Below are 461,373 nucleotides of genomic sequence, written 5' to 3'. Positions count from 1 at the left end.
GGATCGTGCCGTCCTCACCGTTCGGTCCGTGGAGAAGCGGGAAAACGACGTCAATCGGCGCCTTTTCATCAGCCGACGCTTCAGGAAACATTTCCCGGTTCAATGCGGAAAGAGCGAAACTTTCACCATTTTGTTCCAGCTGCAGCATTTTCACGTTGGAAACCGGTTCAGTCAGAAGCGGACCTCTTTGCCATTCTCCTTTTTCCGTGATGTAAATCGGATGTATATCAAACTTATCAGTATTAAGCGCTTTTGTTACAGCCAGTGCTGTCTGAAGCGATACATTGTGTTCAGCTGACTTTCCGCCGTACACCAATCCTAGACTTGTTTTCAATGGATATTCCCCCCACAACAATTCATCTTTACTATCTTATCATTTTCCTCAGAAAATGATCTAATTATTTTTGGGCATTCTGAATATGAAAGCATTTGTATGTAATTCCTTTTTATTTTATATTAAAATGGCATGGAAAAGGAGATGTGTCATATGAAAAAAATCAGTACAACAGAACAATTTAATGAACTTATTCAATCCGACAAGGAAATCATCGTGAAGTTTTTCGCTGACTGGTGCCCTGACTGCACGCGCATGAATATGTTCATCGGCGATATTTTGGAAGAATATAATCAAAATGATTGGTATGAGCTGAACAGAGATGAGCTCCCTGAGCTTGCCGATAAATATCAGGTGATGGGCATTCCGAGCCTTCTGATCTTTAAAAACGGAGAAAAGAAAGCGCATCTTCACAGCGCAAACGCTAAAACTCCCGAAGAAGTCACTGAGTTTTTATCACAGCATATTTAATTCGTTCCCCGATCTTTGTTTATGACTTCAGGCTCTACATGGACATGGACATGAGTAACATCATGTTCATGTTTTATTGCATATTCGACCTCATCGGCTACTTCATGGCCTTCCTTCACAGACAGTCCCGGATCTACCGTAATGACCATTTCCACATGAACCGTGCTCCCCAAATACCTTGCTTTCACATCCTTCAGCCTGCTGACTTCTTTTATTTCTTTCACCGTATGTTTGTACGGCTCCAAATCTTTCAGGTCAAACCCGTCCGTCAATGAGTGGGTAGCATCTTTGAAGATGTCCCATGCCGTCTTGCAGATGATGATCCCGATCAGAAAAGCAATGACCGGATCAATCCACGGCAGATGAAACCGGGCCGTTATGACTCCTATGAACGCCCCAATACTGACATAAGCGTCAGAACGGCTGTCTTTCGCCGCCGCATGAAGTGCCGAACTTTTGATCCGATCCGCCAGACGGCTGTTGTATACATACATGCCGTACATCACAATCGCGCTTCCGAGCGCCGTCCAAGCCGCAATGAAGCTCGGCTCGGCCTCCGTACCGCTCACAACCGCCTTCGCTCCTCCGATCAGCACTTCAATGCCGACCGCCATCATAATAAAAGACGCAATTAATGAAGAAATTGTTTCAGCCCGATAATGTCCATAGGCATGATCACTGTCCGCGGGGCGCTGGGAAATCCGGAGACCGATCAGCACAGCCAGTGATGCGACAATATCCGTGGCATTATTTAACCCGTCCGCTCTGAGCGCTTCGGAATGATAAACAAGACCGATCACCAGTTTAACGGCGGCAAGGATGAGGTACGCAGCGATATTGAGAAGCGCGCCTTTTTCGCCCCGTTTTAAGTTTGCCGTTTGATCGTTCATGTAAGACGCCTCCATTCTCATTCATAGTATGGATGGAAAAGCAGAAAAATAGCAGTTTTGATCTGCCGGAAATGCATAAATTCGACAGCATTATTCCCCGGGAAACTTTTTGTCGAAAAATTGGCTGTATTTTTCCTTTACATATGAATATTCACATTGTATACTTTCATTGAATGATAATGATTATCAATATCATTTAATGGGAGGGTAATCATGAGATCTTCTCCTCAACTCAGATCATCCGTTGAAGGACGAAAAAAACATCTGATCCACTTGCTGATCAATAACGGTATATACAAAAAGTCGGAACGGCATTTATACGAATTATCGCTTGGAGAGTTAGAAAGCGAATATCAAATATGTAAGGAAGGTGCGGACTCATGCCGAAACGTAAAATAAAAACTTACGAACAGCTGATAAAAGAAAACAAGGCCGCCATCATGAATAATCAAAAGCTGATGAATGTGATCTATGACAGAATTGACCGTAAGCATCAAAAACGGCTTCAGCACAACAGCCATACATAAAAAGAGCCTTTTTCAGGCTCTTTTTTTATTGTTCAAATGCTTCCGCCGCTAATTTACCGATGACCGCATCGTCCATCGGCGGGTTGTGAAGTCCCGCCCGGGCATCCCGGTAATACCGCTGAAGCGGATTGTTTCGTTCCAGGCTTTTCGCACCGGTGATTCTCATCGCTTTATCAACAATAGAAAGGGCGGCATTTGTCACAATGTGTTTTGCCGCGCCGAGCTCGCTTTTTATAAACGGACGGCGTTTTGGGTCATCATACATTTGCGCCGCCGTGAAGAGAAACTGTCTCGCTTTTAACAATTCCAGCTCCATCTCCCCCACTCGCTGCTGAACGGCCGGCACGTCTTTAATCGGACCGTTCAGGCTGTTCGGCGAATATTCGGATGCAAACCGGACGGCATAGTCCCTTGCCGCTTGAGCGATGCCCAAATAAGCAGCGGGAATGTGGAGCAGCCAGCCGTTCACTTTTGCCCCTCTCGGCCCGCTGAAAAGCTCCACAAGCCGCTCGTCACTGACCGTGACATGATCTAAAAGAAGATCATGGCTTCCGGTCGCCTTCATGGCGATCATATCCCATGTTTCTTCGACCGAAACGCCAGCCTGGTCTTTATGGATGAGAAAAACGCCGGTCGTTTGCTTTTCTTCAATCCATGCCGTCACCAGCATATAATCCAAAGTCAGTGAAAGGGTTGTAAAGGTTTTTCGGCCGTTCAGCACCCATTGACCGTCTTTTTTGACCGCGGAAGTGCCGGGTCTTCCCCCTCTCGTCGGGCTGCCGGTCTGCTTTTCCGTCGCTGCCCTGTTCAAGACGGCTCCCTTTTTTACTTCTTCTGCGATAAATGAAAAGACATCTTCATTCCAGCTGTTTTCTTCTCCGAGCTCTCCCATGACGGATAAATGCCAGCCGATTCCGAGAGCTACGGCGGCGTCGCCCCTCGCCAGCCGCTCCTGAAACAGCACCATATCGTAAACCGAGATGCCTGCTCCGCCGAAAGCCTCAGGTACCGTTAGCGCCGTATATCCCGCGTCCCGCAATCTTTGAATTTTCTCTGCGGGAAAACGGCCCTCTTCATCTTCAAGCGCGGCTGTTTTTTGAAATTCATCTGCGAGAAGGCCGATTTTTTCCACCCATTCTCTCTGCCGTTCATTCTGTATCCATAAAGACACTGGAATCCCCCCATTATAATTCCGATAAAGTTAATAAGTATTATAGAGATTCAAGTCTCGTTCCGCAACTGTGAGGCTGTACAAAAAAACACGCTATTCCGTAGAATAGCGTGTTCAGACTGCTTCCGGGCCGCGGTCCTGCTTGAGCCCGAGATAGATCAGCATATATGTGAGATAACCCATCGTCATCACAAGCCCGCCAAAGAAAAAGCTTGAGAAAATCGGCTCTTCAAAAGCGGTGACTGCCGCAAGCACGATCCAGCTTGCATACAGGTAGATGATGAAATAACGGAATCCCGTCTTCATTTTATATAAGAGAAACAGACCCGCTGTAGAAAACAATCCCAGCGCAAGTCTGAAATAAACAAGATGTTCGAATTGGAACATGAATGACACAAAGGAAAAACCAAGCAATAACACAATCGGTAATGCGGTAATAAAATTTCTCAAGTGAGCACCTCCGTCATTACCTTTATTATAAATCAAAATAGCATAAATTATTGATTTATCGTGATCTTTTTCACAAAAATGTCATTCCTTTACTTCACACCCGAACATCGCGTTTGCAAAAACTCCACCAAGCGACGGCTAAGAAGAAGACGATATGGATAATGATAATGCCCACGGAAAATAACGGCGTCATTCCCGCAAACAGCGGTTTCGCCCCGCTCATGTATTGCGTCAGGTCAGTATTCGCGAACAGCAGGAAGCTTCCCCATTTGTTTTGGAAGAGAGACATAATCGTCACGAGTGATTTTGCGCCGTACAGCACGATAAATGATAAGATGACGGCCGTGGCGCTGTTTCGGAATAAGGAAGAGCACAGCAATCCGAAGCATGCCATCGCAAATGCCTCGACCCAGTTCGTGCCGATTACTTTCAGCGTGTTCACGAGGAGCGTCCCTGATTCAGATGTCACCGACATACCGAAGAAAGCGATGCCGAAAATCAGTGACAGAATATAGTACGCCGCATACAGATACAGGCTGACCAAAAGTACGGTAATGAGTTTAGATATAAAAATGCGCTCCCGCTTTACCGGGCGGATTAACAAAAACTTGATCGTTTTCTTATCAAATTCAGCGGAAATGATCGTTGCCGCGATCACGATCGTTAATGCCTCAAGCAGAATATTCAGCCCGGGTGCGTACGCCATGTAGCCGATGAAATTCTCATCCGTCCCGGAGCTGATGACAAGCCGTTTAATGACAAGCGCCATAATAAACTGGAGAACGGCCATCAGAATAAGCGCCACTAATGAGACTTTTCGATTAAAGAGCTTCATATGCTCATTTGCTGTCAATTTAAACATTCGTCTCCCCCTCCTCTTGAAGCGCCGTCGTCACTTTCATGAATTCATCCTCAAGCGATTCAGCATACGGCATGATGGAATACACGAGAAAGTCTTGTCCGACGAGCGCCCGGTTTAATGCCGGGATGTCCTTCTTCGACACGGTGACGGTAATGCCCCCGCCGTTTTTCTCCGGAGCAAATTGCTGTTCGGACAGCCATTCGAATGCTTTGTCAGCCGGCTGGATGTCGATGACGGCTTTTTCCTCTTTTTCCGCAGCGCCGCGCAGGACGACCTCTGTTTTGATTTCACCTTTTTGAATGATGATGACACGGTCGCAAAGATCCTCCACTTCACGCAATAAATGCGTCGCAAAGAGGATGCTCGTCCCTTCAAGCTCCGCGAGCTCTTTTAAATGATCGCGGAAATCCTTCATTCCGCCGGGATCAAGTCCGTTTGTCGGTTCATCCAAAATGAGCAGCTTCGGACGGTGAAGAATGGCTTGTGCGATGCCGAGGCGCTGACGCATACCGAGGGAATACGTTTTAACTTTGTCGTGAACGGCATTTGCAAGGCCGACCCGCTCGATTACTTCCTGAAGCCTGTCCTCCTTGATGTTCTTGTGCATGTTGGCAAAGTGCTTCAGATTTTCCCACCCCGTCAGATATGGGTAGAATTCAGGGTTTTCCACGATCGCTCCGACAGATTCAAGCGCTTTTTCGAAATCAGCATCGTGCTGAAAACCGTTAATTGTAATCGTACCGCTGTTTTTCTTTAAAAGGCCGACGATGATTCTGATAAGTGTGGTTTTCCCCGATCCATTCGGACCGAGCAAACCGATGATCTCGCCCTGCCTGACATCCAAGCTGATGTTTTTTAAAATGTGCTTTTTGCCTATTGTTTTGTCAAGGCCTTCGATATGTAAAATCGGCTCAGTCATACAGCCTTCCTCCTTTTTCAAAAAAAATAAACAGTGCCCGTACATAAGGCACTGTCTGCATTATAACATTTGTCATATATTCGTGAAGAGCGGAGCTGATGTTACGTCTTATCCGGCTCCGGTCCGGATTTATCCATCTCTTCGTTATTGACGACATCCAGAATATCCAGCAGGAACACAAAAATCGGAATCCCGATAATCAAGCCCCAAATGCCGAAGAAATGTTCCGAGAAAATCAAAACTGTAAAGGTAAAAAAGATCGGAAGTTCCGTTTTCGCTGACATCAGTTTCGGATTAAGGAAGTAAGTCTCAATCGCATGAATGACGAAAATGACCAGTACGATGTAGATGACATACGCAGCGCCGCCGGTCGTATACGCGATGATACTGAGCGGAATGAGCGAAATCACCACACCCGCAACGGGAATGAGCCCGAGGAAAAAGACCATGATTGACAGGCCGAACAGCTGCGGAAAATGCAGAATCGCCAATGCGATCAAGGTGAGGATACAGTTCACCAGCGCGATGATAAATTGAGCTTCAAGCACTTTGCCGAACGTTCTCGCAAACTTGCTGCCGAAATAAGCAAGTTCGTAGTAAAAAACAGACAGCTTGCTGTGCTGAAATTTTTTCATAAACTCCGTGAGCCGCTTTTTCTCGAACAGGAAAAACATGCTGAGAATCAGTGACATCACGACCTGCAAACCGAAAGTGCTGATATCGGCCAAGTATGTATACAGTACATTAAATCCTTCTTTTACATAGGAACCGATATTAATATCGCCGAACACGCTCGATATTTCTTCATAAAACGGGATGACATCGGGATGATACGCGATGTGCTTAATCTGCTTAATCAGCTGTTCAATCTGCTTGGCAACAATCGGGTAAAAGACAAAGCCGCCCACAGTCGCTCCGACAGCCAGCGCAATATATAAAACGGTAATGACCACCCTCTGGCTGATCCGGAAAAAATGGTTCAACACGTGCCTGATGACAGTCTCCAGCCGATCCATCAGAAAAGTAAAAATAAACGTAAGCAAAATCAAATTAATCATACTTCGGAATACAACTAACACCCCAGTCAAAACAAGAAAAACGGAAAAACGTCTGACACCCGGATGCTGAAAAAATTTAAAAATAGCCGCCATTTATACACTCCTGCTAGGACAAAAAGCCCTTAGATTTCATCTTTCACTCTCTAATTGTAAATTATATAACAAAATGACGCTAAGGTCTTTGTCCACCTCTTAATAAATTTAAACAAATTTATCTTTTTTACTCATAGCGGCCGAAAAAAAGAACGGCATGCCCGATGCATGCCGTTCCTCCCCTTTTAAACCGCCGTTTTCATTTCTTTTACGGCCTGTGTGCTTTTCACTTCGTCAAATTCATTTTCGCTCTTGGCTACGATAATGGTGGCGATTCCGTTTCCGATCAGATTGACGATCGCCCTTCCTTCACTCATAAAGCGGTCAACACCGAGGAGCAGCGCAAGCCCTTCCAGCGGGATAACCTGAAGCGCTGACAAGGTGGAGGCGAGCACGATAAATCCGCTTCCGGTTACGCCCGCCGCGCCTTTTGATGTCAGCATCAACACGAGAATGATCGTAATCTGCTGACCGATCGTAAGGTCAACGCCGAACACCTGCGCCAGAAAAACCGTCGCCATGGATAGATAAATTGAGGTGCCGTCCAGATTAAAGGAATATCCCGTCGGAATGACAAGGCCGACAACCGATTTGGAACAGCCGTAGCGCTCCATTTTATCCATCATCCGCGGCAGAACCGACTCAGAAGAGCTTGTGCCGAGAACGATGAGCAGTTCATCTTTTATAAACCGGAGATAGTTCCACAAGCTGAAACCGAATATTCGGCAAATGATATTCAAAGCGACAAATACAAACAGGAACATCGTAATGTATACAGACAGCATCAGACTCGCCAGCGGCTTGATGGAATCCAGTCCGAAGTGGCCGATTGTATAGGCCATGGCCCCGAATGCGCCGATCGGCGCCGCACGCATGATGTAGCCGATGATTTTGAAAAAGACGTGTGACAGTTTATCGAAGAAATCAATAATGCTTTTGCCTCTTTCACCCAGCGCCGCCAGGCCGACCCCAAATAAAACAGAAAAGAATAAGACCTGAAGAATATCGCCTTTTGCAAAAGCGTCAACCATGTTTGACGGAACGATGTGAGTGATAAATTCAATCCAGTCAATTCCCTGTCCCCCGTTTTGCGTGTACTGAGAGACATCTCCTTTTTCAAGCTTGCTGTAATCAAGCCCCTCACCCGGCTTCATGATATTGACGACCAGAAGTCCGATAATAAGGGCGATAGTGGTTACGACCTCAAAATAAATAAATGCTTTTCCCCCGACTTTGCCGACTTTTTTCATGTCTCCCATCTTGGCGATGCCAAGCACGATCGTCAGGAATATGATCGGGGCGATAATCATTTTTACCGCATTGATAAATGTATCGCCGAGCGGTTTCATTTGTTTCCCGGCCTCAGGCCATACGAGCCCGACGATGACGCCGATGATGACCGCCGTGATGACTTGCACCGTGAGATTTTTGAAAATTTTCATCCCTACTCCCCCTTGCCTCTCGCTGCGTCTATGTACAAATGATAGCGTTTTCATGAAGAGAGGGGAAGCTTATGATCATAACGGACATTTTGGTCTTTTTGGTCTTGGCTAACGGACAAATTTGTAGCGGTTAACCGGCCGGCCCACTCCCCCGTATTGAATGTCCAGCTTTATCTGGCCGCCCTTTTCAAGGAAATCGAGATAACGCCGCGCCGTCACCCTGGCGATTCCGAGCGCTTTGGCGGCTTCTTCAGCTGAAAGCGGCTCCGTCTGCTGTTTCATATAGGTCAAAATTTCATTCATCGTAAAATGATTTAACCCCTTCGGAAGATCCCGGGGCTGATTTTGCGGAATTTTAAGCAGCGCGTCAAGCTGATCTTGCGACATGGTGTCATGCTCTTCAATTTTGCGTTTATATTGTTTAAAGTTTTCGAGCGCCTGTCTCATCCGCTCCAGCTTGAACGGCTTCAAAATGTAATCGGCCGCACCGTTTTGCAGCATAAGCTGGATCGTCTCTTTGTCTTTTGCAGCCGAGACGATGATGACGTCCACTTCGAGCTTTTGTTTTCTGATTTCCTGGAGCGTTTTAATGCCGTCTTTTTTCGGCATGTACACGTCTAATATCACGAGGTCGGGGTGCAGTTCTTTTATGAGCCTGATTCCCTCGTCTCCGTTAGCGGCCGTGGCGATGACGCTGAATCCCGAAACACCGGTGATAAATTCTTTATTCACCTCCTGCACCATCGGATCATCTTCAATAAGCAGCACCTTGATGTCCATTTAATGATTCCTCCCCCTTCATCGGAAATAAAATTGAAAATGCCGTTCCCTGTCCCTGCTGTGAGTCGACTTCAATGACGCCCATCCCTTTGTCGACGATTTGTTTGACGAGGTACAATCCGTATCCCGTGCCCCCCGTTTTATTGACGGTAAACCCTTTTTCATAAAGGCGCGGGATGTGCTGATCGGAAATCCCGCTTCCGTTGTCTTCTATTAATATAGCAAGCACTTCATCATTTTGCTCGATACTGATGTCAATGTGTTTGTCCTCCGTGTCCGCTGTTTCAAATGCGCCGAATGCATTTTCTATTAAATTGCCGAGCAGGACGACGATGTCATGCTGATCGACATGCTCCGGAAATTCCGAGAAGCTGCTGTTTTCATCAATTTCCACAGAAATGCCGAGCTCTTTTCCTCTTTTGATCTTGCTTAACAAAAGCCCCGCCGCAGCGTCATTCTGAATGGCCTGATGAAGAAATTCAGTGACGCTTTCTTGTTCTGATGATGCCTTGAAAGCGAGCTGGAGCGCTTTTTCTGATTTTCCGAGCTGAATCAGTCCCGCGATGGTGTGGAGCTTGTTCATATGCTCGTGGTTTTGGACTCTGAGCGCATCGACAAAGTTTTTTACGCCTGTCAGTTCTTCAGCCATTTTCGCCGCTTCCGTCCTGTCCTGGAAAATGGCGACGGCTCCGATGACCTTCTTTTTCATGACAATCGGAATTCTGCTGCTCATGATCACCTTTCCGCTGACTTGAATTTCTTCATTATATACAGCTTGGTTCCGCTCGACGATTTCAGGGAGCCTGGAATCTTTTAATACGTCCCAGATCAATCTGCCATCGGTATCTTGACTGACATTGAATATCTGCTTCGCTTTTTCATTAAAAATGGTGATGTGATGCTGATTATCAATCGCGATGACACCCTCATTCATTGAATGAAACGTAGCGGTCCGTTCCTCATACATTCTCACGATCTCATGGGGCTCCAGCCAAAACATCTGTTTTTTGATGTGGCGGGCCAGCAAAAAAGAGCCGGCCAGTCCGAAGCCGAGCGCCAACAGAACGATAAACAGAATTTCATGCTTCAGCTGAAGAAGAATTTCACCAAAGCCCGGCAGCGTTTTACCGGCAAGGACGACACCGATCTGATTCAGATCCCGGTCTTTTACGGGATAAAAAGCGCGGACGGCGGTGCCGATCTCTCCCTTTGCTTCAGAAAAATAAATGTGCTCGGCGAACGCCGCTGCTTCGTCCTCGCCCCTTGAACGCTTTCCGATCATTGTGCTGACGGGATGTGAATAGCGGATATGATCCATATCCATGACGACGATGTAGTCCGCTTCATTGATGATCCTTATTTCTTCGACCGCATGGCGCACGTCTTCTCTCTGTTTTTTCTGCTCAAGAGCGCGTTTGACATCCGTCATCTCAGATACCGTCCGCGCGGTATTCATCAGCCGTTTTTTCAGCTCGCGCTCTTCTGTGTGCTGAATATTGCCGATCAGCACGATGCCTACGATCAAAAAGGTAAAAAGCACGACGATATAAGAAAGTATGGTGATTTTCCAGCGGATGGTGAGCTTTTTTTTCGTCATTGGCCTCTTCCTTTCCGTCTCTTTACGAAACCGGCCCGCCCGATTATGCTTGTTATAGAAAATGGCGGAGGGGGTTTTCGATGAAAAGCTTGCTGACTTGTCTCAGCCTGATGGTACTCGGTATTGGAACCGCTTTATTCATCGGCTTTCATGATCGTTTCTCAACGGAAGATCCGTATTATGATGACGAACAGGAAGGCCTGAAAGATCAAATTGTTTTCAAATTCAGCCATGTCGTTGCTGAAAACACGCCTAAAGGGCGGGCTGCGAATAAGTTTGCCGACCTGGTCTATCAAAAGTCCGGCGGCACCATTAAAGTAGAGGTGTTTCCAAACGGGAGCCTCTATTCAGATAATGAAGAAATAAACGCCCTCCAAAATGGGGACGTGCAATTCATCGCTCCCTCCACCTCAAAGCTCGGATCACTCTCTCCCGAATGGGGTGTTTTGGACCTGCCATTCGCGTTTACAAGCTATAAGGCCGTGCAGGAAGGCTTAAACGGAAAAATCGGCACCCGCCTGTTTGCATCTTTAGAAAAGCATCATTTGAAAGGACTGGCATACTGGACAAACGGGTTTAAGCAGCTCACGTCAAATAAAGGGCCGATCTTCACACCGGACGACTTAAAGGGACAGGCTCTCAGAATCATGCCGAGCAGTGTGATAGAGGATCAGTACCGCCTGCTTGGCGCGCAGCCGCGGCAGGATTCCTTTAATTCCACGTTTCAGCTCTTGGAAAGCAATCTCGTAGACGGAGAGGAAAATACGATTTCAAATATCTATTCTAAAAAATTTTATAATGTTCAAGATTATTTGACAATCAGCAATCACGGATACCTCGGTTATGCCGTGATGACCGACGAGCATTTCTGGAATTCACAGACTGAAAAAACGAGAACCATCTTAACGGAAGCGATGAAAGAAACGACGGAATGGAACGAAGCCTCCGCTGAGAAAATGAATAAAGACCAGCTCGAAGAAATCAAGAAGAATTCATCCATCAACATTCACGTGCTGACGAAAGCGGAAAGGAAAAAGTGGATGAAACGTCTCGACCCAGTTTACGGGCAATATGAGCAGGTGATCGGCCGCGGACTTGTGGAAGATCTGTTATCCTTGCGGCGCGATCCTTAGCAATACCAATACTCTCATCTCCGTTTCATCCCTTGTCCTGACGGGGAAGTAAATAGGGACAAATAAAAAAAGGAGATGGAGACATGTTTACACATACGAAAAGATTGCAGCATCCGGCTAAACCGGACCGTCCTGACCCGCTGTTCGCAAAAAAGATGCAGGAAATCTTAGGCGGACAATACGGGGAAATATCCGTCGCCATGCAATATTTGTTCCAAGGCTGGAATACACGCGGCAATGAAAAATATAAAGATCTCCTGATGGATACCGCAACGGAAGAACTCGGCCATGTTGAAATGATCGCGACGATGATTGCGAGACTGTTAGAAGATGCCCCGCTGGCAGAGCAGGAAAAAGCGGCTGATGATCCGGTCATCGGGTCCATTTTAGGCGGCATGAATCCGCACCATGCCATTGTCTCAGGGCTCGGCGCAATGCCGGAGAGCAGCACGGGCGTTCCGTGGAGCGCAGGCTATATCGTCGCAAGCGGAAACCTTTTGGCAGACTTCCGCGCCAATCTGAACGCCGAATCACAGGGAAGGCTTCAAGTCGCACGCCTGTATGAAATGACCGATGATAAAGGTGTGAAAGATATGCTCAGCTTCCTGCTGGCGCGTGATACGATGCACCAAAACCAATGGCTTGCGGCCATTAAAGAATTAGAAGCACAGGAAGGTCCGATCGTTCCTTCCACATTCCCGAAGGCGCTGGAAAAACAGTCATTCTCCCATAAGCTTATTCATTTCTCAGACGGCGGAGAAAGCGCTGAACAGAATTGGCTGCAGGAAAAAGCGCCGGACGGCGAACCGTTCGAATACGAAAAAGAACCGAAAGCGCACGGCGAAATAGCTAAGCTGGATCCTGTCCCGCCTTATGTCCACAACACGCTTCCCGGACGAAAATAAAAAAAGCCCTCTAAAAGGGCTTTTTTTATGTGCGCACAACTGTCCAATCCGGCTCCGGCCGGTAATCAGGGTGCTGGATTATATCGCCTGCTTCGTCTTCCTCACAGAGCGTAACGGTAATAGATTGATAAGTATCCTTTTGCTCTGCTGATGCAAATATAGAGTCGTGGTGTTGTTCCATAAACATATCGTAGCTGCGGCGGTTTTCCCAGACCCCGATAATCACGGCTGTGAGACCGCCGTTTTCATCCGTCTGCCAGCCGCCGGTCTGCTTAATAAAACCTTCTATTTGAGACAGCTGTCTCCAGACGGACTGGGCTTTTGAAAATGCCTCGGCTTGTGAATCCGCTACTCTGCAAATTACCTTTTTAATCAACATGCGGCCATACCTTCTGAAAAGGACGCACAACCTTCATTCATAACTGGCTGCGTAAAATCAGCGTACAGGCCCTGTGCCCCGTGAGTTTGAATATCCAGCATACCATTCCCCTTTTTCCTTTTATTGTAACTCAGAACAGCGAAAAAACACAAAAAAAGATCCGGATGTAATCCGGATCTCTTTTCGACGCTGTGATGTCTGCCTTTATGCTTTCATTAGCTGCTGCGTCTGTTTCCGCCTTTTTGGCCGATTTCCTTATAAAATTCTTTGTCATGATTTTTGCTTGTGGCTTCTCCGCCTTTTTCACCAATTTCCTGATAGAATTCTTTGTCGTGGTTTTTGCTTGTGGCTTCTCCGCCTTTTTCACCGATTTCCTGATAGAATTCTTTGTCGTGATTTTTGCTTGTGGCTTCTCCGCCTTTTTCACCGATTTCCTGATAGAATTCTTTGTCGTGATTTTTGCTTGTGGCTTCTCCGCCTTTTTGACCAATTTCCTGATAGAATTCTTTGTCATGGTTATTGCTTGTAGCTTGTCCGCCTTTTTTACCTGCTTCTTCTCTGCTCATTTTGTTTTCTTGTGCCATTTTTGAATTCCTCCTTTAATTGGTGTTGGTTGTTGGTTTCCCGATTTCAGAACTCATAAACAAAGAAAACACATTGAATGTGTTTTCGGGTGGTTTTTTATCATTCTGTATCTTTCAGGCGTTTTAGAATCCGGCGCTTTTTATAAAGCATGATGCCTGTTTCCGCGATGCTTTCTAAAGCTGAACGGTTGGCGGATGCGCCGAAGACGATGCCTGCGGCCGGAACCATTTGCAGCAGTTTTTTCGCGGCGAACGTGTCGCGGTAGCTGTAAACGACTTCCCGCCAGCCTTGGATTTGCGAGGCAATGCGCTGATAGGTTTGGTCGTTTTGATCATATTGCTGTAAATCCCGCAGGATTGCTTTTTTTCCGATGACGTCACTGGATGCCAGCTGGAGCAATTTGATGATAAACACGCGTTCTTTTTTGTCTTTCGGATCAAAGCCGTAGGCAATCGCGATGTCCTGCAGCGTCTTTAAGGACAGACCGAGCATCGCCGGAATATCTGCCGCAAGCGTAAATACACCGCCGACTCCCGTTGCGGCTCCCTGCACCGTGGCGGTCTTTACGCTTGTGCGCGCCATGGCTTCTGCGATTTCATCCATGACGGCAAGCGGCGCATTCCGGATATCGGGAAGCGTTTGACATGTGCCGTGCGGCAGCCGTTTCTGAAACTTTTTGATGATGCGCTTTTCTGATGTGAGATACTGTCCGCCTGACTGAATAAACGTTCCCGTTTCATCGAGAATGCGTCCGATTTTCCTCTGAATAAATTGAGGTGTCAGCTTGTCCAAAATCTGAAACGGCAGGCGGGTGAGCGTTTTCCAGAACATCACCCTCTGCTGCGCCTTTTCCCATTTTTGAATGTCTTTCAATTGTCTTTCCAGGTCTGTCCGTTCTTCTGTCACCCGTCCTGCACGTCCCTTCCGAATGTCTTTGTACATAGTATACCTTTCGGCCGGCTTTTGTTTACATTGATTTTGCAGAACTCGGCATCATGCCGGTTCACACCGTTTTCTTTTTCGCAGGACGGGGAACATTTTTTATAAAGGAGGAATCATCATGCCTTGGTCTATGAAAGATTATCCGCAATCATTAAAGAATCTTGAGGAACCTGTAAGGAAAAAAGCGATCGAAATTGCGAATGCGATGTTGGATGAGGGGTATGAAGAAGGACGGGCCATCCCCATTGCGACAAGTCAGGCGAAAGAGTGGAAAGAAAACGCATCAAAGGAAGACATCGATCAGCTGATGAAACACGATGATGAAACGAAGCGAGGAAATTAAACCGTTATACATGGAAAAACCCCGCTCTGAAAAGAACGGGGGTTTTTCTGATTATAAACCGTAATAATAAGATAGAGTGGTGACGGACACGTAGCCTGTCGCTCCTGCATACGTCACTTTCAGCCATTTATTAGAGTTGGTGTAGTGGCCTTGTACATATTCTCCGGTTACCCAAGTGCCTGTAATTGTTTTACCGCTTGAGAATGTTGTAATCGTTGAACAGCTGACCTTTGAGCATGAGCGCATGTTAGCACCGTAAATACCGACTGTTCCCCCGCTTGCTAAAATGGAAACGTCCGGTTCAGCTTTAGGTGTAAAAGTTGCGGCTGAGGCAGAGCCGCCAAAAGCGAATAAAGAAACAGCAAAAATCATGGCTAAAGAAAAGATCGACAAACGACGTACCAAGAAAATTCCCCCTCTTTTATCATATAGCTGGAAAGCTTTCCTGATATTATTATACTTTTTTGCCAGGAAGACTGAAATAAGTCTAATGCTCCAACTTCATTTCTGCGCAAATGATAAATTCTTTCTTTGTTTTGATAAATAACAGCGGTTTATTGGTCCTGGATCACTGATATACCGTGGATTCAAACGTTTATTCAGAGAAGCAGCGGTTTTGCCGGAGGTCATTTGAATGGTACAGAAAGGTTTTATCTTCCAAAGGAAAGATTCATTATTATTCTATTTACCCGGCAGACGGAGGCAATGTGCCGGCTTTTTCTCAATTCAGTGCCGGCGCTCGGAAGGTTCTGAGGTTTTATGGGCAAGTGTACTCTTTCACCTTTTTAAAGAACGCTCAAAGGATCCGCGCATGGGGAAACATCGCTTGAAAACAGCGTTGTTTCTATTCCGAAACGATGTCTTTTGCTTTTTCGGACCTTTCTCGGGCGGGATACATATCATAGATAAAACGGGGAAAAAATGTACTGGTTATTGAACATAAAGAGCTTGACAACTCATAATAGCGGATTTATGATGTAGATAAAATAATTTGCGTCTAGGAAACTTTTTGTTATTTAGCTAAAAATCTATCGGAATTTAGGTGAGACATAATGAGCAAAGACATCTCAGCACAATCACTGCAATCAAAAGCCGTTCAGGATGCACTTGACGGCAAAAGCAAGGGATTCAAGCGGCTTCTGCCTTTTTTAGGTCCCGCATTTATCGCGGCGATTGCCTACATTGATCCGGGAAACTTCGCTACGAATATCTCAGCTGGTTCGAAATACGGGTATATGCTGTTGTGGGTCATCCTCTTTTCAAACTTGATGGCTTTTTTAATTCAAGTCCTTTCCGCGAAGCTCGGCATCGCCACGGGTAAAAACCTTCCGGAAATCGCCAGAGACCGGTATCCGAAATGGGTATCCGCCGGGTTGTGGATACAGGGTGAGCTGGTGATTATGGCGACTGATCTGGCAGAGTTTATCGGGGCGGCCCTCGGGCTCAATCTGCTGTTCGGCATACCGATGATTGAAGCGGCAATTATCGCGGCGATCGGATCATTCGCGATTTTAGAGCTGCAGCGCCGGGGTTATCGGGCGCTGGAAGCGGGCATTGCCGGACTTCTGTTTGTCGTGGTGATCGCCTTCGCCCTGCAAACCTTCTTTGCCAAGCCTGACGCCGCTTCCGTTCTCGAAGGGCTGTTTATCCCGAAAATCGATGGAATGGACAGTGTGCTTCTGGCAACCGGGATCCTCGGTGCAACCGTGATGCCGCACGCCATTTACTTACATTCCGCCCTGACGCAGCGCCGTGTCGTCGGAAAAACGGATAATGAGCGGAAAAAGATTTTTAAATTCGAGACGATTGACATTCTTATCGCGATGGTAATCGCAGGGGCGATTAACGCAAGCATGCTGATTGTCGCGGCCGCTCTTTTCTTCAAGAACGGACTGTATGTGGAGGATTTAGACGTGGCTTATCAGCAATTCGGCCACTTTATCGGGCCGGCTTCAGCCGTTCTCTTCGGGATCGGGCTGCTGGCCGCAGGGCTTTCAAGCTCTTCTGTCGGCACATTGTCAGGCGATATTATCATGCAGGGCTTCATCCGTTACCGTATCCCGCTTTATTTGCGGCGTTTCATTACCATCATTCCTCCGATGATCATCATTATCTCAGGAATCAACGCCACAGAAGCGCTCGTATGGAGCCAGGTTGTTCTTTCATTCGGCATCGCCTTTGCGCTCGTGCCGCTGATTATGTTTACAAGCAACAAACGCCTGATGGGCGTCTTGACGAACCGAAAATGGGTGACGGCTCTCGCCTGGCTGATTGCGGTTTTGGTGATCGCGCTTAATCTGTTTGTGATTTACGATTCATTCCGTTAGAAAAACCGGCCCATCTCGGCCGGTTTTTCTTTTGGCGCCGGCTCTCGTTCGTATCTTTTTCCGGGCGTTTTTGGTATGATAGAAGAAAAATCGGAGTTTTGCTTATGTCAGTATTTATCCTTTTTTATCTGTGGATTGTGCCGATTGTCATCGGCATCTTCTGTTCTCTTATTGCTTATCGGACAACGGGTAAGAAACGTCTGATTCCAGGCTTTGTGATGATCGCATTGAGCATCGTTTCTTTAATCACGGGGCTTTGGATCGGCGGAGTGAACTATCATGTGTTCATCGGGGGAATGTTTTTATTCGGTACGTTATTGGCCGGTTCCGCCTTCCCGTTTTTCTTCGCTCTTTCACGCAAACAAAAATAAACAGGCTGTCGGGATCTTCTCGGCAGCCTGTTTTGTTTTTCCTTGAAATTATCTTATACAGAAGTCCTTATGAGGCGTGTATTGATTGATGGATAAGTTTCTTCATTGTGATTGAACCGGAGATGTAACCCCTGTCATGATAGTCACCCAAATGAAAAACGTTCTCTGCCCCTTATAACAAACATAAATAACAATGAAAATTTTCAAAAGATGAAATACCCTATGATCCCTAGCAAAAGAGAAACTGCCAGAGCATTCGGCAATTTTTGCCGCGTTGTTTAATCTTATTCAAAATGACAGCATACATATAGTTAGCAGCTTGAAGTGAGAGGAGACAAAAGAGTATGAATGGTTCCCCTATTAAAATTAACAACTTATCAGGAAACGGAGTTGTCAATGTCGGCGGCGCGTTAACCATCACCCCTATCACAGCTTCAAAAACAATGTTTGGATCCGGAGGCTTAAATACTGGAATCGTCATCCAAAACAACTCTGTAAGCCAGGCGGAAATGATTGGCCAACAATTTTCAGATCAGAAAGTTGTGAAATCGTTTTAGTGCGGCTGTGAAAGATATTATGAAAAAAACGCCTTATTTGGCGTCTTCAGTTCAAAGAGGTATTGGTGCACCACATACTGATTTAAGAAATTCGATATAGCGTGCAAAGCATCTTCTTGCCTTTTTGTAAGATTACGCATGATTGCTGATTCCTTCTATAATTAGAGGGGGAATCAGCGAGAATATTGTTCATCCTGAAAGTTTTTGTCTGTCTACTTTTAAAATTAAAAAGGGAATGTTCGTTCTTGTATTATTTACTCGAGGAGTATACACATCACGTTTCTATTAAATAAAACAAAGCCCTCCCAATCGGTAAGGGCTTTGTTTATTTCAATAATTCTTCCAGTGCTTTTGTTTCTGGCCCGTACATTCGCATCTGCTGTTTATTCGTGATAGACAGGAACCTTTTTACCAAAAGAGGACACCCTATATAGAGTGTCCCGTTTTATCAATTTTGCTTGTGGAGTTGTTATGTTTTAAATGCAGGAATGTAACTGCTGAATTTCTACCAGAACCCAAAAGGAAGGGGTCTACTCTGAAAGTCAATGTATCGGTTCCTGAAATCTTGCCTTTTTTACCCGGAAGCTTTGAATGAGGGAGAATTATGAACTTCACTATATACCTGCCTTCTTTGTCTTCGGATAATTCAACGCCTGCTTTAATGGTAACAGAGAGTGTGTCATCCTTATAAAATTCACGGGCACTGTCCAATATATTTTTACAGAAAAGCTCATGCATAAAAACACCAAATAGCTCCTGAGAAACTTTTGGGTTCTGGCTGTCGTCTTGTTTAGCAGAAACTGTGATAGAGCTTAACGAAAAACACAAGATAACCAATACAATTATTTTTTTCACAGTAATCATCTCCCTTCACTTTAACATTTGCATTCCTTTATTTTTTATTACACCTTGAATATCTATTAACTTTGAAAAGTCTTCTCTCTTCATAAAAGAGAGCCATCGCTCGCCAGGCGCGGATTCTATGCCATTTCCACAGATTTCAATGTGATAGACTTGAGGTTCCCGTCCTCTAAGCTTCCAAGCGGGTTCGAACTGCTGAGCACTTCCTTACCATGGAAGAGGTCAGTAAAACTGATAAGAACTAATGGATCCATAAGACAGCCTAAACCGCCGATTGAACATATACATAATTTGATTGAAATGTTATTTGAAAAGAACAGCGGTATTCAATTCGTTGCTGAACAAGATGGTAAGCTCATTGGCTTTGCAACATTATATTTTAGTTTTAGCACAACGAAAGCAAATAAAATAACAGTAATGAATGATTTATTCGTGGCAGAAAACGCAAGGGGTACAGGGGTTGCCCAAGAACTGTTTAAAAGATGCGAATCATTCACAAAAGAAAACGGGTATGCACATATGTCGTGGATAACTGCAGCTGATAATTACCGTGCACAAAGGTTCTATAAAAAGATGGGCGGTTCTCTTGGAGATTGGTTGAACTATACCATATAATCCGACATGACATTATTGAAAAAACAGAACAAAAAGCAGGGCTTTTACTACGGCTCAACTGGGTAAATAAGAGGGCCTCTATGCAAGCCGCCCAACAAATAAAAAAATAAACAGGCATGCTGCCTGTTTATTTTTTATAAACGCCGGCTTTTAGAACAGCCGTTTTAAGCTTTTCTTGAGAGACGGCATTTCGATTTTTTGGTTTTCAAAGAAGTTTTTCAGCATGTATTTGCTGAACCCCTTCGCTTGGCCGTAAGTGATTTTTCCCGGAAGCGGCGGCTCGTCGCCGATGACGGCGTCGATGACGACCGGCTCATTTGAGTTGAGCGCTTCATGGAAAGCGGGAGCCAATTCTTCGTGTTTCGTCACTTTGATCCCTTTTGCCCCGCAGCTTTCTGCAAAAGCGGCGTAATCCACATTTTGCAGCTGGGTGACGAAGTCAATGTTGCCTTTGACTCGCTGTTCATATTCGATCATGCCTAAACTTTCGTTGTTTAAAATAACAACCGTAATCGGCAGTTTATATTTAACAGCCGTCGGCAGATCCTGCATCACCATTGAAAATCCGCCGTCTCCGCAAATGGCGATGGATTGCCTTCCGGGTTCGGCAAGGCTTGCGGCAATGGCTCCCGGAAGCCCGCATCCCATCGTGGCGAGCCAGCTTGATACGATAAAGTCCTGCTTCTTCATTTTAAAATGCCGGGCCATCCACACCGTGACCGTTCCGACATCCACTGACAGGACGGCATCCTCTGCGGCTGCATCCTGAAGCCGGGCGATGACCTGCTGCGGCCTGAGCGGATGAGTCGCTTCGGTTTCATCCTTTTCAATTTCTTTCCACCAATGCTTCATGTGCTCGGTGCAGGCGTCCAAAAATCTTCTGTCATCTTTATATTCAATGTATTCCGTCAGCTCTTTCAGCCCAAGAGCCGCATCACTGACGATTCCCGCATTGACTGGATAGCGCTTGCCGATTTTCGCCGGATCCGAATCAAGCTGGATGGCGGGCGTATCGTCCGGGAGATAATCCCTGTACGGAAACGATGTGCCGAGCATGATCAGCAGATCGCATTCCTCCATTGCTTCGTAGGCGGGCTTTGTGCCGATCTGCCCGAGATTCCCAAGAAAGTGCGGGTGGCTGTCAGGCACGACGCCTTTTGCCGGAAGAGTAATGACAATCGGAGCCGCCGCTTTATCGGCGAATGCGAGCAGCTCCTCTTTTGCCGATTTTAACCCTTGTCCTGCGAGAATGACCGGCTTTTTTGCGTTGTTAATATATTGCGCGCATGTCACGAGATGCTCTTTTTTCGGCTCTATATCGGCTTTAAGGTATATCGGCGACGTGTAAACCGGTTCCCGTTTGATTTTTTGCGCGAATAAATCATCAGATACGGTTAAGACGGCAACGCCTTTTTTGCTGTAAGCGGTACGGATCGCCTGATTCAGAAGGTCGGGCAGCGCTTCTGCCGTATGTACTTGCTGGTTGAATACCGCCACGTCCTCAAACATTTGCTCTAATTTGATTTCCTGAAAGCTGTCACGGCCGATTTCATCGGAAGCAACCTGTCCCGCAATCGCCAGCACCGGAACGCCGTCCGCTTTGGCGTCGTATAAACCGTTCAGCAGATGAACGGCCCCCGGCCCAGCGATTGAAAGGCAGACACCGATCTGTCCGGTCAGTTTTGCCTCAGCCGCGGCGGCCAGGGCTGCGACTTCCTCGTGCCTGGTTTGGATGAATGTCAGATTGTTTCGTTCTTGTCTCAGTTCTTCGATAAATTCATTAATGCTGTCTCCGGGAATGCCGTATATATGACCGACTCCCCATTGTTCAAGCAGCTCTGTCATTACATGTCCTGCTGTTTTACTTGGCATACTGCATCCTCCTTTTACCTGTATTCATGCCCTTTTTACAACGGGTTGAAACACGGGGACGTGCGCCTGTATTATTCTCAGCGTTTGGCAAAAAAAAGACCGCGGCACTAAGGCCTGCGGTCTTTGAGGTTACTTTTTAAAATGATACGGCAGGGTGGCGACGATGATGTCTTTCTTCCAAAACAGCCGGACGCGGAGTAAAAAGGCCGATTGGTTATGAAGAATGGTCTGCCAGCGTTTTTTCGTAATGAATTGCGGAAACAGCACCATTACGGAGAACTGTTCTTTTCTCGCTTTCTGTTCGACCGTTTCCAAAAATTTATCAAACGGGTGAACCAGACTTCGGTATGAGGAATGCAGGGTTACGAGACGGACGCCGTTATCAAGCTCTTCCCAGCGCTTTTCCACCTTCTTTTCGTTTTCTCTGTCAAAGGAAACATGAACCGCAATGACCTGATCCGATAATGATTTCGCATACTGAATTGATTTTTGGACGACGGTGGTAACCCCGGCGACAGGCACGATGACGACGGTTCCCTTAATTTCTTCAGGCTGCTGATCCACGACCCGCAGCTGTTCGCTGACTGCGGTGTAGTGATTTTTAATTACGAAAAACAGCATGACGACAGCAGGCATGAATAACAGCACGGGCCAGACAAGATTGAACTTTGTCGCAAATAAAATGCACAGCACCATAAATGAAATGGCGGCGCCGCAAGAATTGATCAGCATTTTAACCGCCCAGCCCTTCGGCTTCTGCCGGATCCACTTGATGCACATTCCCGTCTGCGACAGCGTAAACGGGATGAACACGCCGACGGCATAGAGCGGGATTAGATGTTCCGTGCGGCCGCCGAATAATAGAATAAGCAGGATGGATGCGATACCGAGAAAGATAATTCCGTTTGAAAAGCCTAATCGGTCGCCGCGAACCGTAAACATTCTCGGCATATACTGATCGCGCGCTAAATTAAACGCCAGCTGCGGAAAAGCGGAAAAGCCCGTATTCGCCGCAAGCACGAGAATCAGTGATGTAACGCCTTGAATGAAATAATACACCGTATTGCGGCCGAAAGTTTCCGCAGCAATTTGCGAAATGACGGTCTCATTAGGCTTCGGGCCTGTGCCGTATCCGTACGCCAGCACCGTAATCCCCGTAAATAAGATCGCCAGCAGAATCCCCATCATGGCCAGAGTGCGGGCCGCGTTTTTCGCCGGAGGATTTTTAAAAGCCGGGATCGCGTTTGAAATGGCTTCAACACCAGTCAGCGCCGAACAGCCCGAAGAAAAGGCCTTCAGCAGCAAAAACAGCGTGATGCCTGCTACGGGTGTGCCGATCGGCGTGTGTTCGGCCGGATGAACCTGACCCGTCATAAGCTTAAACAGCCCGACGACGATCAAAAGGACAAGCGCCGCCACAAACAGATAGACGGGATACGCCAGTATGGACGCCGACTCTGACAGTCCTCTCAAATTTAAAATCATAATCAGAATCACAAGCAAGACAGCAATGAACAGATGATGCGGGTGCAGAGCCGGAAATGCCGATGTAATGGCGTCGGTTCCGGCAGAAATGCTTACCGCCACCGTCAGAATATAATCAACAAGCAATGAGCCGCCCGCAATCAGGCCCGGCTTCTCACCAAGGTTTTCTTTTGAAACCATATAAGCTCCTCCGCCTTGCGGATAAGCGTAAATAATCTGTCTGTAGGACAGAATCAAAGCAAGCAGCAAAATGAGAACGCCGCAAGCGATCGGAATGGAATACCAATAAGCGGCCGCGCTTACCGTGGCCAAAATGATCAGAATCTGTTCCGTTCCGTAAGCAACTGATGACAGCGCATCTGAAGAAAGCATTGCGAGCGCCTTGAGTTTCGTCAGTTTCTGCTCTCCGGCCGCCTGTGATTTCAGTGGTTTCCCAATCAAAAATCTTTTGATTGAATGGTACATTTGTTGTCTTCCCCTTTTTTTCATTTTCCGTTTGATTTACAGACCCTTACTGCTATGATGTCTCCGAATGCTGATTGCATGCCATATTTCAGCACGGCAAAAAAACACAGAGGCAAACGGATGCCCCTGCGCCATAATCGTGCACAGGTTTCATTCATCTCCTCTCATGAACGCTTACGAGGTTAGCTGTCGGATTCGGGCTTATGAGAGTTGGCCCTACCTGAAAAAGGATTCACCCCAAGCGGCATTATGCGCCGCAAATTGGTTCCCCCGCTCTGGATACAGATTAAGCGATATAGATTATAAAAGAGATCATACTCCCGTCCCGTCCGGTTGTAAAGGGGCTTTTATGCTGTTTCAAAAATAAAAAAATCTCCGCCAAAAATGGAAATAAAAATACAGAAAAAGAGGCCTGTTAACAGCCTCTTTTCCCTTTATTATTCTTCGCTTTTTTCATTGTCCGTTTTTCTTTTTTTCCTTCTTGCCGTCAGCCATATCAGACCGGCCGCAATGAGAATAAGCGCTGCGAAAACAGCGATATACGTGACGTTCGGTACGGCGGACCGGCTTTTCGTATCAGCCGATGGACTGCTGTCATCGGATTTGATTTGCTGATGGTTCGAAAACAGCTGCTTGCTGCCCGTTTCGTTGATGACGGTTGCGGCTTCTGTTGTGCTGTCTAAAAAGCTGATCAGCTCTTTTGTGACAGCCACGCCGCTTCCTGATAACGGAGCAAAAACAGCTATGCCGGAGCCGGAGTCCCAAGGTGATTCCTGTGTAAATGCGACTTGTTTCGTCGTCTCATTCAGCATCTGAAACGAAGAAACATCGTAAGCGCCGCTTCGGTCTGACGGCACGAGAAGCTTAGATGCGTTTGACTTCAAAAGCGGAATTTGCGGCAAACCTCCGATAAACACAACATTCCGGCCTTTGGCGTCCGCTTCCTTCATATCTGATGCCGTCTTTACGGTAAATGCCTGACGGGCGCCGTTTCCGAATGAATCCGCCACCAGAGAAAGCTCTTTAAGTGTCTGCATGTTTACGTTATCCGGGATGACGATCACTGTTTTCTTCTTCACGTCACCTGCAAACGGGAGCGGCCATTGCCCGAAATCCGGTTTTTGCGCCGCGCCGCTCACCGGGTAAGTCAGCGTGCTGCTTTTATCAATATAGACCCATTTGTTTTCGTCACGGTCGATACACGGATTGTTATTTTTCAAACCTGATGTGACAAATTGCAGATCAATATACCTGCTGCTTCGCAAAAGCTTCGGATCAATCGGGATTGTGACGTGATAAAACCCGTCTTTATCCTTATTGCCGAGATCATCAAGATGCACCGCATTCGGCTGTCCGTTGACCATGACGTTAAGCTCTGCTCTCTCATTGTCATCATCTTTAGAATCCGTCTTCGTCCGGACCGCTTCCGACGTCTTTAATGTAAGCGAAAGCTTGACCTGCCCGTCTTTATCAACAGCGGCCGCCGCAGGGTAAAAGAAGTGCTCTGACGCCGTTTTGTTTGATCCGACCGTTACATTTCCCGCGCCAAAATCGTCTAGTGTCAGTTTATTGCGTGTCTTTTCCGCAGCGGGCTGAAGACGGCCGATCATCAGTGAGTCTCCGCTCAGCTGTCCTGAATAAGCGCTGTCTGTAATGACGCGGATTTTATCTGCCAGCGTTTTGTCTGATTGTGCCGTGACAAACAGGACGGGCTGACGTTTGTCCCCGGCGGTCAGCACCCGTTCCGCGAGAAGGAGTTTGTTTCCTTCCGCTTTGATATTTCCCCGTTCGATAAGCTGTTTGATTTTGCCGTTCCAATGATGTCCGGCACCGATGACAATTGACGGATTGCTGATTTTGCCTGCATCGGATTCTTTTACGTATGATACTTTCAGCCTGCTGTCCGCCGTTTTCAGAAATCCTTCTGTTTTGACTGCGGCTTCCGCTTCAGCCGAGGTCGGTTTGTCAGGAAGGATAATATCGGTTTCTTCACCCGTATTGCCTGATTGGGCAAACGGATACGGGAAATGGCTGAGATCCGCTCCCTTAGACTTGCTTGCTTCTGAAAGCATAAGGCGGCTGTCCGGATATATCTTTATCCAGTTTCCTGACGTATCCTGCCTGACGCACACGCCCTCTTTTAATACACCGTAAAATTGCAATGATACATTATGATAGCCTGGGGCGGATTGGCTTTTGCTGAGATTGAGCTTTACCGTTTTCCGCTTGGAGCTGCCGTCAAGCTTTATGGATTTGACGGGTTCATTGTCAATGGCAATGGTTAAAGAAGACGGGGCAATTAATAAATTTGACGCCTCGTAATCAATCAGAAGCGACTGATTGGCATCCGAAGCCCCCGCAGGAATTTGATAGGTCAGTTCTGAGCTGTCTTTCGCCCCGTACAGTGTAATCAGATCGCCCGTCAGCGCCTGCTGCTCTTTTGCGCCGGCGCTTTTTCCGAGGGCGGAACCGTCCGTTTTCAATTCCTGAGCCGCGGCCGTCTGCCCGTTATACATCAATAGCAAAAGGCCTGTTATCAATATGATCGCTTTTTTCAAAAAGGTCACCCGCTTTTATTTTGATTGTATCGCTCCGTCTTGTACCACTTGACTTCCTGCTTGAACAAACGGTGCTTAATCTCTGTGAATAATGACCAGATGACGAGCACGATCCAAGCCTGGGAGTAGGTAAAGTACATGAGAAAAACGATAAAGAAGTTTTGTTTGTTCATTTCTGTTTTTTCAATGCTTAAGGTAATCATGACCTCGGTCATAAACAGGAAAAAGGCCAGTATCCACAAAATCATCGCCAAAAACCCGACTGCCAAATGCAGGTCGTAAAAAAGATTGATGATAAAAATCGTGTTTGACATGATCACACCGAAGAAAAACAGAAAATACGTAAAAAAGAAGTAAAACAAATCGAAGATAATCCGCTTGCGTTTCAGCTTGAAAAATTGGGATAAAAACTTGAGAACCACGTATTGGTTGCCGCGCGCCCACCTTGTCCGCTGGCGCCACCAGACCTTCCATGTTTCAGGCTCCTGCTCCCATGTCACAGCCGCCGGGAAAAAGCGGATGTGATAGCCGAGATTATACACGCGGATGGTCAGCTCGGTATCCTCCGCCAGCGCCTTATCATCCCAGCCGCCGAGCTTTTCAATAATGCTCCTCCTGATCGCGAAGTTCGTTCCCGGGATGGTGGCGATTTTGAACCATTTCCATCTGCCGCCCTGCGCCATCCACTGAAAGCAGATGGTTTCAATATTGATAAACTTCGTCAGGAGCGTTTTGGCCGCGTTGATGACACGGAATTTCCCGACAACCGCTCCGGCTTTCTCATCATTCATCAGACCGAGAACCAGGTAATACACAGCCATTTTTTCCGGTGTGTTGTCCGCATCATACACGCAGATCACATCTCCGTTCGATTCGGCGAAACCGGAGTTCAGCGCTGAAGATTTTCCTTTTCCGGCGTGCGGGGGCTTTGTAATGACCATTTTAATGAAGTCATACTGACGGGAAAATTCTTCGACGATGTCTCCCGTCCGGTCGGAGGAATTATCATTCACGACGATGACCTCAAGCCTGTCTTTCGGATAATACAGATTCACCATCGCCTTCAGCGTCTGCCTGATGACGACCTCCTCATTATGCGCGGGAATGAGCACGCTGACCTTCGGGAGCTCCCCCATCTTTGCGCGCCACTTGGGAATGTTCCGTTCGAAGGTCATATAATGCCTGAATCCGCCCTGCATCAGAAACATGTGATAGAGAAGCATCACCCATATTAAACTTAATGAGATAAAAAACAGGATGTTACTCAAGGCTTCTTCTCTCCTTAAAGATTCGTTTTTTTAATGTTACGCGCAAATAAAGGACGTAGCAGACGAACATGATGATAAACAATAGCACCACGCCGGAGAGAATCCAAAGCGCCTTTTCCAGAGGCGTCTGCTGATGGTGATTAAAAAAGGACGTTATCGGATGGATCTTGTTTTCCACTTGAATGGTTCCGTCACCGTCCGTTTTGATCCTGACGCTCGCCGACGTCACCGTTTGCTTCGTCTTCTTCAGATCGAGCCACTCGCCGCCGGGAATCCGCTCCATTTGATTGACGAGCTCGGGAAGGTATTTCATGCCGAGATACGGATGGTAGAAACCTCCTGCCACACCGCCGCCGAAATCAATCATCCGGGAGATGCGATTCTCCATATCCCCGAGCGGATTCTCCTTTGAGTTATCGGCAAAGCCGATTGTTTCAGGGTAAAGCGTCATCCCGTCCAGCATAGCCGGCTTTGTGACAAACGGAGGGGCGCCCGAGGTTTTCCACGTCGTGCCGCTGAGCTGGACTTGGCCGAAAATGCTGGAGAAATAAGAAGACGCGATTTTGTAGCCTTCTTCAGACATCGTATAATGCGGCGCTTCGAATGACAGCGGGTAAAGGCCGAGCTCTGTCAGATCGTCAATCGCCTGCTCCAGCTTCGTTCCCGTATAGATTTTTTCTTTTTCACGGAAAGGCTTCACATACGCCCGGTACGCTTTTTCATTCGGAAAATCCTGTTCCTTTTCAAGCTTGACCGGAGTATCGTCCGCATTTTCCGACGTAATCGGCTGATCCGCTTTGGTGTCCCAGAATTCAAAGCCTTCTCCCGTTTCACTGTACCGGTATGCGTGCGTATAGCCGTGGATAATGATGCTGCCGCCCATTTGCTGAAGTTTCTTCAGAACGCTTACCATTTTCGGCTTGTCCGCCAGATATACTTTTTCTCCGTTTTCCGGATTGAGATAGACCGGAATCACCGCCAGAATAAACGGAATGTGCCTTTTATGCAGGTAAGCGCCCGCTTGATAAAGCAATGTCTCATCCGACATCGGGCTGATGTCTTCAAGCCGCAAATAAAGGAGGGTGCTGCCCTCTGATTCTCCGAACGCCTTACGCAGTTCTTTCGCCGTCAGAAACGAATCATTTAACAGGCTGGTCAAACCGAAATAGCAGTCAGAGCGCGCCGTTTTCCACATAAAAGGACGGGTGCTGCCGTCACCGGATCGGTATGTATAAAGGGGCTCCCCTTTTACTCCCGATATGCCGAGCACGGACATTCCTTTTTCAAGCGGCATGTCTGTTTTTTCTTTCCCGCCGTATATGCGGTAGACCGTTTCTTTTTCTGTCAGGGACAAACCCGTAAATTGGCGGAACTGCCCGGCGTTATAGCCGATGCTGATGAGCTGCTGCGGCATGCTGCTGATCAGAGATACAAAATGATTGCTGAGCTTTTTCTTCGTCACGCCGTAATAGATGACGCGCCGATTCTTTTTGAGGTCCGCGGCTGTGATATCTCCGTCGCTTTTAACGGTGACGGCGGATGAGAAATGGCCCGCGATCAAATCAAGCATTTTGACTTCAGCGGTTTCTTCTCCGTCCGTGCTTGTATAAATAATGAGAATGCCGTCCTTTTTTTCTTTTGCTTCCGCCGTACGGGGAACATAAACCGCCGAAACCATGAAGAGCGATACCAATAAGAGACGTATCCATTTAGAGTTCATTCATCATCATCTCGTTTTCCAGTTCATTTAAAAATTGATCGGCCGTTTTTAAATCCTTTCGGTACGCCAAATAGCATACACGGAAAGTGATTGAGACGTATTTACCGTTTTGCAGCCTGTACGTATCCAATTCCTTTTTCAGCTTCGCCAGAACGGCCGGCATGTTTTCTTCAGGCGTATGGGTCAGCACGATGCCGAACCGTTCGGCAGACGGCCTGAATTTTTTGTCTGTCTCCCGTACGCTTGAACGGATTTGGCGGCTGATAAATGCAAGCAGGCGGTCGGTCTCTTTTTCTCCGTAGAGAGATTTGAATTCCTTGAAATAATGCATGTGCAGCAGCAAAAAGACGAAGGAATTGCCGTAGCGTTCCGCCCGCTTGATTTCCTCAGAGAGTTCCAGCTTCATCCGGAGATGATTGTCAAAGCCCGTCACCCTGTCGACGGCCACAAAACTCGTGATCTCTTCCCGCAGCTGCTTAACTGAGCGCTCCAGCCCCTTGGCCAAATCGTGTATTCTTCCCGACATGTAGGAAAAGAGCAGCAGCGCGATTCCCCACACGACCAGCATCTGCAGACCTTCGGCACCGGCAGGCGCCATAAAACTCCCGGTCTGAAACCACAGGAGCAGGCTGCCGAGAACAAATAAGACGAGTAAAGTGATGACGAGCGCGTAGATCGCCCCAAACCATAAGCCGGCTCCCGCGACAAGCAATGTTATACAGGTCATGAGAAGCCCTGAGGATTGCTGTGACACATAGTAAATAAAAAATGACAGCAGCACTGTCATCATAGCTGTGTAGCTGCATAGTTTTTGTGATTCATTGAATGATATTTTCATTAAACAATTTCCTTTCAGCCAGAAGCGGCAGCAGGTTATCGAAAGAATGTGTATCGCCCCCGCTCATATAGCCGCCGTAATCAGGTTTCAGCGTGTCCAGCGTTTCAAATGAAGTCATTCTTTCATAAAGCGACTTGATGACAGCCGAATCAGCTTTTTGCTCTGTTAAAAAAAGAACGGCCAGAGCGTAAACGGACGGTGATTCGTATTGAACAGCCGGCTCCTTCGTGTCTGCGCTGTACCGTCCGTACAGCTGTCCGCGCGACTTAAATTCATTTATGATCCATTTTGACAGCGCGGCGGCTTTGTCATCGCCCCGTTTCAGATTCACGGCGGCGTACAGCTGGTCGATGACATTGACTTCACTGTCATATTTGTATTCCTTTGTTTCGGTATTGAACGATTTCGGCAGAAAGCCATTTTTCAGGGGTGCATGATTGAGAACGTCAAGGTTCCGGTTTTCCGTTTTCTCATCGATTATCCCCTGTTCTCTCAGCATCTGTAAGGCGCCTGGGCCGACATAGGACAACGTCACGGTCTTTGATGCGGCATGTGAAGCAGCATCATAATAATCCGTAAAATACCGGTCATTCGTATTGTATTTTTCCAGCGCCTTCCCGATTTGCACCGCTGTTTTCCCGTACTCACTGTTTCCCCACAGAGATGCTGCCTCATTCAGACAATTCATGATTCTGAAATCGTCAATTAAGGCATTGGTCCCGCTCGCTTTATTCCGGTCAATCTTCCACGACACGAGCCCGTTTTTCATAAGAAACGAATCGGTGAGAAGCTGATACTGGGCTTGAAACTGCCGTTCATCTTTCCTGCTCAGCAAGAATTCCATCCATAGTCCGAGAGACTCAGATAAATATTCCGGCTCACCGGATATGTTCGTCTGGATCATTCCGCGTCCGTTCATCAGTTTATGATAAATAAAATGCTCTGCGGGCTGAAGGGGTCCGGACGGTTCAACAGCCGTCTGTTTTTCAGTGCCGGCCTCCGTGCATCCTGCCGTCAGCACGATCGAAATCAAAAGGATCATCAGACTAAAACCGAATCGCTTCACAGTCCATCCTCCTAGTTCACAAATCCTTTTTTGTACCTATATTTTTTTCACAAAGTATTTTTACTATATAAGAAACGATCAAAGAATACTAGCATTTTTTCACATTGGTAAATTTTTAAAAACAGGAGCGCCGCCTGCTCCCCTTTTCCCTCTTTGTATGGATTGCATTCCTAATACAGTAAAAAACACAAAAAAAGGCAGCATTTCTTTACAAATGCTGCCTTTCTCTCATTTATTTATCCAAGCCGAGTTTTTTCAGCTGTTCTGCCAGCGCGTTGTTCATCGGCTCATCATTGTTTTGTTTTTTCATATAAGAGTTGATGTCCCGCTTGGACGCGCGTCCGGATTTATCTTTCGCTTTGCGCTTTTCAAAGACGGACAATTTCTCCCGGTGGCCGCATACACATGCGAAGGTTTGGCCTTCACCCTGGCCGCGAAGCTCCATTTTCTTATGGCAGTTCGGACAGCGGGCGTTTGTTTTTCTCGCCACCGTTTTCCGGCTGCCGCACTCCCGATCCTGACACACGAGCATCGTGCCGCGTTTGCCGTTGACTTTAAGCATCATTTTGCCGCAATCAGGGCAGGCGGTGCCTGAAATGTTGTCATGTCTGAAGGTTTGGCTGCTGTTTTTGATTTCCTTCACCGTTTTGCCCGCATATGATTTCATGTCTTTAATAAACACGGCGGATTTCAGTTTCCCAGCGGCGATGGCGGAGAGCTTTTGCTCCCACTCGGCGGTTAACGCCGGCGATTTTAAATCTTCCGGGACGAGCTGTAAGAGCTGCTTCCCTTTTGACGTGATAAAAATGTCTTTTTCCTTTTTCTCGATCAAGAAGCTGTTGAACAGTTTTTCAATGATATCAGCGCGGGTGGCGACCGTTCCGAGTCCCCCGGTTTCACCAAGCGTTTTCACAAGGTTCTTCTCTTCTCCCTGCATAAAGGCGCTTGGGTTCTCCATCGCGGATAACAGCGTGCCTTCATTAAAGCGCGCCGGCGGTTTCGTCTGTCCGCTCGTTTCTTTCAATGATGAGACAGAAAGGCGCTGCCCCTGCTGAAGAGCCGGCAGCGTCTGGTCTTTGTCTTCCTCATGATCGTCATCATCCTCGTACATATCATACACGGCTTTCCAGCCCGGCGATTGAACGGTTTTCCCTTTTGCGGTAAATGTTTCGCCGCCGATATCGGCTGTGACCTTTGTTTCTTCGTATTCAAACGCCGGCATTAACACGGCGAGAAAACGTTTGGCGATCAGATCGTACAGCTTGCGTTCTTTGTCGCTGAGGCTTGAAAGAATCAGCGGCTCCTCTGTCGGAATGATGGCATGGTGATCAGATACCTTGGCATCATTGACGAATCCTTTATGCGCTTTGACGCCGCGTTTCAGTATTTGATTGACGTATTGTGCGTACGGCTTGACTTCCATGCCGTTTAACCGGTCTTTTAAGGTCGGCACGATGTCTGCGGAAAGGAATCTGGAGTCCGTCCGCGGGTACGTGACAAGCTTATGCTGTTCATACAGCTTTTGAAGCACCGACAGCGTCTCTTTTGCGGAAAAACCGAAGCGCTTATGAGCGTCCCGCTGCAATTCCGTCAAGTCGTAAAGACCGGGGGCGAAGCTTTTCTTCGCTGTTTTTTTCAATTCTGAAATGACTGCCGGCTTTCCTTGCAGGTCTTTTGCCAAACGGCCGGTCACCGTCTGGTCGAACGTTCTTGTCTGCTTTGTTTTTTTATCCTGCCATGTCAGCGTCATCTGATCAGCCGCCGCACGGAGACCGTAATAAGGAACCGGTGTGAACGCCTGAATATCCGCTTCGCGCTTGGCGATCATCGCCAATGTCGGAGTCTGGACGCGTCCGCATGACAGCTGCGCGTTAAATTTTGTCGTCAGCGCGCGGGTCGCGTTTATGCCGACGATCCAATCCGCTTCCGCTCTGGCGACGGCGGAATGATACAGGTTTTCGTATTCTTTGCCGCTGCGGAGCTTTTGGAATCCTTCTTTAATCGCTTTATCTGTCACAGAGGAAATCCACAGCCGTTTAATCGGTTTGCGGACGTTTGCCTTCTCGATAATCCAGCGGGCCACAAGCTCCCCTTCCCGTCCTGCGTCTGTAGCGATTACAATCTCGCTGACGTCTTTTCGGACAAGCTGGGCTTTGACCGCATTGAACTGTTTGCCTGTTTTTTTAATGACGACGAGCTTCAAAGGTTCCGGAATAATCGGCAGGTCCTCAAGCCGCCATGATTGATACTCTTTGCCGTATCCTTCAGGGTCAGCGAGCGTTACCAGATGTCCGAGCGCCCACGTGACGATGTAGCGGTCGCCTTCAAGGTATCCGTTTCCTTTTTTATGACACTTCAGAACGCGGGCCAAGTCCCGGCCGACTGAAGGTTTTTCAGCTAATACAACTGTTTTTGACATGCTTTTTCACTTCTCTTTCTTTCACACTCATCCTGTTATTATAACAGACTTCCTCACGCTCTCTCTAATCGAGGACGTTCTTTGTGTCAATTTCTGAGAAAATGACGTGGGTCACGGTTTGGGCATACGGAGAGGTGCGGTTAATGAAGTGTTCGATCGTTTCCAGGCTGTCCGCGTTAATCTTCAGCATATAACACGCCGCGCCGGCGACCCGAAAACAAAATTCAATGTTGGGAATGGATTGAATGTAGGTTTTGAATTGATCGTATTTTCCGTTTTTCACCGTCGCTTCAACAATACAGGAAACGGGAAGCCCGATCTTTTTTTGATCAATGTCCAATGTATAGCGCTTAATGACGCCGAAGGATTCAAGCTGCCTGACACGCTCTGTGACGGACGGGGCTGACAATTTGATTTTTCTGCCAAGCTCCCGCATAGACAGGCGGCTGTCCCGCTGCAGCTCTTTAATGATGCTCAGATCAACATTATCTAGTTTCATGACTGTAAGTCCTTCCTTACCCTTTTGGCTATATTATCAAGAGAAATCCGTAAAATGACAAGAACAATAGGCTGAAATCATGAAGGTTTTTCAGGAACAGTCGCGAAATGGTCATATTAGGACTGCCCATTGCTTATAGTATAGAAGATCAGATGTCCGACAGGAGGGAGTTGTATGTTACACACGCCGATCGGCAGGCTTCGCACGATGGGGTTTATTGAAGGGATGTCGCTTTTGGTGCTGCTGTTTATCGCGATGCCGCTGAAGTATTGGGCTCATCATCCGCTCGCCGTCACCATTGCCGGATCCATTCACGGCGGGTTGTTTATTATTTATTTGGCAGTGCTGGCGTATGCGGCGTTCACTGTCAAGTGGCATGTGAAATGGTCAGCCGCGGGTTTTATCGCGGCCTTTATCCCATTCGGCAATTTTATTTATGACCGCGGCCTGAGAAATTATAAATAAAAAAGAAAGCTCCTCTTTTATAGAGGAGCTTTCTTTTGCATGCCCTACAGCCAGTTCGTCACCCAGGCGATATAATACGCGCCGGGAATGAAAACGAGCTGGGCGAGAAGCGTGCCCGCGACCCTTGACGTCACCATCGTCAATGATGTCCATTTTAAGGAGACATAGCTTCGCTTGCCCTTCGCGACATCATCTGCCAGTACGGATACTTTCGGGTCAACAAACACAGCCAGAAGCATGGTCGCAACCCCGTTGATTAATCCTGATGCCATCACGGCCGTCGTGCTGTGCTCAGGCGCCAGAAGACCGGCGTACAGAGCGGACAGTACGCCGATCGTGTAAATAGACGTAATGACCATATTAATGACAAACAAGCGCTTCGGGATCATTCGAAATTGAAGCCCTTTTAAATAGGAAACTGACGGCAATCTGATATAAGAACGCGCATGCTTCAGCCCGTTCAGTGAAAATCCTTTTTTAAATACCTGCATGACGGAGCCGCCTCCGTCCGCCAAATGTATAATCGCCCGGGTAAATAACGCGACGAATGTCGGCAGGAGGCAGATGCCGAGCATCGTTCCGACCGTGGAGCCGAATATTAAAAACCGAAACTGAGCGCTCACAACAGACAGGGCATTTGATCCGGCGGCGTCAATCAGATGTCCGGTAAACGGCTGCTGGACCATGTTTGACATCCGGGACACAATGACCATAACATTAAATAATGACAGCGCGGACGCGATAAATCCGACTCTCGCGCCGGAAAGCCGTGTCGCATATGCAAGTGTTTCAATCGAATGTATCAACAGCAGAAAACAGAAGATAAACAGTACTTGTGAAGTAATAACGTGCAATGTATGATTCCTCCAAATCTTTTCATACTGATTAGACTCTGAAGACTGCGGCGAGGTTTCGGCCGGCCAAATAAAAAAACCGCCCGGATGTCCGGTGCGGTTTTGTCTTATTCTTTTCTTACGCAAATAAATAATATATGGTTTCCCGCCTTAGCCCGCGGGTGATCCGTAAATTACAGTTCCGACAGAATCATTCTTCGAAAGTAAACACCATGGAAGTTCTTGAACACAAGACAACGAAAGCCCTACCTCTCAATCGTCACTGCGGCTCCGAAGCCGCGCCGGTGTGAATTGTAAAACAAAAAGTCTTTTTTCCATCTCTTCGTTAGGGGCGAATATCAGAAGGAAAAGAATAAGCTCAGCTTTTTTTCAAGCTGTCCGTTGAAGCCTGAAGCTTCTTTATCAAAACAGAAAAAAGAAGTTTACTTTCTTTTTTATTTGCATGTTGTCACTTAGCAGTTAAGTATAACAGATTGCCCCTGAATGATCAAATGATTTATTAAAGTTCCAGCTCGGCCGGCGTTTTTTCGCCCGCATTCATGAGCTTGATCTGCTTCGGTTCAATTTCAAGAATCACAAGATTCGGATCGTCTTTACCGTCGAACCAGCGTTCCAGTTTCGGATCCCACAGCTTTTCTTTTAAATCGGCTGAGTTGTTCACCTTTGCGGTTCCGGCTACTTCCACATAAGCGTCACCGAATCCTTCACAGTCATATCCCAACAGAATATGAACATTCGGATTGTTTTCAATTTCTTCCGCTTTATGAGTGTCTTTGCTTGTCGGCGTGTAAATCGTTAAGCCGTCATGGAAAAATGTCATATAGCGGGAATGCGGATTGCCTTGCTCTACAGTCGCAAGCGAACCGACTTTATGATGATCCAGCACTTCGAGCACTTTTTGTTTGATTTCATTCTGATTCATGAAGAATCACTCCTTTTTAACGTCTCCGCTGTTACTTTTCCACATCGGGGAGACATTTAAACCAAGAAATGTGCTCTTCTGCCGATCTTCGCTCCATTCACGCTTCAGCATGCTGTAGTTCACCGCGTCATGATATACGCCCTGCACGAAAATGCCTTCTCTCGTCAGTCCCTCTTTTTGAAATCCGAGCCGTTCCGCCACCGCCCTGCTTTTCGTGTTTTTTTCAGCGGCGCTGATCATGATTCGGTTCAGCCCGAGATCCTGAAATGCATGGGTGATGACCGCCCGGCAGCTCGCGGTGATGATGCCGAACCCTTCATGCTCTTGATCCAGCCAGTAGCCGATGTCCGCTTTTTGATTGGCTGCATCGACATTATGGATGCTGATCATGCCGCAAAACCGGTCCTTCACAAAAATGCCGGCGTCAAAACCATTCTCTTCGGCGTATTTATAGCGCCATTCCGGAATGATCACATCGCGGTACGTATTAATATCAGCCAGTTCTTCCGCCCAGCTGAGCCATTCGCTGAGATGGTTTTGATTTCGTTTTATAACAGAATACAATTCGTCCGTATCTTCTTTGGCAAGCAATCTGATCGTCAGATGTTCCCGGATTTGACAGGAAAACACGATCACACCTTCTTTCCTTTATTAGCCATTATACAGGTAAATTCATTTTTTTCCATACAAAAAAGATGAGGCGCGCAGCCTCATCCTTAAATGCGCGGGTCGGTGAAAATGTCGTGATCATCCGTGCTGGTCGAGGACATTTCCGTAACGACCGCCCCTTCTTCTCCCGCTTGAAACCAATGTTTCGTATCCGGGGGAATGGTGTACTGTCCGCCCGGTTCAAGCACAATCTCATGCCAGACAGTGTAGTATTCCTTATCTTCTTCCGGCGGGAGGACGCTTGGGTGTTCTGTCTTTTCGCCTTCCACGTAGAGATACACCTTCCCCCAGCGGCAGCGGAATGTCTCTTCTTTTCCCTTTTCGCCGCTGACCGGCGGATGGCGGTGTTCGGGACACGTCTGGCGCGGAAAGAGCACCAATTCTTTCGAACAGTAACGGTCTGTATTCACGTAAATAAACAGCTGAAGCCCTGTTTCCTGAAGCTTGCCTAAGCCGTAATCCATGATTTGAATGTCTTCGACTTCATCATCGGTCAGAACGATTCCCGCTTTTTGATAGTATGCATTCACATCATGCTTCGATATCGTCATGCTTCAGCCCCCTTATGTGGTCACAAATCCGCCGCCGTTGACATGCAGCGTCTGCCCGGTCATATAGGATGATTCATCTGAAGCCAGGAGCACATAACAGCCGACATGCTCAACAGGCTGGCCGGCCCGTCCCATCGGCGTATCCTGGCCGAAAGAAGCGACTGTTTCTCCTGAGAATGTCGCCGGAATCAGCGGTGTCCAGATCGGCCCCGGCGCTACGGCGTTGACGCGGATACCGTCTTTGACGAGCGCTTGCGCCATTGATCTCGTAAAACCGTTAATCGCGCCTTTCGTTGCCGTATAGTCGATCAGCTGCGGATTTCCTCTGTACGGATTAATGGATGTCGTATTGATGATCGCGCTGCCCGGCTTCATGTAATCAATCGCTTTTTTAGTCAAATAAAATTGTGAGTAAAAGTTGGTTTTAAAGGTTCTGTGAAGCTGCTCGCTTGTGATGTCTTTAATGCTTTCTTTAGGATGCTGTTCCGCGGCGTTATTCACGAGAATATCGAGACGTCCGAATTCTTCAACCGTTTTTTCAACCGCTTCGTTACAAAAGTCTTCCTCACCGACATCGCCGGAGATTAACAGACATTTTACGCCTTCTTCTTCCACACGTTTTTTTGTATCTTCCGCATCTCCGTGTTCATCAAAATAGACGATTGCGACATTTGCGCCTTCCTTTGCGTAAGCAACCGCTACGGCGCGGCCGATACCGCTGTCACCGCCTGTGATAAGCGCGGTTTTCCCTTTTAATTTATCAGCGCCTTTATATTCTTTGTATTCGTAAACAGGCGCCGGATTCATTTCGCTCTCAATGCCCGGCTGGCGGTTTTGTGATTCCGCCGGGAATTCCTTCGGATAGTTGTTTTCCATGTCAAGTTCCTCCTTCTTGTTCAATGTCTTATTTCATGTCTACCTCGGCTGTCTGCCGGATAAACATAATTGAAACAGTTCAAAACGTTTTCGGAGAAAAATGTTTCACATGGAACGCACGAAAAAAACCCGGCGGGCAGCCGGGTTTTTGTTTTCAATTATGAACGGACCGCTTGTTTGCGGAGCACGTCTTTTTTCACTTTTCCAAGGTTGTTTTTCGGAAGCTCGCTGACGAACTCAATTTCCGGAATTTTAAAGGCAGCAAGACGTTCTTGAAGGAATCGTGTCACTTCTTCTTCTGTCAGACCTTCTCTTCCGTTTGTCACGATGAACGCTTTTGGTTTTTCACCGTAAAGCGGATCAGGGATACCGACAACAGCTGTTTCGAGAATTCCCGGCACTTGCTGAATGACCTCTTCAATTTGGTCAGGATAAATATTATCGCCGCCGTAGATGATGACATCTTTATAACGTCCGGTGATAAAGATAAATCCGTCTTCATCAATATATCCGGAATCGCCGGTATGGAACCAGCCGTCTTTCAGCACTTTTCGTGTCGCTTCTTCGTTATCTTCGTAGCCTTTGAATAAAAACGGACTTGTCACAACGACTTCTCCGATTGAGCCTTGCGGAAGGACTTCACCTGTTTCCGGATCTACAACGCGGACGTCCACTTCTTCCATCGGTTTACCCGCAGAAGCGGCTTTATCCATTCCCATTTGCGGATTCCAAGAGCTGATGCCCCATGCTTCAGTGCTTCCGTATCCGTGCATGAGCGGAATACCGATGTCCTGATACTGCTGGATCAGGCTGCTTGGCACCTTTGTGCCTCCCGTCATCATATAAACGATAGAAGACATGTCAGTCTGATGCGTTTCCCATGCTTTCAGCAGGTACGTGTAATAGACAGGCAGCGCCATCACGGTTTGAATTTTCTCTTTTTCGATGAGCTTCAAGTTTTCAACAGGGTCCTGATTGTCTGTCATAACGAATGTCGTTCCGCTCATCGTTCCGACCATCTGGCAAATAATCGCGCTCGTATGGTAATTCGGGTGGCATGCCAGGAAACGGACATGCTGCATTCTCCCCGTATATGCCAATGTCGCATTTACGTAGTTGTATATGCCGCCGTGAGTGACCATGCAGCGTTTCGGATTGCCGGTTGTACCCGAGGTAAACATCAGCAATGCCGTATCGTTTTCAGACACTGTTTCGACGTCCGGTGTATCGCCGGAGCCTGTCAATAAAGCGTCAAACTCAGGTGTTGTTTCTACAGCGGTTCCTGTCACGATCTTCAGTTTAAGGGAAGATTCAAGCGCAGGAAGCACCTCTTCCATAATCTCTTTAAATTCAGTGCCGTAAAAAACAGCTTTCGGCTCACAAGCTGCCAAAATGCCTTTCATTTCATACGGTGTTAATTGCCAGCTGACCGGCACAACCACCGCGCCGATTTCAAGTGCAGCAAACATGACGATAGATGCCGCGTGGCCGTTTTTGCAAAGCATCGCCACTCTGTCGCCTTTTTTTATTCCTTTATCAAGAAGCGCTTGTGCAAGCTGGTTGATTCGTTTTCGATATTCCGCGTAGGTCAGGGTATGCGCACCGCTTTTTACAGCTTCGATCTCTTCGCTATTTGAAATGTCATGCAGAATCAGATGCTGTAATGTCTCCATATTTTCATCTCCCATAATGATAAATCACAAAAAACTCTGTCAGATTTTCTTCTCACGCAACCCATTTTAAACCAAAAAATATAACTTGTAAAACAATTTTGTTTTAGAACTATTCCATCGGTGAATGATACAATAGTCCCATGTTTTTAGTTTCCTCCCTTCACTTTACCCTCATACATACGAAAAAAAACACACGCCTTATGAGGCGTGCGCTTCCTGTTCAGCGCTGTCCTTTCTCCTGAATAAAATGATAAAACAGCCTGTTTAAACGTTTGTATAAATCGGCTTCACCCTCTGTCTGAAAGGCTTTTATACTGGCTTCGGATTCAATAATGGCCGAGCTGACCGCACTTAATATTTCCGAGCCTTCAGCGGGCATATCAGCCGGCGCCATCATCACCAAAGCGCGGCCGACGGTCAGGGAATTTCCGTCCATGCCTTTGACACTGCATGGAGCTGTCAAATCATAAATTTTGAAAAAAGGCGTGACAATTTCTTCATTTTTGAGATGATACAGCGCCATCGCCGTTCCCGGAATGCCGAGCCCTCCCTGTTCTTCACGCTCTGTGAGGAGCTGTGCGGTTTTTTTGGCATGACGGACAAATCCTTCTTGCTCAAGCACGCCAAAGAGATGGTTCAAAAACAACTCATACGCCATGTTTGAATCAATGGATTTGATCGAAAAGTTCCGCAGCACGCTTTGGATAACCGCCGCGTAATGCGCCATACGTCCGGCCGCTTCCAGCATATCAGGCGTCTCAGGCTGCTTCTCTTCTCTTTTGCTGTTTCTTTTTTTGTCAAGAATCAGCGGAATCTTTCTTTTGATGTACTGCTTGACCTGATCGGCGTCTTCTTCATTTAAAAGCGGACTGACCATGACGTAATCAATGTTTTCATACGGGATCGGCACGGTGGATACGATCATATCGTACGCCGAGGTATCACGGTTCTTCAGTTCGATGAGGGAAGACATATCAAAGGAACGGATTTCCGGGAGCTCTTTTTTCAGTCTGGACGCGAGCATTTTGGACGATCCGATGCCGCTTGAACAGACGATCAGCGCTTTGATCTTCGCCTCTTCCCGTTTGATTTCCAGAGCGGAGCCGAAGTGAAGAACGATGAAAGCGATCTCATCATCAGGAAAACGAAGCCCCGGAAAGAATTTTTCCATTCCTTCTTCTACGGCCATATACAGCAGGAAGTAGTCGCGTTTAATTTGCTCAGTCATCGGGTTGTACATGTCGATACTTTCTTTCACCCGATTGATCGCAGGCTCCAGATGGGCAATTAAACCGTCATATAAAGAGCCGTTTTCCGTCAGATCAATTTTTATTTTTTCAGAAATGAAGCCGATCAGCTGCTTCGTTTGCAAGGCCGTTTCAACTTCAATGTTTTCCGGTTTGAATTCGGTTTTGTATTTGCGGTTGGCGCTCCGCAAATGAATGGTGATATAGCCGATCTCCGCCTCAGGAATCGAAACGCCGAACGCTTTTTCAAGCTCTTTTGCCATTTCGAGCGCGGAGCCATATTCCTTCGTCTGCTGCAGCGCTTTTAGTTCTGAAGCTTCCATCGTGATGGTTTCTCCGAGTCTGATCCGGTCCATCGCAAAGGTTAAATGAACCGCCAGCGCCATGTAAGAGCTGTCAGATAAAGCGATCGCGATTTTTTCCTTGAGCTGAATCAAGAGCCGGTCCATTTTCAAAAGTTCCGCTTTATTTACGACGCCGAACATTTTTTCAGCAGCGTCGGGTTTCCCTTTAATATTGAATTCAACCGCTTCCAAAAAGGTTTGAATATCAAGGCGGTTGACCATGAGATTGCCGACGATTTTCCGCTTCGCATTTTCCGGACCAGTCAGCTGAATGCCGAAGCCTCTTTTTCGGATCAGCGTCAAGCCGAAGGGGGCAATCCAAGTCTCCAGCTCATCGAGATCATAACTGATCGTCGCGTTTGTCACTTGGAGCTCGTTCGCCAGACTGTAGAGCTTGATCGGCTCTTGAGACTCTAATAGCGAACATAGGATTAAGAGTTTCCGCTCCTCAGCGCTGTATTCATGCTGTTCATAGGACAGCTCTGACAGGAGCTTCTGTTTATCTTCCGGTTTTCCCACCGCTTTCAGTCCTTTGCCGGGCTGTTTATCAAGTGCCAAGCCGAATGATTTCATCATCGGTTTGATTGTTTTTAACTCGCGGTGAACGGTTCTTGTGCTGACTTGTAAAGCTTCTGCCAGTTCATGCACTGTCTCGTATCGGTTCTGCAGTAAAAGATGTTTCATTAATTTTTGTTCTCTCGCTGTCATATACATGAAACGCGCCTCCAGATTTTCTAGTTGTGAGAGGTATGGCACATGGGGGGTGCTGCCGGGGAAAGTAGTGTAAATTCTAATATAAAACGCTTTCAAAGAATATACAACCATTTTCAAATGGCAATTTGGCACTGGTCCGTGTGACAGTATTGAATAAGAAAAATGTGTCAGATAATATGCCGTGACGTTTGTTTCTCTTGATCCGCACGGCTATACTTCAAAGTGACCTTACTTGTTTTTTGACATTGCACACCACATAAACAAACGCCCGGAGGATAGCCTTCCGGGCGTTTGTTTTGTTTATGGAATATCATAACCTTGGACAGCCGTATAGATCCGAAACCACTGATCATGGCTGAGCTTGTACGCTGAGGCACGCACCGCGGCGGAAATGCGGTTCTGTTTTCCGCTGCCGACAATCGGCATGATGTCTGCCGGGTGGGTGAACAGCCAAGCGTACATGACCTCGTCGATGGAAGCGGCGCTGATTTCTTCCTGTACCGAAATAAGCGCGGTACGGATTCGGATGTCCTTTTCCGATTGTCCGGTAAAGACGCTCCCGCCCGCAAGCGGTGACCACGCCATCGGCGGAATTCGTTTTTCCTGACAGAAATCCAGCGTGCCGTCATGGAAATGTTCCAGCTCATAAGCCGAGATTTCAATTTGATTCGTGATGAGCGGATCATCCAAATAGGATTCGAGCATTCTGTACTGGTGCGCTTTAAAGTTCGATACTCCGAAGTATCTGACCTTGCCTGAGCTTTTCAGCGCATGAAACGCTTCAGCCACAGCCTCCGGGTCCATAAGCGGGTCCGGCCTGTGAATGAGCAGTACATCCAGATAATCCGTATTCAGATTCAAGAGCGACTGCTCCGCCGACGCTAAGATGTGAGACTTCGACGTATTATAATGATGCGACTTGTTTCCGGGCCGTTCCGGCGACTCAATGACAATCCCGCATTTTGTGACGATTTCGATTCGCTCCCTTATTGAAGGCGAAAGGGACAAAGCGCCGCCGAACAGCTTTTCGCACGTATAACTGCCGTATATATCCGCATGGTCGAAGGTGGTGATGCCTTGGCTGATACACCATTCAATCAGATTCAGCAGCTCCCCGTCTGAATAATTCCATTCGTTCAGACGCCAAAGCCCGTGTATCACTCTTGAAAATTCCAGATCTTCAGCCAATTGAATACGCTGCATGTGAAATCCCCCTTTTTCTTAGTGAGCCTCTCATATCTCTGTTTCAGGAATTGCCCATGCTGTTTCTTTCTGCTTCGACGGCCGATTTTCCTTTCGGCCCGGAAAAATCGTCATTTACCGGTTCTGAAACTGCTGTTTCGCTTTTTCAACGACGTAATGGCTTCCGCCGCGTTTTTTAACGTCTTGAATCATCATGGCGATCAAGAGGTCTTTCTTTTTATAGTCGTAGCCGACGAACCAGCCGTTTTCTTTGCCGTCTTTATCTTCTTTAGACGTTTTCAGCTCGGCTGTACCGGTTTTTCCGGCTACGTTAATGCCGCTTACGACCGGCTGATATGCAGAGCCGCGCGGATCTTCAACGACGCCTCTCAGCCCTTTTGTGATTTCTTCGGCGTTGGCTTTGGATACCACTTGCTTATGCCAGATTTGCGGTGTTTTTTCTCCGTCTTTGATTAATGTCGGTTTGACGAGATTTCCGTCTGTTACAAATGCGGTATAATCAGCCGCTAAATGCAGCGGAGACATCAGCATCTGCCCCTGGCCGTAGCCCGTATCTCCGAGAAGAATCTCGGAATCAAGCTTGCCGTTAGCGATTGACGATTTTTCAATCGGAAATTGGTATGGAATGTCTTCATCAAAACCAAATGATTTTAATCCTTTTGTAAACGCGTCAGCTCCGGCATCTATAGCATTTTGCGCAAAATAGATGTTGTCCGAGGTAATCAGCGCGTTTTCGAGATCTACTTCATTCAGGCGCTCTGATACGCGTGTGACATGGTAGCCGCCCCAGCTTGAATCTTTCTGCCACTCTTTTCCGGTGATTTTTTTCTTTTCTGACGCTTTCAATGTTCCGTTTGTCAGACCGACTGCCGCGGCGATCGGTTTAATCGTTGATCCCGGCGCATAGAGTTTGTTGAATTTCGCTGAAAACGGATTGTTTTTATCTTCATTCAGCTTTTTCCATTCTTTGCCGCTCCAGCCGAAAATAAAGCCGTTCGGGTCATAAGACGGAGCGCTGACAAGCGCGAGGGTCTCTCCCGTTTGCGGTTCGAGGGCGACTGCCGCTCCGCTGTCGTCTTTCATGGAATCATACAGCTTTGTCTGCGTTTTCATGTCAATCGTTACATGAATATCCTGCCCGTTTTCGGCTTTCTTTTCAGCGATGACCTCACCCGTTTGCGGAACGTAAATTTTCCAGCCGGTCGTGCCGCGCAGCTTGTCTTCATATACGTTCTCAAGGCCGGCGATGCCGATTTTCGAGGTGTCGCTGTATTGGCCATCTTTTGCTTTTTTCAGATCCTCCGCTGTGATCGTTTTAATATACCCGGTCAGGTGGGCCGCTTTTTCGCCGTACGGATAGTAGCGGGAGCTGACTGTCGTTTTCGTCACGCCGTCTAATGAAAGCAGGCTTTTGACCTTGCTTTCGTCATCCGGTCTGATTTTTTGAACCGGGACATAGGAGTCATCTTTTACCCAGCCCTGATTCAGCTTGCTTTTTATATCGTCTTCAGAAAGGTCCAGTTTTTCAGACAGTTTTTTGATTACGCTGTCTTTATCCTTGCCGAGTTTTCCCGGGATAATGCCGATTTCCGGCACCTCCGTATTCACGGCGAGGCCCTTGCCGTCTTTGTCGTAGATTTGCCCGCGCTTCGGTTCTTCATTTGCGATCTGCACGGTTTTGTCGTCGGAAAGCTGTTTGAAAATAAAAGAAGGATTCCAGTCGATGTTCCATGCTTCTCCATCGTCTGTTTTTTCTTTTTTCAGGACGGCCGTGTTTTCAAAGGCGACCTTCCCTGCTTTTGTATCCATGCTGACTTTATAATCGATGTGCTGAAGGTCATCTTTTTTCTTATCATCTTCGTCCTGTTTTTCGGCAGTGACTTTCAGATTTTTGACCCCTGCTTGTTCATAGATGGTTTCATATCGTTTTACAAAATCCTTTTTGGACAATTTTTTCTTTTCATCCTGTGTGAGGCTTTGGTACATCTTATCGTAATGACCGCCGTTCCAGTCTTTCACGAAATCTTTCATTCTGTCTTCGGCCGACTCCGTTTTCGAGCAGCCGATCAAACCTAGGATTCCTGCGAGTAAAAGTAATAGGTATAATCCTTTTTTCACTGTTTATTCCCCTGCCTTCCAATTGTTATTTTCTCCTAAATCAAATCAGGCTGGCAAGGATTTTTTTATGATAGAATTTAAAATTTTTTTATTTTTCCAGCCATTACGGTCCATATTCTTATACAATGTATCTATTAAAAAAGGGGGAATTTCAGATGATCAGAGAAGCAGCCATGCTGCATGTAAAAGAAGGCTTTGAAGGGGAATTCGAAGAGGCATTCCGCCGGGCGGAGCCGATTATAGCGGGCATGAAAGGTTATCTGTCCCATTCCTTGTCCAAATGCATGGAGGAAACGCATAAATATTTGCTGCTTGTGGAATGGGAGACATTGGAGGATCATACAAAAGGCTTTCGCGGATCGCCGGAATATCAGGAATGGAAAGCCTTACTTCACCGTTTTTATTCACCATTTCCCGTTGTGGAACATTTTCAGGATCTATCAAACTCAGATCGCGTGAAGCGTAAAACCGATTAAGGAGATCGACCATACAAAAACGGCGGTATAGATATTGAATTTCCCGGAACCGTCGTTTTCCTTCCGCTTTTCTTCCAGTCCCTGAATGAACATGACCGCACCGAGAAACACGAGCATAACCGGCTGTATGACAGAGGTATGTTCTGCATACGTAAATGCGGCAGCCGCAAGTATAATAATCAGCATCGCGAGTGACAGTTTTAAGGCGCGCAGCAAAGCAATCCATCCTTTCGTTTATTATTTTTTGTACACAATTCTATTTCTGTCTTTATCCCCCATTATTCTAGCGTACTTTTTGCACGGATAGAACGAAAGTCGGACAATTTTAAGTTTGTTTTAAGGAGAACGAAAAGCGCGCTCCCGATGAAAAGGAGCGCGCGGTTATGAGCGGGCGAGGCTTCCGTATCCAAGCCCCCGCAGGACGCATGCCATGACTTCGTACCCTCTGCTGTTGGGATGTACGCGGTCATGAGAGAGATATTCGTTCAGCTTTCCTTTGAAAGCGCTGTGGACATCGGCAATTTTGACGTGCGGCGCTGATGCGAGTGTGCTGAGGTGCGCATTATAAGAAGATATCCATTTTTCTGCAATGGAGATGTCCGGGAAAGGGTTGTATAAATTGAAGACGCGGATCTCATAAGGAGAGGGGTGCGTTTCTTTTAAGGCAGCGATCTTGGCAATCATCTTTTCAAAGTTCTCATGGCAGTGACGGGACACGCCGGCGAACACCGAAGCGTCTTTCGTTTGCTGATACGCCCGAACCGAATCGATCAAATCGTTGCCGCAGCCTGTAATCGTAATCATATCAGCAGCCTGAATCCGCCTCTGAATGTACGGCAAGGACATAAGCCCGAGAATTTCTCCCGTCTCAAGGCCTGACTTGGCAAAGATGGATACGTCGGTCCTTGTCTGTAAATCTTCTGCCATCATACACCCGAACCGCTGAACAAAGCCGGCGGAAAACGGCCCGGATCCCCTTCCCGTCGTCAAAGAATCCCCAAGCGCCGTATAAACAAGTCCCATTTTCTTTCCTCCACTCATTACTGTCGATATTGTAATGTACGCGAGTGAAGGGAAATTGGCTCGGTCAATACCCTAATTTCTCAGAAATATGCTGTGCCGCGGTTTTGACCTTTTCCGTTAAATACGGCAGCCGATCCTCTGAAAACCTGGCTTCAAAGCCGGCGATGCTGATCCCCGCGGCCACCTTTCCTTCGTGGTTGAAAATAGGCGCCCCGATCGCCGCCGTGTAATCCTCTAATTCTGAATAGCTGATCGTATACCCTGATTGTAATGACGTTTCAATAGATTGAAGCAATTCAGCCGGATTCGTTATCGTGCCTGAGGCAATTGCGGCAAGCTCTGTCTTCTGAAGGTATGTGTCAATCTCCTCTCTCGGCAGAAACGATAAAATGCTTCTGGCGCACGCCCCCGCGTACAGCGGCGAGCGGCGGCCGATTGCGGTATACAGCCGGACGGTTTGGGTGCCTTCAATTTTTTCAACGTAAATGGCTTCATCGCCGTCCCTCATAATCAGCTGAACGGCCTCATCGACTTCACCGCACAGCTCTTCCATCATCGGCTTGGCTATTTTCCTGATGTCCAGACGCTCAGAGACAAGCTGACCGAATTGCAAAAAGATCAGACCCAGCTGATAACGGCCGTCCGCTGCCCGGGTGAGAAATCCCATTTCCTCCAGTGAACTTGCCATCCGGTGAACCGAGGTCTTCGGCATCTCCGATCGAGAAACAAGCTCATTTAAGCTCAGGCTCGGTTCAGTCAGAAACAAATGAAGCAGCTCCATTGATTTGATGACGGTTTTGTTTTTGTTTTCCATGGTCTTTAGCCCCTTTGTCAGATCAGCCATTCCATTTTGAGCCTGGCTTTCAGCTCCTTCAGCTGCTGTTCCCTCTCCAAAAGCAGCATTTCCGCTTCCTCCAGCGAAACAGCCCGGAACGTGATATGTTCGCCCGGCATCGTTTGGGCGGCAAGAGGAAGATCGGCGGATATGATATGCGCCATTCGCGGGTAGCCTCCCGTCGTCTGCCTGTCAGCCAGCAGAATAATCGGATTGCCGTCCGGCGGCACTTGCACCGTCCCGAATGTCACGGCCTCAGATACCATTTCAAGCGGCTCCTGTAATTCAAGCGGAGCGCCCTTCAGCCGGTAGCCCATTCGGTCGGACTGAGGCGTGACCGTATACGGCTCCTTGTAAAAACGTGATTTTGCTTCTTCTGTAAAAGCATGAAATTGCGCCCCTTCAAGTACACGAATGACCGGATTTTTTTTCAGCGGCAGAAAACCTCTGCTGCTGACAGACCAATCAGGCGCTGAGAAACCATGTTGTCCGAGAGAATCGCTCAAACTATGTGCGATGATTTCCGAGCATTGCGTCATACTGCCGAGCGGAAGCTCATCATCCTTTTGCAGGGCTCTTCCGTAAAAGCCGCCGATCCCCGCTCTGACATACGTGCTTTTGCTTTCCATGACGGCGGGCACGTCAAATCCCCCCGCGACGGCGAGATAAGCGCGGCTCCCCATCTTGCACGGCCCAAATGAAACAACGCTGTCTTCCTTTACAAAAACCGGTTTCCACAGAGGGGCCGGTTCTCCATTAATATGAAAGGCGAAATCAGCCCCCGTGACGGCGATGACTGCCGGTTCTGAAAGCTCAAAGGAAGGACCGGGCCCCATTAGCGTAATTTCCAGCCCCGCTTCTGTTTCTTTATTTCCGGCAAGAAGATTGGCAATACGCAGAGAGATCGTATCCATTGCGCCGCTTCCCAGCACACCGTATTTCTGATAACCCGTTCGCCCCGTATCCTGAATCGTCGTCAGAAGACCGGGCTTTACCACTTTCATGCTCATTCGGCTCCCTCCTTGATGCGGCTGTATTCTTCTGCAGTGATTCGGACGAATTTCACCGTATCGCCCGCTCTCAACAGGCTCGGCGGATGTTCTTCCGGCCTGAAAAGCCGAAGCGGGGTGCTGCCGATCAGCTGCCAGCCGCCGGGAGTGGATATCGGATACACACCGGTCTGCATTCCGGCGATTCCTACTGAACCGGCAGGGATTGACGGCCTTGGCGACGACTTTCTCGGCGCTCTGATCCGCTCAGACATTCCTCCTAAAAACGGAAATCCCGGCGCAAATCCGAGCATATAGACGAGATATTCGCCTTCGGTATGAATGCGGATGACGTCTTCCGGTGTCAGATCGTTCATCTTAGCGACCTCTTCTAAATCAGGACCGAAATCACCGCCGTAGCAAACAGGGATTTCCATTACCCGGCGCTCTTTTTGCCTGTCGGTCTTTATATGGCTGAGGCGTTCTGTCACTTCTTTCTTGACCAATGCAAAAGGCGAGACGCCTTTTTTTATATTTGAGACGGCATACACATCATAAAAGATCGTTAAGCTTGTGAATGCCGGGATACATTCAATGAAACCCGGAAATGGCCGTTCTTCAATACAGGCGGCTGCCGCATGAACCCGGCTGTTAACCTCTTCGCTGATGTGCCCGCCAAAGCGGATGATAACGGCGGAATCACCGTGCGGCTGTATATCAAGCGCTGTATTGCCGCTATACTGCATCATTGTCATCACCTCGTTGTTTTCTTTCTCACTTACAGAACAGCAAGCGATTCATTCCGGATATCGGTGATCAGCATGTGCCCCGGTGAATGCGTCATCACGATATCAGGCTTTGCTTCCATGATCACCGCCTGCGGTGTAACGCCGCACGCCCAGAATACGGGAACTTCGCCTTCCCGCACCGTCACGGCATCACCGAAGTCCGGCTGATTCAAATCGCTGATGCCGATGCTTTTCGGATTTCCGATCCGGACGGGGGCGCCGTGCACGGCGGGAAAACGTGACGTGACCTGCGCCGCGCGGATTGCAAGCCTTTCCGGAATCGGCCTCATGCTGACGACCATCTTTCCTGAAAACCGCCCGGCCGGAACACAGTCAATGTTTGTTTTATACATGGGAACATTCACGCCCTCATCAATGTGCCTGATTGGAATTTGCTGATTGATAAGGGCTTGCTCAAATGAAAAACTGCAGCCGATCAAAAACCCGACAAAATCATCCTTCCAATACGGCGTGATATCCGTTACCTCTTCAGTAAGCACGCCATGCCGATAAATTCTGTACTTCGGAAAGTCCGTCCGGATATCAGCTCCCGGCGCCGCGATAGCCGGAATGGGTGAGCCCGCATCCGTCACGTCAAGCACCGGACATGGCTTTTGATTCCGCTGGCAGAATAAGAGAAAATCAAAGGCAAGATCCTTTTGCAAAACGACGAGATTGGCTTGTGCATAAGAAGCGGCCCATCCTGCCGTCGGCCCGGTCATCTGCCCCTTCCTGATAAGCTGTCTGACTTCTTCGGGAGTCATGTCACTCATATGTTTTTTCATGTCATCAGCTCCATAGCTGCGGCAATTGCGAGAATAATGTATAGATGCCCATAATCGCCATGACAACGACGACTGTCGCCCCCGCAATAGTGAGCCAGACAGGATGTTTGTAATCGCCGACGATTTTTTTCTTATAAGCGCCCAACAGAATCATCGCTAATGCAAGCGGCAGAATTAAACCGTTAAGCGAACCGACCGCGACCAGAATTTTGGCAGGCTGGCCGATCGTGACAAAAATGAGCGTGGATACGATGATAAAACCGATAATGACGCCGTGTGAATGCTTTTCGATTTTTGCCGAGAACGATTTGAAGAATGACACCGATGTATATGCCGCGCCGATGACGGACGTGATAGCGGCAGACCACATGATGACGCCGAAAATTTTATAGCCGACATTTCCCGCTGCAAGCCGGAATACAGAAGCCGCGGGGTTATCGGGATCAATGCGCAGACCCTTTGAGACGACGCCGAGCACGGCGAGAAACAGGGCAATCCGCATAATAGATGTAATTAAGACGCCTGTGATGGAGCTTTTCGTGACCTGAGGAATGACTTCCTTCCCTTGGATGCCTGAATCAAGCAAACGGTGGCCGCCGGCAAATGTAATGTATCCGCCGACCGTGCCGCCGACAAGGGTCACGATCGCCAGCACACTGATATGATCAGGCATAAAGGTTTTCGCAACGGCGTGTCCGACCGGCGGGGCCGTCGTTACGGCAACATACACCGTTAATACGATCATGACGATTCCGGCGATTTGCATAAAACGGTCCATGACTTTTCCCGCTTCCTTTATGACAAAAATCAGAACCGCGACCGCAGCGCTGATTAAAGCGCCGATTTCCGGTTTGATCCCGAATAATACTTGAAGGCCGAGACCCGCGCCGCCAATGTTTCCGATATTAAACGCAAGTCCGCCGAGCACGACCAGAAAAGCAATGGCATAACCGGCGCCCGGGAGCACCATATTTGCAATCTCTTGGCCGCGCTTTCCGGAAACTGCGATAATCCGCCACACATTGGTCTGTGCGAAAATGTCCAAAATAATGGAGATTAAAATGATAAAGCCGAAGCTTGCCGCCAATGTATTGGTGAACGTGGCCGTTTGCGTCAGAAAGCCGGGCCCGATTGAAGATGTCGCCATCAGAAATGTCGCGCCTAAAAGCAGCGACCATCTTCCGGGAGCCTTTCCGGCTGTTTTTTTCTTTTGCTCCATGCTGTCTTCCTCCCTCTGCTGCTCAGTCTTTTGCAAGCGCGCTGATTTGAATGTCAGCCGCTTTTAGTTCTTTTCTGATCGTTTTTGCGAATGTGAGCGCATGGGCGCCGTCTCCGTGAATACAGACGGTGTCCGCTTTCAGGTTTACAGCTTGTCCCTCCGCAGATGTCACCGTATTGTCTTTCACCATTTGGATCACTTGCCCGACCGCTTTTTTATCATCCTGGATCAGCGCATCCGGCTGTGAACGCGGCGTCAGCGTGCCGTCTTTCTGATAGGTGCGGTCCGCAAACACTTCACTTGCCGTCTGCAGTCCGATTCGGTCTCCCGCTTTAATCAGCTCGCTTCCGGAAAGCCCGAATAGAATAAGTCCGGGATCAAAATGAAAAACCGCTTGGGCGATCGCATCTGACAGACCGCGGTTGACGGCAGCCATATTATATAAAGCGCCGTGCGGCTTCACATGCTGCATCGCGACACCTTCTGCTTTTAAAAATCCTGACAGCGCGCCGATTTGGTACAGTGTCAGATCATACGCTTCCTCGGGCGTGATCGCGATCTGCCTCCGCCCGAATCCCTGAAGATCGAACAGCCCGGGATGAGCGCCGATTTTCACGCCTTTCTCCGCCGCAAGCGCAACTGTTTTGCGCATCACGCTGGGATCACCCGCATGAAAGCCGCAGGCGATGTTTGCAGATGTCACATAATCCAAAATCTCTTCATCAAGCCCGATCTTATAAGCACCGAAACTTTCTCCTAAATCACAATTGATGTCAATCTGAAACATAAGATCCCTCCTGTATTGTAAACGTTTTATTTTATTATCATTCCGATATTCGGAACGACTATTCCGAATTATTGGACTTCTTTTCATTATATCAATTCTGACAGGTTTGAACATGCTTTTGTCAGAAAACCTACCACGGACCTAGTCAGAAATGTGACAAAATAAAAAAGAGAGCCTCATACAGAGGCTCTCTTTTTTCTATTACAGCACCCAGTGGCGGATCGCTTTGGCGACCCCGTTTTCCGTGTTGACATCAGTCACCCAGTCAGCCGTTTCTTTCACGATGTCCTGCGCATTTCCCATAGCGACGCCGACGCCCGCCTTTTCAATCATGGCAATGTCATTCAGACTGTCGCCCATGGCCATCACATTTTCCATCGTGAAGCCGAGTTTTTCCGAAACTTTCGCAAGCGCTGCCGCTTTATTAATGCCGAGCGCATTGACTTCGATATTGATCGGGCTGGAGTTTGTGATTTCGAGCTCCTTGTTTTCCTTCAGCTCTTTCAGCACCTCATTCCGCACATCGTCATCCTCGATTTCGAATCCGAACTTGAGCCACTGGTGATCCGTAATCGTTTCCGGGAATTCCCCTCTCCATACTCTATCAACGGTAGAGGCCCAGAAATTCGTGTTGTGCTTATTTCTCAGATCCCATAATTTTTGAATATGATCGGTATGAAGAAGCTTGCGCTCAACCAGCTCAAAGTTGGAATCCCAGATTTCGCTGCCGTTTGCCGTAATTAAAAAGGATGAAAGCTCGAGAGACTCAGCCAGCTCGCGGCAGGTCATCAGCGTCCGTCCGGTGCTGATGACGACGTGAATTCCTTTCGCCTCCGCTTCCTTGATCGCCCGCCGGTTTTCCTCCGGGATGAGCTGCTCGTCATTGAGCAGGGTTCCGTCCATATCAATCGCGATCAGTTTAATATCTGCGTCTTCTCTTTGTATCGGCATATATGTACCTCACTTTTTATAATGTAGTCGTTTCTATTTTAATACATATGACCCACAGGAACAAAAAACCGCTCCCTGACGTTTGGCGGGGAGAACATTGAGGAAAAGAACTATTGAGGTGATGAAGGATGAAAGAAAGAAAACAGAAGAACAAACCGAATGAAAATCCTGAACATCATGATTTAACCGATCCGATTCCGCTGGAAGAACTGAAAGAAAACGCCAATGATGAAAAACACAAACACGACCAAAGGGACAATTCACAAAGTGAAAGAGATTATGATACAAAATGACGGGCTTGTCCGAAAGCCGCCGCTGAAGGCGGCTTTTTTTACGATGGCTGGATAAATATGCTGATCTCAGCTTCCGCGACAGGCTTCCCGGCAACGGAAGCTTTCGCCCGGCCGAACACAAACCCGCGCCTGATTCGCGTGACTTCAAACAAAAGATCCAGACGGTCTCCCGGCAAAGCGGCACCTAATCTTTCCGCTTTCTTCACCGCAGACAGCAGGCCGAAGCTGTTTTCACCTGTAATCCCCGCGCAGGCGGCCGTTTGGGCCATTGCTTCAACGACGAGCGAAAACGGCATCTCTCTTTGTGATTCTGACATAAACCAGTCATTTTCACTGATGTATTTGTAAGCAGCCGCCCATTTTCCGGCTTCGCTGTTCTTCGTGCCGTCAATCAAAAGAAACGGATAACGATGGGGCAAAAGCTCCTCATTCATTACGCAGCCTCCCTTCCCTCACATTATAACAGAAGAAAAAAAACCCGCGTCCCCCGACGCGGATTTCTTATTGATTCAGCTTTTTAAGTACGATGCCGTGCAGCGGTTCATACGGCTGAATACCGCAAATGTCTTGAAGAACGACGCTCGTGCCTTTTGCCGCGATAAGCTTTTGCAGCTCAACCGCTTCCGGATCATCCTTATAGTCAAAGCGCAGGGCGGCGGCGATGCCTTCCGCCAGCGCGTTCGGTTCTTTTATTTTTTTGGCCGGTCCTACTAATCTATCATTCGCTCCGAGTTTTCTGAGCGGTGATCTGGCGACCCTCGTCACATCATCCGTGATGTATTCATTTTCAAAACGGCTGATGATTTTCTTCATATACTGCTCGTGTTCGGCTTGCTTAAAGCCGTACGCCTTTACCAGGTACTCGCCCGTTTCTGAAAGGGCATCGTACACGACACGCCGGATTTCGGGATGGTCGATGGCTTCTTTGACGGTTTTTAATCCGCGCTGATAGCCGACGTACGCCGTAACGGCATGGCCCGTATTGACGGTAAACAGCTTCCGTTCAATAAACGGAGTAAGATCATCCGTAAACAATGCGCCTTTCAGTGCCGGCTGACCGCCGGCAAAGCCGGTTCTGTCTATGACCCATTCAAAAAACGGCTCTACGGATACTTTCAGCGGGTCCTCATGGTGCTGAATCGGCACGATCCGATCCACCGCGGAATCCGGGAAGCCGACCGTCTGATTCACTAGTTCCCGCTCCGCTTCCGTCAAATGTCCGAAAACCTCTTTTTTCAAAAAACTGCTGCCGCCGATCATATTTTCACAGGCGATGATATTCAGAGGCTCAGAGGACGTTCTGCGCTTCAGCCCTTCCGCAATTGACGGGGCGATGAATTTGAGAACATTCGGCCCTACTGCCGTCGTAATGATCGCCGCGTCATTGATCAGCCTGTACAGCTCTTGTTCTTGCTTCGCGCTGTTGATGGCTGAAACGGGGCCGATGGTTTCTGTCTGCCGGCCGCCGTCGGCAAGCTCCACGGTATATTCCTTCTTTTCATTAAGAAGGCCGACCATCGTTTCATTCACATCAGCGAAAACAACCTCATAGCCGGAATGATGGAGCAGGGCGCCGATAAAGCCCCGCCCGATGTTTCCCGCTCCGAAATGAAGGGCAATCATGTCAGTTCACCTCGCTGAAAATAGCGGCCAGTTCTTCTTCCGTTTTCGCACTGATCAGCCGTTCGATGTTTTCTTCCTCTGAGCAGATGATGGCGATGTTTGACAAAATGTCTAAGTGCTCATTGTTTTTTCCGGCGATACCGAAAACGACCTTTGCCGTATTGCCTTCACCGTATTCAACACCATTCGGAATCTGGATGATGGAAATGCCTGAATGAAGCACTTCTTCCTTCGCGTCTTCCGTGCCGTGCGGGATCGCAATGAAATTCCCCATAAAAGTGGATGATGTTTCTTCACGTTCGAACATTTTTTCCACGTAGCCGTTTTTCACGTAGCCGTTATCAATTAATGTCTGTCCCGCCAGACGGATGGCATCCTCTTTTGAGTTCACTGTTTGATTCAGTTTGATGTTCGCTTTAGCCAATACTTCCATGATGAAAATCCCTCTTTCTGTTTGATTAGTTTTTAAGCTTTTCAATCAGTTCATCGTATTTCGGACTGTTTAAGAAATTATCAACCGAAATGTGCACCGCCTGCGGCCGCTTCGCTTTCGCGCGGTCAGTCAGATCCTTATGCGTAATGACGATATCCGCGTCATTCGGAAGATTATTGATCGACGTATTTGTCACATCAATATCCAGCTCTGCTTTTTTCACTTTGTTTCTTAAAATGGAAGCGCCCATTGCGCTCGATCCCATACCCGCATCACACGCGAAGATAATGCGGCTGACTTGGTCAGCGGAAATATCAGCTGCGCCGCTTTCCGGCTCTTCCTCTTTGTCTGCCAACGCAGCGGCCGCTTCGCTTTTTCTGCCTTTCATTTCCTGCATTTTTTCCGCGGCGGCTGTCAGATCTTCTTCACCCGCTTTAGATGATTTCAGAATAAGCGCCGATACGATAAACGATACGGCGGCTGCAACGATGACGCCCGCCAGCACACCGAGATAGCTTCCTTTCGGCGTCAGCGCTAAAATGGCGATGATGCTGCCCGGCGATGATGCCGCGACAAGTCCCGCGTTAAAAATCGAGAATGTGAGCAGTCCGCTCGCTCCTCCCGCGATCGCCGCGAGGATCAGCATCGGTTTCATTAAAATGTAAGGGAAATAGATTTCATGAATCCCCCCGAAGAAATGAATGATCGCCGCTCCCGGTGCCGTCGATTTTGAAGAGCCTTTTCCAAAGAACATGTATGCCAGTAAAATACCGAGTCCAGGCCCGGGGTTCGCTTCCACTAAGAACAGAATGGATTTACCCGCTTTTGCGGCCTGCTCGATTCCGATCGGACTTAAAATGCCGTGGTTGATCGCGTTATTGAGGAACAGGACTTTCGCCGGTTCAACGAAAACGCTCGCAATCGGCAGCAAATTCGCATGGACAATGACTTCCACACCCGCCGCCAGCAATTTGTTAAGAGACAGGACGACCGGGCCGATCGCATAAAACGCGATAATTGTCAGCACAGCGCCGATAATTCCCGCCGTGAAGTTGTTGATCAGCATTTCAAAACCCTGTCTGACTTTATCTTTAAATAAACGGTCTACTTGTTTAATGAGATAACCGCCCAAAGGCCCCATAATCATTGCGCCTAAGAACATCGGAATGTCTGCTCCGACAATGACTCCGATGGCGGCCGTCGCTCCGACGACTCCCCCGCGGTGATCGTAAATCATTTTTCCGCCCGTATATGCGATTAAAAGCGGCAGAAGATACGTAATCATCGGGCTTACCAATGTATTCAGCTGCGGATTCGGAAACCATCCCTTAGGAATAAACAGCGCGGTGATAATTCCCCACGCGATAAATGCGCCGATATTCGGCATGATCATACCGCTTAAATAACTGCCGAACCGCTGTATCTTCACTTTCATGCCAGCTTGCTGTTCTTGCTGCATGTCAATTCCCTCCCTGTTTGCTCGCCTTAAGATGAAAATAAATAAGACACGGGGTTTCTTTCTCCCCTGTGTCTTCATCATAAAACGCTTACAATCCTCATTCAATGAAAAGTAAAGAGGAGTTTGGCACATAGAGTGTGACAAATCCTTAACTAAAAAAAGACACCTCATAACAAGGTGTCTTACCGCTTTCTGTATATAATATGTCCTTTTGTAACGACGAGTTTCGCAATGAGCCGCTCACTGACAATGAACACCGGATATGCGCATACGAGCGCGAAAATCGCGGCCGGCACATACCGTGCCGCCGGAAACATCGGCATGACAGCGATTCGGGCCATCTGCACAAGATAAATCAAAAGGACCGTTATCGCAATGGCAACAGCCATAATCGGAGCTGATACTTTATATTCACGCAATTTCACATGGCAGTGCCCGCATTCAAACTGGCACGGGATTATGGATGATCTGACCATGTCGCCTGTAATCGGCTTGCCGCAGTTCGGGCAGGTCGTTTCTTTCATGTTTATTCCTCCATTCAACTCTTCTATTATAACAGAGTCTGTCTCCGCGTTTTACATTTGTGATTGTTCAACATATTTTCACATATTTTATCATCAGGCTCTTGTACACATTTGTGAAAACATCTACTCTTAGAAGGAGGTTCATCACTCATTCGCATAAAAAGGAGGATGCAGAATTGCTTCCGATTAACAGACAGCAAACATTGCTTGAATGGCTGAAAGAGGAGGGCCCGCTGAAAATCTCTGACATAAGCGAGAGATTCGGCGTTTCCGAGATGACCGTGTACAGAGACGTCAATCAGCTGGCGGAGGCAAACCGGATTATCCGAACACCCGGCGGCATTACGCTCCCGCCCGCTTCAGAACAAAGCGCCAATCAATGCGGCTATTGCCTGCGTCCGATTCAGCATTCATATTCTGTTCAGCTCATTACCGTTTCACAAGCCGTTGAGCAGATGTGCTGCATTCATTGCGCGATTTTGCGGTATGAGGATAAAAAGGAAGAAGTGTCCCACGTCATTTGTAAGGATTTCCTTCTCCAAACGACGCTGACGGCCGCTTCTGCTTACTTTTTAGTCCATGCCGACATTGACCTTCATTGCTGCCGGCCTCAGGCGATTCCTTTTTCAACGCTTGATTACGCGGAACGGTTTCAAAAAGGCTTCGGCGGGGTCATTTGCACTTTTGACGAGGCGGCGGACATCATCTTACACGACAGGCAGAAAGGATGCACCTGCAGCAAGACATAACAACAACCAACCGGAAGGCGGTGTCACCAGCCATGAGACAGAACAAACGCTGGCTCATCTTTTTGCTGTTCCTTGTTTTGATTCCGAAAACAAGCTTCGCCCACGCCTACATCACAAACTCTAATCCGGGTGAGAACAGCGAATTAAAACAAGCGCCGAAGCAGATTGAAATTGAGTTTAATGAACAGATTGAAGAAGGCTTCCACTCCATTAAGGTCTATAATTCATCCGGCGAACGGGTCGATGCGGGCAAAACGGTGATTCAAAAAAATGATTCCCGCATCATGACCGCGGCTTTGAAAAAAAATCTGCCGCATGATATTTACAGAGCGGAATGGAACGCGGTGTCAGCTGACGGACACCCGGTATCCGGCGTCATTCCTTTCAGTATCGGGAAAGCCGGCGGAGGCCTTCAGGAGAAAACATCATCGCAAGCGGCGCTTCACCCCGAAGCGGCCATCGACCGCGGTATTTTGTACACCGCTCTCTCCCTGTTTATCGGCACGGCCTTTTTCCATCTGTTTTGGTTCAGAAAAAATGAAGGTTCATCAAAAAACAGCCGAACCGTAAAGCTGCTCGTTATCTCTTTATGTTTAATGGGACTCGCGCTTGTCTGCCAGCTCCCGATCCAGACGAAAGAAAACGCGGGCGGCGCTTGGAGCGCCGCGTTTCAGCCGGACTATGTAAAAGAAACGCTTCTGAAAACGGCCGGCGGGTATGTCTGGATAATACAGATCAGCTTATTTATCCTGCTTGCTGTGTCCATGATCCCGCTGTTGAAGAAGAAAGCATTTCGGTCATTTGCGTACTGGACGGCGCCGCTATTGTTCTTTTTCGCCTCGCTTTTGGCAAAAGCATTTGCCGGGCATGCGGCGGTCATTGACGAAAAAGCGGTCGGCATCACGATGGACTTTCTCCATTTATCAGCCGCGTCTGTATGGACGGGCGGTATAGCCGCCCTTGTGCTGCTTCTTTCATCAGAGTGGAGAAATACCGATAAAACCATCGCCTGGGAAACGGTCAGACGGTTCTCCCCTTGGGCATTCGCCTCTGTCGGCGTGCTTTTATTTTCAGGTGTGCTGAATGGATTTTTCATTATCCGTTCGTTTGATTCACTCTTTCACACCGCTTACGGCAAGACGCTTCTTTTGAAAATCGGACTGTTTGTGATCATGCTTGCTCTCGGCGCCATTCACGTATGGATGACAAAATTCCGCAGAAACAAAAGCATCAGTGGCACAATAAAGGCCGAATGGGTAATAGGGATTGCGGTATTATTTACAACCGCCGTCTTCACAAGCCTGCCCAGCCCGCCGCCGCCTGCGCCATTGCCTTTTAACGGATCAGACATGATCGGAAACGGGGAAACCCTGTCCTTGCACATAACGCCTAACCAGCCGGGTAAAAATGAATTTCAAGTCATTGTCACCGATCACAACGGCAGCCTTGTGAAAGATATTCAGCAATTTACCGTGACGGTTTATCAGACGGGCTTCAGCGGCAAACAGCATGAAAGCACCTTTGATTTGAAGAAAACGAAGGAAGGCACATTCGAAGCCGCCAATATGTCCATCACTGAAAAGGGAAACTGGAAGATCAAAGTTCACGGACTGACAAACGATTTTAATGAAATCAATCAAATATTCTCAACGACAAACTAAGGAGTGTATCTCATGTTGAAAAAAAAGGCTTTAGTATTCATGTCTGCCATAACCCTGTCACTCATCGGTTTTACGGCAACAGCAAGCGCCCACGTCTCAGTCAAACCCGCGGAATCCGCGGCGGGTTCATGGGAAACGTACACGATGAAAGTGCCTGTGGAAAAAAATGAGCCGACAACGAAAGTCGTGCTGAAAATGCCCGCGGGCGTTGAATTTCAGCAGTACCAGCCGATTCCGGGCTGGAAAACGTCCGTATCAAAGCATGATGACAAAGCGGTCTCCGTCACTTGGGAAGCGAAGAACGGCGGCATTCAGCCCGGCCAATTCCAGCAGTTCACATTTGTTGCGAAAAACCCTGAAAAGACCGGGGATGCCGCTTGGGACGCCTACCAATATTACAAAGACGGCAGCATTGTAGAATGGACGGGTGATGAAAAAGCTGACACGCCTCACTCGATTACGAAAATCACAAAAGCGGCGAACGTGACGGATGCGCACGGAGCTGAACAGTCAAAAGAAGAAAGCAAATCCGGCGTATCAGCGCTTGATATCGCAGCCATCGTTCTGTCAGCTGCGGCGATTATCCTTTCCATCGCGGCGCTTGTTAAGAAAAAACGCGCATAAAGCAAAAAGCGATCCGGCTCATAAGAGCTGCGATCGCTTTTTTTCTTATCCGCGGCCTGCCTGGAATGACGGATATTGTGTCATTCCGCCGTCAGCAAACAGCGTAATGCCGGTCACGTAGCTTGATTCCTTTGAAGCAAGCCAGACGGCGACAGCTGCGATTTCTTCCGGCTCACCGATATACCCCATCGGAATCATGCTTTCCACATCTTTTTTCTGAACGGGATCCGCAAACTTTTCCGCATTGATCGGCGTATTGATGGCGCCCGGCCCGATATTGTTAACACGGATGCGCTTCGGCGCGTACTCAAGCGCCAATGTTTCCGTCATCAATTTAATACCGCCTTTACTTGCCGCATAGTGGACAAACAGCGGCCACGGAATCATTTCATGTACGCTCGACATGTTAATGACGTTGCCTTGAATATTATTCTCTACGTAATATTTAATGGCTTCGCGGCATCCCAGAAAAGCGCCGGTCAGGTTGGTGTTGATGACTTTGTTCCAGTCTTTCAGCGGCATTTTATGCGACTCGACCGGATTTTCCATGCCGGCGTTGTTGATCATGATATCTAATGTGCCGAATTCCTTGACCGCGGTCTGCACAATGTTTTTGACATCCTCTTCTTTTGTAACGTCACCTTGAATAATGACCGCTTCGCCGCCCGCTTTTTGAACTTCTTCTTTTACGGTTTGAGCCTCTTTTTCATTACTGTAGTAGTTAATTACGACTTTCGCCTGCTCCTGCCCGAAGCGGATCGCCATCGCTCTTCCTAATCCAGATGATGCTCCCGTAATGGCAACGACTTTTCCTTTTAAATCCGTGTACATGTTCAAACCTCCTGCATTTGTTATGAATTTGATTTCGCAACGCCTAAGAATACGGCGGCCACGATGATCAGGATAATCCCGATTGCAATGGCGACCAGCTGACGCTTCGTTTTGCTCTCACGGAGAATGAAGATTCCGCCGAGCGTGCTGATGACGATTCCCATTTGAGACAGAGAAAAGCTTGTCGCGACTCCGACGCGCGGCTGTGAGATGAACAGAAACATATTCCCGAGCGCCCAGATGATTCCCGGCAGAATGTTCCTGAGGGCGTACTTATTAAACGGTTTGTGCTTGTATGTCAGCAGCAGTCCGCCGATTACCATCCCGATCGCCTGCGGCAGAAGCGCTGACCAGCCGGATACTCCGAACAGCCGGGCCACGACGACATATACCAAATAACCGAGCGTGGAAATAAGCAGGATGACAATGCCTTTTTTTAAGTTTCCCGGTTCTCCGTCCGCCCGCCCCTTTTTATCTTCTAAAGATGTGAGCACAATACCGACGATGATAAAAATAAGGGCGAGAATACCCAGTGTAATCGCGATAGGAGTTGACCATTCCTTGAATACGATCACGCCGAATAAAGAAGTCGAGACGAGCTGCATTCCCGTCGAAATCGGCATGGTTTTCGAAACGCCCATCAGCTGTATGCTTTTCAGCTGATTGCTTTGACCGAGCGACCAAAACAGCCCCGATACGATGCCGACAATAAAGATCCGCACAGACAGCACCGGGTGGACAAACAGATATAACACAAACGAAACGATGAGCGCCCCGATTGTCGTTCCCAGTGTCTGACTGTAAGGCCCGCCGCCTAATTTGACGTTAAATAACACGATGCTCCCCCAGAACAAAGCCGGGAGAAGAGCAAGTAATATATCCATGATGGCGACCTTCTTTCAATCGTATTTGCTGTTATTTTGTCTGGAATCGAACCGATTATTCCCATGAGATCAAAAAAGCCTGCCGGCGATTTCACCGGCAGACTGCTCAATAAAAAAAGCCCCCGCTTAGAAGCAGGGGCTCTCTTTCAGCTATTAAAGTCCGATCGACATGTATTTGGTTTCGAGATACGGCTCAATGCCTTCCGTACCGCCTTCTCGGCCGATGCCGCTTTCTTTCATTCCGCCGAACGGCGCTTGAACCGCGGACGGACCGCCGTCATTCCAGCCGATGATGCCGTATTCAAGCTGTTCAGAAATATAGATGCCACGGCGGTAGTTTTCTGTGAAGAAATAAGCCGCGAGCCCGAACGGCGTATCGTTCGCAAGCTTGATCGCTTCATCGATATCTGAGAATGTAATGATCGGCGCAACCGGGCCGAATGTTTCTTCATGCATGATGTTCATGGATGTGTCTACATTTGACAGCACGGTTGGCGTAACGAAATAGCAGCCTTTTTCAACGTTTTGGTCATACGTTCCGCCCGTCAGCACTTTAGCGCCTTTTTCCACGGCATCATTAATTTGGCCGACGATTTTATCGAAGCCTTTTTTGTTGATGACGGGGCCGACGTTTACGCCTTTTTCAAGACCGTTTCCGACTTTGAGTTTCGCAGCTTCTTCACTCAGTTTTTTCGCAAACTCGTCTTTCACGGATTCGTGAACGATCAAGCGGTTCGCACAGACGCAGGTTTGGCCGGCATTTCTGAATTTAGAGGCCATTGTTTGGGCTACCGCCAGATCAAGATCAGCGTCTTCATCCACGATCAGCGGCGCATGTCCGCCAAGCTCCATCGACATATGTTTGACGGTGTCGGCACTGTTTTTCATCAGGATTTTTCCGACAGGCGTTGAACCGGTGAAAGTAATTTTGCGGATTTTCGGACTGCCGGTAAAGACGTTTCCGATTTCGGCTCCGTCACCGATCACCACTTGCAGCACGTCCTCCGGAATTCCCGCTTCATACGCGAGACGCGCAAGGGCATAAGCGGAAAGCGGCGTATCTTCCGCCGGTTTGATGATGAACGTACAGCCTGCCGCCAAAGCGGGCGCGGCTTTTCTTGTGATCATCGCATTCGGGAAATTCCACGGCGTGATCGCCGCTACCGGGCCGACCGCCTGACGGGTGACGACAATCCGTTTGCCCGTTGTCGGCGCAGGTACGGTTCTGCCGTAAATCCGTTTTGCTTCTTCGGCAAACCATTCAATATAGCCGGCGCCGTATAAAACTTCTCCGACCGCTTCTTCATACGGTTTACCGTTTTCCTTTGTAATTAATTCCGCAAGTTCTTCTTTATTTTCAACAATCAGCTCATACCATTTTTTCAAAAGTGAAGCACGTTCTCCTGCTGATGTTTTGGACCATGATTGAAACGCTTTGTGTGAACGTTCAATCGCTTTTTCAACATCTTCGGCCGTCTGCTGAGGGATGCTTTCGATCGCCTCTCCCGTTGCCGGGTTGTAAACTGTTAATTGTTCTGGCATATTGAACATTCCTTTCTCTGCTATAGTAAAGCCATTGAATGCTTGTTGATTTATCTCACACTCTCATGATAGCAGACCCATCCGCCGGCATTCCAATAATTGAACTCACAAAGCGGCTTCGATAATGGAAAGACCTTCTTTGAGCTGTTCATCCGTCACGACAAGCGGCGTCAGAAATCTGATAATGTTGCCGTTAATGCCCGCCGTCAATAGCAGCAGCCCATTCTCGTTCGCCGTTTTTGCGACAGCCGCGGCTTTTGCTTTGTCCGGTTCCCGCGTGTCCGGATCTTTGACAATTTCGATGGCCGCCATCGCGCCGAGTCTCCGCACTTCTCCGATACAGACATGGTCTTTTTTCCATTCGAGCGCCTGATGCTCAATGATGCGGCCGATCTCCTCGGAGCGCTGATTAAGCCCTTCTTCTTCAATAATTTCCAAGACGGCAAGCGCAGCCGCACAGCCGAGGGGGCTTCCCGCATATGTGCCGCCAAGTTCCCCCGGCGCGGCGGCATCAAGCATTTCCGCCCGGCCGATGACACCGCTCAGCGGCAATCCGGCCGCGAGTGATTTCGATACGGTGATTAAATCAGGAACGGCTCCGAAATGCTCGATCGCAAAATACGTTCCCGTTCTGGCAAACCCGGTCTGAATCTCATCCGCCACAAAAACGATGCCGTGTTTTTTACAAAAAGCGGCGACGTGCTGCACGAAACGTTTTGAAGGAATGATAAAGCCGCCTTCTCCCTGAACCGGCTCCATGACGACACAAGCCACGGTTTCCGGCGCAACTGCAGCGATAAAGAAATCATCAAAAGCCCTGATGATAAAGTCGTCATACTGCTCATTGCTCATGCCGGCCGGCTTTTGATAATAGTAAGGAAACGGCGCCTGATACACCTCTGAGGCAAACGGGCCGAATCCGAATTTATAAGGCTTTACCTTGCTCGTCATGCTCATCGTCATGTTCGTGCGGCCGTGAAACCCTCTTGTGAATGACACGACAGCCTGGCGCTTCGTATATTTTCTGGCGATTTTCACGGCGTTTTCCACCGCTTCTGCTCCAGAGTTGAGAAAAATCGCTTTTTTTGCATGATCTCCCGGCGCAATGGCGCAGAGTTTTTCGGCCAGCTCAATATAAGACGGATACATCATGACGTTAAATCCCGGGTGAATGAGAGCCTCGGCCTGCTTCTTCACGGCCTCCACCACCTTCGGATGAGAATGGCCAACATTCAGCGTTCCGATCGCTCCGGCAAAATCAATGAATCGTCTGCCGTCCAAATCGTATAAAAGCGCCCCTTCGCCTTTTACCGCCATACTGCGGTTTCCGTTGCCGACCCCGTTGGAAACAAATTGATCCCGTTTTTGCTGCCACTGGGCAGTTGTCACTTCCGATGATACTGTTTGACTCATAGATTTCATCCCCCTGCATTGTTTTCTTATCATTCTGACTTCTTTTTGGTATGATGAAAAGTACCAAAATCAATTTATCCATGGTATCAGAAAGGGGTCAGGGTCTGTATGCTGACAATTTCCATTGATCATTCAGAAACGGCGGATTATATCTATCAGCAGATCTACCAGCACGTAAAAGCGGCCGTTTTGAAGCGCAGCCTGATGCCTCACACAAAGGTGCCGTCTAAACGGGAGCTTGCCGAGACGCTGAAGGTCAGCGTGAATTCAGTGAATTCGGCTTATCAGCAGCTGCTTTCGGAAGGTTATTTATATGCAGTTGAAAGAAAAGGCTTTTTCGTTGAGGAAATTGATACGTTTTATCACGAAGAAGCGCCTTCGCTCTTATTGCCTGACGATTTGAGAGAACGGGAACCGGACAAAAGCGGCTGGATTTCGTTTTCACATATGAGCGTGGATACGGCACATTTCCCCCTGAAAAGCTGGTTTCGCTGTGAGCAGAAAGCAGCCGCCCGTTCATTTCATACGCTTGGTGAACTCGTCCATCCGCAAGGCTTATATGAAGTCCGTGAAACAATCTCAAGGCTTATTTCTCTGACAAGGGGCGTCACATGCCGGCCGGAGCAAATCGTGCTCGGGGCGGGCACGCAAATGCTGATGCAGCTGCTGACGGAACTGCTGCCAAAAGACGTGCTGTACGCCATGGAGAACCCGGGATATATGAGGATGTACCGTCTGCTGCAAAGCCTCGGGAAAAAGACGGCGACGGTCAGCCTTGATGAAAAAGGCATGTCCATGGCCGAAATCGAAAAGCAGCGGCCCTGTGTATTGATCACCACGCCGTCCCATCAATTTCCCTCAGGAGTGATCATGCCCGCTTCCCGGCGGATTCAGCTTTTAAACTGGGCCGCCGAACAGAACGGCCGCTTTATTATTGAAGATGACTATGACAGTGAATTTAAATATGACGCCGACACGATACCGGCGCTTCAAAGCCTTGACCGGTTTCAAAATGTCATCTACATGGGGACCTTTTCAAAATCCCTTTTCCCCGGCCTGCGCATCAGCTACATGGTTCTTCCGCCCGGACTTTTGCGGACATTCAAAGAAAGAACGTATGACCTGCATACGTGCAGCACGCTTGGCCAGCTGGCGCTTAAAGAATTTATCGATTCAGGTGAATATCAGAAACATATTAAAAAGATGAAGCAGCATTATAAGAACATGCGTGAGCGTCTCATTTCGGCTCTGGAAGAAACATTCGGAGACAGAATCAATGTAAAGGGCGCCAATGCGGGGCTTCATTTTGTCATTGAGTTTGACTGCGCCCGTTCAGAAAAAGAGATATTGGCACGGGCGGATGCAGAACAGCTCGACCTGTTTGCGATGAGCCGGTTCCGCCTGAAAGCGGGAGGCGAATCAAACAAACCTCAGCTCATCCTGGGATTCGCCCGTCTGAAGGAGAGAGAGATTCAAGAAGGCGTTACAAGGCTGTACCGGGCGGTTTTCGGCTCATAAAAAAAACCCCGCAATTCGGGGATTTTTTTACCAGCGGTCCGGCTCTGTCTGTAAAATTGCCTCCAGCAGGCCGGGAAACGCCTCTTGTAAATCATCTTTGCGCAGGGAATAATAACGGTGCTTTCCGTCTATGCGCACTTGGGCGACCCCCGCCTCCCGCAGCACCTTGAAGTGATGGGACAGCGTTGATTTGGCGACCCGGACATCGGCACATGTGCTGCACGTTTTTTCTGTTGTTTCCGCCAACTGTTTGACCAGCTCTAAGCGGAGCGGATCACTCAGAGCATGAAGAACCTTTGTCAGCTGTAAGCGGGCGGTTTCAGGATGGTTTGGAATGTTCATGAGTCAAATGTAACACATATAAGCGGCGGGTGACAATTTAGGCGGTAAGGGTTTTTTCTTTACCTTGCGCAGCGATACATGTTACAGTTAGTTCGATAATATTCGAACTATAACAAATAAACCCAATCAGGAGGAATAACAATGATCGTCTTACAGGCCTACATGAAAGTAAAAGCGGATAAACGCGAGGAATTTTTAGGAGAAGCGCAATCACTTGTTCAGCATTCACGCGCGGAAGAAGGAAATGTGCAATACGATCTTTTCGAAAAGATCGGTGAGGAAAATACTTTCGTCATGCTTGAACAATGGAAAGATGAAGAAGCGATGAAATCCCACAACGCCACTGACCATTTCCAAGGATTCGTGGCAAAAGCTAAAGACCTGCTGAGTGCGCCGCTTGACGTCGTCCGCACAGAGCTATCAGAGTAACGAAAGGATGAATGACATGAACGAAGTCCTTCAAATATTAACAGACCACCGTTCCATCCGGAGCTACACCGACGAGCCCGTATCAGATGAACAGCTGGATCTTATCATCCAAGCGGCTCAGGCAGCGCCGACCTCCATTAACGGCCAGCAATTTACGGTTATTGCGGTGAAGGATAAAGAACGAAAGAAAAAAATATCCGAATTGGCTGGCGGCCAGCCGTGGATTGACCAAGCGCCGGTTTTCTTATTGTTCTGCGCAGATTTTAACCGCGCCAAAATTGCGCTTGAAGAATATAATGATACACCGCTTGAGGTGACGAACGGTTTAGAGTCCGTTCTTGTCGGAGCCGTAGATGTCGGGATTGCGCTCGGTACGGCAACAGCTGCGGCTGAATCAATGGGACTCGGCACTGTGCCGATCGGCGCCGTGCGCGGCAAGCCGGATGAACTGATTGAATTGCTGAAACTCCCGAAATACGTTTTCCCGGTTTCCGGTCTCGTCATCGGCCATCCGGCAGACCGCTCCGCGAAAAAACCGCGTCTGCCGCAAGCAGCCGTTCTTCATCATGAAACGTATCAAGAGGAAGGTTTAAGAACACATATTGAAGCCTATGACAAGCAGATGTCCGAATACATGAAAAACCGCACCGACGGACAGGAAACAAGAAACTGGTCACAAGGCATCACCTCCTACTATAAACAGCTTTATTATCCTCACATTCGTGAAATGCTTGAAAAACAAGGGTTTAAGACGGATAAATAAGCGCATCAGCCTGCCGGAGACACTACGGCAGGCTTTTTTTTCGCAAACAAAAGCGTTGACACTGTGTAAAAATTTTTGTTAATATTTTCATCATATACTCATTGGTTTTCTGTGAACCGATGGGTTTTCTATTGTGACGAAAGAAGGAATATGGGCTTATGAATGATAAGAAAACGGATATTCTGCTGGCGGCAAGAAAGCTTTTTTCTGAGAAAAGTTTTTCGTCGGTTTCGATGCAGGCGATTGCCGAGGAGTGCAAAGTCTCCAAAGCATCTTTATATAAGCTGTTTGAATCAAAGGAAGATCTGCTCCTGGAGCTGCTTGATTTTAACCAGAAACAGATGGTAGCGGCCGCCTCATTATTAAATGAAGAAACAAGCCTGTCTCCTAAGGAACGGTTTGCCAAAAAACTGATGGCTGAGCTTGAGGGTTTCAGGCGCAATCAGCAGTTTTTTAACATGCTGATGTACGGAAGCCCTTCCTCTATTAATGAACGGGTAAAACGGCATATTCACAGGGCCCGCTCCATCTTTATCTGCTGGCATCGCGATTCATTGATTCAGACGTACGGCGAAGAGATCATTCCTTATGTATGGGAGCTGGTGATTGTCCTTCAGGGGCTTTTGAGAGAATGCATCACGCTGATTAAGCTGGAAAAAGAACCGCTCGCCCTGGAGCCGCTCACGGAGTTTATCATCCGCCACCTCAATCTCATCGTTGAAAACAGGAAAACCGAAACCGCTTTGCCTCAGGAGATGATTGACCTTTATATCGCCTCCGCTTCCTCATTTGAGCCGAAAGGCAAAACCGTATTACTGGCTGAAAGCCTGAAAGAGCTGAAAGAAGCCGTCTCAGCTCTTCCGGAGGAAAAATACGATGCCGCAGGGCTCGCCTCCGCGGCATCCATGCTGGAGAAAGAATCAGCGGACAAACAGCCGCGGGATTTCCTATTAAAAGCGCTCATCGGTTATTTGGAACAGGCCGGACCGCTGCACCAGCCGCTTGCAGCCGTTAAAACATTGCTCAAACTATAAAGAAAGAAGGAATCAGCTTGAATAAGAGTATTGAAACTGCACCATACAACCGCTCTGTCATTGTCGGGATTCTTTTGGCGGGAGCGTTCGTCGCCATTTTGAACCAGACACTGCTTATCACGGCGCTGCCGCATATTATGAATGACTTCAATATAGACGCCAACAAAGCGCAATGGCTGACAACGTCGTTTATGCTGACAAACGGGATTTTGATTCCGATTTCCGCATTTTTAATAGAGAAATTCACCAGCCGCACCCTCTTGATTTCCGCCATGAGTATTTTCACGGCGGGCACCATTGTCGGCGCATTCGCCCCGAACTTTCCGGTATTATTAACGGCCCGGATTATCCAGGCAGCCGGTGCCGGAATTATGCTGCCGCTCATGCAGACGGTATTTCTCACGATTTTCCCGATGGAAAAACGCGGCCGCGCGATGGGAATGGTCGGCTTGGTTATTTCGTTCGCGCCGGCGATCGGCCCGACACTTTCCGGATGGGCGGTCGAAGCATTCTCTTGGCGGTCTTTGTTTTATATTATCTTTCCGATCGCAGTCATCGATTTGCTTTTAGCAATTATTCTGATGAAAAACGTCACGACATTACGAAAAACACAGATTGATATTTTATCCGTGATCTTATCGACACTCGGATTCGGCGGTCTGCTTTACGGTTTCTCAAGCGCCGGCTCATCAGGATGGACCAGTACTGAAGTGCTGACCTCGCTGCTTGTCGGAGCGGTCGCGCTGATTTTCTTTATCGCAAGACAGATAAAGCTCAAAAAACCGATGCTGGAATTCCGCGTGTTTTCCTTCGGGATTTTCAGCCTGACCACCCTGCTCGGCACGCTTGTTTTCGCGCTGCTGATCGGTACGGAAACCATTCTTCCGCTTTACACGCAAAAGGTCCGGGGCGTATCCGCGTTTGATACCGGATTAATGCTTTTGCCGGGCGCGATTGTGATGGGGATGATGTCTCCGTTTATCGGCCGGATTTTTGATAAAATCGGCGGAAAGGGCCTTGCGATGACCGGATTCTTTATTATCCTGCTCACGTCCCTGCCGTTTATGAATCTGACGGACTCGACTTCTCTCATTTGGATTGTCGTCGTTTACACCGCGCGGCTTTTAGGAACAGCCATGATTATGATGCCGGTGACGACAGCGGGAATCAACGCCCTGCCGCGCCACTTAATCCCGCACGGAACAGCCATGAACAATACCGTCCGCCAAGTCGGCGGTTCTATCGGTACGGCGCTGCTTGTTTCCGTTATGAGCAGCCAGGCCGCACACGCAAATGCGTCATCTCCGGCAAACGCCGCCCTGCACGGCATGAATGCGGCATTTGTCGTAGCCGCCTGCATCGCGCTGGCCGGATTCCTGTTATCTTTTACTTTGAAGAAAAAACCGCGTCAGCCCGAGCAGCAGCAGGCCGTCACACGCTAAACGAAAAAGAACCCGATCACTTGTGTGACCGGGTTCTTTTTTACTTCTCAATTCCGTCTTTTACTTCTTTCACCATTTGCGCCATGGATTCCAGGCCGCCTCCTGATAAGTACCATGTAGCTGAGTCAAGGTATACAACATGGTTGTTTTTCACGGCTTTCACCGATTTCACATAATCATTTTCAACCACTTGTTTTGTTGAAGATTTTGAGCCGATCGCTGTTCCGCGGTCAACGACAAACAAGTAATCAGGGTTTGTTTTGGCGATATATTCATAGGAAATGCTTTGTCCGTGCAGTGATGCTTCGATGTTTTTGTCAGCCGGTTTGACGCCGAACACATCATGAATGAAGCCGTATCTTGATTTAGAACCGAACGCGCTGATTTTCCCGTCGTTCGCCATCACCACTAAACCGTTTTTATCCGTGCTGCTTGTCTTTTTCTTCAGATCAGCAATGGAATTGTCAATTTTCGCAAGCTTATCTTTCACTTCATTTTCTTTGTTGAAAATTTTGCCGATCACTTCGGTGTTGTGCTTGAATCTGTCAACGTAGTTTGTATAGTCATCATCAAGATAAATCGTCGGCGCGATTTTTGAGAACTCTTTATAAGAATCAGATTGTCTGTGGGCGATAATGATTAAATCCGGATCAATATCCGCGACCTTTTCGAAATCCGGTTCTTTTAAACCGCCTGTATTGGCGTATTTATCACTTTTATATGAAGATAAGTATTTTGGAATGTTTTGTTTCGGCAGTCCCGCCACATGATCCTGTAAACCGAGTTCATCCATCGTATCCAGCATTCCGAAGTTGAATACGACGACTTTCTTCGGATTCTTCGGCACTTTGACTCCATCTTTGTTCAGGTCATCCTTAATCGTGATTGTTTCTTTTGATTTGCCTGATGTTTTGTCCCCGTTTCCGCATGCAGAAACAACAAAAATCGTAACGAGCGCAATGAACAGCAATGCGAATTTTTTCATGACTTTCACCTCATCTGGTTTTTAAGAAAAATACACACCGATCCGCTGACTGTCAATCTCTTGAATCGGGATGGTCATATCATAAATCTCTTCAAGCACGGAGGTTTCAATAATCTCCTCCGCCGGCCCTTCTTTGACGATCCGGCCGTTTTTCAAAGCAACGATATGGTCAGAGTATACTGATGCGAAGTTGATATCGTGAATCACTACGACGACCGTTTTTCCGAAGTCTTCCACAAGCCGCTTCAACAGCTTCATCATTTCAACGGAATGCTTCATATCTAAATTGTTCAGCGGCTCATCGAGAAAAATATAGTCCGTATCCTGAGCGATGATCATCGCGATAAACGCCCTCTGGCACTGTCCTCCGCTGAGCTGATCGAGATATTTATCCTTTAAGTCATCAAGCTTCATATAACTGAGTGCCTGGTTGATATGCACCCAATCCTCATCCGTCAGTTTCCCTTGAGAATAAGGAAATCTGCCGAAGCTGACCAGGTCTTTAATCGTCAGCCTGATATTGATTTGATTTGTCTGTTTCAGGATGCTTATTTTTTTCGCCAGATCATTGCTTTTGCAAGATCCGATCTCTTGTCCGTCAACCGTGATTTCTCCGGAATCCGTCTTAATCAGCCGGCTCATGATAGACAGCAGCGTGCTTTTTCCCGCGCCGTTCGGACCGATAAACGAGGTGAGCCTGCCCTTTTGAATGGAAAGAGACGTTTTCTCAAGGACGACTTTCCCGCTGTATTGTTTGCTTACATTTTTGACCTCTACCATGATTTATTCTCCTTTAACAGCAAATAGATGAAATAAATCCCGCCGGCAAAATTAATGATGACGCTCAGCGTTGTGGAAAACGTGAACACTTTCTCCACGACGAACTGGCCTCCGACAAGCGCGATAATGCTGATCAGAACAGAACCCGCAATTAAATACGTGTGCCTGTAGGTTTTTAAAAACTCTCTCGCCAGATTGACGACAAGCAGCCCTAAAAACATGATCGGCCCCACAAGAGCCGTAGAGACGGACACAAGTATAGCGACGACAATGAGCATCTGTTTCACAAGCTTATCGTAATCAATCCCAAGGTTGACGGCGTGTTCCCTGCCGAGCGACAGCACGTCAAAGAACCGCGTGAACCGCCAGACATAAATGCCTGTCAGAAGAAAGACAGCTCCGGCAAATCCTAAAAGATCGGTGTTGATATTGTTAAAGCTGGCAAACATTTTGTCCTGAACAACCTGGAACTCATTCGGATCAATCAGCATCTGCATAAACGATGACAGACTGTTGAACAGCGTGCCGAACACGACGCCGACAAGCAGAAGGAAAAACACGTTCCGCCCCTCGCCTTTAAACATGAGCTGATACAAAACGAGTGACAAGAGCACCATCAGCCCGACGGAGATGACGAAATTAAGGTTTTTGTTCATCATGACGATATTCATTGAACCGAACAGGAACACGATGACGGTCTGAATGAGCATATACAGGGAATCGAGGCCTAAAATGCCCGGTGTCAGTATGCGGTTATTTGTAATCGTCTGGAAGATGACCGTTGAAAATGCGATCGCTCCTCCGGTGAGCATCATGGCAAGCACTTTGAAGCATCGTCTCGGCAGGGAGTATTCCCAATTGCCCAATCCGTAGAACAGAAAGAATCCGATACATATAATGGCGAGCGCCGCCAGCAGCGTAATTTTTTTATTATGACTCATATGCTTTTCTCCTTAACAGCATATACAGGAAGATGCCGCTGCCGATCACACCGACCATCAGGCCGATGGAAATTTCGTACGGGAATATGATCACCCGTCCCAAAATGTCGCAAAACAGCACAAAAACAGCACCTAACAGAGCTGTGTGAGGCAGGCTGCTCCTCAGGTTGTCCCCTTTGTAGATCGACACCATATTCGGAATGATCAAACCGAGAAACGGCAGCATCCCGACGGTCAAAATCACAAGTGAAGCGATAAGCGACACGATGATCAGACCGATATTGACGACGCGTTTGTATTTCAGGCCGAGATTGACGGAAAAGCTCTCTCCCATTCCAGCCACCGTAAACTTATCCGCATACACATAAGCGATGATCACCAGCGGGATACTCAAGTATAAAAGCTCGTAGCGGCCTTTGACGACCAATGAGAAATCCCCCTGCAGCCAAGACGACAGGTTTTGGATCAGATCGTATTTATATGCGATAAACGTGGCGATTGAGCTGACGATATTCCCAAGCATTAAACCGACGAGAGGAATAAAAATCGCATCATTGAACTTGATTCTCTCGAGGATTTTCATGAAAAGGAAATTTCCCGCCAACGCGAAAATAAAAGCGATGGACATTTTCACAAGCGGACTCGCTGACGTAAAAAGCATTAATGAAATCAAAATTCCGAGCCTTGCCCAGTCCATCGTTCCCGCAGTCGTCGGCGATACAAATTTATTCCGGCTGATCTGCTGCATAATTAATCCGCAGATGCTCAGGCTCATGCCGGCAATAATAATGCTCGCCAGACGCGGCAGCCGGCTTTCAAATAATGTACTTGCCTGTTCTTTATTTAAATGAAAAATATCCAGCGGCGACAAATCTTCTACCCCGATAAAAATAGAAGTACACGCCAATACCGCCAGTAGCAAAAGTAAGTAACGTAGCTTCATGCTGCCTCCCTGCACCCATCACAAACGGTATGACTCATTGCCAAACAACTCCCATATATCCCCCACTCGTAATGATTATCATTATCAACGACAACTATAATCTTATCATCTTTCCAAGCGCAGTCAATACGGTTTTGCTTCAAAAGCGGTCATCCGCGGGCCGTACACTAAATTGTCTTACAATCAGTCTATCAATAATTTGCAGCATTTTCTATAACCTTCATTTGGAGGCTTATCATTTTTTGCACATGATTACACGCTTTGAGGGAGCAAATCTGACATACAGCGACTGAATTCCTCTCCACAAATACAAATGTACTCCATACAAAGAAAAAATCCTTGATTTACATGTTTGAAAGAGAGATAATAAAAATTAAATTTGTGAGAAAATTTAAACATTAGGGGATGTAAATCATGAAAGTTGTAAAATTCGGAGGCAGCTCCCTAGCGTCAGGAGCCCAGCTTGAGAAAGTGTTTCAAATCGTGACGGCCGATCCCGCGCGGAAAGCCGTCGTCGTATCGGCGCCCGGAAAACGCTTCTCGAACGATACAAAGGTGACGGATCTGTTAATCCGCTGTGCGGAGCATTATTTGCAAAAAGGAGCAGCGCCCGAGCTTGCCGAAGCGGTCATTGAGCGGTACGCCGCCATCGCGCGCGAGCTGGATCTGGATTTCTCTATTATAGAAAGAATCCGCCGTGACTTATTCGCTCTCTTAAACAGCTGCAAAACCAATCCTGACCGGTATATGGATGCGGTGAAAGCGAGCGGCGAAGACAATAACGCGAAGCTGATCGCAGCCTACTTCCGCAGACAGGGCGTGAAAGCGGAATACGTAAACCCGAAAGAAGCGGGGCTGTTTGTGACGAATGAGCCCGGCAGCGCGCAGGTGCTCCCAGAGTCTTATGATCATTTATACCGTCTGAGAAACCGCGAAGGATTGATCATTTTTCCGGGATTTTTCGGATATACGAAGGAGCATGAGATTGTGACGTTTTCCCGGAGCGGTTCAGATATTACCGGCTCCATTCTGGCCAGCGGCTTAAAAGCCGACCTGTATGAGAACTTTACCGATGTGGACGCCGTCTATTCCGTCAATCCGTCAATCGTGCGGCACCCGAAAGAAATTAACGAACTGACGTATCGGGAAATGCGTGAGCTCTCCTATGCCGGGTTTTCCGTTTTTCATGATGAAGCGCTTATTCCCGCATTTCGGGCCGGCATCCCCGTTCAGATTAAAAACACAAACAATCCTGATGCGAAAGGAACGCGCGTCGTCAGCAGCCGTGACAATACGAACGGGCCGGTCATCGGCATCGCAAGCGACACGGGCTTTTGCAGCATTTACATAAGCAAATATTTAATGAACCGGGAAATCGGTTTCGGCCGCAAAGCCCTTCATATTTTGGAGGAAGAAGGATTGACGTATGAACACGTTCCATCCGGCATTGACGATATCACGATCATCCTTCGGCACAATCAGATGGACTCGGAACTGGAACAGAAGCTCGTCACCCGTTTGAAGCAGGAACTTCAAGCAGATGAAGTCACTGTCAGGCACAATCTGGCGCTGATTATGGTCGTCGGAGAAGCGATGCGACATAATGTCGGCACAACCGCCAGAGCATCTAAGGCACTGTCCGGGGCCGGCGTCAACATCGAGATGATCAATCAGGGGTCATCGGAAGTCAGTATGATGTTCGGGGTGAAAGAAGAACAGGAAAAACACGCGGTGCGGGCACTGTATGACGAATTTTTCGCCGGGGTCTTACTCTCATAGGAAACAGCCTCTTTTTTCTCTTGTCCACTATTATCCCTTACAGAACAGCTTCTTTTACATATTGTATGGTATAGACAATATGGAGGTGAAGCAAATGTCAGGATATATGATGTCTGGAGGAAGCGGAATCAGCTCTTTCGCATTGATCGTTGTTTTGTTTATCCTGTTAGTAATTGTAGGTACTGCCTTCGTTGGCGGTTTCTAAACATCACTCCGTCTATATGAGGACGCTGCGGGTTTTGACCTGCGGCGTTTTCTTTTTGTTTTCCGCCGCTGCCCAAATCCGGACACACAAAAAAGACTGCCGCGATCATTCTCAGGCAGTCTTTTCCTTTGTTCAGTTATTTTCTTCTCACGTCATTCCTCTTTCAGCCACATGGAATTCAGCCTGATCTGTCTGGCTTACACCTGCAGCTGTAAAAATCGCGGCGGCTGCTAAACAAATAACAAACCATTTAGATTTCAATTTCATACAAACCCTCACTCCTTTGTATTTGTTTCCTTGCCTCTTCGACTTTCAGAAAATAGTCAGAAGAAATTTTAAAGCAATTTTGTTCATAGTAATATTTAGCTGCTTCTAGTGCTAAATCCTCTATATCGGCGTATAAATTTTTATCTTCGAGGTAACGGAAACATGCGCTGATTTTTTCCTCATCCGGTTTCGCCTGATACAGAGCCTGCAGCCATTCGAATTTTACCGTGTAAACGGGATCGTCTGTTTCTTTAGCATATTCATATCCCCGCTTGTGATATTCCGATGCTTTATCTTTTTTTCCGAGTTTAAAGTAAATGAGTGTGATTAGAAAATATGCTTGAGGGAGAGAATTGACGATTCTTTGTGATTCAAATGTATCAACTGCCCGTTCAAAGTACGGTATGGCTTCATCGATGCGGTTCTGATTGTAGTAGCACAGTCCGAGGTTATACAGCGCCCTCCCGACAAGCTGCGCTTTTTGTTCTTTTTCGGCCATTTGCAGAGCGTGCTGAAAATGTTTGGCCGCCTGCTCAAAACGTCTTTCATCCATTAAATTGACGCCGAATACAAAATGGCATTGAATGATCCGGACGTTGTATGTGTCCTGCTCTACGTAAATTTCATAAGCGTTTTTTATATGTATCAAAGAAAAATACGTTTGTTTCATATGATAATAAGCTTCGGCCACTTTAAAATAAAACTCCGCCCGCTCCACGTGGTCCGATACGAAGGCCAGTTTTTTCTCAGCCTGTTTATAATACGTAATCGCTGATATAAATTCTCTTTTATCAAATTCAAACATGCCTTTGAAAAAGTTGACGTAATAATCGAGAAGCCCTTTGAGCCCGGCCTGGCTGTTATCTATGTTATCGAGAATTTCCGACAGGGTCGGCTGGTCTTCTATTTTCAATTTCTCCAGCGGCTCCAAATAGTCCAGCATCAGCTGATGGCGAAATTCCATGAGGGAATAATAAAGTACTAAGTTTGAATCAGGCTCCATACGGTCAAGCTCTTGTTTGATCTCGGCCTTCAAGATCTCTGCATCCGGCACGCTGAATGTTCTTATGTATCGGTACCACTCGTTAATCTTCTGCCCGACTGCTGAAGAAGGAATTAACCCGCTCTTCATTCCTTCACCCTCCCCATCCAAGACCTGTTTACCAGTTATTTTATCACGTTTCCGTGTCTTTCCATCCCGAAAAACACGCAAACTTTGTTTCGGCAGAGCGCAATTTTTCGAAGGGAAGATAAAACAGCCGGCAGCCAAACAGGACTGCCGGTTTCAAAATTATTCATTTTTCGTATTCAGCGGAAGACGGATTGTAAAGGTTGTGCCTTGTCCCTTTTCGCTGTTAATGTCTATCGTCCCTTTGTGCAGTTCGACGAGCTGCTTCACGATGGACAGGCCGAGACCGTATTCACCGTATGCCGTATTCGTTCGTGACACGTCCGCCTTATAAAACCGCTCCCATATATGCTCAATTTCTTCTTTGGAAATACCGATTCCGGTGTCTTCAATTTCAATAATCGTTTCCTTATAGCCTTCATACCCGCGCAGCGTAATGTCTCCGTTTTGCGTAAATTGAATGCTGTTTTTCGTAATGTTGACGAGAATCTGGATCAGCCTGTCATAATCGGCGAACACTTTGACGCCGTCCTCCACTTGAATCCGGAGCCGATTTTGTTTTTCCTCCGCCTGCTGATTGAGATGCTCTTTAATAATTTCAAACACTTCGATGAGCGGCAGACTCAGCTTGTCCAGCTTGATTTGCTGAGATCTGATTTTTTCATAATCCAAGTTTTCCTTCACGAGCCTGAGCATCCGCTTCGTCTCTTCACTGATCAGAGAGAAGCATTTCTCTTTATCTTTTTCGGGAATGGTGTTGCTGTTGAGTCCCTCCACAAGTCCGTTAATGGTCGTCAATGGCGTTCTCAGCTCATGAGAAACATCGGCGATAAATTGGCGCCTCCGCTTTTCAAGGCGGTCAATCTGTTCTCTCGATTGCTTCAGATTATGGGCCATCGTATTGAAATCGGACGCCAGCATGCCGATTTCATCGCCGCCGCTGTTGTTAAGCGATATATCGTAATCACCGGACGCCACTTTTCCGGTCGCATCCCGCAATGTCTGAATCCGTTTGACGTGTAATTTAGATAGAAGCCAGCTTAACAGTATCGTGATGATAAGGGTGCTGATGATCGCATAAAACATATAACGGTTGACCTGGCTGATCATCTGCTCAACCCCTCTGACGGGAGACACGAGCAGCACCGCGCCTTTAAATTGATCGTTGATAAAAAGCGGCTTTGCGACAAGCGAGACTTCCAAGCCTTCCGTATTAAAACGGTTCATCTCCGCTCTGATCTGAACGGTTTTGCCTTGCTTCAGCATGTGCCACTCTTTATTTTTGAGCTTCTCACGCGGCGGCATATCATCAGGAAAAAAGTAAGGCCGCTGATGTTCATCAAAAATAATAAACCTGGTCTCGCGCGTTTTTAACATGTCCTGATAGGGATACAAGCGGCGCAGATCAAGATTGCGGCCGTTCAGCTCACTTGTGATCTGCTGGGCATAGGATGACAGCTCATCCACTTTGTTTTGATACGCAAAATCTTTCACAAAATGCGAAAACAGGGAAATGATGATGAAAAAGGCCAAAATCAAGATGCTGACATGGCTCAGCAGCAGCTGATATAAGTACTTAATCCTCATCAAATTTGTATCCTACCCCCCACACAGTGTACAAAAACGGTTTTTCATCACTGGACAGTTTTTTACGCAGGCGTTTAATATGAACATCAACAGTACGTTCATCACCGTAAAATTGATAGCCCCACACCTGCTCAAGCAGCTGTTCCCTTGAAAAGACCTGGCGCGGGTTCTGTACGAGATAAAAGAGCAGATCAAATTCCTTCGGCGTCAGATTCTCGACGGATTTTCCGTGAAGAAACACTTCCCGCGTCTTTTTATTGATCGAAAAGCATGCCGTTTCGATCAAGTCGTCGCTTTTTACGGCCTGCCCCGTCGCCCGGTATCTTCTGATCACCGCTTTAATCCGCGCCACAAGCGTCAGCGGGCTGAACGGCTTGGTGACATAGTCGTCGGCTCCCATTTCAAACCCGATTACCTGATCGGACTCAGTGTCCTTTGCGGTCAGCATAATAATCGGCACACTGCTCGTCTCTCTTATTTTCCGGCAGATCGTCACTCCGTCCATGGATGGAAGCATAATGTCCAGAATGACCAAATCCCAGTCCTCTTCCGTAAACCGCTGATAGCCTTCCACTCCGTCATGGACAAATTCGGCTTCAAACCCTTCTTTAAAAAAGAACATTTCCGTCATGGTGCATACGCTTATATTGTCTTCTATCATTAATATCTTCATTGTATCCTCCGCTTATCTTGAAGCTTTTTCTTATAATAGCACCATTTTACCCGGATGTTTTCCCGTATCACAATTGTTAGTTTTTATTTCATCACCCGGAAATAGTTTGTTCATATTTTTTTCATACATTTCTCCTACTATATACATATCGGATGACCGGCGCTAAAGAAGGCCGGTTTCACAAGATCTGACACCCACACGGAGGAACAGACATGAATTTTATAAAAAGAGCCTTTTGGAGCATGAAGGCAAAAAAGGGAAAAACATTGTTGCAGCTGATTGTGTTTTCGGTGATTTGTATTTTTGTCCTGTCCGGCCTTACGATCCAGTCAGCGGCAAAGAAATCAAGCGAATTGGCAAGGCAGCAGCTCGGCGGGAGCGTCACACTCCAGGTTGACCGCCAAAAGCAAATGGCGCAGCAGCAAAAAGACGGTGAAAAGAGGACGTTTGAATCAACGCCGATTTCCGTCTCGGATGCCAAGAAGCTTACATCTTTACAGCACGTGAAAAATTACAACTTTCTCACGACAGCGTCAGCAAACGCAGAAAGCTTTGACGCGATAGAAAGCTCAGACGCATCAGCCGATAACAATTCCGGCGGAAGCCGTTTTCAAGGCGGCGGAAGACAGATGATGTCAGCGGACATTTCGATCGAAGGCGTGCTCTCTACGGCATTGCTTGACGATTTCACGGACGGCAGCTCAAAAATCACTGACGGCCGCGCCATCACAAAAACAGATGCGGACGCAAAAGTCGCAGTGATCAATAAAACGCTGGCAGATCAAAACAAGCTGAAGGTCGGCGGCTCCATTACCGTTTCCTCAGCATCAGATGATTCGGTGAAAACGGAGCTTAAAATTGTGGGAATCTATAAAACAACAACTTCCGGAGATGACCAGGCACAGCATTTTTCATTCTTAAATCCTGATAATAAAATCTATACGCCTTACACCGCCGCATCGGCATTAAAAGGATCTGACAATAAAAACAAAATCAGCTCAGCCATTTATTACATGGATGATGCCAAATATATTGACTCATTCGTTGCGGCTGCGAAAAAAACATCCATAGATTATAAAACCTATACCCTGACGACGAATGATCAGGTGTATCAGCAAATGGCCGGTCCGATTGAAAATGTCGCGTCGTTTTCTAAAAACGTGGTGTATCTTGTATCCATCGCGGGCGCGGTCATTCTCGGATTAATCGTGATGATGTCGATCAGGGAACGCAAGTATGAAATGGGTGTCTTAATGGCGATCGGCGAAAAACGCTGGAAGCTCATCGGACAATTCTTAACGGAAATACTGGCGGTCGCCGTCATCGCCATCGGTATCGCATCTGTCACAGGCAGCCTTGTAGCGAATCAGCTCGGAAACCAGCTTCTTTCTCAGCAGGTCAGTTCAGCCGATGATTCACAGCAGCAAGCAAGCGGCTGGGGCGGCAGAGAAATACCGCGTGGAGGCGGTATGTTCGGCCGGCATTCATCAAGCACGGACGTCATCAGCACGATGCAGGTAAACGTCTCGCTGAATGACCTTCTGATTCTTGGCGGTATCGGCATCGCGATTGCCGTCATCGCCACATTACTGCCGTCTGTATCAGTCATGCGGCTTCATCCTAAAACCATCCTGACCAAGCAGGAATAAGAGGAGGCAGCGTAATGAGCCTATTAACCTTTCAACAGACCGGCTATTGGTACCAAGACAAATCACAGCCGCTGTTTCAGGATATAACGATCAGCTTTGAAAAAGGGAAGTTTTATACAATTGCCGGCGCCTCCGGAACGGGGAAAACAACGTTTCTGTCTCTGGCGGGCGGTCTTGACACACCTAAAGAGGGAAGCATCCTTTATAACGGAGAAGATATCTCCAAAATCGGGCTGACCAAATTCAGAAATCAATATGTCTCTATCGTCTTTCAATCTTATAATCTGATTCCGTATATGACGGCGCTCCAGAATATCACAACGGCGATGGAGATTACCGGATCTAAAGAGAAAAACAAAGATGCGTTCGCGCTCAGCATGCTGGAAAGAGTGGGTATTACGGAACAGCAGGCCCGGCAGCGGGTGCTGACATTAAGCGGCGGACAGCAGCAGCGGGTTTCGATTGCGCGGGCTTTCTGCTGTGACACGGATTTAATTTGCGCGGACGAACCGACGGGAAACCTCGACGAGGATACGTCAAAGGAAATCGTCCGGCTCTTTCAGGATCTGGCGCATAAAGACAGCAAATGCGTCATCATGGTCACGCATGATGAACAAATTTCCAAAGTTTCGGATGTCAACATCCGCTTATCAAGAGGAAGTTTCACCGTAAAAGAAAACGGCACAGCCGTTTCCTGATACCGCGCCCCTGCCAGCGCAGACAGGGGCGCACCCTATATCCCCCCTATTCAATAGAAGTGAACGTAAAAAAGCGAGGGCTGCATCCCCTCGCTTTTTTTATTTATATCAGCTGTAAATAACGTTCAATATTCGGCTGTCCGGCTGCTTCGATCAATTCTGCCGCTCTTTTCTCTTCTCCCGGCAAAGCGAGCCTGAGTTTGTCTTCAATGTCTTTCTCAGAAAGACCGTTTCCCGGCGCACCCTTCGGACAGTCGATACGCGCTTCATACATATGATTGCCGGCAGCCGTAACCCGTACAATTGTAAAACGGCCCTTCGGAACGGCGTTGTCAGCCGGCTGAATTTGATCATCATAGCCGCGGTGAATCCGCGCGAACCCCTTTTGAAGGAATTCCGGAATCGGCTCGGATGTAAAATGTTCAGCTGAAAAACCTTTACCGTGCAAAGCTAAGGAAATCACATATTCCACGCTGAACCGTCCCGCTTCGCCGGTTTTCGGACGCCGTTCTGTCAATGCGGCGTCCCCGCCAGGCGGATAAATTACGTCGACCCGTTCCGTTTGGCCGAAGATGAGACCGTGCTCGGCCTTCAGCTTGAGAATGGCATCCGCCGCATGATGGGCAGCCGAGCAAAACGGATAAACCTTAAACCAAAGTCCCGGGCTCGTGATCCGCCAAGGTTTTCCCCATCCGTTTAAAAGCAAGGTTTCTGCCCGTTCAAGATCACCGTACAGCCCGAAAAAGCCTTTCTCCCCGTCAAGCGCATGTGCTGACCCGCCGAAACCAGCCTGCGCAAGCTTTACGGCGAACAATCCGGCTTGAGCGGCCAGCCCGGCATGGAGCGGCTTCATTTCCGTTCCGAAGTGCACCCGCATGCCACCGGAACGGGCGGCCGCAAACCCGATCGCTTTCTGCAATTGATGCTGATTCAGGTTCTCCGCAAACCCGACGGCGCACGCGGCCGCAATCGCGCCTAACGTCCCCGTATTGTGCCACCCTTTTTCGTAATGAGATCTTCCCGCTGACTCACCGAGCCGCGCCATCACTTCGATTCCTGTCACGTAAGCACCGAGAAAACGGCTCTTGTCTATACGGCCTGATGATGCGGCTGCAATCAGAGCCGGAAGGATGACGGCGCTTGGGTGCCCTCTTACATCAGAATGGACATCGTCAAAATCAAGCGCATGGGCGATGAATCCGTTTATCAGCGCGGATTGGGACGGCGTTGTTTTTTGATTTCTGCCGATAAGCGGAGCTATCGGCGCTCCGCCTTCTTCGTCGGCCAGCTTTATCAGCTTCTCAATGCCTTTATCCCGTCTTCCCGCAAAGGCTGCCGCTGTAAAATCAAGCAGCCCTTTGCGCGCTTCTTTCATCGCTTCGGCGGATGTTTCCGGTACAGACGACATGACGGCCTGAGCAAGCCCGGCCGTCAGATTTTCCGTATTCATTCCGTCTGCTCCAATACATTGACGGCAAGCCGGGCGAAAAACTCAGCCGCTGCCGGGAGCGCTTTTTCGTCGAGTGTGAAGGCGGGATGGTGCCATTCTTCTGTTCCGTTTGTTCCCATCCAAACGAAGAAGCCGGGGATTTTTTCTTGATATAAGGCGAAGTCCTCACCGCCGGGAGACTGTTCTGCCCGAACGGTTTGAAGCCCGAGGCTTTCAGCCGTTTGTTCCGCCGCCTGTATGAAACGGGCGTCGTTCATGACTGACGGGAGGTAAGGAAACCAGCGGAATTCAACTTCTGCCCCGAATCCGGCCGCGATTCCTTCAGCAACCCGCTTCATATGTTTCGGAACAGCTTCCCGCGCTTCTTTTTGAAACGTCCGGACGGTCCCTTCCATTTCAACATGATCCGGGATGACATTCCAAGAACTGCCGCCTTGAACTCTGGTGATGCTGACGACGGCATTATGGAGCGAGCTGATATTTCTGCTGACAACCGATTGCAGGCCGCCGATGATCTGCCCTGCTGCCTGAATCGGATCGATACTGTTGTCGGGGATTCCGGCGTGCCCGCCTTTTCCTTTAATGGTCATTTCAAAGCGGTCGACACTCGCCATCAGCGGGCCTTCTTTCAGACCGACCGTGCCGACGGGGAGGTCGGGTTTATTATGCATGCCGAATATCGCCGATACACCGTCAAGCGCGCCGGCTTCAATGACCTGTCTCGCTCCGGCGGCGATTTCTTCGGCAGGCTGAAAAATAAACCGGACCGTTCCTTTCAGCTCATGCTTTCTCTCATTTAATAAGAAAGCCGTGCCGAGAATAGATGCCGTATGAAAATCATGACCGCAGGCATGCATCACGCCGCTGTTTCGCGAAGCAAACGGAAGGTTTGTTTTCTCTTCGATCGGCAATGCGTCGATGTCCGCTCTGACAGCGATGACGGGGCCGCTTTTGTCTCCTTTGATTTCAGCGATCACTCCGGTTTGAAGTTTCGGAACATCAAGAACCGTGATACCTTCTTCCTCCAGCCAGCGGCAGATTTTACCCGTCGTTTCGTATTCCTCGCCTGACAGCTCAGGGTGTTCATGAAGGTCGCGGCGGATATTGATTAAACGTTTGTTTAATGATTCATACGTTTCATTTGCCATTTCTTCTCCATCCCTTCTTAGACAAGTTCGGCAGGCTCTCCCACTTGCTTAATGAATTTTTTCGTCCGTTCGTTCTGCGGATTGTCAAACAGCTCTTCCGGCGTTCCCTGCTCGATGATGCGTCCGTCCGCCATAAATATGACCTGGTCGGCAACTTCCCGTGCAAAAGCCATTTCATGAGTGACGATGACCATGGTTGTCTGTTTTTCGGCAATTGATTTGATGACTTGGAGCACCCCGGCTACAAGCTCCGGATCAAGGGCCGAAGTCGGTTCATCCAGTAAAATCGCGTGGGGATCAACGGCCAGGGCGCGCGCAATCCCGATCCGCTGCTGCTGTCCGCCTGACATCGTAATCGGGTAGCTGTCTGCTTTGTGCTCTAAACCGACTTGCCGCAGCAGATCCATACCGATTCGTTCCGCTTCTTTTTTCGGTTTCTTTTGCGCTGTGATCAGTGCCTCTGTCACGTTTTGCAGGGCGGTTTTGTTTTTAAACAGATTGTAATTCTGAAAAACCATCGCCGTCTGCTGGCGAAGCTTGTGTACGTCTTTGCGCGAATAGGACGCTGCATTCAGCTTTGCATCACCGATTTCAATCATGCCGTCATCCGGGCGCTCCAGCAGATTCAGACAGCGGAGGAGCGTTGATTTTCCCGAGCCTGACGGGCCGATGATGGCCGTGACTTCGCCGCTTTTGATCTCAAGATCGATTCCGTCAAGAACGGTAAGGTCTTTAAATACTTTTCGAATGTGTCTGACTTGTATCATCCCGAGCCTCCTCCTATGTGCGATAAGGTTTGCTGATCGCCCGTTCGAGCAGATCCTGCAGCACGCTGTAAATAATCGTAAGAATCCAATACATGATTGCGACGGCTAAATATGTCTCAAAATATTTGAGATTGCCTGATGCATACATTTTCCCTTGGGCGAACATCTCCATCACTCCTAATGTAAAGGCGAGCGATGTTTCTTTTAACAGCCCGATAAACGTATTTCCCGTTGCGGGAAGCGCGTTTCTGACGGCCTGCGGAAAAATGATCCGCCTGTACGCCTGGGATTTTGTCATTCCGACAGAAAGACAGGCTTCAAGCTGTCCTTCATCGACTGAGTTGAGCGCGGCGCGAAAAATTTCAGCCAGGTAGGCGGCATTTTTCAGGCTTAACCCGATAATCGCCGCAGTTAACGCCGTCATCTTGCTCATTCCGGGGAACAGCTGCGGCAGGCCGTAATAAATTAAGAAAAGCTGAACGAGCGTCGGCACGCCCCGAAAAAATGAAATATACACCTTTGACAGCTGGTGAAGCACAGGAATACGATTTTTCGTGATAAGCGCTAATATAAGGCCGCCGATCACGGCAAATACCATGGCCGCGACGGCCATTACTAATGTGATCGGCAAGGCTTCGATTAACGCGGGAAAAGCTGAAAACATAAATCCCCAATCAATGCTGTTCATTCTCGATTTTCACCGCCGTTTCTTAATGCTTTGCTTCCGTTGTAATGTCTTCTTTAAAGTATTTTTCTGACAGCTTTTTCAGCGTGCCGTCTTTCCGCAGTTCTTCAATGGCTTTGTTTACTTTTTTGCGGATTTTATCGTGTGCCGCATCCTTCGCAAACGGGAAAGCGACTTTTTCATAGACAATCGGGTCTCCTGCCAATTTCAGGGGCAGACCGGTCTTTTTAATTTGGGCGATCAGGACGCTACGGCTGTTTACGTAAGCGTCAACGCGTCCGTAAGCCACGTCTTTCAGCGTACCTTCTTGTGTTTCATACGTTTTAATGTTGATTTTTTTATCCGGGTCCTTGCTCTCAAGGTTTTTCCCGTGGTTTGAGCCCAGAACGGCCGCCACTGTTTTTCCTTTTAGGTCATTGACTGATTTGATGTCTTTGTTATCGTTTTTGACGACAATTTGAGTGCCCGCATAGGAATACGGTTCTGTAAAGTTATACGTTTTCTTGCGTTCGTCTGTGACAGCGACCTGGTTTGAGATGGTGTCGAGTTTGCCGGTCTGGAGCTCGCCCATCAGTCCGCTGAATTCAAGCAGTTTCCAGTCCAGCTTCATGTTGATTTTTTTCGCTACGGCTTCCATGACATCCACGTCAAAGCCGGTCAGCTTGCCGTTTTCTTTATATGCGAACGGATAGCTTTGTCCCGTGGCGCCGACATGCAGCACGTTATCGCCGCCTTCGCTTTCTTTTCCGTTACCGCATGCTGATAAGACCGCCAAAAGCGCGGCAAACAGCAGCAACCATGTTTTCTTTTTCATTAAACTCCCGCCTTTTTCTAAGAATATGTTAATTCTGCAATTGTTTTTTTAAATAGATGGTGATGTGTCCTTTTCCTAAATCCTTTTCGCCTGCACGGACGTAGCCTTTCCGCTCGTACATGCCGATCAGCCACGGATGCTTGTCCGCTGTACCCAATGATACGAAGGGGGCTTTTAAAGTATCGCGGAGCACCGTGTTCTCCAGCCACTCCAGCATTTCTGAGCCCGTCCCTTTTTTTCCGGTGTCAGGGTCGACGGCGAACCACCAAATATGAGGGACACCGTACGGCCCTGGATTCGGCCCCCATGGCATCCGCAGAGAAATCGTCGCCAGAATCCGTCCGTCTTCCTCCAGGACGTAACAGGCGTTTTTTTGGATGTTATTCAAAACGAGCTCTTTATCCGCCGTTGCCGCGGCAAAGTTTATGCCGAGCTTCCGGATCGGTTCATACGCCCGCAGTGTCAGTGAAAGCAGTTCATCAGCGTCTCTTTCCGTTGCGAGCCGGTATTGTCTTGACATGACGAGCCCTCCTTAGCCGGCATAACGATTTGCCGGTTTTTCCAGTCCGAAATGTTCTCTCAGCGTCGTTCCTTCATATTCTTTTCTGAACACGCCCCGTTCTTGTAAAATCGGAATCACTTTATCTACAAAAAGAGTGAGACCTTCAGGCAAAAGCGGCGGCATGATGTTGAAGCCGTCACAGGCTTGTTTGTCGACCCATTCTTCCATCTTATCGGCAAGCTGTTCAGGCGTTCCGACAAAGATATGATGACCTCTTGAACCCGCCACATATTTGTACAGCTCGCGGATGGTCATGTTATCGCGTTTGGCCATCTCTTGAACGAGCTTGAAGCGGCTTTTAACAGCATTTGACGCTTCCGCATCCAATTCAGGCAGCGGGCTGTCAAGCGGGTAAGCGGAAAGGTCGATGCCGCCCAGATAGTTTTGCAGAATGTTCAGGCCGACAGACGGGATGATGAGGGCTTGGAGCTCCTCATATTTTGCCTGCGCTTCTTCCTCAGTATCAGCAATCACGGGAAAAATGCCCGGCATGATCGCGATTTTTTCAGGATCACGGCCGAAAGAAGCAGCTTGTTCTTTAATAGATTGATAGAATTCCTGTGCAGATTCCAAATGGTTTTGCGCGGTAAAAATGACCTCCGCCGTTTTGGCGGCCAGCGCTTTTCCGTCTCCTGATGACCCCGCCTGAATGATGACGGGGCGGCCCTGCGGAGTGCGGGCGGCATTTAACGGCCCTCTTACGGAAAAATATGTTCCTTTATGATTCAATTCATGCATTTTGTCTTTATCAAAAAACGTCCCTGATTCTTTGTCGCGGATAAAGGCGTCTTCCTCCCACGAATCCCATAATCCTTTGACGACTTCAACGAATTCTTCCGCGCGCTGATATCTGAGATGGTGCTCAAGATGCTTTTCGCCGCTGAAATTAAGCGCGGTTGATTCAATTGATGATGTGACGACATTCCAGCCCGCGCGGCCGTTGGAAAGATGATCAAGCGATGCAATTTGTCTCGCGATGTGGAACGGTTCACTGTATGTAGTGGAAGCGGTCGCCGTCAGACCGATGCGGGATGTGACCTGAGCGAGCGCCGACAGCAGCGTAAACGGCTCAAAACGCGTTAACACATTCGGATGTGATTTGCTGTCTATTGATAAACTGTCCGCTAAAAACAGCATGTCCAATTTACCCCGCTCCGCTGTTTTGGCCAGTTCTTTGAAATAATCTAAATTCATGCTCGCGTCCGCCGGGGCCTCAGGATGTCTCCAAGAGGCGACATGATGGCCGGTACCCGCGAGAAACACACCGAGTTTGATTTCTTTTTTCTTTGTCATGACGTATCTCCTTCTATTCTGAAATACCGTTCGGAAAACATTAACACCACTAAACCTATATTTCCTAGTGAATTTATAAGAATAAATCAAAATGTACAATTGTCAGGCAAGTTTGTCAATGCATTCAGACAAAAATCATGATTTTTAAAAAAACCCGGCGCACCGGCCGGGTTATTTCTTCGAAACTGTATAGACGCTCCCTTTGACTTTTTTCTTGATCACGGCAATGATAAGCAGCAAAACGGGGAACAGCACTTGAAACGGAAGATGAATATAGATCGGCACAATTTTTAAGCCTTCATTCATGTGTTCCGAAAAATTGCTTGCGATGCTGATGGAGAGAATCAGCACTCCCAATCCGACCGGCAAGACCAGCTGGGACGGATTTTTCTCTTTAAACAGCGTGGAGACCCCCACGACAACCGAATATGTAAAAAGGCTGACTTTGAAAAAACCGCCGATGACGAGCACGAGCATAAAAAAGACATCCAGCCGGTCTAAAAACTCTTCCACTTTAATCGTCTGTATGGTGCTCAGCAGCGGGAATTGAGAGCGGAGCATTAAGTTGACGTCCAGCACACAAATATTAATCGCCACCGACATCGCCAAAAACAGACCGCTGATGATAATCGCCAGAAATCCTGTTTTCTTCACTTTTTTCCGATCTTTTAAGTAAGGGAAAATCATAACAAACACGATTAATTCACCGAACGGAATGAACATGGTCTGTTTAAACACGGAATAAATGACTGTCCCCATACCTTCCGCTAAGACAGGCTGGAGAAATCTGAGGTTTATCGTGCCGGAGCTGATAAGGAGGATCAGCCCGATGGCTGTCAGGAAATACATAATGCCAAACAGCAGCTCGCCGGCTCTCGCTATGACTTCAATTCCCTTTCTGACCGCAAATATCGCAGCAATCATCAGCATGGCATTCACAATGACAAGCGGTGTGTCCTGATAGGCGAAGGTGACAAGCATTTCGCCAAAATCCCTCAATACGCGGGCGGCGATATAAGCAAAATAGAGAATATAGAGAAGAGAGATCACCCAGCTCAAATGCCTGCCGATCAGTTCGTTCATGTAATCTCTCGGAGAAGACTCAGGAAAATATTGATACAGCGCCTGATAAACGTAGAAAAGTCCGAGACCGACAACGCACCCGAGAAGCACGGACAGCCATGCGTCCCGTCCGGCCATCGTGCCCGGCGGGATCAATAACGAACTGCCCAATTCAAACAAAATGATCATAATAAACAGCTGACGCGTGCCGATTTTCGCATTTTCCATATGCTTCGCTCCTTTCTCCTCAAATCAATCATGCTCAAGCTTGTCTGAGAGAGGATTATTCCGCAAGCCCGTTCTTCTGATGATAACTTCCGCTTTTACATCCACGGGGAGATTAGGAAAAATTTCTTCATCCCACTTCCCTTTTAACTTTTTCCATTTGTGCGGATGCTGTCGATAAATCAGGTCTCCGAAGCCGATGAAATCATTCTTATGAGCCTTAATATCTTCAATAGATTTGGTGATATCTTTGTCAAGCTGCGCGCTGAGCGCCTTTTGCATGTTCATCAGCACTTTCGGATCAGACAGATGAAAAGGGTATCTGACAGCGTCCACCATCCCTTCGACCTCAGCATGAACGTGAATATGCGGTTTTCCGTCCGGAAAAGTGGCCGTCACCTTTGTATTCTGGCGGGTGACCTGCAGACTGATTGCATGCTTAACGTTCTTCCAATCCGCATTGATGAACGTATGCTTGATTTTGTTCAGCAGCCATACCGCGCCCACACTGTCATCATCCTCGATCCAGTAATCCAGCCTTCCGTCCTTTTTGAACACAGCCAGTCCGTCAGCTGACAGCAGCGCTTTCGGTTCAGTCGTCTGCGTATTTTCCATCGTAGGACCGACTTTATTATCTCCGTGCATTTTATAACCCGGTATAAACGGCGACCCGGTCGGAGAGGCGAGATCAATCAGAACGTCCTGAAGGCTTGTTTTAATGACTCTGCCGTATTGTTCCTGCGTGAAGCTGAGCGTCTTGTTCACTTTATTGGAAGGGATTTTATCAATCGGCGTCAGCACTTTAATAATGTCTTCAGCCTTGCAATTATGCGCAATGACCGCGGTTGCGGTCGTCCTGAATTCGGTGTCACGGTCAAGATTGTCCAGAATAAAATTGAGCCCTTCCTCTTTCGCCAGCTTTTCACTGAACACCACAAGATTCGTATGCGCAAAATAGAGCCTTCTGGACACCTTCATCGAGCCTTTTCTCAAAGCTTCCGTCATATTGTCTCCGGACACGGAATAGACGGAAACCGGAGGCCGGTCTCCCGCTCCGCCGCCCTGCAGACCGCCGGCCACGTTTCCCGGGTTGATAATTTGAAAGTGAAGGACGTATTTTCCCGATTCGGTCCGGTCAATACCGATGGCGGAGATCACCGCCAAATCGGTCAGTTCTCTTTTATCCCAGCACCCAGATACAAACATGAGGGAAACCATCGTACAAAGGATGAGTATCCATTTACGTCTTTTCATTACCGTCGCCCTCTTCTATATCTTTATTAACCATTCCTCTGGATGTCTCCGGTTTCGGTCTTTGATGCTCTCCTTGGCGCCTGTTGTTTTTCTGCACGAGCAGTCCCGGCCTTTTTTCATCCGCCCACAGCGGAGCGCGGAGAAGGGAATCCTTCAGCCCGCCCGGGGACAAGGGAGCGAGCGGGGACATATACGGAAAACCGAATGAACGCAGGCCGCACAGATGAACAAACATCATGATAATGCCCAGAATCAGCCCGTAAAATCCCATCACCGCCGCCGACAAAATAAAGACAAACCGGATCAGGCGCGCAGATATCGCCATGTCAAAAGCCGGGGTCGCAAAGCTGGCAATCGCCGTCAGCGCGACGACGATAACCATGGCCGGGGAGACGATGCCGGCCTGTACGGCGGCCTGGCCGATGACTAGCGCTCCGACTATGGAAACGGCGGAACCGACAACTCTCGGAAGACGGACGCCCGCCTCCCTGAGAATCTCGAAAGCCACTTCCATCGTCAGCGCTTCAATGACGGCCGGGAACGGAACCGTCTCCCGCTGGGCGGCGATGACAATCAGCAGCTGCGTCGGAATCATTTCCTGATGAAAGGTCGTCGCCGCCACATAAATCCCCGGCGCCACCAGTGAAATGAAGAAGATCAAAACCCGAAGCATCCTGATGCTTGTGGCGATATCAAATCGTGAATAATAATCCTCAACTGATTGAAAAAATTGAATAAATAAGGCCGGCGCGAGGAGAACAAACGGCGTCCCATCCACGATAATCGCAAATCTTCCTTCCAGCAGATTTCCCGCCACAACGTCCGGCCGTTCCGTATGATACACAGTGGGAAACACGGAAAACGGCGCGTCTTCAATGAGCTGCTCAATGTAGCCGGATTCCAGAATGCTGTCGATATCAATGTGCTTCAGCCGCTTGCGGACTTCCTTAATCAGCTTTTTTTCACAAATTCCGTTGATATACATCAGCGCGACGTCCGTATTCGTCTCGTGTCCGATCTCCATTTTTTCAACCCATACATCAGGCGTTTTTACATACCTGCGGATCATGGAAATATTGGTTTGCAGAGATTCAGTGAATCCCTGCCGCGGGCCGCGGAAGGACACCTGAGTGCTCGGTTCTTGAATGGACCGGTGCTCCCCTCCTTCCGTACTGGCGATCAGCGCCTTGTCAGCCCCGTCGACAAAAATGAGCGTGCTGCCCGCCACCACCCCGGCAAAAAGGCTTTTCCATTTCTCTTCCTCTTTTACTCCGCCGATCGCAAGCGTTTTTTCGTATATCAGGCAGACCGCTTGTTCCGGCTGAACGGACGGAATATCGATTAAATCTTCCAGAAGAGATTGGCTGACAAGCTGTTCGTCTACCAAACCGGCGATATACACAATCGCAGCCGGAAGCTCTTCCTTCCCGATTTTCAGCCGGCGGATGACAACATCGGCACTGTTGCCGAACCTCGCAGACAGCTTCTTCATATTTTTCTCTAAGCTGAGGGAGATCGGCTCCTCCCGCTCTTTATCTGATTTGTTTTCCGCTTCTTTTCTGTCTTCATTGTCACGGTCGTTTTGATCGGCTTTTTTTTGTTTCTTCTGCTTAAAAAATGGCGGCATATCGCAAAAAACCTTTCCTTGTTTTTTTCATATTCTTCCTGTACGGCAAAAGATTATGCACGGCGGAAAGTCTGTATAAGTTTTGCAATATCGAAAAGGATAAAAAGGGAGAGTGATACCGCATGAAAATATTGGGAGTTTCAATTTTTTTGCTGACTTCCTGTCTGATGATTTCTGTAGGGATGGATATGCTGCAAGGTTTCAGTCTCTATGGAGCGGTTCAAAACAACCTGTCCGCTTTTAAATTGATGACCTTCTCAGAATGGCTGATGCTGTTTTTCTTCGCCCTCTTTTTAATCAAAGAAATGTTGGCTTTATATAAAATAGGTAAAAAAGATACCTGACAAGCGCCCCGCACTTCGTCACTGCTATTAAAAGCTGTATCACCTGCCCCGGCTGTATTGTGTCAAAAAAGAACACATCCCTCCTTTTTTCGGAGTTCATGTGTTCTTTTTATTGTTCAGACAGTAATGATGATCAGATGACGATATTTCCGATTTCCGTATCTGTAGTGTGTTTTACAATGACGCCTTTGATAATGCGGTTGCCGATGATTTTCGTGCTTGCGGAGGAACTGGTTTGGATGGCCGAAGCAGAAGCGGCGGAAAGGTTGTTGATGGTATTCCCCAAAACGAGGGAATTGGAGGTTCCGTTCAGATAGATGCCGATCGGGCTGCCCGCCGTTCGGTTGATCGTGATGGTATTGTCTATGACTTCATGCGTTCCGGAGTTCAGATACACGGTAACGATAAGCGGTGATGATTCAAAGCGGTTGCCGATGACAGAGGTTCCTGAGGATGTCGAACAGAAAACGGGATAGTTTTTGTAGCTTTTGAAGAGATTTCCTTTGATGACAGCCTTGGCGTCGTTTGTCACAGATACGGCATAGGACTCTGCGGCGCCCTTAAACGCATTAGGGATGAGCGTATTTCCTTCAATGAGGGCATTTCCGCCTGTGACCCATATGCCCCGGCTGAACGATTTCAGCATATTCTGTTTTACGGTGATGTTGCCGGCTGATATGCTGATTCCGTCTGTTACCTGATTCAAGGTGTTATTCATAAAGACGGTGTTTTCAGAAAGCGTGGCCCGCATTCCCGCGCTTCGTCTCGTTTCGGAATGCCCGTTTTCAATGACATTGCCGTCAACGGTCACATCTTCCGCCTTATAGACGGAAATGCCCGCATTTTCAAATTGATTGATTTTGTTGTGAGTAACGAGGACGCTTTTCCCCCTTACATCTATCCCGGTGGAAAAACCAGTAATCAAATTGTTGGAAATGACGGCATTGCTGCTGTCCTGCCCTTGTGACACACCTTGTCCGGCGATTCCGGTTCTTGAGCCGCCGTTTGACCAAAAGAGGACGTTCCCTGAAATGACAGTATGCGCGCCGTACCCGTAGCTGATTGTATTGTCGGAATGATTTCCTTCAATTAACACGTTATATCCGTTAAAGTTGGTGACTGAGCTTGCAGTGTTTCCGTAAAAGAAGTTGTTGCGGATCGTAATATGAAGAGCCTCTTCATAATCAACATCGCCTTCTCCGTAGGATTCAATATCGATTCCGAATTTCGGGGCTGTTCCATTCCCTTTCCCGGCGTCTTCAATCACGCATTCTTCCACCGTGACGGTGCTGCAGCCGGTAATTGAAATATTGTTGCGTCTTGACTGTCTGATATCGCAGCGGCGGATGGTTACATGTTCTGATGTTTCGTAATCACTGTTTGTCTTTAACCCGAGCGGACTGACAATAATGCCGTCTCCCGTAAAATCCGATATCTCCACATCTTCGATCAGTACATTGCTGCTGCCTTCAATACAGATTCCGAATCCCCATTCATGGGTCGACCGCAAAGGAACATTGATATACTTGTGTTCATCCCGTTCCCCGATGATCCGGCCCCCGGTGATGGTGACATTTTCCCGCCTGCCTATATAGAAAGCCGAGTAGCCCCAAGACCTGTTCGGCGTCACTTTAATCGTGCATTCCGGATCCATGACAATAGAGAGATGGCTCGGCACATTAATTCCGGCGTTCCTAAACGGCTGGCTGCTGTCACCGCCAAGCGTGCCGTTGATTTTATACGTTCCGGACGGAAAAAACACCGTATGACAGCCCTCGCTGACGGCTTTGGCCAAACATTGGTTGATCGCGCTTGTCACGTCGGTTTTCCCGTCTGCCGCCACGCCGCAATCCGTTATATCCAATATACGATTCGGCAAGTGATGATCTCCTCCTTTCTCTCTTATTGCCATCTTATTCCGCCATATCCCGCTCCGCCTGTACATACTTTAAATTTTATTAAAAAAGTTTATAAAGATAGTTTAGTTAGATAATATACCAATAATAATCCATTAGAATTAGGAACATTCGTCTATATTGTTCGTTATAATATCTTTTCATTCTGGAATTTTTTGAATTCAGTATAAATTATATTGACACAAGTATTATATAAGAATATGATTTTTGTAATACACTTTTTTAAGAAAGGGTTGGCTCAGGTGGCATCTATTGAAAAGGAAGCTATAACAGAAACTGTGCCGCAACGAGGCTTTTTCGGTCATCCCCGCGGCTTGTTCACACTGTTTTTCACCGAATTTTGGGAGCGTTTCTCCTACTATGGTATGAGAGCTATATTGCTTTACTATTTATACACGGAAGTCGCTCATGGCGGTCTCGGCTTTGATAAAAGCACCGCAGTTGCCATCATGTCCATATACGGATCTCTCGTATACATGTCGAGCGTCATCGGCGGATGGCTGGCCGACCGGGTATTCGGTACGGCAAACACCGTATTCTACGGCGGAATTTTAATTATGTTCGGCCACATCGCTCTTGCCTTTCCTGGCAGCACGGCGGCGTTTTTTCTCAGCATGGCTCTGATCATTATCGGAACCGGCCTGCTTAAACCAAACGTATCCAGCGTAGTCGGAGATCTATATACGAAGGAAGACGAGCGCCGCGACTCTGGTTTCAGTATCTTTTACATGGGGATCAACCTCGGCGGATTAGTTGCGCCGCTAATTGTCGGAACACTCGGACAGAAGTACAACTACCACTTAGGCTTCGGATGCGCCGCGGCCGGTATGTTCCTCGGACTGATTGTTTTCGCTCTTACGAGAAAGAAATACCTCGGCAAAGCAGGCTCTAATGTACCGAATCCGATTTCTAAATCATCAGTAATCGGAACGGGAATCGGAGTGGTCATCGCAGCCGCCGTTATTTTCGTTCTCATCCAAACCGGCTGGCTGACGATCCAGCGTGTGATTGACGTCGTCAGTGTCCTCGGCATTGTCATTCCGGTTATCTACTTTATCGTGATGTTCACAAGCAAAAAAGCGACAAGAACGGAAAAATCACGGCTTGCGGCTTATATTCCGCTGTTTATTGCGGCGGCCATGTTCTGGGCTATTCAGGAACAGGGCGCGACGATTCTTGCTTTATATGCGGATCAGCGCACGAGGCTTTCTTTTGCGGGCATGCATCTTGAGTCTTCATGGTTCCAGTCTCTGAACCCATTATTCATCGTCATTTTCGCGCCGGTGTTCGCTTGGTTCTGGATGAAGCTCGGCAAACGCCAGCCTTCAACACCGATTAAATTCGCGATCGGCATTATCCTTGCCGGATTGTCATTTTTAGTCATGGTGCTTCCGGTTATGGGCGGAAGCGGCGAGCTTGTGAGCCCGCTTTGGCTTGTGCTCAGCTTCCTTTTGGTTGTGCTTGGTGAGCTTTGCCTTTCACCGGTCGGTTTATCTGTCACAACGAAGCTTGCGCCTGCCGCTTTCTCAGCGCAGACAATGAGTATGTGGTTCTTAACAAACGCCTGCGGCCAAGCCCTGAACGCAAAAGTAGTCGGTTTGTTTGATAAGATTTCTGAAGCGGCCTACTTCGGCTCAATCGGTCTTATTTCCATCATTCTCGGTATTATTTTGGTTCTTCTTTCTCCCGTTATTAAACGGGCGATGAAAGGCGTACAATAATAGAAAAGCCTGCGGAAGCGTCCGCAGGCTTTTTTTGTGTGTTTATTGTTTTAACTCCTCAAGCGTTTCGCTCCATCTCTTCAGGACACTTTCCGGCTCGTGAAGCTGAATGGCCGGTCCGGACGTCAGATCCGCGTATTTCGCCCGATCTTCCTTGACGGAAATCACGCGGCAGCTGAACCGTTCCCGCTCGTATTTCGCCTCTTTCAGCGGCGGAAGCGCCTCACATTCCAATGTAACGTAATAGGCGGCTCCTCCGTGCCAGGCGATGAAAAGGGCTTGTCCCGAATGCAGCAGGTTTTTTACAGTCGTTGTGTTTTTCCATAAGGCGATCCGGAGATTTGTGCTGGTTACGGCCAGAATCTCACCGGCGCTGATCATGGCTGCGTGCGGACGGCCTTGTTTTGTCACGGATTGCAGTACAAATGCATCGTGCTGCTTTTTCTCAAGCTCCGTCCCGTCTAAAAGCGTGTACAGAGCTTCCGGCAAATGCTCCGTCAGCATTACGCTTTTCTTTCCGGAACAGCGGGAACTTGAGTGGCCGTCTCCGTTTCTTTCGGATCAATTTTAAATGCCGGGTTGAATGTTTCCGGATTCGTGATGCTTTCCGGTTCACAGGATCTCCATGTGAAAAAGCAGGTCTGGCATTGGTATATTTCCCAAGCGCCTTTGACCGGCGATTGGCTGACGGTTTCTCCTTTTTTCGATTCACAGCGCGGGCATGTTTTCATTGCAAACTCATCCTTTCTTATTGATTCATTAAGTCCATCAGTTTTTGTTCCCACTCTTTTGTTGTCAGCGGAGAATCAAGCGGCTGCGAATAATGGCCTCTTGTTTCCGGCGCGGCAGGCGTTGTGGCGTCAAGAATCATTTTGTGTGTCATCCCTGCCGGATCAGACCCCGGGTCAAGCGGAAGAACGGACAGGTCAGGAATAATGACTGCGTCGTGTTTCGGATGCATTTTCGTTGAGAGCGCCCACATGACTTGCGGCAGATTAAACGGATCGACATCCTCATCCACGACAATGACCATTTTGCAGTAGCCGAGTCCGTGCGGCGTTGTCAGGGCGCGCATGCCGACCGCCTTAGCAAATCCGCCGTATCGTGTTTTCGTTGAAATGATGGCGATCAGACCGTGCGTATACATGGCATTGACAGCGACGATTTCGTTCGGATATGCTTCCTTCAGCTGCTGGTAAAGAGGCACACATGTATTAATGCCGATCATATAGTCGCACTCTGTCCACGGCATGCCTAAGTACAAATGTTCAAAAATCGGATTGTTTCTATGATATACACGTTTGATTTTGATCACCGGCATGCTGCGGCCGCCTGAATAATGGCCCGTGAACTCACCGAAAGGGCCTTCGTATTCCCGTTCTCCCGCGAGAATCTCTCCTTCCAGAACGACTTCGGCGCCCCACGGGATGTCTAAGTCGGACAGCTTGGATTTGACGATTCTGTAAGGCTCCCCTTGAATCGCGCCGGCCATTTCATACTCGGATTGATCGTATAACAGCGGAGTTGACGCGGCCGTCGTAATTACCGGCTCACAACCGAGTGCGATCGTAACGGGAAGATTCACACCGCGTTCTTCAGCCTGGCGAAGATGAATTGCAATATCATGCTGAGGCACGGGCTGGATGCCGAGGCGGTCTTTTCCTTTCACCTGCATTCTGTAAATGCCGACATTCTGCTTGCCGAAATTGTCCGGGTCTTCAAGATCGCGGGAAATGACGCATGCTTTATCCAAATAATAGCCGCCGTCCCCCTGGTTGATTCTGAATAACGGAAGGATGTCAAATAGATTGATGTCTTCCGTTATTTCATTTTCATGAAACGGCGCAGTTTCTTCCCGTTTGACCGATACCGGAAATGAATCGTACCTTTTGGCGAACTCAAAGAATTGTTCTTTTACAGGCGTATCTTTCGGCATGCCCAGCATCATCGCGTGATTCGGCCAGGAACCGATCACATTCAGGGCGACCTGCGCATGATGTTGTCCGTAAATGTTGTTAAACAAAAGCGCGGGGGTTTTATCCCCGAGGTTGCTGGCTGCACGCGCGGCGGCGCCCAGATCCGGCTCCGGTTTTACCTCTTCGTTGACTGTTAACAGCTGCCCTTCTTTTTCAAGAGCGGCGAGAAATTCCCTAAAATCCTGATAGGCCATTATCAGATTCCTCCTTTTTGTTTTTCAATTCCGTACCACCGTTTCGCTTCCGGGAGACGGATGCCGAACTGGTCGAGCGTCCGGAACACAATGTGGCCGATCAATTCGTCCATGTCAGCCGGTTTGTTGTAAAAAGCCGGCATCGGCGGAAGAATGACGGAACCCATTTTTGTAAGCGCTAGCATATTCTCTAAATGGATTTGGCTGAGCGGCGTTTCTCTGGTCAGAAGCACAAGCTTTTTCCGCTCTTTCAGGATGACGTCAGCCGCTCTTGTCAGCAGATTGTCAGCCATTCCGGTGCGGATGCTTGCAAGTGATTTCATGCTGCACGGAGCGATGATCATCCCGTCCGTTTCAAACGAGCCGCTTGAAATCGCAGCTGCCTGGTCTTTGTGAGAATACGTATAGGACGCCAGTTTCTCGACATCTTTTAACGTATAATCGGTTTCATGTGTGATGGTGACATTTGCCCAAGGAGAAACGACAAGATGGGTTTCGATCTCCGCGGCCTTTAAATATTCTAAAAGCCTGATCCCGAATATGGCTCCCGTAGCCCCGGTCATTCCGATGACGAGTTTCATATTGACCCCTCCTTTACGCTTGAAATATGGTGTCAAAACCATCATACTCCTGATATATCCATATGAAAAATATTCGTTAAATCTATATATCATACCCTTTAGGTATAAAAGAAAGGAGCGCATTCTCATGGATATCCGGCAATTGCGTTATTTCGTCACCATTGCCCAAGAGCAGAAAATCACGACGGCCGCCAAAAAGCTTCATATGGCGCAGCCGCCGTTAAGCAGACAGCTGAAACAGCTCGAAGAAGAATTGGGCGTCATTCTGTTTGACCGCAATAAAAAGAAACAAATGACCCTTACATATGAAGGAAATGTATTTTTGAAAAGAGCGAAAGAGATTCTTCATAAGTTTGAGGACGCCATTATCGAGGTACAAGAGCTGAAGGAAGAAGCAGCCGGCCCTCTTGCCGTGGGGTCAACCATTTACTGCGCCGCACTCATGCTAGAGAAAGTGTCGCAGATGAAAGAGCGGTATCCTCATCTCACCTTTAACATTTGGGAAGACGAACCCGTCTCACTGCTGGAGCTCCTGGAATCCCGACAGATTGACGCCGCCGTCACCACCACCTTGATTAAGAGCGACGGCATTGAATCGAAGGAGCTTGAAGACATTCCGTGTGTATTGGTGCTGTCTGAGCATACAAAACGCCTGTGCGGAGAAACGATTAAGCTGAAGGACATCGCTTCTTTGCCTCTGATCCTTTTGCGCACCGTCAATGGAAGGGGTGTGTATGACCAAGTCCTCCATGTTTGTGAACAGTACGGTCTCGACCTTCAGGTTGTCTGTGAATGCCATGACTCCGCGACGCTTTTGAGCCTCGTCTCATCTGGGTTCGGCGCCACGATTCTGCCTTTGACGATGATTCCCGTCCATATGCGATCGCATGTCAAAACGGTCGCCATTGAGGACAACCCGTTTGTCATGACACCGGCCGTCATCTGGAGAAAAGACAGCTACCTGCCGAAGCCGGTCAGACAGTTTTTGCAATTATTTTGATCCCCGGAAACACGGAGATTTCTCACTCATGAAAACCAATTACTTGACTCATACTAAAAAAAAGTTATCCTTTACAATTGGGAGCTATTTTTTCTCAATAAAACTAATCAGAAAAGTGGGGAATAAAGAAAATGAAAAAAGCATTATTGGCTTTATTCATGATGGTCAGCATCGCGGTGCTCGCAGCCTGCGGAAACTCACAGGACAGCGGATCCAAGTCAAAAGACGGCGATCTTTGGGCTTCTGTCAAGAAAAAAGGCGTACTGACCGTCGGTACAGAAGGAACGTATGAACCATTTACCTTCCATGATAAAAAGTCTGACAAACTGACCGGATATGATGTTGAAGTCATTCAAGAAGTCGCGAAACGCCTCGGTCTGAAAGCTGACTTCAAAGAAACGCAATGGGACAGCATGTTTGCCGGATTAAATGCTAAACGGTTTGACGTCGTCGCCAACCAAGTCGGCAAAACAGGCCGTGAGAACCAATATGATTTTTCTGATAAATACACAACGTCAAATGCCGTTGTCGTGACGAAAAAAGACAGCACGATTGCGAAAGAAGCTGATGTCAAAGGAAAGACAGCGGCTCAATCATTAACAAGCAATTACAATAAATTAGCGAAAGATGCCGGCGCGAAAATTGAAGGCGTTGAAGGCTTAGCGCAATCCCTTCAGCTCATTCAGCAGGGCCGCGCTGATCTGACTTACAACGATAAGCTTGCCGTACTGAACTACTTAAAAACGTCCGGCAATAAAAACGTGAAAATCGCGTTTGAAGCTGGGCAGCCGCAACAAACTTATTTCGCATTCCGAAAAGGAAGCGGCGAACTTGTGACTCACGTCAACAAAGCGTTAAAAGAAATGAAAGAGGACGGGACTCTTTCTAAAATAGCTAAAAAATGGTTCGGCGAAGATGTTTCTAAGTAACATGCCTGAGCCCGTGATTGCGGCAGCCATTCCATGGGATCTGGTGCAGCAGTCATTCTGGCCGATTCTTTCCGGGGGAATCTATTACTCGATTCCCCTTACCATTCTTTCCTTTATTTTCGGAATGATCATCGCGCTGATTACGGCGCTCGCCAGAATGTCAAATATGAAACCATTGAGATGGGTGTTCAGCGTATATGTATCAGCGGTGCGCGGCACTCCTCTTCTCGTTCAATTGTTCATCATTTTTTATCTGTTCCCGACCTTTAATATTACACTGGACCCTTTCCCAAGCGCTGTCATCGCATTTTCACTAAACGTAGGCGCCTATGCTTCTGAAATCATCCGGGCATCTATTTCATCCGTGCCGAAAGGGCAATGGGAAGCCGGTTATACGATCGGCATGACCTATCGCAAGACATTGTTCCGCGTGATCCTGCCGCAGGCGTTTCGCGTGTCCATTCCGCCATTATCAAATACATTTATCAGCCTGATCAAGGATACATCTCTCGCGTCCCAGATTCTCGTCGCAGAGCTGTTCAGGAAAGCGCAGGAAATCGGCGCGCAAAACCTTGATCAGATCTTGGTCATCTATATTGAAGCCGCCTTTATTTATTGGATCATCTGCTTCTTGCTGTCAATCGTACAGCTTGTGATCGAACGGCGTCTCGACCGTTATGTGGCCAAATAAGGAGGTTTCGATATGCTTTCTGTTAAAGGATTAAATAAATCATTCGGCCAGAATGAAATTTTAAAAAAGATAGATATGGAGATAGAAAAAGGGAAAGTCATCGCCGTTCTGGGACCGTCCGGTTCAGGAAAAACGACGCTACTGCGCTGTCTGAACGCGCTTGAGATCCCCAATCGCGGCGAGCTGGCATTCTCCGATTTTTCAATAGATTTCTCCAAAAAAGTGAAGCAGGCTGATATCCTTCGCCTCCGCCGCAAATCAGGCATGGTCTTTCAGGCGTACCATCTGTTTCCTCACCGCACGGCGCTTGAGAACGTCATGGAAGGACCCGTTCAAGTGCAAAAGCGCGACAAAGAGCAAGTCAGAAAAGAAGCGATTGAGCTTCTTGAAAAAGTCGGACTGAAAGACAAAATGAATTTATATCCGTTCCAGCTTTCCGGCGGTCAGCAGCAGCGTGTCGGCATCGCCCGCGCGCTTGCGATTCAGCCTGAGCTGATGCTGTTTGACGAACCGACGTCAGCGCTTGACCCCGAGCTGGTCGGCGAGGTGCTCAAAGTCATTAAGGATTTGGCGAATGAAGGCTGGACGATGGTTGTCGTCACGCATGAAATCAAATTCGCGCAGGAAGTGGCCGATGAAGTCATCTTCATTGACGGCGGCGTCATTGTGGAACAAGGACCGCCGGCCCAAATTTTTTCCGCGCCAAAAGAAGAACGCACGCAGCGGTTTTTGAACCGTATACTGAATCCTTTGTAGGAGCCGATGAAGAAGCGAAACACTGATTTCGCTTCTTCTTTTTTTTGGCAGTTATGCTACAATGACAATTAATGAAATTTTATGAAAGAAGGGACCTCTTTGAAGCGGGAATTCGTGATGCGCTGGACGTTTTATTTTGCCGGTCTGTTGATTTTGTCTTTCGGGGTATCTTTAACCATTAAAGGAAAAGCTCTCGGCATCAGCCCTTGGGACGCCTTTCATTATGGGCTTTTTCAGCATTTCGGGCTTTCCGTCGGTCAATGGTCCATCGTGGTCGGCGCGGTCATCGTCGCTTTAACCTGCCTGTTCACGAGAACGCTCCCGAAAATCGGCGCCATCTTGAATATGCTGATGATGGGAATGTTTATTGATTTTTTTTCATTTCTGCTTCCTGAAGCGCACGCTTTTTCCTTAGCGGCCGTGTTTTTTTCTTTCGGATTGCTGCTGATCGGCTGCGGCGTCGGTATTTACGTATCGGCCGGGCTCGGCGCGGGCCCCCGGGACTCTCTGATGCTGCTGATTTCTGAAAAAACGGGCTGGAACGTGCAATGGGTGCGGAACGGCATTGAACTGACGATTCTTGCCGCAGCCTGGACGATGGGCGGACCGATCGGAGCCGGAACCATTATTACGGCTGTTTTGACCGGGCTGATTCTGCGTTTTTCTTTGCCGCAATCCTCTAAACTGTTAACATATGCGATCTACGGGCGGGCAGCGTCCATTCATTAAGAACAAAGCCGAAACGGTTTTGTTTTTTTTATTGCCGGACAGCTTGCGTCTGATATGATAGGATGGTTTTGACAATATTTGCAGACGGAGGATCTGGACATGAAGATTTACGGAGTATATATGGACCGCCCGCTTTCTCCAAAGGAAGAGGATCGGATGATGGCGGCTGTGTCCGCTGAAAAACGGGAAAAATGCCGGCGCTTTTATCATAAGGAGGATGCTCACCGCACCTTGCTGGGCGACATGCTCATCCGCACCATTGCGGGGAGGGCTTACGGACTTAATCCGGCTGCGATTGTATTCAGCGTCCAGGAGTACGGAAAGCCGTATATCCCCGCGCTTCCGGACATGCACTTTAATATTTCCCATTCCGGGCGCTGGATCGTCTGTGCCGTTGATTCAAAACCGATCGGCATCGATATTGAAAAAATGAAACCCGGCACGATTGATATAGCGAAACGTTTTTTCTCGCCTTCAGAGTACAGTGATCTGCAAGCGAAACATCCCGATCGGCAGACCGATTATTTTTATCATCTGTGGTCAATGAAAGAAAGCTTTATCAAACAGGCCGGAAAAGGGCTTTCCCTGCCGCTTGATTCATTCAGCGTCCGGCTTGAAGAGGACGGCCGTGTGTCCATTGAACTCCCGGACGGACATGAACCTTGTTTCATCCGCACATATGATGCGGACGAAGAATATAAGCTGGCGGTTTGTGCGGCTCATCCCGATTTTTGTGACGGGATTGAGATGAAAACGTATGAAGAGCTGCAGTAAATGTTCGCCATAGAAAAAGGAGGGTGTCCCCCTCCTTTTTTGTCAGCCGGATATTTCCGCCTGTTTCTGCAGCTGCTTTGCTTCTTGATAAATTTCTTCAAACAAATCCGCGATGTGTTCTTCTTCAACGCATGAAAACGCGATTCGCAAATCCGTTTCATTAATGGATATCGTACCGATTCCTCTCTTTTCGAGCAATGACACTCTCAATTCGCCGGCGTTTATGTCTTTCAGCCGGACACACATGAAATAGCCTGAGTTAAACGGATAAGGCGTCCATACGTCTTTATAGTGTTTATTTTCTGCCAATACGGCTTTCACTTTGTCAGCCCGTTTTTTCATGATGTTATATTTCAGTGATTTTTCTTTCTCGTATTCCGGTGACTGCATCGCCCGCAGCATGAACGTTTGGGACGGGTGCGGAGCGCTGGAAATCGTTCCCCTGATAATTCCCTTTGTTTTTTCCTCAAGCACGCGCAGCGCTTTTTGGCTGTTGGTGCTGTACGTAATAAAACCGACGCGGAAGCCCCATGCGTAATTTTCCTTTGTGGCTCCGTCTATCTTCACGCAAAGCACCCTTTCATGCACTTGGGCGAGTTTGCTGAAGATGGATTCCTGAATGGCCGTTTCATCGTAAAACAAATTGTAATACGCATCGTCTACGAGTACGACAATCTCTTTACCGGCCTCCGCTGCCTCCAGAATCACGCTGACGATTTCTGACGCTTCCTCTTCCCCCGGCGTATAGCCTGTCGGATTATTCGGGAAATTCAGCACGACAATCGCCTTTTCTTCCTGCTTTTTCAGCAGCTCGGACAGACCAGCCGCATTAAAACGCCCATCCTGCTGAAAAAGCGGATACGTCTCAATAGATGCCTTGCGCCGGACACCGAAAATGAAGTTGTAATTTCCCCAATATTTATCAGGCAGAAGCAGCGTATCCCCTTCATTGACGAACAAGTCGGCGGCAATGCTCAGCCCGTGTGTCAAAGCGTTTGTCACGATCGGCGTGCTGATGTCTTTGCCGGCTAATGAAGGATTTTCGAGACGCATTTTTTTCAGCCATTCCTGTCTGAGCGGCTCTTTTCCCTGTGGAGGAGCATAATCGTAGATATCATCGGGGTTATAGGCGGACAATGTCTCTTGTATATGGGAAAAGTGCATGGACTCCCCTTGGGAAGTGGCGATTCCGATTGTGGCATTATACTTTCCGGCCTTGGCTTTCGCTTCCGCCGATTGCGTCAGCACCCCTTTCGGATAAAACAAATCTTTGCCCAAATCAGAAAGCATATGAAGCACGTGCGGGTTTTCTTCAGATAATGTTCTGTTCAGCTCTCTAGCTGCATCATTCATGTACGACAATCCCTTCAAAGTGATATTCCATTAAATCATAACATAAAATTTTTGATAAATGAGAAAACTCCAAGGCCGATTTTGTTACAAAAAACAGACAGCGAATGCTGTCTGTCATATTTTATAACAATTGGCCTGCAGTGCTCCTGTTAATAATCTCATAAATTCGTTCTGCCACTTTTTCAGTTTCACTTAATATGAACATGTGGCCGTCCGAAAACTCATGGAATATGGGATTTGCGGCCCATTTTTTCCATCCGTCCGCATCTCTGATACATTTATGATCCTTCTGCCCGTTAAAAATATGGACTGGTGATTGAATGATGTGAGAATCAGACGGGCGGAAGCTTTCAAGCGCGCGGTAGTCGGATCTGAAAGAAGGCAGGAAAAATGACATGACCTCTTTATTTTCCACCAACTCCTGCGGCATTCCGCCAAGCTCGATAATATGGGCGAGAAATTTTTCATCATCAAGATGAGAAACTTTTTTCCTTTCCGCATGCGGCGGCTGGATGGCTGAGATGATCACGGCCTGCGGGTAAATGCCTTCCCGCTCCAGCTTTTGCGCCAGCCTGAAAGCGACCATGCCCCCCATACTGTGGCCGAACAGCACAAACGGGCGGTCAGGACTGAGATTCAACTCCTGTTTGTACAAGCTGACGAGCTGCTCAAAATCTTCAACGGCGGACATTTGATTTGTTCCGTGTCCCGGCGGTTCCGCGGCTAGCATCTCACACTCACCCTGAAGATAGGTGTGGAGCGGGCGGAATGATGCGGAATAGCCTCCTGCGAACGGAAAACAGATGAGCTGTGTTTTTTCTGTCGTATCGAACGATTTAAAGAGCTGGACCATTAGCGGCTTCCTCCTTTTCTATCGTGAAGTTGTCAGCTTCAGATGTTCATTCCTTAGGAATTCGAGCAAATGTGCCGCATTCCTTTCAAGACATTCTCCCTGAAGCATTTCTGCGTGAGTGCCGCAGCCTTTTTTCACACGGTATTCACCTGTCGTGGCTTCCTCCCACGAAGCGAGCCACGGCGGCATCGCAAAGTCCGGTTCTGATGTTAAAAGATCTATATCCGCGTTGACCGTGCCGGTGCTGACGGTGTGCACAAAATAAGAATAAAATGCGTTTGTTTTTTTGGCGAGCCCTTCTTTGACGGCTTCGTTATTCAGCGCTTCATTGTCCCGGTTCACCTTCATCAGCGCCTGGACATCACTTTCTACGGTGCGGCCTTCCAAGTCGCTGACGCCTTGTTTTTTATAGGAATCCACCATGATCAGCCGCTCCACTTCACGGCCTTCGGCTTCAAGCCTTTTGGCGGTTTCAAAGGCGAGCGTGCAGCCTGCCGAGTATCCGAACAGCTTGATGGGCCCTTCCGGCTGAAGCTGATTGATCAGCTCAGCGTAGCGGTCGATACGGTTGTCTTCCTCGATAAAATCGAACGCACAGATTCTGCAGCCGGACAGCTGTTTTGCGAGCGGCTGGTACATCAGCCCGTAACCGAGAACCGGCGGGAACGCAAACAGTGTGTCAGACTGATTTTTATTCATGATTGTGAGATCTTTCATTCCTTTTTCTTCACCGTGAAGCAGAAAATCGGCAATGCGCGCGATTGTCGGCGCTTCGAATAACAGCTTCACCGGGATGTCCGTACCGAGATCTTTTTTAATGCGTGACGCCGCCGTCATCGCTTTTAAAGAATGGCCTCCGAGCGCGAAGAAGTCATCATGAATCCCGATTGATTCTGTTCCGAGCACCTCGGCCCAAATGCGGGCGATGCGTTCTTCCGTTTCGTTGCGCGGCGGCGTCTGGTCTTTGCCTGTCCGCTGCTTCGGCTCTGCTTTCGGCAGCAGACGTTTGTTCACCTTGCCGTTTGGCGTGAGCGGGAGTTTCTCAAGGATCGTGAATGATTGCGGCACCATGTATGCCGGAAGCTGTCTGCTTAAAAAGACTTCAAGCCCGTTCGTGTCAATTTCAGCGCTGCATACGAGGTATGCATCAATGTAAGCGTCTCCCGATTCATTGCGGCTGACAGCTGCAACAGCTTCTTTGACACCTTGATACGCTTGGATCTGCTTTTCAATTTCTTCAAGTTCAATACGATGTCCGCGGATTTTGACTTGATCGTCAATACGGCCGGCAAATTCAATCGTGCCGTCCGGGAGCCAGCGCGCCAAGTCGCCTGTGCGGTATAGGCGCTCACCGGACTTGAATGGATTCGGGATGAATTTTTGCTTCGTCAAATCTTCCCGGTTGAGATAGCCGTTTGACACACCCATTCCGGTCAGCGTCAATTCACCGACCGCTCCGAATGGCTGCAGCCGCCCTGTTTCCGTGAGAATGTAAGCACCCGTTTCATTCAGCGGCCTGCCGATCGGGACAGCCGACATGGATTCAGGAATGTCATGAATGGTATGAGCCGTTGCGAACACGGTCACTTCAGTCGGCCCGTACACGTGAATGAGTCTGCCCGGCCCCATGATGCGGAGCGCTTTTCTGACATGCGCCGCGGAAGCGCGTTCTCCGCCGAATAGGATATGCCGGAGCCCTTTCATCCACTCGCCGCCCGCGTCTGTCAGCACATTAAACAGCGCGGTTGTGACAAACATGACGGTGATGCCTTCTGAGACGATCAGCTCAGTCAGCTTTTCAGTATTCAAAATGGTGTCCTTATCCGCAATGACGAGCCTTGCTCCGTTTAAAAGCGAACCGTAAAAATCGAAGGTGAAACCGTCAAAGGCATAGTTGGAAAGAGAGAGCACCGTATCCGTTTCGGATATGCTGATATAGTTTGTGTGTTTGGCGATTCTTTGAATATTGGCATGTGTGGTCACATTGCCCTTCGGTTTGCCCGTTGTTCCTGACGTGTACATGATATATGCCGGCATATCGGCGCCGCCGGATGCTTCCGGTTCATCAGAAGGGGCATCAAGCCCGTCTTCTCCGTCAATGCACATCAGGCTTCCCGCATACGGCAGCTTCTCAGCTTCCGCATACAGCGCTTGATGCGTCACGATGCATCCGGCTTTGCTGGCTTCAAGCATGTAGGCGATCCGGTCTTCCGGGTACTCCGGATCGATCGGCAGGTATGCCGCGCCCGCTTTTAAAATGCCGAGAATTCCTGCGGCCATCTCACAAGAACGCTTTACAAACAAAGCGGCTACTGATCCTTTTCCGATTCCTTGTTTTTGTAAACGGTGCGCAAGCCGGTTTGATTCTTCATGAAGTTCCCGGTAAGTCAGCGTTGTATCTCCGGCTGTTACTGCCGGCGCGTCAGGATTTGCTTCAGCCGCCTGACGGAACCAATCCGTCAGCTTTTTGGCCTCGACAGACAGACGGGACGGATTAAGGTCTGTGACAAGGCGTTTCTCTTCGGCCTCATCTATGATATTCACCGTATGAAGGGGCGCTTCCGGATGCTGTACGATATAGCTGACGGCTGTCAGCAATTGCGATTTCAGCCTGCTGATAAACGCTTCGTCAAAAACACTTTCGTTGTAAGCCAGCTTGATCAGCATTTGTTCACCCGGCGACGCCATGACATTCAGATCGTAGTTTGATTTTTCAAAGACATGGACATCTTCCATTTCAAACCCGTTCTGCCGTGCTTCTTTGCTGTCAGCGTCTTGAAGCGGATAGTTTTCAAAGACGATGATATGATCAATCAGTTTCTGCTGGGAAGTCTGGCTTTGTATGTCATAAAGCGGGACATATTGATGCGGCTCTGACTCCAGCGACTGCTCCTGAAGATGTCTGAGCAAATCTTTGAAATTCATGCCGTCAGTGAGGCGGACCCGCTTCGGCACAACGTTGATAAACAGTCCGACCATATGTTCAACGCCTTTAATATCCGCGGGACGTCCGGACACGACTGTACCGAACATGACATCATCCGAGCGCTGATAGCGGCCCAGTATCAGGCTCCAGACGGCTTGAAGCGCCGTACTGAGAGTCGTATGCTGTGATTTGGCGAGCTCCGTGAACGCTTTTGTTTCCGCTTCGGGCAGGGAGAAAAGCAGTTCCTTCGGCTGATAAGCGGCTTTCTGTTTGTTTCTTTGCTCGGCGAACGTCGTCTGACCCTCGAAATCCGCCAAATAGCCGCCCCAGTAGCTGAGCGATGCCTGCTTGTCCTGTTTTTCTAGCCATTTAATATACTCTTTATAAGGCTTGACCGGTTTTAAACTGTAAGGCTTGTTTTCTCTTAAAGCATTATAAACTTGAAATAAGTCTTGAACGACCACGCCGAAGCACCAGCCGTCAAGCAGAATATGATGATAGCTCCATACCCATTCATAGCGCTTATCCGCTTTTTTGAAGACGGCTGCACGCATCGGAATGTCACGGGTCAGCTGGAATCCTTTCACCTTATCTTTCTCTTTATACTCATTGATGGCGGTCATCTGTTCGCTTTCAGAAAGATGTGTCAGATCGATTTCGTCAATGTGAAAAGTTCTTTTTTTCAGGACGACCTGCACCGGGCGTTTGACTTTTTCATGGATGAACACGGTACGAAAAATATCGTACCGGTCCACAATGACGTTCATGCTTTCTTCCAGCATCCTGACGGAAAAATCACCTTTTACTTTCATTGTCATTTGTTCGATGTAAAAGCTTTGGCCGGGATTCAGGAGAGTATGAAACAGCATTCCCTCCTGCATCGGCGACAAATAATACATATCCTGAACTTGATCCTTGCTGAATTGGCTCATCTGCTCCGCTCCCCCCTTCTGTTATCTGTTTTTATCACGTTAAATTCTCCTCAAGCATGTCAAAGATGTCTCCCATTTCATCCATCTCAAGATCCTTCGCGCTGAAATCGCTCGGCGTAAATTCTTTCTCCTCTTTGGCCGTGCAATGGCGGATGATCATTAAGAGATTGTCTTTAAACCGTTCTATCTGTGATTCAACGGTGCTTCTTTCATATTCCTCCTGATTGTATGAGCAGGAAATGACGAAGCGGCCGCCGGTAATCATACCGCTGAAGCTCAATGCGTATAACGCTTCTGACTCTTCGCTGACCTGACGCCCCATATCATATGGAGACGGCTCAAACCATTCGGTTTTCACCTCATTATCAAACTGCCCTAAGTAGTTAAAACTGATTTCCGGCGTGAAACTTTTTTCTGTTTCATCTGGTGACAGATATCGAAGAATTCCGTAGCCGACACCTTTATCAGGAACGCGCCTCACCGTCTCTTTTACCGTTTTAATGACAGAGGAGACGCCTTCCTCCTTGCTGACCTGCAGAATCAGAGGATATTGAGCCGTAAACCAGCCGACCGTACGTGAAATGTTGACATTCGGTATGATTTCTTCCCGGCCGTGTCCTTCTAAGTTGATGCCGACTTTACCGTTTTCCGTCCATTCACCGATCGTTAAGCCGAGTGCGCTGAGCAGAATGTCGTTGATTTCCGTTCCGTACGGATGATGAACATCCGTGAGCAGCTGTGCCGTTTCTTCCTCAGTCAGTTCACATTTCACGGCCGCCGTATGTTTGACGAGCCGTTTTTTCGTATCACGGTCTTTCGGCAGCCGCGGCAGCTGTTCCGCATCTGCCTGCGCCCAATAATCCGCCTGCTTCTTCAGCTCTTCTGACTGCGCAAACGTGTTCAGCGCCTCCGCCCAATCTTTGAAGGAGTGGGTTTTCTGCGGGAAGACGATGCTTTTTTGCTGCTGTGCCTGTTTATAACCTGAAGCAAAATCCTCAAGCAGTATTCTCCACGACACTCCGTCCACGACGAGATGGTGAATCGCGATTAAAAGATGATCGCCTTGTTCTGTCCGGTATTGCTCCGCTTTTAGCAGCGGGCCGTTCTGCAGATCAAGACTGCCCTGAAGATGATCGGCAAGCCGCTGGATCTGGCTTTTCAGCATATCCTCGTCAGTTCCAAACAGGTCAACGATTTCAAAGCTTGTCTTGCATTCACTGACAGGCAGGTATGTCTGAATGACGCCTTCCCTTTCTTCACGGTAGACCATGCGGAGTGCATCGTGATGTTCGATCAATGCTTGCAGCGTTTTTTCCACCAGTACCGGATCAAAGCCGTCTTTCGCATGAAGCATGACGGACTGGTTCCAGTGGTGTTTGTCCGTAAAGTTTTTCTCAAAGAACCAGCGCTGGATCGGCGTTAAGTCCGCTTCGCCTTCGACAGGGCCCTGATCGGCCTGCTTGCCTTCCGTCCGCTCCACATAAGAGACGAGCTCTTCGATGGTCGGATGCTGGAAGAGATCCTTCATCTCCAGCTTGTAGCCGTGCTGGTTCAGGCGGCTCGCCATTTGAATGCCTTTGATCGAGTCGCCGCCGAGCGTGAAGAAATTATCGCTTACGCCGATCTGATCAAGTCCGAGCACTTCCTGCCAAATGTCAGAAAGCAGCGTCTCCATTTCCGTTTCCGGCGCTTTGTATGCGGCGCTTCCCGCTTCAATGTCCGGATTTGGCAGGGCTTTTTTGTCAATCTTTCCGTTTGCGGTGACCGGAAGCTCGTCCATCTCCACCCAGAACGCCGGCACCATGTAGTCAGGAAGGATATCTTTCAACGCCGCTTTGAGCGCTTCGGTGTCCGCCTGCTGAGGCGCGACATAGGCGCAAAGCGCGGTATTGCCCGCTTTGTCTTCCACCGCTGTCACCGCTGCGTCATGAACACCCGCAAGCTGGGCGAGGCGGACTTCAATTTCTGAAAGCTCGATCCGGTAGCCGCGCACTTTGACCTGCTGGTCGATGCGGCCGATGTATTCGATGCCGCACTGCGCGTTCCATTTGACGAGGTCGCCGGTCCGGTACATGCGCTCGCCGGGCACAAACGGATCGGCGGTAAACCGCTTCGCCGTTTCTTCTTCACGGTTCAGGTATCCGCGCGCAAGCCCGCGGCCTGCCACGCACAATTCACCGGCAATGCCTTCCGGCTGCACCTGATCGCTGTCGCCGAGAATATAAGCTCTCGTATTGGCAATCGCCCGTCCGATTGAAAGCGAATCTTCCTCCGGATTGATCACGCCGCTTGTTGCGACGACGGTGTTTTCCGTCGGGCCGTAGTTGTTGACGATCGTGTACGGCTGTTTCACCGCCCGCTTCAGCTTGTCGCCTCCGACGAGAAGCATGCGGAGAGAGCTGTTGTCCAGCTCCATAAACTGTTCGGCCAGCTGCGTCGGGAGGAAGGTGATCGTCACGCCGTGCTCTTCGAAATAGTGATTTAAGCGGGTGATATCCAGCCGGATCGCTTCGTCAATGACGTGAAGCTCCGCGCCGATGGTCCACGTCGGGAACATCTCCCAGATGGAGGCGTCAAAACCGAAGCCCGCATATTTGGCGCTCTTATCGTCCGCCGTCATGGCGAATGCGTCGTGGTGCCAGAAGCACAGGTTCACCAGCGCATGGTGTTCGACCATGACACCCTTCGGCTGTCCGGTCGTTCCCGACGTGTAAATCATATACGCGAGGTGATCCGCCGTTGTTTCCGTCTGCGGGTTCGCTTCATCATTTTCATCAAGCGGCAGGCTCAGAATCGAGCGGCTGCCGTCAAGCAGAATCGTTTCTCCGGTGTAGCCGTCCGGCACATCGAGCGCTTCCTGCGTGAGAAGCAGCTTGGCGCCGCTGTCCCGCAGAATATAGCTGATACGTTCTTCCGGGTAGTCCGGGTCAATCGGCACAAATGCCGCGCCCGCTTTCAGGACGCCGAGTACGCCCGCGGCCATTTCCAAGGACGGTTTCGTCAAAATACCGATCCGTTCGTCAGCCTGGGCACCGCAGTCCATGAGGATGCGCGCGATGCGGTTCGCCCTTGCGTTCAGCTCGCCGTACGTACATTTCACGCCGTTGTACGCCACGGCCGGACGGTCTGTGTGGCGGGCAGCTGTTTCTTCAAAGAGACGGTGAACCGTTTTGTCCCGCGGCACGGAAAGTGTTTTTCCTTTCCATGCGTTAAGGAGGGCTTGTTGTTCAGCATCGCTGATCAGTGAAATCTCAGGCAGCTTTCTGTCAGGGCTTTCTGCCGCTTGCTTCAGAATTCGCAGGAAGCCGGCGCTCCACTTTTCAATTGTTTCTTGTTTAAACAGATCAGCCGCATATTCAAACTGAAGACCGAGGCCTTCTTGATCCGTAAAGCCGCCAAGCGTCAGATCGAATTTCGCCGTGCCTTGGTTCGACTCATATGGGGTGATCCGCAGGTTCTCCAGTTCCAGCGTTTCTTTATCCGGATCTTCTGTCGTCACCATAACCTGGAACAGCGGGTTTCGGCTCATATCTCTCGGCAGGTCAAGCTTTCCGATCAGATCTTCAAACGGATATTCCTGATGCGCCAGCGCGTCGAGGTTGGTTTGTTTCACCCGTTCGAGCAGTTCGGCGAAGGTCTGCTCTTTGCGCGTTTCATTGCGAAGCGCAAGCGTATTGACAAACATTCCCGGCATTTGCTGAACTTCGGCGCTCGTTCTTCCGGCGGTCACCGAGCCGATAATGATATCGCGCTGCCCCGTGATTTTGCTCAAAAAGACATGGAACGCGGCGTGAAGCACCATGTGAAGAGTCGCTCCCGATGCATCCATTAATTCACGCACCGCTTTTTCTGTTTCAATCCCCGCTCTGAAGCGGACGGATTGTCCTTTAAAGCTTTGAACCGCAGGACGAGGAAAATCGGTCGGCAGATTCAGTTCAGGAAGCTCGCCGGAAAACGCAGAGAGCCAATAACGCTCATGCTCTTTCATCCGTTCGGCCTGCTCGGGTTCATTCTGCCAGACGGCGAAATCTTTATAATGCAGGTTCGGTGCCGGAAGACTTCCGCCTTTGTAAAGATGGGCGAGCTCTTTGACCAGCATGCTTCTGGACACGCCGTCGGCAATAATATGATGCATATCCAAAAGCAGCAGGTGTTTCTTTTCATTCAATCTGACAAGAGCGGCTCGAATGAGCGGAGCTGCACTCAGATCAAAAGGCTTTATGAAGGCCCGAATGATAAGATCGGCTTTCTCTTCATCAGCTGCTTCAAGGATGTGCAGCTCGATGTCTGCCTGTTCTGCGATCCTCTGCATCGGCCGGCCTTTTTGATCGATAAAAGACGTCCGCAAAGATTCGTGGCGATTGATCATCTGATTGAGCGCTTCCTGAAGCCTTGAAATATTGACTTCTCCTTCCATCAGAAGAACGGACGGCATATTGTAGCTGATTGTGTCCCGGTCAAGCTGATTCAGGACGTACATTCGTTTTTGGGCGGATGATAACGGGTACGTGTCAGCGCCGCCGGCCGGCCGGATCATTCGATATCCCTCAGATACCGCCGATTTTTCGATATATGCGGCAAGCTGGCGGATAGTCGGCTGTTCGAACAGCGCTTTTAACGGAACCGTTTTGTCCAGTTCAGCCTGGATATTGGCGAGAAGCATCATGCCTTTTAAAGAGTGTCCGCCGTAATCGAAGAAATTATCGTCGATGCCGAGAGAATCCGCACCGAGTGTCTTTTGCCAAATGCGGCACAGCTTCTCTTCCAGCTCCGTTTCCGGCAAGGCTGAAGCCGCTTGCGCCGTTTGGCTTGCGCCCGGTTTCGGAAGGGCGTTTTTATCCGTTTTTCCGTTGGCTGTGAGCGGAATACGGTCAACCTGCACGAAATAGGCCGGAAGCATATGAGACGGGAGCGTTTCGGAAAGCCGTTTGCGAAGCTCGGAGCCTTTCAGGCCGCTGTCGGACTTATAGTACGCGCACAGTTCCGGCAGCCCGCCTTCGCTGACCGCGAGAACGACCGCTTCCTGAATGCCGTTTACGCTTAACAGTACGGTTTCAACCTCTTTTAATTCAATGCGGTAGCCCCGGATTTTCACCTGGTCATCCGCACGGCCGATAAATTCAATCGTCCCGTCAGAAAGCCTGCGGACGACATCTCCCGTTTTGTACATCAGGCTGCCCGGTGAAAAAGGATTGGGGAGAAACTTCTCCGCCGTCAGCTGCGGACGGTGGAGATATCCTCTGGCAAGCCCCTTTCCGGTGATATAAAGCTCACCGCTTGCGCCCGAAGGAACAAGCTGCATTGATCCGTCCAGCACAAGCGCACCGGTATTTGCGATCGGGCGGCCGATGACGGGGCGCTGCTCATATTGATCAAGCCGCTCCATATTGATCCGCCCGGCAATGGCACCGATCGTCGTTTCCGTCGGCCCGTAGTGATTGATGAAATCCGTGTGGGCGTATACGTCATGAAACTTGCGGACATCGGACGTAATGATTTTTTCACCGCCGAGCACCACTAAACGAAGCGGGCTGAAACGGCGTTCTTCAGCAAAACGGGCTGTATTGACGATCATATGGAACAATGACGGCGTCAGCTTCATATACGTAATGCCGTTTTTCTCTATATACTCACCAAGCTGATCAGGTGCGGTGTACGTCTCTTTCGGCACAATGTGCAGCTCGCCTCCCGCCTGAAGAATCGGGAACAGGGCCGTGTATCCGAGATCAAATGCGTAAGAAGACAGCAGCACGGATTTGTCAGCCTCAGTCAGACCGGCTTCACGGCTGAACCATGTGACATAATTGACCAGATTGCGATGCTCCAGCTGGACGCCTTTCGGTTTGCCCGTTGTTCCCGAGGTATAAATGATATAAGCAAGCTGACCGGCGCCGGGCTCCGTTTCGAGCCGATCGGCGCTTTCATTCCGCCATTCTCCGTCTTCCATTACGACCGTTTTTCCGTTATAAACGGCAGCCGCGGTCATATTTCTCTCATTGACGACGAGAAGCTTCGTCCCGCTGTCTTCCAGAGAGTAGCGGATTCTCTCTTCAGGCGTCTCCGGATCAATCGGGAGAAACGCAGCCCCGGCTTTCATGACACCGAGAATCGCGGTAATTAAGTCAGCCGAACGATCCATCATAATGGCAACGATGTCCTCGCTGCCCGCTCCGCAGGCCTGAAGGCGGCGCGCAAACCGGTTCGACTGTTCATCAAGCTCCCGATATGTCAGACTTGTTCCTCCCGCAACCGCCGTGAGATCAGGCGTTTTTTGCGCTTGCCGTTCAAACAGCGAAACAAAAGTGCCTTCAGGCAGGTCCGCTTCCGTACGTTTTTCATCAGAAAGGAGCGCTTCCCGCTCAGAAGCAGACAGCAGGCTTGCATCAGCCAGCTGAATATCCGGATTTTCGGCGCAGGCTTTAATCAGATTGACAAAATGACTGCTCCAGCGGCGGATTGTTTCGTCCGCAAATAAGGCTTTCGCATAATCAAAGCTCAATCCGACCTCTTCTCCGCGTTCAGCCGCTTCTAAAGAAAGATCAAATTTAGCGACATGATGATGCATGGAATATGAAGAAATCTGCAAATCACCGAGCCGCAGAGACGGGATCTCCATGTTCTGCATATTAAATAACACGCTGAACAGAGGACTCCGGCTTGTGTCCCTCGTTAACGGCAGTTTTTCAATTAATTCTTCAAGCGGATAGCTTTGATGCTCAAAAGCTTGAAGACTCGCCGTTTTCACCTCGTCCAGAAATTGCTTGAACGTTTTTTTGCCGGCAGGATGCGACCGAAGCGCAACCGTGTTGACAAACATGCCCGGCACCTCTTGGAGATCAGGATGCTGTCTTCCGGCTGCCGGAGATCCGACTATGATATCTTCCTGCCCTGAATATTTAGAGAGCAGCACTTGAAAAGCGGCTAACAAGAACATGTACATCGTCGTATCCGTATCAGCCAGCAATGTTTTAATCTGCGCCGTCACCTGCTTATCAAGTCCGAAAATGACGCGTTCCCCTTCAAAACTGCGCTCGGCAGGACGCGGGAAATCAAGCGGCAGGTCCAGCACCGGCAGATCGCCTTTGAACGTATCGAGCCAGTAAGCTTCGTGCTGATCCAGATTTGCTTTTTCACGCTGCCAGACTGAAAAATCTTTATAATGAATCTTTGGCGGCGCAAGCTCCGTGCCTTGATAAAGCTTCGCCAGATCACCGATGAAAATGCCCATTGAGCTGCCGTCCGTAATAATGTGGTGCATGTCAATCAGCAGAAGATAGCGGTCTTCTTCAAGCCGGATCAGCTTCGAACGGACGAGCGGCGCACGGTTGAGCGCAAACGGTCTGATAAAGGCTTTTGTCAGCTCTTCCGCATCTTCTTCCCGTCCCTCTGCGGTTTCCAGCTCAAATGACACATTTTTATGAATGGTCTGCACGACTTCTCCATCCGCCATGTCAAACGATGTACGCAGTGTCTCATGCCGGTTGATTAATGCCTGCATGGCCTCCTCAAGACGGTTTTTGTCTACCGATCCCTCCAGCAAAAGTACAGCAGGGACGTTGTAGCTCGTGCTGGCCTGCCCAAGCTGATTGAGGATATACATCCTGCGTTGTGCTGAGGAAACAGGATAATGCTTCTGATAAGGCGCTTGTCGGATCGGTTCAAACTGCTGCTCCTCCTCGCTCTCATGCTGCAAATAATGCGCAAGCTCCTGGATTGTCGGCTTTTCAAATAACACTTTGATCGGCACTTCTTTTTGAAAATGCTCCTGGATTTTAGCGGTCATCATCATGGCTTTTAAAGAATGTCCGCCAATCGTGAAGAAATTGTCAGTCACACCCGCTTTTACACCGAGAATGCCTTCCCAAATGTCCGCGAGTTTCTGCTCCGCTTCCGTTTTCGGCGCTTCGTATTCTTTTTGTACGGCGTCAGTCTGCGGCTCAGGCAGCGCCTTTTTATCAATTTTTCCGTTCGCCGTCAGCGGAAACTGATTCATCTGGATGAAGTGCGCGGGAATCATGTATTCAGGAAGTGATTCCGAAAGCGTTTTGCGCAGGTCTTCCGGCGAAAGGGCTTGGTCTGCTGTAAAGTAAGCGCAGATTTCATTTTCGTCCGCTTTGTTTTTCCGGATCACAGCGGCAGATTCCGTCACATTCTCCGCCTGGCTGATTTTCGCCTCGATTTCGCCGAGTTCGATTCTGAAACCGCGGACTTTTACTTGATTGTCAATTCTGCCGAGAAACTCGATCGTGCCGTCCGGAAGCCACTTCGCCAAGTCGCCCGTCCGGTATATCATTTCATCCGGTCTGAACGGATCACAGACAAATTGTTTCTCCGTTAATTCAGGCAGATTCACATAGCCTCTTGCCACTCCGCTTCCGCCGACGCACAGCTCACCGGGTGCGCCGATCGGCTGAAGATTGCGGTTTTCGTCCATAATGTATGCAGTGGAATTTCCGATCGGCTTCCCGATCGGGACAGAACCTTCATAGTCCTGATCAATGAGAAAACTGGTCGAAAACGTCGTATTTTCCGTCGGGCCGTAGCCGTTCCAAAGCGAGAGCTCCGGTGACGCCTTTCTTACTTTGCTGACGATATGCGGTACAAGCGCGTCACCACCGATGATGAGGTGCCGGAGCGTGTTAAACATACCCGCATCCTTTTGAGCAAGCTGGTTAAACAGCGGAGATGTCAGCCACATTGTCGTGATCCGCTGCTCTTTAAGAAATTGGGCGAATTGTCCGGCGTCAAGCAGCGTCTCTTTTTTAACCGGGTGCAGCGCAGCTCCGTTCAGCAATGCACCGAAAACTTCAAAGGTTCCGGCATCAAAGCTGACGGCTCCCGTTTGCGCCATCCGGTCTTCTTCATGAACCGGCACGTAATTCGAATGTTTGACGAGCCTGATGATATTTCTGTGTTCAATCATGACGCCTTTCGGTTTGCCGGTCGATCCGGATGTATACATGATATACGCCAGATCGTTTCCGCCTGAAGGGAGATTCAGGTCTGTTCCGCTTACCTTTTCATCCGCGCTTTCGTCCAGCATGATGACCGGAACTTGCAATGTGCCCGCTTGTTCTTGATAAGCCTGAACCGTCAGCACGAGCTGAATCGAGCTGTCTTCCGCCATGAAGCGGAGACGGTCCTCCGGAAAAGCCGGATCAATCGGCACATATGCGCCTCCTGCTTTTAAGACGGCAAGCATTCCGATAACGGTTTCCGCAGACCGGTCGTTCATAATAGCTGCGGTCCGGCCTTTTTCCAGTCCGTTCCCGACAAGATGTCTCGCCAGACGGTTGGCCGCTTCGTTTACTTCGCGGTAAGTCCATTCGTGTCCATCTTCTTTTATCGCGATGCTTGCAGGCGTCCGGTTTGCCTGTGCTTCAAACAAATGGTGAACGGCCTCCTCTTTTGGAAGCGCCGTTTTTGTATCATTGAATATTTCAACAATCTGCCGTTCTTCCTCGCCTGAAACAAGGCCGAGATCCCGCACGGGGGCATCAGGCGTTCCGACCGCCGCTTTCATCATGCGCGTCAGGTGATGCGCCGTTCGTTCGATGGCATCATGAGCGAAAGCCGCCCCGTTGTATTTGATTTTGACAGTCCACGTTTTTCCCGGATAAACGATGAGATTGAAATCAAAGCTCGTCTGCTCAAAAGCATGTTCAACTTTTATGGAAAAGCCGAGTCTTTCCTCCATGCCCCCGTTTTCGAGCTCTTTGTCCAGCGGATAATTTTCAAACGCGACCAAATGATTCAAGAGGCTGCCGTCCAGAGCGGAACGCTTTTGAATGTCATAGAGCGGCACATAATCATAGCGCTCAGCTTCCACGGCGTTTTTCTGAACTGCCGTCATCACGTCAGAAAAGGATGCTTCTTTGTCAATCTTGATTCTGACGGGAATCGTATTGATGAACAGCCCGGCCATTGTTTCAATGCCGTTGATTTCTGAAGGACGGCCTGATACGACCGTGCCGAATACTACATCGTCTGTATAGTTGTATTTGCTGAGCACCGCGCCCCAAACAGCCTGAAACAAGTTAGGCCCCGTGACTTGATGCCGGTTGGCGGTCTGCTGAATTTGCGCGACCAGCTCTTCATCCCAGACAAAAGAATATTCTTCATTTTGGTAGTCTTTCTTTTCTGATGCCAGACGGCCCGGGAGCAGGCTCGGCTGTTCGAAATCCGCCAAGCGGCTGCTCCAATATTGTTCCGCTTCATCATAATCCCGTCCTCCGAGCCATTTGATATAGTCAGAGTAAGGCTTGCCCTGGCTTCCCCCGGCGGGCCGGCCGGCACGAAGCGCTTCATAGTTTTGAAACAGGCTTTTCATCAAAACGCCCATACTCCAGCCGTCCATGACGATATGATGATTGCTCCAGACGAGATACAGCTCCTTCTCACTGAGTCTGAATACCGCCGCTTTAAAGAGAATATCCTTCGCCAGATGAAAGCCCTGCTGCTGCACATCGCGTTTATAGCGCTCTATATATTCGGTTTGCCGTTCTTCATCTAATTGACTGATATCTTCATAGTGCACCTTCGTCTTCCGCTCCGCCAATACGACTTGGCGGGGTTTTTGAAGCTGCTGGTGCACGAATACCGTACGCAGGATGTCATATGTCCGGATCAGCTCATTGACGCTTTTTTCAAAAAGCTCAAGCTGAAAGCATCCGTGAATCCTAAGCTCTAATTGTGTGAAGTAGGAGGAAGAATGCGGATCAAGCAGCGCATGATACAGCATTCCCTCCTGCATCGGTGTGAGTGCATACACCTTTTGAATCGATTTTTTGCTCATAAGTCACCTCTGCCTTTTCTGTTAAAGAATTTCCATTAATTTATCAAGTTCATCAAGCGTCAGATCATCATCACCAAGATCACTAGGCGTAAGTTCAGGGCCGTCTTGAGCCAGGCAGTGATCTATGATTTTCAGAAGGTGTCCTTTAAAGCTGTCACTGAACGATTGAATGGTTTTTTCATGAAATTCGAGAGAATGATAGGCAAACGTCATCGTCATCTGCCCATTTTCTATAAATCCGACAATATCAAGCGCATTCGGCTTCTCCGTGTCAGGACTCAGCGATTGTCCTGACGGCATATCGGACCTTGTAAATAAGCCGGAATCCGACATCTCATTAAACTGTCCTAAGTAGTTAAAGCTGATATCCGGATCAATCTCAAACGACAAATTCTCTTTATGCTCAGGCGCCGTTACATAGCGAAGAATACCGTAACCGACTCCCTTGTTCGGGATATGCCTGATGTCTTCTTTCATTTGTTTCAGCTGATATGAAAGATCGTCGGCGTGTTTCATCTCAAGGATCATCGGATACATGCTCGTAAACCACCCGACCGTCCGGGTGATATTCAGGCCGTCAAGAATGTCCTCGCGCCCGTGGCCTTCCAAGTGAACGCCGATCGTGTCTTCACCCGTCCACTCTTTCAGCGCCAGTCCGAGCGCCGTGAGCAGGATGTCGTTCATTTCCGTGTGGTAGGCTTCATGTACATTTGTCGTCAGCTGTTCAGTTTGTTCAGCCGTCAAAGAGAAGCTGACCGTTCTTGTATATTTCATGCGCTGATCAGAAGACTGCCTGTCTTTCGGTAGCTGAGTGCATACCTCTTTTTCCTCAAGCTCTTTCCAGTAATCCGCTTCTTTCAGAAACGCCTTCGTATTTGCGTATTCTTTGATTCTCTCAGCAAATTCCGCAAATGAATGTGTTTTCGGAGGCAGCGCCGGTTCATTGCCTTGCTTCAGCTGCGTATAAACGGAAGTGAAGTCCTCCAGTAAAATCCGCCAAGATACACCGTCTACGACTAAGTGATGAATCGCAAGGAGAAGGTGGTCTCCGTCTTCCGCCCGGAAGAGCCCGGCCTTCAGCAGATGTCCTGTTTCCAGTGAAATACTGCTTTGAAGACGATCCGCTTCCCGTTCGATACGGTCTTCATGATCTTCAGCAGGTCCGTTCAGTTCAAAGACGTTCAGTTCAACAGAAGCATCCTCAAGCCCTCTGTAATACGGTTTTTGCTCGCGATAAATCATCCGGAGCGCATCATGATGCGCCGTCAGTACATGTAATGTTTTTTCTGTTACAGCCGGATCAAAGCCGTCTTTCGCATGAAGCATGACGGATTGGTTCCAGTGGTGTTTGTCCGTAAAGTTCTTCTCAAAGAACCAGCGCTGGATCGGCGTTAAGACCGCTTCGCCTTCGACAGGGCCCTGGTCTGCCTGCTTGCCTTCCGTCCGCTCCACATAAGAGACGAGCTCTTCGATGGTCGGGTGCTGGAAGAGATCCTTCATCTCCAGCTTGTAGCCGTGCTGGTTCAGGCGGCTCGCCATTTGGATGCCTTTGATCGAGTCGCCGCCGAGCGTGAAGAAATTATCGCTTACGCCGATTTGGTCAAGGCCGAGCACTTCCTGCCAAATGTCAGAAAGCAGCGTCTCCATTTCCGTTTCCGGCGCTTTGTACGCGGAGCTTCCCGCTTCAATGTCCGGATTTGGCAGGGCTTTTTTGTCAATCTTGCCGTTTGCGGTGGCCGGAAGCTCGTCCATCTCCACCCAGAACACCGGCACCATGTAGTCAGGAAGGGTAGCTTTCAACGCCGCTTTGAGCGCTTCGATGTCCGCCTGCTGAGGCGCGACATAGGCGCAAAGCACGGTATTGCCCGCTTTGTCTTCCACCGCTGTCACCGCTGCGTCATGAACACCCGCAAGCTGGGCGAGGCGGACTTCAATTTCTGAAAGCTCGATCCGGTAGCCGCGCACTTTGACCTGCTGGTCGATGCGGCCGATGTATTCGATGCCGCACTGGGCGTTCCATTTGACAAGGTCTCCGGTCCGGTACATGCGCTCGCCGGGCACAAACGGATCGGCGGTAAACCGCTTCGCCGTTTCCTCATCACGGTTCAGGTATCCGCGCGCAAGCCCGCGGCCTGCCACGCACAATTCACCGGCAATGCCTTCCGGCTGCACCTGATCGCCGTCGCCGAGAATATAAGCTCTCGTATTGGCAATCGCCCGTCCGATTGAAAGCGAATCTTCCTCCGGATTGATCACGCCGCTTGTCGCGACGACGGTGTTTTCCGTCGGGCCGTAGTTGTTGACGATCGTGTACGGCTGTTTCACCGCCCGCTTCAGCTTGTCGCCTCCGACGAGAAGCATGCGGAGAGAGCTATTTTCCAGCTCCATAAACTGTTCGGCCAGCTGCGTCGGCAGGAAGGTGATCGTCACACCGTGCTCTTCGAAATAGTGATTTAAGCGGGTGATATCCAGCCGGATCGCTTCGTCAATGACGTGAAGCTCCGCGCCGATGGTCCATGTCGGGAACATCTCCCAAATGGAGGCGTCAAAACCGAAGCCCGCGTATTTGGCGCTTTTATCGTCCGCCGTCATGGCGAATGCGTCGTGGTGCCAGAAGCACAGGTTCACCAGCGCATGGTGTTCGACCATGACACCCTTCGGCTGTCCGGTCGTTCCCGACGTGTAAATCATATACGCGAGGTGATCCGCCGTTGTTTCCGTCTGCGGGTTCGCTTCATCATTTTCATCAAGCGGCAGGCTCAGAATCGAGCGGCTGCCGTCAAGCAGAATCGTTTCTCCGGTGTAGCCGTCCGGCACATCGAGCGCTTCCTGCGTGAGAAGCAGCTTGGCGCCGCTGTCCTGCAGAATGTAGCTGATACGTTCTTCCGGGTAGTCCGGGTCAATCGGCACAAATGCCGCGCCCGCTTTCAAGACGCCGAGTACGCCTGCGGCCATTTCCAAGGACGGTTTCGTCAAAATGCCGATCCGTTCGTCAGCCTGGGCACCGCAGTCCATGAGGATGCGCGCGATGCGGTTCGCCCTTGCGTTCAGCTCGCCGTACGTCCATTTCACGCCGTTGTATGCCACGGCCGGACGGTCTGTGTAACGGGCAGCCGTTTCTTCAAAGAGACGGTGAACTGTTTTGTCCCGCGGCACGGAAAGTGTTTTGCCTTTCCATGCGTTAAGGAGGGCTTGTTTTTGTGTTTCATTCACCAATGAAAGCTCGGAAAGCTTCGCAGCCGGATTTTCCGCTGCGGCTTCTAACAGATGGAGCCAATAATGCTTCCATGTCTCTGCCGTTTCCGGTTTAAACAGCGCGGTGTTATATTCAAGCACAAACGTCAGGCCTCCGTCTGTGTCATCGGCCGTCATTGTCAGATCAAACTTGGCTGTTTTTCTGTCAAACGGATGATGCTTCAGCTCAATTCCTTCCATGACCAGATCTTCCGCATTTGCGTTTTGCATGGAGAATACCGCATCAAACAGCGGATTTCTGCTCGTATCACGCTGAACCTCAATCTTTTGCAGAAGGTCTTCAAGCGGATAATCCTGCGCATCAAATGCACGCAAAGCGGTTTGTTTCACTTCTTCAAGATAGTCCGCGAAAGTTTTGTCCGCCTCCGGGTACGTCCGAAGCGCGAGTGTATTCACAAATACGCCGATGACGTTTGCGAGATCCGCATGTGACCGTCCCGCAACCGGTGAGCCGACAATGATGTCATGCTGTCCGCTCAGTTTTGAGAGAAAAGCGCTGTATGATGCCAGCAGCACCATGTACATGGTAGAATCCGTTTGTTTCGCAAGACTTCGAAGAGCCGACGTCTGCTCCTCCGTCAGGGAAAAGACCAGCTTGTCTCCTTCAAAGGTTTGCACGGCAGGACGGCTGTAATCAGCCGGAAGCGTCAATACCGGAAGCTCGCCGTCAAGCTCCCGAAGCCAATGCTCCTCCTGCTTGCGATACTGCTCTGATTCAATAAATGTCTGCTGCCATACCGCATAGTCTTTATAATGAATCCGCAGCGGCTCAAGCGTTTCGCCGCCATACAAGCGGGACAGTTCATCTATCAGCACGCCTACGGAAGCGCCGTCCGAAATGATATGGTGCATGTCAAACAGCAGCAGGTGATCATGTTCAGCCAGCTTAACCAGCCCCGTTCTGACGAGAGGTAGCTGATCCAGGCGGAACGGCCGGATAAAGCTCTGAATGATTTGTTCAGCGTCTTCCTCAGAGGCTTCGTGATATTCCATGTCAATATCAGCTTCGGGCCATATACGCTGAACCGTTTCTCCATCCTTTATGTCAAACGTCGTTCTGAAGGCTTCATGGCGTTCCGTCAGCTGTTTCATGACGGATTTCAGCTTTTCTGCATCAAGCTTTCCTTTTAAGCGCAGCACAGATGGCATGTTATAGCTTGTTTCAGCGCCTTCCAGCTGCTGAAGCACGAACATCCGCTTCTGCGGTGAAGAAACCGGATACGTTTCCCGCACGGCGGCAGGCATGATGCTCTCAGCCGCCTTCCGTTCAGATCCGGCAATCAGCTGCGCCAGGCCCGCAGCAGTCGGAGAAGTGAACAGATCCTTTAATGTAAGCCGGACGCCGAATGTCTGCTGAATGAGAGCAAGCAGTTTCATTCCCGCTAACGAATGGCCTCCGATCTCAAAGAACTGATCATGGATGCCGACCCGCTCCATTTGCAGCACCTCAGCCCAAATATCCGTCAGTTTTTGTTCTGTTTCATTGCGCGGCGCCGTATATGACACGGCATTCGCTGCAGTTACATCAGGCATCGGCAGCGCCCGCCTGTCAATTTTTCCGTTTCCTGTAAGAGGCAGTTCATCCATTTGAATAAAGACGGCCGGAATCATATAAGCCGGGAGATCCTTCGCCGTATGCTCCCTCAGTTCCCGGGAAGATATTTCCCTAAGGCCGACAAAGTACGCGCAAAGAAGTTTGTCACCCGCGCCCTGATCCACAGCGAGCACGATGCATTCCTGAACTTGGTCATGGCTTTGAAGCTGATGCTCAATTTCGCCAAGCTCAATGCGCTGTCCCCGGATTTTCACCTGATGGTCGATACGTCCGATAAACTCGATATCGCCATTCGGCAGCCATCTGGCCAAGTCGCCCGTTTTATACATCCGTTCACCGTCCTTAAACGGATGTTTAACAAATTTTTCTTCCGTCAGTTCAGGACGGTTGTAGTAGCCTTCTACGAGGCCTTCCCCGCTGACGCACAGCTCTCCCGGGATGCCTGCCGGCTGTATTCGTCCGGCCTTGTTCAAGATGAAGATTTCCGTATTGCTGACCGGTTTTCCGATCGGAACGGAGATCGCATCCTCTTCAATGACATCCACCGGATGGTATGTCGCAAATACGGTGCTTTCCGACGGACCGTACATATGGAGCAGTCTTCCTTTTCCGACTGCCGCAAGCGCCTTTTTGACATGCTCAACAGACGCTCTTTCGCCCCCGAACATGATTTTCCGAAGCGTCGTCAGACAGGACGGCTCCATATCAACAAGCAGGTGGAACAGGGCCGTCGTAATCATCAGAATGCTTACATTCTCCCGTTTGATCACCCGGGACAAGCGGGACATGTCCAGCACCGTATCTTTCGGAACGATCACAAGCTTTGCACCGTTTAACAGCGAACCGAACATATCAAACATAAAGGCGTCAAAGACGTAGTTTGACAGTCCGAGCACCGTGTCTTCTTCAGAAACGGTCAAATAGTTCGTGTTTTTTACCGTCCGTAAAATGTTGGCATGTGTGACGATGTTTCCTTTCGGCGTTCCCGTCGTGCCTGATGTATAAGTGAGATTCGCAATTGTTTTTGAATCAAACGGCAACGCGAGATTGTGAGAGTCCTTTTCATAGCTCTTTTCATCATCAGCAAGCACGATGACGCCTTGAAAACCGGCTTTTTCCGCAATCGGCTTGAGGCTTCGCTGAGTCAGGAGCACACTCGCCCCGCTGTCGCGGAAGAAATGCTGAATCCGCTGAACCGGATGCTCAGGATCAATCGGCACATAGGCGGACCCCGCTTTTAACACAGCCATAATGGAAACAATCATATCCAATGACCGTTCACACAAAACAGCCGCGGTTTTTCCGCCGCCCCCGGCCGAAAGAATATGCCGTGCAAGCCTGTTGGCCCGTTCATTCAGCTGTTGATACGACAGCGTTTCCCCTTCGAACTGAAGAGCCGTCCGGTTCGGATTTTTTTGAGCCTGTTCTTCAAAGATCTGCACAATCGTTTGATCTTTCGGGTACGCCGTGCGTTCCGGATTGAACCGCTGTAATTGGTTCAAAGCCTCCCGTTCAGAAAGCAGATCATATTCGCTGATTTTCGCTTCCGGCTGAGCTGCCGCGCTCTCCAGCAGGCGGACATAATGCGTAAGCATGCGGTCAGCAGTCGACCTCTTAAACAGCTTCGTGCAATAGTCCAAATCAAGCGCAATGCCTTCTGCAGTTTCCCTGGCCTGCATTGTCAGATCGAACTTGGCGATATTGAAGTTTGTTTCATGAAGAGACAGTGTCAGATTACCGATCTCCGGAATTCCGTCCGAAATATTTTGCAGGCTGAACATCGTATCAAATATCGGATGCCTGCTCATATCCCGAGGCACATTCAGTTCCTCGGTCAGCCACTCAAACGGATAGTCCTGATGAGAAAACGCGTCCAGCACCTGCTTGCGCACATGGCCTAATAAGCCTGTAAACGTCTGATCCTGCTTCACGGAGCTCCGCAGCGCAAGGGTGTTGACAAACATCCCGATCAACCCCTCGGTATCAGAATGGTGTCTTCCCGCTGACGGTGTTCCTACGATGATGTCTTCCTGTCCTGAATATTTAGAAAGCAGCGTATAATATGCCGATAACAGCACCATGTAAAGGGTGGCTCCGTTTTTCTCGGCAAGCTTTTGCAGCCGTTCCCGCAGCGTTTTCGGCAGCCTGACTGACACGCGGTCACCTTCAAAGCTTTGCACCTGCGGCCGCGGATAATCAGGGAGCAGCTGAAGCACCGGCAGTTCGCCGCTGAAGACTTCCTTCCAGTATGCCCGCTCCTTCTTGTAGCCTTCTTCCGCCCGCTCCGCCTGCCAGGCGGCGTAATCTTTATATTGAATACGCATTTCAGGCAGCTGTTTTCCGTCATAGATGTCTGCAAGTTCCTTCAGCATGATGGAAATAGACACCCCGTCTGAAATAAGGTGGTGCATATCAAACAGCATCATATGACGATTGTGACCGAGCGTATGCAGGCCGATTCTGAACAGCGGCGCCTCCGCCAGCTCAAAACGGCGCACAAAGTCCTTCATTACCTGCTCATTTGTTCTTCCGCCCGCTTCAATCATTTCAATATGAAACGGAACTTGCTCATGAATCACCTGTCTCGGCGTGCCGTCTTCTGATTGAAACGATGTTCTGAGCGCTTCATGCCTGCTGATTAAGGCAGAAAATGCATGTTCAAGTTTTTCACGGTCTAAAGCGCCTTCGATCATGGCTGCCGCCGGCATGTTATACCCGACTCCCGCATCTTCAAATTGGCTCACGATATAAATCCGCTGCTGAGCGAGAGAAAGCGGATAGCTCGCTTGCTTCTCAGCCGGCTCAATCGTACTGAAAGCCGGTCCTTCGTTTCGGCTTGCCGCATAATCGGCAAGCGCCGCAATTGTCGGATGCTCGAACAAGTACTGCAGCGGAATTTCAACGCCCGTTTGCTTATGAATTTTCGTCAGAAGCGTCATTGCCTTTAATGAATGCCCGCCTGACTCGAAGAAATGATCATAAATACCCGCCTTGTCCATTCCGAGTACTTCCTGCCAGATGACGGCGATCGTTTCCTCCGTTTCATTTCTCGGTGCGGCATACTCGGACGAACTGACAGCCTGCACATCAAGCGCGAACAGCTTTTTGCGGTCCGCCTTCCCGCTCGGCGTGAGCGGAATTTTATCCGTTTTTGTAAAGTAAGCAGGCACCATGTAATCAGGAAGGTGTTTGGACACATACTCCCTGTACTCGGCAGGGTGAAACTCGGTTCCTTTCTCCTGAACGATATAGGCGCAAACATCCAAGCTGCCCTGCTGATCCGGCCGTGCCAGCACGACGGCCTCCGCCGCGCCCGGAGCTTTTCTGAGCACCGTTTCAATTTCTCCCAGCTCAATGCGGTAACCGCGGACTTTCACCTGATCATCTTCACGGCCGATATATTCGATTGTGCCGTCCGGCAGCCAGCGTGCCATATCACCCGTACGGTACATGCGGCCGCTCCCATTGAACGGGTCTTGCAAAAACTTCTCTGCTGTCAAATCCGGAAGATTTAAATAGCCGCGGCCTACACCGTCTCCCGCGATATACAGCTCGCCGGCCGTACCGTCGGGCTGAAGCTGTTTGTGTTTATCCAATATATACAGCCGGGCATTTCCGAGCGGTTTTCCGATCGGAACGTATGCCGCCTGCTGCATCATTCCGTTATCTGCTGACACCGGGTGCACGGACGCATCTACGCACGTCTCCGTCGGCCCGTAGACATTTGTCAGCCGCGGCGCTCTGCCCGATTGATGAAAGAGTTGCAACAGCTGTTCAGCAACAGCTGCGGACAGGCCTTCTCCGCCGATGAGCATGTGGCGCAGTTCAATTCCGCTGACGTCTCCCGCCGCAACCATCATCTGCAGATGCGCAGGCGTTCCGTCGGTGGCTTCAATCCGGTTTTGACGATAATAGTCCAGCAGTGCCGAGCCGTTCGTTACAGTTGTTTTCGGCACGATATAAAGCGTCTGACCCAGAAGAAGTGAGGCAAAAATCTGTTTGACGGACGCATCAAAATGAAACGGAGCCAAAAGCGCCATTCTTAACGTCTGTTCACCGCATTGATAAATCTCCTGCTGCAGTGATTGAACCAGATGATGAACTTGTCGGTGTTCAATCATCACGCCTTTCGGCCGCCCCGTTGTGCCGGACGTATAGATAATGTAAGCCAGCCGGTCTGATTGAGTGCCGACACCTTCAGCAGCCGCCTCATACTGAACGGCCTCGTCAAAATCAATCCATTCAGCATCAGTTTCATGCGCCTGTATCCCGGCCTCTGTCAGAACGGCCTTCGCTTTGCTGTCCTCCAAAATGTACTGAATCCGATCCGCCGGAAAATCAGGATCGATCGGCACATATGCGCCGCCCGCTTTCAAAATTCCCAATATTGCCGCAATGACGCGTTCAGAACGGCCTAGCAGCACCGCGACAGGAGAATCGGCTGATATCCCGGCTTTAAGAAGGCGTCCGGCGATACGGTTTGACTGATCATGTAATGTGCTATAGGACAATGTTCGGCCTTCATATACAACCGCGGGTTTGTCAGACAGTGACTTCGCTTTCTCTTCAAACAGCGCCGGAATCGTCATCTCCTTGCGATAAGCCACCTGATTGCCGGAGGCCCGTTTCAGAAGCATCTCTTTCTCAGAATCCGAAAGAAGAGCGAGCTCATCAATTACGCGATCAGGAGATGAAATCGCATCTTCAATCAGCGTGATCAGACGTTCAGAAACAGACTCAATTTCCTCCGCCTTGAATATGTCACTGCGATAGTCAAAATCAATCGTCAATTTCCCGGTGTCCCATCGTTCCTTCACATGAATCGAAATATCATTTGTTCCGCTTCCGCTGAAGATAGGGTCTGTCAGGAAGGACAGATTCTCTTTTTTCTGCCACTGCATCACTTGATACTCCAGAGCCACCGTAAACAATCTGCTCAGCGAACTTTTCGAAGCGCGCAAATCATTGACAAGCAGGTTATACGGATACTTTTGGTGGCGGAGAATTTTCATCAGATCCTTCATCCGGCCTTTGACGAATTCCAAGAACGACTGTCCTCCGTCAACGCTTGTCCGCACAGGCACCGTAGATACGAACATCCCGAGCATCTGTTTTTCCTTCGCATTCGTCCGGTTTCCCATAAACGTACCTGTGACGACGTCATCCCGGCCTGTCACTTTGTAGAGATAAGCGATCAGTGCTGACTGGAACAGAGAAAGAACGCTGACCTTATGCTCCCCGCAGAATGATTGAATCCGGCCGTACAGGTCATGAGGAATTTCTTGAGAAAACCGTTTCGCATCAAGACCCGCATCTGCCTGGCTCCGTTTTAAAGACACAAGCTCCGGTACGGTCTCAAACTGTCCGTTCCAAAAATCCCGATCCTTTTTAAACCGCTTCGACTGCACATATTCCTGCTCTGTCAGCACATGCTCGATAAAGGAAGGAATCTCCGCCTCGTTCTCACTTGCTCCGCTCGAAAGCTCCAAATAAATATCGGTAATCGCATTACCCAGAATCGTCATGGAAATCCCGTCTGAAATAATGTGATGCACATTAACATAGAACCAGACCTCTTTTTCGCTGATGGTGTGCACGGAAAAACGAAACAAATCCTGATCATATAACGCCAGAGGCTTGCTTGCTTCTTCACGCCCCCATTTTGACAGCTCGTCCGCAGAGCAGCCGGCTTGCCTGATGTCTGTATGTCTGACAGACAGCGGACGGTATTCGCTCACATATTGAACGGGCTCCCCCTCATCATCAAGCCGAAGACGGATTCTCATCGACTCATGCCGCCGGACGAATTCCTGTATCGCTTTCTCAACGAAATGGGCTTGTACGCCGTCTTCAGAAATGAGCTTTCCGAAGCCGGCAAGGTTTGAAATACTAGTGTTCGGATAGAATTTCTCTGTATACCAGATACGTTTTTGTGCATTTGTTAAAGGATAAAAAGTTATTTCCATATGTATACGCCTCCCTTTTTTAAGATAAAGTTGTCAATTCTCCCTTAGAAACAGCCTCCCTCGATGTCCCTAACTCATTCTCAAGCCAAAAGAACCACTTACCTCCAAAACATCCCGATTCAAAACACCGCCGAAATCCTTCATCCATTACCTGTAAAGACCGAAATTCCGGCATCAAATTATGGGAAATCCAGACAAAAAGCCAAGATTGTAAGCACGAAAGGTTTACCTATTTCTTCATGAATTTCTATATATCTACTTACGTTCACTTTATATGAAAATATTGTTTTTATCACCGAAAAATGGGTGAAAAGTTTCATGCGGCACACCGAAAAAAATTCCGACAAATTCAGAGGGATTTTTGCGGTATCCCGCAATTTATTTTCAAAAAATATTATTTACGAAAAATTAAAAATCTTTAAACTATACTATAAAATCTGTCGAATGTCCCATTATGGCAGAATGAAAAAAGTTTACATATGTAAGCCGATACAGGAAAAAAAGCGCAAGAACCGAAACAGGAGGTTCAACCGTTCGCAATATGATTTCATTAACCCGCAAAAAAAAGCACTCTATTTTACATAGAGCGCTTCAAAAAGATTCCTTTATTGCAGTTTTATCAATGTTGATTAATTCCATATATTCTTTTCCCCACTTATACATGGCATCCAGAATCGGCATCAGGCTCTCTCCTTGCGCCGTTAAAGAGTACTCCACTTTCGGAGGGACGACAGGGTAAACTTCCCTGTGAACGATCAGATCCTGCTCCAGCTCCCTGAGCTGATTCACAAGAATTTTGTGCGTAATATCAGGAATTAAAGCTTTCAGCTCATTAAACCGCTTCGTCCCTTCTTTCCCCAAGTGCCACATAATCAGCATTTTCCACTTCCCGCCTATCACGGCAAGCGTCAATTCCTTTTCGCAATTAAACGTCTTCTTATCCATTCGGCTCACGGACAACTCTCCTTCCTCTGACTTTTCGTATGTTCATCATCTATTAATACACGCTTACTTTTTCACAGAGCTGTCATCAGTTTATACTACCACGCAGTTTTGCTGAGACAAAACGCATTGCCTGCGGGGACAGTATCCTCAGGGTAACTATTAGACTTCAAAGTGCGTACTTCTCAACATGGGGGACGCTCTATAGAATGTAAATACATTAAGAAGAGGAGTGGATATAAAGTGGAATTACAGCTCGCATTAGACTTAGTGAATATCCCTGAAGCAATTGAACTTGTGAAAGAGGTCGAACAATATATAGATGTTGTTGAAATCGGCACTCCGGTTGTCATTAATGAAGGACTGAAAGCCGTACAGGAAATGAAAAAGTCCTTTCCACATCTGAAAGTGCTTGCCGATCTTAAAATCATGGATGCGGGCGGTTACGAGATTATGAAAGCGGCAGAAGCGGGAGCCGACATCATCACCGTTTTAGGGGCAACAGATGACTCAACGATCAAAGGGGCGGTTGCTGAAGCAAAAAAGCAGCAAAAAAAAATCCTCGTCGATATGATTAACGTAAAAGACCTTGAAACACGGGCAAAAGAAATTGACCAACTCGGTGTTGATTATATTTGCGTTCACACAGGTTATGATCTTCAAGCAGAAGGAAAAAATTCATTCGAGGAACTGACGGCGATTAAAAAAGCGGTCAAGAACACAAAAACCGCAATTGCCGGAGGCATTAAACTTGATACGCTTCCTGAAGCCATCAAACAAAACCCGGATTTAATCATTGTTGGCGGAGGCATTACGGGCGCTGACAATAAAGCGGATGCTGCTTCAAAAATGAAACAGCTGATCACACAAGGATCATGAAAACGACTGAATACTTACATGACATCCTGAATGAATTATCCCGTACCTCATCATTAATAGCCGACAGTGAAGCTGACAAGCTTGCGGAGCAGATTTTATCGGCAGATCAGATCTTCACATCCGGAGCCGGCCGTTCCGGTTTTATAGCTAAAGCGTTCGCCATGAGGATGATGCATATCGGACTGAACGCTTACATTGTCGGTGAGACGCTTACCCCTCCCCTCCAAGAAGGCGGTCTCGTCATCATCGGCTCCGGCTCAGGAGAAACAAAAAGTCTCCTTCACACAGCCGAAAAAGCCAAAAGCCTTCACGGCATCATCGCTGCATTAACGATTAACCCTGACTCGAGTCTCGGCAAACTTGCGGATCTCACGATAACGATCCCCGGCTCTCCTAAGGAAGAGACGGACGGAGACAGAAAGACGATTCAGCCGATGGGTTCTTTATTCGAACAAACTCTCCTGCTGTTTTACGATGCGGTTATCCTAAAAATTATGGAGAAAAAAGAACTGAATTCGGCAGACATGTTTACAAAACATGCGAATCTGGAATGACATGCTGACGGCCTTCTTATAAGATGGCCGTCTTTTTATCGTCCGTTGCGCACCATTACAAAACGTCACGGGGCGGAAACTCGCCGACGAATTATCCTGCCGGTGAGCTTATCGCTATAATAAGTCAATTAACCATACACCGCAATTATTCATTTCTGAATAGAGAAACGGCAAAAAACACTTTCTGATCGGTTTTTTATTGGATAAAGCGGATTTGTACGGACGGTTTTACAGATATTCAGCCGAATTGCGGCTGAAAAATATATTTTAACAGCTTTACAGCGGGACGATTCTGCTTTATTCTTGGACGAGCTTCACAGCAATTTAAAACTGGAGGTGATTGATACTATTGAAAACATTAAAAGCACTGCTGCTTGTTCTTATCATCATTGCCGGAGCAGTCGCGGCCCTGATCAAGGGTGATATTTTCTCAGATAACGAGCAGACCGTTCAGAAGAGTGATTACGACAAGTTAATCCTATTTCCGTCCGATCGATATCCGGAAACAGCAAAGCATATTAAGGACGCGATAAAAGAAGGACATTCCAGCATATGCACCATTGACAGAGACGGAGTACATAAGCGGCGTGAGCAATCTCTTAAACATGTGCCTGTAAAAACAGGATACGATAGGGATGAATGGCCGATGGCGGTTTGTAAACAGGGCGGAAATAACGCCTCCGTAGAATATATTTCTCCGGCAGACAACCGCGGAGCCGGCTCTTGGGTCGGACACCAGCTTACCAATGATCCAGACGGAACGAGAGTATTATTTAAAATCAAGTAAAAAACAGGAGGAACAGCGCATTGATTAAATCATGGAAACCGCAAGAACTGACCATTTCTTATCATCAATTTACAATTTTCCAAAAAGATTCAGAACCGCCTGTTATCGATTGGACCGATGAAGCCATTGAAAAAGGATATGCGGAGGCTGACGATGCTGTTTCATTTGAAGCAGGGAGAAATGCGAAGGCATTTATCGTCCTGAGGCTGAACACAAATGAGCCGGTGCCATCCTATGAGAAAAAAGCGACTGTTCCCTTCGAGGCTGTAAAAGATGGGATTGAAATTGAAAGCGTGATGTCAAAACGGCTTTTCTTCGATCTTCCGAAAGGCCGATACAGCCTTACCTGTTATTCAGTGCCTGCCGAAATATCCGATCTTCATGCAGATACGTATATTATCGATGCGGCCGCAATGTAAAAGAAATCCCTGAGAGAATCATATTTCTCTCAGGGAACTTTTATAAACTCTTACCGTTTGTTTCAATTACATTCTGATACCAATAAAAACTTTTCTTCCTGATCCGTTTCAGATCCTTTTCGTCTTCTTCATCACGATTGATATATACAAAGCCGTAGCGCTTTTGATAGCCGTTCAGCCAGCTTAACAGATCCGTAAATGACCAGCTGCAGTATCCTATGAGATTAACTCCGTCACTGATGGCCTCTCTGCACTGTTCAAGATGGGAGCGTAAATAGTCGATTCTGTAGTCATCCTGAATTGAGCCGTCTTCTTCTATTTTATCGAATTCCCCCAGCCCGTTTTCTGTAACAAAAACCGGAAGCTGATACCGGCTCGTTATACGCCGGAGGCCGATGCGCAGGCCTGTCGGGTCAATCGTCCAATCCCAATTGCTCGTCACAAGATTAGGATTCTTTTTCGTTTTAAACAGTCCCGGTATACCTGTATCCTGGTTTGTGCCTTTCTGCCCCGTCGTGTTCATTTTCCCCTCCGATACACCATCAAGAGGATTTCTTTCATACGTAATCGTCTGATAATAATTAACACCGATGAAATCCGGCTTGCCTTTTGCCAGCAGCTCCATATCGCCGGCTTCAATGGCAGGCGCCCAGCCCTTTTCCTTTAAATAGCTGAAAGGAATTTGCGGATAAGCCCCCCAGCAGTACATATCAAGCCACCAATGATTCATAAATTCCTCTGCGTTTTCAAATGCAGTTATGTCTTCAGGGTGACTTGTCAGCGGATAAGCCGGTGAATATGCGAAGCTCGGGCCGATCATGCCGTCAGGAACATGTTTTCTGAAGGATTCAATCGCTTTGGCATTAGCTAAAAATGCAATATGATTCGCTTCATAAAATCGTTTTCTGTCCTTTACACCGGGTGGATGTGAAGCTGTAATGAATCCGTTATGAAAATTATAATTCTGCTCATTTAACGTAACCCAGTACTTCACCTTTCCGGCGAATCTTTTGTACAACACAACGCAGTAATCATTAAAATCATCAATTATTTTCCTTGATTCAAAGCCGCCGTACTCATCCATCAGCGCCTGAGGCAAGTCCCAATGATAGAGAGTCAGCACCGGCTCAATATTGTTAGAAATCAATTCATCGATCAGGTTTTCATAAAATGCGATCCCTGCTTCGTTGATTTCCCCTCTGCCTTTCGGAAAAATTCTCGGCCAGCTGACAGAAAAGCGATAAGCTTTCAAACCCATCTCTGCCATCAAGGCGATATCTTCTTTATAACGTTCATAATAGCCGACTGCTGTATCACCGTTTGAGCCTTTAAATGTTTTACCCGGTATTTTTGTGAAGAAGTCCCATACTGAAGGGCCTTTACCGTCTGTATTCCAGGCTCCTTCAACCTGATAGGCAGCTGAAGCTGACCCCCATAGAAATGTATCAGGGAAAAGACCCGGTTTTTCATGTATCATGTGTTTTCATCCTCCTGATGCGTATGATATTGATATCATACGTTATGAAACGCGTTTCAAAGCAATCCTGATAAAAACAAAAAAGCATCCGACTTGCCGGATGCTTAAGAATGATGATGCCGTTTTTCCAGTTTATGAGGGGGAGGCTTCGGAATAAAGCCGTTTTGTTTCATCATGTGAAAGTGCCTGTCCATATGCTGTTTAATATGCTCTGCTTTTTCTTTCGGCAGAACGCCGTACTCAACATATTTGGAAATGACATGTTTGCGTTTTTCGAGTATTTCTTTTTCAAGTGATTCAATTTCTTTTTTCTGCTGTTCCGTGAGTGACATTGTTGAAGGCATTTTCGTTTCGGCGGCGTGTGCCGGCATTGTGAAAACCATTGCCGTAATGAAAAACGCAGCCAATGATAACGCAGCTTTTTTCATGACTCTTTCCTCCTTTATTGTTTGTTATATGTTGTGCCTTCATCCAGTTTTTATGCAAAAAAAAGAGCGAAATTATTCGCTCTTTTCAATCGATTCATCCGGCAGCGCGTATGTGACATACGTTCCTGCTACAAAATCGTGGATTGACCGTTTGTCTTCTCTCATTCCGACCATGAAGGCGCTCACGATCACACCGATTCCAAACGTCACGCCATATATTAAAGCGCCCACAAGCACTCTTAAAATCATAGTGAGAAAACCTACCTGAGTGCCGTCTTTTTTGACAATGCGGATACCGCAAATCTTTTTGCCGATAACGTAACCGTTCCAGTAAACTGGGAGCAAAAGAGAATAAAGAGTCAAAATGATGCTGATCATTGTGCTATCATTCGGATCTTTTCCTGTTGCCAGCATAAAAATAATCGCCAGAGGCACTGAAGTAATTAAATAGTCGAGTACTAAGGCTCCCAATCTGATCCAAAATCCTGCCGGTCTGTAAATATTCATTGTGTTTCCCCTCGCTATGGCTTCAAAATCACTTTAATATTGCCATCTTCTTTTTTGTCAAATATATCATATGCAGCAGGGGCTTCCGCAAGACTCATTTTATGCGTAATGATATCCGTCGGATCAATTTCATTTTGTTCGACCATTTGATACAGCATCGGCATCAGATGGATAACAGGTGCCTGCCCCATTTTTAAAGAGACGTTGCGGGTGAAAAAATCACCGAGCGGAAAACCGTCCGCTTCAGAAATATATGCGCCTGTAAGCTGAACTGTTCCGAACTTCTTAACGGCTTCTGACGCTGTAAGAATCGGGCTGATGGTTCCGAACTGATTCGGTTTTTGCTCTGCTTTTTCTTTTGAAAGCGGCGTACCGTCCATTCCGACACAATCAATCACAACATCCGCTCCCCCTGACGTTTGTTCATGCAGCAGTTTTCCGATCTCATCATGTTCTGAAAAATTGAAGGTCTCTGCTCCGTTTGTGCGTCGCGCATGTTCAAGACGGTGCGGGACTTGATCGACTGCGATGACCCGTTTTGCTCCTTTTTTCCAAGCGAATTTTTGCGCCATTAAACCGATCGGCCCAGACCCCAGAATAACGACTGTATCTCCTTTTTTCACTCCGCTGTGCTGGACGCTCCAAAAGGCGGTCGGCATGACATCTGAGAGAAGCAGCACCTGCTCATCTTCAAGCCCGCTGTCTGCCGGAACCAGAAAAGAAGAGAAATCAGCATAAGGAACACGCAAATATTCAGCCTGCCCGCCGGGATAATTACCGTTAAACTCTGAGAAACCGAATAAGCCTCCGGCATCTGTATGAGGGTTTGGGTTTGATTCATCACACTGGCTTTCCATCTGGTGCTTGCAATAATGACATTCACCGCAGCCGATGTTAAAAGGGATTACGACGCGGTCGCCTTTTTTCAGCCTTTTGACTTGACTGCCCGTTTCTTCAACGATTCCCATCGGCTCATGTCCGACGATATAACCCGGATCGGCGGGGATTCCGTTTTTATATAAATGAAGATCTGAACCGCAAATCCCGGTTGCGGTGATTCGAACGATGACATCTCTCTCATCTTGAATGGAGGGTGCCGGGACTTCTTTCACTTCCATATGTTCTTTCCCTTGGTATGTCAGTGCTTTCACATTGGTCAGCTCCTTTTTCATCACTCCTTCCCTTCTCACCTGCTTCTAAACTTGGCCGGTATGTTATTCAGCCCGCTGAATGTCCCATTGAAAAGGATCTTCAAGCTGCGACCAGTCAGAATCAAACTCAGACGGTGTCAGCAGACACTGATCTAATTCCTTTGTGATGGCTGCTTGATCTAAATCAGTTCCGATAAACACCAGATTCGTATGGCGGTCTCCGAATTGAGCGTCCCAATCTTCCAGAATTTCCGGTTCCTGCTGTTTGATCTGCTCCTGCTCAAGTTTCGGCATAGCCGCCACCCAATAAGAAACAGGCTCAACCGAGACTGCCGGACCCGCCTGGGACATCAGCAGCGCAAGGCTGTTGCGGGTTGCGCACCATACAATTCCTTTTGCGCGCACAATGTTGTCAGGCATTGATTGATGCAGCCAGCTGTCAAAACGAGCGGTATGAAACGGCAGACGCCGCGAGTACACAAACGAAGTGATTCCGTACTCTTCCGTTTCCGGAGTGTGCGCCTCATGACCTGCCGTCAGCTCCTTTATCCATCCTGCAGATGAACTTGCCTCCTCAAACTCAAATAAACCGGTATTTAATATGCATTCGGCAGACACCTCTCCGCGGACGGATCGGATCAGCTTGGCCCGGGGCTGTAATGCACGAAGAACTGTTTCAAGCTGTTCAAGCTCTTTTTCGCCCACCATGTCGCACTTATTTAAAATGAGAACATCACAAAACTCTATTTGATCAATTAATAGATCGGCAATCTCCCGTTCATCCTCTTCTCCCGCCGCTTCCTTACGGTCAAGGAGGCTGTCACCGGACTGGAAATCATGCCAGAAGCGGTTTGCATCCACCACGGTCACCATTGTGTCCAGCTTGCAGAATGCTGTCAGATCAATGCCCATTTCTTCATCTATATAAGAAAATGTCTGGGCTACGGGAATCGGTTCGCTGATCCCTGTTGATTCAATCACGATGTAATCAAACCTGCCGTCTTTGGCGAGTTTCTCAACTTCGACTAATAAATCCTCACGCAGCGTACAGCAGATACAGCCGTTGGATAATTCCACAAGTTTCTCATCTGTCCGTGATAAACCGCCTCCCTGCTTCACCAAGCCGGCGTCTATGTTTACCTCGCTCATGTCATTGACGATGACAGCAATTTTTAAACCGTTGCGGTTTTGTAAAATATGATTCAAAACAGTCGTCTTTCCAGCACCAAGATACCCGCTTAATACTGTAACCGGAATTTTTTTCATGAACATATCCTCCTGATAAAATAGAATGATTACGATTTACAATACATGCCCGTCTCTTTTCAATCATTATGTACATTACTACAAATCGTAATCGTTACTATTTATTCTGATGTATTCTCCGTTTAAAATCAAGTGAAAGTTATACATCATGAAAAAGACACGCTGTCACACGTGTCTTTCGCTCAAACTTAAACATCCGCTGGGCTGCTTTTAGTGCCATAGCTGCTTCTCCAACAATAACCTGCTGCCAGAACAAGCACAAACGCAAGCAATGCGATACATGAGAGATAAAGCCGCTCGCATAAGATCCCGTCATCTGCTTTAATGACCCTAAAATATTCGGAAGAAAAAAACCGCCTATGCCGCCCCGACGATTCCCGTCACCATTCCGATTTCTTTTCTAAAGTGCTGCGGGACAAGCTGAAATACCGCTCCGTTACCCATACCGAGCGCCATCATTCCGCTAAACAGCAGATTGTAAAATGCCCGGTTTTAAGATGTGCGCCGTACGAATCAGCCCAATATAATTTTTCATAAAATTTTTAGATTTTTTCGTATTTTTTGTTACATTTTATAACATGCATCTTAAATATCTGTTTTTGCTGTGCTACGCTAAAAAAAAACATAGATAAGGAGCGGATCATCTGATGGGAAAAAAACAGCTAGTCCTTGTTGGAAATGGAATGGCCGGGGTAAGAGCGATTGAAGAAATACTGCGTGTTTCAAAAGACGAATTCGAGATTACGATATTCGGGGCCGAACCTCATCCCAACTATAACCGAATCCTTCTGTCAAAAGTGCTGCAAGGCGATACAGATATTAAAGATATTACGTTAAATGATTGGGACTGGTACAAAGAAAATAACATTCAGCTGCATACCGGTGAAACAGTCATCAAAGTGAACCCGGAAAACAAAACAGTCATCACAGATGCAGACAGAATCCAGCCTTACGATGAACTCATCCTGGCAACAGGCTCCGTACCTTTTATCCTTCCGATTCCGGGCGCGGATAAACAAGGTGTCACTGCTTTCCGGGACATTAAAGATACAGACACGATGCTCGCCGCGTCAAAACAATATAAAAAAGCAGCCGTCATCGGCGGAGGACTGCTGGGTTTGGAAGCCGCGCGGGGACTGCTGAATCTCGGCATGGACGTGTCCGTCATCCACCTCGCCCCATTCCTGATGGAACGCCAGCTTGATGCAGCGGCAGGACGCCTGCTGCAAAACGAATTAGAAAAACAAGGCATGACCTTTTTACTTGAAAAGCAAACCGAAGAAATCCTCGGTACTGACCGTGTTGAAGGCGTACGCTTTAAAGACGGCACAATCATTGAAGCTGATTTAGTCGTCATGGCCGTCGGCATCCGCCCGAATACACAGCTTGGCACAGAAAGCGGCATTCCGGTTAACCGCGGCATCATTGTCAACGATTATATGCAGACTGAAATCCCGCACATTTACGCGGTCGGCGAATGTGCCGAGCACCGCGGAATCGCATACGGGCTTGTGGCGCCGCTCTATGAACAGGCGAAAGTGCTCGCAAAGCATATTTGCGGCATCGAAACAAAACCGTATGAAGGTTCCGTTCTCTCCACTCAATTAAAGGTATCAGGTGTCGAGGTGTTCTCTGCCGGTGACTTTAACGAATCAGAGGACAAAAAAGCGATTAAAGTGTTCGATGAACAGGACGGCATCTATAAAAAAATCGTCCTGAGAGGCAATCAAATTGTCGGTGCTGTTTTATTCGGCGACAGCAGCGAGGGCGGCCGCCTGTTTTCAATGATTCAAAAAGAAGCCGATATCTCCGAAACCTCCAAAATATCAATTTTACAGCCTCTTGATCAGGAAGCAGGCGCAAGCATGACTGCGGCGATGAGCGACGATGAGATCATCTGCGGCTGCAACGGCGTATCAAAGGGCGCGATTATTCAAGCCATTCAGGAAAAAGGCTGCACATCCACGGACGAAATCAAAGCATGCACCGGGGCATCCCGCTCATGCGGAGGCTGTAAACCGCTCGTTGAAGACATTCTTCAATATGCACTGGGATCAGAATTTGACGCGTCCGCGCAAAAAGAAGCGATTTGCGGCTGCACCTCATTGTCGAGAGATGAAGTCGTAGAAGAAATCAAAGCCAAAGGGCTGTCACATACGAGAGAAATCATGAACGTGCTCGGCTGGAAAACGCCGGAAGGCTGCTCCAAATGCCGGCCTGCCCTCAATTACTACTTAGGCATGATCAATCCGGCTACGTACGAGGATGACAGAACTTCCCGATTTGTGAACGAACGGATGCACGCCAATATTCAAAAAGACGGAACATACTCCGTCGTTCCCCGGATGTATGGGGGTGTGACTAATTCCACAGATTTGCGCAAGATCGCCGATGTCGTCGACAAATATGAAATCCCGCTCGTGAAAATGACCGGCGGCCAGCGAATTGATCTCATCGGCGTGAAAAAAGAAGACCTTCCGAAAGTATGGGCCGAGCTTGATATGCCATCAGGCTACGCGTACGGAAAAACGCTCCGCACGGTAAAAACGTGCGTAGGCGAACAATTCTGCCGCTTCGGCACGCAAGACTCCATGGCACTGGGCATTGCGCTGGAGAAAAAATTCGAAGGGCTCAATACGCCTCATAAAGTCAAAATGGCCGTGTCTGCCTGCCCGCGGAACTGTGCGGAGTCCGGCATTAAAGACCTTGGCGTTGTAGGCATCGACGGCGGCTGGGAGCTTTATGTCGGCGGGAACGGCGGAACTCATTTGCGGGCCGGTGATTTGCTGATGAAAGTGAAAACAAATGAAGAAGTCTTAGAATATGCGGGTGCTTACCTTCAGTACTACAGGGAAACGGCAAACTATCTGGAGCGTACATCCGCATGGCTGGAGCGCGTCGGTTTATCTCATGTCCAATCCGTGTTAAACGATCCGGAAAAACGGCAGGCGCTCAATGACAGAATGAATGAGACACTCGCTGTCCATAAAGATCCGTGGCAATACTTCCTTAATGATAAAAAAGCTTCTAAAGATTTATTCGAAAATGTCGTCACGACTTCATAAAGACAGAACAAACAGTGAGGGGGAACGGACATGGTTAATAAAGATATGACAAAGGTTTGCATAGGCAGATTAAACGAATTACCTGAGAAGTTAGGAAAAACCGTATATATAGAAGATAAAGAGCTTGCCGTATTTAAGCTTTCCGACGGAAGCGTACGAGCCGTCGAAAACCGCTGTCCTCATAAAGGCGGCGTCCTGGCTGAAGGCATCGTCAGCGGAGAATACGTTTTCTGCCCGATGCATGACTGGAAAATCTCCTTAGAAGACGGAAAAGTCCAAGAGCCGGATCATGGCTGTATCAAAACATACGATACATTGATCGAAGGAGAGAATGTATACCTCCTGTATTGATCGAAGAACCGGATCACTTTTTCAAGTGGTCCTTCATTTTTTAAATTATGAAGGGATGAAGCCATCATGAAAAACGGAATCGTATATTTTGTCGGTGCCGGACCTGGAGACCCGGGGCTGATCACCGTAAAGGGAAAACAGGCTCTGGAGAAAGCGGAGATCATTTTGTATGACCGGCTCGCAAACCCAAAGTTTCTTGAATATGCCTCACCGGACTGCCGGTTCATTTATTGCGGGAAGCTGCCCGACCGCCATTTTATGAAACAGTCGGAAATCAATGCCCTGCTGATTGAAAAAGCGGCGGAGGGCTTCACCGTAGTCCGCTTGAAAGGCGGAGATCCAAGTGTGTTCGGCAGAGTCGGCGAAGAAGCAGAGGCGCTTCATCAGCACGGCATCCGCTACGAAATGGTGCCCGGCATCACCTCGGGAATCGCAGCGCCGCTGTATGCGGGAGTCCCTGTCACCCATCGTGATTGCGCTTCGTCCTTCGCCATGATTACCGCTCATGATAAATCATTACAAGGCAGGCCGAATCTTGACTGGGGAGGGCTTGCCCGAAGCGTTCAAACGCTTGTGTTTTACATGGGCGTTAAAAATCTGTCATTTATATGCCGGAAGCTTATGGAGTACGGAAAATCCCCTTCCGTCCCCGTACTCGTCATTCAATGGGGAACATGGGGGCGGCAGCGGAGCATAAAAGGAACGCTTCATGATATCCATGAAAAAGTGCAAAGCTGTAAAATCACCAACCCTGCCATTATCGTCATCGGAGATATTATAAATTTTCAAACACATAGCTGGTTTGAAAGCAAACCGTTCATCGGCCGGCATATCATGGTGGTCACCCAAGGCGATGATGAACATACATTGGCAGACAAGCTGCGTGAGTATGGCGCCGATGTTATCGAATGGCCGAAGCGGATCATTAAAAAAATGCCCGTCAACGAAACCATCCTAAAACAGATCGGCACCTTTGAACATATCTTTTTCACATCACGCCTTGCCGTCTGTGAATTCTTTGACACATTGGCTTTCAATCAAATCGACATCCGCCGGGTGACCGCAAACCTGAATGCAGCGACTGAAGCGGCACAGAAGGAACTTGAAAAACGGGGCTTCCTCCTATCAGAATATCAAAGTGATTCTCCGCATTCACTCATTGTAGGAAGCCGTCAAGCGGCAGAAAACATGCCAGACTCAGAATCATGCCCGTTTTATATCACCCATGAACATATCGCAGATGAGCGGTTCACTTCCATGATCGCACGCACGATCAGTGAGTCCCCTCTGCAAATGATTATCTGTCCGGACAAAGAAGCCGCTCAGCATTTGATCAGCGCGGGAAAAGAGATCGGCATATCACCGAATCCGTCGGCAAACCGCCCTCCTGTCGTCTGCATGGGCGAAGACGTGCCCGCCGGTTACGGATTTACCGCCGTGAAAAATCAGGAACAATTATTTGCGTTTATACGAAATGAAATGAAAGAAATGCTCCTTCACAGCTGATGCGCTTTATCTGACCCCCGGCCCAACAGCGGAGGTCAGTCCCTTTTTATTGTGTCACCAATTTTTTATGATGAGTTGAATACATCGCCATACGATCTGCCTGCGGGTCCAAATATGCTTTGGCGCTGTTCACGGCGGTCGGTCCCTCCGTGAAACCGCCGGCTATCAATCTGAGCTTGCTTTCATAATACGCAGCGTCACCGGCAACAAATACACCCGGAAGGTTTGTCCGCATATGTCTGTCAGCTTTAATTCTGCCTTCTTCAATCTCAAGCCCCCAATCCTTCATCGCACCGAGATCAATTTTAAACCCGTGGTTGATAATGAGCTCATCAAGCTTGATGTCTTCAGAAAGGCCGGACTCAGTTTGGCAAACGGTGATGCTTTCGATCCGTTCTCCTGTGCCGTTGATATTCTTCAAACGATACGGCGCAAGCACCCGCACGGAAGACCGCTTCATTTTCGCCACGCTGCTTTCCAAGCCGCCGAACTCCTCACGGCGGTGCAAAACGGTAACAGACGCCGCAATCGGTTCCAGCTCATTCGCCCAGTCAACTGCGGTATCTCCCCCTCCGGAAATCACGACATGCTTACCTTGAAACGCATCCAGCTTCTCCACTTTATAATGAAGATTCTTCCCTGAATACCGGCTCGCATCCGCACTGTTAAGTTCATTGACCTCCAGCGTCCCCATGCCGACAGCCAAGATCACGGTGCGTGTATAGTGCTTTTCCCCTTCGGCACTTTCCAGCACAATAGTTCCGTCCTCCAGCCGTTCAAATCCGGTCACCCGCTGATTCAACACGATATCCGGCTCAAATGTCGCCGCCTGCTCCTTCAGCTGCTTAATCAGCTGTTCCCCGGCAATCCCTGGTATTCCGCCGATGTCACGGATGATTTTTTCAGGAAAAAACATAGACACTTTCCCTCCGAGCCGCGGCAAAAACTCGATCACCTTCGTTTTCAGCTCCCGCATCCCGCAATAAAAAGCCGTAAATAGGCCGACCGGGCCTCCGCCTATAATCGTGACGTCATACACCTCATGATTTTCCGCCATCATTCTGCCTCCTGTTTATATCTATACTTCAAAAGTTTTAATTGAGAATCAATATCAATAAAAAGTATAACATACATCGGGGAGCGGTGTTTATTCATTTCTCATCACGGAAAAGGAGAGATTCACAAGCGCGGTTCAGTAGAGTTGACAGGCGGGAGGGATTAAAGCTGAAACCAGTACGGCGACTGGTTTCTTTTCTATTTCTTTTTCATCAGCATGATATCGAGATACAGCTGACACCTTGTTCTGAAGTCGTTTAAATCAATTGAAGTCATGTCAAGAATCTGTTTGATACGGTAGTTCAATGTGTTTTGATGAATAAAAAGCTGTTCTGCGGCTGGTTTTGTTTTGCAGTTATTGAGGAGATAGATTTCTAATGTTTTCAGCAGTTCGGTACTGCTTTCTCTGTCTTTGGCTTTTAATAAAGCTAAATCATAGTTTACATATTCCAATGAGGCGTTTTTTTCTTCGATGCTTTCAAGATAACGGTAAATCCCGAGCTTACTGTATTCATACGGGATATTTTCCTGGTTCCCGGTAATTTCGGCTGCCTTTATAACTTCAAGGGCTTCTATATAACTTTTGCCGAGCTTCAGGATACTGCTGTATTCATTGCCGATTCCGATATAAATTGGAGTGGGGATCTTCTGAAAATGAAAATGAGTCAGCAGTTTGTGGATGAATTCAGATGCTGCCGAAGTGCCGGAGCTTTTTTGCGAGAAGCTTGCGACGACGATGACAATATTGGAATCGATGGTTAAGACGTGACTGACTTTATCTCGCAAATTCAAGTACGATTTGATATTTTCCTTCACATCTTCGACTGCCTCCCCATCTCCATTTGCAGCATGGAGGACGACTACCGAAAAGACCGACGGCAGCACGGCGTTCATCTTTTCCGCCTCCCGCCTGAACTCCTTTTCAGAGGAGAATTGCTGAAAAATCGCCCGCTTCACAAGGTCTTCCGCTCTCTCTTCCTTTTCCTGTTTCAGCCGGTTCGTTTTATGGATGATTTTCCCGACATGAAATGATGTTTCATATAAAAAGTTGAGCTCTTCGTCCGTCAAGTTGCGGTCGAGCTCCTGAATCCAGATGTAACCCATCACTTCCCCTTTATGTTTAGCGCTTACAACCACTCTCTGATTCAGGCCGATACTGTCTATTTTTTCAACACGGAACGGTTCAGGAACGGTTTTCAGTTTTTCGATCACCCCGTCCTTCAGAAACCTTTCAAAAATCTGCACGGGGCATTTTTTTGAGAAGATCGTCTGCTGGTTGGCGGAGTCGAAGTGATTAATATAATAAGAATTATAGGCAAGCAAAAAGAAATCCGCGCTTTCCAGAATGACGGGCTTCTGCAATTCATAACTGATGAAATCAATCAATTTATCAATGTCCGTAAATGAAAAAACTCTCTCTAAAAGCTCTTCCATACCTATTTCTCCTATGCTCTTTTTATCTTTATCATACTCTGCGGAGTGACTTTTTGTATAGAAAAAAATTCATATATTCCCAAAACGGCATTATCCGGAGGCCTGTATCATGAAAAGAGGAAAAAGGGCGGTCCCTTCTTCCTCTCGTTCTTTGCTTTTATTGAGAAAGTGTATCACGGTACTCATGAAACTGATCTGTGACATCTTTTGACGGAGCCTGTGTCAATAAGCTGACGACAAATACAGCGGCAAGGCTTACAGCAAAGCCCGGAATGATTTCGTACAAAAAGCCTGAAAGACCGGCATTCGCCCAAATGATTACGGTAATCGCTCCCGCAATCATGCCGGCGAGTGCCCCCCCATTTCGTCATCCGTTTCCAAAATAAACTAAGCAGTACGACCGGACCGAATGAAGCGCCGAATCCCGCCCATGCATAGCTGACAAGGCCAAGTATCGTGTTGTTTTTCTCCCATGCGAGCACCAAGGCGATGATGGACACCGCAAGTACTGCCATTCTCCCCAGAAATACGAGTTCCTTATCAGAAGCCGAACGCCTGAACATGGATTTATACAAGTCTTCCACTAAAGAACTGGACGTAACGAGCAGCTGAGACGAAATCGTACTCATAATGGCAGCTAAAATCGCAGAAATGAGAAATCCCGTAATAATCGGGTGGAACAGAATATTGCCGAGCTGAATAAAAATGGTTTCCGGATCAGCCAGCTTCAATCCGCGCTGATGGTAATACGCGATTCCCGCGAGCCCCGTAAACAGAGCGCCGATTGCAGATAAAATCATCCATCCCATTCCGATCCGTCTGGCGCGTTTGATCTCTTTCACAGATGTGATCGCCATAAAGCGCACAATAATATGCGGCTGACCGAAATAGCCGAGCCCCCACGCAAATAAAGAAATAATGCCAAGAACGGTCGTTCCTTTGAACATATTAAACAGTTCCGGGTTGACCGAACGGATATCGGCAACTGTTGCTCCCGGGCCGCCCGTATGAAAAATTGTTACAATCGGCACGAGAATAAGCGCCGCAAACATAATGATCCCTTGGACAAAGTCCGTCCAGCTTACCGCCAAAAAGCCTCCGAACAAGGTGTAGGCGACAACGACGCCTGTCACGACCCACAGCCCCGTGTGGTAATTCAATCCTAAAATGCTTTTGAATAAGACGCCTCCGGACACCATGCCGGATGATACGTAAAATGTGAAAAAAACGAGAATGACAAGACCCGAAAACAGCCTGAGAAGCTTCGTGTGATCACCGAAACGATTTTCAAGGAAACCCGGAATGGTGATGGAATTTCCCGCTTTTTCGGTATACGTTCTCAGTCTCGGTGCCACGAAAAGCCAGTTCGCCCATGCTCCGAGTACAAGTCCGATGACAATCCAAGCGCCGCTTAACCCTGTTGAAAACATGGCGCCCGGAAGCCCCATTAAGAGCCATCCGCTCATATCCGCCGCTCCCGCGCTGAGCGCTGTGACGGCAGGGCCTAAAGAACGCCCCCCGAGCATATAATCCGTCAGATTTGACGTCCGTCTGTAGGCGTAATAGCCGATAAACAGCATTCCCGCCATATAAATACAAATGGAAATAATCAACTGAATGTTTGCTATGGCATTTCCTCCTCCGTTTTATATATTTATGGTGAAATGGACACCCCCCGCGAGGAGGTGCCCATTCAGTCCCGCTTAAAACATTTCACTGATTGTTTTCGCCTGCATGTGAAGGGCCAAGTAATCCGGGCCGCCCGCTTTTGAATCCGTTCCGGACATTTTGAAGCCTCCGAACGGATGGTAGCCGACAATCGCTCCCGTACAATTGCGGTTGAAGTACAGGTTGCCGACATGGAACTCCTGTTTCGCCCGTTCAATATGTTTGCGGTTATTTGTAATGACCGCTCCTGTCAAACCGTATTCGGTATTGTTGGCCACTTCCAGCGCTTCATCAAAGTTTGACACTTTAGAAAACGCAACGACCGGACCGAAAATCTCTTCCTGCATGAGTCTGGCTTTCGGATCAAGGTCAGCGAAGATCGTCGGCTTGATGAAGTAGCCTTTTGAATCATCTCCGGTGCCGCCGCTTACTAAACGGCCTTCTTCTTTTCCGATTTCAATGTAGCTCATGATCTTGTCGTAAGAACCTTGGTCAATGACAGGGCCCATATACACGTCAGCGCTGTCAGGGCTTGCCGTCACTTTTGATTCAGTGATTTCGATGACGCGCTCAAGAACGGCATCGTATACTTTTTCATGCACAACCGCGCGGGATCCGGCAGAACACTTTTGTCCCGCAAAGCCGAATGCTGATGTGAAAATGGATTGCGCCGCCAATTCAATGTCCGCATCTTCGTCAACAACAACCGTATCTTTACCGCCCATTTCAGCAATGACGCGTTTCAGATGCTGCTGCCCCGGCTGCACTTTTGCCGCGCGTTCGAAAATTCTCGTACCGACTTCACGTGATCCCGTAAATGTAATGATGCTTGTTTTCGGGTGATCGACGAGATAGTCTCCCACTTCCGCTCCGCTTCCCGGCACAAAGTTGACAACGCCCTTCGGAAGGCCTGATTCTTCAAGCACTTCTACGAATTTTGCCGCGATGACCGGTGTCGCGCTTGCCGGTTTAAGAACGACCGTGTTGCCCGTTACGATCGGTGCTACTGTCGTTCCCGCCATAATTGCAAAGAGGAAGTTCCATGGCGGAATGACGACCGTTACGCCTGTCGGTGTGTAGACATATTGGTTCTTTTCGCCTTCGCGGCTGTTGACCGGCTTGCCTTTTGCCAATTCAACCATCTGGCGCGCGTAGTATTCCATAAAGTCGATGGCTTCCGCCGTATCCGCATCAGCTTCGTTCCAAGGCTTTCCCGCCTCCTTGACGAGCAGGGCGGAGAATTCGTGCTTTCTGCGGCGGACTTTGGCAGCCGCGCGGAACAGAACAGCCGCTCTTTCCTCAGGGGATGTGTATCTCCATTCCTCAAACGCTTTAGCGGCTGCTTCGATTGCCTGCTCGGCATGCTCCTGAGATGCCTTTGACACTTTTCCGACGACTTCTTCTTTGTCTGCAGGGTTAATGGATACGATTTTTGCTTCCGTCTCTATTTTTTCACCGTTGATGACGAGCGGATAATCTTTTCCCAGATACTCGTTTACGGTTGCAAGCGCTTTCTTGAATTCTTCAACGTTTGATTGATCTTGGAAATTCGTGAATGGTTCGTGTTTATAAGGTGTAGTCATTGTCATCTCTCCCTTTTTTTACTTCTTTGTCATTCCTTTAAAGGCGAATGCGATGTTTGAGGGGCGTTCAGCGAGCCGTCTCATGAAATAGCCGTACCAGTCATCGCCGTAAGGCAGGTAGACTCTCATGTTGTATCCTTCTTCCACAAGGCTGAGCTGGGTTTGCGAGCGCATGCCGTACAGCATCTGAAACTCAAAGCGGTCGTTCGGAATGCCGTGCTCTTTGACAAGCTGCTTTGTAAAATCGATCATCTTGTCGTCATGCGTGGCAATTGCCGTATAATGTCCTTTTAAAAGCTGTTTGCGGATGAGTCTTTTATAATTTTCATCTACGTCGCTTTTTTCAGGATAGGCCACCTTTTCCGATTCTTTATAGGCTCCTTTGACAAGGCGCAGAAACGGATTCAGCGGGCCAAGGTCATCAAGATCCTTCTCCGTTCTGTACAGATAAGCCTGTACCACGGTGCTTACGTATTCATACCGGCTTCGGAAGTCTTTAAAGATATCCAGCGTTTTCTGGCATCTCGTTTCATCCTCCATGTCAATCGTCACCATGACTTTATGTTTTTCCGCTGTCTGGAGGATTTTCGTCATATTTTCATAGACGAGATCGAGATCTATATCAAGACCTAAAGACGTCATTTTTAATGACACTTGGGAATTCAGCTGTTCATCAGCGATTAAAGCGATGGTCTGCATGCACTCCTCGGTGCGTTCTTTTGCAACATCACCGCTGTTGACAAATTCCCCTAAATGATCGACAGTAACAGACAGCCCCTGGCTGTTCAAATGTCGGATTGTCGGGATAGAACTGCGGAAATCCATTCCTCCGATGATTTTGCCGGCTGCCACGCGGCTTCCCCAGTTTCTCGCCATCTTATTGAGAAAGCTGCTCTTGGATAAAAATAAGAAAAAATCTCTTGTAATCACTTCCAACCTTAACACCCCGCAATCTAAGAAGTATTTGTATGAGTCTATTGTAAATGGACAAAACATCCTCTCACAATATTCTAAAAATACAAAGATTCTGATAAATTTTTGTGGTTTTACCACAATCAGCTTCTTAGAGAGCAGGCATTTTATGCCGAAAAAAGGCGGACGGAAATGACAGAAATCGTCAATTTCCGTCTTTTTGCTCCCATGCCTCTTCAACGGTCTGAATCAATAGCTGATTCAGTTCTTCCGTTAAATCGGATTTCGGAGTTTTTATCGTTTTGGCATATTGCCCGATGCGTTCTATTTCCTCTTCTATAAACGCGTGAATGATCGTATTTTTGGGTTCCGGAGCCAGTTCCTGACCGCTTTTTTTCCTTGTAAGCAGTGAATTGATTTCAGAAATGAGCGCTTCATCCGTCAATAGGGCATCCGCCAGTACGGGAAAAGACATCGAGGGCACGGAGCCGAACGTTTCAATCCATCTGCAGGCGAGGAGAGGCCGCAGGACATAAAAGTACTTTTTAATCTTCACTTCACCGCCCCGCAATTCCGTTTTTTCATTCCGTTTTGCCATATTGAGATAATGATGGATGCCGGCTTCGGGCGAGAAGGCGCGGGTTTTCAGTTTTCGGAGCTTTTCAGCCGCTGAGAAAGCTTCGTAATAGATCATCTCAGTAGAGAGCCATTCCAAAAGAGGCGGATTTGATTTTTTAAAGAGCCGCAGCGCTTTTCTCAGTTCCCAGCCGCTGATGTCAAGCATGTCATGGATCGGCTCTTCTATGACATCCCTATGCGGTTCAATGGAAAAGTACCATTCTTTTTTCGGCACATAGAGAAACCGTACATCGTAGTCGCTGTCGCTTGACGGAAATCCCCATGCGCGGCTTCCCGATTCTACGGCGTAAAGCACCTTAACGTCGTGCTGTGCCTCAATTCGTTTTAATTCTTCGATGATCCTTTGTTTCATTTGTATCCGTCCTTTTCCGTCATCATTCCTGAAAAAAGCCCAAATGTAAAACTTGGGCTTTCGCTGTTATCAGCCTTTCAGATGCGCTTTCAGAAAGGCCAGCTTTTCCGTATGGAAAGAAGGTATGTATTCATGACCGAAATACCGGTAAACCTTCAATTCTTTTTCCGTTTCCAGATGGTTATAAGCGGCAAATACCGTCGACGGCGGAGTCACGCGGTCAATCAGTCCGATGGACATGAGAACCGGAGCCTTTACGCGGTCTGCCAGATTCATGATATCAAAATAGGCCAGTGTATTCATCGCGGCCTTCTCTGTTTCCGGGCTGCCGTTTTTTCTGAAAAAGGAGTTGATCTCAAGATACGGCTCATCAAGAGCGACATCAATCGCCCGCTCAAAATTGCTTAAGTAAGGATAATCGGCTGCAACCGCTCTCGGAATGTCAGATAGTGCCGCCGCGGCGATTGACAGCCCGCCTCCCTGACTCCCGCCGATAACGGCGATTCTCGTTTCATCGACTTCGTCAAAGCCGCTGATGACTTCCAAAGCCCGTACGGCGTCCAAGTACACTCCGCGGTAATAATATGTATCTTTATCTAAAATTCCTTTCGTCATCCAGCCGGGAACGTGTCCGTGCGGTGAGACGCTTGTATCTGTGCTGCTGTGCTGGCCGCGGACAAGCATGCCAAACGCAGCATATCCGTGCAGCGCCCAATTTACGATATCATGGATGTCCCCGTCATAGCTCGCGTTGTAGCCGTGATATTTCACGATGGCCGGATGCGGTCCTTTTCGGTCGGGAACGGCGTACCATCCCTCAATTTCCGCCTTGCCGAAGCTCCGGTATTTCAGCCGGAATACTTTAACGCCGTCAGCCGGATAGCTTTCAGGCGTCAATTCAGGCTTTGCCTTTTCCTTTGCAAGCTCATGTAATGATGATGCCCAAAAATCCGCAAAGTCATGAGAAGCGGTTTTATTTGGTTTATAGGTTTGCAGTTGGTCAAGCGGCAAGTCGTATAATTGCATATCCGATTATTCCCCTTTGTTTTATAAGATTTAATTTTCTGACTCTATCTTAACACGATTTCACACTTATTTTCTAAACATTTTTATAAATCATCGGCTGACGCATTCACTTTTTATCAAACGTTTGTTTAAAATAGAAAAACGGCCGTGCGCACACAGCGTCACGGCTCTTTTTACATCGGCTGATACAGGTCCCAGCCGATTTTTAACGTTTCGACGATATAATCGGCAATTTCTTCAGGTTCCAGATTATCAGTCGCCACTTTTGAATTATGTTTATCATAGATGCTTTTGCGCTCGTTAAAGAGCTGCTGCATTTCCTCCATGGAACGGTTATGCAGAACGGGACGGCTTTCAATCAGCAGGTCAGCCCGCTGCTTCCAATTCTCCCATGACAAATCAAGATGGAGCACGAGACAGTTTTCAAGGCAGCATTGTCTGATTTCCTCTTGTTTAAACGAACCGCCCCCAAGCGAAACGATCTTGAATTTCGTATTGCGGCAAATATCTAATATATAATCCTTTTCAGTCTGACGGAAAAAGGCTTCACCCTTTTTCTCAAACATTTCGGGAATGGACATATTGAAATCTTTCTCAATCTGCAAATCAATATCAATGAAATCTCTGTATAATTTTTTAGCAACCAGCTGGCCGATTGTTGTCTTTCCGACACCCATGAATCCGATCAGTACGATATTTCTTTCTCTTACGGGAATGGCACGTTTTGCGTTCATCTTCGGCGAAATCCTCCTAAGGAATGAAAAAGTTATGTTTATTATATGATAACTCAATATTGAAATATAGAGATACTGAATGAAAGAAAACCCATCCTCAACAAAAAGAGATGAGTTTTTCTTTCTATCGGAGCGTAATGCGTTCGACCTTTCCGACAATGAAAATATAAGAAAATGCCCCAATAAAAGCGACAGCGCCGACAAACAGAATCGCTCCGTTATATGAACCGGTCGCGGAGACGATAAACCCGATGATAAGCGGCGTGATGATACCGGCCATATTGGCGAAAAAGTTAAACACGCCTCCTGCCAAACCGATTGTCTCGCTCGGCGCCACCTCACTCAGCATCGTCCAAGATATATTGGACATGCCCTGCGCGAAAGAAGCAATGGATAGAATCGTCAAAACCGCAGGAGAAGAATCCGTAAAATTCGCGAGAACGATGGAGCCTGTCAGCAGAAGACCGAGGATGACGGGCGTTTTCCGGGCAACGTTCGCCGACACGCCCCGTTTCATCATGCCGTCAGACCAAAATCCGCCGAACAATACGCCGAAAAAGGCGGCGATATACGGGATTGATGCGGTGAAGCCGACTTTTAAGAAGGCCATGTGCTTTGCCTCCGCCAGATAAGTCGGAAACCATGTCAAAAAGAAGAACAGCGTGGAGGCTACAGCGAATTGGCCGATATACAAGCCGACAAGCTTGCGGTATTTAAGTAGCCGGACGAAATCCGCCCACGTGATCCTGCCGGCTGATTCAGACACCTCTGTCAGTCCGCCTCCTTCTTTAATATAATCAAGCTCCTCACGATTCACTTTCCGATACCGGTTCGGCTCCTGATACATCTTAAACCAGAAAATGGAGAAAACAAGCCCGAGCACCCCCGAAGAAATAAAGACGGCGCGCCAGTCAAATGCCGTTAAAATCCAGAATAAAACCGGTGTGGCGAACGCGAGCCCGACATATTCCCCCGCCGTATAAACACCCGTCGCAAAGGCGCGTTCACGCCTTGGAAACCATGTCGTGACAATCCGGTTGTTTGCGGGAAACGCAGGCGATTCAGCCAGCCCGATAATCAGGCGGCAGCCGAATAAAAATCCGAAACTGGCTGCAAAAGCCTGTACTCCGGTGAAAACCGACCAGACAACTAATGAAATTCCGTACGTCCGTTTAGACCCGAATTTGTCCAAAATGAGCCCGCCCGGAATCTGCATTCCCGTATAGGTCCAACTGAACGCGGAAAATACGACGCCCAAGAGCGCGGGGCTTATATGCAGCGATGTCTGAATGGACGGGGCGGCGATAGATACACTGGCACGGTCTATATAATTAATCGCAGTGATAAAAAACAAAAGAACCAGTATCACATAACGAGCGCGAGTCGGTTTATTGCGGATGGGACTGAAGTCCTTCAGCTCCGTTTCATTTTTCAATCGCTTCTCCCCCTTACTCGAATGACATCCATTGTACAATACTTCGGGTAATTATTTAATACTTTGACGCAAAAAAGCGTTAAACAATTTGTGCACGGATGATGCAGGTGAACCGCCCTCATAAAAAAAGTGTTTACCCTTTTCTTCTGTTTATCCGTATCGTGCCGGGGGAAAAAGTACACATATGATAGACAGTTAACGGGAGGATTACCGATGAAACTGAGCTTTTGCACGACGGGGTTTAAAAAAAAGCATATTCTCGACGTCATTTCTTTCGCGAAGGAGCACTCCTTTGACGGTATCGAACTGTGGTACGGCCACGTCAAACAATATATTAAGGAAATCGGCCCGCTCGACAGGCTTGATCAGCAGCTTCAGGAGGAAGGCATCGGGGTGCCGGCTGTCAGCTTGTACACTGACTTCGTCTCTCAGGATGAAAGGCAGGCGTTAAAAGATGTTCAAAGGGCATTAAGCGCGGCGCGGCAGCTTCACAGCCCCTTGATCAGAGTCTTTGCGGGCAATCTGGCTTCGCACCGGACGTCACCGGAAAAGTGGGAGCGTGCGGTTGATCAATTTCAGGAGGCGGCACGACTCGCTGACAGTTATGAAGCCGATATCGGGCTTGAGATTCATTACGATACGTACGCGGATACACCGGAGGCGGCGCTGGCATTTTTAGAGGATGTCGGTCATCCGCGGGTCCGCATCATTTTTGACGGCTCCAACCTTCACGTCAATCACATTGATCAAATGGCCGCTTTGGAAAAACTGTATCATGCCGTCAGCCATATTCACTTAAAAAACTATCATTGGAATTTTGACAACTGGTATCTCAGCAAGCCGGTGTCTGTTCTGCAAGGCGATTTACAGCAGGAACCCTTACTGAATGAACTGATGAACAGGCAATACGGCGGATTCGTGTCACTCGAATACTTCGGTCGTCATGCTGAAGTGCATATTAAAGAATCTCTGAATGAGATGAAACACTGCTTTCATAAGTAATAAAAAAACCTCCCTTTTTGAAAGGGAGGTTTTTTCATTCTATTTCCACCAATCATCAAACATCGATGCCGGCACCTGGCGCTTATGCTCCGAACTGAGGTAGCGTTTTTCCAGCGCCTCAATTACTTCAGAAGAAACGTCCTTGCCTTCTAAATAGTCATCAATGTCATTGTATGTGATGCCGAGTTCGGTCTCGTCAGTCTGCTGCGGTTTGTCATCGAGCAGATCAGCTGTCGGTAATTTTAAATACAGGCGTTCCGGCGCGCCGAGCTCTTCTAATAAACGTCTGCCCTGGCGTTTCGTTAAGCCCGTTAGCGGCAGCAGATCAGCTCCGCCGTCACCGTATTTCGTGAAGAAGCCGGTCACTGCCTCAGCCGCATGGTCAGTTCCGATGACAAGCAGCCCCTCTTGTCCGCCGACGGCATATTGAGCGATCATTCTCATTCTGGCTTTTACATTTCCTTTGTTAAAGTCAGACAGCTGATCGCCGGTTTCTTTTTTGTACTGATCGGCGAACGCGCTGACAGCGGGCTTAATATCATACGTCCATGATTTATCAGGCTTAATGAATTTGAGCGCCATTTGGGCGTCATCCTCATCCTGCTGTGTGCCGTGCGGAAGACGGACGGCGATAAATTCCGCGTTTCCGCCTTCCTCTCTGATGCTCTCAGCCGCCATTTGGGCGAGGCGTCCCGCAAGCGTGGAATCCTGGCCCCCGCTGATGCCGAGCACAAAGCCTTTGGCACCTGTTTTTTTCAAATATTGTTTCAGAAAGTTTACTCTGTCCTCAATTTCTTGTTTCGGATCAATTGAGGGCTTTACATGGAGATCATTCATAATTTGTTTCTGGATGCTCATCCCAATCACTCCTCCTGCATTGTTTCTTTTGATTCATTTCCCGTTCATGCTGAAAATGAATCATGCCACTATGTACGACTCTGTTAAATATAGCACAGGTGCAGATTTTAAGTGAATCAAATACACCGGGATCAGCTGATTTCCACCCGCAGCGCAGTGATGCTGTCGCCGTTGCATTTTCCTTTTTCAATCGGGCAGGAGGAAAACGCGACGACAAGATCCATTTCCGCCCGGAGCCGTACATAATCGCCGGCGTCGGACAGGGGCGTTTCGACTGACAAGTTCCCTTTCTCATCAAGCACCGTGTTCATGAAGATGGCGAAAGGGTAATGCATATGCGGCCGCGGCACCCCGAATTGCTCAAGCGCTCCGCTCATATTGTCATAGCACGTATCCTGGAGCTCATCTTTATGCTTTCCGTACAAAAGCCTGTTCATATCCGGGCGGCAGGCGGGGAGCAGCAGGTCATGCTTGCCGACTGTATCTTCAATCAGCGTCAGCATCGGCTTGTATAAATTTGAATAAATATGATCGCCCGTTTTCACATTGATGGACTGGTTGGCATCGATCGTCGCGCCCTGATCAAGATGCTCATAAAAGTCCTTGGCATGATATGCCGTAAAGTCAGCCACCTGCTGTCCTTCCACATCGACTACTTTTATAATCTGCCCTTTGTGAACCTTCAGGCCGAGCCCTTTTTTCGGCGGTACGATAAATTGCTGTGTCATCAGACTGCTCCTTTTTTCTTCTATTATGAACCCCGGCCGTTTGTTTCATGTAAAGCAATTAATTGGATGTATATTCCCGTTCGGCCAGCAGCAATCTAAGCTTTGATAAAGGGGTTGAATTTCATGGGTAAATCACAGGACCAGCCTAAAGGAAATCTCGCTTGGTGGCAGCTCTCCTTAATCGGCGTCGGCTGCACAATCGGGACGGGCTTTTTTCTCGGGTCCAGTATCGCTATTGTCAAAAGCGGATATTCCGCGCTGATCTCATTTCTGATTGCCGGACTCGGCACCTATTTTGTCTTTGAACAGCTCGCGAAGCTTTCGGCTAAACAGCCCGAAAAGGGGTCTTTTTGCGCTTATGCGAGAAAGGCTTTCGGCTCTTGGGCCGGTTTCAGCAACGGGTGGGTGTACTGGTCGTCCGAAATGCTGATCACCGGGAGCCAGCTGACAGCGATCTCGCTGTTTACGAAGCATTGGTTTCCGAATGTGCCGCTGTGGATCTTCGCCTCCATCTATGCGGTGCTCGGTCTTTTGATTATTTTTACGGGGCTGTCCGTTTTTCAAAAAACGGAGCACGTGCTCGCTGTTGTAAAGACTGCGGCGATTTTTATGTTTATCGTCATCGCCGTTTTGGCGCTGTGCGGTATATTTTCTCACAAGCCGGATGTGCAGGTGCCGAATGAAACAAAGGATTTGTTCCCGCACGGAGCGATGGGTTTATGGACGGGGCTGATTTATGCGTTTTACGCTTTCGGAGGAATTGAAGTCTTGGGGCTGATGACCGTACATTTGAAAAAGCCGGAAGAAGCTTCAAAATCAGGCAGACTGATGCTTATCGTTCTTGCGGTGATTTACGTTATTTCTCTCGGCCTGGCGCTGCTGTTGGTTCCGCTCGGCAAATTCACCGAACAGGACAGCCCGTTTATTACGTCGCTGAAAGGCTTTCATTTAGATGTCATTCTTGATATTTTTAACGGGATTTTTATTATTGCGGGATTTTCTACGCTTGTCGCCTCGCTGTTTGCCGTGACGACATTGCTTTGTACAATGGCTGATGACGGAGACGCGCCGAAATGCTTCAGATTAAAGGAAAACAAAAAGATCTGCTGGCCTGCGCTCGGATTGACTTTTGCCGGGCTTATCGTCTCCATCATACTGTCATTGGTGCTGCCGAAAAATATATATGAACACATGACAACCGCGGCGGGTCTGATGCTTCTTTATACGTGGCTGTTCATTTTATTCTCAAGCAAGAAACTGACCGAACCGACAAAGATGGGAACCACACAGATTTTTATCGCCCTGGTGCTGATCATCGCGGCCGTCTCCGGGACACTGTTTGAAAAATCAAGCCGGCCCGGTTTTCTGGTCAGTCTCTGTTTTCTCGCCATCATTGCGATCGTGACATGGATCGTACAAAAAAAGCAGGGACACAGCCCTGCCGGATCATAGCTTATTTCGTCGTCGGTTTAAACAGTCTTTTCAAATAAGAAAAGGGACACTTTGACACTTGCTTCTCATCATCACGGAGGAAATATTGCTTCCATTCTAAATTGTCTTTTCCTCCGTACCACCCTAATCGGGGATGAAGAGGGGCTTCGTCATATGCCTCTAATCGTTTTCTGATCAGCCGGCTCATATTGCGTCCGAACGCGGTTGAATCATTTAATCCTTCGAAAATCCATCTTGGCTGAAACGCCAGCATAAAAAACGGGAAGCTTCTGCTTTGTCTCGCTTCATGCGCAGGCGTTGCGCACAGAATAAAATACGGCTCGCCGTCAAAGCAGAACTCCCATTTATAATGTTCAGGATCTTCCGGCATGTCTTCCGGCCAGTCTTTCGGGTCGCAGCCGCTCAGCCGGTTTAAAAAAGACCAGAACAGCTCTTCATACCCCTCAATGGAATAGTGCTCGGCTAAATCCTCTGGCGTATCAAAAATCACAAGCAGCGACGCGTATCTTCCGGTTTTCCTTGAGATCTTTCCGTACTCGGACAGCAGCAGCCCCACTTCCTCCGGGGTTCCCCGATCACGAGGATCACCCGCAAAGGATATCCGGAGCTGATCTGTCAGAAATCCCTGGCGGCCGGGAATGCACGGAAATGTGTCCGCTTCATCGCCTACTTTTTCTGATAGAAGCTCAAAAGCGATTCTCTGCCAATTTGGCAGATCCAATAAATTTTCCTCAAGGCAACTTTTTGTGTACAGCACGCTTGCCATCTGCCCACCTCCAGTATCGTCATGATACGTTATGATGGAGATAGGCGATGAGTGACAGTTCTTTCTCTTTATGAGATGAGCATTTGAATCCCCTGCCATCCGAAATAAAACCCAAAAACGATCAAAGACACACCCGCCGCTCCCGTCAGCCAGCGAAGCGCTTTTTCATGAAGGAGATTTCTGAAAGTGCTCGCGGCGATCGCCATACAGAAATCCCAGATCAAAATGCCGAGAAGAATCCCGGAGCTGTAAATCAAAAGCTGGTTCGCATCGAAGGATTCAGCGGTTTTGGCAAGAATGCTGCCGTAAATGCCGAGCCAGAATAAAATGCTCAGCGGATTGGAAAGAGAAATAAAAAACCCCGCGCCGAATGTTTTGTAAAATGCCGGTTTTCCTTTTCCGCTTCTGACATTCATGGCTTCCCTTATATTTTTTAACGTCTCGACTCCCGTATAGGTCAGCACGAAAAAACCGAAGAGCCACAAAAACGTTTTAACAAATGGAGCCGTCAAAAATTGGGACAGCCCGAAATAAATCAGAATCATATAAAGCCCGTCTGCCGCCATGGCGCCAAGACCGAAAATCCATGCATGCCAAAAGCCGTTTTTGATGCCTTTGTCAATTTGCGCCGCGTTGACCGGGCCGACAGGTGCTGACAATGACAGCCCGAGAACGATGTAGCTTAAAAAGATGTTCATTGGCTTCCTCCTCATTCATGCAACTTGTACAAATTATTCATGAATGGGCCGGGCTATGATATATTATTTTAATTTCTCAAGTTCATCTTCCATAATATCCGTCACTTTTTTGAGAAAATCGAATATCAGATGCAGTTCTTCTTCTTTATATTGCCGGCAAAGACTGACCGTGGACTGGGATAAGGAGCTGAACAATTGCTTCACATTCGCTTTTCCCGCTGTCAGCGGCACAATGATCACCCGCCGTTTGTCTTCGGGATCTTTTTTTCTCATGACATATCCCGCTTTTTCAAGCCGGTCAATGAGCGCCGTTACCGAGCCTGTGCTGAGGCCGGTTTTTTTCCCAAGCTCGCCCGCGGTCATCGGGCCTGCTTCATTTAAAATATCAGCTGATTTCAAATCGGTCGGAAACAGACCGAGAGATTGAGCGGCCGCCTGATGAAAAAGGATTGTCCTTGTGGCCATCTTCCGGAATAACTGTATGGCGGTTTCCTCCGTCTCGCTTCTGGTATTTCTTGTTGACAACTGACAGGCCTCCCTATAAAATCAATTTATCTTGACGATCAAGATAATTTTCGGCAAATCTAATATGATCATAGCAAATTTAATGATCAAAAGTAAGTATAGGAGGAAAAAGCATGGAACAAACAGCCGCGAAGGACGCCTCGACAAAGTTTGTCGTCATCGGTCTTTTGCTGGGCATTTTAATGTCGGCTATGGATAATACAATCGTTGCCACTGCGATGGGAAATATCGTGGGGGACCTCGGAAGTTTCGATAAGTTCGCGTGGGTGACGGCATCATACATGGTAGCCGTTATGGCCGGTATGCCGATTTACGGAAAACTGTCCGATATGTACGGACGGAAACGTTTCTTTTTATTCGGTCTTATTCTTTTCTTAATCGGATCCGCATTATGCGGAATCGCCCAAACAATGGACCAGCTCATTATTTACCGCGTCATTCAGGGAATCGGCGGAGGCGCGCTGATGCCGATCGCCTTCACGATTATTTTTGATTTATTTCCGCCGGAAAAACGCGGAAAAATGTCGGGTATGTTCGGTGCCGTTTTCGGCCTGTCCAGCGTTCTCGGACCGCTTTTAGGCGCGCTCATTACCGACTCCATCAGCTGGCACTGGGTGTTTTACATCAACGTGCCGATCGGCATTTTATCACTGTTCTTCATTCTTCGTTATTATAAAGAATCACTTGAGCACAAGAAGCAGAAAATCGACTGGGCCGGTGCGATTACGCTGGTCGTTTCCATTGTCGGTCTGATGTTCGCTCTTGAGCTCGGCGGAAAAACATATGATTGGAACTCTGTTCAGATCATCGGTCTGTTCGCTGTGTTCGCCGTGTTCTTTATCGCCTTTTTTATTGTGGAAAGAAAAGCGGAAGAACCGATTATTTCATTTTGGATGTTTAAAAACCGTTTATTTGCCACCGCTCAGATTTTGGCTTTCCTTTACGGAGCCACATTTGTGATTTTGGCGGTGTTTATCCCGATTTTCGTTCAGGCTGTGTACGGAAGCACCGCGACAAGCGCGGGCTTTATTTTGACGCCGATGATGATCGGTTCTGTTATCGGAAGTATGATCGGCGGGATTTTCCAAACGAAAGTGCGGTTCCGTAATTTAATGCTGATTTCCGTGGTCGCTTTCTTTATCGGAATGCTGCTGCTTTCGAATATGACTCCGGATACGGCGCGTACGATGCTGACGGTATTCATGCTGATCTCCGGATTCGGCGTCGGCTTCAACTTCTCATTGCTGCCGGCAGCGTCCATGAACGACCTCGAGCCGCGCTACCGCGGAAGCGCCAACTCAACAAACTCGTTCTTAAGATCATTCGGCATGACGCTCGGTGTGACGATTTTCGGAACCATCCAGACGAATGTATTTACCAACAAGCTGACAGATTCTTTCAGCGGCATGAAAGGAGCGGGCGGCGCGATGCAGAACATCGGAAATCCTCAGGAAATCTTCCAGGCCGGCACGCGCGCTCATATTCCGCCGCAGATTCTGGATAAAATTATTGACGCAATGTCTCAAAGCATCACATATGTATTTACCCTTGCTCTGGTGCCGATCGTCATTGCGGCCGTTACCGTTTTGTTTATGGGAAAAGCGAGAGTGAAAACCTCTCAGGAAATGGCGAAAAAAGCGAATTAAAAAAAGCAGTACATGGCGTTTGTCATGTACTGCTTTTTTGTGTTTACTCTGCAAAATGCGGAGCGAGAATATCTTTCAGCACGTTTGCGCTGCGGATGAATTGAGCCTGTTCTGTTTCATTCAGCTCAAGTTCCGTCACACCGGCGATGCCGTTCCGATTGACGACGGCCGGAATGCCGATAAAGACATCGTTGACTCCGTATTGCCCGTCCAAATATGTGCTGACGGTTAGAATGCTGTTTTCATTACGCAAAATCGCTTTTGTGATGCGGGCGAGGCTCATCGCCACTCCGTAATATGTCGCGCCTTTTTTCTCAATAATATGGTAGGCCGCGTTTTTCACATCTTCAACAATCTGATCCAGCTCGTCCTGCTTGTAAGCTGCATTTTTCTCCAGTAATTGCTGCACCGGCACTCCGCCGATATTGGCGTGACTCCATACAGGAAGCTCGGTATCTCCGTGCTCGCCGATAATGTGTGCGTGTACGTTTTGCGGAGCGGCGCCGAAGTATTCACTCAGCATATAACGGAATCTCGCAGAATCAAGTGTCGTACCGCTGCCGATGACGCGTTCTTTCGGCAGGCCGCTGAATTTCCACGTCGCATAAGTAAGAATATCGACCGGGTTTGTGGCAACGAGGAAGATGCCGTCAAATCCGCTTGCCATGACTTCACCGACAATGCTTTTGAAAATGGCGAGATTTTTTTCGACCAGCTCAAGTCTCGTTTCGCCCGGTTTTTGGTTGGCTCCGGCACAAATGCACACAATATCGGCATCCCCGCAATCCTCATATGTGCCGTAAGAAGTTTTTACCGGATGAGGCGCAAATGCCTTTCCGTGATTTAAATCCATGACATCTCCCATGGCTTTTTCTTTATTTACATCAATGATCACAAGCTCATCCGTGATCCCTTGGTTAATTAACGCAAATGCATAACTGCTTCCAACAAAACCTGCTCCGATTAATGCTACTTTGTTCACTCGTTCGTTCATCATGTATGCTCATCCTCCAGTGTTTCGTGGTGTCTGTTTTTATATTGTGAAGTATTTCACATTTATATTGTGCAATACTTCACAAACTTTTGCAAGAGAAAAGTTTTATTTTTTTATTCTTTCCAACTGAAAGGAATAAATGAATAGTTATGGTGTCATATATGAGAAAATGAGGAAAAAATACCTATTCTAAAAAAGGAAATCTGACTATAAAATGTGATTTGTTGTCTTTTTACTGTACGAAAGGAGAATAATGAATCATGAATTATGCAAATATAGGTGAACGGATGGCGGCTTTTTTGGTTGACCTTCTGCTCATGTACCTATTCATTCTGCTTGTGCCAATCACCTTATATGCCGGGAGACCGCTCAGCACTTCTTTTTTCTTCATTTTTACCGGCTTGATTGTGCTTTGCTATATTTTGATGCCGCTTACTCCGCTTGAAGGAACGATCGGCGCTTACCTCTTTAAACTGAAGGTGGTAAAAGCGCATGATGGGAGCAGAATTTCATTCGGGCAAGCTGTCGGCAGATTTTTTGTATCCCTTCTTCACTTTCTCTCTGTTCTGCCGTTTATTACGGTGCACTTTACAGAAAAAGCGCAGGCAGTTCACGATATGGCGGCCGGCACCGCAGTTCTCAGGAAATCACCGGATGTCCAGTCATCCGAACCGCTTCCCGATGCCGGAAAGTTCTATTAGCGCATTCCGGCTGTCCTGTTAGATGTGATTATCATTGTATCAGTCATCCTTTATATCGCGAAACTGACCGATGAAGCCTTGTGGGCCGTGCTGATCTCTGAATTTGTGATGATTATTCTGTATCCGATGCTGATGCCGCTTACAAAAATGAAAGGAACGATCGGACTGTTCATTTTCAGGCTGCGTGTCGCCGATGAAAAGTCCCGCGGGAACATTTCTTTTAAGCAGGCATTTATCCGCTATTTTACGATTTTCGTGTATTGCGCTAGCCCGCTGTTATACTTTTTGTTTCTCTTTAAAAATCGCTCACAGAGTGTACATGATTTAGCCGCTCATACATACATTGCAAAAGCACGGACAAAATCGGCCAACATATAAAGCAAGTCCCTGCTTGAAACCAAGCAGGGCTCATTTGTCAGCTTTTTTTGCGAGATCTTCTATAAATCAGCCTTACTGCAACATAACGGACCAGAAATATGAAGATGCTGCATACGAGAAATAATGCAATCAATTTCAGCCATCCTGTAAAGTGATGCGGGATTCCTTGGTCATACATGGTGATCAGCGTAATGATAACGGCAACGGCAAGCGTTTCTCCCATTTGCCGTCTGATTTGTTTTTTCAATGCTGCTTCAGAATGAATAGCCGGCAGCAAAATCCCCGATGCAGCTGCTCTGATGCAATAATAAACGATTATAATGAAGAAAACCGCCAAGCTTCCGGCCCATTCCCTAAACGGACAGTTCAGGACAAGTCCGCGTACAATGATGTCAAGCAAAGACAGTGTGCCCATAAGCATTCCGACTTCTGACCAAATCATTCGTTCTTTCTCTCTCACACTCTCACTCTTTCCATTCACGTTTGAAAGTCTGTTCCTACGCTGATTGATGACTTCCTCCCGTACTTTTATGAATGGCTTACAACTTCATTATATCCTGCCGATTCATAATGATAAACCGAAATATCATTGACAAAATGTTTAGTAAGGACCCCATTTGATCAGGACGCCTATGCAGATAAACACAAGGCCGATCACAAACCAGATCAGCGCCAGCGGGACCATAAAACGAAGCCACTTTACGTACGGAATGCCGCTTGCGGCCAATACGGCCATCAGCACGCCGGAAGTCGGATTGACACAGTTTACGACGCCTTCTCCGAGCATGACCGCTTCAACCGCAACCTGTCTCGTGATGCCCATCAGATCAGCAAGCGGCGCCAAGATCGGAATAAATACGACCGCCTCCCCCGACCCTGATGAAATCAAAAAATGAAGCAGAGCGCTGGAAATATACATTCCGATTGCGCCCGCCATCGGGCTGAAACCGTGCAGCAGTGACGCAAGTCCATTGACTACCGTATCAAGCAGCTTTCCGTGTTCAAGAATAACGGAAATGCTTCTCGCCATTCCGACGATCAGTGCTCCGTAAACGAGCCCCTGGCAGCCCGTGATAAACGTTTTTGCGATATCATTTGCCGCCATTCCCGCAATCAGGCCGGACACGATCGAGATAAAAATAAACACGGCGGCCATTTCTGAATCAGACCAGCCAAGGGTCAGCGCGCCGTACAAAAAGCCGGCAAGCGACAAAGCCGCAACAGCGAGAATCAGCTTATGCCGGACAGTGAACGGGACTTGTTTGTCCTCCGGCTCAGATACCTGCGGGATTGAACCTGCCGCCGGAAACCAATCGTTCCCCAACAGACTGGCGTCTTTTGATTTCCTGAGCCTTCTCGTATACCGATATATATATAAAATAGAAGAAAGCAGAAAACAAATATAGACGGCAATCCGCAGGCCGATGCCCGAAAACAGCGGCAGCTCCGCGATGCTTTGTGATAACCCGAGCGGCGAAGGAGATAATATCGTTGCGTTAAATCCGGCATAACAGCCGATATAAATGACGGCCGCTCCGGCCACGGCATCCCATTTCAGAGAACGGGCGACAATCAGACCGATCGGGATAAAACCGATCACGGAATTGACGACTATGCCGGTTGTGCCGAGGATCGAAAATAAGGCGCCGACAATCGCAATAAACAGCAGCTGTTTTGTGCGGAACGTACTGATGACATTATTGATCAATCCATTGATGGCGCCCGTTTTTTCCAAAATCGCAATGGTGCCCCCTGTAAAGAGGATTAAAAAGATAATCGGTGCGGAACTTGTCATCCCTTCCTGAATCGCGGTGAAAAAAGCGATCGGGCTGACCGGAGACTGCTCCAGAGAATGATAGCTTCCCGGGACGGCCGACGTCACACTGCCCTTTGTCACCCTGTCGAATTCCCCCGCGGGAACGATGTACGACGCTAACGCACATAGTAAAGCGACAATGAAAAGCAGAACGTAAGCATCGGGCATCACAAACGATTTCTTCTTTTTTAATACAGGTTCGGCCTTCGGCACAGCCATAACATCACCATCCCGCTAAAATTTATAAACTATTCAGAAAATACAGATATGTGCTATATTATATACAGACTGATTGCCTGTTTTCAATATCAAAAATAAAAAACAGACAGCTTTTGAAGGAGGACTTACGGCATGAACAGACTGACTGAGCATGATAAACAAGTCATTATAGATATTTTTAACCACCTGCACGCCCATCCCGAAGTAAGCTGGAAAGAATATCAAACAACTGAATATCTGACTGAAAAACTGAAAGAAGCAGGCTGCCGGACCCGCACGTTTGATGATTGTACCGGGGTGATCGGCGAAATCGGAGAAGGTTCACCTGTCGTGGCTGTCCGGGCGGATATTGACGCGCTGTGGCAGGAAGTGGACGGTGTCTTTCAGGCGAACCACTCATGCGGACATGATTCACATATGACCATGGCGCTCGGCACGATGATGCTTTTAAAGCGTCAGCGGAAGCTTCCGAAGGGCACCATCCGCTTTATTTTTCAGCCGGCTGAAGAAAAAGGCGGCGGAGCGCTGAAAATGATTGAAAAAGGAGTGCTTGATGATGTTGACTTCTTATACGGGGTGCACGTACGCCCCGTACAGGAAACGGCAAACGGCCGATGCGCGCCGTCCATTCTGCATGGCTCAAGCCAGCATATCGAAGGCCTGATTATTGGAGAAGAAGCCCACGGCGCGAGGCCGCATCTCGGTCTTAACAGTATCGAAATCGCCGCCCTTCTCGTGCAAAAGCTGAGCTTCATTCATCTTGATCCCGGCATCCCGCATTCCGTGAAGATGACAAAGCTTCAGGCAGGCGGAGAGAGTTCCAATATCATCCCGGGAAAAGCATCCTTCAGCCTTGATCTCCGCGCCCAAACCAATGCCGCCATGGAAAAATTGACCGCTGAAACAGAAAGAGCCTGTGAGGCGGCGGCTGCCGCATTCGGCGCAAAAATCGAACTGCAAAAAGAACACAGCCTCCCGGCAGCCGAGCGGAACAAAGAAGCGGAAGCCATCATGGCGGCTGCGATAAGCGGCATTCTCGGAGAAGAACATGTTGATGAGCCTCTCGTGACGACCGGAGGAGAGGATTTTCACTTTTACGGGTTGAAGGTGCCGAACTTGAAAACGACGATGCTCGGTCTTGGGTGCGGGCTGCAGCCGGGGCTTCACCATCCCCATATGACATTTGACCGAAGCGCCATCTTTACCGGCGTCGAGATATTAACAGCCGCCGTCCTCGCATCGTTTGAAGCATAAAAAAAAGCAGCCCGGCACGGGGCTGCTTTTCTTCATTACTTCTTCAAATCTTCAATTGAATTGACGTTTTTCATATATTGAGGAACGACCAGACCCATCTTGACGCCTGTCAGACTCGTTCCTACATCTTCATATTTGCCTTTATATTTAGACGCATAAGCTTTATGGGTGTTCGGAAGCCAAGCAGACAATGACGCATCCGCGCTGCCTGTCGCAACCGCAGTCCACATCGGGCCTGCTTCCACTTGCGTCAGCTTCACGTCATAGCCAAGGTCTTGCAATACCTTTCCGACTACATTCGTACTGGCGATTTCACTGTCCCACGCCACATAAGCCAGGTTGATTTTATCACCTTTTACTTTATGAGCGCCTTTTGTCCATTGAGCCACTTGATCTTTATGTTTTTTCACATAATCAGCAGCGGCTTTCGCCGGCTTTTCGCCTTCTTCAACGGCAATCATGACTTCTCCCATATCGTCCTGCGTCCATTGGAACTGGCTGAGAACTTTGACCGCGTTGGGCTGTTCCTTACTGAAGCCGGTTCTTGTAATCGTATGAATCTGCTCGGCAGTTCCGTACGTTTTTTTCGGATCATCAAGGAACTTCAGCTTATATCTGGAGAACATCCAGTGCGGCGTCCAGCCCGTTACGATGATCGGCTTCTTCCGGTCATATGATTTCTTCAATGTCGCGGTCATGGCGGCGCTTGATGCTGTCACGACGTTCCAGTCTTTCAATCCGTAATCCTTCACGGCCTCATCCGTTAAAGCCATGATTCCCGAACCCGGGTCAATACCGATAATGGTTTTGTTCACCTGGGACGCAGCCGTAGCTTGACCATCAGTCTGCGAACCGCAGGCGGCCAAAGAAAGAGCCAGCGCAGCGGTAACGCCGACACCGATGATTTTCTTAAGCATCAGGCATTCCCCCTGCTCTTTTTCTTCACTTTAATGTTTTGCGTAATACGGTCAAGCGTAATCGCGACGATAACGATCGCGATACCCGCTTCTACTCCGACACCGGTTTTCAATTGTGTCACGGCGCTGTATACTTCAGAACCGAGACCCGGCGCACCTACCATGGCCGCGATAACGACCATTGATAACGCAAGCATGATGCTTTGGTTAATACCGGCAAGAATTGTTTTTGTGGCAAGCGGAAGCTGTACCTTGAACAGACGCTGAGACGTCGTTGAACCGAATGCTTCCGTCGCTTCAATCAGATCAGCCGGAACTTGTTTAATACCGAGAACCGTCATGCGGATCGTCGGAGGCATCGCGAAAATAACTGATGCCACGACGCCCGGCACAACGCCGATATTAAAGAAGAAAATCGCAGGCAGCAAGTATACGAAGGCCGGCATGGTCTGCATTAAATCGAGAATCGGTGTGACAATGCGGCGGACCGTTTCTTTCTGAGACGCCCACACGCCGATCGGAACCCCGATAATAATGGAAATCAAAACAGATGTTACGACAAGCGCCAATGTTTGCAGCATCGGCGACCAATAGCCCAAATAATCAATAACAAGGAATCCGATTAACGTAAAGAGTGCAATTCCTCTCGTACTGATCCACCAAGCAAGAGCTGCAAAAATCACAGTCAATAAAATAGACGGGATGAAACCCAGCCCGCTCACAATCGCGTTTACGAAAGCGGCTAATCCGTTTGAGATTCCGTCAAAGAAACCCCCGAACGTCATAGTAAGCCAGTCAACAAACCGGTCAACGATATCTGCTAACGGAATTCTAGGCAATCTGTCCATTTACTTCACCCCCTGAACAGAAGAATCCTGAGCTTGTTCAGCAGAATCTTCAACATTTATATAATCGTTATTGCCTGAAAGCGCGCCGATTAATGCGCCTTTTACGACAATGCCTTTCATGCGGCCTTTATCGTCCGTGACGGCGATCGGAATATTCGCATCAGACACGACATCGAAAATTTCCGTCAAGTATGTGCTTTCGTGCACAGTCGTAAATTCAGTATTTAAAATATCCTGCAGCGATAAGTCGGATTCGACCGCTTTTTTCGCATCCGCCGCGTGAATGACGCCGAGTAGCTTTTTTTGTTTATCAACGGCGTAGATGGAAGAAATACCTAAGTTCTTCATCAGCTGCAGCGCTACACGAGGTCCTTTGTCAATCCGCACAGTTTCAGCGCGCTTCATGATGTGGCCCGCTGTCAGTACTTTAGATAAATCTACGTCTTCTACGAATTTTTCAACGTATTCATTCGACGGGCTCATCAGAATTTCTTCAGGTGTCCCGATCTGAACGATGTTACCGTCTTTCATCAGCACGATTCTGTCGCCGATGCGCAATGCTTCATCAAGGTCATGCGTGATGAAGATAATCGTTTTGCCGACAGAGTCATGAAGATCTAAAAGCTCATCCTGCATATCTTTGCGGATCAGCGGATCAAGCGCACTGAAGGCTTCATCCATCAGAAGAATGTCAGGATCATTCGTCAATGCGCGGGCAAGGCCGACACGCTGCTGCATTCCTCCGCTGAGCTGATCAGGGAATTGGTGTTCAAAGCCTTCAAGACCGACAAGTTTAAGCGAATCAAGCGCTTTTTGCTCACGCTCTTTTTTGTCAACGCCTTGGAGCTCCAAACCGTATTCCGTATTTTCAAGAATCGTTCTGTGCGGAAACAGTGCAAATTTTTGAAAGACCATGCTGATTTTTTTCCGGCGCACTTCCCGGAGCTGGTCTTTTGACATATTTGTTATCATGTCACCATCAATATAGATATTCCCGGCAGTCGGTTCAATAAGCCGGTTTAACAGCCGCACTAAAGTTGATTTACCGCTCCCCGATAGACCCATGATGACAAATATCTCCCCATCATATACATCAAAGTTTGCTTGATTGACACCAACGGTTGATCCGGTCGCTTTCAGGATCTCTTTTTTGTTTTTTCCGCTGGACAGCATCTGAATGGCTTTTTTTGTCTGTTTTCCGAAAACCTTAGATACATTTTCGACTTTTATCTTAATTGGTTTCTCATCCGAATTCATATTTTCCCTCCATTATAAGCAATCTTTAATACCGTAACACGTTTGTAATAAGTCAAACAAACATCATAATCCCTTTTATTTTGTATCATTACTTTAAAAACATCCATGTGACTTATTTTCCTCTGGTATGCTTCTAAATACTCTCTAATCCTCCTTAATGATGATAAATTACAAGGAAAATTGGGCTTTTATCAGGCTTGAGAACGTTTCCATCAAAAATGCTGCAAACTGATTTCCTATCCTTTTTTTACAAATTCAAGAACTTTTTTGCGATATTGTCCCAAAAAAAGGTGTTGCCTCCTCCTAAAATTAAGGAATATTAAGGAAAAATATAGGCCTTCCAAACAGATACCTCACTAAAAAAAGCACCCCAAAAAGGGTGCTCATTGCGCAAGTTCTGTCTGTTTCGTTTCTTTTCCGAGAATAAGGATGGTGATGACGGCAATCAGGATGGACGCACAAAAGACGGAAAAGATAGCTGTAAACGAAACGTTCCGGGCTGCAAGCGACCCGACGAGAAGCGGACCGAAAATACCGCCGATTCTGCCGACTGCCGCCGCAGTGCCGGAACCGGTCGCACGGATCGCCGCAGGATATTGCTCCGGTGTATAAGCGTAAAGCACGCCCCATGCGCCGAGATTGAAGAATGACAGCAGCATGCCGGCCGCAAGCAGCATACCCAATGAATCCGCGGCACCGAAGAAATAAGCGCTGCCCGCCGTTCCGAGCAAATAGATGACCAAGAGAGTCTTCCGCCCCGCTTTTTCAATCAGCCACGCCGCTGAGAAATATCCGGGAAGCTGGGCAAGTGTCATCAGCAGTACGTATTCGAAGCTCTCAATCATACTGTAGCCTTTCATCAGCATCACGCTCGGCAGCCACAAAAACATGCCGTAATAGGAAAAAACGACACAGAACCAAACGACAGACAGCAGCACCGTCGGCCGGATATACGGTTTCGCCCAGACACTTCCCGCCTGCCCGCGTATGCTTTTTTTCTGTGATAAGGCATGATGCGCAGGTGATTCCGGAAGGCTTCTCCGCAAATACAGCGCATAAAATGCCGCCAGTGCCGTTAAGAGCAGTGCAGCCCGCCACCCGAATGACGGTATGACAAAGTAAGAAATAACCGCTGCAAGAATCCAGCCCGCTGCCCAAAAGCTTTCAAGCAGCACGATGATCCTCCCCCGCTTTTCAGGGGCGGACGCTTCTGACACGAGCGTCGAGGCGACGGGCAGCTCCCCGCCAAGCCCCATACCGATCAGAAAACGCAATATGAGAAAAACCGTCAACCCCGTTGCGAAAGCGGATATGCCGCTTCCGACAGAAAAGAATAACAGCGTGATCATAAACACTTTTTTCCGGCCGATCCTGTCAGCCAGCATTCCGAATACAAAAGCACCCGCTGCCATACCGATTGAATTGACGCTTCCGATCCATTTCATTTGATCGGGTGTTAAATTCCAATCAGCGTGAAGCGCGGCGATAATAAACGACAAAATTCCGACATCCATAGCATCAAACAGCCAGCCCATTCCGGCAATCGCCAAAAGTTTACGCGGTGTGACGGCAGGTTGTTTGTTCATAAGCAGCACCTCAAATCGATAATGATTACCGTATAAGTTTACACCTGTCTTTACACATTGTCATTATCTTTTTTCGCAAAAAAACCGCTTGCCGTAAGCAAGCGGGTTGCTGATTAATTCTTTAAGACTGCGTTTTTAATATTATCTTGGAGCTGTTGAATCCTTTTCGCTCCGTCTTCTCTGAGGCGTCTGTTCTCTTCCTCAATCTGTTTTGTTTCCTGCATGCCGCTGACAATCGTATTCCAAGATGTTTCGATTGTCTCAATGTCAATGCTCGGACGGCCTGCCATACGGGCAATCTCCACGCTTTGGCTTGAAATATTTTCAGCGTTGCGCTTCAGCATTTCATTTGTGCGGCGGTCCAGCTCGCTCATTGAATCAGCCACAAGCTTTTGGCGTTTGACAGTGACAGCCTGAATAATGCCGTTTTTGAAAATCGGAATCGTAATGACGAAAGCGGAATTGATCTTCCCGATGAGCTTCGTATTCCCGCGCTGAAGGAGGCGGATCTGCGGTGCCGTCTGCAGCGCCACCATCCGCGCCATATCTAAATCATACACACGTTCTTCAAGCGCCTGAAGCCCGTCACGCAGCGTATCAAGCTGCATTTGCGCCAGCTGGTTTCCGCCCGCCGCTTTTTCTTCATAAGACGGAATAAGCGCCTGCATTTCCTCAAGCTTCATCTGCCCGGCAACGACATATTTTTCAAGCTCCATGTAGTAGTTAATGTTGTTCTCATACATCTCTTCAAGCGTATGGTTCGTCTTTGCCATTTCATCTTTGTATTTCGAAATTTCAACATGGATTTTTTCAATTTCTCCGCCTAGGGTGCGGTACTTTTGAAAAATCTTTTCAATCATGCTGTTTCCGCGTTTGAACATTTTAGCGAGAAATCCCCTTGGCTCATCGAAATCATTTTTGTCAAAACGGTCCATGATTTTTCCGAGCTGTGTCAGCATTGTGCCTGAATCTGTGACACTTGTTGTTTTCATCATATTTAAGATGCGGTCGGAGAACTTCGAGATTTCAACTGCCGGTTCTTTTCCATACTCGAGCAGCTCCATTTGGTTTTTCACATCAATTTGCTGCGAGATGCGCTGCACCTCAGGGTCTTGGCGCAGCTGCAGCCTGATGTCGTCTGCTTTTTGTTCAGAAATCTCTTCATTTTTATCAAGAACAAGCGGATTTTGATTTTCTGTCATGTTTATTTACTCTCCCTGCTTTTGCGTAATGGTTCTAAACAGCTTTCTTACGAGTGACGGCTCCTTATATTCCTGCCGAAACACCATGTCCTCCAGCCAATGGACATCAAATTGGCTTTCTTCTATATAATGCTCGATGTCCTGATGACCCGGCGGATTATACAAGATGATATCAACGCCGAATTTATTTAAAAACAAAAGAGCGGCCGCATCAGAACGCGTGAATTCGCCATTTTGTTCGGTATGATATAAAACGAGTTTCGGAACGGTTTGGGCGTAATCAAACGTCTGAATCAATTGCAGCAGCGACGCGGGCAGGTTCGTCGCCTGGCGGAACAAATAAATAGCGGCATCCCTTGCCTGCTCCCCTGGCAAAGCCTTCAGCCCGGGGTTTCTGCACATGTCAGAAATCACATTGGCGATGGCGGTCTGCACCCCTGACGGGAGATGCTTGTACTGCCAGATGTTGCTTCTTTTCAGCCTTTCCGCGTCAATCGTTCCTTTTTCATTTAAGACTTGACTGTAATGATACTGGTAGTTGGCTTTCAGCTCTTCCGTAAACGGAAAACTGCGGATCATGTGTGTCTCCTGATAGTCCGCGGCGGTATGGAGCCTGTTCCAATATTCTTTCGTATCTTTGGACACCCCCATCACTTTCGCAAAAAGGTTCGGAACGGCAACCCGCTCCCTGTCCGCTTTAAATTGGGGCCGGATAAACGCCCGCTCCTTTGCAATGAGAAATAACTCATCATACGTCGTTTTTAATGTCACAGACTGCGGGGTATGCTCTCTGAACTGCCAAGGCTTATACATCATTGACTCCTCATGGTTCAGCACATGCTCAATTTCTTTGGTTGACCGGTAGGCCGCCGTGGAGGTTCTGACCGGTTTTTCTTTCGGAAAAGGCTCAAGGCCGCCTATTGCGGGGAGCTTTTTCACAAAGCTGAGCTCCTCATCCGGATCAATCACACTGAACAGATCTTCACCAGCCGGATGAAATAATAAGACATCACAGCCGACCAGCATTAAATAATAGAGAAAATAGAGCTGGCTTTTGGCAGCGTCTCCATACCACACCACCTTCGGCATCTCACGCTCTATATCGGCTTGTTCGAGCCATGGATTCAGGTGGTTCAGCGAAAACTTTGACACATCCAGGAGCACACGCCGGAAATCGGGATGATTCAGCCCGTTTTCATGCCGGCTTGCAAAGGTTTCCAACAGCGTCATAAACGCGGTTCTCAGACGGCGGTGCATAAGCGGATCGGGATGTTTGGCAAGCAGCCTGCCTCCGTCAAGAAACGCGACAAACCTGGAAACCGAAAGCCCTTTCTCCTTTTGATTGACCGTATGAATGTGCTGCAGCGCCTGAAACGTTTCAGGCGCGATGGTCTTATCCAGTGTTTCGCTCAACACATGAATGTTTTCATGAGAAGACAGCTCAAAAAGCGTATTGTAATATTCCGTCTCATCATAAGGAGTGCCTAAAATCCTGACGGCAAGGCTGGTAAAAGCCAGCCCGTTTTCCCGCTCGTAACCGGGGCGTTCCGGCAGCGGCCGCATCAGAAACGTTTCCCAGTCATCGTTTTCAAGCTCAGCCTTTCGGATCACCAATTCTTCCTGCCTCATCATCTTCCTCCTTTCTCTTCATGATTATCGGTACAAAAAAGGAAGGAAATGAACTCTCCCTCCTTTTTGGTTTTATTCTTCTTTAGATGCAGCCGTCTGCTCCTGAACCTGCTTTTGTTTGTTGAAATAATGGATGATAAACGTCACCACAAACGCAGCGATGATGATTCCGAAGAACACAGCGTGCGGCATTTCGTAATCAAAGGCGCTCGCCGCCATTTTCACGGCGATAATCCCGATCAGCACAAAAGCCGTATTTTCAAGCTCAGGGATTTTATCAATTAAAACAAGGAATACTTTTGCGACTGTACGCATCATGAGAATGCCGAGCATACCGCCGATCAAGAGCACCCACACTTTTTCCGATACCGCAAACGCGGCCAAAATGCTGTCAACAGAGAAGGCAAGATCCATCAGTTCCACTGAAACGACAGTGGCCCAGAAAATCCCGAACGTACGGACCATCCAAGAATTTTTCTTCATGCCTTCCGTATCGTCATCACCTTCTCCGATCCAGAAATGCTTAATGACGAGCCAAGCCAGGTACAGCGCGCCAAGCACTTTGATCCACCAGAACTTAATGAGCAGCATTCCGATTCCGATAAAGATAAAACGGAAAATATATGCTCCGAACAATCCGTACGTCAATGCTTTCTTTCGCTGTTTTTCAGGCAGATGCCTTACCATAACCGCAAGCACTAACGCATTGTCGGCCGACAGCAGGCCTTCCAGCAGAACCAAGGAACCGATCAGCCCCCATGATACGGGGTCAGTCAGCACCTCACCCCACATTTTCCAATCAAAAAAGGAAGCGTAGGTCGACATAATATGATGTAGAAAATCCAAGTTTTTTCCTCCTATTTAGTAAAACGGTAATTTCCTGCTTACACCTGCAAGCCGTAATTCCGGCAAAGTGATGCCAGACCGCCGGAAAACCCGCTGCCGATGGCGTTAAATTTCCACTCAGCCCCATGGCGGTAAAGCTCACAAACGACAACCGCCGTTTCAATTGAGAAATCTTCCCCTAAATCAAAACGAAGCAGTTCATTCTGGTTGTTTTCATCGACGACACGCACGAACGCGTTCGACACTTGTCCAAAATTTTGGCCGCGCGCTTCCGCGTCATGAATCGTGACGGTGATGCCGATTTTTTCTATATTTGCGGGTATTTTTGTGAAGTCGACGATAATTTGTTCATCGTCTCCATCGCCCTCACCCGTCCGGTTGTCTCCCGTATGGATGACGCCGCCGCTCGGATGTTCCAGGTTATTGTAAAAAACAAAATCAAGATCATTTACACAGTTGTCATGGGCATCGACCAGAAAAGCCGACGCGTCAAGGTCAAAATCATGCCCTCCGGAGTACTTGTTCGTATCCCAGCCTAAGCCGATCACCGCTTTTGTAAGGCCTGGGTTCGTTTTTGTCAGATCAACACGCTGTCCTTTCGACAATTGAATAGCCATGTGCCGTCCTCTCCCTTCTGTGTTTTATATGGTTCAGCCGATTTGAAGGCCGTAATCTGTCGCGATACGGGCCAGTCCGCCTTGGTAGCCTGAGCCGATCGCGGAAAATTTCCATTCGCCGTTATGTCTGTAAAGCTCCCCTGCGATAATGGCTGTTTCGATTGAGAAATCTTCAGCCAGATCATAGCGGATCAGCTCTTCATTCGTTTCTTCATTAACAATGCGCACGAACGCGTTGGAGACTTGTCCGAAGTTTTGGCCGCGCGCTTCCGCTTCATGAATCGTGATGACAAATGAGATTTTGTCAATAGCGGCAGGCACCGCACTCAGGTTGACTCTTACGCTTTCGTCGTCACCCTCGCCCTGGCCTGTCAGGTTGTCGCCTGAATGTGCGACGGAACCGTTTCCGCCTTCAAGCTGATTATAGAAAATGAAATCATCAGGCGACGCGCATCTTCCCGCTTCATTTAATAGAAAGACGCTGGAATCTAAATCAAAATCATGTCCGCCGTCGTATTTGTTTGTATCCCAGCCAAGGCCGACAACGACTTTAGAAAGACCCGGATTTGTTTTAGTCAAATCTACTTTTTGTCCTTTTGCCAATGAAATTGCCATGTGTGCACTCTCCTTTTTTTCGTTTAGGCGTATCGGTTAACGATATCACCGATTTTTGTATCGTTTGTGCCTTCTCCTACTGCGGCGAATTTCCACTCGCCGTCCTGACGGTAGATTTCAGCCGCGATCAGGCTCGTTCTGCCTGAATAGTTATCTCTTAAATTGTAAGTCACCAATTCTTCGCGGTTAGACTGATCAACGACGCGGATGAACGCGTTTTGAATCATGCCGAAGTCTTGTTTTCGTCTGACGCAGTCATAAATATTGACGACAAACACAAGTTTATTAATCTGTGCGGGTACTTTCGCCAAGTCGATGAGAATTTGTTCATCATCGCCGTCGCCTTCCCCCGTCAGGTTGTCACCCGTATGTACGACACCGCCGCACCGGCTTTTCAGATTGCCGAAATAGATGACGTTTTTGCTGTCTGTCATTTTATCATTTTCAAGCATCAGTACGGAAGCGTCACAGTCGATATTGGCACCGCCTCCGCCGAACAGCTTTCCGAAAAAGCCGCCCGATGATACAGGGTCCCAGCCCAATCCAACCAGCAGTTTAGACAGGCCGGCTTTTCCTTTTGTTAAATCAATTCGCTGTCCTTTTTGTAAAGAGATCGCCATATGATTCACTCCTATTCTGTAAGGGTGCCGATAAGCACGCCGCAAGTGCGCATTTTCACAAAATTCCGGGATAAGGATCCCGGTATTTATTAAGATATACGTCTTTTATTATATCAAAGTTTCATAAAACATAAGAATTTTTGACGAAAAACGACGAAAATTCACTTCCTATATTCTCCTTCATTCCGGAGAGAATAGAGAAAACAAAGAAATTGACGGGGACGAACCATTTTTTCTATCCTTGTATCAATACATATCAGGAAAGGGGCAGACGAGTGATTGATTTAAGCATACTTGATCAGGCGCCCGTATCCAAAGGAAACGGGCCGCACGAGACGCTTCGCCATTCCGCGGAGCTCGCCCGCCTCAGCGAAGGATGGGGCTATAAGAGGTACTGGTTTGCCGAGCATCACGGCACAAGGGGGCTCGCAAGCGTGGCGCCGGAAATTATGATGGCTCATACCGCCGCGGCCACATCATCCATCCGTATCGGCTCAGGCGGCGTTCTGCTGCCGCAGTACAGCCCCTATAAAGTCGCTGAAACATTCCGTCAGCTTGAGGCGCTGCATCCGAATCGGATTGACCTTGGGGTCGGACGCTCACCGGGCGGCACGACGAAAATCCGGCTCGCCCTCACAGATGGGATCAAGAAAAGCATGACCGAGTTCAACAGACAGCTTCAGGATTTGTCATCCTTTCTGACAGATTCTATCCCTGCGGATCATGATTATGCAGGAATAAAAACAGCCCCTTTGATTGAAACAGCCCCGCAGCTATGGGTGCTCGGCCTCGGAGAAAACAGCGCCAGGCGAGCAGCTCTCCAAGGTGCGGGCTATGTTTTCGGCCATTTCATTAATCCGGAACGCGGCGAAAAATCCTTTCAGATCTATCGGGATCATTTCCGGGCCTCCGCCCATTTTTCCGCTCCCGCCTCTCTCTGTGCCATTTTCGTCGTATGCGCGGCTACGGATGAGAAAGCGGAAGAACTCGCGTTAAGCCAGGATTTATGGCTGCTTCGTGTCGGGAAAGGGGCCGACAGCCGCGTGCCGAGTGTTGAAGAAGCGAAGGCTTACCCGTATTCCCCGGAGGACCGTAAGCAGATAGAAGAAAACAGGAAGCGGATGGTGATCGGCTCTCCCGCCGCAGTCAGACGCCGCCTGCTTGAACTGTCAGATCGGTATCAGACAAAAGAGATGATGGTGCTCTGCAACGTCTTTGACTTTGAAGCAAAAAAAGAATCATACGAACGTCTCGCTGATTTATTTTTATAAAAAAAGCCGTCAAACGGAGCGGCAGATGAGACTGCTGCCCCCCTTAACGGCGGTTTTTTCTTTCTTTTCCTTTTTTAAACGCATTCCAAATCCCCTGCAGCGTAAATCCGAGCAGAAGCAGAATGATTAACAGTAAAGTAATTGACGGCCCCGGAGGCGTTCCGAGCTGGTAAGAAGACGTCAGCCCCGTGAACACACTGAACAGAGAAATGACAATGGCTGCCGTAAACACCCATTTAAACCCTTTGGCGATACGAATCGCAAAAGCCGCGGGCAATACGAGCAGCGCGGAAACGAGCAGCACGCCGATAATCGGAATAATGACCGAAATCGCAAGCCCCGTCACGATGCTGAAGGACATTGATAAGAGATTTGTGTTAATGCCAGATGTCTTCGCCGTCGCCTCATCAAAGGTAAGCAGATAGAGCGGCCTGTTTAAAATAATGAAGTAAAGCAGAATCAGCAGGGTAATGCCGCCGATAATATAGACCTGCTGCTGGCTGACCGTCACAAGCGATCCAAATAAATATTGATCGATGCTCATCGACGCGCCGCCTTTTGACAGACTGATCAGAAACATCGCAAACGACAGCCCGGCCGCCATTAATATGGCGATAGAGACCTCTGAATATGTACGGTATGCCCGCCGCATGTATTCTATGCCGATCGCTCCGATCGTGACGACAACGATGCTCGCCGCCGTAATATTGGTACTGAGAAAAAAGCCGATGGCAACGCCGGACAATGAAATGTGAGACAGCGTATCCGCCATCAGCGCCTGTCTTCTCAGCACGAGATATACGCCTAATATCGGCGCCATAATTCCGATCATGCTTCCCGCTAGAAAAGCTCGTCGCATGAATTCCAAGTCAAACATTTCCATCCGCCTTTTTCCCCCCTCTCAAGCCGTATGACTTTATCCAGATACTGCTGTACTTCGTTTTGTTCGTGTGTCACCATAACGACGGTGCGGTTGTGATTTTTCACCTGATGGTGCATAAATTCGTAGAAGCCCTGTCTGCTTTCATAATCAACCGCGGTTGTCGGCTCATCAAGCATCAGCAGATCCGGATTGCTCGCAAGCATTCTCGCAATGCAGATTTTCTGCTTCTGTCCGCCGGATAAGTCACCGATTTTCCGGTTGCGGAAATCCCACATTTCCACCATCTTCAGCGCGTTTTCCACCTCGTGGTGATCCGTTTCGTTCAATCGTTTAAACCATTTCCCTTTCGTATAACGGCCAGATTGCACAAGCTCAAGAACCGTGCTCGGAAATCCTGCGTTAAATGAAGAAATCTGCTGCGGAACATAGCCGATTGTCAGGCGTTTTCCGGCGGCATTTTTTTTACTGATCTCGGCCGTTCCTTCCCAAGGTCTGAGCATGCCGAGCATGACTTTCATCAGCGTCGATTTTGACGCGCCGTTCGGCCCTGTAATGCCGACGAATTCGCCGCTTTTGATTTCCAGCGACACGCCGTCAAGCACGGGTGTATGCGAATAACCAAAAACGATATCCTGTAATGTAACGAGATTCATGCTGATCTTCCTTTCCCGCATAGAAATAGTGTGCACCCTGCGGCGCACACTATGTTATTTAACCAATAGCGAATCTTTCAGTGCATCGAGGTTTTTCTCCATAATGTCGATATAACCGATGCCTTTATCCCGTTCTTTTTGGCTTAAACCTTCCAGTGTATTGAGCACTTCCGTTTTCGCGCCGATTTCACCGGCAAGTGTATCTGCAACTTTAGGCGATGCGACTTCTTCAAAGTAGATGATCTTCACATCATGCTTTTTGGCAAACGTTTTGAGCTCTGCCAGTTTGGCCGGGCTCGGCTCTTCTTCAGGAGAAAGGCCTGCAATCGCGACCTGTTTCAAACCGTACTCTTTAGCTAAATAGCTGAATGCCGCATGCTGTGTGATCAATTCTTTTTTCGCCGCTTTATTTAATGTTGTACGGTATAGTTTATCAAGATCCTGCAGTTTTGCAATATATTCTTTACTATTTTTCTCATAGTATGCTTTATTCTTAGGATCCTGTTTTACGATCTGCTCCGTAATGGTTTTGACCTCTTTTTGCGCAAGAACCGGGCTCAGCCAAACGTGAGGGTCCATGCTGCGGCTGTGGTCATGACCGCCGTGATCATGCTCCTCTTCCTCTTCATCCGAACCTTCGAGCAGGTCAATTCCTGTTGACGCCTTTACAAACTTCGCATGATCGGAGCCCATGCTTTTTTCCGCTGAGGGAACCCATGTCTCCATATATTCGCTGTTGTAAACGAAAAGATCGGCGTTTTGAATGCCGGCGATATCCTTCGGCGTCGGCTCCCAATCATGAGGTTCGACCGAAGACGGGATGAGCATGTCTACATCGCCTTTGTCTTTGACAATTTGTTTTGTGAATTCGTACATTGGATAAAAGGTCGTCACAACGTGCAGTTTGCCGTTTTTCGAAGAACCTGACGAACCTTTTGTAGATGAATTGCCGCAGCCCGCCGCAATTAAAAAGCATGCTGCAATGACAATGATTCCGCTCCATTTTTTAAACAAGCCGTTTCCCCCTGTTCTGTAAATCAGAATGATGACGATTTCCGAACCGTACTTTGTACTTTCTCGTTCATTTGTTCCTATACCATAATAAAACGAAGTAATTACGTTTTGCAAGATATTTTTTTCTGCATTGATAACCAAAGCAGCTGAATAGCCCCCCGTCAGGGTATGGACGGGGGCGTCATATCACACATCAGGCAAGCAGATAGACTCTTGTTTCATATGGACGGAATGTTATGCAGGAATCCGCGCTTCCGGCATTGTCATAGTTGCTGAGAAGCAGCTTCGCACTTACAGGCTCGGAGCCGTCCGGCCAATAAAAGGCGGCTATTTCTTTTGATACATTGCTGATAGAGATGAGCTTTTGTCCGTTTGCCTGTCTTTCATATACAAACAGCTGCGGATCATCAGGGAGCAGCAGCGTGTAGCTGCCTTTTATGACGTCAGCATACTGTTTTCGTAAGCGGATCAGTTTTTTGTAAAAGTTCAATACGGAATCGGGATCATCCTCAGCCTCAGCTGCATTGATCGTTTTGTAATTGGGATTGACCTTCAGCCACGGTTCTCCTTCTGTAAATCCGGCATTGCGGCTTCCGTCCCACTGCATAGGTGTACGGGCATGGTCGCGGCTTTTCGCCATGATGGACGCCATGACTTCATCTCTGTCACGGCCCATTTCAAATACCCTTTTGTGATACATATTGACGGTCTGAATATCCTGATAATCCTCTATCCTGTCGAACAGAGCGTTTGTCATGCCGAGTTCTTCTCCCTGATAAATGTACGGCGTGCCTTTCATGAAATAAAGCAGGGCGGCAAGCATTTTGGCGGATGCTTTGCGGTATTTGCCATCGTCTCCGAACCGGGATACGATCCGGGGCTGGTCATGATTGCACCAATACAGCGTATTCCAGCCTTGGTGCTCAAGTTTTTTCTGCCAGTCTGTGAGCACTTTCTTCAAATCAGACAGCTCAAGCGGCTTTACATCCCAGTGCTCTTGTCCCGGCTTCTGATCAAGCTCCATATGCTGAAAATGAAAAATCATATTCAGCTCATGCTCATCAGTTCCCGTGTAGACCAGCCCTTCCTCAGGCGTCACTGATCCGACCTCGCCGACCGACATCACGTCATATTTGGAAAATACCTCTTTCGTCATTTCTTTTAAGTAATCATGAATCCGTGCTCCGTTTGGCCGGAAAGGCTTCGGGTCAGCCTGGCGAGCGATATAATCTTCATACGGCGGCAGGTATTCTTTTTTTGACAGAAGATGGAGCTGGTCAATACGCAATCCGTCCACGCCTTTATCGAGCCAGAATCTCATCATCTCGTACACTGATTGCCGCATTTCGGGATTTTCCCAATTCAGATCGGCTTGTTTGACGGCGTTCATATGCAGGTAATATTCACCCGTATGCTCTTCGTACTGCCAGACGGATTGTCCGTAATCCGACACCCAATCGGTCGGCGGGCCGTCTGCGGTGCCCGGCCGCCAAAAATAATATTTACGGTATTTGCTGTTCGGATTCATTTCCGCTTCTTTGAACCAAGGATGCTCTGTGGATGTATGATTTAAGACGAAATCCATCACAAGCTTTAATCCGCGATTGCGGCATTCCGTAAGCAGATCGTGAAAGTCCTCCATCGTTCCGTAAGATTTCATAATCGCTTGATGATCCGTCACGTCGTAGCCGTTATCGACGTTTGGCGACGGGTAAATCGGACAGATCCATATCACATCAGCGCCAAGTTCTTTTATGTAATCGAGACGGGCGATAATCCCCCGCAGGTCGCCTATGCCGTCGCCGTTCGTGTCTTGAAAGCTTCGCGGATAGATTTGATAGACAACGGCGTCTTTCCACCAGTCATTCGCCATCTTGTGATCCCCCTGTTTTTTTAGGGAACTATTTCCTTTATGATCCTTCCCTAAACAAAAAAGAGAAGGTTTCCCTCCTCTTTTACCTTTCCAGCTGAGACGGATAAAGCGTCATGCCTCCGTCGACAAAAAGTGTCGTTCCGGTCACATAGCTTGCTTCTTCCGACACCATCCATGCGGCGGCCGCGGCGACTTCTTCCGGTTTTCCGAAGGCGTTCATCGGAATTTTTTTCAGCTGGTCTTGTTTATGTGTTTCATCCTCCAGATCCTTATTGGACTCCGTGGCGATCGTGCCGGGAGCGATGGCATTTACCCGGATGCCTTTGTCTGCGTAATTGAGCGCCATCGTTTCCGTCATCATTTTGATTCCGCCTTTGGATGTTGCGTACTGCACGTTTTCAGGACGCGGTATTTGCTGATGGACGCTTGATATGTTTAAGACCGTTCCTTTTTGCCCGCGCTGGAGCATATGTTTAAGGGCCGCTTTCGCCCCCAAAAAGGTTCCGGTTACGTTGACGTCGATGACCTTTTGCCAATCTTCCAGGCTCATTTCATGGGGCATCGCTTCGGCGCCATTAAAGCCGGAGTTGTTGACCATCACATCCACACCGCCGAAGTGCTCTTGTGCGGCATCAAACAGCGCCTGAATCCCTTCTTCTGAAGATACATCGGCTTTTACGGTGACGGCTCGGCCTCCCGCTTTCTCAATGAAGTCAGCCGCTTCATCTGCTCCGGCGGAATCACCGAGGTAGTTCACAACCACATTCATCCGCTCTTTGCCGAAGCGTTCGGCAATGGCCTTTCCGATTCCTTTCGAAGAACCTGTTACGATCGCTGTTTTTCCCTGTAAATCCTGATACATTGTCTCATTTCCTCCCTGATGTTAATACAGAGCATGTACCCGGTTTTGACCGGCTGAAAACAGAAGGAATCATAAAAAGAACGACGAAACCGAAGCTCCCTCGTTCTTTTTCATTATGCGTAATTGTTCATTTGCAGCCTTTTTTGCACGCCGACAAGCCTGCTGAAAAAATAAGATGCCGCTTTGTAGTTCTCCCGTTTATGAAAGAAATGAGCCGCGTCCTGAAGCAGTTCCTCAGTGTCAGCCAACAGTTCCTTTGATTCCAGAATGTCAAAATACTCTTTGAGCGAATCCTGTCCGCCGTCACCCTGATAAAGCTCCTTTATCAGACGGAATTTTGTCATATAGATCTCGTCTTCCCACTCCGCCGCGCTTTTCATGCCCCGCGCGTAGCTGGCGGCGGCGTCACTGTATCTTTCCGTTTTAAAGTAGATATGCGTGAGTGAAAAAACAGCCTGGATGACCTGCTGGAAGCTGTGCGCTTCAAAACCGGCAGCCGCTCGTTCAAAGTCTTCCGCCGCCTTGCAAAAGTCACCCAAACTGTACATACAGTGCCCGATATTATAATAGGCCGCAGCAATCATATATTGATCATCAAGCCGCTCCGCGTGCTCCAAGGCGCATTCAAGGTATTCCAGCGCTTTTTTATGCTGCTGGGCGTCCATCAAATTACCGGCAATGATAAATTTGCACTGCACCCTTCTCATTCCGTATAATTCATATTTCTTGTAAATATCAAGCGCCTGTCCCGCGTAATTCATCGAAAAGAAAGTCTGCTTGATATGATAGTACACTTCAGAAATTTTATACAGAAACTCGGCTTTCTCTATGTCATCTTCCACATATTCAAGTTTTTCCTCAGCCCGTTTATAATGAGAAATCGCTGAGATGAAGTTTTTCTGCTTAAATTCATACATTCCCCTGAAATAGTAAAAATAATATTCCAGTAAGCCGGTCAGCTTTTGCTGGTTCATCTCAATCTCAGTGAGCATTTCAGAGAACGGAGGCTGGCAGTCGCCGTCTTTCATGGGTTTTAATTTATCCACCATGATGCGATGCCTAAATTCCATCAATGAAAAATACAATAATAAATCCTGATTTTCTTCCATATCTTCGAGTTCATATTGAATCTCCCGCTTCAGCGCTTCAGCTTTATCGGCTTCAAACGCGCGGATCAGCTTATACCATTCATTCATCTTTACGGCTACTTCTTCAGATGGAATCTTGGATTTCATAGATTTGCCTCCTTCCTCCGGCTACTAATTATGTTATATTTTATCATAGCAAATTTATGACAGTGAGCAAACAAAGATTTTAATCAATTAAAGAAAGAGAGAATTCACCATGAGATTACCAGTCAGAATAGCATTGCTTTTGATCCTCTTCTTTTCCGCGGACCTATGTTTTTCCTATGTGCAGAAGGAACTGAGGCCTCAAACGGTATTACAAAAGAGGGACATTCCAAATGCTCTTCATCCGCTCGTTAAACAGAATGCGGAATTATTGCAGACGGCCGCTCTGAAAAAAGGCATCACCGTCGTTATTACAGAGGGTTTCAGATCAATTGAGGAACAAAACGAATTGTACCGTCAAGGACGTTCAAAAAAAGGAAATATCGTCACCTACGCAAAAGGCGGAGAATCATATCACAATTACGGCCTTGCCATCGACTTCGCCCTGCAAAAAAAGGATGGCAGCCTGATTTGGGATATGACGTACGACGGAAACCAAAACGGCAGGCCCGATTGGCTTGAGGTCGTATCGATTGCCAAAACGCTCGGTTTTGATTGGGGAGGCGATTGGAGAAACTTTAAAGATTATCCTCATTTACAAATGATCCCTGGCTAATAAAACCTTTTCTTTTTTTGCTTTTGCGCATCAATATACGGAGGATATACAGGCCTGTACACAAGCTTATATCCTTCATTTCCGGACGGCGTAAAATCGCGCTGCCACTCCAGCCGCAAATGAAAATCAGATAAAAAAGCGGACTTTGCTTCTTCGATAGTAACAGCCGGCACCGGATTGATCTGCTCTAACTGCTCCGGATCAATATCAGGCGCCATGTAAGCTTCCACAAGTCCGGTTACGGGACTGACAAGTATTCTCGCAGCACCGAACCGAAGCGGAATATCCCGATGCCATACGGAAAAATGGTAGCGGAACCGGCCTCTGCCGTCCGTTTTCGGCGGATTCATTTTAAAAAACTCGTCCGCTCTCGGGTAAAGCTTGTATAAAAATTGAAGCGCGGTTTCCTCGCATTCTTCCACTGAATAAAAGGCCGGGCCCTCATGGTCAATAAAAGATTTAAAGGCTGTCAGCTTCCCTGTCTTTTTGTCCGTTTTCATCTTCATTGTATTTTTGTTGCTGCTTTCAAAATAGCTTTCTATACTCAAATCTTTCCTTTCCGGAACTGCCCCTTTCCGCCATGTCGTCCCGATTTCATCCCCGAGATCGCGCCGGTGCGTCTGAATCATATCCGCGGTAAACCCCATCAATTCATCGATGCTGGCTTCCCGTTTATGTTCAAGCGCGGGAAGCGGTTTTGCCGATTCGTTCCTGTCCTCGCAAAACGGCTGATCCGGCACGATATCATCTTCTCCGGCCGGATAGCTGTAAGCCGGGAGAATCGGTTCGTAGACAAGGCGCGGCGTTTTCTCAAAATTGACAACGTCATAGACGAGACTGAAAGTCAGCCCGCTCATATAATGCGAGATCACCTTCTCTTGATCGACGAAGGTTTCCGGGACGGGCGCTTCACCCTTATCCCCGTAATAGAGAAACTGCACGATAAAGCCGCTCTCGGTTACATCAACGAAAAAACCCGAATGGGGGAGCGGCCGGCCGAGCACTTTTTTTGTATAGATAAAACGGATGCATCCATTGCGTTCTTCCCTCGCCTGAAAGGTGAACTTCATAAAAGTAAGCGGGCGGTGTCTGGCCGCAAACCTTAGAGCCGTCAGCTTTAATTCGGCGTCTGACAACTGAAGGTCTGAACCCGGACAGTCATTGCGTAAATATGTAAGCAAAGATCCGTCGCCGCCCAGCTCAATCGTTACCGTTTTTTCCGGATGGTTACGATCTTTCCATATATAATAGGCTCTCGTTTTTTGTTTTTCATCAAAGTCTTCTATTTCAAGCTCATAGTGCGGCGGTATGTTCCCGATCTCCAACGCTTTTTTTCTCAGATGTTCTTTCAGCAATGGGGTCATCCTTTCAGAAGAGTGTATAAAAAAGAACTGTTTTTTATTATATAAAAATGACCTGATTCTTTTAAAGGGAAGAAAGTGCCTTTTATGTGTCTATTTTTAGCAAAGAGGGGAAAGATCCGTATTCAGGGCGGTTATTTTTCATACAAATGTCACATGTCACTTAAAACCCCCAAACCGAACACCTATGACCTTCAGCCTATTAAACTCATGATCGCCTCCCCCGTATGCGCCTCAATAAACCGAGGGAAAACCGGTTTGTATACGAGCCTGTACACATTTCTGCCGCTGCCGTCATCGTAACGGTCCCAAGCGAGATCAGCTTTGGTATTCCGGCGAATCGCATCCTTCGCCTCTTCCATTGTCAATGAAGGCACGGGATCGATATTCTCAAGCTCTTTCGGATCAATTTCCGGCGGCATATAAAAAGTGACAAGACCCGTCTTTTTGCTGACACAGATTCTTCCCTCTCCGAATCGCAAATTAACGCCGCCCAAACAGACTTTATATGTAAGCCCCGCGTTTTCTCCTTCATCATCCGGGTCATCATATTGAACCCGGAAATACTGATCCGCTTCCGGAAACATGGCGAATAAAAAGCGGATGGCAATGTGATGGCATTCTTCCTCGGAAAACACCGGTTCGCCTTCTTCTTGTATAAATGACATCACCCCGGTGAGCCGACCTGATTCTTCATCATACCTTGTTTTCAATACATGTTCATTCCGCTCTTTGAACAGACTTTCAAAGCTTTTATCTTCCCGTGCGGATTTTGTTTTTGCAGGACGCCAGGCAATGCCGATGCAGCCGTCCCCAAGATCGCTTTCCCTATCTTTATAAAAACCGTCATGCAGCCCGATCATGTCATTGATGCTCATCTTTTCCGCTTCAGGTTCAGGGCGTGAAATCGAGACATACGGCCGCGTCTCGTGTTCCAGCTCTTCATACTCTTCTATTTCTTCGTTCTCTTCCTTCAGGTCAGCCGATATCGGCCGCGTCGGAGACACGATTTCATAGACGAGATGGGGCTTGTCATCCCCCTGCACATAGACGGACTGATGCAGTACGGTGAACAGCAGCTCTGCTTCAATCTGTTTGACAAAGTGAGCCGATGCTTCCCGCTTGTCCGCAATTTGTCCGGGCCTTAACAGATCATCCGCTTTCCCTTGGTACGAAAACCCGGTTACTTCCCCTGTTAAAGACAGGTCGACGTAAAACCCGGTCAGCGGAAGCGGCAGACCGTCAGCCATCTGAACAAAGGAATATCTCACTTCACCTTCATTTGCGGAACTGCTTTTTTCCCGTTCGAACTCAGCCAATGCCCCCGGATGATGGGTTTCTAAAAACGCCCGCATCCGGTCTTCTATGTCCGATTCCGAAAGAGGCGCAAGATCAGTCTCGAAAGCCGGACGGGATAAGTATTTCAGTTTTCCGTCCGGTTCCAATTCGACCATGATGCCGGCTTCCGGATTGTTCTTGTCTTCCCACCAAAACAGAACCTCATCTTCCTGGTATTCTTCCACATTACTCTCGTAGCCGGCAGGTACGTTTCCGATCCGGAGAGCCAGCTGTTTCAACATCTCCTTTTCCATCATAACACTTCCTTTTCTTCCAAAAAGATTAATGATTACCAAGACTCTTTTATACAAAACTAGTATAATTAACCTGTTCGTCTTCATGACTATTGAATCAACCATCATAACAACAGGGGGTAACAAGATGTCCATTAAAAAAATGAGCGCCGTGTTTTTCATACTTCTTCTCACGGCATTTACTGCCGCATGCAGCAGCGAAACAAGCGGCGGCAAGGAAAACAGCACGGCGAAAGTAAAAATAAAAGATACGGCCTGGGTCACTTCAGACGATGCTGAACATCCGACCGCGCTGAAAGTAACGGTCACTGTCAAAAATACGGGCCATGATCCGCTTACCGTCAAAAGCAGCGACTTCTCGCTTTATCAGGATGACGCGAAAACAGCTGCGGCCGATAAAGAAGACCGGATGCAGAGCGGCACGCTTCATGCGGACAAGACAGTGACGGGAAGTCTGTACTTCACGGCTGACGAAGGCAAATCATATGAATTGGTATATCAGCCGCAGGCAAAAGACGCGAAGCCTTTATCTTATAAACTGAAAGTCAAAGGCACAGCTCCGAAAGCAAAACCCGATCCGGCGGACGCATTATCCGCATACATTGATGTGATGCTGTACGGCCGGCATAATAAAGATTTCACCCGCCTGACCGGTGTAAATGAAAAAATGACAGCCGCTGCATACCAGGAATCGGCGAAAGCAAGCTTTATCGCTTCAGCAGGCATTTCGAAGGAACAAGCGGACTCAAAAGCCATTTCCGCTATTATTGACGCCATGTCAGCAGCGCTGCGTGATCACACAGAACTCAAGGTGCAAACCAAATCCATGTCAGACGGCAAAGCCGTCCTGCAAGCAAAAGTGACGCCGCTTGATATGTCTCCGCTTGCAGGCAGGCTGCAAGACCGTGTGCAGGACTATGCCGGAAAGCATCCCGATGCTGATGAAAACGAAATTGTCAGCCATCTGCTTTCTGTCTATCCAGAAGAGTTTATGCGCCTGAAACCGGCTTCTTCTTCCGTAACGAAAGAAATCGAAATGAAGAAAAACGCCCGCGGCCAGTGGTATTTGGACACAGACGCCGATCTGGAAGGATTGACGGAAGCGTTTTTGAAAACGTCCTGACAGCAAGAAAGGAAATAGCACAGGCTATTTCCTTTTTTTATTTTCACTTGAAGATGTCACTGATATATTGAACCTCGTCTTCGGTTAATTGCACATCAAGCACGCCCAGATTATGCTTCAGCTGGTCAGGGCGTTTGGCTCCGGGGATGATCGCATCCACGGCCGGCTGCGAGAGAAGCCATGCGAGTGCGATATGCGCTGCATGCACGCCTTTTTCTTCCGCAACGGACTTCAGCTTATCCACTCTCTCCAAGTTTTGGAGAAAAGCTTCTCCCTGAAACGGCGGCCTGTTCTTTCGGCTGTCCTCAAAGACTGTGTCTTTTGTGAATTTTCCTGTCAGCAAGCCGGAAGCAAGCGGGAAATAAGGGATAAAGGAAATGCCGTTCTTTTCACAGTAAGGCAGCAGATCTTTTTCCGCCTCGCGCTGAATCAGTGAATATTCCGATTGAAAAACCTCTAAATAGCCGTCAGCGTTGAACTCCTGCAATTGCCGGAAGCTGAGATTGGAGGCGCCGATTGCTCTGATTTTCCCTTCATCCTTCAGTTCTTTTAGCGTGCCGGCCACTTCGGCCAGCGGTGTTTTGCCGTCAGGGAAGTGAACGTAATACAAATCAATCACATCTGTTTTCAGCCGCTTCAGGCTTTTTTCCGCCTCACTCCGAAGAAATTCACGGCTGTTGTCCAGCTCGATTTGTCCGTTGACCTCTTTATGCGCACCCTTTGACGCAATGACGAGGCTGTCCCGCCCGCCGCGCTCTGCGACAACTTCACCGATTAACTCTTCGGAACGCCCCAAGCCGTATATAAACGCCGTATCAATAAAATTGACGCCGCCATCCAAAGCTGTGCGGATAAGTTCTTTTCCCGTTTCATCATTAAGATTTGGAAACAGATTATGTCCTCCGACCGCATTTGCGCCAAAGCCGATACGCTTTACCCGTAAATCCGTCCTGCCCAGCGCACGTGTCTCATCCATGGCTCCATCCCCTTCCTGTTATCGCTCTTTTTATTATTAGATAGCCGGCAGGAATTATCCTTCCTGAGAGCGCCTCAATAGAAAAAACCTTGAAAAGCGTTTGCCCTTCAAGGTTTTTTTGCCGTCTATTAAGATATTAAGATGTCAGAGCCGCGGCGAAGCGATCAGCTTCATCCTGCAGGGCGCCTTCGATTTCTTTGTAGCGGCTGGAAATCGTTGATGCGCTGACGCCGTACTTCTTCGCAAGCTTGGCTTGAGAAACGGACGCGCCGTTCAGAGAAATGCTGTTCACATAATATTCAACCGCTGCCGCGAAGGCTTCCGGCTTTCTGATCGTCGGTGTTTTTTTGACACAGAATGTTTTCCACAGATCAATAACCGCCGGAACCAGCTCAGCCGGGTATTCATCCCCGCTCAGACCTTTTTCAATGGCGTCCGCCGTTTCTTTCTCCATGTCATTCGCCCACTCCGCCTGTTTTTCTTCAGCAGCCGGCTTCGTCTCTTCCGCCGTTCCTAAAAGAGCTGCCAGTACAGTGTCGAAGTCCTCCTTCATAAAGCGTTCAGGCGATTTTCCTTCCGCAAGGGCCGGGGCCGCCGCCTTTTTCACTTTGCTGATCAAAGCTTCGGTCCGCTTCACAGGGAAGATCGTAAACTGCATGAAGAACTCCGCTTTTTCCGCTTCGTGGATCGGATAGCCGAGAATCAGGCTTCCCGCCGGCGGAAGATCCTGCTGGCCGACGTCCATTTCCACTTTGAATTGTTTTTTCGTCATGACATCTTCAAAGTGAATCATTCCTTCTTTCACATCTTCAAGCACCATAACGGCAGGTGTCATGCTTTTCCATGATTCAACGATTTCCCGAGTTTTCGGGCGGTTGATGCCGCCGGCTTTTTTCTGAAGATATTCTTCAAAAATCGTCTTGCCGCCTGCCAGAGGACGGAAGAAAATTCCCCAGATGCCAAGGTTGAAGACGCCGATGTCTTTTGTCTGTCTGTCCAGCTCCGTTATGAACTCGTGCTGGTTAATAAATGATGATATGGCGTCTCTATGTGCTGTAAAGGCGTACTCCATTAAGCTTTCCTGAATCTGTTTCGCTTCTTTTGCCGCGATGTCTGCCGGAATGTCAGCTGCTTTACTTCCGCAGCATTTTTTATATTTCTTCCCGCTGCCGCATGGGCAAGGGGCATTTCTTTTCACTTTTCCCACAATAAACCCTCCGAATTCTGATATAACTTTATTATTTTAACAAAAATAACTTCAGAGGGCTTGGTTTACGGCGAAAAAAGAATATGGAAGAAAAAAAAGACCCCGGAAATTCTCTATGTCCGGAGCTTTGAAACGGTTAATTTGTATTTTGTCCGCCGCCGTTCAGACCTTCTTTAATCAGCCCGTTTACTTGACTGTTCATTAAAAGTCCGATGTGCCCGACACCGTGAATCTGCACGTTTCTCGCGCCGATCAGTCGCGACAGCGGGTTCATGACGATTAAGTCCGCTGAGCTGTAAATCGATGTATATAAAATCTTTTGGTTCGGATCAGTTCCCGGAAGCGCTCTGTTGGTCACAAGGCCGTTCGCTCCGCCGAGTGTGACGACGTTTGCGATTTTGTCCCCGCCGTCAAGATTTTTAATGTAATAGAGCGTGTTGGCGCCGCCCATGCTGTGCGCGACGATATCGACTTTATTCGCGCCTGTTTCGCTGAGCACTTTTTTCACGTAATTTGACAGTCTCGGCGCATTGTGTCTGTTGTTTCCGGTTTTGTCCAGAAAATCAATGGCGTACATCTCATTTCTTGACCAGCCTTGGGATGCCAAGTACGTTTTGATTCCCGCGAAGTTAAAGGACGCTCCGCCGATTCCGTGGACCATGACAACCGGATTATGACCTGAGGAGGCTTTTGATACGGTCGGGTGGAAGGCAAATATGGAAATGACGGACAGCATACTAACTGTAAGGATGGCTAGGACTTTGCTTTTTATTTGTTTCATGAACTTTCCTCCTGCTATGTAATATTTTTGCAATTTTCATTCTATTAAAGGAGAAAAGGAAAAAATAGTGTATTATTTACTGTTTTCTACAAATAAATAAGAGCGGAAAAATAAGAAAGTCGCCCCTTTCCCGAAAGCACGATTATGCTTTAATACGGCAATCAAAAAAAGGATAGAGCGCCCGGTTCTCTTTTCCTAGATGCATTGAAATAGATCGGAGTCCGCATATTCATCAGTCTGAGCATCGGCTGTTTGAGAGTTGAGAGGGTTTGAAGCTGTCAGGCATGAAGAGAAAACTCCCCCCTATCCCTACTATTTCGTTCTTCCATCATATAAAAACAGCATCCCGCCGATCTCGGTTACTATAGGAACGATTATTAAACCGGACTGCAGCATGCCTTTAACGATTTTTGAATTTTCCTGAGAAAATATCCGTTTTAAAAATCCTTGACACCGCCATGTGAAATCACGATAATAGACCAGTCACTATATTTAAACTGTCATTAATAAGGTGGGAACATAATGAGTTATGGAGATTCTCGTGAAAAAATACTTGCCGCGGCCACTAAGCTGTTTCAGCTGCAGGGGTATTACGGCACGGGACTGAATCAGATTATTAAAGAAAGCGGTGCGCCGAAAGGTTCTCTTTACTATCATTTTCCGGACGGCAAAGAGCAGCTCGCCATTGAGGCTGTCAATGAAATGAGCCATTATATCCGTATGAAAATAAAAGAAAGCCTTGATGCCTATCCTGATCCTGTGGAAAGCATTCAAGCGTTTTTACAGGACTTATCACGCCAATTTACATGTCCGGAGAACTTCGAAGGGTTTCCTGTCGGTTTACTGGCTGCCGAAACTGCTTTAAGAAGCGAAAAACTCCAGCAGGCCTGTCAGTGCGCTTATCAGGAATGGGAGAATCTGTTCGCTGGCAAATTGAGATCAGCCGGTTTTTCTGATGAAAAAGCGGCGGAAATCAGCACTGTTTTAAATGCCATGATAGAAGGCGGCATCATTTTGTCTTTAGCCAAAAAAGACAAAATGCCGATCATCCATATTTCAAAACAAATCCCCAGCCTTCTGAAGACATAAATACGAGAGACATGTTACGTATATAAGAGAGGAGAATGATTTTGGAAAACGCTCAACCTTCCAAACAATATAAAGTCATGCCGATCATGATTTCTTTGCTGACGGCAGGGTTTATCGGCATGTTCAGTGAAACGGCGCTGAATATCGCCCTGACTGACCTGATGAAGGAGCTGCATATCACTCCTGCGACCGTCCAGTGGCTGACGACGGGCTACCTGCTCGTACTCGGTATTCTTGTGCCGGTTTCGGGGCTGCTGCTGCAATGGTTTACGACGAGGCAGCTGTTCATCGTGTCACTCGCCTTTTCCATTGTCGGTACGCTGATTGCGGCCCTTGCGCCGAGCTTTCCGTTTCTTATGGCGGCAAGAATCGTACAGGCTTTAGGAACCGGGCTGCTGCTGCCGCTGATGTTTAATACGATTCTCGTCATCTTCCCGCCGCATAAGCGCGGAGCGGCGATGGGGACGATCGGGCTGGTCATCATGTTCGCTCCTGCGATCGGTCCGACTTTTTCAGGGCTTGTGTTAGAACATTTGAACTGGCATTGGATTTTCTGGATTTCCCTGCCGTTTCTTGTCTTGGCTCTTTTATTCGGGATCGCCTACATGCAGAACGTATCAGACATTACAAAACCGAAAATTGACGTGCTTTCAATTATTCTGTCTACGATCGGATTCGGCGGCATCGTCTTCGGTTTCAGCAATGCGGGCGAAGGATCAGGCGGCTGGTCAAGTCCGACGGTTATCGGTTCGCTCACTGTCGGTGCGATAGCGCTCATCTTATTTTCCATCAGGCAGCTGACAATGAAGCAGCCGATGATGAATCTGCGCGCTTTCCGCTATCCGATGTTTATTCTCGGTGTCGTGATTGTATTTATCTGTATGATGGTTATCTTATCAACAATGCTTCTATTGCCTATGTATTTACAAAGCGGACTGATGCTGACGGCGTTTACGTCGGGGCTCATCCTGCTGCCGGGCGGTATTTTAAACGGCTTTATGTCTCCGGTGACGGGGCGTCTGTTTGATAAATACGGGCCGAAGTGGCTTGTCATTCCCGGGTTTGTCATCACGGCAGCCGTGCTTTGGTTTTTCTCAAACATTACCGGTGCTTCGACGGCCCTTCTGATCGTCGCGCTTCATACATGCCTGATGATCGGTATTTCCATGATTATGATGCCGGCGCAAACGAACGGGTTAAACCAGCTGCCGCCGGAATTTTATCCGGACGGAACGGCCATTATGAATACGCTCCAGCAGATGGCCGGCGCAATCGGCACTGCGGTGGCGGTCAGCATCATGGCGGCCGGTCAGAAGGATTATATGAACACCGTGAAAAATCCGGATGATCCTTCCGTGTACTCCCACGCGCTGATTGCGGGCGTCCAGCACGCTTTTATCTTCGCAATGATTGTCGCCGTGATCGGCCTGATCAGCGCTTTCTTTATGAAACGGGTCAAAGTGAATCACTCATAAGAAAACAGCAGACTCTCCATGAGTCTGCTGTTTTTTATATACCGCGGGCTTTAGCCAGTTCATCAATCGCATAAATAAGGTCATCGGCCGTGTTATAGAAATGCGGCGCCAGCCGGATGATTTGTCCGCTGGGCGCGCATACGATGTTTTTCCGTTTCAAAAACGCAGCCGTTTCCGCCGCTTTTTCATCCCATATGGAAATCATGCCGGGCCTGTCATCGGCTGACGGCGGGCCTGCGAGGCGCAGCCCTTTTTCAGAAGCGTATTCGTACCCAAATGCGCTGAGTTTTTTTACTTCTTGATGAATACGATCTGTGCCGATATCGTTTAAAAGGGATAAAGCCGCCTGTGCCGCATATATGCTGATAAATGCCGGGGTTCCGGTCTCGAAGCGTTTGGCTCCGTCAGCATAAGAAAAATGGGTTAAATTCAGCATCGACGCCCGCTGCTGCCCGAACCACCCGGTGACTTTCGGCTTCAGCCGCTCGGCAAGTTCCTTTCTGACATAAAGAAACGCCGTCCCCGGTATGCCGAGCATATACTTTCTCGCACCCGCAGCCAGCATATCAACTCCCCATTCATTTACATCAATCGGGACATGCCCCGCCGATTGATAAGCATCGACAAAAAGAAGCGATCCCTTCTTTGCGGATATCTCGGCAATGCGCTTGATATCCTGGACGAAACCGGACGTATATGACACATGGGGCACACAGGTGAAAAGCGTCTGCTCCGTAATATACGTCTCATACCGCTCTAGCGGAATCATTCCTTCTTCAGATGGAATCACTGAAAGCTCCATCCCAGTCTGAGCCTTCAGAATGTGAGCGATCGCCGGAAAATCTAATTCCGTATACACCGCCTGTTTCTTTCGGCAATCTGGTAAAGCAGAAACGACGGCAGAGGCGGCAGCCGTTACTGAAGGTAAAACGGCAATTTCTTCAGGCTGGGCGCCGATCAATTTCGCAAACTCACATCTTGCCTGCTCCGTGCGGCAGGTGGCTTCCTCCCAATTTCCTCCGTACAGAAGCAGGCTTTCCTGATAATCAGTTATCGCTTTTGACACCGGCCGGGCAAGAGCGCTTTGAGAGCAGCTGGCGAGCATCGTATGTGTTTGGAGCACAGGAAATAAAGATCGGTATTGCAGCAGAGGCGAATTCAAGACTATTTCCCCCTTCGGCAGGAATATATGTCCATTATAGAGTATGGTAAAAAGAAAAGGAGGGTTTTTGATGGAGAAAAAAGTATTGCTTACAGGCTTTGACCCCTTCGGCGGGGAGACGGTCAATCCTTCATGGGAAGCGGTCAAACGGCTGGATGGTGCCGCTGAAGGCCCCGCTTCTATCGTATCCGAACAAGTTCCGACCGTTTTTTACAAGTCCCTTGCCGTGCTGCGCGAAGCGATGAAGAAACATCAGCCTGACATTATCATCTGTGTCGGACAGGCGGGCGGCAGAATGCAGATCACGCCGGAACGGGTCGCGATCAATCTGAATGAGGCGCGCATACCGGATAACGAAGGAAACCAGCCTGTCGGGGAAAACATTTCTCAAGGCGGTCCCGCGGCCTATTGGACCGGCCTTCCGATCAAACGGATCGTTGAAGAAATAAAAAAAGAAGGCATTCCCGCGGCTGTATCCTACACGGCGGGGACGTTTGTATGCAATCATCTCTTTTACGGGCTGATGGATGAAATCAGCCGTCATCATCCGCACATCCGGGGCGGATTTATACACATCCCGTACATTCCGGAGCAAACCTTGCAGAAGTCCGCGCCGAGCCTCAGCCTTGATCACATCACAAAAGCGCTCAAAATCGCCGCGGTAACCGCCGCGGCGCATGAGGACGATATTGAGACCGGCGGAGGCGAGCTTCACTAAGCGGCGGACGGCGTCTCGGCCCATTTCTTTCGGTAAACGATGCGGGACAGCGTCACACTGATTTCGTAGAGGACGAGCAGCGGAATCATGACGAGAAAGTCAGACATAAAATCCGGCGGCGTAATCAGCACCGAGACGACGATCAGCAAAAAATACGAAAGCTTTCGAGCCTTTGCCAACCGGGTTGGGTTCACGATCCCCAGACGCGTCAGAAACATGACGGCCAGAGGCATTTCAAACAAAAACCCGAACGGCAATGTAAGATTAAGCATAAAGGTAAAATACTTATCCGCCGTAAATACCATGTCAAAGTGGCCGGCGGATAATTGTGTTAAAAATCCGAGCACAATCGGAAAGAGCACAAAATACCCGAAGGAAATTCCGATGATAAACAAAACGGAAAGCCCGGGAATGTAAAGCAAAGCGGCGCGGCGTTCAAACGGGGTCAAGGCCGGCGCCGTAAAACGCCAGAGCTGAAAGGCGGCAACCGGAATCGTTACCGTAATGGCGCAAATACCCGCAATCATCATGTACACCCATAAAATCTCGCTCGGGCCTAAAACGGCCAGTCTGCCATGCAAATCCTTGATCAGCCAGTCATAAATATCCTGCACAAACCAGCAGGCGCCGATAAAAAACACGAGAAAGGCGATGACGGTTTTAATAAGACGCTGCCGGATTTCCTCTAAATGCCCGATCAAGTGGGTTTCTTTTTTATCCAATCGTACATCCTCCTTATATAAAAGAAGAGGCAGAAGCGGATTCGTCTGCCCCCCGTGTCATGATTCAGCCTGCCGTTTTGTCTTTCTCAGCCGCCTGCTTGTCCGACTCTTCATTTGAGACCAGTGTTTTTGCGGCGCTTTTAAATTCAAGCAGCGTCCGGCCGGCTGCACGGCCGATTTCCGGAAGCTTTGAAGGTCCGAAAATGATGAGAGCGATGACGAAGATCAGGATTAACCCGGGAATGCCGATATTTGAAAACATGAATGTGCCCCCTTATTGTGAGATTTTGGCCCGTTTCTTTCTCATTTGCTTTTCGTGCGCATTGTTATGGGCGAAGAATCGATCCTCTTCCACTTCGTTTGACTGCTTTAAGCCTCCCGCAACCGCGTTTTGAGAGACCTTCCGAATCCCCGTCTGGTCTTTCTGATAAATGAAGGAAGCCCGCGTGGATACCTCAGCCCCCGGCTCCGTCACATACGGCACCACTCTGTAATCCGCCCTCCATTGGGCCGGCGTCACCGTACAGCGGACATAGCCGCGGTAATCGTTGAAAAACTTAATGTGCGGGTTTTGTTTTAAGATCTGATCCGTATCGGCCCGTTTATCCGCCCCGTTTCCTCCCGATGTAATGGAAGTCCCGACGAATTCGGCGCCGAAGATCTTTGAATTCGTTTGATTAAAATCGGTATGCAGGTTTGACGCCCAGCTTGCATGAACATCACCCGTCAGCACGATGACATTGTTCAGATTTTTGCTTTTTATAAAATTGATGACCCGCTCCCGCTGTGCCGGGTAGCCGTCCCATGAATCCATGCTGAATATCGGATTCGCGGTTGTTCCGAAATTCCATTGTGCGAAAAAGATTTGCTGCGCCAGCACATTCCACTTCGCTTTTGATGCGGCTAAGTTTTCGAACAGCCATTGCTCCTGCTCTGTCCCCATCAATGTGCGTTTCGGGTCTCTCCACTCATCAGAAGGGGGCTTATTCCCGTCTCCGTTGGCCTGGTCATCTCTGTACTGTCTTGTATCAAGCACATTAAACGAGGCTAAATCGCCATATGAGAATTGCCTGTACAGCCGCATATCAGGGCCGTTCGGCAGTGACATGCGCCGGAGCGGCATGTGTTCATAATAAGCCTGATACGCTGCGGCGCGTCTGAGCACAAACGCTTCAACCGATTGGCCTTTTTCGGGGATGACATTGGCATAATTGTTTTCCACCTCATGATCGTCCCACGTCACGACCCACGGAAATGCGGCGTGGGCGGCTTTCAGATTGGCATCAGAGCGGTATTGGGCGTGACGGTTCCGGTAATCTGCCAGTGTATACACTTCGGCGCTGCTGTGCGTCCTGACATTTCCCGTTTTTGACACATATTCATTCGGTCCGTATTCATAAATGTAATCTCCGAGATGGAAGACGAGATCAAGCTTTTCCTTCGCCATATGCTTATACGCCGTATAATAGCCGTGTTCATACTGCTGGCATGAGGCAAACGCAAACGTCATGGCGGATACGGTATCACCGGGGGCGGGCAGCGTTTTCGTCCGGCCGACGGGGCTGAGCTCATGCCCGCTTTTAAATCGGTAATAGTACACTTTATTGGGCTTGAGCCCGTCCGCCTCCACATGGACGGAGTGACCGAGATTCGGCTTGGCCATTTCCGTGCCGCGTTTGACGATATGGCGGAAATGTTCATCAGTGGCGATTTCCCAATTTACCGGCACAGCCTGCTTCGGCATGCCGCCCCCATTCAGCGGGTCCGGGGCAAGACGCGTCCAGAGAATGACGCTGTCAGACAGCGGGTCGCCGGAAGCTACGCCGAGGGTGAACGGATAGTTAGAAAATTTCGGAGCGGCATTCACTTCAAACGCGCCGATGGATTGCGCGATCGCTAAACCGAGGGAAAGGCCGGCGATTTTCCCCGCGCCCTGTATAAATGCGCGGCGGTCAAATGTATTGTTCTGAAAGCTTTTGTTCTCCAATTCCTTGATCCATTCATCTAAACGGCCGTCATGTGTCATGTCAGTTCCCCTTTCTTCTCATTGATCGCCCTCATTATAAAAAAGAAATGTTAAACCGCTATGAAGAAGTGTGAAGGATTTGTAAGGCCGGAAAATGAACGGCGGGAGACATTTTTCACATTGTTTCGACAAACCTTTGCCCAGCCGGGAGAAATCCCCCTCTGTTTCTTTTTGGCTTTCATCCGTCAAGCGCACTTTGTTCCTATTTTTCTTCACAAGAAATTAAAAAAACACCGTTCATTCCAAGAACGGTGCGTCCGGTATTAAAATGTATTGTACACGTTTTCGCATGTTTCGCCTGTCGGCTGATAGAAGCAGTGGGATTTGAATCTGGCAACAAGCGGCTGATTATACCAAGTCGGCGGGCAGTCTCCCGGCGGCTTAAAATACCATAGGCTGAATTTAGCCGGCCAAAACCGTTCACCGTTAATCGTCCGGCGGGCAAGCCTCCGCTCGGATTCACGCGGCCTCTGGTAAAAGTATCCGTGAGTCACCGCTTCAAACGCGTGCGGCTGAAATACCATCTGCCTGATGGTGCGCAAACCTTTAAAATCAGAACAATTCGCCCGCACCCGATTGATTCCCACATTGCCGACCAGCAGCATTCCCTGCTTTCCTTCGCCTTCCGCTTCCGCCCTGAGCAGCCTTGCCATTAGATCGACATCGGCGTTCGACGCTTTTACGACTGCCATCATGACACCTCCCGTTTTTACTCCTTTCATCATATTCAGCCGCGGCCCAGTGATGACAGACAAAAGCCAGAAAACAAATGTTCACGAAAAAAAGGTTTATATTTCACATGATGAGGAAACATACTAACATGATTTCCATAAGGAGGAATTCGCATGGAGCACATTAAAGCGCTTGCCATTAAAGGCATTATGACCATCATTATTCTGTATCTGATCCTGGGCTTAGGTTTTCGCTTTACATTCGGCGACGTGCTGCTGATGACCATTGTGTTGGGAGCCGTTTCCTACTTTACGGGCGATCTTTACGTGCTGCCGAGATGGAATAACATTACGGCGGCGTCCGCTGATTTCGGAATCGCGTTTCTTGTTGTATGGCTGATGGGGATGCCGCTGTCCATGGGCATTTCAGGAGGAAGACTGGCGTTTGCCGCTCTTATTTCCGCCATCATCATTGCTGTCGGAGAATACTTTTTCCATATCTATCTGATGAGAAAAGACTTGGGCGGGTCCCGTTTTTTAGAGCCCCGATCTGAATAACGCAAAAAAGTCCGGATAACGGCCTTCAGCTTGTAGAGAAAATGATTTCTTTCCATATTCATTTGATTTCAGGTGCAGAAAAAGCACTCCCACATACCTAGCCTTGCTTGGCTAGGTATGCGGCAATCTTCTTCATGTTCTGGCATGGCGGCTGTGAGGAGAACTTGTTCGCTCACATTTAGTTTTCCCCTCAACCTGCAATAGCGAAGCCCTTGCAGGTGTTTTGAATCTGCAAAGCTTCGCTCTATTTTTTTTGCAGAGGTTTTTTCCTGAAACAGACAAACGTTTTGTCTGACCTTTTCTTTATCATCCTCCCATACATGTCGGGTGATGACCTTTTGATGGTTTATTGATCTTTTGCATTGTTCGAGAAAGTGCATGCGGACCAGATTTCAGGATATGATTTATATGATCGATATCCTTTTCGGTCAGTTGTTGCGTATGTAAGCGTTTGGTGATTTAGACAAATGTATCTGTATAAACACTTTATACATCTTGATATAACTGATAAACCCTTTTCAGCCTTTCTTCGAGCTGTTCAAAATGAACGAAGCGGGCTTCTCTCAGAAACTCAGTCCCATCAATGAACAAAAGAAGCACGGGGACAGTGAAGACTGAAAATCTGCCGGCAACCTCTTCTACCTCGTCAGCATTGATATGCCCCAATTTGATATTTGGAAACTGATCCAATACTTTTCTGAGCTGCGGCAGAACAGCGTGACATACTGTACAGGCAGGTCTTGAAATGTAGATAAAACTGAATTGATGCTGTTTAATAAAATTCTCGATAGAATCTAATGAATGTAAGTCTGTCAGCTCTTTCATCAAAACCCTCCTTCAAATCGGCTCGTCTTTCATGACCAAGCTCATCAATACTCGTACCTTCACTATACACATTTATATTGATCATACCCGATTTTTTGCTTTGCAGAGCACCCGCAAATGATGCTTAAAATTCCAAAACAAAAGAACAGTTACCGCTTTTCAGTAACTGTTCTTAGATACTTATATTAAAAATGCAAAGCGTACGCCCCTGAACCGATGAGTGCAACTCCGATGGAGACTACAATCAGCACCAAGTTATATTCAAAACCGCCGGCACCGTTCGCAAACCCTTTCGCTCCATGAACTTTTACAATGGCACCTAACATAATGATCGTTATGATAGCAGCTCCAAGCGGGAGGAATACACCTAAAATAAATAAAATTCCGCTTACGAATTCCCCGAGACCTGATAAAGCGGCCGCGGCATTGCCTGGTTTAACTCCAATTGACTCGAACCATTGCCCGGTTCCTTTAATCCCGTATCCGCCAAACCAGCCAAATAATTTTTGTGATCCATAAAACAGAAACACCACACCAATCATGATTCGAATAAGCAATAATCCTGTATCTTCCATTTTTATCTCTCCTTATTTTTCATTTTATATGATGTACTGCAAGGCAGCTTGTTTACCAACGGTCACTTCCAGCAAACATCTGTTAAATGTATGTCTTTTTATTTTTCTTCATGCTTCACGTTCATCTATAAATCAATCTAATTCTCTCACTTCAAACGGCAGCAGCACTTGTTCAATATGAGCCCGATGCGGTTCATACTGCTCAGGGAGCATCAATTTTTTGCCCATTGTTTCTTGTGACTCATCATGGGCAAAGCCCGGCGGATCAGTTGCGATCTCAAATAAGATTTCCCCATGTTCTCTGAAGTAAACCGCATTAAAATAGTTTCTATCCTGAACAGGAGTCACACCATATCCGTGTGCAGCAATGAATCTTTGCCATTCTAATTGATCTTCGTCATCCTGAGCCCGCCAAGCGATGTGATGGACCGTGCCGACACCCATTTGTCCGCGGCCGATAGGCGTTAATTTAAGATCAATCACATTTCCGATATCACCGGCAGAACGATAACGAACGAAGTCTCCTTCTTTACCGACTCGCTCAAGCCCCATGATGTTTTCTAGCACTTCACCTGTCTTTTCAGGCTGTGCTGATAACAGGGTTGCACCGCCAAAGCCTTTAATGGCAACATCCGGGGTTACATCTCCGAAAGTCCACGTATTGGCCTCCCCTGCTTCTCTTTCCACGATTTCTAAATGCAGGCCATGCGGGTCATCAAATTCTATATATTGTTCCCCAAAACGCTCGATTTTTGTGTATGGCACGTTGAACTTTTCAAGTCTCTTTTCCCAAAATGCCATAGCACCTCTCGGCACGACGTAAGATGTCACACCAACCTGTCCGTCTCCAATGATGCCTTGACGGGCGTCCGCCCACGGAAAGAATGTGATGATTGTTCCCGGCTTCCCGCCTTCATCCCCAAAATAAAGGTGATACGTACCCGGATCATCAAAATTGACCGTTTGCTTGACCAATCTCAGCCCCAGCACTCCAGCGTAGAAATCAGCATTCTCTTGAGGGTGACCGACAATTGCTGTAATATGATGTATTCCCATCGTTTTTTTAGCCATTCTTATCCGCTCCCTTACAAATATTTAAATATACTCCACAAACTCATTCACAGGCTTTCGGTAGCCGCGCGGCCTTCTGCTTTCTGTTTTTTCTTTCCCGATTGTAATCATCATGACAATCTCAAATTGATCATCTATATTCAAAATCTGTTTCACGGCTTCAGTATCAAACCCTATCATCGGACAGGTGTCCCAGCCTTTTTCCTTAGCACTCAGCATAAACATCATCGCAGAAAGTGAAGCATTTCTTATCGCCTCATCTCTCTTAAATGGTTCTCCCCTGTTTTCATAAAACGAAACGGTGTCTTGAACCATGTGATCATACTCTTGTTTATTTAATACCCCCAGCATCTTCAATCCTTCATAGATGTCAGCCGCTTTCTGATATGCCTGCTTATCCCCTAAAACCAAAAGAACCGCTGATGAGCTAAACACTTTATATTGTCCGTTTGCGGCCTGCTTCAGCTTTTCTTTTACATCCGGGTCAAGAACCGTCACATATTTTGTATGCTGCAAATTAAAAGCTGATGGAGCCAACGCAACCAATTCAAACATTTCGTTAAGTTCATCTCTTGTGATTGGATGATCTGGAAGAAAGTTGCTTGCAGATCTTCTTTCATTCACTAGCTGTACAAATTCAGCCATTTCCCTCGTCCCCCCTTTATCTCGAATTCGAGATATTATGGTATAAAAAATCAAATAGCATATGATCAAAAAACGAAACGTTCTCTTCACTGATCTTTTCGTGATTCAAACGATCGGCAGGTTCTTATCCTGCACTCTAATTAAATTATATTGAATTAAAATATCTTGAATTCGAGATAATAATAAAAGATAAATACTCAAATGTCAACAGTTCATTTTTAAATTCAGCGCAATTTTGTCTGTGTACTGTTTAGCCCTGCTCCAACTTTTTTTCTGTCACCTTATTTATTAGTAAACAGGAAACAACCTTGCTATAGACCCACTCGAAACTGAATTGGTATGATAAGCAAAGTGATTACACAAGAAAGGATACGGAGAGCGAATCAAAAGCGCTCCTATTTTTTTGTGCAGTTTTATAGGAGGAAAAAATGACAAGTGAAAGAGAACAAATAAGCAAAAAAGTTGCCTTGATTGCATTGATAGCCAATCTGATCTTAATGGCAGGAAAGATCTTTTTTGGACTGGTAGGCGATAGTGAAGCAGTTTTTGCCGACGGTATACATTCTGCAGCGGATGTCGTGGCTTCGATTGCTGTCCTGGCCGTCATCGGCATTTCTAATAAGCCGCCCGATCAAGACCATCCTTTCGGGCATGGCAAAGCTGAGGTCATCAGCGAAGCGATTGTAGGAATAATATTAGTGCTCGTTTCCGTGTATATTCTAATAGAAGCGATTTCGTCCTTTGTTGAAGGTCCAAGCATCCCGCAATACAGCGCATTGTTTGCGGCTCTAATATCCTACGTGGCTAAGCAGATCTTATATCGTTATTCGATCAAACAAGGGGAAAAATGGAACAGTAAAGCGGTTATAGCGATTGCATACGATCATAAAGGCGATATCGTTGCCTCTCTTGCCGCTTTTATCGGCGTCCTATTGGCGATTATCGGGACCACCCGCGGATGGTCCTTTCTGTTGTACGCCGATGCAATTGCCAGTGTCATCGTGGCGTACCTCATTTTTAAGATTTCAATGGAATTAATCAGGCCCTCTGTTGACGTTCTCATGGAAAAAAGTGTTGATCCCGAACTGATAGAGGAATATAAAGCGGTTATTTTGCATTGTCCTCAAGTCAAACGACTCGATAAAATCCGAGCGAGAGAACATGGCCACTATAAATTGCTTGATGTCCGGTTATCTTTGGATCATGATTTGACGATTAAGCAGGGACACGATATCGCCCGCGAAATCCGAAATGAAATCAAAAGACACTTTTCAGATGTTGAAGAAGTGCTCATTCATGTGAATCCTTATTTTGAAGAATGAAAAAGCAGCTTGTATAGAAAATGATGTTTTTCTACAAGCTTTTTTGTTTTGTCCTGTTTCTTTACATATTCATTTGATTTCAGGTGCAGAAAAAGCACTCCCACATACCTAGCCTTGCTTGGCTAGGTATGTGGGAGTTTTCAACATCATTTTGAATAAGATCAGCGGATCAAGTGAGGGACGGCCTTTATTTCAGCTGCAGTAAGGTTTGACCTTTTCAACGCTGAAAGAGAAGTCTATGTACTGATCAATTTTTCAAAGCAGGTGATCCTCTTCGACAAGTTGGTCAAGCAGAACAAATTCGGCTGTGTTTTGAGAAGCGTTTCTTGTGTGGAACATGAGAAAGACACGTCCTTTTCTGTCTTTCCTTTATTTTATGACAGGGGAATGGAAAATAAAGGCTGTCGAGATTTTCTCGACAGCCTTTAGGCCGGATAACGGCCTTTTTTGTTTGATTTCACTGATCAATATGCTTTTTGATAAAATGCAGCAGCGTGTTTCCCTGAGCCGTCAAAATGACGCCCTTTGCGCCGCACTTCGGGCAGGGCGCTCCTTCTTTCTCCGTGCCGGTTCCTTCGCAATGCGGACAAGTGAGTTCAAGATCGTCGGTTGCGATCACCATGAATATCCCTCCTTTTTTGATTTTCTGTCCGTCTCCAGTCACTTTCCATGGCCATCACCTCCTTAACGATACAAAAAAACCCCATCCATCAAAGGACGAGGTTTTCGCGGTGCCACCTTTATTAACGGCTGAAAAGCCATTCTCTCAAAAAGTACAGAAACAACACGGTTTCAATACTCCTTTCTTGATAACGGGGAAAGAATCCCGGCACCGCCTACTTTCATTTCAGCGCAGCAATTCAGAAGCCCATTCGGCATCGGACGGGGATCGGTTCACAGCGGCCACCGACTCTCTGAACCCCGCGCGCAGATGCGTACTTACTCTTCCTCAGCATTGTTCATCCGTTCTTTTATTTTAAAAAGTATCATACGCTGTCATCCGGCGGAAGTCAATAACCTTTCGAATCAGACAGGCCGAGCATTTCCCGCGCCATTTGCATATGTTCTTCCCGCCCCGTCTGAAGCGCGAACTTCGCTGTCTCCACAGGATAAGCAGCCTGCCATTCTGTCACATGCTCCTGCATTTTCGGCCAGACACGCCCGCCTTCAGCTTGGTAGCTCTTAATCAGGCGTTTCGTTTCTTTTTCTCCTAATATCACTTGATAAAGGACAAAATCCTTGGCCGGATCGGCAACCTTTGCCTCCGTCCAATCGAGAAGACCCGTCACCTGCTGATTTTGACCGATTAATATATGCGGAGGATGCAAGTCGCCATGGATCAGCGCGGAAAAATCAGGCCAATACGAGCTGTCATTTATCCATGTTTGCCATCTTTGCCAAAGCGGCTCTGAAACTCCGATTTCTTTTTTTATATGATCCATCGATTCCGCTGTCCTTTGCCTGACGTCATCCGGTTTTATGATTTCAATGCCGGATCTGGAGGCAGCGGCCGGATCTGCCCCGTGCAGCTCGGCTAATGCCGCGGCAAGCGAGCCGACAAAACCGTCTGAAGGCGGCTCGTGCTCCATATTCCAGACGTACTGTTTCTTATCCAGATCAATTGCGGCGGCGGGTATCCCGCCCAGTTTCGGATAAGCGATCAGTTCCGGTGTATGAATCCGCCAATCGGGCACTGATACCGTGGCATAGCTGCGGAGAAACGTGAGAACGTCACTTTCCGCAGCCGCTCTTTCGATAACATCGGGGCGGCGCGGTTTTCGGAGCACCCATGTTACGCCGCTGTCATCTTCAGCAAATACGACTTGGAAGTCCATACCCGTTTCATTTATGTCCGCCCCTTCATATTTTAACTGTAAGCCATTTTCCTTTGCGATGTTCAGAACGGATTCTATATCCCTTTGTTTTGTCATTTTGTTTCCCCATTTCCCTTATTTACTGACACAGAGATTCGCCTGAGGCGGAGAAAAAAAGAGAAATGTGAAGACGCCAAAAAGAGGGCGGCATAATCGCCGCCCCCTCACTATAACTGTCAGGGTCCTTTATTCAGGCAGACAATCCCGGTTTCCTCCGCGCTCAAGGCAGAGACATTGACACTATTTCATTAGTGCGTAAACCGGAATATAATTTGCCATCAGGATCCCTCCGTTCTTTTTTGAGTTAACATTATATTACACAAAGACCTGATATAAGTAAACTTTATTGTTCAGGTTACCGGCTTCCCCCGCTGACAAATTTCGATCCTTCGCGTAAATCTTTCGCCTCCAAAAAGAAGACGTGAATGAATTTTTTCATATTCACTTTAACCGGAGAAAGCGGAATCGTTTCTTTGGCCTGCATTTCTTTCATTCTCTTGCTGACGGCAGGGAAATCGAAGAATTTCGAGGCGTAGTATTCAAATTTGGGATTTGAAAAATCCGTTGTGCCCAGAGAAGCGAAGTGGTTTAACGAATGAATGATTGCTCTTCTGATCCGCTGTTCGGAGGCTTTGGTCTCCCTGCTGACGTCTGCTTCCGACGCCGCGGGCCCCAGTTTCCGCAGCGCGACATTTGTAAACACCCGCTTCAGCGACGGAACGCTTTTTTGCGCTTGCTCATCCTCAAATAAAAAGTGCAGCACGGCCATCAGATCGTGCGCGCCGCTTTCTCCCACAATCCCTAATTCTGATAACAGAAATTTCCCCGTCTCTTTAACGGATTTTTCATGAGCTTCAGGAAGGCGGCTTTGCTGCGGTTCATTGCGGTGAACAAGCCGTCTTAACGAATTTTGGATGTCGCCGATGGACGTTTCCAATTCTATAAGGTCTTTCACTTTTCGGAGCACGGTGATGATCTCAATTTTGTTGATCGGTTTGTGGATAAAATATTCAATACCGAGAGAATAGGCTTCCCCCACCATTTCCTTCGCCTCCACCTGCGATATCATCACCGTTTTTCCGGTGTACGAATTCTGCAGGTGCCGGATCGTCTCAATCCCGTCCCGCCCCGGCATCAGCAGATCTATTAATAAAATGTCGACTTGTTTAAAATGGAGATAATGCCCTTCAATCTGACTCCCGTCCTCCGCCTCACCGACGACTTCGCCTAAGTCCTCATCCTCGATAATCTGTCTCAAAATAGAACGGATCGCCCGGTCATCATCAGCTATAAAAAAACGCATTATGAACTCCCCCTTTCTGCAATCAAATGCCTCACCGGCAGCTGAATCGTAAATATGACGCCCTTTGGCTTGTTATGAAAGGAGATGTCTCCTTCAAGTTCAGTTACGATTTCCTTCACGTAAGAAAGCCCGATGCCCGTTGAAGGGGTGCCGAATTCATCGTATTTGGACGTAAACCCCGGATCATAGACAATCTCTCCGATTTTTTCCGGAATGCCGGGACCGTCATCTTCCGCCTGAAATTCGGCCGTATCATCCTCCGCCCTGCGCAGCGTGAGGCGGATCTCACCCCTGTCTCCCATGGCCTCCACGGCATTGGCGGTAAGATTATTCAAGATCGACAAGACGGTAAAGACATGGTAATCGGGGTGCTCTCCTTCAATCACGCTTCGGAACTGAATGTCCTTGCCTAAAGATTCGGCGTATTTTTCATTGATGCGGATGACGAGGCCGATCAGGGCGGCGGCATCCATGTAATCCCGGAATCTCTCATTTGAAATCAGCTTCGACAGTCCGGCGAATATCCGCTGATTGTCTTTTTTCACTTCATGAATTTCTCCCGCCAGGCGCAGCATGCGGCTGCCGAGCTCCCGGTCGTTCCCGCTCATTTCCCGATACAGCTGATAGGATTCCTTCGTCACATGTTCCGTCGTTTTCAGCGTTTTTTTCAAATGAATCGTTTCTTCATACAAGTTAGACACGATCATCAGCATGTGCTCATGCTGCTTTCTCGTTTGCTTTTCCCTGACCTGAGCTTCATGCAGTTTCATCACGTTGAAAAAACTCAGCACTATAAATGTGTGAGAAACAGCGATAACCGCAATATCCGCCAGCTTGTCCGGTATCATAATCGGCTGGCCCCCGGAAAACTGAACCGCCATTTCAACGGTGTCAGACGCGATTTCAATGAGAAAACCGAGGAATCCGATCATCAGCAGCCGATCCCGGAAATGTCTGACCTTCAACATGTAAAACAAGCAGGCATATGTAAAGTAAAAAAAGAAACTTGGATATTGGCTGAAAAAAGCCTCCGTAAAGCCGGCATGCTCTCCTCCCCAGCAAGCCAGGCCGATCCGGAATGCCACAACGGCTGCACCTGTCAACAGCCCTGACAATACCGCCGGCACATGCCGCAACAGCAGCAGAAAAAAGAAAAAAGCGGGCGCGCCGAAGCTGATCCGGTACACCTCATTTACGGGGTAAAATTTCAGTTCCCCCGCCAGCGGCACGGTGATCAGCATAAGGGCGAAAAGATAGCCGTCTTTTTTTAGTAAATATTCGAGCCTGATCACAATCACTTCCTTCTTCTATCTATTTTGAATAAGACCGAAGGAGTCCGCAAATTTCTTTAGACCCGGTTAGCGGGACGCTCGGGCTGATTTATAAATCTATCGGCTTATTTTAAGAATGATTTTGTCGTATTTTGTATGATTCTGTAGATGTCATTATACATTAAAATTGAACACACTATATTTGAAAACGTTTTCCAAGACCGGTTTCCGCTTGCGGACAGGCTTGCAATAGAGGAGGAATGTTATGAAAGATATGGTCAGAGAGCGCCTTGAAAAAGAGGAACTGGCTTCACTTTTACAAGATTGGGTCGAGCATTACCGCCCGTTTTCCGTTAATGGAAAAAGCGCAAATTATATACCCGCCCTCGGAGAAATCAACGACTCTCAGCTGGGCATTTGCATATTAGAGCCTGATGGCTCCGTGATTCATGCCGGTGAGTGGAATGTCCCGTTCACATTGCAGAGCATCTCAAAAGTCATCAGCTTTATTGCGGCCTGCATGAACAGAGGCATTTCTTACGTGCTGGATCGCGTGGACGTGGAGCCGACAGGTGACGCGTTTAATTCTATCATCCGGCTTGAAATCAATAAACCCGGCAAGCCGTTCAACCCGATGATCAATGCGGGCGCCATTACCGTCGCCTCGCTTCTTCCGGGTGAAACGGCGCATGATAAATTAGAATACCTGTTTTCCGTTTTTGAAAAATTAATAGGAAAACGGCCTCACATTCACGAGGAGGTCTTCCGCTCTGAATGGCAGACCGCGCACCGGAACAGGGCCCTCGCCTACTATTTAAAAGAAACGAACTTTCTTGAAGCGGATGTGGAAGAAACGCTGGAAGTCTACTTAAAGCAATGCGCCATGGAGGGTACAACCGAGGACATCGCTTTAATCGGATTGATTCTTGCGCATGACGGCTACCATCCGATCCGCCGGGAACAGGTCATTCCGAAAGATGTGGCGAAACTCGCCAAAGCCCTGATGCTGACGTGCGGCATGTACAATGCGTCAGGCAAGTATGCGGCTTTCGTCGGTGTCCCGGCAAAAAGCGGGGTATCCGGCGGCATTATGGCATTGGTTCCTCCAAGCGCCAGAAGGGAACAGCCTTTTCATAACGGCTGCGGCATCGGCATTTACGGTCCGGCCATTGATGAATACGGCAACAGCCTGACGGGCGGCATGTTGCTGAAACATATCGCACAGGAGTGGGAGCTCAGTATTTTTTAATCAAACGAACCAAGAGGTGATTGGATGCAGGAATTCCTTGAAAATGTAATCGGCTCAGCAAATGATTTTTTATGGTCAAAACTTTTAATCGTACTGCTTCTTTCTCTGGGACTGTTTTTTACGTTCAGATCAAAGGGTCTGCAAGTCCGCATGCTGAGGGAAATGATCCGGGTTTTAAAAGAAGGCGCGGCCGCCCGGTCAAAAAACAGCATTTCCCCGTTTCAGGCATTTTGCATCAGTATGGCGGCGCGTGTCGGAACCGGAAATATTACCGGAATCGCTATTGCGATCGCACTCGGCGGTCCGGGTGCTATTTTCTGGATGTGGATTATCGCAGTCATCGGTTCGGCTTCAAGCTTTGTTGAAAGCACGCTTGCCCAAATTTATAAAGTAAAAGATCAAAACGGCTTCCGCGGCGGCCCGGCCTATTACATGGAAAAAGGCCTGAAGAAACGCTGGATGGGCGCGCTGTTCGCCGTATTAATCACACTGTCATTCGGAATCGTCTTTAACTCCGTTCAGTCTAATACGATCAGTATCGCTTTTCAAAACGCGTTCGGCACCAGCCGGCTTACATTGGGCCTCATTTTAATAGCGGTCTTCGGCTGCGTCATTTTCGGAGGCGTCAAACGAATTGCGAAGATGGCGGAATATGTCGTAGTCGTCTTAGCTGTTTTATATATCGGCATCGCTTTCTTTGTCATTCTGACGAACATCACCCAATTGCCTAGCGTCCTGTCGATTATCGTAAAAAATGCTTTCGGTATTGATCAGGCAGCGGGCGGCGCTTTAGGTGCGGCATTGATGCAAGGTGTGAGACGCGGGATTTTCTCAAATGAAGCGGGAATGGGAAGCGCCCCGAACGCGGCGGCGACAGCTACAACGAGCCACCCGGTGAAACAGGGTCTTATTCAGGCATTCGGCGTCCTGACGGATACGCTTGTCATTTGTACAAGCACGGCACTTATCATTTTATTTTCAGACGCTTATCACCAGCCGGGACTGAGCGGCATCGCGCTTTCTCAGGCGGCTTTGAGCGCCCATGTCGGCGCGTGGGCGTCGGGTTTCCTTGCCGTCTTAATGCTTCTGTTCGGCTTCAGCGCTCTTATGGGTAACTATTATTACGGAGAAACCAATATCGGATTCTTAAGCCAGAACAAAAAATGGCTGTTCATTTACCGCATCTGTGTGCTTGGAATGGTTCTGTTCGGATGTATTTCCAAAGTCCAGCTTGTCTGGGATATGGCTGACTTGTTCATGGGCTTAATGGTGGTCGTGAATTTAATCGCGATTTTCCTTCTGTCGAAAAAAGCGTTTGCCGCCTTGAACGATTATGTCCGGCAAAAGAAAGCCGGAAAGGACCCCGTCTTTTACAGAGATGTGCTCCCTGATGACGACGAGATCGAATGCTGGGAGTATTCAGATATCGCTAAAAACGCGAAAGGCAAACATATTTCCTAAACAAAAGGTGTTCAGGCAGTCATCCTGAACACCTTTTTTCTGCGGGTTCATTGACAAAGAGAAAAGCGTCTATTACTCTTTTTATATATTTTCAGAAAAGTCAGAGAGGAATACCTATGAATCCCATTACACAAATATTAGATGAATATCCGGTTATGATCATAGACGGAGCGATGGCTACCGAGCTTGAACGGATGGGCTGTGATTTAAATGACGATCTGTGGTCGGCCAAAATTCTTTTGGAGAGACCCGAACTGATTAAACAGGTGCATGCAGAATATTTTGCCGCAGGCGCGGATTGCGCGATCACCGCCAGTTATCAATCGACAATTAAAGGATTTGCAGCGCGCGGCATCCCAGAAACCGAGGCGATACGCCTCATTCAGACATCTGTTGAACTTGCCGCACAAGCACGCGATGAATTTTGGGCGCATGAAGAAAACCGTTTACACCGGCCCAAACCTTTGATCGCCGCTTCTATCGGACCTTACGGCGCGAGCCTCGCTGACGGCTCTGAATATCGCGGACATTACGGACTGACGGAGGATGAGCTGATCCGCTTTCACCGCCCCCGGATGAAAGCCCTCATAGAATCCGGCGCCGATCTTTTGGCCTGTGAGACCATTCCGTGCCTGTCAGAAGCAAAAGCGATCACAAGGCTGCTGGGGGAATTCCCCGGCACTTATGCATGGATCAGCTTCAGCGCCAAAGACGGACGGCATATCAGCGAAGGCACGCCTATTTCCGAATGCGCGGCGATGCTCGACTCCTGCAGCCAAATCGCAGCGATCGGCATCAACTGCACACCGATTGAACATATTCCGCCGCTGATAGAAGAAATCAAACGGGCAGCGTCCAAACCGATTATCGCCTATCCGAACTCCGGCGAACAATATGACCCGGTGACAAAAACCTGGATAGGCGCAGCGTGCGAAAACCATTTCGGAAAAAGCGCGCAAAGCTGGTACGAAAAAGGCGTGAGCCTGATCGGAGGCTGCTGCCGGACGAAACCTGCGGACATCCGGGCCATTGCCGATTGGGCCAAGACCTTAAAAACAACTTGACTAATCGGAATAGTTTGTATATTCTAATCAAAAAGCCGGTTCGCCGGAATCTCGTGCCGTTCGCCGGCATGAGATTTTTTATTAGAACGGCCCTCGCAGAAAGTTGGAAAACAATGAACAACAAGAACGAGACAAGTTTTCAGAGAAGTATGAAAAGCAGACATCTCTTTATGCTCTCACTCGGAGGTGTGATCGGAACGGGGCTGTTTTTAAGCTCTGGGTATACCATTCATCAGGCGGGTCCGGCGGGCACCATTTTCGCTTACCTTTTGGGCGCGTGCATCGTCTATCTTGTCATGCTTTGCCTCGGTGAACTGTCAGTGGCCATGCCGGTTACGGGCGCATTCCACACCTATGCGAAAACCTATATCGGACCGGCGACGGGCTTTACGGTCGCATGGCTGTACTGGCTGACGTGGGCGGTGGCGCTGGGCTCTGAATTCACGGCGGCCGGGCTCTTCATGCAGCGCTGGTTCCCGCATACTTCGGTTTGGATGTGGAGTGCGGTATTCGCTCTTTTCATCTTTTTATTAAACGTCTTCTCCGTGAAATTTTTTGCTGAATCGGAGTTTTGGTTCTCAAGCATTAAAGTCTTAGCCATCTTACTGTTTATTTTATTGGGCGGAGCGGCGATGTTTGGCATCGTCCCGATGAAAAGCGGTGAGGCCGCCCCTATGCTGTCGAACTTTACGGTTGGCGGCAGCCTTTTTCCAAATGGCTTTTTCCCGATACTGATGACGATGCTTTCAGTAAACTTTGCCTTTTCAGGGACGGAATTGATCGGAATCGCCGCCGGTGAAAGCGCTGATCCGGAAAAAACCGTTCCGCGCGCCATTAAGACCACAGTCTGGCGGCTGGCGCTTTTCTTTATCGGAACGATTTTTGTGCTGTCAGGGATGATCTCCATCCAGGAAGCCGGTGTGATTGAAAGCCCGTTCGTCACGGTATTTGACAGAGTCGGCGTGCCTTATGCGGCCGATCTGATGAATTTCGTCATTTTAACGGCGCTTCTGTCTGCCGCCAATTCAGGGCTGTACGCATCATCACGTATGCTGTGGTCCCTGTCAAAAGAAGGGGAGCTTCATCCTGCCTTTGCCAGGCTGACGTCTAAAGGCATTCCTTTTAACGCTCTGATCTTCAGTATGATCGGCGGCATTCTGTCGTTGTTATCAAGCGTATTTGCAGCCGATACAATCTATCTTGTTCTCGTCTCCGTCTCAGGATTTGCGGTCGTGGCGGTGTGGATGAGCATTGCTGCATCGCAATTTTTGTTCAGAAGACGGTTTCTTAAAAAAGGGCATCAGGTTTCAGAGCTGAAATACCGGACGCCGGGATACCCGGCCGTACCGATAGCGGCCTTTCTTCTGTGCCTCGCCTCCTGTATCGGCATTGCTTTTGATCCGAACCAGGCCATCGCCCTTTATTGCGGAATTGCCTTTATGGCCGTCTGTTACATCGCTTATTATTTGAGAAACCGGAAAAGCCCCGCCCGCGTTCAAGCCGCTAAATCCCAATAACCAAAAAAAGAACCCCGCCGCGCAGGGGTTCTTTTCATTTATACTTCAACCACCCATCTGAACGAATCCCGCACCTTCCCGACCTGGATGCCGGTAATCGTTTCATAGAGCCTTTCTGACACTTCACCGATCAAACCGTTATTCAGCTCAATCGTTTCTCCGTGAATATGCAGAGCGCCGACCGGCGAGATGACGGCTGCGGTTCCCGTACCGAATACCTCTGACACTTCGCCTCTCATTGCGGCCTGGTAGATGTCATCAATGGCAACCTGTTCTTCCCTGACACGTATGCCCCAGCTTTTTAACAGCTCTATCACAGATGCGCGGGTGATGCCCCCGAGAATGCTTCCGTTCAACGCCGGCGTTACAGCCTCTCCGTTTATGATGAAAAAGATATTCATACTGCCTACTTCTTCGGCATATTTCTTTTCCACCCCATCTAGCCAAAGCACCTGATCATACCCCAGTTCTTCGGCTTTTTGCTGAGCCTGTAAGCTGGCCGCATAATTTCCGGACGTTTTGACATCGCCCACCCCGCCGTTGACAGCACGCACATACTCATCCTCCACATAAATACGGATCGGTTTCAGCTGATCGCCGTAATACGAACCGACAGGCGTCAGGACAACCATGAATTTGTAACGCTTTGAAGGCCGGACTCCTAAAGAAGGCTCAGTCGCAATCACAAACGGACGGATGTATAATGCCGTTCCTTTTTCTTTCGGAATCCATTCCTGCTCAAGCTCCACCAATTGTATCAATGCTTCCAGCGCCTGCTCCTCGTCGAGAGGCGGCATGCTCATCCGCCGTAACGATTTATTCAGCCGTTTGACATTCTGGTCAGGCCGGAACATCAATACCCGGCCGTCTTCTGACCTGTAAGCTTTCAGCCCTTCAAATACGGCTTGCCCGTAATGGAAAACGGATGCGGACGGATCAAGATGAACCGGTTCATAAGGTGTGATTCTCGGATCATGCCAGCCTCTTTCTTCTTCGTAATCCATAACAAACATGTAATCAGTGAAGTACTTGCCAAATCCCAATGAAGCGGAATCCGGTTTTTCTTTTCTTGCTGTGACCTTACGTTTTTCAATCAGTTGATTCAACAAAAGCACACCTTTCTTATAATTGTTAAAATTTTCAGTCTTTTATAATCTGCATACATTTTCTCTGTCCGAATCGTGTATGCACAGATATATGAGGATGCAGTTGTCCGTATCATATCATACAATTATCAAAATTTTTAATATTTTCGAGTAAAATTCTTTCTTTATCCTATGCCGCTCCATTTTTTTCAATGAAGACTTTGTGTCATATTCAATGTTTGCGCTTACATAATGTAAAGCAATCCTCTCTTTCACACAGTCAATGTGTGACAAATTTATGACGGAGAGGAAGGTGGTTGCCGCCTGCTTCACGAATTACGTAAGAAATGCGCAAGTAAAAGGGGGATTCGCTTGAAAAAATTTATCGCATTCCAGATTTTGATCGCCTTAGCCATCGGAGCATTGATCGGCCATTTCTTCCCGGATTTCGGGATGGCGCTGCGGCCCGTCGGAGACGGATTTATCCGCCTGATTAAAATGATTGTCGTGCCGATCGTGTTTTCGACCATTGTCATCGGAGCCGCCGGCAGCGGCAGTATGAAAAAGATGGGCAGTCTCGGCATCAAAACGATTATTTGGTTCGAAGTCATTACGACGCTTGTTCTGGGGCTCGGCCTGTTATTGGCGAACGTACTGAAGCCCGGAGTCGGCCTTAACCTCTCTCATCTTGCTAAAAAAGATATTCACGAGCTTTCCGGCTATACAGAAAAAGTAGTCGACCTGAAACAAATGCTTCTTGATATTATCCCCGTTAACATCATTGACGTTATGGCGAAAAATGATCTTCTCGCCGTCATCTTTTTCGCAATCTTATTCGGTGTCGCCGCAGCCGGCATCGGCAAAGCATCCGCACCCGTCATGAATTTCTTTGAATCAACGGCAAATATTATGTTCAAGCTGACGCAAATGGTGATGGTCACCGCTCCGATCGGCGTTCTCGCCCTTATGGCCGCCTCCGTCGGACAATTCGGAATTGCGCTTTTACTTCCGATGCTGAAGCTGATCGGCACTGTATTTCTCGGGCTGTTTTTAATCCTTTTCGTTCTGTTTCCGATTGTGGGGCTTATCTTTAAAATCAAATACTTTGAAGTGCTGAAAATGATCTGGGATCTGTTTTTGATCGCATTTTCCACGACAAGCACAGAAACCATTCTGCCTCAGCTGATGGATCGGATGGAGAAATACGGATGCCCGAAGCGGGTCGTCTCCTTTGTGGTTCCGTCAGGTTTATCGCTGAACTGTGACGGCTCAAGCCTCTATTTATCGGTGTCATGTATTTTTCTGGCGCAGGCTTTTCATGTGGAGATGCCGCTATCTCAGCAGCTTCTGATGATGCTTGTGCTCGTCATGACAAGCAAAGGCATTGCCGCCGTGCCGTCAGGCTCACTCGTCGTGCTTCTGGCGACTGCGAATGCCGTCGGTCTCCCCGCGGAAGGCGTCGCCATCATTGCCGGTGTCGACCGCGTCATGGACATGGCGCGAACCGGTGTCAACGTGCCCGGCCATGCGGTCGCCTGCATCGTCGTATCCAAATGGGAAAAAGCCTTCAATTATAAAGGACCCGCCGCCGCATCAGACCAGAGCGCCCGGACAGAAAGTATGTAAACACAAAAAAGACCACCTCATTGGTGGTCTTTTCTGTTAATCAATCACCGCATGATCTTCTTTTTCAATCAGAGCGAGGCGTTCATTGATTTCTTCCTGAGTCATTTCGTGTTCTTTCACATACATGTTGCGTTCGTTTGTTCGGCATTCGTGACTGCAGCTGCGCATGTATTTGTGTTCATTTTCAGGTGTGCAGATCATTTTTTTATTACATGCCGGATTCGCACAGTTCACATAACGCTCGCATGGCTCGCCTGTGAAATAATCTTTTCCGATAATAACATGCTCTACACGGTTGACCGGTACGCTGATTCTTTCGTCAAACACGTAGCATTGTCCGTCCCACAGTTTTCCTTGCACTTCAGGGTCTTTCCCGTAAGTGACGATACCGCCGTCAAGCTGGGATACATCTTCAAAGCCCTGCTTCAACAGCCATCCGGAAAATTTTTCACAGCGTACGCCGCCTGTGCAGTACGTGAGGATTTTTTTGCCTTCGAGCATGTCTTTGTGTTCTTCAATCCAGCTCGGCAGCTCACGGAACGCCTCAATATCAGGTCTGACCGCTCCGCGGAAATGACCGAGATCATACTCATAGTCGTTTCTGGCGTCAATTACGATCGTGTCAGGATCCTGCATTTTCTCATAAAATTCTTTCGGTTTCAAATGCTTGCCCGTTGTGACATTCGGGTCAACATCATCTTCAAGGCGGAGCGTCACCAGCTCTTTTTTATGGCGGACAAATATTTTGCGGAACGCGTGTCCGTCAGCCTCGTCAATTTTGATTGGCATATCGGCAAAGCGCGGATCAGCTTTCAGCGCCTTCATGTATTGATCCGTCTGTTCAACCGTTCCGGACACCGTACCGTTAATGCCTTCCTCAGAAATCAAAATACGGCCTAACAGACCGAGCTCCTTACAAAACTTCAAATGCTGAGCCGTGAATTCTTCAGGCTCATCAATCTTTACATATTTATAATAAAGTAAAACTCTATATTGTTTTTCCATGATTTATACACCCTGTTCAATTATATTAATGATCACGCACACTCTACTATATCATACAGGAAAACGGGCGAAAGATGAACATTTCCGTCCGGACTCTTTCTTCCAGTCATGCCTCGCCTTTTAACACCTGCTGAAAATAAAACCGATACGTATTGCGCAAAAAGGTCTCAAGCGGCAGGCCCGCGGCGGTCTGATACTTGCCGATAATAAACGGAAAACGGTCACGGCCTTTTTCCCGCAGGACATCGGCGCTGTCTTCAGCCAGCTCTGATATGAGCGCTTCGACGACAGGCCAGCAGGCGTCCCGCACGGCTTCAAGAACTTGCTGGCCGCCTGTATGCTGATACTGCTCTATCAGCTTTGCCAAATCCTTTTCTGCCATATTGTTCACTTCCTTACTCCATATAAAAAAGAGGAGCAGCTTTTATAAAGCGGACGCCTCCTCCTGTGGCTCCGCATAACCGATGATCTGGCCGACCTGTAATTCGCGGCCTTCTGTCAGGTTATCCGAAGGGGTAAACATATCTTTCTCGAATACTAAGATAACGGTCGATCCAAATGAAAAATAGCCCAGCTCTTCACCCGTTTCAAGCTTGTTTCCGGTGCTGGTCTGAACGATGGAGTTAATATTCATCGCGCCTACCGGAATCATGAGCATCTGCTGGTCAGCACGGGTCAGCTCGTACACATAGCGGTAATTTTTTGAGAGGACATCTTTTCCGTACTTCAGCCCCATCGTATTAACGGGATAGGAGCGTTTCCCAAGCTCGGCCAGCTTCTGATACGTGCAGCTGACGGGGGAATGGAAGCGGTGATAATGTCTCGGACTCAGGTAAAGCACGGCAAAATAGCCGCCGTTGTATTTGTGATCGGCGCTTTTAAACCCCGTCAGTTCGGCGAACGAATAATCTTTCCCTTTTACCATGAAGGTTTGATTCGGGTTAATCATGCCCACCGTCTGAACGACGCCGTCCACCGGACTGACAATGGCGTTCTTCTCTTTTGCCACGGGGCGGAGATTCAAATTAATATCACGAATGAAAAATGACGCCAGTGAATCAAAGTCAGAAGCTGTGCGTTCCGTTTCATTCCAGTTGATGCGATAGTGTTTGGAAAACAGCGGAATCATCGGCTTGCTCAGTTTCGATTCACAGAAGTTTTTAATGAGATAAGACGTCAATCGATTATTAGTCAGTTCAATCAATGAACGATAAAGAACTTTAGCGGCAGTATTAAACATTGATTACTCCTATGAATTTTCCTATAGTAATAAAAATAAAACACCATAAAAACGCTCCGATGGCGGCGAAGCATAGGTAGGTTTTGAAATCCATTCTGCCGATTCCGGAAAAGTAGCATGTCACGTGTCTGATGCCGGGGATGAAATAACCTAAAATAATGGTGTACGGCCCGTACTTTTTCATCCACCTGTCTACTTTCTCCATCCTCTTTTCTTTCAGGCCGACCCATTTCCCGAACTTATTAATAAACGGCCGGCCGGCTTTTCTGCCGATGAAGTAGCTGATGATCATCCCCAGAAGCGCTCCGATAAAGCTGATAAGAATGGAGAGCTCATAATTCAGCACTTTTAAATGCGTGAAGTAACCCACTAGCGTCATCATGACTTCATCCGGAATAGGCAATCCGATAATACCAAGTGTCAGCATGAGAAAAATCGCGATATATCCATAATCGGATATTAATTGCTGAACTAGTTCCATCTTCTGCTCTCCAGGTTTTCAGGCGCCTGTTTTTTAAAGTGGGGAAATTTAATGTTGCTGACCATTAAATATCCGAGCGCAATCGTTCCCGCTCCCAGAAGAAAAGCGTTATTGATGAAGCTCAAAATGACAAGACACATGCCCGCAAACGGAATCGGCATCCCGATAAACGTCGGCAGCTTGCTTTGTTCGATATTAAATCTCGAAAGCCGGATCATCCCGCAAATGCTGTAGGAAAGCGCGATTAAAATTCCGATGAACGGAATCGTATATAGTGAAACACTGTAAGCGAGCATAGACGGCGCCACGCCGAACGTCACGAGATCGGCAAAAGAGTCAAGCTCCCTTCCCATCTCCGATACCGCGTTCAGCTTACGGGCGGCCAAACCGTCAAAGAAATCAAGAAACATCCCGGTGAAAATAAAAATCACCGCAGAGTGAATATTATGATACAAAAGGGAATGAATCGATAGAAGCCCGCAAATAAAATTTCCAATTGTAATCATACTAGGTATATAATTCACAGTTTACACAAACCTCCAATTAAAACCATATCAAATCGGACTGCGTATGCATAAAGACTCCATTTTAAGGAAACATAAAATGAAATTCTTTCAATGCTATCATTCAAATTCTTTTATTATACAGCATTTGGTGTTATTTGAACAATCTAATCTGGTGATTTTTGTTTTTTGCCGTTCATATTAAGGTAAGCAATCGGCGTTATCCCTATTCCGGATTACCCTGCTTAATTTATTCCATGCCGCGATGCGGATTGTCCGTTCTTTACGAATGAAAAACCGTATGGTGTATTGTTATTTTCTTCTCTGTTAAATGAGAACATTACATATAACGATTGCGGACATAAAAAGTTTCATGGCCGATACAAAACGGCCTCATACATTATCTCACAACCCCGTTTTCCAGTATATAGTCTGTCCAAACAAAAAAGGCGCCTTACCATTATGGTAAAACGCCTCTTTAGATATAGTTATGTGACTGATAAATGACTGAGTGCTTCGGCCGCTCTTTCTCTCGCCTCTTCAACCGTCTCGGCTGCAGAAAGCGCAACTGCCATACGGCGGCCGGTTTTTGTGACGGGTTTTCCGAATACGCGGACTTGAGTGCTTTTAACCGCCAAAGCCTTCTCCAAGCCTTCAACCGCATAATCAGCAAGCTCTTTTGATGCCTTCAGCGGACGGCTTGCCCCCGGCGACAGCTGGGTGATTTCCGGAATCGGAAATCCCAATATCGCGCGGACATGCAGCGCAAATTCTGACAAATTCTGCGTCACAAGCGTAACGAGCCCTGTATCATGCGGACGAGGAGACACCTCGCTGAAATACACTTTATCTTTAGTAAGGAAAAGTTCCACCCCGAACAAACCGTATCCGCCGAGCTCGTCCGTTATGCTTTTCGCAATGTGTTTCGCCTCTTCAACCTGCTGTTCCGTCATATGATGAGGCTGCCACGATTCTATATAGTCGCCGTCTTTTTGTTCATGGCCGATCGGCGCGCAAAAGGACGTACCGTTCGCCGCACGCACTGTCAAAAGAGTGATTTCCGATTCAAACGGAATGAATTCCTCGACGATGACCCGGCCGTTTTTCACCCGTCCGCCTTCCATCGCCATGTCCCAGCAGCTTTTCAGTTCGGAAGCCGAACGGCACACGCTTTGCCCTTTTCCGGAAGAGCTCATCAGCGGCTTCACCACACACGGAAAGCCGATTGTTTCCGCCGCTTCTTTAAATTCTTCATATGTATTCGCGAATTCATAGCCGGCAGTCGGAAGATGCAGCGTCTCTGCCGCAAGCCGTCTGATGCCTTCACGGTCCATCGTCAGCTTTGCCGCACGCGCATTCGGAATGACGTGAAAGCCTTCTTCTTCAAGCTTCAGCAGTTCATCCGTCGCAATGGCCTCCACTTCCGGCACGATCAAGTCTGGCTTTTCTTTTTCAATGACTTCTCTGACCTGCGCTTTATCAAGCATATCAATCACATAGCTTTTGTGCGCGGCCTGCATGGCAGGGGCATGCTCATAGCTGTCAACGGCTACAGTGACAACCCCGAGCCGCTGCGCTTCAATGACGACTTCTTTCCCCAGCTCGCCTGATCCTAATAACAACATCTTCTTCGCCTGATACATGTCCTTTGGCCCCTCCCTTTCTATATCCACTCATTATAACGGAAATATTCAAAAAATAAAGACAAGATAGATCACAAGCTCTATCCTGTCTTTTGCGCTGATTCGAGCGATTCAATCGCCGCTGACACGTCCTTTTCGCCATATTGCCCCATTAAGCATAACGATTCTTCCGCCCGGCAGGCGTGAGAAGCGATACGGCGCTTGGCTTCCTCACGGCTGTCACGGATGCCGAGATCAAAGAGACTGACGGGAAATCCGAGCCGGCGGTAAAACGGAAGCAGCTCTTCAATCTCTTGTCTCCGATTCTCAAGCGCAAGCTGCACCAATATGCCATAAGCAACCTTCTGGCCGTGCAGCACCTGATGTGTCTCCTGAAGAAAACTGAGCCCGTTATGCACCGCATGCGCCCCTGCCATCCTGCACAAACGGCCCCCATACCCGCCGACCGTTCCCGCAAGCATAATGATCGTTTCCGCCGTATGGATGAACGGCAATGACAGCCTGCCTTTCTCCATGCTTTCGACGGCTGCTTCACTGTAACGCAATAACAGATCGCGAATATATTCCGCCTGCCTCAGCCCCGCCTGAGCCATCAGCGGCGGCGCCTCCGTATTTCTGATGACCGCCTCAGCCTCATACCATTTCGCCAGCGTATCACCGATCCCGCTTTTCATATATTCAATGGGAGAGGAAAGCAAAAACAGCGGATCAACAAGCGTCAAATAGCTGGAACGCTTATGGTAATCTACTCTGATAAAATTGCCGCTCTCATCATACATGACACTTAACGGCGTACTTGCCGCACACGTTCCCGCAATAGAAGGAACCATCACAGTCTCAATATCAAGCCGGTCTGCCGCCGCTTTTGCCAAATCCAAAATCGTGCCGCCTCCGATACCGATGATCACATCCGCATCTTTCGCCTGCTCACAGACCTTACGCACCGCCTCAGGTGAACAGTATCCTTTATGCTGAATCACATCCCAGGAAGAACCCCCGCTGTAATCGGCAAACGCCTGATAGGACTTGATTCCAGTCACAATAACGGGTTTTCTGAATACCTCCGCCAGCCCGGGAAGTTCTTTTGCGATCCCTTCCTTGCATATGTACTGATTCGGGCCGCTTCGCACGATATCTTCAGGCTTCATTCGAATCTCTCCTTTGGTTAGGATTTATATGTATTTTCCCACTTATCAGAAAATACATCAACCGGAGGTGCGTCAGCGCTTCGCTTCCTCCGCCTCCAAAAACAGTTCATCAAGCCGCTCTAAAGCATCAGCCTTTTCAAAACTGCTGAACCACAAATCATCATAAGAATCGAGGATGCGGTAATGGTGGGAAATCAAATGCTGCTGCAAGCGGAACTCACCTTTTTTCTCGATGGCTTTCCACCACACCCTGCCGCCCATCGTCTTCCCCTTCGGCCTGTCAATTGTTCGGTGAGCAACCGTTTCAATGACTTCCAGCGGATCATCTCCTAATACCGATTGCAGTGTTTCACTTGATCTGAAAAGCGCGCAAACCGCCACGACATGCGGCCATTCCGCGAGCGCCCGCCCTTTCTCAATCTGCACCAGCGCCTTTTTAGAAAGGCCGATCACATCCGCCATTTTCTCTTGTGTATAGCCTCTCTCCGACCGGATTTTCTTCAGCTGGACCGAGACAAGCTCAGTCATATAATCTTGATCCATCTCAACCTCCATAATTATCAATATAGCCATTTTACACCGCGGCACGCCTTTTTTATATCGGAACATCTTTAAATGAATCATAAGAAGCGGTAAAAAAGAACCCTTTTCCTCTTTTTCTCAATTCACGAACAGAAATTGGAACCCTCATGGTAAAATACGGTCAGAGAAAACCAGGCGAAAGGACACTGTAAGGGTCAACTCGTATAACAGAAATGGCAAACGCTAAAATTGTATTAAAAAGAAAAACAGATGGCAGTTTTATATAACTGGCTATCAGGTTAAATTGAGGTGGGTAAAATGGAAAAGGTAAAGAATGAAAGTTTAGAGGAAGTAAGCAATTTTTTATCTTGTTACTTTCACCAGGATTATGATTCAATGGAATCCGCATACGAAGAATTGCTGAATGAAGAATCTAGACAATACTTAATATCTCTGGTTCCTCTTCTGAGAAACTTTATTAATAGTGATTGGACAATTGAAGAAAAAAATACTCTCATAGATGAATGTGCCGATGGAGTTTACTTTCCTTACTACGAAACATCACCTTTAGAATGGTTGAAACAAGTAACAAAAAAAATTGAATTATACGTAAATCGATAAGCAGTGTGAAATTGAATTCAGATGAAAGCAGAATACTAAAAACGTTAAATAAAGCAGGTGATTCCGATTGATGAGGGATCGCTTGTTTTATTTTTAAAGGCATCCCGCATGCCCGCCCTTACGTTCCGAATGTTTCATAGGTGCAGACAAGCTGTCATACGTTTGCCACCTATGAATGAACGCACACTATACGTAATGGAGGGATTACAATGGACGAAATGGTCCTGGAAACTCAGCTTTGGCTGAATGACACGTACAAAGGCAGACACGGGTACAACAAAGTGCCGGAAAACGGAAAAACCGGCTGGGATACCATTTACGGTCTGACACGGGCGCTTCAAATTGAGCTCGGCATTTCAGAGCCTGCCGATAACTTCGGCCCGACGACACAAAGATTGTTTAAACCGTTGAAAAAGCAGGCCCCGGATTCTGAGCCGACGAACATGAATTACATTCTGCAGGGAGCGCTATGGTGCAAAGGGTTTAACCCCGGCGGATTTTCAGGCGTTTTCTATGAAAATACCGAAAACGCTGTAAAAGAGTTTCAAAAGGCGGCCGGGCTCACTAAACAAGACGGCATCGTCACGGCACTCATTATGAAAGCCTTACTGGATATGAGCGCTTTCCGGTTAGTAGCAGAAGGAGATAAAAGAATCCGCCAAATCCAGCAAAACCTAAACCGGGATTACAATGATTATATCGGTCTGATGCCTTGTGACGGATTATATGCCCGCGATACGAACAAGGCTCTCATTTATGCCCTGCAAAAAGAAGAAGGCATGAGTACAAGTGTCGCTAACGGATTTTTTGGAAACGGAACGACCAGCTTATGCCCAACCTTGACCCCCGGTGATTCAAGAACAGGTTTTGTTTTGATTGTTCAATACGCGCTTTACTGTAATGGGGAAGCGTTTGATCCCGGTGAATTTGACGGGAAATACGGCGTCGGGGTTGTATCAGCAGTTAAAGCTTTCCAAGAGTTTATGTGTCTGCCGCAGACAGGTTATGCGGACATGCCGACGATTAAAGCTTTATTATCAAGCTCAGGCGACACAACGCGGGCAGCTTCAGCTTGTGACACTGCCACAATTTTAACGGCAGATACGTCTAAAACTTTGCGTGAGAATGGCTATAAAATCGTGGGTAGATATCTGACCGGGAATGTGCGGACAAGCAGCGGACTGACATCGAAGGCGTTGACGTCAAAAGAGCTTTCCACTATTTTCGATGCCGGCTTAAGCGTCTTTCCGATTTATCAGGACGGCGGCTATGAATCTTCTTATTTTGTAAAAGACCAAGGAACGAGAGATGCTTACAGCGCTGCATCAGCCGCCCGAAGATTAGGTTTTCCGTCAGGCACGACTATTTACTTTGCCGTCGATTTTGATGCGTATGATTATGAAGTCACAGATAAAATCATCCCTTACTTTCAAGAAATCAAGTCAGCTTTTATGAAAATGCAGGCGTTCTCAACTGCGCCGAAATATGAAATCGGGGTTTACGGACCAAGAAACATTTGTATCCGCACGTCAGAAGCAGGTCTGACCAAGTATAGCTTTACAGCTAACATGTCGACCGGGTTCAGCGGCAACCTCGGATACCCGATGCCGAAAAACTGGGCTTTTGATCAATTTTATGAAGGAACGATCGGAAGCGGAGCGGGAAAAGTCGCCATTGACAAAGACGCATATTCAGGAAAAGACTCGGGAGTAAGCAGCGTCCATCCGCCTTCTGATCCTGTGTATGATGCAAGACTAAACACATTAACCAATATCCTGTCAACAATTCCAGCTTTAGAGAATGCACCCGGTCTTGCCAATATGATGTTCGAATTCGGTACAACCGAAACCATTTTAACTTCCCCAACTTTAGATATCTTATTGTCTACTTCAATTCTGTATACGATCCCAAGTGAGGGCTCTGCTAATACAATGACAATAACGAATGGAAAGCCCGGGGCTTATGTTACTGGTTTACTGGGAGATACACAAACAATACTTACGACTTCAGACATTCGTTCTTATCAAAATTTATTAGAAAATCTGAGCCTATCCGTAAGAAACGGTTATCTGGAAATGGGAGTAACCCCATCTGCTCAGTCATTAGATGTTTCAATTAAGATCTATACACCTGACATTCCAGTGGCCGATGGATCCACAACTGGACTTACGACCATGTTTACGTTTAGAATTAAAACGTATAAAGGTGTACCGGTTTCATCTACTGAAAGTGAATTAGCGAAGGACTGGGATCTTCTCCCTTCAAGCCTCGTCATTGTTGCAGGCCTGTCTGCTTTCTATTTTACCTCTAAGATCCTTACAGAACCGACTGGGAATAAAACAGTAGAAGCGGTAACTGAATTCGCCGCAGTTTTACTAGCCCTTTACGCTTATATGACTGATCTCTACTAATCAAAGAAAAACTGCATGAATATCTCATTCATGCAGTTTTATTCCTATTATTTTTTTTTGGAGGTTTCACTCATTGAATGAAAATCAATCCGCATTTAACACAGCAAAGCAAACCGCACAAAGATTGTTAAAATGTAAGAATGAACAAGAAATGATGGACTTTTTATCTGAACAGGATGTACATACGCTCAATCTTTTAAAGTACTATTACTCTGCTCCGTCTCTTCCTTTTCAAATGCTCATGAAGATTGCTTTTTGCTGTATAGCGATGGCGTTAATCTTCACTTCATTCTTGTTTATTCAAGTCAAAACACTCATTCCCGTTCCCATTTTGTCTGATCTGTTACCGGCAGTGTTTTCACTGTTTACAATCGGATGTATTGTAACGTTTTATATGTTTTTATCGCGTGAAAAAAAAGGCCTGTTACCTGACACCCGCTTAAGAAGAAACACTTACTCCTTCAGAGTAATAAATATAATAAATACAAATCTGGAAAAGAAATATCATACACTATCTTCTTTAGCTGGCGGTAAAAAAAGTGATAATACACTCGAAGAAAGCATGAAACAGATTAGCTCTTGTAAAAATGATGAAGAACTGATGAAATGTCTTGAAGAACAGGATACTGAGAAGTTATTCAAGCTGAAAAACCAGTTTTCCAAACCTGACTTCTCTTTATTTGATTTTATGAAATGGATTTTTATCGGAAGCATTATTGCCATGTTTCTGACAGCACTTTTCTCAGGTCAAGTCAGCTATGTTCATGTTCCCCGCCTCTTTCCGTATCTCCTGCTTTTTTTATTCGCCAGAGGCTTACTGTATCTTACAAAACTGCTGAAACTGTACCAAAAAGGACCTTTGCACTCAATTCCTCACTTTACAAAAAACGCTGAAAACACCCGTATCACCGGAATGATAGACTTCGTCCTCGAACAACGATACAAAGACATGATCAGTTAAAAACCCCTCTGCTTAAGGGGTTTTTTTAATGCAATCCCTTCACCTCCCTTGCCAAAAAAGGCTCTTCCCCTTTGGAAATAACCGGAACACCCAATTTCGTTTTCAATATAATGAGGTAGTGGATCTGTAAAGAAAGAAGGGCGACATAATGGGTATCATTAATGGCAAAATGTTTATTGACCGATTAAACCGGCTTGAGAATGAGATTTGGCTTGACGGTGAAAAGATCGAGGGACACATTTCTGAACATCCTGCATTTAAGGGCCTTCTGGAAACGAAGCGCTCTCTTTATGATTTGCAGACGAAACCGGGCTTAAAAGACCAGATGACTTACAGTCTTCCCGGTAAAAAAGAACGGGCCGGGCTTTCATACCTGCAGCCGAAAACAAAAGAAGACTTAAAAAGAAGAAGAAAAATGTTCGAGCACTGGGCCAGGCACACGCATGGAATGATGGGACGGAGCCCGGATTACATGAATACCGTGCTGATGAGTTTCGCCTCTTCTGCCGCGATTTTGAAAGACAGGGATCATTGTTTTCCTGAACATGTTCAAGCGCTGTACGAACGCGCTGTTGCACAGGATCTTTCTTTTACGCACACGTTTATCACCCCTCAGGTGAATCGTTCGCAATTGGGTGTAAACGTGTCATCTGCCCCTATCTCGGCAAAAGTCATCGAAAAAAATGAAAAAGGACTCGTCATTCACGGCGCCCGGATTTTGGCCACACAAGGCGGCCTGACAGATGAAGTGCTCGTGGTTTCTCTGCCTAAGATGTATTTTGAATCGGATGAAGCGTTCGCTTTTTCAATCCCTTCTAATACAAAGGGAGTAAAATTCATCTGCAGGGAATCTTTCGTACTGGGAAAATCATCATTTGATTATCCGCTCAGCTCAAGATATGAAGAAATGGATTCTGTCGTTGTATTTGATAACGTTTTAGTGCCTTGGGAACGCGTATTTTATTATGATAATTACGATGCGGCTTTTGATTTTAATATGAAAAGCTCTTTTAACGCCTTCGCATTTCATCAAGTCATCACGAGACAAATCGTAAAGACGGAGTTTCTCTTGGGCCTTGCCCAGACGATTGTCGATACGATAGATGTCAGCGAGTATCAGCACATTCAGGCAAAGATGGCTGAGATCATCACCGGTCTGGAAACGATGAAAGCACTTTTGGAAAAGTCGGAGAATGATGCGGAAACAGATGAATGGGGATATATGCGGCCGAGTGTCATTCCGCTTCGTGTTGTCAGCGCGATTTTTCCTGACATCTACCCGCGCTTTACGGAAATCATTCAGCTGATCGGGGCAAGCGGAATGGTAACTTTGCCGACTGAAAAAGCGTTCCATTCAGATATCAGGGGAGACCTTGACCAATATTTACAGGCAGCCGAATTGAACGCTGAGGATCGGGTGAAAGTGTTCCGCCTGGCATGGGATTTGACCATGAGCCCCTTCGGCACGAGACAGACACAATATGAACGATACTTCTTCGGAGACCCCGTCCGCTTAAACAGCCATCTGTACAGAACGTATCCGAAAGAAGAACAGGCCGCTGTCATTAAGGAATTCCTGCACATTCATAAATAAAACAAAGCAGAGCCTCATCTCTGCTTATGATAGCTGGATCGGCTGCCGCCGATCCTATTTTTTATTTTGTCTGATCACCACCATCGTAATATGGGATAACGCGAAAGAGACAAGCGTGTACACAACGGCCCACCCGATAAACGAGTAATTCAATACGGTAAAGGTGCATATAAGGCAAACGGCCAAAGCGGCAGCCGGCATAATGAACGCGTTTTTAAACAGATACGTTCCGGCGACTGACAAGATGATAATACAAAGCGGCAGAACACCGAACGCAAAATCCAATTCATCAATCAACAGATGCACTCCCTTCGCTTTTCTTAAATCGGCCTAACACATCTTATGCCTGAGTACAAAAACGAGTACTTCAAATCCTTTCGCGTTCCGGCTGATATTCCCTTCGGTTATTTAATCAAAAAAATGAAAACTTTCCTTAAAACGTTTACAATCGCACCGGACTGTGATAATTTAAAGAAAGCGCTATCATATACAAGTTAATGATTTTTGGATGGAGATGAGGAGAGCCAGAAAAACCCGCCCTTTTACAAGGGTGATTTCTGGTTCTTTTTGTCATTTTCAAGGAAAGGAGTCATACATACATCATGATAGACGTTCAGCAAAGGGGAGGATATGATGTTTCAGTTGTTCAAGCCGGCTCCGCATATTGAGAGATTGGATGATTCAAAGACGGATGCGGCCTATAAACGGCTCAGGCTGCAAGTATTTTTAGGGATTTTCATCGGATATGCCGGGTATTATTTGCTTCGCAAAAACTTTGCCTTCGCCATTCCTTATTTTCAGGAACAAGGGTTTTCAAAAGGAGAACTTGGCTTGGTGCTTGCGGCCGTATCTATCGCTTACGGCTTCAGCAAATTTATTATGGGGATGGTGTCTGACCGCTGCAACCCGAGGTATTTCCTTGCGACGGGTCTGTTTTTGTCAGGTGTCGTAAACATTTTATTTGTTTCCATGCCATGGGTCACTTCAAGCGTGACGATTATGTTCATTTTTATGTTTATTAACGGGTGGTTTCAAGGAATGGGCTGGCCGCCTTGCGGACGGACGATGGCTCATTGGTTTTCCATCAGTGAACGCGGTACGAAAATGTCGATATGGAATGTCGCCCATAACATAGGCGGAGGTATTCTCGCCCCGCTCGTGACACTCGGCATCGCTATGTTTGTTACTTGGAAAAGCGTGTTTTTCTTTCCGGCCATTATAGCCATTGTCATTTCATTTGTGATTGTTCTTCTCGTTCGGGACACTCCGCAATCATGCGGGCTTCCGCCGATTGAGGAATACCGGAATGACTATCCGAAACATGCGTTTAAAGACCAGGAAAAAGAGATGACGACCAAAGAAATTCTTTTTAAATACGTGCTGAATAATAAATTTCTGTGGTATATCGCATTTGCCAATGTGTTTGTTTACTTCGTGCGGTACGGTGTCGTTGACTGGGCGCCGACTTATTTGACGGAAGCGAAAGGATTCTCTCCTGAAGATTCCAGATGGTCTTATTTCCTTTATGAATACGCGGGAATTCCGGGAACGATTTTGTGCGGCTGGATCAGCGACCGGTTTTTCAAAAGCCGCCGCGCACCTGCAGGCGTACTGTTCATGGCCGGTGTATTTATCGCTGTATTGGTTTATTGGCTTAACCCTGCCGGTCATCCGCTCGTCGATAATATCGCGCTTATCAGCATCGGGTTCTTAATCTATGGACCTGTCATGCTTATCGGGCTTCAGGCTATTGACCTTGCTCCTAAAAAAGCGGCGGGAACGGCAGCCGGCTTAACCGGGTTTTTCGGCTACATCGGAGGCTCAGCTTTCGCCAACGCCATCATGGGTTATGTCGTAGACCGCTTTGACTGGAACGGAGGATTTATCATGCTTGTCACCTCATGCTTGCTGTCCATCGTCTTCTTGGCGATGACGTGGAATACAGGCAAACGGGCGGAGCATGCGTAAGAAAACAACATAAAAGATTAATATTTTTGCAGTACAGGATTTACAACTATCTTCTACGCTAGAGACAGATATTGATTTTTTTAAGGGGGAAGAAAACATGCGGAAACATAAGTTGTTTGCTTTGGTTTTGCTTTCATTCGGTTTATTGTCATTTATCGTCACGCCTGTATCGGCAGCGGGAAAAGGAAATCTCTTGTCTCCTGACAGAGTTTTGACCATTGCCCATCGAGGTGCTTCAGGATATGTGCCGGAGCACACGATCCTTTCTTATGAAACTGCGCAAAAAATGAAGGCAGACTATATTGAATTGGATTTGCAAATGACAAAAGACGGCAAGCTGATCGTCATGCATGACGAAAAACTGGACCGCACCACAAACGGACACGGCTGGGTGAAAGATCATACATTAGCCGAAATTCAAAAGCTCGACGCCGGCTCTTGGTTCAATAAGGCCTATCCGGAAAAAGCAAAACCGCAATACGCGGGACTTCGTGTACCAACACTTGATGACGTGTTAAAACGATTCGGCAGACATGCAAACTATTATATTGAAACAAAGGCGCCTGAAACGTATCCGGGTATGGAAGAAAAACTGATCGCTTCACTGAAAAAGTACAAGTTGGCAGGAAAGCATGCGAAACCCGGACAAGTCATCATTCAGTCTTTCAGCAAGGACAGCCTTCTGAAAATCAAAAAGCTTGATCCGAAACTTCCTGCCGTCCTATTGCTTGAAGCGGAACAGCTGACTTCAATGACTGACGCAGATTTAACGGACATCAAAACATATGCCGTCGGAATCGGACCGGATTACAAAGCGCTGAACGCTCAAAACGTCCGGAACATACGCAGCCACGGACTGCTGCTGCACCCTTACACCGTAAACAGCGAAGCGGACATGCGCCGTCTGCTGAATTGGGGCGTAACCGGTGTGTTTACCAACTATGCGGATATATTCCAAAAGGTCAAAAAAGAATATAAATAATGAAGCCACATGGGTTCGGAGATGATGCCGAACCCATGTTTTTTTGGACAAGTATCCCGATAATGCAAACGCCAGCATGGGTTATGCAGCGGGCGGAGCATATTATTAAATATTCACCCAATTGAAAAATTTTTATATTCATTAAAGGTATCACTGTAATTGTGAATGACCTGTGATACCTTACAAACAAAAGGATATAATTATTTATTTCTATTATCTATTTTCTTTCTTATACTATTTGTAATAGACGATAATACAAGTGATACTAAACCATAGACAACCACCCATCCCCAGAAGGATAGATTAAAAACAGTGAACATTAATATAACTGAAACAACTATACTGACAAGCGGCATTATATACACTTTTTTGAAAATATAAGTGAATATAATCGATAAGACGATAATAGAAAGTGGTAAAATACCAAAAGCAAGATCTAACTCATCCATTATTATTCTCCTTTGTGAATTTAATTTCCCTTAAGTATACTCACTCAGCTGTCTAGCCATTTAAAAAATGTATCTAATCACTCCATACTTCTTTGTTTTTCTTAATCATAAAAAAGTCATATTCAGAAACATGGGTATTGTTAATCATTTTTTCAAGTCCTCTGATAGGAGTAGATTTTAATTTTTTTCCGTTTTTATAAGAGTAACAATTAATCACTTATTTACCATCTCTATTTAATTCTAACAAGGAAATTTCAGACTCGTCAAAATAAGTGAATTTTGCTTGGTTTTCAAATTTTGTGGATCTATTTAACGTGATTTTTTTCCCGGCTTCATACTTTTCAGATCGAAAGCATAAAGTATTGAATTAGCTGCCAAATGATATAGAATGTCATTTTTCACAAAAAATTAATGGAAGACAGTTATTGATAAGACGGAGAAATCATGAGAAAAAAAGAATACTGGCCTCGGTTGTTCTGTCGTTAGGCTTGCTCTCATTCATCGTCAGCCTGTATCGAGCCACATGGGTTCGGAGATGATGCCGCATCCATGTTTTTTGCCCGATAAAAAAAACCTTGCGGAACGTTTACCGCAAGGTTTGCATTATCATTATTCTTTTCCCGCAGCGGCTTCCGCCTGTCCGCCTTTTAATTGATCGTTGATTGCTTTGGCGTCTTTCAAATACTCCGTTTGGAATCCGCTCTTAAGCGCCCACATATAGAAAACAAGGGCAACGATTGCGATCAGCCCCATATCCCAGCCGTACGGAATGATGTCCAGACCGCCGAATTTTTCACTTCCGAGCCATGAAATGACCATCATGCTGAGCAGATAGACAACCATCCAGACGCCGCCTTTAAAGTTTCGGCGGAATCCTTTCCACTTCGCTTTCGCTTGGTAGTAGAAGTAAATCGGAAGGCCGATCAAAATGATAAACAGCACCTGCCCCGTTAACGGCCAGCGCGCCCAATACAGCACGAGAGACGCGAATACGAAGCCTAGCGGAGCAATCACGCTGAGGCCTTTCAGACGGAGAGGCCGGTACAAATCCGCAGCCGTCCGCCGCAGCGTCATAACGGTCACAGGACCCGTGATATAAGAAATCAGTGTCGCTACGGAAATAATTTCAGCAAGCACACCCCATCCTCTGAATAAAAACAGAAAGATAAACGATACGATCAGATTAAAAATCATCGCTTGGCGCGGCACGCCGTACAGCGGATGAAGCTTTCCGAAAATGCTCGGCATATACTTATTTTTTTCCATGCCGTAAATCATGCGGGACGTCGTAGCGGTATAAGTGATACCTGTTCCTGACGGAGATACGAACGCATCCGCATAAAGGATAATGACAAGCCAGTTAATATTCAACGCGATCGCCAAATCGGCAAATGGAGAGTTAAAGTTCAGGTGACTCCAGCCGTGAACGATCATTGAAGGTTCAACCGCACCGATAAACGCGATTTGCAGCAGGACGTAAATGACGGTTGCGACCAATAACGAACCGACAACCGCAATCGGAATCGATTTGCCGGGATTTTTTGCTTCTCCGGCCATGTTAATCGGGCTTTGAAACCCGTTAAACGCAAACACGATACCTGATGTGGCTACCGCCGTCAGCACGCTCGCCCAGCCGTTCGGCGCAATGCTTGATCCTGATGTGAAGTTTCCGCCGTGAAAACCGGTAAACAGCAAAGCCCCGATTGTCAGCCCCGGAATAATGATTTTAAAGATGGTAATCAATGAATTCGCCTTCGAAAATAAGTTAACTGTCCAATAATTCAGTAAAAAGTAAATAATCAGCAATACGGACGCAAAGCCGAGCCCCTCTCCCGTAAGTGTGCCGTTATGAACAAGATTGCTTGTCCATTTGGCCCAGTCCCACGGCCATGAACTCATATATTGAACAGATGCCACCGCTTCCACCGGAATAACGGAAACAATCGCAATCCAGTTTGCCCACCCTGCAATAAATCCAATAAATGATCCATGAGAATATTGAGTGTATTTAACCATTCCCCCGGCTTCCGGGAACATTGAACCTAATTCACTGTAAGAAAGTGCGATAAACAGAATAACGATCATACCAATAATCCAGGAAATAATGGCGGCAGGTCCCGCAATCTGAGCAGCCCGCCATGCCCCGAATAACCAGCCGGAGCCAATCATCGACCCAAGTCCGACCATCATGAGTGCAAACGTTCCCATTCTGCGATGTAATTGATTCATAAAGTTAACACCTTTCACATAAAATATGACTCCAGCCCTATCATATATTTATAATATTATTCTGAAAATAGATTTGTCAATCTTTATCGCATTAAAGCAGAAAGCCAAAATTACCCTTCGATGTTTAAACAGCCGTCAAGCGGGAATAAATACTGCAAGCCAGAAATAGAAAGGAGTTTTTATCATGAAACAAAAACTGCTCATTTCAGGACTTGCCGTGTCGACTGTCGGAGTGACTTCCTACCTGCTCAAAGATAAATCAAACCGCCAAAAGGTGAAGAGCTTTATCCGCAATATGAAAACATCGCTTTCCGGTAAGCACGATATTGAATCATTTCCCGTCAATAAAGCAGGCAACCCGCATCCCGAAGATATTGAAGATAACAAAATGGTATCCGAAGGCTCCATGTACCCGGTTCAATACTATGATGACAAGAAGAAATAATCTGTTTCCAAGCTGCCCGGCCGTATAAAACGGAGGCAGCTTTTTTTATGCAGACGGCGTTTTATAGATCCGCCAATATTGGCGTGACCCTTGATCCCGCACGGTAATGCCCAGTTTGGATATTTCCGCTTTTAGTTCTTTCGCATCAGCCTTCTCATCCTGTTTCAGCGCCTTTTCTCTCGCTTTTAAAAGAGCATTTGCCCCCGGCTCCAAATCCGGCATGTCCGGCACCCACCGTTTGTATTCATCTTTAAAAGGATCTTCCGTCCCCAGCCAGACATACCCGTGCCCTCGAAATGCATCAGCTGCTTTTTCAACGGCCGGCTCAAGCTTTTCCCGAAAAAGCTCCTGCCCTTCAGCCTCTAATAAAACAAGCTGCTTTTGATCCGTAAACACACCGGAAATGCTGTCTTTTGAAAACACGCTTTCTTCATTATTTATGGTTAAGGACACCTCTCTATCCGTTACGACCGCCACAAGACTTTCTTTAAAAGCAGCCCTCGTCAGCCAGATTCCTCCGAATAAACCGATAACGGCGATCGCAGCCGCAGCCTTCCATCCGTGAAAAGAAGCGATGATTCCAAGCGGTCCCTGAAATGGCAGCCAATCCAATGAAACGGCCCATTTCGCAATGACCGGCAGAAACCATCCGATGACCAGCCCCAATAATGGCGGCACCAGAAAAACCAATGCTTTCTCAACCGATGACAATTCAAGTACCGTCTGTTTTTTTATTTCGTTCATTTTTCTCCTCCGTCTGTTTTTGTCACAACTATCCATTATACAAAGACTTGGATGATACTGTAAACTGTTTCCGAAACAATAAAAAAAGCCTCCGTCAGCCGGGAGGCTTTTTAAAACAGCAGCTCATATACTTCATTCAATTCCATTGTACGCTTCTCATCCTGCTCGTTCTCAGCATACTTGATTTCCTTCTCAAGCACCTGATTTAACGCATCCATTTCCAGATCATTAAGATCTTTCACAAACTCACCTTCATTTGCATAATGCTTCACCTGCAGCTTTTTATAAATCCCTCGGCAAACGTCATGCTCCAAGTGGTTTGAAAGCGACTCGCGCAAATACCCGAGTGTCCTGTCCATCATGTAAGCCCTCCCTTTTCTTTAAGAATAGCTTCCCGGAAAGAGAGAAAAACTATACATGAAAGCCCGGCATCTGCACACCGGGCGTTTGTTTTAATTCTGTACCTGAATGGAGAAAAATCCGCTGCTTAACGGTGTATACGGCCCATTCAGCCCCGTTGCGGAGAAAGAATACGTTCCTGAACTGACATAAGAAAGAGGAACGCTGTAGTATTTAATGTAGCCTGTAATGATATTGCCGTTTTTCGTATATTCATCTTCCAGCGCTTTTGACGTAAGATTTGTAATATTCGTCCCGTTATTAAACGCCTGAATCGTATTATTGTTCGGATACCCTTGGAAGTATACCGCTAAATAACCCGTAGTGCCCTTCATCGGTTTTGATGCGCTGATTTGGTTCGGCCCGATATTTTCCCATTGATAATTCTGTCCGTCAGAGGTCACTCCGATAATACGGATTTGTGTTAATGCAGGAGCCGGCGCCGCAGACGCTGACGGAGCCCACAATCCGCTTGCCAGCATTAAAACAGCGGCAGCCGCGGCAAATAACATTACGATTCTCTTTTTCATGTTTCTTCCTCCCGATTGGTTTATATTTATAATACTGTTAAATATTATTAATTTTATTTTATCAGAGAAATCAATAGATAAACAGAATCAATCGGTCAAACCGGTGAACTTTTATACAAAAAAAGCTATCTCCTAAAGGAGATAGCTTATATCACATTATTTCTTTCCACACTCCAAAATTGTGTATTTACTCGGGGTCTGAATTACATTTAATAGTGTTAATCCGGCTTTTTCAATCAATTGTTCAAACTCGGTTTTCTTTCTGACTCTGCCGCCTGCAGAGCATACTAAAAATAATAAATCACGAAAAGCTTCTTCAGGGGACAGCCTGTCTGCTTCAGGCACATTTTCAACTATAATCAGCTTGGAATGATCAGACATGGCACCGGCTATATTTTCAAGAATAGCAACCACATGCTCATCATCCCAATCGTTTAACACTTTGCTTATCACATACAAGTCTCCGCCGGAAGGAATTTCCTCGAACATACTCCCTTCCGTAAACTGACAGCGTTCGCTCATCTCTGAAGATGCTAAATGCTTTTTTGCACTTTGTATCGTTTTTGGAAGATCAAACAATATCCCCTTTGATTTAGGAGCAGCGCCTAAAATTCCTGTTATTAACTGGCCCATTCCTCCCGCGACGTCTACGATAACATCAAACTTTTCAAATGAGTAAGCTTTCAATATGGAAGGCAGACTCATTTTTGAATAAATCTCCATCGCCTTATCCATTGTTTTTAAGTAATCTTGATCAAGACTATTATTCTCATACCATTTATCGCCATAAATGGCTTCAAAAGCGGATTTACCGGTTTTGATACTATAATCCATTTTAAACATAGACTGCACTACTGTTTCATGCAGCAGATATTCTACCAAAGGCTCAATGGATTTTGCTTTCCCAGGCATCAAAGTGGCACCATACTCTGTTACATCATAATTGCCGTCTTGAGCTTGGGCGACCAAACCGACGGATTCCAGCGCTCTTAAGAGCCTGAATAAGGCAGAGGGGTTCAATTCAAGGGCTTCCGCTATCGCTTCTGCTGAAGCTGGTCCGTTTTGAAAAGCGGAAAATACATCTAATTCTACCGCTGTTTTAACTGCCAGGGAAAACCCCAGCCCTGAAACCATTTGCATGACTGCGGCCTGAGGATATTTTTTCGGTACTTGTTTTTCTTGCTGAACTGAATTGGTCATTTTCGTTTACCTCCGATTAATTAAATGGTTTCTGCTGCTTTTTTGATATAACGCATATACTGCTTGAGCAGATTCTCTGCAGTACTCTCATGGAACTGATTTTGATTATATTCAATTCCAATGCTCAATTTTTTCTCTCTTACCAACACAATAAACTTAAACTTGTAATTCCAAACTTCATCTTCACTTATATCATTCCCGGTTGAAAGCGGAGATACCGTAAAGCTTTCTGTATGCAGTTCATTATCAAATTCGCCCATATAATTAAATGAAATGTCTGGTTTTGAATTCTCTTTTATATCGTGTTTTAAATATCTTAAAATACCATATCCTATCCCTTGATCAGGAATATTGGCTAAGGTCGAGTTAACATTATGTAAACTCGAACCGATATGATCTGAATCGGAGACCCGCAAAGCCACAGGATAGATTGCAGAAAATCTGCCTACCGTTCTGTAGATATTAAGCTCCTCACCCTGATGAGTGCGGCCATGGTTGCCTAAGTGCACGAGAGATGTATTACTGCCTGTTTGATGTTTTATTGTCAAACCTAAAGCTGTGAGCAAAACAGCCTCAATAGTGAAATGATCTTGTCCTTGAATCGCATTCATTATAGTTTCAGTTTCCCGAACATTAAACTGCCTGTATACTTGCCTGTTATCTTTGACTTTGGCAATTTGCCCCTGAAAATCAACCGGAATAGGCGGAGCATAAACATTTTCGATTTTCGACCAATACTCTTTCTCAAGCAACAGTCGTTCACTTTCAGCATATTTATAGAGATAATCAGACCATTTTAAATATGAATCGGTTTTATTTGGTAATATAATGTCTTCGTTACTTTTAACTTGCTGATATGCCGTATTAAAATCTTCAAGCAAAATTCTCCAAGACATATGATCAATTATCATTTGGTGAATGACGATTAACAGATGTTCCCCATCTGCTTCCTTAATGAGAGCCAATTTAACAAGCGGCCCGTGAGTCAGATCCATACTGGCTTGTATTTGATTTATTTTCATTTTTAAATCTGATTGCGGCATGTTTATTGCATTGATTAGATGAAAGTCAAACAAGGCGCCTTCCGCCAGGCCTCTGATTACCTGTACCATTCTATCGCCTTTACGTTTGAATACCGTTCTCAGACTGTCATGATGCTGAATAATTCGAGTGAAAATGTCTTTTATAATGTCTTCACCAAACCCGTCTTCCCTGTATAACATAAAAGAAAGATTCCGATGGTGCAGAGTATCTTTATGGCGTTCAGCCAGCCAGCATTGAATTGGCACAAGACCGGCTTCTCCTGTTATTACACTGTTATCAGATGACGTTGTTATAAAACTGACTTTTTTCGAAACTCCTTCGATTGTCTGGTATTGAAAGATGTCTTTCACTTCCAGCTTAAGATTGAATTTTTCCATTCTGACCGCTGCTTGTATGGCTTTGATTGAATCTCCGCCTAAAACGAAAAAGTTATCTTTTATACTGATTTTAGAAACTTCAAGAATGTCGGACCAGACCTCGCCGACAATCCGTTCAATCTCGTTTCTCGGAGCAATAAAGTGATGCAGCTCGGCAGCATTTTCAGCCGGAAGTGGCAAACGTTTTACATCAGTCTTCCCATTGTTCGTCAACGGAATCTTATCTATGCCAATAATGACTGTCGGGATCATATATTCAGGCAGATATTCCATTAAGTATTCTTTTAGCTCAGAAGGCAGCTGCGTATCTTTACATACTGTATAAGCGTATATCTGATCATTGTGAACAACCGCAACCGCGTCTTGAACACTGCTGTGAGACAGCAGTCTGTTTGTAATCTCATCAAGTTCAATTCTAAATCCTCTGATTTTTACTTGACGATCGATTCTTCCGGCAAATTCTATATTACCGTCCTCAGTCCACTTGCCTAAATCTCCGGTTTTATACATTTTCTCACCTGAATGAACAAGATCCGGGATAAACTTAGCCTCGGTTAATTCTTCACGATTGCAATAGCCCCGTCCAACTCCTTCCCCCCCGATGTATAACTCTCCGATAACTCCCGTCGGCACAGGCTTCTGCTGTTTATCTAGTATATAGATAGTACAATTTTTTATCGGTGCGCCGATAGGGATTCTCTTTATATTGGAGATATTCTCCGGATTTATCGTATAAGCTGCAGCATCAACACAGCATTCCGTCGGTCCATATACATTTGTTATATAAGGACGGTCATTCTTCTTAAATACTTTATAAAAACGCTTTACCTCTTCAGGTTTAAGGACGTCGCCGCCTATAATAAAATGTTTTACACCTATACGGCCACACTGTGGAGACTCAGAGAGCAGGCTGAGATAGGCTGGTGTTCCATCAGAAATATTTATTTTATTTTGGATATAGAACTCAGCAAGTTTCGTGATATCATGCCTGGCTTCTTCAGTGATGATGTAAAGAGAGTGTCCCAAAAGCAGTGCAGAAAAAATCTGTTTGACAGAAGCGTCAAAGGAAAAAGGTGCCAACAACGCTATATTCTGCTGTCCATCATGTTTGCAGTAGATATGTTCATGAAGGGCTTCTGTTAAATTCGCTATACTTTTATGTTCGATCATCACACCTTTTGGGTGTCCCGTTGATCCGGAAGTGTAGATGATATAGGCAAGGCTGTGCCGTTCCGCTCCTCCCTTTACATTCCCCCCGTCGTCTGGAACTGTTTCCAATTCATCCAGACAAACACTTTCTATTTCGTACTCTGGACAATAATTGTTACGATCCGTCAGTAAAAAGCGGGCCCCGCTGTCTTTGAGCATATACTCAACTCTTTCTTGCGGATATGATGGATCAATTGGCAGATAAGCTGCTCCCGCTTTTAAAATCCCCACTATTCCGATGATAAAATCAGTGGTGCGGTCTGCAGCTATACCCACTGCCTCATTCTTTTTGACACCTTTTTGAATGAGTGCTCTTGCAAGCCGGTTTGCATTTTTGTTCAGCTCACTATAAGTTAAGGTTCCGTCCTGTGCAGACACAGCTATTTGATTCGGCGTTGCTTCCGCCTGCTTTTCAAAAAGCTCACAGACAGATGAATCTCTGCCGCCGCTTCTAAGTGATGTTCCACTGTATTTCAACATTTCGCGTCGTTCATTTTCATCTAGAATGTTAATCTCTCCGATTAGTCCATTTTGACTTTCAACAATATGATTGAGAATCATTAAGAAGCGCTGTGAGAATTTTTCTATGGTTGTGCGTTTAAACAAGTTAGATGAATATGTGAACTCAAACTTGATATCCTCTTTTGAAGGAAATGCTTGAAGCAAAAGATCAAATTTGGCTGTTTTGTTTTCGTAAGGATACGGCTTATATTTCAACCCATTTACTTCAATTGCCGGATTATCCATCAGCTGAAGGACAAACATAACGTTGAAGAGAGCATTCTGGTTTATATCCCTCTCAAGGTTCAAATCGTCTACAAGCTCTTCAAAAGGATAATCTTGATTTTCATAAGCCAGAAGCGCATTATCTCTAACAGCTTCAAGCAGTTCTTTGAATGTTTTGTCGGCAGATGGTTTATTTCTCAGTGCCAGCGTATTTACAAACATTCCTATCATGTTTTCTAATTCTTTATGCTTTCTTCCGGCCACAGGTGTGCCAATAATAATATCTTCTTGACCAGTAAGTTTATGGAGAAGGACGTTAAATGAAGCCATTAAAGTCATGAAAAGGGTGACTTTTTCTTTTGCGTTTAATTCTTTTAACTTGGAGGTCAGCTCTTTTCCTGCATAAAAATAGATTCGTTCACCTTGGTCATCCCGTTCGGCTTCTCTTGAAAAATCGGCAGGCAGATTGAGAGCGGGAATTTCTCCTTTAAACTCATTTAACCAAAAATCTTTTTGTTTTTTCATTTCTTCAGTATGAAATAATTCATTTTGCCATTTCGCAAAATCCTTAAATTGAACGTTCAATGGAGGCAGTTCGCTGCCTTCGTATAAATGTATCAATTCTCTTTGGAGAATCGGAATAGACGCGCCGTCCGCTATAATATGCTGTAAATCTATCATTAAAAGATGTTTATGATGACTAATCTCGGCTAATCCTGCACGCAGTAAAGGAGCCTTCTCTACATCAAACGGGCGGACAAAATCAGCCATAAGGCGCTCTAATTCTGCTTCAGAGGTCTTGATTCTATCCATTTCAAATCGAACGTCTTTTTCTATGTTTTGCACAAGCTGACCGTCCCTCAAGCCTACGGACGTTCTTAAAACCTCATGCCTGCTTATTAATTTTTTAAACGCATCTTCTAAGCGTTTATCGTCCAACTCTCCTTCAATCATCAAGAAGAACGGAATATTATAAGAAGTGCTGTTTTTATTTAATTGATCTATAATAAAAATTCTTTTCTGTGCAGATGATGCCTCATACCAGTCAAAATCGCCTGCTTTAGGAATCACATTTACGTCATTTGTCTTTCTCAGAAAATGTTCATCCAAATAAGCTGAGAAAAGTTTTATATTCGAATGCTTTAGCAGGTCTGAAACTGAAAGATCCGTTCCTTGCTGTTTATTGATAAAATTGATGATTTCTATTGCTATGATTGAGTCTCCGCCCATTTCATAAAAATCAGAGGTAACATGGATCGGATTGATTCCAAGGGCGTTTCCCCAAATTTGTCCTGCCATTAGCTCTGTTTCTGAATAACAGCCGTCTTCCCTGCCACTCAGTCTTATTATTTGAGGCTTATTGACTGAAGGGTTATCTAGTTCATTGCGTATCGGTAAGTTTTCTGGAATTTCCACCCAGTGCCTCTCCCGCAAAAATGAGTAACCAGGCAAGCTGATTTTTCTTCTTTTTTCTCCTTCATATATCATTTCCCAATCGATCTCTGCACCTTGTTCATAGAGTTTGCTTATATCAACCAGGAGCCTCTCATCTGTTCTCCCGCCTGCATTATAAGCCTTAAGTTTTTTTCCAGCAGCGGTACTTAGATCTCTATCGGTCTTAAAAGAAAATGCAGCTTCTTCTTGCTGAACCGGCGCTTCGAGGAGACTTTCAAGTTTTTCCTTCAGATCTTCGATGTCTTTTACGAGAAAACACACTCTATTCTCCAGATGTTTTCTTCCCGTATTCGCTGTATAACAAAGATCAGAGAGATTCAAATTGTTTTCTTCCGAGATAAAATGAAGATACTTTGATGCTATATCATTCAGGACGGACTTATTTTTTGCAGACAGAGTGAATACCTCTTTTACCTGTCTCTGTTCAGTCTCACCTATTATTCCAGGTGCTTCTTCCAATACAATATGACAGTTGGTTCCGCTGAAGCCAAACGAACTTACACCGGCTCTTCTTGGCGTCTCCCCTTTTTCCCAATTTCTTATCATGTCATTCACATAAACAGGTGAATTCGAAAAATTAATTAAAGGATTCGGTTCATTAAAGTTGATACTTGGGGGGATGACCTTCTCTTTTAAAGCCATGCATGCTTTAATGAGAGACGCCATGCCTGATGCCCCGACTGTATGGCCGATATTGGGTTTGACTGAACCTATACCGCAAAACTGCTTTTTATCGGTATATTTCTTAAACGCATTCGTTATCCCTTTGATCTCAATCGGGTCTCCCAAAATCGTGCCTGTTCCATGCGTTTCAATATAAGAAATAGTTTCCGGACTAATATTCGCATTCTTCCAGGCACGCGTAATCAATTTCTCTTGTGATTCAGCATTAGGAGCGGTGATTCCGTTAGAAGCCCCGTCATTATTCGTAGCGCTCCCTTTAATGACAGCATATATGTGATCTCTGTCTTCTACAGCCTTATGTAAAGGTTTTAATACAATAGCGGAAATCCCCTCTCCCCATGCTGTCCCCTTTGCATTTTTATCAAAAATGCTGATTTTAGCGTTTTCCGCTTCTATTTCACTCATCGTACCTATATTTTCAGGTCTCAGAAATAAATTAACGCCTCCTGCAATAGCCATGCTGCATTCTTCATTTTTAAGTGCCTCACAAGCAAGATGAACCGAAACAAGCCCGGAAGAGCAGGCTGTATCAACAACCAAGCTCGGCCCTTTCAGATTAAAAATGTAGGAGGTTCTGCTTGCTAATATGCCCGGATATGTACCTGTCATTGCAATCATATCCGCATCATTTACTAGGGAAGCATAGGAAAACTTCAAGTCTCCGCTATGATCATGTCCAACGAAAATACCTGTATTCGAACCTTGCAACTTGTTCCCAGCATAACCGGAGTCCTCAATAGCGTGATAAACTGTCTCCAAAAACAATCTTTGTTTCGGGTCCATAAGCAGGGCTTCTCTTGGCGAAATTCTGAAAAATGATGAATCAAACTTATCAATTTCATCTAAGAAACCCGCTTTAAAATAAGAATTCTCATTCGCACTGGGCAGCAATGGATCAATATCTTTCCGCCGCTTCTTCGGTAAGTCCCGGATGCATGAGGCACGGTTCATAATGTTTTGCCAGTATTCTTTTGCATTATTGGCTTTTGAGAAACGGCAGGATATGCCGATAATGGCAATATCACATTGATTTTTCTTGGACTTATCTGATAATCCTTTTAAAATGCGCAAAGCCATTTCCCTGTCCATTTTTTGCTCTTTTACTTGCTCCAATACATATTGTTTTATAATCGAAATATCATCCACGATTAATCACCCCTATCGATTTTGATGCTATATAAAATATGAGAAGCATCATGGATATATAGAATAGCTGCTTCAATTGAAGAAGCAGCTTATTGAATTAGTTAATTTTTGTCTCAAAAACCTTTCCATCTTCTTTACATAACACCTGCACCAGGTTTCTGGCCTGTAAGACAACACTCGGAAGACCTCCTCCCACTTGACTCCAATGCCCAACCATATAAAAGTCTTTAAGTCCGGGAAGTGAACGTTTCAGTTTTTTCTCGTGCATGATGCCTTCCATCTGTTTTTCCCAGCCCTGCCAGCTTCCATTTCTATTATTTGTGTATCTTCTGATCGTATATGGGGTGGATACATCAGTCACGTCAATATTTGATTTAATTTCACCAAACCATTTGTCTAATTCATCAATCATTACATTCGCAATTGCTTTTTTCTCTTCTTCATATTTTTCGCGGTTGTTTTTTTGCAAAGTCTCCCAGTATTCAGCAGAAGTTTTCGCATACACGATAATACTCGTTTTGCCATCAGGTGCGAATGAAGGATTTTCGTTATATATTTTCACAAATATGTTTTTAACGTTATCACAGCCATAGGCATTAAGAGGCTGTTCTAATTCCAGGCTCAAATAATGAGGATATTTTTCAAACGTTTTTGATACGCCCAATCCGACATAAATTTGCGGTGCACTTGTTTTAAGGTTGTCATAACAAAATGTCAGTTCATCATCTGTATATTTTCCATCCAGCATTTCAAAAATAGTTTTATAGCCATCCGCTGCTGAAATAACGATATCTCCATAATGACACTGTCCGTTTTTCAACTCTATTCCGATCGCTTTATCATTTTCTACTAAAACCTTAGAAACAGGTGCTTTATATTGAATCTCACCGCCTAATTCAACATATCTAGCTTCAATAATTTTTGCGAATTGCAGAGAACCTTCTACAGGATGTCCTGAAGATTTGCTATTAGCCCAGCCTAAAGTAGCCATAAAGTAAGATATAGGGGTATCTACATTAAACCAAAACAGACGATTTACATTTTCTCTTACAAAACTGCTTTTAAAGCGCTGGGCGAATTCTTTGATCGTCACTTTTCCCCATTGCCCCATTACTTTCATGTAAGGGCCAGCCTTTGCTTTGAAGGCCTCAAAGTCTGCTAAATCGAACAGTTCGGGCGCTTTATCCAAATCCAGCTCTACATCAGAAACAACTCGAATGCCATCAGTTAAAAGCTTAATTGTTTCCGCATCTTCAGGTGCAACTCTTAAAAACTCCTGTTCTAATTTATCTACATCAGCATACAGCGTAAATGTATCACCATTTCTAAAGTTAACAACCGCAAATTCTTCATCATTAATAAATTCCATATTTTGTATTATATTCAGTTCTTTCCAAAATTTATGGAACGTATTGTTAGGTCCTGAACCGACCAGCCAGCTGATACAACCGTCAAAAAAGTACCCTTTTCTCTTCCAGCCGGTACATAAACCACCCGGCAGCAAACCCATTTCAAAGATTTTCGTGCTGTATCCGTTCATTTGCAAGTAACAGCCCGCGGCCATTCCTGCAATACCGCCTCCTATTATGATTGCAGTCTTGTTTTCTTCTGAATTCTTCATTAATTTTCCCCTTTTCCGTAACTAGTTTTCTAGAATTTTCAATCCTTCTTGTATATTGATTTTGCCGTTCTCCAGGTCGTCAAATAGATTGTTGAGTTCTTGCTCAAGCCGATTTTCAGCAGTATCCTCTTCTGTTTCTTGCTGTGGATCTTTATTCAGCTGCTTGTCAATATACTCTGAAAGCTCCACTACAGAGGAATATGTAAATATATCGGATATATCAACAATATCAGGATATTGTTGATTAATTAGTTTTAACAATTGGGTTGCCATAATAGAATCGCCGCCCATGGCACTAAAGCTTTCATATAAATCAAGCTCTTGCATATCTAAAACCATAGAGTACATTTGTGCAATATTTTTTTCGGTATCGGAGTATAGTTCTCCCTTTCCTTTCAGCACTATATCTTCAGTATCTGTTCTTCGACGTTTTTCTGCTTCGTTTTTTGTCCTGTTTTTATCTATTAATTTGTTTTTGATTTGCTCAGATAATTCAAAAGACAATTCATCCTTCGCAAAAGAGAGAAGCTTCATATTTAATGTACCTGGAATGATATTAGTAAGCTTATTCGATGCTATTTCTTCTAAAACGGAAATAGCCTTTTCTACCGTCAATAATCTGAAAATAGAACTCTCATCAGTAATTCCATAATCGACAGCTATGCCGACCTCATCCCAAGCCGGCCAGTTAATTGAAAGCGTGTTTTTTCCCTGTTTGTTTTGCATATAAGCAAAGGAATCTAAATAAGCATTTGCAGCCGTATAATCTCCCTGTCCGGCACCTCCGAAAATAGAATTAATTGAGGAGAACAAAATCGTGAAATCTATATGTAAGTCTCTCGTTAAATGATCAATAATCCATGTTCCATTAATTTTAGGAGCGAGCACTTCTTTAAAAACATTCGCTTCTTTTCTAAAGAGGAAACCATCTCCGGCAACTCCGGCACAATGGAATACGCCATTGATTGCACCGTATTTCTGTTTTATTTCTTCAATTACCGGCTCCATGCTGCTTAAGTCAGAAACTTCACAGCTGTAGCAATCAACTTTAGAACCCATTGACTCGATAGCTCTGATTGACTTCAGTTTTCTGCAAAGCTTTAAATCTGTTCCATCAGCAATGATGTCGTCCCATCGGCTTTGATCAGGCAGTTTAGAGCGATTGAGCAATACAGCATTGACGTTATGTTTTCCAGCCAGGTGCTTTGCGATCTCCAAACCGATTCCGCCGGTGCCGCCGGTAATCATATAGACACCGTTTTCTTTAATTTCCAAACCGCCGTGTTTCTTATCCTTTATTGGTTCAGCCGTATCCAACCGACTGATATACCGCTTACCATCCCTAAAGGCGACTTGATAATGTTTTCCTTTTGTTCTTAACTCCTCACTAATGATTTCCGGTGATGTATGTTCATCAATATCAATTGCTTTACATGAAACATTTTGGAACTCCTGCGTAATAACACGTCCCAGACCAAACAACGCGGCGCCCAATGGATTGATTGTATTTTCTTCTCCGGACACTTCTGTCACAAGATCAGAAATAAGATGCAAATTAATATTGCTTTTCATCTTATTCTTACTTAATCCCCGGACTAAGCGGAACAGGCTGTATACGCCTTTATTCTGCATGTCTTCTAAATCTGTTAATGATTCCGCTCTTTGGCGGCTGATAGAAGACATATGTATAATGCTGCTGATATTTTGATCGTTTATGCTATGCAATAATTGAACATAGTCTTCTTCTGATCCGCTAATTAGGAATTTCCGCCCATTTATCTTCTGAAATTCATCCCCAAACTCCACTTCAATAACATCATCGTCATGAATTTTCAACTGTTCCAGTATAGATTTATAAATTTCCATGTTGTCTTTAAATAACAGTACAGGACCTGTTACCTCTGTTTTTTCTTCTTCAAAAGCTTCTTGCGCCATCCATTTTAATTGATAAAGTGATTCAGAACTTTCTTCAAAAAGGGCATTAATCCGATTTACTTTTTTTAATACATAATCGGTGATTTCTGCAAAAACATTTCCTTCTGTATCTATTAACTGAATATCACACAGCTTTGTCTCTTTGCTGCTTGCGTTCTTTTTGACAAATGCATAAAAATGCTGCGGCATTCTTGAGTAAATCTTCACACTTTTATATGAAAAAGGAAGGAATGTACTATCGTCATCATCTTCTCCAATAAACACGTTCACTGCATTATCTAGCAAAGCGGGATGTAAAAAGACGTCTTTTAAATCTGCTGTAAATTCATCAGCCAATTTTAATTCGGCCAATTGTTCATCAGGGCCCAGTATGACTTCTTTGAAGTTCAGCCACCTCGGTCCGAAAGTAAAGACTTTGCTGATTAAACCATTTTTATTTTCATAATTGACTTTTATCTTCTCTCTGTTACTGTCATTTCTAACAGAGTCTAAATCAAACATTGATACAGAGTCTGTTAATAGAAACGCTTTTCCTTCTGCATGTGTAATCCAGGTTTCTCCTTCCTGACTGGCTATTATAAATTGAATACATTCTTTCTTTTTCTTAATGATTGTGTGTACAATCTTATTCTCATCCTCATTTACCGTTAACGGAGTGAAGAAGATAATATCTCGTAATTCTAATTGATTGCTTTTATAGTAAGCGGCACTTGCTCTTCTTCCCATTTCGATATAAGTCGTTCCCGGAATAACACAAGCCCCCATGATTTTATGGTCACTTAAAACCCAATCCTTATTCACATTAAATGTCGTTGAATAGATCGTCTCATTCATTGAATCAGCCAAACACTGGTCAATCAGCGGGTGACTGATATTTTTCTGATGCGGCGCTTCACCTCTTCTGTCCTTTACTTCTCCCCAGCATAATGTTCTTTCAAATTGGTATGTCGGAAGACTGACAATCTTTCTGTGCTCATCCTTGTACATTTTTGTCCATTCTACTTTTGCTCCTCTGACATACAGGTTGCAAATTTCCGTAAGGTTGAGCAGTAAATATTCATCCCCTTCAGTAAGAATGTCATGTATCAAATTGTCAGATTGAGCATTCATTTTGCGATGTTCAGATAAGGAAATTTCTCCTTCATCCATAATCTGTTTTCTATCAGAACCAACTTTATGGAAAGAAAAATATACGCCTTTTTCTGATATTTCATTCAGGTTTTGTCCTGCAAGCCTGCCGATTTTTCTCTTTAATTCTTCGTAACTTTTTACAATCAGAGCCAATCGGTAGCCGTAATGGCCCCGCCCTGTGTTTGCCGTATAGCAAATGTGTTTTACGTTTTTTTGAGTTCCTTTTTTAAAGAATTCATTATATTCCTTGATGAGTTTCATTAAAGAATTCTCTGTTTTAGCTGATAAAGTAAATATCTCAAATGTTTCATTTGCAGGAATGACCTCTTCAACCTCATCTCCAGCATCTTCAATCACTACATGTGAATTGGTCCCCACAAAGCCGAAAGAACTGATTCCCGCTCTCCTCGGTGAGTTATTTTTAGGCCATTCTTGGGCTTTGTCTGTAACAAATACAGGTGACTTCACAAAGTTAATCAATGAATTCGGTTCTTTAAAATTAATACTCGGAGGGATGACTTGATGCTTCATAGACAGAACGATCTTGATAAGTGACGCCAAACCCGAAACGGCAACGGTATGGCCAATATTAGATTTAACAGATCCGATCCCGCAAAACTGCAGCTTGTCCGTATATTTTGAAAACGCATTGGAAATCCCCTTTATTTCAATTGGATCTCCAAGCTTTGTGCCTGTACCGTGCGCTTCGATATATTGAATGGTTTCGGGATCAATTTGAGCATTTTCCCATGCCTGAACCAGTACTTCTTCCTGGGCGATGGCATTTGGAGCTGTCAATCCGTTTGAGGCCCCGTCATTATTAACTGCACTCCCTTTGATAACAGCATAAATATGATCTCCGTCCTGCTTGGCTTTACTTAAAGGTTTTAAGATGACTGCCGCTACTCCGTCACTGAAAAATGTCCCGTCTGCGTCTTTATCAAATGAGTGTACTTTATCACTTACTGATTCCATCATCGATTTTTTGGACGTTTTGAAGCGCGGAAAGAATCCTAATGAAATTCCGCTGACAATAGACATATCGCATTCTTTATTTTTCAAAGCATTACAGGCAAGATGCACACCAAGCAGCCCCGAGCTGCAAGCAGAATCCAAGACCATAGAACTTCCTTTTAAATTTAATAAATAATTAATCCGCCCCGCCATCAAACCCGGCCAGTTGCCCGTCATACTTGTCGATTCTGATTCTGTAATGTAGCGGTACAACGTATTATTGACATGGTCTTTTCCAACAAAGAGCGATGTGTTGCTTCCATAAATTTTGTCCCCTGCATACCCTGCATCTTCAATCGCAGTCCATACCGTCTCCAGCAATACTCTGTGAGACGGGTCAATGGCCTTTGCTTCTTTAGGAGAAATATTAAAAAATTCAGGATCGAACTTGTCTACGTCTTCTAAATATCCGCCAGGTTTCCAGTTATCTGCTTGTTCTTCCGTCAGATATCCTGAACCGAGAAAATCAGTAAACCCTTTATTGTTTACGATCGGTTTAATGTAATTGATCATATCTTTTGGATATTCCGCTTTGCAGTCTTCTCCATTCATCAGATTCTGCCAGTATTCATCTGTATTGTTTGCTTTCGGCAGTCTGCAGGAAATTCCAATGATAGCAATATCTTCATTGCTGCTTGCAGCCTTTAATTCTTTTAGCATTCGCTTTGCTTCTTTCTGGCTTAGCTTATGCTGTTTCACTTGTTCAAATATATAAGATTGAACGCTATTCATTACGGATCACTCCCGCTTTCTTTCTAAGAAAATTTTTGATAGGAAGGGTAATAAGATCTACATATTTACCTTAAAATGGAATTTAGTTTCCGCAATAATGTGATAGGCAGGCTGCTTTTTCTTCATTCAATTCGCAGCCTGCCAATATTCCATTTTGCGAATATATTCTTACAGGCTCAATTCAGTTATTTTCGGTCTGAATGAAATATTTGATTTGCTTCGCTGACTTCCATCTCTCCGGATGCCAGCTTATTCAAAATTGCATCCAGGTCATCTTCATTGTCTTCTTCAGGGATTCGGTCAGAAGACTTCTGATCACTGAAGTGGGATTCAAGGTAGGTTGACATCTCCTTAATGGAGGGATACGTAAAAATATCAGAAACATCAATGAGAGAAGGCCATTCTTTCTCTATCTCTTTTACCAGATATATCGCAGATATTGAATCTCCGCCCAAATCATAAAATTTATCAGTTATACTGATTTGTTCTAAGCCTAAAACTTTTATCCAAGCTTTCATTAGTTTATTTTCTATATCGCTGAAGCTAAAATTCTGATCGGTTTTCGACTCAACAGATTTTTTTACAATCGCCTGCTCCTTAAAAGTCAAAATATCCGGAGATAATCGGAAATGAATTTGATCTTGATTTAATTCCAGTACCCGATGATCAATTTCCCCGATTATCACATTCTGGATGTCCTTTTGCATGACTTCATCGAAGGCACGTATCGCTTCAGCTGAGGTAATCGTCTTAAAGCCGTTTTCATCTTTATGTTCGTTTCCAGCCTTTTGACGCTCTTTAATATATTCGGCAAGCATTCCCACATCAGACCAGCCGCACCAATTAATCGTAACTGTTTTTTCATCCGGTCTTCTTCGCTGTCTGCGTTCTGCAAAGGAATCCAGGTAGGCATTAGCCGCAGTATAATCAGCCTGCCCCATACTCCCCGCAAGTGCTGTGATAGAAGAAAACATTATGAAGAAATCCAGATGCTCATGCTTTGTCAGCTCGTTTAATATCCATGTTCCATTAACTTTCGGTCTGAGCACGTTATCAAACACTTTTTTTTCCTTTCTGAAAATAAACCCATCTCCAGAAACACCAGCACTATGTATGACACCGTGGATTGTATTGTATTTACTCTTTATTTCCTCGAATACATTAATCATTTCACTTTCATTTGCGACATCGGCCTTATAGTAATCTACTTTAGAACCGCTTTCTTTTATTTCTTTTAGAGCATCGATTTTCTTTTTGTTTTCCTTCTCCATGTTGATCTGCTTCTCAGAGCGTCCAATGAGGATTAATTGGACATTTTCTTTTGATGATAAATACTTGGCCATTTCTAATCCCAGTCCGCCCATACCGCCGGTAATAACATATACACCGTTCTTTCTGATGCTTATTTTCCCTTCCCGAATTACGGATAAGTCTTCAGTCTGGAGCTCTTGAACGTATTTATGCCGGTCTCTGTAAGCGACAAGCTCTGACTGTTTTTTTGAGTTGATTTCAAACATGATGTTTTCCGCCATAAGATTTTGATCCAAATCTATGCATCTGACACTTACACGCGAATATTCCTTTTCAATTACTTTTCCAAAACCGAAAAATGCCGCGTTATGCGGGTTAATGTCTGGTTCTTCACCGCTTACTTGATGTGCAAGGTCTGCAAACAGCATCAGTTCTATGTTATTTTTTGTATTTTCTACAAGTGATTTTGTTAAATAAAATAAACTGTCTACCCCTGAGGATATTTTTTTCTGAAGCTGATATATGTTTTTGTCTTTCTCATTGCTGATAGACATCAAATGGACAATCTGAGAAACCTTTTCACTTTGAAGAGCTTTTACAAGACAGTCATAATCTTCTTGAGAATCACTGACTGTATAATGATGGCTTCCGATTTTAGAGAAATAGTCACCCTGTTCCGCGACAATCACAGTTTTCCCTTCCAGTTCTAAGCTTCGAATGATTTCCTCGGATAAACTGCAGCCATTATTCTTAAATAATAAAATAGGATGATGAATTTCTCGCATCTCGTGTGATTGATCGCTTTCTCTTATCCAAGATAGCTTATGATATATATTGTTTCTTTTAGTCTTTTCAGCTGCTTTATGCACCCTTTTTACGATGTAATTGTTTATTTCACCGAATACTTCTCCAGTCTCATTCAGCAGGACGATGCGAAACGTTCCTGTTTCTCCGTTGCTTCGGCTCTTTTTCTTGATATAACTGTAAAACTTTTTAGAAGCTGAGCCATAAATCTTAAATTCTTTATAAAAATAAGGGAGATAGGTTTCGTTATCTATCGTGAATGTCCCGGCATTAACGGCACAATCCATCATCGCAGGATGAAGCGAAAACTGAACGAAATCACTCTCATATTCTTTCGGCAATTCCAATTCACATAGAAGCCTGTCGTCGTCTCTGTAGATTGCGTTGGTGCATTTCCATCTGCCTCCGACTTGAACGATGCTTTCCGGTCTATTGGTATCTTCTATATGATAAACCGACTTGTATTCATCGGTGTTTATTTCTGTCAATGGATGATTATTACGTTGAATGACATAAACAGAATTGAAGCTTTTCTTTAAATCCTCAATGTCATATGTTTCCCGTACCGGTTCTTCTTTCGCAATGACCGCTTCCGCGTGTTTTATCCATTTATCGCCGGACTTACTTATCACACTAAACTCTAAAACGCTGTCCTTTTTCTTTATGATCGTATGAACTTCTTTAACTTCATTTGCTTTTACCTTTAACTGATTTGAAAACGTAACGTCTTTTAACAGAATGCCGAAAGGTTCGCCGAAGTATTTTCTTCCCGCTTCTCTAGCTGTTTCTATATAAACCGTTCCAGGGATAACGTAAGAATCATTCACTTTATGTTCATTTAAAAACCAATAATCAGTGACATTCAAATGGGATATATACACTTCCAGATTCAGTGACTGCACTGCAAGATTGCTTAATAAAGATTGTTTTTTCTCATCGGCTGAAGGGCCGTCTGCAGCCAGCTCAGCCCATAATCTTTTTCCGCTGAATTTGTATGTCGGCAAGCTGACCTTTAGAAAATTCATCTCGCTATAAAGATCTTCAAAGTTAATATTCGCCCCATCACAATACATTTCACATAAAATATGTAAGTCAGAGGTTGAAATATTAGAGACGTCTTGTCTGACTCTTTGAATCACATTTTTTATTGTTTGAGTATTCTGCACACTGTCTGTATGCGTTTTTCCTATAAACTTTGTTTGATTTGTTATCGATTGAAAGTATATATTTTTCTCCCGATACGTTTTCCATTCAGAGCATGAGAAAAACTCCAGCTTTTCCAGCAGTTCCGCGACAGAACTTATTACCATAGCGATTCTGTATTTGTTCGGCAATCTTCCAGTGTTTGCTGTATAACATATATCTCCCAGATTCACATCTGTTTCTCTCTTTAAATAATTAATATGATCTGTAAGCAAGTGCGCGAGAGATGTTTTAGTCCTAGCTGATACAGTAAAAATATGTTCAGATAAAACGGATTGTTCGACTTTTTCAACTGCGGGTGCCTCTTCTAAAATGACATGACAGTTTGTACCGCTCAGCCCAAAACTGCTGATGCCGCACCTGTACACTCCGCTGCTCTCCCATGCTGAAACGGAGTCATTGACGTAAACAGGCGATTCATGAAAATTGATATTTCGGTTCGGCACTTTAAAATGTAAACTTGGCGGAATTTTTTTATGCTTTAATGCCATTACCGCTTTAATTAAGCCCGCTATTCCCGCCAAACTATCAAGATGCCCGATGTTTGTTTTGACTGAAGATACGGCGCAGAACTGTTTTCGGTCTGTATATTTTCTGAAAGCCCGTTGCAACGCATTTATTTCAATCGGATCCCCTAATTTGGTCCCTGTCCCATGAGCTTCAATATATGTAATTGTTTTAGGATCTATTTTTGCATTTTTCCACGCATCTACTATTACTTGTTCTTGAGCTGCTGCGTTAGGAGCGGTAATTCCTACTGAGCTGCCGTCCTGGTTAACAGCGCTCCCCTTAATGACTGCATAGATCTGGTCATGATCACGAATTGCTTGGGCCAGCGGCTTCAGCAATACGGCAGCGACTCCTTCGCCGCTATTCGTGCCGTCAGCAGAATCATCGAAAGTCCTTACAGCAAAATCAGATGAAGAATTCCCGATATTTAACCTGCTCTCCTCTATTGTCTTTGGGAATACTTTTATATTCACTCCGCCGGCTAATGCCATATCGCAATCCTTATTTCTTATTGCCTGACAAGCCGTATGGAGGGCGACAAGCGATGAAGAGCATGCAGTATCGATTACCATTGCTGGCCCTTTAAAATCCAAGATATATGACAGTCTGCTTGCGATAACTGATTTAATGTTACCCGCGGTAGCCAGTCCGAGTAACGATTGATCTCCTTTTTCAAGCAATCTGAAGTATTCATTTGAGCCGTCACTGCTGAGTCCAATGTATACTCCCGTATTTGTCCCACATAATTTTCCGCCGCCGTAACCCCCGTCTTCCAATGCGTTCCAGGCCGTTTCAATAAATAATCTTTGTCTGGGATCAATCAACTTTGCTTCATTTGGAAGGATACTGAAAAAGTCACAATCAAATTTATCAATCTCATCCATATAGGCTATTTTTGTATAGGCTGCATCTTTACTGTACTTAGTTCCGCTGTTTTTTAAAGACTGGTCAGCATCTTTTTTTCTGTTCAGCGGAATGTCTCTGATGAACTCTTTTCCTCGTAAAAGTAAATCCCAATATTCATTTACGTGATTGGCTTCGCCGATTCTGCATGATAAACCGACAATGGCAATGTCATCTCCGGAAATGTCTTTGGCCCCTTCCTCGTTTTTTTGTTTCTTTACATTCGGAGTTTGATTTGTAAAAGCGGCCGCTTTTAAATTACTTAAACTTATAAAGTCTGTTTTCATTTTTTTACCTCGCTGAGAATCACTAGATAGGTAATCATACCTGTCAAACTTCAAAGTCTTCAAAGTGTTTTTTTGTGTTTGTTTCAGAAAATAATTGATTAAATCTTTTTTTCTGTTCATCTATAGGGGTTTTTTTTGTCCGAAACACTGACTTCAGCATTTCTACTGCCATATGCATTTGTTCTCTTGACGGCTGATGACCTGATGTTTCAAGTTCAGCCTGTATGGCAGCTACTTTTTCATATGGTTCGATTACACCTTTGGCGTATTCCTCATTGTTCCAGTTGTAATTTTTAGTAGCAACCGCAATCCCTAAACTTCTCGAGATAATAGAAAAACCGGCTTGCAGTGAAACAGATTCGTTCAAAAGAGTCTCTTTTATAATCTTCACGTCCTCTTCTTTGTCGTAGCTGTACGATTTGATGTCAGCGATATTGTTTCTTACAAGATTCCTTAATACAGATTTCGGCCCAAATTCAATCACAGTATCAGTATGGTTTGCTTCTAAATACTTCATGATTCCCATCCAATTTACCGGTTTTACGATTTGAGTTCCCAGTATGTCAGCCATTTGCTGTTTATCCGAATATGGAAGAGCCGTCACATTAGATAAAACTTTGTATTTTGGAGTTCTGAGATCATACTTTTTTAACTCATGGCTGAATTTTTCCGCAGCAAAGCCCATGATCGGAGAATGAAAAGCAGCACTTACATTTAATTTAAAAATGTCTGCTCCTCTGGCTTTAAGAGTTTCACTAAGCTCTTCAACTGCTGCCGCTTCTCCGGATACCACAACATCTTTATATCCATTGTAGTTAGAAACAGCAATCGTTTTTCCTCTTGAAGAGAGAGATTCGCACTCTTCTTCTGCTATTCTTTCATCCAGGTTCCTGATAACAGCCATTGCTCCGGTCCCTTGTGCGGCAGCTTCTTTCATTAATAATCCTCTGGCTCTCACCAGCTTTACAGCGTCCTGGAAATCCAAAACGTCACTGCAAACCAAGGCAGAATATTCTCCTAAACTATGGCCGGCGATATATTCAGGTTCTTTTCCGACCTCTTCCATGTAGATTCTGAATTGTGCAATACTTGTTGCCAGGATGGCCGGCTGAGTATTTTCTGTTTGAGATAGCTCAGCGGCACTTCCATCTATACATAATTTCTTCAGGTCAAATCCCAATGCATCACTGGCTTCGTCATACGTTTTTTTAGCGATAATAAAATTGTCACATAAACGTTTGCCCATTCCTGCGTATTGAGATCCTTGTCCTGAAAATAAAAAACCTATTTTCGACATTTAAATACCTCCAAAGTCTCTATAATGCCTGATTTGCCTTACATTCTGCCGATCAGCAAAATGTAAGGCAGAACCGGCCGCTTTATATTGAATTGTCTGCTTTGTTTGCTGTAATCACTTGAATCAAATTCATGTAGTTATAAAATAAATCTTTCATTTTGTGCTCATTTAGTTTCTGATGGTTATATAGAAAAACGATTTCTGCTTCGGCTGGCTTTTCATGAACTGCAAAAACCAGATCATATAATTCTGAGTACTCTTTTTTTGATTCATTACTAATAGAAAAAAGAGGAAAAATATCTTGGGCCGAACTTGATTTCTTATAGTGAGTATTCAAATCGTATTGATCTGAATCCTCTTGATTCTCAATCTGTTCCTTCGCCATACGAATAATATCGTGAAAATTTTCGATATCAGACAGATCAAAAGACAGCTGACTCATCCGATCATCTCCATGACCCGAAAATTGGATATGAACCGAATTTTGCTGACTGACATCAGCTAATAAAAATACATAACCAGCTAATAAAACATGAGAAATATCATATTTGTAGGTATTGCATATTGTTTTTAAACCCGCATAATAATTCGCATTTACCGCATATTCGTGCATGGCTGTATGACTTTGTCCAGTTGATTCCGAGATGTATTCAAGCGGTAAAGTAATAGGAATGATTTCTTTTTCCAAGGACACTGCTATCTCCGCAAAGGCTATAGTCGATTCTATATATTCGGACAATCTGTAAATAGTCGGATATGCAAACAAGTCAGCAATTTGAATTTGTTTTGGATACAGCTTCTGAAGCTCATTATAAACTGCAACGATTTTGATTGAATTGCCGCCTGCTTCAAAGAAGTTATCATGTATTCCAGGCTCCTCTATTTTTAAAACATTGGTCCAAACACGGCTGATACTTTTTTGAACATCCGTTACCGCTTCCTCAAAAGGCCGGTCAAAACCTGTTCTATCTATCACAGGTTCAGGCAGTGCTAGGACATTTATTTTTCCGTTTGCTGTCAGCGGAATTTGGTCAATTTTCATAAAGATTTGCGGAATCATATACTCAGGAAGCACAGGTGATAATAACTTAATAAATTCTGAAGGATATACAGTGCTTTCTGCCACATAATACAGAACTAAATCTTGGACTCCTGCGGAATTTGTTTTTCCGGCAGCTACACATTCCTTAACTTTTTCGTGTTGGTTTACTATGCTTTCAACCTCTCCCAATTCTATCCGATACCCTCTGATCTTTACCTGATTGTCCATTCTTCCGATAACGTCCAGTTCACCATTTGGCAGCCACCTTGCTAAATCTCCTGTCTTATACATCTTGGTTCCTTTAACAAACGGATTGTCTACAAACTTTTGCGCAGTCAAATCTTCTTTTCCTAAATATCCTCTGGCCATTCCGGCTCCAGCAATGCATAATTCGCCAGTACTGCCGAGCGGTACAGTGTTTCCATCATGATCTATAATATATATCTGTGTATTCGCAATCGGCTTGCCTATATTTACACTATTTTCATTGGTTAAGTCTTTCACAGAAGACCAAATCGTCGTCTCAGTCGGACCGTACATATTATAGATCTTCAGATTTTTATATTTTTTTAGCTCAAATAACAATTCCCGTTGAAATACCTCGCCCCCAACCATGATGGTCTTCAATTTCTGAAGGCTCTCCGTGCTGTTTTCTGCACTTAGCATCAGCTTTAATCTGGATGGCGTAAGCTGAATAGTATTGACATCAGTCTCAACAACGATCTTGTTTAACAAGTATGGATCTCTTTGTTCCGCTTCACCGGCTATGACAACTTTCAGCCCTTGAGTTAAAGGCAGCAGCGACTCTAATCCGAATATGTCAAACGAGCACGTGGTGACCGAAAGAAGGACATTGTCTTGTGAAAAGCTGATCCTGTCTGTTATTCCCTTAATAAAGTTATGAACGGCACGGTGCTCTACGGCGACCCCTTTCGGTTTTCCGGTTGATCCCGACGTATAAATGACATATGCTAAATCTTCGGCCCTGTTAATAACATCAATGTTCGTCTCCAACTGATGTAATAAATCCTCTGAATCTATGTTAAATATGGTTCCGCTGTACGTTAATTCATTTGGAAGTCCTTCCTCAGTTAACAGCAGGCCGTTTTTACTGTCTTTCAGCATATAATTGATCCTGTCTGCCGGATAATCCGGATCAAGCGGTAAGTAGCATCCCCCTGCCTTTAGTATTCCTAATATTCCTATAATCAATCGGAAAGACCTTCTTACCAAAATAGGAACCACAACATTCTCTTTGATGCCGTTTTCCCTGAGGGCTCTTGCCAATTGATTTGCCTTATTATTCAGCTCCTTATAGGTCAGGAAGTCCCCGTTCCATTCCAGAGCGATTGCATCAGGTGTCCTTACAGCTTGCTCTTCGAAGAGCTCTTGTAACGTCTTTTCTTTCTTATATGATAATTCCGTACAGTTGAATTCTTTCACCAGCTTTTGTTTCTCTGTCTCATTTACCATATCGATCTGAGAAACCATTACTTCATGATCAGCCGCTGCCTGCTGCAAGATGCTAACAAGGTTATCTAAGATTGAACTTACCGTTTCTTTACTGTAAACACTGGCGTTATATGTGATTTTCATATGCAATTCGTCACCAGGAGCAATTAAAAGCTCTAAATCATAGTTGGTTTGTTCAAACCCATGTTCAGCAGTTATTTTCACACTCGAACGGGCTGAATCTTGGAAAAGATCCTCATTCAACGGGTAATTTTCATACACGACTACGTGATTGATTAATTTATTCTTCATACTTGTCAAAGACTGTATGTCTGCCAGAGAACAATAACTGTATTCGTTCGCTTCAATAAAGTCTTTATTTATTTGTTTAGCCAATGAAATAAATGATGTATCACATTCTCTTTTCACTCTGATTGGCACTGCATTTATAAATAAGCCGACCATATTTTCAATTCCGTTTATCTCACTCGGTCTGCCTGAAACAATGGAACCAAATACCACATCATTTGTATTGTTATATTTCTGCAGCAATATCCCCCATGCTGTTTGAACGATAGAATTTAATGTAATGCTGTTTGACTCAGCGATTTTTTTCAGCTTAGAGGCGGTTTCACCGTTAAGCGCTCCCAGTTTTTGATCATGCTGATACTCGTCAGATTTCAATTCCAGTTCCGGAAATGAGATCTCTTGTTCATATGCAGAAAGATATTCCTTCCAATATTCAAATGCACGGTCCTTGTCCTGCTGATCAAGCCACTCAAGATAACGACTGTACGGTACAGGTGATTCTTGAAGGAGTTTTTTCCCTTTAGCCACGTCACCGTATAGATCCATAAGCTCTTTTAACAGAATACCGACACTCCAGCCATCCAAAATAATGTGGTGGAAACTGTATATGACTTTAAATTTATTTCTTCCCAGCTTGATCACCGATACTCTGATCAGACAATCTTTGTTCAGATCAAACGGAGTATTCCTGTCTCTCACCTTGAATTGCCCTACAAAGGCATCCTTCTTCTGCTCCTCCCATTGGCTGATATCATGATATTGAATGTTTAGTTTTCTTTCTTTTAAAATGGCTTGTTTAAATACACGGAAACCGTTATAGAAAAATGACGTTCTTAATATTTCATATTTAGCAATCAGTCTGTTTAATGCGTCACTGAGAACTTCTGTATTCAGATTTCCTTCAACTGTTATTTCACTTTGTTCGAAATAAGCGCTAGATTGATGGTCAATCACAGCGTTATACAGCATGCCTTCCTGCATCGGTGAAAGAGAATGAATTTTTTCTACTTCAGCACCGCTTGCAAGAATTTGATTTAACTCCTCTATTTGAAGATCGGGATCCCCATAATCCCATGGTGTTTTCTCAGATATTTTCTTATTCACACAATGTTCTATGATCTGATTTATTTTCAATAGATAGGCTTTCGCAAATTGCTCAATCGTCTCTCGTTTATATTGGTATGGACTGTAATTGAACGTAAATATCAGCCTGCCATCCATTATATATCCATTTATTTCTATATTATGTGTCTTTTTATTTCTTTCAGAGATGCTCGTTCCGGCGGACAAAATTGATACTTGAAATAGATTGTTTCGATCTTCTTGGCCAAATTCACCCAAGTAGTTAAAACTGATATCAGGTTTTAATTGAAGATGAACAGAGTCCGACAAATATCTGAGTATTCCGTATCCAATCCCGTTATTAGGGATATGTCTAAGCATTTCCTTTGTATACTTAATGGAGCTTGATAGACTGTTACTTTCTGTCATATCGAGAACAATTGGGTAAATTGTCGTAAACCAGCCTATTGTGCGATGGACCGACGTTTTTATAACACTTTCGCGGCCGTGCCCTTCAAGATTCACAAGGATCTTCTCCATGCCGCTCCATTCTTTGGCTGCAAGTCCCAGTGAGCAAAGCAATATATCATTAATTTGTGTATGATATGCTGCATTTGTATTTCTTAAAAGTGTTTTTGTTTGATCCTCTGTTAATTCAATTTTAATTTCTTTACTATCTTCATAAGAACAGCTTTCGGCAATGAAATCCTTTGGAAGAGGTTCAATAATAGCCGTTTCTATGGTCTCCCAGTATCCAGCTTCCTTTTGAAGAGCCTTGCTGTTTGCATATTCTTTCAATTGACGCGCCCATTCTTTGAACGATGCTGTTTTAGATTCAAGCTCCACTTTGTTCCCATTAACTGTTTGAAGATAAGCTGTTTCAAAATCTTCTAATAGGATTCTCCAAGATACTCCGTCAATGATCATATGATGAATGGTTAATAGAAGATGATCTCCGTTTTTGGTTTTAAATACCGCCAGTTTTATTAAAATCCCCTTTTCCAAGCTCAATTCCTTCTGCATACGGTCAGCCAGTGATTCAATTGCCATGGCTGGATCTTCTGTTTGTGTCATATCAAATACGTCTAAAGTAAATGTTTCTTTTGCCTGTTTAATGCCCCTATTCCATTGCTTAATTTCACCGTTTTCCTTTTTAATCTGCATCCTGAGGGCATCATGATGCCTCACCAGTTCCAAAAAGGCCGTTTCGATTGCTTTTTCTTCTATGCCGGACTTTTTGTAAAGCATAAAGGCTTGGTTATAGTGGTTTTCTTGTTCAAATCTCTGTTCTATAAACCATTTTTGAATCGGTGTCAGATCAACGTCTCCTTCTACAATCGACTGATCTGCTTGTATATCAGCTGATTTTACGTGAGCACTCAAGTCTTTTATGTGCGGATATTTCATTAAATCTCTGACTTCAAGTTTTAAACCGTATTTCTGGAGTTCGGAAACTACTAAAATGGATTTAATTGAGTCTCCGCCGATCTCGTAATAGTTATAGTTAATCCCGATTGATTTCATCCCCAGAACTTTCTCCCATACGCATGCGAGAATTTGTTCCTTTTTATTTCGCGGTGCTTCATATGCAGACTCCAATACATCCGCAATATCTATAATCGGCAATGATTTCGTATCTATTTTTCCGTTTGAACTTAACGGCATTTTTTCAATCTGGAAGATATAACTTGGCACCATATATAACGGTAATTCTTTAGACAGATTTTCTTTTAAAGCATAAACATCTATTTCTTTGTCGGAAGTAACATAACCGCAGAGATATTTATCCCCGTGTTGGTCATCTCTCGCTACAACAACAGCCTCTCTTATGTGACTCATTTTCAGAAGCCGGTTTTCTATTTCTCCTGTTTCAATACGATACCCTCTGATTTTGACTTGATCATCAATTCTTCCTAAATAATCAATTGTTCCGTCCGGCATCCATTTTGCCATATCCCCTGTTCTGTATAACTTAGCCCCGGGTTCAAAGGGGTTATCTACAAATTTTTCTGACGTCAAGCCCGCTTTATTTTTATATCCGTCCGCAAGTCCTTCTCCGCTGACACAAAGTTCCCCGGCTGCACCTAAAGGAAGTAATTCCATTTGTTTTCCTAATATATAAAGTTTAGTATTATCCGCAGGTGTGCCTATTGATACTGCATTGCCATTGTCTCTTTCAATATGATATTGATGAATCATACACCCGACTGTAGCCTCTGTCGGGCCGTATTCATTGTAGATTTTGACATGACCGTTAAATGCACCGTGTATCTTTTTTGCAAGCCCGGTTTTCAGTTCTTCCCCGCCGACGATTATTTTTTTTATCTTTGACGTACTTAAATCTACATTCTCCAGCAATCTCAAATGCGTCGGCGTTAGCTTAATAATATCCGCTTTATTTTCTTCTATAATTCTTCTGATCAGAAGAGCCTTGTCCGGTCCCTCATAAATAATAATTTTATTTCCTGAAATAAGCGGTGTATAAATTGAAGTAACCGTTAAGTCAAAAGAAATAGAAGAATACAGAGGAAAATCAATATCTTCATCATTTACATATATCTTATTTGCCCAATGAATATAATTTACCACGCCTTTATGTTTTACCATGACGCCCTTCGGCAGCCCTGTAGTCCCTGAAGTATAAATCATGTAGGCAAGGTCTTCCGGGCAACTGACATTCGGCAGATTACTTCTGTTATGCATATATAGAGCAGGATCGCTTAATGATAAAATTTCTTTATTGAATGTAATACCACCTGACAATCCGTTTTGAATTAGGAGAATGTTTGCATCACTGTCTTTCAGCATGTAATTTACTCTTTCATCAGGGTATTCAGGATCTATCGGCAAATACGCTCCCCCTGCTTTCAGCACCCCGATAATTCCGATGATCATCTCAAGAGATCTCTCTGTCATGATTCCGACAATGCTGTTTTCTCTAATTCCTTTTAGTCTCAAAAGATTAGCCAGGCTGTTTGATTTCTCGTTTAGTTCTTTATAGGTTAATAGCGTACCTTCATGGACAGCCGCAATACGTTCAGGTGTTTTTTCTGCCTGCTCTTCAAATAATTGATGAATCGTTTTATTCCGCGGAAATTCAGCTGCCGTGTCATTGAATATATGGAGCAATGTGTGCTTCTCCTGTTCAGGAATCATATCCAGTTTCATTAAAGGTTGATCTAGACCGGCAGCTGCACTTTGTAAAAGCTTCGTAAAATGGGCACCCATTCTCTCGGCTGTTTCTTTTTCAAATAATTGACTGGAGTATTCCAAGTGGAATTTGATTCCTTTATCAATTTCCGTCGCGGTTAACGTTAAATCGAATTTTGAAATATTGATCTCGGTTTGAATATGCTCTTCCGGATGTGGATCCAAGTGATTTTCAATACCGTAATCTGCATTTTCAAGTACAAACATGACATCAAACAGCGGGTTCCGGCTCGAATCTCTTTTTATCCCGAGTTTTTGAACAATATTTTCAAATTGGTAATCTGTATTCTCAAAATCTTTTAACGTATGATGTTTGACCTCTTCTAAAAACGCTCTGAATGTTTTATGTTCCTCAGGAAAATTTCTTATGGCGACGGTATTGACGAACATCCCCACCGTATTCTCCAGTTCGGTGTCTGCCCTTCCGGACTCTGCTGTTCCGATGATCACATCCTGCTGACCGCTGTATTTTGAAAGCATGACATTATATACCGCCAGCAGCACCATGTACAAAGTTGTTCCTGTTTCTTTCGCCACCGACTTTAAGCTTGATGTTAACCTTTCATCAGCCGTAAAGCTGATTCGGCTTCCTTCAAAGCTTTTGACTCTCGGCCGCTCATAATCAGTCTGCAGATTGAGAATCGGCAGATCTCCGCTTAACCGCTTAAGCCAATACTCCTCTTGTTCCTTTAACGCTTCTTTTGTTCCTGAGCTTACTTGCCATTCTGAATAATCCTTATATTGCAGCGGCGGCTGTTTTAGTTTATGACCCGCATACAGCGCATTGAATTCTTTGCGGATTATTCCAACCGATACACCGTCCGCAGCGATATGATGAACATCTAGCAGCAGCAGATTCCGGTCTTCATACGTTATGAGTCCGGCTCTGATTAACGGTGCTTTGTCCAAATGAAAGGGCCTGATAAACTGTTTCACATATGTTCGTAACCCATCAGACGGCAGCTTCTGATAATCAAATTCGAGCTCCCATGTATCGTGAATAACCTGAACCACATCGCCGTTTACAACATCGAAACTTGTCCGTAACGCTTCGTGTCTTCCAATAATATCCAGTAAAACTGATTCGGCTTTTTTTACATCTAATTTTCCGTTTAGTTCGATCATAATCGGCAGGTTATAAACGATACTGTCTTTATCCGTCTCCCAAAGGGCAAACATTCTTTTCTGGGCCGATGATGCTTGATAATAAGCCTTCTCTCTCGCTTGACCGATGACTGGATAATTCTGTTTATCCCGTTTTTGAATGAGACGGCTCAACTGTTTGATGGTAGGCTGCTCAAAAAGCTCCTTCACCTTTATATCCGTGCCGAATGTTTTTCTGATGCGGGAAATAGTGAACGCAGCTGTTAAAGAATGTCCGCCCAGTTCGAAGAAATCTTCATTTATACTGATCCGTTTATGCCCAAGCATTTCTTTCCAAATTTCAGCTAGTTTTTCTTCCGTTTCATTTGCCGGAGCTTCGTATTGAGGTACTGACAACCGTTGCAAGTCAGGAAGGGGCAGCTCTTTTCGATTGATTTTTCCGTTAGCTGTAAGAGGCAGCTCTTTCAGTTGTATTATGAAACTCGGAATCATATACTTCGGAAGAGCCTGTGCCAATTTCTCCTGTACGAACGAGCCTTCCATCTCAATGTCCCCAGTAATATATGCAGAAAGATATTTCTCCTCTATATAAACAACCGCCGCTTCTTTTATACCTTCCAGCTGTAATAGTTGGTTTTCGATCTCTCCGATTTCAACTCTAAAACCCCTGATTTTGATCTGGTTGTCAATCCGGCCTAAAAATTCTATATTTCCATCCGGCATCCATCTGCCAAGGTCTCCTGTTTTGTACATTTTTGCTCCGCGATGAAAAGGATTATCAATAAATTTTTCATTCGTTAATTCTTCATTATTGACATATCCCGATGCTAAACCTACCCCGCTGATACAAATCTCACCGGGTGCTCCCACAGGGACCAGTTGATCTGAACGATCCACAATATAGATATTAATGCCGTGAATTGGTCTTCCTATTTTATTGTATATTTCACAGTTTTGAATATGATCTAGATCAATGCTATGTGCAATACAGCCAACAGTGCTTTCGGTCGGCCCGTAGTGGTTAATAAACTTCATCCATCTGCATTTTTCAGCGAGCTTTTTGACGTTGCCGATGTTTATGCTTTCGCCGCCCAGTATGATAACTTTTAAATCAGGACAAGACGCCAGCATGTCAACATCCTCCATCAATGTTGAAAATAAAGTGGGTGTCATTTTAAGATATGTAATACTATTTTTATGAATATATTCTATTAATGATAGAGAGTGAAGATACACTTCTTTATCAACAAAGTGGACTTGTCCGCCACCGGATAAAACTGGAAAGATGCTGGTATAGCATAAGTCAAAACTATATTTTGACGTCACTAACGACCTGCTGTCAGAATTTATGTTTATTTGATCACATACCCATAATGAATAATTAACTAATGATTTATTTTTCACTTTCACCCCCTTCGGTTTTCCCGAAGTACCCGAGGTATATATAACATATACCTCGTCCTCGAGATCATACTGAACATCAGGGTTTGATGTATTTCGGCTGGTATAAATCGATTTATCCGTAATATCCAAACATTCCGCCGCAATGTTTTTATCAGTTAAAAAGCACAAATCTGTAATGAGGATATCAGCTTTGCTATCTTTTAAAATATGATTTATCCGACTGACCGGTGATTCATCATCAATAGGCAGAAACGCACTTCCGGTTTTTAAAATTCCCAGCATCCCAATCATTGAATATTCTGAAGGACGGATCATCATAGCCGTAATGCTGTTTTTTCCTGCCCCTTTTTCCATTAATAATGTTGCGACTTGATTTGCCTTTTCGTTTAGCTCTTTATAAGTGATATGCTTTCCTGCATAGACAGCCGCTGTTTGGTCAGGTGTCTTTTCCGCTCGTTCTTCAAAAAGGTCTTGTATCGTTTTATTCACCGTATAAATAGAGGACTGCTTATTAAACTCCTGGAGCATTCCGCGCTCTTCTTCATTTACAGCGCTGATGTCTTTCAGGACACGCGTAGGATCAGTTGCCACTTGCTTTAATACATGACAGAAATTAACACCTATACGATTAATGATATCTTCATGATAAACATTATTGTTATACGTCATCTCTGCTTTGATTTGGCTGCCTGGAATAATAACCAGCCCAAAGTCATAGTTCGTCTGTTCAAACACTTCCATATCTGTAATCCTTAAAGCATCAGTTGTATCATCGACCGCCTTGCCATAGTCATCAACAGGGTAATTTTCATAAACCAACATATAGTTGATCAGTTTTTCTTTCATCTTTGTAAGAGCTTGTATATCCGCTAAAGAACTGTAACCGTATGATGTATTCGCTTTGATAAAGTCACTGTTGAGCTTTTGGGCTAATGCTATAAATACCGTATCACCATCGCCTTTTACTCTCAGAGGAACCGCATTGATAAATAACCCCACCATTTTTTCTATGCCTTGCACTCTGCATTGTCTTCCGGAAATAACCGCACCAAACACAACATCATTCACGTTGTTATACTTCTGCAAAAGAACTCCCCATGCAGTCTGAATCAATGCACTTAAAGTAATGTGATATTGATCAGCTGCAGCTTTCAACATCGAAGTACATGTTTCATCAATAATGAATGTTTTCTTCCTATTTTTGAAACCACCCTCATCAGCAGAACTTTGGAATACCGGCTTGCTGCTCATATTCATTTAGATAATCCCCCCAATATTCTAATGCGGCACTTTTGTCCTGATTATCCAGCCATTCTAAGTAGGTGCTGTAAGGCTCGGTATGCTGAAGCACTGTCTCTCTTCCTTCTTTTAATGACGTATAAATAGTTTTTATATCATTCATTATTAAACTCATACACCAGCCATCCATAATAATATGGTGAAAACTGAACAGCAGTTTATATTCTTTCTCATCAGTTTTTAATACGGTTACTCTTATTAAGCAATCATTCGTCAAATCGAATCTCGTTCCCCTGTCTTTAAACTGGACATCTTTAAGCCGGACTTTCTTTTGATATTCCGAGAAAGTGCTGATATCTTTAAATTCAATTTTAACTTTTCTCTCTCTTAGAACAGCCTGTTTAAACTTACTTAGTCCTTCATGAAAAAAGCATGTTCTTAAAATTTCATACTTCTCGATTAGCATATTAAAAGCTGTATTTAATCTGCCAATATCAAGCTGACCGGATAAAGAAAATGTAAGCTGCTCAAAATAGGCTTGTGAAAACGGATCAAGCAATGCATGATAAAGCATCCCGCTCTGCATAGGAGTCAGGGAGTGGATTTTCTCTATCTCTTTTCCGCTTGATAAAATCAGCTCCAAATCTCCGATGGATAAATCCAGATCTCCATAGTCAAAGGGTGTTTTTTCAGGAATTTTTTTCATTCCGCAATGCTGAATAATATCGATTAACCGGTTTATATAGGATTCGGTTAATGTTTTAATTGTTTCTTCTTTAAACTCTTTCGTACTATAGTTAAATTCCAACTGCAGTTGACCGTCCATAATAAAGCTGTTGATTTCGATGGCATTCAATTTTTTATTAGATAAAGAAACACTTGTACCAGATGATATATCTGCATGCTGAAAAACAGCCCGCTTTTTTTGAGAGATTTCTCCCAGATAGTTAAACCCGATCTCGGGCTTTACCGTAAAACTGATGTCTTTTTTATGTTCCGGTGCCGTCAAGTATTTAATAATTCCGTAACCAATACCTTTATGAGGTATTCTTCTTAAATACTCTTTCGTATTTTTTATGCAATAAGGCAGATCATCACTGTGCTCCATATCCAGCACGATCGGAAATAGTGAGGTGAACCAGCCGATGGTTCTTTCTATTGAAATGTTTTCTAATATGTTCTCTCTTCCGTGGCCTTCCAGACCGATTAAAACCTTGTCAAGTCCCGCCCATTCTTTTACTGCCATTCCCAGTGAACAAAGCAAGATGTCATTAATCTGTGTGTTATAAGCTGCATTTGTATTCCTCTGGAGCTTATCAGTTAACTGCTTTGTAAGACTGACAGTAATGGTGCGGCTCTCCTTAAATACACTGTCAGTTTTATTGAAATCTCTCGGAATTTCTTTAATCTTCATTTTTTCGATATTCTCCCAATACCGAAGTTCCTTTCTTATCTCACTTCCGTTTGCATATTCCGCCAATTTACGTGTCCATTCTTGAAAGGATGCCGTTTTCGGCGGAAGAACGGCCGACTCTCCTTTTTGCAGATTGTTGTAGACCTGCTCCATATCTTCAAGCAGAATTCTCCAAGAGACCCCGTCAATCACCATATGATGTATAGCAATAAGTAAATAATCGCCCCTCATTGTTCGAAATAAACCAAGTTTCATTAAAAGCCCTTTTTCAAGATCCATTCCGCTTTGTAACTGATCGGCAAGTTTTTCTATTGTATTTTTGTAATCCGTATCAGCAAGCAGATCATATATGTCCAGAGTAAAAGTATCCCGGGCGGCTTGGACATCTCTGACTTCTTGTTTTATTTCGTCATTTTCGGCTGTATATATCAACCTCAAAGCATCATGATGCTTTACTAATAATTCAAATGTCTTTGCCAGAGCGTGTTCATTAATTTTTTCTTTCATTTGAAACATGAATGCCTGATTAAAGTGGTGAATGTCCGCAAAGTCATTCTCTATAAACCACTTTTGTATCGGTGCCAGTTCAGTTCTCCCGCTAACCGGGCTCTGATCTGTTTGAGCTTTATATAATTTCACGTGTTTACTAAGGTTTTTTATTTGCGGATACTGTAAAAGATCTTTTACCTCTAGACTGAGACTGTATTTTTGAAGCCTTGATACAATCAGTATAGATTTTATTGAGTCTCCGCCCAGCTCATAGTAATTATCATTAATACCAATATCATCAATTTTCAGAACTTCCGACCAAACATTTACCAGAATCTGTTCGACCTCGGAACGGGGCGCTTCAAGGTGCTCCTTTATATGTTTAGGCTCTTCTATTTCAGCAAGTGCTTTCCTGTCAATTTTCCCATTTGGTGTGAGAGGCAGCTGTTCAACCTGGATGATGACACCGGGAATCATATATTGTGGCAAAATGTCACCCAATTGCTCCCTCAAAGCTGCTCCGGATATTTTATATTCTGCGGTTACAAATGCAGAAAGGTATTTGTCACCGTGAAGGTCGCACTTATCTATAACAATCGCTTCTTTTATCCCGCTTATTTTCAGAAGCTGGCTTTCTATTTCATCAGTTTCAATCCGGAAACCTCTGATTTTAACTTGATTATCAATTCTCCCCAAAAATTCTATGTTTCCGTCAGGAAGCCACCTTGCCAAGTCTCCTGTTCGGTACATTTTAGTTCCGGACTCAAATGGATGATCAATAAACTTCTCACGCGTCATTTTCTCTTTATTGAGATATCCTCTTGCTAAGCTGTCACCCGACACACACAATTCTCCCGCTAAACCAATAGGCACAAGATTGTTGTTGTGATCAATTATGAAGGCTTTCAGATTTCTGATCGGCTTACCGATAGGAATGGTCTTTGCCATCGCCCTCTCAGCTTCTGAGTATCTCCACATTGTAGAGCAGATTGTCGTTTCAGTTGGGCCGTAGGCATTAATATAGTCTATTTTGTTCACGATCCGGTTCAAGGATTTTGTAGATATCTGAGAACCAGCAGTAATTAAGAGCCTTAAAGCTGATAATCCGTTTATATTTATATGGTTGATGTATACAGGCGGCAAAGTGGCTACAGTAATGTCATGCCGGTTAATATACTCTTCAAATAATGTATAATTATTGATGACTTGACTTGAAAGGATGTGTAGTTCCGCTCCGGTCAACAGGGCCATACTGATTTCCCACACTGATGCATCAAATGAAAAACTTGCAAATTGAATAATTTTATCCCGGTAATTGATATTCATATCATGTTCAAAGACACTTTTGAGATTACTGATTCCGATATGCCGGATCGTTACACCCTTTGGTTTTCCAGTCGTTCCAGAAGTATAAATGACATAAGCAAGATGTTCTGCGGAACTCATCATTGGCAGGTTATGCCGATCTCCGGAGTAAAGAGAACTATCTGTTAAATCAATAACCTTCCCGTCAAACGGGATATTGTCAGCCTGACTATTCTGTACTAATAAAATGTCAGAACCGCTGTCTTCAATCATGTATTTGATTCTCTCAGAAGGATATCCCGGATCAATTGGCAAAAATGCGCCTCCCGCCTTCAGCACACCCAATATGCCTAACACCATCTCTAATGATTTGTCAGCAACAATACCTACTATTGACTCTTTTTTCACCCCCGTTTTGATTAGTGTTCTCGCCAGACTATTTGATCTTTCGTTAAGTTCTTTATAAGTTACTTTATTATTTTCATACACTGCCGCTATTCTTTCCGGTGTCTTTTCCGCTTGTTCTTCAAACAATTGATGGATTGTCTTATTATGCGGGAAGTCGGCTGCTGTATCATTGAATACATAAAGCAGTTTATGTTTCTCATCATCCGTTATCATATTCAGTCTGCAGATTGCCGTGTCGGGTTCTGATACAACCTGTTGTAAAAGCCGGGTATAATGAGCACCCATTCTTTCGACTGTGTCTTTCCTGAATAAATGATTGCAATATTCCAATTGGAAGTTAACGCCTTCATCGGTTTCCATTGCAGTTAACGTTAAATCAAATCTTGATATATTGACCTCAGATACTAGTAAATTTGATTCTGCTGTCTCTTCATTTCCTCCGAATCCGTAATCCTTACTCTCAAAAGTAAACATGACATCAAACAGCGGGTTCCGGCTCGAATCTCTTTTTACCCCGAGTTTTTGAACAATATTTTCAAATTGGTAATCTGTATTCTCAAAATCTTTTAACGTATGATGTTTGACCTCTTCTAAAAACGCTCTGAATGTTTTATGTTCCTCAGGAAAATTTCTTATGGCGACGGTATTGACGAACATCCCCACCGTATTCTCCAGTTCGGTGTCTGACCTTCCGGACTCTGCTGTTCCGATGATCACATCCTGCTGACCGCTGTATTTTGAAAGCATGACATTATATACCGCCAGCAGCACCATGTATAAAGTTGTTCCTGTTTCTTTCGCCACCGACTTTAAGCTTGATGTTAACCTTTCATCAGCCGTAAAGCTGATTCGGCTTCCTTCAAAGCTTTTGACTCTCGGCCGCTCATAATCAGTCTGCAGATTGAGAATCGGCAGATCTCCGCTTAACCGCTTAAGCCAATACTCCTCTTGTTCCTTTAACGCCTCTTTTGTTCCTGAGCTTACTTGCCATTCTGAATAATCCTTATATTGCAGCGGCGGCTGTTTTAGTTTATGACCCGCATACAGCGCATTGAATTCTTTGCGGATTATTCCAACCGATACACCGTCCGCAGCGATATGATGAACATCTAGCAGCAGCAGATTCCGGTCTTCATACGTTATGAGTCCGGCTCTGATTAACGGTGCTTTGTCCAAATGAAAGGGCCTGATAAACTGTTTCACATATGTTCGTAACCCATCAGACGGCAGCTTCTGATAATCAAATTCGAGCTCCCATGTATCGTGAATAACCTGAACCACATCGCCGTTTACAACATCGAAACTTGTCCGTAACGCTTCGTGTCTTCCAATAATATCCAGTAAAACTGATTCGGCTTTTTTTACATCTAATTTTCCGTTTAGTTCGATCATAATCGGCAGGTTATAAACGATACTGTCTTTATCCGTCTCCCAAAGGGCAAACATTCTTTTCTGGGCCGATGATGCTTGATAATAAGCCTTCTCTCTCGCTTGACCGATGACTGGATAATTCTGTTTATCCCGTTTTTGAATGAGACGGCTCAACTGTTTGATGGTAGGCTGCTCAAAAAGCTCCTTCACCTTTATATCCGTGCCGAATGTTTTTCTGATGCGGGAAATTAACATAGAAGCCTTTAATGAATGACCGCCGGTATCAAAGAAATTTTCATCTATACCGACACGTTCCCTGCCAAGTACAGCTTCCCAAATCTCCGAAAGTTTTTTCTCCGTTTCATTTGTCGGCGCTTCATATTTTGTTTCGGACATTTGAGATATATCAGGTCGAGGAAGTGCCCGTCTGTCAATTTTCCCATTTACCGTCAAAGGCATGTTATCCATTTGTTTAAAGTACGATGGAATCATATATTCCGGAAGAAAGTCTCTAAGAAAGTGCTGCAATTCATTCTTTGCGATTTTATGATTTGAAGTGTAATAAGCACAGATATATAAATCATCATCACCATTATGATTTACTGTTACTGCCGCTTCTTTAATTTCTGTATGATTGATCAATCGGGCTTCTATCTCCCCAAGCTCGATTCTAAAACCGCGGATTTTGACTTGCTCGTCCCGCCGTCCAATAAACTCCACATCGCCATTTTCTAAATAACGCACTAAGTCTCCTGTTTTATAAAGACGTGCTGAAGGATCATTATTGAAAGGGTGTGATATAAACCGTTCCTTCGTTAAATCAGGCCGTCGCCAATACTCTCGCGCCAGCCCATCTCCGCCAATAAACAGCTCACCAGGAATACCAGGCGCTACCGGTTTTAATTGCGAATCTAAAATGAATATTTCTGTACCAGAAATAGGCCTCCCTATAGGAAGCGTACTGCCTTTCCAATCATGAGGGACCGGGAAACAACAGGTAAAGGTCGTTCCCTCTGTCGGCCCATATCCGTTAATTACTTGTACAGTTCCAAGCGTTAATACTTTTTGTACATGCGGAACTGAAACCACATCTCCGCCTACCAATAATTGCTGAAGCCCTTTTAATGATTCTAACTGCTGATCAACTACTAGAGAAAATAAACCGGCCGTCAGCCAAAGAGTCGTAATGTTATATTTTTTTACAGCTTCTGCAATATCCTCAGCCGTCGGTATTCCCGGAGGCATTATAGCCAGACATCCCCCATTCAATAAACAGCCCCAGATCTCGAAGGTAGAAGCGTCAAAAGCAGCAGAAGCTAATTGCAGAAACTTTTGATTCTCATCAAACTCAGCATAATCAGTCTCCTTCACCAGCCGAATCACACCGCGGTTAACAATGCTTACTCCTTTAGGCAATCCCGTTGAACCTGACGTATACATGACATAAGCCAGGTCATCCAAGGAACCTTTTATGCCAATATTAGATCCTTCCATCTTTTCAATCTGTTCTTTCTTACCATCCAAACAGATTACGCCGCCCCCGTGAGACGGGAGTTGTGACTGAATGCTTTCGTTTGTAATAAGGAACTCTACACCTGAATCCTCGATTAAGAATGATAGTCTTTGCTTCGGATATTGAGGGTCTAACGGCACATAAGCACCGCCGGATTTTAGTATTGCCAGAATACTAATATACAAATCAAAAGAGCGTTCTAAAGCAATTCCGATAAGGTCTCCCCGTCTTACTCCGCACTCCTGAAGATACCGTGCCAACTGGTTCGCACGGTGATTAAGTTCTGCATAACACATTGAAGAGCTGTCTAGTATCAAAGCAGTCTTATCCGAATATTCATCAGCCTGCTGCTCAAATACCTCTGCAATTGTACCAATTTTCGAATAATTATCTTCCCGGCCAATGATTTTCTTTTGCTTATTTTTTTCATCCAGAAAGCTTATATCTTTGACCTTGATATTTTCAGGAGTTATCATAGCCTCAAGGATCATCTGAAATCGCAGTGACATATCTTTTATCATATTTTGAGAGTATAGGCATTCATTATAGTGTATGACTGTCTCTATATATTGTTTCTGGTTCATAAATGAAAATAGGATACGATTAGTGGAATTTTCTTGATTAAGTATGTATTCTTGAATATTTTCAAGGATTATTATGACATCAAAAGGAAGGCCAGTTATTTTATCATTAGCTTCAGAGCTTTCCAATGCCTGTTCTAGGGTTAATCCGACTTTATGTATGATCTCTTTCAATAGGTCTTCACTGTGAACAGTATTTTCAAGAGTCAAAATTTCTTGCTCAGAATCAATTGTTCTGTTCTTTCTGAAAACAGGAGTTTTGATTACAATGTTTTGTCTTTCTGTATATTGATTTATTAATAAAGTCAATGCCGCTGTAAATACGACATGCAGACGTTCATCCGATCCATTGCAGAATATATTAAGCTTATCGCTTAATTGCTTTGGCAATTTATATGTAAGACTTTTCAAAAAATGTTCTTCACTTTTTAACTCACCAATACTGTCTTTATCTCCCTTTATACTTTGTGTCATAACAAAAACTCCTTCACTTGATATCAAAAATTCATTCACTGAATTAAACAGCAGAGGCTTCACGGTGGATTTTTCAGTTAAACTGCGTCACAGGCCATACCGCTCACCAATAATTGTTGTTGTAATCTGACAGTTTATTTATCGGCAACAAAAACCATTTTTTAATGATATAGACCCGTACAATCACTTTTTTTAAAAAAAGGATAATGAAGAAGAACTAGCCATCTTAAAGAAATATTATACAAATATTCAAGAGTTGTCAATTAGCAGGAAAAAACACCTAAGCATATTAACCCGATTTTTATTTTCCTTATTAACATAAAAAAAAATCGGGACAAAGTAACTCTCCCGATTTTTTCGAGCCGAAAATTTATTTCAAGGTTTTATTTATAATATCTGTTATTTCATTCGAAAATTGATGAATAAAAAAGTGATTTCCTTCAAACGAATAAAAATTGCATTTCCTTAAAGTATAATGTTTCCAATTGCATATTAAATCCGAGCTTATGGTCTTGTCATCAATACCATGCAACACTGTTATATCACAATCCATAACTGTCTTATTTCCGGAGTTGGTATCCTCTTCTAACATTTTGAAATCACTTCTCAAAATAGGAAGATATAATTGTTGTAATTCCTTGTTATGTAACAGTTCTTCCGAAGTTCCGCCCATATCCATGATTCTTTGCAAAAATAAATTATCCGGCAAAGCATGAATCATACTCTCTGCTTTTTTCGTTCTGGGAATGCCGCACCCGGAGAAAAATATGTGATTTGGTTTCCTATGTTGCATTTCAGCAATTTTACAATACAGCTTATAAACTAATCGGCCTCCCATGCTGTGTCCGAATAAAGCATAATCACACTCTCTAATTTGATCCTTTATCAGATCATATATATCATTAACAGCCTCATCTATGTGTTCATAAAAATCTTCGTTAATTCTTGTACCTCTTCCTTTTAATTCAATAGGATGTATTGTTAAAGAGTTACTCATTAACTTTCTCCATTTATAGTATATTGCACTTGATCCTCCCGCATACGGAAGACAAAATATTTTTTTCATAATTCACCTCAGAAATTTTGTAATAACCCGATAAAAAAACACCCTTAAAAGGATGTTTTTTACTATCTCAGTTTTATATATGAAATGCTCTTGAAACTCCGTTGATGATAAGGAAGATTCCTATTACTCTTAAAATGATCCTTGTTGTTCTGTTATCTTTTCCAAAAGCAACTTGCCCGATTTTACCGATAAATACGTTCATGAGTACACCTATAATTAATTCAGCCATTCCAAATAGTTCTTCCATACCCAATTCCCTCACGTCCTTTTATAAGCTATGAATTTCTTCATTTATTGATGATCATTAATTTTTCTTTTTCTTAATTTCTCTGTTTATTAAGAAGAAAGATACAATAATACTCAATAAGCCGACACCTGTAAAAATAACGATTGGAAGCCATTCAGTTCCTATTGTACTCTTACTAAAGATAATGTTGTTTAAAGACTGTATTGCCCATGCCTCGGGTGTAAATTTAGAAATGACCTGCATATATTTAGGAGCGATTTCCAATGAGAAAAAGGAACCGCCTATCATCCCGCTTACTGCAATTATAATTGATGCTGCAGAAGTAAACTGTTTTTGGCTTCTCATAAACGGAACCATAATCATCGTAATGCAGGTCAATGCAAATAAATAAACGGCCAGTATAACAGCGATGGCAAAGATGTTATGACCTATACTGATCTTAAGCAGATATTTTCCTGCAAGTATAATAACGATAATATGAATGATTCCAGAAATATAAGTAGCAGCCATTTTGGATAAAACATATTTTGTATAGTTTACAGGCGTACTCAGTAATCTGTTGAAAGTATTATTCTCTTTTTCATCAATAAGTGTTCTTAACCCTTGAATAACTACAAACCAAATAAACATTACAAGAAAACCAATTAATCTCACGGTCGCATTGTCCTGAGTATGCTCACCCTGACTTAATGTTTTGTCATTCACTTCTATTCCTGAATTGTTTTTCAATTTCTTAAAAACGTTCTTTTCTATATCTTTTGAGTCCGTATGCAGCTGTGAAGACATATATTGCGAATCTTTAACTACCTTTTCAAGAGTTCCCGCCTCATTTGAAACCAGTTGCTCTAACAATGTTCCGCTGCCGTTCTCGTAGTTTTGGATGATTTTCATTTTTATCTTGTGATTGTCCGCCAAATCCTTTCCAAAACCTTTTTCAATAACGACTCCAAAAGGAATATCCTGATCATCGACTTTTTTCTTTAATTCATTTTCCTTTAGCTTTATAACTCTAATATTTTTATGCTCTTTTATCATTTCAATGAGCTTCGCAGAATAGTTGCTTTTATCAGCATTGGCTATATACAAGTTCTCTTTGCTATCCGTATCTTGAGAAAAAGAAAACAAAAATGTAAGGATTAACGGCACCGAAATAGTTGCAAAAATTGCTAATCTATTTCGGAGCATCAGCTTCAGCTGATGTTTAATCATGGCAATCAATTGCACTACTACGCCACCTTCTTCCTGTTGTATACCATAATGTTAATAAAGACAAAGATGAGACCAATACCAATAAGCTCAAGCAAGTCAATATACATGCCGCTAAGGCCGATATTCTGTTTAACTTTTAAATAAGAGTTTATTGCCTTACCGTTCGGGATGATCTCCTGAACAACCCTCAGACTATCAGGGAGCCCGTTCTTAGAAATGAAACTGCCTCCTAAAAAACTGAAAATATAAAGAACCGGAGAAGCCATACTGGACACCGCCACGTGGTCTTTGGCGGTAAAACCCCAAAACAATACAATGCTGCCTATAGCAAATGCGTATACTACCGTAATAACAAAAATATCAAACAGGTTGCCCCAGTTCATTCGGAATACGACCCAGCTGATCAGAATCACAGCAGCCATCTGCATTAAGATCGCAAAAATAATACCTGTCAATTTTCCGAGCACATACTGAATATTTAAAGTCGGTGTAGATTTAATCCTGAACAGCGTATTATTCTGCCGCTCATCAACAATGCTGTGAACAAGCACAAAAGCCGTCATAATGGAAAACATGACAACCATTGCAATTGAATAATACTGCATGGAATCGACAGGAACCGCATTCTTATTTGTCGCTGTTTTTGGGATGTCAGCAGAGATGCCGTCATTATCGGCCAGATCGTTCATCATTTTTTCTATTTTTTCTTTTGGTATGCTGCCGTCGGGGTTGATATGTTTTAATACTTCTTGTTGCTCTGCACTCATTGTTTTCACGCTTTTCGTAAAGCCCTCCAAAACAGCCTGAACAATATTTTTATCTATCGTCTTGTTATTGTCTCCAATTAAATCGATATTTGTTTTCCCGTTGTGCATGACGGCTTTCGTAAAGTGTTCCGGTACATAGATAAAAGCCGCTGCCTTTCCCTCTTTAACTAATTTTTCACCGTCATTGTAGCTCTCAGCTTCTTTTAAATGAATGATATCTTTCAGATCGCCTTTCTTAAAAACTTTATCCTTTAAGACATCACCTAAAGAAACATTCTCCCCGGAATCTGCTGAGTAAAAAGCTACATCAAATGCTTCGATCTTTGAATCTGAATTACTGAACACACTGCCCAATATGAGGATCAGCAGAGATGGAAACAGCATCAGTTTTAAATAAAATGACTTATTCTTTGTTAACAGCTTAAAATCAAGAAAAAATAAGTTGAATAATTTTCTCAAGATAGCCTCCTCCTACTAATCTCTTAGGTTTTTCCCTGTAATTTGAAGGAAAATGCTTTCCAAATTGACTTCCTCGTACTTAAAGCTTGTGAGGTCGATTCCTAAGTTTTTGATATCATCTACAATTTCAATGATGTTTCTTTCCTTCGTTGATACAAGCATTGAAATTTGTTTATGATCTACAGTCACTTTATCAATTCCTGTAATACTGTTTATCCGTCGGAGTGCCTCTTCATCAGCATCCTTAAAAGTAACAGTTAAAGTGTCACAAGCATTTAAGCTTTCCTTGAGTTCTTCTTTCGTTCCTAAAGCAATAAGAGATCCATGATCAACAATTGCCACCTTCTCGCAAAGATACTCTACTTCTTCCATGTAGTGGCTGGTGTAAATAACAGTCATTCCTTTTTCTTTATTCAGCCTTTTTACTGTTTCAAGAATATGATTTCTTGATTGCGGATCGATTCCTACTGTAGGCTCATCAAGAATTAATATTTTTGGATTATTCATTAACGCCACGCCTATGTTAACCCGACGTTTCATTCCCCCAGAAAACTCTGATACATTTTGATTTTTTTTATCTGTCAGTTCAATTATCTCAAGAACCTCATCAGTTCTTTCCTTTAGCTTTTTCCCTGACAGCCCGTAAAGGCTTCCGAAGAAGTTTAAGTTATCTTTGGCGCTTAACGTTTCATATAAAGCTAAATCCTGTGGAACAACCCCCATTATTTTTTTTATCTCAATAGGTTTTTCCTTAAGTGATTTATTGTCTACTTTAATTGTGCCGCTGGTAGGTGCAAGAACAGTACTAATCATAGAAACCATTGTTGATTTGCCGGCACCGTTAGGACCCAATAGTCCGAATACTTCTCCATCTTCTACAGTAAGCGAAATATTGTTAACTGCCGTAAAGTCATCATATTTTTTGGTAAGTTTTTTTAATTCGAGCATAATTAAAACACCCCTCGTGGTATTTCGGTTCTTTTATTTTAACCTGAATGGAATATTTTTAGAATTTACTATAGTACTCATTTACTTTATTACTTTAGTTATGAATTACATCGTTACTTTAGTCATATACGGAAGGTGTAAGTCCGGATACATTAAGAAGAAAATGAAGGAAAGGAATTTGATGAAATTCCTTTCTGGTTGAAGGAGAAAAAAGTTGAATCACATGTGCTTTTGTAAATATAAGCTCAGCTCCGTTCGGTTGTTCACTTGAAGTTTTTCCAGTATTCTGGATACATAATTTTTGACTGTGCCTTCAGTAATAAACAATGCTTCGCTTATAGCTTTGTTGCTCTTCCCTTCCATAATCTGTTTTGCGACTTCTTTTTCTCTGGGTGTAAGCAATTGCAGCATCTGTTCCTTTTCATTATTTTCTTGAATAAGCTCTTTATTATGTTCTACCGAGTTTAAAGCTTTTACAACTTTTAGCGTTACTTTAGGATTTAACAGAATATTGCCTTCACATGCTGTTTTGATGGAATCAATAATTTCTTGGGAATCAGAATCTTTCAGTATGTAACCATCTGCACCGCTTTTCAGTCCAGTAAAAATGTATTCGCTATCGTTAAAGGTTGTCAGTATAATCACTTTAATATCCGGATATCTCTCTTTAACTAGCTTTGTTGCTTCAATGCCGTCCATTATGGGCATTCTTATATCCATTAAAATGATTTCAGGCCTTGTATGTTTTAGCAAATCTAATAAATGTTCACCATTAGAAGCTTCGCCCACAATATTAATTTCCTCGTGAAGGCTCAGAATCATTTTCAGCCCCTCCCTGACAATTTGCTGATCATCCACAATAATAATATCCATATCAATACCTCCTGATATTCGGATTAAAGATCTGCCATCTCGGGAATTACGGCTTCCACAGTAAATCCTGAATCCATCCCTGAATGAAAATTAACCTCTCCTCCAAGTGCAGCAAATCTTTTCTCTATTCCTTTTATTCCATTTGACTTATTAATTTCAGAACATCCTGTACCGTTGTCAGTTATCGATATAGAGATTTGTTCAAAAGACATACGTATTCTTATTGAAAAAAACGTAGCATTTCCATGTTTTATTCCGTTCGTTATAGACTCTTGTACTGTTTTATAGAGACAATTCTTGATATCAGGATCAGCTGACTCTACTTTATTGTCCATATCAAGCTCGAATTTTATTTCATTTGTTTGCTGAAAATTTTCAAAAATCTCATTGATCGATTTTAGAAGCCCTTTTTGAGGAGCAGGGTCATTGAGCAAAGCGACAGCTTTTCTCAGGTTAATAATACACTCCTTCGATAAATCATGTGACTTATTGATGACTTGTTTAGCCTCGCTCGGATTTTTACTGACTATTTTATCGGCGAACTCAAGATTCATTGTTAAGGCGATCAAATAATGCCCCAGGGAATCATGAAGCTCTTGTGCAATTCTTGTCCGCTCTTTAGAAATAGTTAACTCTTGAATCTTTTGAGAATAATTCTTAAGTTTTGTGTTTGCACTTTGTAATTCTTTATTTAATGTTTGTATTTTTGCTTTTTCGAGCAGTACGTTTCTAAACAGATAAATAATAGCCATAATCACCAAATAAGACATCAATATATCTTTCCCGCTGTTCCCCGCTGCTTTAAGAGCTGTAAAAAAAATAATGAAATGCAGACTTACTACAGTCCACGGCAGCTTACGAGTTGTTACAATAATCTCGATCAGTAAGAAAATATTATATATTTGAGAACCGAGACAGTTAATTTTAAACAATAAAATGCCTGACAAAAGGTTACTTAATAAAAAGGATGCATAATATCTAAAAGAATAATGACCGCTTAGGTATTTTAATCTGATATGATCGTTTACGACTAAAAAAATGGTGATAATCAGCAGGCAAACGAATTCCGAAACCGACGTTTTAAGAATAGAAATGATAATAGAATATAATGCAAAGCAAATAATGGTTTTCTCTATGAGCACTCTTGTACTAAGTGAAGAAAGATTTTTCATAATAATCCTTTCCGTCACAATCTGATATGAATTATATTATACATATTTTGAGAAATCATAAAGCGACAACCTCCACGTTCAGCACATCATACAGCTCATCAAGCGATTGAATCTCATACGTCGGGATGATCCCGGACTCATTTGCTTTCTTCCCGGGATTAAACCAGCATGTATCAATTCCCGCCATCTGACCGCCTTTTATGTCCGCGCTCAGTGAATCGCCGATGATAAGCCCGTGTTCGGCAGAAAAACCGGGAATTCTCGCAAATACATAATCAAAGTATTCCTTCATCGGCTTTTGAAAACCCGTATCCTCAGAAACAAACACATCTTTAAAAAACGGATACAGACCCGAGTCGCCCAGCCGCTTATATTGTGATCTCGACACCCCGTTCGTCACAATGTATAAATCAAATAAAGGACTCAGCCTTTCAATCAGCTCATAAGCTCCGTCTATCATCTGGTGCCCTTCTTCTAAGTATTGGCGGTACGTCTGATTCATCAGCACGCCGTCCGCTTCGAGGCCGTATTCTTTAAACAAAAGGGCGAACCTTGTATTCACCACTTCATCTCGGGTCATTTCACCCTCTTCAAACGCCTTCCACAGCCCTTGATTTAACGCTTTATAACGGGCTTCCACCTCTGCCGTCAGGTCCAGCTTTGAACCTTGAAACAATTTTTGAAGAGCATCGGTTTCTGAAGCGGTAAAATCCAGCAGCGTATTGTCTATATCAAATAATAACGTACGGTAGTGACTCATCGATGTTTCCCCCGGTTCTGCTTTTTTTATCCAGTATACCACTCGCTGACAAGCCGAAAAAGACACCCCTTTAAGAGAGGTGTCTTTTTGAGTTATACAGCGTCTTCTATTTTCGATTCTTCATCAGGCATGCGCTTGCCGATACCGAACGCATAATAGCTGACTGTCACAATCGCCAGAAAAATCACCCCGACGACCAAAGATATCCGCGTATCTTTGTTAAACCACATGCCGACCAGCACCATCAATAAGAAAGCGATCGTCAAATAGTTTGTCACTGGCGCAAAAGGCATTTTAAACGGGTGCTTATCAAGCTCAGCGCCCTTCGCTCTTCTGAAACCGAGATGGCTGATTAAAATGACGAACCACGGGATCATTCCCGGAAGCACACTCGCGCTGTAGACATAGACAAAAATTTTCGGAGGCGCGATGTAGTTCAGCACGACACCGATCACAAGTCCGATTAATACTGCAAGCGTACCGAATATCGGCACACCGCTCGAAGAAACTTTCTTGAAAAATTTCGGCGCCTGACCGTTCACGCCCAATGTATAAAGCATGCGTCCCGCGCTGAAAATCCCGCTGTTGCAGCCGGACATCGCAGCGGTAATCACAACAAAGTTAATCAAGCCGGCCGCTGCCGTAATCCCGACTTTCGCAAATGTCGAAACAAACGGACTGCCGAGTGAGTGAAGCTCATTCCACGGATATACGGTGACGATAACGAAAATCGCACCGATGTAGAAAATCAAAATCCGCCAGATAATGCTCTGAATCGCGCTTCGCAGCGTTTTTTGCGGGTCCTTCGCTTCCCCCGCCGTAATCCCGATCAGTTCGACCCCTTGATAGGCTGCAATGACCAGTGATAACGCAAAGAAAAATCCGGAAAACCCATTTGTAAAGAAACCGCCGTGCGACCATAAATTAGATAATCCGATCGCATGGCCGCCGTTACCGAAACCGAAGAAAATAATCCCGATTCCGGCAACAATCATCAGAATAATGGTTACGATTTTGATCATGGCAAACCAAAATTCAAACTCACCGAAAGATTTTACCGAAATCAAATTCGCCGCACCGAGAATGGCCATGGCGATAATGCCGGGAATCCATGCCGGCAGATCAGGAAACCAATATTTCATATACGAACCGACGGCGATAATTTCAGACATCCCGACGATTACCCATTGAAACCAGTTGCTCCACGCTGTCATATAGCCGGCTAACGGATGTATATACTTATGGCCGAATGTCGCAAACGACCCTGTACTCGGCTCTACATAGAGCATTTCGCCCATCGCACGCATGATAAAAAAGATAAAGATACCGGAGATCGCATAAGCAAGCAGAACGGACGGCCCGGTCCATTCAATCGTGCTGGATGACCCCATGAATAAACCGACACCGATCGTGCCGCCCAGCGCAATCATCTGGATATGACGCGCGCCTAAGCCTCTCTTTAATTCTTTGTTTGCCACTTCGCTTCCTCCTCTTAACAGCTAAGATATATGTGAAATAATGAAGCAGAAGGTGCACCTGTTTGAACCTAACTCAATCTTCATTTCCCGCAATATTAGAAATATTCTATCTTCCTATTGTTATATAATCTCTAATTTCCTTATCTCATCATAATAAATTTTCGTGGAAAATACAATTGTTTTTTTCAGGTAAACACCTTACACCCTAAACCAGAATACTAAAATTAAAGCGCTTTCATTTTATTAAATTATGAATATTAAGATAATAAAAGCTGCAATCTCCGAGAAACAGTATTTCCCGGGATAAATGTTTTCCGCCCCCCATTCTATAAAATTTTTGCTAAAGCAGAATGGCGTAAAGCCTTCTCTCTTCCATTCTCCTTCATATACGCCATAATCCTGCTTAACCGGCAAAAATCATTCACTAATCGATAAATGCCTCATTCAGCCGCAGCAAAAGCCTGCCGAACATTTCTTTTTCATCGCCGGACCAATCATCAAGCATACGTTCATATCGATCAAGACGCATCTTTTTATCAGCTTTTAACCTCTGCCTGCCAAGCTTCGTAATCGCAAAAAGACTGACCCGCCCGTCGGAAGGATCGGATAAACGCTGGATCAGCTCCTTCGCCTCCAAGGCCGCGGCCTGGCGCGACAATGTAGAAATATCAAGCTTAAAGGATTCGGCCAATTCCTTCACACGCGCCGGCCCGAATTCATCCAGCTGCCGTAATAACAAATACGAGGCCCTTTCCAGATTTCCGATTTTGCGGTCGGAGTTATCAAGATAAACAGCCCTCCTGATAAAAGTGGTAAGCTCATATTCAATTAATTCAATCGGATCTTGTTTTGACAAACGGCTTCACTCCTTACAATTGACATCAGAAATATTAGTTGTATAATACAAACATATGCACATTTACTCAGAAAACATATAGAAAATTTTTGCATACATATATTTGTATAGTACAAATATATGCACCAAAAGTAAAGAAACTTACCGAAGCAACAAGAAAGGGGGAAGCTGCTCTTCTCCAAAGAACAGCATCGTCGTGAAAGTCATACGCATCATATTGCAAATCATTATTTTATTCGCATTTTCCTTTATCGGGGGAGCCATTCAGCAGCTCTGTCATCTGCCCATTCCCGGCAGCATCATCGGTTTGATCCTGCTCATCATATGTTTATCGATTAAGATCATCCCTATCAAAATGATTGAAGACGGAGCCGGATTTTTGCTGTCTTTTCTTCCGCTGTTATTCATTCCGGCCATGACGGGGGTCATCAATTATCCGTCACTGTTTTCCGCAAGCGGAGCGGCCCTGTTTTTGATCGTCGTGCTGAGCACTCTCGTCACAATGATCGCCGCAGGGTACGCCAGCCAGCTGTTAGAGCACAAAGCCAATCAGAGAAAGGAGAAAAAGAAGTGCAGCAAACATGTATCGCAATCCTTATAATTTTGTTCACGGCCGCCGCCTATCTGGCTATGGTGAAATTATATGTGCGCTTTCCTTATCCCTTTCTCATACCCGTTCTGACGACTACGATTTTCATAATCGCTGTGCTGCTTGTTTTTCATATTTCGTATAAAGAGTATATGATCGGCGGACAATGGATCAATTCACTTCTCGGCCCGGCCGTGGTGGCTTTGGCATACCCGCTTTATAAGCAGCGCCGTGTGTTAATCAAGTATATGTTTCCGATCATCGGCGGCGTGCTGGCCGGTTTATTCTCCGGAATGGTCAGCGGCCTGTTATTTGCAGAACTGTTCGGCATCAGCCGAAGTTTGATTTTGTCAATCATTCCAAAATCAATCACGACTCCGGTCGCCATTCAAATCGCGTCCGGTATCGGCGGTGTCCCTTCCATGACAGTCGTGTTCGTCATGATCGCGGGGTTTTCCGGCGTTATCTTAGGCCCGATGCTTCTCAAGTGGATCCGCATCCGCAGTTCACTTGGGAAAGGAATTGCATTCGGGAGCGCTTCCCATGCGCTCGGCACTTCAAAAGCAATGGAATACGGAGAATTAACGGTCTCCATGAGTTCTGTTTCCATGACGCTCTGCGCCGTGTTAGGGTCGGTCTTCGGCCCCGTCGTTGCATGGATGTTTCAAATTTAAAGCTGGCGGTTCTCCGTCAGCTTTTTTCATGTGCAGATCATCTCATTTTCTTCCATTATTATGTTTCATTTGTAAGAGTAATGGTAAAGTAGAAACCAAGGAGGGATTTAATGATGACTGCAGCAATTCCGCAAAAGAAACTGCTGGATGGGACAAGCATTCCCGCGATCGGCTTCGGTACATATGCTCTTAATGGGAACAACGGCGTTCATGCCGTCAACAGCGCCATTGATATCGGCTACCGCCTGATTGACACAGCTTATAACTATGAAAATGAAGGGGCGGTCGGAGAAGCCATCCGCCGAAGCTCTGTTCCGAGAGAACAGTTATACGTGACGTCCAAACTTCCGGGGCGCTACCATGAATATGACAAAGCGGTACAGACAATCCAAGAATCTTTATACCGCGCCGGTCTGGATTACTATGACCTGTATCTTGTCCATTGGCCGAATCCGAAACAAGACCGCTATCTGGAAGCATGGCAGGCACTGATTGATGCGAAAAAATGGGGTCTGATCCGTTCCATCGGCGTCTGCAATTTCCTGCCTGAACACATTGAACGGCTCGAACGTGAAACCGGCGTAAAGCCAAGCATTAACCAAATTGAATTACATCCCGCTTTTAATCAGCAGCAGCAGCGTCAATGGCATGAGGAACAGGGCATCGTGACAGAATCATGGAGCCCGTTATCCCGCGCCGGAGAAGTATTGAACGATCAAAAACTCGGACAGATTGCGGACAAATACGGCAAAACTATTTCTCAAGTCATTTTACGCTGGCATATCCAGCTGGGCGCCATCCCTATTCCAAAATCAGCATCACCCGAACGCCAGCTTGAAAACATCTCCGTTTTTGATTTCTCCCTTGATGAAAACGACATGAAGATCATCGATTCGCTTACCCGCCCGGACGGACGCATAAAAGGCCAAGACCCGGCGGAGTATGAGGAATTTTAAGAAGATGAATAAAGAAAAGCTGACGAAATCCATTCGTCAGCTTTTTTCTAAATCTTTATCTAGTTCTCAGCAAAAAAACATACTGTACATGGATTTCAATATGGCATAAAGGCATATCAATTTTAACACTCAGTGTTAGAGCCATAAGGAGTACACCATTCATCTATTATGGCTAACACTGAATCCTAAATGAAATATTTATTTTAATACTCAACTCAGCAATTTTTAGATTCCTTTAGTCCTTATTTTTTCTTTAAAACGGCTGCAAAAAACTCTCTGTTGTTCTCATATTCTTCGCCATTGACATCTGCATAGACCTTTTCAAGGTTAAACCCTGCTTCATTCACTTCTTTTTCTAAATCTTCAATGCTAAAATGCTGGTTCCAATAATTATAATTTACTAATTTCCCGTCATCAAAAACCAAAACATTTTTCGCCAAAGTAACATTATCAGGATATTTAATTGCAGCATATAAGGTCAGATGTTCCTTATCCGATATTAGACTGTCCTTTTTTGATAGGAACCACATTAAATTCTGTTCAAATTTTTCATAACTCTTCTCTGATAAGACATCTAATAGAACCAATCCTCCAGGTTTTAAACCGCGATAGATGTTGTTAAGTATTTTTCTTCTGTTGTTCGGACTAAAAACACCATAAATTTGATAAATGAGCAGAGCTGCATCAAATTCATTTTCGATTTCGAGATTCGTAATATCTTCAATCTTATAATCGATTTGCAAATTCATTTTATCCGCTTCACTAATTGCATAATCGATTGATTTTTTATTATAATCTACACCAGTCACGTTGTAGCCTTTTAATGCTAATTTTTGAGAATAGAGCCCCGGGCCACATCCTAAGTCAATAATTTTATTATTACATTCTACTGGTGCTATTTTTGTAATAAAATCCACAGTCTCATCAATAAAAGAGCTCCCTTTGCTGCCGCCGGGTATATACTCATCAAAATGTGATTTCAAAACAAGTTCAGCTCTATCTGGATCAAGCCATACCTCTTGTGTTCCTTCTTCAAATGGCTCGGGGTTTTTCGCCAATTCTAATAATTTTTTAATTGTTGTCACCTTCTATAGTTTTCTCATAGTTTGTTAATTATAACAAAGAACTCTTGGGTGCTGATTCTACGTACTAAGCACCCAAGAAATGATAAACTTGAGACTTCTCCGACAGTCCAATACAATGCTCATCATTTATACTTCATTATTTATTCAATGAAGCAAGATTGTTTTAACAATGATTACTTACTGAAGAAACAAAACCGCTAGTTGTTGTTACCGTCCATGTCGTTGTAATTGTCGCATCTACAGCTATACCTTTGCCATCTGTCTCTTTCTCTAACTTTTGCAATTCCAAAACATCATTCACTTTTCTCACCTCCTTTCGAGTGTTAATAGGCATTCATTTCTTATTTTATCGGATATAATTTTATTAATTTATTGTAACTGGAATATTTTTTATTTTTGTTTCCACTAAAAATTTATCTGTGTTGACCAATGGCAGCCAATAAAGTGGATTGCTTTTGACAATTCCCATTAATGCTAACACTATACCTGAGCTACCTGTATAAACATCATCAGATAATCTATAAGAAAATTGCCCCGGATAAACATAATAATCATTTTTCTCAATTAAAAAGATATTAAGCAGATTCATTACTTCCATAAGAATTCTCTTCCGGATACACCCGTTATTAACCATAGAAGGAATTAAAAGGAAGCTACCTGCACCATCAAATAAACCTCCACTGATTGTGCAGCGCATCTTTGATAGATTTAAAATGGCTCTAAATTCTTCTTTAAAGAGATCTTGTCCACTTACATGGTTTAAAAACCAAATTGACACAGCAACTCCAATAGACCCTCCAGAAAGATATGGCAATAGTCGGTTTCTATCATCTAAAGTTTGTAACACACCAGTTACATCATCTTTTTTTGTCTTTTCCAAGTCTTTCTTTAATAATAACTCAGCTTCCTCTAAATACTTTTTATTATTGGTTGCTGAATAAAGCGCTGAATAAAACAGAGATACGCCAGATAATCCATCAATTAAACCTATATCTACGGCCATCCAGTCATTAACTTTTAATGACTCCTCTTTAACCTTATTTAGCTCAATTAACTTCTCTATCTCTTTCGCAAACTCCAAGTATTCTTTACTTTCCGTCTCAAAATATAAACTGATTAAGAACAGGCCTATACCTGAAAGACCTGATCGTAAAGAAATGTTGGTTGTTTCATTTACATTATTTCTTAGAACATTCAATTCATTTAAAACAGCTTCTTTATGCCCCCTCTCATAAAGCAGAGCCAACATTCCTGTTTTTCCAGTTAATAAACCATCATCACCAATCGATAGGTTATCCAGCAAAAAATTTTGAATCCAATTATCTACATTTTTAGATTTGGAGTTACATCTGGTAAGAATATAGGCAGCGCCACTTCCCCCAGTAAGAAAGTTGAATTTTCCCCCACTCATTTCAAATTGACGAATGTCACCGTTTACAAGCTTTTCATCATCTGTTAAGTTATTTTCTAAACCCTTTATCAACTTATTAATCATGGAATTTAAGTTGAAATCCCTTTTCTTGTTACAAAGGTTAATCTCTGCGGGAACATATTTGTGATAACTTTTTATTTTATCATCACATTTTTTTTGCAATTCTAAAATGAAATTATAAAATGATTCTCCATAATTCATCTTTATCCAGTACAAATGGTTATCTTGCAGATACCCATCTATATCGTCTGAAGAGAGCACTGGCAGTGTTAAATATCTTACCAATCTCTTTAATCCAAACCAGTCTCTTGAACCACCTGCCTTCATTTCTTGAGAAACAAACCCGATAGTTGCCATACTAGGTTTTTCTTCAGATTCTACAGGCATTGCAGTCTCAAAATCTATTATCTTAACGGTTAAGTCTTCAGTTACCATCACATTTGCTGGCTGCAAATCACCCATAGCAACTCCGTTAATATGCATTTGATCTGTCAGAGCGAAGAGTTGTAACAGTATTTTTTTTATATTCTTAGCATGGTTACATATACTATCGTCATCGTCATCTTCATCTCTAAGGAATGGATACTCTTGTGCAATCCATTGTCTCAAATCTCTTCCCTCAATGAATTCCTCAACTAAAAAATGATGTTCCCATTCTTGGAAGTACTCAAGTAGATTAACCACGCCATGTATGTTCTTAAGCTTTTTTAAAGTATCATATTCAATTTTTTGCCTTTCTAACGCATCTCTAGACCCTCCATCTAAACCAGCATTTGGTCTGGCTTCTTTAATAATAACTTTCAAGTTATCTTTCTTTCGAGTCGCAAGATATACCCCTCCAGCGTTACTGTAGCTCAATGCAGTAATGATATCATACTTCGCTAAGTGGCTTTCCTCCTGTTGTTCTGAGTCTTCAGAAAGATTGATCGTATTAAGATAATCGTCAAAGTCTTTGACAAAGTCAGGGATCTGATAGAAGGGTGTTCTTTGATCCTTAATTAAATTACCACTTTCATCCCTAATACAGTGCTCACCATGTTCATTAAAAATAAGTTTAAATCCGCCATATCTGTAAAATACATTACTATTTTTCCACCTCTTATCACTGAGTATATAAGGACCCTTTTTGAAATCTTTAGTTATTTCAGATAAGTCTTGCAACAATTCAACAAAGATTTCTTCATTAGCCGGGTATACCGTTATAAACTTGCCGGAAGAAGCTCGGTTAGCATTTTTTGAATTCATGTTAATAAAACTATGCCTATCCTTTAGGTGTTTAAATTCAATTTTCTTATCCATACAAAAGCGGGCGGCCCTATCCAAAACACTTTGTGCGTCCTCTAACAACGAAGTTAAATGAATTTTCCACCCCTGCTCTGGTAATGATACACCCTTAACATGATAATATTTCCATACTGAATTACTATCTGAGATAACAGTATATGTATCAGGGATGTCATTCACTTCATATGTATTCATTGTCATCTCTTGTTTTCCAAAATACTCAGAATTTGCTTTCAGATATTGATGATATAGCATGTTTCCTTCCATAAAAGCCCCCCATTTTTATATGCTAAATATTAATTCTTTAACAGCATACAATCAATAAACACTCTGTTAAAATTCTTTTTTATGATATATAGCTGCGGCAATGAAAAAAGAAATGATATAGAATATAAAGCCGATAATAATATATATAATCGGGACATATAAAGAAGGATTTATGTGTAAAAATGACAGTGGTAATTTTTCTGTTACATAACCAACGACACTTTGCAATCCAAAGGTAGTAAAAAGCCCTCCCATTGCACCTCCAATTACAATAGCATCAGATTTTTCAGGGCCAATAATGTAGAGAAGAGGGTAAACGATTGCACCGGCAAAGAGAACGATGAAAGTTCCAAAAGAGACAATATTCAATATGCCGTCAACAGGTTCACCAAAAACCAGGCTGTATACAAAGAAAATACCATAAGATATTACAGCCCCGATCACAACAACTAAAAGATAAAAGAAATAGTGACTTTGAACAATATTTGTTCTGCTGACCGGTAAAGTCAGGACATACTTGTCATAGCCAGACTTGCTCTCATACTTTATAACCTCAAGTGCAGGCATGACGACAAACAAAATAATCAGCATAGCAACAAAACGATGCATGGAAGCATCTCCAAAATAAAAAATGACCGCCGATATCAATATGGCCAACCCCGTGTATGCAAAGAAACTTCGATAAACCAAGTAATAGTTAGTTAATAACAGACCTCTCATTTTTTTCACTCCTAGTTAAAAAGACGCTGATTTCTTCTATTGAAATGGTTTTGGCCGTTACGCCATTCGGCAATTTCTGTTGATCCGATACAAGCACACTCCAATAAGTTCCATAATTCCTTTTTACTAGAATTATATCTTCGTCAAGCTTAGCCATTTGACTTTCATCAACATCTATAACAGTATATCTTTCAAGAACCTTATCTTTCTCCTCATTTAGTAAAATTTCTCCATCTTTCATAATAATGATATGGCTGGCTACCTTCTCGACATCAGACATAATGTGCGATGAAAGTAAAATACCGCCGTTGCTTTTACTCACAAAGCTTTTTAATTCATTTAACAGATCATCTCTTGAAGAGGGATCAAGCCCTCCCGTTGCTTCATCCAGAAGTAATAATTTTGCATTATGCGACAAAGCAACAGCTACGGATAACTTCATTGACATGCCGCGCGAGAATTTATTTACTTTTTTGTCCATAGGTAGGGAGAAAGAGTGAACTAACCGATAAAAATCGTCTTGGTCCCAAGCGTCGAATAGTTTCTTAAAAACATTATTCAACTGCTTTATCGTAAGATGCGCAGGAAGATTCATCGCATCAAATACGACCCCAATATCTTCTTTGAACTTTATATGTTTATCCAGATTCTCCTTACCAAAGATTTTCACCTTTCCTCTATCTTGAGAGATTAATCCTAATATCGTTTTAAATGTTGTTGATTTGCCTGCGCCGTTATCACCGATGAAACCGACAATTGAACCGGCAGGCACGTTGAATGTGACATTTTTTAAAACAGCTTTATGACCAAAAGATTTGCTGATGTTTCTTATTTCTAAAAGGTTTGACATCATCCCACTCCTATCATTGTTGCCAGGACTTTTTTAAGAATTGAACCGGATTATTGTAATTTCTGCAAAAATGATGTTATTTTCATGTTTTATCTAGTCGACTAGGTATTAATAATAGATCAGGAAGCTACAAAACAAAAGGGATTTTAAAGTCTTTTTTAATCATAGTTTGGATGTGTAATCGATTGATTAGGATCATATAATGGGATATTCATGATGAAAACTGCAAGAGGTGACTTACTTGCCGGAAAAGAAAATGTGTAATTTATAATATATATGTATTCTCATGAGGTAACAGATTTATACATGACTGTCTAATTGAGGAGCCTGTTCAAGAATGTAATATGCCCTATAAAGGATTCATACACGGAATAAAACACCAAAACAAATACTTATTCAAAAACCTTTATTTGAACGCTACCATTCTTTACTAATGGTTACATTTATGGATTCTAATTGGAATATATTTATATTATAACCATAGGTGTTACTTCTTTTCAATATATATACTGAAATTTCTTTATAAATATAAAGATCTTCAGTTAATCAAAAAGACGTGAACTTCTAATTTTCATACTAAAAACCCCTCTGGTTTTAAACCAGAGGGGTCAAACTTTCCGACTATATTTTACATTTTAAGTTTACCGTAAATTATTTATCCCTACTCCACAGTCACACTCTTCGCAAGGTTGCGCGGTTTATCAACGTCACAGCCTCGGTGCAGCGCGGCGTAGTAAGCGATCAGCTGCAATGGCACAACAGATACCAGCGGAGCAAGCGCAGGGTTGACTTCCGGCAGGATGAATCTGTCGTCTGCGTCTTCTAAGCCTTTCAGCGAGATGATGCAAGTGTTGGCGCCGCGTGCTGCGACTTCCTTCACGTTTCCGCGGATGCTCAGGTTGACGTGTTCTTGTGTCGCCAGCGCAAAGACCGGTGTTCCTTCTTCAATCAGAGCGATTGTTCCGTGCTTCAGCTCGCCGCCGGCGAAACCTTCCGCCTGGATGTAAGAAATCTCTTTCAGCTTCAGGGCCCCTTCGACACATACGAAGTAGTCAAGGCCGCGGCCGATGAAGAAAGCGTTTCTTGAAACAGTCAGATATTCACGCGCGATCATTTCCATTTCGTCCTTCTGATCGCAGAGGGCTTCCATGGCGTTTGCCGCGATACCCAATTCTTTGACTAAATCAAAGCCGATATCCACGCCATTGCGTTCTGCTGCAACGGACGCAAGGATCGCAAGCACGGCAATCTGAGCCGTATACGCTTTTGTTGATGCAACGGCGATCTCAGGGCCTGCGTGCAGGAGCAATGTGTAATCCGCTTCACGGGAAAGCGTGGATCCCGGAACGTTTGTAATTGTCAGCGCTTTGTGACCCAGCGCTTTGACTTGAACAAGCACGGCGCGGCTGTCCGCTGTTTCTCCGCTTTGAGAAAGGAAGATAAAGAGCGGCTTCTTAGACAGAAGCGGCATGTTGTAAGAGAATTCACTCGCTACATGCACTTCAACCGGGACGTTTGCCCACATTTCAATATATTGTTTCCCGACAAGACCGGCATGGTAGCTCGTTCCGCAAGCCACGATATAAATGCGGTCCGCTTCCGCCACGGCGTCAGCGACATCGCCGGCCACAGCCAGTCTGCCGTTTTCGTCCTGATACGTTTGGATGATTTTGCGCATAACAAGCGGCTGCTCATCCGTTTCTTTTAACATGTAGTGAGGGTATGTGCCTTTTTCGATATCACTGGCGTCAAGCTCAGCGATATAAGACGCACGTGTCATGACTTCACCGTCAAGGTTTTTAATCACGGCTTCGTCTTTTGTCACGATCACCATTTCTTTGTCCAAAAGCTCAACGTATTCATTCGTTACTTGAAGCATAGCCATCGCGTCAGATGCCACGACGTTAAAAGTATCTCCAAGGCCGATTAACAGAGGGCTTTTGTTTTTTGCAACGTAGATGGTGTCTGTATTTTCGCCGTCAAATAATGCAATTGCGTAAGAGCCTTTTAACAGAGTCAGTGTTTTGCGGAACGCTTCTTCTGTACTAAGTCCTCCCGCCACAAATTGCTCAATCATTTGAACGACTACTTCAGTGTCCGTGTCGCTTTTCAGTTCAACGTTTTCAAGGTATTCACGCTTCAGCTGAACATAGTTCTCGATCACACCGTTATGAACAAGTGTAAACCGGCCGAGTGCGCTTTGATGCGGGTGAGCGTTCAGGAAGCTTGGTTCGCCGTGAGTCGCCCAGCGTGTATGGCCGATTCCCGCTTGAGATTCAACCGTTTGATCCACCACTTCACGAAGGTCGGCGATGCGGCCTTTTTCTTTGTACACATGCACGCCCTGCTCATTCGCCACAGCGATACCGGCAGAGTCATAACCGCGGTACTCAAGCTTCTCTAATCCTTTTAACAAAATCTCTTTCGCATCAAGATGACCGATATAACCTACAATTCCACACATTTTTTCTTCCTCCTAAAGGTGTAAAAGGAGACGAAGAAAGTCAGATTACAAGGGGACTTTCAATCGTCCCCTCCCACATGTTTTTTTGGAAGATCATGTGATTTCCCTTTGTTCGGAGAGTCGCCCCTCCGGTTTGAAGAAATCCTTACGGCTGTGATCTAAATGAATCAGCCGGGAGGCATCCGCCGAAAATTCGATAACCTCCATCCTCGTCAACTAAGCCGTTTTTCGGGCGCTTAGTTCGGGCGCTATAATTATGAAAGATGCAAACAATGCCGCCTTTCCTATAAATGAAAAACAAAGGCTGAACAAGCTTGATTTTACAACATGTGCCAAGGACGGTCAATTATTTTTTTGCCGCCCCGGCATCATGTTACTATCATTTTATGCTGATCGCACTTGTCTTGTTCGCTCTCTGTTTATAAACTTCGCTATTCCGCTCCCATTTCTGTCCGCACGACATCCACGATTTTTGTGACATATTCGTCACAAAGCTCTTTTGTTCTCGCTTCCGCCATTACGCGGACGAGCGGCTCGGTGCCTGACGGGCGCACTAAAATCCGGCCGTCTCCGTTCATTTCTTTTTCCACTTCAGAAATAACAGCCTTTACCTTAGCGTTTTCTTCCACCTTATATTTATCCGTCACTTTCACGTTTACTAAAAGCTGCGGGAATTTTTTCATTTCACCAGCAAGCTCTGAAAGGGTTTTCCCCGACGCCTTCAGCGTATTCACAAGCATGATCGCCGACAAGAGCCCGTCACCGGTAGTGTTGTAATCAAGGAAAATAAGGTGCCCTGACTGCTCGCCGCCGACATTATAGCCGTCTTTTTTCATCGCTTCTACGACATAGCGGTCACCGACTGCCGTTTGAATGCTTTTGATTTCTTCTTTTTCAAGCGCTTTGTAGAAACCGAGGTTGCTCATCACGGTTGATACGACTGTATCATCCTTCAGACGGCCTTCTGATTTCAAATACTTCGCGCATATGTACATGATCTGATCGCCGTCCACGATGTTTCCTTTTTCATCAACGGCAATGAGGCGGTCGCCGTCTCCGTCAAACGCAAGACCGATATCGGCATTTTTTTCTTTGACGAAAGCACTCAGCGCTTCCGGGTGTGTAGAACCGACGCCGTCATTAATATTTAAGCCGTTCGGAGACGTTCCCATTGTAGACACATCAGCATCAAGATCGGCAAAAAGGTGTGTCGCAATGGAAGATGTCGCACCATGGGCGCAGTCAAGCGCTACATGAATACCCGTGAAATCCTCATCCGCCGTCTGCTTTAAAAATTGCAGATACTTTTGAACGCCTTCAAAATAATCGTTCACAAGCCCGAGGTCCGCGCCTGTCGGTCTCGGAAGTTTATCCTCCGGTTCATCCATGAGACGTTCAATCTCGGCCTCCTGCTCGTCAGAAAGCTTAAAGCCGTCTCCTCCGAAAAATTTAATGCCGTTATCCTGCACGGGATTGTGAGAAGCGGAAATCATGACGCCCGCCTCAGCATCCATCGCTTTCGTTAAATAGGATACCCCCGGCGTAGAAATAACGCCGAGACGCATCACTTCAGCTCCGATCGATAAAAGTCCGGCGACAAGGGCTCCCTCCAGCATATGCCCGGAGATACGTGTATCGCGGCCGATCAGCACTTTCGGGCGCTGTTTATCTTTGGTCAGGACATAACCGCCAAAACGCCCCACTTTAAAGGCCAGCTCTGGCGTAAGCTCGCTGTTGGCAACACCTCTTACACCATCTGTTCCAAAATACTTGCCCATTTTGTATCGCTCCTTTTTCATTCTGTTGAAGATGAATCAGCACTTGATCCGTCTTCATCCTGGTCTTGATTTTGATCCTGGTTTTGACTTTTATTCTGATCGCTGTCAGTGTCTTCCTGGTTCTTGTTCTTGTCTTTGTCTGCGTCTCCGCTTGTGCCGTCTTTATTGCCGGAATCAGCGGAGCCGCCGTCATTTTTATTTGAACTTGTGTTTTTCTTAGAAGTCAGCCTGATCTTAACCGTGTCTTTTGACAAGGACCATGTGACATTTTGCGGCCCGTTTACTTCAAGCTTTACAGAATGCTCTCCGTCATCTAAGCCCGAGACATTGGCATACAGCTCAATGTCCGACTTTTTCAGCGCCTTAATGTTAGCCGGAGAGCCTTTGGCCGTAATATTGATCGCCCGCGATTCAGGGTCGAGAAACTCAATCCGCTGCGAGCCTCCAAGTCCGACCGTCTTAATTGGGACATTGCTAAAATCCTTTTTGTCTTCACTGTCCACCTTAACATGAAGGGTAATTTTCCCCGGTGACACCTTTGTGACACCCTTAGGAAGCGGGATGTCGGCATCGACATCCGTATCTTTATCAATTTTGTCTAAATCAAGAGATACACCGTCGATAAATTCAAGTGAATCCAGCACATCCTGCGGGCCGTAAACCGTCACCTCACTCGGATTCGAGTCAATGCTCGCAACGCTCACCCCGTCAGGAAGACTTCCCTTCCTTTCAATTTTGAAAGGGAGCTTTTTGCTCGGACTGGCCACGGGAACCGTCACTTTAATGACTGACGGTTCAACATCAACAGGAAGTGCGTTGCCGTCTTTGTCATAGACGGTCACCTTCACTTCCTTATCAATGGTCTCATTTGCATTTTCAAGGTTCACGGATGCTTTGACAAGCGAAATGTTGTCAATCACGTTTTTCGAACCCGTAATCTGTACGTTTTTCGGGCTGATAATCGGCTGCTGGGGCGTATATCCCTTTTTCATTTTGCTTTTATTGTAGTATTCAACTTCAACGGGAAAACTTTCAGCCGTTTTTTCCTGAATCGTAACCGTCGTGACTGACGGGTTAATGGATATCGTCAGTCCGTCCGACACATTTTTCGCCTTCAATTCGACCTTATGGGTCCCGGTCTTCAGCTTATTCATATCAGCGTATATCTCAAAATTCTTCGTCTGTCTCGCCTTTTTCACCGCGCTTGTCGAGCCTTTAATCGTGACATTTACGGTCTGGGGCACGCCGGTGACTACGTAATTCGCTTCATCATAGTATGCTTTTACAGGAATATCAGTAAGCGTAGCCTCGTCAGTCGTTGATGTCGGAAAAAAAGATTCCCCCGGCTTTTTCGGAGTCGGCGCCTGGTTGTTGTTAACCGCAACATAAAGCAGGAGCGCAAAGAGCAATGCAATGATCTTTACAGCCCAGCGGTTGTTTAAGAATTTATCCATTTTTCTTGCCCCTCCAGTACCAGCGGTTAGAAGAAGTATCTCTGGCGTTTTTCTTAAACTCTGCTTCAAGCATTTCTTTCAGTGCTTCTTCCGTCAATTCTCTGTGAAGGTCTCCGTTTTTGGCCACACTGATGGCGCCCGTCTCTTCGGATACGATAATGGTTAAGCTGTCCGTCACTTCACTGATGCCGACAGCCGCTCTGTGCCGCGTCCCCAGCTCCTTTGAAATAAACGGGCTTTCAGAAAGCGGCAGATAACAGGCAGCGGCCGCAATCTCGTTATTTTTCATTATGACCGCTCCATCGTGCAGCGGCGTATTCGGAATGAAGATATTAATCAAAAGCTCCGAGCTGACCTGCGCATTAAGCGGGATGCCCGTCTCAATATAATCGCCCATTCCCGTGTCGCGCTCAATGGCGATGAGAGCGCCGATTCGGCGTTTCGCCATGTAGCTGATCGATTTTGTAATCGCTTCAATTGTCTTATGCTGCGCTTCCTCCACGGGGGTGCCGCTCCTTGAAAAGAACCGGCCCCGTCCGAGCTGTTCAAGCGCCCGCCTCAGCTCAGGCTGGAATATAATGATAATCGCTAAAAATCCCCATGTTATCGCTTGGTCCATCAGCCATTGAAGCGTGCTGAGTCCCAAATATGAACTGGCCATCCGGACCAATACGATGACGACGATTCCTTTTAAAAGCTGAACCGCCTTCGTTCCGCGTATGACCATGATTAATTTATATATCACATACCAAACAAGGAGAATATCAACGGCATTGCCGAGGTATTGCAAAAATGGGATGTCCTCAAAAGCCATTTCCTCGTCCTCCAGGAATTCAGTCATTTCGTTTTTTCACTATGAATTGTGCTGCATGAGCAATATGTACATCATATAGCGTGCTCATTATACCACATTTTGATTTCTCAAGTGAAATGAGCCAGCGCGGCAATCCATAAAAAAAGAGTAAAGCGATTATACGCTTTACTCATCTTCATTCGGGTCCAAAGCGCTCACAACGCCCTGACCCGCCGATTTCAGTTCGTACCAGACCCAGTCAAACAATTGGTTAATTTCTTCAATCTGCCCGGTGACTTGTCCGGCTGAGGCCATGTATTTTTCTCCGTTGACGACGGTCACATTGCCGTCGACCTTACCTTTAATGACCAGCTTGCCGTTTTTTACTGTAACATCGCCCTTTACGGTCTCGCCTTCAGGGACGGTGACCGTGTGATTCTGCACGACAAGGTTCGGCTGTTTGGACACACTGAAATTGTGGTCGTTATGCCAGCTGTTGAAAAAACCGCCGCCCATTAAAATCACAAAAACCGCTGCGGCTGCAATGATCGGATGAGTTTTGATCCATCGTTTAACAGAAGCGCGTTTTTTCTCTTTTGGAAGATTCGCCATAACTTTGGCAGTAAAATCAGCAGGGGCTGTGACATGCGATGTGCTTCGGACGAGCGCTACGGATTTCTCCATTTCATGAAAATGCCGTTTGCAATTCTCGCATGACCGCAAATGTTGTTTTAATACGTTTTCATCTTCAGGAAGGATATCTCCATCAAGATGCTTATGCATAAGCTGCACGATCTGTTCAGGACAGCTCATTTCATCACCCCACTTAAAGATCCCTCAATTGTTTTCTAAGAGCCTCTCTGCCTCTGTGAATCCTTGTCTTGACGGTGCCGACAGGGATATTCAGAATCTCCCCGATTTCAATTAAAGAGAGTTCGTCAATATACTTTAATACAATAACCGTTCTGTACTTGTCAGGCAGCTTTAAAATCTTTTTCTGAATTGTGTCCGACAGCTCCAACGACAATACGGCGTCTTCAGGGAGAACCCCGTCCGCGGCGATCTGCGAATACATCGTCAGCCCTTCTGCTCCCGCCACTTCTGCGTCCAGATAGTAATCAGGCTTTTTCTTGCGGATGCGGTCAATGGTCAGGTTGGTCGCAATTCTGTAAAGCCACGTTGAAAACTTTCTATTGATATCGAAACTGTCGATATTGACATACGCTCTGATAAAAGCCTCCTGCGCAATATCTTCCGCTTCGTGGACATTGCCGAGCATGCGGTAGCAAAGCTGGTAAATCTTATCTTTATAAAGGTCAACGATTTCTGCAAACGCATTTTGATCGCCTTTTTTGACTTGCTTAATTCTTTTTTTAATCAGGTTTTCCATGTTTTATCTTACCTCTGCCCTTCACCGGTCTGTATCTATACGTTGATTGTTTTAAAAGGTTTCATTTTTTTATTACATTTATTTTACCAAATTTCAGGCAGGGTGTAGATGGAAAATACAGAATATACTGCCTTAACAGCAGCTTAAAAATAGTATATCTAATGAACAATCAGAAACCGAACTGAAATGCCGATAAAAAAAGACACCTTATGCAAAAGGTGTCTGAGACTGGGCTAGCTGGATTCGAACCAACGCATGACGGAGTCAAAGTCCGTTGCCTTACCGCTTGGCTATAGCCCAAAAATGGTGGAGGGGGACGGATTCGAACCGCCGAACCCTGAGGGAGCGGATTTACAGTCCGCCGCGTTTAGCCACTTCGCTACCCCTCCGTATTTTTCAGAAAAACAGTGCCGGCCAGAGGACTTGAACCCCCAACCTACTGATTACAAGTCAGTTGCTCTACCAATTGAGCTAGGCCGGCAAATATGGTGGAGGATGACGGGCTCGAACCGCCGACCCTCTGCTTGTAAGGCAGATGCTCTCCCAGCTGAGCTAATCCTCCATATGACCCGTACGGGATTCGAACCCGTGTTACCGCCGTGAAAGGGCGGTGTCTTAACCGCTTGACCAACGGGCCGTTGTGTCCGCGTCGAGCTGACAAAAGTTATTATATACAGGTTGTACCCCTTTTGTAAAGAGAAAAATTATTTTTTTTATTTTCAAACTTTTTTACCCGTTTTTTAACTGAAAAACTCATCCCTTCTTTCTTATTTCATTTAAGATGGAGGTATCATAAATATGAAGGGAATGGACACAGATGATCTTAGTCAGCTCTTGTCTCGGCGGTATCGAATGCAGGTATAACGGCTCCCACGCCGCTTCGGAAAAAATCCGCAGACTCGTGGATGAAAAGAAAGCTGTTATGGTCTGCCCCGAACTTTTGGGCGGCTTCACCACTCCCCGCGAACCGGCGGAAATCATCGGCGGCACGGGCGAAGATGTGCTGAACGGAACGGCGAAAATCGTAACGGCATCTGGTGAAGACGTTACCGCTTTATATATGGCCGGCGCGGAAAAAACTCTGGCATACGCAAAAGAAATAGGCGCCGGCACGGTCATTCTTAAAGAAAACAGCCCATCCTGCGGAAGCAGCTTCATCTATGACGGCACTTTCTCAGGAAAAAAAATAATCGGGGACGGCATCACTTCCGCTCTTTTAAAACGGGCAGGCTGCCGTGTTTTATCAGAAGATGAACTGGATCAATTATAAAAAGGAGAGAAGATATCATGGATGTAACCCTGTCTTTTTATAAACCGGAGCATGCAGACGGGCTGAACGGGTTTGTACTCAGTGAAGAAGATAAAATGTTCTCCGCTCTCCCGAAAGATGTCCTGCCGCAGGCGCTTGTCATCCGGGATCGTTATCCGACAGTCATTTTAAAAGAAGACAGCCCCGTCGGTTTTTTTATTTTACATACCTCAAAAGAAACCATAACCCCGTATTCGAACAACGTATCTGCCATTTTGCTGAGCGCGCTGTCATTACATGCGCCGCAGCAGGGAAAAGGTTACGCCAAACAAGCGATGCTGCAGCTCCCCGCTTTTGTCGCAAATTATTTTCCTTGGTGTGATGAAATCGTGCTTGCAGTGAACCATCGCAATCATCGTGCACAGAACCTGTACCGGTCTTCCGGTTTTATTGATAAAGGGCGCCGCAGGATCGGCCCGATCGGCGAACAGCACATTTTGCATCATTTTTTGTGAAAGCGTTTGATTTTTCATCTCTTTCCTGCCGATTTTTCTTGAAACATATATTCAGAAGCCCATATACTTCAAGTAATAACGACTTGGGAGGGTACATTCATGACAGACCGGCTTAACATTCACAGATTGACCACAGAAACAAGAAATCCAGAGACCGCTTCAATCCATCAAGCAGACACGATAGAAATCCTCCGCATCATTAACCGAGAGGATTTCAAAGTGGCGGACGCCGTTCAGCAGGTGCTGCCTGATATTGAAATTGCCGTTCAATTCGCCCATCAGTCATTGCGGCGAAACGGCAGGCTGATTTATGCGGGAGCGGGCACAAGCGGCAGACTTGGTGTACTGGATGCGGTTGAATGCCCGCCTACATACAGCGTAAGTCCCGACACCGTCATCGGATTGATGGCCGGAGGGGCAGACGCCTTTTTGCAAGCGGCTGAAGGAATCGAAGACAGCGAGGAAACCGGCGCTCTTGACCTCAAGACAATCGGGCTTACCGAAGACGATACCGTGATCGCTATCGCAGCAAGCGGGCGCACTCCGTATGCGGCCGGTGCGCTGAAATATGCAAAAACAATCGGCGCCAAAACCGTCGCGCTCACATGCAATAAGCACTCGCTGATCAGCACGTATGCCGATCACAGCATCGAAGTTGTCGTCGGCCCCGAAGTGATTACAGGGTCAACACGAATGAAAGCGGCGACGGCACATAAAATGATTCTGAACATGATTTCCACCGCCGTGATGATTAAAAGCGGCAAAGTATACGAAAATTTAATGGTGGACGTTCATGTCAGCAATGAAAAATTGAAAGAACGGGCAATCGGCATCATCCAAAGCATCACGGGCGTCCCGTACGACAAGGCAAGGGAAACGCTTGAGGCCTCAGGCAGCCATGTCAAAACGGCGATCGTCATGCTGAAGACGAATTCGGACGAAACACATGCGAAAGCACTGCTCAAAGAAGCAGAAGGCTTCATTGACAAAGCCATTGAACAGCATATTTCAAGAGAAAAAAACCGCTGATCATTCCTTGGTCAGAATGCCCCAGTCAATAATTATAAAGTGCTTTACGAGCCCGCGCCGTTTTCATGATCGGCGCAGGGGCTTTTAGGATGCGTTTCAAGCAAAGCTCCGCGGGAAAATTGTACTGAAAGAGGAGGGTTTCCATGAGCAAAGAGGCATTTTATCATGCGCTGGCCAAAGATATTCTGGACAATTGCGGCGGTTCATCCAATATTTCAGGCTTTACCCACTGTATGACACGCTTAAGAATCACGCCTTTCGATCAGGACAAAACGGATATTGAAGCGCTGAAACGGCTTGACGGAGTAATAGGCGTCGTCGAAGCCGAAACCCTGCAGATCATTCTCGGCACGGGTGTCGTCAATCATGTCGCCGACGCTTTCGCAAACCTTATGTCACCCGGAAAAAACATTGATTTAAAAAAAGCCGCCTCACGAAAAAAAGCTGATCTCAACAGAAAAAACACAACACCCATCACCCTGTTTCTCAGAAAGCTATCAAGCATCTTCATTCCTCTTATTCCCGCACTCATTGCATCAGGTTTAATCACCGGCATTACGAAAGCTGTCATTCAGGCCGGCTGGCTCCCGAAAGAATCCCAAATCGCGCTTATATTAACGGTTATCGGTTCAGGCTTATTCGCTTACCTAGGCGTCCTTGTCGGCATCAATGCGGCCAAAGAATTCGGCGGGACACCAGCGATGGGCGGCCTTGCGGGGATATTGATCCTTAACCCTGAGATCGCCAATATCAGTTTGTTCGGAGAGAATCTGCTCCCTGGCAGGGGAGGATTAATCGGCGTTCTTTTCGCCGCGATTTTTATCGCTTATACCGAACGGTTGATCAGAAAGTACGTCCATCAATCCTTCGACATTATCGTTACGCCTACATTGTCTTTGCTCATCACCGGGCTGGTAACATATGTCGTCTTTATCCCTGTAGGCGGTTTTATTTCTGATCTGATTACATCAGGCTTATTGTCTCTATTGAATGTCGGGGGAATCGTGTCGGGGTTTGTATTAGGGGCCGCCTTCCTGCCGCTTGTCATCACCGGGCTGCATCAGGGCTTGACTCCCGTGCATTTGGAATTAATCCGATCAATCGGAGATGACCCGCTTCTCCCGATTCTCGCGATGGGAGGCGCAGGTCAAGTAGGCGCGGCCTTCGCCATCTTTATGAAAACAAAAAAAGCCTCATTGAAAAGAGCGATTGGAGGCGGACTTCCATCCGGTCTGCTCGGAATCGGGGAGCCGCTCATCTTCGGCGTCACACTCCCGCTCGGCAGGCCGTTTTTAACGGCGTGTTTGGGCGCGGGAATAGGCGGCGCCTTTCAAGCCCATTTTCAAGTGGCCACTTTTTCAATTGGTGTCTCCGGCCTTCCGCTCTCATTTCTCGTACAGCCGGCCCAGATCGTTTTGTATATCATCGGTCTCTTCATCTCTTACGCGGCGGGCTTTGTCTTCACTTATGCTTTCGGGTTTACGGATGACATGGCTGCTGAATTTGAATAGCCTGGAGGAATAAGAATATGAAAACACTGGCAGCCGCCATACTCATAATAGTCATCAGCTTCTCTTTTCTGCCGCAGCACAAAGCCTTCGCCCAATCCAAATTATACGATACAGCAAAGCTCAGAAAGGTTGATCAAATGATTGAAAAAGACATTGCAGCAGGATTCCCGGGAGCCGTCCTCGTCGTCGTAAAGGACGGACGAGTGATAAAAAAGAAAGCATACGGCTACAGCAAAAAATATGACGGGAACGTTCTTTTATCCCATCCGAAAAAAATGAAAACATCAACTATGTTTGATTTAGCCTCCAATACAAAAATGTACGCGGCGAATTTTGCATTACAGCGCCTCGTCAGTCAGGGGAAGCTTGAAGTATACGAAAAAGTCTCGGCTTACCTTCCCGATTTCAAAGACAGAAAAAGCGATCCGGTTCAAGGGAAAGACCGCATACGCGTCATTGATGTGCTCCAGCATCAATCCGGTCTGCCGGCAAGTTTTTATTTCTATCAGCCTGACACGGCGGGCCCTTTTTATTCACAACAACGGGACAAAACGATCCGTTTTCTCACCCAAATCCCGCTTGAATACAAACCGGGGACAAAGCACGTATACAGTGATATCGGTTACATGCTTCTCGGCTGCATCATTGAAAACATAACCGGAAAAACCCTCGATGCTTATGCGGAGCAAGAACTGTATAAACCGCTGAAACTGAAGCATACCCTGTTCAATCCGCTGCAAAAAGGCTTCAAAGAAAAAGCATTCGCAGCCACTGAACGTTTAGGCAACACGCGTGACGGGGTCATCCATTTTCCTCACATCAGGACGTATACGCTGCAAGGCGAGGTTCACGACGAAAAAGCATTTTACTCAATGGGAGGAGTGTCCGGCCATGCAGGACTGTTTTCCAGAGCTGATGACATGGCCGTCCTTCTTCAAGTCATGCTGAACGGCGGCACCTACAAACACGTTTCTCTCTTCAATAAACAAACGGCCGATCTGTTCACAACGGCGGCTTCATCTGACCCGACTTTCGCTCTCGGCTGGCGGAAAAACGGCAGCCCTGATATGGAGTGGATGTTCGGTCCGTATGCAAGCAGGCAGGCTTACGGCCATACCGGATGGACCGGCACCGTCACGATCATTGACCCCGCTTATAGCCTGGGGATCGCACTTTTGACCAACAAAAAGCATTCCCCCGTCGTCAGCCCCGGTGAAAACCCCAATGTTTTCGAAGGGGATCTTTTCCCGACCGGAAGCTACGGCAGCGTTGTAAAAGCGATTTATGAAGCCATTGAATGACACCCCAAGTCTTTTGTCTACACTATGACGACAGGAGGACATCATTATGAAACTTGTCATCTCAGCTGTATTACTGTTATTCATTGTTTCCGGCACACCTCATGCATCGACAAAACCGGACATTCCGTCACAGGCGGAACAAGCGGTATCTCGCATGACATTAGATGAAAAACTGGGGCAGATGCTCATGCCTGATTTTCGCAATTGGCAAAAGAAGGGGCAGTCATCCCCTGAGGCTCTTACCCAAATGAATGAAGAAGTCGCAGGGCTTATTCAAAAGTACCGGTTCGGCGGCGTTATCTTATTTGCAGAAAATGTAAAAAGCACTGAGCAAACGGTCCGCCTGACAGATGCCTTTCAAAAGGCGAGCCCTGATATTCCGCTTTTATTAAGCATTGATCAAGAAGGCGGCATTGTAACAAGACTTGGTGAAGGCACTCATTTCCCAGGCAATATGGCACTCGGAGCCGCGAGAAAAACAGCCTACGCGTCCCAGACCGGCGCCATAATCGGGAAAGAACTGAAAGCACTTGGCATTAATACGAATTTCGCTCCCGTTCTCGATATCAATAATAATCCCGGAAATCCGGTCATCGGCGTCAGGTCATTCAGCTCAGACCGTGATCTGACAGCATCACTCGGCCTTGCCTCAATGAAGGCTCAGCAAAAACAGGATGTCGCTGCCGCCGTCAAACATTTCCCGGGACACGGCGATACGGATGTCGACAGCCACTACGGCCTCCCGCTTGTCACCCACAGTCAAGAAAGGCTGCGTCAGATTGAACTTTATCCGTTCCGGAAAGCCATTCAGGCCGGGGCCGATATGATCATGACAGCCCATGTACAATTTCCCGCTTTTGACGATACAACTTATAAAAGCAAGCTGGACGGTTCAGACATCCTCGTACCCGCCACACTCTCGAAAAAAGTGATGACTCATCTTCTCCGTGAGGAAATGGGATTTAACGGCGTCATTGTCACGGATGCATTAAATATGAAAGCCATTGCCGATCATTTCGGCCAGGAAGAGGCGGTCGTCATGGCCGTAAAAGCAGGAGTCGATATCGCCCTGATGCCGGCCCAAGTGACATCGCTGCAAACAGAAAACCGCTTTGCCCAAGTTCTTTCCGCTTTAAAAAAGGCGGTTCAGAAAGGGGAAATTCCGCTTCAGCAAATTAACAAATCGGCGGAACGCATCATTTCCCTGAAAATAAAAAGAGGTATATATCCCGCACCGAAAGAAACAAGTCTGACAAAGAAGGTCGCAAAAGCGAAGCAAACCGTCGGAAGCAAAAACCATCTGAAAGCTGAAAAACAAATCGCGGAAAGATCCGTCACCGTCTTACAAAACAAAAACCGCACGCTTCCATTCAAACCGAAAAAGAACAGCCGCGTTCTCATTGCCGCTCCTTATGAAGATCAAACAGCATCAATGGAACAAACCATCCGGCAGCTCATGAAGAAGAAAAAGATCCGGCCGGTAACTATCAGTAAAATGAACTTCGCCGAGCGCACATTTAATGATGAGTATAAAAAGCTCGTATCCGACGCCGATTACGTCATTACAGGCTCATATGTCGTGAAAAATGACCCTGTCGTAGACGACGGCAACATTGACGATTCTGTCACAGATCCCGGCAAGTGGACGACGGCATTTCCGCGGGCCGTCATGAAATCCGCACAATCGAACAAAAAACCCTTTGTACTGATGAGCCTTCGCAATCCTTACGACGCCGCGAATTTTGAAGAAGCTGAAGCCCTTATCGCAGTCTACGGCTTTAAAGGATATACAGACGGACAATTTCTCCAGCCAAACATTCCGGCAGGTATTGAAGCGATATTCGGACAGACACAACCGAAAGGCAGGCTGCCCGTTGACATTCCTTCCGTCACTCATCCGGGAACGACACTGTACCCTTATGGTTTCGGAATTAATTTGAAAACCGGGAAACCGCTTTAAACAGGAGGGCTGATCATGAAAACACAAACGGCTGCGCTTCTCGCCGGATTAGTCGTCATCAGTGCCATGACGGCAGTCTCGGCGGCTTCTGACAGAAATTCACACACTGCCAAGAAACCAAGCATCGAAACAGGCATCGACCGCCTGCTGAAAGATTATAAACAAGAATTGAAGGGAAAAAGGATTGGGCTGATCACTAATCCGACCGGTGTGAACTCAACATTGAAAAGCAGCGTTGATGTGCTTTACGAGGCACAAGACATGCATTTGACGGCATTATTCGGACCGGAGCACGGTGTTCGCGGGGATGCTCAGGCCGGAGACAAAGTCACATCCTATATAGACGAAAAAACAGGGCTTCCCGTCTACAGTCTTTACGGAGAAACGAGAAAACCGACGCCTGACATGCTGAAAGATACGGATGTGCTGATTTTCGATATTCAGGATGTCGGAACGCGATACTACACCTACATTTATACAATGGCATATGCCATGGAAGCGGCCAAAGAAAAAGGCATTCCTTTCTATGTCTTGGACCGGCCGAATCCGCAAGGCGGACGAAATCCCGACGGCCCGGTTCTTGAACCTGATTACGCTTCATTTGTCGGACTTTATCCCATCCCGCTGAAGCACGGCATGACTATCGGCGAGCTTGCTCTCTTATTCAATAAAGAGTTTCATATTGGCGCTGACCTCACCGTCGTAAAGATGAAGCGCTGGAAGCGGACGATGACGATTGAAGATACCGGTCTGCCGTTCGTCCTCCCTTCGCCAAACATCCCGACCCCGGACAGCATATTCGCATATTCGGCAACAGGCTTAATTGAAGGCACAAATGTATCTGAAGGGAGAGGCACGACGAAGCCGTTTGAACTTATCGGTGCGCCTTATATGAAGAGCACAGAGCTCGAAGAACGCCTTAACAATCTCAAGCTTCCCGGCGTCACCTTCAGAGCCGCTTCATTCATCCCGAGCTTCTCCAAGCATCAAGGCAAGCTATGCCACGGCGTACAAGTCTACGTAACAAACAGAAACACATTTGAAGCGGTAAAAACAGGGCTCTCCATTCTGAAAACCATGCATGACTTGTATCCGAATGACTTCACATTCCTGCCGACAGGAGCTTTTGACAAGCTGATCGGCAACGGCTGGGTACGCAAAAAAATAGAACAAAGCGCTTCCATACAAGACATCATCAGCACATATCAGCGCCGGCTTGACCAATTCAAGCCCGTAAGAAAGCAATACCTCATATACTGACAAGATTCGTGTTACACGTGTAACATTTTGACGTGTTTTGCATTTCCGCCTTTTTATAGGAAAACATTCATTTATTTGGTACAATTCAAATGATAACAGTTATCATTTAAATGAATGTTTCCTAAAAGGTGGTTTCTCATGAAAAACACATTATTCTTTCAGCCAATTGATATCATCTCCGTAAAAAAAACAGCCGACCTTCTGTCAGAGCATCAGCTCACTGATTCCCCCGTACTGATCTTTCATGTGAAAGGCGAGGGAAAAATTGATATCGGAACAGACAGCTTCCCGCTCCAGAAGGAAACACTCTACATCTGTCCTCGTGATGAGACATTCAATATTGACCCTATGCCTTCAGACGGCATCCATTTGTATATTGTCAGACTCCGTGTTTTTTCCTATTTATCAGACGAAGAAGCGATGCTTCCGGTTAATGGGGGAGACATCTTTCACGGACTTCAGCAAATGAATTTGCAGACTGTTGAACATTTAACAAGCAGGCTTCAGTCACTTTCCGAAAATGTGCGATCAGCGGACGCCTTGCAGAAAATGAAATCAACAGCCGATTTTCAGCAGCTGATGTACGACCTATATGCCGCAAAAGTGTGTCATCAGAACAATACGAAAGCGGCGATCGAACAGACAAAACAATTCATACATGCACAATTCGACACAAAAATCACGCTCACCCAGCTCGCGCAAATGGCGGGGATCAGCCCCAAGCATTACAGTGAATCCTTTAAAAAGCTATATGGGCAGAGCGTAACAGAATATATCACAGACATCCGCATGACCAATGCAAAAAGACTGATGGCCAAAGCCAGCTGCAAACTGCGGGAAATCGCTCATCAAATCGGCTACCAGGACGAATTTTATTTCAGCCGCATCTTTAAAAAACATACCGGCAGCTCACCTACAAGCTATATGAAAAAAAGACGCACAAAAATGGCTGCGTACGGGAAAGAAATGATCGGGCATCTGATCCCGCTTCATCACGTGCCTTACGCTGCGGCGCTTCACCCGAAATGGACGGCCTATTATTACAAACAATTCTCTTCCGACATTCCTGTTCACCTGAGCGCTTACCGCTACAACGCAGATTGGAAAGAGAACTTACATACGCTGTCTCAAGCTGCGCCTGACATCATTTTCAGTCTGGATTCTGTCAGTGAAGAAGAAAAACAGCGCCTGAATGATATCACCGAAGTTTTCTACCTGCCGACTCAAGAAAATTGGAGAGATCAGTTTCTGCGCACAGCCGCTTACCTGAATGAAGAACAGGAAGCAAAGCACTGGCTTGAAGCCTATCAAAGCCTTGCACAATCAGCGAAGGAGTCGCTTCAATATGTGCGGCATCAGCGTTTCTTATTTGTCCGTGTGTACAAAGAAAATATGTATATCGCCCATAACAACAGCATTGAGGAAGTCTTCTTCGGCGATTTAGGCTTTGCTTCAGCAAAACCGGAATCCTTTGCTGCCGACGAAAAGATTTCATTGGACATGCTGGCGGATTGCCAAGCTGACTGCATCATGCTTTTTACTTGCAAAGAACCGGAAACACTTCGCTATTTTCAACACATTCAGCAGACCGAGATATGGCAGAACCTTAGAGCCGTCAGCAATAAACGCGTGTTTCCCATTTCATCCGACCCGTGGATTGAATATTCTCCAAGCGGCCATCAGCGGATCATTGAGCAAAGCATTTCCATTTTTTCCGAAGATCGTCCATGGTAATACCGGAAATTGTCCATGGTCTTATCTCTGTTCATTCTCTATAATTCCAATTGATAATAGTTATCAATTGAACAGGAGGAACAATAGATGAAGAAATTGGCATTCGCTTTCATGATTTTGCTTTTGGCTTTCACGGCCGCGGCTTGCGGAAGCTCAGAAACATCCGATACAGCAAGTAAAGGAAAGGACGCTTCTTCAGATAAAAAGAAAATCGAATATCTCGGAAAAACATATGAAGTCAAAACGCCGACTGACAAAATCGCCATTACAGGCAGCGTAGAGTCAATGGAAGACGCCAAATTACTCGACGTCCATCCGGCAGGAGCGATTCCATTCTCCGGCAAATTCCCGGAACTGTTTAAAGATATTACAGATAAATCCGTATCAACCGGTGAAAAAATGCAGCCGAATATGGAAAAAATTCTTGAGCTGCAGCCGGACGTCATTCTGGCATCAACCAAATTCCCGGAAAAAACATTGAAAAAATTGAGCGGCACCGCTGAGACCATTCCTGTCTCTCATATCTCATCAAACTGGAAAGAAAACATGATGCTGCTCGCCCAGCTTACCGGTAAAGAGAAAAAAGCGAAAGAAATCATTGCCGATTACGAGCAGGATCTGAAAAAGACAAAAACAAAGATCAACAGCAAAGCGAAACAGTCAAACGCGCTGGTTATCAGAATCAGACAAGGCAATATTTATATTTACCCTGAACAGGTTTATTTCAACTCCACGCTATACGGTGATTTAGGTCTGAAGGCGCCGGCTGAAGTCAAAGCGGCTAAAGCGCAGGAACTGATTTCTCTTGAAAAATTAAGCGAAATGAATCCCGACCATATCTTCGTACAATTCTCTGATGATGAAAACGCGGATAAACCGGACGCGTTGAAAGATTTAGAGAAAAATCCGATCTGGAAGAGCCTGACGGCAGTCAAAAAAGACCATGTATACGTCAATACGATTGATCCATTAGCTCAAGGCGGAACCGCTTGGAGTAAAATCCGCTTCTTACAGGTTGCGGCTGATAAGTTGACTCAAGACTAATAAAGAGTAGGTTTTCACATGTATGCAAAACGGCGGACACACATTATTATCATCGCTTCACCGATTGCCATTGTTCTGTCGCTGCTGCTTTCCGTTTTATACGGCGCAAAGCAGCTTGACGTCCATACCGTGTTCTCCGCATTGCTGCACTTTAATCCGGAGAATACCGACCATCAGATCATATGGCATTCAAGAATCCCAAGGGCTGCCGGCGCGATGTTTATCGGCGCCGCCCTTGCTGTTTCCGGAGCGCTCATGCAGGGAATCACACGGAACTATCTGGCCTCGCCTTCGATCATGGGTGTGTCGGACGGCTCCGCTTTTATCATTACTCTTTGCATGGTATTGCTCCCTCAATCGACGTCCATTGAAATGATCATATACTCGTTTATCGGTTCCGCTTTCGGCGCCGCCCTTGTTTTCGGGCTGGCCTCCATTCTTCCCGGCGGTTTTACCCCGGTGCAGCTTGCCATTATCGGAACGGTGACAAGTATGCTTCTCAGCAGTCTGTCGGCCGCGCTTTCGATTTATTTTCAAATCTCGCAGGATCTCAGTTTTTGGTACAGTGCGAGACTGCATCAAATGAACCCTGATTTTTTGAAACTGGCCGTCCCGTTTTTCGCTATCGGAATCATCACGGCCATGATTCTCAGCAAAAAGGTCACAGCCGTATCATTAGGAGACGACATTTCAAAAAGTCTGGGACAGCAGAAAAGAACCATCAAACTCATGGCGATGGCGGCCGTTGTCATATTGACCGGAAGCTCGGTGGCGCTCGCCGGAAAAATTGCCTTTGTCGGTTTGGTCGTTCCGCACATCACACGCTTTCTCGTCGGATCAGACTACAGCAGGCTGATTCCCTGCGCGTGCATCATCGGCGGCGTCTTCCTGACCCTTTGCGATCTTGCCAGCCGATTGATCAATTATCCGTTTGAGACACCTATTGAAGTTGTTACTTCTATCATCGGTGTTCCTTTCTTTCTTTATTTGATTAAAAGAAAAGGAGGGGATCAGCGCGGTGCGTAAAATGGCCGGAATTTATCTCATACTGATTGTTCTCATATTGCTCGTAAGCTATTTCAGCATGACAAGCGGTTCTTTTTCCGCAAAGCCGGGTGAACTGCTCAGCACGCTTTTCCACATCCATCCGAATCCTCAATATGAAATTTTGCTGTTTCAGCTGAGGCTGCCGCGCATTGTCATGGCGGCAGCCATCGGGCTCGGTTTGGGGATAGCCGGAACCGTTATTCAGGCCATTACCAAGAACGGGCTGGCCGATCCCGGTATTTTAGGCATCAATGCCGGAGCCGGAGCGGGAATCGTCGCGTTTATGCTTCTGTTTCAGGGGCAATCTGAAGCGACGGCGCTTGCATCCGCCATGGGCATGCCTGTCTTCGGCCTCATCGGAGGATTGATGGCGGCCGTGCTGATTTATATTTTTGCCTGGCACCGGGGCCATTTGGAATCCGGCAGAATTATTCTCGTCGGAATCGCCATGAATTCCGGATTCAGCGCACTGTCTCTATTTCTTTCATTAAAAATGGACCCGCAGGACTATGAGATGGCGATGGTCTGGAAGAACGGCAGCATCTGGTCGGCAAACTGGATGACCATTACGGCGATACTGCCGTGGCTGATCGTGTTCATTCCTCTGCTGATGGCGAAAACGTCATTGCTGGATACTATACGTTTCGATGAGGACACGGTGAAAAGCCTCGGTGTTTCATCCAATAAAGAAAAAACCATTTTACTCGTTGCCTGCATCGCTCTGATCAGCGCATGTGTGACCGCAGCGGGCAGCATGGCGTTTGTCGGACTGATCGCGCCTCATATTTCCCGCAGGCTTGCCGGAATTGAACACAGATATTCATTACCGGTCAGCGGACTGGTCGGCATGCTTCTCGTCATATCCGCCGATTTCGCGGGCAAATTGTTCTTTCAGCCATCAGAGGTGCCGGCGGGCATTATTCTTGCGATTCTCGGCGTTCCTTATTTCTTTTTTCTTCTGTTTAAGCAAAAAAAGGGATTGGACGCATGAGAGGCACACTCACAGAACACCGGATAAACGGAAAGGAATGCACGGTGTATCTTCCTCCCTCCTATTCGGTTCAAACTAAGGCTTTACCCTGGGTTTACGTACTTGATGGGGGTGCTTTGTTTTTAGAGCAGATGGATAAACTTGAATTCCAATTTGCGAACGGAACACTCCCTGAATTGATTTTCGCCGGCATCAAACCGGATAACAGGCTCGATGAGTACACACCCTGGCCTGCGCCTTCCCTGAGCCCTGCGTTTTATGATTTCGGCGGCAAAGGGAGCCTCTTTCTTGAAGACCTGACAAATACCATCATTCCAATGGTTGAAGATATGCATCACATGTCTCCAGGCCCGGAAACAAGAGGCCTGATCGGCGCGTCATTAGGCGGATTGTTTTCAATGTACGCGATGTTACAGAAGCCTGAGATATTCGGCAGAATCGGCTGTATCTCCGGGTCCTTCTGGTATGAAAAATCGGCAGACTATGTCCGCTCCGCACCTTTGCTGCCGACACGGCAGCGCATCTATATGTCTGTCGGCAGCCGTGAAGCTGAGCATAAAAACAACATCCAAAACTCCATGGTCCGACAAAATAGAGACGTGCATGAAAGCATGAGGCAAAAAGGCTTCTCTCAATCTCAGCTCTCTTTCACAATTGAAGAGGGCGCCGTACACCATCAAGAAGCGTTCAAAAGACAATTCAATTCAGCTCTTAGCTGGCTGTACGGAAAAAACCGCTCACGTGGCTGAGCGGTTTTTTTCATATTTCATAACGACCGGCTTAAGTTCAAAGCGCCTCAGCAAATAGCCGAATAAAGCGGCAAGGATTTGCTGAAAAAGCATCCCGATGACGACCGGAACCGCCACTTGCGACGGAAAAAAAGAAACGGCGAGAACGGCCCCGGCACTGATATTGCGCATGCCTCCCGTATAAATCAGAGAGACAATTTCATCCTGACTCCGCTTCAACAGCCTTCCGATCAGCCAAGCCACAGCATAACCCGTCATGGCAATAAAAAATACCATGGCCGCGATGCCCGCAAATTTGATATCCAAGTGCGTAACATACGGCGCGATTTCCGAACTGTTAATGGCAATGACTATCATCAGACAGAGTTTTGAAAAAGGAGACAGCGTCCGGCTTATCGTCTGTGTCCTGACCGGCGGGGAAAACTGGTTGACCATCATCCCTGCGATAGACGGAAGCACCACCATTTCCAAAAGCCCTTTCATCATTCCCCACACATCCATCTGGACATTTGCCCCGGCCAGGACAGAAAGGCTCAGCGGTACGATAAAAGGAGACAGTACGGTATCAACCAGGATTATAGACAGTGTCAATCCGACATTCCCCTTATACATCGCGGCCCAAATCAAACTCGTAATTCCGGTCGGAATCACCACACCCATAATCAGCCCCGTCACAGTTAAAGGGTCACCGCTGAATATCAGATGACCGCTTCCCCATGCAAAAACAGGCATGAAAATATGCAGAACAAACAATGCCATGATCATCGGGAGCGGCTGTTCAATACTTCGCTTCAGCGATTGAAAATTGGCACTCAGACTGCCCGTAAATGTAATAAATGCAAAAATCCACGGCACAGCGCCGGCCATCCAGCTGATATGCTGAGATAACAGCACACCCGCCGCCACACTTGACGGAGTCAAAAGCGGCATGATTCTCCCCAACACTTGGTTCATCTTCTGAAGCCACATCATATGCAAGTCTCCTATATACGGTTTTCAAGTCTCATTCATTATAACAATGCACACCGGCAAATTTAACCGAAAAAAAGCCCGGATATATTCATCCGGACTTCACAAATTCTATGCCATTTGCTTCATTAAATCTCGGCTTTTCTGATTTAATCCCTTTAATTCAGCCTCAATTCCGTATTCTTTACATTTGGCGACAATTTTCTCAAGAGCCGCCGCTCCTGAATCATCCCACACGTGGGCGCCTGTCAAATCAATGACAATCCGTTTCACATCTTCATCATAAACGATGGCATTCATCAGCTCAGATACGGAAGCAAAAAAGATCTGTCCCGTTACCTTATATGTTCTGACATCTTTCTGTTCGGAATGTGACACAATCTTCAGCTTAGAAATTTTAGCTGTGAAAAAGATCGCGCTTAATAACACCCCCACGAAAACACCCTTCGATAAATCATTTGTCAGGACGACCGTCAAGACGGTAATAACCATAACGATTGAATCCGTAAGGGGCGCTTTCCGCAAGCCTTTAATCGATGACCAATCAAAAGTGCCGATGGACACCATAACCATCACCGCCACCAGCGCAGCCATCGGTATTTTCACAACGATACCGCTTAACACGGCAATTAAAAACATTAAAAACGCTCCTGCCGTAAAAGCTGATAACCGGCCGCGTCCGCCGGCTTTCGTATTAATGACGGACTGGCCGATCATGGCGCATCCGGCCATACCTCCGAAAAATCCGTTCACAATATTAGCGATTCCTTGTCCGCGGCTTTCTTTGTTCTTATCACTATCCGTATCCGTCATTTCATCAATGATCTGGGCCGTCAGCAATGACTCAAGCAATCCGACGAATGCAAGCGCCAGTGAATACGGGAAAATAATCCGCAATGTCTCAAACGTCCACGGAACATCCGGTATCAAGAAATGCGGAAGTGAACTTGTAATTCCGCCCATATCACCGACTGTGCGGACATCCGCATGGAAAACCACCGCAATAACCGTCATGACAATAATCGCCACCAACGGAGACGGCACGGCCGTCGTAACCTTCGGCAAAAGATATATAATAGCCAGCGATCCGGCGAGCATGGTGTACATAACCCAGGATGCCCCTTTGAACTGCGGCAGCTGCGCAGAAAAAATCAAGATCGCCAAAGCATTCACAAACCCGATCATGACCGAACGCGGAATAAATTTCATTAATCGCGCTATCTTACTGACCCCGAGAATAAATTGAATAATACCTGTCAAAATGGTTGCCGCAAACAAATACTGCAGTCCGTAATCGGCCACCAAAGTCACCATTACTACCGCCATCGAACCTGTAGCGGCTGAAATCATTCCCGGTCTGCCGCCGAAGATCGAAATAATAATCGCGATGCAAAATGATGCGTAAAGACCGACCATAGGATCGACACCTGCAATAATTGAAAATCCGATTGCCTCAGGGATCAGAGCGAGAGCAACCAGAATACCGGCCAGAATGTCTTTACGGACATTTCCGAACCATTGCTGCTGTAATGTATAATCTTTCAAATGATAACGACTCCTTTTCACTATAAAAATCCGCACCATATCAGTTGGAAGCATTGATTTTATCTGGGGAATATGAGGACGGTTTACGGAGCAAAAGAGGACACGCTCAGAGTATAATGTCGTTGAGGAAAGGAATTGTTAACAAAGAGTATCATATTAAATTTTAAAGAAATGTGCAAGACCGGATAAATAAGAAAGAAAAACGGCTCTCATTTGAGCCGTTTTCGCCATTTTTTATAAAAGTTCCGGATCAGACACGAGAATGGTTTTTATCGCGCTGATATCCTTTCTCTCTTTTGTCACCGGGTCGATACCCATGAGATGATCAATGGCTTCTTCATAATTCCTCAGTTCTGTCTTTTCAGTAATGAAATCATAGAGCTGCGGAAGGTCGGATGCACATGCCAACGCAGCCTCCATGATCTGTCGGGCTTCACCTGTGCCCACAATCGTCACGCCGTTTGACAGCAGCTGGTACGGCCTTATCGTCATCTCATACGTATCATCGAAGCCCATCGGCACAATTCTGCCTCCCTTTTCAATGAAAGGATAAGCCCAATCAAGCTGGTTGCCGATCGCGTCAAAAATCACATCAAATTTTCTTCCTTGATTAATCCGTTTCACTTCATCCACGGTTAGTGCTTCAGGGTGGTAGACATAATCCGATATCCGGCTTGCCGCCTCACTCCGGAAGCTGCCTATTTCAGTCGCGACCGTCAATCGTGCCAGTTTTTTCACCATCATTTGCACAAGCAGTCCGATCGGTCCGGAACCCAAAACCAAAACCGAATCCTCCGGCTGAATCGAAGCCTTATCCACAACGTTCAGCACACAGGAGAGAGGTTCAACCAAAGTGGCCCGTTCCCATTCCATGGAATCCGGAATTTTGTACATGAACCTGTCTTCCCCCACGTAATATTCCGCAAACGTCCCGTGCGCCCCGATTCCAAGCTGCCAATCCTCGAAGGTTTCGCAATAACACGTCAGCCCTCTCCGGCAATAATGGCATTTCCCGCAAAACTGCGTGGGATCTATCACGACGCGGTCTCCGACTTTTACATTTGTCACGTCCGGCCCGACTTCCACGACCGCTCCCACCGATTCATGCCCCATAATCATATGATGGGTTGCATTCATTTTTCCTTTCAGCACATTTAAGTCCGTGCCGCAGATACCGGTGCCGAAAATTTTCACCTTCACATCATTGGCTTTTCGAATTTGAGGCTCGTCCACCTCTTGATATTCAAGCTTATCATTAGGAGTCCAGACCAACGCCTTCATATCTCTCTTCCTTTCTGCCCCAGCGGATTTGGTCTAATAATGTCTGATGAAGCTCCTTCGTTGATGCCGCGATACATGATTGCTGATTCTGATAACTTAAATCTGTCAGAAGCGTGTCGTCTAAAGACCGGCCGTACGCATCCGTAATGACCACTCCCGCTTTCTTCGCCAAAAAGACGCTCGCGGCAATATCATAAGGAAATAAGTGCAGCACCTGTCCGTTCCCGACCTGCTGAAAATCTGCAAGCAGCTTCGGATCATCTTTCAGCAGACGATTGCCGATATCCACATAAGCATCCATCTGCCCCGTAATAATGCGTGAAATCGAATAAGAAGCGCTGTTGAAAACAAAGACTCCGCCGTTATTGGCCGACTGGTCAATCAAATGGCCGTATGCGTCCGTCATCAGCTGCGCCGGATGCCCGTTAAACTCAAGGCTCCAAAACATATTTTTAATATCCTGCACTCCGCTCAAATTCGGCAATTCTCCCTGATACCCTTCAAATTGAATGGTATCGCTGTAAATATCACCGCACATATAAGCGCCTGATTTCAATTCAAGTAAAAAAGCAAATTCGATATCCTTAATCCTTGCGTTTGGCTTATAGGAAGCAAGCGCAATCGAAATACATGACATTTCAAGTCCCGCGGCGGCCGGGCGCGTTCCGTCTATCGGATCTACAATTAAAATATATTGCGGATCCTCTCCAATCAGCTTTAGGCCGCCATCCTCCGTGTAAAAAGCAACCGGATGGCCCTTTTCTTGAATATAATCCACAACCGCTTCCTCAGCAGCGGCGTCTATATTAAATTGGGCATCGCCTCCGGGAGAATATCCGTTTACGAGCCGATTTTTCAGCGTGCCTTTTTGATTTTTCACCTTTTGATAAACATATTGTCCAAGCTCAATGATATAGTCTCTCACTTGATTTCCTCCAATAGCTTGCGAAGTCTGTAGCAGAGCACCTCAGCTTCACTAAGTGTAATGGTTAAAGGCGGACGGATTTTAAATACATTTCCGAATCCGTAACGGGATGTCCGGAGAATCAGTCCGTAATCCATCGCCCGTTTGGCAATAAAATTGGTCAGCTCCACATCAGGTTCATTGTTCTCTTTGACAATCTCCACACCGATCATCAGACCGACGCCTCTCACTTCAGAAATAAAAGCAAAATCCTCTTTCATCGTTTCTAAGCGATCCATAATATAATTTCCGACCGTCGTTACATTTTCCAAAAATCCCGGACGCTGCATGATATCTATGGTTTTACACGCGGCTGCAGCGGCCATCACATTAGATCCGTACGTAAAGGAATGTGTATATCCCGGAAGTCCGGTATACTTGTCCTCCGTCAGAGTGGCGGCAACTTGGAAGCCTGTGCCCCCGAGCCCTTTTGCTACGGTCATCATATTGGGTTTCACATCGAAATGGTCCGCGGCAAACATTTTACCCGTCCGCCCGAACCCGGTCTGAATTTCATCAAAGATCAGGGCGATATCATGTTCATCACACAGCTTTCTCAGCTGTTTAAAATACTCTTTAGGCGGAACGACGTTTCCACCGTTTCCGGATATCGGTTCAATAATCATGGCGGCAATTTTTCCATTGCTCGCATACTCAATAAAATCATTAATTCTTTCTACGCACAGCATACCGCACGAATCCGGTTTCTGATTATAAAAACAGCGGCTGCAATAGGGATCAGGTACTTGTAGGCCAAAAGAGATTTGCGGCGGGAAAGGTTCTTTTCTGAATGAGTTGCCGGACAAAGCGGATGTCATATAGGTTTGTCCGAGGTGGCTTCGAAATAAGGAGATGACATCGGTTTTCCCGGAGTAATACTGAGCCATTTTAATAGCTCCTTCATTCGCACCGGAACCGCTGCTGACTTTAGGGTGTACTTTTGTGAGATTATCGGGGACGATTTCAACTAGTTTTTCTGCTAGTTTATTTACAGCGTCTGTTTGAAAGGACGATGTCACATGGATCAGCTTATCGGCTTGATCTTTAACCGTATCAATGACTTCTTTGTTACCGTATCCTAAATTCAAGTTAAACGTGGCAGAAGCACAATCAATATACTCATTTCCTTCTTGATCGTACAAGTAAATCCCTTCTCCGCGCTCCATTACTACATCGTCAACACTGTAATACAAGCTGTCTGGATTCGTGATTTCCTTCGTTCCCACAAATACCACCCCTATGAAATTATTAGAAATTCGCTTTTTATCGTATTAATAATTGAAAATAATGTCAACGATCTTCTTGTAAAAAATGTTAACAATTTGTTAACGTTACCATAAGGGATGTACGAGAAAAAGTTATGTGATATAGTAACAATACTTGGATTTTTTGTAAAAACATCATGTCATACGAGTAGGGAGAAATATTATTTTACCAATAAGGAGATAAAATGATGAAAACTCGTCTGCTGTGGATAAGCTGTTTTTCTTATGGATCGATTGCCTTTACACTTGTTATTCTTGGAGCCGTACTGCCTGAGTTACTCACACATTATTCACAAACCTACAGCAATGGCGGAGTACTAGTATTTTCTCAGTTCATGGGTTTCCTCGTGGGTGTCATCGGAATGCCTTACATGGTGAAAAAGTTCGGGCGTAAAAATGTCGTTATCTTCGGCCTGACACTCATCAGCTGTGAAGTTTTCATCACCTTCCTGCCGCCCTGGCCGCTGCTCTTTCTTCTCGTCAGTATAGCAGGACTCGGCGCTGGATTGGTGGAATCCTGCGTAGGCACGATTATCCTCACTGCTATTAAAGAAAGACAAGCCGTGGCTATGAGCAAGATGGAAGTGGCTTACGGATTAGGGGCGCTGTTCATGCCTCTGCTTTCAGGCTTTCTTATCAACAGCCACATGTGGACAATTGCTTTTTTAGTATTAGGGTTATCCAGTTTTGCACTTTTAATTGCATGGAGACAAATGAGTTTCGGCAGCATTGATCAGCTTCTCATACGCAAAGATCTCTCTTCCGACGGCACTAAAAAAGAAAGCACCGGTTATCGGTCACATGGATTGCTGTTTATTGCCCTGGCGGCTGCTTACTTCTTCTTTTACGGCGGCAGTGAAGTTTCAATTGTACATTTTATCCCCTCTATCTTCGCTGAGAAATGGGATATCCCCAACTCCTTAGCAACGATAACAGTCACAGTGTATTGGACTGGGATGATTATCGGCAGGTTATTAACAGGTCCGGTATCAGAAAAGCTGACATATCATCGTTATCTCCGTATTATAAGCGTTGGCGGCCTGGCTGCACTTGCTGTATTAGCACTAAGTAAAAGCGTATGGTTCGGTTTTGCCCTTTGTTTCTTTTTAGGACTGTTCATGGCCGGCATGTTTGCAATAGCCCTAATCATCACCAATCATTTTTACCCCGGAAAGACAGAAACAACTACGAGTATTCTGCTTGCCTCAAACGGATTAGGGGGCTCACTCCTTCCGATCGCCGTCGGCTGGAGCCTGGATGAGTATCCCGCACAAACCGCGTTCTGGCTGTTTACTGCACTCATGCTCCTGATGCTGCTGATTGTGTTCAGTTTAAGAATGCTCGAGACAATAAAATCAAACAGTATTAAAAATCACAGCAGCAAAGCAAAATCAATATAAACAAAAAAAGCTAATGCCTTTGAAAGGCATTAGCTTTTTATATCTGTGAGATCTTTCATATAAAAAACCCAGTTCATCATGAACTGGGTCAAGATAGCTTGGCGGCGTCCTACTCTCACAGGGGGAAACCCCCGACTACCATCGGCGCTGAAGAGCTTAACTTCCGTGTTCGGCATGGGAACGGGTGTGACCTCTTCGCTATCGCCACCAAACCATTGAGAGTGTTCTCTCAAAACTAGATAACAGGAAGCATACATTCAAAATTGGTTAAGTCCTCGATCGATTAGTATCTGTCAGCTCCATGTGTCGCCACACTTCCACCTCAGACCTATCAACCTGATCATCTTTCAGGGATCTTACTTCCTTGCGGAATGGGAAATCTCATCTTGAGGGGGGCTTCATGCTTAGATGCTTTCAGCACTTATCCCGTCCGCACATAGCTACCCAGCGATGCCCTTGGCAGAACAACTGGTACACCAGCGGTGCGTCCATCCCGGTCCTCTCGTACTAAGGACAGCTCCTCTCAAATTTCCTGCGCCCGCGACGGATAGGGACCGAACTGTCTCACGACGTTCTGAACCCAGCTCGCGTACCGCTTTAATGGGCGAACAGCCCAACCCTTGGGACCGACTACAGCCCCAGGATGCGATGAGCCGACATCGAGGTGCCAAACCTCCCCGTCGATGTGGACTCTTGGGGGAGATAAGCCTGTTATCCCCGGGGTAGCTTTTATCCGTTGAGCGATGGCCCTTCCATGCGGAACCACCGGATCACTAAGCCCGACTTTCGTCCCTGCTCGACTTGTAGGTCTCGCAGTCAAGCTCCCTTGTGCCTTTACACTCTGCGAATGATTTCCAACCATTCTGAGGGAACCTTTGGGCGCCTCCGTTACCTTTTAGGAGGCGACCGCCCCAGTCAAACTGCCCACCTGACACTGTCTCCCCGCCCGATAAGGGCGGCGGGTTAGAAGGTCAATACAGCCAGGGTAGTATCCCACCGATGCCTCCACCGAAGCTGGCGCTCCGGTTTCCAAGGCTCCTACCTATCCTGTACAAGCTGTACCAACATTCAATATCAGGCTGCAGTAAAGCTCCACGGGGTCTTTCCGTCCTGTCGCGGGTAACCTGCATCTTCACAGGTACTATAATTTCACCGAGTCTCTCGTTGAGACAGTGCCCAGATCGTTGCGCCTTTCGTGCGGGTCGGAACTTACCCGACAAGGAATTTCGCTACCTTAGGACCGTTATAGTTACGGCCGCCGTTTACTGGGGCTTCAATTCGCACCTTCGCTTACGCTAAGCGCTCCTCTTAACCTTCCAGCACCGGGCAGGCGTCAGCCCCTATACTTCGCCTTACGGCTTCGCAGAGACCTGTGTTTTTGCTAAACAGTCGCCTGGGCCTATTCACTGCGGCTCTCTCGGGCTTGCACCCTAACAGAGCACCCCTTCTCCCGAAGTTACGGGGTCATTTTGCCGAGTTCCTTAACGAGAGTTCTCTCGATCACCTTAGGATTCTCTCCTCGCCTACCTGTGTCGGTTTGCGGTACGGGCACCTCTCACCTCGCTAGAGGCTTTTCTTGGCAGTGTGGAATCAGGAACTTCGCTACTATAATTCGCTCGCCATCACAGCTCAGCCTTCACGGGAAACGGATTTACCTATTTCCCAGCCTAACTGCTTGGACGCGGATATCCAATACCGCGCTTACCCTATCCTCCTGCGTCCCCCCATTGCTCAAATGGTGAGGAGGTGGTACAGGAATATCAACCTGTTATCCATCGCCTACGCCTTTCGGCCTCGGCTTAGGTCCCGACTAACCCTGAGCGGACGAGCCTTCCTCAGGAAACCTTAGGCATTCGGTGGAGGGGATTCTCACCCCTCTTTCGCTACTCATACCGGCATTCTCACTTCTAAGCGCTCCACAAGTCCTTCCGGTCTTGCTTCACAGCCCTTAGAACGCTCTCCTACCACTGTTCGAAGAACAGTCCGCAGCTTCGGTGATACGTTTAGCCCCGGTACATTTTCGGCGCAGAGTCACTCGACCAGTGAGCTATTACGCACTCTTTAAATGGTGGCTGCTTCTAAGCCAACATCCTGGTTGTCTAAGCAACTCCACATCCTTTTCCACTTAACGTATACTTTGGGACCTTAGCTGGCGGTCTGGGCTGTTTCCCTTTCGACTACGGATCTTATCACTCGCAGTCTGACTCCCAAGGATAAGTCATCGGCATTCGGAGTTTGACTGAATTCGGTAACCCGGTAGGGGCCCCTAGTCCAATCAGTGCTCTACCTCCGAGACTCTTACCTTGAGGCTAGCCCTAAAGCTATTTCGGAGAGAACCAGCTATCTCCAGGTTCGATTGGCATTTCACCCCTACCCACACCTCATCCCCGCACTTTTCAACGTGCGTGGGTTCGGGCCTCCATTCAGTGTTACCTGAACTTCACCCTGGACATGGGTAGATCACCTGGTTTCGGGTCTACGACCACGTACTCAATTCGCCCTATTCAGACTCGCTTTCGCTGCGGCTCCGCATCTTCTGCTTAACCTTGCACGGGATCGTAACTCGCCGGTTCATTCTACAAAAGGCACGCCATCACCCGTTAACGGGCTCTGACTACTTGTAGGCACACGGTTTCAGGATCTCTTTCACTCCCCTTCCGGGGTGCTTTTCACCTTTCCCTCACGGTACTGGTTCACTATCGGTCACTAGGGAGTATTTAGCCTTGGGAGATGGTCCTCCCGGATTCCGACGGAATTTCACGTGTTCCGCCGTACTCAGGATCCACTCAGGAGAGAACGAAGTTTTGACTACAGGGCTGTTACCTCCTATGGCGGGCCTTTCCAGACCTCTTCATCTACCTCGTTCCTTTGTAACTCCGTACAGAGTGTCCTACAACCCCAAGAGGCAAGCCTCTTGGTTTGGGCTGGTCCCGTTTCGCTCGCCGCTACTCAGGGAATCGCATTTGCTTTCTCTTCCTCCGGGTACTTAGATGTTTCAGTTCCCCGGGTCTGCCTTCTCATATCCTATGTATTCAGATATGGATACCACTCCATTACGAGTGGTGGGTTTCCCCATTCGGAAATCTCCGGATCAAAGCTTGCTTACAGCTCCCCGAAGCATATCGGTGTTCGTCCCGTCCTTCATCGGCTCCTAGTGCCAAGGCATCCACCGTGCGCCCTTTCTAACTTAACCGTTAAAAAGAATCACTACGTGATATCTTGCATTACAATTGAATGTGAATTACTTCTGTTATCTAGTTTTCAAAGAACAACATCTCGAAGAATCGAATGATCCTTCAAAACTAAACAAGACAGGGAACGTTCTGTTTATAAGACCCAAGGTCTTATATTCCGTTAAAATCCTTAGAAAGGAGGTGATCCAGCCGCACCTTCCGATACGGCTACCTTGTTACGACTTCACCCCAATCATCTGTCCCACCTTCGGCGGCTGGCTCCAAAAAGGTTACCTCACCGACTTCGGGTGTTACAAACTCTCGTGGTGTGACGGGCGGTGTGTACAAGGCCCGGGAACGTATTCACCGCGGCATGCTGATCCGCGATTACTAGCGATTCCAGCTTCACGCAGTCGAGTTGCAGACTGCGATCCGAACTGAGAACAGATTTGTGGGATTGGCTTAACCTCGCGGTTTCGCTGCCCTTTGTTCTGCCCATTGTAGCACGTGTGTAGCCCAGGTCATAAGGGGCATGATGATTTGACGTCATCCCCACCTTCCTCCGGTTTGTCACCGGCAGTCACCTTAGAGTGCCCAACTGAATGCTGGCAACTAAGATCAAGGGTTGCGCTCGTTGCGGGACTTAACCCAACATCTCACGACACGAGCTGACGACAACCATGCACCACCTGTCACTCTGCCCCCGAAGGGGACGTCCTATCTCTAGGATTGTCAGAGGATGTCAAGACCTGGTAAGGTTCTTCGCGTTGCTTCGAATTAAACCACATGCTCCACCGCTTGTGCGGGCCCCCGTCAATTCCTTTGAGTTTCAGTCTTGCGACCGTACTCCCCAGGCGGAGTGCTTAATGCGTTAGCTGCAGCACTAAGGGGCGGAAACCCCCTAACACTTAGCACTCATCGTTTACGGCGTGGACTACCAGGGTATCTAATCCTGTTCGCTCCCCACGCTTTCGCTCCTCAGCGTCAGTTACAGACCAGAGAGTCGCCTTCGCCACTGGTGTTCCTCCACATCTCTACGCATTTCACCGCTACACGTGGAATTCCACTCTCCTCTTCTGCACTCAAGTTCCCCAGTTTCCAATGACCCTCCCCGGTTGAGCCGGGGGCTTTCACATCAGACTTAAGAAACCGCCTGCGAGCCCTTTACGCCCAATAATTCCGGACAACGCTTGCCACCTACGTATTACCGCGGCTGCTGGCACGTAGTTAGCCGTGGCTTTCTGGTTAGGTACCGTCAAGGTGCCGCCCTATTTGAACGGCACTTGTTCTTCCCTAACAACAGAGCTTTACGATCCGAAAACCTTCATCACTCACGCGGCGTTGCTCCGTCAGACTTTCGTCCATTGCGGAAGATTCCCTACTGCTGCCTCCCGTAGGAGTCTGGGCCGTGTCTCAGTCCCAGTGTGGCCGATCACCCTCTCAGGTCGGCTACGCATCGTCGCCTTGGTGAGCCGTTACCTCACCAACTAGCTAATGCGCCGCGGGTCCATCTGTAAGTGGTAGCCGAAGCCACCTTTTATGTCTGAACCATGCGGTTCAAACAAGCATCCGGTATTAGCCCCGGTTTCCCGGAGTTATCCCAGTCTTACAGGCAGGTTACCCACGTGTTACTCACCCGTCCGCCGCTAACATCAGGGAGCAAGCTCCCATCTGTCCGCTCGACTTGCATGTATTAGGCACGCCGCCAGCGTTCGTCCTGAGCCAGGATCAAACTCTCCGATAAAGTAGTTTGACTGACTACGCACATCGCTATGCGATTTATTTAAAACTTTGAATTAACAGGTACGTTTTGTCTTGTTTAGTTTTCAAAGATCATTACCGCTTGTTGAAGCAGCTTTATTATCTTACCACTCAGCTTCTTTTGTGTCAACAACTTTTTTCAAGTTGTTTTCGAAGCTTTTTGTTGTTGTCTGCTGTTCATCAGCGACGAATAATAATATACCATGTTATCTCTCTATAAATCAAGTACTTTTTTAAAAAGAGTAAAAATAAAATCAGTATATTATTTTTAAAGTTTAAGTATGGTCGGGAAGACAGGATTCGAACCTGCGACCCCATGGTCCCAAACCATGTGCTCTACCAAGCTGAGCTACTTCCCGATTTTCAAATAAATTATGGCGCGCCCGAGAGGAGTCGAACCCCTAACCTTTTGATCCGTAGTCAAACGCTCTATCCAATTGAGCTACGGGCGCAATAAAATAAATGGAGCGGAAGACGGGATTCGAACCCGCGACCCCCACCTTGGCAAGGTGATGTTCTACCACTGAACTACTTCCGCAAGTAAATAAGTAATGAATGGCCAAAATAAAATAAAAATAACAGCGCCAGAAAAGAAAACTGTCATGTTATTTATTCAGTAATGCTCAGACGGTGTAACTCTCTGCTTAATCTAAAGCAAAAGCTTATCCGAAATTTCATAAGGTTCATTATGACAAAAGTAATTATATCAGGGTTTTGATAAAAGTCAATACCGTCTTTTTAAAATTAATTTATAACCAAGAAAGCTAATCTGTTTTAAACGAAGAAAACAGACTCCATCAGAAAACTTGTTGCAATTAGCAATAGTTTTTTACTGCTTTAAACAAAAAATAACAGTTCCATAACATACGGAAACTGCTTCAGATCAACGTATTTAGATAAGCTTCCAAGCGGGCTCGAACCGCTGACCTCTTCCTTACCATGGAAGTGCTCTACCTGCTGAGCTATGGAAGCAATGGCTCCGCAGGTAGGACTCGAACCTACGACCGATCGGTTAACAGCCGATAGCTCTACCACTGAGCTACTGCGGAATATTATAAGCTTCATAAACAAAAACATGGTAGATAAAATAAAAAGCTTGGCGGCGTCCTACTCTCACAGGGGGAAACCCCCGACTACCATCGGCGCTGAAGAGCTTAACTTCCGTGTTCGGCATGGGAACGGGTGTGACCTCTTCGCTATCGCCACCAAACCATTGAGAGTGTTCTCTCAAAACTAGATAACAGGAAGCATACATTCAAAATTGGTTAAGTCCTCGATCGATTAGTATCTGTCAGCTCCATGTGTCGCCACACTTCCACCTCAGACCTATCAACCTGATCATCTTTCAGGGATCTTACTTCCTTGCGGAATGGGAAATCTCATCTTGAGGGGGGCTTCATGCTTAGATGCTTTCAGCACTTATCCCGTCCGCACATAGCTACCCAGCGATGCCCTTGGCAGAACAACTGGTACACCAGCGGTGCGTCCATCCCGGTCCTCTCGTACTAAGGACAGCTCCTCTCAAATTTCCTGCGCCCGCGACGGATAGGGACCGAACTGTCTCACGACGTTCTGAACCCAGCTCGCGTACCGCTTTAATGGGCGAACAGCCCAACCCTTGGGACCGACTACAGCCCCAGGATGCGATGAGCCGACATCGAGGTGCCAAACCTCCCCGTCGATGTGGACTCTTGGGGGAGATAAGCCTGTTATCCCCGGGGTAGCTTTTATCCGTTGAGCGATGGCCCTTCCATGCGGAACCACCGGATCACTAAGCCCGACTTTCGTCCCTGCTCGACTTGTAGGTCTCGCAGTCAAGCTCCCTTGTGCCTTTACACTCTGCGAATGATTTCCAACCATTCTGAGGGAACCTTTGGGCGCCTCCGTTACCTTTTAGGAGGCGACCGCCCCAGTCAAACTGCCCACCTGACACTGTCTCCCCGCCCGATAAGGGCGGCGGGTTAGAAGGTCAATACAGCCAGGGTAGTATCCCACCGATGCCTCCACCGAAGCTGGCGCTCCGGTTTCCAAGGCTCCTACCTATCCTGTACAAGCTGTACCAACATTCAATATCAGGCTGCAGTAAAGCTCCACGGGGTCTTTCCGTCCTGTCGCGGGTAACCTGCATCTTCACAGGTACTATAATTTCACCGAGTCTCTCGTTGAGACAGTGCCCAGATCGTTGCGCCTTTCGTGCGGGTCGGAACTTACCCGACAAGGAATTTCGCTACCTTAGGACCGTTATAGTTACGGCCGCCGTTTACTGGGGCTTCAATTCGCACCTTCGCTTACGCTAAGCGCTCCTCTTAACCTTCCAGCACCGGGCAGGCGTCAGCCCCTATACTTCGCCTTACGGCTTCGCAGAGACCTGTGTTTTTGCTAAACAGTCGCCTGGGCCTATTCACTGCGGCTCTCTCGGGCTTGCACCCTAACAGAGCACCCCTTCTCCCGAAGTTACGGGGTCATTTTGCCGAGTTCCTTAACGAGAGTTCTCTCGATCACCTTAGGATTCTCTCCTCGCCTACCTGTGTCGGTTTGCGGTACGGGCACCTCTCACCTCGCTAGAGGCTTTTCTTGGCAGTGTGGAATCAGGAACTTCGCTACTATAATTCGCTCGCCATCACAGCTCAGCCTTCACGGGAAACGGATTTACCTATTTCCCAGCCTAACTGCTTGGACGCGGATATCCAATACCGCGCTTACCCTATCCTCCTGCGTCCCCCCATTGCTCAAATGGTGAGGAGGTGGTACAGGAATATCAACCTGTTATCCATCGCCTACGCCTTTCGGCCTCGGCTTAGGTCCCGACTAACCCTGAGCGGACGAGCCTTCCTCAGGAAACCTTAGGCATTCGGTGGAGGGGATTCTCACCCCTCTTTCGCTACTCATACCGGCATTCTCACTTCTAAGCGCTCCACAAGTCCTTCCGGTCTTGCTTCACAGCCCTTAGAACGCTCTCCTACCACTGTTCGAAGAACAGTCCGCAGCTTCGGTGATACGTTTAGCCCCGGTACATTTTCGGCGCAGAGTCACTCGACCAGTGAGCTATTACGCACTCTTTAAATGGTGGCTGCTTCTAAGCCAACATCCTGGTTGTCTAAGCAACTCCACATCCTTTTCCACTTAACGTATACTTTGGGACCTTAGCTGGCGGTCTGGGCTGTTTCCCTTTCGACTACGGATCTTATCACTCGCAGTCTGACTCCCAAGGATAAGTCATCGGCATTCGGAGTTTGACTGAATTCGGTAACCCGGTAGGGGCCCCTAGTCCAATCAGTGCTCTACCTCCGAGACTCTTACCTTGAGGCTAGCCCTAAAGCTATTTCGGAGAGAACCAGCTATCTCCAGGTTCGATTGGCATTTCACCCCTACCCACACCTCATCCCCGCACTTTTCAACGTGCGTGGGTTCGGGCCTCCATTCAGTGTTACCTGAACTTCACCCTGGACATGGGTAGATCACCTGGTTTCGGGTCTACGACCACGTACTCAATTCGCCCTATTCAGACTCGCTTTCGCTGCGGCTCCGCATCTTCTGCTTAACCTTGCACGGGATCGTAACTCGCCGGTTCATTCTACAAAAGGCACGCCATCACCCGTTAACGGGCTCTGACTACTTGTAGGCACACGGTTTCAGGATCTCTTTCACTCCCCTTCCGGGGTGCTTTTCACCTTTCCCTCACGGTACTGGTTCACTATCGGTCACTAGGGAGTATTTAGCCTTGGGAGATGGTCCTCCCGGATTCCGACGGAATTTCACGTGTTCCGCCGTACTCAGGATCCACTCAGGAGAGAACGAAGTTTTGACTACAGGGCTGTTACCTCCTATGGCGGGCCTTTCCAGACCTCTTCATCTACCTCGTTCCTTTGTAACTCCGTACAGAGTGTCCTACAACCCCAAGAGGCAAGCCTCTTGGTTTGGGCTGGTCCCGTTTCGCTCGCCGCTACTCAGGGAATCGCATTTGCTTTCTCTTCCTCCGGGTACTTAGATGTTTCAGTTCCCCGGGTCTGCCTTCTCATATCCTATGTATTCAGATATGGATACCACTCCATTACGAGTGGTGGGTTTCCCCATTCGGAAATCTCCGGATCAAAGCTTGCTTACAGCTCCCCGAAGCATATCGGTGTTCGTCCCGTCCTTCATCGGCTCCTAGTGCCAAGGCATCCACCGTGCGCCCTTTCTAACTTAACCGTTAAAAAGAATCACTACGTGATATCTTGCATTACAATTGAATGTGAATTACTTCTGTTATCTAGTTTTCAAAGAACAACATCTCGAAGAATCGAATGATCCTTCAAAACTAAACAAGACAGGGAACGTTCTGTTTATAAGACCCAAGGTCTTATATTCCGTTAAAATCCTTAGAAAGGAGGTGATCCAGCCGCACCTTCCGATACGGCTACCTTGTTACGACTTCACCCCAATCATCTGTCCCACCTTCGGCGGCTGGCTCCAAAAAGGTTACCTCACCGACTTCGGGTGTTACAAACTCTCGTGGTGTGACGGGCGGTGTGTACAAGGCCCGGGAACGTATTCACCGCGGCATGCTGATCCGCGATTACTAGCGATTCCAGCTTCACGCAGTCGAGTTGCAGACTGCGATCCGAACTGAGAACAGATTTGTGGGATTGGCTTAACCTCGCGGTTTCGCTGCCCTTTGTTCTGCCCATTGTAGCACGTGTGTAGCCCAGGTCATAAGGGGCATGATGATTTGACGTCATCCCCACCTTCCTCCGGTTTGTCACCGGCAGTCACCTTAGAGTGCCCAACTGAATGCTGGCAACTAAGATCAAGGGTTGCGCTCGTTGCGGGACTTAACCCAACATCTCACGACACGAGCTGACGACAACCATGCACCACCTGTCACTCTGCCCCCGAAGGGGACGTCCTATCTCTAGGATTGTCAGAGGATGTCAAGACCTGGTAAGGTTCTTCGCGTTGCTTCGAATTAAACCACATGCTCCACCGCTTGTGCGGGCCCCCGTCAATTCCTTTGAGTTTCAGTCTTGCGACCGTACTCCCCAGGCGGAGTGCTTAATGCGTTAGCTGCAGCACTAAGGGGCGGAAACCCCCTAACACTTAGCACTCATCGTTTACGGCGTGGACTACCAGGGTATCTAATCCTGTTCGCTCCCCACGCTTTCGCTCCTCAGCGTCAGTTACAGACCAGAGAGTCGCCTTCGCCACTGGTGTTCCTCCACATCTCTACGCATTTCACCGCTACACGTGGAATTCCACTCTCCTCTTCTGCACTCAAGTTCCCCAGTTTCCAATGACCCTCCCCGGTTGAGCCGGGGGCTTTCACATCAGACTTAAGAAACCGCCTGCGAGCCCTTTACGCCCAATAATTCCGGACAACGCTTGCCACCTACGTATTACCGCGGCTGCTGGCACGTAGTTAGCCGTGGCTTTCTGGTTAGGTACCGTCAAGGTGCCGCCCTATTTGAACGGCACTTGTTCTTCCCTAACAACAGAGCTTTACGATCCGAAAACCTTCATCACTCACGCGGCGTTGCTCCGTCAGACTTTCGTCCATTGCGGAAGATTCCCTACTGCTGCCTCCCGTAGGAGTCTGGGCCGTGTCTCAGTCCCAGTGTGGCCGATCACCCTCTCAGGTCGGCTACGCATCGTCGCCTTGGTGAGCCGTTACCTCACCAACTAGCTAATGCGCCGCGGGTCCATCTGTAAGTGGTAGCCGAAGCCACCTTTTATGTCTGAACCATGCGGTTCAAACAAGCATCCGGTATTAGCCCCGGTTTCCCGGAGTTATCCCAGTCTTACAGGCAGGTTACCCACGTGTTACTCACCCGTCCGCCGCTAACATCAGGGAGCAAGCTCCCATCTGTCCGCTCGACTTGCATGTATTAGGCACGCCGCCAGCGTTCGTCCTGAGCCAGGATCAAACTCTCCGATAAAGTAGTTTGACTGACTACGCACATCGCTATGCGATTTATTTAAAACTTTGAATTAACAGGTACGTTTTGTCTTGTTTAGTTTTCAAAGATCATTACCGCTTGTTGAAGCAGCTTTATTATCTTACCACTCAGCTTCTTTTGTGTCAACAACTTTTTTCAAGTTGTTTTCGAAGCTTTTTGTTGTTGTCTGCTGTTCATCAGCGACGAATAATAATATACCATGCATTCGATAAATATAGCAAGTGTTTTTTTCATTTTTTTTAAAACCATAATTCGTTATATTCATATCCGCTGCAGCATAGGATGTAATCAAGCATGGACAAGATAAGGAGGCGTCATCAGTGAACCACTTCTACGTGTGGCCCATCAAAAGGATAAAACAGCTGCTTATTATTATCATTGCCGCTTTTGCAGCAGCCAGCTTTTTTTATATACAGAGAGCCGTCCCTCTTCCTGTATTTTTAACGGATAATGGTCCGAAGGCGATTTCTAAAGGGGAGACGAAAGCAGACGAAGTCGCATTAACATTTGACATCAGCTGGGGCGATGAAAAAGCGGTTCCGATTCTGAACGCACTAAAAGCAAACGGCATAAAAAACGCCACTTTTTTTCTGTCAGCTTCTTGGGCGGAGCGGCACCCGGATACAGTGGAACGTATGATTAAAGACGGACATCAAATCGGGAGCATGGGATACGCGTATAAGAACTATACCAACCTAGAGGACCAAGACATTAAAAAGGATATCCTCCGGGCTCAGACCGCATTTAAAAAAATGGGCGTAAAGAATGTTCATTTACTCCGCCCGCCGACCGGACAATTTAATAAAAAGGTTCTTACCATTGCACAGCAGTACCACTATTCAGTGGTTCATTACAGCATTAACTCACACGATTGGACAAATCCCGGCCCTGATAAAATCATTGAAAATGTAAACAGTAATATAAAAGGCGGCGACATTGTCCTGCTGCACGCCTCTGATTCAGCAACACAAACGGAAGAAGCGCTCCCCGCCATCATTCACAATTTAAAGCAAAAGGGGCTTAAAAACGTGACTGTCGGTGATCTGATCGCAAATACTGACGTCAAATCATCAGAGGTGAAATAACTACCTCTGGGCAAACTTCGGCAGCATTAACAGCTGAAACGCATTGCAGCCCATCAGCGGGATCAGCATCAAATAAAGCCAGTCCTCATTATTCACTCTTAACGCAGGAACCCATTCAAGCGCTGTAATAACGACCATTAAAAATAATGATGAAACGAACGTATTTCTTGAGGACTGCTTTTGTTTTATATATGCCGTCAACAGGCCGACGGCAAGCAAAGCCAGCGGCAGCCAGACAAACCCTGCAATCGAGTCATCCCGCTCACCGAAAAACAAAAATCTGACGTACATTAAATCAAAAGCAACAAACAGAATGATAAACAGCTGAAGCAGATTCCAAAGCGAACTCGATCTGAGGATTTCAAGGGCAAACCGGTGCACCGTCAAAAATACGAAGAATCCCATTTGGCTGATCACACTGAAAATCATGCCTACTCCGATAAACCAGATCAGAACGGAGAAAATCTGTCCGGCTTCAAAATTCAGAAAGAACCCCTTGTACTCCCCCCACTTCAGTGCAAATCCTACGACGCTTGTAATAAGAGCGCCCACAGCTAAAATCGAAAAGAAAAATCGAACAAGCCCGCGGCTTTTCATCTCTTATTCATCCCCCTGACAATCGCGTTCAGCGATATTTTGTTATGTATAAATCCATTCCGATGAATCATATTAAAAGTAAGAACAAGTAAGGAAGGAGCTTATGTATGTCAAAAGCCAAAACGCTATTGATAAGCTGTTTTGTTGTATTATCTGTAACAGCTTGCGCTCCAAAAGACCAAGCAGCGGATATGGATTATGACCAGACTAAAAAAATGGTTGTCGATATATTAAAGACAGATGATGGAAAAAAAGCAATTAAGGAAATATTAAATGATGATGCGATGAATGAGGCATTGGTGATTGATCAAAACGCCATAAAAGGCACGATAGAGAAAACCCTCACCTCTAAAAAAGGGGCGGAGTTCTGGAAAACGATCTTTGAAGACTCAAAGTTCGCCGAAAGCTTTGCAAAAACACTTCAGCCCGAGCACGAAAAAATCATAAAAAAACTGATGAAAGACCCTGATTATCAGAAAAGTTTTATGCAGATCTTGCAGGACCCCGGCATGGATAAGAAATACTACGAGCTGGTGAAAAGCCAAAAATTCCGCAGTTACCTAGAAGATGTGATTACAGAGACACTTTCCAGCCCGCTTTTCAAAAAGCAATTTGAAGATGAACTGAAAAAAGCGGCTTCAAGCTCTGAAAAAGAAAGCCAATAAAAGGCCGGGCCGTATTGATCCCGGCCCTTTTTTTATTCAGCCGTTTTTTCAATGACTTTTTGGGCGATGCCCATATAAATTTCTCCGATCGGATGGCTTCTGTCGTAGACAGAAGGCGCAAACTGATCTTTGTCCCAATCAGGCTGTTTTAAAGGAATTCTGCCGAGCAGCGGCACCTGCAATTCCTCCGCAAGCTTATCTCCCCCGCCTTGACCGAACACATATTCTTTCTCGCCGGTTTTTGCACTTTCATAGTAAGCCATGTTTTCAATGACCCCTACAACTTCATGATCGGTTTTAATCGCCATAGAACCCGCTCTCGCTGCTACAAATGCGGCTGTAGGGTGCGGCGTTGTTACGATAATCTCTTTACTGCTCGGAAGCATCGTGTGTACATCGAGCGCAACATCACCCGTACCTGGCGGCAGATCGAGAACGATATAGTCAACCTCGCCCCAGTCAACCTCGTGGAAGAAGTTGTTCAGCATCTTGCCAAGCATCGGTCCTCTCCAAACAACCGGAGCGTTTTCTTCCACGAAAAAGCCCATAGACATGACCTTTACTCCAAATCTTTCGACAGGAAGCAGTTTTTCTCCTTCTACTGTCGGACGAACTGTAATACCCATCATGTCAGGCACGCTGAAACCGTATATATCCGCATCGATCAGGCCGACTTTTTTGCCGAGCCGAGCAAGAGAAATGGCCAGATTAACGGAAACCGTTGATTTGCCGACACCGCCTTTTCCGCTTGCCACCGCCAGAAAGACCGGCGGATTTTTCCTATTCAGCAGGGTTTCGCTTTCAGGCGCCGGTTGGCTGAATTTCGCCAATGTCTCTTCCGGCAGCTCTTCAAACCGAAGGCCGACAGTTTCCGCTCCTGCTTCTTTCAGAACGGATACAATTTCCTGCTGAATACCCATTTGTTCAGCCGTCCCCGTTTTTGCCAATGCAATTTTTACACTGACATGCCGTTTCTCCGGCTTGACCTTTACTTCCTTAACAGCATCCAATTCTCCCAGCGGTCTATGAAGAAAAGGTTCGCGCATTTTTCCGACTATATTTCTTACTTCATCTTCTCTTATCATCGAACCCTCACCCTTTGTGTATTCGTTTACAAATGGTATTATACCATATATTAATCATAGAATCGGCGAAAAACCCTCCTTACTCGGGAGGGTCTCCTTTCTCTGTGAAGTATCTCAATACGCCCTTATACACGGAAGATGCGATTTTATCCTGATATTTAGGCTGGCTGAGCCTTTTCGCTTCCGCCGGATTGGACAAAAATCCGACCTCCACCAGCGCGCCCGGTTTGGTTACATTCTGCATTAAGTAAATGCCGTGTATCCGCTTCGCCTTTCTCGTTGTATTCTCCAAGTTAATTCTCAATTCGTCCTGTATATATTTTGCCACTTTTTCATTCTCTTCGTATTTTCCATAGTAAAAGCTTTGGGCGCCGCTCCATTTCGGTGACGGTATGGCGTTCAAGTGAATGCTGATATAAAGCTCTGCTTCTGAACGGTTGATGAGCTCCACGCGCTTTCTAAGATCTTCCGCTTTGCGTCTGCTGTAGCCTTTCATTCCTTCAGGCGCTAAGTCGGTATCCGTCTCCCGCGTCATGATGACCAGAGCCCCTTGCTCCTGCAAATAGTCTCTGACCCTGGAGGCCACTTCGAGCGTAATATCTTTTTCAAGGTGATTGCTTCCCGTGGCGCCGCCGTCCGGCCCGCCGTGTCCCGGATCGAGATAGATGATTTTCCCGCTAAGCGGCAGACTCCACGGCCGCCAGGAATCATCATTATGGAATTGAAACCGGAATAAACACAATAATATGATAAAGCCAAGTAAAAAACCGAGCCATTTCAGCTTTTTTCTCATACCTTTCCCTCCCGCTTGTCCCCGTTATTAATAAGTATGGGACAAGGGAAGAAATTATGATTACCTCATGCGGAGCTTACATTGTTTTTTCCTTTGCAGAAATCCTTCCGTCCACCAGCTGTTGATAAACCTGCATGACGCTTCGTAGATTTCTTTTTGTTCAACGGAAGAATATTGCTCATGCGTCCAGCTACAAAGATATTCAAAAAAATCGACCGTCAGTTCTTCCTCCTCTTCAGACGAACGGGCGTTCGCCCTTTGCAAAGACTCACCGTAATAGCCAAAGACGCCGAACCGGCCGCCTAATAAATACGCTTCTATTGCAAAATCTATGCACCCTTCACTTAGAATGCCGTTTTCGTCCTGGAGAAAGGGAAACAAAGGGGAAAGACATGCTTTTACGGATTGAATGATCTGCGTCAGTGACAGCTCCTTGAGTAAATTCTTCTCAAGTTCAAAATCCTTCTGCCGTTTCACGTCTGAAAAAGATAATACCTCTGCCATTGCCATTCACGCTCCTTTTTACTGTTATTTTGAAAGGAAAAAGGAAAAAGCATGCTTTGTTGATAGTGGAAATCCTCCCAAAAGAAGGGGTTTCATGTTGAAGGGGAGAGGCGGCGTTGTGAAAATGCTGTTACAGCACAGTCGGCAGGTGCTTGATGAGAGGCTGAGCGGAATCACAGACAAGCGCGGCCCGCAAAAAAACAGCACCTCTGACGGGATGCTGTTTTTATATTTTAATGCTTCTTGTTACGGAGTATGTATTAATGTATTCATCCAGGACGAAGCCGCCCTTGTCCTCATAAAAGCCGGTAACCATGAAGCCCGCGTCAATCTGGCCTTTAATTTGATCCTCTAACGTATGGCCGAATTCCAGCGCTTCATTATTGTCAATGAGTTCCTTTACTTTTTTCTTGCTGAGATCCTTTTCATCCGAAAACGGAATGGAATACTTTACTTTTAGGACGCCCTCCTGCTCTAAATCCATATCAAATAAAAACACGACGGGATTTACAAAACCGGAGACTAAAGATCCGCCTTTTTTTAATACGCGGTGGGCTTCTTTCCATACCGGGAGAACCGTATCAACAAAGCAATTCGATACCGGATGCACGATAAAATCAAATGACTCATCATCAAAACAGCTCAGATCATTCATGCTGCCTTTGACAGTCCGGAGCGTAAGATCTTCCCGCTCAGCAACCATTCTGTCTTGCGCAAGCTGTTTTTCTGAATTGTCAAAGACGGTAACGTCAGCTCCCGCAGCAGCCAGCACCGGGCCTTGCTGTCCCCCTCCTGAAGCGAGGCAAAGAACCTTCAGGCCATCCATGGATGGGAACCAATCCGCCGGTACGTCTTTTCCCGGGGTCATTCTGATGCTCCAACTGCCTTTTTTCGCTCTGCCAATCGTATGTGAATCAACCGCAACCGTCCACTCATTGCCGATTTCGACTTTTTTATCCCATGCCTTGCTGTTATGTATGGCTAACTTATTCATTATAACTGCGCTCCTTATTGTTAATGAATAGAGTATAACAAACAATTCTAGAAAAACATTGGATAACCTCTTGGATATGAGAAAAAAATACAAAAAAACCACAACCATGAAGTTGTGGTTTTTGCAATCCAAAACGATTAACGTTTTGAGAATTGAGGTGCGCGACGAGCGCCTTTAAGACCGTATTTTTTACGTTCTTTCATACGAGCGTCACGAGTCAGAAGACCAGCACGTTTAAGTGTTGCACGGTATTCTGGATCTGCTTCAAGCAAAGCACGAGCGATACCATGACGGATTGCTCCAGCTTGACCAGATAAGCCGCCTCCATGTACGTTTACTAAAACATCATAAGTACCAGCTGTTTCAGTAAGAGTTAATGGTTGTTTGATATCTTCGATTAGAGCTGGCGATGGAATGTGCTCGCTGATTTCACGATTATTAACGACGATACGACCTTCTCCTGGAACTAAGCGCACACGCGCTACAGAACTTTTACGACGGCCAGTACCGTAATATTGAACCTGTGCCAAATTGGTAACCTCCCTTTTAATTAACCGCGAAGTTCGTAAACTTCAGGCTGTTGTGCTTGGTGTGGATGCTCAGAACCACGGTATACGTTCAATTTCTTGAACATTTGACGACCTAGAGAACCTTTAGGAAGCATGCCTTTGATAGCAAGCTCAAGCATTTTCTCAGGGTAGTTTGTACGCATCTCAAGAGCAGTTCTTGATTTCAGACCGCCTGGGTGCATCGTGTGACGGTAGTAGATTTTATCAGTTAACTTTTTACCAGTTAACTCGATTTTTTCAGCGTTGATGATGATCACATGATCTCCAGTATCAACGTGCGGTGTGTAAGTTGGTTTGTGTTTTCCGCGAAGGATAGATGCAACTTCTGTAGAAAGACGTCCTAAAGTCTTGCCTGCTGCATCAACAACTAACCACTTGCGTTCAATAGTACTTGCGTTAGCCATAGGTGTTGTACGCATTTAATTCCCTCCTAAATGATCTGTCATTTTTTCATAAACTTCTGTTACGTTCTATTTCACAACACAATAAGTTCCGGGGCTTATCGTGGGGTTGAAATACATACCATATGATATCTTATAACTTTATGCAGACTCTGTCAAGAAAATGTTACACCTGGTTTAGTTGTCATAGCAGACACTCCATAAATACAGCCCGTGCCCCGGTGCGGTGCGCCCCGCAGCTTCGCGATCCTTCGCTTCCAGCATTGCTTTTACGTCATCAGGAGAAAATTTTCCAGCCCCTGTGTCCAATAACGTTCCGGCAATGATTCTGACCATATTATAGAGAAATCCGTTTCCGGTGATCCGCATTTGCAGGCCGTCTCCGGTCTCAGTCCATTCCAGCTCGTAAATCGTTCTGACTTTATCCTGGACCGCGGTATCAACCGCACAAAAGCTTGTGAAATCATGTGTCCCGATGAGGTGCCTTGAAGCTTCCCTCATTTTCTGCACATTAAGCTGATATGCAAAATGGTAAGCGTAATGTCGTTTAAATACGTCCGGGTGTTTCTCCGTGTATACGAAGTAGCGATATTCCTTTTGGACTGCGCTAAATCGTGCATGGAACCCATCATCCGCAATCTCTGCTGTTTTGACGGCAATGTCATCAGGCAGCAGGGCATTGAGCGCAAACGGCCATTTCTCAGCCGGAATGGACAGCGGGGTATCAAAATGAATGACCTGTCCGGCAGCATGAACATCGCTGTCAGTGCGGCCGGATGAGTAGACAGGCACTCTGCCGTCAGTTTTGTGGATGACGGCCAGCGCCTTTTCCAGTTCACTTTGAACGGTCCGTTTTCCAGGCTGAACCTGATATCCGTTAAATAAATGCCCGTCATAAGCAATGGTACATTTCATTCTCATTGGGCAGCACCTCTAACTTCTTAAGAAAAACAATAATACGGCTAATACGATGAGGAGCAGAATAGCTCCGGTATCCTTGCCGGTCCAGACAAGCTTTCTGTATTTCGTTCTCCCCTCACCGCCCTGGTAGCCTCTCGCTTCCATGGCGACCGCGAGCTCTTCCGCACGTTTAAAGGCGCTGACAAACAGCGGGACAAGCAGCGGAACAACAGCTTTTATTCTGTCTTTCACCGGGCCGCTTGTAAAGTCTGCACCCCTCGCCATTTGCGCCTTCATGATTTTATCCGTCTCTTCCATCAACGTCGGAATAAAGCGCAGCGATATCGACATCATCAATGCGAGCTCGTGTACAGGCAGCTTCACCTTTTTAAATGGATGCAAGAGCTGCTCCATTCCATCCGTTATTTCAATCGGCGTTGTCGTAAGCGTCAGCAGCGTCGTCATAAAAATGAGGTAAACGAAACGGAGAGAGATAAAAATCCCCTGTACAAGTCCGCCCTCATAAACTTTAAACCAGCCAAGCCGAAAAATGACAGCACCCTCATGCGTCATGAAGATGTGCAGTAAAAACGTAAATGCCACAATCCAGATAATCGGCTTAAGCCCCTTCAGCAAAAAGCTAAACGGCACTCGCGTCAAGGCGATCACACCGAATGTAAACAAACCGAGCAAAGCGTACGTCTGTACGTTGTTTGCCAAAAAAACGATACATACAAAAAGAAAAATGCTGACAAGTTTTGTTCGCGGGTCTAAGCGGTGAATAAGCGATGATCCGGGAACATACTTTCCGATAATCATGCTGTCCATCATTGGTCCTTATCCTCCTGAAAGAAAGCCTTAATTTCACTAGCGGCATCCTGCAGGGTGAGCATGGGTTTCTCATACTTGACTCCGAGAACAGCCTCAAGCCGTCTCTGAAACTTCACCGATTCAGGAAGATCCAGGCCCATTTCGGCCATCTCTTCACCTTTTGCAAACAAATCACTCGGACTCCCCGTCGCTTTAATCGTTCCTTTGTGCATGACGATCATCTCGTCGGCATAGCGGGCGGCGTCCTCCATGCTGTGCGTGACGAGAACCGTAGTCAGGTTTCCCCGCTGATGAAGCGCATAGAACATGTCCATAATGTCCTGGCGCCCTCTTGGATCGAGCCCGGCCGTCGGTTCATCTAAAACCAGTACTTCCGGCTCCATCGCAAGAACACCGGCAATCGCCACTCTGCGCATCTGCCCGCCGCTGAGCTCAAACGGCGACCGTTCCAAAATGTCTTCCGGAAGACCCACAAGCTCCAGCATCTCTTTCGCCTTCCGTTCAGCGTCTTCTTTTTTCACACCGAAGTTCATCGGTCCGAATGCGATGTCCTTCAGCACAGTCTCCTCAAACAGCTGATGTTCGGGAAATTGGAAAACGATTCCGACTTTTTTTCGCAAAGTCTTAAGATCTTTATTCTTTTTACCGGCTGCTAAAATCGTGCTGCCGAGTTCCAGCTGTCCTTTAGTAGGTCTCAGCAAACCGTTTAAATGCTGCAGGAGCGTCGACTTACCCGATCCTGTATGCCCGATGACGGCAACGTAGCTGCCCTCTTTGATCACGGCATTGATATCATAAAGAGCAAGCCGTTCAAACGGTGTCTTTATTTGATAGCGATGTTCTACATCTTTGATTTTAATGTCCACAGCTCATTCACCAGCCCTTCCTGAGTCAGATGGTTTTTCGATAACGCCAGTCCGCTTTCTTTCAAAAGCAGGCTGAGCTGGAATGAGAAAGGCAAATCAAGACCGATGCGAACCAAGTCTTCATTTAATTTGAAAATCTCTTCAGGCGGGCCCTCTGCATATTTCCTGCCGCCGTTCATTACAATGATCCTGTCCGCCCTTGCGGCTTCTTCCAAGTCATGTGTAATCGAAATGACGGTGGCCATGCCTTGATCTTTTAAGCGTCTGACAGTGTCAAGGACTTCTTCTCTCCCGATCGGGTCAAGCATGGATGTCGCTTCATCCAAAATCATAATATCAGGACGCGCAGCAATAATCCCTGCGATCGCCACTCTTTGTTTTTGACCTCCGGAGAGATGGTGCGGCTCTTGATCAAGAAAATCCTGCATATTGACTTGTTTGACAGCCCAATCTACTCTCTCAATCATTTCTTCGCGCGGAACACCATTGTTTTCTAAACCAAAAGCCACATCATCGCGAACCGTTGTTCCGACAAATTGGTTATCGGGATTCTGAAAGACCATCCCTATTTTTTTTCGCACATCCCAAACAGTATCTTCAGTCAGTTTCATGCCGCCGACTTCAATATCTCCGGCCTCAGGCAAAATCAGTCCGTTCAGCGCTCTGGCCAAAGTCGACTTCCCTGAACCGTTGTGACCTACAATAGCAAGCCATTCTCCTTCGTATACCTCCAGACTCACACCGTCCAGCGCCGGCCTTTCTGCATCTTTGCGGTATCGGAATAAGATGTCTTTTACGGATATAAGCTGTTTTTGATCCACGGGCGCCTGACCTCCTCTCAGCTATAGCTCTGCTTTTCTGTCTCATGATAAAAAGTTCTGGTATCTAAAAAAAGGGCATAGATCCAGTTAGAAACTGTCCCGCCCTTCTTTAGATACACAAAAATATGTGATTAAACCAATTCGATGATTGCCATTGGTGCACCGTCACCACGGCGAGGACCAAGCTTCATAATACGTGTGTATCCGCCTTGGCGCTCCTCGTAACGAGTTGCAATGTCAGAGAATAATTTTTGAAGTGCATCTTGGTTATTTTCTTCATTAGCAACCTCGTTGCGAATGTATGCAGCAGCTTGACGACGAGCATGCAAGTCACCGCGTTTACCAAGAGTGATCATCTTTTCAACAACAGAGCGAAGTTCTTTCGCACGTGTTTCAGTTGTTTCGATTCTTTCGTTGATGATCAAATCTGTTGTAAGATCACGAAGCATAGCTTTACGCTGTGAACTCGTACGTCCTAGTTTTCTGTATGACATGTGATGTCCCCTCCTTTAATGGAATGCTGTTTCTAATTAAAAAACACACGAAAATCCTAGTTCACATGGAAACTAGATCAATCGTCTTTGCGAAGGCCGAGTCCAAGTTCTTCAAGTTTCGCTTTCACTTCTTCAAGTGATTTGCGTCCCAGGTTGCGAACTTTCATCATATCTTCTTCCGTCTTGTTCGCAAGTTCTTGAACCGTGTTAATGCCCGCACGCTTCAAGCAGTTGTAAGAACGGACAGAAAGATCAAGTTCCTCAATCGTCATTTCAAGAACTTTTTCTTTTTGATCCTCTTCTTTTTCAACCATGATTTCAGCATGCTGAGCTTCGTCAGTTAAACCAACGAATATATTAAGGTGTTCAGTTAAAATCTTTGAACCGAGAGCAATTGCTTCCTTCGGTCCAGTGCTTCCGTCAGTCCAAACATCAAGTGTAAGTTTGTCATAGTTTGCAACCTGGCCTACACGAGTGTTTTCCACCTGATAAGATAAACGGGAAACTGGTGTAAAGATTGAATCGATCGGAATCACGCCGATTGGCTGATCGTCTCTTTTGTTCGAATCAGCAGGAGTATACCCACGTCCTCTTTGTGCAGTAAGGCGAACTCGGAAACTCGCATTCTCACCAAGAGTCGCGATATGAAGATCCGGATTAAGGATTTCAACATCGCTGTCGTGTGTAATATCAGCTGCTGTGACAGTTCCTTCACCCTGTACATCAATTTCAAGCGTCTTCTCTTCATCAGAGTAGATTTTCAATGCAAGCTTTTTAATGTGCAAGATTATCGTTGTAACATCTTCCACAACGCCTTCGATTGTCGAGAATTCGTGCAGTACACCATCTATCTGGATCGATGTTACAGCGGCACCAGGGAGTGAGGATAAGAGGATACGACGTAAGGAGTTACCCAGAGTTGTACCATATCCACGCTCAAGCGGCTCTACGACAAACTTACCAAATTTGGCATCGTCGCTGATTTCAACCGTTTCGATTTTTGGTTTTTCAATCTCGATCATTACTTAAAACCCTCCTTCAAAACGTCGAAACCTCGAATAGAATCATATGAGATTCCATCCGAAATTCCCCATTGTTTAGTCCCGTATGTGCTCAGGCAACGAGTCGGTGCATTCGTTTCATAAATAACTGTATCATAACCCATTATTGACAGGGACACAAAATCTATACAAACAAATTACACGCGGCGACGTTTTGGTGGACGGCATCCATTATGAGGAACAGGAGTTACGTCTCTGATAGCTGTAACTTCAAGTCCGGCAGCTTGTAAAGCACGGATTGCAGCTTCACGGCCAGAACCTGGTCCTTTAACAGTTACTTCAAGAGTTTTAAGTCCGTGTTCGATTGAACCTTTAGCAGCTGTTTCAGCAGCCATTTGCGCAGCAAAAGGAGTAGATTTACGAGAACCTCTGAATCCTAGAGCTCCGGCACTTGACCAAGAAATAGCATTACCATGAGTATCAGTGATCGTAACGATCGTGTTGTTGAAAGTTGAACGAATATGAGCGATTCCTGACTCAATATTCTTTTTCACGCGACGTTTACGCGTGTTTTGTTTACGAGCAGCAGCCATTGTTTAGGTACCTCCCTTACTTATTTTTTCTTGTTAGCTACAGTACGACGCGGACCTTTACGAGTACGCGCATTGTTTTTAGAGTTTTGTCCGCGAACAGGCAAACCTCTGCGATGGCGGATTCCGCGGTAGCTTCCGATTTCGATCAGACGCTTGATGTTAAGAGAAACTTCACGGCGAAGGTCACCTTCTACTTTCAGTTTGTCAATAACATCACGGATTTTACCAAGTTCTTCTTCAGTAAGATCACGCACACGAGTATCTTCAGAAACACCAGCCTCTTTCAAGACTTGCTGAGCCGTTGTGCGGCCAATTCCGAAGACATATGTTAAAGAAATAACAACACGTTTGTCACGTGGGATATCTACACCAGCAATACGAGCCATTCTCTGGGCACCTCCTTATTAATTATCCTTGTTTTTGTTTATGCTTTGGATTTTCACAGATCACCATTACTTTTCCTTTTCTGCGGATAACTTTACATTTCTCGCAGATTGGTTTAACTGATGGTCTCACTTTCATGTGTTTCCAACCTCCTTCAGTTTCCGGAGTGCTTTATTTGTAACGGTACGTAATCCTGCCACGAGTTAAGTCATATGGAGATAATTCTACCGTAACTTTGTCTCCAGGTAAAATGCGAATGAAGTGCATGCGGATTTTACCAGATACGTGAGCCAAAACCGTGTGGCCATTTTCGAGTTCAACTTTGAACATCGCGTTTGGCAGTGTTTCGACTATCGTACCTTCCACTTCAATTACATCGTCTTTCGCCATTCAAGTGTTCTCCCTTCTTCAAATCAGTAACTTGCTCTCTGACAAATTTCAAAAGAGAAAATCTCAGTTATCCGTTTGTCACACGCCCTGTTTCGTTTATACTGTTCTGAACTTCCGGAGATACGCAATCATAAAGGGTAAATGATTGATATTCTTTTTCTAAGGAGAATGAAATGTACGCTTTTCTCCGTCTGCTTTAGTACATGATGAAGAATCTTCATTCCGATGACAGCAGCTAGCCGGTTTTTCCTCCGACCAATTGTACTTCTACAATCTGCCCAGGTGCGGAATGAAAAACATGTGTCATGGAATTCATTTCATCATCTAGACTTTTGTCAGTATATCAAAACCCGTTTCCGTAATCGCAATCGTATGTTCAAAATGAGCACACTTTTTCCCATCTACCGTTACAACCGTCCAGTTATCAGCCAATGTTTTCACATACCGGCTGCCAGCGTTAACCATCGGTTCTATAGCGAGAACCATACCAGGCTTCAGCCTAGGTCCTTTGTTTGGCGGACCGTAATGAGGAATTTGCGGATCCTCATGCAAGTCTTGACCAACACCATGTCCGACATACTCCCTAACAACTGAAAACTGCTCATTTTCGACATACGTTTGTATTGCGTGGGAAATATTCGACAAACGTTCACCTGGTTTTGCTTCCTTCAAGCCTTTATATAAAGACTCCTCTGTCACTTCCAGCAGTCGTTTATCATCATCACTGATGTTTCCTACCGGATATGTCCAAGCAGAGTCACCATGATAACCATTTAATTTAGCACCGATATCAATGCTGATAATGTCACCGTCGCGCAAAACCCTTTTGCCGGGAATTCCGTGAACGAGTTCTTCATTAACTGATACACAGATGCTCCCGCGAAACCCATTATACCCCTTAAAAGATGGGATTGCACCCTGCTTCTCAATAAAACGTTCGGCAATTTGATCCAATTCTTTTGTCGAGATTCCTGGTTTAATGTGCTTTTTCAACTCTTCATGAGTCAAAGCCACGATTCGCCCTGCTTCCCGCATGATACTAAGCTCACGAGGGGTCTTACAGATAATCATTTGCTCAATCCTCCAAGAAGCTCCTTCACATCTTTGTACACGTCATTAATGTCCTGCTGGCCATTGACGTTGACAAGATATCCTTTCTCGGAATAAAAATCGAGTAAAGGCTGAGTCTGCTTCATGTTGACCTCAAGCCGTTTTGAGACGGTTTCCTCATTATCATCTGCCCGTTGATAAAGGTCTCCTCCGTCTTTATCACAAACACCCGGCGTTTTCGGCGGATTGAAAACCAAATGATAGGTTGTGCCGCAAACACTGCAAATTCTGCGTCCAGTCAAACGTTCCATTAAAGAGTCTTTGTCTACTTTAATGTTAATGACATAATCAATCGGCTTGCCGTATTCCTCAAGAATGTCTTCAAGAGCTTCAGCCTGAGCGACTGTTCGCGGAAATCCGTCCAGAAGAAAACCTCTTTCACAATCATCTTTGCCGAGTCTTTCTTTGACAATGCCGATTGTGACTTCGTCCGGTACGAGCTCGCCTTTATCAATATAAGACTTTGCTTCGAGTCCGAGTGGTGTTTCTTCTTTCATAGCAGCACGGAACATATCTCCCGTTGAGATATGAGGTATCCCATAATCCTCAACAATTCGTTCTCCCTGTGTGCCTTTACCGGCTCCAGGAAGTCCCATTAAGACTAAGTTCATTCGGATTTCCCCCGTCCTCTCTTATTTAGAGGAATGGTTAAAACCAGTCCTCTAATTTTTCATAAATCCTCGGTAATTACGTTTCACTAACTGGCTCTCCAGCTGCTTCATTGTCTCCAAGGCTACCCCGACGACAATTAACAAAGATGTTCCGCCAATCTGTGCACTTTGAGGCAATCCAGCGAATTGAATGAAAAAGATAGGAAGAATGGAAATCACGGCTAAGAATATAGAACCCACAAACGTAAGTCGATACAAAATGCTCGTAATTCTATCTTGAGTCATTTTCCCTGGACGAACCCCCGGGATATAGCCACCCTGTTTTTTAAGGTTATCAGCCATTTGTTCAGGGTTTACCTGCACAAAAGCATAGAAGTACGTAAAGGCGATAATTAATGCGACATAAACCGTCATGCCCACCGGATGTGTATTGTCAAAGTTGGCTTGAATCCACTTTGTCACATCGTTTGTTCCGAAAAATGACGCGATCGTACGCGGCGTAATAAGAAACGCAACAGCAAAGATTACCGGAATAACCCCTGCCGGATTCACTTTAAGCGGAAGGTGAGTTGACTGGCCTCCGCCAACAGGTGAACGACCTTGCCCTTTTGCATATTGAATCGCGATTTTGCGTACGGCCTGCTGAATGAAAATAACACCAACAATAACGGCTAAAATCGCAATCACCAGTAAGGCGATTTTTACAATATGAATAAACAGCTGATCGCTGCTGCCGACAAATTGAGTCTCATAAATCTGCCCAACAGTTTTCGGAATACTAGCCACAATCCCCGCGAAGATGATGATCGAAATTCCGTTACCTACTCCATTGGAAGTAATTTGTTCTCCCAGCCACATTAAAAAAGCAGTTCCTCCAGTGAGTACTAAAGCAATAATCAGATATGTCGATATGCCGGATTTTTCAATCAGCATACCGTTTGCCAGGTTGTTAAACCCGTATGACATACCTAACGCCTGGATAAAACCAAGCACAATCGTAAAATATCTCGTGAACTGAGCTAATTTACGGCGGCCGACTTCACCTTGCTTAGACCACTCAGTAAACTTCGGAACAACATCCATCTGAAGCAGCTGAATGATGATCGAAGCGGTGATGTAAGGCGTAATTCCCATCGCGAAGATGGAGAACTGATAAAGCGCACCGCCGCCAAATGTATTAAGGAGATCAAAAACCCCCATCGAACTTTGTGTCTGTAACGCCTGAGCATTAACATATGGCACAGGGATAAACGCACCTATGCGAAAGACGATAAGCATGAGTAATGTAAAAATGATTTTATTCCGAATATCACTCACACGCATAAAGTTGGAGATTGTCTTAAACAAGTTAGATCACCTCAGCTGTACCGCCAGCAGCTTCAACAGCTTCTTTCGCAGAAGCAGAGAATTTATTGGCTTTTACAGTTAATTTTTTCTCTAATTTACCGTTGCCAAGAATCTTTACTCCTGCATTAAGTTTGCTAATAATACCAGTCTCAAGAAGAAGTTCAGGAGTGACTTCCGTTCCTTCCGCAAAACCGTTCAATTTGTCTACATTCACAATAGCGTATTCCTTACGGTTGATGTTTGTAAAACCGCGTTTAGGAAGACGTTGGAATAAAGGCATTTGTCCCCCCTCGAATCCAGGGCGTACACCGCCGCCAGAACGAGCGTTTTGACCTTTGTGACCTTTACCAGCTGTTTTACCGTTACCAGAACCAATACCACGACCTACGCGATTGCGCACTTTGCGTGAACCTTCTGAAGGCTTTAATTCATGAAGTTTCATTAGGACACCTCCTTAGCCTATAGTTTATTTTTATTGTTCTTTAACAGAAACTAGATGAGATACTTTATTAATCATACCGCGGATCGCAGCGTTATCTTCATGAACGACAGTTTGGTTCGTTTTCTTTAAACCAAGTGTTCTTACAGTAACGCGCTGATCTTCCGGGCGACCGATTACACTGCGTTTGAGGGTAATTTCTAATTTAGCCATTAATGTTCCCTCCTTATCCTAACAGTTCTTCTACAGATTTTCCACGAAGCTTCGCAACCTCTTCAGCACGTTTAAGCTCACTTAAACCTTGAAGTGTTGCACGGATCATGTTGATCGGTGTGTTAGAACCTAAAGACTTAGAAAGGATATCAGCAACGCCAGCAAGCTCAAGTACCGCACGTACAGGGCCTCCAGCGATAACTCCAGTACCTTCAGAAGCAGGTTTCAACAAGATATTGCCTGCACCGAAACGTCCGATGATTTCGTGTGGAATCGTAGTTCCAACCATTGGTACTTCAATCAAATTCTTTTTCGCATCTTCAACAGCTTTGCGGATTGCTTCAGGTACTTCTTGTGCTTTACCAGTACCGAAACCTACGTGACCGTTTTTGTCACCGACAACGACTAGAGCTGCGAAACGGAAACGACGACCACCTTTAACAACTTTCGCTACGCGGTTAACCGTAACTAAGCGTTCTTCTAACTCTAATTTGCTTGGGTCAATACGACGCATAATCATGTGTCCCTCCTTTTTTTATTAAAATTTCAGTCCGGCTTCACGAGCTGCATCGGCCAGAGCTTTTACACGTCCATGGTATAAGTATCCGCCGCGGTCAAATACTACGTCAGAAACACCTTTCTCAGAAGCGCGTTTCGCAACGAGTTCACCGACTTTAGCAGCAGCAGCGCTGTCACCAGTGCTTTCCACGTTCAAATCTTTGTCGAGAGTAGAGGCACTAACAAGTGTAACGCCATTTACATCATCGATGATTTGAGCATAAATGTGTTTGTTTGAACGGAACACATTCAGACGAGGTCTTTCAGCTGTGCCTGAAAGTTTAGCACGAACACGAGCATGTCTTTTTTGACGAGCAGCATTTTTGCTAGTTTTCGTAATCATCCAAGGTCACTCCTTTCTTCACTTTAAGCGGTCTTACTTAGCAGATTTACCTTCTTTACGGCGAACAACTTCACCTTCGTAGCGAATTCCTTTACCTTTGTAAGGCTCTGGAGAACGTACAGCGCGGATGTTAGCAGCGATAGCTCCTACACGCTCTTTGTCTGTACCTTTTACAACTACTTTTGTTTGAGAAGGAACTTCGATTTCGATGCCCTCTTCAGGAACGATTTCAACAGGGTGAGAGTATCCAACGTTTAAAACAAGTTTGTTTCCGGATTTAGACGCACGGTAACCGACACCGACTAATTCCAAACCTCTTTCAAATCCTTTAGATACGCCTTCAACCATGTTTCCAAGCAGACTGCGAGTCGTACCATGCAACGCACGGTGCTCTTTATGATCAGAAGGACGAGTGACTGTAAGCACGTTGTCCTCAATTTTGATTTCCATATCAGGATGGAAAGTACGAGTTAATTCTCCTTTTGGTCCTTTCACAGCTACAGTGTTGCCTTCGTTCAGCGTTACTGTAACTTCAGAAGGGATCTCAAGCAGTTTCTTACCTACACGAGACATACTAAAACACCTCCATTCTTGTTAAACTTCTTACCAAACGTATGCTAGAACTTCTCCACCAGCTTGTTTTGCACGGGCTTCTTTGTCCGTTAAAACACCTTGTGATGTAGAAATAATCGCGATTCCAAGACCGTTAAGTACGCGTGGTACTTCATTTGATTTAGCGTATACACGCAAACCTGGTTTGCTGATTCTTTTAAGACCAGTGATAACGCGCTCGTTGTTTTGTCCGTATTTCAAGAAAACGCGGATGATACCTTGTTTGCTGTCTTCTACGAACTCAACGTCACGAATGAAACCTTCACGCTTTAAAATGTCAGCAATTTCTCTTTTCAATTTAGAAGCAGGAATTTCAAGCTTCTCATGACGTACCATGTTTGCATTACGAATACGAGTCAGCATATCTGCAATTGGATCTGTCATAACCATTATATAATTACCTCCTTCCCTTTCTTGGGGATTACCAGCTGGCTTTTTTCACGCCAGGAATTTGTCCTTTATATGCAAGCTCACGGAAACAAATACGGCAAAGTTTAAATTTACGAATGACTGAGTGCGGACGTCCGCAGCGTTCACAGCGAGTGTACTCTTGCACTTTAAACTTTGGTGTACGTTGTTGTTTCGCAATCATTGACTTTTTAGCCACGATTTCGCCTCCCTTTCATTGATTATTTCTGGAACGGCATACCTACTAGAGTTAATAGCTCACGAGCCTCTTCGTCAGAGTTAGCAGTCGTTACGATAACGATGTCCATTCCGCGAACCTTTGTTACTTTATCGTAGTCAATTTCAGGGAAGATTAACTGTTCTTTGATACCTAGAGTGTAGTTTCCGCGACCGTCGAAAGATTTCTTAGAAATCCCGCGGAAGTCACGTACACGCGGTAAAGATACAGAAATAAGTTTATCAAGGAAATCATACATGCGCTCTCCGCGAAGAGTTACTTTCGCACCGATAGGCATTCCCTCACGAAGACGGAATCCAGCAATTGATTTCTTCGCACGAGTAACGACAGGTTTTTGACCTGCGATAAACGTTAATTCTTCAACAGCACTGTCGATTGCTTTCGCGTTTTGAACAGCATCACCAACACCCATGTTGATTACGATTTTTTCGATTTTCGGCACCTGCATAACAGAGTCGTAGTTGAACTTCGTCATTAAAGCAGGTGAAATTTCTTTATTGTACTTTTCTTTAAGGCGGTTCATGAGATAGACCTCCCTTCCTTTAAATACTATTTATCTAAAACTTGCCCAGATTTTTTAGCAATACGAACTTTTTTGCCATCTTCCACTTTGTATCCTACGCGAGTCACTTCACCTGTTTTAGGATCGAGCGGCATAACGTTTGATACATGAATTGGCGCCTCTTGATTAGAAATACCGCCTTGAGGGTTTGCTTGAGTCGGTTTAGAGTGTTTCTTCACCATGTTTACGCCCTCAACTAGAACGCGGTCCTTTTTAGGGAAAGCAGCAAGGATCGTGCCTTGTTTGCCTTTATCTTTACCAGAGATAACCATTACTTTATCGCCTTTTTTCACATGCATCCTGATCGCACCTCCTTGAGTAAGGCATTTATTTCATTAGATAACTTCTGGAGCCAGAGAAACAATTTTCATGAAGTTGTTTTCACGTAATTCACGAGCAACCGGTCCGAAGATACGAGTTCCACGTGGGCTCTTGTCGTCACGGATGATAACACATGCATTCTCATCGAAGCTGATGTATGATCCGTCAGTTCTGCGTGCTCCGCTTTTTGTGCGAACGATAACAGCTCTTACGACTTCACCTTTTTTGACAACGCCTCCTGGTGTTGCTTGTTTAACCGTGCAAACAATTACATCACCAATGTTAGCCGTTTTACGTCCAGAACCGCCAAGAACTTTAATAGTAAGTACCTCACGCGCACCGGAGTTGTCAGCAACTTTTAAACGAGTCTCTTGTTGAATCATTATTTGTTACCTCCCTTCGGAAAAAAGAATTCCGAACTTTATTAGATAATAACAGCTTCTTCGACAACTTCAACTAGACGAAAACGCTTAGTTGCAGATAATGGACGAGTTTCCATGATCTTTACGATGTCTCCGATTTTAGCTTGGTTATTCTCATCATGTGCTTTTAATTTCTTTGAGTATTTTACGCGTTTACCGTAGATAGGATCCTTTTTGTATGTTTCAACAACAACAGTGATGGTTTTATCCATTTTGTCAGAAACAACACGGCCTTGGTAAACTTTGCGCTGGTTACGTTCGCTCATGCTCACGACCTCCCCTCAGTGATTATTTGTTAGCAGCAATTTCTCTTTCACGAATCACAGTTTTCATGCGCGCGATAGCTTTGCGCACTTCACGAATGCGAGCAGTATTTTCAAGTTGTCCTGTCGCTAATTGAAAGCGAAGATTGAAAAGTTCTTCTTTAAGAGACTTTACTTTTTGTTCAATTTCAGCAGTGGTAAGGTCACGAATTTCATTAGCTTTCATTTGATTCACCACCAATTTCTTCACGTTTTACGAACTTCGTTTTAATTGGCAATTTGTGAGATGCAAGACGAAGCGCTTCACGAGCTACCTCTTCAGACACACCAGAAATTTCAAATAAAACTTTGCCCGGTTTTACAACAGCTACCCAGCCTTCAGGAGCCCCTTTACCGGAACCCATCCGTACCTCAAGTGGTTTAGCAGTGTAAGGTTTTGAAGGGAAAATTTTAATCCAAACTTTACCGCCACGTTTCATGTAACGAGTCATCGCAATACGTGCAGCTTCGATTTGGCGGTTTGTGATCCAAGAAGCTTCAAGAGCCTGGATACCGTACTCACCAAAATGTACTTCAGTACCGCCTTTAGCGCGACCGCGCATTTTTCCGCGATGCTCTCTGCGATATTTAACGCGTTTTGGTAATAACATATTATTTTCCTCCTTCCTCAGTTTTCTTCTTAGTAGGAAGAACCTCTCCACGATAGATCCAGACTTTTACACCAAGCTTACCGTAAGTTGTGTCAGCTTCAGATGTTGCATAGTCGATGTCAGCACGTAAAGTGTGCAATGGAACAGTTCCTTCACTGTAGTATTCAGAACGAGCGATGTCAGCTCCGCCAAGACGGCCGGAAACCATTGTTTTCACACCTTGTGCTCCAGCACGCATAGTGCGTTGGATTTGTTGTTTCTGCGCACGGCGGAAAGAAATACGGTTTTCTAGTTGACGAGCGATGTTGTCAGCTACAAGCTGAGCATCAAGATCTGCTCTTTTGATTTCAAGAATGTTAATGTGTACACGCTTGCCAGTAAGGCTGTTAAGGGCTTTACGAAGTGCTTCAACTTCAGAACCGCCTTTACCGATTACCATACCAGGCTTAGCAGTGTGGATCGTAATGTTAACGCGGTTTGCTGCGCGCTCGATTTCTACTTTAGAAACAGAAGCGTCAGAAAGGCGTTTGCTAATGAATTCACGAATTTTTAAATCTTCGTGCAGGAAGTCAGCGTAATCTTTACCAGCGTACCACTTAGATTCCCAATCACGAATGACTCCGATACGAAGACCGACTGGATTTACCTTTTGACCCACTACTTATCCCTCCTTCTTTTCTGATACAACGATTGTAATGTGGCTCGTACGTTTGTTGATTTGGCTCGCACGTCCCATAGCACGCGGGCGGAATCTTTTTAACGTTGGGCCTTCGTCAACAAATGCCTGAGAAATAACCAGATTGTTAGCGTCCATCTCGTAGTTGTGCTCAGCATTTGCGATAGCAGATTTTAAAACTTTTTCGATGATTGGAGAAGCAGCTCTCGGAGTTAGGTTCAAGATAGATACTGCTTCGCCTACTTGCTTACCTCGAATCAGGTCCATTACTAGACGTGCTTTACGAGGAGCAATACGGACTGTTCTTGCAACAGCTTTAGCTTGCATTTAAAAGCCTCCTCTCTTAGCGTCTTGTTTTTTTATCGTCACTGGCGTGGCCTTTGTAAGTACGAGTCGGTGCGAATTCGCCCAACTTGTGGCCTACCATGTCTTCAGAAATGAATACAGGCACGTGTTTACGTCCGTCATAGACTGCGATTGTGTGACCGATAAATTGTGGGAAAATAGTTGAACGGCGAGACCAAGTTTTTACAACTTGTTTCTTGTCCGTTTCATTTAATTTCTCGATTTTTGTCATCAAGTGTCCATCGACAAATGGTCCTTTTTTCAAGCTGCGAGCCATTTTGGAACCTCCCTTCGTGATTGCACTACGGTCCGAAAAGAACCGTAGACAACCCCGTTATTTATTTTTACGACGACGTACGATAAATTTATCAGATTTGTTCTTTTTCTTACGTGTCTTGAATCCAAGAGTCGGTTTGCCCCATGGAGACATTGGTGATTTACGTCCGATTGGCGCGCGACCTTCACCACCACCGTGCGGGTGATCGTTAGGGTTCATTACAGAACCGCGAACTGTAGGGCGGATGCCTTTCCAGCGAGAGCGTCCTGCTTTACCAACGTTGATAAGTTCGTGCTGCTCGTTACCTACTTGACCGATAGAAGCGCGGCAAGCAGAAAGGATCATGCGAACTTCACCAGAGTTAAGACGTACAAGAACGTATTTGCCTTCTTTACCAAGAACCTGAGCAGATGTACCAGCTGAACGTACAAGCTGTCCGCCTTTACCAGGTTTTAATTCAATGTTATGCACAACTGTACCAACAGGGATGTTGATAAGCGGAAGTGCGTTACCTACTTTGATGTCAGCTTCAGGGCCGGACATGATTTCAGTACCTACTTGAATTCCTTTTGGTGCAAGAATGTAACGTTTTTCTCCGTCTACATAGTTGATTAGCGCGATGTTAGCTGAACGGTTTGGATCGTATTCAACTGTAGCAACGCGTCCAGGTATACCATCTTTATCGCGTTTGAAGTCGATAACACGGTATTGGCGTTTGTGTCCGCCACCTTGGTGACGTACAGTCAATTTACCTTGGTTGTTACGTCCGCCTTTCTTGTGAAGGGGCGCAAGCAAGGATTTTTCCGGCTGGTCAGTCGTGATTTCAGCAAAATCTGAAGTTGTCATGCCACGACGTCCGTTAGAGGTCGGTTTATACTTTTTAATCGCCATTTTGAATTTCCCTCCTTCTTTTTACAGATAATTAAGCTTCAAAAATTTCGATTTCTTTGCTGTCTGCAGTAAGTTTTACGATCGCTTTTCTGCGACGGCTAGTCATACCAGTATAGCGGCCGACACGTTTTGATTTCCCTTTGTAGTTCATGATGTTGACTTTGTCAACTTTCACTCCAAAGATACTTTCAACTGCATCTTTCACTTCTGTTTTATTAGCTCTTACATCAACTTCAAAAGTATATTTCTTTTCAGTCATTAAATCAGCAGAACGTTCAGTAATGACGGGGCGCTTAAGAACATCACGAGGATCTTTCATTATGCAAGCACCTCCTCTACTTTTTCAACCGCAGCTTTTGTAATCAGAAGCTTCTCGTGGTTGACAACGTCTAACACGTTGATTCCGTTAGCTTGAACAACTGTAACTCCAGGGATGTTGCGTGCAGAAAGAGATACTGCTTCGTTTGCATCCGCAGTTACGATTAAAGCTTTTTTCTCAACAGATAACCCTTTAAGGATAGCTGCCATTTCTTTTGTTTTAACCGTATCAAGAGTAAGATCTTCAAGAACAATAATGTTGTTGTCGTTCACTTTAGAAGACAATACTGATTTGATTGCCAAGCGGCGAACTTTTTTAGGTAATTTGTAAGAATAGCTGCGTGGTGTTGGGCCGAATACGACACCACCTCCGCGCCATTGCGGTGAACGGATTGAACCTTGACGGGCACGACCTGTACCTTTTTGACGCCATGGTTTGCGACCTCCGCCGCGTACTTCAGAACGATTTTTTACTTTGTGAGATCCTTGACGTAAGGAAGCTCTTTGCATAAGAATAGCGTCGAATACTACGCTCTCATTTGGCTCAATTCCAAATACAGAAGCGTTTAATTCGATATCACCAGCAGTAGAACCGTTTTGGTTGTATAATGCTACTTTTGGCATGATCAATTTCCTCCTTTCCTAAGAGACTTATTTAGATTTAACAGCACTTTTTACAGTGATTAAAGCTTTTCTCGCACCAGGTACGTTACCTTTAATCAGAAGAAGATTGCGCTCAGCATCAACTTTTACGACTTCAAGGTTTTGGACAGTGATTTGATCTCCGCCCATGCGTCCAGGTAATAGTTTACCTTTGAATACACGGTTAGGATCTACAGGTCCCATTGAACCAGGACGACGGTGGTAGCGTGAACCGTGAGACATAGGTCCGCGAGATTGTCCGTGGCGCTTGATTGCACCTTGGAAACCTTTACCTTTAGATACTCCTGTTACATCTACGATTTCTCCTGCAGAGAAAATTTCAACCTTGACTTCCTGACCAATTTCATACGCATCCATATCCACGCCGCGTAATTCTTTAACGAAGCGCTTAGGAGCAGTTTCCGCTTTTGCAACGTGTCCTTTTTCCGGTTTGTTTGAAAGCTTTTCACGCTTATCGTCAAAACCAAGCTGGATCGCTTCATAGCCATCATTTTCAGCTGTTTTCTTTTGAAGAACAACGTTTGGAGCTGCTTCAATAACAGTTACCGGGATAAGATCACCGTTTTCTGCGAATACTTGCGTCATACCAATTTTTCTTCCTAAGATTCCTTTGGTCATTCGTCACACCTCCTATTAAGATCATTCTATATTTTAGAATTAAAGTTTGATTTCGATATCGACACCAGATGGTAAGTCTAATCGCATGAGAGCATCAACAGTTTGTGGTGTTGGGTTCACAATATCGATTAAACGTTTATGTGTACGCATTTCAAATTGCTCACGAGAATCTTTGTATTTGTGCACCGCACGAAGGATTGTGTAAACTGATTTTTCAGTTGGCAACGGAATCGGACCAGATACGCTGGCACCAGAACGTTTTGCCGTTTCAACAATCTTCTCTGCAGATTGATCAAGGATTCTATGATCATATGCTTTTAAACGAATACGAATTTTTTGTTTTGCCATTATTTTCCCTCCTTTTCGCCTACATCACGTTAGACAGTTCTCCGTGAGAAAAACCTGATCACCTTGCCATGGCAAAGCGGCCGGGTGTGTCAGCAACCTCTCACTTCATCGCAGTCAAAGACCAACATACACTATTATACAGAAAATAGACGCATGTTGCAAGGTTTATTTAAAGAACCTTGTGGTTTTCACACTTTGATTATTATACAGGTGATGCCATGATTAATCAAGGATATGCCTGTTTTCTTTCAGAGATGGAAAGATGCGAATCGGCTGACAACTTCAGCAAAGCGATCCGGCTCTTCCAAGTGAGGCGAATGGGCTGAGTTTTCAAACCAGTGCCATTCTTTATAAGGAGCCTCAACCTTCTGATAATATTCGTAAGATATCGTTCCCGGCACCGTCAAATCGAATCTTCCTGACATAAAACAGCACGGTATTTCAATAGAAGAAACTGATTGCCCGGCATCAAAGAAAATGAGATCTTCCCATAGATATTTCAGGCTGAACATCTGTCCCCGCGCGGCTAAGAAGCTGCCTCTCACACCGTACGGTTCACCAAACAGCATTCGTCCGCCTGCTTTAAGGGTGCCGATCGGATTATGGGTAAAACCTCCTCCCTTCATCTCGATACAAAGCAGAAACAATGAGCGCTGCAGCTGGCCGTTCCATGGAGGTGCACCGATAAAGCTCAGCGTCTTTTGCAGCAGGCGGTGTTTGCGCTCCCTGCTCCATTCCGTCAGCAGCCGGTAAGCTTCCGTTTCTTCCTTTTGGATATTTACAACCTGACTGATACCGATATACCCATAATACAAATCAGATCTCTCTTGAAGAACATGAAGCGCCAGGACTGATCCCCACGAATAGCCGGCGATATATATTTTTTGCCTGTTGAATTGCTTGCATAAGCGTTCGGTCAAATGAATGGTGTCAGCTGTCAGCTGATCCAAAGTCATAGACGAGCCCGGAATTTCATTTGAATATGAAAGTCCCGCCCCTCTCTGATCCCAGTTCACAACAGTGAAATGCTTTTCCAGCTCGCTCTGGTACTTTTTCGCATAACCGATTTGAGGCGTGCCGGGTCCGCCGTGCAAAAACAAAAGCAGCGGATTGTTCCTGTCATTACCATTAACCATAATGGTCTGTTCGCTGTCGTTAATCAGCAGTTGTTGAAGCATTGAAATCCGTTTTGTCTTGAAGTTATCAATCATCGCTCTGCTCCTAAATTTTGTATAACTTCTATTATACATTGAATCAGCCGGGAAACAAAAAAACGAGGCCCCGCATGGGACCCCGCATTAATGAACGAGTCGATTACTCAGTGATTGTAGAAACAACGCCTGAACCAACTGTACGTCCGCCTTCACGAATAGAGAAACGAGTTCCTTCTTCGATAGCGATTGTAGAGATAAGTTCAACGATCATTTCAGTGTTATCTCCAGGCATAACCATTTCTACGCCTTCTGGAAGATTGATGATACCAGTTACGTCAGTTGTACGGAAGTAGAACTGAGGACGGTAGTTAGAGAAGAATGGAGTATGACGTCCACCCTCTTCTTTAGAAAGAACGTAAACTTCAGCTTTGAATTTGCTGTGTGGAGTGATTGTACCTGGTTTAGCAAGTACTTGACCACGTTGGATGTCTTCACGAGCTACACCGCGAAGAAGTGCACCGATGTTGTCTCCAGCTTCAGCATAGTCAAGAAGCTTACGGAACATTTCAACACCTGTAACAGTTGTTTTGCTGTTTTCTTCTTGAAGACCGATGATTTCAACTTCGTCACCGACTTTAACTTGTCCGCGTTCTACACGGCCAGTAGCAACTGTACCACGACCAGTGATTGAGAATACGTCCTCAACTGGCATCATGAATGGTTTTTCAGTGTCGCGTTCTGGAGTTGGGATGTACTCGTCAACTGCAGCCATAAGTTCAAGAATTTTTTCTTCGTACTCAGCGTCGCCTTCAAGAGCTTTAAGAGCAGAACCCTTAACAACTGGTACATCATCACCAGGGAAGTCGTATTCGCTAAGAAGATCGCGAACTTCCATTTCAACAAGCTCAAGAAGCTCTTCGTCGTCTACCATGTCGCATTTGTTAAGGAATACTACGATGTATGGTACACCAACGTTTTTAGAAAGAAGGATGTGCTCACGAGTTTGTGGCATTGGGCCATCAGCAGCAGATACTACAAGGATAGCTCCGTCCATTTGCGCAGCACCAGTGATCATGTTTTTAACATAGTCAGCGTGTCCTGGGCAGTCAACGTGTGCATAGTGACGAGTGTCAGTTTCGTACTCAACGTGTGCAGTAGAGATTGTGATACCGCGCTCACGTTCTTCTGGAGCACCATCAATTTGATCGTACGCCATAGCTGTACCTTTACCAGATTTCTTATGAAGTACTGTTGAGATAGCAGCAGTTAATGTTGTTTTACCATGGTCAACGTGTCCAATTGTACCGATATTGGCATGTGATTTGGAACGGTCGAATTTTTCTTTAGCCATTCTAAAATCCTCCTTAAGAGCTTTTAATTAGTAATGTATAGAGTGATAGAAAGTGAAAGCAAGCTCTCACTTCCTCATCTTACAATAGTAGTTATACTTGAGTTAAGTGGCAAAATCAATTATTCGCCTTTATTTTTTTTGATAATCTCTTCAGCGATGCTCTTCGGCACTTCTTCGTAGTGATCCATGAACATTGTGAACGTACCGCGTCCTTGCGTGTTAGAACGAAGGGCAGTAGCGTAACCGAACATTTCAGCAAGAGGTACCATCGCACGCACAACTTGAGCGTTACCGCGAGCTTCCATACCTTCTACGCGTCCGCGACGAGAAGTAACATCACCCATGATGTCTCCCATGTATTCTTCAGGAATAACAACTTCAACTTTCATGATTGGTTCAAGAAGAACTGGGTTACATTTGCTGACTGCATTTTTCAATGCCATAGAAGCAGCGACTTTAAACGCCATTTCGTTTGAGTCAACATCATGGTAAGATCCATCAAAAAGTTTTGCCTTGATGTCGATTAGCGGGAATCCGGCTAAGACACCATTTTCAAGAGAGTCTTCAAGACCTGCTTGTACGGCTGGGATGTATTCACGAGGAACGACACCACCGACGATTGCGTTTTCGAATTCAAAGCCAGCGCCTTCTTCGTTCGGTTCAAATTCGATCCAAACGTGACCGAACTGACCGCGTCCGCCTGATTGACGTACGAATTTACCTTCAACTTTTGCACCGGTACGGAATGTCTCACGGTACGCAACTTGAGGAGCACCAACGTTAGCTTCAACTTTGAACTCACGCTTCATACGATCAACAATGATATCAAGGTGAAGCTCACCCATACCAGAGATGATTGTTTGACCCGTTTCAGGGTTTGTTTGTGTACGGAATGTAGGATCTTCTTCAGCAAGTTTTGCTAAAGCGATACCCATTTTATCTTGGTCAGCTTTTGATTTAGGCTCAATCGCTACGTCGATAACAGGCTCTGGGAATTCCATTGATTCAAGGATTACAAGATCCTTCTCATCACATAGAGTATCTCCAGTAGAAGTATCTTTTAGACCTACAGCAGCTGCGATGTCTCCAGCGTAAACAGTAGAGATCTCTTCACGGCTGTTAGCGTGCATTTGAAGGATACGTCCTACGCGCTCACGCTTGCCTTTTGTAGAGTTCTTTACATATGAACCGGAATCAAGTGTACCGGAATATACGCGGAAGAATGTCAGCTTACCGACATAAGGGTCAGTCATAACTTTAAATGCAAGTGCAGAGAATGGCTCTTCATCAGAAGAATGACGAACGATCTCTTCATCTGTGTCAGGACGCACACCTTTGATTGCAGCAACATCAGTTGGCGCAGGAAGGTAGTCAAGAACAGCATCAAGTACAAGCTGAACACCTTTGTTTTTGAAAGCAGACCCAACAAGTACAGGGTAGAATTCAACATTCAGTGTACCTTTACGGATAGCAGCTTTCAGTTCAGGAATAGTGATTTCTTCACCCTCAAGGTACTTTTCCATAAGCTCTTCATCAAGCTCAGCTACAGCTTCAATCAGGCTGCTGCGAAGCTCTTCAGCTTGCTCTTTGTACTCTTCAGGGATTTCTTTCGCATCTGAACGAGTTCCAAGGTCATCTTCATAGAAATACGCAACGTTTTCTACTAAGTCGATGATACCTTCGAAGTTGTCTTCAGCACCGATCGGCAATTGAATTGCGTGAGCGTTAGCTTGAAGACGGTCTCTCAGAGTGCCTACAGAGTAAAGGAAGTCTGCGCCGATTTTGTCCATTTTGTTGACAAATACGACACGCGGTACTCCGTAAGTTGTTGCTTGGCGCCATACTGTTTCTGTTTGAGGTTCAACACCTGATTGAGCATCAAGTACGGCAACCGCACCATCAAGTACACGAAGTGAACGTTCAACTTCAACTGTGAAGTCTACGTGTCCCGGTGTATCGATGATGTTTACACGGTAACCTTTCCACTGTGCAGTTGTTGCTGCAGAAGTGATTGTGATTCCGCGTTCTTGCTCCTGCTCCATCCAGTCCATTTGCGAAGCACCTTCGTGAGTTTCGCCAATTTTATGGATACGGCCTGTGTAGAACAAGATCCGTTCTGTAGTTGTCGTTTTACCGGCATCGATGTGAGCCATGATCCCGATATTACGAGTTTTTTCTAAGGAGAACTCTCTTGCCATTGGGTAATTTCTCCTTCCTCATTAGGGAATTGTAATTTTGATTATATAAATCCTACCAGCGGTAGTGAGCGAATGCTTTGTTCGCTTCTGCCATCTTGTGAGTGTCTTCACGTTTCTTAACGGCAGCACCAGTGTTGTTAGCTGCATCAAGAATTTCGTTAGCCAGGCGCTCTTCCATTGTTTTTTCTCCGCGAAGACGCGCATAGTTAACCAACCAGCGAAGACCAAGAGTTGTACGGCGTTCAGGACGAACTTCTACAGGCACTTGGTAGTTAGCTCCACCTACACGGCGTGCTTTTACTTCAAGTACAGGCATGATGTTTTTCAAAGCTTGTTCGAAAACCTCCATTGCATCATTGCCAGTGCGTTCTTTAATGATATCGAATGACTTGTATAGGATTGTTTGAGATTTACCTTTTTTACCGTCGATCATCATTTTGTTGATCAGGCGGGATACAAGCTTAGAGTTGTAAAGCGGATCAGGTAAAACGTCTCTTTTTGCTACAGGACCTTTACGTGGCATCTGAATATCCTCCCTTCATAGTTTTAATGATTTATTTGATTACTTTGCTTTAGGGCGTTTAGTACCGTATTTAGAACGGCCTTGCGCACGGTTTTCAACTCCGGCAGTATCAAGCGCACCACGAACGATGTGGTAGCGTACCCCCGGTAAGTCTTTTACACGTCCGCCGCGGATCAGTACAACGCTGTGCTCTTGCAGGTTGTGACCGATACCAGGAATGTAGGCAGTAACCTCGATTCCGTTAGTCAAACGAACACGAGCATATTTACGAAGTGCTGAGTTCGGTTTTTTCGGTGTCATTGTACCCACACGAGTACATACCCCGCGTTTTTGTGGAGAAGATACGTTAGTGTGCTCTTTTTTAAAGCTGTTGTATCCTTTGTTTAGTGCAGGTGACTTAGAGTTTTCAACTTTGCTCACGCGTCCCTTGCGAATTAGCTGATTAATTGTAGGCATATTGTGTTCCTCCCTTCATTACGTTTTATAACCCACATACCCAGGTGGTTCATCATTAGGCAAAAAACAATGTCTTTACACAAGATTGAAATCTTATATAAAAACAAAAAGTACGCTATAACATAATGGCAACAGCTGCTGCTCCCACTTCAATTCCGCAGGCTTTGCCGAGCTTTTTCATGGAATCCACCATACAGACAGCGATGTTTTGGTTCTTTGCAAGCTGGATAACGCCAGCCGTAAGAACTGAATCCGCGTCTTTTGCCACGACGACTTCCTTCACTGAACCTCGTTTCAGAGCTTTCACTGTTTGCTTCGTACCAATAATAATTGATTTGGCCTGTGATACTTTATCATAAGACATAAACATATCCTCCAAAGTAACAGGTTTTATTCGAGCACCTTGGTTATATTATCACTCTGCGGGACGGATGTCAACATCGTATGACATTTTTTAGTGCAGTCAGCCGCAAGAATAAATGTAATACTGAGGAAAAGCTGTCGAAACAGCCTTTCCCGCAGCAGTTTATGTTATTCAGCCGGAACCATATCTTCCGCAGGCTGAACGTTTGAAACAGGTTTTACTTTTCTGTAATTCATCATACCGGTACCGGCCGGAACCAGTTTACCGATGATAACATTCTCTTTCAGGCCGAGAAGTTCATCACGCTTGCCTTTAATCGCAGCATCTGTAAGAACGCGTGTTGTTTCTTGGAATGATGCGGCAGACAAGAATGAATCTGTCTCAAGTGAAGCTTTCGTGATACCGAGAAGGACAGGACGGCCTGTAGCAGGTCGATTGCCTTCAAGCAGCACTTTTTTGTTCGCTTCTGTGAATTGGTGAATATCAAGCAATGTGCCAGGAAGAACATCAGTATCTCCGGCATCGATCACACGGACTTTGCGAAGCATCTGGCGAACCATTACTTCTACGTGTTTATCACCGATTTCAACCCCCTGCATACGGTAAACCTTCTGAACCTCATGCAGAAGATATTCCTGAACCGTTGTCAGGTCAGTAACTTTAAGAAGTTCTTTCGGATCGATAGAACCTTCTGTCAGGACTTGGCCGCGGGTAATTTGATCACCCTCAGCAACTTTCAGGCGTGAGTTGTAAGGTGCCGTGTATGAACGTGTCTCAACAGCGCCCTGAACAACAATTTCCTGCTGTTTGTCGCGGACTTCATTGATTTCGGCAATTGTACCGTCAATTTCAGAAATCGTCGCTTGACCTTTCGGATTACGCGCTTCGAAAAGCTCTTGGATACGCGGAAGACCTTGTGTGATATCGTCTCCGGCAACCCCGCCTGTGTGGAACGTACGCATTGTTAACTGTGTTCCAGGCTCACCGATAGATTGGGCGGCGATAATACCTACTGCTTCGCCGACTTCAACGTCGGTTCCGGTTGCAAGGTTTCGTCCGTAGCATCGTTTACATACACCATGAGGAGTGTTACATGTGAACGCAGAACGGATCCACACTTCTTCGATTCCTGCTTCAACGATTTCCAGCGCTTTATCTTCATCGATCAATTCGTTTTCGTTAATGAGCACAGCACCCGTTTCAGGATGTTTGATCTGTTTTCTGGCGAAACGTCCGATCAGACGCTCTTCCAGACGCTCGATGATTTCCGTACCCTCTTTAAGCGGTTTTGCAAGAATACCGCGGTCAGTTCCGCAATCTGTTTCACGAATGATAACATCCTGCGCAACATCAACAAGACGGCGTGTCAGGTAACCTGAGTCAGCTGTTTTCAGGGCGGTATCGGCAAGACCTTTACGCGCACCGTGAGTGGAGATAAAGTACTCCAATACTGTCAGGCCTTCACGGAAACTTGATTTGATCGGCAATTCAATGATTCGTCCAGCCGGGTTGGCCATCAGACCGCGCATACCCGCAAGCTGCGTAAAGTTAGATGCGTTACCACGGGCTCCTGAGTCACTCATCATGTAGATCGGGTTGACTTCGTCTAATGATTTCATCAGTTTGCCTTGGATAACGTCCTTCGCTGAACTCCAAATTGAAATAACTCTTTCATAACGTTCTTCTTCAGTGATTAAACCGCGTCTGAACTGTTTCATAACATTATCAACTTTGCTTTGTGCTTCTTCAAGGATTTCCTGCTTATCATCGAGAACGACGATATCAGAAACCCCTACTGTGATGCCGGCTTTCGTTGAATATCTGAAACCGAGGTTTTTCATGCGGTCAAGCATTTTAGACGTTTCCGTGATATGGAATCGTTTAAAGATTTCCGCGATGATTTTACCCAGAATGCCTTTTTTAAACGGTGCGTTGATCGGCTGCTCTGCAATCACAGCTTTTACGTCAGCACCTTTATCTAAGAAGAAACGGTCAGGTGTTTTCTCTTCAATGTTGCTCTTCGTCGGCTCATTCATGTAAGGGAATGACTCAGGAAGAATTTCATTGAAGACTAACTTACCGACTGTTGTAATTAACAGTTTTGAACGCTGCTCATCTGTAAATGTCACATTCTTCAGGGAGTTCGCCGCAACGGCTACTCTCGTATGAAGGTGAACATAACCGTTTTGATAAGCAAGAAGCGCTTCGTCCGTATTTTTGAAGACCATACCTTCGCCGACTGCTCCGGCGCGCTCAAGCGTCAGGTAGTAGTTTCCTAATACCATATCCTGAGACGGCGTAACAACCGGTTTACCATCTTTAGGGTTCAAGATGTTTTGGGCCGCAAGCATCAGAATGCGCGCCTCAGCTTGAGCCTCAGCTGATAAAGGTACGTGAACCGCCATTTGGTCACCGTCAAAGTCAGCGTTATAAGCTGTACATACTAACGGGTGAAGACGGATGGCGCGTCCTTCAACAAGCGTAGGTTCGAAAGCCTGGATACCTAATCTGTGAAGCGTAGGGGCACGGTTCAGTAAGACCGGATGCTCCTTAATGACAGATTCAAGTACATCCCATACTTCAGGCTGCACGCGTTCGATTTTGCGTTTTGCGCTCTTGATATTGTGAGCAAGACCTTTTTCAACAAGCTCTTTCATAACGAATGGCTTGAAGAGCTCAAGCGCCATTTCCTTCGGCAATCCGCACTGATACATTTTCAGGTGCGGACCTACGACGATAACGGAACGTCCTGAGTAGTCTACACGTTTACCGAGAAGGTTCTGACGGAAACGCCCTTGTTTCCCTTTCAGCATATGAGAAAGAGATTTGAGCGGACGGTTACCCGGTCCGGTAACCGGACGGCCGCGGCGTCCGTTGTCAATCAGAGCATCGACTGCTTCCTGAAGCATACGTTTTTCGTTCTGAACGATGATGCTAGGAGCGCCGAGGTCTAACAGACGTTTTAAACGGTTGTTACGGTTGATGACACGACGGTAAAGGTCGTTCAGGTCAGACGTTGCGAAACGTCCGCCGTCAAGCTGAACCATCGGTCTTAACTCAGGCGGAATAACCGGTAGCACATCGAGGATCATCCAAGACGGCTTGTTTCCTGAATTACGGAAGGCTTCAAGCACTTCAAGGCGTTTGATCGCACGCGTACGGCGCTGTCCTTGAGAGGTTTTCAGCTCTTCTTTTAACATATCAACTTCTTTGACGAGGTCGATGTCCTGCAGAAGTTTATTAATGGCTTCCGCACCCATAGAGGCTTGGAATTTGTTTCCGTACTTATCCAGATACGCACGGTATTCCTTTTCAGATAAAAGCTGTTTCTTTTCGAGCGGTGTATTGGCCGGGTCAGTTACGACGTAAGAAGCAAAGTAAATGACTTCTTCCAGCGCACGCGGTGACATATCCAATACAAGACCCATACGGCTCGGAATACCTTTGAAATACCAAATGTGAGAAACCGGGGCAGCCAGTTCAATATGCCCCATTCTCTCACGACGGACTTTAGCCCGCGTTACTTCAACTCCGCAACGGTCACAAACTACGCCTTTATAACGAACCCGCTTGTACTTGCCGCAATGACATTCCCAGTCCTTCGTCGGTCCGAAAATGCGTTCGCAGAACAGGCCGTCCTTTTCAGGTTTCAACGTACGATAGTTTATCGTTTCAGGCTTTTTCACTTCACCAAAAGACCATGAACGGATTTTATCCGGTGAAGCAAGACCGATGTTCATATACTCAAAATTGTTCACATCTAGCAAGGGGCCTACCTCCCTTTTTATCTTCGGATTAACCGATGTCACTTGCCTTTATCAATCAGAGACTATTCTTTTGTTACTGCGTCACGTTCAACGTCTGGAGATGCTGTTTCTTCCGGCGCTTCATCACCTGATAATGCAAGGCCGTCAGCTTGTTTCGCATCTTCTTCGTCTTCTAAATCTCTCATTTCTATTTCTTCTTCATCACTTGAGAGGATTTTTACGTCCATACCTAAGCTTTGAAGCTCTTTGATCAATACTTTGAATGATTCCGGAACACCAGGCTCTGGAACATTATCGCCTTTGACGATGGCTTCATATGTTTTCACACGTCCGACCACGTCATCGGACTTCACAGTCAGGATTTCTTGAAGCGTGTAAGCTGCGCCGTAAGCTTCAAGCGCCCAAACCTCCATCTCACCGAAACGCTGTCCGCCGAATTGGGCTTTACCGCCGAGAGGCTGCTGCGTAACAAGTGAGTAAGGGCCTGTAGAACGGGCATGAAGTTTATCATCAACCATGTGTGCCAGTTTGATCATGTACATGATTCCGACAGATACACGGTTGTCGAACGGTTCTCCCGTACGGCCGTCATAGAGAACTGTTTTAGCGTCTCTTGACATGCCTGCTTCTTCAAGTGTTTCCCACACGTCTTCTTCACGCGCGCCGTCAAATACAGGTGACGCGATGTGAATGCCGAGGTAGCGGGCAGCCATACCCATGTGAAGTTCTAATACCTGACCGATATTCATACGTGATGGTACACCCAGCGGGTTAAGCATGATATCGATCGGCGTGCCGTCAGGAAGGTAAGGCATATCTTCTTCAGGAAGAATCTTCGAGATAACCCCTTTATTTCCGTGACGTCCGGCCATTTTATCCCCTTCAGAAATCTTACGTTTCTGAACGATATATACGCGTACAAGCTGGTTCACTCCCGGAGGAAGTTCGTCTCCGTCTTCACGGTTGAAGACTTTTACGTCGTGGATAATTCCGCCGCCGCCATGAGGCACACGGAGAGAAGTATCACGGACTTCACGCGCTTTTTCTCCAAAGATTGCATGCAGAAGGCGCTCTTCAGCCGTAAGCTCAGTTACACCTTTAGGCGTTACTTTACCTACGAGAAGGTCTCCGTCGTGGACTTCCGCACCGATACGGATAATTCCGCGGTCATCAAGGTTGCGAAGCGCATCTTCCCCTACGTTTGGAATATCGCGGGTGATCTCTTCCGGTCCAAGCTTTGTATCACGTGCTTCTGATTCATATTCTTCAATGTGAATAGATGTGTATACATCATCTTTCACAAGGCGTTCACTCATGATGATGGCATCCTCATAGTTATAACCATCCCATGTCATGAAGCCGACCATTACGTTGCGGCCTAGAGCAAGTTCACCCAGCTCCATTGAAGGGCCGTCAGCAAGGATTTCTCCTTTGACTACTTCATCACCGACACTGACGATCGGACGCTGGTTGTAGCACGTACCTTGGTTGGAGCGGACAAATTTCAGCAAGCTGTACTTATCCAGGTTGCCTTTTACTTTTTGACCGTCAATTTCTTCATAGCGGCGCACCCATACGTTTTTCGCTTCCACCCGTTCAACGATACCAGGGTGTTTACAAATAACGGCTGCACCGGAGTCTTTACCGGATACGTATTCCATACCCGTTCCGACGATCGGAGCTTCCGGCTGCATCAAAGGCACAGCCTGACGCTGCATGTTCGCTCCCATGAGGGCGCGGTTCGAGTCATCGTTTTCCAAGAACGGAATACATGCTGTCGCAGCAGATACAACCTGTTTAGGAGATACGTCCATGTAATCCACGCGGTTGCGGGCTACAACGGTGTTTTCCCCTCTGAAACGGGCTACGATGCTGTCATCCAAGAAAGAACCGTCATCGCTCAGCTTAGCGTTCGCTTGGGCTACGACATAGTTATCCTCTTCATCAGCAGTCAGGTAGTCGATTCTAGGCGTTACTTTTCCTGTTTCAGGATCAACGCGGCGGTATGGTGTCTCAATGAAACCAAAGCGGTTTACTTTCGCAAATGATGACAATGAGTTGATCAAACCGATGTTCGGGCCCTCAGGCGTTTCGATCGGACACATACGTCCGTAGTGAGAGTAGTGAACGTCACGTACTTCCATACCTGCACGCTCACGCGTCAAACCGCCCGGTCCGAGAGCTGACAGACGGCGTTTATGCGTCAATTCAGCAAGCGGGTTCGTCTGATCCATGAATTGAGAAAGCTGTGAGCTTCCGAAGAACTCTTTAATAGACGCAATAACAGGTCTGATGTTAATCAGCTGCTGCGGCGTAATTGTGTTTGTGTCTTGAATTGACATTCTTTCACGTACGACACGTTCCATCCGGCTTAAACCGATACGGAATTGGTTTTGCAGGAGTTCACCTACAGAACGCAGACGGCGGTTTCCGAGATGGTCGATATCATCAGTGTCGCCCACTCCGTGCAGGAGGTTGAAGAAGTAGCTGATAGAAGAAATAATATCAGCAGGCGTAATGTTCTTAATCGCCTCTTCAATGTAAGCATTGCCGATCACGTTGATCGTCTGCTCTCCTTCTGCATCAGTAGGAGCATAGATTTTAATGGATTGAAGCATCACTTCATCCTCGACTACGCCGCCGTTAGGATAAAGTTTTCTGAAGCCGATTCCATTTTCTAAGTATGGCAGTACTTTATCAAGTGTTCTTCTGTCAAGAATTTGCCCTTTTTCAGCGAGAATTTCACCGGTTTCAGGATCCACCAATGTTTCTGCAAGGCGCTGGTTAAACAGGCGGTTCTTGATATGAAGCTTTTTATTAATTTTATAGCGTCCTACATTCGCAAGGTCGTATCGCTTCGGATCGAAGAAACGGGAATCCAGTAAGCTCTTTGCGTTTTCTACTGTAGGCGGCTCTCCGGGACGAAGACGCTCATAGATTTCAAGAAGCGCTTTGTCACTGTTTTCAGTGTTGTCCTTATCCAGTGTATTGCGGAGATATTCGTTCTCTCCAATGAGATCGAGAATCTCTTGGTCGGAACCGAAGCCGAGAGCACGCAAAAGAACCGTAACCGGCAACTTACGTGTGCGATCAATGCGGACATACACAACATCTTTCGCATCAGTTTCGTATTCTAACCATGCGCCACGGTTTGGAATGACAGTCGCGGTAAAACCTTTTTTACCGTTTTTGTCTACTTTACCACTGAAATATACACTTGGAGACCGAACAAGCTGAGATACGATAACACGTTCTGCACCGTTGATGATAAAAGTACCGGTATCTGTCATAATAGGGAAATCACCCATGAAGACATCCTGGTCTTTTACCTCTCCAGTTTCTTTGTTAATTAAACGAACCTTCACTCTTAGCGGAGCTGAGTAAGTCACATCACGTTCTTTTGACTCTTCAACGGGATACTTAGGATCTCCTAAACTGTAGTCAATGAACTCAAGAGAGAGGTTACCAGTGAAATCCTCAATTGGTGATATGTCTTGAAACATCTCTCTAAGACCCTCATCAAGAAACCACTGATAAGAAGAGGTTTGAATTTCAATGAGATTTGGTAATTCTAACACTTCGCTAATGCGAGCATAGCTTCTGCGCTGGCGGTGTCGTCCATACTGAACTAGTTGACCTGTCAACTGATTCACCCCTCAAATCATGCGTATTATATGTGTAATAAGCATCTCTTACAATGAAGAAATACTTTTACAAGACAAAAGAAAAAAGGGTTTCTAATTAAGAAAACCACATCCAAAAACAAATACCGATTTTATTAGCATTTCCATGTTTGTATAATTTATACATGCACTATGATTATTCAGCATATCATGCAAAATATATACATTGGCATTTTACAATATTAACATAGCTGAAAATTCAAGTCAAACTTTTTTTGCTTTTATGATATAATAGCCTTTCTTTTTTTGAATGACAGAAACTTCGTCAAAAAGTTCCTTCAGTTTTTCAACGGCAGAAGGCCCGCCCTGTTTTTTCTGTATAACGATCCACAATTCACCTGAAGCCCTTAAATGCTCAGCGCTTTTTTCAAAAATGGCATGGACAACTTTTTTTCCGGCGCGGATTGGGGGGTTTGTAATAATCGAAGCAAATGTTTGAGCAGAATCAATGTTTGAAAATAAATCACTCTGATATATCCGAACGTTTTTTATTCCGTTTTTTTCTGCATTTTCATTTGACAGCTCTACGGCTCTTTCATTCACATCAATCATGTGTACGGTCCGGTCTGTAAATTCACCGGCAAGCGACAGACCAATCGGGCCGTAACCGCAGCCTGCATCCAGGAAGTCACCGTCAATCTCAGGCTCTTCAAACGCTTCAATTAAGACACGCGAACCGAAATCAACTTCCTTTTTTGAGAAAACGCCGCTGTCACTTGTGAATGTATAAGATCTGTTCCGCAGTGTAAATGACCATGTCTGTTTATCGCTTTTAACTGAAGGTTTTTCTGAATAATAGTGTTCACTCATTATTAGAACCTCCTTTTTTAATTGCACTTAAAGAAAAGCAAAGAAAAAGCCCGCCTCATAAAAGCGAGCTTCCCCTACAGGCAAGTGAAGATTACTTAACTTCTACAGAAGCGCCAACTTCTTCAAGTTTAGCTTTAAGCTCTTCAGCTTCTTCTTTCGCAATACCTTCTTTAAGTGGTTTTGGAGTGTTGTCAACAAGTTCTTTAGCTTCTTTCAAGCCAAGACCAGTGATTTCACGAACAACTTTGATAACTTTGATTTTCTGAGCACCTGCTCCAGCAAGGATAAGGTCGAATTCGCTTTGCTCTTCAGCAGCGCCGCCAGCAGCAGCTCCGCCAGCTACAGCTACAGGAGCAGCAGCAGTTACGCCGAATTCTTCTTCGATTGCTTTTACTAGGTCGTTCAATTCAAGTACAGTCGCTTCTTTAACGGAAGCAATGATTTCTTCGATATTTAAAGCCATTTGAAATTCCTCCATTTGTTTTATTTTAGGGTAAAATCAGATTAAGCGCCTTGTTCTTCCTTTTGGTCTGCAACTGCTTTAGCTGCAAGTGCAAGGTTGCGAACTGGAGCTTGAAGTACGCTAAGCAACATAGAAAGTAAGCCTTCGCGTGAAGGAAGTTCAGCAAGAGCTTTCACTTCTTCAACAGAAGATACTTTTCCTTCGATAACGCCCGCTTTGATTTCCAGAGCTTCGTGATTCTTCGCGAACTCGTTAAGAACTTTTGCCGGAGCGACAACATCTTCAGTACTGAATGCGATCGCATTCGGTCCAGTTAAGACATCATTCAAACCATCAAGTTCAGCTTGTTCAACCGCACGGCGAGTCATTGTGTTTTTGTACACTTTGAACTCTACGTTAGCTTCGCGAAGCTGTTTACGGAGTTCAGTTACTTCAGAAACGTTAAGTCCGCGGTAGTCAACGATGATCGTTGATTTGCTTTCTTTCAGTTTAGAAGCAATCTCTTCAACAACAACTTTTTTTGTTTCAATTGCGCTGCTCATGGTTACACCTCCTGTAGATTTTGTGTAACACTTATACCGCTAGGTGATCACGACTGTGACGACGATTCCATATAAAAAGCCTCCATGTGGACATGGAGGCTGTATATACAAGCATACGTAACGTAATAGCTGTGATATATATACACCTCGGCAGGATATTAAGCCACAACGGCCCCTGCTGTCTACGGTATAAATGACATATTATATTTTACAACATTTTGAATCATATCAGAATGCTGATCTAAAGTCAAATATTATTTTACGTTGAAAGTAGAAGCGTCTACTTTGACACCAGGGCCCATAGTAGAAGTAACGGCAACGTTTTTCACGTAAACACCTTTAGCCGCAGCCGGTTTTGCTTTCAGGATTGTATCATACATTGTTGTGAAGTTCTCAACAAGTTTTTCATCCTCGAAAGAAACTTTTCCGATTGGAACATGGATGTTACCAGCTTTATCAACGCGGTATTCAACTTTACCAGCTTTGATTTCGCCGATTGCTTTTTCTACTTCGAATGTAACAGTTCCTGTTTTAGGGTTTGGCATAAGACCTTTTGGTCCAAGCACACGGCCGATTTTACCGACTTCACCCATCATGTCAGGAGTCGCAACGATTACATCAAATTCGAACCAGCCTTGCTGGATTTTCGTGATGTAATCAGAATCGCCTACGTAGTCTGCACCGGCAGCTTCAGCTTCTTTTGCTTTTTCGCCTTTAGCGAATACAAGCACACGCTGAGTTTTACCAGTTCCGTTAGGAAGAACGACTGCACCGCGGATTTGCTGATCGTTTTTACGAGGGTCAACCCCTAAACGAAAAGCAACTTCAACTGTAGCGTCGAATTTAGCTGTGTTTGTTTTTTTAGTAAGCGCCACTGCTTCAGCGACGTCGTAAGCTTTTGCACGGTCTACAAGCTTCGCAGCTTCAACGTACTTTTTACCTTTTTTAGCCATTTTAAAATTTCCTCCTTATGTGGTTATAGCGGAATAACCTCCCACGAATAAGGGTTGCGAACTTGTGAAAACTCGCAACCCGACAAGAAACAAATTAATCCTCGATAACGATACCCATACTGCGGGCAGTACCTTCAACCATGCGCATTGCCGCTTCAACGTCTGCTGCGTTTAAGTCAGGCATTTTCGTTTCAGCGATTTCGCGAACCTTATCGCGCTTAACGGTTGCCACTTTATTACGGTTTGGTTCACCAGAACCAGACTCAATTCCAGCTGCTTTTTTAAGCAATACTGCAGCAGGCGGAGTTTTTGTAATAAATGTAAATGAACGGTCTTCGTAAACCGAAATTTCAACAGGAATGATTAAACCAGCTTGGTCAGCTGTACGAGCGTTAAACTCCTTACAGAATCCCATGATATTTACACCGGCTTGACCTAGTGCAGGTCCAACTGGCGGCGCTGGGTTAGCTTTTCCAGCAGGAATTTGCAATTTTACAACTTTTACTACTTTTTTAGCCACGAGACACACCTCCTTAAGTCCGTGATGTGGTAATAGGGTAAACCCTCCCACTCAAGGTTTCATTCTTTATATGAATGACGAAATATCAAGCTAGCTGCCTTGGATTAGTCCAAGACGTACCTTTGCTATATTATCATTAATATATAGCAATTTCAAGTTTTTTCACATTACAATTTGTCGATCTGGGTAAATTCCAGTTCAACAGGCGTTTCACGGCCGAACATGTTAACGAATACTTTCACTTTGCTCTTATCATAATCAATCTCTTCAATTGACCCTGTAAAGTTGGCGAATGGTCCGTCTATGACTTTGACTGTCTCATTCAATTCAAAATCAATGTCGGTTTTCCGCTCGTCCATGCCCATCCGTTTTAAGATGGCTTCCGCTTCGCCGGGTAAAAGCGGAGTCGGTTTTGAGCCTGAACCCGCTGATCCGACGAATCCGGTAACGCCCGGCGTGTTGCGGACCACATACCATGAATCATCAGTCATGACGATTTCAACAAGCACATAACCCGGGAACACTTTCTTTTTGACTACTTTTTTCTTGCCGTTCTTAATATCAGTCTCTTCTTCTTCAGGAACGACCACGCGGAAAATTTTATCCTGCATTCCCATTGATTCCACACGTTTTTCAAGGTTTGCTTTTACTTTGTTTTCATAACCGGAATACGTATGAACAACATACCAATTCTTTTCCATTCTATCAGGACTCTGCAGTCCTTCCCTCCCCGCATTTAAAAATGAAGTGTAAAACAAAAAATAGGCTCAGAGCCTATGAATCCTTTTTTTCAACACAATAAAAAACCCGCTGAACGGGTTTTGGCAAACGATATTATGATCTATTATAGCACGTATTGCTGATCATTATTCAACTATTAAACGAATTAATTGAGAAATTCCTGTATCAAGGAGGGCAAAAAAGATAACAAAAAAGATAACCGTTGAAATCACCGTGATCGTATAGCGCGTTAACTCTTTGCCTTTTGGCCAGCTAACCTTTTTCATTTCTTTCCCAACATCTTTAAAGAAACTCATCATGCGCATGTAAAAGACCTCCACAATTTAAAAAGCGAACACTATTTTGTTTCTAAATGAGCCGTATGTGAATTGCAAGTGCTGCAGTACTTCTTAACTTCTAACCGCTCAGCCGCTGATGCAGAGCTTTTCATTGTCGTATAATTACGATTTCCGCATGTTTTGCATGCCAGCGTAATCTTTTTTCTCATATCGTTACACCTTTTCCTAAATAGACATTCATTTATCTTAATAAAATAGCACAGTCAGAAAAATTCTGTCAATATGACACAGAAACCCGCTACATGCTGATTTCTCTTATTTCTAAATACTTCTCAAGCTTGCGCTTCACGCGCTGCAGGGCATTATCGATTGATTTTACGTGTCGGTTTAAGTCATCTGAAATTTCTTGGTAACTTCTTCCGTCTAAATACAAAACAAGCACCTTTCTCTCCAGATCGCTCAGCAGTTCTCCCATTTTCATTTCAATATCATCAAATTCTTCCTGATTAATAATCATTTCTTCAGGATTTAACGTTTTAGCGCCCGAGATGACATCAAGCAGTGTTCTGTCTGATTCTTCATCAAAAATAGGCTTGTCTAAAGAAACATAGGAATTTAAAGGAATGTGTTTCTGACGGGTAGCTGTCTTTATAGCGGTAATAATCTGGCGGGTAATGCATAATTCTGCAAAAGCTTTAAATGAAGTGAGCTTGTCCTCTCTAAAGTCTCGGATAGACTTATATAAGCCTATCATCCCTTCCTGTACAATATCTTCTCTGTCAGCCCCTATTAAAAAATAAGACCTGGCTTTCGCCCGTACGAAATTACGGTACTTCGTAATCAAGTAATCTAACGCATCACTATCCCCAACATGAACCTTTTCAATGACCTGCTCGTCCTCCAACTGGCAAAACTGCACTTTGTTGAATTTTCCCTTGTTGTTCTGTAGATTCACTGCGATCCCCCCGGCGCACGTAGATAGAAATATTATACATTAATGGGCGAAAAAGCGTCAACCTAATCCAGGCCGCCGCGACGCCACTTTTCAAACGTTTTCAAAACCTCTTCGGACAGCTCGATTTTACCCGGGGGTTTTTCGGAAGTGATCTTTGAAACCCGTCTTTGAATCCGGCGTTCTATCGCATCAACTTCCCTCAGCAGCTCCCGGGCGGATTTGCGGAGAGCCCCTTGTCCGAAAATCGCCCACTGCTCCGTGTAATCGGAGGTCGCGACATGAATCTGTGTCGCGATATTATTCAGCGCCTGGGCAAGCTTCTCGATCCGCTCATCCGCCGTTTCATTCTCCCGTGTGAAAATCACTTCGACTCTGTGATTCGTGTGTTTTTTCTCTATGCCTTTTACCAGATGCGCGTCAAACACCACAATGACTTTGATTCCCGTGTATGACTGATATTCCGCCATCTTCTGAATCAGCACATCTCTCGCTTCTTCAAAACTGTTCGCTTTTAAATCCTTTAGCTGCGGCCAAGCTCCTATCATGTTGTATCCGTCTACTAATAGGATGTCCATCGGTCTTTATTCCCCTAAAGGATTTCGTTTCCGGTAGACTTCATACATCAGAAGGCCGGCCGCTACCGACGCATTCAGAGACGTGACTTTTCCGGCCATCGGAAGTTTAATGAGAAAATCACATTTCTCTTTCACAAGGCGGCCCATTCCTCTGCCTTCGCTTCCGATAACAAGCGCCAAAGGCATCTTGCCGTCCATAGAGCGGTAGTCTTCCCGGGCGGATGCATCCGTTCCGACGACCCAAATGCCCCGCTCCTTCATTTCATCAAGTGTCCGGGCAAGGTTGGTCACCTTCACGACGGGAATGTGTTCAATGGCACCGGTCGATGCTTTTGCGACCGTCGCAGTCAGTCCGACCGCTCTGCGTTTCGGAATAACGATGCCGTGTGCGCCGACGGCATCAGCCGTTCTCATGATAGACCCGAGATTATGAGGGTCTTCCAGCTCGTCCAATATGAGAAAGAAAGGCTGTTCGTTTCTCTCTTCCGCTCTTTTATATAATTCGTCTAATTGTGCATATTCATATGCAGCCACCTGGGCGACAACTCCCTGATGCTGCCCCTCCACCATCTGATCGAGTTTTTTCCTCGGTACAAATTGAATGGTGACGCCGCGCTTTTTAGCAAGCTCCATCACCTGCTGCGCCTGTCCTTTTACTGTGTTTTCCGCCATCCATAACTTGTACAGCTTGCGATCTGACTTTAACGTCTCAATCACCGCGTTTTTTCCTATGACGTAATCATGTTGCTGACTCATTTGTTTTCCTCCCTGACGTCCCGACTTGTAAAGCCTCAGTAATCAGCTGATTCAGTCTTTCTTCTCTTTTCTCAAGAAAAAGATATCCGAGCAAAGCCTCAAAAGCTGTACTATGGCGGTACGTCTGTACATCTGTGTTTTTAGGTGTCGTCCCTGATTTCGCGTTTCTTCCTCTTCTCAGCACGGCTTCCTCTTCTTCCGTGAAAAAGGATTCGTCCTGAAGGCGGAACAGAATGTCTGCCTGTGATTTTGCCGATACAATCCGGCTTGCTTTCTTATGAAGGTCATTCGGTTTCGTATGGCCCTGCTTAAGCAGGTGATGCCGGACATATATTTCAAAAATGGCATCACCCATATAAGCGAGCGCAAGACCGTTTAACTGCTTTGAATCTTTGATTTGTTCAAATTGAAGCATCCGCTTACTCTCCCCGCTTCCAGCGAGTTCCCTGAGCCGTATCCTCAAGAATGATATTCATGCTTTTCAGCTGATCGCGAATCTGGTCGGATAAAGCAAAATCGCGATTGCGGCGGGCTTCATTTCTCTTCTCAATCAATTCTTCAATTTCTTCATCGACAAGCTCTTCTTCGCCGAGCGTAAGTCCGAGAACAGATCCGATTCTGTCAAACATGCTGATAAAGGCTTTAATGACGTGATCCGCCGTATTGTCCTCCTGCATGTAGTAGTTGGCGAGCTTCGCTAAATCAAACCAAACGGAAATCGCATTCGCCGTATTAAAATCATCATCCATTGCTTCTTCAAATGCCGTGCGGTGCTCTTCGATCTTAGCGAGCCACTCCTCGTCATTGTCAGTCAGATTTGTACTGCTGTTCAAACGATGGTTTAAATTACTGTAGGCCGTCTTCAAGCGGTTAAACGCATTTTTTGTTTTCTCAAGCAGCTCCTCCGAATAGTTGATCGGGTGGCGGTAATGAACGGACAGCATGAAAAATCTCAGCAGCTGCGGGTCATATTGCTTAATGATATCGTGCACCAAAACAAAGTTGCCGAGCGATTTTGACATTTTCTCATTATCTATATTGATATAACCGTTGTGAAGCCAGTATTTTGCGAATGTCTTGCCTGTCAATGCTTCGGATTGCGCGATTTCATTTTCATGGTGCGGGAATGTCAGGTCCTGACCGCCGGCATGAATATCGATTTCGTCACCCAAATACTTTTTCACCATTGCGGAGCATTCAATATGCCAGCCCGGGCGGCCTTTTCCCCAAGGGCTATCCCATGAGATTTCTCCGTCTTTGGCGGCTTTCCAAAGAGCAAAATCCAGCGCATCCTCTTTCTTCTCACCGACACGGATACGTGCGCCTGATCTGAGTTCATCAATTGATTGCTGAGAAAGCTTGCCGTAGCCTTCGAAGGCTCTTGTTTTGAAATAGACGTCGCCTTCTGATTCATAAGCGTAGCCTTTTTTAATCAGCTCACTGACAAATTCAATAATGGCGTCCATGTTCTCCATGACCCGAGGGTGAAGATCTGCTTTCCGGCATCCGAGGGCGCCCACGTCTTCAAAATACGCTTTAATGAACCGCTCAGAAACGGTCGGAACGTCCTCGCCGAGCTCGTTGGCGGCTTTAATCAGTTTGTCGTCAACATCGGTGAAATTCGATACATATTGAACGTCGTACCCTTTATACTCCAAATAGTTGCGTACAGTATCATATACAATCGCCGGACGGGCGTTTCCGATATGAATATAGTTGTATACAGTCGGTCCGCACACGTACATTTTCACTTTTCCTTCCTCGAGAGGAACGAATGTTTCTTTTTTCCTTGTCAATGTATTATAAAGTGTAATGGTCATTTTTGGTTGATCCTTTCTTTTTTATCTTCCAGTTCAGCCTGCAGCTCAAAAATCTGCTGCTCCAATGCTCTAAACCGGTCAGCAACCGGATCGGGCAAGTCTTGGTGATTGAGATCGCGTTTGATCTTTCTTCCGTTCTGAATGACGACTTTTCCCGGTATGCCGACAACGGTTGAAAAGTCGGGAACATCACGCAGCACAACGGAGCCGGCTCCTACTTTAGAGCCTTGCCCGACTGTTATAGAGCCGAGCACCTTCGCCCCTGTTGCAATTAAAGCATCATCTTTAATGGTCGGATGCCGCTTTCCCTTTTCTTTTCCCGTTCCCCCGAGAGTGACACCTTGGAAAACCGTCACGTTATTGCCGATTTCACACGTCTCCCCTATGACGACCCCCATACCGTGGTCAATGAAAAATCTTCTCCCGATGGTCGCGCCGGGATGGATTTCAATACCGGTAAAGAAACGGGCAATCTGTGATATCAGCCGCGCAAGGAAGAAAAATCTCCGTTTATATAAAGCATGTGCAATCCGATGCGCCCATATAGCATGTAAACCAGAATAAGTTAAAACAACTTCGAAATAGCTTCTTGCTGCCGGATCTTGATCGAACACTGTATCTATGTCTTCTTTTAGCATTTTAAAAAACACATGCTTCCCCCCATTCTCTCCCCGCTCCAGTCTATTTTTCCGCCTATAAAAAAAAGCGCCTCTGCATGTAAACATGACAGAGACGCTTTTACCGCGCGGTTCCACTCTGTTTGAAAAACAAAACGCTGTTTTCCCAACTTAAAAGCCGGTAACGGCGGCGGCCGCCTTTAAATACTGATTTCCGCAGAAATGTTCTTCAAAGGTCTTAAGGGCGCACTTCTAAAACATGACGCATGAATCTCTCTCAGCCGATGAAGATTCTTTCTGTAATGGTCATTGTTTTATACTCTTCCCTGTCAACAATCGTATATTTAGATGCTTTTCAGTCGTTTTACGGCTGTTTCTCTTCCGATCAGCTCAATGGCCTGCGGAAGCTCAGGACCGTGTGTCTGGCCGGTAACCGCTACACGGATCGGCATGAACAGCTTTTTGCCTTTATGGCCTGTTTCTTTCTGAACAGCTTTAATTGAGGCTTTGATCTGCTCAGGCGTAAATTCTTCAAGCTCTTCAAGTTTCGCAGCAAATGCGCTGAGCACTTCAGGCACCTGTTCTTCTTCCAGAACGGCTTTTGCCTCTTGATTATACTCGATTTCATCCTTAAAGAACAAATCAGTCAGCTCGACAATTTCAGCGCCGTAGCTCAATTGCTCATGATAAAGAGAGATTAACTTACGCACCCATTCCTGCTCTTCGGCAGAAAGCTCAGTACCGACTTTTCCTGCTTTTTGCAGGTGAGGAAGAGTCAGCTCAACAACTTGATCAAGATCCAGCGCTTTGACATATTGGTTGTTGACCCATTTCAGTTTATGCATATCAAACAGAGCCGGTGACTTAGATAAACGATTCACATCAAAAATTTCAATAAATTGCTCTCTTGTGAAGAGCTCCTCTTCACCGACAGGAGACCAGCCGAGAAGTCCGATAAAGTTAAACAGCGCTTCAGGCAGGTAACCCAGCTCTTCATACTGCTCAATAAACTGGATAATGGATTCATCACGCTTACTTAATTTTTTGCGGCTTTCGTTTACGATAAGCGTCATATGACCGAATACAGGAATATCCCAGCCGAACGCCTGAAAAATCATGATCTGTTTCGGTGTATTTGAAATATGGTCTTCACCGCGGAGCACATGCGTCATTTTCATTAAGTAATCGTCAATTGCGACGGCAAAGTTATACGTCGGTGTTCCGTCTTTTTTGACGATGACAAAATCGCCGATACCGTCTGATTCAAAAGAAATCTCACCCTTTACGATATCGTTAAAAGCGATGATTTTCCCTTCCGGCACGCGGAAACGGATGCTCGGCTGTCTGCCTTCGGCTAAAAACTGCTCCTGCTCTTCCTGAGTCAGGTTTCTGTGTTTGCCGGAATAGCGCGGCATTTCACCGCGGGCGATTTGCTCTTCACGTTCTTTTTCAAGTTCTTCTTCCGTACAGAAACATTTATAAGCAAGCCCTTTTTCAAGAAGCTCTTCATAGTATACTTTGTAAATGTCGTTACGCTCAGACTGGCGGTACGGGCCGTACTCTCCGCCGACATCCACACTTTCATCCCAGTCCATGCCGAGCCATTTCAAATAGTTAAGCTGGCTTTGCTCTCCGCCTTCAATATTTCGCTTTTTGTCCGTATCCTCAATCCGGATAATAAACTTTCCGCCTTGGCTGCGGGCAAATAAATAGTTAAAAAGCGCCGTTCTGGCGTTACCGATATGCAAATGTCCGGTCGGACTCGGTGCATAGCGAACGCGTACTTCATTTCCCATGTTCAAATACTTCCTTTCATCTCGTCTGTAGCCTCTAGCCGAATATATGTATCTATTCTACCACCAAATAGACCGGGCATCAAAACAATGATCAGGCTTTTTGGATCAGAACGGTCGCCTGAGCGGCAATTCCTTCGGCTCTTCCGGTAAACCCGAGCTTTTCTGTCGTTGTCGCTTTTACATTTACTTGAGAGACGTCTGCCTCAAGGCCTTCCGCTATTCGTTTTCTCATAGCATCAATATGCGGAGCCATTTTCGGCTTTTGCGCAATAATCGTGCAGTCTATATTTCCGAGTACGTATCCTTTTTCTTTGACAATATTCCAGACATGCTGAAGCAGCTTAAAAGAATCCGCATCCTTGAATTCCGGATCAGTATCCGGGAAATGCCTGCCGATATCTCCTTCACCTACCGCTCCAAGGCACGCGTCTGCGACTGTATGAAGCAATACATCCGCATCAGAATGGCCGAGCAGCCCTTTTTCATAAGGTATTTCAATTCCGCCGATGATGAGAGGACGGCCTTCCGTTAATTGATGCACATCAAATCCTTGTCCGATTCTAAACATTATGATTCCCACTTTCCGCTTTCATGATTGCTTCCGCTGTTATCAGATCATCCGGCGTTGTCAGCTTAATATTGGTATAGCTGCCTTCAACGATACTCACCTGATATCCGTCAAGCCGCTCGACGAGACTGGCGTCATCCGTACCTAAGAAGCCTGTATTTTCCGCCTCCATATGCGCCTTCTTCAGTAAAGAAAGACGAAAAGCCTGCGGCGTTTGAACGGCCCACAAGCTTGAACGGTCAAAGGTCTCCGCAACCCGGGAGCCTTCCGCCCGTTTTATCGTATCTTTCACAGGAACAGCCAGGACAGCCGCTCCCGCCTCCTCTGCTGTTTCAACGAGCTTATCGATATGCTGATGCGTGACAAACGGGCGCGCACCGTCATGAACAAGGACGACGGACTCTTTATCAATCACTTTCAATCCTTCATATACACTGTGCTGACGCTCCGCTCCGCCGGTGACAAGCTCAACTTCCGTTTGGATCGAAAATTGGGCGAGCAGCTGACGAAAATCTTTCCGTTCACTTTCATTGATCACCAGGATTATTTTCTTACACGGGCCGTGGCTTTCAAAAACCCGCAGTGTGTGTATAATAACAGGCGCACCCTTTAAGCTGATGAACAGCTTATTTTTTCCGGCCTTCATCCGTTTCCCTTGTCCGGCAGCCGGAATGACTACGACATACTCCATCATTAACTCCCTCTTAAAGAGCCTTCTCAAGCAGCTTAGGCTTGGCAAAAATCATCCGCCCCGCTGCTGTCTGCAGTACGCTGGTTACAAGCACATCAATATGTTTCCCTATATAATTGCGGCCTTCTTCCACAACGATCATCGTTCCGTCATCCAAGTAAGCCACACCTTGATTATGCTCTTTCCCGTCCTTAATCACCTGCACATTCATCTCTTCACCCGGAAGCACAACCGGCTTCACGGCGTTCGCAAGGTCATTAATATTCAGTACCGCAACCTTCTGAAGCTCACATACTTTATTTAAATTAAAATCATTCGTCACAACGACGCCGGATGTCAGCTTCGCAAGTTTGACAAGCTTGCTGTCAACCTCCTGAATGTCTTCGAAGTCGCCTTCATAAATTTCAACGGTAATATCGAGTTCTTTTTGAATGCGATTCAAGATATCCAGTCCGCGGCGTCCTCTGTTACGTTTTAAAACATCTGAAGAATCGGCGATATGTTGTAATTCCTCCAGCACAAATTGAGGAATGACAATGACTCCTTCTAAAAAGCCCGTCTGACAAATATCTGCAATTCTCCCATCAATAATAACACTTGTATCCAAGATTTTCAGCCTTTTCTCCTGTTCCTCCTGCTCCTCATCGCCGCTTCCCTTTTTCTTCTGCATTCTTGCAGAAATGGAGAACAGGCTGATCAGTTCATCCTTTTTCTTAAATCCGACCTGAAAGCCGAGATAACCGAGAAAGAAAGCCAGAAAGACCGGGATGATGGTGCTGAATATACGGTACGGAATATTGTCCAGCGGAATCACGTTTACAATGAGATATGCGATGATAAGTCCAAAAACCAATCCGAGACTTCCGAATAACAGATCCGGCACCGGAGCTCTCAGCAAAGAATCTTCAATCCATTTTACCCAATTAATCACATATTCTGTCGTCCATATACTGATGAGAAAAAAGATAATAGCACCAATTGCAGCAGACGTATATGCGTTTGTTATTAAAGGTATGTCCTGTATATTTGACAGTACAAACAATTCAGGTATTAAAAAGATACCGACAACGCAACCCACAATAATGAAGAACGCCTGAACTATTCGTTTTAACATACCCCCACCTCCTTTTAAGTAGCATTTTTCAGCAGACTGTCAAAGCCTACAAATATCAGAATAAACAAAAACTAACAATAATATACCCGGATTCCGACAGGTTTAAGCGATACTTAAAGCTGTCTATCTATATAGTGTTTTTCTTGGAGGCGTTTTAAACCTTTTTTGATTTTTTGGGCGCGCACCTCACCGATACCTTCAACATCATCCAGCTCTTCGGCTGTGGCTTCCGTTATGCTTGGCAAAAATCCGAACGCCTCAACCACATTTTCAACAATCGGCATCGGCAGACGCGGAATTTTGTTCAGCAGCCTGTATCCCCTCGGCAGGACATAATCATCGAGATTGGTAGAAGCGGGATATCCAAGCAGCTTAAACAGAATGGAATCATCAAGCAGATCATAGCTGGACATATCCTGAAGCTCTTTTAACAGCACGAACGGATCTTTGATTTTTTCTTTTACATAGTCTTTGATGAAAAGAGCCGCTTCTTCTTCCATATCCGTAATCAGTTCAATCACCTGCAGACGGATTAAGTGGCCTTCCGTTCCGAGTTCTTTAATATACATGTTGATTTCATTTTTTATACGGAGCACCATTTCATATCGGTGCATGACGGACAGCACGTCACTGAATGTCACAAGCTCCTCAAACTCTAATGCGTTTAAAGCTGTAATCGTTTTGTCTAAAATAGTTTTATACTTCTCAAGCGTTTGAATGGCCTGGTTAGCCTTTGTTAAAATAAAGCCTATGTCCTTTAGTGTGTACTTCATGCTGTCCTGGTATAACGTAATGACATTTCTGCGTTCAGAAATGGCTATGACGAGACAGCCGGTCTGCTTCGCCACCCGTTCCGCCGTACGGTGCCTCATTCCCGTTTCTGAAGAAGAAATGGTCGCCTCCGGCATAAGCTGCGTATTCGCATAAAGAATTTTCTGGCCGGAATCACTTAAAATAATGGCTCCGTCCATTTTGGCCAGCTCGTATAAGTGAGCGGGCGCAAATGATGTATTAATATGAAAACCGCCATCCACGACTTGTTTTACCTTATCGTTGTATCCGACAACAATCAGGCCGCCTGTATTTGCCCGAAGTACATTTTCTATCCCGGCTCTGAGCGGAGTTCCCGGTGCAACGAACTGCAGGATTGCAGACAGGTCAAGCTCTTGTTTCGCCCCTTTTTTCTCTTTTTCCATCTATTATGATCCTCCTAATGAAGTACGAAGCGCTTCTGCAACATTTGCTACTCCGACAACCTCAATCCCTTTTGGTATTGTCCATCCGTCTGTATTCGCCTCAGGTATGACCATACGCTTGAAGCCGAGCTTCGCCGCTTCTTTTACGCGCTGTTCGATTCTTGACACTCTGCGGACTTCTCCTGTCAGACCCACTTCACCGATAAAGCAATCTGCAGGATTTGGCGGTGTATCTCTGAAGCTTGAAGCAATGCTGACGGCTACTGCTAAATCAATCGCCGGTTCATCCAGTTTGACCCCGCCGGCGACTTTTAAATACGCGTCTTGATTTTGAAGCAACAGCCCCACCCGCTTCTCAAGCACGGCCATGATTAACGACACCCTGTTGTGGTCAATTCCTGTAGCCATGCGGCGCGGATTTCCGAAGCTGGTCGGTGATATGAGCGCCTGGATTTCAACTAAGATCGGTCTCGTACCTTCCATTGACGCAACGATACTCGAACCCGAAGCCCCGGCAGAACGCTCTTCTAAGAAAATTTCAGAAGGGTTCAGCACTTCTGTAAGCCCTTCTTCCCGCATTTCAAAGATGCCCATTTCATTTGTTGAGCCGAAACGGTTTTTTACAGCCCGCAAAATACGGAATGTATGGTGCCGCTCTCCTTCAAAGTATAGAACCGTATCGACCATATGCTCAAGCAATCTCGGTCCTGCGATCGATCCTTCTTTTGTGACGTGTCCGACGATAAAAATAGGTATGCCGTTTGTTTTCGCGATTTTCATCAATTCGGCCGTACACTCTCTTACTTGTGATACACTGCCGGGAGCTGAGGTGATATCACTTTGGTAAACGGTCTGAATGGAGTCTACGACAACAAAAGCGGGTTTCATCTCTTGTATAGCAGACGAAATATACTCCATATCGGTTTCAGATAAAACATGTAACAATTGGCTGTTGATTCCAAGTCTGTCGGCGCGCAGCTTCGTTTGCTTCACAGATTCTTCCCCAGAGATGTAAAGCACGCTGCCGGCCGTGTCTGCTAATTGTGCGGATACTTGAAGAAGGAGCGTTGATTTTCCGATGCCGGGATCGCCGCCGATTAATACTAACGAACCCTTCACAACTCCGCCGCCAAGCACTCTGTTGAATTCTTCGAGCTTGGTTTGAACGCGGGGTTCTTCTGATGTTTCAATTGATGTAATGGGTGATGGTTTCTGGACGGTTTGAACGGAGTGGGAGAAAGCCGCCCGCCGATTCGCCGGCGCTTTTTTTATGGTTTCTTCCACCATTGTATTCCAAGCCCCGCAGCCCGGGCACTTTCCCATCCATTTTGCGGATTCATAACCGCATGAGTGGCAGATGAATTTTGTTTTTGATTTAGCCATATACGCTGTAAGACCTCTTCCTTATCGAATATTTCTCTATATAACAAAGTGAGGCATACACTCGCTTACGTATGCCTCATGTTTGTCACTATATTAGTTCGTTTTAGCAGTTGTTTTTACGACAAATTCGCCGTCCTCAACATCAAGAACGATGTGCTGCCCTTTATCAATATTGCCTCTGAGGAGCTCTTCTGATAAACGGTCCTCCACATGCTTTTGGATCGCTCTTCTTAACGGACGTGCGCCGTATTCCAAATCGACGCCCTCGTCTGCTACTTTTGCTTTTGCAGCTTCTGTCAGCTCTATAGAGAGATCTTGTTCTTTCAGACGTTTTGTTAACTGGTCAGACATAAGCGACACGATGTCTGTAAGATGTTTTTTCTCAAGGGAGTGGAAGACGATAATTTCGTCAATCCGGTTGATAAACTCAGGCCTGAAGGCACGCTTCAGCTCTCCCATCACTTTGTCTTTCATGTCTTTATGGTTTTGTGATTCATCCTGAACATTGAAGCCGACATATTTGTTGCGTTTCAGCTCGCTCGCTCCGACATTTGACGTCATAATCAGGATCGTGTTGCGGAAATCAACAGTGCGTCCTTTTGAATCAGTCAAGCGTCCGTCTTCAAGCACTTGCAAGAGAATGTTAAACACATCAGGATGCGCTTTTTCAATTTCATCAAGCAGTACGACAGAGTAAGGTTTTCTTCTCACTTTTTCTGTCAGCTGACCGCCTTCATCATAGCCGACATATCCCGGAGGAGAACCGACAAGGCGTGAAGTCGAATGTTTCTCCATGTATTCGGACATATCCACTCTGATCATCGCTTCCTCATCACCGAAAATGGATTCCGCCAGTGCTCTTGCCAGCTCTGTCTTTCCTACGCCTGTAGGGCCTAAGAAGATGAATGAACCAATCGGACGTTTCGGATCCTTCAGACCGGCTCTTGCACGTCTCACAGCCTTTGCAACGGCTACAACGGCTTCATCCTGGCCAATGACACGGGAGTGCAGAATGCTTTCCATATTGAGAAGCTTATCTGTTTCAGTTTGCGCAATTTTAGATACAGGCACCCCGGTCCAGCTGGATACAACCATTGCGATATCCTCTACAGAAACTTCGGAGTTCTCTTGGCCTTGTTTTTCTTTCCAAGTTTTTTTCGTATCTTCCACCTGTTCTCTCAGGCGCTGCTCCGTATCACGAAGAGAAGCCGCTTTTTCAAATTCCTGGCTTTGAACGGCAGCGTCTTTTTCCTTGCGAACTTCATCAAGCTTCTGCTCAAGCTCTTTTAAGTTCGGAGGCGTTGTGAAAGAACGGAGGCGCACTTTTGAACCCGCTTCGTCAATTAAATCGATCGCTTTATCCGGAAGGAAGCGGTCAGATATATAACGGTCGGACAATTTAACCGCCGCTTCGATCGCTTCATCGGTAATGGATACGCGGTGATGCGCTTCATAGCGGTCACGGAGTCCTTTTAAAATTTGAATGCTTTCATCGACTGACGGCTCATCCACCTGAATCGGCTGGAAACGGCGCTCCAGAGCTGCGTCTTTTTCGATATATTTGCGATATTCATCAAGCGTTGTCGCACCGATGCACTGAAGCTCTCCGCGAGCGAGTGAAGGTTTTAAAATATTCGACGCGTCAATCGCACCTTCTGCTCCTCCCGCTCCGATCAGTGTATGCAGTTCATCAATGAATAAAATGATATTGCCGGCCTGACGTATTTCGTCCATTACCTTTTTCAAGCGGTCTTCAAATTCTCCGCGATATTTCGTGCCGGCTACAACCGTTCCCATATCTAACGTCATTACGCGTTTATCACGTAAAATTTCCGGCACTTCATTGTTGATGATCTGCTGTGCGAGGCCTTCGGCAATCGCAGTTTTACCTACACCGGGTTCTCCAATAAGAACGGGGTTATTCTTTGTTCTGCGGCTTAATACCTCAATAACCCGCTGAATTTCTTTGCTTCGGCCGATAACCGGATCAAGGCTGTCTTCCCTCGCAATTGCGGTTAAATCACGAGCAAGGCTGTCAAGCGTCGGAGTATTTGCACTGCTATTTGTCCCGGCTCCAGATGTCCCTGTTTCATTGCTTCCGAGAAGCTGCAGAACTTGCTGTCTCGCCTTATTGAGACTGACACCCAGATTATTTAAAACCCTAGCGGCAACTCCCTCACCTTCACGAATCAGCCCGAGAAGTATGTGTTCTGTTCCTACATAAGAATGTCCTAGCTTTCTGGCTTCATCCATTGATAGTTCTATTACTTTTTTGGCTCGAGGCGTGTAATGAGGGACAGATGTGGTGCTTTCCTGTCCTCGACCAATCAAACTTTCCACTTCTTTTTGCATTTTATCTGAATTGAGGCCCAGCGCTTCTAAGGCTTTAAATGCTATCCCTTCACCTTCACGGACTAACCCCAATAATATATGTTCAGTTCCGATATTTGTATGGCCTAAGCGCAGTGCTTCTTCCTGTGCCAGTGCCAATACCTTTTGAGCTCGCTCTGTAAATCTTCCAAACATCATATCGAATCATCCTCCTGTCTATTTGCACTCATTTCTAAATGCAGCCTTTCCCTGATAAGAGCCGCTCTTCTCACGTCTCTTTCGTTCGGCCGTAATGCACCGCCCGAATATTGCTGGAGAAAACCCGGCTGTGTCAAAATCATCAGTTCATTAAGTATATTGCTTGATAGCCCTTTAATGATCCCCAGGTCTATCCCCAGCCGAACATCAGAAAGGCATTTCGCCGTTTCCTTCGATTCAATCATACGGCAGTTGGATAAAACTCCGTAAGATCTGAATACCCGGTCCTCTAATTCAATTTTCGAGGTTTGATAAAGCGCTTCTCGGGCTGAGCGTTCCTGCTCAATCAGCTGGGCAGCCACACTGTTCAAATCATCGACGATGTCCTGTTCTGACTTTCCAAGTGTGATTTGATTTGAAATTTGAAAGATATTTCCTAATGCTTCGCTGCCTTCACCATAAATTCCTCTAACAACTAGACCTAATTGGTTAATTGCCGGTATAATTCGATTCATTTGCCTAGTTAATACGAGACCCGGCAAATGCATCATGACCGAAGCCCTTAGCCCCGTCCCTACATTTGTAGGACAGCTTGTTAAGTACCCTCTCTTCTCACCAAAGGCGTAATCCACTTTCTCCTCAATCCAGTCATCAACCTGGTTTGCCGCTTTTATCGCATTGAGAAGCTGGAAGCCGGGGAAGAGGCATTGAATTCTGATATGATCTTCTTCATTTAACATAATGCTGACTTCCTCATTTTCAGAAAGCAGACAGCCGCCAAACGGTGATTCCGTTAAATTCGGGCTGATCAGATGTTTCTCCATCAGCACCCGTTTTTCCAGAGGCTGAGCTTCACTCATTCTGATTAAATGAAATTGACCGATATCAGGCAGTTTTTTCCCTGAAAAATGATCTTCGAATTGCTGAATAATGGATGAGGCTTCTTCATTCGTATACCGGGCAGGGAACTTTATATTTTCAAAGTTACGGGCCAACCGTATACGGCTGCTGAGTACAATGTCACTTTCAGGTCCCTCTTGCTTCATCCAATTGCTTAATGCGTCCTGAATAAAATGCTTGAGCGACATTACCCTTGTTCCTCCTCACTGTCTGTGCTTTTTAATTCCTGCTCTAACGATCGGATCTGATCCCTGATCTGGGCTGCTTTTTCAAACTCTTCCTGGTGTATTAAAGATTCTAGTTCCTTTTTTAACATTTCCATTTGCCGCCTTACATGCAGGTTTCCGCCTATACGTTTTGGAATTTTCCCGGCGTGCACCGTATTCCCGCTATGGACTTTCCGCAAGATCGGCGTAATTTGGCTATAGAACGTATCGTAACACTCCGCACAGCCGAACCGCCCTGTTTTCCTCAGTTGCTGAAATGTCATGCCGCATTTTTTACAAGCTGTGCCTTGCTCTGGGTAGCCGAACATTTGAGAACCTGTGTTTTGAAATGAAGACTCCATATTCAGCAGCCCTGATAATAAATTATGAATCGAGAACCCTTGGTTTCCACTTATACCGTATGAGTCACTGTTTTCTTTTGCACATTGTTCACATATATGAACTTCTTGCTTTTCTCCATTAACAACTTTCGTAAAGTGAAAAGTGGCCGGTCTCTCATTGCACTCTTGACAAATCAATCTTTTCACCCGCTTACTTTAGTTTTAAAGATGTGAGCATTGCTTTCATCATTCTGGCTCTTAGTTCATCCCGTTCGGGCAAATCAATATATAGAACTGAGCGATCCATTACACTCACCATCATTTTAGCTTCTCTTTCCGAAATAACCCCGTCCTCTAACAGTCTGAGAATAATATCATCAGAGGCTGCCTGAGACAAGTGGGTATGAATTTGCGAAATAATATTATTGATAAGGACGACTTCGTTATTCATTTTAATTTTGATAATACGAATATAACCGCCGCCTCCCCGTTTACTTTCAACAATATATCCTCTTTCGCTTGTGAATCTGGTGTTGATGACATAATTTATTTGAGAAGGAACACACTGAAATTTATCAGCAATTTCACTGCGTTTGATCTCTAAAATTTCTTTGCCATTTTGATCTAATACTTGTTTTAAGTACTGTTCAATGATGTCAGAAATATTATGTCCCACTCAACCCCCTCCTTTATTGACTTTGACTATATTTGACTTTAATCTTACTATAAGGTGTTTCGCAAAATTTTTCAACTGTATCGCTCTATCTCTATTATTTCCACTTTGCACAAGCATAAAACCTGCTTATGCAAAAAGGCATATCGGTACTTTTCTCATATTATATAATGTATGCAGAAAAACACAAAAAAGGCAGCTCATGATGAGCTGCCTTTACCGTTAAGATAGCTTGGCGGCGTCCTACTCTCACAGGGGGAAACCCCCGACTACCATCGGCGCTGAAGAGCTTAACTTCCGTGTTCGGCATGGGAACGGGTGTGACCTCTTCGCTATCGCCACCAAACCATTGAGAGTGTTCTCTCAAAACTAGATAACAGGAAGCATACATTCAAAATTGGTTAAGTCCTCGATCGATTAGTATCTGTCAGCTCCATGTGTCGCCACACTTCCACCTCAGACCTATCAACCTGATCATCTTTCAGGGATCTTACTTCCTTGCGGAATGGGAAATCTCATCTTGAGGGGGGCTTCATGCTTAGATGCTTTCAGCACTTATCCCGTCCGCACATAGCTACCCAGCGATGCCCTTGGCAGAACAACTGGTACACCAGCGGTGCGTCCATCCCGGTCCTCTCGTACTAAGGACAGCTCCTCTCAAATTTCCTGCGCCCGCGACGGATAGGGACCGAACTGTCTCACGACGTTCTGAACCCAGCTCGCGTACCGCTTTAATGGGCGAACAGCCCAACCCTTGGGACCGACTACAGCCCCAGGATGCGATGAGCCGACATCGAGGTGCCAAACCTCCCCGTCGATGTGGACTCTTGGGGGAGATAAGCCTGTTATCCCCGGGGTAGCTTTTATCCGTTGAGCGATGGCCCTTCCATGCGGAACCACCGGATCACTAAGCCCGACTTTCGTCCCTGCTCGACTTGTAGGTCTCGCAGTCAAGCTCCCTTGTGCCTTTACACTCTGCGAATGATTTCCAACCATTCTGAGGGAACCTTTGGGCGCCTCCGTTACCTTTTAGGAGGCGACCGCCCCAGTCAAACTGCCCACCTGACACTGTCTCCCCGCCCGATAAGGGCGGCGGGTTAGAAGGTCAATACAGCCAGGGTAGTATCCCACCGATGCCTCCACCGAAGCTGGCGCTCCGGTTTCCAAGGCTCCTACCTATCCTGTACAAGCTGTACCAACATTCAATATCAGGCTGCAGTAAAGCTCCACGGGGTCTTTCCGTCCTGTCGCGGGTAACCTGCATCTTCACAGGTACTATAATTTCACCGAGTCTCTCGTTGAGACAGTGCCCAGATCGTTGCGCCTTTCGTGCGGGTCGGAACTTACCCGACAAGGAATTTCGCTACCTTAGGACCGTTATAGTTACGGCCGCCGTTTACTGGGGCTTCAATTCGCACCTTCGCTTACGCTAAGCGCTCCTCTTAACCTTCCAGCACCGGGCAGGCGTCAGCCCCTATACTTCGCCTTACGGCTTCGCAGAGACCTGTGTTTTTGCTAAACAGTCGCCTGGGCCTATTCACTGCGGCTCTCTCGGGCTTGCACCCTAACAGAGCACCCCTTCTCCCGAAGTTACGGGGTCATTTTGCCGAGTTCCTTAACGAGAGTTCTCTCGATCACCTTAGGATTCTCTCCTCGCCTACCTGTGTCGGTTTGCGGTACGGGCACCTCTCACCTCGCTAGAGGCTTTTCTTGGCAGTGTGGAATCAGGAACTTCGCTACTATAATTCGCTCGCCATCACAGCTCAGCCTTCACGGGAAACGGATTTGCCTATTTCCCAGCCTAACTGCTTGGACGCGGATATCCAATACCGCGCTTACCCTATCCTCCTGCGTCCCCCCATTGCTCAAATGGTGAGGAGGTGGTACAGGAATATCAACCTGTTATCCATCGCCTACGCCTTTCGGCCTCGGCTTAGGTCCCGACTAACCCTGAGCGGACGAGCCTTCCTCAGGAAACCTTAGGCATTCGGTGGAGGGGATTCTCACCCCTCTTTCGCTACTCATACCGGCATTCTCACTTCTAAGCGCTCCACAAGTCCTTCCGGTCTTGCTTCACAGCCCTTAGAACGCTCTCCTACCACTGTTCGAAGAACAGTCCGCAGCTTCGGTGATACGTTTAGCCCCGGTACATTTTCGGCGCAGAGTCACTCGACCAGTGAGCTATTACGCACTCTTTAAATGGTGGCTGCTTCTAAGCCAACATCCTGGTTGTCTAAGCAACTCCACATCCTTTTCCACTTAACGTATACTTTGGGACCTTAGCTGGCGGTCTGGGCTGTTTCCCTTTCGACTACGGATCTTATCACTCGCAGTCTGACTCCCAAGGATAAGTCATCGGCATTCGGAGTTTGACTGAATTCGGTAACCCGGTAGGGGCCCCTAGTCCAATCAGTGCTCTACCTCCGAGACTCTTACCTTGAGGCTAGCCCTAAAGCTATTTCGGAGAGAACCAGCTATCTCCAGGTTCGATTGGCATTTCACCCCTACCCACACCTCATCCCCGCACTTTTCAACGTGCGTGGGTTCGGGCCTCCATTCAGTGTTACCTGAACTTCACCCTGGACATGGGTAGATCACCTGGTTTCGGGTCTACGACCACGTACTCAATTCGCCCTATTCAGACTCGCTTTCGCTGCGGCTCCGCATCTTCTGCTTAACCTTGCACGGGATCGTAACTCGCCGGTTCATTCTACAAAAGGCACGCCATCACCCGTTAACGGGCTCTGACTACTTGTAGGCACACGGTTTCAGGATCTCTTTCACTCCCCTTCCGGGGTGCTTTTCACCTTTCCCTCACGGTACTGGTTCACTATCGGTCACTAGGGAGTATTTAGCCTTGGGAGATGGTCCTCCCGGATTCCGACGGAATTTCACGTGTTCCGCCGTACTCAGGATCCACTCAGGAGAGAACGAAGTTTTGACTACAGGGCTGTTACCTCCTATGGCGGGCCTTTCCAGACCTCTTCATCTACCTCGTTCCTTTGTAACTCCGTACAGAGTGTCCTACAACCCCAAGAGGCAAGCCTCTTGGTTTGGGCTGGTCCCGTTTCGCTCGCCGCTACTCAGGGAATCGCATTTGCTTTCTCTTCCTCCGGGTACTTAGATGTTTCAGTTCCCCGGGTCTGCCTTCTCATATCCTATGTATTCAGATATGGATACCACTCCATTACGAGTGGTGGGTTTCCCCATTCGGAAATCTCCGGATCAAAGCTTGCTTACAGCTCCCCGAAGCATATCGGTGTTCGTCCCGTCCTTCATCGGCTCCTAGTGCCAAGGCATCCACCGTGCGCCCTTTCTAACTTAACCGTTAAAAAGAATCACTACGTGATATCTTGCATTACAATTGAATGTGAATTACTTCTGTTATCTAGTTTTCAAAGAACAACATCTCGAAGAATCGAATGATCCTTCAAAACTAAACAAGACAGGGAACGTTCTGTTTATAAGACCCAAGGTCTTATATTCCGTTAAAATCCTTAGAAAGGAGGTGATCCAGCCGCACCTTCCGATACGGCTACCTTGTTACGACTTCACCCCAATCATCTGTCCCACCTTCGGCGGCTGGCTCCAAAAAGGTTACCTCACCGACTTCGGGTGTTACAAACTCTCGTGGTGTGACGGGCGGTGTGTACAAGGCCCGGGAACGTATTCACCGCGGCATGCTGATCCGCGATTACTAGCGATTCCAGCTTCACGCAGTCGAGTTGCAGACTGCGATCCGAACTGAGAACAGATTTGTGGGATTGGCTTAACCTCGCGGTTTCGCTGCCCTTTGTTCTGCCCATTGTAGCACGTGTGTAGCCCAGGTCATAAGGGGCATGATGATTTGACGTCATCCCCACCTTCCTCCGGTTTGTCACCGGCAGTCACCTTAGAGTGCCCAACTGAATGCTGGCAACTAAGATCAAGGGTTGCGCTCGTTGCGGGACTTAACCCAACATCTCACGACACGAGCTGACGACAACCATGCACCACCTGTCACTCTGCCCCCGAAGGGGACGTCCTATCTCTAGGATTGTCAGAGGATGTCAAGACCTGGTAAGGTTCTTCGCGTTGCTTCGAATTAAACCACATGCTCCACCGCTTGTGCGGGCCCCCGTCAATTCCTTTGAGTTTCAGTCTTGCGACCGTACTCCCCAGGCGGAGTGCTTAATGCGTTAGCTGCAGCACTAAGGGGCGGAAACCCCCTAACACTTAGCACTCATCGTTTACGGCGTGGACTACCAGGGTATCTAATCCTGTTCGCTCCCCACGCTTTCGCTCCTCAGCGTCAGTTACAGACCAGAGAGTCGCCTTCGCCACTGGTGTTCCTCCACATCTCTACGCATTTCACCGCTACACGTGGAATTCCACTCTCCTCTTCTGCACTCAAGTTCCCCAGTTTCCAATGACCCTCCCCGGTTGAGCCGGGGGCTTTCACATCAGACTTAAGAAACCGCCTGCGAGCCCTTTACGCCCAATAATTCCGGACAACGCTTGCCACCTACGTATTACCGCGGCTGCTGGCACGTAGTTAGCCGTGGCTTTCTGGTTAGGTACCGTCAAGGTGCCGCCCTATTTGAACGGCACTTGTTCTTCCCTAACAACAGAGCTTTACGATCCGAAAACCTTCATCACTCACGCGGCGTTGCTCCGTCAGACTTTCGTCCATTGCGGAAGATTCCCTACTGCTGCCTCCCGTAGGAGTCTGGGCCGTGTCTCAGTCCCAGTGTGGCCGATCACCCTCTCAGGTCGGCTACGCATCGTCGCCTTGGTGAGCCGTTACCTCACCAACTAGCTAATGCGCCGCGGGTCCATCTGTAAGTGGTAGCCGAAGCCACCTTTTATGTCTGAACCATGCGGTTCAAACAAGCATCCGGTATTAGCCCCGGTTTCCCGGAGTTATCCCAGTCTTACAGGCAGGTTACCCACGTGTTACTCACCCGTCCGCCGCTAACATCAGGGAGCAAGCTCCCATCTGTCCGCTCGACTTGCATGTATTAGGCACGCCGCCAGCGTTCGTCCTGAGCCAGGATCAAACTCTCCGATAAAGTAGTTTGACTGACTACGCACATCGCTGTGCGATTTATTTAAAACTTTGAATTAACAGGTACGTTTTGTCTTGTTTAGTTTTCAAAGATCATTTTGTTCACTTTTCCAAGCAACTTTTTAAGTATATAATAAGTTTCTTTTAAAGTCAACATGTTTTTTGTAAATGGTGGAGCCTAGCGGGATCGAACCGCTGACCTCCTGCGTGCAAAGCAGGCGCTCTCCCAGCTGAGCTAAGGCCCCAAAGTGGTCGGGAAGACAGGATTCGAACCTGCGACCCCATGGTCCCAAACCATGTGCTCTACCAAGCTGAGCTACTTCCCGATTATATGTTTTATTATGGCGCGCCCGAGAGGAGTCGAACCCCTAACCTTTTGATCCGTAGTCAAACGCTCTATCCAATTGAGCTACGGGCGCATAATAATGAATGCCGAGGGCCGGACTTGAACCGGCACGGTAGTCACCTACCGCAGGATTTTAAGTCCTGTGTGTCTGCCAATTCCACCACCCCGGCGTGGATGGTATAGTTGGAGCGGAAGACGGGATTCGAACCCGCGACCCCCACCTTGGCAAGGTGGTGTTCTACCACTGAACTACTTCCGCATACAGGATAACTATCCTGTATAATGCGGGTGAAGGGACTTGAACCCCCACGTCATAAGACACTAGATCCTAAGTCTAGCGCGTCTGCCAATTCCGCCACACCCGCGTAACATGGTGAGCCATGAAGGACTCGAACCTTCGACCCTCTGATTAAAAGTCAGATGCTCTACCAACTGAGCTAATGGCTCTTTTTAAAAAAACTTATGTTATTATCTTGTCCAAAAATGGTGCCGGCCAGAGGACTTGAACCCCCAACCTACTGATTACAAGTCAGTTGCTCTACCAATTGAGCTAGGCCGGCAAATATGGTGGAGGATGACGGGCTCGAACCGCCGACCCTCTGCTTGTAAGGCAGATGCTCTCCCAGCTGAGCTAATCCTCCGTATATTACACTTACGTGTAATGGCTTGGCGGCGTCCTGCTCTCACAGGGGGAAACCCCCGACTACCATCGGCGCTGAAGAGCTTAACTTCCGTGTTCGGCATGGGAACGGGTGTGACCTCTTCGCTATCGCCACCAAACCATTGAGAGTGTTCTCTCAAAACTAGATAACAGGAAGCATACATTCAAAATTGGTTAAGTCCTCGATCGATTAGTATCTGTCAGCTCCATGTGTCGCCACACTTCCACCTCAGACCTATCAACCTGATCATCTTTCAGGGATCTTACTTCCTTGCGGAATGGGAAATCTCATCTTGAGGGGGGCTTCATGCTTAGATGCTTTCAGCACTTATCCCGTCCGCACATAGCTACCCAGCGATGCCCTTGGCAGAACAACTGGTACACCAGCGGTGCGTCCATCCCGGTCCTCTCGTACTAAGGACAGCTCCTCTCAAATTTCCTGCGCCCGCGACGGATAGGGACCGAACTGTCTCACGACGTTCTGAACCCAGCTCGCGTACCGCTTTAATGGGCGAACAGCCCAACCCTTGGGACCGACTACAGCCCCAGGATGCGATGAGCCGACATCGAGGTGCCAAACCTCCCCGTCGATGTGGACTCTTGGGGGAGATAAGCCTGTTATCCCCGGGGTAGCTTTTATCCGTTGAGCGATGGCCCTTCCATGCGGAACCACCGGATCACTAAGCCCGACTTTCGTCCCTGCTCGACTTGTAGGTCTCGCAGTCAAGCTCCCTTGTGCCTTTACACTCTGCGAATGATTTCCAACCATTCTGAGGGAACCTTTGGGCGCCTCCGTTACCTTTTAGGAGGCGACCGCCCCAGTCAAACTGCCCACCTGACACTGTCTCCCCGCCCGATAAGGGCGGCGGGTTAGAAGGTCAATACAGCCAGGGTAGTATCCCACCGATGCCTCCACCGAAGCTGGCGCTCCGGTTTCCAAGGCTCCTACCTATCCTGTACAAGCTGTACCAACATTCAATATCAGGCTGCAGTAAAGCTCCACGGGGTCTTTCCGTCCTGTCGCGGGTAACCTGCATCTTCACAGGTACTATAATTTCACCGAGTCTCTCGTTGAGACAGTGCCCAGATCGTTGCGCCTTTCGTGCGGGTCGGAACTTACCCGACAAGGAATTTCGCTACCTTAGGACCGTTATAGTTACGGCCGCCGTTTACTGGGGCTTCAATTCGCACCTTCGCTTACGCTAAGCGCTCCTCTTAACCTTCCAGCACCGGGCAGGCGTCAGCCCCTATACTTCGCCTTACGGCTTCGCAGAGACCTGTGTTTTTGCTAAACAGTCGCCTGGGCCTATTCACTGCGGCTCTCTCGGGCTTGCACCCTAACAGAGCACCCCTTCTCCCGAAGTTACGGGGTCATTTTGCCGAGTTCCTTAACGAGAGTTCTCTCGATCACCTTAGGATTCTCTCCTCGCCTACCTGTGTCGGTTTGCGGTACGGGCACCTCTCACCTCGCTAGAGGCTTTTCTTGGCAGTGTGGAATCAGGAACTTCGCTACTATAATTCGCTCGCCATCACAGCTCAGCCTTCACGGGAAACGGATTTGCCTATTTCCCAGCCTAACTGCTTGGACGCGGATATCCAATACCGCGCTTACCCTATCCTCCTGCGTCCCCCCATTGCTCAAATGGTGAGGAGGTGGTACAGGAATATCAACCTGTTATCCATCGCCTACGCCTTTCGGCCTCGGCTTAGGTCCCGACTAACCCTGAGCGGACGAGCCTTCCTCAGGAAACCTTAGGCATTCGGTGGAGGGGATTCTCACCCCTCTTTCGCTACTCATACCGGCATTCTCACTTCTAAGCGCTCCACAAGTCCTTCCGGTCTTGCTTCACAGCCCTTAGAACGCTCTCCTACCACTGTTCGAAGAACAGTCCGCAGCTTCGGTGATACGTTTAGCCCCGGTACATTTTCGGCGCAGAGTCACTCGACCAGTGAGCTATTACGCACTCTTTAAATGGTGGCTGCTTCTAAGCCAACATCCTGGTTGTCTAAGCAACTCCACATCCTTTTCCACTTAACGTATACTTTGGGACCTTAGCTGGCGGTCTGGGCTGTTTCCCTTTCGACTACGGATCTTATCACTCGCAGTCTGACTCCCAAGGATAAGTCATCGGCATTCGGAGTTTGACTGAATTCGGTAACCCGGTAGGGGCCCCTAGTCCAATCAGTGCTCTACCTCCGAGACTCTTACCTTGAGGCTAGCCCTAAAGCTATTTCGGAGAGAACCAGCTATCTCCAGGTTCGATTGGCATTTCACCCCTACCCACACCTCATCCCCGCACTTTTCAACGTGCGTGGGTTCGGGCCTCCATTCAGTGTTACCTGAACTTCACCCTGGACATGGGTAGATCACCTGGTTTCGGGTCTACGACCACGTACTCAATTCGCCCTATTCAGACTCGCTTTCGCTGCGGCTCCGCATCTTCTGCTTAACCTTGCACGGGATCGTAACTCGCCGGTTCATTCTACAAAAGGCACGCCATCACCCGTTAACGGGCTCTGACTACTTGTAGGCACACGGTTTCAGGATCTCTTTCACTCCCCTTCCGGGGTGCTTTTCACCTTTCCCTCACGGTACTGGTTCACTATCGGTCACTAGGGAGTATTTAGCCTTGGGAGATGGTCCTCCCGGATTCCGACGGAATTTCACGTGTTCCGCCGTACTCAGGATCCACTCAGGAGAGAACGAAGTTTTGACTACAGGGCTGTTACCTCCTATGGCGGGCCTTTCCAGACCTCTTCATCTACCTCGTTCCTTTGTAACTCCGTACAGAGTGTCCTACAACCCCAAGAGGCAAGCCTCTTGGTTTGGGCTGGTCCCGTTTCGCTCGCCGCTACTCAGGGAATCGCATTTGCTTTCTCTTCCTCCGGGTACTTAGATGTTTCAGTTCCCCGGGTCTGCCTTCTCATATCCTATGTATTCAGATATGGATACCACTCCATTACGAGTGGTGGGTTTCCCCATTCGGAAATCTCCGGATCAAAGCTTGCTTACAGCTCCCCGAAGCATATCGGTGTTCGTCCCGTCCTTCATCGGCTCCTAGTGCCAAGGCATCCACCGTGCGCCCTTTCTAACTTAACCGTTAAAAAGAATCACTACGTGATATCTTGCATTACAATTGAATGTGAATTACTTCTGTTATCTAGTTTTCAAAGAACAACATCTCGAAGAATCGAATGATCCTTCAAAACTAAACAAGACAGGGAACGTTCTGTTTATAAGACCCAAGGTCTTATATTCCGTTAAAATCCTTAGAAAGGAGGTGATCCAGCCGCACCTTCCGATACGGCTACCTTGTTACGACTTCACCCCAATCATCTGTCCCACCTTCGGCGGCTGGCTCCAAAAAGGTTACCTCACCGACTTCGGGTGTTACAAACTCTCGTGGTGTGACGGGCGGTGTGTACAAGGCCCGGGAACGTATTCACCGCGGCATGCTGATCCGCGATTACTAGCGATTCCAGCTTCACGCAGTCGAGTTGCAGACTGCGATCCGAACTGAGAACAGATTTGTGGGATTGGCTTAACCTCGCGGTTTCGCTGCCCTTTGTTCTGCCCATTGTAGCACGTGTGTAGCCCAGGTCATAAGGGGCATGATGATTTGACGTCATCCCCACCTTCCTCCGGTTTGTCACCGGCAGTCACCTTAGAGTGCCCAACTGAATGCTGGCAACTAAGATCAAGGGTTGCGCTCGTTGCGGGACTTAACCCAACATCTCACGACACGAGCTGACGACAACCATGCACCACCTGTCACTCTGCCCCCGAAGGGGACGTCCTATCTCTAGGATTGTCAGAGGATGTCAAGACCTGGTAAGGTTCTTCGCGTTGCTTCGAATTAAACCACATGCTCCACCGCTTGTGCGGGCCCCCGTCAATTCCTTTGAGTTTCAGTCTTGCGACCGTACTCCCCAGGCGGAGTGCTTAATGCGTTAGCTGCAGCACTAAGGGGCGGAAACCCCCTAACACTTAGCACTCATCGTTTACGGCGTGGACTACCAGGGTATCTAATCCTGTTCGCTCCCCACGCTTTCGCTCCTCAGCGTCAGTTACAGACCAGAGAGTCGCCTTCGCCACTGGTGTTCCTCCACATCTCTACGCATTTCACCGCTACACGTGGAATTCCACTCTCCTCTTCTGCACTCAAGTTCCCCAGTTTCCAATGACCCTCCCCGGTTGAGCCGGGGGCTTTCACATCAGACTTAAGAAACCGCCTGCGAGCCCTTTACGCCCAATAATTCCGGACAACGCTTGCCACCTACGTATTACCGCGGCTGCTGGCACGTAGTTAGCCGTGGCTTTCTGGTTAGGTACCGTCAAGGTGCCGCCCTATTTGAACGGCACTTGTTCTTCCCTAACAACAGAGCTTTACGATCCGAAAACCTTCATCACTCACGCGGCGTTGCTCCGTCAGACTTTCGTCCATTGCGGAAGATTCCCTACTGCTGCCTCCCGTAGGAGTCTGGGCCGTGTCTCAGTCCCAGTGTGGCCGATCACCCTCTCAGGTCGGCTACGCATCGTCGCCTTGGTGAGCCGTTACCTCACCAACTAGCTAATGCGCCGCGGGTCCATCTGTAAGTGGTAGCCGAAGCCACCTTTTATGTCTGAACCATGCGGTTCAAACAAGCATCCGGTATTAGCCCCGGTTTCCCGGAGTTATCCCAGTCTTACAGGCAGGTTACCCACGTGTTACTCACCCGTCCGCCGCTAACATCAGGGAGCAAGCTCCCATCTGTCCGCTCGACTTGCATGTATTAGGCACGCCGCCAGCGTTCGTCCTGAGCCAGGATCAAACTCTCCGATAAAGTAGTTTGACTGACTACGCACATCGCTGTGCGATTTATTTAAAACTTTGAATTAACAGGTACGTTTTGTCTTGTTTAGTTTTCAAAGATCATTTTGTCTTTCGTTCAAGCGACTTTATTATTATATCTTATCAATCTCTTGAAGTCAACAACTTTTTAAAATTTCTTTTTTTCGTCAGCGCCTTGTTTAGCGGCAACGAATAATAATATACCACCTCACAAATAATAGTGCAATAGTTTTTTAAAAAGAAAATCAAAAAAGTTTTACGAACGACTTGTTTCTAAAAAAGCGCCGTACTGCGATATGCAGAAACGGCGCTTTCGCTTTTATTAGCGATGTCTCATTTGAGGGAATAATAAAACGTCTCTGATAGACGGAGCATTTGTTAACAGCATGACGAGGCGGTCGATGCCGATACCCAATCCTCCGGTCGGCGGCATGCCGTATTCAAGAGCTTCAACGAAGTCTTCATCCATCATATGCGCTTCATCGTTTCCTTCTTCTCTTTCTTTCAATTGCGCTTCAAAGCGTTCTCTCTGATCGATAGGGTCATTCAGCTCCGTAAACGCGTTTGCGTGCTCACGGCCGACGATAAACAGCTCAAAACGGTCTGTAAAACGAGGGTCCTCAGGATTTTTCTTAGCGAGAGGAGAAATCTCTACAGGATGGCCGTAAATAAATGTCGGCTGAATAAGTGTTTCTTCAATTTTTTGTTCGAAGAATTCATTGATGATATGGCCCACTGTCATTGAGTTTGTGATCTCGATGCCATGTTCTTTTGCATGGCTTCGCGCTTCTTCAACAGTCATCTCATCCCAGAAATCTACGCCTGTCGCTTCTTTGACGGCATCTACCATATGGAGTCGTTTCCATTCAGGTTTCAGATCAATCTGCTCTTCGCCGTACTGGATTGTGGTGCTTCCCAGCACTTCCTGCGCAATATGTGCAACGAGGTTTTCCGTCAGGCTCATAATATCCTTATAATCGGCGTACGCTTCATACAGCTCAATCATCGTAAATTCAGGGTTGTGGCGTGTAGAAACACCTTCATTACGGAACACGCGGCCGATTTCGTAGACTTTTTCTAATCCGCCGACAATCAGGCGTTTCAGATGCAGCTCAATCGCAATACGCATATAAAGAGGCATGTCCAGCGCATTATGATGCGTGATGAACGGGCGTGCAGATGCTCCTCCCGGTATGCTGTGCATCGTAGGTGTTTCAACTTCTAAGTATCCATGGTCATCTAAGTATCTTCTCATCGCTTGGATGATTTTGCTGCGTGTGATAAACGTTTGTTTGCTGTCAGGATTTACGATGAGGTCAAGGTAGCGCTGACGGTAACGCTGTTCTACATCTTTTAATCCATGATATTTATCAGGAAGAGGACGCAGTGCTTTTGTCAGCAGTTCAAAAGATGTCGCTTTGACAGACAGCTCGCCTACGTTTGTTTTGAAAACTTTCCCGGTGATGCCGATAACGTCTCCGAGGTCTGAAGATTTAAAGATTTCATATTGTTCTTCGCCGACACTGTCTTTTCTTACGTAAATTTGAATTTGACCCTCTAAGTCCTGCAGGTGCGCAAAGCCGGCTTTCCCTTTTCCGCGCTTTGTCATCATACGGCCTGCAATGGTAACTTCGATTGCTTTTTCTTCCAGTTCTTCTTTAGAAAACTCCTGATAGGCGTCAATGATCTGCTGAGATTGATGTGTTCTCTCGAAACGTTCGCCGAAAGGATCAATGCCGTTTTCTCTCAGCTGGTTCATTTTATCGCGTCTGACTTGCAGCTGGTCGTTCAATTCCTCATGATTTTGCTCTTCTTGACTCATTGGTATCACTCCGTTACATTTTGATTTCATGAAAAAGCAGAAAAACTGCCAGCGGTAAGCTGGCAGTGAGCAGCAATAGAGGGTGTATATTAACCTACTTTTGCATCTTGAAGCTCTTTTGCCTCTACTTCAGCCGTAAATGCGTCTAAAAGCTGCACAAACTCTTCACGCGCCTCACAATGGTTGATTCCGTTGCGGACCTCCGCATTGCCTCTGACGCCTTTCAGATACCAGGCAGCGTGTTTTCTCATTTCTCTGACTGCCACTTTTTCGCCTTTTAACTTAATTAGGCGGTCTAAGTGCAGCTTACATACTGACATTTTTTCACGGACTTTCGGTTCGTCTTTTAACTCACCGGTTTCAAGGTACTGAACCGTACGGTAAATCATCCACGGGTTGCCGAGTGCGGCACGGCCGATCATGACACCGTCAACACCGGTTTCCTCGAGCATGCGTTTCGCGTCCTGAGGCGTTTTGACATCGCCGTTTCCGATGACAGGAATAGAGAGGGATTGTTTTACTTCTTTAATGATATCCCAGTTCGCAGTGCCTTCATACATTTGCACTCTTGTGCGGCCGTGCAGCGCAACGGCTTTTCCGCCGGCGCGTTCAACGGCCTGGGCGTTTTTCACGGCATAAATGTGATCTTCATCCCAACCCATTCGCATTTTCACTGTGACGGGTTTATCAACAGCATCTACTACTGCGGATACCATTTCATAAATTTTATTCGGATCGAGAAGCCATTTTGCCCCCGCATCGCATTTTGTAATCTTCGGCACAGGACATCCCATGTTAATATCAATAATATCAGCCGTCGTATTTTGATCGACAAACTTAGCCGCTTCTACAAGGGTTTCTTTCTCTCCTCCGAAAATCTGAAGGCTGAGAGGTTTTTCTCTCTCCTCGATGAAGAGCATTCCCATTGTTTTCGCGTTGTTGTACAGAATGGCTTTGTCACTGACCATTTCCGCACATACGAGTCCCGCTCCGAATTCTTTAACAGTAAGACGGAATGCGGCGTTGCAGACTCCGGCCATCGGAGCAAGCACCACTCTGTTTTTCAATTCAATATCACCGATTTTAAACATTAATCGACCTCCTTTCGTGCATTTTGAGGCGGAGCCAATTCCTCCGCGCTTATATTTAAAGCATCAGCGGCATCACGAATGATCACAGCTGACGGCAAACGGTTTCCGCGTTCAATCTCGCCGAGAATGGAAACTGATATACCTATCGCTTTTGCAAACCCTTCTTGAGTATACCCCTTCAGCTTTCTGAATGCACGAATTCGTCTACCCCAGATTTCTGCTTCCATACTCTTACACCTTCTTGGTTTGTTTCAGCGCTTATGGTGATATGATCCGCCTGAGGACAAATTTCTTTTAACGGCGCAAGGACAAATAAGCGCTCATACATTCTTGGATGCGGAACAATCAGCCGCTCTGTTTCAATATTTTCACGATTATACAGCAAAATGTCAAGGTCTGCCGTTCGCGGCCCCCAACGGATCTCCCTCGTTCTTCCTAATTCAGCTTCAATGCTCTGCGTCACATCAAGAAGGTCAAAAGGTGATAATGCCGTTTTCACTTCAACCGCCATATTAAGAAACTGGTCCTGATCCTTATAGCCGACGGGATCCGTTTCATATATGGAGGACACTTTTGTCACCGTCACGCCATCCTGCCGGCTGAGCATGGCCACTGCCTGGCGCAAATAGTGTTCACGATCGCCCATATTGGAGCCGAGGCCGATATATGCCGTGTTGTTCATGATTTCTTTCTCGTCATTTCTATGGCTACTGATTTATAATGGCCGGGAATCGGCGGATCAGGCTTAATAACCTTTACCGTACATTGCTGCACGGGCTCAAATTTCTTAAGAACTGTGTCTGCGATCCGTTCCGCAAGCGTCTCGACCAAATTGACGGGCTCGCCCTCAACGATGCCGCGGCAGACACTGTAAAGCTCCGCATAGTTAATGGTATAAGAAAGGTCATCCGTTTGTCCCGCTTTGCTCAAATCCAGCTCGGCAGTCAGGTCTACTTTGAAGCGCTGACCGAGTTTATTTTCTTCTTCGAACACGCCATGATATCCGTAAAACTCCATACCTTCTACATATACTTTATCCATGATGTGCGCCTCCTTTGTTCAACATAGCATCCATCATCTTAGTCATTCTCGTGATCTGCTTGACATCGTGCACCCTCACAATGTCGCAGCCTTTCTGAATGCCAAGGCATACCGTCGCTCCTGTCCCCTCGGCACGTTCTTCAGGAGGAAGGTCAAGCACACGGCCGATGAATCTTTTTCTCGATGTCGCGAGGAGCAGCGGATAACCTAACCCGCTGAACACTTCCAGCTTGTTCATGACAGCCAGATTGTCCTCATAGTTTTTCGCGAAGCCGATCCCCGGATCCAGAATCATGTTTTCATCCGAAACGCCGGCTTCTGCAGCAATTTTTACGCTTTCCATCAAATCTGCGAGCATATCAGGAATCAGATCGTTATAGTTTCTCTCCTTGCGATTATGCATTAAGATAATCGGAACACCGTGTGCGGCGGCTACTGACGCCATGTGAGGATCACCTTTCGCCCCCCAGATGTCATTAATGATGGAGGCCCCCGCTTTGACCGCTTCGTCTGCTACGGACGCTTTGTACGTATCAATTGAAATCGGAACGTCCAGTTCGCTTGTGATCCGTTCTATGGCGGGGATTACACGTGACATTTCCTCATCAGCCGACACGAGTGATGCGCCGGGCCTTGTCGATTCTCCGCCGATATCTATGATGTGCGCCCCTTCTTCAGCCATCTTCGCCGCATGGAGAAGCGCCCTTTCCGTACTGTCGTATTTACCGCCGTCAGAGAAGGAGTCTGGCGTTACATTTAATATCCCCATAACGAGTGTCTTCTCTTTATAGGACAGAGCGCCTTTTTTTGTATGAATCAGTTTAGGCTGTTCAATTGTTTGCTGCGCCATTTTGTTCCTCCTCCTATACATTCATTTTGTTTATTTCCCGCTGATACTGCGCACGGAGCAATTGCACCGTTTTACCGTCCGCTCCGGGAAGCGGCACTTCCTCTATTTTAGAAAACGGGATAATTTCAAGGACGGAGTTTGTCATCCATGCTTCATCCGCTTCAAGCATTGATTGAAAACGGAATCGGCCTTCAATGACTTCTGTCCCCTGCCGTTTCAATTCATCAATGACAAACTGCCTCGTTACACCGTCGAGAATGCCTGTATCCAAGGATGGCGTAAAGACCTTGTCTCCTTTTCGCCAAAATACATTGGAGACAATGCCTTCCGCGACATCTCCTTCTCCGGTCAGGAAAATCCCTTCAAGATTCGGATCATTGCCGATTTCCCGTTTAGCGTACATGTTGTTTAAATAGTGATGGGATTTTAACCGAAAAGATCCTTCAGGTGTATTTCTCCGGACAGAGAGAAGCTTGCCTTCTTTTTGAACAGGCAGGGCTTCTGGATTAAGCCGGTTGACGAAACAAAGGACGGTCGGCTTTTCATAAGTCTGGGCAGTAAATCCCTTATCGCTTACGCCGGCGGAGACGTTAAGCCGGACACGCGCGCTGCCGTCCTCTATGTTATTGAGGAGCAAAAGTCTGTCAAGCATATCAAGCAGCTCCTGTTTGTTCACCTCATACGCAATCTGCAGATCCCGGAGCGCCCTGTTGAGCCTGGCGACATGCGCATCCGGCAGAAACGGCCGGCCGCTGTAAATTCTGAACGTCTCAAACGCGCCGATCCCGTACAGATAACCATGGTCAAAAGGAGAAAGCGCCGCTTCTTTCTCCTCTATATATTGACCATTCAAATATATAATCACACCGTCACTTCCTTATTGCGGTGTGTCTCTATAAAGTTTCTGAGCATCTCTTTGCCGAAGGAGGTCATGATGGATTCCGGATGGAACTGGACACCTTCAATGGGCAGCTCATTATGACGGATTGCCATAATTTCTCCTTCTTTGGTTTGAGCGGATACCGTAAAGCATCCCGGCAATGTGTCCGCTTTGACAATAAGTGAATGGTACCGCGTGGCGACCAGCGGATTTTGCAGCCCATTAAAAATTGTCTGCCCGTCATGCATAATCTCTGACGTTTTGCCGTGCATGAGCCGCTCCGCTCTGACGACGTCGCCGCCGAATACTTGTGCGATCGACTGATGTCCGAGACATACGCCGAAAATAGGAATGTTGCCGGCAAAATGTTTGATGGCTTCGAGACTGACCCCAGCCTCATCAGGACTGCACGGCCCAGGTGAAATCATCAAGAAATCCGGTGCCAGCTCTTCAATCTGTTCGATCGTAATCTCGTCATTCCGTCTGACGATCAGTTCCTCCCCCAGCTCACCCAAATATTGAACCAAGTTGTACGTAAATGAATCATAATTGTCAATCATTAAAATCATCTCTGCTCACCTCATCTGATTTTTTGTCTCTTCTTCGCTCAGCTCTAACGCCTTTTTCATAGCAAAAGCTTTTTTGAACGATTCCTTGTATTCATGCTTCGGAACCGAGTCAATGACCACTCCTGCGCCGGACTGCATAAAAGCATGTCCGCCGGCTGCATAGATCGTCCGGATTACAATGTTAAACTGCAAATCTCCGTTAAATCCAAACCAGCCTATAGATCCAGTATAAAGCCCTCGTCTTGTCGGCTCAAGCTCTTCTATAATTTCCATCGTTCTCACTTTGGGCGCTCCCGTGATGGTGCCGCCCGGAAAAACCGCATGAATAATATCTGTCGCGTCATATCCGTCCTGCAGTTCTCCCTGTACATTTGACACGATATGCATGACGTGGGAGTACTTTTCGATCGCCATAAACTCGTTCACCCGCACGGAGCCGTAGCGCGATACGCGCCCGAGATCATTGCGCTCAAGATCAACAAGCATGACGTGTTCCGCACGTTCTTTTTCATTGTGAATCAATTCATCAGCAAGCGCCTTGTCTTCAGCATCGTCTTTTCCTCTTGAACGCGTACCCGCGATCGGTCTCGTTTCAAGCTTTTTCCCCTTTTTTGTTACCAATAGCTCCGGCGACCCGCATATCACTTGAAAACCCGGCGTCTCCAGATAAGCCATGTAAGGAGACGGATTGACGTTTCTCAAATGTTTATACACTTCATACGGATGAACGGGTAAGGACTGGGATTGCCTGATGGACAAATTAACCTGAAACACATCACCGCTCGCAATATATTGTTTAATTTTTTCTACAGCCTGTGAAAATCCTTCTTCAGTGAACGGAGCGGCATACGATCCGTCTACGTCCCGGTTCAGGGGTGAATAAGGCTCGTCCTCCGTTTGGAGGGAACACCACATATCCTCTAAGCCGGACAGCTTCTCTTCCGCAAGCTCCGCTTCTTCCGATTCGGTATGAGTAATGAGCCATAACGCCTCTTCCTCATGGTCATAAACGGCCACATCATCAAAAACGAGAAAGTAAATATCAGGTGTTTCCAAATCATCTAAAGACAGCATCTTAAAATTCTCAATATATCGGGCGTAGTCGTAACTGATAAAGCCAATTGCGCCGCCTTGGAAGTCCGGGAACTCATCGTTTGTTTTCGTCCCAAGCGCCTCAAACCACTCATGAAAGGCCCGCAGCGGGTCACCTTCTTTAAACAGCGTTTCCCCTTCATGCTTGATTGTCGTAATTCCGTCTTTCCCCTTGACGGACGCAATCGGATCTAGACCGGCTATACTGAATCTTCCCCCTCTCGCGCTTTCGAGCAGAACATGCCGTTTTCTCGATTTCGAAAGGTTTTCATACTGCTGAAAAAATGCTTGTTTCGTAAAAGGTATTCTTCTTCCTGCCGGTCTGCGTTGTGCCATCTTATCAATCCTCTGCTTCGTTTTTCTCTAGTTTTATTTTATAGCAATCACACTGGTGAAAAAAGTGAATTTCTCTTCCAACGATAGAATTCGAAACGTTTTTTGGATTTTCGATGCTTCAGGCACAAAAAAACTCCCGGATACAGCCGGGAGCCGTGTGTATGTCTCTATTCAAACTGATATAGCGGTGTGCTTAAGTAACGCTCTCCGTTACTAGGGATGATTGCAAGCACTTTCTTGCCTTTCCCCAGTTTTTTCGCGATTTCCAACGCCGCGTAAATGGCTGCTCCGGAAGAAATACCGCCGAGAATCCCTTCTTCTTTTGCCGTTTTACGGGCATATTCAAATGCGTCCTCGTTTTTAACGGGGATGATCTGATCATAAATGTCCGTATTCAAAGTTTCAGGGACAAAACCCGCTCCGATACCCTGAATTTTATGCGGACCCGGTTTTCCGCCTGAAAGAACTGCAGAATCCGCCGGCTCTACCGCGTAAATTTTGATGGATGGATATGCTTCTTTCAGCACTTCACCCGCTCCCGTGATGGTTCCGCCTGTACCGATGCCGGCTACGAACGCATCAAGCTGGTCTTCTCCAAACTGTTCTACGATTTCTTTTCCCGTTGTTTGACGGTGAATTTCCGGGTTTGCCGCATTGTTGAATTGCTGAGGCACAAAATAGCCGTGTTCCTCCGCAAGTTCTTCCGCCTTTTTAATGGCGCCCTTCATTCCTTCTGCGCCGGGAGTCAGCACAAGCTCCGCCCCGTATGCGCGCAGCAGATTGCGTCGCTCCATACTCATCGTATCAGGCATAACGAGGATCGCTCTGAGGCCTTTTGCCGCCGCCACCATCGCAAGACCGATTCCTGTGTTTCCGCTTGTCGGTTCAATGATTGTGTCGCCGGGTTTTAATTTCCCTTCTTTTTCAGCCGCTTCAATCATCGCCACTCCGATACGGTCTTTTACGCTGCTGCCCGGATTCATGTATTCAAGCTTCAGATATACATCTGCGCTGTTTTCATCCGTCAGGCGATTCAATTTCACAATAGGAGTATTACCGATTAGTTCAGTAATAGAATTTGCAATACGAACCATATTGGACACCTCAATTTCCGACTAAATTTATTGGTATTATAAATACAAGTTATCAATTTCAAAATTTTTTGTCAATCATTTAGTTCTTTTTTCCCCGTAGAACCAAGAGACCCCCGCCTCTTTCCACAGCGTTTTGACCGTTGCCTTATCACCTAATTGATCCATCGCGATCTGGCGTCTGATTTGGCTCTTCACTTCATTGTATGAGAAAGTTCTCGCTTTAAGCTTTTCTTTCAGCTGAATGACCGCATATCCTGAAGAAACTTTAATCGGTTCAGCCGACCATTCATTTTCTTTGAGGTTTTTCGCTTCTGTGATATATGCCGGCGGGATATTCTCCTGGTTTTCTGTCACAAAGCCGAGGTCTCCGCCATACTGAGACGTGTACCTGTCTGTGGAACGCTCTGCGGCAACGGCTTCAAAGCTGGAACCGCCTTTCAAATCAGCCAGAACCCTGTCCGCTTCTTCTTTGCTCTTAACGACGATGTGCCGGATTCTGTAGGAATCATCGAATTGATACAGTTCTTTATTTTTATTATAAAATGATTGCATTTCCTTATCCGTAATATCGATATCCTTCGTCAGCAGTTCTTCAAGAAGAATGTTGTAGCGGATCTGGTCTTTCCATTCTTTTTCCGTAATATGACTGTCTTCATAAAATGAATTATTCACCGCTTTGATTAAAAGAAATTCTCTCTCCAATTCGCTGTTTGAAACTGTGAGTTTATTCTTTTTCGCAAGTTCTTCCACTACTTGTGTATTAATCATGTCTTCCAGAGTTGATTTTCCGTACTCATCTTCCATCTTTTTCATCCAGTCTTGCCTCGTGATATGTTTATCACCGATTGTCGCGATGGATTCTTCAGATGATCCCGCGGCTTGGGATTTTGTTAACTTATACGCGACTGCCACGCTGCATACTAACAGCGCCGCTACAATAATCGTCAAAAGTGTTCTCGGTTTCAAAATCTACCCCATCCCTTTTATAAAATAGAACAACCCGCTAAAGAGCTAGCGGGTTGTTTCGTCACGAAGCTCTTCCAGTTCTTCTTTTGTAAATAAATATTTCTCATTACAAAAATGGCAAACCGCTTCGGCTTTTCCGTCTTCTTCTATCATATCTTGTATTTCTTTTTTGCCTAGTCCTAAAATGGCCGCTTCGAATCGGTCTTTTGAACAAGAACAGTGAAATTTGACCGGCATGGTCTCGAGTACGTCCGGTTTTTGACCCAGTACTTCTTCTAAGATTTCTTCCGGTGTCAGGCCTTTTTGAATTAATTTAGAAATCGGTTCGATTTGAGATAATTGCTTTTCGATTGTTGAAATGGTTTCTTCATCGGTTCCCGGGAGAAGCTGGATAATGAAGCCGCCCGCAGCGAGAATTGTGTTATCAGGGTTTACAAGCACACCTACACCGACGGATGAAGGGACTTGTTCAGAAGAAACAAGGTAGTATGTGAAGTCGTCACCGAGTTCGCCTGAGACAATCTCTACTTGTCCCGTAAAATAGTCACGCAAGCCCAGATCTTTTACGACACTAAGGGTTCCGTCCGTCCCTACCGCCCGTCTGACATCCAGTTTCCCATGTTCATTGAGGTCAAAATGAACGTGCGGATTTGATACGTAGGCTCTGACTTCACCCTTTGCGTTCGCATCTGCGACAATGGCACCGATCGGGCCGCCGCCTTCTATTTTGACGGTCAGCTTATCTTCACCCTTCAGCATCGCTCCGAGCATCAGAGAAGCTGTCATCGTCCGGCCGATTGCGGCTGATGCCGTCGGCCACGTGTCATGCCGTCTTTGCGCTTCATTTACCATATCTGTCGTTCTGGCTGCATAAGCCCGTACTTTACCGTCATATGCAATTGCTTTAATTAAATAATCCATCGTTTACCTCCTATACGTGACCCACGCGATTTCGCTCATAAATGATTTCAAGTCCTTTCAGAGTGAGAAACGGGTCAACAATATCAATACAGTCTGATTCGTTCGCGATCAATGATGCAAGTCCGCCTGTCGCAATGACTTTCGGTTCTTGTTTGGCTTGCCATTTCATCCGCTTCACTATGCCTTCAACTTGTCCGACATAGCCGAAAAGGATGCCGGACTGCATGGCGCTTACCGTGTTTTTGCCGATAATATTGTCCGGACGGGCAATTTCAATTCTCGGAAGCTTGGCCGCACGCGAATAGAGCGCTTCCGTTGAAATCGTAATGCCGGGGGCAATCGCGCCGCCCATATATTGCTTGTTCTCATCAATGTAGCAATACGTCGTCGCCGTTCCGAAGTCAACGACAATTAATGGGCCGCCATACAGCTGAATTGCCGCAACGGCGTTGACGATCCTGTCTGCCCCCACTTCTTTCGGATTGTCATATTTTATATTTAAACCTGTTTTCATCCCCGGGCCGACAACCTGCGGCTCGATGTGAAAGTATTTTGTGCACATTCTTTCTAAAGAGAACATAATCGGCGGCACAACGGATGAGATGATAATCCCTTCAATCTGTTCAAACATGAGTCCGGAATGTTCAAATAAGGAGCGGAGCAGCATGCCGAATTCATCTTCTGTTTTGTGTCTGCTCGTTTCTATACGCCAATGATATTCTAATTCCCCATCATGATATACACCAATCACGGTGTTGGTGTTCCCCACATCTATAACCAGTAACAACCTCTATCACCACTTTTGAATAAGTTTCTAATCATAACATTTTCAACATTCTACAATACCATACACGATCTGCGGCTCTTTTGTAAACAAAACGGAACCAGTAAAAAAACCGCCGGTATATGCCGGCGGTTTTCATATCAGAAAGCGAACTATTCTTTCGGTTCGTCTTTCTTTTCGTCTTCTGTTTTAGACAGAATGTTTACTTTCACATCGTCTTTTTGAAGATGGTCATCTGAGAAATTGCGCTCTGGGAGTTTTCCGTGATCCACGAGATGCTTGATTTGTTCCGCATCTAATGTTTCCACATCAAGCAATGTCTGAGCAATCAATTCAAGCTTATCGCGATTTTCAGTCAGGATGGTTTTCGCACGCTCATAACATTCTTTAATGATGCGCTGAATTTCCTGATCGATTTCGTAAGCGATCTGATCACTGTAGTTTTGCTCGTTGTTGAAATCCCGGCCCAGGAATACTTGACCGCCTTGAGATTGACCGAACTGAAGCGGTCCGAGTTTTTCTGACATACCGAACTCCGTCACCATTCTTCTGGCAATGTTCGTTGCCCGCTGGAAGTCATTATGAGCCCCCGTGCTGACTTCGCCGAAGATAATTTCCTCGGCAACGCGTCCGCCCAGAAGACCGACAATTTTATCGAGAAGTTCAGGTTTTGTCTGGAAGTAACGGTCTTCTCTCGGAAGCATGACTGCGTATCCGCCTGCCTGCCCCCTCGGAACGATCGTTACTTTATGAACCATATCGGCTTCATCCAGCACAAGTCCGATAACGGTGTGACCGCCTTCGTGGTACGCCACGATATTGCGTTCTTTTTTCGAAATGACGCGGCTCTTCTTCGCAGGGCCCGCAATGACACGGTCCGTTGCTTCATCAATGTCGCGCATATCAATTTTCTTCTTGTTTTGACGGGCAGCAACGAGTGCCGCTTCGTTAAGAAGGTTTTCTAAATCGGCGCCTGAGAAACCAGGTGTTCTTGAAGCGATTGCTTTTAAGTTCACCGTCTCATCAAGCGGTTTGTTTCTCGCATGGACCTTCAATACGGCTTCACGGCCGATGACATCCGGACGGTCTACCGTAATCTGACGGTCAAAACGTCCCGGACGGAGCAATGCAGGGTCAAGAATGTCCGCACGGTTTGTCGCAGCGATAATAATGATTCCTTCATTCGCACTGAAACCGTCCATCTCTACAAGCAGCTGGTTCAGCGTCTGTTCGCGTTCATCATGCCCGCCGCCAAGACCGGCGCCGCGCTGACGTCCCACAGCGTCAATCTCATCAATGAAGATCAGGCAGGGCGCGTTCTTTTTCGCATTTTCGAATAAATCACGCACACGGGAAGCACCGACACCGACAAACATTTCAACGAAGTCAGATCCGCTGATGCTGAAGAAAGGAACGCCCGCTTCACCGGCTGATGCTCTCGCAAGCAATGTCTTACCGGTTCCCGGAGGTCCGACCAACAGTACGCCTTTAGGAATTCTCGCGCCAAGCTCGGCAAATTTGCGAGGATCTTTCAGAAACTCAACAACCTCAACAAGCTCCTGCTTCTCCTCATCCGCGCCGGCTACATCTTTAAACTTCACGCGTTTCTTTTCTTCCGTATACAGCTTCGCTTTGCTCTTTCCGAAGTTCATGACACGGCTTCCGCCGCCCTGAGCCTGATTGAGCAGGAAGAAAAACAGAATAAAGATGATGACAAACGGAATGATCGTCGTTAAGAACGTCACCCACCCGCTTGTTTCCTGTGCGGGGTCAACTTTTACGTCCGTCTTTTTAATTGCGTCAAATATCTGGTCTGCTCCTTTTCCTTCAGGAACATGTGTTAAAAAGTACTGGTCTTTGTCGTATTTTTTCAGCTGTCCTTTTACCTCATAAACACCTCTGACAGGCTGAACCGATACGCTATCAACTTTCCCTTCATCGAGATTCTTGATAAACGTACTGTACGACATATTTTCTGTTTTCGGGTTTGAAGTCTGGAAGTAACTCACAACCCCGATTACTACTAATAAAATAAGTAAATAAAAAATGGTATTACGGAAGACCCGATTCATTCCTTACCTCCTCCCACAGTAAGCACAACTATGTTCAATAGTACCATAGAAAATCATTCCAATACAACCGATAACCATCTCGGAAGCAGGCAGCCGATCAGCTTTCATAAATCGCCGGTTTTAACACTCCGATGTAAGGCAGATTGCGATAGCGTTCGGCATAATCAAGTCCGTAACCCACAACAAACGCGTCAGGAACTTCAAAGCCTACGAAGTCTGCTTTAATGTCCGCTTTTCTTCCGCTTGGTTTATCCAACAGGGTAACAATCTTAATTGATTTCGCTTTACGATATCGGAAGAGTTCTACGAGATAGCTCAAGGTTAACCCACTGTCGATAATATCTTCAATGATTAAGATGTCCCGGCCTTCTACAGATGTATCCAAATCTTTGATGATTTTGACTTCTCCGGAAGAAACCGTGGATTTTCCGTAGCTTGATACATCCATGAAGTCCATTTCCAAATATGTATCAATATGCTTTATAAGATCAGCCATAAAAGGAAGCGCTCCCTTTAATACACCGATTGCCAACGGAAACGTGTCGCTGTACTCGCTTGTTAATTGTTCTCCAAGCTGTTTTACTTTCTGCTGGATCTCATCTTCTGAAATCAGCACTTTTTCGATATCTTGTTTCATGTTAATGCTTGCCCCCTACACTTTTCATGCTGTCTATATTGTAATACAATGCGGTCACTGTTTGGAATCACAAGATCGTCAAAGATGGATTTTTTCAAGCCAGGCAGCCAGATAATTTCACCGCTTGCATCCGTTACAATCGGCCATACGTCCCGATCACGCAGAGGCAGTTTATGATCAATAAATATATCTTTTACCTTTTTCGAGCCATTCATCCCTTTAAGTTTGATCCGGTCTCCGATTTTTCTCGTCCGGATTGTTAAAGGAAATTGCACCTTATTTCTGCTTGTCATAAAAACAGCATTCCCATTTGTGATATGAGGGTCAGCCTGATCGGCCACCTCTATCATAAAGCCGTTGGGGAGAACAGCAGTCTCGCCTTCCGCTCCTTGCAGCTGCAGCTCAAAGGGAACCTTTTCACATTGCCATTGTTCAAATGTAAACAAACATGTCTGATATGATTTGACCACCTTCAGCCCTTTCGGAAAATCAAGCACTCCAGAAGCACTTCCGTTTTCTGCCCATTCAAGAAACTGCTGTATGTGGCGGGCGGAAAACGACGATGGAACGTTTTCATAAAGATAGTTTAATATTAGTTGAACTCCTCTTCTTTGTAAAGGTATCGGAAGGGCAAGCAATTGAGAGGAACTGATTTCAACTGATGTGTCAGACTTGCTTGTAATAACCTTATTCATTCGTTCTTTCGTTAATGACTGCAAGTATTGTTCGTCTTCTGTCAGTGCTTCACTCACTTTTTGAAACATTTTATGAACGTCAGGTGATTCTTGTTTTAAAAAAGGAAGCACGGTCTTTCTGAATCTGTTTCTTGTATAATCGTCCTTTGTATTGCTCTCATCCGTTCTGTAGGACAGTCTTTCTTGACGGCAGTATTCAAGGATTTCATCCTTTGCCGCATAGAGGAAAGGCCTGATCAGCAAACCGGATGCAAATTCGCGGACGGGCTGCATTCCCGCAAGCCCTGCCCCGAGCGTGCCTTTCGCAAGCCTCATGAGTATGGTCTCAACTTGATCATCTCCATGATGAGCCAGCGCTAAAAACTTCGCTTGGTGCTTTGCCATCAGATCTTTGAAAAACTGATATCTGCAATCACGCGCGGCAGCCTGCTTGTTCAGCTTATTCTTCTTTGCGTATGCAGAAACATCAATCTGTACCGTTTCGCAGAGGATATGTTCCGCCTCGCAGTATGACTGCACAAACTTCATATCTTCTTCAGATTCAGACCCTCTGAACTGATGGTCGACATGCGCCGCTATGATAACGGAGGACTTCCCGAAGTGCTTATTCAGCATACTGAGAAGCGCCATTGAATCAGGGCCTCCGGAGACCCCGGCAATAATCGTTTCCCCCTCCGCCTGAAGATGATATGTTTTGAAAAAATCTTCCACGCTTTTCACAATGTCCCCCTCACGATGAGCAGGTTTTTTAAAGATATACATATCCTATCACTTTCATTCCCTCCAAGCAAAGAAGAAGCATGAGCTCAGGCGACCGGCCGGCATCAGATGAGAAAAAAGACGATGTAAGCGAAATAAAGGGCGAGAACGCTGATTAAAATGAGTGTTGTTTCAAATAAACCATTGTTTTTTGCCGGTTTTTGTTTAGGTTTGTACCGTGTCTGAGAAACAGTGCCCTGCCGCGGTTTTGCTTGCGGCGGCTTAGGCTTTGCGGCATCCTTCCTTTTGCTCCCGAGGCACTGCCCCGCCGTCAGGATGTCATGCTTCATGGCTTCCGCCGAAGGATATTGGCCGTTTAAAGCAGAAAACAGAACCTTCTTATACTTATTCAAAAACGGGTGGCCTTCGATGATGGACCGAAGCTGCTCTTTCGGCTTGCCTGTCTTTTTGCACTCTTTCTTCTGAACACAGTGGATCATGATCATCGCTACAGCAAACAGGTCATAGGATGGTTCTGCTTTTCTTGTTCCATACCCCCAATAGCCCCTGTCGTAAAACTCCGTATACTCTTTAATCGCGCGACCCTGTTTTGTCGTTCCCCCTACATCAATGCAGCGAATGGCAGCCGGGGGTCCGGTTACAATGAGGTTTTCCGGCTTGAGGTCGCCAAATACCCACCCTTGCTGATGAAGGACTGACAGACTGGATAGAAGCTGCACCATCAGCACCGGAATCCACTCTGTTCCCTTACTGCTGATATATTGCGGAAGAAGCGGCCCTTCTATGTACTCCATCACGTAAAAAGATACATTTTTATTCAGCTGCGGAATAAACGCATCGTCCGCATCAAAAAAAGAAGGCCCCATCGTTTGCGACCGGGCCTTTGAAAAGGATTTTAAGACATTCACTTCAGAGGTAACAGACATGCTGTCGCTGCTTATTTTCAAAGCGACATGTCCGCCTGATGCTTCTGCCAGATATACAATACCGTTAGCCCCTTTGCCAAGCTGTTTGAGCAATCTGTAGGATTTGCCGTTCCATTTGCCCTGAATTGCCGTCCCCGGTGCCAGACTACATGCCAAACTCGTCAAAGCGTCGTTCATCATCTGCCAACATGCTCCTTCTTGAGCGGATTCTCTCAAACTGCTGCGTCGCTTCCCGGATAGCAGGACCCGTAGGGGTGATTCCGCCGGTTGACAGCTTCGCAAAGAGTGCAGAAAGGGATTCAAGCTTTGGCGTCCAATTCAGCACAAGCTCAACTTCCTGGCTTTTCCCGGGAAATATACACATTGCAAATTCATTGTGCCCGGCCCGGGAATTTAAACTGATGGAAAGATCGATCAGCGCTTCCTTCACCGTCGGCAGTTTCGGCGCCATGCTGGCACTCGTATCAACCAGTACAAGCACTTGCAGATGAACCGTTTCGCCGAGTTCATCAACCACTTCCATCACTTCGCCGCGTTTTTCCGGAGAAAGCTCTTCCATTTCAACGTTTTTTCCTAAAATTTGTTTAAGTTCTTGATTGACGACACCCTGCAGTGTCTGGGTCATTGCTTTTTTCGTCACCATTTGAACCGTCTGAGACAATTGAGATGCATACACAACTTGGTGGACGCCGCCTCCGGCCATGGCAATGCCTTCAACTTCCTTCATTGCCTCTTGGTCAATCGCGTTTTCTTCCATAATTCCTATAACATTCACCGTAATCCCCTGCTCCTTGGCGAAAGCCGCCATTGCGATCGGGTCTTCGCCATGATTGGAGCAGCCATCTGTAATCAGCAGAACTTGATTTAAATGTCCCTTATTCACATACATTCCTCCCGGTGATACGATTAGTCCCATCTTCGCCAGAAGGAAAGTGATTTATACGAAAGGTTTAAGAAATCTCCTTATTATTTTGGAAAACTGCCGGCACAGGTATGGAAGCCCATTTCGGCGTATTATGATCAATCCGGACGACAACGACCGTCATGTCGTCTTCGATTTGGCCGGCGCGCGTTCTGATGACCTCTTCCATTAATATATCAGCGATTTCCTGCGGGTCTTCGGTTTTTAGCCCTTTCATTTTCCGTTTCATCCACAGGTCGTGGTTTTCAACATGCTTCGGTCCTTCAAATATACCGTCACTCATCATGACAAGCAGATCACCCGCTTTTAACTGCTCACTTACAACCTCCACATCAAATTCATTGATAATGCCGATCGGCAGATTGCTGGCCTGCACTTTCATGACTTGATCTCCCCGCTTAATAAAACTCGGCGTTGAACCGACCTTCAAGAATTTGCAGCTTGCATCCTGCAGGTCGATGATAGAAAGATCAAGAGTTGAATAGATTTCGTCTGTCGTCCGTAAAGACAGAATACTGTTGATGGTTTTGATCGCTATCTTTTCATCAATACCGGATTCGAGAATTTTTTCAAGCAGTTTAATCGTTTCATTACTCTCATAATGAGCCCTCGCCCCATTGCCCATGCCGTCACTGATCGCGGCCGCATACTTTCTCGCACCCAGTTCCATCATGCTGTAGCTGTCGCCGGAGACAAGGCCGCCGCCTTTTGCCGCATGAGCCGCGCCTGTCGATACCCGGTAAGACTTGGTCGAACCGAACGCGACATGGCTGTAGCCATTCGGATGAGTCGAGTGCTGTTCGCTTTTGACAAGTATCTGCTCCTCAAGAATGTCAGACAGCATCGGGGCGATAATTTTCTCACTCTCACCGTGCCCCCCGCTGAACGGGATTGTCATTTCGATATCAATGTTGCCCTGCTCCAAACTGTATATCTCGACATGCTGAATCTCGATTCCGAAATGCTGAAGTGCCTCTATCATTTGTTCTTCCTGTATAAAATGCTGCTCCCTTTCCCGTTTTATTTCCCGAGAAAAGTCCGCCATGACCTCAGAAACCCCCAACAGCTGCTCGGCAACAAGCCTTCTGCTGTCCTGGACTTTTCTTTTCAGCGTCAGATGGGCGTGATGGTGGGCAAGCTCGTCTTCAATCAGCTCTTCCACCTGTCTGGATTTGGAACAGTGCTGCTGAAACTCCTTTTTTAATCTGCGGTTTGAGGCATACTGTTTTTCTTCTGTTTCGTGCATAACTTGTTTCATTAAATCATATGTTTTATCAAAGTTTTGAACCCAGCATTTGCTTTTCTTATAACAGGATTGGCAGGAATGCTCGGTAATTTTGCTTAAAAAGAGATCCACTTCTCCTTCTTCAGCCTGCTCATCGGAAGACGTCTGATGAAAGGTGGCGAAGCTCTCCGACAAGGCATGAAACACATTGGAGAACTGGTCTACTTTCTGGGCAGTGACATCTCTGATTTTCCTCGCGTACTGCTGCTGTTCCTGACTGTGCTCGGCAGTGCCCGGTATGTAGCGCGCCACCTTTTTCGTAATCGACTGGGGCGTAATTAAAAACAAGGCAACGGCAATTAACGATTCGTAAAGGGTGGTCATTAAGCCGGCGGACCCTTCACCATATAATGAAATCAGCAGTGAGCCGATCACTAATCCGACTGCGGCGCCGGCTTTCTTGCCTTCCTTCAGCAGTCCGCCAAGAAGTCCGGAAAACGCAAGCAGACTCATTTGATAGAGATTCCCGATATTCGCGAGCCCGAGAATCAGCCCGGTCACAACACCGACAGTACAGCCGATGCTTGCTCCGCCGACAAAGGAAAAACTCAGCACGACATAGCGGGCCAGGATATGCTCGGCCTGCATTCCCTGAAATGAAACACCGGCAAGCCCGGTTAAAACGGATGCGATCAAGATCATAAAACAGATGATTTCTTCTATTTTTAATGATTGTTTCACTTTTTTGATCGTGAAGATCGGCAAGCTTTGCAAAAAGATCAGCGTCAAAATAAAGGCCAAGCCCGCCTCAACAACAGCCATTACATAATCATAGGTGGTAAAAGCGCCGCTTTCAAAATAAACAAAACCGATTCTCGCGGCAGCCATGGAGAAAAACACCACGATTGGCAGCATCTTCACCCGGTCCTGCATGATATATGTACCGATTTTTGAAAATAGAGTGAAAACGGCCAAAGCTGTCAGAATCAGCAAAGAGTGTTTCGGTGAAATGGTTAAAGCGCCCGCAAGTAATGACAGGCAAGCATAGAAGGCTTTATCTCTTCTGATCAATAGCATTGCTCCGAAAAACGGGAGCGCAAACGGGAGAACCTCAGATAATATGAAAGCCCGTCCAAGTAAAAAACCGATCACGACATAAATGAAACCCTTATAGAAAAAAAGTGAATGCGCTTGATGAACTGCAAGCTTTGCAGCCTTTTCAAAAAACGATTGCAGTTTTTCCAGAGCTTGTCCCGCCATCGGCCCGTTCACTCTTCTTTCCGCTTTTTCCATTGCTCTCATCCCCCACCTGTTTTATTCGTTGCTTGTCATTATAAATGAAAGCACAGATAGGATTTTGTCAAAAGAAGGTAACGATTTCAAAGAACTCTTCGACGCTTTCTCCCTTGTTCCCCTTTCCTCTCGTATTTCCTCCGACATTTCTCAAAAAGTTGTCTAAATATGAAAAAATCGGCTTCTGTAAAAGAAGCCGATTCGCTTGGATGACCCGTACGGGATTCGAACCCGTGTTACCGCCGTGAAAGGGCGGTGTCTTAACCGCTTGACCAACGGGCCAAATATATATGGTAGCGGCGGAGGGGATCGAACCCCCGACCTCACGGGTATGAACCGTACGCTCTAGCCAGCTGAGCTACACCGCCATATAAGTGCTTATAAGCACAAGTTATATAATACAAAGGTTTGTTCATTCCGTCAACAGAAATTATGAAGTTTTAATTTTCTGACTAAGAGGATAAATAAAAAAAGCATCCGCGGGATAGACGGATGCCCCATGTATTTATAGAAAGCAGCAAGTTATCCTCTTCTTGCTCCGCGCCCTCCACGTTTTGATTCCGTGTTTCGTTTTAAAGATGATAAGCGGTCTTCGCTATCTTTAAGAAACTTGTTCATTTTCTGTTCAAAAGATTCTTTCGGACGGAAATCATTTCTAGGTCTGGCTTGCGGACGGTCTTTAGCTTTTTTAATTGATAAACCAATTTTCCCGTCTTTTTCAACGTTGATGACTTTCACTTCAACTTGATCGCCGACTTTTAAATGCTCGTTAATGTCTTTTACATAATTATCGGCTACCTCACTGATATGAACGAGACCGGTTGAGCCTCCAGGCAATTCAACAAACGCTCCGAAATTTGTAATACCTGTTATTTTCCCTTGCAACTTGCTGCCAACTTCAATCGACATAAAAAAAGTGCTCCTCCTTAGGCTTATAAAAAGATCGTTTGTTTAATTATACCTAAATAAAAATTTAAGTGTCAACAAGGCTACTTGCTCTTCTTTTCTACATTAAAGAGAATCTCACCATTTCCTGACATAAACAAGTCTCTTCTGGCAAGCTCTGTGACGTAATCCTCATCCTTTAATTTGGAAATTTCATCTTTTAAATCAGCCTGTTTCGCGTCCAATTCTTTTACTTGTTTTTCCAGCTGAGCTTTCTTTTCTTCATTCGCGCTAAGGGAAGAGGTCTGTGACCACAGAGAACCCGCTAAGACAATAGCCGTCAACAACACAAGGGCGCCGAATACAATCAACCGTCTGAAAAGCCCTTTCCGCCTTCTTTTCATAAGCTGGGATTGCCGCTCAACCTGCTCTTTATAGTCGTTTTGAATTTCAGTTATTGTACGTTCTCTAGATAGATTCAAATCAGACGGCCCTCCTTTCATCTTTTCAAAATACGTATCATGGTCGATCTGATTGTTATGATTAGTTTCTTGCTCTTTTGTAAAAATCCTGCACTTTTTTGAAAATATCGTTTGAAAGTAAGACGCCACTTTTCAGGAAGAAGTTTCAATATTTGTTTCAACAGGAAGAACAGCGGATACAGCAAAAACGTTATGATCTTAAAAAGGCATTTCGCAAAAAAGGCAATCACCCGATAGGAGTATAAAGAAATAAAAGTGACCAGCCCGATGAGCAGCTTAAAAAGCAGTACCACCGGACGGAACAGCACGTGCTGAATGAGCTTTTTTGCGAATTGATAAAGAGACACCGCAAGATGAATGGCCAATTTCAGCATTTTTATATACATTCGTTTAAACAGACTTTGGTACGTCGCAATACCCAGTAAGACAGCCAAGAAAATGTATATCCTGAGTTCTCCTTCATTCACATTGAGCAGCACATAGAAAAACAGCAGGCCTTGTACAATCCAAAAGAGAATGTCATGAACGAATAACAGCCATCTGGCCGTTTTGGCGCGGCTGACAAACAGCCTGTATGTATCAAGCGACGCTCCGAGCCAGGCGCCCATACCGGTCATTGCCAGCATCGTATAAAATTGGGTCGTCAGCGTCATCTAAACAACTTGCTAAAAAACCCTTTAGCTTTATCCCCTTGCTGCTCGTCTAAATATACAAGGTCAAACACCCTGCCCTTTATAGATACAATCCCTTTTTCTACGTCAAGGTTTTTCATCTGCAGATTCTCACCTCTGACGGAAAGCATTCCCATAACCGTTTCCAGCAAAAACTCTTCGTTATCAAAACTTTCCACATGCTTGACGCCCGAAATGTCTAAATGCTTTCTTCCTTTCATCGTTACATCATGCTGTTCCGGAACAGAAGAAGAACCTTTTTGCTCATAATATGAATTCATCTATTCAGCCCCCATATCCTCGATACTTTTAGCATTATTACTGCATTGTATGAGGCGGGAGCTTTGTTTAGAACAAGCCTATTCGCCGAGTTTTTCTTCTTTGACGATTGTATACATACCTGCGGCTTCTTCTTTTTTTGTTGTCTCTTTCAATTCATTTACCTTTACGGTGACAAGCTTTTGGCCGAAGCGGACCGTCAGTTCATCGCCGGCTTTTACGTCTGAACTGGCTTTCGCCTGATTCCCGTTAACGGTGATTCTCCCTTGATCGGCGACCTCTTTCGCCAATGTGCGGCGCTTAATTAATCTGGATACTTTTAAAAACTTATCAAGTCTCATATTAGAATCTCCTCTCCATTTCTTTTGCTTCATCCCACAATTTGTCCATTTCTTCAAGAGACATCCCGGTCAATTCAAGTCCCTTTGCTGCCGCTTCTTTCTCAATATAAGAAAAGCGTCTGCGGAATTTGTCATTTGTCATGGCGAGCGCTTCCTCAGGCTCAATTTTATAGTATCGGCCGATATTGACCAATGCAAATAAAACATCGCCGAATTCAGCTTTCAAGCTTACTTCATCTGCAGATTCAGCGGAAGCCTCCGCAGAAAATTCCTTCAGTTCTTCATTCACTTTGTCCCATATATCCTGAACATCATCCCAGTCAAAGCCGGTTTTGGCGGCTTTTTTCTGAAGCTTGGCCGCTTTTGCAAGAGAAGGCAGAGTTTTCGGTACGGCATCCAGCAACGAAGAGGATGTTGTTTGTTTTTCCGCCTTTTTGATTTCTTCCCAGTTGGCGACGACGTCATGTTCATCCTGAACCTTAACATCCTTAAACACGTGAGGGTGCCGTCTGACCATCTTCGCACTAATGTCTCTGATGACATCATCAATTGAGAAATATCCCTCGTCTTCTCCGATCTGAGCGTGAAGCATAACCTGAAGCATGACGTCCCCGAGTTCTTCTATCATGTGATCCGTGTCCTCTTCGTCAATGGCCTCAAGCAGTTCGTAGCATTCCTCAATCATATATTTCTTTAATGACTGGTGTGTTTGCTTTTGATCCCACGGACAGCCGTTCGGCCCGCGAAGCTCACGAATAATTCTTCGGAATGCAGAAAATTCTTGGTAAAGGAGCTCTTCTTTTCTAATCGGCGGAACATACACACTTGTTAAGTTATTTATGCCGACATTGCGGTCAAGCTCAAACAAAGGCACCTTGGTGATCTTTTCTTCCTTGCTTCCGGCTGCCGTTACGATGACCACTTCATAGTCGTCAGGCAATTTCTCCATGAGTGTCAGCTTGACCTCAGAGGCTGTCATCTGGTCATAAACCTGGCAAATGATCAGGTGATGGCGGAGTTCAAGCTCATCCGGCGTCATTGTTTGCGCATCCGTAAATTGAAATCCTTCAATCGGGTCAATTCGCAATGCGTTAAAGGTGGCATCCAGAAAGCTTTGCCCCCCGGCGGTGTGAACGGCTACATGTTGTTCTTCCCGGCGTTCAAATAACAGCTGAACGGTTTTCTCGGCGACAAACGGATGGCCGGGTACAGCGTAGACGACATCCTCCTGCTTCGCTTTTTCAAACAGAATGTCAGTGATCTCTTCATAGACCGCTTCAAACTGATCATGTTTTTCATAAATATCATCAAAATACCGGATGTCCGCTGCCGCCTCTTGTTCTAACTCCGGAATCAAAGGGTGGTCTTTCGTTCTTATATATAGATGCTTCGCCTGAGTCAGCAGCTTATGTACGCCCACTGTCAGCTGATCCATGTCCCCGGCGCCGAGGCCGACGACCGTAATGTTACCTGCCATGTTTTTCTCTCCTCTTATTCAATTTGCTTAAAGTACTGCCGAAAGGAAGGCTGCTCAGCTCTTCGTCCGTAAATATCTTCATTCTTATCATACAATAACTAAACAAAAGCCCTCCGATGACTGACGCAGACAAACTTTCACCTGCGGCTCCCGCCCTGCTGACGGGTATACATAACTGCCAAACTTTCATATATGCGAGCAGAAAAAGGACCATCAGCAGACTGCATCCGCATAGACGGGCAATAACGCCGCCGAGATTCGTCAGCCAGCCCTTCGACCAAATTCTGTGCAGATTCAGGCATGCTGCTGCGGCAAATGCCAAGACGGTCGCCAGCGCCGCTCCTGTAATACCCCAGCCCGGGACCAGCCAAACATTCAGCACCCATTTCAGCGTACCTCCCGCCAAGACGGATACTGCGGGAAAAACGGTATGTCCCGCTCCTTGAAGGATCGCGGCTGCCGTAAGCGCAATCGTAGCAAAAAAGATAGATAAGCTGAATATTTGTAAGGTCTGCGTCCCCTCGCTGTTTTGGAAAAGCATGATATTCACCGGCTCTAAAATGCAAAAAAGTCCGGCCGCCGCGCCGATCCCTACCGCAAGGCAGAGCTTAACAGCAGATGTCGCTTTCTCTTTTATGATAAACAGCTTGTTCTCATGTACCGCTTTTGAAATTGAGGGAACCAGGGACGCGGCGATACTGACTGCAAACACCGTTCCCAGCTGAAGGAGCGGCTGTCCGCGGTCGTATATGCCTTTCAGCTGTTTCGCAGCATGGCTCCCCGTCCCGTCTGAAAGCAGGGAATATAAGTTTAAGGCGTCTACGAGCTGAATCAGCAGCATCAATACACTGCTGATACAGATGGTGACTGAATAAAGCAGCAGCTTTTTCACAATGACGCCTGTTTCGATATGAACGCCGTCCGTCTTTGTGTCTTTCCGCTTGTACCAGAATACAGCCAATACACAAAGGGCCGCCAAGCTTCCGGCAAGTGACCCCGAGGCAGCGCCCGCACCCGCCGCGTATAATGAGCGGCCGCTTTTCAAAAGCCAAAAGGATAAACCGAGAAGCACCGCCACACGAAGAAGCTGTTCCGTAATCTGGGATAAGGCTGATGGCATCATATCATGCACGCCTTGGAAATACCCCCGAAAAATCGCCGTAAATGGAAATAATATAAAAGCGAACGCGGCGACCCGTATCAGCATCACAAGGCGGGCGTCACCCATAAAACCGGCCAACGGTGCCGCACCGGCATACATGAGCGCAAACAGAACAAGTCCGGCCGCCGTGACATAAAAGGCGGAAATTTTCATTATTTTTTGTTTATGATCGCTATAATCGTTCATTAATTTTGAGATGATTACCGGAAATCCGGATGTTGACAGCATTACTGCGATCCCTAAAAACGGATACACCTGCTGATAAATGTAAAACCCGACGTCACCGACAATATTCTGAAAAGGAACCCTGTACACGGCGCTTAATATCTTCGTCACGATACCCGCAACGACGAGCACAAAAGCACCTTTCCATGCCGATTGCCGTTTGACGCCAACTGAATCGTTCATCCAAAAGCTCCTTCCAGCCGCTAGAAAATTACGTCTATAAAACGAGCTTATTATATCACAATCCTAACGGCCGGCGGACCGATAGAGAGCACATATGAAAAAGAACAGCACTGTTTAAGAGCTGTTCTTTCCCCGTTTCTTATTTCAATAATGGTAATAAGACCTACTGTTCCATTTGTCTCGCCAAAAAACTGGCTGCCGTTTCTACCGCTTTATGTTCTACTTCTCCAAGAGTCTGTTCCTTGGAAAAAATGACCACGGCACCGATAGGATCGCCATTTGCCACGATAGGAGCAATTGTATAGGAGCTCATATCTTCATCAATATCATTAACAAGCTGTGCGGACTTCACATCGTTTTCTAACACTGAGCTGCGCTGATCCATCGTTTTTTCGAGCAAATCACTGATGGATTTGTTCAGAAATTCTTTTTTCGAGCTGCCTGAAACGGCAATATACACGTCACGGTCGCAAATCAAGACGGAATGGCCGAGACTGTCATACAGTGCATCTGCATATTCTTTCGCGAAATCGCCAAGCTCACTGATAGGAGAATATTTTTTCAATATAACTTCTCCGTCGCGGTCAACGAATATTTCAAGCGGGTCTCCTTCCCTGATTCGCAGTGTCCTCCGAATTTCTTTAGGAATGACGACCCGTCCTAGATCATCAATACGACGTACGATACCTGTAGCTTTCATCTCTCTGGTGCCTCTCTTTCATGTGATGATATTTAAGGGAAAGTACTAAAGTTCTCTACTTTATGTAGCTTCCGCCACTCGCTTGAAATTAGTATCCGTCACATCAAATGTAATATACACCAGAGAGTAACAATTTTTATGAAGACGCGATTGTTTCTTTCTTCACGCCCTGAAGGCCTTTCAGCATGCCGAGCACGGTCTCCAGCCACTCTTCCGTTTTGCGGCCTTTCGTCTGTACTGAGATTTTCAGCTTTTTCCCTTCCATTCCCAGTCCGATTTGCCGGCCGTATTTATTGCCGAGTTCGAACAATTTCTGTCCGTCAATCTGTGCACTAGCCTCTTCCGAAATGGTAAATCTGACTGCGTCCTTATCCTGCTTGATGAGTTCGACGCGTTCATATTTTCCGTACACCTTCATCTCTGCAACTGTAAACAGCCATTCAACCTCTTTCGGGTAGCTGCCGAACCTGTCGATGATTTCATCTTGAAGCTCGTTTTTCTCCTCAATTGTAGTGATTGATCTGAAGCGTTTATACATATCGATTTTTTGCTTGCCGTCTTGTATATAGTTTTCAGGGATATATGCATCAAGCTCGATGTCGATTTCTGTCTCAAACTGTTCGGCTTTCGGCGTATCGCCTTTTCGCTCTTCAATCGCTTCCTTGAGCATCTGCGAGTACAAGTCAAAGCCGACTGAGTCGATGAAACCGTGCTGCTGGGCGCCGAGGAGATTCCCCGCTCCCCTGATCGTCAAGTCACGCATGGCAATTTTAAAGCCCGAACCCAGCTCGGTAAATTCTTTAATCGCCTGCAGCCGTTTTTCTGCCACCTCAGTAAGCACTTTGTCTCTGCGGTACGTAAAATAGGCATACGCGACGCGGTTGGAACGGCCGACCCGTCCTCTCAGCTGATACAGCTGAGACAGCCCCATTTTGTCTCCGTCAAACACGATCAAGGTATTGACGTTTGGTATGTCTACGCCTGTCTCAATAATGGTCGTGCTGACAAGGACGTCTGATTCCCCTTCCAGAAAATTGAGCATGACGCTTTCCAATTCATTTTCGGTCATTTTCCCGTGGGCGTAGGCCACCTTCGCATCAGGAACGAGCATGGAAATTTCGTCAGCCTTCCGCTCAATGTCATCCACGCGGTTGTATAAGAAATATACTTGCCCTCCGCGCGCCAGTTCTCTTTCGATGGCTTCTCTAACAAGCGCACCGTTGTATTCCACGACATACGTCTGGACAGGGAAACGGTTTTCCGGCGGTGTTTCAATAACAGATAAGTCCCGCACACCGAGCATGGACATATGAAGCGTACGAGGAATCGGAGTCGCCGTCAGAGTCAGCACATCAACATTGGCTTTGATCTGTTTGATTTTTTCCTTATGTGTGACGCCGAATCGCTGCTCTTCGTCGATGATGAGCAAGCCGAGATCTTTATAGACGACATCTTTAGATAAAAGCCTGTGGGTTCCGATCACGATATCTACCGTTCCGTTTTTCAGGCCTTTGATGGTCTCATTGGATTCTTTTCTCGTTCTGAACCGGCTGAGAAGACCGATGTTAATCGGATAGTCCTGGAAACGTTCCATAATGGTTTCGTAATGCTGCTGCGCGAGTATCGTCGTCGGCACAAGCAGCGCGACCTGCTTCCCGTCGGCGATTGCTTTAAAGGCCGCACGGATGGCTACCTCTGTCTTACCGTAACCGACGTCACCGCAAAGCAAGCGGTCCATCGGGCGCTCTCTTTCCATATCCTTTTTAATTTCCTGAATGGAACGGAGCTGGTCGTCTGTTTCCTGATAAGGAAAAGCAGCCTCGAACTGCCGCTGCATTTCATGATCAGGCGAGAAAGCATAGCCTTTGCTTGCTTCGCGTTCCGCATAAAGCTTAATCAGATCATCGGCAATGTCCTGAACGGAATTTTCGACTTTTTTCTTAACCCGTTTCCATTCACTGCCTCCCAATTTATAAAGCTTCGGTTCTTTTCCTTCAGAGCCGACGTACTTCTGCACCTGGTCGATTTGCTCTACCGGGACGTACAGCTTATCGCTGCCCTGATAGTGAATATTGAGGTAATCTTTATGAATGCCCTTGATTTCAAGTGTTTCGATCCCCAAATACTTACCGATCCCATGGTTGACGTGGACGACATAGTCACCGACTTGAAGCTCGGAATAGCTTTTGATCCGTTCGGCATTTGTCAGCTTCTGCTTTCTCGGCTTCTTCTTGATTCGGTTTTTGAACAGCTCTTCCTCTGTAATGACTGCCAGCTTCATCAGCGGCAGTTCAAAACCGGATTGCAGCTCGCCTTCCATGACATAGACCTGTCCTTGCACAAGCGCTTTGGAGCTGTCCGTTTTTGCGGCTTCAATTTCGTAATCAGCCAGCACGGATGCCAATCTGTCGGTTCTATCCTTATTCGCCCCTAAAAAGATGACGGTGAAGTTTGATTTTTTAAAGCGCTCCATTTCACCGGTAAGCACATTCATCTGTCCGTGAAAATTCTGCATCTGCCGGCTTGTCACATTCACGATGTTTTGAGGGCTTGTATGCTGAACGTGACGCAAAAATAATGAGAAATAAATTGCCGGACGCCGCTTTTGGCCCATAAGCTCCTGAAAGCTGAAGGATAAGTTAATGTCATGCAGAATTTTCCCTTCCTCCAGCAGACTTGTCATAAATTCGGCCTCTTCTTTTTGGAGCTGATCCTCCATTTCATGAATGCGGCTGACCTCGTCTAACACTAACAAGGTGTCTGACGGTGTATAATCTAGCAAACTAGCAGGTTTTTCGTAAAAGTACGAGAGATACTTCACAAGTTCCTGATCAGTCTGTCCCGTTGATAACCGTTCTTTATCATGTGAGATATTGATATGAAGCATTTCTTTTTGTTTGTCCTGCTTCAGCTTTTTCAGACTGTCGGCAAGCCCTTTATCGAGCCTATCCATCGCGCGGGCTTTTTCTTCCGCCCGGATGATCAGTTCCTTCGCCGGTCCGATCGCCACCGTTTTGAGCGTCTCAATTGATCTCTGGTCATCAGAGTTAAAGCTTCTGATGGAGTCGACCTCCGTATCAAACAGCTCAATTCGCACCGGATGTTCTGATGTCAGCGGATAAATGTCGATAATTCCGCCACGAATACTGAATTCACCGGGTGCAGAAACCATATCGGAACGCTCATACCCTACCTCTACAAGGCGGGCAGACAGCTGATCCGGTTCTATATCGTCTCCGAGCGAAATGACGATTTGGCTGCTTTTCCACAGCTCCTTCGGCGGAAGCATTCTTCTCACTGCCGCAACGGGCGCAACAACGACCGGGGCTTCTCCGTTTGTTAATCTATTAATGACATCAAGCCGCTGAGCCCGCAGTTCAGGACTGGCAACCGCAATTTCCGAAGAAATCAATTCATTTACGGGGTATAGAAAAACAGATTGATCCCCGAGAAGCGCCGTCAGATCTTCTGTCACTTTTTGGGCCTGATATAAATTATGGGTGATAAAGAAAATCGGCCTTTTCGTTTCCTGTGCAAGGGCGGAGGTAAAGACAGAACGCGCGGAACCTGACAGGCCCGCAAGCAGCTGTTCCTTCAGCCCCTCATGTAAACCGTTAACAATGGATTTAAAATCATCGCTTTCTTTAATAAAGGTTTGAATATTGTCCATATGGGCCCCTCCTCTCTGTTTTCTGCAAGAACAGAAAAACGCTTTGGTCTAGAATCTACACCAAAGCTTCTTATTGAATAAATGTGTTGTGTTCATGGTAGTGCGGATTCCGTTCCAGCGCCTCTTGGCAGTCTTCACAAATTGTAAGAACATGGAGATCTCCATTGTCTTTATATGAAATCATATCGTTTCTTTCCTCATTTGTTAAGTGCTGAAATCCAAGTGACTGTGTCGGCACCGTCGTATATTCCAGGCTCCCTACCTTAATACCGCAGTGGCGGCAGAAATAATGCAAAGCCATACATTGGACCTCCTGATGTGAAAAAATCATTTTTCCCTAGTATGGTCTCCCATTATTTATCTTATACATTTGCGTTGAATTCGTTCATAACTTCTAAAAATGGTTTCGTTAAGGAAGCTTCGCAGGCTTTTACCGTTTTTGAGACGGCATCATTGATATGCGGCGCTTCTTCTTTCGTAAAAGCTCCCAGCACATAGTCAACGACTTTCATCCCGTTGGCGGGACGGCCGATTCCGATTCTGACCCGGTCAAATTCAGGGGTTCCGAGGTGCTGAATAAGCGATTTAATTCCGTTGTGTCCGCCTGCGCTCCCCTTTGTCCGGAGTCTGATTTTCCCCGTCGGAAGATCAAGGTCATCGTATATGACTTTCAAATCTTCATGGTCGGCATCATAATAATCCAATAGCGGCCGCAAACATTCTCCTGATAAATTCATATATGTAAGCGGTTTAACAAGTAGAACTTTTTTTCCGGAAACAAAACCCATTCCGTAAAGTCCGTTGAATTTCGTTTTATTCAGTTCAATATTCCATTCTTTTGAAAGCTCGTCAATGGCCATAAAGCCGACATTATGTCTCGTGTTCTCATAGGTTTTCCCCGGGTTACCCAGACCGGCAATCACAAGCATCGTAAATCCTCCCTCAACATCGCTGTAATTCTCCTCATTCTAGCACAAAAGACGTAACCTCGGGCGGGTTACGTCTTAAAGCACTTATTGATTTTCTCCTTCGGGCTCTTCCTCAGGAGATGGTTCTGCATCTTCTTCGAATGCTTCCTGCTTAGGAGGAAGGATGGAAGCCACGACTTCTTCCGGATCGTTTGTAAATGTATAATTGCCGTCAGCAGTCAGATCCGCGATGGTCAGTACATCATTCATTTCCAGTCCGGAAATATCAACATCGATTGTCTGAGGGATGTCCTTCGGCTTAGCCTTAATCGAAAGCTCATGCAGCGGCTGCTGGATGATACCTCCGTCTTTGACTCCTTTCGCCTCTCCCGTCAGCTGAATCGGCACCTCAGCCTCCAGCTCTTCACTCATATTCACGACTTGAAAATCGGCGTGCGTCAATTCGTTTTTGAGCGGGTCTGTCTGAAGCTCAGTTACCATAACCGATTGCTGATTTCCGTTGACATCAATTGTGATAATCGTGTTTTTTCCTTCGTCCCGCAATGTTTTAAGCAATTCGACACTGTCTAAAGAGACAGGTGTATTCGTTGTTTCTTTACCGTATATAATCCCCGGAACATGTCCTGAATGACGGATTTTCCGAAGCGTCGAACGTTTAAAATCTGTTCTTTCATTTGCTTTTAAAGTTGCCATATTCAGCACCACCTAATTATCGTTTTATCGTCCTATTAGAACAATACCCACAATAACTGGAATTTAAACCTTAAACTTTCGGTTTAGCTGAATAAATAGCTGACAGATTGTTTCTCGTGAACGCGGATAATCGCTTCAGCCAGAAGCGGTCCGACAGAAAGCTGCTTAAAGCGTTCGATTTTTTTCTCCTCAGGAAGCTTAATGCTGTTCGTCACGACAAGCTCCTTGATTTTAGAGTTATTGATCCGCTCAACGGCAGGGCCTGACAATACAGGGTGCGTACAGCATGCATACACTTCCGCAGCTCCGTTTTCAACCAGCGCGTTTGCGGCAAGTGTGATTGTGCCGGCCGTATCAATAATATCATCGATCAGAATCGCTGTTTTTCCTTCCACGTTACCGACGATATTCATCACTTCTACCTCATTCGGTCTAGGACGGCGTTTGTCGATAATCGCGATCGGCGCTTTCAGACGGTCCGCAAGTTTGCGGGCGCGCGTCACACCGCCGTGGTCAGGTGAAACAATGACGATATCTTTCAAGTCTTTACCTTCAAAATAATGGCCTAAAATCGGAACACCCATTAAGTGGTCAATCGGAATATCAAAGAAACCTTGAATTTGCGGCGCGTGTAAATCAAGTGCAATTACGCGTGTCGCTCCCGCTGTTTCAAGCAGGTTTGCAAAAAGTTTTGCCGTAATCGGTTCACGTGATCTTGCTTTTCTGTCCTGGCGCGCATAACCGTAGTACGGGATGACAATGTTGATTGTTTTCGCGGAAGCGCGCTTTAAAGCGTCAACCATAATCAGCAATTCCATGATGTGCTCGTTGACCGGCGCACTTGTAGACTGGATGATGTAGCAATCACAGCCGCGAATACTTTCTTCTATGTTGATCTGGACCTCTCCGTCACTAAATCTTGTAACAGAGCACTTTCCTAATTGAACTCCTACATTATCCGCGATTTCTTTTGCAAGTTCTGGATTTGAATTCAAAGAAAAAATCTTTAAATTCTTATCTCCGTATTCGTTAGACATGGTAAACCTCCGATTTTAGGATTATTTTTTATGAATATTTTTCACATAATCTTCTTTATTTACTTGTCTTGCTCTGGCAATGGCAAGCGCTTCGCCCGGCACATCTTCTGTTACGGTTGAACCCGCGGCGACGTACGCGCCTTCTCCCACTGTAACAGGGGCTACCAGATTGGAGTTGCAGCCTATAAAAGCGCCGTCTTCAATTTTGGTTAAATATTTTTTCTTCCCGTCATAATTGACCGTGATGGAGCCGCAGCCCAGATTCACGTCCGTACCTACTTCGGCATCACCGATATAGCTTAAGTGAGATGCTTTGCTTCGGTCGCCGAATTGCGTTTTCTTAATTTCAACAAAGTTGCCGATTTTCACTTCATTACCGATTGCAGAATCGGGTCTGATGTGAGCAAAAGGACCGATATTTACATCATTCCCAACTTTGCTCCGATTGACAACGGATTGTTTAATCACAGTACGGCTGCCGATTGAGCTGTCCTCTATCTCAGTATGAGGGCCGATGACACATTCATCGCCGATTTCAGCTTGTCCTTTTAAAACAGTTCCGGGATAAATAACTGTATCTTGTCCGATACGTGCGTCAGGTGAGATGTACGTATTCATCGGATCAATTAAAGTGACTCCGTTTTGCATATGACGTTTGTTAATACGCTCTTTCATATACATTTCAGCCTGGGAAAGAGCGACTCTATCATTCACTCCGAGCGTCTCTTGGAAGTTACCAGTCTGGTAAGCGGCAACAGTTTCGCCTTCGTCTTTGAGGATTTCGATAACATCCGGCAGGTAATACTCGCCTTGGGCATTTTCATTCGAAACCTGTTCGATGACACGAAAAAGAGCCTCGTTATCAAAACAGTACGTTCCCGTGTTGATTTCTTTCACAAGACGTTCTTGCTCCGAAGCATCCTTATGCTCCACGATTTTTTGAACGGCGCCGTCTTCGCTGCGGATAATTCTTCCGTATCCGGCGGGCTCTTCGGCAACGGCCGTTAAAACCGTGGCTTTCGCACCTTTGTTTGTATGTTCATTCAGCATGGCTTCCATCGTCTCCGCCGTCAAAAGCGGTGTATCGCCGCAAATAACGATCGTGACACCTTTCTCCCCGTGAAGAAATGGTTTTGCCTGCTTGACTGCATGAGCCGTACCGAGCTGTTCTGCTTGGATTGCGTAATCGCTTTTCTGTCCGAGCTGCTTCTTCACATCTTCGGCGCCGTGTCCTACGATGGTGACAAGCTTCGCTAAAGATAATTTCAGAGCTTCGTCTGCGACGTGCTCTACCATAGGCTTTCCGCATACCGGATGAAGGACCTTGTAAAGCTTCGATTTCATTCTCGTTCCTTTTCCGGCAGCTAAAATCACTGCAAACCGCTTATCCATTTAATGGCCTCCAATATCCCTTTTATCCATAGAAAAATATATCCTAAATAGCTGTTGATTTCAAGAAGACATCAAAAAGTGCAAGAATTTTCTATGTAATCGCTTTATTACTGAAAAATCAGATTTAAAAAAGGACTGCCGGAAAAGGCCTTGTGTCAGCCTTTATCAGCAGTCCTTACATTTTGTTATTTTAAGAAGCCCCGGCTTCTTCATATTCTAATGCTTCAGAATCACCCAAGCGATGGTACTCATTTAAAACAGCATCCTGGATCTTGCCCCGCGTGCTGGAATTAATAGGATGAGCAATATCGCGGAATTCTCCATCAGGGGTGCGTTTACTCGGCATCGCAACGAAAAGACCATTGTTTCCATCAATCACACGAATATCATGTACGACAAATTCGTGATCCAGCGTGATGGATGCAATCGCTCTCATGCGACCATCGGTATTCACGCGGCGTAATCTTACGTCAGTAACTTCCACAGTAGTTCACCACCTTTTCCCTATATAAAAGCATTAGTCTAACAATTCCACGATTCTCTTTAAATTCCTGCACGTTTCAAAAAGTTTTTTTGAAAATATAGGATATACATACACAATTAGGTGATAAACCATATTTGGGAAACATATACTGCATAAAAAAAGTGATTCCGGAGTCCGGAACCACTTTTCTGAGATTTAAGATTTCACCAGCGCAATGACTTCAATTTCCACGAGAGCGTCTTTCGGCAGTCTCGCCACTTCCACACAAGACCTTGCCGGCTTATGTACATCAAAGTATTGTCCGTACACTTCATTCACTTCCGCAAACTGCTCCATGTCAGCAATAAACACCGTTGCTTTTACAACCGTCTCGAGAGAAGCGCCCGCTTCTTTCAGAACGGCCTTTAAATTGCTGAACACCTGATGCGTTTGTTCTGTGATATCACCGTTTACCATTTCTCCTTCAGCAGTAAGAGGAATCTGGCCTGAGCTGTAAAACATGTTATTTACGATGATGCCTTGTGAATATGGCCCGATTGCTGCCGGCGCGTGTTTCGTATGGATTGCTTTTGTCATTTTTCTGTCTCCCCATTCTTTAAATGCTGTTCTTTAAAAAATCGCAGAAAATTGCCGTTTTGAATCTCAATCGTTTTGTCTTTCATATTGATGGTTGAAAGGGTAAGCAGCGACATGTATTCATCGACAAGCCGTTCATTCACTCCCTCAGCTTCAACCAAGACGCCTATACCCGCGACGTTCGCATTAAACTCATCAAGCAGGCTGATCATGCCGTTAATGGTGCCGCCGGCTTTCATAAAGTCGTCAATAATCAAAACGTTCGACCCCGTGGCCAAACTTCTTTTCGCAAGAGACATTGTTTGAATGCGGTTAGACGACCCTGATACATAATTGATGCTCACCGTAGAGCCTTCCGTCACTTTATTGTCTTTTCGTACGATGACAACCGGAACGTTCAGATAACTGGCCGCTGCATAAGCAAGAGGGATTCCTTTTGTCGCAACGGTCATCACCACATCAATCTCCCGCTCTGCAAAAACGGAAGCAAAAAGCCTGCCTGCATTAGAGAGGACAGAAGGTTTGCCTAAGATATCCGTTAAATATACATAACCGCCCGGAAGGATACGCTCAGGATTTACTAAAGACTGTCCCAGCTCCTGTATAAACGCTTCTGCTTCAGCCTGTTTTACTTTCGGAATATATTTGACGCCTCCGGCAGCTCCCGGCACTGTAAGCAGCGTCCCAATGCCTTGCTGTTCGAAGGTCTGTTTAATAATTGTTAAATCTTCACTGATTGATGACTTTGCTGATTGATACCGTTCTGAGAAAAACGTTAACGGTATTAATTCATGCGGATGGGTTAACAAATAATTTGTTAAGTCCACCAATCTGCCGCTGCGACGAAACTTCATGAACTTACCCCCAAAATCCGAATAATTTAAAAATAATATAACTTAACATACGGATTTAATCAAGAGCATTCTGTTCGCCGATCATCCGCACCGCGTACACCTGATCACAGAAACCTCTTAACCCGTTATAAATCCGCTGCACCTTTGATTCATATTGAACCAAACCGAATACAGTCGGCCCGCTTCCGCTCATTAACACCGCGTCAGCGCCGAAGCGTTTCATTTGATTTTTAATCATCGCCACCTCGGGATGAAGGTTGAGCGTAACCGATTCCAATACGTTTCCTAATTGTCCGCAAACCTTTTGGAAACTTTTTTCTTCAATTGCATCAATCATCGCTTGTACATCCGGATGCCGAACCTGCTGCAAGTTCAGCCGGCGGTACACTTCGGCAGTCGATACCCCGATTGTCGGTTTGGCAAGCACGACCCAGCAATGAGGCGGAGCACTGATATGCCTGATCTTCTCACCGCGTCCTGTTGCGAGGGCAGTTCCGCCGTATACACAGAAGGACACGTCTGAACCGATTTCAGCTCCAAGCTCCGCGAGCTCTTCAACAGAAAGCTTTAAATCCCAGAGTCTGTTCAGCCCTCTGAGCGTGGCTGCTGCATCGCTGCTTCCGCCGGCAAGCCCTGCCGCTACAGGTATCACTTTTGTAATCATAATAGAAACGCCTTTTTTGACTTGGTACCGTTCTTTGAGCAGTTTGGCTGCCTGATAAGCCAGATTCCGCTGATCATCGGGAACGAAGCGATTATGCGACGCCACTCTGATCACGTTTTCGGGCAGTTCTGTCAGTTCAATCCGATCTGCCAAATCAATTGTCGTCATGATCATCTCCACTTCATGATAACCATCCGGGCGTTTACTCGTTACATCGAGGGACAGATTGATTTTGGCCGGCGCTTTTTCTAAAATACGCATAGCTTTCACCTACTTCTCCATCTAAACATAAGTATGAACATTGTATCACATTTGGAGACCCGGAGGTACTTATCCGAAATTGGCGCTGATTTTGACAGCCGATAGAAAAAACCGGGGAACAGATTGTCCCCCGGGCCACTGCATTATCGGTTATTTTGGTTCTGAGCCGCCATCTGCTGCTCGGCAATCTCGATTGCGCGCTTTACCATATTCCCGGCATCGCGCGCCCGAATGCCTCCCCAGCCCTCGTTTTTCACCGTATCGTAAAAACCAAGGTCCTTTGCCAGCTCATATTTGAACTCATCTGACATAACTCCACGACGTCTGCCCAAACGAAACAACCCCTTTTATAGAATTGATCACCATTCGTGCACGCCACGATAAAACATGTGACCTCTATAGCTTCCGTTTAATCGGCTGAAACTTTCGAGGGAATAATTAGAAGAGCTTTAGAAGGCAAAACAAAAAGCAGTAAACAAAAGGTTCACTGCCCATTAAAATGCTACTGAGCTTGCCGCATCATCATTGAATGTCAATTCAACAGTCTCAGTAAGAATATCAGCATAACTGTATGAAACTCTTTCAAACGAGTTCTCGTCTTGATCTAGTTGTATCACAAAAACAGAAGGGTACGTCTCAGCTAAAATGCCCGAACGCTCAATCGTTTTTCGGCGGCCGCCGTTTGCTTTTAACGTAAGCCGTTTACCTAAATTCCCATCAAGCGATCTTTTTATATCGGACAACGTCTTCGCCATTGCATCCACCTCACTACATTTATTGTACAACAAGAGCCCAATTTTGTCAAACAAAATTTAAATTATATCAACGTTATCAAGTCATTGTCAACAAAATTATTTTGACAAAATTCTATTGATTCCTACGTTATTTTTCGCAAGTTCCGGTAATTTATGTATCAATTTGTAAAATAATTAACCCGCATAGCGAAATTTATGCGGGTTTTTCACTCATCCATTTGATTTATACGGCATACCGACACGCAGCACACCTTTCGTTTCAATTCCTCCCAGCCCTTTCTCTCGTGTCAGAGTGTTTCTCAGGACATCCCACACATTAATCCGCTCCATAAACGGAGTGAAGCTGATTTTTGCGACAATATATACCGGGTCAAGCGCATGGATGTTGACGCGTGACGGTGAACTTGCAAAATTCGCACCCGCTCTGATTAAAGACTCGAAATGGGATTGGCAGGCACCCGCGAATATCACCAGCTGGTCCAAGTGAGGGACTTTCCGCCTCGCTCTTTGAACGGTTTCGACAAAGTGCTTGGAATGCCTGTAGGCGCTTAAATCGTTCACGCCTCCCTTATGCTTGGAATAAGCATCGTGACCGGTAATGACTAAAATATCCGGCCGATATTTGTCGAGCAGCTCCTCTATTGAGGCCGCCATTTTTTTCTCATGGCAATGAACCCCGTATACCGGCACACCGATTTTTTCGTAAAAGTTCAGGCACTTTTTCAAATAAGCCTCATCGCCGTCCAGATGCAATACCTTGCCGGGCATATGAAAGTAGTGCTCCTGATGCTGATATTGATTTGTCGCGTAATATTCCTGTTTTTCCCGAAGCAGCTTATAATCCTGGCGGAGCAGCTCGAGAGATTCATTCATCCTGCTTTCATCTTTCTGCTTTCTCACGGCCTGTTCGTCTTTTCTTACAGGCTCTAAATCAGAAAAATCAGCATCCGCAATCAATCTGACTTCGTCACCATGCAGGATGGCAATTGAATTTCCTTTGCTTGTTTGCTCTATGCCGATAATGCGAAATAAAACATCCATTTGATAGGATTTCCTGGCTACCATATCTCCTATTTGAAATTGCACGTTACCCACTCCACAAATAGACTAAGCCTCATCATGAAAGAAGCCTTATCAAATGCACCTCTTTCCGCTGCGGCGCTTGATGTTTCAAGCTTTTCTTGCAGTTGAATGAATAAGGTTCTTCTCTAGCCTATGTAGCGGCAGTCCAAGTGGTGACGCAAAACAAAAAGCCCTTCTTAGAAAAGGGCTTTATACAATCCGTTGGACAGGAGCGCGAATTCTTCTATAGACAGGGATTCACCGCGCCGCTTTCCGTCAATATTCGTTTCTTGAAGAACTTCTTCAATTTGAGATTTTTTCTCTTTTCCGCCCGGGAGATTGTTCACAAGGTTGTTCAGCAAAGTTTTCCGGCGCTGAGCGAAGCTTGCTTTAATCAGCTGGAAGAAAAATGGTTCATTGTCGACATCAACCGCTGGGCCATCACGCAGCAAGAGCCGGATGACCGCGGAATCGACATTAGGCTGAGGCACAAACACCGTTTTCGGCACGGTCATGACGGTTTTGGCCTCCGTATAGAACTGAACCGCAATGGAAAGAGATCCATACTCCTTAGAGGAAGGATCGGCAGCCATCCGCTCAGCGACCTCTTTTTGCAGCATCACGACAATTCCTTTTAACGGAAGATGTTCTTCCAAAAGCTTCATGATGATCGGCGTCGTCACATAATATGGGAGATTCGCCGTCACCATAATTTCATCACAGTCCTGAAACTGTTCTTCAATAACAGACTTGACGTCTGCTTTCAGCACATCCTGATGAATGATCGTTACATTGTCATACGGAGACAGCGTGTCATTGAGAATGGGCAGGAGGCGCTGATCAATTTCAAACGCGACAACCTTTTTCGCCCGTTTGGCAAGCTGCTCTGTCAGCGCGCCGATTCCGGGCCCGATTTCAATCACACCGGTCCGATCCGTTATTTCTGCATGGTCCACAATTCTGTCCAATATGTTTGTGTCAATTAAGAAATTCTGTCCAAGACTCTTTTTAAAAGAGAAACCGTACTTTTTCAGAATTTCCTTCGTTCTGATAGGTGTCGCGATATCTTTATTGTTCATCCTGTTCCTCCTGCATCATAGCATCGAGCGCATCAATAAAATCACTTCTTTTGATTTGAAACATTTGCAGCCGTTTTTGAAGCTGTTTGCCGTTTGTATAGCCGATTTTCAGCAGGTCGCCCAAACGTTCGCGGCGTCTTTTAGCAGCCGGCCCGCCGATCAGACCGGCCTGTATTAAATCTTCAGCTGAAATCTCACTCGGCTTTGCCTCCATCTCTTCATGTACGTTTTCCAGACATGCTCTGATGCTTTCAATGGATGCGTGCTCAACGCCAATTCCGCGCTTGTTTTTCGGTTTGGCAAGATGTTTGGGCAGAAATGCGTGTTTACAGCCGGGCACTGCTTCAGAAATGGTTTTCCGGATCTTTTCCCCAGGGAAATCCGGGTCCGTCAGCACGATGACCCCTCTCGTTTCCTGCGCCAGCCGAATCTGCCTGATGACTTCGTCTCCGATTGCTGAACCGTTCGTCTCGATCGTGTCCGCATCAACGGCAAGTTTTATGCGCGCGGTGTCATCACGTCCCTCGACTACAATAATTTCTTTAATTTTCATTACTTCCTCCAAAAAAACTTTTTATATCCAAAACGAAACCTTTGCTTACATGTCACGTCTAATATACTGAAAATACACTTTACCTATTATAACGAAAAAAACAGAGGGCGCAAAACCCTCTGAATGAATCGGAATTAATTTAAGATTTTTATTTTGACCTGTTTCTTCCCCCAGCGGTAAGCCGATGATTTTTCAGGGAAAAAGACATCAATCCGTCTTCCTTTAATGGCCGAGCCTGTGTCAGCTGCCACAGCGTCCCCGTATCCGTCTACGTGGACTCTTGTGCCGAGCGGAATAACGCTTGGGTCTACCGCAATGACTTTGGCATTCGGATTGCTTGTCAGGTTAACGCCTGTAGCCGTATGGCCGGAACAGCCGCTGCAGCTTGCGGTATATGCCGTGGAAGACACGGTAATCACTTTACCGGAAGATCCGGCTTCGCCCGAAGATGCCTTTGCACTTAGCTGCTCAATCTTGGGACTGTGCCGCTTTGTGCCGACCGCAATGATCTGGTCTTTGCTTTTTTCAGATGTTTCTTCTTTAACAAGCTTTCTTGATACTTCTTTTCCATTTTCTTTGACAACATGAAAATGCTTTTTAAGCTTGCCTTCTTTTCCTTTTTGAACGATCTTTTCTTCCCCGCTGTCGAGTGACGCATCTTCTTTTTCTTTCACTTGATACGCTATTTTTTCCTCAACTACATCGGTGACTTTTTCGATACGAGTGATTTGTATGCCGGCTTGATCTTTTGTGAGCTTTTCGTGTAATGCCGGTTTTACTTTATCTTCGTCTTTCATGTCCATCTTATGCTGCGTTAAAAAGTCAGCGACCGTAGTCGAAGTCGTCCATATTTTCTTTTTCTTTCCCGCATCATTTACAGTGACCTGAAAAGCCGGATCTACCGTGACTTTCATGCCGTTTGTCACTTTCGTATCTGCTGCCGGATCTATTTTATCGTGCTTATTCACAGGTGTATGCTGTTCGTCTAGAAATGCGCCGACTGTTTTTGCCGTTGACCATAAAGTCTTTTCTTCTCCGCCTCTTGTCACGCGGATCTGCTTTGCAGCTTCATACACGACATTCATGTTGTCTGCCAATGCTGTCTGCTTAGAGGGGGTAATCCGGTCTTCATTTCTCGTCTTTATATGTAAATCTTCCAGAAGTTCCCCAACTGTTTTTGCATGAGTGCGTATTTGCTGTTTCTTGCCGTTGGTGGAAACAGAGACTGATTGTTTTGAGAGCTCATGCGCCCCGTATGCAGTCCCGGTTCCTCCCAGCAGAATAATAGCTGCAATAAGAATAACCTTGCTTTTACCAAGCTTTACGGAAAACAGTTTTTTCATTTTTTGTGTGATGAAAAACGCCTCCTTCTCCTCGGAGAGATTATATAGAGTATCTAAAATGCTGTCAACCCTCCCATCTCGAAGATCAAAAACCTTCAGCGTATCCCTCATTATGCAAAAACAAAGCAAAAAAAGGAAGAAAGAGATATCGACAACCTATCTTATGAGAAGAAGGAAGCTTGTAGAACTGTTTGACATATCCTCTGAATGGGACAAGCCTTTACATGTTACGACAGCGCATTCTGTCAGTTCATGCGGAAAAGTCTTTTTGCATTTTCAGTTGTAATCGAAGCAATTTCTTCATACGTCAGTCCTTTTAATTCAGCGAGCTGTTCCGCAACATATTTCACGTAGCTTGGCTCATTTCGTTTGCCGCGGAAAGGATGCGGTGTCAGGAAAGGACAGTCCGTTTCAATCAGCAAACGGTCATTCGGAATTTCCTTTGCCACTTCTTTTGCTTTCTTCGCATTTTTGAAGGTGACCGGTCCTCCGAATGAGATATAGAAGTTCATATCCATACACTGCCGCGCAACCTCCGCGCTGCCCGTAAAGCAGTGCATAATACCGCCGACTTCTTCAGCTCCCTCCTCTTTCAAAATCGTGACAACATCTTCCGTTGCATCGCGATTGTGAATGATGATTGGAAGGTTCACTTCCTTGGCGAGCGCGATTTGTTTTCGGAACACCTCTTTTTGAATATCCTTTGGTGATTTGTCCCAGTGATAATCAAGACCCATTTCTCCGATTGCCACGACTTTTTCGTGAGAGGACAGTTCCTTAATCCATGTTAAATCTTCCTCTGTCATGTCGATTGCGTCTACCGGATGCCAGCCGATCGCAGCATAAATAAAGTCATATTCCTCAATCAGTTCCATTGCCCGCGTGATAGTGGGTTTGTCGAATCCGACAACGACAATTCGTTCAACCTTTTCAGCCTTTGCACGCGCAATGACTTCCTCTAGGTCTGTGTCGAATTGCTCGGCGTTTAAGTGCGCATGTGTATCAAAAAGCATTATAAAAACTCCTTTCTTGTTGAAAAACAAAAGGTGTTCGACGGAATGTTACACGTGAAACACCTTTTGCCCCTTATTATTTAATTCTAGTGCCTTTCGGTAATGACTGGTCGACAGCTACAACCTTGAGGACACCGTCAGATTCTCCTGCGAGGATCATCCCTTGAGAAAGCTCGCCTCTCAGTTTTACCGGTTTTAAATTCGTTACACAAATGATTTTCATTCCCACAAGCTGATCCGGTGTGTAATGTTTCGCGATACCTGATACAACTTGGCGCTGTTCAAAGCCAAGATCAATTTGCAGTTTCAGCAGACGATCCGCTTTTTTCACCGGTTCTGCGGACAAGACTTCTGCAACGCGAAGTTCTGTATCCATAAATTGATCAAACGTAATTTCAGGAAGGCGCTCAGCTTCTTGCGGCTCTTCCGCCTTTTCTTCTTTCACAGGAGCAGTACCCTGCATTTTTTGCTTGATGTAAGCTACTTCCTCTTCAGCTTCAAGACGAGGGAAAAGCGGTTCCCCTTTTTTCACTTTTGTGTTCTTTAATTGGCCGAATGTCTGAATGCTGTCCCAAGCTTTAAGAGACTGATCCTCAATTCCGAGCTGGGCAAACATTTTTTCAGGTGTTTGCGTCAAGAAAGGCTGAAGAAGTACGGCCGAAATACGCAATGATTCAGCTAAATGATACATGACAGAGCGTAATTCTTTTTCTTTTTCCGGATCTTTTGCCAGCACCCACGGAGCAGTTTCATCAATATATTTGTTCGTACGGCTGATCAATTGCCATAGCGTTGATAAAGCTACTGAAAACTCCATGTTTTCCATTGCCTTTTCATAAGCTTGAACCGTTTCTCCGGCTACAGAAGAAAGCTCTTGATCAAAATCGGTCACATTTCCTTCATATGAACCAATCTCACCGTCAAAATATTTTTGGATCATGGCGACTGTACGATTCAGAAGATTTCCTAAGTCGTTTGCCAAGTCATAATTAATCCGTTCTACGAAACCTTCCGGCGTAAAGACACCGTCTGAACCGAACGGCACTTCGCGAAGCAGGTAATAACGAAGCTCATCCAAGCCGTAACGTTCAATCAACGTTACCGGATCAACAACGTTTCCTTTTGATTTCGACATTTTTCCGTCTTTCATCAATAACCAGCCATGCGCGAAGACTTGCTTAGGCAGCGGGAGATCAAGCGCCATCAGCATAATCGGCCAGTAAATGGTGTGGAAACGGACAATTTCCTTACCGACAAGGTGGACGTCAGCCGGCCAGTACTTTTTGTAAAGCTCGTCATTTTCCGTATCGTAACCGAGCGCTGTAATATAGTTGAATAATGCGTCAATCCATACATACACGACATGCTTCGGATTTCCCGGCACTTTTACGCCCCAGTCAAACGTCGTTCTGGAAACGGCCAAATCTTCAAGACCCGGTTTAATGAAGTTATTAATCATTTCATTTTTGCGTGATTCCGGCTGGATAAATGAAGGGTTTTCTTCATAAAACTTCAGCAGGCGGTCTGCATATTTGCTCATACGGAAGAAGTATGATTCCTCTTTGATTAATTCGACAGGGTGGCCGCTGTCCGGGCTTTTTCCGCCGATAACCTCGCCCTTCTCATTTCGTTCCACATCCGCCAGCTGTGTTTCAGTATAGAATGTTTCGTCAGGAATGCTGTACCAGCCCTCATACTCATCCAGATAAATATCACCATTATCAAGAAGCTTTTGAAACACTTTCTCAATGATTTCTTTGTGCCGGCTTTCCGTCGTCCGGATGAAATCATCGTGAGAAATGTCGAGCTGCTTCCATAATTTTTGGATTTCAGCAACAGCGCGGTCTACATACGCTTGAGGCGTGATATTCTCCTCCTCCGCTTTCTGCTGGATTTTTTGTCCGTGTTCATCCGTTCCGGTTAAGTAGCGAACGTCAAATCCCTTTAATCTTTTGTAACGCGCCATTGCATCGCCGGCCACTGTAGTATAAGCATGGCCGATATGTAATTTTCCGCTCGGATAATATATCGGGGTCGTAATATAAAAAGTATTATTGTCTTGCGGCATGTTGCAACCTCCCATTCAGAATGTCGAAAAGCTCACGCCCAAAGGACGAGAGCGGTTTTATTTGATATACAATATTGATATTTGTCCTCTATCTATGATACCATCTTAGCCTTTAAGATCAAGGATATATACGTACTGCGCGTAAAAGAGTAAATAAAATTAAAAATTTTTATTGAAATTAAAAAAAGTCTTAACATGTCGAATTTTGTCGTATATAATCTACTAATATAAAACATCTTGGTTCGAAAGTCTTGATTTAAAAGGATTTTCTGTAGGATAATAGGTTCGAAAAAGCAGTCAAAAAGCCTGTTATTTCAGGATTTCCAAGGCTTTACTTACTATAAGAACTAATTCTTACAAACAATAGTAAACAAAATGATTGACGATTATTGGAAACCTTGTTATGCTAGGAATGTAAGGAATTTTGTCGAATAATGACGAAGAAAAATATAAACTACAAATAATTATCTCTCGGGAGGAGACTGTTAATGAAATCTACTGGTATCGTACGTAAAGTTGATGAACTTGGACGCGTAGTTATCCCTATCGAACTTCGCCGTACACTGGGCATCGCAGAAAAAGACGCTCTTGAAATTTATGTTGATGATGAAAAAATCATCCTTAAAAAATATAAACCAAACATGACTTGCCAAGTAACTGGTGAAGTCTCTGATGATAACCTTAAACTTGCCGGCGGCAAATTGGTACTCAGCAAAGAAGGCGCTGAGCAAATCATCTCTGAAATTCAAAACCAGCTTCAAAACCAAAAATAAGTTATTTCATACAAAAACCGTTCTTGTTGTGACGCAAGAACGGTTTTTTTTATGATTGAATGTGATAAGCGTCATAGATCTCGCGTTTCGGCACGTCCCGATCGACCGCTGTTTGTTTTATAGCCTGTTTGGAAGAAGCCCCTTCATTTATGTAATGTTCCACATGCTCTTTTTCAGAAAGCTCAGCCCACCAGGGGGTGTCGTCTTCGTCCGGTTCAGCGGCTTGATTGCCTTCGACAACGAGACAGAACTCACCGCGGATTTGGTCTTCATTTGCCCATTCAATTACTTCGGCGATCGTTCCTCTGATGAATTCCTCGTACTTTTTCGTTAATTCCCTCGTAACGGCGATGTTTCGATTTCCCAAAACGGCATGCATTGCTGTTAATGTTTCTTTTAATCTGTGCGGCGCTTCATAAAATATCATTGTTTCCTGCCGTTTTTTCAGGATTTCGAGTTCTTTCTTCTTTTCTTTTTTCTGTCTGTTTAAGAATCCATAGAAGAAAAACGGCTGCGGGATGATACCTGATGCGGTCAGCGCGGTTAACGCCGCATTTGCTCCCGGAAGCGGAACGACATATCCGCCGATTTGGGTGAAATCTCTTACAATCTCAGCTCCCGGGTCGGAAATTGTCGGCATACCGGCGTCACTGACCAGTGCCACATTCTTTCCGGTTTTCAGCCATTCAATGATTTTATGGCCGCTGCTTTCTTTATTGTGTTCATGATAGCTGGTGAGAGATGTTTCTATGTCATAGACGTGACACAGCTTTTTCGTCTGTCTGGTATCTTCGGCAGCTATGACATCGACTGATTTCAGCGTCTCCACTGCACGAAAGGTCATGTCCTCCAAGTTGCCGATCGGTGTAGGAACAAGATAAAGAATTCCCATTTCAGATTTTCCATTAAAACTCATCTGGCGACTTAACATATACAGCCTCCTTGCTGTTTCGTTTTTCTTCTATATATTGTTCTTTTTTCTTTCGGGTCAGCTGCTTAAAACGGTATTCCGCCTGCATCGCTTCCCGTTTTGTTTCAAATGATTCCGCATGGCATAGCGAAACAGGCCTTCTCGCCCTTGTGTACTTCGCGCCCTTTCCCTCATTGTGGGTCTTCAGCCGTTTTTGCAGATCATTTGTATAACCGGCATACAGACTGTTGTCATTGCACAGCAGCACATAAAAGAAATGACTATTCGTCTCCATATAAAATGGTGCGGATCTCTTTCGTATATTCATTTTGTTCATTATATACAAACAGCGGAGGAAGAATTTTGAGATCAGGGCGGCCGCCTTTAATGCCTTCAACCAAAATGGTATTCGCTTCTTTACCCTGTTTCGGATAAATAAACTGCACCCGTTTCGGTTCTATTCGGTATGCTTTCATTAACTCAAAGATTTCCAAAAGCCTTCCCGGCCGATGAACGAGAGCCGCTTTTCCGCCTTGTTTCAGCAGTTTGCTGCTGACGGAAATCACATCTTCAAGCGTGCAAAGAATTTCGTGCCTTGCGATTCTGAGATGTTCGTTCAGATTCTGCTCAGCCTCTTTCGGTGTTTTAAAATAAGGCGGGTTGCAAGTGACAACGTCATATTTATTATGTCCGAGTCTATCCGGCATATTTTTCAGATCATCATGAATGAGGTTGATCTGACCGCCCAGCCCGTTGTATTCGACACTTCGGAGCGCCATATCATACAAACGCTCCTGAATTTCAACCCCTGTGATATCCGCTTTTGATCTTGTGCTGAGCAAAAGCGGCACAATTCCATTTCCCGTACATAAATCAACGATGTTACCCTTTTGAATCGGAACGTATGCAAACTTTGACAGCAGCACGGCATCTAATGAAAAAGCGAAAACCGTCGGGCTCTGTACAATTTTCATATCCTCTGCTAATAAGTAATCCAATCTTTCATCATCACGTAATGAAACCATAATCTTATTCCTTTCGGCACTCTTTGAAAAAGGCTTCCGACATCAGCGGAAGCCTTTTCCTTATTTTTTATTTAAGAAGGACAGACAAAAAAGGCAATCTCCCTTGCGGACGCTCCCATAATGGACGTTGCAAATATGAAAGCCTTCTTGATACAGCCGGGCCAAATTATCGTACCCTTCTCCTATATCACTCTGCTCTGCCTTCTGTGTTTTTGTTTCTTTCTGATCGGCCTTGAATTTCTCAATTTGCTCTGTCGTGTCATCAAGCCGCTTCCGCAAATGCTTATTTTCAAGCTGCAGATGGTGATTCTCTTCAATCATTTCGCCGATATGCTGCTTTAAGTCACCCAGCTGACGGTACAGCGAACCGATTTGTTCCTCCAGGTTTATGACAGTATCAATTAACTCTTTTTTATCCAAGGTTCCACACCTCGTTAATCTGTGGTTTGTGCGGATACGACGCCCTCTTCCAAGAGCTCTTCCCAAGTATATTCTATCACTTTTTCACGATTCTTCAGTTCCACCTGAAGCACCCGTTCCAGAATATTAAGACCGACAACCTTTGCGGGGCCGTTTGCCGTCGTAATCATTTCGCCTAAATCCGGCAGCTGTTCTTTTGCCGTCTCATACTCATCATTTTCGTACTTCAAACAGCACATCAAACGGCCGCACAGACCCGAAATTTTTGTTGGATTCAACGATAAATTTTGATCCTTCGCCATTTTGATGGACACCGGTTCAAAATCACCGAGGAACGTGGAGCAGCAAAGCATTCTTCCGCACGGGCCGATACCGCCGAGCATTTTCGCTTCGTCCCTCACGCCGATTTGGCGCAATTCGATTCTTGTTTTAAAGATAGAAGCCAAGTCTTTGACCAATTCCCTGAAATCAACCCGTCCGTCGGCTGTGAAGTAAAAAATGACTTTATTGCGGTCAAACGTAAACTCAACATCAACCAGTTTCATATCTAAGCCGTGCTCAGCCACTTTTTTCTGACAGACTTCAAAAGCGGACAGGGCCTCTTGTTTGTTTTCTTCTACAATGAGAAGATCGCGTTCATCAGCAACGCGAATGACTTTTCGAAGCGGAAGCACAACATCATGCTCGTCCACTTGTTTATTTGCGATGACAACCTGTCCGTATTCGACACCTCTTACGGTTTCAACAATGACGCAGCTGTCCTGTTCTATATCAAATCCGTTCGGATCAAAATAATAAATTTTTCCCGCTTTTTTAAAGCGGACGCCTATTACGTTGTACAAGCTTATCCCTCCTGCAACGTTAACACCAAGTGCTCCATTAATCCCTGCGCATTCACATTGGAATGAAGCCGTTTTTTTGCTTCTAAAACAGCGAGAATTTGGTTCGTAACGCTTTGTTGTGTAAATTGCAGCGCATGCTGTTTTATTGATTGGAATAAGTCTTGATAAATCAGTTTATCTTCATTTCCAATTTGGATGGATAATACATCACGGTATATCAATAAGAGCATATCAAGACCCATTTCTTGATGGGTTTTTTCTTTGAAAAAGGGCACCCACTGATCCTGAATGAAGAAAAAGGCATGTCCTTTCCGCTGATGTAAGACTTCATACAATTTTATCACTTTCGCTCTGGACTCTGCAAACTCATCATTTCGACTTAATTCGACTGCTTCCGCAATATTATTTGTCATATTTGCTAAGAGTCTGGCCATGTGAGGGCTTACTTCCTGTTCAATCAGTCTCTCTTCTATCGCTTTCGGCTGAAGCGGCTGAAACGGAAGAACCTGGCATCTCGAAACGATGGTATCCAGTATTCTGTGGAGCTGCTCAGTAATGAGGATTGCGATGGTGTCTTGACTCGGCTCCTCTAAAAATTTAAGCAGACTGTTTGCTGCATTTGTCGTCATTTGATCCGCATGGGATATAATGTACAGTTTTTTATGCGATTCCAGTCCGGTTTTAGAAAACTCCTCCTGCAGCGATTGGATCTGAGCCTTTTTAATTGATAGTCCGTCGGGCTGAACCACATGCACGTCGGGATGGTTTCCGGATGCAATACGCTTGCAGTTCCGGCACTCCCCGCAAGGCTCAGTCCCGGCTTCAAGGCAAAAAAAGCTTTTTGCGAGAAGCAGTGCGGCATCCAATTTGCCCGTACCTTTTTTGCCTTCAAACAGATATGCGTGAGAAAGCCTTTTCTTTTCAATGCTATTATGCAAAAGCCGCATCACTCTGGGCTGCTGCTCGGTCATTTCCTTCCATGATATTTCCATTGTATCACTCTCTATGTGTAAAGGTTAATCAATAAACCTTTTATTTCTCCGATTCGATCCAGCAAATCAATTGCCGGTTTTTCCTGATCCAACATCTCTTCCGTCAGCTGAATCAGTTTTTCATCTATTTCTTTCACAAGTCCCAGGGTCCGGCTGCTGCCGTACAGGTCGAAGCTTTTCGCCGTCTCATGCGATAACCCGCTGTCTACGGCCTCTTTTACAAAACGCTTCACCAGCCCTTTGAATTTCGCTAAGTCTTTGAAGTTCCTCGACTTCGTCAGTCTTTTCCCGAACGTTTCTATATCCGTTAAGAACCTGCTCAGCTGATCAAATTTCAGCTTACTGCTTTGGCTGTCCATTGAACTTTTAAAAGTTCCGGAAAGCTCTGCCGCTTTATAGGCAGGCTGCTGCTTTTTCTCAATAAAGGTGCGTAAGTCAGAATTTATTTTCACGTCATCAAATCCTTAAAATTGATGAAATTCATCGACCGGAAGGACAAAGACCGTCGCTCCGCCGACTTCCACTTCGACGGGATATGGAACGTAAGAATCCGCATTCCCGCCCATCGGGGATACCGGGGCAATCATCTGATCACGTTTACAGCCATTCTCTTTAATGAGGCTGAGCGCTTTATCGACACGGATATCTTCCACTCCGATCATAAACGTCGTATTGCCTGATTTAAGAAATCCGCCTGTTGTCGCAAGCTTCGTCACCCTGAAGTTGTGGTCGGTTAACACTTTCAAAAGCCTGTTGCTGTCCTGATCCTGCACCACTGCCACTATTAATTTCATTCTCTAGGCCCCCTTTAGGTTGGAAAGAACATTGTCGTTACATTCATTATATCAACTTATGAGAAACAGGTCACAACTGAATTTTTTTCAATGCCTCATTTATCACCTGAAGCGCGTCTTGAATGACGAATTCCTTCTTTTTCGATGCGTCGATTGTATGGAATCTTTCCGGAAAACGCTGCATGACCTTTTGGTACCCTTCCCGTACTTTCGTGTGAAAGTGCAGCGCCTCAAGATCGAGACGATTCTTTTCTCTTGAATCATTCGACGTAATCCGTTTCAGCCCTTCTTCCGGATCGATAGAAAAATAGATGGTGACATCAGGCATCGTATCGCCGATTGCAAACCGGTTAATAGAAAAAACTTCATCAATGCCCAGCCCTCTCGCATAGCCTTGATAAGCCAGAGAGCTGTCGATGAAACGATCACACAGTACAATGCGCCCTTCTTTCAATGCAGGCTGCACCTTTTCGACTAAATGCTGTCTTCTGGCCGCGGCGTAAAGGAGCGCTTCCGTTTTTGCATCCATCAGTGTATTGTTTTTATTTAAGATCACTTCTCTGATCTGCTCAGCAATGTCAATGCCGCCCGGTTCTCTTGTCGCTGTCACCGGGTGCCCCTCTGCCGACAGAATATCTTTTATTTCCTGAAGCACTGTCGTTTTTCCTGCACCTTCAGGACCTTCAAATGTAATAAATAAACCGCTCATGATTTCTCCTCTTCTGTATAAACAAGTAATTGTTCCCCGTTTAACAAGCCTTGAATATGCGCATCCATGCCGATTAAATGGGAAAGCTTTTGTACGATCTCTTCTGTTATCCGTTCGCCGTCCATGATAAGCGGGATTCCCGGAGGATAAGGAATAATATTCCCCGCATGCAAGCGCCCGGCCGCTTTATTCATATCCGTAAGCTCTTTTGCAAACTTGCGCATTTCATTTTGCGGATATTCAAGTGTCGTAATCGATGGGAATGTCCAATCCACTGCTTCCGGCAGTCTATCGGGCGGTGTATTCTCCAGTTTCTGCTGTATATTTTTTACGGTTTCCTGTTTGATCATCCGCCGGCCGCCTATCGGCAGTACGAGCAATACTTGATACTCGTCAGCCAGCTCGGCAAAAATGCCTTCGCTCTCCAAAATATTTTGTAATGAATAGCCGGAATGTCCGAGCTTTGACCGAAGAATGAATTTTAACGGGTCCGCTTTGATCCCATATCCGGAGGGCTCGATCACTTCAATAGAAGAAATTGATGCGAAGTTCCGTTTTATTTGCTCAATGTGCGCTATATGAACAGGGAGTGTCCCTTTTTCAGCGATATCCTGTATATAAGCGCGCGCCGTATCTAAAGATGCCATAATCGGATATGACGGGCTGCTGCTTTGCAAACTGCTTAAATAATAGGTTAATCGATCTCTGTCAATCCGGCTGCTGTTTAAATGAAAGTAAGACCCCATCGTCATAGCCGGAAGCGTTTTGTGAGCCGATTGAACAACGGCATCCGCCCCCATAGCCAATGATGAAGGCGGGAACGGTTCACCCAACACAAAGTGAGCACCATGAGCCTCGTCTACCAGTACAGGGACGCCGTATGAATGAGCTTTTTTAACTGCCGCAGTCAAGTCGGCAGCATGCCCGTAGTAAGTCGGATTGGTCAGAACAAGGCCTTTCGCATTCGGATATGACGCTAACGCTTTTTCGATGACTGAAAGGGATACATGGGCCGGCACATGCATATTTTTATCAATTTCCGGCGCCAAATACACCGGCTTGGCTCCGGCCATTGCCACCGCATGAAAAACAGATTTGTGACAATTACGCTGAATCAGAATGGGTTCGTCCGGTTCGCAAACAGCCAAAACCATCGCCAGGTTGCCGGCGGTCGTTCCATTGACGAGAAAGAAGCTTTCCTGAGAGCCGTAAAGCCTGCTCACCAAATCTTGTGCTTCTTTGATGACTCCCGTCGGGTGATGCAAGTCATCAAGCCCCGTGATCTCAGTCATATCAATAGATAAGAGAGATTGATATACAGATTTGGCTTCATCAAAAAAGACATCTCCATTGTGATGTCCCGGAACATGAAAAGAATACGTATTTCGGTGCGCATGCTTCATCAGCGCTGTATATAAAGGTGTGTCCATTTTTAAACAAATCCTTTGCCTGTCTTTCTTATTATATCGTGCCTGTGAGCCAACTTAAAGCTAAGACTTTTTGCCAGCTAGCCGTCATCACGGCCGGGCTTCATATTAAGCAGCTTCTTTTTCAAGTCGCCTTCCATGATAACAAGCTCCTCTTCGGCACGTTTGCGTTTCATCCTGCCGTCTTCTTGAATAGACATGATTTCTTCAAGTGTGCTGACTAAGCTTTCCTGCACTTTTTTGAGGGTATCTGTCTCAACAAGGCCGCGCTCATTAGCTTTGGCTGTCTCGACTGTACTTGTTTTCAGAAGTTCAGCGTTTTTCAGCAGCAATTGGTTTGTCGTATCAGCTGCCTTCTGCTGCGCATCTGCCGCACTCCGCTGTCTCATAAGCGTCAGCGCGATGGCAACTTGATTCTTCCATAATGGAATAGCCGTAACAATGGAGGACTGAATTTTTTCCGCCAGTGCCTGATTCGTGTTTTGAATCAAACGGATTTGCGGCGCACTCTGAAGCGTAATCTGCCTGCTCAGAAGCAGATCATGCACTCTCTTATCCAGACGGTCAGCAAACTGACGAAGATCATTCACTTCCTGCGCGGCCATTTGATTGTGTTCCCGTGATTCGGCTTTTCTTGCCGCTTCGGGAATCAGCTTTGTTTTCAGCTCATCTAATTTTAATTCACCCGCCGCTATATAAAGGTTTAAGTCAGAGAAGTATTGTTTATTTTGGGCGTACAGTTGATCTAACAGTTTATTGTCACTCAACAGCACATTTTTAGAATGTTCGAGCCTTCTGCTGATACGCTCAATCTGCACACTTGTCTTTTGATATTTCGAAAGCACTTCCTGCACAGAACCGGATACCCTTTTAAACAAACGGGCGAAAAATCCTTTGTTCATCCCCTGCAGATCATCAGGGTTTATCTGATCAA

Annotated in this window: 397 protein-coding genes, 21 tRNA genes, 12 rRNA genes, 7 pseudogenes, 1 riboswitch and 3 other annotated features (2 of these 441 cut by a window edge); of the genes and pseudogenes, 85 read left to right on the top strand and 352 right to left on the bottom strand. The window is 46.2% G+C overall.

Translation table 11 applies throughout. The features are described from left to right. Positions 1-334 carry the beginning of a D-alanine--D-alanine ligase gene (locus QRX25_RS02385; RefSeq protein WP_013351087.1) on the bottom strand. The gene continues 752 nt to the left of window position 1, outside the view, so only the first 334 of its 1,086 coding nucleotides appear in the window; the start codon lies at positions 332-334; the stop codon falls past the left edge of the window. 153 nt (positions 335-487) lie between these two features. On the opposite strand from QRX25_RS02385, the gene QRX25_RS02380 reads away from it, so the two are divergent. Beyond that, positions 488-805 carry a thioredoxin family protein gene (locus tag QRX25_RS02380; RefSeq protein WP_003156200.1) on the top strand — a complete coding sequence of 106 codons (318 nt, stop codon included), beginning with the start codon at positions 488-490 and terminating at the stop codon, positions 803-805. Here QRX25_RS02380 and QRX25_RS02375 read toward each other — a convergent pair. After that, positions 802-1,695, bottom strand: coding sequence for a cation diffusion facilitator family transporter (locus QRX25_RS02375; RefSeq protein WP_115998351.1), 894 nt, complete (start codon positions 1,693-1,695; stop codon positions 802-804). The two genes, QRX25_RS02380 and QRX25_RS02375, sit on opposite strands and share 4 nt — an antisense overlap. A gap of 213 nt (positions 1,696-1,908) precedes the next feature. On the opposite strand from QRX25_RS02375, the pseudogene QRX25_RS02370 reads away from it, so the two are divergent. Both QRX25_RS02370 and fbpB read left to right on the top strand, forming a co-directional pair. Next, a pseudogene (locus tag QRX25_RS02370) lies at positions 1,909-2,089 on the top strand (Fur-regulated basic protein FbpA). Then, on the top strand, positions 2,076-2,222 hold the full coding sequence (gene fbpB, locus QRX25_RS02365; protein WP_013351084.1) for a Fur-regulated basic protein FbpB: 147 nt from the start codon (positions 2,076-2,078) through the stop codon (positions 2,220-2,222). Before QRX25_RS02370 ends, fbpB begins: the two are co-directional and overlap by 14 nt. Positions 2,223-2,247: 25 nt before the next feature. On the opposite strand, the gene QRX25_RS02360 is transcribed toward fbpB, so the two are convergent. The 8 genes from QRX25_RS02360 to dctS all read right to left on the bottom strand — a co-directional run bounded on the left by QRX25_RS02360 (position 2,248) and on the right by dctS (position 10,594). Next, entirely contained in the window at positions 2,248-3,393 is a 1,146-nt protein-coding gene (locus QRX25_RS02360) for an acyl-CoA dehydrogenase family protein (RefSeq protein ID WP_115998352.1), read from the bottom strand. Positions 3,394-3,507: 114 nt separating this feature from the next. Then, a complete protein-coding gene (locus QRX25_RS02355; protein ID WP_115998353.1) occupies positions 3,508-3,843 on the bottom strand; it encodes a hypothetical protein in 336 nt (111 codons plus the stop codon). 94 nt (positions 3,844-3,937) lie between these two features. Next, positions 3,938-4,678: an ABC transporter permease gene (locus tag QRX25_RS02350; RefSeq protein ID WP_115998360.1), complete on the bottom strand. Its 741-nt coding sequence runs from the start codon at positions 4,676-4,678 to the stop codon at positions 3,938-3,940. A 19-nt stretch (positions 4,679-4,697) separates the two neighbouring features. Further along, entirely contained in the window at positions 4,698-5,624 is a 927-nt protein-coding gene (locus QRX25_RS02345) for an ABC transporter ATP-binding protein (RefSeq protein ID WP_115998354.1), read from the bottom strand. Between the two features lie 101 nt (positions 5,625-5,725). Continuing rightward, positions 5,726-6,775: an AI-2E family transporter gene (locus QRX25_RS02340; RefSeq protein WP_115998355.1), complete on the bottom strand. Its 1,050-nt coding sequence runs from the start codon at positions 6,773-6,775 to the stop codon at positions 5,726-5,728. A gap of 185 nt (positions 6,776-6,960) precedes the next feature. Further along, entirely contained in the window at positions 6,961-8,217 is a 1,257-nt protein-coding gene (gene dctP / locus QRX25_RS02335) for a C4-dicarboxylate transporter DctP (protein ID WP_014469777.1), read from the bottom strand. A 108-nt stretch (positions 8,218-8,325) separates the two neighbouring features. After that, entirely contained in the window at positions 8,326-8,997 is a 672-nt protein-coding gene (gene dctR / locus QRX25_RS02330; RefSeq protein WP_212100353.1) for a two-component system response regulator DctR, read from the bottom strand. Further along, a complete protein-coding gene (gene dctS, locus QRX25_RS02325) occupies positions 8,972-10,594 on the bottom strand; it encodes a two-component system sensor histidine kinase DctS (RefSeq protein WP_088612182.1) in 1,623 nt (540 codons plus the stop codon). Before dctS ends, dctR begins: the two co-directional genes overlap by 26 nt. Positions 10,595-10,674: 80 nt before the next feature. On the opposite strand from dctS, the gene QRX25_RS02320 reads away from it, so the two are divergent. Beyond that, a complete protein-coding gene (locus QRX25_RS02320) occupies positions 10,675-11,727 on the top strand; it encodes a TRAP transporter substrate-binding protein (RefSeq protein ID WP_115998356.1) in 1,053 nt (350 codons plus the stop codon). An 83-nt stretch (positions 11,728-11,810) separates the two neighbouring features. Continuing rightward, complete coding sequence (locus QRX25_RS02315; RefSeq protein WP_115998357.1) at positions 11,811-12,632, top strand: manganese catalase; 822 nt, start codon at positions 11,811-11,813, stop codon at positions 12,630-12,632. A gap of 25 nt (positions 12,633-12,657) precedes the next feature. On the opposite strand, the gene QRX25_RS02310 is transcribed toward QRX25_RS02315, so the two are convergent. From QRX25_RS02310 to QRX25_RS02300, 3 genes are all read right to left on the bottom strand, one after another. After that, complete coding sequence (locus QRX25_RS02310; RefSeq protein WP_115998358.1) at positions 12,658-13,011, bottom strand: YdbC family protein; 354 nt, start codon at positions 13,009-13,011, stop codon at positions 12,658-12,660. Positions 13,012-13,226: 215 nt separating this feature from the next. Next, positions 13,227-13,595, bottom strand: a complete 369-nt coding sequence (gene gsiB, locus QRX25_RS02305) for a glucose starvation-inducible protein GsiB (protein ID WP_014471456.1) — start codon at positions 13,593-13,595, stop codon at positions 13,227-13,229. Between the two features lie 100 nt (positions 13,596-13,695). Then, positions 13,696-14,502 (bottom strand): EcsC family protein, encoded by an 807-nt coding sequence (locus QRX25_RS02300; RefSeq protein WP_115998291.1) that lies wholly within the window; start codon positions 14,500-14,502, stop codon positions 13,696-13,698. A 154-nt stretch (positions 14,503-14,656) separates the two neighbouring features. Between QRX25_RS02300 and QRX25_RS02295 the strand changes: the two are divergent. Further along, positions 14,657-14,872: pseudogene (locus QRX25_RS02295) on the top strand (DUF2188 domain-containing protein); the annotation flags it as partial. Positions 14,873-14,932: 60 nt separating this feature from the next. Here the strand turns inward: QRX25_RS02295 and QRX25_RS02290 are convergent. Then, positions 14,933-15,286 carry an SH3 domain-containing protein gene (locus QRX25_RS02290; protein WP_065980750.1) on the bottom strand — a complete coding sequence of 118 codons (354 nt, stop codon included), beginning with the start codon at positions 15,284-15,286 and terminating at the stop codon, positions 14,933-14,935. Positions 15,287-15,930: 644 nt separating this feature from the next. On the opposite strand from QRX25_RS02290, the gene QRX25_RS02285 reads away from it, so the two are divergent. From QRX25_RS02285 to QRX25_RS02275, 3 genes are all read left to right on the top strand, one after another. Continuing rightward, a complete protein-coding gene (locus QRX25_RS02285) occupies positions 15,931-17,208 on the top strand; it encodes an Nramp family divalent metal transporter (protein WP_088612177.1) in 1,278 nt (425 codons plus the stop codon). A 104-nt stretch (positions 17,209-17,312) separates the two neighbouring features. Beyond that, complete coding sequence (locus tag QRX25_RS02280) at positions 17,313-17,579, top strand: hypothetical protein (RefSeq protein WP_013351066.1); 267 nt, start codon at positions 17,313-17,315, stop codon at positions 17,577-17,579. Positions 17,580-17,923: 344 nt separating this feature from the next. Next, on the top strand, positions 17,924-18,136 hold the full coding sequence (locus QRX25_RS02275) for a spore germination protein (protein ID WP_115998185.1): 213 nt from the start codon (positions 17,924-17,926) through the stop codon (positions 18,134-18,136). Between the two features lie 426 nt (positions 18,137-18,562). Here the strand turns inward: QRX25_RS02275 and QRX25_RS02270 are convergent, their stop codons facing one another. Beyond that, entirely contained in the window at positions 18,563-18,991 is a 429-nt protein-coding gene (locus QRX25_RS02270) for a hypothetical protein (RefSeq protein ID WP_115998186.1), read from the bottom strand. A 237-nt stretch (positions 18,992-19,228) separates the two neighbouring features. Between QRX25_RS02270 and QRX25_RS02265 the strand changes: the two genes are divergently transcribed. After that, entirely contained in the window at positions 19,229-19,612 is a 384-nt protein-coding gene (locus QRX25_RS02265) for a GNAT family N-acetyltransferase (RefSeq protein WP_115998292.1), read from the top strand. A 150-nt stretch (positions 19,613-19,762) separates the two neighbouring features. Here the strand turns inward: QRX25_RS02265 and QRX25_RS02260 are convergent, their stop codons facing one another. The 9 genes from QRX25_RS02260 to lrpC all read right to left on the bottom strand — a co-directional run bounded on the left by QRX25_RS02260 (position 19,763) and on the right by lrpC (position 33,802). Continuing rightward, positions 19,763-21,484: a pyruvate oxidase gene (locus QRX25_RS02260; protein ID WP_065980743.1), complete on the bottom strand. Its 1,722-nt coding sequence runs from the start codon at positions 21,482-21,484 to the stop codon at positions 19,763-19,765. 129 nt (positions 21,485-21,613) lie between these two features. Continuing rightward, positions 21,614-23,434, bottom strand: coding sequence for a potassium transporter KimA (gene kimA / locus QRX25_RS02255; protein ID WP_212100350.1), 1,821 nt, complete (start codon positions 23,432-23,434; stop codon positions 21,614-21,616). A gap of 156 nt (positions 23,435-23,590) precedes the next feature. Then, positions 23,591-23,737: riboswitch (cyclic di-AMP (ydaO/yuaA leader) on the bottom strand. Positions 23,738-23,871: 134 nt separating this feature from the next. Beyond that, positions 23,872-25,992 carry a cellulose biosynthesis cyclic di-GMP-binding regulatory protein BcsB gene (locus tag QRX25_RS02250; protein ID WP_212100347.1) on the bottom strand — a complete coding sequence of 707 codons (2,121 nt, stop codon included), beginning with the start codon at positions 25,990-25,992 and terminating at the stop codon, positions 23,872-23,874. Positions 25,993-25,997: 5 nt separating this feature from the next. Next, positions 25,998-27,260 carry a glycosyltransferase family 2 protein gene (locus tag QRX25_RS02245; RefSeq protein WP_065980740.1) on the bottom strand — a complete coding sequence of 421 codons (1,263 nt, stop codon included), beginning with the start codon at positions 27,258-27,260 and terminating at the stop codon, positions 25,998-26,000. Beyond that, complete coding sequence (locus tag QRX25_RS02240) at positions 27,253-28,980, bottom strand: DUF2334 domain-containing protein (protein WP_115998189.1); 1,728 nt, start codon at positions 28,978-28,980, stop codon at positions 27,253-27,255. Before QRX25_RS02240 ends, QRX25_RS02245 begins: the two co-directional genes overlap by 8 nt. Beyond that, positions 28,970-29,818 carry a diguanylate cyclase domain-containing protein gene (locus tag QRX25_RS02235; protein WP_115998190.1) on the bottom strand — a complete coding sequence of 283 codons (849 nt, stop codon included), beginning with the start codon at positions 29,816-29,818 and terminating at the stop codon, positions 28,970-28,972. The genes QRX25_RS02240 and QRX25_RS02235 overlap by 11 nt, the downstream gene beginning before the upstream one ends. Continuing rightward, a complete protein-coding gene (locus tag QRX25_RS02230) occupies positions 29,799-30,884 on the bottom strand; it encodes a lipoprotein YdaJ (RefSeq protein ID WP_115998191.1) in 1,086 nt (361 codons plus the stop codon). The genes QRX25_RS02235 and QRX25_RS02230 overlap by 20 nt, the downstream gene beginning before the upstream one ends. A gap of 232 nt (positions 30,885-31,116) precedes the next feature. Next, a complete protein-coding gene (locus QRX25_RS02225; RefSeq protein ID WP_065980736.1) occupies positions 31,117-33,303 on the bottom strand; it encodes a DNA topoisomerase III in 2,187 nt (728 codons plus the stop codon). 64 nt (positions 33,304-33,367) lie between these two features. Then, entirely contained in the window at positions 33,368-33,802 is a 435-nt protein-coding gene (gene lrpC, locus QRX25_RS02220) for a transcriptional regulator LrpC (RefSeq protein ID WP_003156263.1), read from the bottom strand. A gap of 174 nt (positions 33,803-33,976) precedes the next feature. On the opposite strand from lrpC, the gene QRX25_RS02215 reads away from it, so the two are divergent. Continuing rightward, on the top strand, positions 33,977-34,267 hold the full coding sequence (locus tag QRX25_RS02215) for a DUF3817 domain-containing protein (protein WP_013351048.1): 291 nt from the start codon (positions 33,977-33,979) through the stop codon (positions 34,265-34,267). Positions 34,268-34,311: 44 nt separating this feature from the next. Here the strand turns inward: QRX25_RS02215 and amj are convergent, their stop codons facing one another. From amj to QRX25_RS02170, 9 genes are all read right to left on the bottom strand, one after another. Continuing rightward, positions 34,312-35,121 carry a lipid II flippase Amj gene (amj, locus tag QRX25_RS02210; protein ID WP_115998293.1) on the bottom strand — a complete coding sequence of 270 codons (810 nt, stop codon included), beginning with the start codon at positions 35,119-35,121 and terminating at the stop codon, positions 34,312-34,314. Between the two features lie 499 nt (positions 35,122-35,620). Then, positions 35,621-36,043: a pyridoxamine 5'-phosphate oxidase family protein gene (locus QRX25_RS02205; RefSeq protein ID WP_013351046.1), complete on the bottom strand. Its 423-nt coding sequence runs from the start codon at positions 36,041-36,043 to the stop codon at positions 35,621-35,623. A gap of 6 nt (positions 36,044-36,049) precedes the next feature. Further along, positions 36,050-36,673: a GNAT family N-acetyltransferase gene (locus QRX25_RS02200; protein WP_212100344.1), complete on the bottom strand. Its 624-nt coding sequence runs from the start codon at positions 36,671-36,673 to the stop codon at positions 36,050-36,052. Positions 36,674-36,759: 86 nt separating this feature from the next. Continuing rightward, positions 36,760-37,263 carry a D-lyxose/D-mannose family sugar isomerase gene (locus QRX25_RS02195; protein ID WP_212100341.1) on the bottom strand — a complete coding sequence of 168 codons (504 nt, stop codon included), beginning with the start codon at positions 37,261-37,263 and terminating at the stop codon, positions 36,760-36,762. A gap of 12 nt (positions 37,264-37,275) precedes the next feature. Next, positions 37,276-38,139 carry an SDR family oxidoreductase gene (locus QRX25_RS02190; protein WP_065980733.1) on the bottom strand — a complete coding sequence of 288 codons (864 nt, stop codon included), beginning with the start codon at positions 38,137-38,139 and terminating at the stop codon, positions 37,276-37,278. A gap of 158 nt (positions 38,140-38,297) precedes the next feature. Further along, complete coding sequence (locus tag QRX25_RS02185; RefSeq protein ID WP_065980732.1) at positions 38,298-39,812, bottom strand: class I adenylate-forming enzyme family protein; 1,515 nt, start codon at positions 39,810-39,812, stop codon at positions 38,298-38,300. Between the two features lie 220 nt (positions 39,813-40,032). Then, positions 40,033-42,117, bottom strand: a complete 2,085-nt coding sequence (locus QRX25_RS02180; protein ID WP_065980731.1) for a BglG family transcription antiterminator — start codon at positions 42,115-42,117, stop codon at positions 40,033-40,035. Positions 42,118-42,417: 300 nt separating this feature from the next. Continuing rightward, entirely contained in the window at positions 42,418-43,320 is a 903-nt protein-coding gene (locus QRX25_RS02175) for an aldo/keto reductase (RefSeq protein ID WP_115998196.1), read from the bottom strand. Between the two features lie 114 nt (positions 43,321-43,434). Then, positions 43,435-45,438, bottom strand: coding sequence for a penicillin-binding transpeptidase domain-containing protein (locus QRX25_RS02170; RefSeq protein ID WP_065521893.1), 2,004 nt, complete (start codon positions 45,436-45,438; stop codon positions 43,435-43,437). A gap of 155 nt (positions 45,439-45,593) precedes the next feature. Here QRX25_RS02170 and QRX25_RS02165 point away from each other — a divergent pair, with 155 nt between their 5' ends. Then, positions 45,594-45,914: an antibiotic biosynthesis monooxygenase family protein gene (locus tag QRX25_RS02165; RefSeq protein WP_115998197.1), complete on the top strand. Its 321-nt coding sequence runs from the start codon at positions 45,594-45,596 to the stop codon at positions 45,912-45,914. Here QRX25_RS02165 and QRX25_RS02160 read toward each other — a convergent pair. The 9 genes from QRX25_RS02160 to QRX25_RS02120 all read right to left on the bottom strand — a co-directional run bounded on the left by QRX25_RS02160 (position 45,885) and on the right by QRX25_RS02120 (position 53,291). Continuing rightward, positions 45,885-46,100, bottom strand: a complete 216-nt coding sequence (locus QRX25_RS02160; protein WP_369719110.1) for a YczI family protein — start codon at positions 46,098-46,100, stop codon at positions 45,885-45,887. The genes QRX25_RS02165 and QRX25_RS02160 overlap by 30 nt on opposite strands. Before the next feature lie 195 nt (positions 46,101-46,295). Further along, positions 46,296-46,937 carry a spore germination lipase LipC gene (gene lipC, locus QRX25_RS02155; protein ID WP_115998198.1) on the bottom strand — a complete coding sequence of 214 codons (642 nt, stop codon included), beginning with the start codon at positions 46,935-46,937 and terminating at the stop codon, positions 46,296-46,298. A 64-nt stretch (positions 46,938-47,001) separates the two neighbouring features. Next, entirely contained in the window at positions 47,002-47,751 is a 750-nt protein-coding gene (locus QRX25_RS02150) for an IclR family transcriptional regulator (RefSeq protein WP_212100338.1), read from the bottom strand. Between the two features lie 17 nt (positions 47,752-47,768). Beyond that, entirely contained in the window at positions 47,769-48,776 is a 1,008-nt protein-coding gene (locus QRX25_RS02145; protein ID WP_155759186.1) for a 5-oxoprolinase subunit C family protein, read from the bottom strand. A 2-nt stretch (positions 48,777-48,778) separates the two neighbouring features. Next, positions 48,779-49,510 (bottom strand): 5-oxoprolinase subunit PxpB, encoded by a 732-nt coding sequence (gene pxpB, locus QRX25_RS02140; protein ID WP_212100335.1) that lies wholly within the window; start codon positions 49,508-49,510, stop codon positions 48,779-48,781. Positions 49,511-49,539: 29 nt separating this feature from the next. Continuing rightward, entirely contained in the window at positions 49,540-50,334 is a 795-nt protein-coding gene (locus QRX25_RS02135; protein WP_212100332.1) for a putative hydro-lyase, read from the bottom strand. A 4-nt stretch (positions 50,335-50,338) separates the two neighbouring features. Beyond that, positions 50,339-51,553: an NRAMP family divalent metal transporter gene (locus QRX25_RS02130; RefSeq protein WP_115998202.1), complete on the bottom strand. Its 1,215-nt coding sequence runs from the start codon at positions 51,551-51,553 to the stop codon at positions 50,339-50,341. Positions 51,554-51,575: 22 nt separating this feature from the next. Then, positions 51,576-52,340 carry a 5-oxoprolinase subunit PpxA gene (gene pxpA, locus QRX25_RS02125; RefSeq protein WP_065980721.1) on the bottom strand — a complete coding sequence of 255 codons (765 nt, stop codon included), beginning with the start codon at positions 52,338-52,340 and terminating at the stop codon, positions 51,576-51,578. 201 nt (positions 52,341-52,541) lie between these two features. Further along, positions 52,542-53,291 carry a Cof-type HAD-IIB family hydrolase gene (locus tag QRX25_RS02120; RefSeq protein ID WP_013351029.1) on the bottom strand — a complete coding sequence of 250 codons (750 nt, stop codon included), beginning with the start codon at positions 53,289-53,291 and terminating at the stop codon, positions 52,542-52,544. Positions 53,292-53,419: 128 nt separating this feature from the next. Between QRX25_RS02120 and QRX25_RS02115 the strand changes: the two genes are divergently transcribed. Continuing rightward, positions 53,420-53,584 carry a YczO family protein gene (locus QRX25_RS02115; protein ID WP_003156294.1) on the top strand — a complete coding sequence of 55 codons (165 nt, stop codon included), beginning with the start codon at positions 53,420-53,422 and terminating at the stop codon, positions 53,582-53,584. A gap of 38 nt (positions 53,585-53,622) precedes the next feature. On the opposite strand, the gene QRX25_RS02110 is transcribed toward QRX25_RS02115, so the two are convergent. The 5 genes from QRX25_RS02110 to QRX25_RS02090 all read right to left on the bottom strand — a co-directional run bounded on the left by QRX25_RS02110 (position 53,623) and on the right by QRX25_RS02090 (position 57,623). Then, positions 53,623-54,018 carry a 3-hydroxyacyl-ACP dehydratase FabZ family protein gene (locus QRX25_RS02110; protein ID WP_115998203.1) on the bottom strand — a complete coding sequence of 132 codons (396 nt, stop codon included), beginning with the start codon at positions 54,016-54,018 and terminating at the stop codon, positions 53,623-53,625. A 67-nt stretch (positions 54,019-54,085) separates the two neighbouring features. Beyond that, positions 54,086-55,207, bottom strand: coding sequence for a mannitol-1-phosphate 5-dehydrogenase (locus tag QRX25_RS02105; RefSeq protein WP_212100329.1), 1,122 nt, complete (start codon positions 55,205-55,207; stop codon positions 54,086-54,088). Between the two features lies 1 nt (position 55,208). Then, on the bottom strand, positions 55,209-55,640 hold the full coding sequence (locus QRX25_RS02100; protein WP_013351026.1) for a PTS mannitol transporter subunit IIA: 432 nt from the start codon (positions 55,638-55,640) through the stop codon (positions 55,209-55,211). A 25-nt stretch (positions 55,641-55,665) separates the two neighbouring features. Further along, positions 55,666-57,099 (bottom strand): PTS mannitol transporter subunit IIBC, encoded by a 1,434-nt coding sequence (locus tag QRX25_RS02095; RefSeq protein ID WP_373925718.1) that lies wholly within the window; start codon positions 57,097-57,099, stop codon positions 55,666-55,668. Between the two features lie 182 nt (positions 57,100-57,281). Then, positions 57,282-57,623: a YcnL family membrane protein gene (locus QRX25_RS02090; protein ID WP_065980716.1), complete on the bottom strand. Its 342-nt coding sequence runs from the start codon at positions 57,621-57,623 to the stop codon at positions 57,282-57,284. Positions 57,624-57,799: 176 nt separating this feature from the next. On the opposite strand from QRX25_RS02090, the gene QRX25_RS02085 reads away from it, so the two are divergent. Genes QRX25_RS02085 through QRX25_RS02075 form a run of 3 tightly spaced genes read left to right on the top strand, consistent with a single transcriptional unit; the run spans position 57,800 to position 60,657 of the window. Continuing rightward, positions 57,800-58,372: a DeoR family transcriptional regulator gene (locus QRX25_RS02085; protein ID WP_212100326.1), complete on the top strand. Its 573-nt coding sequence runs from the start codon at positions 57,800-57,802 to the stop codon at positions 58,370-58,372. 32 nt (positions 58,373-58,404) lie between these two features. Beyond that, on the top strand, positions 58,405-60,033 hold the full coding sequence (locus QRX25_RS02080) for a copper resistance protein CopC (protein ID WP_212100324.1): 1,629 nt from the start codon (positions 58,405-58,407) through the stop codon (positions 60,031-60,033). 12 nt (positions 60,034-60,045) lie between these two features. Then, on the top strand, positions 60,046-60,657 hold the full coding sequence (locus tag QRX25_RS02075; protein WP_013351021.1) for a YcnI family copper-binding membrane protein: 612 nt from the start codon (positions 60,046-60,048) through the stop codon (positions 60,655-60,657). Positions 60,658-60,702: 45 nt separating this feature from the next. Here QRX25_RS02075 and gdh read toward each other — a convergent pair whose 3' ends face one another. The 4 genes from gdh to gabT all read right to left on the bottom strand — a co-directional run bounded on the left by gdh (position 60,703) and on the right by gabT (position 65,327). After that, a complete protein-coding gene (gene gdh / locus QRX25_RS02070) occupies positions 60,703-61,488 on the bottom strand; it encodes a glucose 1-dehydrogenase (protein WP_212100322.1) in 786 nt (261 codons plus the stop codon). Between the two features lie 20 nt (positions 61,489-61,508). Further along, the gene (locus QRX25_RS02065; RefSeq protein ID WP_013351019.1) at positions 61,509-62,372 is read right to left on the bottom strand and encodes a RhaT/GlcU family sugar-proton symporter; all 864 of its coding nucleotides are present in this window, start codon (positions 62,370-62,372) and stop codon (positions 61,509-61,511) included. Between the two features lie 153 nt (positions 62,373-62,525). After that, positions 62,526-63,914 (bottom strand): succinate-semialdehyde dehydrogenase, encoded by a 1,389-nt coding sequence (gene gabD / locus QRX25_RS02060; protein WP_212100320.1) that lies wholly within the window; start codon positions 63,912-63,914, stop codon positions 62,526-62,528. A 105-nt stretch (positions 63,915-64,019) separates the two neighbouring features. Continuing rightward, the gene (gene gabT / locus QRX25_RS02055; RefSeq protein ID WP_212100318.1) at positions 64,020-65,327 is read right to left on the bottom strand and encodes a 4-aminobutyrate--2-oxoglutarate transaminase; all 1,308 of its coding nucleotides are present in this window, start codon (positions 65,325-65,327) and stop codon (positions 64,020-64,022) included. Positions 65,328-65,435: 108 nt separating this feature from the next. On the opposite strand from gabT, the gene gabR reads away from it, so the two are divergent. Continuing rightward, entirely contained in the window at positions 65,436-66,845 is a 1,410-nt protein-coding gene (gene gabR / locus QRX25_RS02050; protein WP_212100316.1) for a MocR-like transcriptional regulator GabR, read from the top strand. Between the two features lie 27 nt (positions 66,846-66,872). Here gabR and QRX25_RS02045 read toward each other — a convergent pair whose 3' ends face one another. Further along, the gene (locus tag QRX25_RS02045) at positions 66,873-67,187 is read right to left on the bottom strand and encodes an ArsR/SmtB family transcription factor (RefSeq protein ID WP_013351015.1); all 315 of its coding nucleotides are present in this window, start codon (positions 67,185-67,187) and stop codon (positions 66,873-66,875) included. Between the two features lie 141 nt (positions 67,188-67,328). Between QRX25_RS02045 and QRX25_RS02040 the strand changes: the two genes are divergently transcribed. The 4 genes from QRX25_RS02040 (at position 67,329) to QRX25_RS02025 (ending at position 70,855) form a co-directional block, all read left to right on the top strand. Next, positions 67,329-67,616 carry a putative quinol monooxygenase gene (locus QRX25_RS02040; protein WP_013351014.1) on the top strand — a complete coding sequence of 96 codons (288 nt, stop codon included), beginning with the start codon at positions 67,329-67,331 and terminating at the stop codon, positions 67,614-67,616. Between the two features lie 16 nt (positions 67,617-67,632). After that, positions 67,633-68,379, top strand: coding sequence for an NADPH-dependent oxidoreductase (locus QRX25_RS02035; RefSeq protein ID WP_212100314.1), 747 nt, complete (start codon positions 67,633-67,635; stop codon positions 68,377-68,379). 158 nt (positions 68,380-68,537) lie between these two features. Further along, positions 68,538-69,413, top strand: a complete 876-nt coding sequence (locus QRX25_RS02030; protein ID WP_212100311.1) for a TetR/AcrR family transcriptional regulator — start codon at positions 68,538-68,540, stop codon at positions 69,411-69,413. Positions 69,414-69,430: 17 nt separating this feature from the next. Beyond that, positions 69,431-70,855, top strand: coding sequence for an MDR family MFS transporter (locus QRX25_RS02025; protein ID WP_014469749.1), 1,425 nt, complete (start codon positions 69,431-69,433; stop codon positions 70,853-70,855). A gap of 40 nt (positions 70,856-70,895) precedes the next feature. On the opposite strand, the gene QRX25_RS02020 is transcribed toward QRX25_RS02025, so the two are convergent. The 4 genes from QRX25_RS02020 to QRX25_RS02005 are packed head-to-tail and all read right to left on the bottom strand — an operon-like array spanning position 70,896 to position 74,504. After that, positions 70,896-71,840, bottom strand: coding sequence for a siderophore ABC transporter substrate-binding protein (locus QRX25_RS02020; RefSeq protein WP_212100310.1), 945 nt, complete (start codon positions 71,838-71,840; stop codon positions 70,896-70,898). 21 nt (positions 71,841-71,861) lie between these two features. After that, entirely contained in the window at positions 71,862-72,620 is a 759-nt protein-coding gene (locus QRX25_RS02015) for an iron ABC transporter ATP-binding protein (protein WP_065980705.1), read from the bottom strand. Further along, positions 72,614-73,561: an iron chelate uptake ABC transporter family permease subunit gene (locus QRX25_RS02010; RefSeq protein WP_065980704.1), complete on the bottom strand. Its 948-nt coding sequence runs from the start codon at positions 73,559-73,561 to the stop codon at positions 72,614-72,616. Before QRX25_RS02010 ends, QRX25_RS02015 begins: the two co-directional genes overlap by 7 nt. Continuing rightward, entirely contained in the window at positions 73,551-74,504 is a 954-nt protein-coding gene (locus QRX25_RS02005; protein WP_013351008.1) for an ABC transporter permease, read from the bottom strand. The genes QRX25_RS02010 and QRX25_RS02005 overlap by 11 nt, the downstream gene beginning before the upstream one ends. 414 nt (positions 74,505-74,918) lie before the next feature. On the opposite strand from QRX25_RS02005, the gene QRX25_RS02000 reads away from it, so the two are divergent. Together QRX25_RS02000 and QRX25_RS01995 are read left to right on the top strand one after the other, a co-directional pair. After that, positions 74,919-76,283: an aspartate kinase gene (locus QRX25_RS02000; protein WP_065980702.1), complete on the top strand. Its 1,365-nt coding sequence runs from the start codon at positions 74,919-74,921 to the stop codon at positions 76,281-76,283. Between the two features lie 94 nt (positions 76,284-76,377). Continuing rightward, a complete protein-coding gene (locus tag QRX25_RS01995) occupies positions 76,378-76,488 on the top strand; it encodes a YjcZ family sporulation protein (RefSeq protein WP_065980701.1) in 111 nt (36 codons plus the stop codon). A gap of 147 nt (positions 76,489-76,635) precedes the next feature. Here QRX25_RS01995 and phrC read toward each other — a convergent pair whose 3' ends face one another. The 4 genes from phrC to yclJ all read right to left on the bottom strand — a co-directional run bounded on the left by phrC (position 76,636) and on the right by yclJ (position 80,144). Next, complete coding sequence (gene phrC, locus QRX25_RS01990; protein ID WP_013351005.1) at positions 76,636-76,755, bottom strand: phosphatase RapC inhibitor PhrC; 120 nt, start codon at positions 76,753-76,755, stop codon at positions 76,636-76,638. Further along, the gene (locus tag QRX25_RS01985) at positions 76,739-77,887 is read right to left on the bottom strand and encodes a Rap family tetratricopeptide repeat protein (RefSeq protein WP_065980700.1); all 1,149 of its coding nucleotides are present in this window, start codon (positions 77,885-77,887) and stop codon (positions 76,739-76,741) included. Before QRX25_RS01985 ends, phrC begins: the two co-directional genes overlap by 17 nt. 159 nt (positions 77,888-78,046) lie before the next feature. Beyond that, positions 78,047-79,474, bottom strand: coding sequence for a two-component system sensor histidine kinase YclK (gene yclK, locus QRX25_RS01980; protein ID WP_212100309.1), 1,428 nt, complete (start codon positions 79,472-79,474; stop codon positions 78,047-78,049). Continuing rightward, positions 79,461-80,144 carry a two-component system response regulator YclJ gene (yclJ, locus tag QRX25_RS01975; RefSeq protein ID WP_013351002.1) on the bottom strand — a complete coding sequence of 228 codons (684 nt, stop codon included), beginning with the start codon at positions 80,142-80,144 and terminating at the stop codon, positions 79,461-79,463. Before yclJ ends, yclK begins: the two co-directional genes overlap by 14 nt. 212 nt (positions 80,145-80,356) lie before the next feature. Between yclJ and QRX25_RS01970 the strand changes: the two genes are divergently transcribed. After that, positions 80,357-81,793 (top strand): ABC transporter permease, encoded by a 1,437-nt coding sequence (locus QRX25_RS01970; protein ID WP_212100307.1) that lies wholly within the window; start codon positions 80,357-80,359, stop codon positions 81,791-81,793. A 14-nt stretch (positions 81,794-81,807) separates the two neighbouring features. Continuing rightward, the gene (locus QRX25_RS01965) at positions 81,808-82,491 is read left to right on the top strand and encodes an ABC transporter ATP-binding protein (protein WP_212100305.1); all 684 of its coding nucleotides are present in this window, start codon (positions 81,808-81,810) and stop codon (positions 82,489-82,491) included. Positions 82,492-82,594: 103 nt separating this feature from the next. Here QRX25_RS01965 and QRX25_RS01960 read toward each other — a convergent pair whose 3' ends face one another. The 10 genes from QRX25_RS01960 to gerKA form a co-directional block, all read right to left on the bottom strand. Beyond that, positions 82,595-83,941, bottom strand: coding sequence for an MmgE/PrpD family protein (locus tag QRX25_RS01960; RefSeq protein ID WP_212100303.1), 1,347 nt, complete (start codon positions 83,939-83,941; stop codon positions 82,595-82,597). Further along, entirely contained in the window at positions 83,938-85,089 is a 1,152-nt protein-coding gene (locus QRX25_RS01955; RefSeq protein ID WP_212100300.1) for a M20 peptidase aminoacylase family protein, read from the bottom strand. The genes QRX25_RS01960 and QRX25_RS01955 overlap by 4 nt, the downstream gene beginning before the upstream one ends. 17 nt (positions 85,090-85,106) lie before the next feature. Then, the gene (locus tag QRX25_RS01950; protein ID WP_115998215.1) at positions 85,107-85,856 is read right to left on the bottom strand and encodes an amino acid ABC transporter ATP-binding protein; all 750 of its coding nucleotides are present in this window, start codon (positions 85,854-85,856) and stop codon (positions 85,107-85,109) included. Positions 85,857-85,869: 13 nt separating this feature from the next. Further along, a complete protein-coding gene (locus tag QRX25_RS01945; protein ID WP_045508531.1) occupies positions 85,870-86,544 on the bottom strand; it encodes an amino acid ABC transporter permease in 675 nt (224 codons plus the stop codon). 22 nt (positions 86,545-86,566) lie between these two features. Continuing rightward, a complete protein-coding gene (locus tag QRX25_RS01940) occupies positions 86,567-87,355 on the bottom strand; it encodes an amino acid ABC transporter substrate-binding protein (RefSeq protein ID WP_212100298.1) in 789 nt (262 codons plus the stop codon). A 28-nt stretch (positions 87,356-87,383) separates the two neighbouring features. Beyond that, complete coding sequence (locus tag QRX25_RS01935) at positions 87,384-87,875, bottom strand: GNAT family N-acetyltransferase (protein ID WP_013350994.1); 492 nt, start codon at positions 87,873-87,875, stop codon at positions 87,384-87,386. A gap of 12 nt (positions 87,876-87,887) precedes the next feature. Next, positions 87,888-89,210 (bottom strand): LLM class flavin-dependent oxidoreductase, encoded by a 1,323-nt coding sequence (locus tag QRX25_RS01930; protein ID WP_212100295.1) that lies wholly within the window; start codon positions 89,208-89,210, stop codon positions 87,888-87,890. Between the two features lie 171 nt (positions 89,211-89,381). After that, positions 89,382-90,500, bottom strand: coding sequence for an endospore germination permease GerKB (gerKB, locus tag QRX25_RS01925; RefSeq protein ID WP_212100292.1), 1,119 nt, complete (start codon positions 90,498-90,500; stop codon positions 89,382-89,384). 24 nt (positions 90,501-90,524) lie between these two features. After that, positions 90,525-91,751, bottom strand: coding sequence for a Ger(x)C family spore germination protein (locus tag QRX25_RS01920; RefSeq protein ID WP_212100289.1), 1,227 nt, complete (start codon positions 91,749-91,751; stop codon positions 90,525-90,527). Next, positions 91,738-93,378 carry a spore germination protein GerKA gene (gene gerKA, locus QRX25_RS01915; RefSeq protein ID WP_115998220.1) on the bottom strand — a complete coding sequence of 547 codons (1,641 nt, stop codon included), beginning with the start codon at positions 93,376-93,378 and terminating at the stop codon, positions 91,738-91,740. Before gerKA ends, QRX25_RS01920 begins: the two co-directional genes overlap by 14 nt. 122 nt (positions 93,379-93,500) lie before the next feature. Here gerKA and QRX25_RS01910 point away from each other — a divergent pair, with 122 nt between their 5' ends. Then, positions 93,501-93,722, top strand: coding sequence for a YczF family membrane protein (locus QRX25_RS01910; protein ID WP_065980687.1), 222 nt, complete (start codon positions 93,501-93,503; stop codon positions 93,720-93,722). A gap of 133 nt (positions 93,723-93,855) precedes the next feature. Here QRX25_RS01910 and QRX25_RS01905 read toward each other — a convergent pair whose 3' ends face one another. Beyond that, a complete protein-coding gene (locus QRX25_RS01905) occupies positions 93,856-95,601 on the bottom strand; it encodes a right-handed parallel beta-helix repeat-containing protein (RefSeq protein ID WP_212100285.1) in 1,746 nt (581 codons plus the stop codon). A gap of 279 nt (positions 95,602-95,880) precedes the next feature. On the opposite strand from QRX25_RS01905, the gene QRX25_RS01900 reads away from it, so the two are divergent. Next, on the top strand, positions 95,881-97,359 hold the full coding sequence (locus QRX25_RS01900) for a peptide MFS transporter (protein ID WP_013350987.1): 1,479 nt from the start codon (positions 95,881-95,883) through the stop codon (positions 97,357-97,359). 42 nt (positions 97,360-97,401) lie between these two features. Here the strand turns inward: QRX25_RS01900 and QRX25_RS01895 are convergent, their stop codons facing one another. Genes QRX25_RS01895 through QRX25_RS01880 form a run of 4 tightly spaced genes read right to left on the bottom strand, consistent with a single transcriptional unit; the run spans position 97,402 to position 100,152 of the window. Beyond that, complete coding sequence (locus tag QRX25_RS01895) at positions 97,402-97,863, bottom strand: pyridoxamine 5'-phosphate oxidase family protein (RefSeq protein ID WP_212100282.1); 462 nt, start codon at positions 97,861-97,863, stop codon at positions 97,402-97,404. After that, complete coding sequence (locus QRX25_RS01890; RefSeq protein WP_014469737.1) at positions 97,863-98,090, bottom strand: non-oxidative hydroxyarylic acid decarboxylases subunit D; 228 nt, start codon at positions 98,088-98,090, stop codon at positions 97,863-97,865. Before QRX25_RS01890 ends, QRX25_RS01895 begins: the two co-directional genes overlap by 1 nt. Positions 98,091-98,107: 17 nt before the next feature. Next, positions 98,108-99,529 carry a phenolic acid decarboxylase BsdC gene (gene bsdC, locus QRX25_RS01885; RefSeq protein WP_115998224.1) on the bottom strand — a complete coding sequence of 474 codons (1,422 nt, stop codon included), beginning with the start codon at positions 99,527-99,529 and terminating at the stop codon, positions 98,108-98,110. A 2-nt stretch (positions 99,530-99,531) separates the two neighbouring features. Further along, positions 99,532-100,152, bottom strand: coding sequence for a non-oxidative hydroxyarylic acid decarboxylases subunit B (locus tag QRX25_RS01880; RefSeq protein WP_373925719.1), 621 nt, complete (start codon positions 100,150-100,152; stop codon positions 99,532-99,534). An 85-nt stretch (positions 100,153-100,237) separates the two neighbouring features. Here QRX25_RS01880 and bsdA point away from each other — a divergent pair, with 85 nt between their 5' ends. The 6 genes from bsdA to QRX25_RS01850 all read left to right on the top strand — a co-directional run bounded on the left by bsdA (position 100,238) and on the right by QRX25_RS01850 (position 104,989). After that, a complete protein-coding gene (gene bsdA, locus QRX25_RS01875; protein WP_065980683.1) occupies positions 100,238-101,110 on the top strand; it encodes a transcriptional regulator BsdA in 873 nt (290 codons plus the stop codon). 131 nt (positions 101,111-101,241) lie between these two features. After that, positions 101,242-102,039: a cystine ABC transporter substrate-binding lipoprotein TcyA gene (tcyA, locus tag QRX25_RS01870; RefSeq protein WP_065980682.1), complete on the top strand. Its 798-nt coding sequence runs from the start codon at positions 101,242-101,244 to the stop codon at positions 102,037-102,039. Beyond that, positions 102,026-102,730, top strand: a complete 705-nt coding sequence (locus QRX25_RS01865; RefSeq protein ID WP_013350980.1) for an amino acid ABC transporter permease — start codon at positions 102,026-102,028, stop codon at positions 102,728-102,730. Before tcyA ends, QRX25_RS01865 begins: the two co-directional genes overlap by 14 nt. Before the next feature lie 12 nt (positions 102,731-102,742). Then, positions 102,743-103,486, top strand: coding sequence for a cystine ABC transporter ATP-binding protein TcyC (gene tcyC / locus QRX25_RS01860; RefSeq protein WP_115998227.1), 744 nt, complete (start codon positions 102,743-102,745; stop codon positions 103,484-103,486). A 99-nt stretch (positions 103,487-103,585) separates the two neighbouring features. Beyond that, the gene (locus QRX25_RS01855; protein ID WP_212100280.1) at positions 103,586-104,215 is read left to right on the top strand and encodes a YczE/YyaS/YitT family protein; all 630 of its coding nucleotides are present in this window, start codon (positions 103,586-103,588) and stop codon (positions 104,213-104,215) included. Between the two features lie 99 nt (positions 104,216-104,314). Continuing rightward, on the top strand, positions 104,315-104,989 hold the full coding sequence (locus tag QRX25_RS01850) for a 4'-phosphopantetheinyl transferase family protein (RefSeq protein ID WP_115998228.1): 675 nt from the start codon (positions 104,315-104,317) through the stop codon (positions 104,987-104,989). A gap of 42 nt (positions 104,990-105,031) precedes the next feature. Here QRX25_RS01850 and QRX25_RS01845 read toward each other — a convergent pair whose 3' ends face one another. The 6 genes from QRX25_RS01845 to hxlR all read right to left on the bottom strand — a co-directional run bounded on the left by QRX25_RS01845 (position 105,032) and on the right by hxlR (position 133,578). Further along, positions 105,032-106,342 carry an aminotransferase class I/II-fold pyridoxal phosphate-dependent enzyme gene (locus QRX25_RS01845; protein ID WP_212100277.1) on the bottom strand — a complete coding sequence of 437 codons (1,311 nt, stop codon included), beginning with the start codon at positions 106,340-106,342 and terminating at the stop codon, positions 105,032-105,034. 121 nt (positions 106,343-106,463) lie between these two features. Next, positions 106,464-107,195, bottom strand: coding sequence for a thioesterase II family protein (gene srfAD, locus QRX25_RS01840; protein ID WP_212100274.1), 732 nt, complete (start codon positions 107,193-107,195; stop codon positions 106,464-106,466). An 18-nt stretch (positions 107,196-107,213) separates the two neighbouring features. Continuing rightward, positions 107,214-111,053, bottom strand: coding sequence for a non-ribosomal peptide synthetase (locus QRX25_RS01835; RefSeq protein ID WP_212100271.1), 3,840 nt, complete (start codon positions 111,051-111,053; stop codon positions 107,214-107,216). Between the two features lie 34 nt (positions 111,054-111,087). Then, positions 111,088-121,848, bottom strand: a complete 10,761-nt coding sequence (gene srfAB, locus QRX25_RS01830; RefSeq protein WP_212100269.1) for a surfactin non-ribosomal peptide synthetase SrfAB — start codon at positions 121,846-121,848, stop codon at positions 111,088-111,090. 21 nt (positions 121,849-121,869) lie between these two features. Next, the gene (gene srfAA, locus QRX25_RS01815) at positions 121,870-132,624 is read right to left on the bottom strand and encodes a surfactin non-ribosomal peptide synthetase SrfAA (protein ID WP_212100267.1); all 10,755 of its coding nucleotides are present in this window, start codon (positions 132,622-132,624) and stop codon (positions 121,870-121,872) included. Between the two features lie 591 nt (positions 132,625-133,215). Continuing rightward, on the bottom strand, positions 133,216-133,578 hold the full coding sequence (hxlR, locus tag QRX25_RS01810) for a transcriptional activator HxlR (protein WP_013350971.1): 363 nt from the start codon (positions 133,576-133,578) through the stop codon (positions 133,216-133,218). A 231-nt stretch (positions 133,579-133,809) separates the two neighbouring features. Here hxlR and hxlA point away from each other — a divergent pair, with 231 nt between their 5' ends. The 4 genes from hxlA to nin all read left to right on the top strand — a co-directional run bounded on the left by hxlA (position 133,810) and on the right by nin (position 136,205). Next, on the top strand, positions 133,810-134,445 hold the full coding sequence (gene hxlA / locus QRX25_RS01805; RefSeq protein WP_212100265.1) for a 3-hexulose-6-phosphate synthase: 636 nt from the start codon (positions 133,810-133,812) through the stop codon (positions 134,443-134,445). Then, positions 134,442-134,999 (top strand): 6-phospho-3-hexuloisomerase, encoded by a 558-nt coding sequence (gene hxlB / locus QRX25_RS01800; protein ID WP_212100263.1) that lies wholly within the window; start codon positions 134,442-134,444, stop codon positions 134,997-134,999. The genes hxlA and hxlB overlap by 4 nt, the downstream gene beginning before the upstream one ends. Before the next feature lie 349 nt (positions 135,000-135,348). Further along, complete coding sequence (locus QRX25_RS01795) at positions 135,349-135,786, top strand: NucA/NucB deoxyribonuclease domain-containing protein (protein ID WP_212100261.1); 438 nt, start codon at positions 135,349-135,351, stop codon at positions 135,784-135,786. A gap of 20 nt (positions 135,787-135,806) precedes the next feature. Then, on the top strand, positions 135,807-136,205 hold the full coding sequence (gene nin / locus QRX25_RS01790; RefSeq protein ID WP_212100259.1) for a DNA-entry nuclease inhibitor: 399 nt from the start codon (positions 135,807-135,809) through the stop codon (positions 136,203-136,205). Between the two features lie 40 nt (positions 136,206-136,245). Here the strand turns inward: nin and QRX25_RS01785 are convergent, their stop codons facing one another. The 6 genes and pseudogenes from QRX25_RS01785 to QRX25_RS01760 all read right to left on the bottom strand — a co-directional run. Next, positions 136,246-137,682, bottom strand: coding sequence for a glycoside hydrolase family 1 protein (locus QRX25_RS01785; protein WP_212100256.1), 1,437 nt, complete (start codon positions 137,680-137,682; stop codon positions 136,246-136,248). Positions 137,683-137,786: 104 nt separating this feature from the next. Further along, positions 137,787-138,110, bottom strand: coding sequence for a YckD family protein (locus QRX25_RS01780; protein WP_212100253.1), 324 nt, complete (start codon positions 138,108-138,110; stop codon positions 137,787-137,789). Positions 138,111-138,182: 72 nt separating this feature from the next. Next, a complete protein-coding gene (locus tag QRX25_RS01775; RefSeq protein ID WP_013350964.1) occupies positions 138,183-138,617 on the bottom strand; it encodes an RDD family protein in 435 nt (144 codons plus the stop codon). A 14-nt stretch (positions 138,618-138,631) separates the two neighbouring features. Continuing rightward, on the bottom strand, positions 138,632-139,768 hold the full coding sequence (locus tag QRX25_RS01770) for a zinc-dependent alcohol dehydrogenase (RefSeq protein ID WP_071348421.1): 1,137 nt from the start codon (positions 139,766-139,768) through the stop codon (positions 138,632-138,634). Between the two features lie 63 nt (positions 139,769-139,831). Then, a complete protein-coding gene (locus QRX25_RS01765; protein ID WP_212100250.1) occupies positions 139,832-141,034 on the bottom strand; it encodes a GTP-binding protein in 1,203 nt (400 codons plus the stop codon). A 188-nt stretch (positions 141,035-141,222) separates the two neighbouring features. Then, positions 141,223-141,508, bottom strand: a pseudogene (locus QRX25_RS01760) (MFS transporter); the annotation flags it as partial. Between the two features lie 173 nt (positions 141,509-141,681). Here QRX25_RS01760 and nasD point away from each other — a divergent pair. The 3 genes from nasD (at position 141,682) to cobA (ending at position 145,956) form a co-directional block, all read left to right on the top strand. After that, positions 141,682-144,099, top strand: a complete 2,418-nt coding sequence (gene nasD / locus QRX25_RS01755) for a nitrite reductase large subunit NirB (RefSeq protein ID WP_212100247.1) — start codon at positions 141,682-141,684, stop codon at positions 144,097-144,099. Between the two features lie 30 nt (positions 144,100-144,129). Next, a complete protein-coding gene (gene nirD, locus QRX25_RS01750; RefSeq protein ID WP_045508626.1) occupies positions 144,130-144,450 on the top strand; it encodes a nitrite reductase small subunit NirD in 321 nt (106 codons plus the stop codon). 66 nt (positions 144,451-144,516) lie between these two features. Beyond that, entirely contained in the window at positions 144,517-145,956 is a 1,440-nt protein-coding gene (cobA, locus tag QRX25_RS01745; protein WP_212100244.1) for a uroporphyrinogen-III C-methyltransferase, read from the top strand. 46 nt (positions 145,957-146,002) lie between these two features. Here the strand turns inward: cobA and QRX25_RS01740 are convergent, their stop codons facing one another. From QRX25_RS01740 to QRX25_RS01700, 9 genes and pseudogenes are all read right to left on the bottom strand, one after another. Next, entirely contained in the window at positions 146,003-147,013 is a 1,011-nt protein-coding gene (locus QRX25_RS01740) for an NAD(P)/FAD-dependent oxidoreductase (RefSeq protein WP_212100241.1), read from the bottom strand. A gap of 197 nt (positions 147,014-147,210) precedes the next feature. After that, complete coding sequence (gene putR / locus QRX25_RS01735) at positions 147,211-148,446, bottom strand: proline utilization transcriptional regulator PutR (RefSeq protein WP_065980664.1); 1,236 nt, start codon at positions 148,444-148,446, stop codon at positions 147,211-147,213. 157 nt (positions 148,447-148,603) lie between these two features. After that, positions 148,604-150,026 (bottom strand): annotated as a pseudogene (gene putP / locus QRX25_RS01730) (sodium/proline symporter PutP). 123 nt (positions 150,027-150,149) lie between these two features. Further along, positions 150,150-151,697 carry an L-glutamate gamma-semialdehyde dehydrogenase gene (gene pruA, locus QRX25_RS01725; protein WP_212100238.1) on the bottom strand — a complete coding sequence of 516 codons (1,548 nt, stop codon included), beginning with the start codon at positions 151,695-151,697 and terminating at the stop codon, positions 150,150-150,152. A gap of 18 nt (positions 151,698-151,715) precedes the next feature. Further along, complete coding sequence (locus QRX25_RS01720) at positions 151,716-152,627, bottom strand: proline dehydrogenase family protein (protein WP_088613813.1); 912 nt, start codon at positions 152,625-152,627, stop codon at positions 151,716-151,718. A gap of 187 nt (positions 152,628-152,814) precedes the next feature. Next, on the bottom strand, positions 152,815-153,600 hold the full coding sequence (locus QRX25_RS01715; RefSeq protein ID WP_212100235.1) for a nucleotidyltransferase domain-containing protein: 786 nt from the start codon (positions 153,598-153,600) through the stop codon (positions 152,815-152,817). Between the two features lie 69 nt (positions 153,601-153,669). Continuing rightward, complete coding sequence (gene cah / locus QRX25_RS01710; protein WP_212100232.1) at positions 153,670-154,626, bottom strand: acetylxylan esterase; 957 nt, start codon at positions 154,624-154,626, stop codon at positions 153,670-153,672. Between the two features lie 173 nt (positions 154,627-154,799). Continuing rightward, the gene (locus tag QRX25_RS01705) at positions 154,800-155,360 is read right to left on the bottom strand and encodes a shikimate kinase (RefSeq protein WP_045508641.1); all 561 of its coding nucleotides are present in this window, start codon (positions 155,358-155,360) and stop codon (positions 154,800-154,802) included. A gap of 124 nt (positions 155,361-155,484) precedes the next feature. Beyond that, entirely contained in the window at positions 155,485-156,795 is a 1,311-nt protein-coding gene (locus QRX25_RS01700) for an MFS transporter (RefSeq protein WP_212100229.1), read from the bottom strand. A 213-nt stretch (positions 156,796-157,008) separates the two neighbouring features. Between QRX25_RS01700 and QRX25_RS01695 the strand changes: the two genes are divergently transcribed. Further along, entirely contained in the window at positions 157,009-157,797 is a 789-nt protein-coding gene (locus QRX25_RS01695; RefSeq protein WP_212100226.1) for a sugar phosphate isomerase/epimerase family protein, read from the top strand. 39 nt (positions 157,798-157,836) lie between these two features. Here QRX25_RS01695 and nadE read toward each other — a convergent pair whose 3' ends face one another. Next, positions 157,837-158,655 (bottom strand): NAD(+) synthase, encoded by an 819-nt coding sequence (gene nadE / locus QRX25_RS01690; protein WP_014469717.1) that lies wholly within the window; start codon positions 158,653-158,655, stop codon positions 157,837-157,839. Positions 158,656-158,786: 131 nt separating this feature from the next. After that, a complete protein-coding gene (locus tag QRX25_RS01685) occupies positions 158,787-159,383 on the bottom strand; it encodes a DUF1989 domain-containing protein (protein ID WP_013350948.1) in 597 nt (198 codons plus the stop codon). A gap of 123 nt (positions 159,384-159,506) precedes the next feature. On the opposite strand from QRX25_RS01685, the gene QRX25_RS01680 reads away from it, so the two are divergent. Next, positions 159,507-160,835, top strand: coding sequence for an amino acid permease (locus tag QRX25_RS01680; protein WP_212100224.1), 1,329 nt, complete (start codon positions 159,507-159,509; stop codon positions 160,833-160,835). 1 nt (position 160,836) lies between these two features. Here the strand turns inward: QRX25_RS01680 and QRX25_RS01675 are convergent, their stop codons facing one another. The 3 genes from QRX25_RS01675 to QRX25_RS01665 all read right to left on the bottom strand — a co-directional run bounded on the left by QRX25_RS01675 (position 160,837) and on the right by QRX25_RS01665 (position 162,824). After that, a complete protein-coding gene (locus QRX25_RS01675) occupies positions 160,837-161,601 on the bottom strand; it encodes a YqcI/YcgG family protein (protein ID WP_212100222.1) in 765 nt (254 codons plus the stop codon). Between the two features lie 68 nt (positions 161,602-161,669). Further along, positions 161,670-162,299: a LysE family translocator gene (locus tag QRX25_RS01670; RefSeq protein ID WP_014469715.1), complete on the bottom strand. Its 630-nt coding sequence runs from the start codon at positions 162,297-162,299 to the stop codon at positions 161,670-161,672. A 63-nt stretch (positions 162,300-162,362) separates the two neighbouring features. Next, entirely contained in the window at positions 162,363-162,824 is a 462-nt protein-coding gene (locus tag QRX25_RS01665) for a MarR family transcriptional regulator (RefSeq protein WP_013350944.1), read from the bottom strand. Between the two features lie 113 nt (positions 162,825-162,937). Here QRX25_RS01665 and QRX25_RS01660 point away from each other — a divergent pair, with 113 nt between their 5' ends. Next, complete coding sequence (locus QRX25_RS01660; protein ID WP_212100220.1) at positions 162,938-164,470, top strand: MDR family MFS transporter; 1,533 nt, start codon at positions 162,938-162,940, stop codon at positions 164,468-164,470. A gap of 43 nt (positions 164,471-164,513) precedes the next feature. Here QRX25_RS01660 and QRX25_RS01655 read toward each other — a convergent pair whose 3' ends face one another. Then, positions 164,514-165,467 (bottom strand): L-lactate dehydrogenase, encoded by a 954-nt coding sequence (locus tag QRX25_RS01655; RefSeq protein ID WP_065980656.1) that lies wholly within the window; start codon positions 165,465-165,467, stop codon positions 164,514-164,516. A gap of 257 nt (positions 165,468-165,724) precedes the next feature. Between QRX25_RS01655 and QRX25_RS01650 the strand changes: the two genes are divergently transcribed. Continuing rightward, on the top strand, positions 165,725-166,165 hold the full coding sequence (locus tag QRX25_RS01650) for an RDD family protein (RefSeq protein WP_249199289.1): 441 nt from the start codon (positions 165,725-165,727) through the stop codon (positions 166,163-166,165). 3 nt (positions 166,166-166,168) lie between these two features. Beyond that, on the top strand, positions 166,169-166,543 hold the full coding sequence (locus QRX25_RS01645) for an RDD family protein (protein ID WP_289707646.1): 375 nt from the start codon (positions 166,169-166,171) through the stop codon (positions 166,541-166,543). Positions 166,544-166,580: 37 nt separating this feature from the next. Here QRX25_RS01645 and QRX25_RS01640 read toward each other — a convergent pair whose 3' ends face one another. Both QRX25_RS01640 and QRX25_RS01635 read right to left on the bottom strand, forming a co-directional pair. Further along, positions 166,581-167,054 carry a DUF6773 family protein gene (locus QRX25_RS01640; RefSeq protein ID WP_038462578.1) on the bottom strand — a complete coding sequence of 158 codons (474 nt, stop codon included), beginning with the start codon at positions 167,052-167,054 and terminating at the stop codon, positions 166,581-166,583. Positions 167,055-167,144: 90 nt separating this feature from the next. Continuing rightward, positions 167,145-168,578: a YfcC family protein gene (locus tag QRX25_RS01635; protein WP_065980654.1), complete on the bottom strand. Its 1,434-nt coding sequence runs from the start codon at positions 168,576-168,578 to the stop codon at positions 167,145-167,147. A gap of 132 nt (positions 168,579-168,710) precedes the next feature. On the opposite strand from QRX25_RS01635, the gene QRX25_RS01630 reads away from it, so the two are divergent. Beyond that, positions 168,711-169,832 carry a M20 peptidase aminoacylase family protein gene (locus QRX25_RS01630; protein ID WP_212100218.1) on the top strand — a complete coding sequence of 374 codons (1,122 nt, stop codon included), beginning with the start codon at positions 168,711-168,713 and terminating at the stop codon, positions 169,830-169,832. 35 nt (positions 169,833-169,867) lie between these two features. On the opposite strand, the gene QRX25_RS01625 is transcribed toward QRX25_RS01630, so the two are convergent. From QRX25_RS01625 to QRX25_RS01580, 10 genes are all read right to left on the bottom strand, one after another. Next, on the bottom strand, positions 169,868-170,749 hold the full coding sequence (locus QRX25_RS01625) for a glycine betaine ABC transporter substrate-binding protein (protein ID WP_115998252.1): 882 nt from the start codon (positions 170,747-170,749) through the stop codon (positions 169,868-169,870). Further along, entirely contained in the window at positions 170,749-171,597 is an 849-nt protein-coding gene (gene opuAB, locus QRX25_RS01620) for a glycine/proline betaine ABC transporter permease subunit OpuAB (protein WP_014469707.1), read from the bottom strand. The genes QRX25_RS01625 and opuAB overlap by 1 nt, the downstream gene beginning before the upstream one ends. Continuing rightward, entirely contained in the window at positions 171,598-172,854 is a 1,257-nt protein-coding gene (gene opuAA / locus QRX25_RS01615) for a glycine/proline betaine ABC transporter ATP-binding protein OpuAA (protein WP_065523067.1), read from the bottom strand. It lies immediately after the preceding gene. A 383-nt stretch (positions 172,855-173,237) separates the two neighbouring features. Continuing rightward, the gene (locus tag QRX25_RS01610; RefSeq protein ID WP_115998253.1) at positions 173,238-174,440 is read right to left on the bottom strand and encodes an MFS transporter; all 1,203 of its coding nucleotides are present in this window, start codon (positions 174,438-174,440) and stop codon (positions 173,238-173,240) included. 113 nt (positions 174,441-174,553) lie between these two features. Then, the gene (locus QRX25_RS01605; RefSeq protein ID WP_065980651.1) at positions 174,554-175,642 is read right to left on the bottom strand and encodes a toxic anion resistance protein; all 1,089 of its coding nucleotides are present in this window, start codon (positions 175,640-175,642) and stop codon (positions 174,554-174,556) included. Between the two features lie 6 nt (positions 175,643-175,648). Further along, a complete protein-coding gene (locus tag QRX25_RS01600; RefSeq protein WP_212101625.1) occupies positions 175,649-177,271 on the bottom strand; it encodes a YceG family protein in 1,623 nt (540 codons plus the stop codon). Between the two features lie 72 nt (positions 177,272-177,343). Continuing rightward, the gene (locus tag QRX25_RS01595; protein ID WP_065980649.1) at positions 177,344-178,117 is read right to left on the bottom strand and encodes a TerC family protein; all 774 of its coding nucleotides are present in this window, start codon (positions 178,115-178,117) and stop codon (positions 177,344-177,346) included. Positions 178,118-178,155: 38 nt separating this feature from the next. After that, positions 178,156-178,734, bottom strand: a complete 579-nt coding sequence (locus QRX25_RS01590; protein ID WP_013350929.1) for a TerD family protein — start codon at positions 178,732-178,734, stop codon at positions 178,156-178,158. A gap of 33 nt (positions 178,735-178,767) precedes the next feature. Further along, the gene (locus tag QRX25_RS01585; RefSeq protein WP_003156648.1) at positions 178,768-179,349 is read right to left on the bottom strand and encodes a TerD family protein; all 582 of its coding nucleotides are present in this window, start codon (positions 179,347-179,349) and stop codon (positions 178,768-178,770) included. A gap of 23 nt (positions 179,350-179,372) precedes the next feature. After that, entirely contained in the window at positions 179,373-179,969 is a 597-nt protein-coding gene (locus QRX25_RS01580; RefSeq protein WP_212100216.1) for a TerD family protein, read from the bottom strand. 275 nt (positions 179,970-180,244) lie between these two features. Between QRX25_RS01580 and QRX25_RS01575 the strand changes: the two genes are divergently transcribed. Beyond that, the gene (locus tag QRX25_RS01575; RefSeq protein WP_065980647.1) at positions 180,245-181,240 is read left to right on the top strand and encodes an LLM class flavin-dependent oxidoreductase; all 996 of its coding nucleotides are present in this window, start codon (positions 180,245-180,247) and stop codon (positions 181,238-181,240) included. A 43-nt stretch (positions 181,241-181,283) separates the two neighbouring features. Here the strand turns inward: QRX25_RS01575 and QRX25_RS01570 are convergent, their stop codons facing one another. The 6 genes from QRX25_RS01570 to QRX25_RS01545 form a co-directional block, all read right to left on the bottom strand. Next, positions 181,284-182,123, bottom strand: coding sequence for a metal ABC transporter permease (locus QRX25_RS01570; RefSeq protein WP_013350926.1), 840 nt, complete (start codon positions 182,121-182,123; stop codon positions 181,284-181,286). Next, positions 182,081-182,776, bottom strand: a complete 696-nt coding sequence (locus QRX25_RS01565; RefSeq protein ID WP_014469701.1) for a metal ABC transporter ATP-binding protein — start codon at positions 182,774-182,776, stop codon at positions 182,081-182,083. Before QRX25_RS01565 ends, QRX25_RS01570 begins: the two co-directional genes overlap by 43 nt. A gap of 54 nt (positions 182,777-182,830) precedes the next feature. Beyond that, on the bottom strand, positions 182,831-183,790 hold the full coding sequence (locus QRX25_RS01560) for a metal ABC transporter substrate-binding protein (RefSeq protein ID WP_212100214.1): 960 nt from the start codon (positions 183,788-183,790) through the stop codon (positions 182,831-182,833). Positions 183,791-183,983: 193 nt separating this feature from the next. After that, positions 183,984-185,663 (bottom strand): glycoside hydrolase family 13 protein, encoded by a 1,680-nt coding sequence (locus QRX25_RS01555; RefSeq protein ID WP_212100212.1) that lies wholly within the window; start codon positions 185,661-185,663, stop codon positions 183,984-183,986. Positions 185,664-185,745: 82 nt separating this feature from the next. Continuing rightward, positions 185,746-186,525 (bottom strand): glucose 1-dehydrogenase, encoded by a 780-nt coding sequence (locus tag QRX25_RS01550; RefSeq protein WP_115998259.1) that lies wholly within the window; start codon positions 186,523-186,525, stop codon positions 185,746-185,748. A gap of 113 nt (positions 186,526-186,638) precedes the next feature. Next, positions 186,639-187,760, bottom strand: a complete 1,122-nt coding sequence (locus QRX25_RS01545) for a Rap family tetratricopeptide repeat protein (protein WP_212100209.1) — start codon at positions 187,758-187,760, stop codon at positions 186,639-186,641. A 109-nt stretch (positions 187,761-187,869) separates the two neighbouring features. On the opposite strand from QRX25_RS01545, the gene cwlK reads away from it, so the two are divergent. Beyond that, positions 187,870-188,373 (top strand): peptidoglycan L-alanyl-D-glutamate endopeptidase CwlK, encoded by a 504-nt coding sequence (gene cwlK / locus QRX25_RS01540; RefSeq protein WP_212100206.1) that lies wholly within the window; start codon positions 187,870-187,872, stop codon positions 188,371-188,373. Here the strand turns inward: cwlK and QRX25_RS01535 are convergent. Both QRX25_RS01535 and QRX25_RS01530 read right to left on the bottom strand, forming a co-directional pair. After that, complete coding sequence (locus QRX25_RS01535) at positions 188,370-189,728, bottom strand: YcdB/YcdC domain-containing protein (RefSeq protein WP_212100203.1); 1,359 nt, start codon at positions 189,726-189,728, stop codon at positions 188,370-188,372. The two genes, cwlK and QRX25_RS01535, sit on opposite strands and share 4 nt — an antisense overlap. 200 nt (positions 189,729-189,928) lie before the next feature. Beyond that, the gene (locus QRX25_RS01530; RefSeq protein ID WP_212100200.1) at positions 189,929-191,326 is read right to left on the bottom strand and encodes a YcdB/YcdC domain-containing protein; all 1,398 of its coding nucleotides are present in this window, start codon (positions 191,324-191,326) and stop codon (positions 189,929-189,931) included. 127 nt (positions 191,327-191,453) lie between these two features. Here QRX25_RS01530 and QRX25_RS01525 point away from each other — a divergent pair, with 127 nt between their 5' ends. Continuing rightward, positions 191,454-192,449, top strand: a complete 996-nt coding sequence (locus tag QRX25_RS01525; RefSeq protein WP_212100197.1) for a DUF5105 domain-containing protein — start codon at positions 191,454-191,456, stop codon at positions 192,447-192,449. A gap of 43 nt (positions 192,450-192,492) precedes the next feature. On the opposite strand, the gene QRX25_RS01520 is transcribed toward QRX25_RS01525, so the two are convergent. The 3 genes from QRX25_RS01520 to estA form a co-directional block, all read right to left on the bottom strand. After that, positions 192,493-193,425 carry an aldo/keto reductase gene (locus QRX25_RS01520; RefSeq protein ID WP_212100194.1) on the bottom strand — a complete coding sequence of 311 codons (933 nt, stop codon included), beginning with the start codon at positions 193,423-193,425 and terminating at the stop codon, positions 192,493-192,495. 136 nt (positions 193,426-193,561) lie between these two features. Further along, a complete protein-coding gene (locus tag QRX25_RS01515) occupies positions 193,562-194,632 on the bottom strand; it encodes a helix-turn-helix domain-containing protein (RefSeq protein WP_065980639.1) in 1,071 nt (356 codons plus the stop codon). A gap of 136 nt (positions 194,633-194,768) precedes the next feature. Beyond that, a complete protein-coding gene (gene estA, locus QRX25_RS01510) occupies positions 194,769-195,368 on the bottom strand; it encodes a lipase EstA (protein ID WP_373925717.1) in 600 nt (199 codons plus the stop codon). Positions 195,369-195,935: 567 nt separating this feature from the next. Here estA and QRX25_RS01505 point away from each other — a divergent pair. Together QRX25_RS01505 and lmr(B) are read left to right on the top strand one after the other, a co-directional pair. Then, a complete protein-coding gene (locus QRX25_RS01505; protein ID WP_065980637.1) occupies positions 195,936-196,502 on the top strand; it encodes a TetR/AcrR family transcriptional regulator in 567 nt (188 codons plus the stop codon). A 35-nt stretch (positions 196,503-196,537) separates the two neighbouring features. Then, complete coding sequence (gene lmr(B), locus QRX25_RS01500) at positions 196,538-197,977, top strand: lincomycin efflux MFS transporter Lmr(B) (protein ID WP_212100183.1); 1,440 nt, start codon at positions 196,538-196,540, stop codon at positions 197,975-197,977. Positions 197,978-198,011: 34 nt separating this feature from the next. Here lmr(B) and QRX25_RS01495 read toward each other — a convergent pair whose 3' ends face one another. Further along, the gene (locus QRX25_RS01495) at positions 198,012-199,139 is read right to left on the bottom strand and encodes an aminotransferase class V-fold PLP-dependent enzyme (protein ID WP_212100180.1); all 1,128 of its coding nucleotides are present in this window, start codon (positions 199,137-199,139) and stop codon (positions 198,012-198,014) included. Between the two features lie 70 nt (positions 199,140-199,209). Between QRX25_RS01495 and pcp the strand changes: the two genes are divergently transcribed. Continuing rightward, positions 199,210-199,857, top strand: coding sequence for a pyroglutamyl-peptidase I (gene pcp, locus QRX25_RS01490; protein WP_065980634.1), 648 nt, complete (start codon positions 199,210-199,212; stop codon positions 199,855-199,857). Here the strand turns inward: pcp and tatC are convergent. From tatC to QRX25_RS01470, 4 genes are all read right to left on the bottom strand, one after another. Next, positions 199,854-200,579, bottom strand: a complete 726-nt coding sequence (tatC, locus tag QRX25_RS01485; RefSeq protein ID WP_212100177.1) for a twin-arginine translocase subunit TatC — start codon at positions 200,577-200,579, stop codon at positions 199,854-199,856. The two genes, pcp and tatC, sit on opposite strands and share 4 nt — an antisense overlap. 64 nt (positions 200,580-200,643) lie before the next feature. Continuing rightward, positions 200,644-200,841, bottom strand: coding sequence for a sec-independent protein translocase protein TatAD (gene tatAD / locus QRX25_RS01480; RefSeq protein WP_212100175.1), 198 nt, complete (start codon positions 200,839-200,841; stop codon positions 200,644-200,646). Between the two features lie 12 nt (positions 200,842-200,853). After that, entirely contained in the window at positions 200,854-202,605 is a 1,752-nt protein-coding gene (phoD, locus tag QRX25_RS01475) for an alkaline phosphatase PhoD (RefSeq protein ID WP_115998271.1), read from the bottom strand. 263 nt (positions 202,606-202,868) lie between these two features. After that, positions 202,869-203,297 (bottom strand): cell wall hydrolase, encoded by a 429-nt coding sequence (locus tag QRX25_RS01470; RefSeq protein ID WP_115998272.1) that lies wholly within the window; start codon positions 203,295-203,297, stop codon positions 202,869-202,871. A 153-nt stretch (positions 203,298-203,450) separates the two neighbouring features. Here QRX25_RS01470 and QRX25_RS01465 point away from each other — a divergent pair, with 153 nt between their 5' ends. Further along, positions 203,451-203,834, top strand: coding sequence for a DUF2512 family protein (locus QRX25_RS01465; protein ID WP_013350905.1), 384 nt, complete (start codon positions 203,451-203,453; stop codon positions 203,832-203,834). Between the two features lie 97 nt (positions 203,835-203,931). Here the strand turns inward: QRX25_RS01465 and QRX25_RS01460 are convergent. The 5 genes and pseudogenes from QRX25_RS01460 to QRX25_RS01440 all read right to left on the bottom strand — a co-directional run. Beyond that, positions 203,932-204,306: pseudogene (locus tag QRX25_RS01460) on the bottom strand (transposase); the annotation flags it as partial. A gap of 14 nt (positions 204,307-204,320) precedes the next feature. Continuing rightward, positions 204,321-204,659: a thioredoxin family protein gene (locus QRX25_RS01455; RefSeq protein WP_011996266.1), complete on the bottom strand. Its 339-nt coding sequence runs from the start codon at positions 204,657-204,659 to the stop codon at positions 204,321-204,323. A 185-nt stretch (positions 204,660-204,844) separates the two neighbouring features. Next, the gene (locus QRX25_RS01450) at positions 204,845-205,234 is read right to left on the bottom strand and encodes a DoxX family protein (protein ID WP_115998274.1); all 390 of its coding nucleotides are present in this window, start codon (positions 205,232-205,234) and stop codon (positions 204,845-204,847) included. A gap of 132 nt (positions 205,235-205,366) precedes the next feature. Then, positions 205,367-206,305 carry a ring-cleaving dioxygenase gene (locus QRX25_RS01445; RefSeq protein ID WP_065980629.1) on the bottom strand — a complete coding sequence of 313 codons (939 nt, stop codon included), beginning with the start codon at positions 206,303-206,305 and terminating at the stop codon, positions 205,367-205,369. Between the two features lie 24 nt (positions 206,306-206,329). Further along, entirely contained in the window at positions 206,330-206,950 is a 621-nt protein-coding gene (locus tag QRX25_RS01440) for a nitroreductase family protein (protein WP_065980628.1), read from the bottom strand. Between the two features lie 428 nt (positions 206,951-207,378). Between QRX25_RS01440 and QRX25_RS01435 the strand changes: the two genes are divergently transcribed. Further along, entirely contained in the window at positions 207,379-208,272 is an 894-nt protein-coding gene (locus QRX25_RS01435; protein ID WP_065980627.1) for a cation diffusion facilitator family transporter, read from the top strand. 195 nt (positions 208,273-208,467) lie between these two features. Here QRX25_RS01435 and QRX25_RS01430 read toward each other — a convergent pair. From QRX25_RS01430 to glnK, 5 genes and pseudogenes are all read right to left on the bottom strand, one after another. Beyond that, a pseudogene (locus QRX25_RS01430) lies at positions 208,468-208,611 on the bottom strand (IS5/IS1182 family transposase); the annotation flags it as partial. A 118-nt stretch (positions 208,612-208,729) separates the two neighbouring features. Beyond that, a complete protein-coding gene (gene rtpA, locus QRX25_RS01425) occupies positions 208,730-208,894 on the bottom strand; it encodes an anti-TRAP protein (protein WP_065980626.1) in 165 nt (54 codons plus the stop codon). A gap of 88 nt (positions 208,895-208,982) precedes the next feature. After that, positions 208,983-209,234: a binding site (T-box leader), on the bottom strand. Positions 209,235-209,282: 48 nt separating this feature from the next. Continuing rightward, on the bottom strand, positions 209,283-210,203 hold the full coding sequence (locus QRX25_RS01420; RefSeq protein WP_115998277.1) for a macrolide 2'-phosphotransferase: 921 nt from the start codon (positions 210,201-210,203) through the stop codon (positions 209,283-209,285). Positions 210,204-210,501: 298 nt separating this feature from the next. Next, positions 210,502-211,449 (bottom strand): glutamine utilization two-component system response regulator GlnL, encoded by a 948-nt coding sequence (gene glnL / locus QRX25_RS01415; RefSeq protein ID WP_014469677.1) that lies wholly within the window; start codon positions 211,447-211,449, stop codon positions 210,502-210,504. Further along, the gene (gene glnK / locus QRX25_RS01410) at positions 211,449-212,741 is read right to left on the bottom strand and encodes a two-component system sensor histidine kinase GlnK (protein ID WP_115998278.1); all 1,293 of its coding nucleotides are present in this window, start codon (positions 212,739-212,741) and stop codon (positions 211,449-211,451) included. Before glnK ends, glnL begins: the two co-directional genes overlap by 1 nt. Before the next feature lie 244 nt (positions 212,742-212,985). Here glnK and QRX25_RS01405 point away from each other — a divergent pair, with 244 nt between their 5' ends. The 4 genes from QRX25_RS01405 to QRX25_RS01390 all read left to right on the top strand — a co-directional run bounded on the left by QRX25_RS01405 (position 212,986) and on the right by QRX25_RS01390 (position 218,011). After that, positions 212,986-213,969 carry a glutaminase gene (locus QRX25_RS01405; RefSeq protein ID WP_065980622.1) on the top strand — a complete coding sequence of 328 codons (984 nt, stop codon included), beginning with the start codon at positions 212,986-212,988 and terminating at the stop codon, positions 213,967-213,969. A 24-nt stretch (positions 213,970-213,993) separates the two neighbouring features. Next, entirely contained in the window at positions 213,994-215,430 is a 1,437-nt protein-coding gene (locus QRX25_RS01400; protein ID WP_065980621.1) for an alanine/glycine:cation symporter family protein, read from the top strand. A gap of 116 nt (positions 215,431-215,546) precedes the next feature. Then, positions 215,547-216,494, top strand: coding sequence for a homocysteine S-methyltransferase (mmuM, locus tag QRX25_RS01395; RefSeq protein WP_115998279.1), 948 nt, complete (start codon positions 215,547-215,549; stop codon positions 216,492-216,494). Positions 216,495-216,607: 113 nt separating this feature from the next. Next, complete coding sequence (locus QRX25_RS01390; RefSeq protein ID WP_212100172.1) at positions 216,608-218,011, top strand: amino acid permease; 1,404 nt, start codon at positions 216,608-216,610, stop codon at positions 218,009-218,011. A gap of 38 nt (positions 218,012-218,049) precedes the next feature. On the opposite strand, the gene QRX25_RS01385 is transcribed toward QRX25_RS01390, so the two are convergent. Continuing rightward, the gene (locus QRX25_RS01385) at positions 218,050-219,117 is read right to left on the bottom strand and encodes a branched-chain amino acid aminotransferase (RefSeq protein WP_212100169.1); all 1,068 of its coding nucleotides are present in this window, start codon (positions 219,115-219,117) and stop codon (positions 218,050-218,052) included. 351 nt (positions 219,118-219,468) lie between these two features. Here QRX25_RS01385 and gltP point away from each other — a divergent pair, with 351 nt between their 5' ends. After that, positions 219,469-220,722 carry a glutamate-aspartate/proton symporter GltP gene (gene gltP / locus QRX25_RS01380; protein WP_193351234.1) on the top strand — a complete coding sequence of 418 codons (1,254 nt, stop codon included), beginning with the start codon at positions 219,469-219,471 and terminating at the stop codon, positions 220,720-220,722. A gap of 36 nt (positions 220,723-220,758) precedes the next feature. On the opposite strand, the gene trhO is transcribed toward gltP, so the two are convergent. The 8 genes from trhO to QRX25_RS01340 all read right to left on the bottom strand — a co-directional run bounded on the left by trhO (position 220,759) and on the right by QRX25_RS01340 (position 227,285). Continuing rightward, on the bottom strand, positions 220,759-221,727 hold the full coding sequence (trhO, locus tag QRX25_RS01375; protein ID WP_065980616.1) for an oxygen-dependent tRNA uridine(34) hydroxylase TrhO: 969 nt from the start codon (positions 221,725-221,727) through the stop codon (positions 220,759-220,761). Positions 221,728-221,833: 106 nt separating this feature from the next. Then, positions 221,834-222,109, bottom strand: a complete 276-nt coding sequence (locus tag QRX25_RS01370; protein WP_013350888.1) for a hypothetical protein — start codon at positions 222,107-222,109, stop codon at positions 221,834-221,836. Between the two features lie 42 nt (positions 222,110-222,151). Then, the gene (locus QRX25_RS01365) at positions 222,152-222,967 is read right to left on the bottom strand and encodes a phosphatidylserine decarboxylase (RefSeq protein ID WP_065980614.1); all 816 of its coding nucleotides are present in this window, start codon (positions 222,965-222,967) and stop codon (positions 222,152-222,154) included. Continuing rightward, on the bottom strand, positions 222,960-223,448 hold the full coding sequence (locus tag QRX25_RS01360; RefSeq protein WP_013350886.1) for a DedA family protein: 489 nt from the start codon (positions 223,446-223,448) through the stop codon (positions 222,960-222,962). The genes QRX25_RS01365 and QRX25_RS01360 overlap by 8 nt, the downstream gene beginning before the upstream one ends. Further along, positions 223,439-223,972: a CDP-diacylglycerol--serine O-phosphatidyltransferase gene (gene pssA / locus QRX25_RS01355; RefSeq protein ID WP_007409002.1), complete on the bottom strand. Its 534-nt coding sequence runs from the start codon at positions 223,970-223,972 to the stop codon at positions 223,439-223,441. Before pssA ends, QRX25_RS01360 begins: the two co-directional genes overlap by 10 nt. A gap of 467 nt (positions 223,973-224,439) precedes the next feature. Beyond that, complete coding sequence (purT, locus tag QRX25_RS01350; protein ID WP_065980613.1) at positions 224,440-225,594, bottom strand: phosphoribosylglycinamide formyltransferase 2; 1,155 nt, start codon at positions 225,592-225,594, stop codon at positions 224,440-224,442. A gap of 80 nt (positions 225,595-225,674) precedes the next feature. Next, positions 225,675-226,742: an iron-containing alcohol dehydrogenase family protein gene (locus QRX25_RS01345; RefSeq protein WP_212100166.1), complete on the bottom strand. Its 1,068-nt coding sequence runs from the start codon at positions 226,740-226,742 to the stop codon at positions 225,675-225,677. A gap of 72 nt (positions 226,743-226,814) precedes the next feature. Then, positions 226,815-227,285, bottom strand: coding sequence for a helix-turn-helix transcriptional regulator (locus tag QRX25_RS01340; protein ID WP_065980611.1), 471 nt, complete (start codon positions 227,283-227,285; stop codon positions 226,815-226,817). Between the two features lie 297 nt (positions 227,286-227,582). On the opposite strand from QRX25_RS01340, the gene QRX25_RS01335 reads away from it, so the two are divergent. The 4 genes from QRX25_RS01335 (at position 227,583) to hpaB (ending at position 232,851) form a co-directional block, all read left to right on the top strand. After that, positions 227,583-227,885, top strand: coding sequence for a contact-dependent growth inhibition system immunity protein (locus tag QRX25_RS01335; protein WP_212100163.1), 303 nt, complete (start codon positions 227,583-227,585; stop codon positions 227,883-227,885). Positions 227,886-228,094: 209 nt separating this feature from the next. Then, the gene (locus tag QRX25_RS01330; protein ID WP_212100161.1) at positions 228,095-230,296 is read left to right on the top strand and encodes a glycoside hydrolase domain-containing protein; all 2,202 of its coding nucleotides are present in this window, start codon (positions 228,095-228,097) and stop codon (positions 230,294-230,296) included. A 562-nt stretch (positions 230,297-230,858) separates the two neighbouring features. Further along, positions 230,859-231,257, top strand: coding sequence for a hypothetical protein (locus QRX25_RS01325; protein ID WP_258415565.1), 399 nt, complete (start codon positions 230,859-230,861; stop codon positions 231,255-231,257). Between the two features lie 148 nt (positions 231,258-231,405). Beyond that, complete coding sequence (gene hpaB / locus QRX25_RS01320) at positions 231,406-232,851, top strand: 4-hydroxyphenylacetate 3-monooxygenase, oxygenase component (RefSeq protein ID WP_212100156.1); 1,446 nt, start codon at positions 231,406-231,408, stop codon at positions 232,849-232,851. Positions 232,852-232,905: 54 nt separating this feature from the next. Here the strand turns inward: hpaB and QRX25_RS01315 are convergent, their stop codons facing one another. Then, positions 232,906-233,148, bottom strand: a complete 243-nt coding sequence (locus QRX25_RS01315; RefSeq protein WP_045508742.1) for a DUF2651 family protein — start codon at positions 233,146-233,148, stop codon at positions 232,906-232,908. Positions 233,149-233,484: 336 nt separating this feature from the next. On the opposite strand from QRX25_RS01315, the gene glpT reads away from it, so the two are divergent. Both glpT and QRX25_RS01305 read left to right on the top strand, forming a co-directional pair. Further along, a complete protein-coding gene (glpT, locus tag QRX25_RS01310; RefSeq protein ID WP_065980607.1) occupies positions 233,485-234,819 on the top strand; it encodes a glycerol-3-phosphate transporter in 1,335 nt (444 codons plus the stop codon). Positions 234,820-234,916: 97 nt separating this feature from the next. Continuing rightward, on the top strand, positions 234,917-235,801 hold the full coding sequence (locus QRX25_RS01305) for a glycerophosphodiester phosphodiesterase (RefSeq protein WP_212100153.1): 885 nt from the start codon (positions 234,917-234,919) through the stop codon (positions 235,799-235,801). Positions 235,802-236,001: 200 nt separating this feature from the next. Here the strand turns inward: QRX25_RS01305 and QRX25_RS01300 are convergent, their stop codons facing one another. Together QRX25_RS01300 and aimA are read right to left on the bottom strand one after the other, a co-directional pair. Continuing rightward, a complete protein-coding gene (locus QRX25_RS01300; protein WP_014720665.1) occupies positions 236,002-236,250 on the bottom strand; it encodes a DUF2651 family protein in 249 nt (82 codons plus the stop codon). A gap of 609 nt (positions 236,251-236,859) precedes the next feature. Continuing rightward, complete coding sequence (gene aimA, locus QRX25_RS01295) at positions 236,860-238,479, bottom strand: glutamate/serine transporter AimA (RefSeq protein WP_115998283.1); 1,620 nt, start codon at positions 238,477-238,479, stop codon at positions 236,860-236,862. 184 nt (positions 238,480-238,663) lie between these two features. Between aimA and QRX25_RS01290 the strand changes: the two genes are divergently transcribed. Next, the gene (locus QRX25_RS01290; protein ID WP_013350875.1) at positions 238,664-238,924 is read left to right on the top strand and encodes a YbyB family protein; all 261 of its coding nucleotides are present in this window, start codon (positions 238,664-238,666) and stop codon (positions 238,922-238,924) included. Positions 238,925-238,969: 45 nt separating this feature from the next. Here QRX25_RS01290 and QRX25_RS01285 read toward each other — a convergent pair whose 3' ends face one another. From QRX25_RS01285 to QRX25_RS01185, 21 genes are all read right to left on the bottom strand, one after another. Beyond that, positions 238,970-239,668, bottom strand: a complete 699-nt coding sequence (locus tag QRX25_RS01285) for a YqeB family protein (RefSeq protein ID WP_212100151.1) — start codon at positions 239,666-239,668, stop codon at positions 238,970-238,972. A 110-nt stretch (positions 239,669-239,778) separates the two neighbouring features. After that, a complete protein-coding gene (locus tag QRX25_RS01280) occupies positions 239,779-240,027 on the bottom strand; it encodes a sigma-G-dependent sporulation-specific acid-soluble spore protein CsgA (protein WP_007408989.1) in 249 nt (82 codons plus the stop codon). A gap of 93 nt (positions 240,028-240,120) precedes the next feature. Beyond that, entirely contained in the window at positions 240,121-240,597 is a 477-nt protein-coding gene (locus QRX25_RS01275) for a DUF4879 domain-containing protein (protein WP_115998285.1), read from the bottom strand. A gap of 156 nt (positions 240,598-240,753) precedes the next feature. Continuing rightward, positions 240,754-241,797 carry a methyltransferase gene (locus tag QRX25_RS01270; RefSeq protein ID WP_065980603.1) on the bottom strand — a complete coding sequence of 348 codons (1,044 nt, stop codon included), beginning with the start codon at positions 241,795-241,797 and terminating at the stop codon, positions 240,754-240,756. A gap of 20 nt (positions 241,798-241,817) precedes the next feature. Then, positions 241,818-248,438, bottom strand: a complete 6,621-nt coding sequence (locus QRX25_RS01265) for a type I polyketide synthase (protein WP_212100147.1) — start codon at positions 248,436-248,438, stop codon at positions 241,818-241,820. A gap of 97 nt (positions 248,439-248,535) precedes the next feature. Beyond that, entirely contained in the window at positions 248,536-250,059 is a 1,524-nt protein-coding gene (locus QRX25_RS01260) for a phytoene desaturase family protein (protein ID WP_212100145.1), read from the bottom strand. Between the two features lie 21 nt (positions 250,060-250,080). Continuing rightward, a complete protein-coding gene (locus tag QRX25_RS01255) occupies positions 250,081-254,871 on the bottom strand; it encodes a type I polyketide synthase (protein ID WP_065980600.1) in 4,791 nt (1,596 codons plus the stop codon). A 185-nt stretch (positions 254,872-255,056) separates the two neighbouring features. Further along, complete coding sequence (locus tag QRX25_RS01250; protein ID WP_212100143.1) at positions 255,057-259,829, bottom strand: type I polyketide synthase; 4,773 nt, start codon at positions 259,827-259,829, stop codon at positions 255,057-255,059. A gap of 43 nt (positions 259,830-259,872) precedes the next feature. After that, positions 259,873-261,126, bottom strand: a complete 1,254-nt coding sequence (fabD, locus tag QRX25_RS01245) for an ACP S-malonyltransferase (protein ID WP_065980598.1) — start codon at positions 261,124-261,126, stop codon at positions 259,873-259,875. 82 nt (positions 261,127-261,208) lie between these two features. Further along, positions 261,209-271,966, bottom strand: a complete 10,758-nt coding sequence (locus QRX25_RS01240; RefSeq protein ID WP_212100141.1) for a non-ribosomal peptide synthetase — start codon at positions 271,964-271,966, stop codon at positions 261,209-261,211. Next, positions 271,926-279,503, bottom strand: coding sequence for a non-ribosomal peptide synthetase (locus QRX25_RS01235; RefSeq protein WP_212100139.1), 7,578 nt, complete (start codon positions 279,501-279,503; stop codon positions 271,926-271,928). The genes QRX25_RS01240 and QRX25_RS01235 overlap by 41 nt, the downstream gene beginning before the upstream one ends. A gap of 370 nt (positions 279,504-279,873) precedes the next feature. Then, positions 279,874-280,569: a thioesterase II family protein gene (locus tag QRX25_RS01230; protein ID WP_065980595.1), complete on the bottom strand. Its 696-nt coding sequence runs from the start codon at positions 280,567-280,569 to the stop codon at positions 279,874-279,876. Between the two features lie 73 nt (positions 280,570-280,642). Then, positions 280,643-280,798 carry a hypothetical protein gene (locus tag QRX25_RS01225; RefSeq protein ID WP_289707642.1) on the bottom strand — a complete coding sequence of 52 codons (156 nt, stop codon included), beginning with the start codon at positions 280,796-280,798 and terminating at the stop codon, positions 280,643-280,645. Between the two features lie 75 nt (positions 280,799-280,873). Next, the gene (locus tag QRX25_RS01220; protein ID WP_065980594.1) at positions 280,874-282,040 is read right to left on the bottom strand and encodes an ABC transporter permease; all 1,167 of its coding nucleotides are present in this window, start codon (positions 282,038-282,040) and stop codon (positions 280,874-280,876) included. A gap of 2 nt (positions 282,041-282,042) precedes the next feature. Next, on the bottom strand, positions 282,043-283,251 hold the full coding sequence (locus QRX25_RS01215) for an ABC transporter permease (protein ID WP_212100137.1): 1,209 nt from the start codon (positions 283,249-283,251) through the stop codon (positions 282,043-282,045). A 15-nt stretch (positions 283,252-283,266) separates the two neighbouring features. Next, positions 283,267-284,199, bottom strand: coding sequence for an ABC transporter ATP-binding protein (locus QRX25_RS01210; protein ID WP_065980592.1), 933 nt, complete (start codon positions 284,197-284,199; stop codon positions 283,267-283,269). A 219-nt stretch (positions 284,200-284,418) separates the two neighbouring features. After that, the gene (locus tag QRX25_RS01205; protein ID WP_065980591.1) at positions 284,419-285,072 is read right to left on the bottom strand and encodes a response regulator transcription factor; all 654 of its coding nucleotides are present in this window, start codon (positions 285,070-285,072) and stop codon (positions 284,419-284,421) included. Positions 285,073-285,095: 23 nt separating this feature from the next. After that, the gene (locus QRX25_RS01200; RefSeq protein ID WP_212100134.1) at positions 285,096-286,244 is read right to left on the bottom strand and encodes a sensor histidine kinase; all 1,149 of its coding nucleotides are present in this window, start codon (positions 286,242-286,244) and stop codon (positions 285,096-285,098) included. A gap of 55 nt (positions 286,245-286,299) precedes the next feature. Then, positions 286,300-287,004, bottom strand: coding sequence for a YjjG family noncanonical pyrimidine nucleotidase (locus QRX25_RS01195; RefSeq protein ID WP_065980589.1), 705 nt, complete (start codon positions 287,002-287,004; stop codon positions 286,300-286,302). 92 nt (positions 287,005-287,096) lie between these two features. After that, positions 287,097-288,482, bottom strand: a complete 1,386-nt coding sequence (locus QRX25_RS01190) for an amino acid permease (protein WP_065980588.1) — start codon at positions 288,480-288,482, stop codon at positions 287,097-287,099. Between the two features lie 424 nt (positions 288,483-288,906). Then, positions 288,907-289,338 carry a MarR family winged helix-turn-helix transcriptional regulator gene (locus tag QRX25_RS01185; protein ID WP_014469650.1) on the bottom strand — a complete coding sequence of 144 codons (432 nt, stop codon included), beginning with the start codon at positions 289,336-289,338 and terminating at the stop codon, positions 288,907-288,909. Positions 289,339-289,534: 196 nt separating this feature from the next. On the opposite strand from QRX25_RS01185, the gene QRX25_RS01180 reads away from it, so the two are divergent. The 3 genes from QRX25_RS01180 (at position 289,535) to QRX25_RS01170 (ending at position 291,557) form a co-directional block, all read left to right on the top strand. After that, positions 289,535-289,939, top strand: coding sequence for a CidA/LrgA family holin-like protein (locus tag QRX25_RS01180; RefSeq protein WP_212100131.1), 405 nt, complete (start codon positions 289,535-289,537; stop codon positions 289,937-289,939). Next, positions 289,909-290,601, top strand: coding sequence for an LrgB family protein (locus tag QRX25_RS01175; RefSeq protein WP_115998380.1), 693 nt, complete (start codon positions 289,909-289,911; stop codon positions 290,599-290,601). The genes QRX25_RS01180 and QRX25_RS01175 overlap by 31 nt, the downstream gene beginning before the upstream one ends. A gap of 110 nt (positions 290,602-290,711) precedes the next feature. Beyond that, entirely contained in the window at positions 290,712-291,557 is an 846-nt protein-coding gene (locus QRX25_RS01170) for an aldo/keto reductase (protein ID WP_212100129.1), read from the top strand. Between the two features lie 242 nt (positions 291,558-291,799). On the opposite strand, the gene QRX25_RS01165 is transcribed toward QRX25_RS01170, so the two are convergent. The 16 genes from QRX25_RS01165 to QRX25_RS01090 form a co-directional block, all read right to left on the bottom strand. After that, the gene (locus tag QRX25_RS01165) at positions 291,800-292,642 is read right to left on the bottom strand and encodes a class I SAM-dependent methyltransferase (RefSeq protein WP_065980584.1); all 843 of its coding nucleotides are present in this window, start codon (positions 292,640-292,642) and stop codon (positions 291,800-291,802) included. A gap of 163 nt (positions 292,643-292,805) precedes the next feature. Further along, the gene (locus QRX25_RS01160) at positions 292,806-292,943 is read right to left on the bottom strand and encodes a class III lanthipeptide (RefSeq protein WP_020955245.1); all 138 of its coding nucleotides are present in this window, start codon (positions 292,941-292,943) and stop codon (positions 292,806-292,808) included. A 63-nt stretch (positions 292,944-293,006) separates the two neighbouring features. Then, entirely contained in the window at positions 293,007-295,625 is a 2,619-nt protein-coding gene (gene lanKC, locus QRX25_RS01155; protein ID WP_212100125.1) for a class III lanthionine synthetase LanKC, read from the bottom strand. 66 nt (positions 295,626-295,691) lie between these two features. After that, a complete protein-coding gene (locus QRX25_RS01150) occupies positions 295,692-296,345 on the bottom strand; it encodes an ABC-2 transporter permease (RefSeq protein WP_065980582.1) in 654 nt (217 codons plus the stop codon). After that, entirely contained in the window at positions 296,323-297,195 is an 873-nt protein-coding gene (locus QRX25_RS01145) for an ABC transporter ATP-binding protein (RefSeq protein WP_115998383.1), read from the bottom strand. The genes QRX25_RS01150 and QRX25_RS01145 overlap by 23 nt, the downstream gene beginning before the upstream one ends. Positions 297,196-297,856: 661 nt before the next feature. Next, positions 297,857-299,659, bottom strand: coding sequence for a glutamine--fructose-6-phosphate transaminase (isomerizing) (glmS, locus tag QRX25_RS01140; protein ID WP_045508803.1), 1,803 nt, complete (start codon positions 299,657-299,659; stop codon positions 297,857-297,859). Positions 299,660-300,090: 431 nt separating this feature from the next. After that, positions 300,091-301,437, bottom strand: coding sequence for a phosphoglucosamine mutase (gene glmM, locus QRX25_RS01135; protein WP_013350853.1), 1,347 nt, complete (start codon positions 301,435-301,437; stop codon positions 300,091-300,093). Between the two features lie 17 nt (positions 301,438-301,454). Continuing rightward, the gene (gene cdaR / locus QRX25_RS01130) at positions 301,455-302,891 is read right to left on the bottom strand and encodes a CdaA regulatory protein CdaR (protein ID WP_212100121.1); all 1,437 of its coding nucleotides are present in this window, start codon (positions 302,889-302,891) and stop codon (positions 301,455-301,457) included. Continuing rightward, positions 302,884-303,705, bottom strand: coding sequence for a diadenylate cyclase CdaA (gene cdaA, locus QRX25_RS01125; RefSeq protein WP_003156763.1), 822 nt, complete (start codon positions 303,703-303,705; stop codon positions 302,884-302,886). The genes cdaR and cdaA overlap by 8 nt, the downstream gene beginning before the upstream one ends. A gap of 165 nt (positions 303,706-303,870) precedes the next feature. Further along, entirely contained in the window at positions 303,871-304,497 is a 627-nt protein-coding gene (gene rsiW / locus QRX25_RS01120; RefSeq protein WP_014469641.1) for an anti-sigma-W factor RsiW, read from the bottom strand. Between the two features lie 13 nt (positions 304,498-304,510). Then, positions 304,511-305,074, bottom strand: coding sequence for an RNA polymerase sigma factor SigW (gene sigW, locus QRX25_RS01115; protein WP_003156766.1), 564 nt, complete (start codon positions 305,072-305,074; stop codon positions 304,511-304,513). A 228-nt stretch (positions 305,075-305,302) separates the two neighbouring features. Further along, positions 305,303-305,374 (bottom strand) — tRNA-Gln (locus tag QRX25_RS01110). A 4-nt stretch (positions 305,375-305,378) separates the two neighbouring features. Then, a tRNA-Tyr gene (locus QRX25_RS01105) sits at positions 305,379-305,463 on the bottom strand. Positions 305,464-305,482: 19 nt separating this feature from the next. Beyond that, positions 305,483-305,555: transfer RNA gene (locus QRX25_RS01100), tRNA-Thr, on the bottom strand. A gap of 5 nt (positions 305,556-305,560) precedes the next feature. After that, a tRNA-Val gene (locus tag QRX25_RS01095) sits at positions 305,561-305,636 on the bottom strand. 3 nt (positions 305,637-305,639) lie between these two features. Further along, positions 305,640-305,711: transfer RNA gene (locus QRX25_RS01090), tRNA-Glu, on the bottom strand. Between the two features lie 180 nt (positions 305,712-305,891). Between QRX25_RS01090 and QRX25_RS01085 the strand changes: the two genes are divergently transcribed. From QRX25_RS01085 to QRX25_RS01030, 12 genes are all read left to right on the top strand, one after another. Further along, positions 305,892-306,344 carry a 2-thiouracil desulfurase family protein gene (locus QRX25_RS01085; RefSeq protein ID WP_014469640.1) on the top strand — a complete coding sequence of 151 codons (453 nt, stop codon included), beginning with the start codon at positions 305,892-305,894 and terminating at the stop codon, positions 306,342-306,344. A gap of 17 nt (positions 306,345-306,361) precedes the next feature. Beyond that, positions 306,362-306,838 carry a GNAT family N-acetyltransferase gene (locus tag QRX25_RS01080; RefSeq protein WP_065980578.1) on the top strand — a complete coding sequence of 159 codons (477 nt, stop codon included), beginning with the start codon at positions 306,362-306,364 and terminating at the stop codon, positions 306,836-306,838. A gap of 99 nt (positions 306,839-306,937) precedes the next feature. Continuing rightward, positions 306,938-307,867, top strand: coding sequence for an N-acetylmuramic acid 6-phosphate etherase (gene murQ / locus QRX25_RS01075; protein WP_065980577.1), 930 nt, complete (start codon positions 306,938-306,940; stop codon positions 307,865-307,867). A 143-nt stretch (positions 307,868-308,010) separates the two neighbouring features. Next, entirely contained in the window at positions 308,011-309,378 is a 1,368-nt protein-coding gene (locus QRX25_RS01070) for a PTS transporter subunit EIIC (protein WP_212100118.1), read from the top strand. 17 nt (positions 309,379-309,395) lie between these two features. Then, positions 309,396-310,679, top strand: coding sequence for a penicillin binding protein PBP4B (gene pbp4b / locus QRX25_RS01065; RefSeq protein WP_212100115.1), 1,284 nt, complete (start codon positions 309,396-309,398; stop codon positions 310,677-310,679). Between the two features lie 46 nt (positions 310,680-310,725). Further along, positions 310,726-312,639, top strand: a complete 1,914-nt coding sequence (locus tag QRX25_RS01060; protein WP_212100113.1) for a glycoside hydrolase family 3 protein — start codon at positions 310,726-310,728, stop codon at positions 312,637-312,639. 15 nt (positions 312,640-312,654) lie between these two features. Next, complete coding sequence (locus QRX25_RS01055; RefSeq protein WP_212100111.1) at positions 312,655-313,899, top strand: exo-beta-N-acetylmuramidase NamZ family protein; 1,245 nt, start codon at positions 312,655-312,657, stop codon at positions 313,897-313,899. A 138-nt stretch (positions 313,900-314,037) separates the two neighbouring features. Continuing rightward, the gene (gene btr, locus QRX25_RS01050; protein ID WP_212100108.1) at positions 314,038-315,633 is read left to right on the top strand and encodes a bacillibactin transport transcriptional regulator Btr; all 1,596 of its coding nucleotides are present in this window, start codon (positions 314,038-314,040) and stop codon (positions 315,631-315,633) included. An 87-nt stretch (positions 315,634-315,720) separates the two neighbouring features. Then, positions 315,721-316,677 (top strand): iron-hydroxamate ABC transporter substrate-binding protein, encoded by a 957-nt coding sequence (locus QRX25_RS01045; RefSeq protein ID WP_212100106.1) that lies wholly within the window; start codon positions 315,721-315,723, stop codon positions 316,675-316,677. A gap of 18 nt (positions 316,678-316,695) precedes the next feature. Further along, positions 316,696-317,703 (top strand): FecCD family ABC transporter permease, encoded by a 1,008-nt coding sequence (locus QRX25_RS01040; protein ID WP_014469629.1) that lies wholly within the window; start codon positions 316,696-316,698, stop codon positions 317,701-317,703. 1 nt (position 317,704) lies between these two features. Then, complete coding sequence (feuC, locus tag QRX25_RS01035; RefSeq protein WP_038462564.1) at positions 317,705-318,715, top strand: iron ABC transporter permease FeuC; 1,011 nt, start codon at positions 317,705-317,707, stop codon at positions 318,713-318,715. Continuing rightward, positions 318,712-319,464 carry an alpha/beta hydrolase gene (locus QRX25_RS01030; protein ID WP_212100104.1) on the top strand — a complete coding sequence of 251 codons (753 nt, stop codon included), beginning with the start codon at positions 318,712-318,714 and terminating at the stop codon, positions 319,462-319,464. The genes feuC and QRX25_RS01030 overlap by 4 nt, the downstream gene beginning before the upstream one ends. On the opposite strand, the gene QRX25_RS01025 is transcribed toward QRX25_RS01030, so the two are convergent. From QRX25_RS01025 to QRX25_RS01005, 5 genes are all read right to left on the bottom strand, one after another. Beyond that, positions 319,453-320,394, bottom strand: a complete 942-nt coding sequence (locus QRX25_RS01025) for a bile acid:sodium symporter family protein (RefSeq protein ID WP_212101622.1) — start codon at positions 320,392-320,394, stop codon at positions 319,453-319,455. The genes QRX25_RS01030 and QRX25_RS01025 overlap by 12 nt on opposite strands. Positions 320,395-320,544: 150 nt before the next feature. Further along, positions 320,545-322,017 carry a SulP family inorganic anion transporter gene (locus tag QRX25_RS01020; protein WP_212101619.1) on the bottom strand — a complete coding sequence of 491 codons (1,473 nt, stop codon included), beginning with the start codon at positions 322,015-322,017 and terminating at the stop codon, positions 320,545-320,547. A 195-nt stretch (positions 322,018-322,212) separates the two neighbouring features. After that, positions 322,213-323,259 carry a zinc-dependent alcohol dehydrogenase gene (locus tag QRX25_RS01015; RefSeq protein WP_212100102.1) on the bottom strand — a complete coding sequence of 349 codons (1,047 nt, stop codon included), beginning with the start codon at positions 323,257-323,259 and terminating at the stop codon, positions 322,213-322,215. Continuing rightward, entirely contained in the window at positions 323,234-324,184 is a 951-nt protein-coding gene (locus QRX25_RS01010) for an inositol monophosphatase family protein (protein WP_212100100.1), read from the bottom strand. The genes QRX25_RS01015 and QRX25_RS01010 overlap by 26 nt, the downstream gene beginning before the upstream one ends. Next, positions 324,181-325,449, bottom strand: coding sequence for an aspartate aminotransferase family protein (locus QRX25_RS01005; protein ID WP_212100097.1), 1,269 nt, complete (start codon positions 325,447-325,449; stop codon positions 324,181-324,183). Before QRX25_RS01005 ends, QRX25_RS01010 begins: the two co-directional genes overlap by 4 nt. A 227-nt stretch (positions 325,450-325,676) precedes the next feature. Between QRX25_RS01005 and QRX25_RS01000 the strand changes: the two genes are divergently transcribed. Further along, a complete protein-coding gene (locus QRX25_RS01000) occupies positions 325,677-326,888 on the top strand; it encodes an MFS transporter (RefSeq protein WP_212101616.1) in 1,212 nt (403 codons plus the stop codon). Between the two features lie 96 nt (positions 326,889-326,984). Here the strand turns inward: QRX25_RS01000 and rrf (QRX25_RS00995) are convergent. The 11 genes from rrf (QRX25_RS00995) to QRX25_RS00945 form a co-directional block, all read right to left on the bottom strand. Continuing rightward, positions 326,985-327,100: ribosomal RNA gene (rrf, locus tag QRX25_RS00995) — 5S ribosomal RNA — on the bottom strand. 51 nt (positions 327,101-327,151) lie between these two features. Next, positions 327,152-330,081, bottom strand: a 23S ribosomal RNA gene (locus QRX25_RS00990). A 174-nt stretch (positions 330,082-330,255) separates the two neighbouring features. After that, a 16S ribosomal RNA gene (locus tag QRX25_RS00985) occupies positions 330,256-331,805 on the bottom strand. 299 nt (positions 331,806-332,104) lie between these two features. After that, positions 332,105-332,181, bottom strand: a tRNA-Pro gene (locus QRX25_RS00980). Between the two features lie 16 nt (positions 332,182-332,197). After that, positions 332,198-332,274: transfer RNA gene (locus tag QRX25_RS00975), tRNA-Arg, on the bottom strand. A gap of 11 nt (positions 332,275-332,285) precedes the next feature. Next, positions 332,286-332,360 (bottom strand) — tRNA-Gly (locus tag QRX25_RS00970). 361 nt (positions 332,361-332,721) lie between these two features. Next, a tRNA-Thr gene (locus QRX25_RS00965) sits at positions 332,722-332,794 on the bottom strand. Positions 332,795-332,796: 2 nt separating this feature from the next. Continuing rightward, a tRNA-Asn gene (locus QRX25_RS00960) sits at positions 332,797-332,871 on the bottom strand. 45 nt (positions 332,872-332,916) lie between these two features. Next, positions 332,917-333,032, bottom strand: a 5S ribosomal RNA gene (rrf, locus tag QRX25_RS00955). A 51-nt stretch (positions 333,033-333,083) separates the two neighbouring features. Next, positions 333,084-336,013 (bottom strand): 23S ribosomal RNA (locus tag QRX25_RS00950). Between the two features lie 174 nt (positions 336,014-336,187). Further along, positions 336,188-337,737: ribosomal RNA gene (locus QRX25_RS00945) — 16S ribosomal RNA — on the bottom strand. Together the 16S, 23S and 5S rRNA genes with 5 tRNA genes alongside form the textbook arrangement of a ribosomal RNA operon. Before the next feature lie 341 nt (positions 337,738-338,078). Between QRX25_RS00945 and pdaB the strand changes: the two genes are divergently transcribed. After that, positions 338,079-338,843 carry a polysaccharide deacetylase family sporulation protein PdaB gene (gene pdaB / locus QRX25_RS00940; protein ID WP_212100094.1) on the top strand — a complete coding sequence of 255 codons (765 nt, stop codon included), beginning with the start codon at positions 338,079-338,081 and terminating at the stop codon, positions 338,841-338,843. Here the strand turns inward: pdaB and kbaA are convergent, their stop codons facing one another. Further along, complete coding sequence (kbaA, locus tag QRX25_RS00935; protein ID WP_045514132.1) at positions 338,844-339,440, bottom strand: KinB-signaling pathway activation protein; 597 nt, start codon at positions 339,438-339,440, stop codon at positions 338,844-338,846. A 107-nt stretch (positions 339,441-339,547) separates the two neighbouring features. Between kbaA and gerD the strand changes: the two genes are divergently transcribed. Beyond that, positions 339,548-340,105 carry a spore germination lipoprotein GerD gene (gene gerD / locus QRX25_RS00930; RefSeq protein ID WP_013350829.1) on the top strand — a complete coding sequence of 186 codons (558 nt, stop codon included), beginning with the start codon at positions 339,548-339,550 and terminating at the stop codon, positions 340,103-340,105. Positions 340,106-340,137: 32 nt separating this feature from the next. Here the strand turns inward: gerD and salA are convergent, their stop codons facing one another. The 135 genes and pseudogenes from salA to metG all read right to left on the bottom strand — a co-directional run bounded on the left by salA (position 340,138) and on the right by metG (position 452,547). Next, on the bottom strand, positions 340,138-341,190 hold the full coding sequence (gene salA, locus QRX25_RS00925) for an iron-sulfur carrier protein/transcriptional regulator SalA (RefSeq protein ID WP_065980565.1): 1,053 nt from the start codon (positions 341,188-341,190) through the stop codon (positions 340,138-340,140). A gap of 79 nt (positions 341,191-341,269) precedes the next feature. Continuing rightward, complete coding sequence (cwlD, locus tag QRX25_RS00920) at positions 341,270-341,983, bottom strand: N-acetylmuramoyl-L-alanine amidase CwlD (RefSeq protein ID WP_065980564.1); 714 nt, start codon at positions 341,981-341,983, stop codon at positions 341,270-341,272. Positions 341,984-342,043: 60 nt separating this feature from the next. Continuing rightward, positions 342,044-342,487, bottom strand: coding sequence for a DUF2521 family protein (locus tag QRX25_RS00915; protein WP_014469623.1), 444 nt, complete (start codon positions 342,485-342,487; stop codon positions 342,044-342,046). Between the two features lie 226 nt (positions 342,488-342,713). Beyond that, positions 342,714-343,481, bottom strand: coding sequence for a class I SAM-dependent methyltransferase (locus QRX25_RS00910; protein ID WP_115998176.1), 768 nt, complete (start codon positions 343,479-343,481; stop codon positions 342,714-342,716). A gap of 137 nt (positions 343,482-343,618) precedes the next feature. Further along, entirely contained in the window at positions 343,619-344,011 is a 393-nt protein-coding gene (gene rpsI, locus QRX25_RS00905; RefSeq protein WP_003225846.1) for a 30S ribosomal protein S9, read from the bottom strand. A 20-nt stretch (positions 344,012-344,031) separates the two neighbouring features. Next, on the bottom strand, positions 344,032-344,469 hold the full coding sequence (gene rplM, locus QRX25_RS00900) for a 50S ribosomal protein L13 (protein WP_013350824.1): 438 nt from the start codon (positions 344,467-344,469) through the stop codon (positions 344,032-344,034). 159 nt (positions 344,470-344,628) lie between these two features. After that, positions 344,629-345,372 (bottom strand): tRNA pseudouridine(38-40) synthase TruA, encoded by a 744-nt coding sequence (gene truA, locus QRX25_RS00895; protein ID WP_013350823.1) that lies wholly within the window; start codon positions 345,370-345,372, stop codon positions 344,629-344,631. 12 nt (positions 345,373-345,384) lie between these two features. Then, on the bottom strand, positions 345,385-346,182 hold the full coding sequence (locus tag QRX25_RS00890; protein ID WP_115998177.1) for an energy-coupling factor transporter transmembrane component T family protein: 798 nt from the start codon (positions 346,180-346,182) through the stop codon (positions 345,385-345,387). After that, a complete protein-coding gene (locus tag QRX25_RS00885; RefSeq protein ID WP_212100092.1) occupies positions 346,179-347,048 on the bottom strand; it encodes an energy-coupling factor ABC transporter ATP-binding protein in 870 nt (289 codons plus the stop codon). The genes QRX25_RS00890 and QRX25_RS00885 overlap by 4 nt, the downstream gene beginning before the upstream one ends. Next, a complete protein-coding gene (locus tag QRX25_RS00880) occupies positions 347,024-347,869 on the bottom strand; it encodes an energy-coupling factor ABC transporter ATP-binding protein (RefSeq protein ID WP_013350820.1) in 846 nt (281 codons plus the stop codon). Before QRX25_RS00880 ends, QRX25_RS00885 begins: the two co-directional genes overlap by 25 nt. Before the next feature lie 131 nt (positions 347,870-348,000). Next, positions 348,001-348,363, bottom strand: a complete 363-nt coding sequence (rplQ, locus tag QRX25_RS00875) for a 50S ribosomal protein L17 (protein WP_003156550.1) — start codon at positions 348,361-348,363, stop codon at positions 348,001-348,003. 77 nt (positions 348,364-348,440) lie between these two features. Then, positions 348,441-349,385 (bottom strand): DNA-directed RNA polymerase subunit alpha, encoded by a 945-nt coding sequence (locus tag QRX25_RS00870; RefSeq protein WP_003156549.1) that lies wholly within the window; start codon positions 349,383-349,385, stop codon positions 348,441-348,443. A gap of 176 nt (positions 349,386-349,561) precedes the next feature. Next, the gene (gene rpsK / locus QRX25_RS00865) at positions 349,562-349,957 is read right to left on the bottom strand and encodes a 30S ribosomal protein S11 (protein WP_003156547.1); all 396 of its coding nucleotides are present in this window, start codon (positions 349,955-349,957) and stop codon (positions 349,562-349,564) included. A gap of 20 nt (positions 349,958-349,977) precedes the next feature. Further along, a complete protein-coding gene (gene rpsM / locus QRX25_RS00860) occupies positions 349,978-350,343 on the bottom strand; it encodes a 30S ribosomal protein S13 (RefSeq protein WP_003156545.1) in 366 nt (121 codons plus the stop codon). A 22-nt stretch (positions 350,344-350,365) separates the two neighbouring features. Further along, positions 350,366-350,479 carry a 50S ribosomal protein L36 gene (gene rpmJ / locus QRX25_RS00855; protein ID WP_003156543.1) on the bottom strand — a complete coding sequence of 38 codons (114 nt, stop codon included), beginning with the start codon at positions 350,477-350,479 and terminating at the stop codon, positions 350,366-350,368. 33 nt (positions 350,480-350,512) lie between these two features. After that, positions 350,513-350,731, bottom strand: coding sequence for a translation initiation factor IF-1 (gene infA, locus QRX25_RS00850; RefSeq protein WP_003156508.1), 219 nt, complete (start codon positions 350,729-350,731; stop codon positions 350,513-350,515). Then, positions 350,709-350,991, bottom strand: a pseudogene (locus QRX25_RS00845) (KOW domain-containing RNA-binding protein). The gene infA and the pseudogene QRX25_RS00845 overlap by 23 nt, the downstream one beginning before the upstream one ends. 64 nt (positions 350,992-351,055) lie before the next feature. Continuing rightward, positions 351,056-351,802: a type I methionyl aminopeptidase gene (gene map / locus QRX25_RS00840; RefSeq protein ID WP_045514107.1), complete on the bottom strand. Its 747-nt coding sequence runs from the start codon at positions 351,800-351,802 to the stop codon at positions 351,056-351,058. After that, complete coding sequence (locus QRX25_RS00835; protein ID WP_014469622.1) at positions 351,799-352,452, bottom strand: adenylate kinase; 654 nt, start codon at positions 352,450-352,452, stop codon at positions 351,799-351,801. Before QRX25_RS00835 ends, map begins: the two co-directional genes overlap by 4 nt. A gap of 51 nt (positions 352,453-352,503) precedes the next feature. Beyond that, on the bottom strand, positions 352,504-353,799 hold the full coding sequence (gene secY, locus QRX25_RS00830) for a preprotein translocase subunit SecY (RefSeq protein ID WP_013350817.1): 1,296 nt from the start codon (positions 353,797-353,799) through the stop codon (positions 352,504-352,506). Between the two features lies 1 nt (position 353,800). After that, complete coding sequence (rplO, locus tag QRX25_RS00825) at positions 353,801-354,241, bottom strand: 50S ribosomal protein L15 (RefSeq protein WP_065980560.1); 441 nt, start codon at positions 354,239-354,241, stop codon at positions 353,801-353,803. Between the two features lie 30 nt (positions 354,242-354,271). Continuing rightward, positions 354,272-354,451, bottom strand: a complete 180-nt coding sequence (gene rpmD / locus QRX25_RS00820; RefSeq protein ID WP_003156497.1) for a 50S ribosomal protein L30 — start codon at positions 354,449-354,451, stop codon at positions 354,272-354,274. 13 nt (positions 354,452-354,464) lie between these two features. Further along, a complete protein-coding gene (rpsE, locus tag QRX25_RS00815) occupies positions 354,465-354,965 on the bottom strand; it encodes a 30S ribosomal protein S5 (RefSeq protein WP_003156493.1) in 501 nt (166 codons plus the stop codon). 24 nt (positions 354,966-354,989) lie between these two features. Continuing rightward, a complete protein-coding gene (gene rplR / locus QRX25_RS00810; protein ID WP_013350816.1) occupies positions 354,990-355,352 on the bottom strand; it encodes a 50S ribosomal protein L18 in 363 nt (120 codons plus the stop codon). 33 nt (positions 355,353-355,385) lie between these two features. Next, positions 355,386-355,925 carry a 50S ribosomal protein L6 gene (rplF, locus tag QRX25_RS00805; RefSeq protein ID WP_014469621.1) on the bottom strand — a complete coding sequence of 180 codons (540 nt, stop codon included), beginning with the start codon at positions 355,923-355,925 and terminating at the stop codon, positions 355,386-355,388. Positions 355,926-355,955: 30 nt separating this feature from the next. Then, positions 355,956-356,354 (bottom strand): 30S ribosomal protein S8, encoded by a 399-nt coding sequence (gene rpsH / locus QRX25_RS00800; protein ID WP_003156489.1) that lies wholly within the window; start codon positions 356,352-356,354, stop codon positions 355,956-355,958. A 31-nt stretch (positions 356,355-356,385) separates the two neighbouring features. Further along, on the bottom strand, positions 356,386-356,571 hold the full coding sequence (rpsN, locus tag QRX25_RS00795) for a 30S ribosomal protein S14 (RefSeq protein ID WP_003156488.1): 186 nt from the start codon (positions 356,569-356,571) through the stop codon (positions 356,386-356,388). A gap of 22 nt (positions 356,572-356,593) precedes the next feature. Further along, positions 356,594-357,133, bottom strand: coding sequence for a 50S ribosomal protein L5 (gene rplE / locus QRX25_RS00790; RefSeq protein WP_013350814.1), 540 nt, complete (start codon positions 357,131-357,133; stop codon positions 356,594-356,596). Positions 357,134-357,159: 26 nt separating this feature from the next. Then, positions 357,160-357,471 (bottom strand): 50S ribosomal protein L24, encoded by a 312-nt coding sequence (gene rplX, locus QRX25_RS00785; RefSeq protein WP_013350813.1) that lies wholly within the window; start codon positions 357,469-357,471, stop codon positions 357,160-357,162. Positions 357,472-357,507: 36 nt separating this feature from the next. Then, positions 357,508-357,876 (bottom strand): 50S ribosomal protein L14, encoded by a 369-nt coding sequence (gene rplN / locus QRX25_RS00780; protein ID WP_007410404.1) that lies wholly within the window; start codon positions 357,874-357,876, stop codon positions 357,508-357,510. 41 nt (positions 357,877-357,917) lie between these two features. Further along, the gene (rpsQ, locus tag QRX25_RS00775; protein WP_016935900.1) at positions 357,918-358,181 is read right to left on the bottom strand and encodes a 30S ribosomal protein S17; all 264 of its coding nucleotides are present in this window, start codon (positions 358,179-358,181) and stop codon (positions 357,918-357,920) included. Positions 358,182-358,203: 22 nt separating this feature from the next. Continuing rightward, positions 358,204-358,404 (bottom strand): 50S ribosomal protein L29, encoded by a 201-nt coding sequence (gene rpmC, locus QRX25_RS00770; RefSeq protein WP_003156482.1) that lies wholly within the window; start codon positions 358,402-358,404, stop codon positions 358,204-358,206. Next, complete coding sequence (rplP, locus tag QRX25_RS00765) at positions 358,394-358,828, bottom strand: 50S ribosomal protein L16 (RefSeq protein ID WP_003156478.1); 435 nt, start codon at positions 358,826-358,828, stop codon at positions 358,394-358,396. The genes rpmC and rplP overlap by 11 nt, the downstream gene beginning before the upstream one ends. 1 nt (position 358,829) lies before the next feature. Beyond that, the gene (gene rpsC / locus QRX25_RS00760) at positions 358,830-359,486 is read right to left on the bottom strand and encodes a 30S ribosomal protein S3 (protein WP_003156476.1); all 657 of its coding nucleotides are present in this window, start codon (positions 359,484-359,486) and stop codon (positions 358,830-358,832) included. Positions 359,487-359,489: 3 nt separating this feature from the next. Next, complete coding sequence (rplV, locus tag QRX25_RS00755) at positions 359,490-359,831, bottom strand: 50S ribosomal protein L22 (protein ID WP_003156475.1); 342 nt, start codon at positions 359,829-359,831, stop codon at positions 359,490-359,492. A 16-nt stretch (positions 359,832-359,847) separates the two neighbouring features. Further along, positions 359,848-360,126, bottom strand: a complete 279-nt coding sequence (gene rpsS / locus QRX25_RS00750) for a 30S ribosomal protein S19 (RefSeq protein WP_003156472.1) — start codon at positions 360,124-360,126, stop codon at positions 359,848-359,850. Between the two features lie 57 nt (positions 360,127-360,183). Further along, positions 360,184-361,017 carry a 50S ribosomal protein L2 gene (gene rplB, locus QRX25_RS00745; protein WP_003156470.1) on the bottom strand — a complete coding sequence of 278 codons (834 nt, stop codon included), beginning with the start codon at positions 361,015-361,017 and terminating at the stop codon, positions 360,184-360,186. 31 nt (positions 361,018-361,048) lie between these two features. Further along, on the bottom strand, positions 361,049-361,336 hold the full coding sequence (gene rplW, locus QRX25_RS00740) for a 50S ribosomal protein L23 (RefSeq protein ID WP_003156467.1): 288 nt from the start codon (positions 361,334-361,336) through the stop codon (positions 361,049-361,051). Beyond that, positions 361,336-361,959, bottom strand: a complete 624-nt coding sequence (gene rplD / locus QRX25_RS00735; protein WP_007615239.1) for a 50S ribosomal protein L4 — start codon at positions 361,957-361,959, stop codon at positions 361,336-361,338. Before rplD ends, rplW begins: the two co-directional genes overlap by 1 nt. 27 nt (positions 361,960-361,986) lie before the next feature. Then, positions 361,987-362,616, bottom strand: coding sequence for a 50S ribosomal protein L3 (gene rplC / locus QRX25_RS00730; protein WP_003156465.1), 630 nt, complete (start codon positions 362,614-362,616; stop codon positions 361,987-361,989). A gap of 39 nt (positions 362,617-362,655) precedes the next feature. After that, positions 362,656-362,964 (bottom strand): 30S ribosomal protein S10, encoded by a 309-nt coding sequence (gene rpsJ, locus QRX25_RS00725; protein ID WP_003156464.1) that lies wholly within the window; start codon positions 362,962-362,964, stop codon positions 362,656-362,658. Between the two features lie 248 nt (positions 362,965-363,212). Then, positions 363,213-364,175: an alpha/beta fold hydrolase gene (locus QRX25_RS00720; protein ID WP_212100090.1), complete on the bottom strand. Its 963-nt coding sequence runs from the start codon at positions 364,173-364,175 to the stop codon at positions 363,213-363,215. Positions 364,176-364,278: 103 nt separating this feature from the next. Continuing rightward, positions 364,279-365,469 carry an elongation factor Tu gene (gene tuf, locus QRX25_RS00715; RefSeq protein WP_003156451.1) on the bottom strand — a complete coding sequence of 397 codons (1,191 nt, stop codon included), beginning with the start codon at positions 365,467-365,469 and terminating at the stop codon, positions 364,279-364,281. Between the two features lie 119 nt (positions 365,470-365,588). Continuing rightward, the gene (gene fusA / locus QRX25_RS00710) at positions 365,589-367,667 is read right to left on the bottom strand and encodes an elongation factor G (RefSeq protein ID WP_007410399.1); all 2,079 of its coding nucleotides are present in this window, start codon (positions 367,665-367,667) and stop codon (positions 365,589-365,591) included. A 52-nt stretch (positions 367,668-367,719) separates the two neighbouring features. Then, on the bottom strand, positions 367,720-368,190 hold the full coding sequence (gene rpsG / locus QRX25_RS00705) for a 30S ribosomal protein S7 (RefSeq protein WP_003156447.1): 471 nt from the start codon (positions 368,188-368,190) through the stop codon (positions 367,720-367,722). A 39-nt stretch (positions 368,191-368,229) separates the two neighbouring features. Continuing rightward, positions 368,230-368,646, bottom strand: a complete 417-nt coding sequence (rpsL, locus tag QRX25_RS00700) for a 30S ribosomal protein S12 (protein ID WP_003156445.1) — start codon at positions 368,644-368,646, stop codon at positions 368,230-368,232. Positions 368,647-368,761: 115 nt separating this feature from the next. Further along, on the bottom strand, positions 368,762-369,010 hold the full coding sequence (locus QRX25_RS00695; RefSeq protein WP_013350810.1) for a 50S ribosomal protein L7ae-like protein: 249 nt from the start codon (positions 369,008-369,010) through the stop codon (positions 368,762-368,764). A gap of 167 nt (positions 369,011-369,177) precedes the next feature. After that, positions 369,178-372,777, bottom strand: a complete 3,600-nt coding sequence (rpoC, locus tag QRX25_RS00690) for a DNA-directed RNA polymerase subunit beta' (RefSeq protein WP_115998181.1) — start codon at positions 372,775-372,777, stop codon at positions 369,178-369,180. Between the two features lie 62 nt (positions 372,778-372,839). Then, on the bottom strand, positions 372,840-376,421 hold the full coding sequence (gene rpoB / locus QRX25_RS00685) for a DNA-directed RNA polymerase subunit beta (protein WP_065980556.1): 3,582 nt from the start codon (positions 376,419-376,421) through the stop codon (positions 372,840-372,842). 243 nt (positions 376,422-376,664) lie between these two features. Then, positions 376,665-377,270, bottom strand: a complete 606-nt coding sequence (locus QRX25_RS00680) for a class I SAM-dependent methyltransferase (protein WP_065980555.1) — start codon at positions 377,268-377,270, stop codon at positions 376,665-376,667. Positions 377,271-377,361: 91 nt separating this feature from the next. Further along, a complete protein-coding gene (rplL, locus tag QRX25_RS00675; protein WP_045927006.1) occupies positions 377,362-377,733 on the bottom strand; it encodes a 50S ribosomal protein L7/L12 in 372 nt (123 codons plus the stop codon). A gap of 41 nt (positions 377,734-377,774) precedes the next feature. Further along, entirely contained in the window at positions 377,775-378,275 is a 501-nt protein-coding gene (gene rplJ, locus QRX25_RS00670; protein WP_065980554.1) for a 50S ribosomal protein L10, read from the bottom strand. A gap of 63 nt (positions 378,276-378,338) precedes the next feature. Then, positions 378,339-378,481 (bottom strand) — a sequence feature (ribosomal protein L10 leader region). 48 nt (positions 378,482-378,529) lie between these two features. Beyond that, positions 378,530-379,228, bottom strand: coding sequence for a 50S ribosomal protein L1 (rplA, locus tag QRX25_RS00665; protein WP_045514073.1), 699 nt, complete (start codon positions 379,226-379,228; stop codon positions 378,530-378,532). A 94-nt stretch (positions 379,229-379,322) separates the two neighbouring features. Beyond that, positions 379,323-379,748, bottom strand: a complete 426-nt coding sequence (gene rplK / locus QRX25_RS00660) for a 50S ribosomal protein L11 (protein ID WP_003156430.1) — start codon at positions 379,746-379,748, stop codon at positions 379,323-379,325. A gap of 167 nt (positions 379,749-379,915) precedes the next feature. Next, entirely contained in the window at positions 379,916-380,449 is a 534-nt protein-coding gene (nusG, locus tag QRX25_RS00655; RefSeq protein WP_013350804.1) for a transcription termination/antitermination protein NusG, read from the bottom strand. Between the two features lie 165 nt (positions 380,450-380,614). Beyond that, complete coding sequence (secE, locus tag QRX25_RS00650; RefSeq protein WP_003156422.1) at positions 380,615-380,794, bottom strand: preprotein translocase subunit SecE; 180 nt, start codon at positions 380,792-380,794, stop codon at positions 380,615-380,617. Positions 380,795-380,826: 32 nt separating this feature from the next. Next, a complete protein-coding gene (gene rpmG, locus QRX25_RS00645) occupies positions 380,827-380,976 on the bottom strand; it encodes a 50S ribosomal protein L33 (RefSeq protein WP_003156421.1) in 150 nt (49 codons plus the stop codon). Between the two features lie 89 nt (positions 380,977-381,065). Further along, entirely contained in the window at positions 381,066-381,722 is a 657-nt protein-coding gene (gene sigH, locus QRX25_RS00640; protein ID WP_014469614.1) for an RNA polymerase sporulation sigma factor SigH, read from the bottom strand. Between the two features lie 62 nt (positions 381,723-381,784). Then, positions 381,785-382,297 (bottom strand): ribosome-dependent mRNA decay endonuclease Rae1/YacP, encoded by a 513-nt coding sequence (rae1, locus tag QRX25_RS00635; RefSeq protein ID WP_013350802.1) that lies wholly within the window; start codon positions 382,295-382,297, stop codon positions 381,785-381,787. Between the two features lie 6 nt (positions 382,298-382,303). Beyond that, positions 382,304-383,053, bottom strand: coding sequence for a 23S rRNA (guanosine(2251)-2'-O)-methyltransferase RlmB (rlmB, locus tag QRX25_RS00630; protein WP_007615230.1), 750 nt, complete (start codon positions 383,051-383,053; stop codon positions 382,304-382,306). After that, on the bottom strand, positions 383,037-383,468 hold the full coding sequence (locus QRX25_RS00625) for a Mini-ribonuclease 3 (RefSeq protein ID WP_045514065.1): 432 nt from the start codon (positions 383,466-383,468) through the stop codon (positions 383,037-383,039). Before QRX25_RS00625 ends, rlmB begins: the two co-directional genes overlap by 17 nt. A 4-nt stretch (positions 383,469-383,472) precedes the next feature. After that, complete coding sequence (cysS, locus tag QRX25_RS00620) at positions 383,473-384,873, bottom strand: cysteine--tRNA ligase (RefSeq protein WP_065980552.1); 1,401 nt, start codon at positions 384,871-384,873, stop codon at positions 383,473-383,475. Further along, positions 384,870-385,523 carry a serine O-acetyltransferase gene (gene cysE / locus QRX25_RS00615; RefSeq protein WP_003156410.1) on the bottom strand — a complete coding sequence of 218 codons (654 nt, stop codon included), beginning with the start codon at positions 385,521-385,523 and terminating at the stop codon, positions 384,870-384,872. Before cysE ends, cysS begins: the two co-directional genes overlap by 4 nt. A gap of 75 nt (positions 385,524-385,598) precedes the next feature. Beyond that, positions 385,599-385,832 (bottom strand) — a binding site (T-box leader). 2 nt (positions 385,833-385,834) lie between these two features. Then, entirely contained in the window at positions 385,835-387,286 is a 1,452-nt protein-coding gene (gene gltX, locus QRX25_RS00610; protein WP_045514062.1) for a glutamate--tRNA ligase, read from the bottom strand. 91 nt (positions 387,287-387,377) lie between these two features. Further along, entirely contained in the window at positions 387,378-387,854 is a 477-nt protein-coding gene (ispF, locus tag QRX25_RS00605; protein WP_013350796.1) for a 2-C-methyl-D-erythritol 2,4-cyclodiphosphate synthase, read from the bottom strand. After that, on the bottom strand, positions 387,847-388,545 hold the full coding sequence (gene ispD / locus QRX25_RS00600) for a 2-C-methyl-D-erythritol 4-phosphate cytidylyltransferase (protein ID WP_212101613.1): 699 nt from the start codon (positions 388,543-388,545) through the stop codon (positions 387,847-387,849). Before ispD ends, ispF begins: the two co-directional genes overlap by 8 nt. Before the next feature lie 13 nt (positions 388,546-388,558). Then, positions 388,559-389,659, bottom strand: a complete 1,101-nt coding sequence (locus QRX25_RS00595; RefSeq protein ID WP_013350794.1) for a PIN/TRAM domain-containing protein — start codon at positions 389,657-389,659, stop codon at positions 388,559-388,561. A 113-nt stretch (positions 389,660-389,772) separates the two neighbouring features. Further along, complete coding sequence (gene disA / locus QRX25_RS00590) at positions 389,773-390,855, bottom strand: DNA integrity scanning diadenylate cyclase DisA (RefSeq protein ID WP_014469611.1); 1,083 nt, start codon at positions 390,853-390,855, stop codon at positions 389,773-389,775. 3 nt (positions 390,856-390,858) lie between these two features. Continuing rightward, on the bottom strand, positions 390,859-392,238 hold the full coding sequence (radA, locus tag QRX25_RS00585) for a DNA repair protein RadA (RefSeq protein ID WP_065980549.1): 1,380 nt from the start codon (positions 392,236-392,238) through the stop codon (positions 390,859-390,861). 93 nt (positions 392,239-392,331) lie between these two features. Beyond that, positions 392,332-394,767: an ATP-dependent protease ATP-binding subunit ClpC gene (clpC, locus tag QRX25_RS00580; protein ID WP_013350791.1), complete on the bottom strand. Its 2,436-nt coding sequence runs from the start codon at positions 394,765-394,767 to the stop codon at positions 392,332-392,334. Continuing rightward, positions 394,764-395,855, bottom strand: coding sequence for a protein-arginine kinase McsB (gene mcsB / locus QRX25_RS00575; protein WP_013350790.1), 1,092 nt, complete (start codon positions 395,853-395,855; stop codon positions 394,764-394,766). Before mcsB ends, clpC begins: the two co-directional genes overlap by 4 nt. Beyond that, the gene (gene mcsA / locus QRX25_RS00570) at positions 395,855-396,412 is read right to left on the bottom strand and encodes a protein-arginine kinase activator protein McsA (RefSeq protein ID WP_212101610.1); all 558 of its coding nucleotides are present in this window, start codon (positions 396,410-396,412) and stop codon (positions 395,855-395,857) included. Before mcsA ends, mcsB begins: the two co-directional genes overlap by 1 nt. 13 nt (positions 396,413-396,425) lie before the next feature. After that, entirely contained in the window at positions 396,426-396,890 is a 465-nt protein-coding gene (gene ctsR, locus QRX25_RS00565; RefSeq protein WP_003156396.1) for a transcriptional regulator CtsR, read from the bottom strand. 227 nt (positions 396,891-397,117) lie between these two features. Beyond that, positions 397,118-397,233: ribosomal RNA gene (gene rrf, locus QRX25_RS00560) — 5S ribosomal RNA — on the bottom strand. Between the two features lie 51 nt (positions 397,234-397,284). After that, positions 397,285-400,214: ribosomal RNA gene (locus tag QRX25_RS00555) — 23S ribosomal RNA — on the bottom strand. 174 nt (positions 400,215-400,388) lie between these two features. Further along, positions 400,389-401,938 (bottom strand): 16S ribosomal RNA (locus QRX25_RS00550). Between the two features lie 165 nt (positions 401,939-402,103). After that, a tRNA-Ala gene (locus QRX25_RS00545) sits at positions 402,104-402,179 on the bottom strand. 4 nt (positions 402,180-402,183) lie between these two features. After that, a tRNA-Pro gene (locus QRX25_RS00540) sits at positions 402,184-402,260 on the bottom strand. A gap of 16 nt (positions 402,261-402,276) precedes the next feature. Beyond that, positions 402,277-402,353: transfer RNA gene (locus tag QRX25_RS00535), tRNA-Arg, on the bottom strand. A gap of 11 nt (positions 402,354-402,364) precedes the next feature. Next, a tRNA-Leu gene (locus QRX25_RS00530) sits at positions 402,365-402,450 on the bottom strand. Positions 402,451-402,464: 14 nt separating this feature from the next. Then, positions 402,465-402,539, bottom strand: a tRNA-Gly gene (locus QRX25_RS00525). A gap of 24 nt (positions 402,540-402,563) precedes the next feature. Further along, positions 402,564-402,645: transfer RNA gene (locus QRX25_RS00520), tRNA-Leu, on the bottom strand. A 6-nt stretch (positions 402,646-402,651) separates the two neighbouring features. Beyond that, a tRNA-Lys gene (locus QRX25_RS00515) sits at positions 402,652-402,727 on the bottom strand. 37 nt (positions 402,728-402,764) lie between these two features. Next, positions 402,765-402,840, bottom strand: a tRNA-Thr gene (locus QRX25_RS00510). Positions 402,841-402,845: 5 nt separating this feature from the next. Then, positions 402,846-402,921 (bottom strand) — tRNA-Val (locus QRX25_RS00505). Positions 402,922-402,944: 23 nt separating this feature from the next. Beyond that, positions 402,945-403,060, bottom strand: a 5S ribosomal RNA gene (gene rrf / locus QRX25_RS00500). A gap of 51 nt (positions 403,061-403,111) precedes the next feature. Further along, positions 403,112-406,041: ribosomal RNA gene (locus tag QRX25_RS00495) — 23S ribosomal RNA — on the bottom strand. 174 nt (positions 406,042-406,215) lie between these two features. Further along, positions 406,216-407,765: ribosomal RNA gene (locus QRX25_RS00490) — 16S ribosomal RNA — on the bottom strand. Positions 407,766-408,095: 330 nt separating this feature from the next. Then, positions 408,096-409,595 (bottom strand): lysine--tRNA ligase, encoded by a 1,500-nt coding sequence (lysS, locus tag QRX25_RS00485; RefSeq protein ID WP_212100088.1) that lies wholly within the window; start codon positions 409,593-409,595, stop codon positions 408,096-408,098. 89 nt (positions 409,596-409,684) lie between these two features. Further along, entirely contained in the window at positions 409,685-410,686 is a 1,002-nt protein-coding gene (dusB, locus tag QRX25_RS00480) for a tRNA dihydrouridine synthase DusB (protein ID WP_013350787.1), read from the bottom strand. Then, the gene (locus tag QRX25_RS00475; protein WP_014469610.1) at positions 410,686-410,913 is read right to left on the bottom strand and encodes a helix-turn-helix domain-containing protein; all 228 of its coding nucleotides are present in this window, start codon (positions 410,911-410,913) and stop codon (positions 410,686-410,688) included. Before QRX25_RS00475 ends, dusB begins: the two co-directional genes overlap by 1 nt. Then, positions 410,865-411,368, bottom strand: a complete 504-nt coding sequence (gene folK, locus QRX25_RS00470; protein ID WP_212100086.1) for a 2-amino-4-hydroxy-6-hydroxymethyldihydropteridine diphosphokinase — start codon at positions 411,366-411,368, stop codon at positions 410,865-410,867. The genes QRX25_RS00475 and folK overlap by 49 nt, the downstream gene beginning before the upstream one ends. Beyond that, on the bottom strand, positions 411,365-411,727 hold the full coding sequence (gene folB, locus QRX25_RS00465) for a dihydroneopterin aldolase (RefSeq protein ID WP_013350785.1): 363 nt from the start codon (positions 411,725-411,727) through the stop codon (positions 411,365-411,367). The genes folK and folB overlap by 4 nt, the downstream gene beginning before the upstream one ends. Continuing rightward, a complete protein-coding gene (gene folP, locus QRX25_RS00460; protein WP_065980546.1) occupies positions 411,720-412,577 on the bottom strand; it encodes a dihydropteroate synthase in 858 nt (285 codons plus the stop codon). Before folP ends, folB begins: the two co-directional genes overlap by 8 nt. 13 nt (positions 412,578-412,590) lie before the next feature. Further along, positions 412,591-413,442 (bottom strand): aminodeoxychorismate lyase, encoded by an 852-nt coding sequence (gene pabC, locus QRX25_RS00455; RefSeq protein WP_065980545.1) that lies wholly within the window; start codon positions 413,440-413,442, stop codon positions 412,591-412,593. Beyond that, positions 413,439-414,026 (bottom strand): aminodeoxychorismate/anthranilate synthase component II, encoded by a 588-nt coding sequence (gene pabA / locus QRX25_RS00450; RefSeq protein ID WP_212100084.1) that lies wholly within the window; start codon positions 414,024-414,026, stop codon positions 413,439-413,441. Before pabA ends, pabC begins: the two co-directional genes overlap by 4 nt. A 6-nt stretch (positions 414,027-414,032) precedes the next feature. Continuing rightward, the gene (pabB, locus tag QRX25_RS00445) at positions 414,033-415,454 is read right to left on the bottom strand and encodes an aminodeoxychorismate synthase, component I (RefSeq protein WP_065980543.1); all 1,422 of its coding nucleotides are present in this window, start codon (positions 415,452-415,454) and stop codon (positions 414,033-414,035) included. A gap of 167 nt (positions 415,455-415,621) precedes the next feature. Continuing rightward, positions 415,622-416,548 (bottom strand): cysteine synthase A, encoded by a 927-nt coding sequence (gene cysK / locus QRX25_RS00440; protein WP_065980542.1) that lies wholly within the window; start codon positions 416,546-416,548, stop codon positions 415,622-415,624. Positions 416,549-416,623: 75 nt separating this feature from the next. Continuing rightward, positions 416,624-417,514, bottom strand: a complete 891-nt coding sequence (locus QRX25_RS00435) for a peptidyl-prolyl cis-trans isomerase (protein WP_212100082.1) — start codon at positions 417,512-417,514, stop codon at positions 416,624-416,626. Positions 417,515-417,559: 45 nt separating this feature from the next. Continuing rightward, positions 417,560-418,435 carry an Hsp33 family molecular chaperone HslO gene (hslO, locus tag QRX25_RS00430; RefSeq protein ID WP_115998373.1) on the bottom strand — a complete coding sequence of 292 codons (876 nt, stop codon included), beginning with the start codon at positions 418,433-418,435 and terminating at the stop codon, positions 417,560-417,562. Between the two features lie 10 nt (positions 418,436-418,445). Next, complete coding sequence (locus QRX25_RS00425) at positions 418,446-419,222, bottom strand: type III pantothenate kinase (protein ID WP_065980539.1); 777 nt, start codon at positions 419,220-419,222, stop codon at positions 418,446-418,448. Between the two features lie 149 nt (positions 419,223-419,371). Then, positions 419,372-421,291, bottom strand: a complete 1,920-nt coding sequence (gene ftsH, locus QRX25_RS00420; RefSeq protein WP_013350776.1) for an ATP-dependent zinc metalloprotease FtsH — start codon at positions 421,289-421,291, stop codon at positions 419,372-419,374. A 97-nt stretch (positions 421,292-421,388) separates the two neighbouring features. Next, entirely contained in the window at positions 421,389-421,928 is a 540-nt protein-coding gene (gene hpt, locus QRX25_RS00415) for a hypoxanthine phosphoribosyltransferase (RefSeq protein ID WP_115998371.1), read from the bottom strand. Then, positions 421,925-423,343, bottom strand: a complete 1,419-nt coding sequence (gene tilS, locus QRX25_RS00410; protein WP_115998377.1) for a tRNA lysidine(34) synthetase TilS — start codon at positions 423,341-423,343, stop codon at positions 421,925-421,927. Before tilS ends, hpt begins: the two co-directional genes overlap by 4 nt. A gap of 104 nt (positions 423,344-423,447) precedes the next feature. Further along, positions 423,448-424,449: a serine/threonine protein kinase PrkT gene (prkT, locus tag QRX25_RS00405; protein WP_193351193.1), complete on the bottom strand. Its 1,002-nt coding sequence runs from the start codon at positions 424,447-424,449 to the stop codon at positions 423,448-423,450. Then, entirely contained in the window at positions 424,415-425,152 is a 738-nt protein-coding gene (locus tag QRX25_RS00400; RefSeq protein WP_013350772.1) for a vWA domain-containing protein, read from the bottom strand. Before QRX25_RS00400 ends, prkT begins: the two co-directional genes overlap by 35 nt. 67 nt (positions 425,153-425,219) lie before the next feature. Then, positions 425,220-427,709, bottom strand: coding sequence for a stage II sporulation protein E (gene spoIIE / locus QRX25_RS00395; protein ID WP_014469604.1), 2,490 nt, complete (start codon positions 427,707-427,709; stop codon positions 425,220-425,222). Positions 427,710-427,919: 210 nt separating this feature from the next. Further along, positions 427,920-427,991, bottom strand: a tRNA-Glu gene (locus QRX25_RS00390). A 9-nt stretch (positions 427,992-428,000) separates the two neighbouring features. After that, positions 428,001-428,077: transfer RNA gene (locus QRX25_RS00385), tRNA-Met, on the bottom strand. A 154-nt stretch (positions 428,078-428,231) separates the two neighbouring features. Then, complete coding sequence (locus tag QRX25_RS00380) at positions 428,232-428,618, bottom strand: S1 domain-containing RNA-binding protein (RefSeq protein WP_004264630.1); 387 nt, start codon at positions 428,616-428,618, stop codon at positions 428,232-428,234. An 80-nt stretch (positions 428,619-428,698) separates the two neighbouring features. After that, a complete protein-coding gene (divIC, locus tag QRX25_RS00375) occupies positions 428,699-429,076 on the bottom strand; it encodes a cell division protein DivIC (RefSeq protein WP_016936533.1) in 378 nt (125 codons plus the stop codon). Between the two features lie 17 nt (positions 429,077-429,093). Next, positions 429,094-429,729, bottom strand: coding sequence for a spore cortex biosynthesis protein YabQ (yabQ, locus tag QRX25_RS00370; protein ID WP_212100079.1), 636 nt, complete (start codon positions 429,727-429,729; stop codon positions 429,094-429,096). Further along, positions 429,726-430,028, bottom strand: coding sequence for a sporulation protein YabP (gene yabP, locus QRX25_RS00365; protein ID WP_212100076.1), 303 nt, complete (start codon positions 430,026-430,028; stop codon positions 429,726-429,728). Before yabP ends, yabQ begins: the two co-directional genes overlap by 4 nt. 78 nt (positions 430,029-430,106) lie before the next feature. Further along, a complete protein-coding gene (locus QRX25_RS00360) occupies positions 430,107-430,367 on the bottom strand; it encodes an RNA-binding S4 domain-containing protein (RefSeq protein ID WP_007409934.1) in 261 nt (86 codons plus the stop codon). A gap of 1 nt (position 430,368) precedes the next feature. Further along, on the bottom strand, positions 430,369-431,844 hold the full coding sequence (yabN, locus tag QRX25_RS00355; RefSeq protein ID WP_212100073.1) for a bifunctional methyltransferase/pyrophosphohydrolase YabN: 1,476 nt from the start codon (positions 431,842-431,844) through the stop codon (positions 430,369-430,371). Next, entirely contained in the window at positions 431,834-433,414 is a 1,581-nt protein-coding gene (locus tag QRX25_RS00350; RefSeq protein WP_212100070.1) for a putative polysaccharide biosynthesis protein, read from the bottom strand. The genes yabN and QRX25_RS00350 overlap by 11 nt, the downstream gene beginning before the upstream one ends. Before the next feature lie 163 nt (positions 433,415-433,577). Then, positions 433,578-434,114 (bottom strand): stage V sporulation protein T, encoded by a 537-nt coding sequence (spoVT, locus tag QRX25_RS00345; protein ID WP_065980535.1) that lies wholly within the window; start codon positions 434,112-434,114, stop codon positions 433,578-433,580. Between the two features lie 136 nt (positions 434,115-434,250). Beyond that, positions 434,251-437,784: a transcription-repair coupling factor gene (gene mfd / locus QRX25_RS00340; protein WP_212100066.1), complete on the bottom strand. Its 3,534-nt coding sequence runs from the start codon at positions 437,782-437,784 to the stop codon at positions 434,251-434,253. A gap of 70 nt (positions 437,785-437,854) precedes the next feature. Continuing rightward, complete coding sequence (gene fin, locus QRX25_RS00335) at positions 437,855-438,085, bottom strand: anti-sigma-F factor Fin (protein ID WP_013350764.1); 231 nt, start codon at positions 438,083-438,085, stop codon at positions 437,855-437,857. 61 nt (positions 438,086-438,146) lie between these two features. Beyond that, a complete protein-coding gene (pth, locus tag QRX25_RS00330) occupies positions 438,147-438,713 on the bottom strand; it encodes an aminoacyl-tRNA hydrolase (protein WP_013350763.1) in 567 nt (188 codons plus the stop codon). Positions 438,714-438,797: 84 nt separating this feature from the next. Continuing rightward, positions 438,798-439,406, bottom strand: a complete 609-nt coding sequence (locus QRX25_RS00325) for a 50S ribosomal protein L25/general stress protein Ctc (protein WP_013350762.1) — start codon at positions 439,404-439,406, stop codon at positions 438,798-438,800. Positions 439,407-439,489: 83 nt separating this feature from the next. Beyond that, positions 439,490-440,443, bottom strand: coding sequence for a ribose-phosphate diphosphokinase (locus tag QRX25_RS00320; RefSeq protein ID WP_013350761.1), 954 nt, complete (start codon positions 440,441-440,443; stop codon positions 439,490-439,492). A 21-nt stretch (positions 440,444-440,464) separates the two neighbouring features. Continuing rightward, complete coding sequence (gene glmU / locus QRX25_RS00315) at positions 440,465-441,835, bottom strand: bifunctional UDP-N-acetylglucosamine diphosphorylase/glucosamine-1-phosphate N-acetyltransferase GlmU (RefSeq protein ID WP_065980533.1); 1,371 nt, start codon at positions 441,833-441,835, stop codon at positions 440,465-440,467. Positions 441,836-442,025: 190 nt separating this feature from the next. After that, positions 442,026-442,319: a septation regulator SpoVG gene (gene spoVG / locus QRX25_RS00310; RefSeq protein ID WP_004264660.1), complete on the bottom strand. Its 294-nt coding sequence runs from the start codon at positions 442,317-442,319 to the stop codon at positions 442,026-442,028. A gap of 195 nt (positions 442,320-442,514) precedes the next feature. Next, positions 442,515-442,895, bottom strand: a complete 381-nt coding sequence (gene ridA, locus QRX25_RS00305; protein ID WP_004264663.1) for a 2-iminobutanoate/2-iminopropanoate deaminase — start codon at positions 442,893-442,895, stop codon at positions 442,515-442,517. Beyond that, on the bottom strand, positions 442,892-443,749 hold the full coding sequence (gene purR, locus QRX25_RS00300) for a pur operon repressor (RefSeq protein ID WP_013350759.1): 858 nt from the start codon (positions 443,747-443,749) through the stop codon (positions 442,892-442,894). Before purR ends, ridA begins: the two co-directional genes overlap by 4 nt. Positions 443,750-443,804: 55 nt before the next feature. Then, entirely contained in the window at positions 443,805-444,674 is an 870-nt protein-coding gene (gene ispE / locus QRX25_RS00295) for a 4-(cytidine 5'-diphospho)-2-C-methyl-D-erythritol kinase (RefSeq protein ID WP_013350758.1), read from the bottom strand. A 143-nt stretch (positions 444,675-444,817) separates the two neighbouring features. Then, positions 444,818-445,006, bottom strand: a complete 189-nt coding sequence (locus QRX25_RS00290) for a small, acid-soluble spore protein, alpha/beta type (RefSeq protein WP_011996172.1) — start codon at positions 445,004-445,006, stop codon at positions 444,818-444,820. A 162-nt stretch (positions 445,007-445,168) separates the two neighbouring features. After that, a complete protein-coding gene (gene veg / locus QRX25_RS00285) occupies positions 445,169-445,429 on the bottom strand; it encodes a biofilm formation stimulator Veg (RefSeq protein ID WP_003218330.1) in 261 nt (86 codons plus the stop codon). A gap of 210 nt (positions 445,430-445,639) precedes the next feature. Next, positions 445,640-446,515: a sporulation peptidase YabG gene (yabG, locus tag QRX25_RS00280; protein WP_212100063.1), complete on the bottom strand. Its 876-nt coding sequence runs from the start codon at positions 446,513-446,515 to the stop codon at positions 445,640-445,642. 173 nt (positions 446,516-446,688) lie between these two features. After that, positions 446,689-447,570: a 16S rRNA (adenine(1518)-N(6)/adenine(1519)-N(6))-dimethyltransferase RsmA gene (rsmA, locus tag QRX25_RS00275; protein ID WP_045513478.1), complete on the bottom strand. Its 882-nt coding sequence runs from the start codon at positions 447,568-447,570 to the stop codon at positions 446,689-446,691. Continuing rightward, the gene (rnmV, locus tag QRX25_RS00270) at positions 447,560-448,123 is read right to left on the bottom strand and encodes a ribonuclease M5 (protein WP_013350755.1); all 564 of its coding nucleotides are present in this window, start codon (positions 448,121-448,123) and stop codon (positions 447,560-447,562) included. Before rnmV ends, rsmA begins: the two co-directional genes overlap by 11 nt. A gap of 134 nt (positions 448,124-448,257) precedes the next feature. Further along, positions 448,258-449,577, bottom strand: a complete 1,320-nt coding sequence (locus QRX25_RS00265; protein ID WP_212100060.1) for a G5 and 3D domain-containing protein — start codon at positions 449,575-449,577, stop codon at positions 448,258-448,260. Positions 449,578-449,711: 134 nt separating this feature from the next. Then, positions 449,712-450,479 (bottom strand): TatD family hydrolase, encoded by a 768-nt coding sequence (locus QRX25_RS00260; protein ID WP_212100057.1) that lies wholly within the window; start codon positions 450,477-450,479, stop codon positions 449,712-449,714. 76 nt (positions 450,480-450,555) lie between these two features. Next, positions 450,556-452,547, bottom strand: coding sequence for a methionine--tRNA ligase (metG, locus tag QRX25_RS00255; protein WP_115998365.1), 1,992 nt, complete (start codon positions 452,545-452,547; stop codon positions 450,556-450,558). 482 nt (positions 452,548-453,029) lie between these two features. Here metG and abrB point away from each other — a divergent pair, with 482 nt between their 5' ends. Beyond that, the gene (gene abrB, locus QRX25_RS00250; protein WP_169510469.1) at positions 453,030-453,320 is read left to right on the top strand and encodes a transition state genes transcriptional regulator AbrB; all 291 of its coding nucleotides are present in this window, start codon (positions 453,030-453,032) and stop codon (positions 453,318-453,320) included. A gap of 49 nt (positions 453,321-453,369) precedes the next feature. On the opposite strand, the gene rsmI is transcribed toward abrB, so the two are convergent. The 11 genes from rsmI to QRX25_RS00195 all read right to left on the bottom strand — a co-directional run. After that, positions 453,370-454,251: a 16S rRNA (cytidine(1402)-2'-O)-methyltransferase gene (gene rsmI / locus QRX25_RS00245; RefSeq protein WP_212100053.1), complete on the bottom strand. Its 882-nt coding sequence runs from the start codon at positions 454,249-454,251 to the stop codon at positions 453,370-453,372. Continuing rightward, complete coding sequence (locus QRX25_RS00240; RefSeq protein ID WP_065521836.1) at positions 454,226-454,525, bottom strand: GIY-YIG nuclease family protein; 300 nt, start codon at positions 454,523-454,525, stop codon at positions 454,226-454,228. The genes rsmI and QRX25_RS00240 overlap by 26 nt, the downstream gene beginning before the upstream one ends. Beyond that, on the bottom strand, positions 454,512-455,255 hold the full coding sequence (locus tag QRX25_RS00235; protein ID WP_212100050.1) for a tRNA1(Val) (adenine(37)-N6)-methyltransferase: 744 nt from the start codon (positions 455,253-455,255) through the stop codon (positions 454,512-454,514). Before QRX25_RS00235 ends, QRX25_RS00240 begins: the two co-directional genes overlap by 14 nt. A gap of 60 nt (positions 455,256-455,315) precedes the next feature. After that, positions 455,316-455,675 carry a DNA replication initiation control protein YabA gene (yabA, locus tag QRX25_RS00230; RefSeq protein WP_013350748.1) on the bottom strand — a complete coding sequence of 120 codons (360 nt, stop codon included), beginning with the start codon at positions 455,673-455,675 and terminating at the stop codon, positions 455,316-455,318. Between the two features lie 14 nt (positions 455,676-455,689). Beyond that, complete coding sequence (ricT, locus tag QRX25_RS00225) at positions 455,690-456,517, bottom strand: competence/sporulation regulator complex protein RicT (protein WP_065980525.1); 828 nt, start codon at positions 456,515-456,517, stop codon at positions 455,690-455,692. A gap of 2 nt (positions 456,518-456,519) precedes the next feature. Beyond that, the gene (gene holB / locus QRX25_RS00220) at positions 456,520-457,509 is read right to left on the bottom strand and encodes a DNA polymerase III subunit delta' (protein ID WP_212100047.1); all 990 of its coding nucleotides are present in this window, start codon (positions 457,507-457,509) and stop codon (positions 456,520-456,522) included. An 11-nt stretch (positions 457,510-457,520) separates the two neighbouring features. After that, positions 457,521-457,961: a YaaR family protein gene (locus QRX25_RS00215; RefSeq protein ID WP_065980523.1), complete on the bottom strand. Its 441-nt coding sequence runs from the start codon at positions 457,959-457,961 to the stop codon at positions 457,521-457,523. A 12-nt stretch (positions 457,962-457,973) separates the two neighbouring features. Further along, positions 457,974-458,303: a cyclic di-AMP receptor DarA gene (darA, locus tag QRX25_RS00210; protein ID WP_004264734.1), complete on the bottom strand. Its 330-nt coding sequence runs from the start codon at positions 458,301-458,303 to the stop codon at positions 457,974-457,976. A 70-nt stretch (positions 458,304-458,373) separates the two neighbouring features. After that, positions 458,374-459,012: a dTMP kinase gene (gene tmk / locus QRX25_RS00205; RefSeq protein WP_045513456.1), complete on the bottom strand. Its 639-nt coding sequence runs from the start codon at positions 459,010-459,012 to the stop codon at positions 458,374-458,376. Continuing rightward, positions 459,009-460,442 carry an aminotransferase class I/II-fold pyridoxal phosphate-dependent enzyme gene (locus tag QRX25_RS00200; RefSeq protein WP_212100044.1) on the bottom strand — a complete coding sequence of 478 codons (1,434 nt, stop codon included), beginning with the start codon at positions 460,440-460,442 and terminating at the stop codon, positions 459,009-459,011. The genes tmk and QRX25_RS00200 overlap by 4 nt, the downstream gene beginning before the upstream one ends. A 77-nt stretch (positions 460,443-460,519) precedes the next feature. After that, positions 460,520-461,373, bottom strand: partial view of a toxic anion resistance protein gene (locus QRX25_RS00195; RefSeq protein WP_115998362.1) — the 3' portion only. Its footprint extends 262 nt past the window's final position; the window shows 854 of its 1,116 coding nt (coding positions 263-1,116); the start codon falls outside the window, past its right edge; it ends in the stop codon at positions 460,520-460,522.

This window comes from Bacillus sp. L381, from assembly GCF_030284525.1.
Taxonomy (GTDB): Bacteria; Bacillota; Bacilli; order Bacillales; family Bacillaceae; genus Bacillus; species Bacillus amyloliquefaciens.
Note: the sequence above shows the minus strand (reverse complement) of the source record. Positions and strands in the feature narration are given on the sequence as shown.

Excerpts from the sequence above, each read along its gene's own strand:
- QRX25_RS02380 (WP_003156200.1), top strand. The coding sequence starts at position 488 with ATGAAAAAAATCAGTACAACAGAACAATTTAATGAACTTATTCAATCC.
- QRX25_RS02375 (WP_115998351.1), bottom strand. The coding sequence starts at position 1,695 with ATGAACGATCAAACGGCAAACTTAAAACGGGGCGAAAAAGGCGCGCTT.
- fbpB (WP_013351084.1), top strand. The coding sequence starts at position 2,076 with ATGCCGAAACGTAAAATAAAAACTTACGAACAGCTGATAAAAGAAAAC.
- QRX25_RS02350 (WP_115998360.1), bottom strand. The coding sequence starts at position 4,678 with ATGAAGCTCTTTAATCGAAAAGTCTCATTAGTGGCGCTTATTCTGATG.
- QRX25_RS02345 (WP_115998354.1), bottom strand. The coding sequence starts at position 5,624 with ATGACTGAGCCGATTTTACATATCGAAGGCCTTGACAAAACAATAGGC.
- QRX25_RS02340 (WP_115998355.1), bottom strand. The coding sequence starts at position 6,775 with ATGGCGGCTATTTTTAAATTTTTTCAGCATCCGGGTGTCAGACGTTTT.
- dctP (WP_014469777.1), bottom strand. The coding sequence starts at position 8,217 with ATGAAAATTTTCAAAAATCTCACGGTGCAAGTCATCACGGCGGTCATC.
- dctR (WP_212100353.1), bottom strand. The coding sequence starts at position 8,997 with ATGGACATCAAGGTGCTGCTTATTGAAGATGATCCGATGGTGCAGGAG.
- dctS (WP_088612182.1), bottom strand. The coding sequence starts at position 10,594 with ATGACGAAAAAAAAGCTCACCATCCGCTGGAAAATCACCATACTTTCT.
- QRX25_RS02320 (WP_115998356.1), top strand. The coding sequence starts at position 10,675 with ATGAAAAGCTTGCTGACTTGTCTCAGCCTGATGGTACTCGGTATTGGA.
- QRX25_RS02315 (WP_115998357.1), top strand. The coding sequence starts at position 11,811 with ATGTTTACACATACGAAAAGATTGCAGCATCCGGCTAAACCGGACCGT.
- QRX25_RS02310 (WP_115998358.1), bottom strand. The coding sequence starts at position 13,011 with ATGTTGATTAAAAAGGTAATTTGCAGAGTAGCGGATTCACAAGCCGAG.
- gsiB (WP_014471456.1), bottom strand. The coding sequence starts at position 13,595 with ATGGCACAAGAAAACAAAATGAGCAGAGAAGAAGCAGGTAAAAAAGGC.
- QRX25_RS02280 (WP_013351066.1), top strand. The coding sequence starts at position 17,313 with ATGTCAGTATTTATCCTTTTTTATCTGTGGATTGTGCCGATTGTCATC.
- QRX25_RS02275 (WP_115998185.1), top strand. The coding sequence starts at position 17,924 with ATGAATGGTTCCCCTATTAAAATTAACAACTTATCAGGAAACGGAGTT.
- QRX25_RS02260 (WP_065980743.1), bottom strand. The coding sequence starts at position 21,484 with ATGCCAAGTAAAACAGCAGGACATGTAATGACAGAGCTGCTTGAACAA.
- kimA (WP_212100350.1), bottom strand. The coding sequence starts at position 23,434 with ATGTACCATTCAATCAAAAGATTTTTGATTGGGAAACCACTGAAATCA.
- QRX25_RS02240 (WP_115998189.1), bottom strand. The coding sequence starts at position 28,980 with ATGAACTCTAAATGGATACGTCTCTTATTGGTATCGCTCTTCATGGTT.
- QRX25_RS02235 (WP_115998190.1), bottom strand. The coding sequence starts at position 29,818 with ATGAAAATATCATTCAATGAATCACAAAAACTATGCAGCTACACAGCT.
- QRX25_RS02225 (WP_065980736.1), bottom strand. The coding sequence starts at position 33,303 with ATGTCAAAAACAGTTGTATTAGCTGAAAAACCTTCAGTCGGCCGGGAC.
- lrpC (WP_003156263.1), bottom strand. The coding sequence starts at position 33,802 with ATGAAACTAGATAATGTTGATCTGAGCATCATTAAAGAGCTGCAGCGG.
- QRX25_RS02215 (WP_013351048.1), top strand. The coding sequence starts at position 33,977 with ATGTTACACACGCCGATCGGCAGGCTTCGCACGATGGGGTTTATTGAA.
- QRX25_RS02205 (WP_013351046.1), bottom strand. The coding sequence starts at position 36,043 with ATGAATCAGAATGAAATCAAACAAAAAGTGCTCGAAGTGCTGGATCAT.
- QRX25_RS02195 (WP_212100341.1), bottom strand. The coding sequence starts at position 37,263 with ATGACGATATCGAAGCATGATGTGAATGCATACTATCAAAAAGCGGGA.
- QRX25_RS02190 (WP_065980733.1), bottom strand. The coding sequence starts at position 38,139 with ATGGAAAACAACTATCCGAAGGAATTCCCGGCGGAATCACAAAACCGC.
- QRX25_RS02185 (WP_065980732.1), bottom strand. The coding sequence starts at position 39,812 with ATGGAGACATTACAGCATCTGATTCTGCATGACATTTCAAATAGCGAA.
- QRX25_RS02180 (WP_065980731.1), bottom strand. The coding sequence starts at position 42,117 with ATGTATATGACAGCGAGAGAACAAAAATTAATGAAACATCTTTTACTG.
- QRX25_RS02175 (WP_115998196.1), bottom strand. The coding sequence starts at position 43,320 with ATGCAGCGTATTCAATTGGCTGAAGATCTGGAATTTTCAAGAGTGATA.
- QRX25_RS02165 (WP_115998197.1), top strand. The coding sequence starts at position 45,594 with ATGATCAGAGAAGCAGCCATGCTGCATGTAAAAGAAGGCTTTGAAGGG.
- QRX25_RS02160 (WP_369719110.1), bottom strand. The coding sequence starts at position 46,100 with ATGCTGATTATTATACTTGCGGCTGCCGCATTTACGTATGCAGAACAT.
- lipC (WP_115998198.1), bottom strand. The coding sequence starts at position 46,937 with ATGGGACTTGTTTATACGGCGCTTGGGGATTCTTTGACGACGGGAAGG.
- QRX25_RS02150 (WP_212100338.1), bottom strand. The coding sequence starts at position 47,751 with ATGGAAAACAAAAACAAAACCGTCATCAAATCAATGGAGCTGCTTCAT.
- QRX25_RS02145 (WP_155759186.1), bottom strand. The coding sequence starts at position 48,776 with ATGAAAGTGGTAAAGCCCGGTCTTCTGACGACGATTCAGGATACGGGG.
- pxpB (WP_212100335.1), bottom strand. The coding sequence starts at position 49,510 with ATGATGCAGTATAGCGGCAATACAGCGCTTGATATACAGCCGCACGGT.
- QRX25_RS02135 (WP_212100332.1), bottom strand. The coding sequence starts at position 50,334 with ATGAAAAAACATATGAGTGACATGACTCCCGAAGAAGTCAGACAGCTT.
- QRX25_RS02130 (WP_115998202.1), bottom strand. The coding sequence starts at position 51,553 with ATGGAGCAAAAGAAAAAAACAGCCGGAAAGGCTCCCGGAAGATGGTCG.
- pxpA (WP_065980721.1), bottom strand. The coding sequence starts at position 52,340 with ATGTTTCAGATTGACATCAATTGTGATTTAGGAGAAAGTTTCGGTGCT.
- QRX25_RS02120 (WP_013351029.1), bottom strand. The coding sequence starts at position 53,291 with ATGCCGATACAAAGAGAAGACGCAGATATTAAACTGATCGCGATTGAT.
- QRX25_RS02115 (WP_003156294.1), top strand. The coding sequence starts at position 53,420 with ATGAAAGAAAGAAAACAGAAGAACAAACCGAATGAAAATCCTGAACAT.
- QRX25_RS02110 (WP_115998203.1), bottom strand. The coding sequence starts at position 54,018 with ATGAATGAGGAGCTTTTGCCCCATCGTTATCCGTTTCTTTTGATTGAC.
- QRX25_RS02105 (WP_212100329.1), bottom strand. The coding sequence starts at position 55,207 with ATGATTGCCCTTCATTTCGGAGCGGGAAACATCGGGCGGGGCTTTATC.
- QRX25_RS02100 (WP_013351026.1), bottom strand. The coding sequence starts at position 55,640 with ATGGAAGTATTGGCTAAAGCGAACATCAAACTGAATCAAACAGTGAAC.
- QRX25_RS02095 (WP_373925718.1), bottom strand. The coding sequence starts at position 57,099 with ATGCAGCAAGAACAGCAAGCTGGCATGAAAGTGAAGATACAGCGGTTC.
- QRX25_RS02090 (WP_065980716.1), bottom strand. The coding sequence starts at position 57,623 with ATGAAAGAAACGACCTGCCCGAACTGCGGCAAGCCGATTACAGGCGAC.
- QRX25_RS02080 (WP_212100324.1), top strand. The coding sequence starts at position 58,405 with ATGAGACAGAACAAACGCTGGCTCATCTTTTTGCTGTTCCTTGTTTTG.
- QRX25_RS02075 (WP_013351021.1), top strand. The coding sequence starts at position 60,046 with ATGTTGAAAAAAAAGGCTTTAGTATTCATGTCTGCCATAACCCTGTCA.
- gdh (WP_212100322.1), bottom strand. The coding sequence starts at position 61,488 with ATGTACACGGATTTAAAAGGAAAAGTCGTTGCCATTACGGGAGCATCA.
- QRX25_RS02065 (WP_013351019.1), bottom strand. The coding sequence starts at position 62,372 with ATGGATATATTACTTGCTCTTCTCCCGGCTTTGTTCTGGGGGAGCATC.
- gabD (WP_212100320.1), bottom strand. The coding sequence starts at position 63,914 with ATGCCAGAACAATTAACAGTTTACAACCCGGCAACGGGAGAGGCGATC.
- gabT (WP_212100318.1), bottom strand. The coding sequence starts at position 65,327 with ATGAGTCAAACAGTATCATCGGAAGTGACAACTGCCCAGTGGCAGCAA.
- gabR (WP_212100316.1), top strand. The coding sequence starts at position 65,436 with ATGCTGACAATTTCCATTGATCATTCAGAAACGGCGGATTATATCTAT.
- QRX25_RS02045 (WP_013351015.1), bottom strand. The coding sequence starts at position 67,187 with ATGAACATTCCAAACCATCCTGAAACCGCCCGCTTACAGCTGACAAAG.
- QRX25_RS02040 (WP_013351014.1), top strand. The coding sequence starts at position 67,329 with ATGATCGTCTTACAGGCCTACATGAAAGTAAAAGCGGATAAACGCGAG.
- QRX25_RS02035 (WP_212100314.1), top strand. The coding sequence starts at position 67,633 with ATGAACGAAGTCCTTCAAATATTAACAGACCACCGTTCCATCCGGAGC.
- QRX25_RS02030 (WP_212100311.1), top strand. The coding sequence starts at position 68,538 with ATGAATGATAAGAAAACGGATATTCTGCTGGCGGCAAGAAAGCTTTTT.
- QRX25_RS02020 (WP_212100310.1), bottom strand. The coding sequence starts at position 71,840 with ATGAAAAAATTCGCATTGCTGTTCATTGCGCTCGTTACGATTTTTGTT.
- QRX25_RS02015 (WP_065980705.1), bottom strand. The coding sequence starts at position 72,620 with ATGGTAGAGGTCAAAAATGTAAGCAAACAATACAGCGGGAAAGTCGTC.
- QRX25_RS02010 (WP_065980704.1), bottom strand. The coding sequence starts at position 73,561 with ATGAGTCATAATAAAAAAATTACGCTGCTGGCGGCGCTCGCCATTATA.
- QRX25_RS02005 (WP_013351008.1), bottom strand. The coding sequence starts at position 74,504 with ATGAAGCTACGTTACTTACTTTTGCTACTGGCGGTATTGGCGTGTACT.
- QRX25_RS02000 (WP_065980702.1), top strand. The coding sequence starts at position 74,919 with ATGAAAGTTGTAAAATTCGGAGGCAGCTCCCTAGCGTCAGGAGCCCAG.
- QRX25_RS01995 (WP_065980701.1), top strand. The coding sequence starts at position 76,378 with ATGTCAGGATATATGATGTCTGGAGGAAGCGGAATCAGCTCTTTCGCA.
- phrC (WP_013351005.1), bottom strand. The coding sequence starts at position 76,755 with ATGAAATTGAAATCTAAATGGTTTGTTATTTGTTTAGCAGCCGCCGCG.
- QRX25_RS01985 (WP_065980700.1), bottom strand. The coding sequence starts at position 77,887 with ATGAAGAGCGGGTTAATTCCTTCTTCAGCAGTCGGGCAGAAGATTAAC.
- yclJ (WP_013351002.1), bottom strand. The coding sequence starts at position 80,144 with ATGAAGATATTAATGATAGAAGACAATATAAGCGTATGCACCATGACG.
- QRX25_RS01970 (WP_212100307.1), top strand. The coding sequence starts at position 80,357 with ATGAATTTTATAAAAAGAGCCTTTTGGAGCATGAAGGCAAAAAAGGGA.
- QRX25_RS01965 (WP_212100305.1), top strand. The coding sequence starts at position 81,808 with ATGAGCCTATTAACCTTTCAACAGACCGGCTATTGGTACCAAGACAAA.
- QRX25_RS01960 (WP_212100303.1), bottom strand. The coding sequence starts at position 83,941 with ATGAATACGGAAAATCTGACGGCCGGGCTTGCTCAGGCCGTCATGTCG.
- QRX25_RS01955 (WP_212100300.1), bottom strand. The coding sequence starts at position 85,089 with ATGGCAAATGAAACGTATGAATCATTAAACAAACGTTTAATCAATATC.
- QRX25_RS01950 (WP_115998215.1), bottom strand. The coding sequence starts at position 85,856 with ATGATACAAGTCAGACACATTCGAAAAGTATTTAAAGACCTTACCGTT.
- QRX25_RS01945 (WP_045508531.1), bottom strand. The coding sequence starts at position 86,544 with ATGAACAGCATTGATTGGGGATTTATGTTTTCAGCTTTTCCCGCGTTA.
- QRX25_RS01940 (WP_212100298.1), bottom strand. The coding sequence starts at position 87,355 with ATGAAAAAGAAAACATGGTTGCTGCTGTTTGCCGCGCTTTTGGCGGTC.
- QRX25_RS01935 (WP_013350994.1), bottom strand. The coding sequence starts at position 87,875 with ATGTCAAGACAATACCGGCTCGCAACGGAAAGAGACGCTGATGAACTG.
- QRX25_RS01930 (WP_212100295.1), bottom strand. The coding sequence starts at position 89,210 with ATGACAAAGAAAAAAGAAATCAAACTCGGTGTGTTTCTCGCGGGTACC.
- gerKB (WP_212100292.1), bottom strand. The coding sequence starts at position 90,500 with ATGGAAAATGCGAAAATCGGCACGCGTCAGCTGTTTATTATGATCATT.
- QRX25_RS01920 (WP_212100289.1), bottom strand. The coding sequence starts at position 91,751 with ATGAAAAGACGTAAATGGATACTCATCCTTTGTACGATGGTTTCCCTC.
- gerKA (WP_115998220.1), bottom strand. The coding sequence starts at position 93,378 with ATGCCGCCATTTTTTAAGCAGAAGAAACAAAAAAAAGCCGATCAAAAC.
- QRX25_RS01910 (WP_065980687.1), top strand. The coding sequence starts at position 93,501 with ATGAAAATATTGGGAGTTTCAATTTTTTTGCTGACTTCCTGTCTGATG.
- QRX25_RS01895 (WP_212100282.1), bottom strand. The coding sequence starts at position 97,863 with ATGCTGACGGAGCATTTGCCGGAAGCTCTGTACACGCTTTTAGACGGG.
- QRX25_RS01890 (WP_014469737.1), bottom strand. The coding sequence starts at position 98,090 with ATGAAAACATGCCCGCGCTGTGAATCGAAAAAAGGAGAAACCGTCAGC.
- bsdC (WP_115998224.1), bottom strand. The coding sequence starts at position 99,529 with ATGGCCTATCAGGATTTTAGGGAATTTCTCGCCGCTCTTGAAAAAGAA.
- QRX25_RS01880 (WP_373925719.1), bottom strand. The coding sequence starts at position 100,152 with ATGGTTTTGACACCATATTTCAAGCGTAAAGGAGGGGTCAATATGAAA.
- bsdA (WP_065980683.1), top strand. The coding sequence starts at position 100,238 with ATGGATATCCGGCAATTGCGTTATTTCGTCACCATTGCCCAAGAGCAG.
- tcyA (WP_065980682.1), top strand. The coding sequence starts at position 101,242 with ATGAAAAAAGCATTATTGGCTTTATTCATGATGGTCAGCATCGCGGTG.
- QRX25_RS01865 (WP_013350980.1), top strand. The coding sequence starts at position 102,026 with ATGTTTCTAAGTAACATGCCTGAGCCCGTGATTGCGGCAGCCATTCCA.
- tcyC (WP_115998227.1), top strand. The coding sequence starts at position 102,743 with ATGCTTTCTGTTAAAGGATTAAATAAATCATTCGGCCAGAATGAAATT.
- QRX25_RS01850 (WP_115998228.1), top strand. The coding sequence starts at position 104,315 with ATGAAGATTTACGGAGTATATATGGACCGCCCGCTTTCTCCAAAGGAA.
- QRX25_RS01845 (WP_212100277.1), bottom strand. The coding sequence starts at position 106,342 with ATGAATGATGCAGCTAGAGAGCTGAACAGAACATTATCTGAAGAAAAC.
- srfAD (WP_212100274.1), bottom strand. The coding sequence starts at position 107,195 with ATGGTCCAGCTCTTTAAATCGTTCGATACGACAGAAAAAACACAGCTC.
- QRX25_RS01835 (WP_212100271.1), bottom strand. The coding sequence starts at position 111,053 with ATGAGCCAATTCAGCAAGGATCAAGTTCAGGATATGTATTATTTGTCG.
- srfAB (WP_212100269.1), bottom strand. The coding sequence starts at position 121,848 with ATGAGCAAAAAATCGATTCAAAAGGTGTATGCACTCACACCGATGCAG.
- srfAA (WP_212100267.1), bottom strand. The coding sequence starts at position 132,624 with ATGGAAATAACTTTTTATCCTTTAACAAATGCACAAAAACGTATCTGG.
- hxlB (WP_212100263.1), top strand. The coding sequence starts at position 134,442 with ATGAAAACGACTGAATACTTACATGACATCCTGAATGAATTATCCCGT.
- QRX25_RS01785 (WP_212100256.1), bottom strand. The coding sequence starts at position 137,682 with ATGATACATGAAAAACCGGGTCTTTTCCCTGATACATTTCTATGGGGG.
- QRX25_RS01780 (WP_212100253.1), bottom strand. The coding sequence starts at position 138,110 with ATGAAAAAAGCTGCGTTATCATTGGCTGCGTTTTTCATTACGGCAATG.
- QRX25_RS01775 (WP_013350964.1), bottom strand. The coding sequence starts at position 138,617 with ATGAATATTTACAGACCGGCAGGATTTTGGATCAGATTGGGAGCCTTA.
- QRX25_RS01765 (WP_212100250.1), bottom strand. The coding sequence starts at position 141,034 with ATGAAAAAAATTCCGGTTACAGTATTAAGCGGGTATCTTGGTGCTGGA.
- nasD (WP_212100247.1), top strand. The coding sequence starts at position 141,682 with ATGGGAAAAAAACAGCTAGTCCTTGTTGGAAATGGAATGGCCGGGGTA.
- nirD (WP_045508626.1), top strand. The coding sequence starts at position 144,130 with ATGGTTAATAAAGATATGACAAAGGTTTGCATAGGCAGATTAAACGAA.
- cobA (WP_212100244.1), top strand. The coding sequence starts at position 144,517 with ATGAAAAACGGAATCGTATATTTTGTCGGTGCCGGACCTGGAGACCCG.
- QRX25_RS01740 (WP_212100241.1), bottom strand. The coding sequence starts at position 147,013 with ATGGCGGAAAATCATGAGGTGTATGACGTCACGATTATAGGCGGAGGC.
- putR (WP_065980664.1), bottom strand. The coding sequence starts at position 148,446 with ATGGAAGAGCTTTTAGAGAGAGTTTTTTCATTTACGGACATTGATAAA.
- pruA (WP_212100238.1), bottom strand. The coding sequence starts at position 151,697 with ATGACTACACCTTATAAACACGAACCATTCACGAATTTCCAAGATCAA.
- QRX25_RS01715 (WP_212100235.1), bottom strand. The coding sequence starts at position 153,600 with ATGAAACAAAGGATCATCGAAGAATTAAAACGAATTGAGGCACAGCAC.
- cah (WP_212100232.1), bottom strand. The coding sequence starts at position 154,626 with ATGCAATTATACGACTTGCCGCTTGACCAACTGCAAACCTATAAACCA.
- QRX25_RS01705 (WP_045508641.1), bottom strand. The coding sequence starts at position 155,360 with ATGAACGCAAAACGTGCCATTCCCGTAAGAGAAAGAAATATCGTACTG.
- QRX25_RS01695 (WP_212100226.1), top strand. The coding sequence starts at position 157,009 with ATGAAACTGAGCTTTTGCACGACGGGGTTTAAAAAAAAGCATATTCTC.
- nadE (WP_014469717.1), bottom strand. The coding sequence starts at position 158,655 with ATGAGCATCCAGAAACAAATTATGAATGATCTCCATGTAAAGCCCTCA.
- QRX25_RS01685 (WP_013350948.1), bottom strand. The coding sequence starts at position 159,383 with ATGACACAGCAATTTATCGTACCGCCGAAAAAAGGGCTCGGCCTGAAG.
- QRX25_RS01680 (WP_212100224.1), top strand. The coding sequence starts at position 159,507 with ATGGGTAAATCACAGGACCAGCCTAAAGGAAATCTCGCTTGGTGGCAG.
- QRX25_RS01675 (WP_212100222.1), bottom strand. The coding sequence starts at position 161,601 with ATGGCAAGCGTGCTGTACACAAAAAGTTGCCTTGAGGAAAATTTATTG.
- QRX25_RS01670 (WP_014469715.1), bottom strand. The coding sequence starts at position 162,299 with ATGAACATCTTTTTAAGCTACATCGTTCTCGGGCTGTCATTGTCAGCA.
- QRX25_RS01660 (WP_212100220.1), top strand. The coding sequence starts at position 162,938 with ATGGAACAAACAGCCGCGAAGGACGCCTCGACAAAGTTTGTCGTCATC.
- QRX25_RS01655 (WP_065980656.1), bottom strand. The coding sequence starts at position 165,467 with ATGATGAACGAACGAGTGAACAAAGTAGCATTAATCGGAGCAGGTTTT.
- QRX25_RS01650 (WP_249199289.1), top strand. The coding sequence starts at position 165,725 with ATGAATTATGCAAATATAGGTGAACGGATGGCGGCTTTTTTGGTTGAC.
- QRX25_RS01635 (WP_065980654.1), bottom strand. The coding sequence starts at position 168,578 with ATGGCTGTGCCGAAGGCCGAACCTGTATTAAAAAAGAAGAAATCGTTT.
- QRX25_RS01630 (WP_212100218.1), top strand. The coding sequence starts at position 168,711 with ATGAACAGACTGACTGAGCATGATAAACAAGTCATTATAGATATTTTT.
- QRX25_RS01625 (WP_115998252.1), bottom strand. The coding sequence starts at position 170,749 with ATGCTTAAGAAAATCATCGGTGTCGGCGTTACCGCTGCGCTGGCTCTT.
- opuAB (WP_014469707.1), bottom strand. The coding sequence starts at position 171,597 with ATGGACAGATTGCCTAGAATTCCGTTAGCAGATATCGTTGACCGGTTT.
- opuAA (WP_065523067.1), bottom strand. The coding sequence starts at position 172,854 with ATGAATTCGGATGAGAAACCAATTAAGATAAAAGTCGAAAATGTATCT.
- QRX25_RS01610 (WP_115998253.1), bottom strand. The coding sequence starts at position 174,440 with ATGAACAAACAACCTGCCGTCACACCGCGTAAACTTTTGGCGATTGCC.
- QRX25_RS01605 (WP_065980651.1), bottom strand. The coding sequence starts at position 175,642 with ATGACAGAAAATCAAAATCCGCTTGTTCTTGATAAAAATGAAGAGATT.
- QRX25_RS01600 (WP_212101625.1), bottom strand. The coding sequence starts at position 177,271 with ATGAGGCAGGAAGAATTGGTGATCCGAAAGGCTGAGCTTGAAAACGAT.
- QRX25_RS01590 (WP_013350929.1), bottom strand. The coding sequence starts at position 178,734 with ATGGCTATTCAATTGTCGAAAGGACAGCGTGTTGATCTGACAAAAACG.
- QRX25_RS01585 (WP_003156648.1), bottom strand. The coding sequence starts at position 179,349 with ATGGCAATTTCATTGGCAAAAGGACAAAAAGTAGATTTGACTAAAACA.
- QRX25_RS01580 (WP_212100216.1), bottom strand. The coding sequence starts at position 179,969 with ATGGCGATCTCTTTACAAAAAGGACAGCGAATTGATTTAACAAAAGGA.
- QRX25_RS01570 (WP_013350926.1), bottom strand. The coding sequence starts at position 182,123 with ATGGAAATGTTTGACTTGGAATTCATGCGACGAGCTTTTCTAGCGGGA.
- QRX25_RS01565 (WP_014469701.1), bottom strand. The coding sequence starts at position 182,776 with ATGAATCTCGTTACATTACAGGATATCGTTTTTGGTTATTCGCATACA.
- QRX25_RS01555 (WP_212100212.1), bottom strand. The coding sequence starts at position 185,663 with ATGGCGAATGACTGGTGGAAAGACGCCGTTGTCTATCAAATCTATCCG.
- QRX25_RS01550 (WP_115998259.1), bottom strand. The coding sequence starts at position 186,525 with ATGTATCAGGATTTACAGGGAAAAACAGCGATCGTAACAGGTTCTTCG.
- QRX25_RS01545 (WP_212100209.1), bottom strand. The coding sequence starts at position 187,760 with ATGAAATCCAAGATTCCATCTGAAGAAGTAGCCGTAAAGATGAATGAA.
- cwlK (WP_212100206.1), top strand. The coding sequence starts at position 187,870 with ATGAGATTACCAGTCAGAATAGCATTGCTTTTGATCCTCTTCTTTTCC.
- QRX25_RS01530 (WP_212100200.1), bottom strand. The coding sequence starts at position 191,326 with ATGGAAAAGGAGATGTTGAAACAGCTGGCTCTCCGGATCGGAAACGTA.
- QRX25_RS01525 (WP_212100197.1), top strand. The coding sequence starts at position 191,454 with ATGTCCATTAAAAAAATGAGCGCCGTGTTTTTCATACTTCTTCTCACG.
- QRX25_RS01520 (WP_212100194.1), bottom strand. The coding sequence starts at position 193,425 with ATGGATGAGACACGTGCGCTGGGCAGGACGGATTTACGGGTAAAGCGT.
- estA (WP_373925717.1), bottom strand. The coding sequence starts at position 195,368 with ATGCTGTCCGTCATTTCCATATTTGCCTTCCACCCGACCGTATCAAAA.
- QRX25_RS01505 (WP_065980637.1), top strand. The coding sequence starts at position 195,936 with ATGAGTTATGGAGATTCTCGTGAAAAAATACTTGCCGCGGCCACTAAG.
- pcp (WP_065980634.1), top strand. The coding sequence starts at position 199,210 with ATGGAGAAAAAAGTATTGCTTACAGGCTTTGACCCCTTCGGCGGGGAG.
- tatAD (WP_212100175.1), bottom strand. The coding sequence starts at position 200,841 with ATGTTTTCAAATATCGGCATTCCCGGGTTAATCCTGATCTTCGTCATC.
- phoD (WP_115998271.1), bottom strand. The coding sequence starts at position 202,605 with ATGACACATGACGGCCGTTTAGATGAATGGATCAAGGAATTGGAGAAC.
- QRX25_RS01470 (WP_115998272.1), bottom strand. The coding sequence starts at position 203,297 with ATGGCAGTCGTAAAAGCGTCGAACGCCGATGTCGATCTAATGGCAAGG.
- QRX25_RS01465 (WP_013350905.1), top strand. The coding sequence starts at position 203,451 with ATGGAGCACATTAAAGCGCTTGCCATTAAAGGCATTATGACCATCATT.
- QRX25_RS01455 (WP_011996266.1), bottom strand. The coding sequence starts at position 204,659 with ATGAAAGAGCTGACAGACTTACATTCATTAGATTCTATCGAGAATTTT.
- QRX25_RS01450 (WP_115998274.1), bottom strand. The coding sequence starts at position 205,234 with ATGGAAGATACAGGATTATTGCTTATTCGAATCATGATTGGTGTGGTG.
- QRX25_RS01445 (WP_065980629.1), bottom strand. The coding sequence starts at position 206,305 with ATGGCTAAAAAAACGATGGGAATACATCATATTACAGCAATTGTCGGT.
- QRX25_RS01440 (WP_065980628.1), bottom strand. The coding sequence starts at position 206,950 with ATGGCTGAATTTGTACAGCTAGTGAATGAAAGAAGATCTGCAAGCAAC.
- QRX25_RS01435 (WP_065980627.1), top strand. The coding sequence starts at position 207,379 with ATGACAAGTGAAAGAGAACAAATAAGCAAAAAAGTTGCCTTGATTGCA.
- rtpA (WP_065980626.1), bottom strand. The coding sequence starts at position 208,894 with ATGGTGATCGCAACCGACGATCTTGAACTCACTTGTCCGCATTGCGAA.
- QRX25_RS01420 (WP_115998277.1), bottom strand. The coding sequence starts at position 210,203 with ATGACAAAACAAAGGGATATAGAATCCGTTCTGAACATCGCAAAGGAA.
- glnL (WP_014469677.1), bottom strand. The coding sequence starts at position 211,449 with ATGCGTTTTTTTATAGCTGATGATGACCGGGCGATCCGTTCTATTTTG.
- QRX25_RS01405 (WP_065980622.1), top strand. The coding sequence starts at position 212,986 with ATGAAAGATATGGTCAGAGAGCGCCTTGAAAAAGAGGAACTGGCTTCA.
- QRX25_RS01400 (WP_065980621.1), top strand. The coding sequence starts at position 213,994 with ATGCAGGAATTCCTTGAAAATGTAATCGGCTCAGCAAATGATTTTTTA.
- mmuM (WP_115998279.1), top strand. The coding sequence starts at position 215,547 with ATGAATCCCATTACACAAATATTAGATGAATATCCGGTTATGATCATA.
- QRX25_RS01390 (WP_212100172.1), top strand. The coding sequence starts at position 216,608 with ATGAACAACAAGAACGAGACAAGTTTTCAGAGAAGTATGAAAAGCAGA.
- trhO (WP_065980616.1), bottom strand. The coding sequence starts at position 221,727 with ATGGAAAAACAATATAGAGTTTTACTTTATTATAAATATGTAAAGATT.
- QRX25_RS01370 (WP_013350888.1), bottom strand. The coding sequence starts at position 222,109 with ATGGCAGAAAAGGATTTGGCAAAGCTGATAGAGCAGTATCAGCATACA.
- QRX25_RS01365 (WP_065980614.1), bottom strand. The coding sequence starts at position 222,967 with ATGTTTAATACTGCCGCTAAAGTTCTTTATCGTTCATTGATTGAACTG.
- QRX25_RS01360 (WP_013350886.1), bottom strand. The coding sequence starts at position 223,448 with ATGGAACTAGTTCAGCAATTAATATCCGATTATGGATATATCGCGATT.
- purT (WP_065980613.1), bottom strand. The coding sequence starts at position 225,594 with ATGTATCAGGCGAAGAAGATGTTGTTATTAGGATCAGGCGAGCTGGGG.
- QRX25_RS01345 (WP_212100166.1), bottom strand. The coding sequence starts at position 226,742 with ATGAAGCCTGAAGATATCGTGCGAAGCGGCCCGAATCAGTACATATGC.
- QRX25_RS01340 (WP_065980611.1), bottom strand. The coding sequence starts at position 227,285 with ATGGATCAAGATTATATGACTGAGCTTGTCTCGGTCCAGCTGAAGAAA.
- QRX25_RS01335 (WP_212100163.1), top strand. The coding sequence starts at position 227,583 with ATGGAAAAGGTAAAGAATGAAAGTTTAGAGGAAGTAAGCAATTTTTTA.
- QRX25_RS01330 (WP_212100161.1), top strand. The coding sequence starts at position 228,095 with ATGGACGAAATGGTCCTGGAAACTCAGCTTTGGCTGAATGACACGTAC.
- QRX25_RS01325 (WP_258415565.1), top strand. The coding sequence starts at position 230,859 with ATGAAACAGATTAGCTCTTGTAAAAATGATGAAGAACTGATGAAATGT.
- hpaB (WP_212100156.1), top strand. The coding sequence starts at position 231,406 with ATGGGTATCATTAATGGCAAAATGTTTATTGACCGATTAAACCGGCTT.
- glpT (WP_065980607.1), top strand. The coding sequence starts at position 233,485 with ATGTTTCAGTTGTTCAAGCCGGCTCCGCATATTGAGAGATTGGATGAT.
- QRX25_RS01305 (WP_212100153.1), top strand. The coding sequence starts at position 234,917 with ATGCGGAAACATAAGTTGTTTGCTTTGGTTTTGCTTTCATTCGGTTTA.
- QRX25_RS01300 (WP_014720665.1), bottom strand. The coding sequence starts at position 236,250 with ATGGATGAGTTAGATCTTGCTTTTGGTATTTTACCACTTTCTATTATC.
- aimA (WP_115998283.1), bottom strand. The coding sequence starts at position 238,479 with ATGAATCAATTACATCGCAGAATGGGAACGTTTGCACTCATGATGGTC.
- QRX25_RS01290 (WP_013350875.1), top strand. The coding sequence starts at position 238,664 with ATGAAACAAAAACTGCTCATTTCAGGACTTGCCGTGTCGACTGTCGGA.
- QRX25_RS01285 (WP_212100151.1), bottom strand. The coding sequence starts at position 239,668 with ATGAACGAAATAAAAAAACAGACGGTACTTGAATTGTCATCGGTTGAG.
- QRX25_RS01280 (WP_007408989.1), bottom strand. The coding sequence starts at position 240,027 with ATGGACAGGACACTCGGGTATTTGCGCGAGTCGCTTTCAAACCACTTG.
- QRX25_RS01275 (WP_115998285.1), bottom strand. The coding sequence starts at position 240,597 with ATGAAAAAGAGAATCGTAATGTTATTTGCCGCGGCTGCCGCTGTTTTA.
- QRX25_RS01270 (WP_065980603.1), bottom strand. The coding sequence starts at position 241,797 with ATGACCAATTCAGTTCAGCAAGAAAAACAAGTACCGAAAAAATATCCT.
- QRX25_RS01260 (WP_212100145.1), bottom strand. The coding sequence starts at position 250,059 with ATGAAGAATTCAGAAGAAAACAAGACTGCAATCATAATAGGAGGCGGT.
- QRX25_RS01255 (WP_065980600.1), bottom strand. The coding sequence starts at position 254,871 with ATGAATAGCGTTCAATCTTATATATTTGAACAAGTGAAACAGCATAAG.
- QRX25_RS01250 (WP_212100143.1), bottom strand. The coding sequence starts at position 259,829 with ATGAAAACAGACTTTATAAGTTTAAGTAATTTAAAAGCGGCCGCTTTT.
- fabD (WP_065980598.1), bottom strand. The coding sequence starts at position 261,126 with ATGTCGAAAATAGGTTTTTTATTTTCAGGACAAGGATCTCAATACGCA.
- QRX25_RS01240 (WP_212100141.1), bottom strand. The coding sequence starts at position 271,966 with ATGAATATGAGCAGCAAGCCGGTATTCCAAAGTTCTGCTGATGAGGGT.
- QRX25_RS01235 (WP_212100139.1), bottom strand. The coding sequence starts at position 279,503 with ATGACACAAAGTATAAAGGGAGATAAAGACAGTATTGGTGAGTTAAAA.
- QRX25_RS01230 (WP_065980595.1), bottom strand. The coding sequence starts at position 280,569 with ATGAAAAAAATATTTTGTCTTCCGTATGCGGGAGGATCAAGTGCAATA.
- QRX25_RS01225 (WP_289707642.1), bottom strand. The coding sequence starts at position 280,798 with ATGGCTGAATTAATTATAGGTGTACTCATGAACGTATTTATCGGTAAA.
- QRX25_RS01210 (WP_065980592.1), bottom strand. The coding sequence starts at position 284,199 with ATGCTCGAATTAAAAAAACTTACCAAAAAATATGATGACTTTACGGCA.
- QRX25_RS01205 (WP_065980591.1), bottom strand. The coding sequence starts at position 285,072 with ATGGATATTATTATTGTGGATGATCAGCAAATTGTCAGGGAGGGGCTG.
- QRX25_RS01200 (WP_212100134.1), bottom strand. The coding sequence starts at position 286,244 with ATGAAAAATCTTTCTTCACTTAGTACAAGAGTGCTCATAGAGAAAACC.
- QRX25_RS01195 (WP_065980589.1), bottom strand. The coding sequence starts at position 287,004 with ATGAGTCACTACCGTACGTTATTATTTGATATAGACAATACGCTGCTG.
- QRX25_RS01170 (WP_212100129.1), top strand. The coding sequence starts at position 290,712 with ATGATGACTGCAGCAATTCCGCAAAAGAAACTGCTGGATGGGACAAGC.
- lanKC (WP_212100125.1), bottom strand. The coding sequence starts at position 295,625 with ATGGAAGGAAACATGCTATATCATCAATATCTGAAAGCAAATTCTGAG.
- QRX25_RS01150 (WP_065980582.1), bottom strand. The coding sequence starts at position 296,345 with ATGAGAGGTCTGTTATTAACTAACTATTACTTGGTTTATCGAAGTTTC.
- QRX25_RS01145 (WP_115998383.1), bottom strand. The coding sequence starts at position 297,195 with ATGTCAAACCTTTTAGAAATAAGAAACATCAGCAAATCTTTTGGTCAT.
- glmS (WP_045508803.1), bottom strand. The coding sequence starts at position 299,659 with ATGTGTGGAATTGTAGGTTATATCGGTCATCTTGATGCGAAAGAGATT.
- glmM (WP_013350853.1), bottom strand. The coding sequence starts at position 301,437 with ATGGGCAAGTATTTTGGAACAGATGGTGTAAGAGGTGTTGCCAACAGC.
- cdaR (WP_212100121.1), bottom strand. The coding sequence starts at position 302,891 with ATGGATAAATTCTTAAACAACCGCTGGGCTGTAAAGATCATTGCATTG.
- cdaA (WP_003156763.1), bottom strand. The coding sequence starts at position 303,705 with ATGGCTTTTGAGGACATCCCATTTTTGCAATACCTCGGCAATGCCGTT.
- rsiW (WP_014469641.1), bottom strand. The coding sequence starts at position 304,497 with ATGAGCTGTCCTGAACAGATCGTGCAGCTTATGCATAAGCATCTTGAT.
- sigW (WP_003156766.1), bottom strand. The coding sequence starts at position 305,074 with ATGGAAAACCTGATTAAAAAAAGAATTAAGCAAGTCAAAAAAGGCGAT.
- QRX25_RS01085 (WP_014469640.1), top strand. The coding sequence starts at position 305,892 with ATGATCTTAGTCAGCTCTTGTCTCGGCGGTATCGAATGCAGGTATAAC.
- QRX25_RS01080 (WP_065980578.1), top strand. The coding sequence starts at position 306,362 with ATGGATGTAACCCTGTCTTTTTATAAACCGGAGCATGCAGACGGGCTG.
- murQ (WP_065980577.1), top strand. The coding sequence starts at position 306,938 with ATGACAGACCGGCTTAACATTCACAGATTGACCACAGAAACAAGAAAT.
- QRX25_RS01070 (WP_212100118.1), top strand. The coding sequence starts at position 308,011 with ATGAGCAAAGAGGCATTTTATCATGCGCTGGCCAAAGATATTCTGGAC.
- pbp4b (WP_212100115.1), top strand. The coding sequence starts at position 309,396 with ATGAAAACACTGGCAGCCGCCATACTCATAATAGTCATCAGCTTCTCT.
- QRX25_RS01060 (WP_212100113.1), top strand. The coding sequence starts at position 310,726 with ATGAAACTTGTCATCTCAGCTGTATTACTGTTATTCATTGTTTCCGGC.
- QRX25_RS01055 (WP_212100111.1), top strand. The coding sequence starts at position 312,655 with ATGAAAACACAAACGGCTGCGCTTCTCGCCGGATTAGTCGTCATCAGT.
- btr (WP_212100108.1), top strand. The coding sequence starts at position 314,038 with ATGAAAAACACATTATTCTTTCAGCCAATTGATATCATCTCCGTAAAA.
- QRX25_RS01045 (WP_212100106.1), top strand. The coding sequence starts at position 315,721 with ATGAAGAAATTGGCATTCGCTTTCATGATTTTGCTTTTGGCTTTCACG.
- QRX25_RS01040 (WP_014469629.1), top strand. The coding sequence starts at position 316,696 with ATGTATGCAAAACGGCGGACACACATTATTATCATCGCTTCACCGATT.
- feuC (WP_038462564.1), top strand. The coding sequence starts at position 317,705 with ATGGCCGGAATTTATCTCATACTGATTGTTCTCATATTGCTCGTAAGC.
- QRX25_RS01030 (WP_212100104.1), top strand. The coding sequence starts at position 318,712 with ATGAGAGGCACACTCACAGAACACCGGATAAACGGAAAGGAATGCACG.
- QRX25_RS01025 (WP_212101622.1), bottom strand. The coding sequence starts at position 320,394 with ATGCCGCTTTTGACTCCGTCAAGTGTGGCGGCGGGTGTGCTGTTATCT.
- QRX25_RS01020 (WP_212101619.1), bottom strand. The coding sequence starts at position 322,017 with ATGGTGCGGATTTTTATAGTGAAAAGGAGTCGTTATCATTTGAAAGAT.
- QRX25_RS01015 (WP_212100102.1), bottom strand. The coding sequence starts at position 323,259 with ATGAAGGCGTTGGTCTGGACTCCTAATGATAAGCTTGAATATCAAGAG.
- QRX25_RS01000 (WP_212101616.1), top strand. The coding sequence starts at position 325,677 with ATGAAAACTCGTCTGCTGTGGATAAGCTGTTTTTCTTATGGATCGATT.
- kbaA (WP_045514132.1), bottom strand. The coding sequence starts at position 339,440 with ATGAAAAGCCGCGGGCTTGTTCGATTTTTCTTTTCGATTTTAGCTGTG.
- gerD (WP_013350829.1), top strand. The coding sequence starts at position 339,548 with ATGTCAAAAGCCAAAACGCTATTGATAAGCTGTTTTGTTGTATTATCT.
- salA (WP_065980565.1), bottom strand. The coding sequence starts at position 341,190 with ATGATAAGAGAAGATGAAGTAAGAAATATAGTCGGAAAAATGCGCGAA.
- cwlD (WP_065980564.1), bottom strand. The coding sequence starts at position 341,983 with ATGAGAAAAAAGCTGAAATGGCTCGGTTTTTTACTTGGCTTTATCATA.
- QRX25_RS00915 (WP_014469623.1), bottom strand. The coding sequence starts at position 342,487 with ATGGCAGAGGTATTATCTTTTTCAGACGTGAAACGGCAGAAGGATTTT.
- QRX25_RS00910 (WP_115998176.1), bottom strand. The coding sequence starts at position 343,481 with ATGAATAAGTTAGCCATACATAACAGCAAGGCATGGGATAAAAAAGTC.
- rplM (WP_013350824.1), bottom strand. The coding sequence starts at position 344,469 with ATGCGTACAACACCTATGGCTAACGCAAGTACTATTGAACGCAAGTGG.
- truA (WP_013350823.1), bottom strand. The coding sequence starts at position 345,372 with ATGAGAATGAAATGTACCATTGCTTATGACGGGCATTTATTTAACGGA.
- QRX25_RS00890 (WP_115998177.1), bottom strand. The coding sequence starts at position 346,182 with ATGATGGACAGCATGATTATCGGAAAGTATGTTCCCGGATCATCGCTT.
- rplQ (WP_003156550.1), bottom strand. The coding sequence starts at position 348,363 with ATGTCATACAGAAAACTAGGACGTACGAGTTCACAGCGTAAAGCTATG.
- QRX25_RS00870 (WP_003156549.1), bottom strand. The coding sequence starts at position 349,385 with ATGATCGAGATTGAAAAACCAAAAATCGAAACGGTTGAAATCAGCGAC.
- rpsK (WP_003156547.1), bottom strand. The coding sequence starts at position 349,957 with ATGGCTGCTGCTCGTAAACAAAACACGCGTAAACGTCGCGTGAAAAAG.
- rpsM (WP_003156545.1), bottom strand. The coding sequence starts at position 350,343 with ATGGCTCGTATTGCTGGTGTAGATATCCCACGTGACAAACGTGTTGTT.
- rpmJ (WP_003156543.1), bottom strand. The coding sequence starts at position 350,479 with ATGAAAGTGAGACCATCAGTTAAACCAATCTGCGAGAAATGTAAAGTT.
- infA (WP_003156508.1), bottom strand. The coding sequence starts at position 350,731 with ATGGCGAAAGACGATGTAATTGAAGTGGAAGGTACGATAGTCGAAACA.
- map (WP_045514107.1), bottom strand. The coding sequence starts at position 351,802 with ATGATTATCTGTAAGACCCCTCGTGAGCTTAGTATCATGCGGGAAGCA.
- QRX25_RS00835 (WP_014469622.1), bottom strand. The coding sequence starts at position 352,452 with ATGAACTTAGTCTTAATGGGACTTCCTGGAGCCGGTAAAGGCACACAG.
- rplO (WP_065980560.1), bottom strand. The coding sequence starts at position 354,241 with ATGAAACTTCATGAATTAAAGCCTTCAGAAGGTTCACGCAAAGTGCGC.
- rpmD (WP_003156497.1), bottom strand. The coding sequence starts at position 354,451 with ATGGCTAAATTAGAAATTACCCTCAAACGCAGTGTAATCGGTCGCCCG.
- rpsE (WP_003156493.1), bottom strand. The coding sequence starts at position 354,965 with ATGCGTCGTATTGACCCAAGCAAATTAGAGTTAGAAGAACGCTTAGTT.
- rplR (WP_013350816.1), bottom strand. The coding sequence starts at position 355,352 with ATGATTACGAAAACTAGCAAAAATGCTGCTCGTCAAAAAAGACATGCT.
- rplF (WP_014469621.1), bottom strand. The coding sequence starts at position 355,925 with ATGTCTCGTGTAGGTAAGAAACTGCTTGAGATCCCTTCTGAAGTTACA.
- rpsH (WP_003156489.1), bottom strand. The coding sequence starts at position 356,354 with ATGGTTATGACAGATCCAATTGCAGATATGCTGACTCGTATTCGTAAT.
- rplE (WP_013350814.1), bottom strand. The coding sequence starts at position 357,133 with ATGAACCGCCTTAAAGAAAAGTACAATAAAGAAATTTCACCTGCTTTA.
- rplX (WP_013350813.1), bottom strand. The coding sequence starts at position 357,471 with ATGCATGTGAAAAAAGGCGATAAAGTAATGGTTATCTCTGGTAAAGAT.
- rplN (WP_007410404.1), bottom strand. The coding sequence starts at position 357,876 with ATGATTCAACAAGAGACTCGTTTAAAAGTTGCTGACAACTCCGGTGCG.
- rpsQ (WP_016935900.1), bottom strand. The coding sequence starts at position 358,181 with ATGAGCGAACGTAACCAGCGCAAAGTTTACCAAGGCCGTGTTGTTTCT.
- rpmC (WP_003156482.1), bottom strand. The coding sequence starts at position 358,404 with ATGAAAGCTAATGAAATTCGTGACCTTACCACTGCTGAAATTGAACAA.
- rplP (WP_003156478.1), bottom strand. The coding sequence starts at position 358,828 with ATGTTATTACCAAAACGCGTTAAATATCGCAGAGAGCATCGCGGAAAA.
- rplV (WP_003156475.1), bottom strand. The coding sequence starts at position 359,831 with ATGCAAGCTAAAGCTGTTGCAAGAACAGTCCGTATTGCTCCTCGTAAA.
- rpsS (WP_003156472.1), bottom strand. The coding sequence starts at position 360,126 with ATGGCTCGCAGCTTGAAAAAAGGACCATTTGTCGATGGACACTTGATG.
- rplB (WP_003156470.1), bottom strand. The coding sequence starts at position 361,017 with ATGGCGATTAAAAAGTATAAACCGACCTCTAACGGACGTCGTGGCATG.
- rplW (WP_003156467.1), bottom strand. The coding sequence starts at position 361,336 with ATGAAAGATCCTCGTGATGTTCTTAAGCGCCCCGTCATTACTGAACGT.
- rplD (WP_007615239.1), bottom strand. The coding sequence starts at position 361,959 with ATGCCAAAAGTAGCATTATACAACCAAAACGGTTCTACTGCTGGTGAT.
- rplC (WP_003156465.1), bottom strand. The coding sequence starts at position 362,616 with ATGACCAAAGGAATCTTAGGAAGAAAAATTGGTATGACGCAAGTATTC.
- rpsJ (WP_003156464.1), bottom strand. The coding sequence starts at position 362,964 with ATGGCAAAACAAAAAATTCGTATTCGTTTAAAAGCATATGATCATAGA.
- QRX25_RS00720 (WP_212100090.1), bottom strand. The coding sequence starts at position 364,175 with ATGATTGATAACTTCAAGACAAAACGGATTTCAATGCTTCAACAACTG.
- tuf (WP_003156451.1), bottom strand. The coding sequence starts at position 365,469 with ATGGCTAAAGAAAAATTCGACCGTTCCAAATCACATGCCAATATCGGT.
- fusA (WP_007410399.1), bottom strand. The coding sequence starts at position 367,667 with ATGGCAAGAGAGTTCTCCTTAGAAAAAACTCGTAATATCGGGATCATG.
- rpsG (WP_003156447.1), bottom strand. The coding sequence starts at position 368,190 with ATGCCACGTAAAGGTCCTGTAGCAAAAAGAGACGTTTTACCTGATCCG.
- rpsL (WP_003156445.1), bottom strand. The coding sequence starts at position 368,646 with ATGCCTACAATTAATCAGCTAATTCGCAAGGGACGCGTGAGCAAAGTT.
- QRX25_RS00695 (WP_013350810.1), bottom strand. The coding sequence starts at position 369,010 with ATGTCTTATGATAAAGTATCACAGGCCAAATCAATTATTATTGGTACG.
- QRX25_RS00680 (WP_065980555.1), bottom strand. The coding sequence starts at position 377,270 with ATGAGTGAACACTATTATTCAGAAAAACCTTCAGTTAAAAGCGATAAA.
- rplL (WP_045927006.1), bottom strand. The coding sequence starts at position 377,733 with ATGGCTTTAAATATCGAAGAAATCATTGCTTCCGTTAAAGAAGCGACT.
- rplJ (WP_065980554.1), bottom strand. The coding sequence starts at position 378,275 with ATGAGCAGCGCAATTGAAACAAAAAAAGTTGTTGTTGAAGAGATTGCT.
- rplA (WP_045514073.1), bottom strand. The coding sequence starts at position 379,228 with ATGGCTAAAAAAGGTAAAAAGTACGTTGAAGCTGCGAAGCTTGTAGAC.
- nusG (WP_013350804.1), bottom strand. The coding sequence starts at position 380,449 with ATGGAAAAGAATTGGTATGTTGTTCATACGTATTCCGGTTATGAAAAC.
- secE (WP_003156422.1), bottom strand. The coding sequence starts at position 380,794 with ATGCGCATGATGAGTTTCTTTAAAGATGTTGGGAAAGAAATGAAAAAG.
- rpmG (WP_003156421.1), bottom strand. The coding sequence starts at position 380,976 with ATGAGAAAAAAGATTACGCTGGCATGCAAAACATGCGGAAATCGTAAT.
- rae1 (WP_013350802.1), bottom strand. The coding sequence starts at position 382,297 with ATGGACATCCTATTAGTAGACGGATACAACATGATAGGAGCTTGGCCG.
- rlmB (WP_007615230.1), bottom strand. The coding sequence starts at position 383,053 with ATGAGTCAGCAACATGATTACGTCATAGGAAAAAACGCGGTGATTGAG.
- QRX25_RS00625 (WP_045514065.1), bottom strand. The coding sequence starts at position 383,468 with ATGCTTCAATTTGAACAAATCAAAGATTCAAAGCAGTTAAACGGTCTT.
- cysS (WP_065980552.1), bottom strand. The coding sequence starts at position 384,873 with ATGACCATTACACTTTATAATACATTGACAAGGAAAAAAGAAACATTC.
- gltX (WP_045514062.1), bottom strand. The coding sequence starts at position 387,286 with ATGGGAAATGAAGTACGCGTTCGCTATGCACCGAGTCCGACCGGACAT.
- ispF (WP_013350796.1), bottom strand. The coding sequence starts at position 387,854 with ATGTTTAGAATCGGACAAGGATTTGATGTGCATCAATTAACGGAAGGC.
- ispD (WP_212101613.1), bottom strand. The coding sequence starts at position 388,545 with ATGGAGTATGTCGTAGTCATTCCGGCTGCCGGACAAGGGAAACGGATG.
- QRX25_RS00595 (WP_013350794.1), bottom strand. The coding sequence starts at position 389,659 with ATGTTAAAACGAATAGTTCAGGCGTTCTTCATTATTGTGGGTTGCGTT.
- disA (WP_014469611.1), bottom strand. The coding sequence starts at position 390,855 with ATGGAAAAAGAGAAAAAAGGGGCGAAACAAGAGCTTGACCTGTCTGCA.
- radA (WP_065980549.1), bottom strand. The coding sequence starts at position 392,238 with ATGGCTAAATCAAAAACAAAATTCATCTGCCACTCATGCGGTTATGAA.
- clpC (WP_013350791.1), bottom strand. The coding sequence starts at position 394,767 with ATGATGTTTGGAAGATTTACAGAGCGAGCTCAAAAGGTATTGGCACTG.
- mcsB (WP_013350790.1), bottom strand. The coding sequence starts at position 395,855 with ATGTCGCTCAAGCATTTTATTCAGGACGCATTAAGCAATTGGATGAAG.
- lysS (WP_212100088.1), bottom strand. The coding sequence starts at position 409,595 with ATGAGTCAAGAAGAGCAAAATCATGAGGAATTGAACGACCAGCTGCAA.
- dusB (WP_013350787.1), bottom strand. The coding sequence starts at position 410,686 with ATGTTTAAAATCGGTGATATTGAATTGAAAAACAGAGTGGTGCTTGCT.
- QRX25_RS00475 (WP_014469610.1), bottom strand. The coding sequence starts at position 410,913 with ATGGAAGCAGAAATCTGGGGTAGACGAATTCGTGCATTCAGAAAGCTG.
- folK (WP_212100086.1), bottom strand. The coding sequence starts at position 411,368 with ATGAACAACACGGCATATATCGGCCTCGGCTCCAATATGGGCGATCGT.
- folB (WP_013350785.1), bottom strand. The coding sequence starts at position 411,727 with ATGGATAAAGTATATGTAGAAGGTATGGAGTTTTACGGATATCATGGC.
- folP (WP_065980546.1), bottom strand. The coding sequence starts at position 412,577 with ATGGCGCAGCAAACAATTGAACAGCCTAAACTGATTCATACAAAAAAA.
- pabA (WP_212100084.1), bottom strand. The coding sequence starts at position 414,026 with ATGATTTTAATGATTGACAATTATGATTCATTTACGTACAACTTGGTT.
- pabB (WP_065980543.1), bottom strand. The coding sequence starts at position 415,454 with ATGGCACAACGCAGACCGGCAGGAAGAAGAATACCTTTTACGAAACAA.
- cysK (WP_065980542.1), bottom strand. The coding sequence starts at position 416,548 with ATGGTTCGTATTGCAAATTCTATTACTGAACTAATCGGTAATACTCCT.
- hslO (WP_115998373.1), bottom strand. The coding sequence starts at position 418,435 with ATGGATTATTTAATTAAAGCAATTGCATATGACGGTAAAGTACGGGCT.
- ftsH (WP_013350776.1), bottom strand. The coding sequence starts at position 421,291 with ATGAATCGGGTCTTCCGTAATACCATTTTTTATTTACTTATTTTATTA.
- hpt (WP_115998371.1), bottom strand. The coding sequence starts at position 421,928 with ATGAAACAAGATATCGAAAAAGTGCTGATTTCAGAAGATGAGATCCAG.
- prkT (WP_193351193.1), bottom strand. The coding sequence starts at position 424,449 with ATGATGAACGACGCTTTGACGAGTTTGGCATGTAGTCTGGCACCGGGG.
- spoIIE (WP_014469604.1), bottom strand. The coding sequence starts at position 427,709 with ATGGAAAAAGCGGAAAGAAGAGTGAACGGGCCGATGGCGGGACAAGCT.
- QRX25_RS00380 (WP_004264630.1), bottom strand. The coding sequence starts at position 428,618 with ATGTCGATTGAAGTTGGCAGCAAGTTGCAAGGGAAAATAACAGGTATT.
- yabQ (WP_212100079.1), bottom strand. The coding sequence starts at position 429,729 with ATGACGCTGACGACCCAATTTTATACGATGCTGGCAATGACCGGTATG.
- yabP (WP_212100076.1), bottom strand. The coding sequence starts at position 430,028 with ATGAATTCATATTATGAGCAAAAAGGTTCTTCTTCTGTTCCGGAACAG.
- QRX25_RS00360 (WP_007409934.1), bottom strand. The coding sequence starts at position 430,367 with ATGAGACTTGATAAGTTTTTAAAAGTATCCAGATTAATTAAGCGCCGC.
- yabN (WP_212100073.1), bottom strand. The coding sequence starts at position 431,844 with ATGGCAGGTAACATTACGGTCGTCGGCCTCGGCGCCGGGGACATGGAT.
- QRX25_RS00350 (WP_212100070.1), bottom strand. The coding sequence starts at position 433,414 with ATGAACGATTCAGTTGGCGTCAAACGGCAATCGGCATGGAAAGGTGCT.
- spoVT (WP_065980535.1), bottom strand. The coding sequence starts at position 434,114 with ATGAAAGCTACAGGTATCGTACGTCGTATTGATGATCTAGGACGGGTC.
- mfd (WP_212100066.1), bottom strand. The coding sequence starts at position 437,784 with ATGGACAATATTCAAACCTTTATTAAAGAAAGCGATGATTTTAAATCC.
- fin (WP_013350764.1), bottom strand. The coding sequence starts at position 438,085 with ATGGCTTTGCATTATTTCTGCCGCCACTGCGGTATTAAGGTAGGGAGC.
- pth (WP_013350763.1), bottom strand. The coding sequence starts at position 438,713 with ATGCTTGTGATTGCCGGTCTGGGTAACCCGGGGAAAACCTATGAGAAC.
- QRX25_RS00325 (WP_013350762.1), bottom strand. The coding sequence starts at position 439,406 with ATGGCAACTTTAAAAGCAAATGAAAGAACAGATTTTAAACGTTCGACG.
- QRX25_RS00320 (WP_013350761.1), bottom strand. The coding sequence starts at position 440,443 with ATGTCTAACGAATACGGAGATAAGAATTTAAAGATTTTTTCTTTGAAT.
- glmU (WP_065980533.1), bottom strand. The coding sequence starts at position 441,835 with ATGGATAAGCGGTTTGCAGTGATTTTAGCTGCCGGAAAAGGAACGAGA.
- ridA (WP_004264663.1), bottom strand. The coding sequence starts at position 442,895 with ATGACAAAAGCAATCCATACGAAACACGCGCCGGCAGCAATCGGGCCA.
- purR (WP_013350759.1), bottom strand. The coding sequence starts at position 443,749 with ATGAAGTTTCGTCGCAGCGGCAGATTGGTGGACTTAACAAATTATTTG.
- ispE (WP_013350758.1), bottom strand. The coding sequence starts at position 444,674 with ATGCGTATTTTAGAAAAAGCGCCGGCCAAAATCAATCTGTCCCTCGAT.
- veg (WP_003218330.1), bottom strand. The coding sequence starts at position 445,429 with ATGGCGAAGACGTTGTCCGATATAAAAAGATCGCTTGATGGGAATTTA.
- rsmA (WP_045513478.1), bottom strand. The coding sequence starts at position 447,570 with ATGAACAATAAAGATATCGCGACACCTATCAGAACGAAGGAAATTCTG.
- rnmV (WP_013350755.1), bottom strand. The coding sequence starts at position 448,123 with ATGAAAATTAAAGAAATTATTGTAGTCGAGGGACGTGATGACACCGCG.
- QRX25_RS00265 (WP_212100060.1), bottom strand. The coding sequence starts at position 449,577 with ATGAGGGATACGCTGAAGGTTTTTGATCTTCGAGATGGGAGGGTTGAC.
- QRX25_RS00260 (WP_212100057.1), bottom strand. The coding sequence starts at position 450,479 with ATGCTTTTTGATACACATGCGCACTTAAACGCCGAGCAATTCGACACA.
- metG (WP_115998365.1), bottom strand. The coding sequence starts at position 452,547 with ATGCCGCAAGACAATAATACTTTTTATATTACGACCCCGATATATTAT.
- rsmI (WP_212100053.1), bottom strand. The coding sequence starts at position 454,251 with ATGTTAAGTCGCCAGATGAGTTTTAATGGAAAATCTGAAATGGGAATT.
- QRX25_RS00240 (WP_065521836.1), bottom strand. The coding sequence starts at position 454,525 with ATGGAGACGAATAGTCATTTCTTTTATGTGCTGCTGTGCAATGACAAC.
- QRX25_RS00235 (WP_212100050.1), bottom strand. The coding sequence starts at position 455,255 with ATGGTTTCATTACGTGATGATGAAAGATTGGATTACTTATTAGCAGAG.
- holB (WP_212100047.1), bottom strand. The coding sequence starts at position 457,509 with ATGGAAATATCATGGAAGGAAATGACCGAGCAGCAGCCCAGAGTGATG.
- darA (WP_004264734.1), bottom strand. The coding sequence starts at position 458,303 with ATGAAATTAATAGTGGCAGTGGTGCAGGATCAGGACAGCAACAGGCTT.
- tmk (WP_045513456.1), bottom strand. The coding sequence starts at position 459,012 with ATGAGCGGTTTATTTATTACATTTGAAGGTCCTGAAGGTGCAGGAAAA.
- QRX25_RS00200 (WP_212100044.1), bottom strand. The coding sequence starts at position 460,442 with ATGGACACACCTTTATATACAGCGCTGATGAAGCATGCGCACCGAAAT.